Origin of the sequence: Agathobaculum sp. NTUH-O15-33 (assembly GCF_033193315.1) — a bacterium.
Classification (GTDB): Bacteria; Bacillota; Clostridia; order Oscillospirales; family Butyricicoccaceae; genus Agathobaculum; species Agathobaculum faecihominis_A.
The window spans coordinates 2,912,512-3,368,638 of sequence record NZ_CP136187.1; the positions used below are offsets into that span (position 1 = coordinate 2,912,512).

Below are 456,127 nucleotides of genomic sequence, written 5' to 3' on the forward strand. Positions count from 1 at the left end.
GACGCGCGCGGGCGCTCAAAGGGATTGTAGCGGCCATAATACAGGTCTTCGATAAATTCTTGTTTCATTGTGCATTTTCCTTTCGCAATGTTTTGCACAACGCCTTGCCAGACAAAACCGCACAGTGTATAATATTTATGCGGCTGCCTGTTTAGGTGGTTGTGCGGTGGGAAGCGGTGCATGCTTTGAGAGGTGGCGCCGCTTCCTATTTTACTTTTTCAGGCTGTCATGCACCATGTCAATTCCCTTGCGGACAACATCGGAACGGGATAAGGCAAGTTGCTTTGTGCATTCATCGAGTTTCTGTTGGGTTTCAATACTAACCCGAACAAAGATGCGATCTTTCATTGAACTGTCAGAGGGTGGACGGCCTTTTTTCTTTTGCGCCATTGTGTCACCTCGATTTCTTGTGCGCACCTATATTGTATAACTGTGCGCACAAAAAGTCAATAGATTTTAGCGACAAAGGTATGTGTAGGCGTACGGCAGGGGCAGCACACGGTAACTCCGCAGTTAGGTAGGGCCGGGTGACCCCACCCGGCCGCCCCGCATGGATCGAATGACCCCATGATGCGGCACCCACCGCAAGAGCAAAAGGGAGAGGACAACCTTGCGGTTGTCCTCTCCCTTTTCTAAATTATAACTGCGAATAGGACATGACGCGGAACGTCCGCCGGTACTGGCTCGGCGACATACCGACGCACCGGCTGAACGCCGTACTGAAATTCCATGGGTTGCCGTATCCCAAACGCTCGGATATCTCCGCGACCGGCAGATTGGTATCGATCAAAAGCGTCTGCGCTTCGCCGATCCGGCGCTTCATGACGTATTGCATCGGCGGCATGCCCATTTCGGATTTGAACACATGCGCCAAATAATATTCGCTGATGTGCAAAGCGCTGCCGATCGAATGCAGGGTCAGCGCCTCGTTATAATGGTCGTCCAGATAATGCTGGATGCGGCGCGCCAGCATATTGGCCGACAAGCGCGAACGATCGCCGCCGTTGCGCTCGCGGCTGAGCAGCAGATCGTGGATCAGCAGCAGAACGGCCATGGCTGTGTGGCTGCATACCCGTTCCAGATTGCCCTGCTTGGAATGCAGGACATAGATCATCCGCATCATGTGTCCGATCTGGTCGGAAAGAATCCCGCAGGACAAGACCGGCTTGATACGCTCGTCCATCAGCTGATTGACCGGCAGGCCTTCCACCGAAACATCCCGCAGCGCGATGCTGTAAGACCGCATGCTCCGCTGCGCGGACGGATCCTCGCCATGCAGTACCCGCGCGTTGCAAATGACCATATCACCCTGCCGTACCTGATAGGAGCACCCATCCACCATATACTGACCTTCGCCGCTGTACACAAAAAACAGCTCCAACGCATCCTCATGCATATGCAGCAGCCGGGCGTGCCGGTTGCTGTGCGCCTCGTCGATCGTGTAGGTGCCGACCAGCCGCGGCTGCGTGCCCTCCCGGAACCCTTTCGCAAAGATTTCTTTTTTCTCTTCCATTTTCACCGCTCCGACACGAATAGCAATTTCTCAAAGGTAAAAGTAAGTAATTTACAAATTATATCCATATTTCACCTAGCTTTTCGCAAGAAGCAGCTAACACCTTATGCGTCAGTCTGTTATAATTATACTCGCTAACAAGCAGATACGGAATAAAAACTAGATATATTAAAACTTTATTGCGCAATAATAATTTTTGTGCAGGTGTTTTTGTCATGTCCGCATTTTTCTGCCGCTATTATATCACAAGCCATGCGAGAAAACAACCTGCCATATCTTTTTGTATATCCGTATCGGTTTTCACGTACATAACAGGAAAACGCGAAGGAGAATACAAAGGAGACGCGCGCACATGAGTAAATCCACACAAAACCGCCTAAAAGAGGGCGCCCAGTTGACCTGCGGCCGCGGCGATGCCGCGCAAAACCACTTAAACGTAGGCACCCGTCTGGCTTATGGCTGCGGCGATACTGCCTGCAACATCGTTTTCGGCATGATCTCCACGCTGCTGACGCTTTTTTATACCGATTACGCAGGCGTTTCCGTCGTTACCGTGGGTATGGTCATGTTGATCTCCCGCGTGTTCGACGGCACGAGCGACGTGATCATGGGCTTTATCGTCAGCCGCACCAACAGCAAGTGGGGTAAAGCGCGGCCTTGGATCATTTGGATGGCGGTTCCCTACTGTATTTCCGCCATCGCGCTTTTCGCCGTACCGCAGACCAGCGATTCGTTACAGTTCTGGTACATTTTTATCACCTATAACCTGTGCACCACCGTGCTGTACACGGCAATCAACGTGCCCTACGGCACGCTTTCTACCATGATGACGCGTTCCTCGCACGAACGCGACCTGCTTTCGATCTTCCGCATGTCGATGGCGCCGCTGGGCCGCATCATCGCGGTTACCTTTACTATGCCGGTGGTCAAGCTGTTCGGCGATAACCAAGCCGCGTGGATGAAAGCCATGGCCATGTGGGCCGGGATCGCGCTGGTGATGCTGATCGTCTGCTTTGCCCGCTGCAAAGAGACCGTGCGGTTTGAAGCCGCCCGCGCGCAAAAGGTGCCGCTTAGCAAAAACCTGAAAGCGCTGCTGACCAACCAATATTTCTGGGCGGTGCTCATTCTTTGGACGGTCACCTGTGTGCACGGCGCGATCGTCGGCACCTCGCTGCCGTATTACTGTAAATACATTTTTCATAATGATGCGTGGATGTACAGCGTTTTGTATCTGGCCGAAGCCGGCACGCTCGTCCTCGGCGCAATGCTGTGCCCGCTTTTGCTGCGGCGCTTCGGCAAGCGGAACATATCGCTGGCCGGCGCGATCATCGCCGTCGCGGCGCACGCCGCGCTGCTGCTCGATCCCTTCAGCTTCAGTTGGGCGCTCATCACCAGCATCGTCCGCGCACTCGGGGAAGCGCCGCTTACCGCCGTTGTTTTCGGCATGATGGGCGATGTGATCGAATTCGGTCAATGGAAAACGCACATCCGGCAGGAAGCGCTGATCTTCGGCGGCGGCTCCCTCGGCTTCAAGATTGGCACCGGTATCACCAGCGCGGTCATCACTTCGCTGTTGGATAAAGCCGGTTACATTAGCTCTACCGGCGCTGCCGTGATACAGCCCTTATCCGCGGTGTTCATGATACAAAAAATCTATGTCTGGGGACCTACTCTGATGTGGGCGGTCGCCGTGATCGTACTGCTTTTGTATAAGCTCGATCAGCGCTATCCCAAGATCATGACCGAGCTTGCCGCGCGCGAAGCAAAGGGCGAAATGTAATCCCCTTTCCTCGCGGCAATTAATCGTTTCAAATTTTAGACCGCCGGCTGCACAAGTGCGACCGGCGGTCTATCGTATTCCGTTTTTTTCCAGCATGTAGCTATAAAAAAACCACGCCGCAGTATGGCTGCGATACGTGGAGCCCTCCGAAATTACTTTTCGCTTTGCGTCTGATGCTCGTCGCCGAAGATCATATCGTCGATGTCAGGCGTATCCGGATGCTGGGGTTTGCGAATGATACGCATGGGCTTACCACCTCCTCTTTTCTTTTTCTACTACTCAGTATAACCCATATACCGTGTCGAACGCAAGTTAAAATTCTGTAAATAGATTTTACGGACAAAAAAACCGCCCCTTCCGGACGGCCCCCTGCCCTGACGCTTACGCGCCAGATTGGCTGTATGTCAACGGGCGATCGCAGGCCGCCCGCCTTTGCGCCTGAAAAGCAAAAAATATAATCCCCGCCCTGCCGATGCGACCCAATTAGTAACCTGCACGGAAGGCAGGTGGGTTTTCTGTCCGGTATCGCTGCGCTTCCAACGTCCGCGTGCACACGGGAGGCCTGCACTTGAAACCGGAACTTTTCGAAATCCCGTACTAAAAATGTGGGTTAAAAAGGGGCCGCTGTCGAACAGGGCAGGAAAAATACGCGTCTTACTCTTCTTCGGCTTCCGCGCGCTCGATGATGAGCTGGAACACCGCGTCGGCTACCTCGTCGTCCTCCACGGTTGCGAGAATCTCCTCGCCGTTCTCTTCGACGACCTGAAGAATGACCACCTCGGCCTCTTCTTCTACCGCCAGCTCGGCGGGGATAAACGCCAGATAGGTTTCGCCCTTGTATTCCACGGTGTCGATGTGTTCAAATTCGACCTCGTTGCCGTCCTCATCGGTCAGAGTTACAAAATCGTTGCCAAACTCTTCACTCATTGTTCGGCACCTCCTTCTTTTTTTACAGGGGCCGCCGCACATCGCGCGCCGCCCTTGCTCTACGTTAAGCATAGCAAATCCAAAGGATTTTGTAAAGCTAAAAATCTTTGCCGGGCACTGCCATAGTATGCCGCGGGCCTTTATTATCATACCAATAGACGGGTAATAAAAAAAGCCTTGACATTAAGTTTTACATCTGGTATATTTACTTAGTAACAAAGAAGAAGGCTTCAGCCCTCACCCGCAGCATTGAGCGACCGGGTCAATAATCGCAAAACGCTTTATTTTGGCGTTTTGGTTTATGTGCAGGGCGTTCTCCGGTTTCGTGAGGCCGTCCTTTTTTCTGTATTCATAACCCGTTTTGTTTGGAGGTGCTTATCCATTAGCAGCATGGAACATCAGATCAACGATGAGATTCGCGACAAGGAAGTCCGTCTGATCGGCGACGACGGCGAACAGCTCGGCGTCGTGCCCATCCAGCAGGCGCAGGGCCTCGCTATTGAGAAAGGTCTTGATTTGGTCAAGATCGCCCCGCAGGCCAAGCCGCCCGTCTGCAAGATCATGAACTACGGCAAGTTCCGTTTTGAACAGGCCAAGCGTGACAAAGAAGCGCGCAAGAATCAGCGTGTCGTGGAGATCAAAGAGATTCGCCTGACCCCTAACACCGATATCGGCGACCTGAACACCAAGGTCAAAAACGCCTGCAAGTTCCTAAAGGAAGGCGACAAGGTCAAGGTAGCGGTCCGTTTTCGCGGCCGTCAGGTAACGCATGCGTCGCTCGGTCAGGATCTGCTCCGTCGCTTTGCTGAAATGTGCAGCGAATGCAGCACGGTGGAAAAGCTGCCCAAGCTAGAAGGCCGCCAGATGCTTATGTTCTTGGCGCCCATCAAGGAAAAGTAAACAATAGCGCGTTTCGCGCAAATTCAGAGAGGAGCAATACCTATGCCTAAGATCAAAACGCACAGCGGTGCAAAAAAGAGATTCACTGTTACCAAGTCCGGTAAAATCAAGCGCGGCCAAGTCGGCAAGCGCCACCTGCTCAATGGACACGGCAAAACGTCCAAGCGCCTGCGCCACCTGCGCAAGGAAGCATTCGCAGATGCGACCAACGTCGCACAGGTTAAGCGCCTGATCCCCTACAAATAAGTAAAAAACATCTTTCATATAGGAGGCATTCAAAATGGCAAGAGTTAAGGGCGCTATGATGACGCGCAAAAGAAGAAAGAAGATTTTAAAGCGTGCCAAGGGTTACTGGGGCGCAAAATCCACCCACTACAAGGTAGCCAATCAGGCTGTCATGAAGAGCCTGAAGTACGCTTACATCGGCCGCAAGCAGAAGAAGCGCGACTTCCGCCGCCTGTGGATCACCCGCATTTCCGCGGCGTGCAAGATGAACGACATGAACTACAGCCGCTTCATGAACGGTCTGAAGAAGGCCGGCATCGATCTGAACCGCAAGATGCTCGCCGAGCTGGCTGTGGGCGACAAGGCTGCTTTTGCCGCGCTGGCGGAAAAGGCTAAGGCTGCTCTCTAATTTTATCGTGAAAGCGTCGGAACTTCGTTTCCGGCGCTTTTGTTTTTTATTGTCAACCACCGCGCGATGCGGTATAATAGCTGTAAAGCCTGATTTATCAGCCCAACAGAGAAAGGTGGTTTCCATATGCAGCAGCCCATCCGCGTGGTCTCCCGGGTCAATTCCAAGCTTTATGCAGATGCGATCCCCGGCCATTTCGCGACAAACCATTCCCATATCAACTATTATATCGACATGTCTGCTTTGAAACACAGCCAAAGTTTGGCGACCGAGGCGGCGCGCAGTATCGCTTATCATTTTTCCGCCATCAGCATCGATACCATCCTCTGTTTAGAGGGTACGGAATATATCGGCGCGTTTGTCGCGCGCGAGCTGACGCGCGAGAGCCTTGCCGGCCTTAACTCGGGCGGCGACCTGTTCCTTGTCGAGCCGGACTCCAACGTCAACGGCCAATTTATTTTTGCGGACAACCTGCGTCCGATGATTGAGCATAAGAACGTGCTCGTGCTCGTTACCTCGGCCTCCACCGGCCAAACGCTTTCCCAAACGCGCGAATGCGTGGAATACTACGGCGGCCGCGTGGCGGGCTTCTCCGCCCTGTTCTCCAACATCTCCGAGCTGAACGGCAGGCCGGTCGTCAGCCTGTTCTCCGGCGCGGATTTCCCGCATTACCACAACTGCTCCCACGGCAAAAACTGCCCTGACTGCGCCGCCGGCATCCCGCTCGACGCGATCGTCACCCCGCGCGGCTATACCAAAATTTGACCGACCGCATGACAAACAACGGCCCCGCTCCCATTTTTCCGTGGGAGCGGGGCCGTTTTGCTTATCCGAGCATCAGGCTGGGTACAAACATGGACAGCGGCGACCAAAAGGTGATGAGCAGCAGAACGAGCACCATCATGCCGTAAAACGGCAGACAGGCGCGCGTGGCTTTTTCGATCTTGATACCGCCGATTGAGCAGCCGACGAACAGCGCCGCGCCGACCGGCGGCGTGCACAGGCCAATCGCGAGGTTTAAAATCAGCATGGCGCCGAACTGAACGGGCTCCATGCCCAGCTGAGTCGCGACCGGCATCAAGATGGGGGTCAGGATTAAGATGAGCGGGCCCATATCCATAATGCAGCCAAGCAGCAGGCACATGACGTTGATGAGCAGCAGAATGACGATGCGGTTGTCCGACAGCCCCAGCAGAGCGTTGGTGACCATGGCCGGGATTTGCAGATAGGCAAGCAGCCAGCCGAACATGGAGGCCGTGGCGATTAGGCTCATCACCATGGCAATGGTGCGTAAGCTTTTACGCAAAATACCGCCAAACCGGCGCAGCGGGATCTCCCGATAGATAAAGAAGGTGACAATAAACGCGTACACCACCGCGACCGCCGCCGATTCGGTAGCGGTGAACCAACCACCGATCACGCCGCCGACGATGATCACGCAGGTAAGCAGGCCGAGAACCGCGTCCTTGGTGGCTTTTAAAATTTCACGGCCGCTCATTTTGTCGCCCTTGGGATACCCTCTGCGGCGCGCGGCAATAGCGGTGAGCAGCATCAGGGCCAGACCCAGCAGAATGCCCGGAATCAATCCGCCCATGAAAAGCTGACCGATCGACACGCCGCCGCCCGCCGCAAGCGCAAATAAAATCATGTTATGGGAAGGCGGAATCATCACGCCTTGACAGGCCGAGGTGACGGTAACGGCAACCGAGAAGTCATCGTCATACCCCGTTTTTTTCATCATGGGGATCAGCATGGAGCCAATGGAGGACGTATCCGCCACGGCGGAACCCGAAATGCCGCCGAAGAACATGGAGGCGACTATATTGACCTGTGCAAGGCCGCCGCGCATCCGGCCGACCAGCGCGTTGGCAAAGGCGATCAGGCGGTTCGAGATACCGCCCTGCCCCATTATTTCACCCGCAAGGATAAAAAAAGGAATGGCCATTAAGCTGAACGACTGCACGCCGTTCACCATGCGCTGAAACAGCGTGGCGATGGGCAGATTTAAGTAAAGCGCGGTGACGACGGAAGATATGCCCAGCGTAAACGCGATCGGCATACGCAGTGCGAGCAAAAGGACGAAGGATCCCAGAAGGATCGCAATGGCAAGGGTCATATCAGGCATCGGTTTGTTCCTCCGTTTTTTCCAGCACAGCCTGATCGCGGCGAAAAGCAACGATCAGCCCATTGAGCAAAACCAGCGCGCCGGATAGGGGCAGAATAATATAAAGAACAGCTGAAGGCAGCTTGGTGGCGGGCAGCGTCGCGTTTTTCGTGACCTGCATGATCTTTACGCCAAATACGATCATCAGCACCCCAAACGCCGCGATCAGCAAATAATCCACCGAGTCGATCCATGCCACCACACGGCGCGGCAATTTCGCAGTAAACATCTCAATAGACATATGGATTTTTTCCAATACGCCAATGGCGATGCCGATAAAGGCGAACCAAACCATCATTGTGGTGGACACCTCCTGCGACCAGCTGAACCCCTGCTTAAAAATATAGCGTTTGACGACTTCGAGAAATACGACCGCGACCATAACGACCATGCAGAGTATGGCGAACCATTCCAGCAGTTTGAAAACGGCCCGAAACGCTTTTTTAACAGCTTGCATGCTGTAACAACTCCTTTCTATCAAAAAGGGACGGCGCACGCGCCGTCCCTCTGCGAATTCGTATCAGGCGAGCGCCTGCACGCTTTCCACAATGGCTTTCTGCTCATCGTTTAAGAAGGAATCGTACATGGGAGCGACCGCATCCTGAAACTGCTTCAGCTCGTCCTCGGTCAGCGTGGTCAGCGTGCAGCCCTTTTCCGCCGCGACCTTGGCGTTTTTGGCCTCTGACTCTTCCCAAGCCTCCCGGTGCCACAGCGAAGCCTCTTTCGCGCACGCCTTCACAATTTCCTGATCCTCCGCGGATAGCTTGTCCATCGTCTGTTTGGACGCGAGGATCATATCGGGCATATAGGAGTGCCCGTCATAGGTCCAGTAAGGCGCTACCTCATAGAAGGACATTTCCACATAAGAGGTCATGTTGTTTTCCGCGCCGTCTACAACGCCGGTCTGAATGGAGGAGTACGTGTCGTTAAACGGCAGCGGCGTGCCGATGCCGCCGAGGTGCTCCATCATCGAAAGCATCAAATCCGATTCGGATACGCGGATTTTCATGCCCGCCAGATCGGCCGGTGTGTGGATTTCCTTTTTGGCGTTAAAGAAGTTGCGGGAGCCCGGGTGCAGATAGGTCACGCCGACAAGGTTATTCTCCTCAAAGGTATCGAATACCTGCTGGCCGATTTCGCCGTCCAGCACGCGGAACAGATGGTCCACATCGGTATATTCGTAAGGCATTTGCAGGGCGTTCATGAGCGGGGCGAATTCAGCCGAAGCGCCCGAGGAAACGCGGGTAAAATCCAGCCCGCCGAACTGGCACTGCTCGATGGTGGAGCGCTCGTCTCCCAGCTGTCCGGCAAAGAAGCACTGGATATCAATGCGTCCATCGGTCTTTTCCTTAACCATGTCCGCAAACTTTTGGCAGGCCTGCGAGGTAATGTGCTCCTCATTATGGCTGTTGGCAAGTCGAAGCACCATGCTCTGGTCCGAACCGGCGGCCGGTGTTTTTCCGGCGTTCGGATCCTGCGCGGACGGGCTGCCCCCGCAGCCGGTCAGCAGAGACGCCATGAGCGCGGCGGATGTCAGGCCCGCAAAAATTTTTCTCTTTTGCATTCTCTTCATTCTCCTTTTTCTTGTGTACGGCAGCGTTTCGGCTGCTTATTCCTGTTTCCCAGTATAGTATACGGAGTGTATGAAGAAAATCGGACTTTTTTGTGAACACGTGGTATCCTTTTCGATGATTGTCAAACAATTAACGCTATTTTTGGCGATTTTGACGAAAACTTGTCGGCGTCGTACCGCGGTTGCGTTTAAACACCTTGGTAAAATAGGTTGGATCGGGATAGCCGACCGCCTCCCCGATCTCGCGGGCGCTCATGCCGGTTTCCAGCAGCAAACGTTCCGCGCGGGACAGGCGATAATCCGTCAAGTAATCGATAAAATTGCGTCCAAATTCCTGCTTAAATAAACGGGAAAAATAGTAGGGGCTTTGCCCCAGACCATCCGCCGCTTGCTCCAGCGATATGTTTTCCGGATAGTGCGCGGCAATATAGGTTTCCGCCCACAGGTAGAAGGGGCTACGGGATGGATCCGATTCGCCGGGTGCTTTTGGCTCCAGCTGATCGCAAAGGGCGGACAGCTTCTCGCGCAGCTCGTTGCGCGGCACGGGCTTTACCAGATAATCGGCCGCCGCCACGCGCACCGCGCCGACCGCGTATTCAAATTTGCTAAACGCCGTTAGAAATAGGATATGGCAATCCGGCTGCTGGCGGCGAATGATCGCGGCCGCATCCAACCCGCTCATAACCGGCATTTCAATGTCCAAAATCGCTATTTGCGGCTTTAGCGTCTCCGCCTCCGCAACCGCGCGGCTGCCGTTTTCCGCCGTTCGGATCAAGCCGATCCGCGGTTCTATCTGCTGTATCATCTTTTCCATGGCAAGCAGGGCAAGCGGTTCATCCTCTGCCAAAAGCAATTTGATCATTCGGATATCCTTTCTCCGGTGTCGGTCACGGATAGGTGAAAGCACAGGCGTGTGACCGCCCCCACCTGCTTTTTGCACCAGAAGGTAACGCTGCTGCCGGGATCAAACAGATGAAGGCGGCGGCGGATGTTGTCGAGCCCTATGGAGCGCCGCTCCGCGCGCGCGGGCGCCGCCGTTCCCTCGCCGTTATCGATCACCGAAAGCTCAATGCATCCCTCCCGCGGTTCACGGATCCGAATACGAATCACGCCGCCTTCGGGCTTGCGCGCAAGGCCGTGCACCACGCTGTTTTCCACCAGCGGCTGCAAAATATATTTCGGGATCAAAATGGTTTCAAATTCGGGCGCGCGTTTCAGATCAAGGCGCAGCCGCCCCCCAAACCGTTTTTGCTGGATTTCCATGTAGGTCTCCACAATATCCAGTTCGCGCGATAGGGTTACGATATCCTCGTCGCTTTCGAGCGTATAACGGAAATAGGCGGCCAACTCGCCAATCAGCGAGCGCGTCATGCCGGCGTTTTCCAGTGTGGCAAGGGCCGACGCCGTATTGAGGCTGTTAAACAAAAAGTGCGGGTTCATCTGGCTTTGCAGCTGCGCAAAGCGCGTGCGCTCCAGCAGCTTTTGTATCTGGGCGTTCTTGACCTCCTGCCGCCGCAAGTTTTTTTCCATGCGAGCGTTTTCGCTTAATGTATCGAAGGTGTGGGACAGCTCCCGTTTCATTATGTTGAACGTTTCGGTAAGCATGCTTAACTCGTCCCGCCCGCGTACCGGCACGTCGGGCGTGTCAAAGCGGCCCGCTGTGATTTCCTCCGCCTTGCAGCTGAGCGCCAAGACCGGGCGGAAAACCGTATTTTGTAACAAACGCAGCGTCAAACACAGGATTAGACCGCACAAACCAATCGCGACCAGCAGCAGCGCGTAGACCTTGCGACTGCGGGCGCGCGCGGCCGCGTAGCGCCCCTCTCCCGTTTCGATGCTGGAGGCGAGCAACAGCCCGGCGTATTGGCTGATATACTCCGCGCGCGCATCTAGCTGGTAATATTGATCGATGAACGTTTGATTGCGGATATCGCCGCCCCTTAAAAAGCCAAGCGCTGTGCGCTCTTCCGCGCGATAGCTTTCAACCGCGCCGGTCAGAGCGTGCGTGTACATGCGCAGCGTCTTGTCCTGCATCAGCGTGCCGCGCTGCATTTCGTTTAAAATACGATCCGTGCGCTCACGTGCGGATGCGTGCTCGGATTCCTGAAAGGCAATCGAAGAATAGATCGCAGGGCGGAACAGCGTCCGTTCCTGATGGTAGCTGCTGATAAAGCGGCCGATCAGATGATAATCCTGCATCAGATCGCTGACCGTGGCCAGCTGACTTTCCGACAACGCGACCGTCATGCCGACAAACAGGGTAAACGCGGCGGCAATGGTGAGAAAAACGACGCGCATTTTATGCCGCAGCGGCTTATTGGCCCACCAGCCGGTCAGGAAAGGCTTATTCTTCTCAGCAGAAACATGGTTTGTCATCCTATACGGCCCCCTTTATTTTCACTCGTGGATTAGTATACCATGGCTCGCGCGATGGGCCAAGGGAGATTTCTGGCAATCCGCTGAACGCATTGATCCTAATCAGCCAAACTGCCATATACCTGTTCCGCCTCTGTGCGCAACAAAAAAACTGTCGAAAAACGTTGTTTTTCGACAGTTTTTGGAAGGATCTTTAATCCTCCTCTGCGCCGTTGTCACAGGCTCTGCGCGGGCAGTTCCCGCCGCGCGGACAGTGCGCGCGTCTATCGCACACCTCGACGTCGCCGCCCTCAATGCGGAGCGTTTTGCCGTTTACCACACAGTCTGCCAGCTTCACGCGCGCGGCGTTGTAGATTGCCTGCGCGGTTGTGCGCGCCACGCCCATTTGTCCGGCGGCCTGTTCCTGCTGCAAGCCCATCAGGTCGATCAGGCGGATCGCCTCGTACTCATCCAGTCCCATCAGAACCGTTTCGCCGCCGCAGCCCATACCGCGCGGGCCGAATTCCTTAACGCCCGGAAGGCCGCACACACGCCTGCATTTTTTCGGTCTGGGCATGGATTAGCCGTGACAGTGGCCGCCGCAGCCGTGTCCGTGCGAGCCGCAATCGTGTCCTTCACCGTGCTGCTCGTGGTGGTTGCATGTTACATCCGGGTTATACTGCAAACCGCCCGATAGAAACGCCGCGACCACCTGATCGGCTTCGCCGCTCACGCCGCCGAACAGGCGAATGCCCGCTTCGGCCAGCGCTGCCTGCGCGCCACCGCCAATGCCGCCGCAAATCAGCGTATCCACGCCGCGCGCCGCCAGAAAGCCCGCGAGCGCGCCGTGGCCGCTGCCGTTTGTGTCCACTACCTCGGCGGATAGAATTTTTCCATCCGCCGCTTCATACATTTTAAATTGCGCGGTGTGTCCAAAATGTTGGAACACCTGCCCGTTCTCATACGTTACCGCGATTTTCATAAATGCGCACCTCTTTTTCATTTTCGGCATATGCCGGTTAACTGCTTCTTATTATAGCACGTTTCCGGCATATGTCAAGAATGATTCAGATGCGCAAAAGCGCATAGACACAGCTATCCTGAATCGCGCCGTTTTTAAAAACGCTTTGCCGTTTAACGCCTTCCAGCGTAAAGCCCGCCTTTTCCAGCACCCGGCGCGAGCCTTGATTATAGGCGAAGGGCTCGGCCTCGATGCGGACAATATCAAACGCCGCAAACGCCGCCGCGCAAAGCTGTTTTGCCGCTTCCGTCATGATGCCCTTGCCCCAGTATTCCTCGGCCAGCCAATAGCCGAGCTCGGCGCTTTTGCGGTAGACGTCCGACCCGCAGAACACGCCGACGCTGCCCACCGCGCGCCCGTCCGCCACGATGGCGCGGCACAACTGCCGGCTCTCGTCGTTCTGCGCGCACATGCGCACATACCCCACCGCGTCCTCCCGCGTATAGGGAAAAGGAAACCCGTCGCGCAGATTGGCCGCGATCTTCGCGTTATTGCCGTACCGCGCCACATCGTCGATAAAGCGTTCGTCCCATTTTTTAAGCGTAAACTGCATAACCGCAAAGCTCCTTACTTGTTTAAAAATTCCGGCAGGCGGCGGCGCGCCTCGAGGCGGTAGATGCGCGCGCCCTCGCTGGAAAAGCGCTCCTCATACTCGGTCATAACGTTGCCTTCAAAATCCGAACTGTGCAGATCGAGCGAGATATTTTGCAGCAGCCAGCCGAACTGGCAGATTTCCTGCAGCGTCCATTCAAAAAAGCGCTGGTTATCGGTCTTGAAGCACAGATCGCCCTGCTGCTTCAAAATTTCGCCGTACACCTCCAAAAACGCGCGCCAAGTGAGGCGGCGCTTGCGCTGACGGTTGGGCGGCCATGGGTCGGAAAAGTTCAAATAGATACGGTCCACCTCGCCGGGGGCAAAAACCTCGCGCAGCTCGGCGGCGTCAAAGGGAAAAAAGCGAAGATTGGGCAACGGCGCCAGCGCCGCGCGCTCGGCCGCCATGATGAGCGCGCCCTCCTCCCTCTCGATGGCAAGAAAGTTCACCTCCGGGTGCTGCTCCGCCATGCCGATGGCGAAACGTCCCTTGCCGCAGCCGATCTCGATATGCAGCGGGTGATCGTTTCCAAACAGTGCGCGCCACTTGCCCCGCATTTCGCGCGGCGCAAACTCCATCACCGGCGCACAGGCCGCGAAGCGCACGTCCAAATTTTTCTTTTTTCGCATTCTCATTGCGCGAAGCCCCCGTTTTATCCTTTATTTGTCGCCTTTTCATTATATCGGGCCGGTTCGGAATTGGCAAGCCAAATTGACAAATTTCCGCTTTGCCGTGTATAATGTTAATAACTATGATTTGGGGGACATGTATATGTTTAACCGTTCAAGCGGCGTGCTTGCGCACGTCACTTCGCTGCCCGCGCCGCACGGTATCGGCACAATGGGCCAAACCGCCCACGACTTTGTCGATTTTCTCGCGAAGGCGCGCCAGACCTATTGGCAGGTGCTGCCGCTCGGCCACACCGGCTTCGGCGATTCGCCGTACCAGTGTTACTCCGCCGCCGCGGGCAACCCGCTGCTGATCGACCTCGACCTGCTGCAAAAGGACGGCCTGCTGACCGAGGCCGAGATCCGCGCGGCGGATTTTAACGCTTCGCCCGACGTGGTCGAATTTGAAAAGGTGATCGAAGCGCGCTGGCCGCTTTACCGTAAGGCTTATGCCCGCGTGGACGCGGCGCTTCAAAAGAAGATCGACGAATTTGTATCGGAGAACGCCGAATGGCTGCCCGATTACGCACTTTTCATGTCGCTGCGCGAGGAAAAATACGACAACGCCGCCGTTTGGGATTGGCCCGAGGCCGACGTGCGCGACCGCGAGCCGGCGGCCCTTGCCCGCGTGAAAGCGGAGCTGCGTGGCGAGATCGACTTCCGCATCTTTCTGCAATATGTATTCTACGAGCAGTGGACCGCGCTGCGCGCCTATGCAAATGAAAAGGGTATTCAGATCATCGGCGACATCCCGATCTACGTTTCGCCCGATTCGTCCGATGTGTGGACGCACCCGAAGCTGTTCAAGCTGCAAAAGGATCTCAGCCCCAAGCTGATCGCGGGCGTGCCGCCCGATTACTATTCCGCCACCGGCCAACTCTGGGGCAATCCGGTATACGACTGGACCGCCCATAAAAAAGAGGGATACGCTTGGTGGATATGGCGCATGAAGACCAATATGGCGCTGTTCGACGTGGTGCGGATCGATCACTTCCGTGGATTTGAGAGCTTCTGGGAAGTGCCGACCGGTGAGGATACCGCGGTAAACGGCGTATGGCGCAAGGGTCCGGGCATGGCGTTCTTCCGCGCGATGCAAAAGGCGCTGGGCGAGATCCCGATCATCGCGGAGGACCTTGGCATCATCACGGACGATGTGCGCGCCCTGCTGCGCGAGACCGGCTTCCCCGGCATGCGCGTGCTGATCTTTGGCATGACGCCCGACGAGGACAACGAGCACCTGCCCCATAACTATTTGCCGAACTCCATCGTTTACACCTCGACCCACGACTCGCAGACCGTATGCGAGCAGGTCATGGATATTTGCAATGAACGGGAAAAGCAATTTGCTTATGCCTACCTGCGCACCTCGCACAGCGAGGCCATGGGCTGGAGCGCGATCAAGAGCGTTTGGGCTTCGCCGGCGCACATCTCAATGACCACCCTACAGGATCTGCTTTCGCTTGGCGCGGACGCGCGCATGAACACCCCCGCTACGATTGGGGGCAAAAACTGGCGCTGGCGCGTCCGGCGCGAAGCGCTCAACCCCGAGGTCGCCGCGCTGCTTGGCGATATCACAAGGACATACAAACGAGGCTGACACGCAGCCCACGCAAAAAGGATAGGTACATATGAAAATTACCACTGCCATTTTTGATCTGGACGGTACGCTTCTGAATACGCTCGGCGATCTGGCGGACAGCGTCAATGTAGCGCTGGCCCGCCACGGGCTGCCGTTGGCCAGCGAGGAGCAGGTACGCGAGCGCGTCGGCAACGGCGTTCGCCGCCTGATCTCGCTCAGCCTGCCTGAAAACGCCTCCGACACGCTGGTCGACGCTTGCCTTGACGATTTCCGCACCGCTTACGAGCAGCGCATCACCAACCGTACCCAGCCGTACGACGGCATCGTACCGCTTTTGCGCGCCTTGAAGCGCGAGGACGTTGCGGTGGGCGTTTTATCGAACAAATACGATCTTGCCGCAAAGAATCTCATCCGCTTTTTCTTCGGCGACCTGTGTCAAGTGACCGTGGGCGAACGCCCGGGCGTGCCCCGCAAGCCCGATCCGACCTCCGCGCTTGATTTGCTGCGTCAGCTTGGCGGCGACCCTGCCACGACCCTTTATATCGGCGACAGTCCGGTTGATATGCAGACCGCGCACAACGCGGGATTGACCGCGGTCGGCGTGGGCTGGGGGTTCCGCTCGGTGGAGGAACTGAAAAACGCGGGCGCGGAAGCCATCGTGAACGCTCCCGAGGAATTGCTGCCGCTGTTTCAAAACGGCCTTGTGAATATCGACGCGATCTGCGCCGCCTTTACGCGCCGCGGCTTCGGCTTCACCTACTTCCCGACCGCGGCGGACGCCCTGCCCTACCTGAGCGAGACCTGCGCCGGGCAAACGGTTTCTTTCGGCGGCTCTAAAACGCTGGAAGCGCTCGGCCTTGTGGACGCGCTCGCGGACAAAGCCGAGGTGCACTGGCACTGGCTGGACGCGGACGACCATACGCAGGCGGCGGACATCTATCTTTCCTCTGCCAACGCACTGGCCGAAACCGGCGAGATCGTCAATATCGACGGTGCGTGCAACCGCGTGGCGGGCACGCTGTACGGCTCCGACCGTTGTATTTTCGTATGCGGCGTCAATAAGCTCTGCCCCGATCTGCAAAGCGCGGTCGACCGCGCGCGCAATGTCGCGGCGCCGCTAAACGCCAAACGGCTCGGCCGCCGCACGCCCTGCGCCGTGGACGGCAAATGTCACGACTGCCGCAGCGCAGACCGCATCTGCTCCGCGCTTGTCGTGCACATGGCCCCGCCGCTCTCGATGAAAAAATGCGAAGTCGTCCTGATCGGCGAAGCGCTAGGATATTAAACAAAACGGTGCGGTTTTTATAAACCGCGCCGTTTCAGACTGTCAAAAAACTATTTTTTGACAGTCTGTCGATCGAAACAAAGCCCCATTTCGATCGAGTATTCCGGCTTCTGCGCGCGCCTTTTAGGCACACTTGAAGTCGGTTTGTATAAAATCCGAGATACATGCTCCCGGATTTTATGGATTTTGCTTTTTCGGCAAAATCCTATTATATGCGCGCTGCGGCGCGTGGAGGTTCTTTGACAAGCTGAAACGGCGCGGTTTTTATAAACCGCGCCGTTTTTTGCAGTTGCAACCGCAGGTTGCGTATTTTCCATGCCGAAATGGTGGAATGCTACCGCTGTTTCCGGTAGAATACAGGTATTCGGCAAGGAGGTAACCAAACATGCCACTGAATGAAAATATCCAAAGCCTGCGCCGCGAACGCGGCCTTTCGCAGGAAGAACTGGCCATAACGTTAGGCGTATCCCGGCAAGCCGTGAGCAAATGGGAGCTCGGCGACGCGACGCCGGACACGGACAAGGTGATCGCGCTGGCGAATTACTTTGGGGTGACAACCGACTATCTGCTGCGCGATCTCGCGCCGGAAACCGCCCCGGCACAGCAGCGCGCTCCATCGGCGCAGAAACGCTTTGCGCCCATGCTATTGTGCATCGGCTGGTGCGGCTCGGCGCTTGGGCTGTGCCTGCTGCTGTACGGGCAATATTTCGCCGCAAACGATTGGCCGCGGCTGATCGGGCTTATGCTGCTCGTTTTATTCGCCATACTGCCTCTTGGTTCCAGTTTGATGTTGCGTCAAGAGGACGAACAGGCGGGGCGCGCGTTCCTGCGGCAATTCTGGCGCGTCAATATTTGGCTTGTCACGCCCGTGCCGTTGATCTGGCTTGGCGGCAGCAGCATCTTGGCGCATTTTATCTCAAGCGGGCTGGCCGAACATCTTTGGAGCGTCCTGCCCGAGCCGTTGTGGGCGCTGGGTCGTCTGGCTGTATTCGCGGCGCTTCCCATTGCGCTTTACATCGCGATCTGCCTGCTCGTCACTTTTTTACTGCGAAAAAAATCAAAATAAAAAATATGCCAAAAAAGCTTGACTTCGCCCCACGGCTTTGCTATAATAAATATCGCGCTGGTGAGAACGGCGCGATAGAAAATGCGGCTGTAGCTCATCTGGTAGAGCGCCACCTTGCCAAGGTGGAGGTAGCGAGTTCGAGCCTCGTCAGCCGCTCCATAGCGAAAGCGCACTGTGATATACAGTGCGTTTTTTTCATGCGAAGGCAGCTTCCGAACTTGCTACCTCCACCTTATTTTCATCAGGAGGTGGGGCCCCCGTTAAAACACAGTTTTAACGGGGTATCGTGAGCGAGTTCGAGCCTCGTCAGCCGCTCCATAAAGAGAACGCACTGTGATATGCAGTGCGTTTTTTCTTTTACCTAAATCTCATGCCATTCAAACGTTAAAGGTGCTTATAAATTTGTTTACCCATTTTCCCTACGGCAAAAATCAAAACAGCGGTAGCCAATAGGACGGCAAACAAATAGTTGATCAGTTTATCGTAAAGGTATCCATAGAGCCAAATGCCCGTCGGGAAAGCCGCGTTAACCGCCGCAGTATAAAAGGACATGGTACGCCCCAGCATCTGATCCGGGACATTTTGCTGGATCGCCGACAGGATCAAGATTCCCGCGATGCTTGCAAACATAAAAATGACAACGCCCGCCAGCACCAAGATCATATATGTCACATAGGCGGTGGCTCGCAACAGAAAAGCCATGCCCAAAAGCGCGATCGCCGCCCCCATGATCCAGAACAGCCGATAGGTCTGGCTTAGCGGAAAGCGGCTTGACAGGCTTCCCGCTATGATTCCGCCAATCAAGCCAGCGGCGCCCATGAACGCCTGCGCGCATCCGTTCAGCGCCGCGCTCAATTCCAAGACGACCGATATGATAAAAGGCGCCCCCGTCGTAATGAACGGCTGAATCAGCAGAACAAAGGCGGCGTTTAGCAGGATCGCCCCCAAAACGTGCGTCCTTTCCTTTGTCAAAAACCGAATCCCTTCCCGGTAGTCTTGTCTGAGCAGCCGCATAGATAATGTTTCCCGCCGTATGCTTACGATTGGTATCTCGATCCATAGCTCCACAAAGGCGGCAAGACAAAAGCATATTGCGCAGCCTAAAAAAATGCTTTGAACGCCCATGAGATCGCTCCTTGTGACGATCCCATAACACACACCGGCCAATAAAGGCCCCGCTAATTGGGCGGCCATATTGATCTGGCTTACTATGGCATTCGCTTTTACAAGGTTGTCTTTCGCTTGCAGTAGCGGAATTGTGGATTGAACGATCGGCGTTTCAAAAGAGGATAGGATCGACAGAACGACCATGGCGACCGTTATGCCGGCCAGCGTATGCGGCAAACGCATGGCAAGCGCTAAGCAGACCGCCAGCAGACCATACATACCGTCCAGCCCGACCATAAGATTCTTTTTGTTTTTTCGATCCGCCAAAAAGCCAACCACCGGAGACAGAAACACCGGAGGTAAATAGCCGATCGCCGTAATCATACCGAACAATGCGGCGGACCCAGTCAAATCTAAAATCAGCAGCGAAACGGTAAATCGCAGCAATACCGTCCCAAAGAGAGAGACCGCCTGTCCAATGATCAAGAAAAGAAAATTGCGATTTGATCTTTTGCTCATCATGACACACCCACTTTCTTATTACCTTCTACAGTATACAAACAAAAGCCTGACACAGCGTGTCAGGCTTTTGTTTGTATACTGCCGGTCGGCTCATGGATAGCGTGCCAGCGCGGCTTTATATTTTTCGATTATACGCTGCTTTACCGACTCTGGGCGGATTATGGTCACCCGCTCGCCGAAGGACATCAAAAAATCATATAGCCATTCGGTTTCAGGCAATGTCAGCTTTACCGTATACCCGTTTTCACGCGCTATGATCGCGCTGTCTTCCAGCGTATCGTATAGACGGTATCCGACCTCTAACGGAAATTGCAATTCCAGATCGATCAGAGCGCCCATATCCCGAGGTTGTGGATAAACTTCGGGGGCTGCTTCCGGCAGTTCGTTAAAATACGTTTCCGTTAAGCGGAAATCCTTGATACGCGTCAGCCGAAACAGTCGATCCGCTTGGCGGGTCAGGCAAAAAGCGAACAAATACCACGCGCGGTCCTTATAGACAAGCTTTCGTGGATACGCTTCCCGCTCGCGCTTGGCCCCGGTAGAATCGTAATATACAAAGCGGATCTTCCGTCTTTCCAAAACCGCTTGCCGGATCTGCACAAATAATTGGTTTTCATATTCCGCGATACTGCCCCAGCGGGAAAAATCAACTTCGATCCAATCCGAAAGCCTGATTTGAAAAATTGCGCCTAACTTCTTTAAAACACCATCCACTTCTGGAAATTGTACGGCTGCAAGGCTTTGAATACCGGAAAGTAACGCTTGCTTCTCTTGATCCGAGAAAAGGGATCGATCCAAAACGTAGCCGTCCAGCAGCTGTATGCCGCCGTTTCGCCCCGTTTCGGTATAAACGGGAATGCCCGCGCCGCTGAGCGCATCCACATCCCGATAAATGGTGCGAACGGACACTTCAAATTTCTCAGCCAATTCCGGCGCAGTCGCATGCCCTTGTTCCAATAAATAATACAGCATCCCAAACAATCTGCTTTGCTGCAACCCATCACCTCCGCAAGCGGCAGAACCCCGTTTTTCAACGCGCCTTACTTCACGATCTGTCCCAGCAGCTTTTCAAACTGCACGCCGTGCATGGGATCAGTGCCCTGTTCGGCCGTATAGGCAATGCAGTCCTTTACGAATTCGCCGGCGCGGGTGCAGGCGTTCGGCAGGGATACGCCGTTCAGCAGCGCGCCCAGCATCGTGGCGGCAAACAGGTCGCCGGTGCCGGGATAATACCGGTCGATCCGGCGGTGCAGCGTCAGCCCCCCGCCCGCATGGCCCAAGCAGCCGGTGCCCACCTTGCCTGTTTCAAAGTCCAAACCGGTCAGCACGATCTCGGCCCCGTAGGTCTGCTGCAGCGCGCGCATCCATTCCCAAGCCTCGTCGTCGCTTTGGGGTTTGCCCGCGGGATCGCGGCCCAGCAGAATGGCGGCTTCGGTCGTATTCGGCGTAATGATATCCGCGATCGCGCACAGCTCGCGCATGCGCGTGCACATCTCCGGCGTGTAGGTCTCGTAAACTTCGCCGTTATCGCCCATCACAGGGTCGATCACTGTCAGCCCGCCCTCCGCGCGCAGACGCACGGCGGCCTCGCGCACGCGGTCGATCTGCGCGGCGGAAGCTAAAAAGCCCGCGTAAACGGCTTCAAACCGCAGCCCCAGCGCATCATATTGGTTTATCGTGCCCTCCATCGCGTCCGTCAGGTCGGTCACGGCCCAGTGCGGGATCGCGGTATGAGTGGAGAACACCGCCGTCGGCAGCGGCACGCACTGATGCCCGGCCGCGGACAGCACCGCGATGATCGGCACCAGCGAGGAACGCCCAAAGCCGGACAGATCGTGCAGCGCCAAAACTTTTTTCTGCATTGCGTTTTTCACATCCTTTTTTACTCTGTCCATCATACGATGCTTTTGCTCCGAAGTCAATCATCCTTGCTTTATAGCGGTCGTAATGGTAAAATAATATAGAAATCACGGCCGCTGCCAAAGGAGTATATCTATGCTGAAAAAACGTATCCTACCCATATTGTTGCTACTGTGCCTGCTCGTCCCGGCCGCGTCGGCCGCCCGCATACCGGAGGAAGGGCTGCACGGCGTATGGGTCTCCTCGGTGTATAATATCGATTATCCATCCAAGCAGGGCTTGACGGTGGACGAGCTGAAAAGCGAAGCCGACGCGATACTGGACAATGTCGCCGCGATGGGCCTAAACGCGGTCTTTTTGCAGGTCCGCCCATCGGCGGACGCGCTTTATGAATCCGCGTTGTTCCCTTGGAGCCGCTATGTCAGCGGCACCTGCGGCGAAGCGCCGGCGGACGGCTTCGATCCCCTCGCCTATTGGGTGGCGGGCGCGCACGCGCGCGGCTTGCAGCTGCACGCATGGCTCAATCCTTACCGCATCACCAAGGAAGGCAAGGACGAACTGGACGCTCTGCCTGAATCCAGCCCCGCGAAGCAGCATCCGGAATGGGTGGTGGAGCACGACGGCAATTATTATTTTGATCCCGGCCTGCCCTCCGTGCAGGAGCTCGTCGCGGACGGCGCGATGGAGATCGTGGAGCGGTACGAGGTGGACGGCATCCATCTGGACGACTATTTCTACCCCGACACTGAATTCAACGACGCTTCTACCTTCGCCCGCTATGGCGAACGGTTCGACAACATCGACGATTGGCGGCGCGACAACGTCAACACCCTGATCGCGCTGCTCGATAAATCACTGCACAAGCTCGATCCCGACTGTTCCTTCGGCGTAAGCCCGGCGGGCATTTGGGACAACAAGCGCGACAACGCGCGCGGCAGCGAGACCAACGGCCGCTCCTCCTACCGCGAGATCTACTGCGATTCGCTTGAATGGATCCAAAAGGGCACGGTGGACTATATCTGCCCGCAGATTTACTGGTCCATCGGCTTTGAAGCAGCGGATTTCTCCGTGCTGCTCGATTGGTGGCAGGAGGCCGTGCAGACCTCGGATGTGGCGCTTTACATCGGCATGGGCGCTTACCGCATGGCGGAGGCCGAGCCCGGCGACGTATGGTACGGCACGGACGAGCTGGGCCGCCAGCTCGCGCTGATCGACGACGGCAAGGATATTCAGGGCGAGGTGTTTTTCAGCTATTCCTCGCTGGTGAACACTTCGGGCGCCACTCAGCTGCTGACCGACTTCTATGAACCAAAGCAAACGGATGAAGGCCTGACCCAGCCCGAAAAACAGGCCGATACGCTTGCCGAGATATTTTCCCGTTTTATCTTGGCCCTGTTTCAGTAAGCGCTTAGGAGGTGCATCCCCTTGTCCGATCTTCTTTCCCGCGAATATGAAGTCAATTTCAGCCACATCGATAACCGCGGTATCGCCCGCCCGTCCTTCGTATTCGACGTCATGCAGGACGCCGCGACCGTCCATGCGGAGGAACTGCATCTGGGCCGCACCGAGCTGCGCGTACTCTGGGTGCTTTCCCGCATGCGCGTGACGCTCTCGCGCCCCTTCCTGCCCTATGAGCGCATCCGGTGTGAAACTTGGTGCCCCGGAATCCGCGGCGCGAGCTGGTACCGTTCCTTCGCGTTCTATGCCGATGAGCAGCAGGTCGGCGAAGCGCAATCCATGTGGGTCACACTGGACCCGGATACCCACCGTATCCTGCGCCCCACCGTTTTCCCCGCGGCCGACGGCTACCTGCACACCGCGCGCGGCGAGCTGTTTGAGCCGCTCGGCAAGCTGAGCTGCGAGACCGTGCGCCTGCACCATGTTCACCCGGTATGCTATTCCGACCTTGACATCAACAATCACGTCAACAACGCCAAGGTCGTCGACCTGATCTCCGACGCGCTCGACCTGCAAAAGCAGCCGGGCTTTGTTTCCGCCCTACAGGTCAACTACACCGCCGAAACACAGTTTGGCGAGCAGGTGGAGCTGTACTGCGGCACGGTGGACGGCGCACGCTATGTGCGCGGCGCCGCCCACGGCGAAACGCATTTTGAAGCGCAGGCGACGCTCTCCGCGCTGCCCGCCGGAAGGAGCTGACGCACGTATGGAAGCCGTGGCACAGATCTTATCGGATATTTTGAAAACCTGCCGCCCCAGCAAGGTATTGCTCGTGGGCGAAAAGCGCACGATGTCCACGCAAAAGCTCAAATCGATCAGTCTATGCGTAATCATACCCGAAGGCGATACCCGCGCCCTGCGGTGCAAGCTGCATCTGGCCGCTTCGGCGGACGTGCCGCTCACGCTGCATGTCTACACCGCGGACGAGTGGGCGGCGCTGCTGAAGGAAGAGACGAGCTACGCCGCTTGGATCGCACGGAAAGGGCAGGTGCTGTATGAGCAGACGTAGAGGCGCATCAGACAGCCACTTCTACTATAAGTGGCTCGACAAGGCGCTCTGCGACCTGCAGTGCGCCCGCATTCTGCACACCTTTGGCGGCGACCACTACAACATCGCATTCCACTGCCAGCAGGCGATCGAAAAGGCCCTGAAAGGCTACCTGCTGTTTCGCACCGGCCGTCATTTCGACGGGCACAACCTGACTTATCTGTGCCGTCAGGCGATCCGGCTCGATCCCGATGCCTTTTCCGAGTATCTGGATGAAAGCGCCGCGCTGAACGATCTGTATATTGAAACCCGCTACCCCACCGATCTGCCTTTCGAGATCGACGACCGCGAGATCATCCGCTATCTCGACATGGCGGAGACCATGTTCGCGGCCATCCGCAAGGAACTGTACGCCACAGGCCGGCCGCACACCATCCAAAGTGAACGAATATAAAAATATCCGGCAAAGACCGTTTGGTCTTTGCCGGATGTTTGTTTATTTGGATTAAATGCGTTCCCGTTTCTTTTCCCGTGAAACCGTGACGCCGTGGCGAATCGGCTTCCACTCGACCTTTTGCAACAGCGCAACGACCGAGATCGGAATATAAGTAAGCATAAAAAACGGGAAGGTAAAGGTATAAAGGATTTTCTTTGCAGTCGAGCCTTCGATGTTTTTCCACTCGGCCGCCATCGTGACCGCACCGAACAAAAACAGGCTCATGGAAATGCCCTTGACCGTCATAAGCAGGATGCGCAGCATCATGCGCATGACGCGGTAAACAATAAAGGTGGGCTGTGAGAAGCAGGCGAAGCAGATCAGCAGGCCAACGGCAAGCGCGCCAAGCGTGATCAGGTTGCTGGGCGCCACCGTCATCAGCATATCGTAGCAGGAAAAGCCCTTGCGGCCGCCGCGACCGATGCCGCGCACCAGCGTGCCGGTATACTTCGCATCGATCTGGTAAAAGCCCTTGCTCCAGCGCATGCGCTGGTCCCAGGACTGGCGGAATTCAGTGGGCTGCTCATCATATACGACCGCGGTGCCGCAGTAGCCGATCTTACGGCCCAGCGTGGCACAAACAACGGAAAACTCAATATCCTCGGTCAGCAGGTGATAGGGCCAGCCGCCGTCCTCCCGGATAACCTCCGCGGAAATAAGGAAGCCGGTGCCCGATACCGCGCAGTTGACGCCCATCTGCGCGCGCGGCTTGTTGAGCAAACGCGCTTCGCGCAGGAACCACAGCGCATAGCCTGCCGTGATCCAGTTGTCGCAAAAGTTTTTGGAGTTGCGGTAGCTTGTCAGCGCGGCGTACTCGCCATGGGCAAACATCTTGTTCATTTCTGAAACAAAATTGGGGTCTACGATGTTGTCCGCGTCAAAGACCATGTAAGCGTCGTAGTAATCATCGCCCTTTTGCTCGGCGATCGCTTTCAGCAAATAATCCATGGCGTAGCCCTTGCCCACCTGCACCTTGTTGAAGCGCTCAAACACGGTGGCTCCGGCCTGACGCGCCACACGCGCCGTGTCATCCGTGCAGTTATCCGCAACAACGTAAATGTCGAGCAGTTTTCCCGGGTAATTTTGCCGCTTCAGGCTGTGGATCAGATCAGCAATCACCACTTCCTCGTTTCGGGCGGCGATCATCACCGCATAACGCCCTAGCGAAGCGTCTTGGCAGCCCCGTTTGCCCCGGCCGATCAGGCCGGCGACTAAGTAAAACAGCTGATAGGCATAGGCCACTGAAAAAAAGACAAACAGCACAAATTGCAGTGTCTGTAAAAATCGTAACATATTTGTTTGTGATCCCCTTTACTTTAAGGTTCTGGTTGCTCACTTACTCTTGATGTCCACGTATTATCATAGCACTTTACACAGTATTTGCAACCTTTTTTTAGGCAAATCCACTTGATAAAATCATTTTTCACTCTTGTCACAAAAAAGGATGCACGCAAGGCGGTTTTTTTATCACTCTTTTTCGTCAAACGCCGTAACTTTACCGCAGGTAGGTCCGTCCATATTTTCCATGCTGGCATTGTTAATAGTATCGCACAGAAACCTGAAGAAATCACGCATAAAATTCTTAATTTTTTCTGAATTTTTTACGCACCTGTTTTCTCAGCCCGCCGCCGACATGTCAAAGCACCGGGAGGCTCAATGCCCCCGGTGCTTCAGACTGTCAAAAAACTATTTTTTGACAGCCTGTCGATCGAAACAAAGCCCCATTTCGATCGAGAATTCCGGCTTCTGCGCGCGCCTTACAGGCACACTTGAAGCCGGTTTGTATCAAAACCGAGATACTTGCTCCCGGTTTTGATGGATTTTATGCGCGCTGCGGCGCGAAGGGTGCTTTAACATGTCAAAACACCGGGAGGCTCAATGCCCCCGGTGCTTTTCTTTGCGCTTTTGCTGATGCTTGGCGTATCGCTCGGCTTGCTCGCGCTCGCGTTCCTCGCGGGTGCGGACGCGCCGCGCTTCCTTGCCCTGTTCGCGCTGGGCGGCAAGGGCCTGTTGCGCCTTGGTGCCCACGCCCGTCGCTTGCAGTTCACGCTTAACCGCGCGCTGCATGCGCTTCGGGTTGACGCGCCGCTCGCTTTGGCCATCGGCACGAACCGGCGGACTGAATCGAAGGCGCCGCCAATTCTGCAACAGAAAGGCGTACACCTCATAATCCCGCGGCTCCGCGCCAAACATCCACTTGCAGGCCTCATACCTGCCTTCCGTTTCCCGTTCGTAAACGCCGACCCAAAACGGATCGTCGAAAAAAACGGTCACGCGGCTTTGAACCTTACGCATGGTCCATTCCTCCTTTAGGTATCGCTCTGCAAGGAACGGACAACCAAAGGAGGCAGGTTACTGACGGCGTTTCCGCCGCGCCCGGACTACCGACCGGACTGTGTTTTTATCCTTGCCCCTTCATTATATAGAAGGGCCTACGTCTTGTCAATCGCGCCGGATCACGGCAGGGCCGAAGGGACAGCGCCCCGGGATGGTCCAATACACCAGCCGCCCCACACCGGCGGCGCGCAGCATGGCCTTAGAAGCCGCATCCGTCCATTCGTACTGCGTTTTGCGGTTCGTCCAGTACCGTCAAGCACAAAAAAACCGGCCAAAAGGCCGGTTTTGATCGTTTAATAAAGGTTGCGCTTTTTCATTAGATACCATGCGCCCGCGCAGGCAACCATGGAGATGATCAGGGGAATCCACCAGAACACATCGCCCGGAATCGCGCCGTTTTCAATATTCATACCATAAAAACCGAACACGATATTGGGAATGGTCATGATGATCGTCAGCACGGTCAGCACCTTCATGATGATGTTCAGGTTATTCGATACGACCGACGCGTACGCATCCATCGTACCGGACAGGATGCTTGAATAAATGCCCGCCATTTCAATGGCCTGCCGGATCTCGATCAGCGCGTCTTCAAGTATGTCGCGGTCATCCTCATAGAGCTTGAGCACCCGGCCGCGCAGCACCTTTTCCATCGTTACTTCGTTGCCCTTTAGGGAAGCCGAGAAATAAACCAGCGATTTGGACAGACCAAGCAGCTGGATCAGCTCCTCGTTCTGGAAGCGAATCGTACAGGCGCTTCTCGATCTTGGTAAAGTCGCGCTCGATCATGCGCAGGTTTTTCAAAAAGCGGCCCGCCACGCGCAGCAGGATCTGAAACACGAAGCGCGTACGCATCGAAGTATGTACGCCCTTTACCGCGCCCTCCGCGATCGAGCGAAGGATCACGCTATCTTCAAGACATACCGTGATGACAGCCGCCCCGCCCACGACGATGCCCATTGGCAAGGTCGAAAACATCTGCTGGCCGCCCTCCACCGAATTTTTTTCGACCATCGGCACGTCAATGATCATGAGGAGCTGGTCCTCCTCGACTTCGACACGGGAGCTTTCTTCCGGGTCGAGCGCCGCGCGGACGAACTCTTCTTCCACGCCCGCGGCGCCGGAGATCATATCGATCTCATCCGAGCTGGGGCGCACCATATTGACCCAGCAGCCCTCCTCAAAGGCGGAGAGCTCGGTCACTCTTCCATCGATTGTTTTGTAAAATTCTACCATTTCCTGCCACCTTTCTGCGGCAGGCTACCGGAGCGCCTCGCCGCTTATTCGTTTTCGATCAATACTTCGGGGTTCCGAACTCACGACGTTCACTCCTTTGTTACAAAATATCGAGACGTGAGGCGGCGGAAACAAATTTCCGCCGCCTCACGGGCTCTTCCATAAAACATGCGTTGGGCGCAAGCCCAGCGTTTTTACCGATCCTTATCAAATATGCGCATCAGTACATCGAACGCGGCATCGTCGGAGCCGACCTCATTAGAGGGCGAGGGCTTGTCCTCCGCGGCCGTTGCGGTCGCTTCGGTGAACAGACCGGCGGCCTGCGCGGGTTCGTCCTTCTTGCCTTCTCCGCTCATGCGAGCGGAATTGGGCGCCTTATCAAAGCCGGTCGCAATAACGACGACGCGGATCTCATCGTCCATCTCATCATCGATGAAAGCGCCGAAGATGATGTGCGCGTCCGGGTGCGCGGCCTGCTGCACCATGGTCGCCGCGGTCTCCACTTCGTCCAGACCGATATCGTCCGAACCGATAACGGATACGATGACGCCGCGCGCCATATCGATCGAGGTTTCGAGCAGCGGGCTGGAAATCGCCATGCGCGCCGCTTCCGCGGCTTTATCTTTCCCAGCGGCGCGGCCGGTGCCGATATGCGCGAAGCCCGCGTCCTTCATGACGGAGGTAACGTCGGCAAAGTCAAGGTTGATGAAGCCGGGCACGGTGATCAGTTCGGAAATATTGGCGACCGCCTGACGCAGCACGCCGTCCGCGATTTCAAACGCGTTTTTGAACGTGATCTTCTGCTCGGATACAAACTTTAAGCGTTCGTTCGGGATGATGACAAGCGAGTCGACGTTCTTGCCCAGTTCGTCGATACCGCCGAGCGCCTGCTCCAGACGCTTTTTGCCTTCAAAGCCAAAGGGACGGGTGACAACGCCCACGGTGAGGATGCCCATTTCGCGCGCGATCTGCGCCACGACCGGCGCTGCGCCCGTACCGGTGCCGCCGCCCATGCCGGCGGTGATAAATACCATATTGGTGCCCGCGAGCGCGGCAGTGATCTGATCCTTGCTTTCTTCCGCCGCCTTGCGGCCGATCTCGGGGTTCGCGCCCGCGCCCTGACCCTTAGTCAGCTTTTCACCGATCTGGATCTTGGTATCCGCCTGCGAGTAGTTCAGCGCCTGCATATCGGTGTTCACCGAAATAAACTCAACGCCCTGCACGCCGCTGCTGATCATGCGGTTGACCGCGTTTCCACCGCCGCCACCGATGCCGATAACCTTAATGTTAACTACATTATCGAGGCCCTGTTCAAACTCAAAACCCATTCTTGCCATCCTCCGTTTATGATAAAGAATCTAACTGACTGATTAATTTTCGGTCTATGGGAAGCTGCGCACTTTCCCGCGCGCGGCCATATGTCCCTATTGTTTTAATTTTAACCCTTTTTGACTGGTTTTGCAACAGATATTAGTGAATTCCTCAAAAAAACTTTGAAATTTCTGTGCCATTCGACCAAAAGGCGCTTAAGCCCCGTCGTCTTCCCAATTTTCATCCTCCTGATCGCCTTGGTCGTCTTCGGCGTCCCCGGTATCGTCCGCGCCGTCGGTTTCGCCGCCGCCGTCCTCCATACCGTTCAGCGTTTCATCGGGTCCCGCGCCGTTTTCCGTTTTTTGGCCGTTTTGCAGTGCCGTTTGGTCCACGCCATCCAGCGAAACCGCCGAATGCGCCACGTTCTCGGCCGCGTCCGGCACAAAGTGCAGCCGGTCCCGCGCGTCCCAATACAGCCGTCCGATGTCGGACGGGGATAGCCGGTCGCTGATGACGATGGATGCGAACCGCAAACGATAGCTCAGCTCGTCCACCGTACCGACGCGAATGTCGAACCGCCCCAGATAGCCGATGCGGATATCGGTCAGCGATTGCAGGTTGATAAATTTCAGACCGCCTACCATGTCTCCCTCGCGCAGCGCGTCCAGCACGCACATCAACGCGTCGGCGTAAGCGTCGGTCGTGCGGTCGATCACCTTGCCGGGCTCCATGCCCATCAGCGAAACGCCGGTCGCGACCGGCAGGCCGCCGTCGTCCGCGCGCTGCTCCAGCACCTTGCCCTTGTCGCTTACGAGATAGTAGCCGCCGTCCGACGGCACGGCGAGCGTGGGCTTGCATTCGGTCACGGTCACGGTTAGCTTGTCCGGCAGCTTACGGCGGATCAGCACGGATTCGAGATAGGGGAACTTGGCCAGCAGCGCATCGCTGGTTTTTACCTTGTTCCAAAGATATAGGTTGTCCCCCACTTTCACATCCATACCCGATACGATCTCGGCCTCGGTATAACGCGTCGTGCCCGTCACCTCGATCGCGCTGACCTTGAAAAACACGGTCAGCGCGGTAATGGCGGCGGCAACCAGAATCAGCAGGAACGCCGCGCGCCCCACCGCGTGCAGAACGCGCTGCCGGCGGCTGGCCTGTCTGCGGCGGGCGGCGGGCGATTTCTGCCGCCGCCGTTTATTCCCGGGCGTTTTTTGTTTTCGTCGTTTCATGGTCTTCCGCCCTTTTGCTTATTTTTTACCCGATGCGATCGCCTGCATGATCTGGCGGTAGATCGTTTCGCTGGCGTCCGGAGAAGCAAGCCTCGTCGCCGCTCTGCCCATCGCGCGCAGCCGGGCGTCGTCCGACAGCAGTGCGCGGATCAGGTTGAACATCGTTTGCGGCAAAGCGTCCTTTTCCAGCAATACCCGGCAGCCTCCCGCATTTTCAAGCGCGCGCGCGTTTTTTTCCTGATGGTTCTCCGCGACAAAGGGAGAAGGCACCAAAATGCTGGGCCGCCCCATCAGGCACAGCTCGCCGAGCGTGGCCGCGCCCGCGCGGCACAAGATCAGATCCGCCGCGGCCATGCGATCGTCCATATCATAAATATACTCGACCAGTTGCAGGCCCGGGTGGTTTTCCAGATCAGCCCCCTGCTCCGCGGCAAGCTTCGGCAGCCACTCGCGCGCCGCCGCGCCCGAGGCGTGCACATGGTGATAGCCGACGTTGTTTTTGCATTCCAGCGCCAGCAGACCGGCCATATGCTCGTTCATATATTTGGCACCCATCGAGCCCCAGAAAGAAACGACCAAGCGGTCATTTTCGGCAAGTCCGTACTTTTTTCTCGCTCTTTCGCGGTTGGCTGCGGCTATTTCACCCCGCACAGGTGCGCCTGTGACGATCACCTTGTCGCCGCCGCCAAGCGCTTTTTTTGCCTCTTCAAAGCAGACCAGCACGCGGTCGGCTTTTTGCGCCAGCATCTTGGTCACCTTGCCGGGCAGGGCGTTCACCTCGAGCAGCACCGTCGGGATGCCGAGCTGCTGCGCGGCCTTTACCACCGCGAACGAGGCATAGCCGCCGCAACCGATAACGCAGTCCGGCGCGGCCTTCCGCAGCAGCCGCTTGGCTTTGGCTACCGCAGAAACAGCCAGCTTCGCCGCCTTTAGGTTATGCGCGATGCCCTTCGGGCTCATCGAGCGCGAAAGGCCGATGATCTCGATCGTATCGAGCGGATAGCCTTCGCGCGGGATCAGCTTATTTTCAATACCCCGCGCCGAGCCCGCGAAACGAATCACGGCATCCGGATGCTTCTGCTCAAAATAGCGGGCGATGGCAAGGCCGGGCGTCACATGCCCGCCGGTTCCCCCGCCCGTAATATACAACTTCAAACCAATTCCCCCCGTTTGCACCGCAAGGCCGGCATAAGCCTATCATACCCCCGCGCCGCAGCGCATCAAAAATAGAGAATTCCGGCTCGCCGGAATTCTCATAAAAAGGCCGAGCTCCGCTCAGTCTTTTTTATTCTAATTATTCCGCCTGCTTTGCGTCAACCCGCATATAGCGTGATATATTCAGTAATATGCCCATCTCGCCCATCTGCATCAGCAGCGCCGTGCCGCCATAGCTGAAAAACGGCAGGCTCGCGCCCGTGACCGGGATAATGCCCGTGACGACAAACAGGTTCATCAGCGTTTGAATGGCGAGCTTGGCGGTGATACCGGTGGCCAGCATGCAGCTGAACCGGTCGGGCGCGGCGCGCGCGATTGTAAAGCCGCGGTAGATCAAATAGGCAAAGATCAAAATGACGATCAAAGCGCCGATAAAGCCCATTTCCTCGCTCCACGAGGCAAAGATAAAGTCATTTTGCGGTTCGGGCAGATACAGGTGCTTTTGCCGCCCCTGCCCAAGTCCAAGGCCGAACAGGCCGCCCGAACCGATCGCGATCTGGCTCATCGAGCCTTGAAAGCCCTTATTCGCCATATCGATAAACGGATCGAGCCAGACGTTGATGCGGTCTTGCACATGCTCTAGCTGCGTATAGAACACCACGCCGAGCGCGCCGCCCGCAATGCCGACGGGGATAAAGTACCACAAACGCATGCCGGCCGCGAACAGCATAACGACCGCCATGCCGAGGATGATGATGGTAGCCGAGGTATGCGGTTCCAAAAACAGCAGGCCCGCGAACACGATAAGCAGCAGACCATACGGCCGCGCCATGGTTCTCAGACTGCGCACGCTCGATGGATCGCGCGCGATCCAGTAGGCAAAGCAGACGATAACGGCCAGCTTTGCCAACTCGGACGGCTGAAAGCCAAACAGCCAGCGCCGCGCGCCGTTGGTCACCGTGCCGATGCCGGGGATGGCCACAAGCACCAGCAGCACGACCGCCGCACCCATGATCGGCTTATAAAACCGCGCGTAGACGCGGTAATCGATCTTGGAAATCAACATCATCGCGGCAAAGCCCGCCGCGGCGAACATGCCCTGACGGGCGATAAAAAAGGTCGAACTGCCGTAACGGTAATAACCGGTCGAATAGCTGGCCGAAAACAGCGCGATCAGGCCGATCACAAGCAGCAGCGTGATGGACAGCAGCAGTCCGGCATCCCACGTTTTGGCGCGCGCGCGGGCATGGGTACGGGCATGCGTACGGGGCAGCGTTTGCTGCCGCACCGCGGGCAGCCGTTCTTTGGTCGAAATAGTAGCCACGTAGGACACCTCACAGTCTCAGGGAAAATGGATGAACGTTAACGCATCGGTGTGATGACGCCGTAATAGGCGAGCGCGCACAGCAAAATGGTAACGCCCGCAAAAATGAGTACGATTTTCTTTTCGCCCCAGCCGCACATCTCAAAATGATGATGGATGGGGGCCATTTTAAACAGGCGCTTGCCTCCGGAAGCCTTAAAATACGTCACCTGCAAAATGACGGAAAGCGTTTCGATGATGTACACCAAACCGACCAGCAGCAGGATGAGCGGCATATCGCACGCAAAGGCAAGGCCGGCCACCGCGCCGCCGAGAAACAGCGAACCGGTATCGCCCATGAACACCTTGGCGGGATTGAAGTTATAGATCAAAAAGCCCGCCAGACCGCCGGCCAGCGCCGCGGCAAAAATGGTAACGCCGATATTGCCGCGTATGATGCCCACGGCGGCGAAAAACACCGCGACCGGCAGGGTCACGCCCGCGGCCAGTCCGTCGATGCCGTCCGTCAGGTTGACCGCGTTATCCGCGCCGACGATGACGAACGCCGCGAAGATGATGTACACGGGCCATGGAAGGCCGAACGTGATATCGGTAAACGGCACCCAGATGCGGGGCAGGCCGTCTTCGCTTTGCAGAAACAGGATGACGATAAACGCCGCCGCGACCAAGATTTGCAGGATCAGCTTTTGGCGGGCGGTCAATCCGGCGTTCTCCCGTTTTTTGATCTTGGCGTAGTCGTCCACCAGACCGACCGCACCGTACGCGACCGCCAAACCGAGAATGGCGAGCGAGGATACCTGCAACCCGCCGGTGAGCAGCTGGCCCGCAGCCACGGCGACCGCGATCCCGATGATGAACATGAAGCCGCCCATCGTCGGTATGTTTTGCTTATTCATATGCCACTTGGGGCCGATCTCCAGAATCTTCTGCCCAAACTTCATCTTGCGCAGATAGCGGATGATCGCCGGGCCGATGGCCGCGGTCGCGATAAACGCGATCGCGCAGATCAGCAGTGCTTCTCTCATTCTTCCACGTCCTCCCCCAAAAACAGGCCGAGCGCCCGTTCCATTTTCATGCCGCGGCTGCCCTTGAAGAGCAGCGCGTCGCCGGTGCGCGCGGCTTTCACCAGCTCGCGCACGAGTTCATTCTGGTCGGCAAAGGCAAACGCCGCGGCCATGCCCTGCTCCCGCGCGCCGCGCACCATGGCGTCCGCGTCCGGGCCGTAGGCATAGAGCGCGTCGGCGTTTTCCGCCGCCGCGCGGCCCGCGCGCCGGTGGCCTTCCTCCGCGTAATCGCCCAGTTCCAGCATGGAGCCTAAAACCGCGATGCGGCTGCCGGTATCGCCCATACGCCCCAGAACGGCGAGCGCCGCCTCCATGGCGTCCGGGCTGGCGTTATAGCAATCCGCAAAAATGCGAAAGCCGTTTTGCTCGTAAATGTTTTGCCGCATGCCGCTCGCTTCATACGAAGCAAGGCCGCGCGCGATCCGCTCCGGCGCTTCGCCCAGCACAAGGCCGACGGCGGCGGCGGCCAGCGCGTTGAGCACATTGTGCGCGCCCGGCAGGCTCAGCTTTGCCGCAAAGCTTCCGTTCACCGGCAGGGTCTTGCACGAAAGGCTGTTATTGATGATGGTAAACGAGCCGTCCGCCGCCATGCGGCAGGTCAGATCGCACGCCTTGTTTTCTATGCCGTAAGTGACGGCGCGGCAACCGAGGGAACTTCGTTTTTCCCACAAAAGCGGCTCGTCGCCGCAAAGAACGGCGCAGCCGCCCGGTTTTAGGCCTTCCAAAATTTCGAGCTTTGCCTGCAAAATGCCCTCGCGCGATCCTAAAAACTCAATGTGCGAGGTACCGATATTGGTGATCACCGCGATATCCGGCCGGGCCGCCATGGTCATGCGGCTCAGCTCGCCGAAGTGGTTCATGCCCATTTCGGCCACCATGACCTCGGTCTCCCGCGTCATGCGGAAGAGCGTGAGCGGCAGGCCGATCTCGTTGTTCAGGTTGCCTTCTGTTTTCTGCGCGCGGAAACCCTCCGCAAGCACGGCGTAGGTCAGCTCCTTGGTGGTCGTTTTGCCGACCGAGCCGGTGACGCCGACCACCTTGCCCCCGCACAGCTCCCGGTACCCGCCCGCAAGATCAAGCAAGGCCTGCGAGGTGTTTTCCACATACAGCGCGGGCACCCGGTATTCCTCGCTCCGGCGGTGGGACACAATCGCGCCCGCGCCGTTATCGATCGCTTTGGCGATGAAATCATGGCCATCGTATTTATCGCCGCGGATCGGCACAAACAGCGCGTCCGCGGGAATATGTCGGGAATCGGTCGAGACGGCGTTCAGCACCGCTTCGCCCCGCGCTTCTCCTTTGGTCCAAGCCTCGGCCTGCGCAAGCGTAAAGCGTTCCATTCGTTCGTCCCCCATACAGTTATTTTTTACTTCCTTTTTTCCGCGTAATACGCGGCCACGATCTCGCGCTCATCCATGTGGTGCTTGATGTGGTTGATCTCCTGATACGTTTCGTGGCCCTTGCCCATCAGCACGATGATATCATCCTTCTTCGCGTGGTCGAGCGCCCAGTGGATGGCCGCGGGCCGGTCGGCGATCACCTTGATCGGCGTTTTGCTTTCCTTCATACCGGCTAAAATATCTTCTATGATGGCGTCCGGCTGTTCGGTGCGCGGATTATCCGAAGTGACGATGCAAAAATCAGCCAGCCGCGCCGCGATCGCGCCCATCTTGGGGCGCTTGGTCTTGTCGCGGTCGCCGCCGCAGCCAAACAGCGCGACCACGCGGCCCGCGGCAAAGCCGCGCACGGCCTTCAGCACGTTTTCAACGCCGTCCGGCGAATGCGCGTAATCGATCAGCACCGTGTAATCGGTATCGGTCGGCACGACCTCGACCCGGCCCTTCACCCCGGTCGCAGTGCCGAGCGCTTCCGCCGCCTGCTCGATCGGCAGGCCGAGCTGTAACACGATGCCCAGCGCGGCCAGCGCGTTTTCTACCGAAAAATGTCCGGGGATCGCGAGCTTTACCCGCGCCAATCCGTCCGTGGTGCAGGCGATGAATTCTACGCCGTTCGCGCGCATCAGGATGTTTTTGGCAGTCAGCCCAGCCGCGTCCTTATCGCAGGAAAAGGTAAGGGTTTCACATTTCGCATCTCTCAGCATCGCCTCGGCCGCCGGGTCGTCAAGGTTTACGACGCCCTTATCGCACATGGAGAAAAGCAGCGCCTTTGCTTTGCGGTACTCCTCCATTGTGCCGTGAAAATCAAGGTGGTCCTGTGTCAAATTGGTAAACGCGCCCACCGCGAAACGAATCCCGTGCACGCGGTCCAAAACCAGCGAATGGGAGGAAACCTCCATGACCACATGGGTACAGCCCGCGTCCCGCATGCGCGCAAACAGCGCGTGCAGCTCATAGCTTTCCGGGGTGGTGCGCTCGGTCTCGATGATTTCGCTGCCGATCAGATTTTGGTTGGTGCCGATCAGCCCGACCTTATGGCCCGCCTTTTCCAGCATGTGCTTGACAAGGTAGGTGGTCGTCGTTTTACCGTTCGTACCGGTCACGCCGACCATGACCATGCGGTCCGCCGGATGGCCAAAGCGGTTAGCCGCGATCTCGGCCAGCGCGCGGCGCGCGTTTTTCACGGTGACGACGGGCGCGCCGTCAGGCGCCTCTTCGCACACGATCGCGGCCGCGCCCTGTTCGAGCGCCTTCGCGATATATTGGTGCCCATCCGTCGCGTAGCCGCGGATGGCGACAAACAGATCGCCCGGGCCTACTTGACGCGAATCATACCGCACCTGCCCAATTTCCATATCCAGATCGGCGGCGGCGTTTTCTACCGCCACGCCCGCGAGCAGTTCCCGCAGCTTCATGCATTTCACTCCCAAAACTCATTCTTTTTTAATCGCCGACGTCGGTCGAGTTGGTGAAGTCCACCGTAATAACCGAGCCGATATTCACCTTGGTGCCGGATACCGGGTTTTGTTTGCCCGCCACCGTTTCGCCGGTCGTCTGCGAGGTCGCGACGCCCTTGCGCTTCATGTACAGGCCGAGCTCGCTGAGCGTATCGCGGCATTCCTGCGGAGACAGATTGATCAGGTCGGGCACGATGATCTGCTCGGTCGGCTTAGACCCGCCCATATACAGGATGACCGAGCCGGACGCGGGGATCTTGATACCGCCCGCGGGCACCTGATCGGTGATCGTTCCGCCCTCGTTGCTGACAACGCGGTAAGACAGGCCGACTTCCTTCAGCGCGGCCGCCGCTTGATTTTCATCCATGCCAATCAGACTGGGCACCGATACCTCGCGGCGGTCGGCTTCCTCGTCCGCGTACATCGGGGTGACGCCGATATAGGGCAGCACATCCTCCATCACGCGGCCGACCACGGGCGCGGCGATCGCGCCGCCGCCGTGCGTTGCGGATTCCGGCAGGTCGTTGATGGCGACGAGCACCGCGATCTGCGGATCGTCCATCGGCGCGACGCCGATGAAGGACGCGGTATAACGGTCCTCCGTATCGTCCTTTTCTTTCAGCAGCTCGGAGGTAGCGGTCTTGCCGCCCACGCGGTAACCCGCGACATAGGCGTTTTTACCGGTGCCGTTTTCGACGACCTGCTGCATCGCCTGCCGCATGAAGGCCGAGGTTTCAGCCGAAATGACCTGCCGCACCACGGTGGTTTCGGTGGTGGATTTGACCGAGCCGTCCGGCCCCAGCACTTCCTTGACCACATAGGGCTTTTTGAGCTTGCCGTCGTCCACGATCGCGGCGACCATGTTGATCATCTGGATCGGGGTCACGGTAAAGCGCTGACCGAAGGACGCGACCGCGAGCGATACTTCGTTCCATGCCGACGTATTGGTGATATCGTGGAAAATACCCTTCTGCTCGCCCGGCAGATCGATGCCGGTGATCTCGGTCATGCCGAAGGCCTTGTAAAATTCATAGAAACGGTCCATACCGGTCTTGAACGCAATCTGCATCATGGCGACGTTGCACGAGTTCATCAGCGCTTCGGTCAGATTCTCGGAACCGTGGCCGCCCGCCTTCCAGCAGTTGATGGGCTTGGACCAGTCGCCTACCATCAGCGAACCGCCGCAGTTGTACGTGTCGTTCGCGTGCGCGGTGCCGATCTCGTACGCGGTCGAAACGTTCATCAGCTTGAAGGTGGAGCCGGGCTCGTAGGTGTCCATGATGACCGGGTTGCGCCACATTTTGTTCAACTCGTCAATGCGGACGTTGCCGATCGCCTCGACCAGCTTTTCGTTGGCTTTCACGCTTTCGGGCAGGTTTTCCATGCCGCCCTTCTCGTAGTATGCGTCGGGAATGTCCGCGGAAACCCCATATTCCGTTAAAACCGCGGCTACTTTTGTTTTCATTTCGTCCTGATACCGCTGATTGGTGATAACGCGCGGCTGGTTGGGATCGAAATCGGGCAAAGACGCCATGGCGAGGATTTCGCCGGTCTTCACATTCATGACCACGCCGGAAACGCCGTCGCGCGCGTCCGGGTTATCGGCCATGGCGGTCTCCAAATGCTTTTCCAGATAGCTCTGAATGTCGTTATCGATGGTGAGCACCAGCGAATTGCCGTCTGTCGCAGGAATATATTGCTCGTAATCGTACGGCATATCCTGATTTTTCGCGTTTTGCGCGCGCACGACGCGGCCGGCCGTGCCGGCAAGCTCCTCTTCGTACTTGGCTTCCACGCCGATTACGCCGTTGTTGTCTCCGCTGACATAGCCCAACACAGCGGACAAATACGCGCCGTATTGGTAATATCGCTTGGTATCGGGCTCCGGATAGACGCCCTTGCAGTCCGCGTCCTCAAGCGCTTTGTACAGCTTGTTGGATGTTTCTTTATCAATCTTTTCCGCGATTTCCTGATAAGCGGTGTCGGTGCGCTGCACCTTTTTGAGCACGGTTTCGTAATTGAGCGAAAGCTCCTCCGACAGGATCTTAGCCAGCGTTTCCTGCTGCTGCTCGGCCGAGATACCCGCGTCGATCTTATCCTCGTCTATCACGTTTTTCGGGCTGATCGTCACCTTTTCGGTGGTGGCGGATTCAGCAAGGACTTGCTTGTTGCAATCATAGATCGTGCCGCGGTTGGGCGTGATGATCGAATCGCGCGTTTGCAGCATCGTTGCCTTTTGCACATAAAAATCATGGTGGAACACCTGCATGTAAAGCAGCCGTGCGCCCACCAACCCAAAACCCACGACCACGAATAGCAGCGTCAAAACGACGACACGCGACCGCATTTGATTGTTCGGACCCTTCATAGCCATGTCTTTTCCTGTTCCTCCACCGAAAAAGCGTAAGGAGTCAGAAGTGTTTGCCACCTCTCACTCCCCGTACCGCTATCCTATTCAAGTTTTTACCTAAGATATTCCACTACCGCGGAAAAGCTGCGGACCAAACCGGAAAACAGCGAGCTTAACGAAACGCCGGAATCCTTTACCGTTACCGTGTCCGGGTTGACCAGCTCCACATATTCGATCTGGGCGTTATCCATCTTGACCATGCCCAGATTGGTCACCGCGTATTGCTCGATCTCATCCATGTTCAGGTTATACGTCTTTTTGCTGGAAAGCGAAACGCTTTCCGCCGTCAGTTCGTCGAGCCGTTCGGTCTGTGCCGTGACTTCGGCCGTAAGCTGGGTCAACTGCATCTGACAGATCAGGATGTAGACCACCGTCAGCACGACCGCCGTGAAGCTTGCCGTTACCGCCGGGCGAAGCCTTCGCTTTTTGCCGGTCTTTTTTTTCGGCACCTCGCGCAGCTCCCGCTTGGTTTGCTTCGGAACAGGCATAAAGCGCTCTTCATATTGCTCATACGCTATGCTGTCCCGGCTGGCACTCATCATGGTCAAGGATCCTTTCTCCCGCTTGCTCTATAGCTTTTCGCACACCCGAAGCTTGGCGCTGCGCGCCCGCGGGTTCTCTTCTATCTCCGCTTCGTCCGGCAGGATCGGCTTTCTCGGCGTTAGGCGCACCTTGGGTTTATTGCCGCATACGCAAACCGGAAAACCCTTGGGACAGGTGCAGCCCTGCGCCGCCCGTAGGAAGGCGGTCTTTACGATGCGATCCTCCAAACTGTGAAACGTGATCACCGCCAGACGGCCGCCGGGCGCCAGACAGTCTATCGCTTTTTCCATCGCTTCGTTCACGGCGGAAAGTTCGTCGTTCACCGCGATGCGGATCGCCTGAAAGCTTCGCTTGGCGGGGTGCTGTTTTTCGCGCCGGGCCTTTGCAGGCATCGCGCGGCGGATCAGGTCGGAAAGCTCCAAGGTCGTCTCAATCGGCTTTTCTTCCCGTTCGCGTTCGATCGCGGCCGCGATGAGCGGCGCGTAGCGTTCCTCGCCATACTCGAAAAGAATGCGGCGTATCTCTTCCCGGCTCCAGCCGTTCACCACCTCGTAAGCGGTAAGGCGCTGGCTCCGGTCCATGCGCATATCGAGCGGCGCGTCCTGCATGTAGGAAAAACCGCGCTCTGCGTGATCGAGCTGGGGCGAGGAGACGCCCAGATCGAACAAAATACCATCCGCCCCAGCAAGGCCGAGGTCCGCGAGCACGCGGTCTATCTCTCTAAAATCACTTTTTACCGGCGTGACGCGGTCCCAAACATCCGCAAGACGGGTCTTTGCGTTTTGGAGCGCCTCGTCGTCCCGGTCGATACAGATCAGCCGACCGGTTTCATCCAGCTTTTCAGCGATACGGAGCGAGTGCCCCGCGCCGCCGGTCGTGGCGTCCACATAAACGCCGTTTGGTTTGATTTGCAGCGCCTCGATACAGGGGCCCAGCAGAATGGATACATGGTGAAATTCCATAAGCCCCTCCCCTAATCAGGCAGTGTTAAAATCCTAGGTCTTCCATCGCTTCCATGATACGGTCATCCGTGATGCCGCTGTTATAGGCGGCCCACTTGGCGCTGTCCCAGATCTCCGCATGGTTCGATGCGCCGATGATGGTGGTCTCCTTGCTCAGTCCCGCAAACTCCCGCAGGTTGACCGGAAGCAAGATGCGGCCCTGCGCGTCCATCTCCGCGTCAAACGCCGCAGAGAAAAAAAATCGCTGCAGATCGCGGGATTTGCTCATCGGCAGCGAGCGTATACGTTCTTCAAGGCCTTCCCATTCCTTTTCGGGGTAAATGGCAAGGCAGCCATCGAGTCCTTTGGTCACGGTGAAACGGTCACCCAGCTCCTCTCGAAGCTTGGCAGGCATGGCCAGACGCCCCTTCGCGTCTATGGAATGCTTGTATTCCCCTTTCACCGATTTTACACCACGCTTTCTCTTTGGTGGAACTCATGACACTTCTCCCCACTTCGCACCACCATGAATCCATTATAGCGGCAGGCCCCTCATATTGCAAGATGTTTTTCGGGAAATGTTGCAGAAAATAAGCCTCCAATTTGCGTTTTTTTCGTTTTTTCGCTGTTTACAAACACCTGTTCGATGAAATTACAATTTTGCTGTATTACCCGGTCATTTTCCCAAAGTGGGGCGAAATCCCTACCTTTTTCTGTATTTCACACGACCCGACGATTTTCGCACGCAAAAAAAATAATGCATAAAAAAAGAAACGGCCGAATAACCATTCAGTCGTTTCTTTCCATGTGAACAAATGTTATTTCGCCACGCTTTTAAAGCGCTGGCGGGCCTTTCGGACCTCTTCCAGCGAAAGGGCGACGGCCTCCTCGGTGCGTTTGAGGGTATCCTCGCAGTACTCGTTGGCGACGCGGCGCAGTTCGCGGGCCTGTATTTCAGCGTTTCCGGCAACCTCTTTGGCTTTCCGGCGCGCGGCGACGACGATCTCGGTCTCGGATACCATCTGGCGAGCGTCCTCCTCGGCCTGACGGCGGATCGCCTCGGCCTCGCGCTTGCCGGCGGCCAGCATATCGTTGCGTTTTTCCACGATATCCTGCGCCATTTTCAAATCGTTTGGCAGCGTGGCGCGCAGGTCATCCAGCAAGTCGAGCAGGCGGTCGCGCTCCATGATGCACTTTTCACCTGCCAGTGGAATGCCCTTTGCATCCTGCACCATATCGTACATGCTGTTGATCAGTTCGTCTAAAGTTGCCATCTCGTTTAGCCTTCCTTTCTTGTTCGAAGCATGATATCGTTCACGATTTCGCCCGGGACAAAGCCGGCGATGCTGCCGCCGTGTACCGCAATATCCTTCACCACCGAGCTGGAAAGATACATGTATTCCGCACTTGTCATCAAGAACGCGGTATCCAGCTCCGGATTGAGCTTGCGGTTGGCAAGCGCCATCTGGAACTCGTATTCAAAATCCGATACCGCCCGAAGCCCCTTAATGATCGTGCAGGCGCTGTGCTGCCGCGCAAAGTCGGCCAGCAGGCCGTCAAACGAGGTGATTTCCACATTGTGGGTGTCGCGTGTCGTCCGCTCGAGGAATTCCATGCGTTCCTCCACGGTGAACATCGGCGTTTTATTCTGATTGTGCATCACCGCGACGATCAGCCGGTCAAAGACCACTGACGCGCGGCGAATGATATCCTGATGCCCGAGCGTGGGCGGATCAAAGCTGCCCGGGTAGATCGCAATTCTCATTTGTTTCATCCGTTCGGCCGCCCTTTTGTAGGACGGTAATCAAAGTAGCGCCGTAGCGGTAGGTTTTTACCGTCTCAAAACCGGAGGTAAACACGTCCTCCACAGCACTTTCGCATATTATTATACCATTTGTCGAGAGAATGTCAAACGTTTCTATCGCGGAAAGTGCCGCCGTAAGGATTTTGCCGCCGTAAGGCGGATCCAAAAAAATCAAATCGTAAGCATCTTTTTTCGCATATGCTATAAATTTATCCGCATCTGTGCTGTGCAGCTGTGCACGATCGACAAGGCGGGCGGCCGCAATATTTTTCTTGACCGTCGCAAAAGCGACGCGGTCTCGCTCGACGAAATCACATGTTTTCGCCCCGCGCGACAGCGCCTCGATGCCAAGCTGCCCGGTGCCTGCAAACAGATCGAGCACGCGCGCGTCCCGCACGCGGTTTTGGATGATATTGAAAACCGATTCCTTGACGCGGTCGGTCGTCGGCCGGGTGTTCATGCCCGGCACGGGCTGAAGCTTTAGCCCCCGCGCGGAGCCGGATACGACTCTCACGTTAATACAACCCCTTTCTGAATAATTAGAAATTAGGAATTAGGAGTTAGAAATTGTCAAAGCCGCCGCAGGCGGCTATTTCGCCTGCCTAACCGCCAGCGCTTCATTACTAATTACTAACTACTAATTCCTAATTATTTTTGAATATTTTCATTGCCATGAAAATATTCAAAAACCGCGTGCGCGGTATTTTTCGGCACGGCGCGCGCCAGTTCTTCCTCAGTGGCGTTTTTGATGCTGTCGATGCTGCCGAAATGGCGCAAAAGCTGGCCGCGGCGCTTCGCGCCCACGCCCTCAATCTTATCCAGCGTGGAGCCGCGCACCTTTTTCGCGCCGAGCTGGCGGTTGTAGGTGATCGCAAAGCGGTGCACCTCTTCCTGAATACGTCCGATCAGAGCGAACAACGCGGGCGTGGCAGATATGCCGAACTCCCGCCCATCCGGCGCAACGAGCGCGCGGGTGCGGTGCCGGTCGTCCTTGACCATGCCGAAGCAGGGCGTATCAAGGCCAAAGGAGTCGAGAACTTCTTGGCATACGCGCACGTGGCCGAGACCGCCGTCGATCAAAAACGCATTCGGCAGGGGCGAGAATTTCTCATCTCCATCCACATAGCGCTGCACGCGGCGCGTGAGCATTTCACGCATGGAAGCGTAATCATCCTGTCCATTTGCCGCGCATTCGATCTTAAATTTGCGGTAATCGCTCCGTTTGGGCTGGCCTTCGGCAAAAACCACCATCGAACCAACGGTATCCTGCCCGGCAAAGTTTGAAATGTCGTACGCTTCCAGCCGAAGCGGCAGCGCGATCATACCGGTCACGCGCTGCAACAGCTCGAGCGACTTGTGCCGACGCTCAGATTGCTGCTCGTGCCGCTCGATCTCTTCGCGGGCGTTTTTCTCAGCAAGGCGCGTCAGATCGCGCCGTTCGCCTCGCTGCGGCACCGCGATTTCGACCTTGCGGCCCGCGATGCTCGTCAAATACTCCGCCACCGCGCCGTCGTCCTCAATCTCGTGCGAAAGCAGCAGGGTCTTCGGCGCGGCCGATCGCCGCGCATAGTACTGCTTGACAAAGGCGGAAAGCACCTCGGCCGCGTCGCTTTCGGTCAGGTGGAACAGGGTGTATTCCTTATCCTGCAAAGCGCCCGCCGCATAGTGCAGCACACATACGCAGGCGCGCGTTTGTCCCTGCACAAACGCGACCGCGTCAATTTCCGCGAACGCGCCCGCCACCACATGCTGGCGGGAAGAAAGCTTTTGCACCGCGCGCAAGCGGTCGCGCAGCAGGGCCGCGCGTTCAAACTGCAATTCCTCCGCCGCCGCGTTCATCCGCTCGGTCAGTTCGCGTTCGAGCTTTTTCGCGTCCCCCTCAAAAAGCGAGGTCGCTTCGGCGATCAGCGCGCGGTACTCCTCGGGGGACACCTTACCCGTACACGGCGCGCAGCACCGGCCCATGTGCTGGTTCAGGCACGGGCGCTCCTTGCCGATATCGCGCGGAAATACCCGCGAACAGGTTTTTAGATGCAGCGCTTCGCTGATGGTATCGATCGCGCGGCGCGCCGCGACGCGGCCCGGATAGGGGCCGAAATACCGCGCCCCATCCTCCTCCGGCCGCGAAACAACGGAAAACGCGGGATAGGGCGCGTTTTGGCTCAGCCGGATATAGGGGTAGCCCTTATCATCCTTGAGCAGAATATTGTACTTGGGCTTGTACTTTTTTATCATCGAGTTTTCCAGCACTAGGGCTTCAAACTCGGTTTGAGTCACGATGATGTCAAAATCATCGATATGGGAAACGAGCTGGCGCGTTTTTGCGTTCAGCCGTTCGGGCGCTTGAAAGTAGTTCGACACCCGGTTGCGCAGTGCCTTGGCCTTGCCGACATAGATGACCTTGCCCGTTTTATCCTTATGCAGATAAACGCCGGGCTGCATGGGCAGCTTGCGCACGCGCTCCTTCAGTTGTTCTCTCGTCACATGCTTCGCCGCCTTTCCAAACAAAAAAGAAAGCGCCGAAATTCGGCGCTTTTTTCAGGATGCGATAACTTTCCGGGCAACCTTAGTCGGTAAAATTGGACGTAATCAGCTCGACAAGCGCGGCGACTGCTTCTTCCTCGTCCGGACCATCGGCGATCAGGTTGATGGTCGTACCCTTGGTAATGCCAAGGGAAAGGATACCGAGCAGGCTCTTCGCGTTAACGCGGCGCTCTTCCTTCTCTACCAGAATGGTTGACTTAAACTCGTTGGCCTTCTGAATGAAAAAAGTTGCGGGACGGGCGTATAAACCTACCTGATTGGTAACCTGTACCTCTTTAGAAAACATAATCTGCATCGCTCCTATTTCTTCAAATCCGATATATATAGAATACCGCCTTTTGCCCGTTTCGTCAAGGGCAATTTGGCAACAGCGGGTTCGCGTTTTCCATGAATTTGCGCGCGCAAAACCCAATTTCCTCAGGCATTATGCCCTTGTTCGCTTATTTCCAGCGCAGTTCCCAGCATTTTGATCAACGAAGTTCCGCGATTGTCACGCCCTGCTCGCCTTCGCCGTATACGCCCGAACGGACGCTCTTGACACGCTTATTCTGGCGCAAATGCTGCTGAATGGCAACGCGCAGCGTACCCGTGCCCTTTCCGTGGATGATGGTAACCGTGGGCAAGCCGCCCATGATCGCCTGCGACAAAAAGCTATCCACCTCGTAGATCGCTTCCTCCGCGCTCAGGCCGCGTACATCGACCTCACGTTCGGCTGCGGTCAGGTTAAGCTTTGGCGCGGGGCCGGAGCGCGGGCGCGGCGTTTTGGCAGCCGCCTTCGGCTCCTCGGTCAGGCGCAGCTCGTTCTCCTTTACCGTCATTTTCATCGGCCCGGCCTGCACCTGCACGTTGCCGTCCTTATCCGCCGGGGCGAGCACGGTCGCCAGCACGCCGCCGACATTAATCAGCCGCACGCGGTCGCCTTTTTGCAGCTTGCGCTGCTCGTGCGCGTCCACCGTGCGCTTTTCGCCCGAACGGCGGGTCTCGTTTTCCGTCTGCGTGATGATACCGCGCAGCGCCGCTCGGGCCGCCGCAAGGTTGTGATCGGGCACGCTTTCGCGCGCCTTCTTTTTCATCTCGTCCAGCTCGTCAAATACGGTTTCCGCGGTCATGCGCGCGTCCTTGAGCAGGCGGTCGGCGCGGGATTTGGCGCTTTCCAGCAGTTTATCCGCTTTTTGCTCCATCTCGTCGCGCGTGCGCAGCGCCTTGTCCCGCTCGGACTGCGCGGCGGCGCGCATTTTGGCGGCGTCTTCCTTCATGCGGTCTATCCGGCGGCGCTCGCGTTCCAGCTCGGCCAGCACGTCTTCAAACCGCGCGTTTTCAGTGGATACCTGCTCCTTGGCGCGCTCGATGATGGTGGGCTGGAAGCCCCAAACGGCCCGCGATCGCAAAAGCGTTCGACTTGCCGGGAATGCCGGTCAGCAGTCGGTATGTCGGCTGAAGGGACTGCACGTCAAATTCGCAGGAGGCGTTTTCCACGCCCTCGGTCGTTAGGGCGAAGGTTTTCAGTTCGGCATAATGCGTCGTCGCGGCGACCAGCGCGCCCATCTGACGCGCATAACCGATTACGGCCACGGCGAGCGCCGCGCCCTCGACCGGGTCAGTGCCCGCGCCAAGCTCGTCGAACAGCACCAGATCGCCCTGCCCGCACACATCCATGATGGAAACAATGGTCTTCATGTGCGCGGAAAAGGTGGAAAGCGACTGTTCGATCGACTGCTCGTCGCCGATGTCGGCGTAAACGTGCTCAAACAGGCCGATCTCGGATTGCTCGCTCGCGGGAATATGCAAGCCGGAAGCCGCCATCAAACATAAAAGCCCCAGCGTTTTGAGCGACACCGTTTTGCCGCCCGTGTTCGGGCCGGTGATGACCAGCGTGTCGTATTCGTCGCCAATGGCGATATCGATCGGCACCGCCTTCTCCTTATCGAGCAGCGGGTGGCGGGCGCGCACCAGACGGCAAGCGCCCGGCGTATCGCGCCACAAGGGCGGCGCGGCGTTCATGTCAAAGGATAGCTTGGCGCGCGCAAAGATAAAGTCCAGCGTGGTGAGCGCGTCGTAATCCTGCGCGATCGCGTTTTTGTACAGCGCGACATCAGCCGACAGCGCGGATAAGATGCGCTCGATCTCCTGCTCCTCGCGCCCTTCAAGCACCTTGATCTGGTTGTTGATTTCCACCACGGCGGCGGGCTCGATAAAAACGGTCGCGCCGGTGGACGAGGTATCGTGCACCAGACCGGGCACGTCGCCCCGGTGCTCGGCCTTGACCGGCACCACAAAACGGCCGCCGCGCTGGGTGATGATGGTTTCCTGCAAATACTTGGCGCGCTCGCCGGACAGCATGCGGCCCAGCGCTTCGCGCACCTTGCCCGAAATGCGCCGCATTTCTCGGCGGATGGAAAGCAGCTCGGCGGAGGCGCCGTCCGCGATTTCTTCCTCGGAAACGATCGCGGTCGTGATCTGTTCCTCCAGCACACGGTTGCCCGAAAGCATGCCGAAGATCGGGGTAAGCGTGGTTTTTTCCTCGTGCTCGGCGTCGTAGGCCAGCGCGCGGCGCGAAGTTTGCAGCACGCTCGCAACGGCAAGCAGCTCGCGCGGGTTAAGCACACCGCCCCGATCGGCGCGGGACAGGATAGCGCCTACCTCGCGGATGCCGCCGAACGCGGGACTGCCCTGACGAATCATCAGGTTTTTCGCGTCCGTCGTCTGGTCCATCCAGACGCGGGCCTCCTCCCGGTCGTCCAGCGGCCGCAGCGCAAGGCACCGTTCACGCCCCTTATCGCTGGCCGCCTGCGCGGCGAGCCGTTCCAGTATCGTAAAATATTCTAATGTTCGCAAAGATTTTTCGCCTAGTTTGTTCATGGTACACTCCTGTTTAAGTGAAAGAAAGTATATCGCCCAGCCAGCCATACGCAGATGACAACAGCAGTAAAGATCCGGCGGCGGCCAAACCGAACCATCTCCAAACGTGGTAGATGCGGCGCGCCGTATCGCTCATTTTCAGCATCACTGGCGCCATAAACCACAGTTTTCCCAGCATAATGCCAGTAAAAATCCCCCGCGCCGCCAGTTTTTGATATTCTTCGTTGGGCACATTGCGCTTGAGATCGTTCATCGCGTTGTGTACGCTCCAAAACATTTCGATCAGGATGGCAACCGCCGATACGCCCAGAACGATACCGGCTTCCCAGCCCGCTGCCCAAAAAAGCAGCGCCGCTACGTCCAGCGCGGCGAGCGTGATAAAATTCCAGCGTAACGAGAGCTTCATCTTAATCTCCCCCTAGCTTAACCAAAAACCGGCGGGCAAAGCGATCGATAAAATTTCAGGCTGTCGAATCCGCGGCCCAGATGATAAAGGGTATACTGTTCCGCCAGTTCACAGAACTGCGCGGCGGCGGGGCCTGAAAGCGCAAAGGCATACACCCGGCGCGCTTCGCTTGTCAGCACATGCAGCAAGGCGCGCAGCGCGCCTTCGGACAGGCGCGCGTAGTCGCCGCCGATCCGGCGGGCGCAGACTTTATCCGCCGCCTGCCCGGCGCGGACGGAAAAGAAAACGGGCGGGGTTTCGATCACCCTGCCGCAAACGCCGCAGGCGGACAGATCGGGCGCGTAGCCGCTTTCGGCCATGGCGCGCCATTCAAACGCGGCCTTTACCAAGTTTTTTGCCCGCTTGCCGGCGCAAAGCGCGGTCAGCGCGCTGAGCAGCATGCGGCAAAGCGCGGGGCTTTCCTCGCTCTCGTCGGTCAGCGTGTTTGTCAGCTCGCACAGATAACAGGCCAGCGCGTACGCCTCGATATCCTCCGCGATCGCAAAAAAATCACGCACGATCGAGGCTTCCTGTAGGGTAAAACGCCCTCCGCGCTCGCGCAGTACGAATTCGGCAAAACAAAACTGCCGCGCCGCGATCGTCTTGCCCTGATTGCCGCGCCGCGCGTTTTTGCAAAGGATCTCTATTTTGCGGCCTTCCTCGGTCAGCGCGGTCAGATACCGGTCGTAATCGCCGAAATCCGTTTCGCGCAGGCCGAGCGCGCGCAGCTTGACCTCGGCCATTTAGGAATCCTCGTACCCGAAGTTGCGCATCTGATACTGGTTGTTGCGCCAGTTTTCCTTGACCTTGACCCAAAGCTCCAAGAACACCTTGGTGTCCAGCATGCGCTCCATATCGACGCGCGCAAGCTTGCCGATCTCCTTAAGCATTGCGCCCTGTTTGCCGATGATAATGCCCTTATGGCTGTTCTTTTCACAGTAGATCACGGCGCTGATCTCGATCAGGCCGTCCTCCCGCTCGTTCCAGCGCTCGATCCCCACGGCGATGCCGTGCGGCACCTCGCGATCGAGTAGGCGCAGCATCTTTTCGCGGACGATCTCGGCGACGAGCTGACGCTCCGGCTGGTCGGAAACCATTTCCTCCGGGAACAGCTGCGGGCCGTCGATAGCGTATTTGTCGATCTCCGCCAAAAATTCGTCCAGCCCTTCGCCCGTGCGGGCAGAGACCGGCACGATGGCCTCGAATTCATGCGCCGCAGCATAGACCGCGATCACGGCGAGCAGTTCTTCCTTTTTCACGGTATCGATCTTGTTGATGACCAGCACGGCGGGCATGTGGGTCGCCTTGATCTGATCGATCAGCGTTTGCTCCGCCGGGCCGATGTTCGCGATCGGTTCGACCACGAGCGCCGCCGCATCAACCTCGGACACCGTATCCGTGACCACCTTGCACATAAAATCGCCCAGACGGGAGCGGGGCTTGTGCAGGCCGGGTGTATCCATAAAGACGTACTGAGTATCGTTTTTGTTCAAAAGACCGGTGATGCGCGTGCGCGTCGTCTGCGGTTTATTGGAAACGATGGCGACCTTCTGGCCGACCAGCTTATTCGTCAGCGTTGATTTGCCGACGTTTGGCCGGCCCACGATCGAAACGACCGCTGTTTTGGTAATTTTCATTGTATTCTCCCATATTTAAAAATAAAAAGCAGGGCAAACGGCACGGATACGACCACCGCCCCGGCCGCCCACGGGCGGGCGCCTAAGTACGCAAGCGCTTCACTGAGCAGACCCTCGCCAAGGAACAGCACAAGGCCGATGATCGCGCATGCGGCCGCGCACACAAAAACGGCCGCCGCCGCGATATCCTTCGCGTTGCGCACCATTTGGTCGTAGCCGCTTGTCTGCTTATCGCAAAGGCGTTCAATGGCGGTATTCATCAGCTCCGCCCCCATGGTCAGCCCAAAGCAAATGCAGAGGATCGCCCCCTCGGCCGTGGTGGCGCGCCCGATCAGCGCGAACAGGGTCACATAAAGCGCGGCGACCATGTGCACGCGAAAGTTGCGTTCGCTGTGGATGCAGAGCGCCAGACCGCGAAAAGCATTTAAAAAGCTTTCATGCAGCTTTCGGATTTCCTTTTTCATATCGCTCACCTGCTCAGCCCCAGAAAGGCGAGGCTCAACTCCTCCTTCTCGCGCATCAGCCGGGTGTCTTCCTCATTCCGCTCGTGGTCATAGCCGAGCAGGTGCAGCACGGAATGCGTGGTCAGGTAGCCGCATTCCCGCGCGGGCGAATGGCCGAACGTTTCCGCCTGCTCCACCGCGCGCGTATAACACAGCATCATATCGCCCAGCATGACGCAGCCGGTGCCGGGATCGGTCTCCAGATTTTCCTGCGGCGCGCCGTTCAGAAACTCGTACATCGGAAACGAGAGCACATCGGTCACGGTATCCTTTTTCGCGGTATTCGCGGTTGACCTCGCGGATGGTTTCCGCGTCCACCACGGTCACATCGATCGCGGCCGCAAACGGCACCTGCTCGCTTTCGAGCACGCGCTTGGCGCAGGTTTCGATCAACTCCCGCACATGCTCTTCTTCCTGCACCGCCGTTTCAAAAGCCACGCTGATTTGATATACCATATCTGTAACCCCCAAAGATAGTATGGCTATTATACCACAGCGGCAAGCAATTCCGAAGAGTCAAAACGCACCTAAGCGCCGCTGATGGTATAATGAATTTAATCCGGGTATAGTAGCCGTTTTGCGGCTATTATACCACAGCGGCAAGCAAACGTGAGGTCTCGTGCATCCGATAGGCGCCGCTGATGGTATAATGAATTTAATCCAGATATAATAGCCGCTTTACGGCTATTATACCACAGCGGCAAGGCATTTTAAAGCAATCGGCACTCATTATGGCGCCGCTGGTGGTATAATTATATTTAATAGGCGTATAATAGGTGCTTTGTGCCTATTATACCTCATTTTTTCTGTTTTTTGAATACCTGAGCCGCCGAAAAACAAAAAAGACGGACCGGCTTTAAGCATGCCGGTCCGTGCCGCTATTCTTTTATACGCTGTCGCCCGATCAAATCACCGGCCAATAAAAAACCAGCATACCCCAAAATCACATAGTTTAGCTGCCGCAAAGAAAAGAGATGCAAAAGCCCCAGAAATTGTCCATACACAGGGAAAATCACAAAAACAAAACCCACATCGGCTCCCGTCTGCCGCGAAACGTTCTCTCCTATGATCTGTATCAACGCAAAAAATACAACGATTAACCAATGGATCATCCCGGTTTGCAAAGCCGAAATCAGTTTATTTCGTATGCTATAAAACAGGCAGTAGATATTTATGAGTAAATAAAACACGGTAATTGCTAGATGGAGGCTTTTAAACTCACTATTATACCCAAAAACGACTATGAAGTTCATCACTAAAACAGGAATCCCGTAAATCGCCGCAACTTTGGGAACCCAGTACTCTTTCTTGACCAGTTCATCGGAATTATTTAACATTTCACATCCCCATACAGGCGGTTGGTACCTATTGAAAGCGATATTCCCCTTGCGAATCCCGCTTCAGCAGCTATTTTTCCTTTTCCATAATAAAGGATTGCAAACTTCTTTGGCATCCGTTTTTTTCGTAGAACGATTCTAACCCCGGCTGTGCGCCAAAATATAGCATAGTCGGTGTGTGAGCCTTGGCAAGCCGGAGCAGCTCGCTGCCAACACCTTGCTTCCGATTTGCCGGAAGAACGAGCAGCTCCGTTATGGTTCCGAAATAATAACCGTCTGTAAGGATTCGCAGACATCCCACAAGAACGTTTTCATCATAAGCGCAGATATTCAGTGTTTTCGATAACGCGATTTGTGTTTTCTCCACATCATAATTCCCCGGCCATATTTGATTGACAAAAGGGATAAACGCCGACGCGCTCATTTCGCTGTCATTGACTTTATATTCCATATTTGTTGATACCTCTACGGCTTCGGTCCGGTCAGTTCACCTAATCAGCCGCCCCTCAAGCAAAGCGTTTACGTGATCAGTCTATTGCGACTCGTCCGACACGGAAAATTTGCAGTCGAGTTCCAAACTATTTTAATCTCCGCCCGCGCAAATGTCAAATAACGAGAACCGCTTATTAAGACCAACCGCTCCGTCAATTTACGCATAGCTAGTGAAATTGTAACCAAGCTGCTATTGCTGTTTTTCATAACGGTGATATAATGGCTGTATCATAAATTGCAGTGTATATATAAGCCCCGCCATTCGTCCGTAACAGAAAAGAGGGCTGTTTTCCATGGTTGCTGTGAAAAATAAACGGCGCATTTGTGTGATCTTTGTGCTGCTTCCGTGCGCGCTGCTGTTCTTCCTCATCGTTTCCGCCATGCTCCCCGACGGCGCCACGCCGGAGGATGCGCTGCGCGGCTATACCGCGCGCCACGCGGAAAACCGCGGCCCCGGCGAAATCGTGCGGGAGGAGCTTCACGCCCCGTACGAGGTGCTTTTCTATTACGACGATCAGGGTCTGTTGAGCTGTGCGTTTTTACAGCGTCAGCTATGGGGCTACAATGTGGCCGCGATCGCACCGGGCATCCGTCCGGCCGTGCCGCACGAGCTGAAAGAGGACGAGCAAAGCATCACCCTGAGCGAATGCTATTTGCCGGAGGTACGGCTTCGCGTCACGCTGGGCCGCGTGAACAGCGGCGCGGCGGAAACCGTTACGCATGGCGAACAGGACATGAGCATTTTTTCCTACCGCAACTGCCGCATTCTGTACGATATCGGCGCAGAGACCGAAGCGGAGCCCTACCGCGTGTACGACGCGCAAGGCAGACTGTTGGACGATCTGACGGTATGATCATAAACGCAAAGAGCGTCCGGCGATTTTACGCCGGACGCTCTTTTGTTATTTTCCCTTGGCGTGGCGCGTATATAGCGCCGGATGCGTCGGCTTCTTGGACGGAGCCGTGCTTTTGCGGGCCGCCGCGTGCTGCTCAAACGCCTTGACGATCTGCGCGACCAGCTTATGGCGGATCACATCGCCGCCGGAGAGACGGATCACCGCGATATCGTCCATACCGGAGAGGATCTCCGCGCACTCGCGCAGGCCGGAATCGCGCGGATCGGGCAGGTCGATCTGCGTGATATCGCCGGTGAGCACCATTTTCGAGCCCTCGCCCAGACGCGTCAGGATCATGATATGGGAGGAGAGCATCATATTCTGGCATTCATCCGCGATGACAAAGCTGTTTTTCAGCGTGCGCCCGCGCATATAGGCGAGCGGCGCGATCTCGATCACGCCGGTTTCCAAATAGCGGCCCATCGTATCGCGGCCAAGCAGTTCCTCCAGCGCGTCGTACAGCGGCCGGAGATAGGGATCGACTTTATTTTGCAGATCGCCCGGCAAAAAGCCCAGCTTTTCGCCCGCCTCCACCGCGGGGCGGCAAAGCACGATTTTTGCCACCTTTTTCGCCTTGAGCGCCGCGACGGCCACCGCTACCGCAAGGTAGGTCTTGCCTGTGCCGGCGGGGCCGATGCTGATGGTAACAGTATTGTTCCGCAGCGCTTCCACATATTTTTTCTGGCCGACCGTGCGGCACTTGATCGGCGCGCCGTTATAGGATACCGCGATCGTATCACGCATGGCCTCCACCGCCGCATCCGACGAGCCGGTGCGGACGAAATCCAGCGCGCGGTCGACCGCGAACTCGCCCAGCGTTTCGCCCTGCTCGCCCATGCGGTTCAGCGTGCGAAGCGTTTCCACCGCCGTTTTAACAGCGGCCACGTCCTCGCCCGAAAGCTCCACCATGCCCTCGCGCGTGAGCAGAGAAACGCCAAGCTCGTTTTCCAGCTTTTTTACGTTCTGATCGTTCACGCCGAACAGTTCCTGCATGGTCCCAACGTCTAAATCAATTCTTTCCTTATACAACCGTTATTTTCCTCCTGCGCGCTTCAATTACGGCGCATCCTCGCTGGGTGCGGGCGGTGTTTCGGGGATCACGCTGTCATCGAGCGCTTCCGCGCCGATCTGCTCTATCGCCTGCGCCTGCAAATGCAGGGTGACCGCACCGTCCCGCTCGTCAAACGACTGACGCTCGCCGGTGATCGTTCCCTGCATGCCCGCTTCCAACCGCGCGAGCACGCGCGCCGCCATATCGGCGGCCGCGTCCTCCGCGGCGGCCGCTTCCGGCTGCCGCTCGTAATACACATACGTCTGCCGGACGAGCGACACCGGGAATACCACGCTGTCCGACAGCCACGCCGTTTTTGTTTCTATTATTTTATCACAACTTCCCCCTGCAATTCCACTACCAAAATACAAATTTAGCCGGTGCGAGCCAAAAACCAGCGCATACTGCTTTTTCACCTTGCCGGTATAGGTCTTTTTTTCCGTTTGCAGCGCGCGCCGGGTATCCACATCATAGGTGGTGTGCGCCATGATTTCACCGCGCGCGTGGGTCAAATGATAGTCGCCGGTCTCGGTCGTGGGCGGCACTAGGCCGCTCACCAGCGTGTCCCCCACCGCGACCGCGTCGCCGGGACGAACGAGCGGCGCGCCCTGCCAAACGTTCATTTGCTCCACCACGCCGTCCCGCGTGGCGACAACCTTGACCACCGCGTCCTCATCCAGCATTTCCGGCTTCATGACCGAGCCGGTCGCCTCGATTGTCAGCCGGTTTCCGCTGATATTGAGCGACAAAAACGATAATTCGGGCACTTGCTGCATCACGCGCCACCGGATCTGTTTGACATTCATGCCCTTCGACGCGCCGATGCGCACCCCCTCGCGCTCGAGCGCCTCCATGACCGCGGCGCGCGGCAAGGCGGGGTCGATATGCGGCTCGATCGCCCAAACGCGGGTAATCATCAGCCAGCACAGCGCGGCGAAAAGAATAAAGCCGCCCCACAGCACGGTGCGCGGCCGCAGGCGCGCCGCCAAAAACGGCACGCCCGCCTTTTGAGCGATATGTACGCGGCAGCCCGTGCGCCCCATGAAGCGCCGCAGCGCGCGAAAATCCTCCACCGACATAAAACAAGTCAGCTCGTTCCATGCGGTGCGCCGCATCCGGCGCAGGGTCAGCTCATGCGACGCGCAGACGTTTAAAAAGCGTGTCAGGCTCGCGCCCGTCACCCGAAGGCGTACCTGTCCCCGCGCAAGATGCAGCCACCGCGAAACCATATCTTTTCCCTCCTTTTGTTTTCCGTCCCGCTAGGCGAGGCTGCGATATTCGACCGAAACGATCGTACCCGTCACCGCCAGCTCATCAAGCGAAAGCGCGTTCAGCGTCAGCGAATCGCCGAGGATGCGCACCTCGCAGTCCTTGCATTTGACGCGGAGCAGAGTATCGTCGTATTCTAAAATGCCCCTATGGTTTTCCACCACGACGCGGCAGTTTCCGATGATCTCCACGCGGGGCCGGTCACCGCGCAGATCCTCAAAAAGCTGCGGCGCGCCCGCCCCAAAGCCCTCGTATGCCATGCATTCTCCTCCGTTCGGGCTATTGTATGCGGCGGGGACATGAAACTTGCCAGCCCCGCGTAGGATAGAAGCAAAAACGAGGTGAGCCTTATGCGTAAAACCGGTGCGGCGCTTTTGACGGCGGCGCTCTTTTTTGCTTTTCTCCTGTGCCCCGCCGCCTGCGCCGACGGCGTGCGCGACGGCTTGCGGCTGGCCGCCGGTCAGGCGCTGCCCGCGCTGTTCCCCTTTTTCGTGGCCAGCGGCCTGCTGATCCGCACCGGCGCGGGCGCCGCCGCCGCCCGCCTTTTACGCCGCCCGCTCGGCGCGCTGTACGGGCTGCCCCCCGCGGCGGCCCCGGCAGTCGCTCTCGGCCTAATAGGCGGCTATCCGGTCGGCGCGGCCACGGTCGCCGACCTGCTCGGGCGCGGCGCACTGACAAGGGACGAGGCCGAGCGCGCCGTATCCTTCTGCAACTGCGCCAGCCCCGCCTTTTGCATCGGTCTGGCAGGGCTGGCGCTCACCGGCAGCGCGCAGACCGGGGCGGCGCTGTACCTGATCCATCTGGCCGCCGCCCTTCTGGCCGGATTGGTCGCGGCGCACGGCGGCGCGCGCCGCGAAACCGGCGGCGCCCTTCGCCCCACCGCGCCGGAAGCCTTTGCCCCCGCCTTTTGCGGCGCGGTGCAGAGCGCCGCGCAGACCGCGCTGACCGTCACCGCGTTTTTGGTCGTTTTCTCCATTTTGCTGCGGCTATTGCTGCCGGTGCGCGCGCTTTTATCCGGCGTTCCCGGCGTGGAGGGTATTCTGGAATTGACCTGCGGCCTTGACCGGCTGGCGGGCTGCGGCATACCCGCGGGGGTGCTGCTGCCGCTCACCTCGTTCCTTTTGGGCTTTGGGGGGCTCAGCGTGCACTTTCAGGTGCGCGCGCTGTTGGACCCATTCGACCTGCGCCTGCGCCGCTTTACGCTTGGCAAAACGCTGCACGGCGTGTTTGCAGCGGCCATCACCGCGCTTGTTTGGCGGCTCTTCCCCGCGTCGCTCGCGGTGTTCGCGCCCGTACCGGGCGCGCTCACGCCCTCTGCCGCGTACTGGGCCGCGCCCGCGCTTGCCGTACTTTTTGTCGTTTTGTTTCCGTTTAGGGGTGGTAAAAAAGAGCGCGATACAGTATAATGGGTATATTCACACATTTTAAGGAGTGACCCGCATGTCGCTGAAAAAGCTGATGCGTAAGGATATCGAGCCACGCTGTACATACTGCCAATACGGCACGCCGCTTTCGGGCGGCGACAAGCTCACCTGCCGCCGCCATGGCGTGGTCGCGGCTGATTATCACTGCCGCTCGTTCCGCTATGACCCTTTGCGCCGCACACCGCCGCGCCCCGCGGCCATTCGCGGCCATTTCACCCACGCTGATTTTTCTCTGGGAGACGACTCATGAACCGTAATTTGTTGAAACGCGCGGGCGCTTTTCTGCTGCTCGCCTTGTTGCTTTTCGCCTATTTACCGCCCGCCTTCGCCGCGCCGGACGACGAGAACGAATTCGCCCCCGTATCCGACACCTCTGACAGCGGCGAGGAGGGCGATACAGCTCCCGTTTCCGGCTCGACGGACGACGGAGAAAATGAGCCGGACGCGGTTCTGGAAGACCCCAAGATCGACGCGACCGCGGCCCTTCTGGTCAACCCGAACACCGGCATGGTGCTGTACGAAAAAAACGCGGATGAGAAGCGTTACCCCGCTTCCACCACCAAGATTATGACCGCGCTGCTCGTTTTGGAAAACGCGAAGCTGGACGATATCGTCACGGCGGAAAAAGTCGATTTTGAAAACGTGTCGTGGGACGCCTCCAACGCCGATATCAAAGAGGGCGAGCAAGTAAAGGTGCTCGATCTGCTGTATTGCCTGATGCTGCCCTCCGCGAACGAGGCCGCGAATATGCTGGCCCGCCATGTCGGCGGCTCGATCGAGGGCTTTGCCGACATGATGAACGCCAAAGCGGAGGAGCTCGGCTGCACGGGCACGCACTTTGTCAATCCCAACGGCCTGCACGATCCCAACCACTACACCACCGCGCGCGACCTGTACACCATCGCGCACGCCGCCATGCAGGACGAGACCTTTGCAGAGATCGCCAAGACCGCGGTAAAGACCATCTCCAAAACCAACATGCACGATTCACGCAAGGTCTTTACCACCAACCAGCTGATCTTCAGTTCCTACCAGCCCTGGTTCTATGGCTGGTGCAACGGCATCAAGACCGGCCACACCGCCGAAGCGGGCAACTGTCTGGTCGCTTACGCGGACCAGCGCGACAGCGAGCTTTACTCCGTCGTCCTCGGCTGCGCCGACGCGCCGGACAGTTCCACGGTAGCCAAAAGCTTTACCGAAACCAAGCGGCTGTTCGAGTGGGGCTATGATAACTTTAAAAGCAAAACGCTCGCCAAGCAGGGCAACAGCATCACCTCTACCAAGGTGCGCCTTTCCACCGACACGGACGAGCTGGTGCTCACCGCCAAGCGGGATCTGGTCGCTTCGGTGCCGAAGAACCTAGACGTGGAGGACATGGAGGCTACGCCAACCGTGCCGAAAAGCGTGGACGCGCCGATCAAGGCGGGCGACGTGATCGGCAGCATGACCTACTCCTACGCCGGTACGGTTTACGGCACCGTGGAACTGATCGCTCTGCACGATGTGGAGCTTTCCAAGGTGCTTTACTATGCGGACAAGCTTGAAAATTTCTTCAAAGGCTCGGTCTTTAAAATTTTGCTTGTCGTTTTGCTGGTTTTCGTTATCCTTTATATCCTATTTAACCTTACCTTCGGCCGGATGCGCCGCCGCAAACAGCGACGCATGATGCGTTCGCGCGGCTCGCGTTACAACAGAAGACGATAACGACTTTTTAGGGCGGACAGCTTTGGGCTGTCCGCCCTATTTCTTCTTACAGTTTTGTAAGCTTGCGCACGAATACATGACGGGAGCGCGCGCAACTGATATAATAAAGCAAAACCATGCTGCCGGGGAGGCGCTGAAATGAACCAAATTTTACTGCTCGAAGACGATATCAGTTTGGTGGAGGGCTTACAGTATTTGCTCGAAACCAACGGGTTTGCGGTCGCCGTCGTCCGGACCGTGCAAGCGGCCTTCGCCGCGCTTGCCGAAAACCGGTTCGATCTGCTGCTGCTCGACGTGACGCTGCCGGACGGCACCGGCTTTTCGGTATGCCAAAGGCTGCGCGAACAAGGCGATACGACGCCCATCATCTTTTTAACCGCTTCGGATGAAGAGGTAAACGTGATCCGCGGACTGGACAGCGGCGGGGACGACTATATCACAAAGCCCTTTAAGATCGGCGAGCTGCTCTCCCGTATCCGCTCGCTGTTACGCCGCGCGGGACGACCGGGCCGCGATCCGGCCGTGATCCGCTGCGGCGATACCGCCATCGATCTGCTGCAAAGCCAGATTGTTTTGCGCGGCAAGCCGCTCGAACTGACCATCGGCGAATATAAGCTGCTCTGTCTGTTGGTGCGCAACGCGGGCCGCGTGGTCACCCGCGCGCGCATTTTGGAAGCCCTGTGGGATCAAAACGGCAGCTTTGTCGATGATAACACGCTATCCGTCTATATCCGCCGGCTGCGTGAAAAGGTAGAGGACGATCCCTCCGCCCCGGCGCACCTGACCACGGTGCGCGGCTTTGGCTATCAATGGAACGAGGTGCCGCTATGAATATTTGGCGCGACCGGGACAACCGGCGCTATTTGCTGCTGCTTTTCTTGCTCTGCGTTATGCTGGCGGCCGCCGCTTTGCTTTTCTGCCGGGTACAGACGCAGCGCATGCAGGCGCAGCTGGTTTTTCATGATCAGGCCGTGGCCGGCGCGCTGCTGGAACGGAATGTGCCGCCCGAAACGGTGGCTGCCGCGCTTACCGGCGAAGGGGACGCGGGACAGGGCCGCGCTTTGCTGCGGCAGCTGGGTCTTAGCGAAAAAACGCCGCCTTGGCTGCTTGCGCCGGTACGGGATTTTTCCGCGGGGCTATACCGTACCGCCCTGACCGGCACGCTGCTTGCCGCGGCGGCGCTTTGGTCGCTCGCGCTGCTGTTTTTGCGGCGGCAAGCGCGCTCGCTTCAGGACGCGACCCGCGTCGTGCGGCACTTTTCCCATGGCGATTTTGACACGCACCTGCCCCGCAGCGATGAAGGGGCGCTTTCACGGCTTTACGCCGCGGTCGATCAGTTGGCGACAGCCTTGCAGGCGCAGAACACCCGCGCGCACCAGTCCAAAGAGTTTTTAAAGGATACGATCTCCGATATCTCGCACCAGTTAAAAACACCGCTGGCGGCGCTCTGCATGTACAACGAGATCATTGCGGGCGAACCCGGCAACAGCGCGGCCGTAGAGACCTTTTCCGGCAAGTCCGCGCTGGCGCTTGGCCGCATCGAGCAGCTGATCGACGCGCTTTTGAAGATTACCCGGCTGGACGCAGGCAGCATTGTCTTTGAAAAAGCGCCGCACACGGCGCTTTCGCTATACCGGCTTGCCACGGAGGAGCTGACCACGAGGGCCGCGCTTGAGCAAAAAGAACTCACATGGCAGGGCGATCCTGAGCAGCCGATCTGCTGCGACCTGATCTGGACGGCCGAAGCCCTTGGCAATCTGATCAAAAACGCGTTAGATCACACGGTGGCGGGCGGCCATATTCGCGTTGCGTGGGAGCGCTCGCCCCTGATGCTGCGCCTTTCCGTCGCGGACGACGGCGGCGGCGTCGCCCCCGAGGACCTGCACCATATTTTCAAGCGGTTTTACCGCAGCGCGCACGCGTCGGACCGGCCGGGCGTGGGCCTCGGCCTGCCGCTGGCCAAAACAATTTTTGAGCGGCAGGGCGGCGTTCTTTCCGTTCACAGCACGCCCGGCGAGGGAACGGTCTTTTCCGTTTCGTTTCTTACGGAACCGTAAGCCGCCATTCATCTGTTTGTAAGCTGCACCTGTTATGCTTTTCCCAGAAAAGGAGGCTAACGAGCCTATGAATACCTTACAAGTTGAAAACCTATGCAAAACCTACGGCAAAGGAGAAGCAAGGGTGGATGCCCTGCAAAACGTTACCTTTTCCTTAGAGAAGGGCGAGTTCGCCACGGTAATCGGCGAATCCGGTTCCGGCAAAAGCACGCTGCTCAACTGTATCGGCGGGCTGGACACGCCGACCTCCGGCACGATCCGATTGGACGGCGAAGAGCTGTTCGCCATGAAGGAGCAGGAACGAACGATCTTCCGGCGGCGCAATATCGGCTTTGTCTTTCAGTCCTTCCAGCTGGTCAGCGAGCTGACCGTGGAGCAGAACATCGCCTTTCCGCTGTTGCTGGACTACCAAAAGCCGGATCAGGATCGGATCGACGAGCTTTTGCAGGTTCTGGGGCTGACCGACCGGCGGCGGCATTTGCCAAGCCAGCTTTCCGGCGGCCAACAGCAGCGGGTCGCCATCGGCCGCGCGCTGGTGATGCAGCCCATGCTGATCCTCGCGGACGAGCCAACCGGCAATCTGGACAGCAAAAACAGTCAGGATGTGATCGAGCTGCTCGTGCAGGCTTCGCGCCGCTACCAGCAAACCATTTTGATGATCACGCACAACGTGGGGCTGACCTCGTCCGCCGACCGGGTGCTGCGGGTGACGGACGGCGTGCTGACCGATCTCGGCGGGGTGCGGGCATGAAAAGCTATCTATCCCTGGTGCCCATTGCCGCAAAGGTGCACCGAAAAGCGAACCGCATGTCGCTTCTGTGTATCGCGCTGGCGGTGCTGCTCGTCACGGCCATTTTCGGCATGGCCGACATGTTCCTGCGCAGCCAGCTCATCCAGACCCGCCAAAGCGACGGCAACTGGCATGTGGCGTTTAAAAACCTGAGCGACGAGCAGGCCGCCATCATTGCCGCACGGCCCGACGTCGCGAGCAGCTCGTGGTACGATATTCTGAATTATCAGGCGGAAACAGATTATTCGATCGGCGGCAAGGCGGCCGCCATCTGCGGGCTGGACGAAAGTTTTTTGACCGATCTTTACCCGGACGCGGGCATCATCGAAGGGCGCTTCCCCTCGGACGAAGCGGAGGCGGTGCTGACTCAAAACGCGAAAAAAGCGCTGCGCCTGCAAATTGGGGATACGGTGCGCGTACAAACGCCGAACGGCCCGCTTTCGCTCACCGTCTCCGGCTTCGCGGACGATACCGCCATGATGCTGCGATACGACGCCTACGGCGTGTTTGTTTCCACAGCGCAGTTCCGCGCGATCCGCCCGGCGGCGGACACCGGCGAAGGGCTGTTTTACGTGCAGCTTTCGGGCCGGTGCAATATGCAAAAGGCCATTGCCGATATTCAAGCGCAGCTGAGCATTCCCGATGCGGACGCGCCGCAAAACACCCGGCTGCTCGGCCTGCTCGGCCAAAGCAGCGATCCCTTTATGCTGCAAATTTACCTGACGGCCGCGGCGCTTTTCGTCTTGGTGCTGATCGCGGGCGTGATGATGATCGCGAGCAGCCTGAACAGCAACGTGGCGCAGCGCACCCAGTTTTTCGGCATGCTGCGCTGTGTCGGCGCGACGCCGAAGCAGGTGATCCGTCTGGTGCGCACAGAAGCGCTTGCTTGGTGCCGGCTAGCCATACCCGCCGGCATTGTCATCGGCGTGGTCCTCATTTGGCTTCTGTGCGCGCTTTTGCGCGGGCTCAGTCCCTACTTTTTCGCGGGCATGCCGGTCTTTGCCGTAAGCCTGCCCAGCATCTTGGCGGGCATCGTGGTCGGACTGCTGACGGTTTTGCTGGCCGCCCGCTCACCGGCCAAACGCGCGGCGCGCGTATCCCCGCTGACGGCGGTCTCCGGCAACGCCGACACGGCCGCGCCCGTTCGTAAGGCCGCGGGCACCCGGCGGCTCCGCGTGGATACGGCGCTGGGCGTGCACCATGCCGGGTCCAATCGAAAAAACTTCATCCTCATGGGCGGTTCCTTCGCGCTCAGCATCATTTTGTTCCTGTCGTTTTCAGTTTTGATCGCGTTTATGAACCACGCCGTCACGCCGCTTGCTCCCTCCACGCCCGACCTCTCCATCGTCAGCCGGGATCAGACCCGCGCGGTGAGCGAAACGGTTTTGAAAAAGCTGTCGCAAAATCCCGCGGTGGAGCGCGTGTATGGCCGCATGTTTGCTTTTGACCTGCCCGCGACCGTGGGCGAGACCGATAGCACCATCGACCTGATCTCCTACGAGCAGCACCAGTTCCAATGGGCGGAGGACGCGCTGCTGGAAGGCTCCGTGCGGCAAGCGGTGGAACGGCGGGACGCCGCGCTGACGGTATATACCCCGACCAATCCGCTCCGGGTGGGCGATGTGCTCACAGTGGAGAGCGGCGGCCGGACCCGAACGCTCGAGATCACCGGCGTGCTGTCCACCAGCCCCTTTAACGGCGCCGGCGGCTTTGGCAGCGTGCTCTGTTCCGAACAGACTTTTCAGGAGCTGATCGGCGGGCAAGGCTACACGGTGATCGATATGCAGCTTGCCAAGAACGCGCAAGAGGGCGACGTCGCCGCTATCCGCGCTCTCGCGGGGGATGATCTTATGTTTTCCGACCGGCGTGCGAACAACGCAGAAGTAAAAGGCGCTTATTACGCCTTCGCCCTTTTTGTGTTCGGTTTTCTCGCGCTGATCGCGCTTATCACCGTTTTGCACATCGTCAACAGCGTTTCCATGAGCGTTTCGGCGCGGATGAAGCAGTACGGCGCCATGCGCGCCATCGGTATGGACGCCCGGCAGTTGGTGCGCATGGTTGCCGCCGAAGCCGCGACCTATGCCCTGTTCGGTATTACCGCCGGCTGCATCATCGGGCTACCGGTGCACAAGCTGCTGTTCGAGCGGTTGGTCAGCTTCCGCTGGGGCGACGTCTGGCAGCTGCCGCTCGGCACGCTGGGTATCATCGCAGCGATCGTCCTTTTCACTTCGTTGCTCGCGGTGTGCGGACCGGCTAAGCGTATTCGTCAAATGTCCATCGTCGACACGATCAGCGCGTTATAAAGTCGCTAAAAAAAGGTCCCTTGGTTTCATCCGCATGACAATCAGGCAGCATGAAAACCCAAACCACCTTAACGACTGACACACGCAATAAAAAAACGGGCGTATCGTCTCACGACGATGCGCCCGTTTTGTCACGCGGCAGCGCAGTGTTTGAAAGCTCCTGCAAGCCGCGTCAATAAGGGGGCCTTGCCCCCTATTCCCGTGAACCAAGTGTATCAGTTTTCATTGCCAGACGGCAAACTTTGCATCAGGGCAAAGAAATGCTTTGGCTCGCCGGTACGAAAGTATGCGTACCAAGCCTCCAAAGTTTCTGCTCCAAAAACACCCAAACGCTCAATTATTTGTTTCGCCCACAGCAAAGCTCCGGTGGAACTTGCAGTAATCAGGTTGCCATCCGCTACGGACGGCTCGTCTATATAAAAACTTTGCCCTTGGTAACCGGGAGAAACCATTTCGAGAAAACCCGGCCCATTACTGGTATGCGGGCGATGATCCAGTAGGCCAATGTTCGCAAGTGCAGCGGTAGCCCCGCAGATTGCACACACCGTAGCGCCTAGCGATAGAAATTCGCTCGCTTTTTGAATGATCGCGCCATGCCTTGGGTCGTTCCATGTGTTCGCGCCCGGCAACAGCAACACGCTTGTTTCACGCACAACCATATCGTCGATTAGGCAGTCGGGCACGATTGTCAGGCCGCCCATGGTTTGAATCGGCTCTTTTGAGTCACCGACCGTTTTGAGCGATACACACGGCGCGCCCTCTTTGAAAAACCGACCGGAATTCAGCTCGGCCATAACATACCCGAGCTCCCAGTCGGCTAAGGTATCAAGAACATAAACATAGATTGTAAACATTTAACTTCCTCCATTTTCATTGTTTCATTGATTTGTTTGCATTTTTATAGTACCATGTAATCGTTGACAACAGCATGGCAACAATTAAAAAGAATATTGAAAGGAGGCGGTCGGATGAAAGTGAACAGGCTTGTTAGCATGATTATGATACTACTTGACAAGGAGCGCATCGGCGCGCAGGAATTAGCCGATCTGTTTGAAGTATCGCCCCGCACGATCTACCGCGACATCGACGCTATCAACATGGCGGGAATTCCTATTCGTTCCATATCGGGCGTGGGCGGCGGCTTTGAGATCATGCAGCAATACAAGATTGATCAAAAGGTTTTTACGACTGCCGACCTTTCCGCTATCATGATGGGGCTTTCCAGCCTTGCGGGCATGGTACGAGGTGATGAGCTGGTACACGCCCTTGCGAAAGTAAAGAGTTTTATTCCCGCCGAAAGAGCGAAGGACATTGCACTGAAAGCGAATCAAATTAACATAGATTTAAGCTCATGGATGGGCAATGGGAACATACAGCCTTACTTAGAAATGATCAAAACAGCTTTACAGCAAAGCAAGCTGCTTTCGTTTGAATATATCGCCCACCATGGGAAAAAAACCGCGCGGACCGCCGAGCCGTATCAGCTTGTATTAAAAAGTAATCATTGGTATTTGCAAGGGTATTGCCATAAAAGAAATGACTTCCGCTTATTCAGACTGTCTCGCATGTCCAATCTACAAATACAAGAAGAGACTTTTACACCACGAGATTATCCAAAACCGACTTTAGACAGTGCGGATATTTTTGAAACGATGCAAACTAAAATCAAAATCCGTATTCATCAATCCGTGTTGGATCGGGTGCTTGATTTTTGCTCTTATGAAGATCTTTCGCCAGACGGCGATGCGTATTACATCGTTCGTTTTCCTTTCATAGAGAACGAATACCACTATGATATTCTTCTTGGTTTTGGGGATAAATGCGAGTGCTTGGAGCCGTTACATATCCGCGCGGAAATGAAGCGCAGAATCCATGAAATCGCGGCCCTATACGAAGCCTAAACGCAAAAGGCAGAAGCGCATTGCAAAAAAGACGGGACAGCCCTATTCAGGGGCTGCCCCCAGACTGTCAAAAACCCCCTCGCGCCGCGGCGCGAGGGGGTTTTTGACAAGCTGACAGGCCCCCTTGGTTTTGATCGAGGGTCGAGTCTGCCAACCATTATTTGTTGGTGTTTTCCATGAACCGCGTCAGAATCGTGGCTGCTTGAGCCCGGGTGGCGCTGTCCTTCGGGCGCAGGGTCCCGTCGTTCATACCGCTGATCAAGCCGGTCTGTACCGCCCAGCCCATGGCCTTGACGGCGTAACCGCTGACGCTGGCCGAATCCGAAAAGCCGGACAGAGAATCGGTAGAGGACACGTCATAGCCCTTATACCCGGCGAAGCGATACAGGATCGCCGCCAACTGTTCGCGGGTGATGGGGTCATTGGGACCGAAGCTACCGTCGCCATAGCCCATCACAATCCCCTTGCCAGCGGCCCATGCCACGGCATCGGTATAGTACTGGCCAGCCGCTACGTCGCCAAAAGCAGCGGCGGCGGCAGCCGGGGCGCCCTCCAGCCGGTGGAGAATGGTAGCGATCATGCCTCTGGTCGTAGGAGCAGCCGGTTGAAAAATGGTACCGGTGGTGCCGGACATCACGCCTTCTCGATAGACATATGTCACCGCTTGATAGAACCAATCGCTCCGGTCCACGTCAACGAATGGCAGTTCGCTTTCCGGCGCGTTTTCGGGAACAAAGGACGCTTGGACCCGTACCTTGGACCCCGGCATGGCAAAGGTGAATATTCCGCCGCCCTGATCGGTCATTTTCAGCCCGTTGCCGCTGCTGTCGGTCGCGGTCAAATCCGCAAGCCGATACCCCGCGTCCGGCTTGACGCGTACCGTTACGGTAGCGCCTTTTGCCGCGTTTTCAGGGCTGACCTGTACCGCGCCGTTTTGGGCGCTGCCCGCGCTTACCGTGTAGCGGTGGCCGGAGCCACTGGAGGAGCCGCCGCTCTCCGTTACGCGCACCGTGCAGGTGGCGGTGCCCGCGTTGTGGTTCTCATCACCCGCATAGGCAGCGGTAAAGGTATAGGTCTGGTTGCTGTTAGGCAGGGACGCCGAATAGGTGCCGTCATCGTTTTGGGTGACTACGATAGAATTGTCGCAGGACACCGCGACGGAGCCGCCGCCCGGCACCTGCCCAACCGTAAGGGTCACGGAGCCGCCGCCTTTCAACGATTCGGCGGACGGAACGAAAGACAGCGTAGGCGTCGCCTTATGGATCGTCACCGCCACGGCGGTGCTGACGGTCGAATCTGAACCGGTGTTCACCTGCGCCCAGTAGGTGCCGCTGTCGGCAACATCGTTTAGGGTAAGCGAACTCGTGTTGCCGTCCATTTTTATATCTGTATCAAGGTCAAGCGTACCATTTCCATTCGCATCCTTATACCAGACATACGTCCAGCCGCTGCCGGTGGGGGAAACGGTCAGTGTGACCGGGGTGCCATAGGTCACGTTCGCAGACGGCTGGGCGGTGACCGTGGGAATATCCTGTTTGGTATCCACATACGCCAGCGTATATACGGAAAACTTATCGCTTTCCACCACGTAGGTCCAGCGTTCCCGGTCTACCGTGCCGTCCAGTACCTGTGTGGTATAGGCGCCGCTCCCTTGGTCATGGGTGCGCAGCAGCATAAAGGTACGCTCCGTTTGCGGGGGCGGCGTGCGGAGATTTTCGGGAATGGAAAACTCCAACTGGATTGGTTTTACCAATGTGCTGATGGGTTCCGTCTTTTCGTCCGTTCCATTCTTGCTCATGACCTTCTTCACCGTCACGTCGTGCTTTTCTGCCGCCGTAGCGCCATTCAGTTCCCCTTGAATGGAGCTTTCCGCGGCTGCATCCAGCTTGGCCTCCGCAACGGTCACAACGATTTTGTACGCCGCCGCGTCGGATTTGAGCGCCGCCGCCTCTTCTATCGTCATGTTTTCCAGCAACGCAGGCTTTTGATGCTCCGGAACCGAAAACACGCCTTGCTCACCGCCCGCGATCTGCACTTCGACCTTGACCTCGATGTTCGACATCTGTGACAGCGCTTCATGCAGCTTTTCTTTCTGCGTTTCGGGCATGGCCGCTTTTTCCTCTTCGGATAAGGCCTCGTAATCCATTTTGGTATCTAGAATGGTTTGTTTGGTTTGCTCTGTGATCTCTTCGCCGTCCTTGATCGGTGGCAATTTATCCGTGGTGTCCACCACATCCTGTGCCGTCATTTCGGTGAAACTGATGCTGATCGCGGCGTTGTTTTGCACATTGGATAGCGTAAATGTATTGCCATCTAACTGCTCGGATTTGTCCGCGCCATCCACCAGAATTTTGTCCACCTTATAGCCCGGCTCACGTGCGATGGTAAAGACAGCTTCACCGCCGGACGCTACGCTCTGCGACGCGGGGGATACGGTACCGCCCGCGCCGGAAACGCTTGCCGTCACCTCATGCGTTTCCGCCGAAAAAATCGCCGCCCAGTTTCCAAGGGTAAACCCGTCCGGATATGCCCCTTTCTGTACCACTGCCCCATCAGACAGAATCTGCAGTTCACGTGCTGCATTGTGGCTCCATTTATAGCTTTCACCACTTGCGGTGGAATACGCGTCTGATATGGTATCCACAGGTGGGATCGCGCTACCCGTATACCATACCGTAGCGACGCCATTTCCGGTATACGCATCCGTTATGCCGTCTCCCGCTTTATTTTGTCCCCAAAATGCCGGCCATGTCGTATCCCGATTAAACATCCATACCTGTACGCCGCCGCTGACGGACAGCCGGTTTTCATCGTCGCCCCCGTAATCCGCCCCGACACCGATACCTTGCGCCCTTGTGCCGGCGAACGCGGTAACTTTTGCGGAATCTGAAATTGAAATCGTGCCACAGCCGTTATCATTATAATAGCTGTTCCCCGCTCCAATACCAGCGCCGCCAAAACTGCCATTTCCTGCACCATACGCAGTAACTATGGCGCTGCCGCCGATCGTGATCGATCCCGGCTGGACACTTGCATTATCCTGTATGATATCTACACCGCGGTCTGTCCCGCCGCCGATACCTGCGGCACAGCCGCCGCCCTTTGCCGTAACCTGCGCGTTCCCGGCAATCTTAATTTCTTTTACGCCGCTGTTATCACCGCCGCCGATCCCCGCGCCGCCCCAATAACCATCAGCACTTCCAATCGCTTTGACCTGACCGCCGGTGATCGCGATCCTACCGCCATCCATGCTATTGCTGCCGCCTATGCCAGCCGCGATTGAACCGCCTTTGGCCGCTACAGTTCCGCCTTCAATTGTCACTTTAATATCGCTTCTATGCGGTTGGTTCGTGTTTCCCGCGCCGCCGCTGCCAATGCCCGCACCGCCCCAAGTATCGCCTTTGGAATCAGCACCGCCGCTTGCCGTAATTGTTCCGTTTTCTATGGTAATAGAACCTTCCAGCTCCGCTAAGTCTTCTAGCTTGCCCTGATTCAAGGTAGAGCCGCCGCCGCCAATGCCAGCGCCCGCACCGTAATTGGCACTGTGTGTTGCTCCGCCCGTCGCATCGATCGTTCCGCCTTTGATCGTAATGTCGCCAAAATCGCACCATTTCTGTACTTGAGAATCTTTGATCTGTGCCCCATTGCCGCCGATGCCTGCGCCTGCGCCGGTACCCACACTCTTGCTTTCAACGATTCCGCCCTGCGCGATCAACCTACCGTCTCCATCAATCGTAACGTCAGCGCCCACCTCCACGTGCAGCCCCGCATAGCAGGGGCCACCGGTGAGTTCATTTTCACCATGCAGCGTGATTACAGCCGACGCATCCTTCTCGATCGAAATGGCAGGCGCATCTATTGCCTTGATCTTGACCCCGTCCAAGATCAGTTCGTGCGTTCCGCTCTCAACCGTTATCGTATTCGCTGTCTCACCTTTTGTGGTTAGCCTGTATGATCCCGTATACGTTTGATACGCGTCTCCCTGCCGGTAGCCCGTCGTCTCGATGATAATCGCGCCAGCCGCAAGGTCGAGTGTGACAGCCGTATCGTTCCGGGTGGGGGGATACTGGGCCGCGTTCAAAACCTGATTTTGATTTGCGGTATTTGCCGTTGACCGTTTCATATCAACTTCCGATGCCTGAAATTTTCGTTCTCCCGCTTCTCTACCTTGCGACAGCGGATTCGTCTCTAATTCGGCTTCCACCGCCAACGCGGCGGGGTTGGCCATTGTCAAAACCATGACGCAGATCAGAAAAATCGATGACAGTCGTTTCTTCATTTTCCACTACTCCTCCCAAAACATTTCTGTGTTTTCTGCGTATCGCAGTCGCCGCTTACCCGGCTTGACAAAATCGATAATTTGTCCGGTGGATCTTCTATAATGATCTTTTGTAAATCGCACCAATTGAAATAATTATAGCACAAGCGTAAAACAAGGACAAGCCATATAACAATTTGAGGGAATAAAACTAAATTTCCGCAGAATTAACCAAGCCGCAGAAACAGAGATTTTTGCGGCTTGGTTAATTGCGCTTTTTATTATGTATGCCTGATAGAAATGTGTATTGTTTCTCACAATAAAAAACCAGTCTATTGAATGTTGCTTGAGTTCCACCGGACAAATTATCGATTTTGTCCTATATTACCAATCCCAGCCGTTCCAACTGTCTGGAATGTTCCACTCCGGTCGAAACGAGGTAGATGCGGGTCGTCTCAATAGAACTATGGCCCAGCATGTCGGCCAGTCTGGCAATGTCCTTGCAGGCCCGGTAGAACGTCGTGGCGAACAAGTGCCGCAGGTTGTGCGGGAATACCTTGGATGCCTCCACTCCCGCCCTTTTGCACAGCGCTTTCATCTCTGCCCAAATTTGCTTTCTGGATAAACTGCCGCCGTCTTTGGTGAGAAAAATTTCGCCAAAGGCGATTTTTTTGTGTCTGGCGTATTTCAGCAGCTTACGGCATAGCTTGCCGGGCAGAAGAATGGTGCGGATCTTTCCCTTGAGTGAAACCTCCGCTCGGCCTATCTGGGCTGCCTCCACGGTAATATACCGTACCTCGCTGACCCGGATGCCGGTGGCCCCCATGGTCTCCATCACCAAAGCCAGCCGCTCCCGGCCCAATGTGTGGGCTGTATCCACCAAACGGCGGTATTCCTCCCGCGTCAGCTCCCGGCGGGAATCCCGGAACAGCCGCCGCTGAAGCTTCAGGTACTTCACCCGGCATTCGCTCCGCCCGGCAAAGCGAAGAAAAGCGTGCACGGAGGCCAGCATGGAATTAACGGTCACCGGTGCGTATCGCGCTGCCGTCAGATGCTCCTTCCAATGCGTTACCGCCTCCTTAGTGACGCGCCGCGCACCCAGCCATGCGGCAAAAGCCCGCAGATCCCGGCAATACTTTTCCCGCGTGCCTAAGCGTTGTTCTTCCCTTTGCAGATACCGGCCAAAGATCGTTATTTGCTCTTCTGTCAATTTCAGTTCTTCCAAGTCGAACACCTCCCGCTATAAAGCAATGTCCTCTGGGGCCCCTATCATGAAGATGAGACACAAAATGAATGTTGAAAACGACCACAACATCCGATAATCGGATGCATAGCGCGCGAAAAGGCGGAATTTGATCGGTCCGCCGGGCCAGACGTCCATCGTCGATACGACCAGCGCGCGCCCAGGTCGATAAAAAAACAGGACCCCCTGAGTGAAAACCAAGGGGTCCTGTTTTTTTCAGCAAGCGGCCATTTCCGCGCTCACCGTGTCCTCGCATGCGCGCATGGCGTCCAGCGTGACGGCAAGCAGCTCGTCCAGCGTCATGCCGCACGTTTCCGCGCCGCGCTCGATCACGTCGCGCGAGCAGCCTGCGGCAAATTTCTTATCCTTAAATTTCTTTTTCAGACTTTTCAGCTCCATGTCCTTCGTGCTTTTGGAGGGGCGCATGAGCGCCGCCGCGCCGATCAGGCCGGTCAGCTCGTCCGAAGCAAAAAGCAGCTTTTCCATTTCGTGCGTGGGCTCGACATCGCAGCAAAGCCCCCAGCCGTGGCTGCACACCGCATGGATGAGCGCTTCATCCGCCCCGCCCTCGCGCAGCAGCTCGGGGGCCTTTTTACAGTGCTCATCGGGCCACTGCTCAAAATCAATATCGTGCAAAAGACCTACAACGCCCCAAAAATCCACGTCTTCGCCCTTCTGCCCGGCAAAATAACGCATCACGCCCTCCACCGTCAGCGCGTGCTGCAGGTGAAACGGTTCCTTGTTATACTGCCGCAGCAGTTCCCAAGCTTTGCTTCTTTCCATTTTGAAAAAACCTCCTTGCAAGTCTATACAAAACAAGTGATTTCGGAAAAGCCTTTACTGTAGCCAGCTTGGCTTTTCCCGCATACGCACGCCCGCCGCAATGCCGAGCGCCGCATACATCGTCATGACCGAGGTGCCGCCGTAGGAAAAGAACGGCAGCGTCAGGCCCATGACCGGCAGCAGGCCAAGCACCATGAACAGGTTCATAAACGTTTGGAACATAAACATGCCCGCGATACCCACCGCCATGAGCGAGGAAAAACCTGTGCTGCCGCGAAAGCTGACGTAAAACAAGCGCAGGATCAGCAGAAACAGCAGTGCGACGATCAACATGGAACCGATAAAACCGAGTTCCTCCCCCGCGACCGAGAAGATCAAATCGGTCCGGCTTTCGGGCACCAGACCCATCTGGGTCATAGCGCCGTTGGTCAATCCCTGTCCGGAAAACTGACCGGCGCCGATCGCGGTCATGCCGCGCGTGGTCTGCATGGCGGTATCCGGGTCGATTGATGGATCGAACAGCACGAGGATACGGTTTTTTTGATAATCCTCCATCACAAAATTCCACAGGATGGGGATGCTTGCCACGCCAAGGCCAAGGCCAAGGCCGAGCCACTTAAAGCTCAGGCCCGCCGCGAACATCATGACCAGTGCGATCATAAAATACTGAATCGCCATGCCGGTATCCTTGGAGCTTAACACGATCGCGCCCATCAGGATCAGCGTGTGCAGCGCCAGTATGATAATGCCGCGCCATTCGTTGATGTGTTCGCGTATCTCGGATAAATTCGCCGCAAAGGTGAAAATGAACAACAGCTTGCCGAGCTCCGCCGGTTGTAGGCTCATGGGCCCAAAATTGATCCAGCTGCGCTGGCCGTTTGCTTCGGTGCCAAAGGGGATCAGCGTCAACTGTAAAATAACGTTGAGCACCACGAATATTTTCCACCAGTTGCTCATGGCCTCCAGATCGATCAGCGACATGATCACAAAAGCCGCAAGGCCGATCATGGTCGCGATAAACTGGATGCCCACATAGCGCATCGACCCGGAACCCCGTGTGGCGCTGTAAATCAGCACCATGCCGTACGCCGAACAAATCAGCGCAAGGAACATCAGATACAGGTCGGTATTTTTTAAATAATGCTTGACCGCCTTGAGCGCGTCCATCCATGTACCTCCATATTATCTCTGAAAATATATCTGCCTTTCATCATACCACAGTTGCCGCCCGTTGGCGAGGAGCAATTTCAGCAAATTTTTTGCTTTTCCTTTTGGAAACCTGTGCATTCTGCGCCACTTTCCGGATCAGATCGCACTTTCCAAGCGCGTGCCCCTGTGTTATAATAAAAAACGTGAAAGCGGCGCGCATTTTCCGCATACCTGTTTCGCCGCTTGATAATCCATATAAAGAAGGGTGTTTTCCTATGTTATCCGATATCGAGATCGCGCAGTCCTGCACGATGAAACCGATCACCGAGGTGGCTGAGGCCGCCGGACTCAACGCGGACGATCTGGAGCTGTACGGCAAGTACAAGGCCAAGCTTGGCGCAAACGTGTGGAAAAAGCTTCAGGATAAAAAACCGGGCAAGCTTGTGCTCGTCACCGCAATCAACCCCACGCCCGCTGGCGAAGGTAAGACCACCACGACCGTCGGTCTGGGGCAAGCGCTCGCAAAGCTGGGCAAAAACGCGGTGATCGCGCTGCGCGAGCCTTCGCTCGGCCCGGTGTTCGGCGTAAAGGGCGGCGCGGCGGGCGGCGGCTACGCGCAGGTCGTCCCGATGGAGGACATCAACCTCCACTTTACCGGCGATATGCACGCCATCACCGCGGCCAACAACCTGCTTTGCGCCATGATCGACAACCACATGCAGCAGGGCAATCTCTTAAACATCGATCCCCGCCGCGTGATTTTCACCCGCGTGATGGATATGAACGACCGCAGCCTGCGCAATATCACCATCGGCCTTGGCGGCAAGGCCAACGGTGTGCCGCGCGAGGATCACTTTATGATCACGGTCGCGAGCGAGATCATGGCGATTCTTTGCCTTGCCTCCGACCTTGCCGATCTGAAGGAGCGCTTCGGCAACATTCTGGTGGCCTACAGCTACGCGGGCAAGCCGATCTACGCCAAGGATTTGCGCGCCGAGGGCGCGATGGCCGCGCTGATGCGCGACGCGATCAAGCCCAATCTGGTACAGACGCTCGAAGGCACGCCTTGCCTGATGCACGGCGGCCCCTTTGCCAACATCGCGCACGGCTGCAACAGCGTGCAGGCGACGGGGCTTGCCCTTCGCCTTGCCGATATCGCGGTGACCGAGGCCGGCTTCGGCGCCGACCTTGGCGCGGAAAAATTTATGGATATCAAGTGCCGCAAGGCAGGCCTCGCGCCGGACTGCATTGTGATCGTCGCGACCGTGCGCGCCCTCAAGTACAACGGCGGCGTGCCCAAGGCCGAGCTAAACGCCCCGAATCCTGCGGCGCTCGAACGCGGCATTTGCAACCTTGACGCACACCTTGATAACATGCAGAAATTCGGCGTGCCGGTCGTCGTCGCGGTCAACGCCTTCCCGACCGATACCGAGGAAGAAATGGACTTTATTCGCGATCACTGCGCGGGTCGGGGCGTGCGCGTGGCCCTTTCCGAAGTATTTGCAAAGGGCGGCGAGGGCGGCCGCGAGCTCGCGGAGCAAGTGCTTGCCGTGCTGGACGAGGGCAAGGCCGATTTCCATATGCTTTACGAGGATTCGCTCCCGCTCGAAGACAAGATCCGCAAGATTGCCAAGGAGATTTACGGCGCGCTCGGCGTGACCATCGCGCCCGCCGCGCATAAGGAACTGCAAAACATCACCGAGATGGGCTACGGCGATCTGCCCGTGTGCATCGCCAAGACTCAGTATTCGCTCTCGGACGACCCCGCCTTGCTTGGCCGTCCCAGCGAATTCGTGGTCAATGTTCGCGCGGTTCGCCTTGCCGCGGGCGCGGGCTTCGTCGTCGTCGAGACCGGCGCGATCATGACCATGCCCGGCCTGCCCAAAATTCCCGCCGCAGAAAAGATCGACGTTTGCGCGGACGGCAAGATCACGGGACTGTTTTAAAAAACGATATAAACATAGAAAAATGCGCGTTGCTTTATTCGGCAACGCGCATTTTTCTATGTCTTCACGCGGCGATGACCTCGGCCGCCATTTGGAAAAAATCGTCCTTCGTCAGGTCACCGGGCTGGTAGGTATAGATCGCGTAGCTGTTACCATCCTGCACCCACGACACACGGTAAAAGGTCGATTCTTCACGCGCCGTGTCCTCTGCGTCCCAGCCAATATTGATCTCACCGCTGTCAAATAAGGCCTGCTCCTCTTCCGTCGGCTTCGTGCCGGACGGCAGCGTGATCGATCGCATGGCGCGGTACCCAACAGGAATCCCATCAATTTCGCGCGTTTCTTCAAACGGATTTTCTCCATACTGCATATCCGCCTGTACAGGGTCTACATCAAAAGAGACTTTGACCCCCGCATCATTTTGATAGCCCAAAATTATGCCCGGATAGGATTCCAGCGTCTGATCCGCCTCATCCCGCTTGTCCGTCCAGTTTTCCCAGCCTTTATAAAAGGTAAAGCCTGTTGAAAACGACTCGACGTATTTCATGCCCGGCACATTGCGCTCCGCGTATTGCTCGGTCTTATTAAAATCCGTCCACGAGGCATTCCAGCGCAAGCTGCTGGCCAAATACGCCACCTTGCCGCTCCCAATCACGCCCGCCACCGCGCCGGTGACAGCGATTGCCAGCACCGCGCAAAGCACGATAGCCGTGCGCCGCCATGTCCGCGCGCGGCCGTGACCCGCCGTTCGGGCGCGCACCGTGCTTTTCATCGTTTCATCAAACGTTACGCCTTCCAGCGCGCCGTCGCACTCTTTTTTAAACCGGTTCATCATAATACCACTCCTTCAGCATCAGTCCCAGCTGTTCCCGCGCACGCGCCAACTGGCTCACCACGGTGTTCGTGCGCATATGCAGCAGTTCCGCGATCTCGCGCGCTTTGTAGCCCTCGTAATAGTGCAGCAGGATCACCGCGCGGTACTTGGGCGCAAGGGATAAGACCGCGCGAATCAGCGTGTCGTCCGTTCCGTCCGGCGTATCGGCAAGCAGCGTGTCGAGCGCCGCCGCGTCCACGCGGCGTTTGTGCCACGGCGCGGCCAGATAGCTTTTGCATACGTTGATCGCAATGCGCGTCAGCCACGTCTTTTCCGACGCTTCGCCCCGGAAACCGCCCGCGCGCCATGCGCGGAAGAACGCTTCCTGCACCGCGTCCTCGGCCAGCGCGCGGTCACCGAGATAGAGCGTGCACAGCCGTAAAAGCGCCGTGCCGTGCTCGTCCATCGCCCGGTCCAGATCGAACGCGCCGTCCTGTGCGGCGGCCATTGTTATTTCCTGCATCCGTTCCCCTCCTTTCTGCCTATTAGACCAATGCCAAAGGGTTTTTATTGCATCCTCCGCATCAATATATCAAAAAGCTGTTCCGACCGGCCAATGTCATTCAGGTAAGAATGGCATCGGCCGACCGGAACAGCTTTTTTTGCTTATGCCGTATACGGCAGCGCGGTATCCAGCCCGACCGCGCCGGTCTCCTTGTCATAGGTCACGGCGCAGTCCAGCGCCCCGGCAAGGTCGCGCAGTTTTACGTAGTTCGCGCCCTCGATCTCGTAGGCGGTCAGCGTAAGCGCCGCGCCGTCCAGCGTCAAAAGCTGGCTGCTTGTTTTGGCCTGCATGGCGGCCACGTCGGCGGGGCCGGCGAGCTCGCCGCCGATTGGCGTATACCCCGTACCGCTTGTCAGCGTCACGGTTTCAGCCGCCTTGTCATAGTCTACGGAAAACTGCTTGTCCGTGCCGCTCAGCGCCTGCGCGGCGTCACGCAGCTTCACATAGTTGCTCCCGCCGATCAGATACGCGCGAAAAGCGGCGGGCGTATCGTCCACCGTGAAAGACGCGCTTCCCGGCACGGCGGTGACCGTCGGATTCGGCAGGCCGGGCAGCGCGGAAAGGGCGGCAAATTCATACCCTTCGGCCTTCCATTTACCGATCAGCTCATCCAGCACATCCACGTCGGTTTTGGAAATAACGTGCAGCAGCACGATCGCGCCGTTATGCACGCGCGTGGAAAGGGTCTTCATGGCGTCGCCATAAGCGGGCTGGTTGTTTTCGTCCCAATCGTGATAGGCGACGCTCCACAGGATCGTGTGATAACCGAGCGACTGCGCCCATGAAAGGCTGTTATAATTGTACGAACCCTCCGGCGGGCGGAAAAACGGATCGAGCCGCCGTCCGGTCACGGCTTGATACTGGGTCTCCAGATCGCGCAGTTCCTTCACCATGCGTTCCTGCGATACCTTCGTCATGTTCGGATGGTTGACCGAGTGGTTGCCGACCAGATGGCCCTCGTCCCCCATGCGGCGGGCAAGCGCGGGCTCGGCGTCCAAATAATGGCCCACCACAAAGAAGGTGGCCGGCACATGCCGTCGCTTTAAGGTATCCAAAATGCGGCCGGTATTGCCGTTTTCATAGCCGCAGTCAAAGGTGAGATAGATGGTTTTCCGGTCCGCGTCGCCCATGTAATACGCGCCGTACTGGCGCAGCTTATCGGCGGTGTCCTCGCCATAGGGCGGCCGGTTCGCGCCGTCCCGGTAGGAAAGGCCCCAGTCGGTCGCGCCCGCCGGAGACAGCGTAAGCCCCAGCGCCAGCGCCGCGCCAAGCAGGCGTTTTCCCAAATCACGTGTCATGATCGTTCCCTCCCGTTTCTTTTCTTTCAGTATACTGCATGGAAACAAGCTTGACAACCTTTGACGGGTACGCTATACTGTGCTTATTCAAAATGATTTGAGGTGGAAAGATGAAGTAAGCATTCTTGTGAGGTTGTTTGGCGGGCAAACCGTTTGGTTTGTCATGCCTACCTGCAAGAAAGCTTCTTTCATCCGCCCACTGCTTCAGCGCTTCCATGCGCCGGACAGGGCTTTGCTTTCTTGCACCCGTTTGGTAATTGGAGGTGCATTTTTTATGTCTATGATTCAAATATCCGACCTGACCTTTGGCTATGAAGGCAGCGCGGAAACCATTTTCGACCATATTTCACTCCGTCTCGACACGGACTGGCGACTCGGCCTGATCGGCCGCAACGGCCGCGGCAAAACCACGTTTTTGAACCTTTTGCGCGGCCAATTTGAATATCAGGGACGCATTACCGCGTCTGTTTCGTTTGAGTACTTCCCGTTTCCCATCGCGAGACCCGAACGGCCCGCGCGCGAAGCCGTGCTGCCCCTGTGCCCGGAGGAAGAAAGCTGGCGGCTTGCCCTCGAGATGAACCGGCTGGCGCTGTCCGAAGAACTGCTGGGCCGCCCCTTTTCCACGCTTTCCGGCGGGGAACAGGTGCGGCTGCTGCTTGCCGCCCTGTTCTGCCGGGAAGACCGTTTTCTGCTCATTGACGAACCGACCAACCACCTCGATCAGGCGGGCCGCGCGCTGGTGGCGGAGTATTTACGCGGTAAATCCGGCTTTCTGCTGGTCTCGCACGACCGCACTTTTCTGGACGGCTGCATCGACCATGTGCTGTCCATCAACCGGGCGAACATTGAACTGACGCAGGGCGACTTTTCCACGTGGTGGGAAAACAAGCGGCGGCGGGATGAATGGGAACAAGCGGAAAACGAACGGCTGAAGGGCGATATCCGCCGCCTTGACGCGGCCGCGCGACGCGCTTCGCAGTGGTCGGATAAGACTGAAAAGGAAAAGCATGTGCGGAATTCCGGCCTGCGGCCCGATCGCGGCTATATCGGCCACAAGGCGGCCAAAATGATGCAGCGCTCCAAATCCATAGAAGCGCGCAAGCACGCCGCGGCGGAGGAAAAGGCGGGACTGCTGCACAACATTGAAAGCGCCGACGCCTTGAAGCTTTCTCCCCTTTCCTACCGCGCCGAACGGCTGGCCGAGCTGCGGCAGGTAGCCGTCCGCTTTGGGGAAAAAACCGTTTGCAGCGATATCACGTTTTCGGTTACGCGCGGCGCGCGCATAGCCCTTATGGGGGCCAACGGTTCGGGCAAATCCTGCCTTTTAAAGCTGCTTTGCGGCGAGGATATCCCGCACGCCGGCGTTTGCAGCCGAGGCAGCGGTCTTACGATCTCCTACGTGCCGCAGGACGCTTCCTTCCTCTCCGGCGGCCTGACCGAATACGCCGCGCGCTGCGGCGTCGACCGGACGCTGTTTCTCGCGATCCTGCGCAAGCTGGATTTTTCCCGCGCGCAGTTTGAAACGGATATGGCGCTTTACAGCGAGGGGCAGAAAAAGAAGGTGCTGCTCGCACGCAGCCTGTGCGAGCGCGCCCACCTTTATATCTGGGATGAGCCCTTAAACTATATCGACCTTTTCTCCCGCATTCAGTTGGAAGAGCTGATCGCCGCATACCGGCCCACGCTGCTGTTTGTCGAGCATGACCGCAGCTTCTGCGACCACATCGCGACCGAGACCGTCCGTTTGTGACGCGCTTGTCTTTCCGGCCGCTTCGTGATATGATAAAGGAACGAATAAAGCAATTTAAATCGGAAAGGTTCCCGTTTATGGAGTATCATACGCATTCGCCCGAGCAAACCGAGCAGTTAGGCGCGGATTTTGCAAAAACGCTGTCCCCCGGCGACATCGTCGCCTTTTCCGGCGATCTGGGCGCGGGCAAGACCGCTTTTTCGCGCGGCGTGCTGCGCGGCCTTGGCTACGAAGGACGCGTCACCAGCCCCACCTTCGCCATTGCAAACGAATACCAAACGCCCGGCGGGCCGGTCGTCCATCTGGACCTGTACCGCCTGACCGATCCCGATTCCCTGTACGAGATCGGCTTTGACGAATATCTGGACGGCAGCCGTATCGTGCTGATCGAGTGGAGCGAAAACGCAGGCGATTCACTGCCAGATTTCTACAAAACCGTGTATATTTCGTATGGAAACGACAATAATGAACGCACAGTCACGATTGGAGAGCACACCGCATGAAGCTGCTTAGTTTTGAATCCTCCGCAAAATCCGCTTCGGTTGCCTTGACGGAGGGCGGCCGCCTGATCGCGCAGGTCTTCCAGAATTGCGGGCTGACGCACTCGCGCACGCTGCTGCCGATGGCGGAAAACCTGCTGGCCGGATGCGGCGTGGCCTTAAGCGAAATAGACGGCTTCGCGGTCGCCGCCGGTCCCGGCTCTTTCACCGGCATCCGCATCGGCGTGGCGACGGTGAAGGGACTTGCCTTTGGGTTGGACCGGCCCTGCGTCGGCGTGTCCACGCTGGAAGCGATGGCCCACGGCGCACGCGCGCTTTGCGGCGATCTGTGCTGCGTGATGGACGCGCGCGCCGGGCAAGTGTACAACGCGCTTTTCCGGTGCGAAAACGGCGCGCTCACGCGTCTTTGCGGCGACCGCGCGGTAAAGCTTTCCGCGCTTGCGGAAGAAATCGCTTCCTCCCCGCAAATTCTGGTTGGAGATGGCGCGGAAATGTGTTATAATACTCTCAAAGAACAGTGCGCGGGCTTGGCCCTCGCACCGGAAGAACTGCGCTGGCCGCGCGGTACCGGCGTGGCCGCCGCCGCCCTGCCCTACTTTGAAAGGGGCGAAGTCCTCTCGGCCCAGCAGCTGGACGCTGTCTATCTGCGTCGTCCCCAAGCCGAACGTGAACGTTTGGCAAGGCTCGGCGCGGCACAATCGAAATAAAGGAGAGAACCGATATGGCAACCGTTCATGAAATGGATCATCCGCTCATCATGCATAAGCTCAGCCTGATGCGCGACAAAACCACCGGCGTTAAGGAATTCCGCGAGGCGACCGCTGAAATCGCCATGCTCATGTGCTATGAGGCGACGCGCGACCTCCCCCTCAAGGAAATCACGATCGAGACCCCGCTGAGCGAAGCCCGCGTCAAGGTCATTTCGGGCAAGAAAATCGCGCTGGTGCCCATCCTGCGCGCCGGTCTCGGCATGGTCGAAGGCATGCTTGAACTGATTCCCGCCGCCAAGGTCGGCCACATCGGCCTGTACCGCGACCCGCAGACCCTGCACCCGGTGGAATATTACTGCAAGCTCCCGAACGACATTCAGGATCGCGACGTACTGCTGCTCGATCCCATGCTTGCCACCGGCGGCTCCGCTGTTGCCGCGATTGACGGCCTCAAGCGCCGCGGCGTGCAGCACATCAAGCTTCTCAACCTGATTGCCGCGCCGGAAGGCGTTGCAGCGGTACAGAAGGCCCATCCGGACGTTGAAATCTTTGTCGGCGCAATCGATGAAAAGCTCAACGATCACGGTTATATCCTGCCCGGTCTGGGCGACGCGGGCGACCGCATTTTCGGCACCAAGTAAGTTTCGATTCAACACGCAAACGGTGCGGCCAAAAGCCGCACCGTTTTTATGGAGAAAACCGCTATGGAAGATATACCGCACTGGATCATGCAAACCGAGCGCCTGCGCTTTCGCCGCCTGCGGGCGGACGATTTCGCGCTGATCGCGCCGATCTTGCAGGATGAAAAAATCATGTACGCATGGGAGCACGGCTTTGATTACAACGAGGTATGCGACTGGCTCGCGGACGAGCTGCGCCGCTACCGAGAGGACGGCTGCGGCCACTGCGCCGGCTTCGACCGCCAAACGGGCGAGTTGGTCGCTCTCGCGGGCGCGTTGGTAGAGCAGCTTCCCGAAGGCCCGGCGTACGGCGTCGCCTATATCGTCGACCGCCGCCATTGGGGCAAGGGGTACGGCGTCGAGTGTGCGACAGCCTCGCTCCGCCGCGCCTTTTTGGAGCTTGGCGCCGATCGCGCCGTCGCGGTCATACGGCCGGAAAACCGCTCCTCCCGCCGCGTGGCCGAAGCCTGCGGCATGAAGCCCGCCGGGGAATTCATTCGCCACTATCGCGGCAAGGACATGCCGCATATCATCTACGAACTGCGTAGGCCGGAGTAAGCGGCACACGCCACCCCCCGCGTGGATCACCGAAAAAGTAGGGCCGAGTGACCTCACTCGGCCGACCAAAGACACCCAAAAGGGGCTGTAAAATAAGTTCTCACAAATGAATAGAAAACTGTTGCAAAGCGAAGAATGCTACCAATTTTGTCATTCTGAGAAGCGAAGCGACGAAGAATCTCGCGCGAACGCGCGTTCCCAGCGTAAATTCCGCGCGTTTGCGCGAGATTCTTCACTTCGTTCAGAATGACATTGGGGTACTCTTCTATTTTGCAACAGTTTTTTTACAGCCCCTTTTGCCTTTGCGGTAAAGCCGCATTATTGGGGTTATTCGCTCCGTGCGGGGCGGCCGGGTGTGGTCACCCGGCCCTACCAAGCTACCGTAGGGCGGGGTGACCCCACCCCTCCGCCCGCGGCTACTGCCGCGCATTTAAGTAGCGAGTGCAAGCGAGCCACCAAGTGTCACGACGGAAAATGATAACCCGAATTTGAAATAAATCTATTGACTTTCATGCGCATGTTATATTTAGTATATATATGCGCATGAAAGTGTGGTGATTACGTGGCGCAAAAGAAAATGGGTCGTCCACCATCCGGCGAAAAACCCATGAAAGACCGACTATTTGTTTTGGTCAGCGACGATACAAAAGCCAAGCTGGAACAGTGCAAAACCGCACTGAATACAACAGCTTCCGATATCGTGCGTCGTGGTATCGACAAGATATATGACGACCTATCTGAAAAATGACAGAGGCGGCGCCGCTCCTTGCAAGAAACACGCCGCCTCCACCGCACAACCACCTAAACAGGCAGCCGCATAAATATTATACACTGTGCGGTTTTGTCTGGCAAGGCGTTGTGCAAAACATTGCGAAAGGAAAATGCACAATGAAACAAAAGTTTATCGAAGACCTGTATTTTGGCCGGTACCGCCCCTTTGAGCGCCCGCGCACGCTAAACCCGGCGCGCGACGCGATCGAGCAGCAGATCGACGCGGAAACGCGCTATTTTACCGCCGACATGCGGGATGACGATTGCCGCCGTTTCCTCGACCTGAGCGATCTATACACAGCCTCCGATTCTTTTGACCAAATGGACGCCTTCGCATCCGGCTTGCAGCTTGGCGCGCGGTTCATGCACGCCATATTAGCGGAGGATGAGAGCGAGGTCGTCCCCTGCTCTCGCCTATAAACTTCAAGCCAAGAGGCGGTCCATAAAAGGGCCGCCTCTTTGCTACCTGATTTGTTTTTTCAAGTACCGTTCCTCATAGGCGCGCGCGGCGTAGGCCGTTACCGTTCGGTACACCGAAACATTGCGCACACCGCCGGCTACGCCGACGATCGGCAGGCCCTGCACGAATTTCGCAGTGAGCATTTCGCGCGAAAGGCGGTCGGACGCGGCGCGCAGGCAATCCTCCAGCCGGGTTTTGGGCGGCTGTGCCGTGTCCAGCGCCCGCGCCGCCTGCACGGCTTGCTCCTGAAACTGCTCCCGCTCGTCCTTTTGGCTCAGCGCCGCCGCGATCAACAGCAGCAGATAGCACCGCTCGCCCTCGCTTTCACAGGCAAAACCAAAGCTCAGCGCGATGCGGTACAGGCCGCGCAGCAGCCCGGCCAAAAACACGGGGATATCAGGCAGGCCGATGCCGAGCACACCCAGCGCCGCCCCTTCGGCGAGCGCCGCCCCAGTGCCCCAACGCACCGTGGTACGCGCGCGGCGGCCTACCGCGCGCAGGTGCTTGGCTGTCGCTCCGTCGCGCACCGCGCTGTCCCGGTAGCGGTGCTCGCGCACGGCCGCCCTTTTGTCATAGGTCTTTTCGATCAGCCCTATGCCCTTTTCAAAAATAAGCTGAAAGCTTTTGTAAAACGCGGCGTTCAACTTATCAGCCAAACCATCCGGTATTTTGTCGCTTAACCGGTCCAATGGCCTTGGTCCCATTTGCTCCCGCTTTTGCGCGGCGCGCGCCTGCTGGGTCTGCACCTTGCGCAGTCGTTTATAGATCGCTTTGCTCACTTTGGCCGCTCCTTTCTGAAAAGAAAACAGATGGGGATCATACGATCCCCATCCGAGACTGTCAAAAAACTATTTTTGACAGTCTATCGATCGAAACAAAGCCCCATTTCGATCGAGAATTCCGGCTTCTGCGCGCGCCTTGCAGGCACACTTGAAGTCGGTTTGAATAAAAACCGAGATACATGCTCCCGGTTTTTATGGATTTTGCCGCAAACGGCAAAATCCTATTTTATGCGCGCTGCGGCGCGAAAGGTTCTTTGACAAGCTGAGATGGGGATCATACGATCCCCATCCGCGTTTATTTTATCTGTATCGCTCATCCCAAACCGGCGATCCCGCCGCAAGGGACGCTTGGACATCCAGCACCCGCTGGTTTGCGCTGCCGCGAAAACGCAGCTCAATATTGCGCTCGTCCTCGATGAACGGCCCGTCCACCAACAGATCCAGCGTTCCCAGAAGCTTTTGTGCATATGGATCGTCCAGCGCCAAAAGCTGCTCAAACGTGTAGCCGGTGTATGCCATCAGGTGCTTGTCCGCCTTTTTCAGCTCCTCCGCCAAATGAAAGAGCGGTTCTGCTTGGCAGAAGGGCTCTCCCCCGGAAAAGGTAACGCCACGGACAAATTTATTTTTCAGCATGTCCGCCAGCAAAGCGCCCAGTTCCATTTCGGTGCCGCCCGCAAAATCATGCGTTTGCGGGTTGTGGCAACCCGGACAATGGTGCGGACAGCCCTGCGTAAACACGGTATAGCGGAAGCCGGGCCCGTCGACAATGGATTCGCCGACCGTACCCGCAACGCGCAGCTTGCCTTCCATCTTACGCGGTGTGCTGTTCCGTCATCGAGCAGCAGGAAAGGTCGTGCTTGACGCGGTCGCCTACCTCGGCGCGCTTGGCGTTATTAAAGCGGTCGAGCGTGCCGACCAGATATCCCGTAATGCGGCGGATCCGCTCAAAGCCGACCCCTTCGCCAATCATTTCCGTGGACTTCGTCATGTTTTCCATTTTCAGTACTCCCTTTCCCGTGGTTATTCCTTTACGATTTTCAGTTCATTCGGCCGACGGTCGGCTTCCTCCGCCGCGTCGCCGTGATAGCCGATGGTATCGCTGTTTAAATTCTTGTACAGGCCCAGCTTTTGCAGCTTGGCAAGGGGCACGCCCTCGCCTTCCCTGCGCCCGCAGCGCGGGCAGGTCTCGCCAATGATACCGGTATAGCCGCAAACAGGGTCGCGGTCGACCGGGTGGTTGATCGAGCCGTAGCCAATGCCCACTTCCTTCATGTATCGCACAACGGCTTCAAACGCTTCCAGATTCTGCGTCGGATCGCCGTCAAGCTCGATATAGCTGATATGTCCGCCGTTGGTCAGCTCGTGATAGGGCGCTTCGCGGCTGAGCTTCTCAAACGCGGAGATCGGATAGTACACCGGCACGTGGAACGAGTTGGTGTAATAGTCGCGGTCGGTCACGCCCGGGATCTCGCCGTACTTCTGGCGGTCGATCTTGACAAAGCGGCCCGAAAGCCCCTCCGCCGGGGTGGCGATCACAGAAAAGTTCAGGCCGTACGCCTTCGCCGCCTCATCCATACGCGCGCGCATGTGGCCGATGATCTCAAGGCCAAGGTTCTGCGCTTCGTCGCTTTCGCCGTGGTGCTTGCCGATCAGCGCCTTCAGGCACTCGGCAAGGCCGATAAAGCCGATCGTCAGCGTACCGTGTTTCAAAACCTCGCCCACCGTGTCGTCCGGGCCAAGGCCGTCGGAATCCAGCCAAATGCCCTCACCCATCAGGAAGGGGTAATTACGCACCTTTTTGTTTGCCTGAATGCGGTAGCGCGCCAACAGCTGTTCGGTCACAAGGTCGATCTTGCGGTCAAGGTCCTCAAAGAACCAGTCGACGTCCCCGTGCGCCCGAATGCCGATACGCGGCAGGTTGATGGAGGTAAAGGAAAGGTTGCCGCGGCCCGAAACGATCTGCCGGTCGGTATCGTACACATTGCCGATCACGCGCGTACGGCAGCCCATATAGGCGCATTCGGTTTCCGGGTGGCCCTCCTTGTAATATTGCAGATTATAGGGCGCGTCAAGGAACGAGAAGTTCGGGAACAGGCGCGCCGCCGAAACACGGCAGGCCAGCTTGAACAGATCGTAGTTCGGATCGGTCTCGTTGAAGTTGACGCCCTCTTTCACCTTGAAGATATGGATCGGGAAAATCGAGGTCTCTCCGTTGCCCAGACCGGCCTCGGTCGCCAGCAGCAGCTTTTCGACGACCAGCCTGCCCTCCGGCGAGGTATCGGTGCCGTAATTGAGCGAGGAAAACGGGATCTGCGCGCCCGCGCGCGAATGCATGGTGTTCAGGTTATGTACCAACGCTTCCATCGCCTGATAGGTGGTCTTGCACGTTTCCTTCTTGGCATACTTCCGGGCAAAGCGCACGCACTTGGCGGCGGTCTCCGCACCAAGCTCGGCTTCCATCGCCTGCAGCAGCGCTTCGTCATAGCCGTTGTCCGCGGCGAGCGTGGCCCACTTGCCTGTCTCGCGCTCCACAGCGGCGCTCAGTCGCTTTGCGGTCTCCTCGGCATCCTCCCGGTCGGCGAATACTTCGATCGCCTTGACGAGGTTCTGCACGTACAGCTTGCGGTATGTCTTTTTGACGCCGGGCGCCATCGAGTAATCAAAATTGGGCACGCTCTGTCCGCCGTGCTGGTCGTTCTGGTTTGCTTGGATCGCGATGCAGGCCAGCGCGGAATACGAACGGATGTCGTTCGGCTCGCGCAAAAAGCCGTGGCCGGTGGAAAAACCGCCGCTGAAAAGCTTTAGCAAATCGATCTGACAGCAGGTGGTCGTCAGCGTTAAAAAGTCAAGGTCGTGAATGTGGATATCGCCCTCGCGGTGCGCCTTGGCGTGCGACGGGTCGAGGATGAACATTTCGTAAAACTGCTTGGCACCCTCGGAGCCGTACTTGAGCATCGTGCCCATCGCGGTGTCGCCGTCGATGTTGGCGTTTTCCCGTTTTACATCGTTTTCAAGCGAGGATTGGAAGGTCAGGTCCTCGTACACCTTCATCAGTTTGGTGTTCATATCGCGAACGCGCGTGCGCTCGTTCCGGTAGAGAATGTACTTCTTTGCGGTGCGCGCGTGGCCGTGCTTGATCAGCACCTTCTCCACTGCATCTTGTACCTGCTCTACTGTGGGCGTTTCGCCTTTACAGTCCCGTTCCAGTACCTGTTCGACCTTGCAGGCAAGCTCGTCCGCCATCTCGTGGTCCTGTCCGCCGGAGGCCTGCGCCGCCGCAAAGATCGCGGCAGATATTTTGTCTAGTTCAAACGGGGCCCGGCGCCCATCCCGCTTAACGATATGCTGTATCATAAAACTGTTGCCCTTTCCAAATCCTGCGTAAAACTGCACATAAACTAAATTTCGTAGATATCAAAAATAATTGGCACCATATCTTGTGCCTGTATCATTTATTTTACCGCTCGTGTCGCTCCATGTCAAGGGGCAAAGACCATTTTGGTACATTTGTGGGAAAGGTGGGGCGAATCTTGTCGAAACATCCAAACATTCTCCAAAATCGATCTTTTTCCGCTGTGCATACTCTGTATAAAACCCTGTGGATAACCTTCGTTTGTGCACACGCCTGTGGATGAACTGTGGAAAAGCCGAAAAAAGGCGACCACTATATCTAGTGGTCGCCAAAACGTCTTGCGTATCCCAATTAAATCCAAAAGCCGCTGCGCATCCACGCGCCTGATTCAGTCCGCCAATCCGATCGCACCTGAAACGGGCAGCGACAGCACGATGCCGTGGCTTTTGGTCTTCATACCGACGGCCTGCATGATGGCGGTCATGATCGGCTGCTTTTCCTCGCTTTTGACAACCAAAAAAACGATCTCCTTTTCCGCTTGCAGCTCGATGCCGAAAAAGCGCTGCACCTCGTTTTCGGCTATGCCGCGCGCGGAAATGACTGTGCCGCCGCGCGCGCCGGTTTTGCGCGCCACATCCATAACCAAATTGGTGTAGCCCCGCTCCATGATCACGGCGACTACGTCAAAGCCGTTTGTCTGCTCCACTTCGTTCATGCACAGTCCCTCCTCTTCGTCTCCCTGTGTCAATAGCTTATGCCAGCGCGCTCCAATACCCGTTATCGGAATGGAAAACGCGATGCCCCGGCCGGGATAGCGCATTTTCATCACTTCGCCAAGCGTTTTCAAAAGCCGCTGCGTGTGCGTTTGGTTGGCGAGACAAGCGACGATCGCCTTGGACGTTTCGCCAACGCCCAACAGATCGAGCATTTCCGTGCGCGCCGTGCCGCGCGCCATGCATACGAAATCGACCGGCACCTGACTTTCACGAAATACCTGCAGCACCCGTTCGCCCTTGCTCATATCGACGACCGCGACGACCAACTCATCCGCGCCATAAACCGTCATTTGTGGATGATACTCAGTCATGGGGCAAGCCCTCCTCCAATACGATGATCTCTTCTTCGCAGCCGTCCGCCGCGCCGTCCTCAGGCGCGTTCTCGGCGTGTTTTTGCTTATGCTTATATAGGATACCCAGCGCCTGAATCGTCAGCAGAGGCGTCATCGCCACCATAGCGACAATACCGAACGCATCGGTCAGCACGTTGCCGCCCACCGCTTCGCACGCGCCCATGGCGAACGGCAACAAAAACGTCGTCGTCATCGGGCCCGATGCAACGCCGCCCGAGTCGAACGCAATACCGGTAAAGATTTTCGGTACAAAAAACGTCAGGATCAGCGCAGCCAAATATCCCGGTATCAGCATCCAATAGATTGAAATACCGGTCAGCACGCGCAGCATGGCCAGACCGACCGAGCACGCCACGCCGATGGAAAGGCTAAGCATCATCGCGCGCTGTGAAACGCCGCCGTTCGTAATGGTCTCCACCTGCTTGTTGAGCACATGGACGGCAGGCTCCGCCGTGACTAGAAAGTAACCGATCAGCATACCGAGCGGCAGCAGAATCCACCGGTGCTCGCTCGCGGCGAGCTGCTCTCCCAAAAAGTGCCCCGCCGGCATGAAGCCCACGCCAACGCCGGTTAAAAACAGCGCCAGACCTATAAAGGTATAGATAAAACCCACGCCGATCTTTTTCAGCTCCATCCGGTGAAAACGGCGGAAAATGAACTGGAACACGGCGCAGAATAGAATGATCGGGATTAGCGCGGAGGCGACCTCATGTAAGTAATCGGGCAGCTCATGCATAAAAGCGGTAGCCACCTGTCGCGTATCCTCCACATCAGGCACAGATACGGGCGTATAGCTCGGATCTCCGCCCCGGTAAAAAATGCCGAGCAGCAGTACCGCCAAGATCGGCCCGATGCTGCATAAAGCGACCAAGCCGAAGCTATCGTCCTGCGCATCGCGGTCGCCGCGGATAGACGCCAGACCGATGCCGAGCGACATGATAAACGGTACGGTGATGGGCCCGGTGGTCACACCGCCCGAATCAAACGCGACGGATACAAAGTCGTTCGGCACAAAAATTGAAAGCACGAACACGCCGATATAAAATACGATCAACAAATTCGCCAGCCGGACATGGAACAGTGTGCGCAGCATGGCAATGACAAAAAACAAACCCACACCGACCGCCACCGTCCAGATCAGCACATCATTGGGGATGGACGGTACTTGACCGGCCAGCACCTGTAAATCCGGTTCTGCGATCGTGATCAAGATACCGATCAGCAGGGTGATGCCGATCACGACCAAAAGATTCTTTGTTCTGGGTAACTGTGCGCCAATACCGTCGCCCATCGGTATCATCGACACATCGGTACCCAGCGAAAAAAACGCCATGCCGGCGATAAGCAGCACCGCGCCTGCCAGAAACAGCACAAGCGTACCCACCGGCATTGGCGCGACGGTAACGCTGAGCAACAGCACGATCAATGTGATCGGTAAGACGGAAGATAACGCTTCCTGTAGTTTTTCTCTTAAAATTTTATTCATTCATGACCCCCTTCGGCAGTGACTGATAAAGTACACTTGTATTGTAACACAGTTTTTGCCACTTGTCAGCCATGGCTAACCATATTTCCCGAAAAATAAAAAGCCGATCCAAAAGGATCGGCTTTTATGTGCGCATTGAGTTATCTTCCCGGGCCGTCGCCAGCCAAGTATTGTCACCGTAAACGAGCTTAACTACTGTGTTCGGAATGGGAACAGGTGTACCCTCGTCACCATTAACACGCACTTTCAAGGTTTATACCCTGAAAACTGAACAACAACTACTTACAAGCTATAAGAGATTTGAGGTTACCTCTAATAATGAGGTCAAGCCCTCGGCCTATTAGTATCAGTCCGCTGCATGTGTTACCACACTTCCACTCCTGACCTATCAACCTTGTAGTCTACAAGGGGCCTTACCCCCGAAGGGTGGGAATACTTATCTCAAGGGGAGTTTCACGCTTAGATGCCTTCAGCGTTTATCTCGTCCGTACTTAGCTACCCAGCTATGCCCTTGGCAGAACAACTGGTGCACCAGTGGTACGTCCATCCCGGTCCTCTCGTACTAAGGTCTGCTCCTCTCAATTTTCCTGCGCCCACAACAGATAGAGGACCGAACTGTCTCACGACGTTCTGAACCCAGCTCGCGTGCCGCTTTAATTGGCGAACAGCCAAACCCTTGGGACCTTCTTCAGCCCCAGGATGCGATGAGCCGACATCGAGGTGCCAAACCTCGCCGTCGATATGGACTCTTGGGGGTGATCAGCCTGTTATCCCTAAGGTAGCTTTTATCCGTTGAGCGACGGCATTTCCACTTTCACTACCGCCGGATCACTTGGGCCTGCTTTCGTTTCTGCTCGACTTGTTGGTCTCACAGTTAGGCGGGCTTATGCGCTTACACTCAGTACACGGTTGCCAACCGGGCTGAGCGCACCTTTGCGCTCCTCCGTTACTCTTTGGGAGGCTACCGCCCCAGTAAAACTGACCGGCTGACAGGGTCCTCTGGCCGGATTCAGGGCCTCAGGGTTAGAATCCTCCAGTATTCCAAGGGTGGTGTCTCATTGTTGACTCGCACGCCTGCTGGCGCACGTGCTTCCGAGGCTCCCACCTATTCTGAGCATTAAAACCGAAGAAACAATGACAGCTTACAGTTAAGGTCTATAGGGTCTTTCCGTCCTTTTGCGGGTAGGCGGCATCTTCACCGCCACTACAATTTCACTGAGCGCCTGGTTGAGACAGTGCCCAACTCGTTTCACGATTCGTGCAGGTCGGAACTTACCCGACAAGGAATTTCGCTACCTTAGGACCGTTATAGTTACGGCCGACATTTACTGGGGCTTGGGTTTGGAGCTTCGGCTTGCGGCTAACCCCTTGCCTTAATCTTTCGGCATTGGTCACGTGTCACCCCCTATACTTCGTCTTGCGTCTTTGCAGAGTGCTGTGTTTTTGATAAACAGTCGGTTGGGCCTTTTCTCTGCGGCCTGCATCGCTGCAGGCACCCCTTCTTCCGAAGTTACGGGGCTAATTTGCCGAGTTCCTTAACCAGGTTTCTCTCTTTCGCCTTGGTATATTCTACCCACCCACCTGTGTCGGTTTGCGGTACGGGTCGCTTAGCATACGCTGGGGCTTTTCTCGTCTCTCACGCCATCGACTTCCCTACTTTAATTTCGGTCCGTGGACTCACCTCGGGCAATTCCATCACCTAGGTTCATCTTTTTTCATGCGTCCCCCAAGTTTAAGGGTTGGGAGCTCACGGATTTTTAACCTGATGTCCATCGCCTACGCCTCTCGGCCTCGGCTTAGGTCCCGGCTAACCCAGGGCGGACGAAACACGTTGCCCTGGAAACCTCGGGTTTTCGGCGGCACGGGGATTTCACCCGGCTTAACCGTTACTCATGTCTGCATACTCACTTGCATGTGCTCCAGGGTCAGTCGCCATCGCTCTCTTCGACGCGCATGCAACGCTCTTCTACCCAATACTCTTCCTTGCGGCAAAGTCCAGAGCTTCGGTATAACGCTTGATCGCCAATACATTTTCGGCGCAGGATCACTCGATGAGTAAGCTATTACGCATTTTTTAAATGGTGGCTGCTTCTAAGCCAACATCCTCACTGTCTGTGTAGTTCCACATCACTTTCCACTGAGTATTATTTAGGGACCTTAGCTGCTGATCTGGGTTGTTTCCCTCTCGACAACGTGAAGCTTATCCCTCACTGTCTGACTGCCACGTTCATCAATTAGCACGGTATTCAGAGTTTGATAGGGTTCGGTAAGCGGGTCGTGGCCCCTAGCCTTTTCAGTGCTCTACCCCCGGGCATCTAGCAAATAACGCTGCACCTAAATGCTATTTCGGGGAGAACCAGCTATCTCGGGGTTTGATTGGCCTTTCTCCGCTACCCTCAGGTCATCCGCGGCTTTTTCAACAGTTCACGTGGGTTCGGTCCTCCACTTGCGTTTTACCGCATACTTCAGCCTGCTCATGGATAGGTCACCTCGGTTTCGGGTCTAATACACGCAACTTATTGCGCCCTTTTCGGACTTGCTTTCGCTACGGCTCCGGTACTCCAGTAGCCCTTAATCTCGCTACATACATTAACTCGCCGGACTCGTTATACAAAAAGCACCCGATCACAGGTTAATGTGCTCTGACGGTGCTTGTAGGCACAAGGTTTCAGGTTCTATTTCACTCCGCTCACCGGGGTTCTTTTCACCTTTCCCTCGCGGTACTTGTTCTCTATCGGTCACTGAGTAGTATTTAGCCTTGCGAGGATGGTCCCCCCAGGTTCATCCATCGGGTTTCACGTGTCCGATGTATTACTCTGGATACCACTAGCTCTCCATTCTGGATTTCATCTACAGGGCTTTCACCCTGTTTCGCCAGCTCTTTCCAAGGCTGTTCTATTATCCAATATGATCGCTATATGACGTGGTCCTACAACCCCGAAGAAATATTGCTACTCCCGGTTTGGGCTCCTTCCGCTTTCGCTCGCCACTACTTACGGAATCTCGGTTTCGCTTTCTTTTCCTCGGCTTACTGAGATGTTTCAGTTCAGGCGGGTTTCGCGTTTCGTACCCTATGTATTCAGGTATGAACGATGACAGAGTATTGCCTCGATCAGGTTTCCCCATTCGGATATCCCCGGATCATCGCTTGCTTGCAGCTTCCCGAGGCTTTTCGCAGCTTGCCGCGTCCTTCTTCGCCTGTTGGCACCAAGGCATTCCCCGTACGCCCTTTACTTAGCTTGATCAGCTGTAAGACCTATTGCGGTAAAAGGTGTTATTTGCGGCACTTCCACAATTCCACAAAACACTTTCCTGCCTTCTGAATTATTGAGTAATCTCGGTATCATTTTTAGCTTGTGTTTTGTAGTATGATCTTTCGATCATATTTCCCAATTTAACTTTTGTTCTTTTAAGTCGGAATAACATTTTCTTTTCCTCTATCGATTTTTCAATCGTATGATGTTACATTCCTGCTTCCATCATATTGTTGCTTTTGCTTTCGTTGTTGTTAGTTTCAAGGTACAAATTCAGTTGGTAGGGGTTGGAATAGTTCTATTCTTCTTTCCTTTTGCAGCTAGCTTTAGATTCTTACTTTCTTCTAATTCCTCTTATTTACAACTCGGTTTGGTTGGTGGGCCTGACAGGACTTGAACCTGTGACCCCGCGCTTATCAAGCGCGTGCTCTAACCAACTGAGCTACAGGCCCGTTGTTTCGGCTTCCGGTGGTCGTCTCGTTTTCCGAAACCGTGGTGGAGATGCAGGGGGACTCGAACCCCGGACCTCCAGCTTGCAAAGCTGGCGCTCTACCAACTGAGCTATACCCCCAGTCCCCAGTTGCGGTTCTCGGTGAAAAAAGGTCGTCACGCATTTCGTCGTGCCAGGTTTCCTCCAGGCGTCTGGCTGTTTACACATCTTTGGTTCGTTGCGGGCCCTCGCGGGTTCCGTCTTTCTTCGGTCACCCTGATTGACCGGAGGAGATGCCGACCTGTTGCACTTCCGAGCACGTGCTCCATAGAAAGGAGGTGATCCAGCCGCAGGTTCCCCTACGGCTACCTTGTTACGACTTCATCCCAGTTACCAGTCTCACCTTAGGCCCCTGCCTCCTTGCGGTTGGCTTCAGATACTTCGGGTGCGACCGGCTTCCATGATGTGACGGGCGGTGTGTACAAGACCCGGGAACGTATTCACGGCGCCGTAGCTGATGCGCCATTACTAGCGATTCCGGCTTCGTGTAGGCGGGTTGCAGCCTACAGTCCGAACTGGGCCCAGTTTTTAGGGATTTCCTCCGCCTCGCGGCTTCGGCCCCCTCTGTACTGGGCATTGTAGTACGTGTGCAGCCCTGGGCATAAGGGCCATACTGACCTGACGTCGTCCCCACCTTCCTCCCAGTTGATCTGGGCAGTCTCGCCAGAGTCCCCACCTTCACGTGCTGGTAACTGGCAACGAGGGGTTGCGCTCGTTGCTGGACTTAACCAAACATCTCACGACACGAGCTGACGACGGCCATGCAGCACCTGTTGTAACGCCTCCGAAGGGAAAGTCGCATGCTTTCACATGTTGTTCACTTACATGTCAAGCCCAGGTAAGGTTCTTCGCGTTGCATCGAATTAAGCCACATACTCCACCGCTTGTGCGGGTCCCCGTCAATTTCTTTGAGTTTTAATCTTGCGACCGTACTCCCCAGGCGGCACACTTATCGCGTTAGCTGCGGCACGGAGGGGGTCGATTCCTCCCACACCAAGCGTGCACCGTTTACTGCCTGGACTACCAGGGTATCTAATCCTGTTTGCTCCCCTGGCTTTCGTGCCTCAGCGTCAGTTAATGTCCAGGAAGCCGCCTTCGCCACGAGTGTTCCTCTCGATATCTACGCATTTCACTGCTACACCGAGAATTCCGCCTGCCCCTCCATTACTCTAGTCTCGCAGTATCATGTGCCGTCCGCGGGTTGAGCCCGGGGCTTTCACTCACGACTTACAAAACAGCCTACGCACGCTTTACGCCCAGTGATTCCGAACAACGCTTGCGACCTCTGTATTACCGCGGCTGCTGGCACAGAGTTAGCCGTCTCTTCCTCTTGTGGTACTATCTTTTTAATTTGCTCCCACATGACAGGGGTTTACAATCCGAAGACCTTCATTCCCCCACGCGGCGTCGCAGCATCAGGGTTTCCCCCATTGTGAATGATTCTCGACTGCTGCCACCCGTAGGTGTCTGGACCGTGTCTCAGTTCCAGTGTGGCCGGTCATCCTCTCAGACCGGCTACTCGTCATCGCCTTGGTGAGCCGTTACCCCGCCAACTAACTAATAAGACGCGAGCCCATCCCCAAGCGCATTGCTGCTTTGGTATCATGAGGATGTCCTCTCAATACTTTATGCGGTATTAGCAGTCCCAGTTTCCGAGTGTTATCCCCCTCTTAAAGGCAGATTGCTCACGCGTTACTCACCCGTCCGCCACTAGGTTAAAGATTCCTATCCCCGAAGGAATATTCCAAAATAACCTCGTTCGACTTGCATGTGTTAGGCACGCCGCCAGCGTTCATCCTGAGCCAGGATCAAACTCTCTAAAAATTGTATTAACAGAGCCAAAGCTCAATTAATCGACTTCTTAGAGTCTGACGATATGGTTTGTTTTAAGTGGAGTTCCATATGTCCACCGATTTACTTTATAGAGTGTTTACTCTTAAAAGAATTTTCAGGTTCACATTCCTACACCAGTCTTTCAACCGATGCAGTCAAGCTTTCTCGTTGTTTAATTTACAAGGTGCAATTTCGCTGTTTCGGAGAGTTTTCAGAACTTTTCAGGCTCTTTCGTTTCTCGGTGACAGCTTATTTAGTATATCAGGTTCGGAATCGTTTGTCAAGAACTTTTTTCAACTTTTTTCGTTTTCAAAGTCTTGCTCAGTTCCTCGCCGCCGCTCTCTCAGAAGCAGCTTATTTAGTATATCGCACACCCCTCCTTTTGTCAACACTTTTTATCATAATTTTTCCGCTATTTTTCGCTTCCTCAAATTGGTTTTGATTACATGAACTTTCCATGGTATAATAGCCGCTGAAACGGCTATTATACCGTAGCTTTTCAGAACATTATACCACCAGCGGCAATTCAGAGAAGCGCTTACTCTTTTTGTTTATCTGCCGCTGTGGTATAATAACCATGTTTTCACGAAATATACACCGAAGGGAGAACTTCTTTTGAAACGACTGCTTTTGTCCCTTGCGGCGCTGGTGGTATTCCCCGCATCGGCCCTTGCCGTATCCGCTTCTCCTGCCGCGGCGGGCGGCCAAAGCTTTTCTGTCAGCACATCGCTTAGCGATACAAACGGTGTTCGCGCCGACCCTACTATATATAATATAGAAGGCAACACCTATTTTAAGCTGCGCGACCTTGGCCGCCTGCTCGATTTCGGCGTGACCTATGATTCCGCTGCGAAAGCGGTGCGCATCGAATCGGACAAGGCCTACGTGCCCGTTTCCGGGGAGAGCGGCGCGATCAAGAACACCGCCACGTCAAGTGCGGCGGCCGTATCCTCCAAGCAGACCATCTATGTGGATGGCAAACGGGTCTCGCCCACCGTATACAATATAAAGGGAAACAACTATATGGGCCTGCGCGAGCTTGCCGCGTTGGTCGACTTCGGCGTGGCTTATAATTACGATACGCGCGTGATCACCGCTTACGCCGCCTACCCCTATGCCGAAGAATCAAACTGGACGGCCGCGATGAACGATCTTGCCGTGAATCTCGGCGCGCTGCCCGCTTCCTCGTACCAAGCGACCGCTTCTCGCTATGCGCCGATCGTGACCGGTGAGAATGACGCGGACTGGCGCGTGCTGATCAGCACGCTGCGCGCGGTAAAGGATGCGCCGCCGTTTGCCGCCGGGAGCGCTTTGAGCCGCGCCAACCTCTACTGGGCCAACCAGCTGACCGCCGCGATCACCAACACCGCCTTTGTTTCCCCCTCTTTATATAAAGATGCGCTGCCCGACCTTGCGGACCCCGACCTGTTTGACAACCCGGACAAATCCGCCCTGCGGAAGGACTTCACCGCGCTGTCCGCCGCTTATCTTGGCGCGTCGCCAAAGCAAGCCGCGAGCGCCGGTGTTTCGGGCAGCATTGCTAAGGACGCGAGAGAGCGATTATCCCTCTCCACCTCTTACGCGACCAGCAAGGGCGGTACCGCGGAAGATCTGACAAACACCAAAAAGCATTTTGGGAACGATATGACGGCCCTCTCCTCGCTGACGGACGACAACGCGCGCGTGCAAAAAATCGCGGCCCTAATTAAGGATAACTTCCGCTCGGGCGGCTCCGCCCCATGGACGACCGCATGGCGGACCGGCGACGGCATGGACAGCTTTTCCTTTGCAGCGGCGGCGGATTATATGTTTTATGAAGCCGGCATCCCTGCATTCATCGCACGCAGCTACAGCAGCGCGTGGAATGTGGTGTATGTAAACGGCAAGTGGTCGGTTTTTGAAGCTTCCGCCGGTGCGTCGCTCCGATCGCTGGAGGACAAGCTGCTTCAAGACACGCACCCCGCCTCCACCCTGCTGCTGACGCAGGCCATGCGGCCCGGTTCGTCCTATAACGGGCTAAAAACCTACACGATCGACCATTACTTTACTTATACCCCGATCACCGACACCGCCAAGGCGACCGCCGCGCAGATGCGCGCGTACCTGCTTTCGGTTAATCCGAACGCGCCGCAGTCCGTTCTCGATATGATTCCGCATTACCTGACCGAGGGCGCGGCGGAGGGTATCCGCGGCGACATAGCGTTCGCGCAATCCTGCTTGGAGACCGGCAACTTCACCTTTACGGGCAGCGCGGTCACGCTTGCGCAAAACAATTTCTGCGGACTGGGCGTGGTCACGAACGGCGTGGAGGGCGCGGTGTTTGAAACGCCGCAGCTCGGCATCCGCGCGCAGATCCAGCACCTGAAGGCGTACGCGAACCGCGCGGCGCTGAAAAACGAATGTATTGATCCGCGCTTCACCCTTGTCACGCGAGGCTGCGCGGAGACCGTGCAGCACCTAGGCATTCAGGAAAACCCGAAGGGCTACGGCTGGGCCTCCGGCGCGGATTACGGCACAAAAATTCTGAATATTTTGGATCATATTTTGACCTATCCCGGGGCATAATGGTTTGCGAGGTGAACGATCATGAACCATTACCACAATTTAACGGAAATGCTCGCACTGAACACTGCGGCGCACGCCTATTTCGACGACCTGCCCGATTATGTGCGCGAAATGATCACTTCGCGCGGCAACAACCTGCATTCCTGCGAGGAATTGCAGGGCTACGCGGAAAAGCTGCTGCGCGGCGACGATTGAGCGCATGGCAAGGCCCCCTTCTTTTGCAAAACTGCAAAAGAAGGGGGCCTTGTGTATGTTCAGCACTCGTTTAAATCGCGCTGCAAAGCGTCGGCCAGACGGCCGATATGCAGCCCATCCACAAAGGAATGGTGCGCCTGCACGGAAAACGGCAAAAGCAGCTTGCCGTCCCGCTCGAAAAACTTGCCCCAATCGAAAAGGGGCGTGGCGTTATCCTTTTTTGCCCGCGTTCGTGTGCGAGATATGGGTGTACGATACCCACGGGAAGGGCGAAAACTGGAATACATCGTTGCCCAGCGGGCCGGTGAAGTACGCCTGCTGCTCGCGCGCGGTTTTGAGCGCAAGGGGCACATACGCTTCCATGGAATCCTGCATCGGCACGGTGACGACTTTAAACAGCTCGGTCTCCTCGTTTAAATAGGTAAACGCGGTGTCGATCCGGTCAAACAGCACGACCTTACCATCGACAAAGCGGTAGCGAAATTCTTCGATCTTGTTTGCGCACGCGGCAACCGCATAAATCAGCGCCATACTAAAGGAATAGCCCTTTGCCTTCACCATCCGCCGGAACCTTGTGACGTCCAGTTCAAACGTGACGCAGAACGCCGGTTCCACACTGTTCCGAAATACCGCGCAGTGCATCGCCCGTTTCCAGTTTGCTTCGTCGATCACCTTGTACTTGCCAGCCATTGCCGCCGCCTCCCATCCTTTATTATATATAGTGTAGCACAGCCGGTTTGTCTGCACAACCGAGAAAGCTGATATCCATATTTCGGGCGTCCCGCGGGATGCAGAGCGTGGGCAGCCCGGTAAACCGCTCGATCTGCCGCCGGTTGTCCTGATGCATCGGATCGTGTTCGTCGAACTGGTTCAGCGCGATGGCGCGCACCGTTAATCCGCGCCGCTCCGCATACGAAGCGGCCAGCACGGCGGCATTGATCGCGCCGAGGCCGGAGGGCGCTACAAGCAGCAGTTCAAAACCAAGCATCGCTGCCACATCGGTCAAAAGCAGCGTTTCGCCGTCCGTCCGCAGCGGGCAGAAGATACCGCCGCAGCCTTCGGCCACGATAAAGTCAAACCGGCTTTGCACGGCGCGAAAGCGCCGGTCGATCTCCGCCCGCTCGATCGGCCGGCCCGCGCGCAGCGCCGCAAGATGCGGCGAAACCGCGGGCTCGTAGCAATAGGCCACATAATCCATGGGGTCGCCCGGCAAATCTGCCCGCGCGCAAACATAGGCGGCGTCGCCGGGAACCAGCGCTTCGCCCCGCCGCTCCGCGCCGCTGAGTGCGGGCTTAAAATACCCCGCGTTCACGCCGCCCGCGCGCAGCGAAGCGACCAGCAGGGCCGAAACATAGGTTTTTCCGATATCGGTGCCCGTGCCCGCGATAAAAATGCCGTTTGTCACGCCCGCGCCACCTCGAATCCCAGCGACCGCAGCAGCGCAAGGTCGCGCGCCACGGTAATGCCCGAGGTTGTCAGCATATCGCCGGTAATCGCCGCGTTCGCGCCCGACCGGAAGATGCGCGCGCCCTTGTCCTCGAATTTGCCGCGCCCCGCCGCCATGCGGATCGCCGCCTGCGGCAGCACAAAGCGAAAGACCGCCGCCGTGCGGCAGACCTCGTCCTCGGTCAGCACGGGCAGCTGCTCGAACGGCGTGCCGGGAATCGGCGTAAGCACATTGACCGGCACCGAGCGCACGCCGAGCGCGCGCAGATCGAGCGCAAGATCGATACGGTCCGCCGCCGTTTCGCCCATACCGATGATCAGCCCGCTGCACACCGTCAGCCCGGCGCGCATCGCGTTTTGAATCACCGCGATCTTATCGTCATAGGTATGGGTGGTGCACACCTGCGGAAAAAACCGCCGCGAGGCTTCCAGATTACAATGGTACCGGGCAACGCCCGCCTGCCGCAGCCGGACAAGCTGCTCATAAGACAGCAGCCCGTGCGAGCCGCATACCGAAACGCCGCACGCTTCGCGGATCGCGCGGACCGCCGCGCACACCGCTTCGGTCTCCGCTTCGGACAGCGTGCGCCCCGCGGTGACGATGGAAAACCGCCGCACGCCCTGTTCATGATCCGCTTTGGCGCGGGCCGCAAGCTCGTCCGCCGCAAGCAGCGGATACGCGCCGGTCTCCGCCGGATAGCGGGCCGACTGCGCGCAAAACCGGCAGTCCTCCGAGCAGCGGCCGCATTTGCCATTTACGATCGAGCACAGATCGAACGCGTTGCCGCAGCGGGCGTCGCGTATCTCGTCCGCCGCGCGGCAAAGGGCGGTGAGGTCGTCCGATTCAAACAGCCACAGCGCCTCGTCCCGGCTCACGCCGTCGCCTTTCAGCGCTTTTTGCTTGGCTTCTTCTAAACGGTTCACAGCAATTCCTCCTTTTTCAGCGCCGCGCGCAGCCGCCCGGCCAGCCCCGAACCCACGATGCACAGCAGGATATCGCCGGGCAGGTCGAGTGGAAAAGCCGAAAGGAAGATCACGGCGAGCGGCGTTTTCTGCCCCAAATGAAAGTTCAGGATCATGTACTTATAGGCAAAGCCAATCAGATATGTCACCGCCAGCCCGGCAAAGGCCGCGGGCAGAAAATCGCGGAACCGCGCGGCCTGCATTTTCTCGCACAAAAAGCCCGTCAGCGCGGCGGCGGCAATGAACCCCAGCAAATACCCGAAGCTGGGCCGGAAAATATACTGCGGCCCGCCGCCCGCCGCGAACACCGGAATGCCGCAAAGGCCGACGGCCACATACACCCCGGCCGAGATCGCGGCGCGCTTGCCGCCCATCAGCATACCCGCGAGGATAACGAACAGAAATTGCAGCGTGAAATAATCCATAAACGGCACGGGCACCTGTAAAAAGGCCCCCGCCGCGATCAGCGCGGCAAAGAGCGCGCACAGCACCATATGCCGGGTGGAAACAGCGGTTTTCATTGTTTTCTCATTCCTCCTATACCGGACGCGGCGCGGCATGCCGCCCGCTTTTCCCACATTATAGCATGGTTCCTCTCCATTGTAAACCAATTTATGCATTTAGGTTTACAATCTGGTTTCCCTTGGTATTCCATCTCTTTCAGCCAAGCGTTTCTTGCTTTTACGCGCACCAGCAGTTACAATTATAGTAGCAAAGGCAAGAACAGGGGGAGCCTACATGAAGCCATACCACATCCTATTGGTAGAGGATGACAAAACGATTCTGAACCACAACCGCCGCCGCCTTGAAAAAGAGGGGTACCGTGTCGCGATTGCGATGAACATAGCGGAAGCGCGCCAGCGCCTGCGCGAGCATACGCCCGATCTGATCGTGCTGGATATCCTGCTGCCGGACGGCTCCGGCCTTGACCTATGCCGCGATCTGCACGGGTTGGGTTCTGTTTCCGTGCTGTTTCTCACCTGCTTGGCGGATAGCGATCAGGTCATACAGGGCCTGCGGGCGGGCGGGGACGATTATATTGTAAAGCCTTACCGCATGGAGGAGCTGCTTGCCCGCATCGAAGCGCAGCTTCGCCGCACGGCGCTGCTCCGGCAGTCCGCCGCCGAGGCGGGCGGCCCGCTGCGGCTGGACGAGATAAACCACCGCGCCTACTGGAAGGACCACGACCTGCTGCTCAGCCCCAAGGAATTTCAGCTGCTCGCCCTGCTGATGCGCACCCGCAACCGCTACGCCACCGCGGACGAGCTTTACACCGCGGTATGGGGCCTTGCCGTGTGCGAGGACCCGCGCACCGTGACTTCGCACATCTATTCGCTGCGCAAAAAGCTGGAAAGCACCGCGGGCCAGCACCACGCCACCATTGAAAACATCCGAATGCGCGGTTACCGCCTGATCTTGCGAGGGGAGGAGCCCCATGGTTAAACGCTGTTTGGCGCTTTTTTTCGTTCTATTGTCGCTTCTGCCCGCGCCGGTGCGCGCCGCGGACGAACCGCCCGCCGAAAAACAGTGCGCGACCGCCGAAGCGCTGGCCGAGCTGCTTGCGCGGGACGAGGGCGGCACGATCACCGTCACGGCCGACATCACGCTCGCCGATTCGGCTTCGTTAAAGATCGACCTTCAAAATCCCGTCACGGTGGATTTGGGCGAGCATAGCTTGATTCTTCCCGAAAACGCGGCGCTTTCGCTTTCCGGCCCGGTATCAATTACCGGCTCGGGCGCGCCGCGGCCCCTTATGCAGATCGCGGGCACGCTGACCACGGATGGCGTGACCGTTTATTCCATTGGCGAGGACGCCGTGGCGGTCGCGCTTTCCGGCCCCGCGCTTTCCATACGGAATATGGAAATACGCGCGGAGGGGCGCGGCGCCTGCGCGCTGTCCCTCTCCGGGAGCGATCAGGCGGACCTGACCCTTTGCCGCGTGTCCGCTTCGGGCGAGGGCGCGGCAGCCTTGCGCGCCGACGTTCCGGTGCGCCTGATCTTCAGCGAGATACGCAGCGACGGCCTGATCGCGGACGCGCCCGCGCTGACGCTGGACTGCTCCACGGCCGATCCCCTGCCGCCGGACGCGGCGGTGATTGAGCGCCGCGCCGTGCCGGGCGACCGACTCACGGAAAACGGGCTTTATCTGAATGCCGGCGCATCGCAGGAGGAGCTTAACGCGCTGCTCGCGAACGCCCTGAACAACAGCGCCAGATACGCCCTGTGCGACGTGGAGGACCGCCTTTCCTCCCTCCTGTTCTCCGTCCCCGCCCAATGGGAGGGCGCGCCGGACGAGCTTTCCCGCCCGGGCGTCTACCGCTTGACCGGCAAGCCGCTTGCGCGAACCGTGGGCGGCGTCGAACTGCCGGAGCGTACCGTGCCGCTTTACCTTGTCGATCCGCAAAAGCCCTACATCCGCGATATCGAGGACGCGGGCGAGGGCGTTTACATCCGCTTTTACCGCGAGATTACCGGCGCGGACCAGCTCACGCTCTACTACTCCGCGGACGAGGGACGCAGTTGGGAAAACGCCGCCGGGCTGCCCGGCGCGGCGATCACCCCGACCGGGGCGACGCTGGAAGCCCTGCCCCTGCAAAACCACGACTATCTGTTCTGCCTGAACGTCTCCGGCGGACCGATGGCGGGCCAGTCCAACCGGATACGCTATTTACATTATGATGATTACCGCTGGAACGGCGGCGGCGATTGGGACGGCGGCGACCGCACCGAGCAGGGCGACCTGCCGCCGGCGGATATCATTCCCCCGCCGGTGGAAACGCCATCCTCCGGGGGGAGCGGCCACAGCCAGCATAGCGACCCGAAACCGGATTCCGCGCCGCCCGCCCCCGAAACGGAGATTGCGGAGAACATGCCGCCCGTTACCGGAGCGGCCGCCCCGGCCTCCCCCTGCCGGACACGGCGCAAGAGCCCGCCCCGGCCCCCGCCGCCGGGGCCGCGCCGTTTGCAAAAGCGCCCGCGCCGGTGATCTTTCCGCCCAAAGCGGTGCTGGCCGCCCCCGCGCCCCTGCCCGAGCCCGACCTGCGGGAAGCGCCCGCCCTGCCCCTGCCCGAACCGCAGCCCGGGCAAGACGACCCGGTGCAGCCGCCCGCGCCCGACCTGCCCGAGCAGCCGCCGCAAGACGAAGCGGCGAGCGCCCCGCCCGCCCCGGCGCAGCCTGCGCGCGCGCCCGTTCTGGCGGCGCACGCGCTCGGCCTTTGCGCGCTGCTTGCCGCCGCCGTGTGCGCCCGCCTTGTCCGACGGAAAGGGGGACGGCGCGCATGAAAAAGACCAAAGCGCTGCCGCTTGTGCTGGCGGCGTCCGTCCTTTTCAGTTGCCTTGTTTATTACCTGTGTTACCGGCTGGACAACCGCTACACCCAGCCGCGCCCTTACGCGGCGGACGGCGTGACCGAGCTTGATATGAGCTGGTACGACAGCCACCCCCTTTTCTATCTGGCCGACGGCTGGACCTTTTATCAGGGCGCGCTGCTTACCCCGGACGAGGCCGCCGCCCGCGCGCCGGACGCGTCCCTTTATCTGGGCCAATACGGCGGCTTCGATCTGGGCGACCCGGCGGCCGATCCGCACGGCGCGGCCACCTATCGCGCGGTCATCCGGCTGGACGGAAGGCCCCGGCAATTTGCCTTGGAGCTGACCGAAATCCATTCCCGCTGGCGGCTGTGGGTGAATGGGGAGCTGATGCAGAGCGTGCGCATGGGCGACCAAAACGCCCCCGCGCCGGATAGCCGCATGGTCGCCTTCACCGCGGCGGATCAGATCGAAATCGTGGTACAGGTCGCGGATGAGACCGGCTTTTACTCCGGCATGGTCACGCCGCCCGCGCTCGGCAGCCCGGAAGCAGTGGGCCGTGTTTCCTCGGCCCGGCTGGCGCTGCACAGCCTATTTTGCGGCGCGGCGCTGCTGCAGGCGCTGCTCTGCCTGCTGCTTGGCGCGTCGCGCGGCGCGCGCCCGCCCTATCTGGCGCTTACCCTTTTGTGCGTGTGCTTTGCCGGTTCCTCGGCTTGGCCGCTCGCGCAGGCGCTCGGCCTGCAAGGCGCCGCGGTTTCGCTGTTGCGGCGGCTGTGCTATTACGGCGTGTTCCCCGCGCTGCTCTGGGTGCAGGGCGGTTTGTGCCGTCCCCCCAAAAGGGCGCTTTATCCCGCGCTCGCGGCGGGCGGGCTGCTCTGCTTGGGCGTATTATTGCAGCCGCTGTTTCCGGTGCAAAGCGCCGCGCCGCTGTTTTTGTGGAGCCGCGTGCTCGGCGTGTGGAAATGGCTGGCCGCGATTTGGCTGCTCGCTACCGCCGTTTACGCGCTGCGGCGCGGCGCGCGCGGTTCCGCCGCCCTGCTCGCGGGCGGCTGCGTGTTTGCCTCCGCCCTTGTGATGGACCGGCTGCTGCCCCTGCACGAACCGATCCTGCTCGGCTGGTTCGTCGAGATCGCGGGCGGGCTGCTCATTTTGCTGTACACCGCCTTGATTTGGGGCGATACCATACAGGTATACCGGGAAGAAGCCGCGCTGCGCGCGCAAAAGCAGCTTGCGGAAACGCAGCTTGCCGCCCGCGCCGCGCACGCGCGCTTGCAGCGGGGCTATGTGGAGCGGGCGCGACGCGATCTGCACGAAACCCGCTCCCGCCTGACGCTGGTTCGCCATTATCTGGACGAAGGCGCGCTGGATGAGCTGCGCGCCTATCTGGATTCGCTGACCCCCGCCAGCGGGCCGAGCGCCGGAACCTACACCGGCAACAGTCTGGTGGACGCCATCCTCTCCATCGAACTGGAACAGGCGCGGGCGCACGATACCTACGCCGGGCTGGAGCTTTGCCCCCTGCCCGAGGCCCTGCCCATCAGGGACGACGACCTGACCTCGCTTTTGATCAACCTGCTGGACAACGCGGTGGAAGCCGCCGCCCGCCTGCCCGATCCGAGCGACCGCTGGCTCTCCCTCTCTTGCGGCACGGAGAGCGGCGCGCTCGTTCTGCGCTGCGTCAACGCCGCGCCGCCGCCCGACGCGGGGCGCACCAGCAAAGCCGATTTGACCGCGCACGGCTTCGGCCTTTCCATCCTGCGCGAGACCGCCGAAAAATACGGCGGCACGTTTACTTGGGAGCGCGACGCGGAAGGCTTTCTGGCGGTTCTGTCCCTACCCCTCCCCCGGGGGCTATGTCCCCCCGAAAATGAAATTTTCTTCATTTTCGCGCCGTGGGCCAAAAACTGTGTTATACTGTGTGCGAGCAAGAAAACACCGGCTTCCCGCTGTACGCGGGCGGCCGGTGCTTTCATTTTTCAAGGGGGCTTTTCCCCCTGCCGATTTTTAAAGGAGGGGAACTTATTATGACACACCGATCCCATCTGTTCAAACGCTGGGCGGCGGCGCTGCTTTCCGCCTGCCTGCTGCTGACGCTGCTGCCCACGGCCGCGCTGGCGGAGGAAGGGCCGCGTACGGTGACCCACGGAGAGACCATACAAAACGACACGGGCGAGTCCATGGAGGTGGTCTGCGGTACGAACAGCCTGCCCTACACCATCCCGGCGGACGGCAAATTCGTCTACGTCGAACTGGGCAGCAATCTGGAAACCTATGAGGTCGCGGACGATGTGACCCACGTCCTCGCCACCTCGCTGGGCGAGGAGGTCGAAGGCGGGTTGCGGTTTGGTAACCTCACCTCGTCTAGGAGCGCTGTCAACATTACCGCTTACAACCTCAGGCAGCGCGCAGAGGCGAATAGTAATATTTCCTCGGCCGGTCTCGAACTACCGCACAACAGCAGTTTAACCGTGCGCGGCGATTGCGCGTTCTACGGACCCATTCTCTCTGGACGGAGGGGGTTCTCTCTAGGTCTTGCGGGCGCCGCCCTCACCCTGACTGTTGATCCTGACGCTTCCCTGACCGCCATTGGCGGCGACAGTGAGTACCCCACTGTCACGGACGCCGGCATATATGCAGTGATTTCTCTGACGATTGTCAATCACGGCAAAATCGAGTGCTATGGCGGCAGGGATACCGCTACCGGCGCGTTTTTGACAGACAGCAGCGGTATCTATGATGACTCCCAAACAAGCCTGATCGTTTCCGGCTCTGGCACACTGACGTGTCTGGGCGATCGGGGCATTGATATGGATAACATATCACAAGTTTCCGGTACGGTATCGCTCGAAGGCGGCAGCGTCACCGTGGGCGGCAACTCGCACGGCATCCAAACCCATGGCGGCGCCGTCACGGTCGCCGCAGGCGTGAACGCGCGGGTCATCGGCGGTGTGGAAGGCACGGTAGAGGGCGATACGAGCGGCCTGACCGTGATTGACCAAACGCTGGACGAGATCATTGGCGCGGAGGATGCGCTCGACCTTACCGGCGAAACAGCGGAAAAACTCTTCCTTGTCGAAATGCCGAAATACGACGGATCGCCTTCCTATCCCGGCACGGTCCATTGGACGCCCGCCGCGGACGGCGCGCACGCGCGGCTGGCGCTCACCGCCTTTACGCAGGACGACACGAATAATAGCCTGTATCTCGCGGGCGGCGTCAAACTGCCGGAAAACACGGCTGTCGATATCGAGCTGTCCGCGAATAGCGCCTTGGAAAACAGCGACGGCGACGCGATCCACGCGCCGGGCGGTGCGCTGACCTTCCATACCGATTATCTGGAAACCGACCCCGATAGTTCTCTCCGGCCCTCGATCCGTGGACTGACCGCCGCGTCCGCCACGTTCACCGGCGGCGATTTTTCCACCTACGGCACGCTGGACGCGCCCGTGACCGTCACCGGCGACGCGGGCAATGTGGCAATGCTGGGCGGAGAAACACCGGAAGGGACGGTTTCACCCGTACCGAAGGGTCTCACCATTATCCCCTCCACGAATACGCACGCCGAGCTGTACACGCTGGACCGTGACACGGAAGCGCGCGCCCATTCCTACAAGCACCTTGCAGGCAGCCCGTCGAACAGTACGATCACCTACGCGGGCGGCGAATCCTATTTGTTCGCCGCCATCGTCCCCGGCGCGGCGGAGGAAGAGGAAGAGCACCACAATTCTTCTTCGAGCAGCACGCCCACCTACGCGGTCGTCTACCACGCGAACTATGCCAACGGCCCGGCGGATGTGCGCGACAGCGGCCACCGCTCGGGCGCGTCGGTAACGCTTAAGGCGGCCGATCTGTTTAAAGCGCCGGAAGGCAAGACCTTCGCGGGCTGGGCCGAAAGCGCGAGCGGAAGCGTAAAATACAAGGCAAGCGAGCAGATCAAAATGCCCGCGAACACGCTGAACCTGTACGCGGTGTGGAACGCGAAGGGAACGGCCCCCGGGCTCAACCAAGAGGACCATATCGCCTATCTGAGCGGCTACCCGGACGGCTCGGCCCGGCCCGAAGCGAACATCACCCGTGAAGAAGTAGCGGCCATTTTCTACCGCCTGCTGGACGATGCGACGCGCGACGCATACCATACCACGTCCAGCCCGTTCCCGGACGTGGCAAGCAGCCGGTGGAGCGCCGAAGCGATCGCCACCCTCGCAAACGCGGGCATTTTGAAGGGCGAAAAGGACGGTAAATTCTACCCCGAGCGCCCGATTACCCGCGCCGAGTTCGCCGCCATTGCCGCCCGGTTCGATCCCTCCGATTACGACGGCGCGGACCAATTCCCCGACATTGCGAACCACTGGGCTAGAAATGAGATAAACCACGCATATATGCGTGGTTGGGTCAGGGGTACCCCTGACGGCCGTTTTGAGCCCGACCGGTACATCACCCGCGCCGAAGCGGTCACCCTCGTCAACCGCGTGCTGAACCGCGCGCCCGAAGCGGCAAGCGACCTGCTGCCCGGCATGCAGACCTTTACAGACAACACGGACGCCGCGCGCTGGTACTACCTCGATATTCAGGAAGCCGCGAACGCCCACGATTACGACCGCAAGGCTGACGGCGTTCACGAAAAGTGGACGGCCCTGCGCTAACCCAAACCCGGACCAACGGGGGCTGCGACGAAACGCGTTTCGTCGCAGCCCCCTTCTTGCAGAAAAAAAGCCCCGGCGCGTTGTATCAAAACGCGCCGGGACGATGGTTGGTTTGCAGGGAATCACGCTTCTTTTATCTTTTTCAAGCAGCGCTTGCAAAGGTACTTTCCTTTATAATGCGTCACCTTGTCCGCGTTACCGCAAAAAATGCAGCCCGGCTGGTACTTTTTCAAAATGACCCGGTTGTCGTCCACGAAGATTTCAAGCGCGTCCTTGATCTCGATCCCCATGGATCGGCGCAGCTCGATCGGCAAAACGACGCGGCCCAGCTCGTCCAGCTTTCTTGTCATTCCGGTTGCTTTCATAATTCTGTATCCCTTCTCCCAGCTAACTTTTACACCACTTACACTATATTACAAATCATACCATACACAATCTTCCAAATCAATAGTTTTTTATCATTTCTTCGACAGGAAAATCCAAATCATCGCCGTATCGCAAACAACGGGACGCCGCGTCTTTTGCGGCGTCCCGTTGTTTTTCTTTCATCAGTCGTGTTTTTTACCCTTTGCCGCCTTGCTCCATGCCAAAAACTCGGCATAGTATTTGCGCGAGATCGCTAGGACCGCCCCATCGTCCAGATGCACGCCGTCCAGCGAGACCGAGCCGACATGCGCCATGTTCACAAAGGTGGATTTGCTAATTTGAAAGAACAGGCGCCGGTCGAGCAGCGGGGCCAGCGCGGCCCGCGCCGAAATGCGCATGGTGCGGCTGACGAGCGTTTCCCCCGTCGTCAGCGTGGCGTAGAGGTGGTGATCCGCCGAGCGGAAATAGCGGATCTGCGGCAAGCGGAGCAGGTGCGTTTTCAGGCGCGTGCGGAACGGGAACGCATCGATACGGCCGGCCACATCCCTCGCCGCCGCTCCGCAAATAGCGGCGGAAAGCTCCTGCTCGGTCGTGCAGTGTATCAAGTGGATATCCGCGCCTTCAAACGCGTGTACCGCCTGACCGGCCAGCTCCTGTACCCGTCGTGGATGAATCGGCGCCCCCTCGTACAGTACAACCTCCATGTCTTTATCCCTCTCTTTATACCGCCAAGATTCGCGGTATTTCTCCGTTTGATTTAATTGTACCGTAAAACAGTTCTTTTTTCGCATCATCTTCTGTGAAAGCTCGACATTTTCTGTGATATTGCGTTTCTTTTCGCTATTTTCCGGCGTTTTATCATTTTTTTCGTAAAATTTTCCGACCCGAAAACCAGCGTTTTGCCCACAAAAGGCCTTGTTTACACATATCCAGTTTTACTTTTTTGCCAGTTCAGTGTACACTATATGCGAGAGGATTTGGCGCTTTTTTTACAGGCTGCCATATCATGAAAAGACAGGAGACCAAACCATGCTACATATCGCCATATGTGAAGACACCTTGGCGGATGCCGAACGGACCCGTGGCCTGCTGACGCGCTACGGACAAGCGCGCCCCCATCTTCAGATGCAATTTCAGCATTTTCAGACCGGCCGCATGCTGCTCGACGCGTTGCAGCGCGGCGCGCATTTCGATCTGTACCTGCTGGACATGCTGCTGCCCGATACGGATGGGATCGATCTGGCCCGCGTGCTGGCGCGCACCGGCAAAAACCACACTGTTATTTACCTGACGGTATCGCGCGAATACGCGGTGGAAGCGTTCAGTGTGCGCGCGGCGAACTATCTGATCAAACCTGTCGACCAAAATACGATGTTTGCCGCGCTGGACGAGGTGGTCGCCCACCTTGGCGCGCAGATCGACACCTGCGCCACGGTGCGCGCGCTGATGGGCGACATGCGCGTGGCGCTAAGCGACATCGTTTTTGTCGAAGTGACCGGTCACGTGTTCCACTACCACATGCAAAGCGGGGAGACGATCCAAAGCAAGGTGCTGCGTATCCCCTTCAACGAAGTGCTGGCCGAGCTGATCGCGGACAAGCGGTTTTTGCGGCCGCACCAATCTTATTTGGTCAACGCCGCACATGTGCTGCATTTTTCGCCGCACGAACTGGTTTTGGACGATGACTCGCAGGTCCCGATTTCCCGTTTGCGTATGGGCGAGGTGCGCCGCGCCTACATGAACTTTTTAAATTCAGGGCGGGGTACTGATGGAATCCTTTGATTTCTATGCCTTTCTTGCGCTTGCCACCATGCTGCCGCTGGCGATCCCCTTTGTCGTCATGCTGGTGGATGAATGGATCCTATCCGCGCGGCTGATCCGCTGGGCCGCCGTTATCGTGGCCATCGCGGCGCTCGCGGCGGCCGGTGCGATCTACCACCTGTTCGGCTGCGACCGTTACGGGCGGGATCTGGTCGGCTCGGTGCCGATCCTGATCGCGTGCGGGCTGTTTTATCTGTTTACCAAGTGCCGGGACGGACGCTTTCTTTTTTACCACGGTCACGGTCGCGCTGCTCATCACCGTTTTGAACGCGGTCATCAGCATATTCGTACCGCTCGGCACGCCCGCGTGGCTGGTCGTCAAGATCGTGGTCACCCTTATTTTGCTGCCCATTTTTTATTTTATGTGCCGGGCGCCGTACTTGCGTATGCTGCATTCCGCGGCAGCCGGGTGGGTATGGCTCACGCTGATTCCGCTTTCGCTGCTTTTCGCGATCAACTCATGTTATTTGATGCCGCTTTTTCTGCACCGTGAAGCGGTGGATGTGTGGACCGCCGTCGCCCTGTGCGCGATCACGCCGCTTATTTATGTCACCATCCACCATTTCCTTCAGTCCATGCAGGAGCAGTACCGCGCGCAGCAGAACGAAGCCGTGCTGGTCGCGCAAATCCACGCGTTGGAGCAGCAGACCGAACGCATCCTTTCCGCCGAACGGATGAACCGCATCTTCCGGCATGATCTGCGGCACTTTCTCCAATTACTGAAAAGCAGCGCGCTCGCGGGCGACGCCGCCGAGCTGCTCAAGGTGGTGAGCACGATGGACAAGGACCTGACCCAGCTTGCCGGGATCGGCCAGCTGCACCGCTATACCGGCAGCGTGCTGATCGACACCGTGCTGTCGCTGACCGCCGCGCAGGCGGCTGATCTGGGCGTGGACTTCACCGTGAGCCTGACGGTACCCGAGGATTTGCCCGTCGATATGACCGAGTTCGCCGTGGTGCTTTCCAACGCGCTTGAAAACGCGCTCAACGCCTGTTCCTGCCTGCCGCCGGAAACGCCGCGCTGCATCCGCGTGGTGGACGGCGGCTGTATGGGCCCGTTCTTTCTCGCCATCGAAAACACGATCAGCGCGCCCGTCGCCGTCGACCTTACCACCGGGCTGCCCACGACCGACCGGCCGGACCATGGCTACGGCGCAAAATCCATCGCCGCTTTCGCGGAAAAATACCACGCCGTTTTAGACTACCAGCAGACCAAAAGCACCTTTGCGCTGCGCCTGCTCTTCCCCAAATAAAAAGAGTACCGCGAACGAAACGCACGCGTTTCGTTCGCGGTACTCTTTTTATCAAGTCGCTGCCCTTGTTTTCCCAGCCCTTCATTTGCAGTGGATCATCAGCGGCACTTCGTCCCACGGCACCGGGTAGCCCGCGCCTTTCTTGCAGAATACGGAGTGCGCGGGGTTTTCCGTATCCCGCGCGGGGTCATAGCCCACCGCGGCCACCGCTTGGTCCTGCTCGCGCACGGGCTCGTACCCGTCAAACGCAAGGCGCAGGCGGCCCGTGCCGCCGGTATCGGCGGCCAGCTCGCGCGCATATCCGGCAAGCGGCGCGGCGGGCCCCCGGCCCGAAGCGCCAAACCGGCCCGCGCCAGCGTCCATGGGCGTAAAATCGCAGCCCATGCGCTGCAAAGCAGCCAGCACGCGCCCCGCGCTATCCGCGCCGCAGCGCACCGTAAAGGCGTAATACGGTTCCAACAGCCGGCTTTCCGCCTGCATCAGGCCCTGCCGCACGGCGCGCCGCGTCGCTTCGCGGAAATCGCCGCCTTCGGTATGTTTCTCATGCGCGCGGCCGGTTAAAAGCGTGATATGCACATCGGTCAGGGGCGCGCCGGTCAGCACGCCGCGCAGCGGCTTTTCAAACAAATGCGTGCGCACCGCGTGCTGGAACTGCGCGGGCAGCACGTCGGTCGGGCACGCGCTGTCAAACGTGACGCCGCCGCCCCGTTCGCCCGGCACAAGGCGCAAATGCACCTCGGCATAGTGGCGCAGCGGTTCATAGTGACCGTAGCCGGTCACGGTGTTGAGAATCGTTTCGCGGTAAAGGGGCCGCCCCTCGCTGAACGCCGCCTCTATGCCGAAGCGCGTGCGCAGCACCTCGCCCAAAACTTCTAGCTGGATCTCGCCCATGGCCTGTACCTCGAACCGGCCTGTATCCGCCCGCCAGTTCGCCGCGAGCAGCGGGTCCTCATCGGTCAATGTGTCCAGCGCGCGGCGCACTTCGTCGCGGTCGGCCGTGGTTTCCACCTGCGCGGTCAGCACCGGCTGTACGGCCCCCGCGGTGGGCAGCGGCAGGGTCAGGCCCGTGGCGGCGCAGACCGCGCCGTCCTCCACCTCCGGAACGGTGACGAACTTTTCGCCGGTGTATACCCGCAGCTCGCTTATCTTTTCGCCGTTCCATACCTCCTTGGCGCGCAGGGGGCCGCCCGTGACGCGCACAAACGTCAGCCGCGCCCCAAAGCCCGCCTCGTGCCGGATGCGGAACGGCGTGATCGTGCGCGTGTGCGCCGGCCGCCGCTCCACCAAATACGAAAGCGCGGCAAGCAGCTCGTCCACCCCTTCGCCCCGGAGCGCCGCGCCGCAAAGCACGGGGCAATACCGCGCTTCGCGGAAAAGCCGCGCGGCGGCGGGCCGCACGGCAAAGCCGCCCTGCTCCAAATAGGCTTCGAGCAGCGCGTCGTCTAGCCCCGCGAGAAATTCCGCCGCACGCTCGCTTTCCTCATACAGGCAGGCGGGCGCGCGCAGCTCCGTTTGCAGCGCGCCGGTCACGCGGGCCGCGTCCGCGCCTTCCCGGTCGGTCTTGTTGATGAAAAACAGCGTGGGCACGCCCTTTTCGCGCAGCAGCTCCCACAGGGCCTCGGTCTGCGCCTGCACGCCCTCGACCGCGCTGACCACGACAACGGCCGCGTCCATCGCCGCGATCGCGCGCTCGGTCTCGGCCGAAAAATCCGCGTGTCCCGGCGTATCGAGCAGCGTGAATTCCTGCCCGTCCAGCGTAAAGGGCGCCAGCCCCAGAAAGACCGTGATGCCGCGCCGCCGCTCTATCTCGTCCGCGTCGAGCAGCGCCGTGCCCTCATCGACGCGCCCCAGCGTGCGCCGCACGCCCGCGCGGTATAATATCTGCTCGGACAAGGTGGTCTTGCCCGCGTCCACATGCGCCAAAATACCGATCGTTTTCACAGGCGGCACCTCAAAGCAAAGTATGAAAAAGTCATATCGATCACCTCTACAGAACAGTATAGCACAGGTGGCCGCGCGCCGTCTAACACCGCGTTCCACGACCGGCAAAAAATGCGCGCCGCAAATCACTTTGCGGCGCGCGTTTTGTTAATTATTTCTTTTCACCGTGGCAGGCGCACTGATGAGAGCAGCCGGCGCAGCCGCCGGGGCACTCGCCGTTCTTGACCTGACGGCGCACCTTGCGGAACGCGAAGAACACCGCCGCCAGCAGCAAGGCTGATACAATAATCGTAGGAATCATAACAAGGGGTCGCTTCCTTTCTGTTGCTTAGCCCGCTTCCACGCTCATCCGCTTCAGGCCGCGCGTCGTATCCGAACGGGCCGGGCGGCGGAACAGCAGGTAAAGATAGGCAAGCAGTATGATGATCGCCGCGACCGTGCCCGCGCCAAAGGAGAGTGCGCCGGTCAAAAGGCCGCCAAACTGATAGATCATCAGCGAAATGGTATAGGCGAACACGGTCATGTAGCCGATCGCGAACCACGTCCACTTGGCCGAGTTCATTTCGCGCTTGATCGCGCCCATCGCCGCGAAGCACGGCGCGCAAAGCAGGTTGAACACCATGAACGAATAAGCGGATACGGCGGTGAACCCGGCGGCCAGCGTGCCCCAGATCTCGGCGCCGTCCTCGCTCAGCTCGCCCGCGAAGTCGTAGAGCTGTCCGAAGGTCGCCACGACGTTTTCCTTCGCCACCAAACCGGTGACCGTGGCCACCGTCGCTTTCCAGTCGCCCCAGCCGAGCGGTGCGAACAGCGGCGCGAGCAGGCTGCCGACCGCGGCGAGCACCGAATGGTTCATATCCTCCACCATGCCGAACGAGCCGCCTTCAAAGCCAAAGCTCTGGCCGAACCAGATGACGATCGTCGAAAGTAAAATGACCGTGCCCGCCTTACGGATGAACGAGGAGCCGCGCTCCCACATTGAGCGGAGCACATTGCCCGCCGCGGGCACATGGTAGGCGGGCAGCTCCATAACGAACGGCGCGGGATCGCCCGCGAACATGCGCGTTTTCTTGAGCAGAATGCCCGAAACAATGATTGCAAGTATGCCGATCACGTAAGCCGAGAACGCCACCCAGCCCGCGTTGCCAAAAATCGCGCCCGCGAACAGGGCGATGATCGGCAGCTTGGCCGAGCAGGGCACAAAGCAGGTGGTCATGATCGTCATGCGGCGGTCGCGCTCCTGTTCGATGGTGCGCGAGGCCATGACGGCGGGCACGCCGCAGCCCGAACCGATCAGCATCGGGATAAAGGACTTGCCCGAAAGGCCGAATTTGCGGAAAATACGGTCCATGATAAAGGCCACGCGCGCCATGTAACCGCAATCCTCCAATACCGCGAGGAAGAAGAACAGCACCAGCATCTGCGGCACAAACCCGATTACCGCGCCAAGGCCGGACAGAATGCCATCCACCAGCAGGCCGGTCAGCCAAGGCATCAGCCCCATGCCTTCAAATAAGGACTGCGCGCCCGGAATGATCCAAGTGCCGAACAGGGTGTCGTTCGTCCAATCGGTCAGCAGCGTGCCGACCGTGGTCACAGATACATAATACACCACCAGCATGACAAGTGCAAATATCGGCAGCGCCAAAATGCGGTTCGTGACGATCCGATCGATCTTGTCCGAAGCGGACTGCGCCGCTTTTTTCTTGACCACGCAGGCCCGCACCACCTCCGCGATATACTGGTAGCGCGCGTCCGTGATGATGGATTCCGCGTCGTCGTCAAGCGCGTCCTCGGTAGAGGAAACGATGCGCTCGATTTGATCCATGGTTTCGCCCGCCAGACTAAGACGCTCCCGCACCTTCTCATCCCGTTCAAACAGCTTGACCGCGTACCAGCGCAGCTGGGCCGCGTCCACCGCACCCACGATCAGCGCCTCGATATCGGCCACGGCTTTTTCCACAGCCTCTGGATAAGCAAACGGCGCGGGCGCCTGCCCGCTCTGGGCCGCGCGCCGCGCGGCCTGCACCAGCTCCTGCACGCCCTCGCTCTTGACCGCCGCGGTTTCCACCACCGGCACGCCGAGCGTTTTGGAAAGCTTTTTCGTATCGATCTTATCGCCGCGCTTGCGCACAAGGTCCATCATATTGAGCGCCAGCACGACCGGCACGCCCATTTCGATCAGCTGCGTGGTCAAATACAGGTTGCGTTCGATATTGGAAGCGTCGACCAAATCCATCACCGCGTCCGGCTTTTCCTCGATCAGATAATCGCGGGTGACGACCTCCTCCAGCGTGTAGGGCGACAGCGAATAAACGCCCGGCAGGTCGGTGATCGAAATCTCGCGATCCGCCTTCCAGCGTCCCTCCTTCTTTTCCACCGTTACACCGGGCCAGTTGCCCACATACTGGGTGGCGCCGGTGAGTTCGTTGAACATTGTGGTTTTGCCGCAGTTCGGGTTGCCGGCAAGCGCCAAACGAACCTGCATAGATGATTCCCCTTTCTCGGGTTAGGTGTCGCTAACCCCTATGTAAAATTTTTAGTCTACCAGAATTTTTTCAGCGTCCGCCTTGCGCAGCGAAAGCTCGTAGCCGCGCACCGTGACCTCTACCGGGTCGCCGAGCGGCGCTACCTTACGCACAAATATTTCAGCGCCGCGCGTAATGCCCATATCCATGATGCGGCGGCGCACCGCGCCCTCGCCTTCGACCTTGCGCACGGTCACGGTCGCGCCGCACTTTGTCGTTCTCAAATTACCCATTGTCAAACCTCTCCTTAAACCATAATGCGGGAAGCCATCGAACTCGAAATGGCAACGCGCGAATCCTTGACCGATACGATCAAATTGCCCGCCATCGAGGAAACAATGCTGATCCTGCTCCCCTCAACAAAACCCATGTTCTGTAAAAACTGCCGGGTACGGTCCTTGCCCCGAATCGTTTTGATCGTGGTCTCCACACCTGCGTCGAGCATCGTCAGCGGCATAATGTTCATCCTCTCCTTATAATCAATCGGTAAGTATCGTCCAAAATTTTTGTATAGTTAGTTTCCACTAACTCCTTTTGTATCTGTAGTTTACCATTGCTAACTCGCCTTGTCAAGCGGGTATTTGCAATTTTGTTGCATATTGCTAACTCCACTTTTCCCAGCGCGCCGTTTTTTGGCAGGAGGAAGCCCGCGGCTGCTGTTCCGTACAGCCGCGGGCCCATGCTGCAACCGGCATACGCTGCGGGTATGCCGCCGGGCGTCGATACCCGGGCAAGAAAGGATATTGTATCATAATCGCCGGGCAGCGGCGGTTATGAGCAAAGAAAGTTAGTACGCGGCAAAAGCCTCGCCGAACGCGCGGCACTTCGATAGGCCCGCCTCGTCCGGCGTTTCGTTTACCATCAGGCCTTCGTTTAAGTAAACGTCCGCGCCCGCGTGATCGGCGCGTTCGCACCAATCGCGCATCCACTGGCCGTCGCCCCAGCCGTAGGAGCCGAACAGCGCCACCTTGTGGCCGCCCAGCCTGCCCTCCAACTCGGTGAAGAAGGGGGCGAACTCGGCCTCCTCCAACACCTCGGCGCCCATGGCCGGGCACCCCAACGCCAGCTTGCCATACCCGGCCGCATCGGCGGCGGACAGTTCGGAGACCTGCTTGACATCGCATTCCACGCCCGCCGAGGCAATGCCTTCCGCGATCGCGTTCGCCATCATTTCGGTGTTGCCGGTCTGGCTCCAATAAATCACTGCGATTTTACCCATGATAGAAAAACCTCCTGTTGTCGTAAGAAAAAATATAAACGCTTCTATGCCGCGGCGAACACGTGCAGTAGGCTTTCGCCCTGCTCCACACGCGAAACGACCGCGCGGCATACCCGCGATAAGCGGTCAAATAACCGGTTTGCCTCTTCCGCGTCGCCGTATACCTTCCAGTAGCGCGAAAGTTTGCAGCCCTTCCCGCCGTTGCGGATGAAACCTTCCACATCCTCATAAGGATAGCCCAAAAACAGGCCGATTTCGTGCGGAAAGCTATCGCACCCTGCCATACGGCGTTTCAGGTGATACAGGAGCGCGTCCAAATCCTGCCCCGCGGGGTAACCGAAATGGTCAAGCAAGCGCGCGGCGCGTTCATCCCTCAGCTGTTTTGCAAGACGGTCCCGGTGGTAAACCAGCAGCAGAAACCGTTCCCTGCACGCGCAGACGATCTCAAATTGGAAACCGCGCGGCGCGAACGCACGCTGGTAATCCCGAATGCGAAGCGGCAGATCGGGGTAAAGCGCGCGGTCGCACGCAACCAAGCTGCCCGCCTTGATACCGGCCAGCGTCGGCGAGCAATACGCCGCGAGCAGCCGGTCAAGCATACCTTCCATCATCAAAAAACGCACCTCCTGTTGCCGTTAGCTTGCGCAGGCCGACGGCCTGCCATGCATCATAGAGAGGCTGCGGCGCGGTCCGGTTCCGCGCGGTCCGCGCCGCTTATTCGTTTAGTTAGTCTTTGCTAACTTGTTCATATGTTAGCATATGCTAACTGCAATGTCAAGTCATTTTTGAAAAAATCTCCGCGCTTGTTCCAGCGCTTTTCTTATGCTACACTGGTAACAGAACAGGATGCTAGGAGGACCCCTCATGGAACCGAACGAACGCCACGCTTTGAATGATCAGGCGCTGCGCCGCCGCCTTGCCATCGATTGTGGCAGCTGCTGCGGCCTGTGCTGTACCGCGCTTTACTTTGCCAAAAGCGAAGGCTTCCCTGCCGATAAATCGGCAGGGAAGCCCTGTAAAAACTTATTGCCCGATCACCGCTGCGCCATCCACGGCGCGCTAAAGGCGCGCGGCCTCAAGGGCTGCCTTGCGTACGACTGCTTCGGCGCGGGACAACGGGTGACGGCGCGCACCTTCGGCGGCCGGAGCTGGACCGAGCTGGAAGAGGAGCGCGAAACGATGTTCGCCGCGTTCCTTTCCGTTTACGGGCTGCACCAAATGCTTTGGTACCTGCTCGAAGCCGCCTCGCTGCGCCTGCCCGACGCGCTGCGCGCGCAGATCGGCGGCATGATCGGCGAAATAGACCGGCAAGCCGACGCCCCTGCCGCGGCGCTCGCCGCGCTCGATCCGGGCGTATGGCGCGGCAAGGTCAATCCGCTGCTGCATGCCGCGTCGGAAACGCTGCCGGTCAATCCCGGCAAACCGCTGCCCCGCGACCTGTTCGGCCGCGATCTGCGCCGCTTTGATCTTTCGGGCCGCGACCTTTCCATGGCGCTGCTGATCGCCGCCGACCTGCGCGGCTGCACATTGCGCGGCAGCAATCTGCTGGGCGCCGACCTGCGCGACGCGCGCCTGCACGGCGCCGATCTATCGCAGGCGGTTTTTCTAACGCAGGCCCAACTGAACGCCGCCGCGGGCGACGGCAAAACAAAACTGCCCGCTTCTCTGCGCCGTCCCGCCACATGGACTTGACCGAGCGCGGCGGGCGGACGATCTGTCACCGCGCGACCGGGAACCGCAAAATGAACACGGTGCCCTCGCCGGGCGCGCTCTCCACGCGGATGCCGCCTCCATGCTTTTCCACGATATCCTGCACCAAACTCAGTCCCAGACCGGAACCGCCGACCGCGCGGGAGCGCGAACGGTCCACCCGGTAAAACGGCTCGAAAATATGCGGCAATTCGGCTTCCGGAATGCCGATGCCCGTATCGGTCACGCGCACCTCGACCGCGTCGTCCTCCCGCTTTGCGGAAAGCGTGATCGAGCCGCCCGCGCGGTTGTACTTTACCGCGTTTTCCGCCAGATTAAACAGCGCGCGGTAGAGCATGGTGCGGCTGCCGGTCAACTGCGCCTCCGGCTCCGCTTCAATGGAAACGGAAAGGCGGTTCGCCTGAATCTGCGGCAACAGCTCTGCCTGTATTTCAGTGAACAGCTCGCGCAGCGGTATGGTATCGCACATTTCGCCGGTCTCATCGGAAGACAGGCGCATCAGGTCGTCCAATAGGTGAATCATGCGCTCGGTGTTGGTTTTTGCCACGGCGAGCGTTTTTTCCATGCGTTCGGGCGAGGGCTGCGCGTCCAGCTCCAGCACCTCCAGCCCTACCTGCATGGTGGCAAGCGGCGTTTTCAGCTCATGCGCGGCCGAAGCGGAAAACCGTTTTTGCCGCTCGAACGAGGCGCTCACCTTGTCCATCATGCTGTTAAAGGAGTGCGCGAGCCGCCCGATCTCGTCCTGCCTGCCATGCATCTCCACACGGCGCTTGAAGTTGCTGTCGCCCACTTCCTCAATGGCGGAGGAAAGCTCGCGCACCGGCCCCAACGCGCGGCCAGCCATCAGCCATGTCGCGCCCGTGCCCAACAGCAGCACGAGCAGCAGACCCGCAAGGCCCCATAGGTTGAATTGGCGGCTGGCCTTGGCAAGCGATATCTGTATCACGGCAGCGTCCATGGCTTCGCCTTTTTCGCCTGTTTGCGCGGAGTACGAAACATCGGCTTCCGGCTGCGTCAAGCTGACCTCGCCGCTGCGCATGGATTGGCTTTTCACCGCAGTCGTGGAAAGGGTCGTTTTCATGCCCAGATCCTGCGGCAGGTTCTGCACAAAAATATGGTCGGCGCTGAACATGGACACGGCGGTCAGGATGATGGCCGCGCCGGTCATGACGAGCGCCGACAAAAGCGTCAGCCGCACGCGAAGAGACAGCTTTTTCAGCATGGTTTTTCCTCCTTGTCTATGATATAACCGGCGCCGCGGATGCTCCGAATCATATTCTCGCTTGTAAAGGCCGCCAGCTTGCGCCGGATCATGCTGATATAGACCTTGACCTGATTGGTGAACGGATCGGTCTCGATATCCCACACATGCTCCAGCAGTTCCTCCGCGCTGACCGCGCGGCCCATATGGGCCATCAAATAGTCCAGCACGGCGTACTCGCGCCGCGACAGCTCCAGCGGCGCGCCGTCAAAGCTCGCCGTTTTGTTGTTGGTATCCAGAGAGAGGCCGCCCCGTGAAAGGACGGCCTCCTCTTGGATAAAGGAGCGGCGCAGCAGCACGCGGATGCGCGCCTCCAGCTCCTCAAAATGAAAGGGTTTTGTCAGGTAATCGCTGGCCCCGCCGTCCAGCCCCAGAACTTTATCCGCAAGCTCGGAGCGGGCGGAAAGAATCAGTATTTTTGTAGGCTTATCCAGCGACCGGATGCGGTCGAGCGCCTCCATGCCGTCTAGGCCGGGCAGGTTCAGGTCCAGCACCACCAGATCGTAATCATTGATTTCGCACAGCTCCACGGCGTCCGCGCCGTCGCCTGTGGAATCCACGGCATAGCCGCATTTACGCAGGCCGTAGCACAGGGCCTCCTGCATATCCGTTTCGTCCTCGACGATCAGAAGCCTCACGTTGGTTCACATCCTTTTTGGTTTACAAGATCACTCGGCGTTTTTCATCATGATATAGACGCGCGCGCCGTCTTCCATCTCAATATACTGGTCGCCGTTTTCGTCGGTCTTGACGTCCGGCAATTCTACGTTCTCGTTTGCGTCCTCGCTGTCGGACGTGGAATAGGATATCTGAACCTCCACGCCATCGGGGTTTTCAGCGCCCTTTGCGCCTTCGGCCGGCGTTGCCTGAGAGAAATAGACGCGGCTGCCGTCCTCATTTTCTAAATACTGGTTGCCGTCTTCATCGGTCTTCAGGTCAAGCTTGGGGGCGTTCGGGTCCTGCGCCTCACCGTTGTGAGCTGCAATGCTCACTGTGGCGGCAAGCATTTTATCTGCGTCGGGCTGCTCCGCGGCAAAAGCGGAAGCCGCGGTAAGCGAAGTGACGGCGGTGGCCAGAAGCAGGCCGGTTGCGATTCTCTGTTTCAACATAATTGTTTCCTCCTGAAATGATTTGTTTCAAAGTTTTTTGTGGTTGTTGTTTGTGATCACAAGCTCATTATACAGCAGGAAGGTTAAACGAAGGTTAGAAAACAAAATCGCGTAAAAAAATTGAGGCCGGAGCCACTTTAGTGGCCGCCGGCCTCAATTCAGCTTGTCGAAAAAGTCCTCACGCCGCAGCGTGCATAAAATAAGCTTTTACCACTTGTGGCAAAAGCCATCAAAACCGGGAGCAGAAGGTGAATTGGCCGTAGGCCAAGAGAGGCCGGCCTGAGCCGTGTATCTCGGTTTTGATACAAACCGACTTCAAGTGCGGCCCAGACCGGCTTCTCTTGCCCCGCAGGGGCAATTCACCTTCTGCCTGTAAGGCGCGCGCAGAAGCCGGAATCTCGATCGAAATGGGGCTTTGTTTCGATCGAAGGCTGTCGAAAAACTAGTTTTTCGACAGCCTAAATTCATTTATTGAAAGGAAACGAGGATATCCACATCCTTGCGCTTCGGGATCATCGGCTCCTCCGCCGGGTGCCCAAGCGCCAGAAGCGCCGCGACCTGCTGCCCCTCGGGGATATCCAGCACCTCGGCGACCTTCTTTTCATCATAAATGCCCATGACGACCGTGCCCAATCCGTTCGCATGCGCGGCAAGGCAAAACGTCTGCGTGGCGATGCCCGCGTCGAACGATTGCCAGTGCGTGCCCTGCGAGGTGGTGAACGAGCCGTCCCGCTCGTAGCCCGAACGGCCCGTTATCATCGTCACGGCGACAATGGCGGGCGCGCCGGCGGCGGTTTTCTGGTTGGCCGTAAAGCCGAGCATGCACGCGCCCAGCCGTTCCTTTTTCGCCGGATCGGTCACGATGATGTACCGCGCGATCTGCGTGTTCTTCCAGCTCGGCGCGTAGGCGGCGGTCTCGATGATCTGGTTTACCAGCTCCTTGGTCACCGGCTCCTCGGTAAAGCGGCGCACGCTGCGGCGCGTCTTGATGCATTCGATTGCTTCCATCTTAGATGTCGCTCCTTTGTCCGTTTGGTTTCTGTTCCTTTTCATTTTAACAAAGCCAAACGCATCCTGCAATCAAATACGACAAAAAGTTAGCCAAAATATACTCATCAAATCGCCATATCCTCCAGCACCTTGACCTGAAAGCGGCGGGTGCGCGGGCCGTCGAACTCGCAGAAGTATACGCCCTGCCACGTGCCGAGCAGCGGGCGGCCGTCCTCGATGAGAATGGTCTGGCTCGCGCCGACACAGCTGCTTTTCAGGTGCGCGACGGAGTTTCCCTCCGCGTGGCGGAACTCGCGCCGGTTCGGGAACGCCTCGCGCAGACCGAGCAGCAGATCGTGCCGCACATCGGAATCGGCGTTTTCGTTGATGGTGATGCCCGCCGTCGTATGCGGACAGTAAACAACGCATAAGCCGCTCTGCACACCGCTTTCGCGGATAACGGCGCAAACCTTGTCCGTCACATCGATCATACACGCGCGGTCGGTGCGCAGGGTAAATTCCCGCGTCTTCATGCTTTGTCCTCCCGGTTTTCACATAAGTAGGTGGCCTCCAGATCAGCCAGATGCAGCTTGACCGCGAGCGGGTACTTCTCATAAGCGTGCGCGATGGCGAACGAACCCGCCTTGGCCGCGTCGTCAAAGCCGCCCATATGCCAGCGGATGGCGACGGCCTCTTCGTTTTTCAGGCGCAGAAAGCGCTCGACCAAAAAGACCGACTTTTCGCCGTGGCCGTAGGGAAACTTATCGTCGACCACGTAAAACGGCACCTTTTCCCAAGTGCCCTGCTCGTTTTTGCGGTTGCGCATCTCCACGCTGTAGAACCCCGCCTTGCACAGATCGTGCAGCAGGGAAACGAGCGTAAAGCTTTCCAAATCGTCCGCGGCAGGGTCGTAATGCTTGGAGATCAGCACATGGTACACGTTGAGCGAGTGCTCGAGCAGCCCGCCCTCGTGCGCCGCGTGGAAGCGGGTCGAAGCAGGGGCCGTGAAAAAGTCCGTGCCCTCCATCCACGCGAGCAGCTTATCCGCGCCCGGCCGGGTGATGTTCTTATGATAGATCTCGATAAATTGTTCCTTTTCAGCGGTCATAGCCGTTCCTCCATTCGGTCGCGCGCCCAAAAGAGCAACGCGTTTCGTTCATTCGGCACAAAGCCGTCGATTACCGCGCCCAGCAGCGCGTCCAGCATATCGCCCACCGCCGGGCCCGCAAGGCCCAGCGCGATCATATCGTTTCCCTTAACGGCAAGCTGCCGCAGGGAAAAGCATGCTTCGGCCGCGAGCACGTTTTCCAGCAGCCGCTCGGTCTCCAGCAGGGCGGCGACGTCCTCCGGGTGCGTGCCCTGCCCCACCGCGTCGCCCTTTTTGATCATCAAAAGCTCGCGAAAGCGTTTTTCACCAATCTGCGCCAAACGGCGGCGGATCAGCTTGTCGCTGTCGCCCAGCGGCCGGTCGTGATGCTCCACCAGAAAGAGCACGCTTTCCGCTTCGTCCTTGGAAAAGCGCAAACGGCGCACGATCTGTTCCGCCAACACCCGGCTCACGGCCGGGTGACCGTAAAAGTGGCCCACGCCGTTTTCATCCACGGTTTTACAGGCGGGCTTGCCGCAATCATGCAGCAGCGCGGAAAGCCGCAAAACGGGTTCGGCCGGCACCTGCCCGACCGCCAGCACCGAATGCTCCCACACATTGTATAAATGGTGCGGGTTCTGCTGCGCGCAGCCCGGCATGGGCGCAAGCTCGGGCAGCACTTCGATGAGCACATCGGAAAACGCCATCAGCGCGCGGCACACAAAACGGCCGCACAATAGCCGCGTCAGCTCTTCCCGCACGCGCTCGTGCGCGATCTGGTTTAACCGGTGCCGCTGCCGCCGCATGGCGTGAGCGGTGTCCCGCTGCACCGTGAAGCCGGTCTTCGCGGCAAACCGCACCGCGCGTAAAATGCGCAGCGCATCCTCCGCAAAGCGCGCGTCCGGGTCGCCCACCGCGCGCAGCAGGCCGTTCTTTAAATCAGCTTGCCCGCCAAAGGGATCGCACAGGCCGCGTTCCGGGTGCCACGCCATCGCGTTCACGGTAAAATCCCGCCGTGCAAGGTCGGCGGTCACCTCGCGCACAAAGCGCACCTCGTCCGGCCTGCGGCCGTCCGAATACGCGCCCTCTATGCGAAAGGCGGTGATCTCCACCGGCCCGGAATCGGTCAGCACGGTCAGCGTGCCGTGCTTTGCGCCGGTATCGAGCACCCGCTCGCCCGCGAATACCTCCCGCATTTCCGCCGGGCTGGCCGCGGTGCACAGGTCGTAATCGTGCGGTCGGCGCCCGCGCAGGCTGTCCCGCACGCAGCCGCCGACCGCCCAGGCCTCATAGCCCCGCGCTTCCAGCTTTTGCAGCGCCCGCAATACCCCCGCGGGCAAAGTCATCACGTTTTGTCCTTCTTCTCGCGCAGCCGGTACGCGGTGCCGTCCGGGTTTAAAACGACCGTTGCGTCCAGCTGGTTTTTCAGGCTCTGCCGGAAGCCCGCGATATATTCCTCGCGCAGGGCTTTCTGCTCGGCTTTTTCGGTATCGGTCAGCCCTTCGGCCTTGGCCTTTTTCGCCAAAGCGTTGATGCGCGCGATCTTTTCATTTTCCATAGCTTGCGTCTCTCCGTTTTGCAGATTTTATGTATGCCTATTATACCAAACTCCTCGGCCAAAGTCGACCCCCACTCTAAATTCCTGCCGCCACCTTCCGCCCTTACTTGACCCTTCTCAATCCGCATGATAGAATGTTTTTATTGTCAACCGACACAAAAAAGGAGTGTTTTTCTTCCTATGAAAATCGAAACCAAATGCCTGCACGAAGGCTATGAGCCCGAAAACGGCGGGGCGCGCGCGCTCCCCATTTATCAGTCCACCACGTTCAAGTTTGATTCGACCGCCCACGTCGGCGATCTGTTCGACCTGACCGCTTCCGGCCACTTCTATACGCGCCTGTCCAACCCGACGGTCGCCGCGGTGGAGGATAAGATCTCGGCGCTGGAAGGCGGCGTGGGCGCGCTGTGCACCTCGTCCGGCCAAGCCGCGACCATGCTGGCCATTTTAAACATCGCGGGCGCGGGCGACCATATTGTTTCCACCTCAACAATTTATGGCGGCAGCCTGAACCTGCTGGCCGTCACGTTTAAAAAGCTCGGCATCGACGTGACCTTTGTCGACGGCGAAGCGACGGAGGACGAGCTTGAGCAGGCGTTCCGCCCGAACACCAAGGCGGTTTTCGGCGAAACGATCGCCAACCCCGCGCTGACCGTGCTGGATATTGAAAAGTTCGCCGCGCTGGCCCACCGGCACAATGTGCCGCTCATTGTGGACAACACCTTTGCAACGCCGGTCCTCTGCCGCCCGTTTGAGTGGGGCGCGGATATTGTCGTGCATTCCACCACAAAATACATGGACGGCCACGCCGTGCAGATGGGCGGCGTGATCGTCGATTCCGGCAAGTTCGATTGGACGAAGGGCAACTTCCCCGGCCTGACCGAGCCGGACGACAGCTACCACGGCCTTGTCTATACCGACGCCTGCGGCGCAGCCGCCTATATCACCAAGGCGCGCGTACAGCTGATGCGCGACATGGGCACCTGCCAAACGCCGATGGGCGCGTTCCTGCTCGATTTGGGCCTGCAAACGCTGCCGCTGCGCATTCGCCAGCATTCGGCAAACGCTATGACGGTGGCGAGCTACCTGCGCACGAGCGACAAGGTCGATTTTGTCACCTATCCCGGCCTTGCGGGCGACGCCTTCCACGACCGCGCGGTAAAGTATTTGGAAAACGGCGCGGCTTCGGGTGTTATCTCGTTCAGCCTCAAGGGCGGCCGTGAAGCCGCCGAGCGCGTGATCGACGCGTTCAAGCTGGTATCGCTCGAGGTGCACGTGGCCGATATCCATTCGTGCGCGCTGCATCCGGCCTCCGCGACGCACCGCCAGTTGACGGACGAGCAGCTCGTCGCCGCGGGCATCACGCCCGGCCTGATCCGTCTGTCCTGTGGCCTTGAAAACGCGGAGGACATCATCGCCGATGTCGAGCAGGCGCTTGCGCAGGCCTAACGCCTACGCAAGTATTCACCATACGGGCGGCCCATGCGGCCGCCCGCTGAGGCTGTCGAAAAACTATTTTCGACAGCCTTCGATCGAAACAAAGCCCCATTTCGATCGAGAATTCCGGCTTCTGCGCGCTGCGGCGCGAGGACTTTTTCGACAGACTGAGCGGGCGACCTATGCGGTCACCCGCTTTTCAAATCAATTTATCATGTAAGGAGTTTTCACCATGCTGATCCGCCCGATCCAAGCCGAGGACCGCGATTACTTTCTGCGTTCGGTGCATGAATTTTACCACTCGCCCGCCGTTTGCCACGAGATACCCGAAACAAACGCCGTGCGCACGTTCGAGCTGCTGATCCACGGTTCGCCCTACGCCGCCTGCCTAATCGCCGAGGACGAGGACGGACGGCCCTGCGGCTATTGCCTGCTCGCCCTGACCTGGTCGAACGAAGCGGGCGGGCTGACCGTCTGGCTCGATGAAATATGGATCGACGAGCACATGCGCGGCAAGGGCCTTGGCAGCAAGATCATCGCCGCGGTGCACGAGCGATACAATACCGCCGCCCGCTACCGTTTGGAAGTGACGGACGACAACCCGCGCGCCGCCGCGCTGTACCGTTTGCGCGGCTTTGCCGATCTGCCTTACCGGCAGATGGTGCTGGACACGCCGAACGCGCTTTAAGTCACGCATGAACGAAACGCTATACGAGTTCGACGCGATGTTGCGCAAGGTACCCGATCTGGACGGGGCCTATATCGAGTTCCCGCACGATGTGCGGCGGGAGTTTCACAAGGGCCGCGTCAAGGTGCGCGCCACGTTTGACGGCGTGCCGTACGACGGCAGTCTGGTGCGCATGAAAACGCCGGGCCACATCCTCGGCGTGCGCAAGGATATCCGCGCGCGGATCGGCAAGCAGCCGGGGGATACCGTGCACGTCACCCTGCGCGAGCGCGCCTAAAACCGCCGCTTCCCCTTTCCGTTTTTTTCTGGTATACTGAACAAACAGAAATCTTGTTTGCTTTAGGGCGGCGCGAGCTCACGCCGCCTCTATTGGGAGGGGATCGCTTTGGCGGCAGAAGCAGAAAAGGTAGAAGCCGGACAAAAAGAAAACAAAATGGGCACCATGCCGGAGGGCAAACTCATCATCACCATGTCGTTTCCAATCATGCTGTCCATGCTGATCCAAGCGCTTTATAACATTGTGGACAGCGCGTTCGTCGCGCGTATCAGCGAAAGCGCGCTGACCGCCGTGTCGCTCGCCTTTCCGGTGCAGCTTTTCATGATCGCGGTGGCGACCGGCGCGGGCGTTGGCGTGAACGCGCTGTTGTCCCGCAAGCTCGGCCAGCACAAGCAGGACGAAGCCGACGCGGTCGCGATGAACGGCGTGTTTCTCGCCGTGGTTTGCTGGCTGGTCTTCGCCGTGCTCGGCCTATTATTCGGCAAAAGCTTTATCGCCCTATTTACCACCGACGCCGCCGTGCGCGAAATGGGCACCAGCTACGTTACCGTTTGCACCGTTGCATCGTGCGGGGTGTTCCTGCTGTTCGTGGCCGAACGGCTGATGCAGGCGACCGGCAACACCGTTTACCACATGATCACCCAGCTGATCGGCGCGCTGATCAACTGCGTGCTCGATCCGATCATGATCTTTGGCCTGTTCGGCTTTCCCCGGCTTGGCACGACGGGCGCGGCCCTCGCCACCGTCACCGCACAGATCATCGCCATGTCCATCGGCTTTTTCATCAATGTTCGCTTTAATCACGACGTGCGGCTCAAGCCGCGTTCGTTCCGGCCAAACGGCGCGATTTTGGGCGAGGTGTTAAAGATCGGCCTGCCCGCCGCGGTCACGCAGTCGCTCGCCAGCGTGCTCACCATCGGTTTAAACCGCATTCTCATGCCGTTTTCCATGACCGCCGTTGGCTTTTACGGCGTATATTACAAGCTGCAAAACTTTTTGTTCATGCCGGTCTTTGGCCTGAATAACGCGCTGATCCCCATGATTGGGTATAACTTCGGCGCGAAAAAGTATGACCGTATCCATCGGATCACCAAGTACGCGCTTTTGCTTTCCGTCGGGATCATGGCGGGCGGTACCGTGCTGTTCGAGCTGCTTCCCCGCCCGCTGCTCGCCCTGTTCAAGGCTTCGGAGGAGATGCTCACGATCGGCGTGCCCGCGATCCGCATCATCGCGCTTTCCATCTGCTTTGCGGGCGCTTCGGTCATTCTGTGCGGCTGCATGCAGGGACTGGGACGCGGCAACGAATCGCTTGTGGTGACGCTTTTGCGGCAAATCGTCGTTTTGCTTCCTCTGGCGGTTCTGCTCGCCCGGGTCAGCCTGCACGCGGTCTGGCTGGCGTTCCCGCTGGCCGAAATCGTCGGCTGCATCGCCGCCGTGCTGCTGCACCGGCGCGTTACCGGACACATGCTGCGGTAGCCTTGGCCCGAATTGGACAAACTATCCAATTTGCAAACATAAATTGTTAACAATTTCCCTCTTGTTTTTCGCCGCGGGACGGCATACAATGAAAGCAAGAAAACCAAAGAGGGTGAGTCCAATGGAAAGTGAAATACACCGCATGGCGCGGAATATCGTCGAGCACCCGCGTTACCAGCAGCTGCGCGAATTTCAGCACCACGGTGAGGCCAACTCCGTTTACGACCATTCGCTGGCCGTGGCCGAGTGCGCCTATGGGATCGCCCGTAAGATGCGTCTGTCGGAGGACGAGACCGCTTCCGTTGTGCGCGCGGCTCTTCTGCATGATTTCTTCGGATACGACTGGCACAGCGACCGGTTCCGCCGGTACTTGAAACATTTTTCCGGTTTGCGCCGACTTGGGCGCATGCACGCCTTTGTGCACGGCCATATCGCGGCCGACCGGGCCCGCTTCACCTTTCGCCTAAGCGAGAGCGAATGCGAGGCCATTGCGCGCCATATGTTTCCGCTTGCCGCTATGCCGCGTACCCGCGTGGCTTGGATCGTCACGCTGGCCGACAAAGTCGTCGCTTCCCGTGAAATGAGTATCGCGCTTGGCGGCTATATGTCCGCGTTCTACCGCAAGGTCATTGCGTAACTTCATTAAAAAAATGCCGCCCGGATGCGTCTGTCCGGGCGGCGTATTTTTTTAGTTGATGCGCCACGCTCACGATTTTATGCGCGGCGGTAGCCGCGAAACGGCGGGGTGGGGTCACCCCGCCCTACCCGCATGTAGGGCCGAGTGACCCCACTCGGCCGCCCGCGGCTCCTGTCGCGCATTTTATTGTGAGCGAAACGAACCCTCCAACAGAAATAAAAACCGGCAAGCAGGTGTTACCCCGCTTGCCGGTTTCTCCCGCTTATTTTATTTTTCGTCCGCTTCTCCCTCCGGCGGGCCGTCTCCATCCTCCGGCGTGGGAAGCACGACTGGGATGAGCGACGCGGCAAAGCGGCCCTTTCCGCGTTTTTTAACGTAGAAATAACCGATAAAGGAGAAGATCAGCGCGCCCACACAGTTGACGATCAGGTCCTTCATCGTGTCGATCAGGCCCACATCAAGATAGCCGCCGGGGAACTCCATCCAATCCTCGCCGTTGACGACCAGACTCGTGATCGGCTCGTGCACCACCGTGTTGAGTCCGCTTGGATTGAGCGATACCGAGTTGACCGTTTGCACGATAAAATCCTTTTGCATATCCGTTCCGAGCAGTTGATCGGAGCCAAACTCAAAAAACTCCCACAGCACGCCCACGGTCATGGAGAAACAAAACGCCACGATCGCCAAAAACAGCGGCGACAGGCGAAAGGTGAACCGCTCGCTTCGATTGAATAGGTCGACCAGCGAAAAGCCGACCGCCGCGACCAGAAAGCCGTTTAGCGTGTGCAGCATCGTATCCCAATACGGGATGATGGTGTAAAACGAATTGATTTCGCCCAAGATTTCCGCCGCGAAGATAAAGCAGTAAATAATGCCCTCCATCACGGGCGGGATATCGATGGACAGGCGCTTTTCCAGCGCCATCGGCACGCAGAACAGGATGAGCGCCAAAACGCACACGAACACGTTCTCGTACCGCCCCATAAACGCCGCGCGGATGAGCGTGAGCACGATAAAGAAGGATAAAACGCCGCGTATGGTCATGCGCCGCCGCACCTGTACCGGCGCTTGTTCTTCAGTTTTCTTTTTTACGGCCTAGCATATCAGTTCCTTTCCCAATGGTTCGTTTCTCTTAAGTCTATATTATAGCACCGATCCACCCAAAAGAAAACCATGGCCCCTTTTATTTAACTGCGCGGGGCGGTGTGTTTTTCCTTTTGGCGCGCTTTCATTGCAACATCCCCCAAAAGGCATTATAATGAGACCAGCTTGTTTGGATAGAAGGTGTCTTTTTATGTATATCGCGGATCTGCATATTCATTCCCGTTTTTCCCGCGCCACCAGCCACGAATGCGACGCGCCCCATCTGGATTGGTGGGCCCGTCGCAAGGGGATCTCGCTGCTTGGCACGGGCGATTTCACGCACCCCGCGTGGCGCGAAGAGCTAAAGGCGCAGCTTGAACCCGCAGGGGACGGCGTGTATCAGCTGCGGGAGGCATATCGCCTGCCCTTCGCCACGCCCGGAGAAACGCCCCGCTTTGTCGTGACGGGCGAGATCAGCTCCATCTACAAGCGGGACGGCAAGACCCGCAAGGTGCATAATTTAATTTTACTGCCCAGTCTGGAAGCGGCGGACGAGCTGTCCGCGCGGCTGGAAGCCATCGGCAATATCCATTCGGACGGGCGGCCCATTCTGGGGCTGGACAGCCGCGACCTGCTCGAATTGACGCTCGAGACCTGCCCGGAGGCCGAGTTTATCCCCGCGCACATCTGGACGCCGCACTTTTCCATGTTCGGCGCGTTTTCGGACTTCGACACCGTTTCCGCGTGCTTTGACGATATGACGCCCCACATCCACGCAGTAGAGACCGGACTCTCCTCCGACCCGCCGATGAACTGGCGCGTTTCCGCGCTGGACGGGTTGACGCTGGTATCGAACTCGGACGCGCACTCCCCATCGAAGCTGGGCCGCGAGGCCAATTTGCTGGAGACCGCGCGCACCTATCCCGCGCTGGTTCGCGCTATCCGCACCGGCCAAGGGTTTGCGGGCACGGTGGAGTTTTTCCCGGAGGAAGGCAAATACCATTTGGACGGGCACCGGAATTGCGGCGTTTGCTTAACGCCTGCCGAGACCGCCGCGCGGGGCGGACTATGCCCGGTCTGCGGCAAAAAGCTGACCGTCGGCGTGGAGCACCGGGTCGAAGCGCTGGCCGATCGCCCCGCGGATTTCCGTCCCGCAGCGGCCAAGCCCTTTGAAAGCCTTGCGCCGCTGCCCGAGGCCATTGCGGCTTCCACCGGCGGCTCGGCCACGGGCAAAAAAACGCTGGAACAGTACGAGCGCATGCTCCGCGAATTGGGCCCGGAATTTTATATTTTGCGGCAAGCGCCAATCCCGGATATCGAACAGGTTGCGGGGCCGTGCGTGGCCGAGGGCATTCGCCGCCTTCGCATCGGTCAGGTAGACCGGCGCGCCGGCTTTGACGGCGAATACGGCACCATTTCCCTGTTAACGCCCGCCGAGATCGAGCGGTTCAGCGGCCAGATCTCCCTATTCGGCGCGGAAGCGCCGCGGCAAAAGAAAAAAGCGGCCAATTCGCTTGTCCAAACCGCCCCGAAGCTAGCCGCCGCACCGGTGGAGGAAGCGCCGAACCCGGAGCAGCTGGCGGCGATTGCCGCCGCGGAACAGACGGTGGCGGTCGTGGCCGGGCCGGGCACGGGCAAGACCAAAACGCTGGTCGCCCGCATCGCCCATTTAATCGAAGAACGGGGCGTGAAGCCGGGCGAGATCACCGCCGTTACCTTTACCAACCAAGCGGCCGCCGAAATGCGCGATCGTTTGGAAAAGCGGCTGGGCGGCAAACGCGCGGTGCAGCGCATGACCATCGGCACCTTTCACGCGATTTGTCTGAACCTTTTAAAGGGCGCGCGTCTGATCGGTCAGGGCGAGGCGCTTACCGTCGCGGCGCAGGTGCTCCGCGAGCACGCGGGCAAGGGCGGCGCACGCGCGCTGCTGCAAGCGGTCTCCCGCGTAAAAAACGGCGCGTCTTTGGAGGATACCGGGCTAGACGGCGGCCTATATGAAGCTTACTGCGCGCGCCTGCGGCAAATGGGCGTTTTGGATTTCGACGACCTGCTCACCGAAGCGCTGGGGCTGGATACCGCGGGCCTAAAAAGCTTTTCCCACCTGCTGGTGGACGAATTTCAGGACATCAACGACACCCAATATGCGCTGATCCGCGCGTGGAGCGAACACGGCAAAAGCCTGTTCGTCATCGGCGACCCGGACCAGTCTATTTACGGCTTTCGCGGCGCAAGCGGCCGCTGCTTTGAGCGGCTGTTGGAGGACTGCCCGAAAGCGCGCGAAATCCGCCTACAGCAAAATTACCGCTCCGCGCCGGAAATTCTCGCTGCGGCCGCGCCGGTGATCGAGCAAAACCCCGGCGGTTCCCGCGCGCTTGCCGCGCACCGCGCCCCCGGCGCCGCCGTGCGTCTGGTGCGGGCGGCGGACGGTTTCGCGGAGGGGATCTTCATCGCCAAGGAAATTGGCCGCATGGTCGGCGGCGTCGATATGCTGGAAGCGCAAAAGCTGGAGCACGAACGGGAGATACGCGCCTTTTCCGATATCGCGGTGCTTTGCCGCACGCACCGGCAGTTAGAACTGATTGAAAAATGCCTGACGCACGACGATATCCCCTGCATCATCAGCGGCCGGGAGGATTTTCTGGATGATGATACGGTGCGCGGCGCGCTCGCCTTCTGGCGGTCGCTCCAAGCGCCGGACGACGCGGCGGCGCTTGAGACCGCGCTTCACCTGCTGTGGCACTGTCCGGCCGATCTGATCCAAAAGGCGCAGGCGGCCTGCGCCGCGTTGGACACGTTCGATCCCGATCCTCTGCGCCCGCTCGCGGCGGGCTACGGCCATCTGGAAGCGTGGCTCGGGCGCGCCGAGGAATGGCTGCCCCATATGAAGGAAAAGCCCCGCAAGCTGGCGGAACGCTGGGCGGAGCAGTACGGCGATTCGCCCGCTCTGGCGCGCCTGCGGGACATGGCGGTGTTTTACGCCACCCTGTCCGAGCTGTGGAACGCGCTGACGTTGGGGCAGGAAGCCGACTTGCGCCGCACCGCGGGCAAGGGCTGGCAGTCCGGCGCGGTGCGGCTGATGACGCTGCACGGCTCCAAGGGGCTGGAATTTCCCGCCGTGTTCGTGGCCGGTATCACCGCAGGGTCGCTTCCGCTGGAATCGCAGGCGCGCCCGGCCGACCTCGAAGAGGAACGGCGGCTGTTCTACGTCGGCATGACGCGCGCGCGGGACGAGCTGATCCTTACCGCGGGCGGCGAGCCCTCTGTTTTCCTAAACGACCTGCCTGACCGTGTCAGGCGGGAAAACGCCGCGCGGCGGCGTGACGCTCCGCTGGAGCAGATCAGCCTATTTTAAAGGTGGCGCAATATGCAAAAAATCATGATCATAGAAGACGACCCGGCGATCCGGGACGAGCTGGCGCTGCTGCTTGGCAACGAGGGCTTTGAGCCGCTGACCGTCACGGATTTCACACTGGTGACGGCACAGATCGCCGCGCGCGCGCCGGACCTGATCCTGCTCGATCTGGGCCTTCCCGGCAGAGACGGCTTTTCGCTGTGCGCCGAGATCCATAAGCAATCCGCCGTGCCCATCATTTTCGTGACCAGCCGCGATTCCGCGATGGATGAATTGCGGGCGCTCAGTCTGGGCGGGGACGATTACATCACCAAACCCTATAATATCCCCGTGCTTCTGGCCCGCGTCAAAGCCGTGCTGCGGCGCAGCGGCGGCGCGGCGGACACAGCGGACGTACTGGAAACAAAAGGCCTGACGCTCAGCCTCGCGGGGGGCGTCGCTTCCAAGGGGGCGCAAACCGTGGAACTGACCCGCAACGAAATCAAAATTCTGGCCCATTTAATGAACCGCCCCGACGAGATCGTTTCCCGCGCCGATCTGATCGAAGCCCTGTGGGACAGTCAGATCTATATCGACGATAATACACTGAGCGTAAATATGACCCGGCTGCGCGCCAAGCTGGAAGGGCTGGGCCTGCCCGGCTATATCAAGACCCGGCGCGGATTGGGGTACCAGATATGAAGTTTGGCGAATTTTTATCCGACCGGCTGGGGCGGCTGGCCGTGCAGCTGCTGTTCATGGCGGCCGTGGCCGTATTCCTGTTGTCCACGGGCACACAGTCTGGCGTGCTTACCATTTTTCTAATCTTCTGGTTTCTGCTCATGGCTGGCACGCAAGGGTACGATTATTACAAATGCCGCGCCCATCTGAACGAACTGACCGCCATTATGGATGGGCTCGATCAAAAGCACCTGTTCGCCGCGTGCGCGCCGAAACCCAAGAGCCCTTACGAGCGCCGGCTGTTCGAGCTGATGCGCCGGTCCGGCAAGGCGATGATCGAAGCGGTATCGGACGCGGAGGCCGGCCGGAAGGAATACCGCGCCTACGTGGAAAGCTGGGTGCACGAAATTAAAACGCCCATCACGGCGGCCCAGCTCCTTTGCCGCCATGCCGACGCGGAAACGCGGCGCAAGCTCTCCTACGAGCTTGCGCAGATCGATAATCATGTGGAGCGCGCGCTTTTTTACGCCCGGGCCGAAAGCTCGGAAAAGGACTTTATCATCCGCCAAACCGATCTGGCGGAGATCGCGGCGCAGGCGATTGAACGCCACCGCACGCTATTGATCCAAAACGGCGTGCGCGTGCAAACGGAAGGGCTTGACCAAACCGTTTATACGGATGGCAAATGGGCCGGCTTTATGCTGGGCCAGCTGCTGCAAAACGCGGTGCGCTATCGCGGGAACGCGCCGGTCATCACGCTATCCGCGCGGCGGTTGGGGCGGCAGGTGCAGCTTACGGTGCGGGATAACGGCATCGGCATTCCCCCGCACGAGCTGTCCCGCGTGATGGAGCGTGGCTTTACCGGCAGCAACGGCCGCGCGCGCGGCGGCGCGACCGGCATGGGGCTTTATCTCTGCCGCCGGCTGGCGGGCTTTTTGCAGATCGATCTGCGCCTTGCCTCCGTCCTTGGCCGGGAGACCAGCGTCAGCCTGACCTTTCCCGCCCAAGAAAACCTTTCAAAAATGTAAGATAAGGCACGGTTAGTTCGATACCACAAGCTTTGCTTCTGGTGTATCCTAACATCATAAGCAAGGAGGGCACGAACATGCTGCATGTACAAAACATTGAAAAATATTACGGAAGCAAAAACAACGTGACCAAGGCGCTCGACCGCATCAGCTTTGACGTGACGGACGGTGAATTCATCGCCATCATGGGCGCGTCCGGCAGCGGCAAGACCACGCTGCTCAACTGTATTTCCACCATCGACACGGTAAGCGCGGGCAGTATTTTGCTGGACGGCGAGGATATCGCCGACCTGCCGCAGAGCGAGCTTGCCCGCTTCCGACGGGAGAGGCTGGGCTTTGTCTTTCAGGATTTCAACCTGTTGGACACGCTGACGCTAGAAGAAAATATCGGCCTTGCCCTTACGATCAACCACGTGGACGGCCGCACCGTGCAAAAGCAGGTCATGAACGTGGCGCAAAAGCTGGGCATCGAGGACGTGCTGGGCAAGTTCCCCTATCAGGTATCCGGCGGACAAAAGCAGCGCGCGGCCTGCGCCCGCGCCATGGTGGCCGGGCAATCGCTCATTCTGGCCGACGAACCCACCGGCGCGCTGGATTCCAAGGCTTCCAAAAACCTGTTGGAAATCATGTCGCGCATGAACCGGGATATGGGCGCTACCATCCTTATGGTCACGCACGACACGTACAGCGCCAGCTATGCTTCGCGCGTGCTGTTTCTGAAAGACGGGCGGCTGTTCAACGAGCTGATCCGCGCGGACCGCACCCGGACCGTGCTTTACCACGAAATACTCGACGTGCTGGCTCTGCTGGGGGGTGACGTCAGTGACGTTATCTAAGCTTTCCCTGCGCAACGCCCGGCGGCAGGCGCGCGACTATCTTGTCTACTTTGTCACGATCGTCATGGCCGCCGCGCTGGTCTATGCTTTTAACGGGCTTGTCTTCTCGCAGGAGATCCGCACGCTTTCCAGCATGATGGAAAGCCTTCCGATCGCGATCGCCTTTTCCAGTCTGGTGGTCATTTGTATCATCGGTTGGCTGGTGCAATACACCACCACCTTTATGCTGGCCAAACGCAGCCGCGAGCTCGGCACCTATATCCTGATCGGTCTGGAAAGCCGTCAGGTCGCCCGGCTGTTCTTTCTGGAGAATTTGGCGGTCGGCGGCGTCGCGCTGGCGCTGGGCACGCTGCTCGGCAATCTGTTCTTTCAGGCGCTGCGCGCCATCACGTTGGCGCTGTTCGGCGCGCCCTATACGTTCAGCTTTGCCTTTTCCCTGTCGGCCATTTTGCTCACGCTATTCTATTTCGCGCTGATGTACCTGTTCGCGCTTTTTAAGAGCCGCAAGCGCATCCGCACCATGAAAATTTGCGACTTGATCTATTTTGACCGCAAAAACGAAGGCGAGGTTATCCAAAAAAGCCGCTTGAGGCGCAGGATCTTTGTTGTTTCCATCGTATGCGGCGTCATTGGTACGCTGCTGCTCCTTTTGCGCAATTTACTATTCGGTATCGTCGGCGCGTGCTTCATCATTTTTTTCCTGTTCGGATTCTTTCTCAGCTTTTCCTCCGGCGTACCCGCCTATTTCGACAAGCGGCCGGGGAAAAAGTATAAGGGGCACACACTGCTGATATTCCGTTCCCTTTCGGCCAAGCTGGCCACCATGGGCGTGGTCATGGCGACGATCGCCCTGTTGTTTACCGCCACGCTGATCAGCGAGGGCACCGGCCTGCTGTTCCACACCATGTTTCAAAGCCGCACGGAGCAGACCACCTGCTTTGACCTGTTTATCGGCTCCACCGGGCGGGACGACACCCGCTTTGACGATTACCTGACTTATATTGACGCCAACATCCCCGTGCGCGATTTCCGGGAGTATCATATCTATCAGGGTGAAAATTTGCAGGTCACAAATTATGTCGAGAATCACGCGGACTATTGGAAGCTATTTGACTGCGACACCCTGATGAAAGCCAGCGACTACACCGCGCTGCGCGCCATGCTGGGCTATCCCGCGGTCTCGCTTGGGCCGGACGAGTATGTGGTCCACTGCATGCCCTATCTGGAAAGCGTGATGCGGGGCTATACCGAAGCCCTGACCGTGGGCGGCGAGCCCCTACTGCCGGGCGGCGTTTATACGGAAACCTTTACCCAGTCCCTCTGGGACGGCAACGGCCGCGGCTTTGTGCTCGTCGTGCCCGACGCGGTGGCCGAAGCCCGGCCGGTCAACCACAGCATCTACGCCGCCATGACGGACGCGCCGGTGCCCGCCGCCGACTATCGCGCCCTGTCCGATATCCGCGATGCAAGGGACGAAACGATCGACGGATACGACACGCTTTTCTCCAAGGCCGCCGTCGAGGCGGAGAACGCCTCGTCGTACGCGATCATCGTCTTTCCGCTTTTCTATCTGGCGCTGGTGCTCACCATGGTATCCGCCACCATCCTGACCATTCAGCAGCTCAGCGAGACCAGCCGCTACCACCGGCAATTTGAACTTTTGCACAAGCTGGGGATGGAGCGGCGTGAAATGAAGCAGGCTCTATACCGTCAGTTCGCGATCTATTATACCATGCCCGCCATACCGCCGCTGTTCATCAGTATCCCCTTTATTCTGGCGCTGGGCAGCGCGCTCGATCCCGGCGATCTGGCCGGGCCCGCGCAGCTTTTCCAAATCGCTGGCATTACCCTCGGCATCTTCTTTTTCATCTACTTCGTCTATATCCTGACGGCCTACGTCAGCATGAAGCGAAACGTCCTGCCCGAGTAACGCCGGTTTTCTATTTGCACACAAAAAAAAGCACCGCCAAAAGCGGTGCTTTTTCTATGGAGCGGATGATGGGAGTCGAACCCACCTATGCAGCTTGGGAAGCTGCCGTTCTACCGATGAACTACACCCGCGATTTGCCTTATTATTGTACCGTTTTTCCTGCCGTTTGTCAAGCAGGGGAAATAGGCGAAATTTGTTATTGACATATGTTCATAACCTTGTTATCATCGTCTTATAGAAAGAAGGTGACGCGTATGGCAAGGCCGCAAAAATGCCGGTGCATTTGCTCCAAGCCGCAGACCACCCGTTTTGTTCCTGAAAATGGCGGGGCGGGCCCGGCGGTGACCCTTGGTTACGACGAATACGAGGTGATCCGCCTGCTCGATCATGTCCGGCTCACGCAGGAGCAGTGCGCCCTGAAAATGCGCGTTTCCCGCACCACCGTGACGCGCATGTACGACGCGGCGCGCCGCAAGATCGCCGAAGCGCTCGTATGCGGCAAGGGCATCGAGATCGCCGGGGGCGACGTCATCGTCTGCGCCGGTCCCAAGCCCCAATGTTCGCAAGAACCGCATTGCTGCCACCGCAGCAGCGGAAACAAGGAGGAAACTGCATGAAAATTCTGATCATCGGCGGCGTTGCCGCCGGCACAAAGACCGCCGCGAAGCTCAAACGCCTCGACCGCGGCGCCGAGGTAACGCTCATTACTAAAAGCCGCGATATTTCCTACGCCGGCTGCGGCCTGCCCTACTATGTGGGCGGCCTGATCGAAACGCGTGACGAGCTGATTGTCAACACCCCTGAAAAATACGCCGCGCTGACCGGCGTGACCGTGCGCACCGGGCGCGAGGCCGTCAAACTCGACGCGGAAGCGAAGACCGTGACCGCGAGCAACCTCGATTCCGGCGAACAGGAGGTTTATGAATATGACCGGCTGGTCATCGCGGTAGGCGCTTCGCCCTCCGTTCCGCCGGTTGAGGGACTGCACCTCGGCGGCGTGTTTACCATGCGCACCCCGGACGACGCCGAAACCATGCGCACGTACATCGAAAAGCAAAATGTCAAGAAGGCTGTCGTGGTGGGCGGCGGTTTCATCGGCCTTGAGGTCGCGGAAAACCTGCACGCGCGCGGCGTTTCGGTCACTGTGATCGACTTTGCCTCCCAGATCATGCCGAACGTACTCGACCCCGAGCTGGCCGACTGGGCCAAAAAGAAGCTGGCCGCCGCGGGCGTGCGCGTCATCACCTCCACCGCCGCGCAGGCGATCGAGGGCGAGGAGCGCGTTTCCGCCATCCGCACCAGCGCGGGCACGCTGGCCTGCGATTTGGTCGTGCTTTCCGCCGGTATCCGTCCGAACACCGGCTTCCTCGCCGATACCGGCCTTGCCATGGTCAAGGGCACCATCGTGGTAGATGAGCAGATGCGCACCAACCTGCCCGACGTTTACGCCGCGGGCGATTGCGCCATGGTGAAAAACCGCCTGACCGGCGCGCCCCAGTGGTCGCCGATGGGCTCCACCGCCAACCTTTCCGGCCGTACGCTGGCCGAGGGGCTGATGGGCGCGGATAAGCGCTACCCCGGCGTGCTCGGCACGGGCGTTGCCAAGCTGCCCGGCCTGAGCTGCGGCCGCACCGGCCTGACCGAACGGCAGGCAAAGGACGCGGGCTTTGACCCGGTCTGCGCCGTGGCCGTGACGGATGATAAGGCGCACTACTATCCCGGTGCCGCCTACTTTGTCACCAAGATTGTGGCGGACCGCGCGACGCGCCGTTTGCTGGGCGTGCAGGTGCTCGGCCCCGGCGCGGTCGACAAAATGGTCGATATCGCGGCAATGGGCCTGAATATGGGCGCAACGCTGGAAGACTTTGAAAACGCAGACTTCGCCTACGCGCCCCCCTTTTCCACCGCCATCCATCCGCTCGTGCAGGCGGTATACGTGCTGCTCAATAAGCTCGACGGCGCGCTTACCAGCATTACGCCGGCGGAATACCTTGCGGGCGCGGCGGAAGGCCGCCGCGTGCTCGACGTGGGCCTCGCCCCGTCCATCCGTGGCGCGCTGTACATCGACCTGCCTAAGGTCAACGGCCCGATCGAGGGCATTGCGCAGGATGAAAAGCTGCTGCTCGTCTGCACCAAGGGCAAGCGCGCGTACTTCCTGCAAAACCGCCTCCGGCACTTTGGCTATACCGATACGCTGGTGCTGGAAGGCGGCGTGTTTGTGAGCGATGTCAAGCTCAAGAACGTCGCGGCCGCCGTCACCCCGGCGGAGGAAAAAGCGGTAAAGGCGCTCGGCTTCCTGCGGGATAAGACCACGCCGGACTGCTTCAACGGCCGTGTGATCACCCGCAACGGCAAGATCACGGCCGAGGAAAGCCGCGTGATCGCGGAAGCCGCCGAAAAGTTCGGCAGCGGCGAAGTGACCATGACCTCGCGCCTGACGCTTGAAATCCAAGGCGTGCCGTTTGACCATATCGAGCCCATGCGCGCCTTTTTGGCCGAACGTGGGCTGGAGACCGGCGGCACGGGCTCCAAGGTGCGCCCGGTCGTTTCCTGCAAGGGCACGACCTGCCAGTACGGCCTGATCGATACCTTTGCCCTGTCCGAGGAGATCCACGAACGATTCTTCCACGGCTACAGCGATGTCAAGCTGCCGCATAAGTTCAAGATCGCGGTGGGCGGCTGCCCGAACAACTGCGTCAAGCCCGATCTGAACGATCTGGGCGTGATTGGCCAGCGTGTGCCCACGGTCGATTATGAGAAATGCCGCGGCTGTAAGCTGTGTCAGGTAGAAAACGGCTGCCCGATCAAGGTGACCCGAATGCAGGACGACAAGCTCGTGATCGATGAAGCCGCGTGCAACCATTGCGGCCGCTGCATCGCCATGTGTCCGTTCGGCGCGCTGGACGCGCAGATGGAGGGCTACCGCATCTATATCGGCGGACGCTGGGGCAAGAAGGTCGCGCAGGGCCGCCCGCTCGATAAGGTATTCACCGACAAGGAAGAAGTCATGAGCGTGATTGAAAAGTCCATTCTGCTGTTCCGCGAGCAGGGCGTCACCGGCGAACGCTTTGCCGATACCGTTTCCCGCCTTGGCTTTGAAAATGTACAGGAGCAGCTGCTGGCCAATGAGCTGCTGGCCCACAAGCAAGAAAACCTTTCCGCGCAAAAGCACTTGCAGGGTGGCGCGACCTGCTAATCCAAGTCATGACCACCCCAAAGCGGGGTGGCATGAACAAGCCCTATAAGGGCATAAAAAAAGCCAGCGCCTAAAAGACGCTGGCTTTCACTTCGTTCAAGCCCTGATGGTAAGACTACTTACTACCCTTGAAAGGGTCAACATATTCTTTCTTACTTAAGCTATCTTCGATTTGATCCTGCTTATCTTGCTCCCTGATATATTTTTGAATCGTGGCCGTATTGATTCCTACCGTGCTCACATAATATCCAGTCGCCCAGAAATTACGACTGCCGAATTTATATTTTAAATTCCCATGCCGCTCGAATATCATCATCGCACTTTTCCCTTTTAAATATCCCATAAACTGCGAGATACTGTATTTCGGCGGCACGCTTACGAGTAAATGAATATGGTCAGGCATCATATGCCCTTCGATGATTTCCACACCCTTCCACTTGCACAAATCCTTTATAATTTGCTGTATATCTTTTCGCAGCTGCTTATAGATTATTTTCCTTCGATATTTCGGTGTGAATACGATGTGATACTTGCATACCCATTTAGGTCAGTTAACAAGGAACTACACGCAGACCGTGAAACGGGCTGCTGACAACAAACGGTGGTATGCCCCCGATAAGGGGCATACCGCTTGTTTGTTGTGGGGGAATCCAAAGGGGGCAGCGCCCCTTTTGGCACACGACCTTGCTTGCAAGGTGTAGTGTGTTATACGCTCTGTCGGCGTTGCCGCTTCGAGTGTCGTTGCCGCCGGGGACGGCAAGGACACTTGAAACGGCAGGAACACGGGCGGGGCTGGATAGCTGCAAACTCCGCCCGTGTTCGTCAGCAGACAGAGCGTATATGGAACTCCCGTCTATCGTCCACCGTCCGAACTTCGGGCCAAGTTGGCCCGAAGCCGTGGCCACACTCCCCCAAAATAGCAGGACAGAGGGCAACCGTCAAGGCTGAAATGAACAGGCTTACGCCCGGCCTTGACCGTCGCCGCCTGTCCCGCTGAATGGGTAGACAAGGCGGGCAATCCCAACTGTGCTTGCCCGCCGCCAAAACTATTTTGGGGCTATTCGTTCTCTCAAAATTGGAATGGGCGGGAAAGCCATTTTAGGGCTTTCCCGCCTTGATTACCTAGTAGCAAAGGCTGTCGAGGCTGTCAACGGCGGCGCTGTAAGCGCCGTTCATCTTGACCGTTGACTGGCTCGGCTGGCTATGCTATCTCCCCAGCTATGCAAGTACGCCTTTATCCAAAAAGGCGAACTGAAAACAGTTACCACAATTTTATCAATCGCCTATTTTATAAATTTCTTTTCATCGGAATATATCTAATTCCGTTTGAAGTTTGTTCTTTATCTGTATCTATAAAACCCAGTTTGTGATAAACGGGAACTGCATACGGTGACGAATTTACTGTAATGACATCGGCAGGACACTCTTTCAAAAAGTGCTCAAAGAGTGTTCTCCCAATGCCCCTTTTGTGATAAGCTCCTTTTACAAAAAACAATGCGATGTGCTTCCCATTATTGCAAGTGGCAAGCACCCCCGCCAATTTATCCTCATCAAAAGCCCCATATACTTGCAGTGTACTTATCCACTCTGGCTCATGAATACTTTTGTAAAACTCTTTAGCTCCTTGTTCGCTATAATCGGGAGCCACATATTCCCCAAATATTTCCCATACCAACGCCAATGCCATTTCAATTTCATTATCCACTATTTTGCGAACTTTCATTTTCATGCCTCCTATCCTCAGGCAAAGCACTTATGCCCAATACGCCTTTTCCGCCTAAGGCGTACTTGTTATTTTCTTTTACCCCGTTGCGGCACATAGCTTTTTGCCAGTTCGGATTTTTGGATAATCCGTGTCAGCCATTGTTTTTCTTCCTCTGTCAGCTTGTTGTAGCGTAGCTTTGTCTGCTTACAAAATACCATCAACAGTTGTTCCGCCCGGCTGCCCTTGAAATTCGCCACTTCCTCCAAGTCCCGCTTGAGTTCATCCACAATGGTATTCTCCGGGGCGCTGTCGCTCCTGCCCCTGTGGGCTTGCCGTATGTCCTCCATGATAGCGTCAATATCGTAATGTACCCGGCTGCTGAAATAGTCGCCCTCCCGCACATGGGCGGCTTGCAGCACACCGGCGGTTTTGTCATGCTCTCCCGGCTGGTACTTCTCCATGATTTCAGCCCTCGCCACGTCTACCCAAGCGTTTAGGTTCTGTATCTGTGTGGCGGCGATACCCTCCACATAAATCTGTATATCGGCCAGCAGCTTCACAAAATCCGGGTGTACCGCCAATTCACAAAGCAGGGCGGTGTCGATACACCCGCTTTTCAGCAGGTCTATCATTTCGTCACTCAAACGCAGGTCTGCAAGATCGGCGTTTGAGTGATTTTTCATTTCGGTCAACCCCAACAGATAATCGGCGGTCACGCCGTAAAACTTCGCCAGCTTGATAAGGGCATAGTGGCTGATGTCCTTAAAATCGTCCGCTTCATAACTGCCCAGCGCAGACTTTGAGAGGTGTGTTTGCTCTGCAAGCTGTTCCAGCGTCAGGCCGCGCTCCACACGTAGGTCTTTTAGGCGTTCCTGTATTGTCAAAGCCATGCTATCCCCTCCTAGCTAACTCAATAATGAATAAGAAATTGAAAGTGTGCCTTATCAATAAAAGACCGTATTTTTATTACGTTTCGTTCGTGCTGCCGATTTCAAGCAAGTTGCCTTCTGGATCGGCAACATAAAAGTTGCGGATGCCGAAAGGATAAGTGATGGGTTCTCCTGTGGGAAATCGTAAGCCCAACTTCGATAATCGCTCATATTCCGTATCCACATCGGCAAAGCTGGGCAACCAGAGAGCAATTTCAAACGTCTGATTGATTCCCTTTGGAGGAATGTAGCCTTCCCCGATTGCCTTTACAAACTCTTTTCTGCTGTACATGAACAGGGACAGTGCGCCACTAGCTGTCTCAAATTCTGCAAAATCTCCACCGTTCCACTTCGTATGAAAACCCAAAGTATCTCTGTAGAACCGAACCATATTGTCCATGTCGCCTACTAACAGGCTCGCTCCTACCCGTACATCTCGTCCGTTCAATATCACCATCTCCTCATTTATCGTTCTGTATTTTTATTTTACCATATTTCCGAGAGTGTGGAAATAGTGCGTTTTCCAGCGGGATTTCCAACCTCTTGGATATACGGGACGGGCGGTCAAAAAAGTGTAGACTTGTGTTAGTTCATCGATGGACAAGCACAAGTGAATGACCGTCCGAAAGAGATACCACCGGCAGGGGAAGTACCGCTATGACGCCGCTTCTGGACAAAATGTCCAGAAGTCACTTCGGGCCAAGTTGTCCCGAAACTGCGGCCAGCGTACCAACGCCGGGACACGCCGCCGGGAGGGGGCAGGAACGGCTTTCGGGAAAACGGCAATAAAGCGAAAACGGAGGACTGCATGAGAGAGAAACTACAACCAATCGAACGCGGGCCGGGCGGCTCCCTGCCCCGCATGACGGCGGCGCAGAGGAAGCGGGCTAACGCGCTCATACGGAATACCTGCTGTAACTATGAGAACGGCAACTGCCTGTTGCTGGACGATGGGGACACCTGCACCTGCCCGCAGACAATTTCTTATTCCGTCTGCTGTACCTGGTTCCGGCGGGCTGTGCTGCCACTGGACAAGGCGCTGGAAGCGGAGATTTTTCGTTCCGGCAGCGTGAAGCGGTGCGCAGAGTGCGGGACAGCTTTCGTCCCCGGCTCCAACCGGGCGAAATACTGTGAAGCCTGTGCCGCAAGGGTACATCGACGGCAGAAGAACGCCAGTGACAGAAAACGGCGGGGCAATACGGACAAATAGGGCCTTGGAAAGTCCCATTCCACAAGGCTTTGCGGGTAGTATTCGAGGGCAGGCGGTATTGTTTACCGCCTACCCCCGAAAATCTGCTTCTAACCGTCCGCGGGAGGGAGGATTGATAGATTGCCGCAATACACGATTTTAAGGTTTGAGAAGCACAAGGGCAATCCGGCAAGGCCGCTGGAAGCCCATCACGAAAGACAGAAAGAAAAGTACGCCAGCAACCCCGACATTGACATGGCAAAGAGCAAATACAATTTCCATATCGTCAAGCCGGAGGGCCGCTATTATCACTTTATCCAGAGCCGCATTGAACAGGCCGGGTGCAGGACAAGAAAAGACAGTACCCGGTTTGTCGATACGCTCATCACCGCCAGCCCGGAGTTTTTCAAGGGAAAGACACGGGAGCAGACGGAAGCGTTTTTCCAGCGGGCGGCTGATTTCCTTATCCAGCGGGTAGGCCGGGAGAATATAGTGTCGGCAGTGGTCCACATGGACGAGAAAACGCCCCACCTGCATTTGACTTTCGTTCCGCTGACTGAGGACAACCGCCTGTGCGCCAAAGAGATTTTAGGAAACCGGGCCAGCCTTTCCAAATGGCAGGACGATTTTCACGCCCACATGGTTAAGGCGTTCCCGGACTTGGAGCGCGGGGAGAGCGCCAGCAAGACAGGACGGAAGCATATCCCCACACGGCTATTCAAACAGGCCGTGTCACTCTCGAAACAGGCGGCGGCCATTGAAAAGGCGTTAGACGGTATCGGCCCGCTGAACGCCGGGAAGAAAAAAGAGGAAGCCCTCGCCCTGCTGAAAAAATGGTTCCCTCAGATGGAGGACTTCTCCGGCCAGCTCAAAAAGTACAAGGTCACAATCAATGACCTGCTGGAAGAAAACAGGAAGCTGGAAGCGCGGGCAAAGGCCAGCGAAAAGGGCAAGCTGAAAGACACCATGGAGCGGGCGAAGCTGGAAAGCGACTTGCACAATATCCAGCGGCTTCTTGACCGTGTTCCCCCGGAAGTGCTGGAACAGGTGCGCCGGGAGCAGAGAGGGCCAGCCCATAACAAGGAACTTTGAGTAACTATGCACATTGAAAATTTCATATCAAACAGGAGGGCCTATGGAGCAAAGCTATCATAAAAAAACCGAAGTTGTTACCTTTCAAGGGAAAGAAATCACGGTGGAAAATCTGACGCCGGTTTTCACGCCGGAACAGGAAGCGGCGAAGCGCCGGGAGCTGGAACAACAGCTCTATGACGTGTTCCGCAAATACGCCGACAAACGGCAGGCGGAGGAAGCCGGGAAGTAGATTCCACAACATTGATTTTCGGGGCTGCTGGCGGTATAATAGAACTGTCAGCAGCTCCGTTTCTTTTTTAAGAAAAGGAGCGACTTATGAACAATCGAATAGACGCGGTTTATGCAAGACAATCGGTGGACAAGAAAGACAGCATTTCCATTGAAAGCCAGATTGAATTTTGCAAATACGAATTGAAAGGTGGCAGTTGCAGGGAATACACGGACAAGGGATACAGCGGCAAGAATACAGACCGCCCCCACTTTCAAGAGCTGATACGGGACATACAAAAAGGGCTGATTGCAAAGGTCGTTGTCTACAAGCTCGACCGTATCAGCCGTTCCATTCTGGACTTCTCCAACATGATGGAGCTGTTCCAGCAGTATGATGTGGAATTTGTATCGTCCACGGAGAAATTCGACACGTCCACGCCGATGGGCCGGGCCATGTTGAATATCTGTATCGTGTTCGCCCAACTGGAACGGGAAACGATACAGAAGCGTGTCACGGACGCCTACTACTCCCGCAGTCAGCGGGGCTTCAAGATGGGCGGCAAACCGCCCTACGGCTTTCACACGGAGCCGATTGTGATGGAGGGGATCCACACAAAGAAGCTGGTGGTAAACCCGGAGGAAGCGGCCCATATCCGGCTGATGTTCGAGATGTACGCGGAGCCCAAAACCTCTTACGGGGACATTACCCGGTACTTTGCCGAACAGGGGATTTTATTCTACGGTAAAGAACTGATACGCCCCACGCTGGCGCAGATGTTACGGAATCCGGTCTATGTACAAGCCGACCTTGACGTATACGAGTTTTTCAAAAGTCAAGGGACGGCCATTGTCAATGACGCAGGGGACTTCTCCGGCATGAACGGGTGCTATCTGTATCAAGGCCGGGACGTGAAGCCCGACAAACTCCACAATCTCAAAGACCAAATGTTGGTGCTTGCGCCCCATGAGGGGATTGTCCCCTCTGACGTATGGCTGGCGTGCCGCCGGAAGCTGATGAACAACATGAAAATCCAGTCAGCCCGGAAAGCAACCCATACTTGGTTGGCGGGAAAAATCAAGTGCGGCAACTGCGGCTATGCCCTTATGAGTATCGTCAACCGGGTGGGCAAGCAGTATCTACGCTGCACAAAACGGCTGGATAATAAAAGCTGTGTCGGCTGTGGGAAAATCTATACCGCTGAACTGGAAGCCGTGGTTTATCAGCAGATGGTGAAGAAGCTGGAGGGCTACAAGACGCTGACGGGCCGGAAGAAAGCGGAAAAGGCCAACCCGAAAATCGCCGCCCTGCAAGTGGAGCTTGTCCGCGTGGACAGTGAGATTGAAAAGCTGGTGGACAGTCTGACCGGGGCGAACAATGTCCTGCTCTCCTATGTGAATGTGAAGATAGCCGAGCTGGACAACCGCAAGCAGGAGCTTGTGAAGAAGATAGCCGAACTGACCGTGGACACCATCAGCCCGGAACAGGTCAAGCAGGTTTCCGGCTATCTGGACACATGGGACAGCGTATCCTTTGACGACAAGCGGCGGGTGGTGGATTTGCTGATTACCACGATTGCCGCCACCAGCGACAAGCTGAACATTACATGGAAAATCTGACGGGCGCGACAATGCCCGCCAGACCGTTACCCTGTGTAGTCCCTTGTAAACTGTACTTTTGTATGTGCTAAACTGTTTGCCATAAAGGTCTTCCTTTCTGTTTCTTTGGTGGCTTGAACACTCACCATTTTATCAGTTTGGAAGTCCTTTTTTGTTTAAACTTGAATCCCACCCGCATTGCGGGCGGTTCTTACCGTATTTGCTCTGCAAATACGCCACCGCTAAAGCACTAATCAAAACGGCCCGCTGTTTCCGAAGGGGAACAGCAGGCCGTTTTTTATTCTTTCATTTGCATTTCACGGTGGGCTGTGCTAATATTTAGTTAGATTAATTAAATTTGAGGTGGTGGACCCGCATGGCTGGCTCGGAGCAGATCAATTCCTTTCTGGTGGACGTATTCGGACGCGTCAATAAAATAGAAGAACGCGCAATGGCAGAGGGCTTTGGCAGCTCCATCTCCGTGACCGAGATCCATATCATTGAGAAAATTGGCGACCTTGAGCCTGCCCGTATGAGCGACGTGGCAAAGTCGATCGGCGTGACCCTCGCCACCCTTACCGTCGCCTGCGACAAGCTTTCCGCCAAAGATCTGGTGCAGCGCACGCGCGACAAGACCGACCGCCGCGTCGTAAACGTCACGCTGACCGCCAAGGGCCGCGCCGCGTACGAATACCATAAGGATTTTCACGCCCGTATGATCGACGCCGTCATGGAAACGCTGACGCCGGGCGAGGCTGCCGTGCTCGGCCAGAGCCTTGAAAAGCTGATGGAATTTTTCCTTACGGAGGAACAAAGCCATGGCTGATCTGCTGTTTTGCCTGAACGCGACTGTGCCGATCTTCGCTATCATCCTGCTCGGCCGCCTGCTGCGCGGCCGACATTTTTTTACGCCCATAACGCTTGGCGAGCTGGACCGGCTGGTATTCAAGGTGCTGCTGCCGATCCTGCTGTTCCGCGATATTGCGACCGGCCGCATCACGGAGCAGTTCGACGCGAGATTCTTCTTTTTCTGCGCCGGTACCACCACGCTTTATTTTTTCGCCATATGGCTAATCGCCGCGAAGGGCCTGCGGGATAAAAGCATGGTCGGCGCGTTCACGCAGGGCGCGTTTCGCGGATCACAGGCGGTGCTTGGCGTTGCCTTTGTGCAAAACCTGTACGGGGACGCGGGGCTGGTGCCGCTGATGATCGTCGCGACCGTGCCGCTTTATAATATCTATTCCGTCACGGTGCTCACCGTCACCGCGCCGCGCGGCGAACAGCACCACGGCGTTGTCGCCCGCACGCTCGGCGGCATCGTGACCAACCCAATCATTCTGGGCATTCTGGCCGGCCTGCCCTTTTCTCTATTGCAGGTGGACTTTCCGCCCATGCTGTCCAAACCGCTCGACATGCTGGCGGGCTGCGCGACGCCGCTGGCCTTGCTCAGCATCGGCGCGGGTTTCGAGGGCGCTAAGGCGCTGAAAAAGCTGGGCCCCACCTGCGCCGCCGTGTTCATCAAGCTGATCGCGCTGCCCATCCTGTTTCTGCCCGTCGCGGCGTATATGGGCTTTCGCGAGCAGGCCATGGTCGCGCTCGTCATTCTGTACGGCGCGCCGAGCACGGTCACCGGCTATGTCATGGCCAAAAATATGGGCGGCGATCATGTGCTGTCCTCGTCCATCATCGTGCTGTCCACCGCGCTTTCCGCCGTTACGCTGACCGCTACACTGTTCATCCTGCGCACGCTGGGCTATATTTAGCAGCCGTACGGGCGACCCTGCGGCGCGTTTTATTTCAAAAGGGGGCTTTCCCATGCTCACCTATCATCTCGATCCCAAAAGCCAAACGCCGCTTTATGAGCAGCTTTACCGCGCGGTGCGCGGGGATATCATGTCCGGCACGCTCGCCGCCGGGGACAAGCTGCCCTCCAAGCGGCAATTCGCCGCGCACCTGCGCGTCAGCCAGATCACGGTGGAGACCGCCTACGGCCAGCTTTTGGCCGAGGGCTACCTTGTTTCCGAGCCAAGGCGCGGCTATTTTGTGCAAAAGCTGGCCGCGCTGCCGGTGCGCGAACCGACGGGCGCCGCGCCGCAGGCCGCGCCCGTAACCGCGCCTATGGACGCGGTAAAATTTGATTTCCGCACCAATATCGTCGATACCGGCTGTTTTCCGTTCAGCATCTGGGCTAGACTGAGCCGCAGTGTGTTGAGCGAATACTCGGAACGCCTTTTGCGCGCGGCGGCCCCCGGCGGCGCACGCGAGCTGCGCGAGCAGATCAGCCGGTATTTGCACGATTTTCGCGGGCTGGACGTTTCGGCCGACCGTATTTTAGTCGGCGCGGGCTCGGAATACCTGATCCATCTGATGATCGAACTGCTGGGACGCGACCGTGTATACGCGCTTGAAAACCCTGGCTACCGCAAGCTGTACCAGATTTTCGCGGTGAACGGCGCGGCGGTGCGCCCGCTCCCGCTCGACGAGAGCGGCCTGCGCGTGGACGCGCTGCGGCAAAGCGACGCCTCCGCCGTTTATCTCACGCCCTCACACCACTTTCCTCTTGGGCTGGTCATGCCCGCCGGACGGCGCACCGAGCTGCTGCACTGGGCCGCCGCCGCGCCCGACCGCTATTTGATCGAGGACGATTACGACAGCGAGTTCCGCTATTCCTCCCGCCCGATCCCCGCGCTTGGCGAGCTGGACCACGCGGGGCGCGTGATCTATGTCAACACCTTTGCCAAAAGCCTCGCGCCCTCGCTGCGCATCGGCTATCTGGTGCTGCCGGAAGCGCTGATGGCGCGCTACCGCGAAACCTTTTCGCTCTATTCCTCCACCGTGCCCAGCTTCGAGCAGCACACGCTGGCCGAATTCATGCGTTCCGGTGGGTTCGAGCGGCACATCAGCCGCAGCCGAAAGGTGTACCAGTCCCGTCGCGACGCGCTGCTCGCGGCGCTGACGCGCGAGCTTTCCCCCATTCCCTTCGAGGTATCGGGCGCGGAAGCCGGGCTGCATATTCTGCTGCAAGTGAAAAACGGCATGGATGAGCAAACGCTCATCGCCCGCGCGCTTCAAACCGGGGTTCGCGTATACGGCCTGTCCGGCTATTATACGCCGCCCGTCCGTCCGCCGCGCGCCACGCTCGTCCTCGGCTACGCCGGCCTGACCGAAACCGAGATCGCCGCCGCCGTCAAGCTGCTGGCCAAAGCTTGGCGGTAGCTGCCGTGCACCCGGCCGCGTGAGGTCACGCGGCCCTACGGCTGCCTGTGTTGTGGAGCGGCGTGACTGTATAGCCCACATGGTATACAGAGGGCGTCACGCCCTACAGCATCGGTGAGTGGTTTTCCCGCTTACGGCGGCGGCAGCCGCTTTATTGTAGGGCGCGACGCCCTCGGCGCGCCGGGAGCGAAGCACCGGTATATGTGGGCGCGCCCATCACGCCGGTCCGGCGGAGCGAAGGCACCCGTCCACTGAATCCCTAGGCACCCGGAACGGCACCACGACACATTTTTGTAAAACAAAAAGTCGGCAAGCAACTCCCCCGGACAGAGCGAGGGAAAGGAATGGAGATCAAAGGGGAAGGGAAAACCGCCAAGGTTTTCCCTTCCCCTTTGCCCCCGCGCCGGGCGGCGCATCGTCTTTTCTCGCCGGGCGCCGTATCCCGTCTACTTTTTCTTCTTCACCGCGGAGCCGTACTGCACGGCGTCCGTGCCGAATTTCTCGCGCAGAGCGTCCATGGCGCGGTCTAAGCTGCGCTGTTTGTCCACGTTCTTCAGTCCGTCCGCGCCGTCAAACAGCGACAGCTGCTCGCCAGCCGCCTCGGCGGGCAGCAGATTCATCGCGGTCACGGCAAGCAGGCGCACCGGCTTTTCCGGCTTCCAGCGGGCGCGCCAGATCGACATGGCGGTGTCAATCAGCATGCGGGTGGAATCCGTTGGCCGGTCGAGCGTCACCTGCCGCGAGATGTTGCGGAAATCCGGGTCGCGGATGATGAGCTGCACGGTCTGGCACCGCAGGCCGCGCCTGCGCAGGCGGCGGCCCACGGTGTCGCACAGCGCGGTGATGCCGAAATGGCACTCGGTCTCGCCCAGCAGGTTGTGCGAAAACGTCATGCTGTTGCCGACGGACTTGACCTCGCGTTCCTCGTAAAACGAACGCACGGGCTCATCGTCCTCGCCCCGCGCATAACGCCACAGTGTATCGCCCATTTTGCCGAACACGCTGTGGGCCAGCGCCCGGTCGCACGCGGCCAGATCGCCGATGGTATGCACGCCCATCGCGCTTAAGCGGTCCGCCGCGCGCTTGCCGACATACAGCAGCGTATTTACCGGCAGGCTCCAGACCAGCTTCTGATAGTTTTCGCGGGAAAACACCGTGGTCGCGTCCGGCTTTTTGTAATCGCTGCCCAGCTTGGCATAGGCCCGGTTCCACGATACGCCGACCGAGATCGTCAGCCCGATCTCTTCCCGCATACGCCGCCGCAGCTCGTTTGCGATCTGCTCGCCTGTGCCGAACAGATGCAAGGAGCCGGTGACGTCCAGAAACGATTCGTCAATGCCGAACGGATCAACCAGATCGGTATAGCCCAGATATAATTCGTTGCACTGGCGCGAAATGCGCACGTATTCGTCCCGGTGCGGCGGGATCAGCCTCAGCTCCGGGCACTTTCGCCGGGCCTGCCAGATGGTTTCCGCCGTTGTCACGCCAAAGCGCTTGGCTTTTTCATTCTTGGCAAGGATGATGCCGTGACGGCTTTCCGGATCGCCGCATACTGCCATGGGGCCCGCGTCCAGCGAAGGATCGAGCAACGTTTCGACTGAGGCGTAAAACGCGTTGCAATCGCAATGCAAGATGGCCCGGTCCATGCACCCTCCTCCTTTCAGCGAACATTTGTTTCTATTATTATACTGGATTTTTCTTTTCTTGACAAGCCGCACGCATGGCGTTATACTGAAACTTGCAAGCAGGGGTGCCGTGATGAGCGGCTGAGAGGGCGAGAGCCTAACCCTTTGAACCTGTTGGTTAGAACCATCGTAGGGAAGCTGCCGCATCGAGAAATACTTAGGGATATCGAATGCCCCGGTTTTACCGCATGGTAAAACCGGGGCATTTTTTCTTGCGAAAAGAGGCGTGACCAATGAAAGTAAACGGAAAAACCATACCGCTGAATGCGGAAATGACCGTGCATTCGCTCCTGATGCAGCTGGGACTGGACCCCAAGCGCGTCGCGGTGGAGCGCAACGGCCAAATCGTGCCCCGCGCGCGCTTTGCCGACCAAGCGCTCGGCGAGGACGACGTTTTAGAGCTCGTTGAGTTCGTGGGAGGCGGCTGATGGTCACACGTGAAGAACTGCACGCCGCGCTCGTCCAGCGGCACGGCGAAGTTGTTCAGCAAAGGCTGGATCGGGCCTGCGTCGGCATTGCGGGGCTGGGCGGGCTGGGCTCCCATATCGCGGCGCACATGGCGCGGTTGGGCGTTGGGCGGCTCACGCTGGTCGATTACGACGTGGTCGATATCACCAACCTGAACCGCCAGTACTACACGGTGAAGGATATCGGCATCCCCAAGACCTTGGCTTTACAGGAACAACTAGAAGCAATCAATCCATATTTATATTACGATACGTATACCGAGCGTATCGTGCCCGCCAACGCCGCGCGGTTATTCACCGGCTGCGACGTGGTGTGCGAAGCCTTTGATCGTGCCGACCAAAAGGCCATGCTGATCGAAACCCTGCTCTCCGCCCTGCCGGATACGCCGGTAGTATCGGCCAGCGGTATGGCGGGCTACGGCTCGCCGAACGTCATCCGCACCGAACGCCGCTTCGGTCATTTATATGTGTGCGGCGACGGAACCAGCGATATCGCGGACGGCCTTGGCCTGATGGCCCCGCGCGTGGCGCTGTGCGCCGCCCATCAGGCGACGACGGCGCTTCGCCTGCTGCTGGGCGAGACCGAGCCGTAAAAAAGAAGACGCTGCGAAATGCAGCGCCTTCTATACGGGTTCTTATTCGCTCTCTACCGGCAATTCGGACGCGCAGTGCGCGCATTTGGTCGCGCCGAGCGGGATTTCACTCAGGCAAAACGGACAGATCTTGGTGGTCGGCGCGGCGGGCGCTTCCTCTTTATGGCCCAAGTGGGTCAACTTGTTCACCGCCTTCAGAATACAGAAAAGGATGAACGCCATGATTAGAAAGTTAACTACTGTACCGAGGAAGTTGCTGACAAAACCCGTCACCTGCTCCATGCTGTAACGCGTTCCGCCAATCAGACTGATGATCGGCGTGATGAAATTATCGGTCAGCGAAGTAACGATACCGGAAAACGCGCCGCCGATGATAACGCCTACCGCCATATCCATGACATTGCCGCGCAGCGCAAAGGCTTTAAATTCCTCTATGAACTTTTTCAAAACAATTCCTCCCCATTTCATTTACTACCTATTATTTTACGCCCCACGCCGGGGTTGTCAATGCAATAATCGACAAAAGGAGTGTTTTTTACGTGAAAGATGAGCTTATTCTGCGCGGACACGCGTTCCGCTCCCGTTTTATCCTTGGCTCAGGCAAGTATTCGCTGGAGCTGATCCGCGCTGCGGTCGAATCGGGCGGCGCGGAAATGATCACGCTGGCCCTGCGCCGGGTGAATGAGGGCGGCGCGGCCAATATCCTCGACCATATCCCGGAGGGGGTGACCCTGCTGCCCAATACCTCGGGCGCGCGCAACGCGGACGAGGCCGTGCGCATCGCCCGGTTGGCGCGCGAATGCGGGTGCGGCGACTTTGTCAAGATCGAAATCATGCGCGACAGCAAATACCTGCTGCCCGATAACCAAGAAACCATTCGGGCGACCGATATTTTGGCGGGCGAGGGCTTCATCGTCATGCCGTATATGTACCCCGATCTGAACGTGGCGCGCGATCTGGTGAACGCGGGCGCGGCGTCCATCATGCCGCTGGCCGCGCCGATCGGCACCAACAAGGGACTGGCAACGCGCGAGTTTATCAAAATCTTGATTGACGAGATCGATCTGCCCATCATCGTGGACGCGGGCATCGGCCGCCCGTCGCAGGCGTGCGAGGCCATGGAACTGGGCGCGGCTGCCGTCATGGCGAACACCGCCATCGCGACCGCGGGCGACGTGCCCGCGATGGCGGGCGCGTTCCGTCAGGCGATCGAAGCCGGGCGCGCCGCGTACCTTGCCGGGCTGGGCCGCGTGCGGGATACCGCCGCCGCTTCCTCTCCGCTGACCGGCTTTCTGCGCGACGAGGGGGAGGACTGATCTATGTTAGACCCAGTAACAAACGCCCAATACATCACCGCCGAGACCGACCACATGCAATACCAGCCGGGCATGGACGACATCGGCAGTGAAACGCAGGATGAAGTGATCGCCCGCATGCAGGCCATGGAGTTCGACCGTTTCACCGCGCGGGATGTGACCCGCGCCCTTGCAAAGGACGTGCTCGCGCCGGACGATTTCGCGGCCCTGCTCTCCCCCGCCGCCGCGCCGTTTTTGGAGCAGCTCGCGCGCCGCGCGCAGCAGGAAACGCGAAAGCACTTCGGTACCTCGGTGCAGATGTTCACCCCGCTCTATATCGCCAATTACTGTGAAAACTACTGCATTTACTGCGGCTTCAACTGCCATAACAAGATCCGCCGCGCCAAGCTGGATACGGATGAGATCGAACGCGAATTGCAGGCGATCACCCAAACCGGCTTGCAGGAAATCCTGCTGCTTACCGGCGAAAGCCGCTCCATGTCGCCGGTCGATTACATCGGCGAGGCCTGCCGTCTGGCGCGCAAATACTTCCGCGTGGTCGGCGTTGAGATCTATCCGCTCAATGTGGACGAGTACGCGCATTTACACGCGTGCGGCGTGGACTATGTCACCGTTTTTCAGGAGACCTACGACGCGGACAAGTATTCCACGCTCCATCTGGGCGGACACAAGCGCATTTTCCCCTACCGGCTGAACGCGCAGGAACGCGCGCTCATGGGCGGCATGCGCGGCGTGGGGTTCGCGGCGCTTTTGGGCCTATCGGATTTCCGAAAGGACGCCTTTGCCACCGGCCTGCACGCCTATTTGCTGCAACGCAAGTATCCGCACGCCGAGATCGCCTTTTCCTGCCCGCGCCTGCGGCCCATCATCAACAACGATAAAGTGGGTCCCAAGGATGTGCATGAGCCGCAGCTTTTGCAGGTCATCTGCGCCTACCGCGTCTTCATGCCCTTTGCCTCCATCACGATCTCCACGCGCGAACGCGCCGGGTTCCGCGATCATATCATCGGCATTGCGGCGACCAAGATATCCGCCGGCGTTTCGACCGGCATCGGCGAGCACAGCGAGGACAACGCGGACAAGGGCGACGCGCAGTTCGAGATATCGGACAACCGCACGGTCGACGAGGTTTACGCCGCTATTGAGCGCCACGGCCTGCAGCCCGTCATGGCCGATTACATTTATGTATAAGTAAAACGAGTAAGGAGAAGCGCAAATGAGAAATTACGCCACCCAAATGGACGCCGCCAAGCGCGGCATCGTCACGCCGGAAATGGAAACGGTAGCAAAAAAGGAAAACCGCACGGCAGAGTACATCCGCGCGCGTGTCGCAAAGGGCACGATCGCCATCCCGGCAAACGTGAACCACAAGAGCCTGTCCGCCGAGGCGGTGGGCGACGGCACGCGCGTCAAAATCAACGTAAACCTTGGCATTTCGGGCGACGCAAAGGATTATGAGCTGGAAATGCGCAAGGTAAAGCTTGCGATTGACATGGGCGCGGAATCCATTATGGATCTTTCCAACTACGGCAAGACAAATACTTTCCGTAATAAATTGATCGATTATTCCCCCGCGATGATCGGCACCGTACCGATGTATGACGCGATCGGCTATCTGGAAAAGGACTTGCTCGAGATCACCGCGCAGGATTTTCTAAAGGTCGTCGAGGCGCACGCCAAGGAAGGTGTGGATTTCATGACCATCCACGCCGGGATCAACCGCCGCTCGGTGGAAACCTTTATGCGTGAAGGCCGCGAAATGAACATCGTTTCGCGCGGCGGCTCGCTGCTGTTCGCTTGGATGCAGATGACCGGCAACGAAAACCCGTTTTTTGAGTATTACGACGAGGTGCTGGACATTCTGCGCGCCTATGATGTGACCATTTCGCTGGGCGACGCGCTGCGCCCCGGCTGCCTAAAGGATGCGTCCGATCACGGCCAGATCGCCGAGCTGATCGAGCTGGGCCACCTGACCGAGCGCGCGTGGGCGCGCGACGTGCAGGTCATGGTGGAGGGGCCGGGCCATATGGCCATGAACGAAATCGCCGCCAATATGGTGATGGAAAAGCGCCTTTGCCACGGCGCGCCGTTCTACGTGCTCGGCCCGCTCGTGACCGATATCGCACCGGGATACGATCACATCACCTCGGCCATCGGCGGGGCGATCGCGGCGAGCAGCGGCGCCAACTTCCTGTGCTACGTCACCCCAGCCGAGCACCTGCGCCTGCCCGATTTAGACGATGTGCGCGAGGGTATCGCGGCTTCCAAGATCGCGGCGCACGCGGCCAATATCGCGCTGGGCCTGCCGGGCGCGCGCGACCGCGACGACGCGATGGCGGCGGCCCGCCATAAGCTGGACTGGGAGGAGCAGTTCTCCCTTGCGCTCGACCCGGAAAAAGCGGAACGCTTCTATCATCAGGTGCCGCCGACCGAGCGCCACACCTGCTCGATGTGCGGCAAAATGTGCGCCGTGCGCACGACCAATTTGATCCTTGAGGGCAAGAAGGTAGAGTTTTGCTCCGAGCAAGGCGCTTGCTCCTGAGAAGCACGCCGCAACGCAGCAAGCGTAAAATTTTCCGTTTCCCTTTTTCCGTTTCCTCATTCTTTTTTCGCGCCGTTCTATGGTATAATAGCCGCAAAGCGGCTATTATACTTTGATTAAATTAATTATACCATCAGCGGCTCTTAGGTGTGTTTTGACTCTTCGGAATTGCTTGCCGCTGTGGTATAATAGCCGCAAAGCGCCTATTATACTTTGATTAAATTAATTATACCACCAGCGGCGCACAAGCGTTTTTTGACACTTTGAAAATGCTTGCCGCTGTGGTATACTGAGTGCAATACATATCGAGGGGGATTTGATAAAATGATGAAACGGATATGCTCCGTCCTGCTCGCGGCGGCGCTCGCGCTGTCGCTTACCGCGTGCGGCGGAACCAAGCGGGAATCCGCACAGGCGGTTGTGGAAAGTGCGATCGGCGCTGTGCAAAACGTGGACTTTGCCGCCATGAAGACCTATTGGGGCGAGGATACGCTGGGCCAAATGGAATCCGCCGCCCAGCCGGAAGCGGACGATGAGGACGCGCAGGTTATGAAAGCCGTAACCAAGCACCTTTCCTACACCGTTAAGGAAAGTAAGGAAGACGAAAAAGCCGGCACGGCCACCGTTACGGTGGAGTTCACCAACGCCGACATGACGGCCATTATGTCCGAATTTATCCAGCAGGCGTTTTCGGACGCGCTCAATTACGCCTTCCTGCCCGAGGACCAGCAGCCCTCCGAAGAAGAAATGGACCAGAAGTACTTAGACATTCTGACCGGACTGTTGGCGCGCGAGGATAACAAGATGGTCACCAACACCGTCGATATCAGCCTAAAGCTGACAGACGACCAGTGGACGATCGAGTCCGACGACAAGGTGTTGGACGCCATGCTTGGCGGCATGCTGTCCTCCGCGGACTCCATATCCGATTCGCTCGGCGGCGATTCGTAAATACCAAACAGATACAAGGCCCCGATGTTCCAAAAGGAACATCGGGGCCTTCGTAGTGCTTACCTTTATAAACTGCACAGCGCCGCGCACAGAACGCGGAGCAGCGCGCTGGCCGCGGCAAGGGCAAGGCAGATCATGTAGGGTATGCGGCAGTCGGACAGCAGCGCGGTGCTGCGCCCTGCCGCGCGCTGCTCGGAGGCGCACCATACCATGGCCGCCGCCGCGAGCAGCGCGGGCGCGGAAAGCACCGCGGGCAGCCCGGTGGTCAGCACCGAAAGAAAAATGCCGTTCTTTTGCGCCACGCCTACCGCGACCGTTAGCGCCAGCACGAAGCCGCGCGCCGCGCAAAGCCCCGCGAGGAACAGCGCCGCCGGGCGCAGCATTGTGCACAAAAGAGGCAGGATGACCCATAGGAGCGCGCACAACACGCTTTTCAGCGCCTGCGCGGGCAGGGCCGAGATCAGGCCCGCGAGCTGCACAGCGCCGTCCTCCTCGCCCGCGATCAGGCCGGTCAGGCCGCCCGCCACCGCGCCGCATAAAAACATCGCGCTTAGGAATAAAAACGCCGGTGTGCGTACAATTTCATCAAAAAAGCCGAGAACATGCCGTTTTCTCATACGTCTCCCCCTTGCGGAAGGTTGATAATACAGCATATTCCCGGCTATTCGGTTTTAGAACCCGCCTTAGTCGATCAGCGCGTTGACCAGATCACGGCACGGCTGGTGCAGGAAGATACGCGCGGAACGCGACGCATCGAACTGAACGGACAGCTTGCCGTTTTCATCCCTCGACAGGGTCGCGGAAACGACCTCGGTGCCGAACTGTACGCGCTCCAAGATAAAATCGGCGTTCACGCGAGGATCCTCGCAGACAGGCACGACCGTGCGCGTGCGCGTGCACTGCGAGACCGGCGCCAGAACCGTGCCCATTTCGCGTTTGGAGGCGGGCACCAGCACGATCTCGCTCTTGACCACCGCCGCGGCTTCGTCTTCGCAAAGCACCACGTCGTACCCGGCGGCCGCTTCCTTGGCCGTCTGGTTTTTGGCGGATATAAACATATTATTGGCGGGTATAACCTGTTTTTCCAGTATCGCGCGGATCAGGCGCGTCAGGTTCTCCCCTTCTCCAATCACTGCTACACGAATCTTGTGTGGCATTTGAATCAACTCCTTCAGGGACGCTCATAATATTTCAGCATTATTATACGGCAAAAAACGTGCAACTTGCAATGCCTTTTACATTATTTTTAAATGTTTTGGTGTATTGACTAATCTGCACAAATTTTCTCCGCCGCTTTCAGATAGATTGCACACTCCAAACGCTTGCGCTCCATCTCACAGCCGAGATCGTACGAATCATTCATATCGCCGTTCATGTTGTAATTTGCCGCCGAGCAGCCGCCCGAGCAGTAGAATTTAGCCCAGCACTTCTGGCACTTGGGCCGGGAATAAATGTTCATGCCCGCGAATTTTTGCGCGATATCCATGTCAAACGAGCCGTCCAGCACGCTGCCCTGCCGAAATTCTTCCTTGCCGACGAACTGGTGGCAGGGATAAATATCGCCGTCCGGCGTGACGGCGACGTACTCATAGCCCGCGCCGCAGCCGCGCAGCCGCTTGACCACGCACGGCCCCTGATCCAGATCGACCATGAAGTGGAAGAAGGAAAACGGTTTGCCCGCTTTCCGCCGCTCCAGCATGATCTCGGTCAGGCGGTCGTACTCCGCTTCAATTTTCGGCAGGTCGTCCTCGGTCAGGTCGTAGCCGCAGCCGGGGTCGGCTGTGACCGGTTCGACCGAAAGGCGGTCAAAGCCAGCGTCCGCGATGTGCGTCACATCCTCGGCAAAATCAAGGTTGTGCGAGGTAAAGGTGCCGCGCGCGTAATAATCCTTTTCCGGGTCGCGCTCGTCTACCAGCGCCTTAAATTTAGGCACGATCACATCGTAGCTGCCCGCGCCCGACACGGTCTTGCGGAACTCGTCGTTGACGGCCGGACGGCCGTCGAGCGACAGGACGACATTGTCCATATTCTCGTTGATGTAGCGGCGTTTGTCCTCATCGAGCAGCACGCCGTTGGTCGTGATGGTGAAGCGGAACTTTTTATTGTGCTTTTGCTCGATCGACCGCGCGTAATCGACCGCGCGCACCACCGTGTCCCACGCCATCAGCGGTTCGCCGCCGAAGAAGTCGATCTCGATATTGTGCCGCGCGCCCGAACGGCTTACGACAAAGTCGATCGCGCGCTCGGCCACCTCGGGCGGCATGATCTTGCGGCCCTGACCGAAGTCGCCGGTCGAAGCAAAGCAGTATTTGCATCGCAGGTTGCAGTCATGCGCGACATGCAGGCACAGCGCCTTGACCGGCGCGCCGACCGGCACATAGCGGGAAACGTCGATATAATCGTCCTCCGCGAAAAGCTGGCCGTTCTTTTTCAGCGCGTACAGTTCGCCCCAAGCTTCCCGCACCGCGTCCGCTTCAAACCGGCCGAGCGCGTCCACCACCTGCTGCGGGCAGGTTTCCCCCATGGTTTCATCGGCAAGGCCGGAAACGGCGTAGCTTACGTCATCCAGCACATGCACCGCGCCGGAATTGACGTCCAGCACAAAATTGAGTCCGTTTTTCTGATAGCGATGGATCATTTCTATTTGTTCCTCCGATGTAAGTAAAAAACAAGGCGCGCCGCATCGGCACGCCTTGCGATTGGACTTCAGTAGGAGCTAACTGCTCACTTAGAGTGCTCGCACTTCTGGTTGGCCACCGTGCAAGAAGTCTTGCAGGCGGACTGGCAGGAAGTCTGGCACTCGCCGCAGCCGCCCTTAGCGGCGGTCTGCTTCAGGGTCGCCGAAGTCAGAGTCGTAACATGCTTCATGGTGTTTCCCTCCTATTTTTTCAGGTGCTTATGGCGTTTTTTTCTGCGCATGCTCGCACCGGCAAAACCGCCGAGCGCTGCGCCGACAACCATCGAGGCAAAACTGATGACCGTGCGCGGAATATGTACCGGCTGCCGCAGGACAAGAGCGCCCACGGCAAGCAGGACTAGAAAAATCAGCGCGCCGGCGCCGACCGCCCAAAGGAATTTGCCGCCCGGCGCGCGCTTTGCCGATAGAAAGGCCGCCGCCGCACTGCCGACCGCTAAAAAAGCGAGCGCCAGAGGAGCGATCGCGCCTTCGCCGACCGTGCCGCGCTGCACCAGCAGCGCGCCGGCCAGCATCAGCAATAAAGTAAGCCCCAGGCCCAGTAGCGCCGACGGCAACAAAATGCCGATAGGCGACAGGTCATCATTCGTTTTTTTCATCTGCGCTTTCCTCCCGCCGAAAGTTTGGCGCGTCCGGGTGAAGGACGAACCTTTGCGCTATCTTATTCGGCAAGGCGCCGGGATATTACTTCGCGTCCTTGGGCGCTTCTACCGACTCGGTCGGCTCCGCTTCCTTGCCGCGGATAGCCCAGCGGTAGATCTTCAGCTTGGTGCGGTCGTTCGAGGTCTCGATGATCAGCACATCGTCCTTGATATTGACCACACGGCCGATAAAACCGCCGATGGTGGAAATCTCATCGCCGATATCGATCGAGTTACGCATTTCCTTCTCCGCCTTGTCGCGCTTACGCTGCGGGCGGATCAGCATGAAGTAGAACAGCACAATCAGCAGCACGAGCGGCGCAAACTGCATAATCGCCTGCAAGTATTGTTGTCCACTTGGCATTTTTAACACCTCCTCGTGCAATTTGCCGTTAATACTGTTATTATACTAAACCGTACCGCAAATTACAAGCTTTTCTTTATCAAACGGCGCGTTTTTTCGCGCATGAAAAAAGAGAAGTGCAATGCTTGCCCTTCTCTTTTTTCGGTCCGCTTTTTAATAAACCGGCTGTACCGGCTTGCCGGAATGGAAGGAATTTGTGATCGCGTAGGTGACGATCGTGGCCTTGGTCCCGTCGTACACGGTGATCTCCGGCTTGCGCCCCTGCTGAATGCAGTCGATAAAATCCACCATTTCGAGCAGGTACGCCTCGGCAAAGCGCTGCGGGAAGTTTTCAATGATGGGCTGTACCGCGCCGTTTTCGTCAAAGATCATGGCGCGGTTTTTCCACGGCACGCCCGCTACGCGAATGTGCGCGTCCGTGCCGACGATCTCGGTCTCGGTATGGTAGCCGTGCGGCGCCGTTCGCCCGACGTGCAGGAAGGCCACGGTGCCGTTGTCCAGCTTGAGCATGGCCATGCCGGTCTCGGTGTCGCCGCCCTGCGCAAATTCGGGATGCTTAAAGGTCGTGCCGGCCGCGTATACCTCGGTGATCTCGCCGCCCAAAAACCAGCGCATCAGGTCGATATCGTGACTCGCGGCGTCAATGAAAATACCGCCCGAGGTCTTGCAGAACTTGATGCAGCTTTCGACGCACGCCTCGGGATCGAGCCCCGTGGCCTTGACCAGATAGGGCTTGCCGATCCGGCCCGCGTCGATCTGGGCCTTGGCGTCCGCGTAGGAAGGATCGTACCGGCGCATGAAGCCTAGGAAAAACAGCTTGTCCGGATGGCGCTCAACGGCCGCCTCGGCGCGCTTGCACTCCTCCAGCGAGCAGCCCAGCGGCTTGTCGGTAAACACATGCTTGTCCGCGTCGAGCGCGTATTCGATCATCCAGCAGTGCTCGGGCGAAGACGATACGATCACCACCGCCTCGATATCGGCCTGATCGACCATTTCCTTATAATCAAGATAGGTCTGCGGCACGTTCAGTTCGTCCCTCGCGCGGTCGAGTTCGCTCTGCTCCAACGAGCACGCGGCGGTCAGGCGGCAGCCCGGTATTTTAAAGGCCAGATTTTGTGCATGAACCCAGCCCAGACGGCCCAGACCGACAATGCCAACTTTGATTTGCTTCATTTGGGTTTCCCTCTCTTCTTTCTCTTGGGTGTTTCTTCTCTCGCGCCTCCCATTTTATAGAAGGCCTGCCGCGAAAGCAATACGCGCCGGTAAAATACGCGCATTTGCACAGAACCCACCGTTTCCGCTGCGGCGGTTTGCATAAAAAAACCGGCCCAATAGGCCGGTCTTGCATGTGCGCTGTGCGGGGAACGTGCTTACAGCAGCTCCTGTGAAATGATGAAGCTGTCCGTATAAAGCTTGTCCTTTTTCGGCGGCATACCGCGGCGCAGCAGGTTATATAGCGTGATCACGGCTTTGTACGCCTTTTGGGTAAAGGTTTGCCCGATGATAAAGTCGATCTGCCCGTTTTGCAGATATTTTTTCGCCGCCGGCGTCAGATCGTTGCAAATAATGCGCACCGGATGCCCGGCCTGCGCCTTACGCACCCCATCGACACAGCCGGAAACGCTTTCATTCGCCATATAAATGTACTTCAGGCGCGGCCTTTCCCTCAGCGCGCTGCATACGGTGGCGCTGGTCGCATCAAACCGCTCGTAGCACTCCGCGATGGTGTAGCAATCGGGCGAAAAGCCCTGCGATTGCAGGTAACGCACAAAGCCGTCGACGCGGGCCTTGCCCGTTTCAAAGTCCATGCGCCCCGTAACGATGAGCACCTCGTCGTTCGGCCGCATAAAGCGCGCCATCAGCCCGGCCGCGATCGCGCCCGATCGGTACAGGTCCTGCCCGATATAGCACACGCGCTTGGAATTGGGCACATCCGAATCATAGGTGACGACCGCGATGCCGCGGGCCGCGAGCTCGTCTATTTTCATCTCGATCACCGAGGATTGCGCCGCGCTCAGCACAATGCCGTTCACGCCCTGCCCGGCCAGCCGGTCCAGCAGCGCGATATACTCATCCGGCGAGCGCGAGGTCATCTCGTACGTCAGTACGCGCAGCGCGCTGTCGTTGATGGCGTGCTCGGCGTCGTTGATGCCCGCGTAGGTCTGCCGCGCAAAGTAGCTGTCATGCCACTTGGGCAGCAATACCGCGATCGTCACGATTGAGGACGAAACGGGCTCCCTTCCGGTTCCGCCGACCGAATAGCCGCTTTCCCGCAATACCGACTCTACCTTTGCCCGGGTCTCGGGCAGCACATGCGGCCTGCCGTGTAAAACACGGTCCACCGTGCCGCGGGAAACGCCGCACGTCCGCGCAATATCGCTGATTGTCCGCTTCACAGCTGTTCACCCGTGCGCTGCAGCATTTGCTGCGTGTAGATCGCCAGTCCGGTGTAGCACCGCTGCGCGCGCGGCTCAATGCCAAGGCACAGCATTTGGTACATGCTTTCGACGGCCTGCGCCGCCGTCCGCGCCACGCTCTGCCCGATCACGAAGTCCACATCGCCCGACGCGAGGAACCGGCGCGCGGCAGCCGTCGTATCGTTGCAAATCACGGTGATCTTATAGGGAAGCTGCGCGCGGCGAATGCCCTCTATGCAGCCGGACACGCTTTGCGTGGCCATATAAATGTAGCGGATATGCTCATCCATGCGCAGTTGATGGTGCACGGTGCGCGCCGTTTCCTGAAATATCTCGTTGCAAAATACGATGGTAACGATACCTCTCCCTTCATGAACCGCCTGAGAAGGCGGAATAAGCTCGCCCAGCCGCTCTTCAAAGCTTTCCACGCGCTTGCGGTGCGAATAAAACTGCATATCGCCCGATACGGCCAGCACGCGCTCGCCCGGGCGCAGGTACTTGGCCATCAGGCCCCCCGCCACACGGCCGGCGCGCGCGACGTCCTGCCCGACATAAAAAGCCGCCGGACACTGCGGCAGCTCGTCCATGCAGGTCACGATGCGCACGCCCTTGTCCGCCGCGCGGTTCAGGCGGGAGGTGATCTCGTTTTCCATGGGCGCGTTGAGGATGACGCCCTCCACCCCTTGCGCGAGCAGCCGGTCGATCGCCTCCGCGTGCTCGCCTACCGAACGCCCTGCAAGCTGCTCAATGATGAGGGAAAACTCCCTTTTATCGGTCTTGGCCAGCGCCGTGCGGATGCCCCGCTGCGAATGACGGAAAAAATAGCGGTCCGGCCAGCCGGGAAGAATCACTCCCGCCGTATGGCGAACCGTGCATTTTTCAATCTGTGAAGGGGAGCGATAGCCTGTTCGCGCCAGCGCGGACAGCACATTCCGCCTGATTTGCGGATGCACATAAGGCCGGTTATGCAACACACGGTCCACGGTGCCGCGCGATACGTTGCACATTTTCGCGATTTGCTCGATCGTTACCTTCATTCCATACAGTCTCCTTGGTCTCGCTTATGTCCGGGCGTGTTTTTGAATCATTATACACTGAGCCTATGGGCATTTCAAAAAACGCACAGTGCACACAATCAAACCAAGGAAAAACACTCTTATTGATGCACAATATATGCAAAAGTACAGGAGCTATCATAGTGAAAACGACGATATAAAATATGCACATTGACTTATTATGGTGAACTATCTAGAATTTTATTGTACGCATCGCACAAATGCTGTGCAGTGTGTGCATCTTATAAACCGGTTAGAGGACCGGCTTATCGGAAGACGCACAGAAAATGAGAAGAGAAAGAAGAGGTACAAACTATGAAAAAGAGACTATTTGCCATGTTGCTCGCTAGCGCGATGTTGACCGGCATGCTGTCCGGCTGCGGCGACAAGCCCGCCGAGCCCACGGCAGACGGCGATTCCGCCGGTACGTCCGACGCGTCCACGCCTGCCGGCGACGGCAACTACTCGATCGACGTGATCCTTAAGACCACGGCTTCCGAGTACTGGCAGTACGTACAGGCCGGCGCGCTGGCCTACGCCAAGGAGAACCCGAACGTAAAGGTAGAAGTCAAGGGCGCGCCGAGCGAGACCTCCTATGACGAGCAGCTGAACATGATCCAGACCGACCTTTCGAGCGATTACGACGGCTACGTCATCGCGCCGCTGCAGGCCGACATGGTCGCCAATCTGGTCAAGGGCCAGACCAAGCCGATCGTCGCGGTTGATACCAAGATCGAAGCACCCGAAGTACTTAGCTTCATCGGCACCGGCAACGAGTCCGCCGGCAAGCTGGGCGGCGAAGCCGCTGCCAAGCTCGCGAAGGAGCGCGGCTGGGAAGAGATCAAGTGCATCGAAATCGCCGGCGTACAGGGCGACACCACCAACACCGACCGTATGAACGGCTACAAGGCTGGCGTTGAAGCTGCCGGCGGCGAGTTCCTCGACAGCGAAGTACAGTACGCGGACGCCGTGCCGGACAAGGCCGTTGCCGCGATGGAAGGCATCATCTCCAAGTTCCCGGAAGGCGTTGCGATCATCTGCGCCAACAACGACGACATGGCGATGGCAGCCGCTAAGGTAGCCGCGGATAACGAAAACTACAAGAACACCGTGTTCCTTGGCTTTGACGGCATCCAGTCCGCCTGCACCGCCATCCTCGAAGGCCGCCTGACGATGTCTGTCGCGCAGCAGGGCTACGAGATGGGCTACAAGTCTGTTGAAGCAGTCGTCAACAAGCTCAATGGTCAGGAGATCGAAGCCTTCATCGACTCCGGCGCCGACATCGTAAACGCGGACAACGCACAGGAGCGCAAGGATACGCTGCAGGGCTATCTGGATTCGGTAAAATAACGATCACACAGGTTTGAGTGCAATCATAAACCAATAATTGACGCCTCTGTCAACAGTTTTGCTGAAAAACGAAAACAGAGGCGTCTCTCTTTCCGCAGGGTCAAAACAAAGCCCCCTCTGCGGTAGCCGGTATTAGCCAACAAGCGGCGGCCGTGACGAACACGGCCTCCGCTTTGGTTTGCCGGGCACGTACGCATCTCGGAGAAAAGGGTGATCTAATATTTATGAGTGAATACGTAGTAGAACTAAAAAACGCTACCAAACGATTTCCGGGCGTGGTGGCGCTGAAAAACATGAGTCTCGCGGTCAAGCCCGGAGAAATACTGGGGCTGATCGGAGAAAACGGCGCGGGCAAGTCGACGCTGATCAAGGTACTGACCGGCGTGCATCAGGCGGATGAAGGGCATATCTATGTCAACGGACAGGAAATGCACTTTAAGGATCCGAACGATTCTGCGGCTGCAGGCATCGCGTGTGTATATCAGGAACTGAATATTGAGCCGCTTTTGAGCATCACGGATAATATTTTTATCAACAAGTGGCTGAAAAAGGGCGGTCTGCTCGATTATTCCGCCATGCATAAAAAGGCCAAGGAGGTCATGGAATCCCTTGGTCAGGATGTCGACCCGACCAAGGCCGCGGGTACGTTCGGCATGGGCGTGCAGCAGATGATTGAGATCGCCAAGGCCGTGCTGATCGACGCGAAAATGATCATCATGGACGAGCCGACCTCTTCCCTTGGCGAAAAAGAAGTAGACCAGCTGATGAAAACGTGCCGCGAGCTCCGCGAGCGCGGAATCGGCATCGTATTTGTTTCGCACAAACTCGAAGAGCTGTTCGAGCTGTGCGACCGCGTAACGGTCATGCGCGACGGCGAGCATATCTGGACCAAAAAAGTGACCGATACCGACAACGACGACCTGATCACCGGCATGGTGGGCCGCAGTCTGGAGAACCAGTTCCCGAAGGAATTCGGCGAAAAGGGCGATTGCGCGCTCAAGGTAGAGGGCCTGCAGGAAGGCGGCGTGCTGTACGACGTCGGCTTCGAGGCTTACAGCGGCCAGATCTTGGGCTTTGCGGGTCTGGTAGGCGCCGGACGCACGGAGACGATGCGCGCGATTTTCGGCGCGGACCCGATCGACGGCGGCAAGGTATACATCCATGGCAAGGAAACGCGCATTGGCTCTCCGCGCGACGCGATCCGCAACAAGATCGCCTTCCTGACCGAGGACCGCAAGGGACAGGGCTTGGTGCTGGCGCAGACCATTCGCACCAACCTGATCATGGCAAATATGAAGGGCTTTTGTAATGGGCCGTTCTTGGATGAAAAGCGGATAGAAGATTCCGGCGAGCAGCACATCAGCTCGCTGCGCATCAAGACGCCGTCGATCGACGAGATCGTCGGCCAGCTGTCGGGCGGCAACCAGCAAAAGGTGGTCATCGGCAAGTGGGTCAACACGGACGCGGACATTTTCATTTTCGACGAGCCGACGCGCGGCATCGACGTCGGCGCAAAGGTCGAGGTCTACAACGTCATGAACAGCCTTGTCATGGCGGGTAAATGCGTGATCATGGTATCGTCGGAAATGCCCGAAATCCTCGGCATGAGCGACCGGGTGGTCGTTATGCGCGGAGGCCGGGTCATGGCGACGATCGATCGCGACAGCAAGCATTTCAACCAAGAGGATATCATGAAAGCTGCATGGGGAGGAACATTAGATGACTAAGACCAAAAAGAAGAGCGCCGGTGCGTCGCAGCTTGGCACACTGATCGCGCTGATACTGCTGTGTATCGTGCTTTCGATCGTAACCAAGGGCAAGTTTCTCAATCCAAGTAATTTAATGAACGTATTGAGCCAAACCTCGTTCAACGCCCTGCTGAGTATCGGCATGCTGCTGTGTCTGATCACGGCCGGCATCGACCTGTCGGTAGGCGCGAATGCAACGTTTTGCGCTTGTATGGCGGGCATGCTGGTACAGCGCGGTTCGAGCAACGCCGTACTGATGCTGGTGATCGCCATTGCCTCCGGCACGCTGATCGGCTGGGTCAACGGCATGCTGCTCACGCGCCTGCACCTGCCTCACCCGTTCGTATCCACCTTGGGCATGAAAAACTTCCTGTGGGGCCTCGCGCTGCTGGTAACCAGCTCGCAGATGGTATCCGGCTTCCCGGCCGGCGTTATGTGGCTGGGCGACGCGCGCGTGTTCAAGTCCTTCGGCGGCGGCGTGCCGGTCAGCTTCCTGCTGGTTATCGTTCTTTACATCATCATGCATGTGTTCCTGACGCGCTCGGCGCTGGGCCGCTCGATCTACTGCGTGGGCGGTAACCCGGAAGCCGCGCGGCTGTCCGGTATCCACTCGGCTAACGTACTTACCTTCTGCTATACCCTTTCCGGCCTGTGCGCGGCCCTCGCGGGCATCGTATCGATCGGCCGTTCGTCCATCACCAACGGCGTTAACGCCGTGCAGCCGTTTGATACCGACGCGATCGCGGCCTGCATCATCGGCGGCGCATCGTTCATGGGCGGCAAGGGCACCATGCTCGGCACCATCATCGGCGCGCTGATCATCGGCGTGCTGCGCAACGGCTTTACGCTGCTGGCCGCTTCCTCGGCCATCCAGAACATGGTGCTTGGCCTTGTTATTATCATCGCCGTCTTTATCGACGTCACGCGTGAGCGCATGGAGGCTAAGGCCCGCCGGCTCGCCGCTAAATAAGCCCATATCATTTCATTTTTCTTCTATTATCCCTAGCAAAGACGCCGACCGCCGGTTTTCCGGCGGTCGGCGTCTTTGTTGCCGTTATCCTGCGGTGTGATCCCGCAATCGTCTATTTCGCGCTCAAACGCATAGGACAGCCCGCCCCGCGCATAGGTTACCGTAAAACGACGAAATGAGGTGCACCGCCATGTTTTGGACGGCCCTGCTCGCGCTTTCGGGCGCATTTTTCTTTTTTGTCCTGCGTGTGCAAGGCGCGGACGGTTCGTTTCCCAAACCGCTTTCGCCCGAAGAGGAACAAGACCTGCTCCGCCGCATGAACGAGGAGGGCGACCAAGACGCCCGCACCGCTCTGATCGAGCACAATCTGCGGCTGGTGGCCCATATTGTAAAGAAGTATTACTCCGACAAATCCGAGCAGGACGATCTGATCTCGATCGGCACGATCGGGCTGATCAAGGCGGTGGGCACCTTCCGGCCGGATAAAAACATTAAGCTGGCTACCTATGCCTCCAAATGCATCCAAAACGAACTGCTCATGCATTTTCGCCAAAAGCGCAAAAGCGCGGGCGAGCTTTCGCTCTCCGACGCGCTCGACACCGACGGCGAGGGCAACGCTCTTGCCCTGATGGACGTGATCTGCTGCGAGGACGAAAACCTTTGCGCCGTGGACGATCACGACCGGTACGACGCCATGTATCAAGCCCTTGCCCATGGCCTGACCCCGCGTGAACGCGAGATCATCCGCCTGCGCTACGGCCTCGGCCTTCCCGCCGCCCTCCCCCAGCGCGAGATCGCCAAACAGCTCGGCATCTCGCGGAGCTATGTATCGCGCATCGAGAAAAAAGCGCTGGAAAAAATGAAGGAGCGGCTCGGGCAGCGAAGCGAATAAGCGGCACGCCGACAGCACGCCGGCGCGCCGCTATGACTTGCCGCCTGGGACAGGGTTCGCGCGGACGGCGTTTTACTTTTCTTGGGCCGGGCGAATCGAGCCGCCCTCTATCCAAGTCACCTCTACGATCTGCCGCCGCAGCGGCGCCTTACCGCCGCCGATACGATCCGTCAGTGTGCTGACGATCAGATCGGCTTGCGCGGCGTTGCCGGGGTCGAGGGTGGTCAGCCGCGGCTGGACGTTCAGCGTCAGGTCGATATTGTCGAACCCGACCAAACCGATATCATCCGGGATACGCAGTCCCAGATCCTGCGCCGCTTCCATCACGCAAATGGCGATCTGGTCGCAGCCGCACAAAAACACCTCCGGCAACGCCGGGTGGGCTTGCAAATAGCGCTTCTGATCATGAAACAGCGTTTCGGTATCCGCGGCGCAGTCGGTCAAGACCCATTCCGGACGGCGTTCCAGCCCCAGCGCGTCGAGCGCGGCCTGAAACCCCATGTATCGTTCCCGCTGTCCAACGCCCAGCGAGACATTGCCCAGAAAGCCGATCTTGCGGTAACCGCGCTCGTACAGCCGGTACACCGCGTTGTGGATGGCGGACAGATTATCCTCCATCACGCAATCTGTGAACCTGTCGCAAAAATAAAACCCGCTGGTGACAACCGGAATGTCCAGATCAAACACCAGATGAATCTGTTCATACGCCATGTCCCCCAGTATGATAATGCCCTTGATACTATTGATCTGGCAGAACGTGCCAAGCTGCTCCCGGGTCATACGGGGATTGAACATGCTTTCTACGATCAGTCCATAGCCCAGACTGTTTAGCCGGCTTTCCAAAAAAGTCTTGAGCTCTGTATAAAAATAAAAGGTGGAAAAATAGCTGGAATCGGTGAAGATACAGATATTTTGCTGGGTCTGTACTTTTCCGCCAGCCGGGGCAAAGCCTGTTTGCGCGCCGCTTTCGTTATAAACATAACCCAGTTCGTCCGCCATGCGAAGGATCTCTTCCCGGGTCTCCTTTTTGATCGTTGGTATATTGCGCAGCGCTAGGGAAACCGTGTTCTGTGATATGTCCAGACGCTTTGCAATGTCCTTCATCGTCACTTTTCCCTTTTTTACTCCTGCTGCGTTTTTCACAAGTTATCAGCCCCTACCGGCGGCGTTGGCCGCCGCAACATTAAAATCTATTTTTGCGCATTATGAGATCGCCTTTTGTTCATTCTACCACAAATTAAGCGAAAAGTCTTTACCCGATCACGCCGTACGGCCGCGCTTATAGGCAGCCGTTCACACGAAATGCCGCCTGCAAGCAAAGCATTCTTGCAGGCGGCGTTTTTCTTTTGGAAAAAGCTTAAAAATCAAACGTGGTGGTCAGCTCCATGGTTCTGCCGGTCTCCGCGGCTTCGTACCCTTTTTCGATGATCTCAATGACGTGAGCGGCGCGGTCCGCCGTGTTGAGCGGCTTTTCTCCGGTTTCCATACATGCGCAGATATGCAGCACATCCTGCACGGTGTGCACGGTTTCAGGCTTGCTGGGCGCGGCGATATCCTCCGCGGGCTGATACCAGCCGTATGTACTGCCATTGACCGGCTGGCTGGTATAGTACTCAAGCGGCACCTCCCGCTTGCTCCAACCGCCGATGCGGGCAATGCCCTTGGTGCCGAACATTTCCACCAGCGGCCCGCAGCGGAACTGCGGCGTGCAGAAATTACCGGTGATGGCCGCAAAGCGGCTTTCGCCAAAGTCGATCAGCAGGTAGGTGTTGTCATCCATTTGCACATCCAGCTTTTTGCCGTTCCAGAAGCGGTCGGGCTCGGCAATGCCGGAAAAACCGCACACGCGCTTGGCGGGACCGAGCAGATTGACCAGCGTGGTGATGGAATACACCGCAACGTCGCCCATCGGTCCGCCGCCCTTTTTGTAATACTGGGAGGGATCGATGCCGAAAAGCTCCTGCTTTTCATGCCCGGGATGACCGCCGAAGCCGCGCGCCCAGCACACCTTGCCCAGCACGCCTTGCTCCATCAGCTTTTTAACCTCTTGATTTTCCGCGAGCACCATCTGGCCCGGCGCGGCGCACAGGATCAGGCCCTTTTCTTTTGCCAGCGCGACCAGCTCGGTCGCTTCCGCGGCGGTCTCGGTAAAGGTTTTTTGACAGTACACGTTCTTACCCGCGAGCAGCGCCTTTTTCACCTGCTGATAGTGCAGCGGGATGGGCGATAACACGATCAGCAGATCCATATCGGCTTCGGCCAGCATTGCGTCATAATCCGTGTAGGCCTTTGCCGAAAAACCGAACTTTTCAATGTGCTCCGCCGCGCGACCGGACACCGGATCGCAGATCGCGGTCACTTCCACCAGATCGCGGATATCCTCGCGGACAAACGCCGGATAATAATCGGTATAGGCAATGAAGCCGCTGCCCAAAACCGCCAATTTAGTTGCCTTGCTCATAATAATAACCTCTTTTCATCTATTTTGTTGAAACATCGTATTGCAGGCCAATCCGCTCCCGTATTGTATCCATGCAGCGCATGACCCGACATGTCGTTTCGATCGGGATCACGTCGCTGTCGGTCTTGCCGTCGCGGACGCACTGGTTAAACGCGCGGATCATAAAATCGTGGTGCTCCTTCTGGGTGGACACCGAGCCGCCGAACGACCGGGTCTCCCATTCGCCGCCGTGCATTTTAATATCGTACGAGGTGGAGTACCAGATGTTATCGATAAAGATTTTCCCCTTGGTGCCGACGATCGTCCAATCCTGCCGCTCCTCGGATTCGATGGAGGCGTTCAGATAGACCGTGCAGCCGTTTTCGTATTGGTACAAGATCGAGGTGGTCTGGTCCACGCCGGTCTCGCCGAAATGCGCCTGCGCGTCGATACGCACCGGATCGCCTCCCGCGAAGAAATCCGCGAGCGACGTGACGTACACGCCCACATCCATCAGCGCTCCGCCGCCGAGTTTGCGGTTGAACATGCGACCCTGCGGCTGATAGGGCGTGATAAAGCTGCAATGGCCCTCCATCAGCACGATATCGCCCAGCGCGCCTTCCAACAGCTTTTGTCTGGCGTCCTGAAACTCCGGTTTGAACCGCGTCCACATGGCCTCCATCAGCAGCAGTCCCTTTTGTTTGGCCAGCGCCATGACCTCTTCCAGTTCCGCCGCGCATAAGGTGATGGGCTTGACGCAAAGCACATGCTTGCCGTGCTCCAGCGCCAGCTTGATCCCCTCCTTATGGAAGCAGTGCGGCGTTGCCACATATACCGCGTCGATCTCCGGATCTTGCAGCATTTCCTCGGGCGAGCCGTAGGCGCGCGGCACGGAAAATTCCTTTTGATACGCCTTTGCGATCTCCAGCGATACATCCGCTATGGCAATGATCTCGCTGTTATCGATCGTTTGGTTCGTTTTGGCGAACATATGCGCGATCCAGCCCGAACCGATAACGCCCCACTTGATTGTTTTCATACCAGTCTCCTTTCCGCTTATAACACAAATAGATAGCCGGCCTTTTATTGACGCACATTCTTGTGCATATCCATAGCGACCGCGGTGGCGATGATCACGCCTTTGATCACTTGCTGCCACATGGGATCGAGGCCAATGAAGTTTAAGCCGTACGAAATGATGTTGAAGATCAATACGCCGATGAACACGCCGCTGACCTTGCCACCGCCGCCCGAAATGGAGAAGCCGCCGACCACGCAGGAGGCGATCGCGTCCATTTCGTAGTTGGTGCCGTAAACGTTGGTCGCGCCCGCCGTCCGCGTCGCTTCCATGATACCGGCGCAGCCGTACAGCACGCTGGCCAGCAGAAACAGGCAAAAGATCGTTAGCCGCACGTTGATGCCCGAAACCACGGCGGCCTGCCGGTTGCCGCCGACCGCGTATATGTTTTTGCCAAATTCGGTGTAATTGAGGATGAACCACATGATCGCCATGATGCCCAGCGCGATGGGGATCAAAATCGGTATCTCGCCGAACAGCCTCGTCTGGCCGATCGCCGCGAAATCCTCCCGCAGACCGCCGACGGGCTGCGAGCCGTTCAGGCCATAGTAAAGCGAGTTAGAGCCGTAAATGATGACCTGCGTGGCCAGCGTGGCAATGATGGCGGGCACATCGAACACCGCGACCAGCGCCCCGCAGAGCGCGCCGAACAGCATGCAGACCAACAGCGCGACGCCGATACCGACCACGAGCGGCAGCTTCGGCAGATTTGGGAAAAACAGATTGGCGTAATCGCGGTCCTGCAGCAGCGACGAGCTGACCACCGCCGACAGGCCGACCATGCGCCCCGTGGTCAGATCGCACCCGCCGATCAGGATCGCCAGACCGCCGCCCAGCGCGACCACCAGCCGGGGCGACATCTGCGTGAGGATGTCGCGCATGACGCGAAGCTGCAAAAACTTGGGCTGTACCACCGCGATGAGCACGACCAGCGCGACCAACGCGATGATGAGCGCGTTATCGCCAATCAAGTGCATGACATGGCGGCGGGACAGATCGACCGTGTCCGCATACCGTTTTTTGCGCACCGCCATATCCAACGCGCCGACCGCGACGGCCACGCCGATCACGATGAGGTAAAGCGGCAGATCGTAAATGCTTTTAGGACCGATCCCATGCAGCAGCACGCCCACGGCCGCAACGGCCGCGCCGGCAAGCAACTGGATCGACGCATATCGTTTTCTGGTGATGGTTCCTTGTTTGGTCATTCTTTCATGCCCTCCATCCTCATTTCGTTTTCAAACGCCGTGGCGAGACGCATGACGCTGACCTGCGACGCCTCCGCGCGCTCTAACATACCGGTCATCCGCCCGGCGCACATCACCATGACGCGGTCGCTCATGCCCAAAAGCTCGGGCATTTCGGAGGAGATCATGATAATGCTTTTGCCCTGCTCCGCGAGGCGGTGCATGATCACATAGATTTCGTATTTCGCGCCGACGTCGATGCCGCGCGTCGGTTCGTCCAGAATCAGGATATCCGGGTCGACGAGCAGCCACCGTGCAAGCAGCATCTTCTGCTGGTTGCCGCCCGAGAGATTGCGCGCCAGCGCTTCGATCCCCGGCGTTCGCACGTTCAACTCCTTGCAGTATTCGCCGCCCTCCCGCCGGCGGCGTTTGGTGTCGATCACACGGATCGGCCCTCGCCCGTAGCTGTGCTGATTGGCGACGACGATATTATCCAAAACGGACAGCCCGCCGAAAATGCCGTTTTTGCGGCGTTCCTCCGTCAAAAGGACGATACCGTTGCGTTTGGCGTCCCGCGGCGAGCGCACCGTGATCTTGGCCCCATTTTTATAGAGCGCGCCGCTCTCGATCGGGCGCAGGCCGAATATCGATTCGACCAGCTCGGTGCGCTGCGCGCCCACCAAACCGCCGATGCCCAATATCTCGCCCCGGCGCAGTGTGAAGCTGACGTTTTGAAACGACATGCTGTCGCCCGATGTATAGTTTTCCACCCGCAGCACCTCCTCGTCCCGCGGGGCGTAGTGCTTTTCCGGGAAGCGGCTCGACAGGGTGCGCCCTACCATGGTATTGACGATAAAATCCGTCGTCATGCCCTCGCACGATCAGGTGCCCTGATAGGCGCCGTCGCGCATGATGGTGATTTCGTCGCAGATCGTAAGAATCTCATCGATCTTGTGCGAGATAAAGATCACCGAACGGTTTTCCGCCTTGAGCTGACGGATGATGCGGAACAAGTGCTCGGTCTCGGTATCGGTAAGCGACGAGGTCGGCTCGTCCATGATAATGATTTCCGCGTTATAGCTGACCGCTTTGGCGATCTCGGCCTGCTGCAGCTTGGAAACCGACAGATCGCGCGCCAGCACGGTGGGACTGATGCGGATATCGAGGCTTTCAAACAACGCGGCGGTCATCTCTTCCATTTTTTTATGATCGACCACCGGCCCTTTTTTTGGGAAACCGGCCGAGCCAAATGTTTTCCATGATCGGGCGAAGCGGGATGGGGCTCAGCTCCTGATGGATCATGGCGATGCCGTTTTGCAGCGCGTCGCGCGTGTCGGACAGCGCGACCTCCCTGCCGTTCAGGCGGATCGTTCCGCCGTTTGGTATGTACATGCCGAACAGGCATTTCATCAGCGTGGATTTTCCCGCGCCGTTTTCTCCCATCAATGCGTGTACGGAACCGGGCTTTACTTTCAGCGACACATCATCGAGCGCTTTGACGCCCGGGAAGCTTTTAGAGATATGCTCCATTTCCAGACGATACTCCGGCATTTCCTTTCCTCCATGATTTGTGGGAGAGGACAAGGTCCCTGTCCCCCTGCCCGGCGGGCAGGGACTTTGCCGTTCTCCGGTTTATAAGGTAACAGCTACGCTGTCAATGGGGGGCTGGGTCAGCTTTTATAATCTTTTTGGATCTGTTCCCAGTTGTCCTGCGAGACCTTGACGTGATCGATGCGGACATACTTTTCATCTTCTATGGCAAATCCCAAGTTTTGCTCCGTCAGCTCGGCGCCGTTCGCGGCGGCGATCAGTAGGTCGGTGCAGTAGCGCGCATAGGTTTTCGCATCGTTCAGCACCGTGCCCCACATCTGCCCGGTCGACATCGAATCAAAGCCCGCGTCCGTGCCGTCGATACCGACGACCGGGATATACTTACCGTCGCCCGGCGCGCCGGTATTATAGCCGTTTACCTTGAGCGCCTCGATACAGCCGATGGCCATATCGTCGTTGACCGCGAGCACGCCGTCGATATTTTCCAGACCGATGGAGGAGATAAAGCCGCTCATTTGGTCGTACGCGGTGGCGCGCGACCACTCGCCGACCGAATTGCCCGCCATTTCAGCGCTAACGCCCGCGTCCGCCAGTACCTTTTCAATAAACTGCGAACGCACCTCGGAGGTCGTGTCACCCACCTGCCCTTCAATTAAAATATAGCTGAACTTACCGTCGCCGTTATGATCGGCGTTATCGAACGTGTTCCAGTAATCCAGCATCAGCTCGGCCATGAAGGTGCCGCCCTGCTCATTGTTGGAGCCCACGGTCCAGCATTTGTCATAGGTATCCATATCCTTTTTATCCGGCTCGTGTTCAAAGAATACGACCGGTAGGTCGGCATCCGCCGCGGCCCGTAAAATGATCGTGGTTGCGGTCGTATCGATAATGTTGACCATCAGGCCGTTCACGCCCTTGGTGATATAGCCGTTCAGCGCGTCGGTCTGGTTGGGCTGGCTGCCCTGCGCGTCGCTGAATTCAAAGGAAGCGCCGTATTCCTCGGCAAATTGCTTGACATGGCTGGAAATGTTGTTGATGAAGGTGTCGTTGAACGACCAACAGGAACCGGCAAACACCATTCCCGTGCCGTCCATGGTCGCGCCGCCCGCCGCCGAGGCCCCCTCGCTATCCGCTTCGGGCGGCGCCGCGTCTTGCGAGCTCGATGTACATGCGGTCAGCGCCAGTACGGATACCGCTGCTAATAAGCCTGCCAAAAACCTTTTCATCCTTTTTTCCTCCTGTTTTTTTATTATCAGCACGTGTTCGTGCCAATCACAATTAATTAATATTTATAAATGTTATTAATATTATTTTTGTTATTTGAATTGTATCACTCACAATAACATTATTCCAGATGAAATTTGCACAGTAATATATTAATATTTTTATGAATTCTCACAGCCTTTCCGCAAAAAAAGAAGAGCGCGTTGCAAAATAAAAGAGTTTTCTTATGTCATTCTGAACGAAGTGAAGAATCTCGCGCGAACGCGCGGATTTTACGTGAGTTTCGCGCGTTCGCGCGAGATTCTTCGTCGCTTCGCTCCTCAGAATGACAAGGATATAAAACATTCTTTTATTTTGCAACGCGCTCTTCTGAAATACTTCAGCTTTATGCGCGTAGGGTCTCGCCCAGTGCCGCAAGCAGGCGGTCCATCTGTTCGTCCGTACCGATGGTAATGCGCAGATAATTATCGATGCGCGGTAAATTAAAATAACGGATAAAGAGATTCTTGGCGCGCAGCGCTTCAAAAATCTCCTTCGCCGCGCGCGCGGGGTGCGTGACAAACAGGAAATTCGACTGGCTGGGCAATACGGTAAAGCCCAGTTTGCGCATGGCCTGCGCCGCGCGGTCCCGCGTGGCGATCACCTTGCCGCAGGTCTCCCCGAAGTACGCTTCGTCCTCCACCGCGGCGGCGCCAAGGGCAAGGGCGAGCGCGTCCATGGTATAGGAGTTGTAGGAATTTTTCACCGCTTCCAACGTGGCGATCAGCGTTTCTGAACCGAGCGCATAGCCGACGCGCAGTCCCGCAAGCGAGCGGGATTTGCTCATCGTCTGCACGATCAACAGGTTTTCGTATTGCGACAGCAGCGCGACCGCGCTTTCCGCGCCAAAATCGACATAGGCTTCGTCGATGATGACGACCGAATCCGCATTGTGGGAAACAATGTCCTCGATAAAAGAAAGGGGCTCTCCCCTGCCAGTCGGCGCGTTGGGGTTGGGCAGAATGACGCCGCCGTTCGGTTTATCGTAATCGCGCGGGTTCACGCGAAATTCCGCATCGAGCGGCATATTTTCATACGGGATGCGAAACAGGTCGCACCAAACAGGGTAAAACGAATAGGTGATATCCGGATAAAGGATCGGTTTGTCCGAGCAGAAAAACGACTGGAACGCCAGCGCCAGCACATCGTCCGACCCATTTCCCAAAAAAACCTGCGACGTTTTCAGGCCAAATCGATCCGCCAGCGCGGTTTTCAGCCGCATGCCGTTCGCATCCGGGTAAATCGAAAGCGAAGCCGCGTCGAACTCACGCAGCGCGCGAAGCACGCCCGGCGCGGGCGGATAGGGGTTTTCGTTGGCGTTCAGTTTAATAATATCGGTTGTTTTGGGCTGTTCGCCCGGCACATACGGGTCAATCTTGCGCAGCTTATCCAGAAATGGCTTGTTCATCGGTCTCTCCACCTTACCTTATGACGTTATCGGATGTTTCATAGTTTATCACGATAAATTACGAAAGTCAAGTTGTTTTCCGTGAAATTATATGATATGATTTTACCACATGATAACGAATGGGAAAAGGGGGAAGCGCTCAAGTGTATCAGCCCTTGGCGGACAAGCTCCGCCCTAAAACGCTGGACGATGTGGTGGGCCAGCGGCACCTGCTCGGCCCGGGGTGTTTGCTGCGCCGCGTAATCGAAAGCGGCAATGTTCCAAATATGATTTTTTACGGCCCCTCCGGCGTTGGCAAAACGACGGTGGCCTCCATCATCGCAAAGCAAACCGAACGCAAGCTGTACCACTTAAACGCCACGACCTCCGGCATTGCGGATATCAAGGCCATCATCGACGAGCTTGACACTTTTTTAGCGCCGAACGGCGCGCTGGTATATCTGGACGAAATCCAGTATTTCAACAAGAAGCAGCAGCAGAGCCTTTTGGAATTTATCGAAACCGGCAAGATGACACTGATCGCTTCCACCACGGACAATCCCTATTTTTGCATCTATAACGCGGTGCTCAGCCGGTCGACGGTTTTTGAGTTCAAGCCCGTCGAAGCGGCGGAAACTGAGAAAGCCGTACTGAGGGCGCTCGGCAGCGTGACCGAGGGCAAGGATATACCGGTGGAGGACGGCGTGGCCGCGCATATCGCGCAGGCGGTCGGCGGCGACGTGCGCAAGGCGCTCGGCGCGGTCGAACTGCTCGCGGCGGGCGCGGGCAAGGCGGGCATTACGCTCGCGGACGCGGAGACCGCCGCCCAGCGCTCCTCCATGCGGTACGACCGCGACGGAGACAGCCATTATGATATTTTATCCGCCCTGCAAAAATCCGTGCGCGGCTCCGACCCGGACGCGGCGCTGCATTATCTGGCCCGGCTGCTCGCGGCGGGCGACCTGCCCTCCGCCGCGCGGCGCATCCTTGTAATCGCGGCGGAGGACGTGGGGCTTGCCTATCCGCAGTGCATGCCCATCGTCAAGGCGTGCGTGGACACCGCGTTCCAACTCGGCCTGCCCGAGGCGCGCATCCCGCTGGCCGAGGCCGTGCTTTTGATGGCCACCGCGCCCAAATCCAACAGCGCGAGCGCCGCGATCGAAGCCGCCATGCAGGACGTACAGTCGGGCCGGGCGGGCGACATCCCCGCCCATCTGAAGGACGCGCATTATGCGGGCGCCTCTAAAATGGGGCGCGGGCTGACCTACCGTTTCCCGCACGATTATCCGAACCACTGGGTGCAGCAGCAATACCTGCCGGACGAAATACGCGCCGCGCGCTATTACGAATACGGCCCGAACAAGACAGAGCAAGCGGCCAAGACCTACTGGGACCGGGTCAAAAACGGCAAATAATATAACATAAGGCGAACAGCCGGCCTCTTTGCCGATTGTTCGCCTTAAAGTTTGGCTATTGGTCCATCACATAGTGGCGGTGCTGGCCCTTGGATTTGTTTTTATATTCGATCGCTTCGGTCGGGCAGCCGCCGATACAGGCCATGCAGTGCGTGCAATCGCCCTTCCAAACGGGTCTTCCGCCGATCAATTCGATGTTGTTCAGCGGGCACCGTTCCGCGCATTTGCCGCAGGCAACGCAGGCTTCGGACACGGTAAAGCCTTTATCCTGCACGAACAGCCGGTAAAATAGCGGGTTGACCGGCCCGCTGAGCGCCTTATCGCCCAGCGAAGCGGCAGCCTCCGGGAAGCTTTGTCCCTTTTGGATGCGACCGGCCAGCGCCGCGATCTCCGGCATCGCCCGCTCGATTTTTTCCTTGCATTCGGCCTGACCCGGCGTTGCAAACATCGCCAGATAGTTTTCCGGCATCACGACGGATGCAAGACCTTGAAAACGCATATGCTTTTCCGCACAAAGCTTTTTCGCATACGCGGCGGCGTTACCGCAGCCGCCTCCACAGGTAAGCAGAAAATACGCGCTTTGATCGCCCTCAAAGCGGTTGTCCCGAATCCATTGCTCGACCACCCGCGGCATGCGCCATGCGTAGGTCGGCGCGACGAACACCAACGGCCGATCCGACCGAAACGTATTGGTTTTGCCCGCCTTCATCCACCGGTTGATGGAAACCAGCTCATCGCCCGTGACCGACGCGATTTGCTTTGCCGCCAGTTGACTGTTGCCGGTGCCGCTGAAATAAAAAATCATAGTATCACTCCTATTGACATTGCCGTGCTTTTTCAATATGATATAAATTGTATCACATTGATTTTTTCTGTCAACCATGTGACCTGAGACAAAACAAGGAGAATTGTTTCATGGATAAGAGAAAGCTGGCCAATCAAAGGGTAAAGGACCGGTTATTTACCGCGCTGATTGAATTTGCCGGACAAAAGGACTGGTCCAAGGTGACGGTGACCGAGCTGGTTAATGCGTCCGGCGTGGCCCGCGCCTCGTTTTACCGCAACTTTCATTCCGTGGAGGATATCATCGCCTACGGAATCGAGCAAATGACGCTGCGGTACCACGAGGGCACGGCGGGGCTGTCCAAGGATTTTCACAGCAGAGAGCTGACGCGCTATAAATTCCGGTTTTACGCGGAGCACGCAGCGCTTGTTTTGGCGTTCCACCGCGCCAAGATAACGACCACCCTGCTCGATCTCATCACGGATTGCGAGATCGAAGCCTACGGCGATATGCCGCGCAGCTCCATTGCAAAATATCAGCTCTACTATTACGCGGGTGCGTTTTACAACATGATGCTCCACTGGCTGGAAAGCGGCGCGCAGCAATCGCCGGACGACATGGCCGATGAGTTCTTGCGGCTGGTAAACGGCGCCCCTTAACAAAGGGCAAGTCGTTGAAGTCCTCCGTATATTGTTTCGTCATATGCAAAAGACCCCTCTGATGAAGAGGAGCGTTTTGCAGTCGGACTACAGAACCATACCATGTCCTTGTATTGTTACGAACGTGTACTAAAAAAACTGTTTAATGATGAAATTAAGTCGTTACTCGAAGATGATTCATCCGGTGTAAAAGTAGTAAATGTCTTATCTGAATGTATCAAAATAACAGACGGAATACCTTCAATATTATATTTATCTAAAACATTTTGAAAATCATCATCTTCTCGCCATGTGTCTGTATCGAATTTATAAAAGGGCAAGCTTATGTCAGGAGTAATTGCTTTCTCAATATACGCATTAAATTCAAGACAAAAAGGGCAGGTATCGCGCCCGAAATAAATAAATCCGGTTAATTGATTATCAGTCAATTGGCTTATGCTCTGAATTGGGTCAGAAAAAGTATCATATACTACATTTTCATCCGTATCATAATCTAAAACCGACGAAGTTGTAATTGTTTTTAAATTATCGGGTCTACTGCTGTGCCAAACGACGGTACAGCCTATCACAATAAAAGTTGCAAGAGTTATTGTCAGTAATCGTTTTTTCATGTCGTTTCCTCTTGATCAGTGTAAACTACTTAGTTACTATTTATCTGAAACATTCTTTAGCAGTGCTCCAATACCCGAAAGAATACAGGCAAAAAATAGAATTGCCAGATTCGCCCAACTAAGTAACAGTTCCATGTCTCCACCCAAAACAGCACTAGGTGTAGTACCGTGCTCATCTACATATATACCCATATTCCAAAATTGTTGCATAGTGATAGCAAGACTTGCTAAACTCAGAATGAAAATTGCAATAAACAATAATCTTCTTTTCATAAACAATATCTCCTCATACAAAGTATTCTTTTGTGTAATGGGGACAAAGGTATTTGCTAACGCCCCACCTTTGTCCCCACATTATTGTTAAATATTTTTATTAGTATTTTAAGGATTACACTTGTTTGCAACAACCGCCAAATAACTACCGGCCGTGCGGCTAGGCTCAATATTCCAGCGATCCTTGTCCTTGGCAAAATCGAAATGACAATCATACTGCCACCGGAATGTTTTTACGTTTTTGCTATTTGTCGGCCAATTACGGTTATCTGCTACACCATTGGATGGAGTGGATAGAACGCTCCATGCAGTGTCCTTCACGCTGCTGTCATTTCGCACCTTGGAATTTGGGTCGAGACTCAACGAAATCATACCGTCGTCGCGTGTAATCCACGAAACAGCATTAAAATAATACGGTATATAGGTAGGATCACGCGTAACAGATCCTATATACCTAATTTCATAATCATAATCACCCACAACAGTGCCGTCATCGAACGGAATGTTCTTAAGATACTCTTCGTCGTAGCTGTTGTAAATGACCTCTACCAGAACCTCTGGTTGCTTCTGGTCAGTAGTAGAAGAAGCTTCTACCGCACTTGCGGACATAGCAACTATAGATAGCGCCATACAGCACGCGATAGCAATGCTTATGGCTTTTTTTAATTTGTTCATGTCTAGTCCCTTCTTTTTCGTTAGATGTCTTTTAAACATAGTTATCTTGTGTTATACTATCTATAAATCCACACAAATCCGAGTTGCCGCTCCGCGGCAAGGTACCAGCCTTTCGGTTTTATGTGGATTTTTTAATGCAATCATAAACATCATCCTTTCTTTGGGAATCCAATAATATATATCGTTACAGGTTGGTCCATCTAGGATCAGCCCAGTAACATCGAGTTTTCTTCCATCTATAGATTCTCGTTTTGTGAACGATCACATCGGCGCGTGCAGCAAGCACACTCGCGGCAGTCTGGGATTCAGGGGCCGGCTCTGGCTCGCCATTTGTCGCATATACAATCAGCGCAGCAGTTTCGATCTTACGCAGTTATTTTCGTTCACTTCGCTTTCACTTCAAACACCTTTTTAGTTAACTGTAGTTCGCGTTTATCATACCCCTTCCGGAAACAAATGTCAATTCAATTTTTACATTCTTCGACATTTTTATCTTAACATACTTTTATTCCAAGTTTCGGCGCGGGAAGTACTGTTGGTTGCAAAAGCGGGCACAGCCCAACCGGCCATGCCCGCTTTTGCAGGAATTTAAAAAACTGTTGCGATGTACTTACGGTCGCAGTCCTCCGGCGTATAGACCCATTCGTCCATGTGCCCCTCGGTGACGAAGTAACGCGGCGGCGGGGGCGGCTCGTTCGCGCCGAGCACGTCGATCACGGTCAGCTTGATCTTCATACGCGCGGACAATATGGATTTGATAAATACCGAGACCGTATCCCCCACGGCAAGGTCGCCGCGCGGCTCGGCCAGACCGGACAAATTGGGCGCAAGCTCGATGAACACGCCGTACGGCTCGATTGACCGGACGACGCCGCGCACGGTCTCCCCCGGCGCAAACAGGGCGGCGTTTTGCTCCCACGTGCCGAGCAGCTCGCGGTGGGTGAGCGTGATGCGCCGGCCCGGCTGATCGACCGAGAGCACCGCGCCGTAAATATCCTGTCCAACGCGCAGCCGGTCGCGCGGATGAAAGATGCGGGAAACCGACAGGTTTTCGATCCCGATGAGTGAATTGATGCCGCAGCCAATATCGACAAACGCGCCGAACGGCTCCAAATGCGTCACGCGCGCGGGGATTACATCACCCGGGCGCAGCGTTTCCAGCAGGCGGTCCCGCACCTGCCGCTGCAAAAGCGCGCGCGACAAATGCGCGCGCGGCGGGTCCACCGTGTCGTTTATGCCGGTCACGACAAAGCTGGTCGGCTTGCCGACGCGGGATAGAATCGCGATCTCGCGGGTATCGCCCTCCGCTATGCCAAGGGCGCATTCCTCGCGCGGCATCACGCCGTCCGCGCAGCCGAGATCGAATTTTAGATCATGCTCCGCCGTGCACCGCAGGGCGACGGATTCCAAAATGGCGCCCTCTTCCTGTGCGCGCCGCAGTGCTTCCAGACTCTCGCAGGCCGCGCGCGTTTGGTCAAGGGTCTGGGGGCTGCCCTCGGGCAGATAACATTCGCTTATTTTCATAGATAGCCGTGCCTCCTTTGAGATCACTGCCACTATATGATTTTGGCCCTTAAAATAGCACCTTTGGCGCGCGGCAAAGCGGCGCGCCCTTCCTCAAAAACAAAAAAACGAGGCGGGCCGCCATCCCGGTTTGACTTTACCGCGGCGAGAGATTAGAATGGGGATAAGCAAAACGCGGCATTTGCGTTCCACACAGGAAGGCACCGCCGATGCACACGAAAGCAAATGGAGGACATTATGGATCTGCAATTTCAAAAAGACCGTTTGATCTGGCTGCACGAACCCAAGGAGCATAATGTAGCAGATGGCCGCGTCATCATAAAAACCGAGCCTGAAACCGATATGTGGCAGCGCACCTGCTACGGTTCTCAGGTCAATAACGCGCCCGCTCTTTTGATGAAAACCGATGAAAAGTATTTTTCCTTTATCGTTAAAACAGAATTTGACAGCAGCCACAGCTTCGATCAGTGTGGCGTGCTGATCTATCTCGACAGCGAAAACTGGATCAAAATTTCAACAGAATACGAAAATGAAACGTTCCAGCGCCTCGGCAGCGTCGTCACCAACCACGGGTATTCCGATTGGGCGACCACCGACATCCCCACCGAGCAGAAGCACATGTATTACCGCGTCAGCCGCCGTGAAAGCGACTTTTTGATTGAACACGCGCGGGACGGCGTGCACTTCCAGCAAATGCGGATTGCCCACCTTTTTGAAGGCGCGGGCGAAATTCAGATTGGCCTTTATGCGTGCAGCCCGGACGTGTCCTCCTTCCGCGCGGTGTTCACCGAAATCGCGTTTACGGAATGCCAGTGGCGCCTGCATTGACCCACCGCGCGAGCATTTACAAGGAGAACAAGCCATGAAACAGGAACGATTCAGCGTCGGCGGCGTGCCCGCCATTCTATGGAGCGAGCGCGCGGACGGCGTATATTTCTATGTGCACGGGCAGGGCGGAAGCAAGGAAGAAGCCGCGTCCTTTGCCGAATGCGCCGCTTCCCGCGGCTGGCAGGTGCTGAGCATCGATCTGCCGGCGCATGGCGAGCGCCAAAACCGAGCCGGCGCCCTTGACCCGTGGCACGCGGTGCCGGAACTGGAGCAGCTATTAGCCTATGCCGGGCCGCGCTGGAGCAGACTCGCGCTTTTTGCCAACAGCATCGGCGCTTGGTTTAGTATGCAGGCGCTCCAAGGCGCTGAGCTGGAAAACTGTCTATTCGTATCCCCCATCCTTGATATGGAGCGGCTGATCCGCAACATGATGGGCTGGGCCCATGTGACCGAAGCGCAGCTGCTCGAGCGGCAGACGATAGAGACCGATTTTGGCCAGACGCTTTCATGGGAATACTTTTGTTGGGCCAAGGCGCACCCAATCGTCAAATGGGACGCGCCGACCCGTATTCTGTACGCGGGCCGGGACAATCTGACCGAGCACGGTGTGGCGGAGGAATTCACGCGCCGCTTTGGCTGCCGCCTTACCATCATGGAGGACGGCGAGCATTGGTTCCACACCCCCGAACAGCTCGCGGTTTTGGAACAGTGGATCAAGGACAGTTTGTAGGGATATATGCGTATCAGACGCAAAAAAGCGTGAGCCGCCATCCGGCGATCGATCTTATTTTTGCCGTGCAAAACAGGAAGCCAACCTAAAGCACGCCGCAGGTTTGCGGCGCATGGAGGTATACACAGTGGAAACAAACCAATATTTGATCGACCTGTACGATCATTATGACGAGGACGGCCGGCTTGCCTCAAAGCACGGCTCGGTCGAGTTTCTCACCACGATGCGCTATATCGAACAGTATAGCAAAGCCGGGGACCGTGTGCTTGAGATCGGCGCCGCGACCGGCCGGTATTCCCACGCGCTCGCGCGCCAAAGGGTACGCCGTCGACGCGGTGGAGTTAGTGGTGCATAATATCGATATTTTCAAGCGAAACACAAAGCCGGGGGAAACGATCACCGTTACGCAGGGCAACGCGATGGATCTATCCGCTTTCCCGGATGGGCGGTATGATATCACGCTGCTGCTGGGCCCGCTATACCACCTTTATACGAAAGAGGATAAGCGGCAGGCTCTGCGCGAGGCCATTCGGGTGACCAAGCCGGGCGGCGTTATCTTTGCCGCGCATGTCATATCCGACGGCTGCCTTCTCGACGAGGGATTCAAGCGCAGGAATATCGATGTCGCCGGGTATATCCAAAACGGCCTGATCGATTCCCAAACCTTTGCCGCGAGATCGGAGCCAAAGGATCTGTTCGAGCTGGTCCGCAAGGAGGATATCGACGAGCTGATGTCCCCGTTCGCAGTCACGCGGCTGCATTACGTTGCGTCGGACGGCTGCGCCTTACTGATTCGCGAAGCAATAGACGAGATGGACGAAGACGCTTTTGCTTTATATTTAAAATACCATTTCGCTACCTGCGAACGGGCCGATCTGGCGGGCGTTTCGAGCCACGTGCTCGACATATTCCGAACGTAAGGCAGCCGGTCTAACCGGTGCGAGAACCATTTCAAAACAAGCGAGGTTTTTTATGGATACCAAGGAACGGCTCAAGTACTTTTATGAAACCGTGTCCGCAAGCGGTACGGACGGCGCGTTTGCGGATTATATCTCCCCCGACTGCACCCTTTGCATCGGGGAAGCGCGCATCCCAATCGGCGTGGAGGGCATGGCGGAGCACATGACCGCCGTTTTGCAGACCTATCCCGATTTTCACATGCGCATCACCCGCCAGCTCCGCGACGGCGACTATATCATTTCCGAGTTTATTGCCGAAGGCACGCATCGGGGCGAATGGCTGGGCATGAAGCCCTCCGGCAAAAAGGTGACCTTGACCGGCGTGGACATCGATAAGGTGGTGGACGGCAAGATCGTCGAGCACGGCGGCGCGGTCAATACGTTTGAAGGCTTATGGGAGGCGGGACTGATCGTGCCCGCTCCGTAAACCAATGGTTTTTGTTTGAGAAAGGATGGATATCAAATGGATTTTTCCGCATTGCAAATGACAAGAGAGAGCTGCCGCGCCTATCAGGATAAACCGGTATCCCGTGACACGCTGACCCATCTGGTCGATGTGGCGCACTATTCCCCCAGCGGCTGCAACGCCCAGCCTTGGCGCTTTGTCATTGTGGACGAGGACGAGGCCCGCGCAAAGCTGGTCGCGGCGCTGGACGACGAGGGACTGACCGGCTGCCCGTGGGGCGACCGCGTGCCTGCCTTTATCCTGATCTGCGAGGATGAAGCGCACCTGATGCCCGGCGTGGGCGAGCGTTACGGCTCCCAGCACTTCGCGCAGATGGATATCGGCATGGCCGCGATGGCGCTGTGCTATGAAGCCACCGCCATGGGACTGGGCGCCTGCATGATCGGTACCATGAACCAGAAAAAACTGCACGAGGCCTTTGGCATTCCGGAAGAACGTACCGTGCGACTGATTATCACCGTGGGCTACCCCAAAAAGGAAGGCGCGCCCCGCAAAAAGGACCGCAAGAAGCTGGACGATATTGTAAGCTATAACCAGTGGTGACGAGGTAGGAGTTAGGAGGTAGGAAGTAGGAGTTGATAGATGCCGCCGCGGGCGGCCATTATAGGTATCGCGCTATGCGCGAACCCTTCACTCCTAACTCCTACTTCCTAACTCCTACTTCTTGTTTCCTCTTCTTCGCCGCTGTGGTATAATAGAAGCATGATAGCAGAAAGCGAGGCGAGGCCGAAATGGACGTTCAGGTCGGCGATAGGCTTACCATGAAAAAGGCCCACCCGTGCGGCTCCAAGCAGTGGAAGGTGCTGCGCACGGGCATGGATTTCCGCTTAAAATGCGAGGGCTGCGGGCACGAGATCATGGTGCCGCGCAGCAAGGCGGAAAAAAACATCAGACAAATCGAACGGGAGGGTACGATCGTATGTTGATAGACGGCAAACAAATGCATTTGCAGATCACAAAGGGCCAGATCGGCCGTTATGTCATTCTGCCCGGCGACCCGGGCCGGTGCGAAAAGATCGCCCGGTATTTTGACGATCCCCGCAAGCTCGCGAGCAACCGCGAGTATACGATTTATACCGGCACGCTGGATGGCGAACCCGTCGCCGTGTGCTCGACCGGTATCGGCGGCCCTTCCGCCGCGATCGCGCTGGAGGAACTGGTGGAATGCGGGGCGGATACGTTTATCCGCGTCGGCACCTCGGGCGGCATCGTGGACGAGGTATGCGGCGGCGACGTCGTCATCGCGACCGCCGCGATCCGGCAAGAAGGCACCTCGCGCGAATATCTGCCCATCGAGTTCCCGGCGGCGGCAAACTTCGATATCGTCGCCGCGCTGCGGGAAGCAGCAAGGGCGCTCGGTCTGCGGCAGCACACCGGCGTCATCCAGTCCAAGGATAGCTTCTACGGCGAAATCCGCCCGGCGCAGCAGCCCATCGCGGGCGAGCTGCTCGCCAAGTGGCAGGCATGGAAAGCCGCGGGCGCGCTGACCAGCGAAATGGAGACCGCCGCCCTCTTTATCGTATCGCAGGTGCTGCACGTGCGCTGCGGCGCGGTGCTGAACGTGCTGTGGAACGCCGATAACGATGATGCGCCCAGTATCCCGCCCGACGCCGCCGAACGCGGCGTGCGCACCGCGGTGGAGGCGCTGCGTATTTTGATCCGGGAGGATAAGACACCATAATGGCAAAGATCAAACACCAAAACGATTTGGGGCACGACCCGATCGGGCCGTTGCTCCTCCGGCTTGCGCTGCCGACCGTTTGCGCGCAGGTGGTCAACCTGCTCTATAACATTGTCGACCGCATCTATATCGGCCAAATTCCGGGAGAGGGCAAGCTCGCGCTGACCGGCATGGGCGTCACCTTTCCTGTCATCACCCTGATCGCCGCCTTTGCCGCGCTCATCGGCATGGGCGGCGCGCCGCGTGCGTCGATCGCGCTGGGCGCGGGCGACCACGAGCGCGCCGAACGCACGCTCGGCACGTGTACCGCCGCTTTGTGGGGCCTTGCCGCCGTGCTGACGGTCGTGTTCCTGATCGTGCAGGAGCCGCTGCTGAAAATGTTCGGCGCGTCCGGCGATACCCTGCCCTATGCGATGCAGTATTTAAACATTTACGTGCTGGGCACTATTTTCGTTATGACCGCCTTGGGGCTGAACGGCTTTATCACCGCGCAGGGCAATTCATCGGTCGCCATGAAAACCGTGCTGATCGGCGCGGTGCTGAACGTCGCGCTCGATCCGGTGTTCATCTTCGTATTCGGCATGGGCGTTCGCGGCGCGGCGATTGCAACGGTCATTTCGCAGGCGGTTTCCGCCCTTTGGGTCGTGCGCTTTTTGGGCGGGCAGAAGTCCACGCTGCGGCTGAAACGGCACTATCTGCGGCTGGACGCGGCGCTCCTGCTGCCCGCGGTCGCGCTGGGCGCTTCGCCCTTTGTCATGCAGGCGACGGAGAGCCTGCTCACCGTCACTTTCAACGTATCGCTGCGCAAGTACGGCGGCGACCTCGCTGTCGGCGCGATGACCATCCTCACCTCGGTGATGCAGATCATGCAGCTGCCGCTTTTGGGACTCGCGCAGGGCGCGCAGCCCATATTGGGCTACAACCTCGGCGCAAAGCAGCCAAAACGCATGAAACAGTGCGTGTTTTATATGATCGCCTCAGCCTTTGTCTTTTCGGGCTTTGTTTGGCTGTGCGCCATGCTCATTCCGGAGCAGATCGCGCGCCTGTTCAATCAGGACGCGGAGCTGATCCGCATGACCGGCTGGGCACTGCGCATTTATATGGCGGTGGGCTTTACCGCAGCCTTTCAATGGGGCTTTCAGCAATCCTTTGTCGCGCTGGGCGAAGCGAAAATCTCGCTGTTTCTGGCGCTTTTGCGCAAGATCATTCTGCTGATCCCGCTCATTTTGATCTTGCCGCACCTGCTGCCCGATCCGCTGTTCGCGGTGTTCTGCGCCGAACCGGTGGCGGACTTCCTCGCGGCGGCCACGACCACAGTGCTGTTCCTCATCCGCTTCCGCCAGATCACCCGCTCGATCGAGCGGGAAAACGGCGGAGCACCCATACCGGATACCTCCGGATCATAAAAAAATTGGGCCGTTGCAAAATAAAAAACACTCAACCCTTGTCATTCTGAGGAGTAAAGCGACGAAGAATCTCGCGCGAACGCGCGATTCCTACGCATGTTCCGCGCGTTCGCGCGAGATTCTTCACTTTGTTCAGAATGACAATCGAGTGTTTTTTATTTTGCAACGGCCCTTGCTTTGTCTTGATTTCGCGGCGGCAGGCATGGACGAACTTGACGGGCACGTCCATACGCGCCGCGACCGGTTCCACCGTCATGCCTTGCTCCTCCGCCATATTGCCGGCAAGCCGCGTTATTCCGCGCTTGACAGCATCAGCTTGATACGGTTTTCCTGATTGATGCGCGAAGCGCCGGGATCGTAATCGACCGCGACGATGTTCGCCTCCGGGTAGGTCTCGCGGATCTTGCGGATCATGCCCTTGCCCGCGATATGGTTGGGCAAGCAGCCGAAGGGCTGGGTGCACACGATGTTGCGCACGCCCTCGGTGATCAGCTCGATCATTTCGGCGGGCAGCAGCCAGCCCTCGCCCATTTTAACGCCGGGACCGATGATATCCTGCGCCTTCTTGCGCACCTCGTCAAAGGCCATGGGCGGGCGGAAATGGCCGTCCCTTCGCATGACCTTGATGATATCGGCCTGCTTGCCTAAAACGAACTGGTACACCAGCTTGTAGGCGGCGGCCTTCTTGGGCGCGCGGCCGTACAGGTCGCGGTCGATAACCGAGTTATAGATCGTGTACAGGCAAAAATCCATCAAACCGGGCAGAACGGGCTCGCAGCCTTCGCCCAGCAGGAATTTTTCCAGATTATTGTTGCCAAGGGGCGAAAATTTCACGTAGATCTCGCCGACGATGCCGACAAGCTTTTTCTTTTCGCGCTTATCCAGCCGCACCTTGCCGAATACCTCCAGCACAAAGCGGTACAGGCGCTTGACCTCGCCGTAGTGCACGACGCGGTCGCCGGTAAAGCGGTTCGCGACCGCATCCATGCAGATCTCGATCGCCTTGTCGGTCGAACCGGGCACGACCTCGTAGGGGCGGCACTGGTTCGCGACCATCATGATCAGATCGCCGATCAGGACGGAATACGCGATCTGCATCAGCATTTTAGGCGTGAGCTTGAAGCCGGGGTTATCCTCGAGCCCGGTAAAGTTGAGCGAAACGACCGGGATAAAGCCGTAACCATTCTTTTGCAGCGCCTTGCGCAGCAGGTGGATGTAATTGGACGCGCGGCAGCCGCCGCCGGTCTGTGGCATGATGAGCGCGATTTTGCTTACATCGTATTTGCCGGATTCAATCGCGTCCATCAGCTGGCCAATGACCAGCAGCGCGGGATAGCAGGTATCGTTATGCACATTGCGGAGCCCCTGCTCGACAATGGCGGGCCCTTCGGTATCGAGCAGCTCCATATCATAGCCATAGTTTTTCATCAACCGGCAGATCAGGCCGAGCTGCACGGGCAGCATATTGGGCACCAGAATTTTATAGGTCTTGCGCATTTCCTCGGTAAAGGGCACGCGTGCGGCCTCAAAGGTTTTCGGATCGTTCGTTTGCAAGTTTTCTGCCCTCCTCCACGGCGGCCAGCATACTGCGCACGCGGATTTTCGCCGCGCCGAGGTTGCTGATCTCATCTATTTTAAGCTGTGTATAAATTTTTCCGCCGCCCTCTACAATGGCGCGCACTTCGTCGGTCGTGACCGCGTCGATGCCGCAGCCGAACGACACAAGCTGGATCAGCTGCGCGTTTTCCTTACGGGTGACGTAATTTGCCGCGCCGTACATGCGCGAATGATAGGTCCACTGGTTTAAAACGTGCACTTCGGGCGCTTCGGCAAGCTGCCAAACCGCGTCCTCGGACACAATGACCATTTGATAGGACTGGATCAGCTGGTCGATACCGTGGCTGACCTCCGGATCGATATGATAGGGCCGGCCCGCGATCACCGCGATCTCCAGCCCGTGCGTATCGGCATAGGCGATCGCCTTCTGTCCCTCGTCCCGCACGGAGGCGTAGTAATCCGCAAGGGCCTGATACGCGTCCGCCGCGGCCTCTTGCACGCGGCGCTTTTTAATTGCCGGGTACTTGGCGCAGAAGAATTTCGCGGCCTGCTGGACAAAGCGCTTTTCCTCGGTCAGCTCGAAATACGGCATCATGAAGTCCGCGTCGCGCAGGCGGGCGACGTTGGCGATCAGCAGCTCCGGATAGTAGGCGACGACCGGGCAGTTATAGCAGTTGGTCGCGCGGCCTTCGTCCAAGTTATAGGTCATGCAGGGGTAGAAGATCGCGTCCACGCCCTTGTCGAGCAGGTTTTCGATATGGCCGTGGATGAGCTTGGCCGGGTAGCACACCGTGTCCGACGGGATTGAGTGCTGGCCCTTTTGGTACATATCGCGGGTGGAAACATCGCTTAATACGACCGAGAAGCCCAACTTCCGCAGGAACGTGGCCCAAAACGGCAGCAGCTCGTAGAAATTCAGGCCGAACGGGATGCCGATGCGGCCGAGTTCGCCCGGCGCTTCGGTAACGGGCGCGTAGGTCTTTAGTTTTTCAAACTTCCACTTATATAGGTTGGGCAGCTCCTGCGCGGTTTCCCTGCCGAGCGGACGCTCGCAGCGGTTGCCCGAAATAAAGCGGCGGCCGCCGCCAAAGTCGTTGATGGTCAGGCTGCAATGGTTTTCACAAAGGCCGCAGCGGACGGATTTGACCGCGTGCGAGAAGCCCGCGAGCACCGTTTCGCCGATCAGCCCGGTTTGCTCCGGTCGGTTGTCCTTTGCGTGCAGCGCCGCGCCGTACGCGCCCATCAGGCCCGCAATGGCCGGACGGGTGACGTTGCGGCCGATCTCCTGCTCGAACGAGCGGAGAATCGCGTCATTCAAGAACGTGCCGCCCTGCACAACGATGTTCTGCCCCAGATCGTCCGGCGAATGCGCGCGGATGACCTTATACAGCGCGTTTTTGACAACCGACACCGAAAGGCCGGAAGAGATCGCATCGATCCCCGCGCCGTCCTTCTGGGCCTGCTTGACCGAGGAGTTCATAAACACCGTGCAACGCGAGCCCAGATCGATCGGGTGCTCGGCAAACAAGCCGAGCTTGCAGAACTCTTCGATGGAATAGCCCATCGACCGGGCGAAGGTCTCGATAAACGAGCCGCAGCCGGACGAGCAGGCTTCGTTCAGTGAAATATTGTCGATGCAGTGGTTGCGGATCTTGAAGCACTTGATATCCTGCCCGCCGATATCAATGATAAAATCAACCTCCGGGCAGAAATGGCGCGCCGCGCGGAAGTGCGCGACCGTTTCGACCAAGCCGTGATCGACGCCGAAGGCGTTCTGGATCAGCGCTTCGCCGTAACCCGTGACCGCCGAGGATACGATATGCACCCGGTCGCCGCACAGCTCGTAAAGCTTTGTCAGCTGCTCGCGGATGACATCCGCCGGGTTGCCCTTGTTCGACTGGTAGTGGTGGAATAGGATCTGGTTCTCCTCGCCAATGAGGACGAGCTTGGTCGTGGTCGACCCGCAATCGATGCCGAGGTACGCGTCGCCCTCGTACACGGTGACGTTTTGCGTCAGCACATCGTGCACCGAATGGCGGCGGCGGAACTCGTCGTAATCCGCCTGACTTTCAAAAAGCGGCGGCAGGTACTGGGCGATCACCGGCGCATCCGCCGCTTTTTCCAGCGCGGCGAGCAGGCTTTCGACCGTATAGGTGGGCTTTGTGCCCCCCGCGTACTCGGCGGCGCCCGCCGCGATCGCGTACGGGGCAAGGGCCGGGAAATGCGCGTGCGCGTCGTCCAGCCCAAGCGTTTGCTGAAACTGCTTTTGCAGGCCCTTGAAGAAGAAGAGCGGGCCGCCCAAAAACAGTACGTCGCCCTTTATTTCGCGGCCCTGCGCCAAACCGGTCAGCGTTTGGCCGACGACCGCCTGAAAGATCGACGCGGCGATGTCCTCTCGCCTCGCGCCTTCGTTCATCAGCGGCTGGATGTCCGACTTGGCGAACACGCCGCAGCGCGAGGCGATGGTATAGATGCGCTCCGCGTCGAGGGACAGCGTGTCAAGCTCCGCCGGGGTCACGTCGAGCAGCACGGCCATCTGGTCGATAAACGCGCCGGTGCCGCCCGCGCACGAACCGTTCATGCGCTCTTCGAGCTGGCCGGTGAGGAAAACGATCTTTGCGTCCTCACCGCCCAGCTCGATCACAACATCTGCGTTCGGTACGTGCACGCCGACCGCCTTGCGGGTGGCGAACACCTCTTGCACGAAGTCGATCCCGGCGGCCTTGGCCATGCCGAGACCGGCCGAACCGGTCACCGCGCAGTGGATCACGGCGCTTTCGCCGATCTCGCGCCGCGCGTCGCGCACCAGCTCGACCGCCTTCTCGCGCACCTTGGAAAAATGGCGCTCATAGCGCTTGTGGATGATCTCACCGTTACGGACGGCGACGATCTTGACCGTCGTCGACCCGATATCGATGCCTAAATTTACTTTGCTCGTTTGTATGTCCATACTTATCTTTAATCTCCGCCTAAACTGAATATGTTTAAAGTTTGTTCTCTCTCATACATAGCTTTACATAATAAATATATACGTATTCCGTGCAAAAGTCAAATGACAAGGTATGTCGCTATTTGCCGAAATTGCCTCTTGACAACCCCCTCTATTTTTAGTTAGAATATAGCGGTAGCAGGCTAGAAGCCAACGCTTTGCGCCCGCCCGTACAATTAAATACCTTATCCAGAGCGGTGGAGGGAACGGCCCGATGAAACCCGGCAACCTACGTGTATCTATCAGTGCGCGCAAGGTGCCAAATCCGGCGTTGTAGAATTACGAAAGATGAGGGAGCAAACTTAAATGACCGCTCCCGAAAGGGAGCTTTTTTCATGCCCCCGACGGACAAACAAGAAAGGAACAGGAAACACTTTATGGCACATCGTCTCTTTACCTCCGAATCAGTGACCGAAGGCCACCCGGACAAGATCTGCGATCAGATCTCGGACGCGATCCTCGACAGCATCCTCGCGGAAGACCCCTACGCCCGCGTTGCGTGCGAAACCACCTGCACGACCGGCATGGTCAGCGTAATGGGTGAGATCTCGACCTCCTGCTACGCCGATATCCCGAAGATCGTGCGCGATACCGTGCGCGAGATCGGCTACGACCGCGCCAAGTACGGCTTTGACTGCGACACCTGCGCCGTGCTCACCTCGATCGACGAGCAGTCCGCCGATATCGCGCTCGGCGTCGACAACTCGCTCGAACGCAAGGAAGGCGCGAGCGAGGCCGACCTTGCGATCGGCGCGGGCGATCAGGGCATGATGTTCGGCTTTGCGTGCGACGAAACGCCCGAAAAAATGCCGCTGCCCATCTCCCTTGCCCACAAGATGGCTCTCCGCCTGACCGAGGTGCGCAAGAACGGCATGTTCGATTACCTGCGGCCGGACGGCAAGACGCAGGTGACCGTGGAATACGACGAGGACGGCCAGCCCGTTCGCGTGGACACGGTCGTTCTTTCCACCCAGCATTCGCCCGAGGTCTCTTTACAGCAGATTCGCAAGGATATGGTCGATCAGGTCATTCGCCCGGTCGTGCCCTCCTATTTGCTTGATGAAAAAACCAAGTTTTACATCAACCCGACCGGCCGCTTCGTCGTGGGCGGCCCGCAGGGCGATTCCGGCCTGACCGGCCGCAAGATCATCGTCGATACCTACGGCGGCATGGCGCGCCACGGCGGCGGCGCCTTTTCCGGCAAGGACCCGACCAAGGTGGACCGCTCCGCCGCCTACGCTTCCCGCTGGGTGGCCAAGAACATCGTTGCCGCCGGGCTGGCCCGCCGGTGCGAGATCCAGCTCGCTTACGCCATCGGCGTGGCCGAGCCGGTATCCATCATGGTGGACACCTTCGGCACCGGGACCGTGGACGAGTGGACGCTTTCCGAGGCTGTGCGCAAGGTATTCGACCTGCGCCCCGCCGCGATCATCGAGGCGCTCGACCTGCGCCGCCCGATCTACAAAAAGCTCGCCGCCTATGGCCACATGGGCCGCGAGGATCTCGGCGTACGCTGGGAACAGACCGACAAGGCCGACGCGCTCCGCGCGGCGGTAAACGCATAAATAAAAAGGACGGACTTAGCGAAAAAAGCTAAGTCCGTCCTTTTTGATTGGCCGTTATCAGGCGCTCACGCTGCTTTGCAGAAGCGCATCAGCATCGCCGCGACCTCGGCGCGGGTGGCGCTGCCCTTGGGATCGAGCCGATCCGCGCTCCTGCCGGTCAGGATGCCCTTATCCGCCGCCCAAGCGACCGCGTCCCTTGCCCAGCCGGAAACCATGTCCGCGTCCGCGAAGGAAAGCGTTCCCGCCTCCGCCGCGCCGCCCGCGTAGCGGTACAGCATAACGGCAAGCTGCTCGCGGGTGATCGGGCCGTTTAGACGCGCGCCGTCCGAGATGCCCTTGGCCTTTGCCCAATCGACCGCGGCGGCATACCAAGTTTCGCCCGCCGCGCCGTTCTGTTCGCCGTCGTAGCGGTACAAAACGGTCGCCAGCATGGCGCGCGTCATCGGCGCGTGCGGGCTGAATGTATTTTCAGACACGCCGTTGAACAGCTCGCGCGAGGTGGCGAACGCCACGCTTTCCGCGTACCATTTATCCGCCGGCACATCGGCAAAAGCCTTGCTGTTGTCCACGATTTTGAGCGTACAGCCGCCCGTCACGGGAACGCGCAGCTCGCCGTTTTCCACGTATGAAGCCTTCACGACCGCCTCTGCGCCGTCCGGCTTTACCAGCACGGCCACCGTGCCCGGCGAGGCCGATTCAAGCGGAATGGCGACTATCGCGCTTGTTTTGCCCGCAGGCAGGTTCACCTGCGCGGTCACGCCGCCGTTTTTCGGCGTGAGCACCGTGGTTTTCACGCCGTCCGCGCTTTCGATCGTCTGCGTGACCGCACCGGTCTTTGTATCGGTCACCGTGGTCACTTTAGCGCCGTCCGATGTCGCGCCGGTCGTTGTCGTCACAGACGGTTTGGACGGCCTGCCGCCCGAAGAGCCCGAGGACGAACCGCCGCCGGTCCGCAAGCCGTCAACCGCGGCTTGCAGCGCGTCTTTCGCGCCGTCCACCTCGGCCTGCGTGGCGGCTTCGTTGTCCAGCACGGCTTTCGCCGCTGCCAGCGCTTGTTGGAACACGGTCCAGCTTTGCGCGGTGTAACCGCCCTGTGTCTTATCCCTGTTTGCGGTGTACAGGCTTTGCAGCGCGGTCTTATCCGCGGTTACGGTCGTTTCAGGGAGCAGCTCGCCCGCTGTGTTGATCAGATCGCCGTAAATCTCCTTGCCTGCCGCCGTGCCCAGCATGAATTCCGTTACCTTTACGCCGGAGGCGGGACCGTTCAGGTTCACCCGCGCCAAAACTTCGGGCGATTCCGTGTAAGCAAGGGTGAGATACAGCACGCCTTCCCGCACCTCCTGCCGCAGGATCGTGCCTCTGGTATCGACGGCTTTGACGCTTTGTCCGTTTAGATTCATCACGATATCCGCCGCGCGGATGGCGTTGCCGTTCTGCACGCCCGAAAGCTTCAGCTCCACCGCATCCACATTGGTGCCCGTGGTGGCGGTGACGGCCTCGACCGTCCGTCCCTTTGCCGCCAGCTCCTCCTGATTCAGACCGGCCTGTTCCAAAAGCGCCGCCGAGCCGTCCATGGAGGCCGGGACGTCGGCGCGCAGCGCGGTCAGCGCGATCACGGACGGATCATGGTTGGTGCCGCCCTCGAGCCGCTTGCCGCCGTCGATGGTCTGTCCGCCAAGGGCCAGCTGCACATCATATTCCGCCTGCGTCGTGCCGCCATGGCTCGTGCCGTTTCCGCCGTGATCGGAATTGACAATCACCAGCGTATCCTCCACCGCGTCCTTCTGCGCGAGCGCATCCATGATGGACTGGAAATAAGCGTCGTATTTCTTTAACTGCGCGTAGTAATTATCATTATAGAAGCCGCTGCCGTGCCCCACGCCGTCCATATAATCGGACTGGAAATATAGCAGGGCCGTGTTGTCGAACGCATCGGACAAAATGTAATCCGCGACGTCGGCAAAGCCCGCGGACTGGCCGCTGATATTGCGCACCGCATACGTATCGACGCCCGCGTCCGGCTCGATGATGCCGTTGACGATCTGGTTCCACTCCGCAAAGGCCGCGTTGCCCCGGTTCGGCTGCGCCGCTTGGAGCGCCTTGAATACGGACGGATAAACAGGCTCGGCCTTGCCGAAGTCCGGATAATAGTAGGCGCCGGTTTTGGTGTTGTCGATCTTATACTCGCTTTGCGCGGTGGCATATTCCTTGCCGTGCAGGATGGCGGTATAGTTTTGCGCGGAGATGGTCGGGGTTTCGCTTTTCGCGGTGTAACTGGTGGCAAAGGTTTCGTTAAACAGCCGCATCGCGTAATCGTTTACGCGCTTAGAGAGGATAGCGGCGTCGCTTGTCAGCGACGGGACCGTGCTGCTCCGCGCGGCATAATACATCTGATCCGGGCGGAAGCAAACGCCGCCGCCATCCATGGTAATGGCCAGAACATGCTTGTACGGATAGATCGCCGCGGCCGCCGCAATGGCCTTTGCCTCTTCCGTTGAACCGGCCATCGCCACGTCGCCCGCGCCGATCACACCGTCGCCGTTCTTGTCCAGCGCGTTTTGAGACAGGATGGTGATGGTCTTGTCCTCTCCCGTGACACCCACGGCTTCGGAGACCGCCTGCCCTCCATTTTGCACTGTGATGTTGGCAAAGGTAAGCGCGGTCACGCCCGCTTTAGCGGCGTCCTTCACGCGGAAGCTCAGCTTGACCAGCCGGGTCGCCGCATAATTGCTGAATGGTTCTGTGGAAATGCCGGTGTTCTTCTGGTCAATGGTGAGCGTGCCGCCGCCATCGTCCGTCACCGGATCGGCGGTCTGCCAATGCTGGTCGCGAACGTATTCCAGAACCGCGGGGTCATAGTGCAGTTCAAATCGAACATGATCCGCCGCCGCGTCCGCGTCGCGGCGCGCGTGAACGTTGACGTTGTACGAAGCGCCCGCCGCCATCGTGTCCGCGGTTACCAGACCGAGCGATACCTTGGCGGACGCATCGGCCACGCACGCGCGGACAATCGTCTTGGTCTGCGTCTTGCCCTGCGCGGACAGCGTATAAGTAAAGGTGTAATCCCCCAATCGCGCGGGCGTGATCTCACCGCGCTGCGCGTCATACTCCGCCGCCATGACCGATTCGCCGTTCACCGTGATATCCGTCAGGCGCGCGGTTTGTCCGTTGCTGGCCCCGACCTGCGCGACCGCCGCCGCCTTGCCCTGCTCCATGCGGCCGGTCTCTCCGCTCACGGTCAGCACGGGCGGGTCAAGCCGCTCGTAAAGCGCCTTTACCTGCTGCTCGGTCAAGCCCTTGGAATACAGACGCGCGAGGGACACGCTGCCCTTGGCAAAGAACTCCGCGCCGCCGGAGGAGGAGCTGTCTCCCCCGATCACAAAGCTTTTCGCGTTCGCGCTAGTGGTCCAGTGAATGGTCGGGCCGGTTGCGTCCTCTTCAGCGACCAGCTCGCCGTTTAGATAAAGCTTTACCTTGGCTCCGTCGAACACGCCGACCGCGTGGTACCATATACCGGCCTCGATCGCCGCCGAGGACTGCACATAGCCGTTGCCGCCCGCCGTTCTGTTCAGGTTGCAGTAAAACTGCAACCTGCTGTTTTCCAGCCCAAGCCCCATGCCTCCGCTCTGCTGGTTGGAAAATATGTCGTATTCGCCGGAAGCGGGCACCTCGTCGTAGCAAAAAACGCTTTCGATTGTTGCGGTGTTCATTTTACCGTACTTTTCATCGTCAAAGGCGTACAAATAAGCATCGTATTCGCCGTTGAAAGAAGCCACCTTTTTGCCCATTTCCGCGTCCTCCTGAATGACCGGAGAGCCCGCGGCCCGGACGGTATTCCCGGTCTCCGACCGGTCGCTCGCCGTGCCGTCTGCGAAGTCCACGTGCAGCATATCGGCGGCGGGCGTTTCGCTTTCGGTATCGCCGCCGGCATTCTTGGTCACGGCCTCATAGGTTTTCTGCACATCGGCGGCGTTCATCGCGCCGGTGTACAGACGCGCAAGGGCGATATCGCACGCGATCGGGTTTTGCACCGTGCCGTCCCCTCTGGTATCCGCGCCGACGTAGAAATATTTGGCCCCGTCCGCGGGCACGGCCATCGTGCCCGCGCCCTCCACGGCGGCTTTCAGCGCGCCGTTGATGTACAGCTTGGTCTGCTTGCCGTCAAACGTGGCGACCGCATGAATCCAATCGTTTTTGAGCGCGGCAATATTGCTGGTCGGCTTCTTGTAACTGCCGCCGACACGGTTCCAGAACTCCAGCGTTTTGCCGTCGCTGTTCAGCTCGAACCCGCAGCCCGCGCTTTCCTGATTGGAGAAGGGGTTGCCTTTTATGCCGTCCAGCTTCATATAGCATTCCATGGTGTAGCCGCTTTTGAATTTGTTGTAATCCGCCGCGGTCATGGCGTAGCGCAGGCCGTCGTCCGTTCCGTCAAAGCGGTAAAATGTGCCGATCTTGTCGTCCTGCGCCTTGACCGGCGCGCCCTTCACGGCCAGCGTGTGGCCGTTCGCGTCCGCGGTGCTGTCGGTGCGGAAATCGATGTTCAGGATATCCGGCTTCGGCGTTTCATACGCCGCGGCAGGCGCGGTGGTCACCGTGCCGGTGATCGCATCGCTGCTCATGCCGAAGGAGGTTTTTGCCGTTACGGAAACGTCGTATGTCGTATCCGCGTCCAAACCGGTGATTTTGACGCTCCACTCGCTTTTCGCGGTCTCTTCGTAATAATCCGCGAACACGCTGCGCGTGACCGTGCCGCCGCTCCCCCGCGGGGTCAGCTTGAGCGTATAGGTGTGGATCATATCGTTGTTGGCGCGCGAACCCGCCGTCGCCGCCGGGAACCGCACGATCGCCGTGCCGTCCGTTACCTCGCCCGCCGTCACGGCTGCTTCCTCCGCAAAGGCAGGCGCGGTTTCGCTTTCGCGGGTTCCATCGTAGGGGCGGTCCGTGTGATCCGCGACGTCGAACGCCCACGGCTCGCCGCCAAAAATGTATTCGCCCGTGGTCAGGTTGAGGCGATATATCGCAACGCCGCCATCCTCCAGCACGTCGATGCGCAGCGCCTGCGAGGCGATCTCGCTGTTCGACGGGCGGGTGGCGCCGGCGCCGCTGTCCGGGTCTACCTTGCCTTTTTCGTTTTCAAAATACGCGCCGATCGTGCCGTCCTGAATCGCGGTATAGCCCTGATTCTGATAGATCGACCGCGCATCTTCCAGCGTGGCGTGGGAGTGGCCGGAGATATGGATGGCTTGCGGATACTGCTCCAGCAGCGCGACCATGTCCCGGTCCGTTCCCTTGCCGTAATTGCCATACCACTCATTCGTGACATAGGCCGTGTTCTGAATGCCGTGGTGCCCCATGACAATGACCGGCGCGCTTTCATTTTTCTCTTGGGAGGTCTCCAGCGCGGTTTTCAGCAGGTCGTAGTTGCCGGTGTAATCTCCGCCGTAATTACTGGCGCTCAGCTTAACGACCGTGGCGACCAAATTTTCATCCGCCGTTGGGGAAGCGGTGACCGCGCCGAACGCGCTGCTGTAATAAAGCACTTCGCTAGCGGCCTGCCCGAGCTGGCTTTCAAACCGGGATACCGCCGTAGCGGCGGACGAGTTAAACTCGTGATTGCCCATGGTAAGCAAGACCTTGTTCGCTTGCCCCAGCGCGCTGCCTTTGATGATATTCGTCAGCGAGGTATACTCGCTCGCCGCGCCGTTGTTCGTCACATCGCCGACGAGCAGCACGCCGTCCGTATCGGGATCGATCCGATAGCATACGTCCAGCGCGTTTTTCAGCTTGTTCGACGCGGCGCTGTCGCGGCCGATATGCGTATCGCTGCCCACGAAAAAGCGGGCCGCCACGCCCTCGCGCGACGCGGTGGCCCAGCCTTCCGCTTCCGGCGCGCTCCATGCCGCGAACACGGCGGGCGGCGCCGCCCCCAGCAGCATGGCCCCGGCGAGCAGCGCGGACAATTTGCGTTTCCAGTGCAAATGCATGATTTCATTCTCTCCTTTTTGGTAGCACCATTTTTTCTTCCCGACCGCCGGCCACGCGACGGCCTTTGTGCATAAAAAATCTAACAAATTCCCTTTCCCATTACAACGCGCAAACCATAAAACCTTTGTAAGAACAGCGTAAAACCGGACCTGCCGAATCCGCAGTGCATAAAAACGCAAAAAAAAGCCCACGGGAATCGTTCCCATGGACTTTCAGTTTGGCGAAAAAGTCTTTACGCCGCAGCGCGCGCAAAAATGAAAAAGGGCGGCTATTTTGCGGGATAAAATTCGCGGAACAAACGCAAATAGTCGGGCAGTTTTTCCACCGCCGGCTGTTCAAATTCAAACGTTGTGCCGTTGCACTTTTCGATATTCAAGCCGTCGATCACATAATCCTTGCGGAATTTACAGTGATCCCCTTTGCAGTGCTTGCAATTCCCATAATCCCCGGTGAAAACAGTTTTGATATAGGCGGGCGCCGCGCTGATGAAGGAGGCGTGTTTGGTGACATTGTTGAAAAACATCCGCAAAACGATGGCATCCTCCCTTATGTAAATTCTGGCCACCACATTTTTCGATTTTACATTGGCTTTTCTGAAGATAAGCATATATTTGCCCCAGCAAAAGCCGCTGCCGATCGTATCATCGTATGTATAGCCCAGCTCTTCCATCGCTTGCGTGAATGCGATGATAAAGCCTTTATCCTTTTGGGTGATGCAAGCAAACCGCTCTTCCTTCATTTGTTGCTGTATCAATTTTGTCCTCCTTCATCCGTTGCGTATCATGACATCGTTACAGGTGCAGCGCGCCCCGCGGGCATTCCTCCACGCACCGAAAGCATAAAATGCAGTCCGTTCCATTGGCCCGCTTTCGCGTGGGGTCCGTCATATCCACATCCATAGGACATACCTTTTTGCATTTCCCACAGGATACGCACTTTGCCGTGTCGGTCTTCACACGAACCAGCGCAAAGTAGCTGGCCGGTTTGAGGAACACAGTAATCGGACAAATATACTTGCAAAACGCCCGGTTATCCTTTAGTGCCAGCGCCAGCCCGATCCCCACGGCATAGTAAAGCGCGTTGCCGATGAGAAAGCTCCAAAACAAAATGGTTTCCATGCCGGGCACGCGCAGCAGAAAGAGCGAGCCGACAAAAAGAAGCGAGCCCGCGAACACGAAATACCGGATAAAGCCGATCCTTTTCCGCGGCCGCCGGGGCGTTTGATAGGGCAGCAGATCGAGCACCATGGCCGTCCAGCACGCATAGCCGCACCAGCCGCGGCCAAAGAACAGCGGGCCGAGGATTTTGGCGATCACATAGTGGATGACGGCGGCTTCAAACACGCCGAGGAACAGATAATACCAGAACCCCTCGATCTGCATATTTTCCCTTGAAAGTATGCCGAGATAAACCAGCATGTATAGGCCGACCGCGAATTGGACCGCGGTCCGGGCGTATTTTAACTTTTTGATATACAGCGCGACGCCGACGGCAAGACATGTGCCGATATAGAGAAAATTAAAGAAATAAAAGGGGTTGTCCAGCGTCAGCCACAGCGTGACGGCGATGCATGCAAACAGCAGCCACAGACCGACCGGAAACAGGTATTTCTTCATTGCAGTTTTTCTCCGATCAGCTTTTCCAATTTCTTTTCTGAAAGAATCTCATGCGTGACAAACGCGCCGTTATAAAACAGGCTGAAGGTGGTGAAGGGCGACGGCGCGTTTTGCGCCTGCTCCGTGGTCTGCATATGGATGGACCGCCACGGCGCGCCCATTTGCTCCGCGACGCGCTCCATGAGCGGCACATATTTTGCCGTAAACGGGCACTGACTGGTGTAATACAGGCAAAAGCCGTTTTGCGGCACACGGCGTTCCTCTTCCCGGACGCAGGACTTAAAGCGCGGCGCTGCCGCGTTTTCTTCAAACGGAAGGAACATCAGTTCAAAATACGGCGACGCGGTATCCGCTGTTTGAAAGCCCTTGTACCGCAGGTATTTGGGGTCGGACAGATAGCCGAGCTTCTTTTTGGCGGACAACACCACAAGGCCCGTTTTCCCCTTTTCCTTGGAATCGCGGATGCATTCCTCCAAAAGCAGGTTTGAATAGCCCTGTCCCTTGAACTGGCCGGATACCCACAGGCAATCGATCATCATATATCCCGCGGCTTCGATTGGCGCCCACGCATATTCCGCGGGGATATATTCGATGAAGCATTTCCCGCGCACATTGCCCTTTAAAAAAACAAGGCCTTCGTCCAGCCGATCCCGCAGCCACGCCTTTTTCGACAGTACCTGACAATCTTGATTATTGGAGATGGCGCAGCAGATATGCTCCGTTTCCAAATTATCCTGCGTTACCCTGATCAGTTCCATATACTTTCCTCTTTTCACGCGTTTATTATCCAGTATACCATAGCGGCATGCGGGTTCCAAGCCATAGCGCGCGAACGCACGAATAAAACGCGCTTTTCCGGTTGACTTTGCCCCGCAAACGAGCTATGCTGAACTTATCAAACGTAACAGCAAGGAGGACGAAGCGATGCAGGTATTGGAAAACGAATTATTCCACGTAGAGATCGACGAGTTCGGCGCGGAGCTCTGCTCCATGAAGAGCAAAAAGGACGGCACCGAGTACGTCTGGCAGGCGGACCCCGCGGTTTGGAAGCGGCACGCGCCCGTGCTGTTTCCCATCGTCGGTCGGCTGAAGGACAAGAAATACACCGTTGGCGGCACGGCGTACGAGATCACCCAGCACGGCTTTGCGCGCGACCTGCCGTTTGAACCCGTGCGGGTAAGCGACAGCGTGGTTGATTTTGTCCTGCGGCAAAACGACTACACGAAAAAAATGTATCCGTTCGATTTTACCTTTACCATTCGGTACACGCTTTCCGGCGCGACGCTGAAAAAAGAACACATCACCCTGAACACGGGCGACACCGACCTGTACTACGAGGTGGGCGGCCACGACGCTTACGCCCTGTGCCTTAAGCCGAATGAGACGATAAGCGACTATTATATCGAGTTCGAGGGCGTGGAGGCCCTTCACCCCATCTTGACTGACGAGAACGTTTCGCTCTCGCGCGACCACGGCGAGATCGCACTGCAAAACGGCTGCCTGCCGATCACCCGCGAGACCTTCAAGGACGACGCGATCATTCTAGACGACCTGCCGGTCCGCCGCGTCACGATCGCGTGCACGAAAAACGACAAGCGCGTGACCATGGACTTTTCCGACCTGCCCTATTTCGCGCTGTGGAGCGCGTACAAGGATTTCGACGTGCCCTACGTTTGTCTGGAGCCGTGGAGCACGCTGCCGGACGGCGGCTACCTCGATTACGCGCTCGAAAACAAGGTGGGCGTGCGCCTGCTGAACCCGGGCCAGAGTGAGACGCTTTCGTATACCGTGACCGTAAAAGATTAAAATAGCTTGTCGATCGAGCCCGGCCAAATCGGCCGGGCTCTCAGACTGTCAAAAAACAAGTTTTGACAGTCTGTCGATCGAAACAAAGCCCCATTTCGATCGAGAATTCCGGCTTCTGCGCGCGCCCTTTGGCCGCACTTCGCCGCCGGTTTGTTCAGCCCATAGGCCTCTATCCATTTTCCGCCGCCGTGCGGCGATTGGAATGAGAGCAAACCGAGATACGCGCTCCCGGTTTTTGGTCAAATTGAAGCAAAGCTTCAATTTTCAATTTTATTACACGCTGCGGCGCGAGGGGCTTCTTTGACAAGCTGTGGCCGTGTTGCATGGATCTTGCAACGCGGCCATTTTGCATATTCTGTTTCTTTGATACGAACACTACTTGACAAACCCCATGCTTCGAGCTATACTGATCTCAAAAAGACACCCCCTCCCCCGGAGGGGCTAGGGTTAAGATAGGAGCGATACCATGAAGAAACAGTTCACCGTCGGCGGAATGAGCTGCGCCTCGTGCTCCTCCCATGTGGAGAAGAGCGTTGGCGCGCTGCCCGGCGTGTCGAAGGCGCAGGTCAACCTTTTGGCCGGTACCATGAATGTCGAATACGATGAAAACGCCGTCGGCGTGGAGGGCATCGTTGCCGCCGTGGAGCACGCGGGCTACACCGCCGCCCCGCGCGACGAGCAAAACAGCGCCCCCGTCGCCACCGCCCCGCAGGCGGACGACGAACTGAAGGAAATGAAGACCCGCATTATTGTTTCCTTCATCTTCCTTGCGGTTTTGATGGTGTTTTCCATGGGGCCGATGGTCGGCTTGCCGCTGCCCGCCTTTGTCGCGGGACCGGAAAACGCGTTCGCGCTCGCTCTTGTTCAGCTTTTGCTGACGCTGCCGATCGTATTCGTCAACCGCAAGTACTACACGAACGGTTTTAAAACGCTGTTTCGCGGCGCGCCGACGATGGACGCGCTGATCGCGGTCGGTTCGGGCGCGGCGCTGGTTTACGGCGTTTACGTGCTGTTCCAGATCGGCTACGCCACCGCCGCGGGCGACACGCACGCGCTGCATACCTACGCGCACGATCTGTACTTTGAATCCGCGGGCATGATCCTCGCCCTTGTCACGCTGGGCAAGTTTTTTGAAGCGCGCGCCAAGCGCAAAACCGGCGAGGCCATCGCCGCCTTGATGGACCTGCGCCCGCAGACCGCGCAGGTACTGCGCGGCGGCGAGGAAGTCACCGTGCCGGTGGACGACGTGCGCGTGGGCGATTTGATCGTCGTGCGCGGCGGCCAGTCCGTGCCGGTGGACGGCGAAATCACCGAGGGCCGCGCCGCCGTGGACGAGAGCGCCATCACGGGCGAGAGCATCCCGGTGGATAAAACAGTGGGCGACAGCATCATCGGCGCGACCGTGAGCAAAAGCGGCTACTTTGTGATGAGGGCCGCCCGCGTGGGCGACGATACCACGCTTTCGCAGATCATCCGGCTGGTCGAGGAAGCGGGCGCGAGCAAAGCGCCGATCGCCAAGCTGGCCGACAAGGTCGCGGGCATTTTTGTTCCGGTCGTTTTAGTCATCGCGGCGATTACGGCAGGTGTTTGGCTGATCGCGGGCGAAAGCGGCGCGTTCGCGCTGACCCGCGCCATTGCCGTACTCGTCATTTCGTGCCCCTGCGCGCTCGGGCTGGCAACGCCGGTGGCCGTTATGGTCGGCACGGGCGTGGGCGCGAAGAACGGCGTGCTGTTCCAGTCCGCCGAGGCGCTGGAAAACCTGCACCGGATAGACAGCGTGATTTTGGATAAGACCGGCACCGTGACCGAGGGCCGCCCGGTCGTGACCGACGTAGTGCCCCTTGGCGTGGACCCGGACGATTTGGCCTCCCTCGCCCTTTCGCTGGAAGAAAAATCCGAACATCCGCTGGCGGACGCGATCGTGCGCTATACCCGCAGTCAGGGCGCGCGCGTTCGCGAAGCCACCGATTTTTCAGCCGCCGAGGGCCAAGGCGTTTCCGCCATGGTATCGGGCGTTCGCTGCATGGCGGGCAACCGGCGCATGCTGCTGAAAAACGGTCTGGCGCTTTCGCCCAAGGCCAAACAGGCAGGCGACAGGTTCGCGGCGGAAGGCAAGACCCCGCTGTTTTTCGCCGCCAACCGGCAGGTAGTGGGCATCTTCGCGGTGGCCGACGTGGTCAAGCCCACCTCGCAGGACGCGGTAAAGGCGCTGTCCTCGCTCGGCCTTGAGGTCACGCTGCTGACCGGCGACAATCAGGTCACCGCCGGGGCGATCGCCTCCCAGCTCGGCATCAAAAACGTGGTGGCCGAGGTGCTGCCGCAGGACAAGGAACGCATCGTCCGCGAAAAGCAGGCGGAGGGCAAGCGCGTCGCCATGGTGGGCGACGGCATCAACGACGCTCCCGCCCTCGCCCGCGCGGACGTGGGCGTCGCCATCGGCGCGGGCACCGACGTGGCCATCTCCTCGGCCGACGTGGTGCTGATGAAATCCGATCTGATGGACGCAGTGGATGCGGTGCGTCTGTCCCGCCAAACGATGCGCAACATCCGCCAAAACCTATTTTGGGCGTTTTTCTATAACGTGATCGGCATCCCGCTCGCGGCGGGTGTTTTATGGGTGCCGCTGCGGCTGGGACTGAACCCGATGTTCGCGGCCGCCGCCATGAGCCTGAGCTCGGTTTGCGTGGTATCCAACGCTCTGCGCCTGAAATTTTTCAAAGCCACGCCGCGCGTCGCGCGCAAAGCCGTTGTGGCCGCCGTGGCCGACGCCGGTCCCGTTTCCGGGGAGATCGCTCCCCGCGATTTTGCCGTAGACGCACCCACTGTGAAGGAGGAAACGAAAATGACGAAAACCATCCGCATCGAAGGTATGATGTGCGCCCACTGTTCGGGCCATGTCAAGCAGGAGCTTGAGGCTATCCCCGGCGTATCCGCCGTAGTCAGCCACGAAACGGGCGAAGCCATCGTGCAGGGCGCCGTGCCCGACGAAGCCACCCTGACGGCCGCCGTTGAAAAAGCCGGCTATAAGGTGGTCGGATTTGCATGAAGGCTGACAAAAACAAGGTCGAGCCGCTGCTGCGCACCGCGCGCGGCCAGCTCGACGGCGTGCTGAAAATGATCGACGAGGACCGCTACTGCATGGATATCGCCATGCAGCTTTCGGCGGTCGAATCGCTGGTGCACAAGGCCCAGCGCGAGGTGCTGCGCGCGCACCTCGCGGGCTGCGTGCAGGAAGCGTTTGAATCGGGCGACGGGCAGGCAAGGGATCGGAAGATTGACGAGATCATCCGCCTGCTCGAAAAGCAATGACCGCGCGCCTGCCGGCGCGGCTGGAGCCGGCGCCGGACGCGCCCGCGCTGCTCGCCGCCGCCGAAGCGGAGGAACGCACGGCCGAGGGGCTGTACATCCGCGATATCGACCTTTCCGGCACCCGCCTGTTCGGCCTGCGTTTGCGCGGGGTCTTGTTTGAGAACTGCCGCCTTTCCGGCTGCCGCTGGCAGCGCGCGGACTGCGTGGACGTGGTTTTTCGCCACTGCGACCTTTCCAACAGCGACTGGCGCGACGGCTATTTTGAGCGCACCGCATTTGAAAGCTGCAAGGCCGTGGGCGCGGCCTTTCCGGAAACCGGCTGGCGCGACGCCATTTGGCAGGGTTCCGCGATGGGCTACGCCAGCTTTGACCGCGCATCGCTGCGCGAGACGGCGTTTGCGGACTGCGACCTGTCCTCCGCCATTCTGGCGGATTGCGCGTGGAAGCGGCTTGCGTTTGCAAACTGCCGCATGGAGAACGTCAGCTTTCTGCACACCGCGCTTGGCGGGCTCGATCTGACCAGCTGCAATATCGGCGGCCTTACGGTCTCCGAATCCTCGGTAGAATTGCGCGGCGCCATCGTTTCGCCCGAGCAGGCCGTCGGCCTTGCCAAGCGACTCGGCGTGGTGGTCAAGGAATAAGAAAACAAAAATGCCCGGCGGCTCGCGCTTGCCGGGCATTTTTTTGAAAAAGTCTGTCACACGCCGCCTTTTATTCTGTCTAATCAAGCAGGAGGTGTCAAAACCATGACATTTAAACCAGACCAAACCGCGCGGCTGATCGAACAGGCGCTGAACGGCGACCGGCAAGCGCTCGAAACACTTTTGGAAAGCGTGACCGATCAGGTGTTTCACCTGTCGCTTCGCATGCTGGGCGCGATCCCGGACGCAGAGGACGCGACGCAGGAGATCCTCATCAAGGTGATGACCGGCATTTCGTCCTTTGAACAGCGCTCAGCGTTTTCCACGTGGGTGTTCCGCATCGCGGTCAACCACCTGCGCAGCTACCGCAAGGGCATGTTTTCCCAGCATCCGCTGAGCTTTGAATTTTACGGCGCGGACATCGCAAGCGGCCGCGAAAAGGACGTGCCCGATCTGTCGCGCGGCGTGGACGGCGCGCTGCTGGAGCGCGAGCTGGAAGCTATCCTGCTCCAACGTGATGCTGCAATGCTTTGACGCGGAGACGCGGCTGATTTTTATCCTCGGCACGATGTTCAAAGTGGACAGCCGCGTGGCCGGGGATATCCTCGGCCTTTCGCCCGAGGCGTACCGCCAGCGCCTGTCCCGCGCGCGCAAAACCATGGCCGCGTTCATGGACGAATACTGCGGCCTTGGCGGACGCGGCCTTTGCCGCTGCCAGCGCCGGACGAATTACGCGATCGCGACCCACCGCCTAGACCCGGAAAACCTCGCATACTCCGCTTTGGAGGAAGCGGACGGCGCGCTCCATTCGTTTACCGACGAGATGGAGCAAATTGACGGACTTTCGCTCGTCTTTTCCTCACTGCCCGCCTACCGCGCCACGCCGAACGCGCGCCGGTTTTTCAGCGATCTGCTGGAAAGCGGCAGGTTTTCTTTTCTGTCCCGCGACGAGGGAGGCATATGAGATGACGGAAAACATCATGCTGCCCTTTCTTACCGAACTGCGCGATAACAACACGCTCGACTGGATGCACGCCCACAAGGACCGGTACCAGCAGGCCTTGCAGCAGTTTACCGAGGTGCTGGAGCGGCTGATCGCCCTGCTTGGCGAGGATGAGCCCGCGCTGCTGCTGCTCGACGCCAAGCGCCTGATTTCCCGCTTAAACCGCGATACCCGGTTCAGCCACGACAAATCGCCCTACACCGCCGCGTTCCGCGGGCATATTTCCACCGCCGGCAAGCTGCCCATCCCCGGCGGCTATTACCTGCACCTTGCGCCGGGCGGCAGCTTTCTCGGCGGCGGGGTACCCGCCGCGCCGTTTGCGGACGCGGTATCCATGGTGCGGGACTACATCTGCGCGCACGGCTCTGAGTGGGACGAAATCACCGGCGCGCCCGCGTTTCAGCCCCATTTTACGATGGTGGGCGAAAAGCTCAAAAACGTGCCGCGCGGCTATGACCCGGCCTTTCCCCAAGCCGAAGCGCTCAAGTATAAAAGCTGGATCATCGAATGCCCGATCGCGGATGAAGCGCTTGCTGATCCCGAAGCCTTTTGCCAATCAGCGGCGGATATCTTCCGGCTGATGCGGCCGTTTAACGCATACCTCAACACCGCCCTGCGGGATTTTCAAATGCCCCAAAGACCGAAAAAGTAAAGACAGCAAAGCCCTCCGTCTGAAACGGAGGGCTTTTTTTCAGGCTTCCATCAGCGCTGTAAAGCGGGCGGCGAGCGCGGCGGCGCTCGCCGCCCCGAGCAGGCTGTTTACCGCCCCTTCTGTTTGGAACAGGTCCATCAGCCGCCCCAGAACGTCAATCTGCATACTGGGATCGCTAATGGCCAGCATGACCAACAGGCGCACCGCGCCCTGCCGGTCGGGCTCGCCCATGAGGCAAAACGGGACCGGTTCGCGCAGCCGGCCGATGGCAATGGCCGACTGCTTGACATGCACGGCGTCCGTATGCGGAATGGCCACGAAGCAGTCATACAATTCCAGACCGGTCGAAAAGACCTGCTCCCGCTGGCAGACCGCGTTCGGATAGCTGGGATGGACGTAGCCCGCGTCAAGCAACGGTTTGGCGGTGGCAAGAATCGCCTGCCGCCGGTCCGCCGCGTCGATCCCGACGGTCACCAGCCCCGGCTCAAATATGATTTGATTCATCAGCAGCTTTGCTTCGGTTCCCATATGCTTCCCTCTTTCTTACGGCAAAACCGGGCGGATCTTTTATTTTCTTCACTATAGCACGCAGCCAGAACAAAGTAAAGAAAAACCAAAAATCAAAAGTAATAAAAATAGAAAACAAAAATGAACGTATATACCAAAGCAACTAGCAAGTATTATAAATAACCTCGTTTTTCTTGTCAAATATGCACGAATAATTGCGGTTTTCAACAAATTTTTGCCCGTTTTTTCCACACCAAGCATTGCCTTACCTGCTTGACACCGATTTGCATCGGCCGTATAATAGTCAAAAACCAAAACATAAAACAAATATATCAAAAGGAGGATGACAGCATGGCGACGGAAAGAGAAGGCTATATCCTTCAAAAGATACAAGAAGAAAAGCGTGTGAAGGTCGCGGAGCTTGCGGAAGCGCTCGATGTAACGCCGGAGACCATTCGCAAGGATCTGACCGAGCTGGAGGAACGGCGCCTTTTGCAGCGCGTGCACGGCGGGGCGGTGGCCTTATCCTATTTCAAATCCTCCGAACCGGCCTACGCGGACAGAAGCCAAGTGCAGATCGAAGCAAAACAGCGCATCGCCGCAGAGGTCGCGAAGGAGATTCTGCCCGGCGAAACGCTGCTGATCGACAATGGATCGACCGTTTACGAACTGGCCAAGCTGCTGCGCGATATCCCGCAGTTGACCGTGATCACCCCGTCGATCAAAATCGCCATGGAGTTTTTGAAAAACCCCTCCTCCAAGGTATTGCTGCTGGGCGGCTGGCTGCGCACGACCGAGCCCTCCACCGTGGGCGACGTGACGCTGAATCAGCTCAAGGGGCTGCACGTGAATAAGACGATCCTTTCGGTCGCCGGACTGTCGGCCGAACACGGCTTGACCGAGTATTTGGAGGAGGACGCGGCCATCAAGCGGCAGGCGCTGGCATGCGGTGAAAAAAACATCGTTCTGGCCGATCACACCAAGCTGGACGTTACGGCGCTTTTGACCGTCGCCCCCATCGACGAGATCGACGAGGTGTATGTGGACGGCGAGCCGGACGATCCCAAGCTATTTGCAATACGGGACAAGGGCGTTCATGTAGTCTGCGTACCGGCGGCGGAACAGCAAAAAAAGTGAAACAACCATTTCTCCGCGCGGGAGATCAACGATACGGATGGGAGGGATAACCGACAGGAACGGGTAACGACAAAACTGAAATAAAGGAGGTAGGTGTTATGAAGCCAACGATTCTAGTGTGCTGTGCAAGCTCGATCGCGACATCGACCGTGATCGCCGTCAAGGTACGCGAAATCATGGAGGACAGAGGATTCGACGTAACGGTGGCGCAAAGCTCGTTCGCGGAAATGTCGTCCAAGGTCGAGATGGTGCATCCCTGTCTGATCATGGTCACCGGCGCGGTGACCGCGCCGGTGGGCATTCCGCTGCTGGTGGCAACGCCGTTTTTGACCGGTATTGGCAAGGACAAGGTGATCGAACAGATGTGTGAGATCGTTCAAAGCGCCTTGTCGGGCGGATAGGAGGAATTACGATGGATCAATTCCTAGCATTCGTGAAAGGCATTTCACAAGCGCTGCTAAACCTGAACTCCTTTGTGCTGGTGCCGCTTTTTCTGCTGCTGATGGCGCTGATCATGGGTGCGAGATTCAGCAAGGCCCTGCGCGCGGCGCTTACGGTGGGCGTGGGGTTTGTCGGCGTGGCAACGCTGACCGACCTATTTTTTACCGTGCTGGCCCCGGTGACGCAATCGATGGTGGAAAAATGGCAGCTATCGCTCAACGTGATCGACGTAGGCTGGGGGCCGTTTATGAGCGCGATCTGGGCGCTGCCCATGTCGCTGCTCATGCTGCCGCTGTTCGTCGTGCTCAACGTGGTACTGCTTCTGATCCATTTTACCGATACGCTGGATATCGACCTATGGAACTACGCGCTTTGTTTTTACGCGGGTATGTTCACCTATGTATCGACCGACCATAACATGGTGCTTGCCATATTGGCGTTTGCGGTGTGCGTTTGCATCATTCTCAAGCTGGCCGACCTGATCGCCCCGCGCACCGAGGAATTTTTCGGCCTGCCCGGCATCTCGTTCCCGCAGCTTGTATCCATCGCCTTTATGCCGATCGGCTGGGCGCTGGCCAAGCTGCTGGATAAGATACCCGCGTTTCGCAAGCTGGACGGCGATCCGGAATCGCTGCGCAAACGGTTTGGCATTTTCGGCGAGCCGATCTTCATGGGCTTTGTGATTGGATTGGCGATCTCGCTGCTCGCGGGTCAAGGCGTCGGCGCCTCGCTGGGCGTTGGCATGACGATGGCGGGCGTCATGGTGCTGCTGCCGCGCATGGTCTCCGTGCTGGTCGAGGGCCTGAGTCCGCTCAGCGAAACCATACGCGAACGCTTTGAGAAATGGATGCCCGGCAGAAAGATCCGCATCGGCTTGGATACCGCGGTCATCATCGGCAATCCGTCCACGCTGGCGGCCAGTATCATGCTGGTGCCGGTGGCCCTGCTGCTGGCGGCGGTGCTGCCGTATAACCGGGTCATTCCGTTCGCAGATCTGGCGAGTATCGCGTTCGCGATCTGCCTGATTACGCCGTTTGTCAAGGGCAACGTGATCAAGCTGTTCATTATCGGCGCGCTGATCATCGCGTTCGTCATGCTGCCCATTTCCACCTTGGTCGCGCCCGAGATAACCGCGATCGTGCAGGAGGCGAACATGTTCAGCCTGCCGGAGGGCTTCGGCACCGCGAGCATGGTCACCTCGTTCGTGGACGGCGCCAACCCCATCAGCTTTGTTGTGTACCACATTTTCTCGCTATTTGCTTAAAACAGGAGGTGCAAGATGCAAAATTACCCCAATAGCTTTGATACGGCCACGGAGCAGGCGCTCAAAGAGCATGTGATGTTCGGCGGACCGTGGCGCGGGCCGCTGATCGTGCGCGGCGAAGGCGTTTACTGCTACGACCGGGACGGCAAGGCGTATTTGGATTTTGAATCGCAGGCATGGTCGCTGGCGCTGGGCTTTGGCAACAAGGAAGTGATGAACGCGGCGTTCGAGCAAGCGCAGTTTCTCTACCACATGAAGGGCGGCCTAAACACCTTCCCCCGCCTCAAGCTGGTCGATAAGATATTGAGTCTCGTGCCGGACGGCTTCGATCGCGTTTCGTTTGAGCCCAGCGGCTCGATCGCCAACGAAGCGGCCATGAAGATCGCCATGATCAACCAGCCGGACGCGCGGTATTTTATCAGCCTATACCATGCTTTCCACGGCAACACGCTGGCAACCTCGGCGGCGGGCTGGCACGCGACCAAGGCCAAGGGCACCTACGGCGGCGGTAAAAAGTACATTGGCTTTATGCAGAATTTCGTGCGCGTTCCAAACCCGTACTGCTATCGCTGCCCCTACGGCAAAGAGTGCGGCAGCTGCGATTACTTATGTGCGCGGGAACTGCGCAACACCATACAATACGGCGTATCCGGCCCGGTGGCGGCGGTCATTTTGGAGCCGGTGCAGGGCAGCGGCGGGCAGATTCCCTGTCCCCCCGGTTACCTCGCGCGCGTGCGGGAGATCTGCGACGAGTTTGGCACCCTGCTGATCTTCGACGAAATGCAAACCGGATTTGGCCGCTGCGGTACGATGTTCGCCATGGATCACTTCGGCGTTGTGCCCGATATTTTTACCATCGGCAAGGCGATGGGCAACGGCTTCCCGATCGCCGGCACAGTGATCAACAAAAAACTAAAGGGCTTTCAGGACGGAACGGACGATAATTTCACCTTCTGCAACAACCCGATGGCGCAAGCCGCCGCGCTCAAGACGATCGAGATCATGCTGCGCGACAAAGTGCCGGAGAACGCGAGGGCAATGGGCGAGGTGCTGACGAAGGGCCTGACCGAGCTGCAACAAAAATACCCGGTACTCGGCGATATACGCGGCCCGGGCCTACATATCGGCGTGGAGATCGTCAAGGACCCGGAAACCAAGGAGCCGGACGCGGCGCTGGCGGCGGCCATTTATGAAAATGGTCTGGCAAACGGCGTGATCATGGGCCTTGCGGGTTCCTCCCCCATGTGATCAAGATCAAGCCTCCGCTGATCATTACGGCACAGCAATGCGCATCCTTTTTGGAACGCTTTGAGCGATCGCTTCAGCAGGCGACGCAGAAATCATAAGGAGAGATTTGAAGATGCAGAGGAACGGAAAATCAAAAAACACAGGTTGCTGTGTGCAGATTTCCTCCGTGGTGTGTGGCAATACCCAAAGTTCATCTGTATCAACAATCTGTGTTTGTTTCAGTATAGCATGAAGTCGCAAGGCTTACAACAAAAAAAGATGGTCACGCCGCGACTTCTTCCGCGGCGTGCCCATCTTTTTTGTTGTTATTCCTACGTTAGGCTATGGCTTATTCAGGTGAACAGGAACTTATTTCGGCATGTGTTTATTGGCCACGCACAGCAGCGCCAGCACCACGGCCAAGCCGCCCAGTATCCAGAACAAAAGCGGGGAAAAAAGCTCCGGCATGGTAACGTACACATTACGCGCCCCTGCCACCAGCACCGGCACCAGCGCGGGCAGACAGATCTGCAAGGGCGAAGCGTAGAAACCGCCCCAGCGGCGGCGGGATCTCTTTGCCGATTCTTCAGACATGCGCACCTGCTCGTAATCGATGCCGACCGAAGCGCCTGCAAGGAACTGCGACGCAATACACACCGCGCTGATCACGGCCAGCAAGCCGATATAGAGATGCGCCGCACGATCCAGCCCAAACAGCAGCAGCATAAAGGCCACCAGCGGACACAGCAGGTACCAAATGCGCAGGCCGACCACATACCGCTGCACCTTTTTTGCGGGCTCCGCCGGTTTGGATGTGACGGCAACCTCGGTTTTCATTCGCGCGAGCGTTTCGCGGCAATCCGGGCAGTTTTGTAAATGCTCCTCTACCAGCGCCGCCGTTTCCGGGCTGACAAGGTCTTCCGCGTAGAGCGAAAGCAGATCGCCCGTTACCTTACAATTCAGCTGACTCATATGAAACCCTCCAATCGTTTCAGTAGTTCGTTTTTCTGGCGCATAAAGGTCACGCGGCACCATGTTTCGCTTTTGCCCAGCACCTCGCCGATCTCGGCGAACGATTTTTCGCCGACCAGACGCAGGGCGAGTAAGCTTCGCTTTGGTTCGTCTAAGGATTCTATGAAACGCATCACCTCGCGCGCCGCTTCGCGGTCGCACACCGTTTGCTCGATATAAACGGTGCAGGCCGGGTCTTCGGCTTGCTCCGCCGTATACTGGCGCTTACCGATTAGCCGCAGGCATTCGTTCCGCGTGATGGTATACAGCCAAGTTTTCACCGAGCTGTCGCCCCGAAAGCCGTCCTCGGCGCGCAGCGCCCGCACGAAAGCGTTTTGCACGCCGTCCTCAGCTTCGGCGGAGCTGCCGCACAGCAGCAGCGCGTAGCGGTACAGCGGTTGGTAATACAACCGGTACAGCGCTTCAAAGTCCAATCTTCCCCGCAAGGCGGCCACCTCCTTTTCTCTTTTGCTTATTAGACCCGGCAAAACCCGGGCGCGTTACAAAAAAAAGAGGCCGGATGGCCTCTTTTTATTTATCCCACTTAATTGCTTTATCGTCCACTTTTATCTGCGGATAGCTCTTTCCATCTACACTAGCATTCTGCACAGTTCCTTTTCCTTGACCGGTTTTAGCAATTTCCCATTTTTTATGGGCGTTTTGCTGAAGCTCATATGCAATAATATTCTTCGTTTGATTTTCATCTTTCGAATCAATCTTATTAAACACATAAATGTTCATTGTAGAACTCTTATCTGGCCAAGAAACACGAAAATCAAAATCATCATCCGTCAGACCTAGCGCCTTTTGAATTTCCTTGCGCACATCTGGTCCAAAGTTGGGCCCAGTCGAATCTAATTGCACTCTATTGCTTTTCCTAGTGCCATTTTCATTGTAGAAATAGCCTTTTACCGTGTCTAATTCCATAATTTTTTCAGGTTCCCGATTGATCAAGGAAACACTGTTTGCTCCATGGATGGGGCAGCTTACCACGCCGCTTGTCGGATTATATCCATATATCCCGCCTGACGGACATAGCTTTTCCAGCTCACCCACCGTAGCTGCAATGATAGCCAACCCAGCTTCTTCACTTTCCACTTTGGTGCCCATTAATTTTTCATAGGTGATAGCATGCTGCGCCGAAGTCTGGTTTGCCAGACAGGTGGCCGCTCTCGCCTTTTCCAACGACGAAGTAAATACCGGGATGGCGATCGCGACCAATACGCCAATGATCGCCACAACGATCAACAGCTCGGCCAGTGTGAAGCCTTTGCGTTTGCGCATCGCTATCCCCCCTTACTTATGATACGAATGGTATATATAATTATTATAGCAAAGCCCTGCGGTAACCGCAAGCGCATGCGCGTTTTTTCACCCCCCGCCCCGCCGCGGCATAGCATGGGTTAGCCGTGCACCCTTTTGTGTTCGGCAATCTACAAGCGAGGGCTGAATCCATGATGAATGAATCTTATTACTCGCTGCCCGAACTGCCCGAGGGCGGGCAGGCACGGGTGCGCGCTTTGCATTTAACGGGCGGCATGCGCCGCCGCCTGCAAGACCTTGGTCTGGTGGCGGGCACGCCGGTCACCTGTTTACAGCGCGCGGCCTCCGGCGACCCAACGGCGTATCTGATCCGCGGCGCGGTGATCGCCCTGCGGCAAACAGATGCTGAACAGGTCGAAATGGGGGTGGAGGACGCTTGAACGCCTCTACCAAAACGCCCGTGATCGCGCTGGCCGGTAACCCGAACGTTGGTAAGTCGACCGTTTTTAATTCATTGACCGGAAGTCACCAACACACGGGGAATTGGGCTGGCAAGACGGTGGTAAACGCGCACGGCTCGATGCGGTGCGGCGGCGAACGGCTTACCTTAGTCGATCTGCCCGGTACTTATTCCCTACGCGCCCGCTCGGAAGAGGAACGCGCCGCGCGCGATTTTCTTGTCAGCGGCGAACCGGACTGCACCGTGCTCGTGGCGGACGCCACCTGTCTGGAGCGCAACCTTATCCTTGTTTTGCAAGTGCTGGAAGTGACGCAAAACGTCGTTCTGTGCCTGAACCTAATGGATGAAGCGCGAAAAAAAGGCATCCAAATAGACGTACACGCGCTTCGGAACGAACTTGGCATACCCGTTATCCCCTGCGCGGCGCGGCGTGGGCAGGGCTTGCCGCAGCTACAACGGGCGGTGTGCCGCGCGCTGAGCGAGGGTGCGCCGGAAACCGTCGCCAACATCCGTTATCCGCGCCTGTTGGAGCAGGCCGCCACGGCGACCGGCTTACCGCGCGGCGCGGCGTTTGAGCGCCTGCTGGAAGCTCCGCCGGAGGGCATGACTGCCACCGAGGTAGACGACATGCTGACCGCCTCCGCCGCGCTGCGCGCGGAAGAGATCGCCATGACCTGCGTACGAATTTCGCCCGCCGCCTACGAGCGCGACCGCCGCATCGACCGCGTGCTGCTCAGCCGCCGTTTCGGCGTGCCGCTGATGCTGCTTTTGCTCGCCGTTGTATTTTATATTACGCTGTTTGGCGCAAACATTCCCTCCGCGTGGTTGGGCGACCATTTACTTGCCCTGACCGAGCCGATCGCCGGTGCGCTGGCGGCCATTGGTCTGCCGCCTTTTATCGTTTCGCTGCTGGCGGATGGCGCGTGGCGCGTACTCGCCACCGTGGTATCCGTCATGCTGCCGCCTATGGCGATCTTCTTCCCCCTGTTTACCCTGCTGGAAGATGCGGGTTATCTCCCCCGCGTAGCCTTTCAGCTTGACCACGCCTTTCGCCGCGCGCACGCCTGCGGCAAGCAAAGTCTATCCATGTGCATGGGGCGAATAAGTTTGCAATTATTGGCGCGGCATTCATGCAGTATAGAAAAGGATCGTTGCTTTTGCTTGCAACGATCCTTTTTCTATGTATCCGTATATTGCAGGTCATTTTTTGTTAAATCAAGAGTCCTGCTGGGTAATTTCTTTCATACAGGCCCGACACAAGTTTTTATCATGAAACCGTACGACATTTTTGGCGTTACCACAAAAAATACAGGCAGGTTCGTATTTTTTCAAAATTATTTGACTGCCATCTACATAGATCTCAAGCGCGTCTTTCACTTCAATATCAAGTGTCCTGCGCAGCTCGATCGGCAAAACGATACGCCCAAGCTCGTCCACTTTCCGTACAATACCAGTAGCTTTCATAAGGGGGTACACTTCCTTTTACATATATTAGTTTTTTATGTCCTTTGCTGTCTTCGCATGGCCAAATATCGGCCATATTCTATGGCTATTATAACAGCCATAATAGGATATGTAAAGGGGGCACTACATTATGATTCACTATAGTCCTTTATGGGAAACTATGTCTAAGCAAAAAGCAACAACCTACACATTAAGACAAGTACATAAAATAAGCCATTCCACGGTTCAGCGACTACAAAACAACATGCCCGTTTCTACTTATACACTTGACAGGTTATGTTCTATTTTTCATTGTCAGCTAAAAGAAGTCGCAGAATATATTTCAGAAAACCAAACATAAACTAATATGCTATGGCCAAATAATAGCCATACCGCAATAACCTTTCTTACATCCATAATAATTGCGAAGGAAGGTTGCAAAATTATGATTCGATACAATCCTTTGTGGGATACTATGTCAAAGCAAAAGGCAACAACTTATACTTTAAGAGTGAAACACGGTATGAGCCATGCAACCGTTCAAAGGCTGCAAGCCAATTTGCCGGTTTCTACACATACGCTGAATAAGCTTTGCCAAATACTGAATTGCCGCTTAGAAGATGTTGCTGAATACGTGCCCGATTAAAAACGGCAGCTTAATGACGAAAGAACCAGTCACCCCGTGTTTGCCACCCACAATAAAACGGTTGCAACGGTCTTATATGGATTAGGCCTCTTCTGAAATATTGGGCCGGGTGCCGCGCCATCCTCCATAACATTCCATTACATTTTTAGGAATTCGGTTATGAATGGCCTGTTTATTATTTTCTATCTGATATAATGGAAAATAATTGAGAGGATGGTAATTATGCCGAACACCATTGCAGACCGAAATACTGGACATACTTTTAAAGACTACTTAAAACGCGCAGTCAATCCTATGCTCATTCTGCTTTTTTTATCTCAGCGCCCCATGTATGCTTACGAATTGGAGCATAAATTAGCCGCATATAACTATTCTGGATCTATTCCATATCAGGTTTTAGAGCGTTTAGAAAAGCAAGGATACGTGGTTAGAACTACACGCACTCGTTCCAAAGAAAACCGAGTGCGGCAATACTATTCCATCACCCCCAGCGGCCTTGAGCATCTGCACTACCTTGAGCAAGAATATGACCGTTTGATCGCTGCAATCAACTTGATCTTAGCAAGCAAGTAACAAAGGGCACACTGGAAGACGGCGGTACGGTTAACGTGTCCCCTTGTCTTTCTATTTCTTATCGTATCGCTTTTTTATTTCACGCAAGAGTCGCCTTGTTTTTCCAGTTCCTCTTCTGTTACCTCCATTCTGGAATTTTGGATCCCTTGCGACTCGAGATATCGTTTCAAGTCTGCTTTCATTTTTTCCGAAAATCCTTTTTTCTTTTCGGTCAAGCCTTGTTTTTTGCCTTTCATTTATCTCTCCTTCGTTTATTCGATTATAGTCCGTCCCTATAGCCCTGTCAACGAACGCTGAAATTGCATTCAACCCCAGCGACCCATCTGCCCGTCCCGCTTTGGGGGACGGGCTTTGTTATGCCTTGCTTTGCGCGCTGCGCGCCAGCGCCAGCGCGCCTGCGGCGGGATTGCCCACATATTGCATCTGTGATTTTAAAAGCGCATCCCGTTTCTTTTTTTCTTCATGCTCTCGTCTGCTTGCCATTGCTTCCTCCCTTCTAAAAAAGGGGGCGGAAACGCCCCAATGTTATTAAGATAAGGGAAACGCATAGTAAAAAACAAGGAATTCACCGAGCTAGTAGGGCGCGAGAAAGTGAATTGGCCGAAGGCCAAGAGAAGCTGGTCTGGACCACGCCCTACTTTTTCTGTGTTTGCGTTACCTTTTTGTCTTGCCTGACCTTATCTGAATGACATTGGGAAACGCCCGCCCCTTTTTATCCTTTAGTAATAATTGCCGTTATAGGTACCTTGTCCATAGACGGAGCCGACCGGGATGCCGAGCATCTGCGCGATCTCCGGCGTGGCGCCGCGCGTGCCCATGCCCTGCCACAGATTCATGTAGTAGCTTTTCATCGCCATTTGCTGGTCGTAATCCATGGCCTGCTGGCTTTGATCGAACTGCTTGTCGCGGTAGACGTTATCGCTTTGGTACTGCTGGTAGCCGAGCGTCGGCACGCCGCCCATGCTGCCGGTCAGGCTGCCGTAATTGAGCAGATAATTCTTCTGCGAATCAAGCGCCGCCTGCTGCTGCGCCAGATAGGCCTGCGCCGCCTGCGCCTGCTGCAAGGCGATATTCGCCGCGCTGTCCGCGTATTTAAGATCGGCGGTCAGGCGTACATTTTGCTGCGCATCCTGATTGGCCGCGAGCGCTTTTTGACGCGCCAATTCGGTATTTGACAGCGTGTTCTGATAGGCGTTTTGCTGCTGGGCCATGGTGGATTCCGCCGCGCCCTGCCCGCTCACGCCGACCGCCGACAACTGGCCCGGCAGCTGCTTCTGCGCCTGCATATAATTGATATAGGCTTGCCGCGCGGCTTCATCGTAATTCTGGTTGATACCGGGGATCTGCTGCTGCAAGGACGAGACCCCGCTATTGATCGCGGCGTCCCGCGCGGCCTGCGCGCGGGCCGCGGCCTCGTCGTAGCCGCTGCCGACGGATTCGGCAAAGCTTTTGTCATACGGCTGTTCCACCGTATAGCCGCCCGACCAAGTGCCGGTATGGTCATCATAGCTTTTGCCAAGCTTGGTGTTTGCCTCCACCGCTACCTGATGCCAGTATTCCTTTCTGGCCGGGTCGCTTTCCAGTTTCCAGTTGTTCGCGGCGTTTTGCGCCGTCTGCGCATAGCGGTTGTAATCTGCCTGCGAGATCGTGCCGTCGCCCGCGTTCGTCACATTGCCGTAGCTATGAGAACCGCCGGAGGACGAACCCTTGTTCCCGCCCGTGCTCTGCGAACTGCCGGAGGACGGCTTTTTCTTCTTGATCGTATTAGCGGCGGCCGAAGCCGCCGCGTTCAGCATGGTGCCAAAGGCCGCGCCGAAAGCACTCATTTTGCGTCATCCCCCTCCGCCTTATCCAACAGGCCAAGGCGGTCGAGCACGACCGCGCCCATTTCCCGCGTCATCGGCGCGCGGGGCGCCATGCCGTCCATCACGCTCGTGCGCTTGACCTTATCCCACGCGGAGCGCGCCCACGTGCTCGGCTGGTCGCCGCTGCCCGCGATATAATCCGCCAGTGCCTCTTCGATCATCCGGCGTACTTCTTGCTTTGTCATTTGATCCTCCTCCCAAAACGCTTTTACTTCCGCCCAAGGAAACCGGTCGCCCGGACAATCGGTCTCGCTGACGTCGCGGTGGCGCAACAGCTTTAGCCTGCCGTAGCGCCCTTCTAACTCGCGCAGCAGGGCTTTCAGGCTGTCGAGCTGCGCCCGTGGCATGGTCTCGATCATGTACGCGCCTTCGCAACACACGCCGATCGACCAGTCATTTGCCCCGATGGCGTGCGCGCCCAGCGACCATTCCGGCCTGCCGCGATAAACGCCGCCGTCCTTGCGGATGTAATAATGATAGCCGATGCCGTTCCAGCCCCGGCCCAAATGCCATTCGTTCACCTCGGTTACCGATGCGCGCGAGGCCTCCGCGTGATGCAAAATGATCGCTTCGGTCTTGCTGCGCGCGGTAAACGCGCCCCGGTGCGGCAGATCGCTTTCTATAATCTTCATGCCTCGCCGTCGCCCCCCTTATCGCCTTTCTGTTGCATAGCTTCCAGCGCGCGGCGCAAGGCTTCGGGATAGCGCACCCCCATCAGCCCCAGATTTTCCAGCAGCGAAAGCCCTTCGTTGCCCACAAAAAACAGGACCACCATGGTGCGGAACACGCCCGCGCCCGTCGCGCGGTCGAGCATGACGCCCAGCCAAACCAGCAGCAGCACCATGCACTTTCTGCAAATGCCTTTAAAGCACGCGCGGGAATCCAGCGCGCCGTTTTCCGACTTGCCGGAGCGCTGCCAAACCGCAGCCACCAGCAGGCCCGTGATATAGTCCGCGGCCATCAGGCCGACCAGCACTTGCAGCGCCGTGTCCCACCCGCCAAAGCACTTTGCCATTACGCCGCCAACCACCGCCAACGCGCCCAACACCGCGTGCTTCATGCGAATCATCGTTTCCATTTTTCTCTTCCTTTCTTTTACTCCACCGGACGGAATCCGCCCGCGTGGTCGATTATGTAAACCTCGGTCAGGCCGTCGGTGATCATGCCCTCCATCGGGATGATGCGTTCAAACTCGGGCGCTACCGTCACCGGTTCGGAAAACTGCCAAATGGCGGGCGTGTTTTTGCACACCATGACATGGTAGGAATCATCCTGCCAAAGCTTCCAAGTGAGAAAGCCGTCCTCCAGCGTCACATAATAAAACAGGTGAAAATAGTCCACCAGCGTTCCGCCGATGTCCACCCGGACCAGCTCCGGTTCGTTTGCAAGGCCGAGCGGAAAATTGCCGATTATCATCTATCCTCTCACCTCATTTCAGCAGCGTCACGGCGATGGGCAGATCGACCGGAGGCTTGACTCCGTCCGCCGTGAGCGTGAGCGAGCCCGCCGCCTGATTGGTTAAATAAAGCGCCGCGCGCCGGGCCGCGTTGCGCTGGGCAAAGGTCGCGTTTGGGGATACGCCCGCCAGACCGTTGCCCTGATCGGTCAGCCCCGGCACAGCGACAGACTGTGCAAACGGCCCGTTGCCGATCCAGCCATCGGCCCGCAACGTCACCGTAACCGATTCAATGGTAACGCCCGGCCCCATCGGCCCTTGCGGGCCGGCATCGCCCTTTTCGCCTTTTTCACCCGTCCGGCCGCGCGGGATAGAGAAATCCAGCACGGCCTCCGCCGCGCTGCCACTGTTGAACACGGTGGCGTCCGCGCCCGGCTCGCCCGTCGCCACCGTGCCGACGTGCACGCTGGCCGCGCTGCCCGCCGGTCCCTGAATGCCCTGTATGCCTTGCGGCCCGGCCTCGCCGCGCGGGCCTGTATCTCCCTTGGGGCCTTTTGGCCCGGTTTCGCCCGGGTCGCCCTTGGGGCCGGCGTCGCCCGTATCGCCCTTTGGCCCCGCCGGGCCTTTGGGGCCGGTTTCGCCTTTTGGGCCCTGCGGGCCAGTGGGCCCAGCCGCGCCGGTCGGGCCGGGGTCGCCCTTTTCGCCTTTTTTCGCCCTGCGGCCCGGCGGGGCCGGTCAGCCCTTGCTCGCCCTGCGGCCCTTCCGCGCCCGGCTCGCCCTGCGGGCCGGGTTCGCCCTGTCCGCCTTGCATGCCCTGTACGCCCTGCGGCCCGCGCGGCCCTTCCGGGCCTTGCAGCGCGCCGATCGACTGCCACGCAAGGTTGGCGTCGCTCCAAATATATAATTCGCCGCCCGCCGAGACCTGATAAGCACCGCCCGCGCCGTTTGGAAACGCCGCTTGTAACGCAGCCAGCGTGGGGTACACATCCTTGATTTCAAAGGAGCGTCCATCCAGCCCCCGGTCGCCCTTGGCGCCCTGCATGCCCTGCGGCCCCTGTGGGCCCGCGGGTCCTGTTGCGCCCTGCGTACCGCGCGGCCCTTGCATACCGGCCGGACCTTGCGGCCCGGCTTCTCCTGCGGGACCGGGCACGCCGGGATCGCCCTTTTCCCCCTTGGGACCTTCCGGCCCGATGGGGCCGAGCGGACCCTGAATGCCCTGCGGACCGGCCGGGCCGACCGGGCCTTCCGCACCCGTTAACCCGCGCGGCCCGGCTTCGCCGGGGTCGCCCTTGGCGCCTTTGGCGCCGGTCGGGCCTTGCGGGCCGATCTCACCCGAGGGCCCGGTCTCGCCGCGCGGCCCCTCCACGCCCTGCGGGCCGCGCGGGCCTGACGGGCCTTGATCGCCCGCTACGCCGCGCGGGCCGGGGTCGCCCTTGGGGCCCGCCACGCCCTGCGCGCCTTGCGGTCCCGCAGGGCCCGCCGTGCCCTGTACTCCCTGCGGGCCTTGCGGCCCGCGCACATAGACCGGCGCGGGCACAGCGCCGCTTTCTCCTGTGGAAAAGCTCATCAGCCCCGTGTCCTGATCGACATGCGGGATGATCGCGCTGCCGGTATCGCCTTTTTCGCCCTTTTCGCCGCGCACGCCTTGTATGCCCTCCGGCCCCCGCTTGCCTTGGTCGCCCTTGATGCCATGCACGACCGTTGTGCTCAGTTCGGGCCAATCCTCCAACTCGCAGTCCTTAAACTGCAGCCAAGTCCGCTGGGGCATGCCTTTTAGGTTCGCATCCAAGATCGCATGGCCGGAAGAGCCCGTGGCCTGCCACGTCGCCCCGTCGCTCGACGTTTCCAGCCGGTTGCCTAGGCCGATGCGCAAATAATTGACGCCGACGCCGTGGGCCTTGACGCGTTGATCCAGCGCCTGCTGTACGCTTTTCCCCTCCGCCGTGCCGATCTGCTGCGCGCCCGCGTTGCCCGCCAGATCGTCGATCGCGCCGTTCATCTGCGCCGCGAGCAGCGTCGGCAGGCGGTCGAATTTCTGTTTGTTTGCCTGCGCGGAATCGCGCATCGTGTCCGGGCAGGCCGCCACCGCGTTTTGCCGCAGCTGTTCCTCTGTGATCTTGCGGTCTGTCAAACTCATGCCGCATATGCCTCCTTACTTATTGTAATTTCCCACCGTGTACCGCTTGATGATACCGTAAATACCAAACCCTTCGCTTACGCCGTCGTTTTCAATCAGCAACTGCATGGTCAGATACTTTTTGCGCTTTACGTTAAAAGGGATGACCTGCGGCGCGTCGTTTCCGTTAAAGGTGATGCGCTCAAAGTCGATATCCTCCCAGCTGAACAGATCCATCGTGCCCGAACGGATCACACGGCCCACGTCGCGGTCGGTGCGCGCGTATATCTTCGCGCCCGATCGCGCGTACGGCTTGATCATTACGCCCGAACCGCGCTTAACCATGGTCTTTTTGCGCATGAAATCACCGTCGTCGTCCGATTTGGTCGCCCAGCGCGCCACGATGGCCGCGCCGTCGTCCGCATAGCGCGCGGTATCCTCGCGGTCGGTGTAAAAGCGGCATATCCTGCCGTTTGCCGTGCCGAAATACAGGCTGCCGTTCACCTCCAAAAAGCAAACGGCGGGTACGCCCTCCCAGTAATAGCACTCGTACACAAAATCGCCGTAGGATTGGGGCTTGTAGGTCTTGTTCTGCCGCCCATCCAGCACATAACAGCGCGAATCGACACACAGGATGTAATAGCCGTTCCATACCGCGCACACCGCGTTTTGCAGGTCATGCTCCCGCGTCAGCCGTGCGTCTACATAGTAGGAGCGGTTCTGCACCTGCCGCATGGCCGTGATGTTCGAGGCGGTCAGCGCGTACACGCCGGTGCGCGACAGAAAGAGAGGCTCGTCCACCAGATAGCCAAACGATCCCACCGCTACCGCGCCCACACCGGCCACGCCCGCGCGCACCGGAAACAGCACGCCCGTGTCGGTCATGGTATAGCCGCGCAGATAGATCGTCGCGTCCTGCCGGTTGTCCTCCTTGACGATCGCCAGATCGTCCCCCATCCGGCAGTAGCCCATAATGCGCGTGCCGTCCGCCCCGATGCGGCTGTAGGACAGGTCGGGGAAATAGGTCGGATCGCCGGTCTCGCAGTGCCAGTCCGTCGAAGGATGATCCGGGTTGCCGCTTAAAAACACGCGGTCGCTCCCGCCCCCGCCGTAAACGACCGAAAGCGTGCATTTATTGATGCGGTCGGCGTAGCCGTCCACCGGCTTGCGGAAGGTGATCTCCACATTGGGCACGCCGGTCACGGGCGGGGCGGGCGGGGCCTCGTTAAAATTCACGCGCCCCGCGTTCCCGTCCAGCGAATACCGGTCCGCGCCCCATACGCCGCCGTTCACCTTGATCTCTTCCACGGCCTGCACGCCGGTCGCGTCTAGCTGAAAGGCCTTGGCCGCGCCGTCCCCTAAAAAGGTATTGCGCCGCTTGGGGCTTAGCAGGTTGACCGCGTCGTAGCTCTGCCCGCCGCCCGCGGGCTTTGCCGCTATGGTGGTGGTCGGCACATAGGCGTCCGCGTCCACGCGGCGCACGGCGCTGCCGTCGTAACAAAGGTATTCGCCGCCGGTCAGCACCCACAGCTTGTCGTTCATCACAAAGCTGCTGCCGCGTTTGTTCGCCAGCCCGTCGCAAAGCTGCGTCAGGCCGCTGTCCGTCCACTGGTAAAGCTTGGTGCCGCCGTGACACAGGAATACCTCCCGCCCCTTTAAAACGCCGCGGTACAGGCCGTTCACCGGCGCTTCACAGGTAAGGACGGTGCGCCAGCCCGGCCTTTTTCTCCGGGTTGCCGCCCGCGTCCGATATCAGATTGACCGTACCGTCCGCCCCGCGTTTTTCATCGATTTGCGTCGGATCGGTCGATAGGTCCACGCCCTTGAAGCCCGCATAGACTCTTGTGTACTTTTTCGGGCTGTCCGGCGCCCCAAATGTTGCCGCCATATGTTCCCCTCTCCTTTATATCAGCTCCAGCCGGTCCGCGTCGCAAATCCGCCGCCCGTGCCGCGCGGCATGCCGCGCGCGGCAAGCTCGCTTCGCCGCACATGGTACTGGTTTAAATAGTGCGTTGCCAGCGAAATGTCCTCCTCCCCGTAAATACGGGATGCCATGTAGACCGGCACCAGATCGAGCGCCTCCGGCGCAAGAGAAAAAATCTGTCCTTCGGGCGTGTCCGCGCGCACCTCTTCCGGGTAGGCCTCATACGAAAGCAGATACGCGCCGCTTTCCCGGCCTGGCAGCACGATCACCGCGCCGCCCTCCAGCCGGTACTCATCCACGCTTTCATAGCGGTCCCCGTCTTCAAAGGCGAGCCGGTCGTCGATCAGGCGCATAAAATCAGGCGCCTGATCGCGCAGGTCGTATTTTTTAAGCCCCGCGCCCTGCTGCGCAAGGCGCAGCACCCGCACGATCGGCACGACCGTGGCCAGATCGCGCAGCGCGTAGTTCGCGGCGTCGATCATTTCGTTTGCAAAATCGGCCACATCCTCGCTCGTCAGCGCAACCACCGCCCCGCCGTCCGTTCGCGAAAACATCAGCCCCAGCGCCTCAAGCTTGATGTCCTTCCATGTTTTCACTCTACAAAACCCCTTTTCAATTAGTAATTAGGAATTAGGAGTTAGGAATTATGGAAGCCGCCATAGGCGGCCATTTTAATTTTCTGCACCCCGTTCTTTCAATTACTAATTACTCATTCCTAATTAAACAAGCTCTGTTCCGCCGGTCACGCCGCCCATGGCGATCTGCCGCCAGTCGTTAAAGCCCACGCCGAAGCGCGCCCTGCCGTTCCAAACCGCGTTGTCGTTGTTGTGATCGACCCAAGGGGTGACTTCCAGCGGCGTGCGCTCGTACCACACGTTGCCGGAAACGTCGCGGTTGTATGCGGAATCCATCAGCATCCACGCCTTTTCGCCGATCAAACCGTTGAAATAGGGGTTGATAATCACATTCCAGCGACCGTACTGGTAGTTAAAGCCGTTGTTCGAGGTATCCGGATCCTTGTCCGCGCCGATGGCCTCAAACACCGCCTTTTTCATTGCGGCGCTATTGGCGATGACGATGGTATCCGGCGCCATGGCGAGCGGGTTGCCGTTGTCATCCGTCAGGTTTTGCATAGCGGTCTCGGCCAGACCGAGCGCGTCCGCCGAAAACTCGTTGGCAAACAGGTTGGACTGGTTAAACTTGGCGTTTACCTTGCTCTTATGTTCTTTGCAGAAGAGCGGCATGCCGTCCTGTGCGGTCGTGTCGAACGGCATGCCGCGAAATGTAATGGAAGCGCCCGTGCCGCCCGCCAGCATAGCCGCGCCGAACATTTCGCAGGTGCGATGGTAGCCCGTGATAAACGCCGCGGGCTTTTTGCGAAGGTCCATCAGCTTTGCGTCCTCAATCATTTCGCGCGTGATGGTGAATTTATCCTTCCACGTCACGTGCTCGATGAACTTGGAAAAGCCCTCTTGCAGCTCGTCGTCCGGATACGCGCCTCCTTCGCCGGTGGGCTGGAAGCCCTCCATCGCGGTCATGGATACTGTCTTTTCGCCAAAGCTTTTGCTGCGCTCCTTGGCGAACAGCTTTTTGACCAGACTGGATTCCTCAAACGCCTCCGCCCGTTTCTCGAGCAGCATGCGGATTGGCTCCGCCGATTTGCCGAATACGCTGTCGTTCAGGCCGGACAGCTTGGAAAATACGATTCCTGCCATATTTTTATTCCTCCTTTATTCCTTAAAACCGCACCTTTACCGTGCTGCCCACGGAGGTGCCGTCAATTTGTACGATCTCGGCCACGCCTGCCGCGGTGGCGGCGGTCACGCCGAGGCCGTCCGCCGAAAGCGTTACCTTATCGCCCACCTTAAGCGCTGTGCCGACCGCCGTCAGCGGCGCCTGAAACACCATATCGTGGTGCACGCGGATACACGGAACCGTGCCGCCCGCCGCCGGGCCCTGCGCGATGTACAGGGGCGCGCCCGTGGCCGTAGCGGCTGCGCCGTCCGTCACCGTCAGCGCCTGCCCCGGCGCATACGCAGCGCCCACCGCCGCCGGTACCCGCTCGACCGGCGCCGTGGTAAAGGTATCGCGTTTATAAAGTTTCAACATGTTATCCTTCCTCTCTCTGTTTGGCGTAAAACGCCATGATCTCGCGGTCGCTCGCCTCCGGATTCAGCGCGCGGAACAGCTCTAGCTCGGCGGCGGGGATGGTCACATCGCGTCCGCTGCCGCCGCGCGTCGGGCCCATGTGGCTTTTGCCCGCAAGGCTGTTGATCGCCGCCTGCCGCGCGGCGGCGGCCTTTTGCCCGGTCAGCCGGTCAAAATTCGCCAGCCGGTACGCTTCGGCCAGCCCATAACCCTTCTGTACGTAGCCGTGAAACGCCTCGGCGTTCGGCTGCTCCATCAGGTCGCGCACCGAACGGATGGACGGATCAAGCGATCCGATTTCGGAAACCGCGCGCTGCAGCGCCTGCTCGCCCTCCTGCCGGCTCAGGCGCTCGGTCAGCTCGCGCGCCTGCCGCACCGCCGGATCATTCGCGATCAGCTCGCTTAAAACGTCCGGCTCCAGCCCGGCCTGCCGCAGCTGATCCGCCCGCAGGGCCTGCCGGTACTCGTCCAGATCACGCCGGCTCTGAATCGGCATGCCGGTATAGGGGTTTATCTGTCCCGCGTAGGTATCGCGCACGGCGCGGTCGGCCTCCTCGGCCAGCCTAGCCTGTAAATCCGCCTCCGCGCGGCGGTGTTCCTCCTCCGGTTCGGGTGCTTCGGCCTCGGGCGCGCCGGAAAATTCCTCCGGTTCGTCCGTCTCCTCAAACGCTTCTTCCAGCGCCCTTGTCTCTTCCTCTTCCATTGCTTCTCCTTCCTTCTTCATGATCCGCATCTTACTTGCCCGTTCTCAGGTCGCCGCCCTTTTTGACCGACGGCTTTTTGCCCGCGCCCTGTGCGAGCGGCGCTTTCACTTCTTGCGCGCCCTTGTTCGCAATCTTGCCGATATAGCTGCCCTTCTTCTCCATGCTCTCACCCCCTTTCAATCAGGTAGGAGTTAGGAGGTAGGAAGTAGAAGTTTTACGGCCAAAGGCCGCATTGGAATAACACGCTTTGCGCGTCTCCTTCACTCCTACCTCCTCACTCCTCCAGACTTGTTTCTTTAAGTAATTCGTGGTATACTTGATATTAGGGTAGGACTTATTTCGTAGGTACGTTGTGGATATTCTCCGCAACTGCCTGGTATGTTGCGGATATTCTCCGGGGCTGCCGTAGATTTGTCCTACTCTTTTTATTTATTCAAATTCACCAAGTTTCCATAGAGCTGGCTTGCTTTTTTTAACGGCTCGTGGTATACCCTATATTAGGGTAGGCTCATCTCATAGGTATTCTGTGGATATTCTCCGCAGTTGCCGTGGTATGTTGCGGATATTCTTCGCGATTGCCGTAGATCTGTCCTACTCTTTTTTATCGTCTTTCCTAAAACTACCATTCCCGTATCATTAGCTTGACGATATCCATGATCCTGCGTTATACTCTATCTAAGCAAAGCTGTCGGCGGACGGGTTGATTTGGTCGGTGTCATACGTGGTATGCTGCACCGGCGCCCGGTTACCGGTGGCTTTGCTTTTTTGTGATCATATTCACATCCCCCATTTCAATGACTTTAGTACAAAATTAGTTGCTATTTTTAGCGCTAGCGTATATACTATAAGCAACAAGAGTATCGTCAGCGATCGCTTCAGGCAATTGGAGCCTGATTGAAAGAAGCTGGCTGATGCTCTTGTTTTTTCAAACGGCTCGTGGTATACTTCGTATTAGGGTAGGACTTATTTCGTAGGTATGTTGTGGATATTCTCCGCAACTGTCTGGTATGTTGCGGATATTCTCCGCGATTGCCGTAGATTTGTCCTACTCTATTTTTATTTATCCAAAGCCAGTTCCCATCGATCTGGGTTGCTTTTTCAAACGGTTCATAGTATACTTGATATTAGGGTAGGGCTCATCTCTTAGGTATGTTTCGGATATTCTCCGCAGCTGCCGTAGATCTGTCCTACTCTATTTTTATTTTATCTAATGCGTGGTAATAGTATCGATCTCCCTGCGGAACATTTTTGATGCTCAGTCTAACCGAATAGTGTCTGCCATCGACTGAAAAAGCACTGGTATAATAGGAGAATGGATTTACCCGGCCTTTTACATTTTCGCTTTTTCCTGTAGGCTTCATATTCTCAATGATTTTATTGAGCAGCAACGCGCTTTCCGCATTGTCCTTGTTTTTAACGCCTGCGCCTCGAATCTTTTTTGCAAAATCATTGATGCCTGTTTGTGTAATGATAATTTGTTCATTGGTAGCCTTTACAGCAACAGGTTTTGCTTCCGTAACGGTAATCGTGTCCAGTGCGTACTTGGTATTCAGATTCAGTTCAGCAAAAGCCTTGATAAAGTCCCGGAAATCTTGCGGATCGACGCGCTCCATGACCGGTATACCCATCAACACGCGTCCTTCATCGTTCACTGTATATTCTATTTCCGCCTGTAACGGAACTTCATAAAGTCGCTGCTGATCCTCCGATTGCAAATACATTTTGCCGTCCTCCATGTAGGTTCTTTCCTTCCATGAGGTTTTCACCGCAGCGGGATCAACGTCATACGCCGGCTCCTCCAGACTTGCTTTGATCTTATCTTTCACCGTTGCGGCTTTTTCAATAAAGCCCGGCAGGAGTTCGTTTACCCTGTGCGCACCGTGATGCAGCGCCGTGCCGATCGCCGCGCCGCCAGCGGCGGACAGCATCCCGCCGAACGCAGATAATGCAACATCCTGCCACGACAGCTTCGCTTCCGGGTCGTTCGCCATCACATCCGCCGCATGGTTCAGAACGGTAGAGGCCGCCTCCTCGGTTGCCTCCACGCCCATCTGCGTCAGAATATTCTTGATATAGCCCTTGCCGCCGGTCTTGACGATGTTCCACATCGTTTCGACCGGCATTTTTTCTGTCAGCACCTCGGTACCGCCCGCCAGCATCCCCCGCAGGGCCGCCTCTCCCGGTGCAAAGCCACGCCCGTTCAGCTCGTTTGTCTTTTGCGCCGCGGCCTTTGTGCCCATTGCGGCGAGCGGCAAAGCCGGATTGACCGCCGCCAGCGGCAGCGTTAACGTATTGTCGGCCAGTCCGATCGCCGTGCCGCCGAGAAAACGCTCCGCCCCGGATAGCCCCATCAAAGCGTTTTCCCGCTGCTGGGCCGCAAGGTTCATTTTCCGCGCGCCCCACGCATCTGGTGAAACCGGCGTTGTAACGGCCATTTCGCGGCGCTGTGCCTCGGCCTCCTGCAGGCGTTTGCGTTTTGTGTCGTATTCATGCACTGTTAACGGTATGCCGGTGGGAAGCGTGCCGGTTTGCTGATAGCGCTTCCACTGCTCGCCCGTCATACCGCCGTTTACATAGTAGTCCTCCGGCGAGTTTGCCGCCGCCGCACGAAGATAGTCGTTGAGCGCGGCAATCTCGTTCTCCAACGTGCCATATGCGGGGTTTTTTCGGCTTTGCGCTGTGTTATCCGCCTGCTGCTGCGCCGTTTCGACTAACACCGGCAGCGCGGCGACCGTCTCGTTATAAATGCTCCGCGCCGCGTTTCCAAATCGTCCGGACATGTCCGCCAACTGAGTGTCCAGCGGATTAACCCGCTGCCCAAGCGCTTGCTGATTTTTCACATAAGTACGAAACACCCCGGACGCTCTTTGCTGCTCTGCCCGCTCGTTTTGCGTCCACACCTCGTAGGGACGGCTGTACAGGTCGATCAGAACGGCACGCGCCGCGTCAGCCTCTGCATCCGTCACTCGTCCAAACGCTACCTCCCGAACGTTTCGGGGCGTATGCGCTTCATTATACCGCGACAATGCATTTGCCGCGTTTTGCTGCCGCTCATATTCATCCAATGTCAGCCCCTGTACACCGGCGAACAGCATATGCATTTGCTGCGCCGGTTTTGGGGCTGTCATGAACTCCGAACCAGTTGCATGAAAGCGCTTGTCCAACGGCAATGGGCCTTGCGGCAAAAACGGTAAGCTCACCTGTGCGGTACGCGGTGTCTGCACCCGCGCGGGACGCGTCAAAGCCAGCCCCTGCCCCGCCGCATACGTCGCGGCCGGCGCGGCGGTAGGCCCGCCCGACGCATAACGAGATACTGGCGCGTTTACCGTTCTCCCCCTCCCCGCCATAGGGGCGGGCTTTCCTTTTTGCGCGGGCTGCGCCTTTGGCAGCACAAGCGTCTTTACCATGGTCGCCGCAGGCGATACCCCGTTTTTTATATCCGCGCTGATCTGCGCCTGCACTGCCGCCAGCGCCCTTTTTTTTCTGTTCATCGTCCCGCAGCGCCGCCGTGGAAACGTAGCCGTTTTTGTTTGCCAATCTTACACCCCTTTCATTTAATTACCAATTAGTAGTTAGTAATTAGTAATTTCGGTCTCAGGCCGATTACCTTATTTTAATTACTAATTCCTAATTATTTCTCCACCGTCTTCCCATAAAGCGGACACTGCGGGTTGCGGCAGACCTGCACCGTCTTGCCGTCCCGTGTTTCCGCTCTGGTGTCGATCTCACAATGGGGACAAAGCATGTCCGTTTCCTCCTTCCATGCCGCCCAGCGGCGTGTTCTGCTGGGGCGGGGCGGCCTGCGCCTTGCGCTGCTCCAGCTGCGTCAGCGTTTCCTTTGCGCCCGGGTAGTGCAGCAGGTCCATCTTCTGCCAGAACAGGATCAGCGTGTCCAGCTCCTGTGGGTTACCGAAGCAGCCCTCCTTCAGGTTCATGCGCGTTTCCTGCCACATGCCTTCGCGGTTGCCCGCGAGCGGCGCGGTCTGATCGACTGAGAATAGAAATTCATCGTTCCAGTACGGCTCGCCCGCCTCGTCGACTTCGAGGAAATCCCACCGGTCAAACACCGTGTAATCCGCGCCGCCGTCCGCCGCACGGGTCACCACCGGCCGGGGCTCGTCCGCATAAGCGAGCATAAATTTGAACATTACGTGAAACAACTCGGCATAGGCCGCGTTTTTCATCGTCCGCTTGCTCTCCAGCCGCCCCGCGGCCTGCGCCGCCGCGAACTCCTTGGCCTTGCCGCTCGTCGCCGTCGTGTCGCGGCGGCCCTGAAAAGAATCGGTCACGCCTATCAGGTTGCGCGCCGCCTGATAGGTGCTTTCCTGATAGGCCATATCCTTGGAGATATCGCCCTGCAAGGTCAGCACATCGACCAGCGCCTTTTCCGCCGGGTCCTTGATTTCCAGTACCTTAAACTCCTCGTCCGTGCGGCGGATGTGCTTGCCCTGCGGCAGCGTGACGACCGAGCCGCCCATCATCAGCTTTTCGCTGATCTTGGTGCCGATCTTGTTGATCTCGTTTTGCTGGTCGGCAATCTTGTCCACGTCGGAATCGCCCAGAAACTGCCCAAACACGCTTACATTGCGCCGCATCACGATCGGGTAAACGCCGGGCTTGTAGTACGGCACGACCGTGCGCACCGCTTCGCTCTCGCGAAGCGCGTTGCCCTGATCGTCCAGCGTCACCTGCTCCTGCATACGCAGGGCGGGCAGCACGCCCTCGCCGAGGGGCAAGTCCTGTTCCAGCGTCTGCCCCTCATCCACCGTCTCGTCATATTTGCGGCCGCCGCAATAGGCGCAGGTATCGCCCATCGGCTGGCCGCATTTTACACACCGCTTGACGCGCCGCGCCTGATAATCCTCCATGTATTCGAGCAGCACGTCGTTCACCCAGCTCACCCGGCCGATACCGCCCGACGGCCCCCGGAAATAGGCGATATTCTGCGTTACCACATCGTCCACGGTCTCCGCGTCGAACGCGCGGCTCTCGGGCCGCTCCTCGCCCTCCCCCGCCACATCCGCGCCGTATTTCGCGCGGATATACGCCTTGGTTTGCGCCAGCTGCAAAAAGCAGTAGTCCATATCGCGAATCTCGCTCACGCCCGGCTGCGGAATGAACTGCTTGGGATGGATGAGCGTGACCGACAGCCCGCCCGCCGTTGTGTGCGTATGCGCACCGCTGTCCCACTCGACCAAGAACAGATCGCCGCCCTGAATGGGCGTGGTGCGCTCATCCTGATCGTTTAAAGTCTCAAACGGCAGGCGGTCTATTTCGCCGCGCAGCATGTTTTCGATCAGCGCGGCCCGCGCTTCGTCCCGCCTGTATCGCGGCGCGACCTTGGGGCTGGGGATATCGCTCGATACCTGCGCCTCGATGATCTCGGCCACGATATTGCGCGTCACGCCCGCTTTCTTCACCCGGCCCGCAAACGCGCTGTTCGCGCCACGGTCGATCTCGCGGCTGCCGCGGTACATCGCGTCGCGCCGGTCCATGCGCGCCAGCACGCTTTCATACGCCGTCTTGGCTTTATCCAGCCGCGCCTGCCAAAGCGCCAGCAGCGCCCGATCCCCTAGGCTGCTCCGTCTTTCCTTATCCTTTTTCAAAAAACCGCCTCCGTTTCTTTCTTTTCTCCTGCTCACCAAACCGGCTCGCCCCATTTGCGGATTAAATACGCGCGGCCCGCCTCGCCGGCGTTTTCATAGTCGTCGTACTGGTCGCGCGTCCATGTTACGCCCGCGGCGCGCGGAGCTTCCGCCGGGTGCGTCCAGTACACGCAAAAGCAGCGCAGGCTGTCCACATCGTGCGTCAGGGCGTGCGGTTCCTTGGCATACACATTGGGCCGCGCCTTGTCGCGCTGTATGCGCGATAGGCAGCGGAACAGGTTTTCAGCCGCGCCTTCGCAAAGCGTCAGGCCGCCGTCCCGCAGCCATTCCTTGATCGCCGCGCACCCGGCGGGCAGGTCGTTCGATGTTTTCGTCAGCACCGCCCCGTGCTCGGCAAAAATCGCGGCCCGGCTTTTGCCCGATTCCTGCGAGCGGCTCCATAGGTCGGGCGGCGCGAGCATTTGCTCAATCCTTTCACCCGCGGACAACTCGCGCAGCTTTGCCGCCGCCTCGCCGATGGTCAGGTCCGGCGCGTCAAACTCTCGGTACACCGCCGCCCGGTTTTCGGGCGAGACCGCCACCCAATGCGCCGAAAACATATCCAGCCCGTAATCGATACACACATACCGCCGCCAGCCCTCCATATCAGGCGCGGCGCGCACATGCGTGTGCCGTTTTACCTCCGGGAAGAACGCGCCGCCGGGTATGGTGAGCGCTTCCTCCGGCGTGGCCGGGTACTCCTGCATAATCAGGTCGCCCAAATCCCGCCGCGTCTGCTCGTACCATGCCGCGTCCCGCCGGGGGTCGGCGTACCACGGGATGAACAGCTTGTGAAACCCGTTGTCCTCCGTGTACAGCTCCTCGAACAGCGTGCCGCGTTCGATGGTGGACAGCCCCAGCACCCGGCCGCCCGTGGGCCGGTTGATCGTCGGGTAAGCGGAAAGCCAGATTTCGCGCGCGTTCTCCTGAAAGGCCCATTCGTCCAGCAACAGCAGATTAGCCGTGAACGACCGCCCCGCGCCGCCCGCCGAAGCAAAGGCGCGGAAAGCAGATTTTTGCCCGCTCGGAAACGTGATCGTTACCGATAGCACGGTATGCGAATAGGTCGGCCCGCCCCAGTTCGCCGCGCCGTCCTCCCGCACCAGCTCAGGCATGTTTTTCAGTTCCACCGCCCACAGCCGCCGCACCAGTTCCTTGGCCTCTTCCTCGGTGCGGGACAGCGCGATACAGGTGTGCCCCTCGCAAAACAACAGCTCGTGCAGCGCCGCCGAAAGCGCCAGCCATGTAATGCCGAGCTGCCGCGCCTTTAGGATGATCGTCAGCCGGTTCGATAGTATTTCCGATAGCGCCTCGCGCTGCATGGGCCACAGCCGGAACGGCTGAATGATCTCGGCGGCGTCCTTATCCTCGATGTGACAGTATGTCTCGATAAAGTAATGCGCGTTCGCGCGGCAGTGCGCCCATTCGCCCTCTCTCACGCGGTGCAGGGCGTCGCGTTCAGCCGTGTCCACCGCGCTCTTCCGCGCCGGATACGCCGAGCCGCCGCGCGACCTTGTGCAGCAGCGCACGGTCGGCCTCGGAAAGCGCGCCCTCGGTCGGCTGTGTCTCCCGCGCTGCCTTGGCCCACAATTCGGACGCCCGGATGCGGTCGGCCGTCTTTTCATCCTCACTGCGGACAATGCGCATCCAAAAGTCGCTGACCTCGCGCATATCCGCCGTTTTATCCTGCAAATTCCCCATTTTATCCTCTTCCTTTTTACGTAGTTTCCGTATTTTCTTTGCCGCAAACCAGTTCCTCCAGTACGCGCCGCACGGTATCCGGCAGCGTGCGCTTCTCCATATACGCTGCAAGATCGTCGCATACACGCCCATCCGCCATCACGTTTACGATTACCGGCTCGTCCATTCGCGCCACCTCCCGCACATTCTATGCCGCGGCGGCTCGTCCTCTTGCCAAGTCCGGTTTATCGTACAGGTAATGCGGTATGATAGTGCTGTAACCAAAAACCACCCCAATCTTTTCGGTTTCCCTTGACAAGTACGTTATCGAGTATTACCATAAGAGTGTCATCAGTGTTAATACTCGGCTGAGTACTTTTCTCATTCTCATAATAGTACTGCGCCAAGTATAAGTCAACGTAAATTTACTCTATCAAGAAATTTTAGTATACTTGTACAACAAAGGACGGGGTATTATGAGCACTTTGTATGAAACAATCGAGCATCTTTGCCTGTCTCAAGGCATTAACGCGACCAAGCTGTGCAAAAGCATCGGCATCAGCCGCGGCATCCTCACCGATCTGAAAATGGGCCGCAAAAAGACGCTGGCAGTCGATACGCTTTCCAAGATCGCTTATTATTTCGGCGTGTCCGTAGAATATTTGCTCAGCGGTGGGCAAACAGAAAAACCGGGCGCTGAAAGCGGCCCGGCGATTGGGATGGACGATTTTACCTATGCGATGCATCACGAATCCAAAAAGCTGACCGACGCGGATAAGGAGCTTTTGCTCCGCATGGCGCGCCAGCTCAACGACGCAAGGCAAGCGAGGCGAAAAAACAATGGAGGAACTGACAAAACTGTATAGACGCCTGTACGACGGCGGACATTTCCTGTTTGACGGCGCATTCGCCTTTTCGGACGAGAGCGTCAAATCCTCGGTGGTAGAGGTAGGCGGGGACTATGGCGTGTTTCTGGATTCCGGCCGCGTGGACGGCGCGGCCGAGGAAGCCGAGCTCATCGCGCACGAGTGCGGCCATATTGAAACCGGCACCACGCACGCGGTGTACAGCCCCTTTGAACTGGTCGCCCAGCACGAAAACCGGGCCAACAAATGGGCCGTGCACGAACTTTTACCGCGCGAGGAATTGCAGCGCGCGATCCGCGCGGGCTGCACCGAACCGTGGGAGCTGGCCGAGTTTTTGGGCCGCACCGAGCAGTTCATCCGCTTGGCGGTACAAATCTACGAAAAAGAAAAAACGCCCGAAGCAGTAAACTGAACTGCTTCGGGCGTTTAGCTTATCAAAGAACCCCTCGCGCCGCAGCGCGCATGAAATAGAATTTTGCCGTTTACGGCAAAATTCACAAAAACCGGGAGCAGAAGGTGAATTGGCCGTAGGCCAAGAGAGGCCGGCCTGGGCCGTGTATCTCGGTTTTTTTACAAACCGACTTCAAGTGTGCCAGTAAGGCGCGCGCAGAAGCCGGAATTCTCGATCGAAATGGGGCTTTGTTTCGATCGACAGGCTGTCAAAACTTGTTTTTTGACAGCCTGCGCCCGAAGCAGTAAACTGAACTGCTTCGGGCGTTTTTTCATTGGTTGTGGTGCGGGCCGCCTTCTGTAGCCGCCCATTTTTTGCATTGCTCGATCCGTTTGCCGTCGTCGCCCTGCGCCTTATCGTACGCAAACTGCGTCAGCAGGCCGCAGGGAAAATCGGCGCATACGCCGCAGTGTTCCAGCGCCCTGTCCTCGCAGCACGCCTTGACCGGGCAGAGGTCCCCCCAAAAGGGTTTTTCTATGTATACGCAGCCCTTGCAATGCATCTGTTCCCGGTATTCGCATGCTCCGCACAAAATACCGCATCTCGATTCCGCCATAGGTAGTACCTCCTGTTTCTATTGTTTCCAGCATAACACGCCGAACCGGACGCCGTGCTGTCCTTATTCCTCATAATTTTCAAGCGCCGCGATCAGGCGCGCTTTCAGCAGCGGCCGCATTTCCTTGGGCTCGATCAACCGCGCCCGTTCGCCAAAGCTCAGAACCCATTGCAGCAGGTATTCCGCGCCCGTGAAGGGAAAGGAAAAAAGCAGCGTACCTTCCGCCTCTTCGATAAAGCTGTCCGGCCCGTATTCCTCGATCAGGCGAAACTTTTCGCTGCCCGCAAAACGGATCACGGCGTGCAGCTCGTCGGTAAAGCACCGGTCAAAATCCCGCTTATCCGCCGGTATCTCGGTGGGGATAAAGTGCCGGTCCGTCTGCGTCAGCTCGCTCATACGGTTGAGCTTGAACAGCCGAAACTCCCCGTTTTCCCGTTCCCGGCCAAACGCATACCAGCTCGACCACCGGAACACCACCAGATAAGGCTCCAGTTCGATCAGCCGCTCCCCGTTTTTGTTAAAATACCGAAAGGCAACGCACCCATGCGCCTCTATCCCGGCCTGTAACGCTTCGATCTTAGGCGCAAGGGCGCTTTTATAAAAGGAAGCCAGATCGATCACCATATGGTTATTGCCGACCAGCTTATCCCCCTTCACCATGAACTTGTCCCGGATTCTTTGATACTTCGGCCCGTACGATACGCTTTCCAGTGAAGCAAGCCCTGTCAAGATCGCGTCGCGGTCCGCTTTGGTCAAAAGCGCCTTGTCAATCTTGTAGCTTTCCATAATGGAAATGCCGCCGTTCGCGCCCTGCACGGTCGCGATGGGAATGCCCGCCTTGCTTAGCGTTTCGATATCGCGCCCAATGGTCCTGCGCGATACCTCGAACCGTTCGGCCAGCGCGGGGGCCGTCATCTTTTCATTTTGCAGCAGCAATACGAGAATGCCGATCAACCTATCAATTTTCATACCGCTCTCCCGCTTTTATTTTTTCACGTTATGCGAAGCGCTCCATCCGGCATATCCTTTAAAATACAGCGCGTTTCCATTCTATCACCGCGAACCGGACAGCAGCCCGCCCTGTTCCTCAAAAAAACGGCGCGGCGTTTTACCGCCGCGCCGTGCCTGTGTTTATACCTGTCCGCAGGCGCGCGCCAAAGCCCGCGCGTCGCCCCTTTTGATCAGGGGCAAAAGTTTTTTGATCTGCTCGTGCGGCAGATCCCACCACCGGAGCGCTTGGAGGCGTTCTATGGTATCCTCGTCAAAGCGTTTGCGGATCGGCTTTGCCGGTACGCCGCCCACGATCGTGTAGGGCGCTACGTCCTTTGTCACAACCGCCCTTGTGCCGATGATCGCGCCGTTTCCAATGCGCACGCCGGAAAGAACGACCGCCTCGTAACCGATCCAAACATCGTTGCCGATCTCTATATCGCCCTTGTTGTCCCACGCAGTCGCGACCTCGGCGACCGGCGTGTCCCATTCCTCAAAAAACAGAGGAAACGGATAGGTGGAAAGCGAACGCATCGTGTGGTTGGCGCTGGTAAAAATGAATTTTGCGCCGCACGCGATGGAGCAAAACTTTCCGATTTTCAGGCGATCCCTGTTGATCGGATAGTGATAAAGCACGTTGTTTTTCTCAAATAGGGTGGGATCGTTTACAAAATCGTTGTACATTGTATACGCGCCGATCGAGATATTGGGATTTTGGACCACCGCGTCCAGATAAACGGTCTGCTTATCGTTTGAACGCGGATATATTTTTTCTGCCGGAATAGACATCGTGAAGCCTCCTGAATTATGATTTTATGGTGCTATTCCGGCTACTGCAATGCACCGTTTCACTTTCATTCACCAGCTTTCCTCCCTAGTGTAATCCCCCGCCGAGAGATTGTCAATTTTTAAAAAAAGGAAGGGGCGCTTTCCCATGCCGGACAGTGTGATCCAGACCGTGTGCGGCTATGTGCGCGTTTCCACCGAAAACCAGCTTGAAAACTACAGTATCGACGAGCAAGCGCGCCGCATTGAAAGCTTTTGCCGCGCCAAGGGCTGGCGCTTGCAGCAGATTTTTACGGACGGCGGCTATTCCGGCGGCACGACGGACCGGCCCGCCTTGCACGCTCTGCTGCGGCAGGTGCGGCGCGGCGGTGTGGACGCGGTCGTTGTTTACAAGCTCGATCGCCTGAGCCGCAGTCAAAAGGACACGCTGCTGCTGATCGAGGACGAATTTCTGGCTCATCACACGGATTTTGTCTCCATCAACGAGAATTTTGATACCTCCTCCCCCTTTGGGCGGGCGATGATCGGCATGCTGTCCGTCTTTGCCCAGCTTGAAAAGGATCAGATCACAGAGCGGTTCACCATGGGACGCATCGGCCGCAGCAAGGCCGGATATTTTCACGGCGGCGGCAGCATACCCTTTGGCTACCGGTACGAAAACGGCCTGCTGCTGGCGGACGGAATCCGCGCCATGCTGGTGCGCGATATTTTCGCCCGTTTCCTCGCGGGTCAAAGCCTTGGCGCGATCGCGCGCGATATGGCCGCGTCCGGCGGCGACGCGTGGACGGCGCGCAAGGTGCGCGCCATTCTTTCAAACACCGTGTATATCGGCAAGGTGAAATTTGCGGGCGCCGTGTACGACGGCGTGCACGAGGCGCTAATCTCTTCGGCTGATTTTGCCGCCGCAAACCGCCTGCTTGCCGCTTCTCCGCCGGTAGAACAGGCGAAAGCGCCGATGAAAACGCCGTTTCGCGCGGAAACGCTGCTTTCCGGCCTTGTCCGCTGCGGGCGGTGCGGCGCGCGGTACGCGGGCGCGCACGGCTTTTACAAATGCTATTCGCGCTCTAAAACCGCCAAAAAGCAGGTGCGCGACCCGGCCTGTAAAAACGATAACTGGCCCATCGAGACGCTTGACCGCGTCGTATCCGCCGCGCTCACCGCGCTTTTGAGCGCACCCGGCGTGCTGGAAAACGTTTTATCACACGTTCAGCCCCATGGCGAGGACCCCGCCGCTTTGCGCCGCCTGCTGCAAGAAAACCGCGCCGAGACCGCGCGCCTGCTCGATCTAGCCCAGCACGGCGCGGCCGGACTCGCCCCACTGGCCGAACGCCTGACCGCCCGTGAAAGCGAGCGCGTCGCGCTTGAGGCGCGCCTTGCCAAAGCCGACGCGCCGCCCGCTGTCCCGCCTCAGACCTTTGCCGAAGCCTATGCCCGCGCGCCCCTTGCGGCCCGCCGCCTGCTGCTCAGCACGCTCATCTCCCGTATCACGCTGGACGGCGCCCGCGTGGAGATCCAGTGGCGCATATAAACCGATCACGCACAAAGCGCAAAAGGCGGCGCATAAATGGCGCCGCCTTTCTAACGTTAACACGTTATCATTCTTCCCGATATTTTTTCTCCAGCCGATCAACAATATCTTGCTCGTAATCATTTGCCTTGGACCAGTATTCCTGCGCTTTTTCATCGGATATGCTTTCGATACCCGTGATCTCACCCACTCCATCTCGGATTGCCGCTAGATTCACGGTTCCGGCCGCATCCGTCCATAGCGTTCCAAACCAGCCGTCTTCGAGCTGGTCAACAAACGATTTCACCCGCTGCCCATTGTAGTACAGCGCCTCATCCGCTTCAGAATAGGTGACGCCGAACGGCTGATATTGCTCGTATTTATTCGGGCCAACCGTGACGTTTTCTTGAACTGTTACACGGTCTTGCACATTTGCAAAGCGTTCATCCGCAAAGAAAGCATCTTGATAGGCCTGCGCCTTTTGCGCGGAAATGCTCTGAATCCCCGTGATCTGACCGGCGCCATTCCTAACGGCCGACAAATTTGCATGCCCGGCTTCATTTAAATAGAAAGCCTCGGCATCCGATCCATCGTCTGCAAACAGCCGCACAGGCTGCCCGTCATACAGCAGTTTTGTGCCATCCTCCGAGATCGTGATCCCGAAAGCGGCGTATGCGGCATAAACATCGGGATTTGGCAGAAAGGAAACAGCGGTCGAAGGGGCAAATGCCGTACTTTGATTTTTGCCCGCCGGTGGGATCTGCGTTTTCGCATTTGTAGCAAACGCACCCCCTGTTCCCAGCGTGAGTACCAGCGCGCCGCAGAGGACCGCAAGGCCAGATTTCTTTTTGCTCATATCCATAATGGAAAAGATTCTTTGTTTCATACCCTTCTTGCCTCCATAAAAATGCGTGGATAAAGCGGTTTTTCGCTTCGATCGGTATCGAACCACGCTGATAATCGTTTCGCTGTAATATTGGCGGGTTTCCGCGTCCGTGCCGCGCACAACTTCCTCGTCGCAGGACGCTTCGCATTGAACGCCGATCGCATTTGTCATCAGGTAAACAATGGGATTAAACCAGTGAATCGCGGTCGCGAGCAGAATCAGGCATTTATACCAAAGGTCTTTCCGCTTGTCATGCACTAGCTCGTGCTTTAGGATCAAGCGGAGTTCCTCCTTTGCAAAGTCTGCTTTCGGCAACAGGATCCGGGGTCTGATAAACCCTATCATCATAGGGCCGCCGATGCTGTCACAAATCTGCAAGCGGAGATCGCGGGATACCCCCATTTCCTTTTTTAAATTTTGAAACAGCGCCAGTGTCTGTTCATCTGTTACGTTTACGCTCCAACGCGCCGCCAGCTTGGAAAAGCGCACATGCTTGATCGCATGATAAACAAGAAATACGAGCATACCTGCGAGCCATATCGCCGCCGCGGCCTGCCACCATGCGAGATGCGAAAAAGTAGAAGAAAGCGCGGGTTCCGCGGGTACGGCAACCGGCGCCCTGTTGCCGATTTGTATCGTAGTCGCAGCCGCCTGACCCGGCATATTAACTTTGACAACGGCATTGTGGAAACGCGGCCGAAAAGGGATCACCAGCCCCGCCACCAGAACCAGCCATGCGTAATACCGGCCCGTTGCGGAATAACGCTTTGCAAGCAGCGGCGTGAGCGCCATATAAAACAGCGCAAGCGCCGACATGGTGACGGAGCATACCAAAAGCATAATCATCAAGCTCCGCAAGCTAATCCCCCCTTCGCTCTTTCGCCCACTGTAACAATTCGTCGATATCCCGGTCCGACAGCGCTTCATCGTCGTACAAGGTATTGATCAAATTGAAAAGCGAGCTGTCGTGATACTGCTTCATAAAGTTCCCGGTTTCAAATTTTAGGTATTCCTCCTTGCTCACCAACGGGTAGTAGGAGCGTTCCTTTCCGTGTTTTTCGGAACGCAGAAAACCGCGCTCGACAAGCCGCAGCATTAAGGAAACGACCGTTTGTATTTTCCACTCTTTTTCTTTCCCTAATTGCTCCATGATGATCGACGTGGTCAAAGGCGGTTCATTTGCCCATACCACTTTCATGATGTCAAATTCCGCGTCCGGCAGCTTTTTTATCCGTTCCATTCTATCACCTCAATTTAAGACATCCGCCTTATTTATATAATACATCTGTCTTAAATGAATGTCAAGCAGTAAAATCAGTTGGGCGGCAGCTTTCTGTTTGCACCATATTGCAAACTCGTTCCCCCCATCTGCATGGGCTTCGGCTGCAACGCTTGCGGCGTGGTGGGTTGCAGAATCATCGATTCTCCGCGCGAACGCATGATCGCCATGCTGACCAACGCCTTCGCGCCGTGCAACGGACGCTTTCCTTTGCTGATTTTCCTGTGTTCCGTTTTCTTTGCGGGCAACGCGCTCACCGGCTCGCTGCTGCTTACCGGGGTTTTGGTGTTCAGCGTGGTGCTGACGCTCGCCGCGTCCCGCCTGCTCTCCGCCACGGTTTTAAAGGGCCTTCCCTCTTCCTTCGCGCTTGAGCTGCCGCCCTACCGCGCGCCGCAGCTCGGCAAGGTGATCGTCCGCTCTATTTTCGACCGCACGCTGTTCGTGCTTGCGCGCGCCGTCGCGGTCGCCGCGCCGGCCGGCCTCATCATCTTTCTGCTAGCAAATATCACCGTGGGCGATACCTCGATCCTAAACCATATCGCCGCGGCGCTCGACCCCTTTGGGCAGCTGCTCGGCATGGACGGTGTGATCCTGCTTGCTTTTATCCTCGGCTTTCCCGCAAACGAGCTGGTCATGCCGCTGATCGTGATGGGCTACCTTGCCACCGGCACGATAGCCGACGTGGCCGATCTGGGCGCGTTTCGCGATCTGCTGCTCGCCAACGGCTGGACGATCACGACCGCGCTGTGCACGCTCGTTTTCGCCGTCGCGCACTGGCCGTGTTCCACCACCTGCCTTACCATTTACCGAGAAAGCCGCAGCGTCAAATGGACGCTTGCCTCTATCGCGCTGCCCACCCTGTTCGGTTTTGTGCTATGCTTCGCCATCAACCTTGCCTGTCACGCCCTCGGCGTCGGGTAAGGAAAAAGGCCGGTTTCCGTTTGGAAACCGGCCTTCCAGACTGTAGCCAAAGGTCTCTCGCCGCAGCGCGCAAAGAAAGGAAAATGGAGCGAAGCGACGTAAAATCCGTTTTTTCGGGGGCGTGTACCTCGAAAAAACACCTCGACCCGCGCCACCGGGCGCGTAACCCGGGGTATCGAGACCGGTTTCTCCGGAACCGGTCGAGTATCTAGGGGGCACGGGGTGCCCCCTAGACAGCGTGTCGACTTTGTCGACACGCTGAAGGCCGGTTTCCGTTTGGAAACCGGCCTTCAGGCTATCAAAATAGCCGCTGCGCGGCAACGCCATATCACCTATGAAGCGCCGTTTTGTTCCGCGGCGCCTCGGGTAAAGCCTAAGTACCGCGTACCCTGAAACTTCAGCATGCCCTCATCCTGTTCAACCAACATGCCGTATTCCCGCCCGCTGACGCTAAACTCCATCCGGTCCCCGCTTGTGACCTCGAAGGTGACGTAATAATCGGTCGAGCTGGTCGTGTGATCCATCCCCATATTGTCCGCGTCGTGATGGTGGCGAATGTTCACATCCGTCCGCCGGGAAACCACCTTTGCTCGTACCTCTAAGATGGGCGATTGGTTGTTCTCATGCCATTGCTTGGCCCCGCGCACCGCCGCGACCACGAAAATGCCAATCACCACGACGAATGTCAGGATCACTATGGTCGGCACAATCGAAAACATGCCCCGTTCCATCGAGCTCATGCCGAAGCCGTTTAAGTCAAAATCATTCCCTACATACATTGCTTTACCCCCCTTTTGTCTGCTGACTAATCCATTCTTTGCAGTCTATCGCGTCCCGATTAGCAGGATCGGCCAGAAGGATAAAATTCGCCTTGCCCGCAAGGCTTCGCAAATACGCTTCCACGGAAAGCGCGCTTTCCGTGCGCCTCAAATGCTCCTCCACGCCAAACCGGCGGCAGTAATACAGCTCTTGCCGCAGTGCGCGGCGATATGCGGCGGGCGTGCGCATTTTCTCATTCACGGTAAGGCCGGTCACGGCCTGCCGCTGCCCCGCGTTCATGCGTTTGGTTTTGGCTTCATTTAATAAAAAGCCGCGTTTCCGCAGCGCGGCGGCGGCAAATTCCCGCACCCCCTCAAGCGATCCATCGCCGGAAAAGGTCATGTCATCGCAGTAGCGCGTATAACGGATCGCCCGCTTTGCGCAGTACGCGCCCATTTCCTCGTCAAACTCGCGCAGGATCAGATTTGCGATCCATGGCGAAGTCGGCGCCCCCTGCGGCAGCGCGTCCCGGTAGTAGCAAAGCATGGCAAGCAGCACGCGCAGCGGTTCGGCATAGGTATCCGCCGGAAAGGCCGCGTCCTTCACCTGCCGGTACAGCACACTGTCGAAAAATCGACAAATATCGAGCTTTAGCACCGTCCGCCTGCCCACATGCGGGCGGGCGTTTTTGATGATACCGCCGCCAAACCGGTACGCCGTCGCATAGGGCGATATCGGCATGCGGCACAGCAGCGTCCCCGCGATACGGCGCTGCACGCATTTCAGCGTTTCATCCGGCAGGGCCAGCAGCCGTACGCCGCCATCCCGTTTGGGTATTTGTGCCATGCGGTAGTGCGCGTCCAATCGGTTGCTCACCGCGTACAGCGTTTGCAGCCGCAGCCCTAAATCACGCGAAAGGGTGGAAGCCTCACAGTAAATGATCCGATCCAAAGCAAGGCCCCCCTTTCCCTTTCCCGGCGGAACAAAACAAAGTGCATGGCGAAACGCGGCGCGGTATGGGATTGCACACAGCGTGTGCCGATATACCGTGGCGCGGCTTCGGCTGAGCGAAGCGAATACGGTTGTATTTGCGAACCGGCGGCGACTCGCCGCCGGCGCCGGTAAAGCCGGACGATCGCTTTTGTTCCTCAAAGCCATTGTAACCGATGGCGCGCCGTCCTGCAACTCTTTTAGTCACGAAATTCCAGCAGCTTGTATGCCGGTATGTCGAGCGCTTCCGCGATATCGAAAAGCATGTCCATGGAAATACCGACAGAGGCCGTTTCGATCTTGCCGATACTGTTTCGCGAAACGTTGATCTTCTCCGCTAAATTGTCCTGTGTAAAGCCGTTGTCCTTCCGATAATATGCAATATTTAAGCCCAGTTTCCGATATTTGTCTGAATGACGAAAATCCATTATACCACCTCAAGAATATTTTATCTTTGAAGCAATCATTTAAAAATTTCTTCAAAGGGATTATTTACTCCTTGTCAATGTGCAAATTAACATTTATAATCATTATATGCAGTTTTGCAATAAACAAATCAAAAATATCAAATCGCAAATGAGGTGTAAAAAATGTATCTGCCCCATTACAACGGCTTCTATCATTTCTGGAACGCCAACAAACCGCGCCGACTTCGCCAGTCCTACTTTCAGCTGCTCCAACTGGAAGATGCGGTATGCGCCGATATGCCGGAGGATAAAATGGATGCTTTCATTGTTTACGCCCTTGCGGCGGAGCGTTTATCCAATGAAAGCGCGCACCATTTTTACCGCTGTGGCAGGCAGCGCGGCCGCAGGCGCGCCCGCGTACGTACCCGATTTGCCGCTCGCTCCAAGCGTGGTTAACGCCGCGGCGGTCCGCCCTTGCGCCGCCCGCTCTCCGGTGCTATACTGAGGGAAACCGCCGGAAATGATTTCCGCGCCGCAAGGAGGGCCCGCCATGAAAAAGCACCGCCTGTTTGCCTTTTTGTCAATCGTCTGTTTGCTGTTGGCCGCGCTGCCGGTCTTCGCGCGGGCCGATATGGGCCCCAAGCCGCAGATCACCGTTCGCGTGGTCAATCCGCCGTCGGAGCCCTATTATCTTGACCTGCTCATCCCTGTGGAGGAAGCGGGTGATTGTGATAACCTTACATGGAATGGTTTGAATGAACTTGACGGATCGCTTGTTGACGCGCTGCACTCGCTTGAAAAAGGCACGTTTTCCCTCGCATTGCTCAGTGGCACCGTTGGTCCGCTAACCGGTTCTCTCATTCCAGAGAACAATATCAGTATATTCGGCTATCACAGCGTACCCAAGTCTTTTTCAATCGCCGTAGCGTGTGCGGACGGTACAATTAAGCAAACACCGCTGGTTAAACGCACTGCTTTTCAGCAGGTATTTACATATGACTACTCAGCGAACACCGTGACAGCCCAAAGCGCTGTACGGGCCTACGTTCGGCAATTCGCCTATACCTGTAGTATGACGCTCTTTTTTGAGGGGGGCGTGTTGCTACTGTTCTTCGGTCTTTCAGCGGGCAGGCGCACATGGCTTATCTTTCTGCTAACCAATGTAGGCACACAAATTTTTCTTACCCTTACATGGGGTCCAATGGTCATTTCCGGTGATTTCTCTCAGGTGGATGCCTTTCTGGCGCCTTGGCCGCTTCTTTTGCTTGAAGCGGCGATTTGGATTTTTGAAGCGCTTATCTACAAAAAATTCTTCCGTGTCGGCTCGGTACGGAGACGCGTCACCTACGCCATTATGGCCAACGCGGTCAGCCTTTTTGTCACAATCTTCAGCGTGTCTGATCTGATGCGTTTTGCGAATCGCTAGATGTGAGGGAGCCCAAATGAAACACTTAAAGCGCGTTCTTCTTCTTTTCGCCGTTCTGGTCATTGCAGTGCTGGCCGTTATCATCTGGCACACCGTCGGGGTCTATCGGGCCGTGCACGCCGAGATCCGCACCGTCCATATGGATCAGCTTGAACAGCAGCTTGGCGGTGAAAAATTGACGCGGCAAGAACTACGCAATGGCAAAGTAGTGGTGGACGGCGTTACCCTGCACCGCGCCGTCTATTACCCGCAGGCGGAAACGCTGGTCTGCTTTCTCGAAAACGAAGATCCCCACCGGGATATCTACCTTGAGGGCTTGCCGGATAAAAATGGCGGCGCCTTTCCCGAACGGCACGGCATCTCCTTTGTATATTTTGAAGCGGTCTCTCCCGCAGACCTCGACCGCGCCCTCATCGTCGACATGACCAACTGGGACTTTGATACATCGAACCCGGTTTCCCTCCCGCTTTTCGGCTGACGGGCGGAAATTTTGTATTTTCCCCCTTGCAAAGCGCCGTAAAGTGTGCTTTAATAGAAATGTTATATAGGAAAACTGCGATGAACAGGGAAAGTAGCGTCTTTCCCCTCTTTTCAGAGAAGGCGGCCTTTGGCTGTGAACCGCCGAAAGAGATTTGACGCGAAGTTCCCCTGCGAGCACCGGCGCTGAACCATTTTCAGTAGGCGCAGGCGATTTGACGCCCCGTTATCGGCGTTCAATGAGGGCCCGGCCATGCCGGGAATCAGGGTGGTACCACGGAATGCGTATGCTGCGCCTTTCGTCCCTATTTTTACGGGACGAAAGGCGTTTTTTTCATCCCGGAACAAACTTTCACGAAGGAGAAATCACCATGAAGGAAAAGCTGCAAGGTATTTTGCAGAGCGCCAAGGACGAGCTTGCAAAGGCGGCAGATCCCCGCGCGCTGGACGCCGCCCGCGTTAAGTTTCTGGGCAAAAAAGGCGAACTAACCGCCCTGCTCAAGGGCATGAAGGACGTTGCCGCGGAGGAGCGCCCGGTCGTCGGCCAGCTCATCAACGACGTGCGCGCCGAGATCGAGACCATCATCGAAAAGCAGAAGGACATGATTGAACAGGCCGCGCTGTCCCACAAGCTAAAAAACGAAACGATCGACGTGACCCTGCCCGGCGAGCCGGTCATCATCGGTAAAAAGCACCCGCTGAACATCGTGCTGGATGAATTTAAGGAGATCTTCCTCGGTCTTGGCTTCTCGATCGCAGAAGGGCCGGAGGTCGAGCTGGATCATTATAACTTTGAAGCGCTCAACATCCCGAAGGACCACCCCGCGCGCGACACGCAGGATACCTTCTACATTTCGGACAACGTCGTGCTGCGCACGCAGACCTCGCCCATGCAGGTGCGCACCATGGAAAAGAAAAAGCCGCCGATCCGCATCATCGCGCCCGGCCGCGTTTACCGCTCGGACGCGGTGGACGCCACCCATTCCCCCCTGTTCCACCAGATCGAGGGCCTTGTGGTCGATAAGGGCATCCGCATGTCCGACCTCAAGGGCATTTTAGAGCTGTTCGCCAAAAAGCTTTACGGCGACGATACCGTCGTCCGTTTCCGCCCGCACCACTTCCCCTTCACCGAGCCTTCCGCAGAGATGGATATCCAGTGCTACCGCTGCCACGGCGAGGGCTGCCCCCTCTGCAAGGGCGAGGGCTGGATCGAGATCCTCGGCTGCGGCATGGTGCACCCCAAGGTGCTGGAAATGAGCGGCATCGATCCCGAGGAATACTCCGGCTACGCCTTCGGCATCGGTTTAGAGCGCATGGTCATGGGCCGCTTCAAGATCGACGATATCCGTCTGTTCTATGAGAACGACGTACGGTTCCTGCACCAGTTCTGAGCCGAACGGCTGCCCGGTAGTGCAGCCCTGCAACGAATGAGTAATTAGTAATGAGTAGTTAGTAATTGTGGACACCGCCAAAGGCGGTCATAAGATGACGCGCTCCGTGCGGTGCCGCTACTAACTGTTCTGAAATCATCGCGCTGCGCGCGATTCCTTCCATTACTAATTCCTAATTCCTAATTACAAATTAAAAAGGGGTTCTTCAAATGAAACTGCCGCTTTCTTGGCTTTCTGATTATACTGATATTTCCGGCGTCACCCCCAAGGAGTTCGACGCCAAAATGACCATGTCCGGTTCCAAGGTCGAAGAGGTCGTCTACCTTGGCGAGGAGATTGAAAACGTTGTCACCGGCAAGGTGCTCTCCGTTACCGATCACCCGGATTCCGACCATCTTAAAATTTGTCAGCTTGACGTTGGACAGGGCGAACCCGTCCAGATCGTCACCGGCGCGCCCAACGTAACGGAAGCCTCCGTGGGCGAGATCTGCCCGGTCGCGCTGCACAAATCGGCGCTGCCCGGCGGCGTCAAGATCACGAAGGGCAAGCTGCGCGGCGTGCCCTCGAACGGCATGATGTGCTCGTTCCAAGAGCTGGGGCTGACTCACGGCTGCGTGCCCTACGCCTGCGAAAACGGCATTCTGTTCCTGCCCGATGGCACCCCCGTGGGCGAGGATATCCGTAAAGTGGTCGGTCTGGACGACTATGTGGCCGATTTCGAGATCACCTCCAACCGGCCGGACTGCCTGTCCGTGATCGGTCTGGCGCGCGAGGCCGCCGCTACGTTCGACCGTCCGTTCAGCGTCAAAACGCCAGAGGTGAAGGGCGTGGGCGACGATATCGGCCACTATATGTCCGTCGAAGTGCGCGATCCTGACCTGTGCCCGCGCTACACCGCGCGTCTTGTCAAAAACATCAAGATCGAGCCCAGCCCCGCGTGGATTCGCGAGCGCCTGCACGCCGCCGGCGTGCGCCCGATCAACAACATCGTCGATATTACGAACTACGTTATGCTGGAATACGGCCAGCCCATGCACGCGTTCGACTACGCCTGCCTGTCGGACGGCAAGATCGTCGTGCGCCGCGCGCAGAACGGCGAATCCATCCAAACGCTGGACGGCGTCGATCACGATCTGACCGATAAAATGCTCGCCATCTGCGATCATGATAAGCCGGTCGCCGTCGCGGGCGTTATGGGCGGCGCCAACTCCGAGATCGAGGACGATACAAAGACCGTCGTCTTTGAATCCGCCTGCTTCCACGGCGCGACCGTGCGCGTCACCGCCAAGGCGCTCGGCATGCGCACCGAGGCCTCCGGCCGCTTTGAAAAGGGGCTTGACCCCCGCATGACGCTGTCCGCCGTCGACCGCGCTTGCGAGCTGGTGGAAGAGCTCCACGCCGGCGAGGTCGTAAACGGCGTGATTGATGTGGACAGCTCCGATCCCGCGCCGAAGCGCCTGCCGTTCGAGCCGGACAAGATGAACGCGCTGCTCGGTCTTGCGATCCCTGCGGACGAGCAAAAGCGCCTGCTGGAAAAGCTGGACTTCACGGTCGAGGGCGGCGAGGTTGTCGTCCCCTCCTTCCGCACCGATATTCTCCGCATGTGCGATCTGGCCGAAGAGGTCGCGCGCATGTACGGCTACGACCAGATCCCCACCACGCTCTACGCGGGCGAAATGGTGCAGGGCGAATACACCCCCAAGCAGCAGGCCGAGCGCGAGGTCTCGCTCATCTGCCGCGAAGCCGGGTTTGACGAATCGATGAGCCATTCGTTCATCTCCCCCAAGTTCTATGACATGATCGGCTGGCCGGAAAACGATCCGCGCCGCGTGTCCACTACGATCCTGAACCCGCTCGGCGAGGATTTCAGCATCATGCGCACGACCATCCTGCCCTCCATGCTGGATTCGCTGGCCCATAACCACGCGCACCGCAACCCGTCGGCGTCCCTGTTTGAACTGGGCACCATCTACACGCCCACCGTAAGGGACGGCAAGGCCGATCAGACCATCCTCCCGCGCGAGGAAAAGATCCTCGCCCTCGGCTCGTACGGCAGCCGTTCGTTCTTCCAGTTCAAGGGTGTGATCGAAGCGGTTGCGCACGAACTGAACATCAAGGGCCTGTCCTTTGAGACCGAATCCGGAAACCCGTCGTACCATCCGGGCCGCTGCGCGCGCGTCATGGCGGGCGATCAGCTCCTCGGCGTATTCGGCACCGTGCACCCCACCGTGTGCAAAACCTACGGTCTGTCCGGCGAGGTGCTTGCCGCCGAGCTGCACATGGACGTGCTCTTCGCCGCCATGGACCCGACGCGTCTTTATCACGCGCTGCCCAAGTTCCCGGCTTCCACCCGCGACATTGCCGTCATCGTGGACGACGCGGTACCCGCGGCTTCCCTGCAAAAGGCGATCGAGCAAGCCGCCGGCTCTATTCTGGAGAGCGTCAGCCTGTTCGACGTATACAAGGGCGAAAACATTCCGGAAGGGAAAAAGTCCCTCGCCTACTCGATGAGCCTGCGCGCGCCCGACCGCACCCTGACCGACGAGGAATGCGACAAGGCCATGCGCGACGCCATCGCCGCGCTGGAAAAAGATTTTGGCGCGAAGCTTCGCGGATAAGACTTTACTTTTTCCTCGTTTTGTATTATCCTATAGGTAGACGAAACGAAGGAACGACCCGGAAAGGAGACAGACATGCTTGACGGTACGAGAAAATTCAGCCTTGTAGATGAGAACAATAAAGAAATGAAGCGCACGCTCACCGCGGTATACGATGCGCTCAAGGAGAAGGGCTATAACCCGATCAACCAAATCGTCGGTTACCTCCTCTCCGAGGATCCCACCTACATCACCAACCACAACAACGCCCGCAGCCTGATCTGCAAGATCGACCGCGACGAGTTGATGCAGGAACTGGTGCAGTACTATCTCGATAACTGATGAAACAATAAATAACCGTTTCCTTCAATCGGGAAACGGTTATTTTTTTGCAAAGGTGTAAAATGAACGATTTTCTCCCCATTTCCAAAGAGGATATGACCGCGCGCGGCTGGTATTACTGCGATTTTCTGCTCGTTACCGGCGACGCTTATATCGATCACCCCTCCTTCGGCACCGCGATCATCTCGCGTGTTCTCGAAGCGGAGGGGTATAAGGTCGCGATCCTGTCCCAGCCCGATTTCCGCAGCGAAAAGGACTTTCTCGCGATCGGCCGCCCGCGCTACGCGGTGCTGGTCAACGGCGGCAATATCGATTCCATGGTCGCCCACTACACAGCCGCCAAAAAACGCCGTTCAGACGATGCCTATACGCCCGGCGGCAAAGCGGGCGCCAGACCCGACCGCGCGGCCACCGTATACGCCATGCTGGCCCGCCGCGCCTTCCCCGAAACGCCGGTCTACCTCGGCGGGATCGAAGCCAGCCTGCGCCGTTTCGCCCATTACGACTATTGGGCGGACCGCGTGATGCCCTCGGTCCTTGTTTCCTCCGGCGCGGACGGGCTGATGTACGGCATGAGCGAGCGCTCGGTACGCGAACTGGCCAACAACCTAAAGCACGGCAAGAAGGGCGCGGAAGCGCTTTTCGGCGTGCGCGGCACGGCCTACCTGACCCATACGGCGGAAAACCTGCCGTTTCCCGCCGTCCAATGTCCCTCGTTGGAGGACGTTTGCGAAAGCAAGGCGGATTATGCCCGCTCGGTCAAAATGCAGTATGACGAACAGGATTTTGTCACCGGTAAAGCGCTGCTGCAGCGCCATGGCAAGCACCTTTTGGTGCAGAACCCGCCCGCCAAGCCGCTTACCACCGCCGAAATGGACGAGGTATACGCCCTGCCCTATCAGCGGGCCTATCACCCCTCCTATGACGCGGCGGGCGGCGTGCCCGCCATCCAAGAGGTGCAGTTTTCCATCATCCATAATCGCGGCTGCTTTGGCGCGTGTAACTTCTGCGCGCTCGCGTTTCATCAAGGCCGGTTCATCTCGGCCCGCAGCCACGAAAGCGTGATCGCGGAAGCCGAACAGATCGCCGCCAGCCCCGGCTTTAAGGGTTATATCCACGATGTCGGCGGACCGACCGCCAACTTCCGTTTCCCCGCCTGCCATAAGCAGCAGGCGCATGGGCTTTGCAAGGACAAGCGCTGCCTGTTCCCCTCTGCCTGTAAAAGCCTGCAGGCCGATCATTCGGATTACCTGAATTTGCTGCGCGAACTGCGGCAGGTTGAAGGCGTCAAAAAGGTATTTGTGCGTTCCGGCCTGCGGTATGATTACATGATGGCCGACCATAACGACGCCTTTTTCCGCGAGCTGGTGGAGCACCACATTTCGGGCCAGCTCAAGGTCGCGCCCGAGCACATGAGTGATAACGTTCTGTATTATATGGGCAAACCATCATTTTCCGTATATGAATCCTTTCGAGAACGGTATGCCCGCATCAACCAAAAGCTGGGCCGCAAGCAGTACCTTGTGCCCTATCTGATGAGTTCGCACCCGGGCGCTACCCTGCGGGACGCGGTAGAGCTCGCCTGCTATTTGAACCGCGTCGGCTATATGCCGGAACAGGTGCAGGATTTTTATCCCACACCGGGCACGCTGTCCACCGCGATGTATTACGCGGAGCTTGACCCGCGCACAATGAAGCCGGTCTATGTCGCCAAAACGGCGGAAGAGAAAGCGATGCAGCGCGCGCTTTTGCAGTGGCGCAAGCCGGAAAAGCGTCCCATCGTGCTCGCCGCCCTGAAAAAGGCGGGCCGCGAGGATCTGATCGGTTTTGGCAAGGAATGCCTGATCCGCCCCGCGCCGGGCACAAGACCGCCCGCCCCCAAAAAGACTGCAACGCCCGCTTATGCCGGGAAGAAGCCCGCTCCCGCCCGCCGTAAAGGCTGGGCCAAGTCCAAGGGCAAGAAATAATCGGCTTGATCAAAGGCAACCGGCCCCGTCTTTCGCTCAGTGCGAAAGACGGGGCCGGTTTTTCTCTGCCTGACAGAGTGCTGAAATAGAAGGATCGACAGGGATTAACTTGCCGCGTTCGGTTTGCCGCCGCCCATGCTCAGAAACGGCGGCAAGCCGAACGCCGAACGCAGCCACGGCCGCGTATACGAACATTACATAAGATTTTGAGAGAGAATCTGAAGAGCGATAGAAAAATGAGAAGCAAGTATCCGGTGGATTTCCTATCTTTTAAAAGGTCTTAAAAATATCATCCATCCGCGTGAGCGTTTCGTCGATGTCCTTCTCGGTGTGTGCAATGGTGATGCCATAGTGCGCCGGGGATACCGGGCCCGCCGTATCGTGGAACCACAGGCCGCGCGGCAGGCATTCGGTAACGAACTTTTTATACATGGACCGATCCAGCTCGGCCGCGACCTTGCGGAAATCAAAGTCGTCCTCGGTGTTTTCCACGCCGAAGTAAATGGCAAAGCGCGCGCCCACGCCGCGGCAGTGGCCCTTCTTGCCATGCTTGGCAAACAGATCGTCGATACCGCGGTACAGCTTGTTGCCGATCTTCTCGATCTGATCGTAAAAGCCGGGCTCCATCGCCATCTTGATGCACTCGATCGCCGCGATAACCGGCATGTAGGAGCCTGTGTAGGTGCCGCTCACCGTTGTCTTGCCGATGGGGTTGAGGCAGTTCATAATATCCGCACGGCCGCCGAACGCCGCGATCGGCAGGCCGCCGCCAATGGCCTTGGCCATGGTGGTCATATCCGGCGTAACGCCGTAATATTTTTGCGCGGAACCCGGACGCATGCGCAGACCGCAGACAACCTCGTCAAAAATAAGAATGATCTTCTCGCGGGTGCAAAGCTCGCGCACCTGCTCTAAGTACTGCTTGCGCGCCTCATAGCAGCCGCAGTTGAAGCTGATGGGCTCTAAAATAACGCAGGCGATTTCGCCCTTGTACTTCTGTACCGCGTGCTCCAGCGCGTCGATATTGTTGAACACCACGTTCACGACGCTGTCCTTCGCGTTCTGCGGGAAGCCTTCGGAATCCGCCGCGGTCTCGACCTCGCCGTACTCGTCCGCCTTGCCCACGCCGTTGTGGTTGAACCAAATGTTCTCATGCATGCCGTGGAAATGGCCTTCAAATTTCAGCACCTTGTCGCGGCCGGTAAAGCTGCGCGAAACACGGATTGCCGCCTGCGTCGCCTCTGAGCCCGTGTTGGCCAACCGGACGCGCTCGCAACTCGGGAACACCTCGCGCAGAAGCTTGCCCAATTCCACATGGTACGCGGTATCAAAGTTCATGAAAAAGCCCTTGTCCATCGCGCGGCCGATGGCCTCGCGGATGCGCGGGTGGTTGTGTCCATAAAGGCCCGCGCCGGCGCAGGTGTGGTAATCGATGTACTCCTTGCCGTCCGCGTCCCAAACATGGCTGCCATCCGCGTGATCGATGTATAGCGGCTGCTTCCAGCACTGCGTTATAGCGCTGTCCCGCCGAGGCGCCCGCCACAAAGATCTGCTCGGCCTCGCGGTAAATTTCCTGTATGCGGCTCATACAGTCCACTCCTTTTTATCGTTTGTATTTGAGCATGTGTATCAGCGGTTCCTTAATTATTTCAACCGTTGATATATGTCATGTTTTATTTATAACACCCAATCTCCATTCTGTCAACACTTATTTTAATGGTTAATTTAATTTACCGGGTTTTCTGCTGTTTTCCATCCTATTCAAAACATTGCATTTGTCATTCGACAAGGCTCTCACTTTTTCATTATATTTTTTAATTATTAAAAAAAGTGTTGACACCATATATTTTATATGTTAAATTAAAGCTAATAAAAAGCGGCGGTCAAACGTCGCTCCACCATACAACATCGTCAAAATAGGAGGAACAAAATCATGCGCATGATGGAAATCATCGATGAATCGACCGGCAAGGTAGTGGGCAGCGTCCCGCACTACGACGGCAAGGAGATCGCGGAAATGGTAGACGTCGCTTACGCGGCGCAGCCCCGCTGGGAAAAGGTGCCGCTGTTCGAGCGCGGCCAGATCCTTTACAAGTTCTGCGACCTGATCGACCAGAACCGCGAGGAGATCGCAAACTACATGTCCTGCGAAATGGGCAAGCCCATCCTTCAGTCCCGCGCGGAGACCACCTACGCCGCCGAGATCGGCCGCGCCAACATCGAAGTGGGCAAGCACATGTACGGCGAGGTGCTGTGCGACAGCTCCGAGGGCTACGAGGATCACGTGGTCATGGTCCGTCACGAGGCGCTGGGCGTCGTCGCGGCGGTCATCCCCTTCAACTACCCGGTCGAGCTGACCCTGCAAAAGGTCGTTCCGGCGCTTCTGATGGGCAACACCATGATCGTCAAGGCATCCACCACGGCCCCCTGCTGCGTCAAGAAGCTGATCGATCTGGCGATCGAAGCCGGCGTGCCGCAGGACGTGCTGCAATTCGTCACCGGCAGCCGCGAGGACTGCACCGAAAACCTGCTGACCAACAAAAAGGTCGCCTGCATCGCCATGACCGGCAGCACCGAGGCCGGCGCCGAGATGATGCACGACGCCGCGCCCACCATCAAGAAGGTCATTCTGGAACTGGGCGGCAACGATCCCCTCATCATCACCGAGGAAGCCGCGAACGATCCCGAACTGATCGCCAAGGCGATCGAGTGCCTGTGCTGGGGCCGCATCAACGAAAACAACGGGCAGGTCTGCGCCTCCCCCAAGCGCACTATCGTACATAAGAAGGCGCACGATGTGTTCGTCAAGTGCCTAGTGAACTTTGTTTCCACCCTCAAGCGCGGCCACGCGACCGATCCCGAGGCGCAGCTGACCCGTCTGGTCTCCACCAAGGCGGCCGAGCGCGTCGAGAAGCAAATTCAGCACACCATCGATCAGGGCGCGAAGCTCCTTTACGGCGGCAAGCGCAACGGCCCCGAAATGGACGTGACCATTCTGGACAACGTGACCAAGGACATGGATATCGCGTGCGATATGGAGGTATTCGGCCCCGTCGTTCCGATCATCACCTTTGAGACCGACGAAGAAGCCGTCGCGATCGCCAACCAGAGCCAGTACGGCCTGTCCGCCTGCGTGATCACCAAGGACCTGAAGAAGTCCTTCTACTACACCGAGCACGTGGAATCCTCGGCGGTATGGGTCAACGGTTCCAGCGCGCTGCGCCATAACGACCAGCCGTTCGGCGGCTGCAAGGGCACCGGCATCGGCAACGAGGGCGCGGGCTACTCCTGCGCTGAGTTCACACGCCTAAAGACCTACGGCTTCTGCGACGTTTCCCCCAAGGAGCGCCTGTACGAGCATGCCGACGGCATGGGCGATTTCCTTTCCAACTTCCGCGCGCAGGTCGCGCAGCAGATGAAGGATATGTAAGCACCTGTATGAAAAAGGGCACGCCGCGTTTTTGCGGCGTGCCCTTTTTGCGGCTTCCCCTCCCGCGCTTCACCCAACACAAAAAAGCCGTCGCTTATGCGACAGCTTCTTTGTTGTTCGATGCAGTTATATCATGATTTTGTGCGGCCGCTTCATGCGTTTTTCCAATAACGCCGCAGCGGCACAGCGTTTTCAGCGTTCCTTTCCGCTATCGCAGCACCTCCCTTCCCCGTCAACGCCTCATGGCGCAGATTTGTTTTTGTACTTATTCTAATAGTTTATATTATATATCAATAAATAGCAAGGCTTATTTTTTATAAAATTTACAAACACATTTTGTCACCGCGAAACTGTTCATTTCGCTTTACAAAAAGGTGCTTTTAGGATAAAATATAAATAAAAAATACTTAAAATAAATTACAAAATATATTGCCGTGCCGAGACGCGCGGTTCGGGAGGTTAACCCATGACTATCAACACCGCTATCGACATCCGTGAGCGTAATTTAGAGCGCATCCGCAGCGCGATCCAGCGCCACGAGACCTGCACCAAAACAGAGATCGCGCGCGAGACCGAACTGAGCATGGCGACCACCAGCACCGCCTTGAACGAAATGCTGATCAGCGGCGAGATCGCCAAGATCGACCAGACCGGCGTCAGCATCGGCCGCCCAGCCGATATATTTGCCTATAACCCCGATCACCTGCATACCCTCGCCATCTGCACCACCATGAAAAACGGTACGGACGCCGTGGAATACATCATCGCCGACGCGCTCGGCCGAATCATCCAGCGGGAAAGCCAGCCGATCGCCTCCGTCAGCGCCGAGCTGCTCGAAGCGCTGGTCACCACCTGTATCGTGCAGGACCCGCTCATCCGCACGGTCGGCCTCGGTATCCCCGGCCACGCGCAGTCCGGCTGCATCACCCAATGCGACATCGCCGCTTTGGAGGGCGTGGACTTCGCATCGCGCATCCGCGCCAAGCACAACGTTGCCGTCGTCGTGGAAAACGATATGAATATCATCACCTATTGCCTCTATCAGGAGCTCGATTGCCCACAGGACGATTTTGCAGCCCTGTATTTTCCCACGCAGGAAAACTCCTTTGTCGGCGGCGGCTTCATCATTGGGGGCCGCCTGCACAAGGGCTGGACGATGTTTTCCGGCGAAGTGAGCTATATCGCCCGCGCCTTCGGCTTTTCCTCGGCCGATCAGGCCGCTCTGCCGCGCGAGCGCGGGGCGTTCTGCCGCTTTGCCGCGCAGATCGTAACCACGGTCGTGTGCACGATCAACCCGCCCCGCATCGTTATCATGGGCGAAGCGCTGGCGGAAACCGACCTGCCGGATATTTGCGGCTATTGCCGCCAGTTCATTCCCGCCCACAACGTGCCCGAGCTGCGCATCGATAACAATATCTTTGATAACTACGCTGAAGGGTTGGTCCGCCTCACGCTCGACCATGTGCTCTTCCCCACGCTGATATGAGCGGAGCAATCCACAAAACCGGCAGCGGTTTTATGCATTTATTTTGCTATTTAAAATAATACAAAATTTATAGGAGGTTTCATATGCGTAAGATATTGGGCATCGATACCGGCGGCACCTATACCGACGGCGTTATCGTCGCAGCCGGTACCCGTGAAATACTGTGTAAGACCAAAACGCTCACCACGCACCGCAACCTGCGTTTGTGCATCAATAACTGCATCCACGCCTTCCGCCCGGACCAGCTGGAGGGCGTATCCCTCGTCTGCCTGTCCACCACGCTGGCGACCAACGCCATCGTCGAGGGGCGCGGCTGCAAGGAAGGCCTCATTTTAATCGGCGGCAGGCCGGAGGGCAAAATGCCTTCGTCCCGCTACCGCGTTATCCGGGGCAAACCGGATATTCGGGGCCGCATGCGTGAAAACATCGATCCAAACGAGGTGGACGAGGCGATCGAGAGCTTTCGCGGCGAGGTCGACGCGCTGGCGGTCTCCGGCTACGCCAGTGTGCGCAATCCGGAGCATGAGATCTATGTCAAGCAGCGCATCCAGCAAAGGCTTGGCGTTCCCGTTGTCTGCGCGCACGATCTGACCGGCTCGCTCGGCTTTTACGACCGTACGGTAACCGCCACGCTGAACGCCCGCCTCATCCCCCTGCTTTGCGAGCTGATCGATTCGGTCCGGCAGGTCATGCTTGGCCACCAGATTGAAGCGCCGCTTATGATCGTCCGGGGCGACGGTACGCTCATGACCGCCGAATGCGCGCGGGATAAGCCCATCGAGACCATCCTTTCCGGTCCCGCGGCCAGTATCATCGGCGGCGTGTTCCTATCCGGCGAAACGAACCCCATTGTTCTGGACATGGGCGGCACGACAACCGATCTTGCCAATGTGGAAGAAGGCCGCATGCTTATGAATAACGACGGCGCCAAGGTCGGCGGCTGGTTTACCCAGATTCGCGCAGCCGAGGTCTATACCATCGGCCTTGGCGGCGACAGCCGCGTGTATTTAGACAGTGAACGCCGCGTGTCGGTCGGGCCGCAAAAGGTCATTCCATACTGTGTCGCCGCCACATGGTTCCCCGATCTGCTACGGGAGCTGCAAGACATCTATGGGCAAGAGGACCGGCCCTATCTGAACTTTTGGCGCAATGAGATCGAAGCCTTCATGCTTGCGCGCTACGCGGAAGAGAATGAGCTGAGCGAGTTGGAATGCCAGATCGTGCGCACGCTCGACCGGTCGCCCCACACGCTCTATGTGCTGCAAAAGCAGATCGGGGTGCCGAGCCTTATCTCCGCGCTGGAGCGTCTGCTCGCGGCGGGCTACGTTTCCCGCATCGCCCTTTCGCCCACCGATGTTCTGCACGCCACCGGCGCGTATGTCGAGTGGGACGCCGAAGCCGCGCGGCTCGTCCTGCAAATCATGGCCGATCAGCTTTCCATCCGCTTTGGCGAATGCGCCGAGCGGGTGCGCGCCACCATCCACCGCTTGCTGGGCTGCGCCTGCATCCAGAGCGGCTTATACTTTGACCGGCAGGATTTTGACGCCAGCTCCAGCGAAGCGGCGGATTATTTCGTCAACCGGATTTTCCTGAACGACCAAAGCCCCGTGCTTGGCGGCCACTATTATTTGAAAAAGCCGGTCGTCGCCATCGGCGCGCCCACCGGGGCGTGGGTCGGCACGCTGGCCGAAACGCTGGGCACCCGCGTCATCGTGCCGCCCTACGCGGAGGTCGCGAACGCCGTGGGCGCCGCGGTAGGGCAGGCCACCGAGCAGGTCGAAATATTGATCCGGCCCGACCCTATCACCAAAACCTATACCGTGTTCGGCTCCCAGAAGCGTCTCAGCGAGCCCACGCTGGATCAGGCCACTGATTGCGCGCGCCGGCTGGGCGCGGAGCAAGCCGCCGCTTACCTGCCCGGCGCCTTCTTTGATCTGACCGACCGCGTCGAGGACGTGGAGGTCGCCGACCGCTATACCGGACAAACGCGTTTTGTCGAACGCCGCGTGATCATCACCGCCGTTTCCCACCTGACCGCGCGAAATAACGTTCACTCGTAGACTTCTATTTTAATACTTAAATAAATATTTAATTTAAGTATTGACTTTTAAAAAAGTCATTGTAAAATATAATATATACAACGTTTGAAATAAGTCGTAAATTTACTCGCACCGCCCGCATGCGCGACCGAACCAAACACCGCCATTTTCTAAATGCAGAAAGGAAGAAACGCAATGAAACAGCAATACAACCCCTACGACAATGTACTCAAAGTCGTCGACCATGCCGCTTCGATGCTCGGCTACAAAGAAAAAGAGTACGCCATCCTGAAATATCCGGAGCGCGAGCTTCAGGTATCCATGCCCGTTGTGATGGACGACGGCTCGCTCAAGGTATTTGAGGGCTTCCGCGTACAGCACTCCACCGCGCGCGGACCGGCCAAGGGCGGCGTGCGCTTCCATCCCGGCGTCAACCATGACGAGGTCAAGGCTCTCGCCGCTTGGATGACGTTCAAATGCGCCGTTGTCAACATCCCCTACGGCGGCGGCAAGGGCGGCATCATCTGCGACCCGTCGGGCATGAGCGAACGCGAGCTGCACGCCCTCACCAGCAAATACACGGCGGCCATCGCCCCGCTGATCGGGCCAGAGCAGGATATCCCGGCGCCCGATGTGGGCAGCAACGCGCACGTCATGGCGTGGATGATGGATACTTATTCGATGCTCAAGGGGCACAGCGTGCTGGGCGTGGTCACCGGCAAGCCGATCGGCCTTGGCGGTATTCTGGGCCGAAACGAAGCGACCGGCCGCGGCGTCATGTTCACGATCAACAACCTGCTGAAAAAGGAAAACCGCCCGATTGAAGGCACCAGCGTGGTCGTGCAGGGCATGGGCAACGTGGGCTCCATCACCGCGAAGCTGCTGCACCGTCAGGGCATGAAGATCATTGCCGTTTCCGATGTTTCGGGCGGCGTGTACGATCCGAACGGTCTGGATATCCCCGGTATCCTCGCTTACCTGTCCGGCGGCAAAAACCTTTTAAAGGATTTCGACGCGCCCGGCATCAACCATATCTCCAATGCCGAGCTGCTGGAGCTGGACACCACCGTACTGGTTCCCGCCGCGCTCGAAAACCAGATCAACGGCGAGAACGCCGAGCGCATCAAGGCCAAGTATGTTGTCGAAGCCGCCAACGGCCCGACCACGCTGGAAGCCGATGATATCCTGCAAGCGCGCGGCATCAAGCTGGTCCCCGATATTCTTGCCAACGCCGGCGGCGTGGTCGTTTCCTACTTCGAGTGGGTGCAGAATATTCAGGAGCTGTGCTGGAGCGAAGAACGCGTAAACAGCGAACTGAAAAACATTATGGATACCGCGTTTGAAGCCGTGTGGGAGATCGCCGAGCAGCGCGATACCACGCTGCGCACCGGCGCTTACCTGATCTCGGTCAAGCGCGTCGTGGAGGCTCGTCAGGGCCGCGGCGTTTTCTAAAAAATACTTGTTTTTGCGTTTTCTGCCCGCCGTCCATCGCCATTGCTTGAAATTTCGTTCATTCTTACGAAATTACATACGGAATCCTATTGCTTTTGTCGATTGACGGCGGGCTGCTTTCCCTCTATTATTTTTATATTAAAAATAACACTTTCATAAACCTCACCATCCACATAGATATAAGGAGGAGTGCCAATATGGACGAACAGCTGCGTGAATATATCAAAAGTCTGATCCCGGAAAACTTTCCCGACGGCCGCGAGCTGCTCAAGGAAGGCAGGGAAATGGGCCCCACCATCAACGTCCCCCGCACCCCCTTCCTGCAAAAGCACGGCTGTAAAACTTATCTGGAATACCGCAAGAAGCGTCTGGCGGAGGGCAAGCAGACTTGGCAGCTGCTGATCGGTCTCGCCACGTTGGAAGACGAATTGAACGCGATCCGCGCGATTGACGCTTTCAACCAGCGAAATGCGGATGAGGGCATGGAAATCTCGGGCATTCAGTCCATCCCGTCGCAGATCGTCGGCCTGCCCCATGAATACTGGGACACGTTCCCGAAGCAGACCAGCTACGAAATGTTTGATCCCGCCGACTGGAAAGCGCATACCGACGCCGCGCCCATTCAGGTCGCGTGGCAGGATTTTCATTTGGCTTGTCCCGCGTCCCTGCAAACGACCATCAACGCGCTGGAAGCGGGCACCGACCGTTTGGGCTGTTTTTCCACGCTAATCTGGGAGTACACCGGCTACCACGAGGAAGTGAACCGCTTTTCCGACATGGTCCGCTCGCTCGGCATCCTGTCCACCAAAAAGGATCTGGATATCGACGTTGTCACCTACCCGGAGGACGGCATCCCCGGCTACTTTCTGGACGTTGTCTCTTGGGTCGGCTATATGATGGTCGAGCACTACATCGCCACCGAGCTGTGCGGCACCCTGTTTTCCGTCAGCTACGGCGGTCTGCTGACCGAGGTGCAGCCCCGCATGGCGTTCGCCCTTGCCATGCACAAGCTGTTTTCCACCCCCGATCATCCGGGCGTCGTCTACTACAACGGCGGCACGGTCGATCAGCTCGACCACGACGTCAACGCCAACTTCGGTACCGGCGTGCAAGAGGCGCTCATCCAAACGCTGTTTAACCTAAAATATAACCTGCCGGTCATCATCAGTCCTACCGCCGTCACCGAGCGGCTGCGCCACCCCTCGCTCGACGAACTGCTCGACATCGCCGCGGCCGGTATGCGCGCCGAATATAAGGCAAAGGAATGGCTGCCGCTGATGGATTTCACCCCCATCGAGCAAATGTGCGATAAGATGATCGAAAAGGGCGTCAAATTTTACGAAAATGTGATGAACGCCTTCCGCGAGGCAGGCGTCGACACCGAGGATCCGCTGCAAATGATCATGATGCTCAAGCGCTTTAGCCCGACTAAATTTGAACAGAGCTTCCACCCCAGTATCGAGGAGACCGGTTCGTTCCATCCCTACTTCCCGAGCCAGCTCGGCCAGCAGACCATGGAGATGAAGGACGAGATCGTCGCCGAGCTAAAGGAAAAGGGCATTCGTTTAAACGGCCAAAAGATCGTCTGCGTATCGGCCGACGGCCACAGCTACGGTCTAATGCTCATCACCGAGGTATACCGCGAAATACACGCCGAGCCGGTCAACGGCGGCGTCGATATGGAGCCCGCCGCCGTGCTCGATCTGGCGGATGAGGAAGGCACCGATATCATCTGCGTCAGCTCGCACTGCGGCCAATGCTTGTCCTACGCGCAGTCGATCACCGCGCTTGCAAAGGAGCGCGGCAAAAAGTACCGTATCCTGATGGGCGGCATGCTCAACGCGCTGCTGCCCGGGAACGAGCTGCCGGTCGATGTGCAGGATCTGGTGCGCGACACCGGCGTTTGCGGCACCAACGATTTCTGCGAGCAGGTCAGCTTCATTTTAGAGCATTGATCCCTGTCCTCAGCAGTATCATAGAAAGGGGAAACCACCATGACAGTGTCTCAACCGACACAGGAAGAAGTATGCAAACAGGCATCCCAAATGACGCCCGAACAAGCATATACACAAAAGAAGATCCGGATGGCGACAAGCGGGATGAAGATCGCGATCTTGATGCCCATCACCGCGATCCTGCAAAACATTTTTAACAACTCGGTCACCTCGACCATCATCCCCACCCTGTCCGACAAGGTGATCGTTTCCATACTCTGTTCCATCACGCTGATTGGCCTTTGCGACTTGTTTGCCGGTGTTTTCACCTTTCTCTACAACACGTCCCGCGGAAAAGGTCTTACCGAGTATAAGCGCACCATCTCCCTTAAGGTATCGTGGATGATGCTGGCCTCGGCCGCGTTCGCGGGCCCGCTCGCCACCGGCTGCTGGATGGCCGCCACGCCCTTTTGCGGACTCACCACGGTCGCGGTCGTCACCAGTCTGGGGCCGATTCTCACGGCGATCATCGGCAAGTTCTTTCTTAAGGAAAATATCAGCGCGCGCGTATATCTCGGCATCGGCATCACGGTCGTGGGCGTGATCGTTTCGGGCTGGACAGGCTTTTCCGAAGGCGGCAGCAACTTTATTTTAGGCTTTATCCTCGCCCTGATGGCGCCCATCGGCTTTACGCTTGAAGGGCAGTTCTCCACCTACGCGGGCGATATGATCGATCCGAATGTCGGCTGCGGCTTTTACCGCTGCTTTGGCTCGGGCGTGATCGGCCTGATCGCCATGACCATCCTGTCCGCCGCCACCGGCAATCTGGCCGCCTTTACCGGCATTCTGCGCATGGTGTTCACCACGCCCATTCTGCTTTTATTCGTCGTCATCACTGGGCTGCTCGGCGCGATCAACTACAACTGTGCGTACACCGCGTTTAACAAGGCCGGCCCCTCCCGCACGCTCGCGGTCGATTCCTCGCGTCCGATCTGGAGCATCCCCTTCGGCTACCTGTTTGCGGCCCTTGGCGTCGCGGCTTATTCGGTCAATGCGTTAGGCGTGGCCGGCGCGGTGATCGTTGTGCTCGGCCTGATCCTCATCATCTGCAAGCCGTCCGAGCTGGTCAACCTGCGCGACGTGTCGTAAGGAAGGAGAAAGACTGATGAAATTACCGCTGAAAACGCGTATTCTGCAATACGCCATTCTGCTCGGCAACCCGTTCACAGTGTCCGACGTATACCACGATCTCGCGGATGAATACGGCGGCGAAAAGCTTTTCACCCTTAAAACAGTGAACGATTACGTCGATTCCTTCCTCGGCATTGGCTTTTTAAAGGCCGCCCAGCTTGAATTTGATCCCCAAGGGGAACTGCTGATCCACTATCAGGTCACCGAATACGGCAAAACGCGACTCAAATACATACACTAAAAAAGCGCGGCACAGAAGAAATGCTTTCTGTGCCGCGCTTCAGCTTTTCTATTTTTTGCTTTGCATGCCCGCGTACCGGGTCAAAAAGAGCTCGAGCCGTTCATTCAGCCGGTCTCCCGTCAGGTACACGTCCGGCGTCATACCCGCGCCCTCTTGAAAATAGGCGGGATCCCAGTAAAACAGGCACTCGCCGAACTGGAAAAACAGACCGGAATAGGGCAGCGAAATACCGTAATTCGCGCCGTTTGTCAGCACGCCGCCGGTATTCGCGCCGATCGTCACCACGTTTTGCAGGTTGTGCATCAGGTCGGTAAACGCTTCGGCCGCGGAGGCTGTGTGGCGCGCGGTCAACACAAACAGCACGCGGTCCGGCTGCTCCAAAAACTGCGGCTCGGGCGCGCCGACATAGTAGTCGCCGTCCACGCGCAGGCCGCCCGCCGCATGGTAAGCGTCCGTCTGTGCGCGGATCTCCGCGCACTGCTCCTCGTTTTCCGCGCCGTAGCAGGATCGAAGCCATGTATCGCTCGCGCGGATGCGCAGCGTGCAGTAATTCGGCCGCGCTTGCTCGCCGGTGTACCGGTAGAACCATTCAGGCGGCAGGTCGCCGTTGCCGCCGGGGTTGTGCGATAAATCGAGCACCGCCGCCGGGTATTCCTTAATCGCTTCGGCGGAGGCGAGAAACGCCTGCTTGTCATCCTCATCGTGTTGGTTGGACCAGCCGCTCTGGTCGTCCTCACCGAACACGGTACGGTTCAGCTCCATAAACGGAATGCCGCCCCGCACGCTGTAAACGTAGTTTTCTTCCGGCGCTGTGCGCGAATCGAGCGATACGGCAAGGTGCAGCTTTGCCGTAAACGTTCCCCCCGCGGTCTCCACCTTCATTTCCAGCGCTTCCGCGCGCGGCGCGAGCCGGTATAGGTAATAGGTCAACTCGCCGTTTTGACCAATGGCGCGTTTCAAATACGTCTCCGGCGCTTGTCCGTCTATCGCGCGCACCGCGTCCGTACAGGCCGCGTCGGTATAAAACGCGCCGTTCTTGCGGTAATAGGCGCGGCTCTCATCCGCAAACAGCTGTATGTCCGGCTGGAAGTTGTGTCCGTCAAAGGAAAAGTGTGTGTCGCCGATAAAGGAAAGGTGCCGGATCATCAGCGCCTTATAGTCGACAAGAGCGATCGTTCCGGTCTCCGGCAGCGCGGCCAGTATTTCTTTTTCAGCCTTATCAAACGCCGCGTCCCCACCCGACCATGTGTACAGGCCGTATTGCGAACGCAGCAGACGCATCACCCAGCCCACCTCGTCCCGCGCCTCGTCCGCCGGCAGCGGATCGTGCAGATCCAGATTGTTCTGGTCAAAGGCGCGGATACGCTTGCCGTCCTCCAGTGTGAAAAGCGGCTTATCGCTTTGGAAATCGTATCGGTAACGGTCGAGATCGGCGCGGGGCGCGTCGATTTTGGCGTGCGCCGCGTTGGTCTCCTCCAAAAGCGCCGCGAACGTCGCGGCGTTGCCCGATAGCGGAACAGACGCGCCCGCCCCCAGTGAAAGCGCCGCGAGCAGCGCGGCCAGTTGTTGAACCATACCGATCCCCTCTCTTTCTTTCTATCAGTATAGCAGACCCGCCGTGCGGTTACAACCGCACCGGACACAAAAAAGGCAATGGGCGCACCCATTGCCTTTTTTGTTAAGGAATTTTCATTTATTTGTCATCCTTCGTCACTATATTCCTTAGAACGACAAGTCCAATAACATTTCGAAACGCGCTTTCCTCTTTTTATAGCTTCTCCATGAACTGCGCCGCGCTCTTCGCCATCAGGCGCTTGGTGCCCTTCTGGTCAAACGCGATCTCCAATAAGCAATCGCCGCCCATCGGCTTGGCGGAAACGATCAGGCCGTCGCCAAAGGCGCGGTGCCGTACCCGCCCGCCGACGGCAAAATCCGGCGCGGGCTGGGCCGCGGCGCGCCCCGGCCTTGCGGCGGGAGCGGGCGCGACCGACGCGCTGCGCGCGTGCACGATGCCTTCGCGCGCGGTCTGCGCGGCGGGCTGCACCGGCGGGTCAAAGGCGCGCTGGTTCACGTTGCTGTCCGTCAGCTCCTCGGGAATCTCCTGTAAAAAGCGCGAGGGGTGCGCGTACTGCGTGCGGCCGTACAGCAAGCGGCGCTCGGCGCAGGTCATGTACAGCTCTTCCCGCGCGCGCGTCACCGCCACATAGCACAGGCGGCGCTCCTCCTCCATGTCCTCGTCTTTTTCCATGGCGCGGAAGCCGGGGAACAGCCCGTCCTCCAGACCCGCGAGGAACACCACCGGGAACTCCAGCCCCTTGGCCGAGTGCATGGTCATCATCGTGACCGCGTCCTCTTCGTCGCCGGTCTTGTCCGCGTCGGTGTAAAGGGCCATTTCCTCCAAAAAGCCGGCAAGCGTCGGATCTTCGTTCTTTTCTTCATAAGTAAGCAGATAGCTCTTCAGCTCCTCGATATGCTCCAAACGGCTTTTGGATTCCATATCGTCCTTGTTTTCCAGCGCCTCGGCGTAGCCCGTGCGGTTGAGCACTTCGGCGTACCACTCGGAAAGCCCCAAAAACTCGCGCTGCTGGCGCAGATCCTCTATCATTTTGCCAAAGCGCTCCATCGCGGAAGCGGCGCGCGAAAGCGTAGGGTACGCGGAAGCGTTTTTCACCACTTCAAACAGCGGCAGGCCGTTTTCCTCCGCCGCCTGCTCGGCCAGCTCGACCGAGCGGTCGCCGATTTTGCGGGCGGGCACGTTGATGATGCGCTTCAGGCGCAGCGTGTCCGCCGGGTTCTCCACAACCCACAGATAGGCGAACATATCCCGAATTTCCGCGCGTGAGAAGAAGTCGCGCCCCTTATATACCCGGTAGGGGATGCCATTACGAATGAACGCGGCGGCAATATTATCCGAAAGAACGTTGTTGCGGTACAGGATCGCGTAATCGCTGAACCGCCGCCCGCCTTCCACGCCCGCTAGGATGGTGTCCGCGATATAGCCGGCCTCGCCCTCTTGGCTGTCCGAGCGGTGCACACGCAGCTTGGCGCCGCCGGTCTGGTCGGTCCAAAGCTCCTTGCCCTTGCGCTGGGCGTTGTTGCGGATCAGCTCGTTCGCCGCGGAAAGAATGTTGCCGGTTGAGCGGTAGTTTTGTTCCAGCCGGATGGTGCGCGCGTTCTGGTACTGCTTTTCAAATTCCAGAATATTTGTAATGGTCGCGCCCCGGAATTTGTAGATGGACTGGTCGTCGTCGCCGACGACGCAAATATTCTGGTACCCGCCCGCGAGCAGGCTGGTCAGCACGTACTGCGCGTAGTTGGTATCCTGATATTCGTCCACCAGCACATAGCGGAACTTGCGCTGGTAGTATTCGAGCACGTCCGGATAGTTTTGCAGCATCAGCACGGTTTTCATGATAATATCGTCAAAATCCAGCGCGCAGGCCTTTTTCATTTCTTTTTCGTAAAGCTTGTACACATCGGCCACTTTTTCGCGGTAGTGGTCGCCGTGCGCGTCGGTCATGAACTGCCTCGGCGTCATCAAGCGGTCCTTGGCGCGGGAAATCATGCCCATCACCGCGCGCGGGTCGTATATTTTCTCGTCCATGTTCAGGCGGCGCAGCGCCGCGATAATCACGCGCTTTTTCTCATCCTCGTCGTAGATCGTGAACGGCTGTTCAAAGCCCAGCAGATCGACGTTGCGGCGCAGAATGCGCAGGCAGGCGGTGTGGAACGTATACGCCCAAATGGCGGAAGCGTCCTCCTCGCCCACCGCGCCGGTCAGCCGTTCCTTGAGCTCGCGCGCGGCCTTGTTCGTAAAGGTAATCGCGATGATCTCCCACGGCTTCGCGGGGTCTATCGCGCACAGCGCTTCGGCGCGCGCGCGGTTTTCCGGCTTGGGGTCGGTCAGGTATTCGGTCAAAAACAGCAGGTCTTGCTCGGTCGCGCCGGGCTGCGCCTGCTGGGCGTCGTATCCGCGCCCAAAGCGCAGCATGTTGATGATGCGCTGGATCAGCACGGTGGTTTTACCGCTGCCCGCGCCCGCGAGGATGAGCAGCGGCCCCTCGGTCGCGTATACCGCCTCGCGCTGCTTTTCGTTTAAATGTTCAAAGCGGGCCTCGATCACCGCGCGGCGGATGGAGGCGTACTTCATATCGAATTTCGTCGGTTCCATTTTCTCAGCTTACCTCGTTTAAGTAGAAGATAATATGATTATATCATATCTCAGCCTACAAAACAAACACTTGTTCTCCTTGACAGGCCGCGCAGAAGGGGTATAATTTGTATATCCACATGCAAATATTGATAAAAGTGAAGGTTATTACCCATTATGGATCAACCGAAAACCGCAATCGAATACATCCACTCGCTCGGCCGCTTTTCGGGCGCGCCCGGGCTGCACCGCATCCGCGCGCTTTGCGCCGCGCTGGGCGATCCGCAGAAGCGCCTGAAATGCGTGCATTTGGCGGGCACCAACGGCAAAGGCTCAACCGCCTGCATGATCGCAAACACCCTGCGCTGCGCGGGCTACCGCACCGGGCTGAACACCTCGCCCTATCTTGTCCATTTTCACGAGCGCATCCGCGTGGACGGCGCCATGATTGGGGACAGCGACCTGTCCCGTCTGGCCGAGCGCGTCGCCCTCGCGGCGGAAAGCCTTACCCTGCCCGAAGGCGAGACCATAGGCGAATTTGAGTTTACCACCGCCATTTCCTTTCTCTACTTTCTAGAGCAGGAGTGCGATATCGTCGTGCTGGAAACCGGCCTTGGCGGCCGGTGCGACGCATCGAACGTCATCGACCCGCCGGAGGTCTGCGTCATTACGCCCATTTCGCGCGACCATATGGACGCTTTGGGCGATACCGTGGCCGAGATCGCGGCGGAAAAGGCCGGCATCATCAAACCGTCCAGCGCGGTGGTCTGCGCGGTCGATCAGCCGGCGGAGGCGCTCCCCGTCCTGCGGCGCGCGTGCGACGCGGCGGGCGCGATCTGGTGCTCCTTCCCGACGGATACCACCGTATTGCGGTGCGATATTCACAACACCGCTTTTCTGTACGAAGGGCAGGGCTACACGCTCGCCATGCCGGGCCGCTACCAACTGCAAAACGCGCTCACCGCCCTGCACACCATACAGGCCCTGCGCGAGCGCGGCTGGAAAATCGACGTTTCCGCCGTGGTGCGCGGCCTTGCCTCGGCGCGCATGGCGGGCCGCTTGGAGCGCGTGCGCGAAAACCCGCTTGTTCTGCTGGACGGCGCGCATAACGTGGCGGGCACGGACGCTCTGTGCGATGCGATCGATGAAATGCTGGGCCGCAAGCGCCTGCACGTCGTCATGGGCATGGTGCGCGATAAGGAATACGAAGTCTGCGTGCGGCAGCTCGCCCGCCGGGCCGATATCTTCTACGCCTGCGCCCCGGATAACGACCGCGCGCTCATCACCACCACGCTGGCCGCGCTGGCCGAGCAGGATTGCGACGCCGTGTTCGACTGCGGCACCGCCGAGCGGGCGATCGCCCTCGCGCTCGAAAACGCAGCCCCCAACGATTGCGTGCTGGTCTGCGGTTCGATCTACCTTGTCGGCGAAGCGGAAAAGATCCTCCGCACGCGACAGAAAGCGACCGAATAAAAACATTTTATATGGTAAACTTTGGCTTGTACCGAAAAAAAACGGTACAAGCCGTTTTTTTTAGTTAGGAATTAGTAGTTAGTAATTATTTTAGCGTTTCCGTTTCTGTTTCACGATTTTTGCCTTACATAAGCGCCAACGCCTTATTTCCCGGCTCAAACTGTCGCCGCTCCCAATTACTAATTACTAATTCCTAACTACTAATTAACTGAAAGTGTGGTGTGGCTAATGTTACAAATCACCCCAACCATGAAAGAGGGCACATTAATTGTTTCCCTCGCGGGCGACCTGGATCATCACGAGGCGCGCCTTGCGATTGAGCAATCGGAGGATTTGCTCGCGCTCTACCCCTGTGAAAAGCTGGTTTTGGAGCTGCACGGGCTTACGTTTATGGATAGCTCCGGCCTAGCGGTCGTTATGCACCTGTTTCGCACGTCGGCACGCAGCGGGCGCGATTTTGCCGTGCGCGGCGCGCCGCCGCAGGCCATGCGCGTGTTTGAAGCGGCCGGTCTGCCGCAGGTCATGATTTTTGAAAAGGGGGAATGAACGATGCGCGGCGTAGTCAATAAAATGAGCATTAAATTTGAAAGTCACTCGGTAAACGAGGCGTTCGCCCGGCAGGCCGTGGGCGCTTTTGTTTCCCAGCTCGACCCGACGATGGAGGAGCTGGGCGATATCAAAACCGTCGTGTCGGAGGCGGTGACCAACGCCATTGTCCACGGCTACGCGGATAAAGCGGGCTTTATCACCGTGTCCGTGCGCCTTTTCGAGGGACGCGCGCTGGAGATCAAGATCAAGGACGCGGGACGCGGCATCGCGGACGTGCAAAAGGCGCGCCAGCCGATGTTCACCACCGGCGACGATACGCGTTCGGGCATGGGCTTCACCATCATGGAGACCTTTACGGACAAGCTTCGCGTCCGCTCTACCGAGGGACGCGGCACGCTCGTGACCATGATCAAGACGCTATCGGAGCGATAGGCCATGACCGAACTAACGCGCGACCTGCTGCGCGACGCGGCGGCGGGTGACCGCGAAGCCGAAGCGCGTCTTTTGCAGGAGAACAGCGGCCTGATCTGGTCGATCGCGCGGCGCTATTACGGGCGTGGCGTCGAGCCGGACGATCTATACCAGCTTGCCGCCGTTGGGTTTATCAAGGCGGTGCGCGGGTTCGATCTGGAACTCGGCACGCAGTTTTCTACTTACGCGGTACCCAAAATCGCGGGCGAAATACGGCGGTTTCTCCGGGATGACGGCGCGGTCAAGGTCAGCCGCGCCATGAAGGAACGTTCGGCCAAGCTGCACCGCATCGAAACCGAGCTGACCGCCAAAACCGGCAATTCCCCCACCATCTCTGAAATCGCCGAAGCCGCCGGGCTTACCCCGGAAGAGGTAGCGGCCTGCGAACAGTCCAACGTAACGGTGGATTCCTTTGAGCGCGAGCTTTCGGGCGGCGGCCACCTGTCCGACCTGATCGGCGACGACGGGCTCGAAGAGCGCGCCTGCCTGTATCTCTCGCTGCGCGAAGCCATACGCACCCTGCCCGAGCGCGACCAAGAGGTGCTCGCCCTGCGCTTCTCGCGCGACCTGACCCAGCAGCAGGTCGCCAAGCTCATCGGCGTGTCGCAGGTGCAGGTATCCCGCATTGAAAAGCGCGCCATCGCCCACCTGCGCGGCCAACTGACGGACAGCGGATAGCAAAGGATAAAGCACAAAAAAGCCAATGCTATTAAAATAAGAATAACTGACTCCTAGCGCATCCCTTTGGCCTTTCCTCCACGAGGGCATATGCGTAAACTTAAGCAACGCGCGGGGGGCAAAGACCGCTTTCTGGCCTTCCCCTCGTCGGGGGAAGCCCAAAGAGCGCGCTATGCATACGCTGCTTCAATTTACGCATATGCCCTCGTTAGGGGGAGCCCAAAGGGTGTTTGCTACCCAGTTATTACTTGCTCATTCTTAACTGAATGACATTGACACAAAAAAGCTCCCCCTTTTTCAAGGAGGAGCTTTTTGTTATGAATTTTAAAGATAAATCCATTCGGGGTCGACCCAATATCCCCGCGTTTCATTCCAGCGGCGGTATTGCACCCTTCCACCTAGAACTCTCGTTTTTGTAACAATCACATCCGCACGGGGGGTCACCTCAGCAGCCGAAGTGGTGGTTTCCACAGAAGGCGTTTGGGCGGTTACGTCAGCCGCACACGCGGCAGGGGCAGCGCTTGCGAGCACTACCGCAGCACTGATGGCACATAATAACCTTTTTTTCATTCTTTATTCGCTCCTTATTAATAAATTAAAAATCCTGTGTTTTTATAAAACTCCACCTCTTCTTCTGCCACAGGTAAGTATCGAGTATTTTTAATGTATAACCAATACTCTCCGTTCGCTTCCTGCTGAATATATGAGTTAGATGGATTGAAATCTACTGCATCCTGCTCAGTGCTTTTCGGCGCTTCAAACACAGGTTGCGGCACAACTGAATACGAAAAGTGCAATAAGAAAACAAAAATGCACATAAACAGTGCGTTAGTTACAACATGGTACTTTCCTTTGTCACAATTCATGACCGCAGCGAAACGCTCTTTGGTTTCTGCCGCAGAATTGTAATTAAAAAATGCGGTCGCGGCGCATGGCGGCATCGTTTGAGCGCAATCCCGCTTTAGCGTGTTAATAATCGTCCATAAGTAGGCCGCCCGTTCCTGTGGATTTAAATGCTTGGCCAGCGCTAGGTCACATTTGATTTCCAGCGTTTGCTCTAAATCTTTTTTCAAAAGATAAACAACGGGATTCCACCAGAAAATCATGCAGAAAAACGATATTAACAGTTTAACCGGAATATCCCGGTTGATAAAATGCGTATATTCATGTAGAAGAATATAACGCAATTCGTCTTCCGGGTAGTTGCCGAATGGCAGTAGGATTTTCTTGCGGAAAAGGCCAAACCCAAACGGTACGCTGATATTGCCGGTCATCAGAACGGAAACCTTAATATCTTTTCGGGCTAGGCTCTTTACTTCTCCTAGGATGCGATCCTCATCTTCACCGTAAGGCACAGCGTATTGCTTAATGCTTTTAAGCGCCTTATAATAGTTCCCAATATAGCGAACCATTAATACAATAAACACGCTGACCCAAATTGCAATAAGGATTTGATAAAGAGATATACCCCCTACCACCTCGTTTTCGTTAACAAGTAATTTATATATCTGCGGATATATCGTATCATTTCCAATCACATAAGTATGTGGCAGTTCGATCGGCAAAAACACCCGTGCCGCACAGAACAAATACAGCAAAACGATTGATAGAACGCCAAAGTAATGCTTATAGTGCTTCGATTTCCGCAAAAAGTAAATTGCGATAATTAAAACGCTGCTCCACAGAACTGCCGAGAGAAAAGAAAACAAAGTTATTTGCATGTCACATCTCTATTTTTGTCCTTATTTTTTGTTTCAAACTGCTCTACCATTTTTTCAAGTTCCGCAATTAGCTTCTCGTTCTTGTCGTCCGGTTTTTCACCAGCTTGCTTTTTCACAAGGGCAACTGCAATTTTTGCCAAAGAAGCCGTGCCCACGCCCTGCGATTCTAAAATTTTTGATATATATTGTTCCTTATCAAAACAGGGTGTAAACTGCCGGGAGTAATGTTTGCCTTCTTGCAAAACGCCGCACATCGTTAAAAACTGTTTTTCTTGCAGCAAACTTAGAAGCTTGTGAATATAGTTACTGCTCCAATTCTGCTCAGTAGAAAGCTTGACGAGCTGCGCGCTGGTAAGCGGCACGTTTTCCCGCCAAAAAATATTCATTAATATCTCTTCCGAGTTTGACAATTTAATGCTTCGCATTTATTTCACCTTTACAAATATCAAATCACCCATGCGGTGTTTTTGTGCTTTTATTGTATCTCGAACCGCTCTATCTGTCAACCGTATTTGCCAAAATTTTTAAAATTTTGCTAAACGCTGCCTGCCTTCGTGGAGCGGTTTGGCAGAGTCATGACCACCCCAAAGCGGGGTGGCATGAACAAGCCCTATAAGGGCATAAAAAAAGCCAGCGCCTAAAAGACGCTGGCTTTCACTTCGTTCAAGCCCTGATGGTAAGACTACTTACTACCCTTGAAAGGGTCAACATATTCTTTCTTACTTAAGCTATCTTCGATTTGATCCTGCTTATCTTGCTCCCTGATATATTTTTGAATCGTGGCCGTATTGATTCCTACCGTGCTCACATAATATCCAGTCGCCCAGAAATTACGACTGCCGAATTTATATTTTAAATTCCCATGCCGCTCGAATATCATCATCGCACTTTTCCCTTTTAAATATCCCATAAACTGCGAGATACTGTATTTCGGCGGCACGCTTACGAGTAAATGAATATGGTCAGGCATCATATGCCCTTCGATGATTTCCACACCCTTCCACTTGCACAAATCCTTTATAATTTGCTGTATATCTTTTCGCAGCTGCTTATAGATTATTTTCCTTCGATATTTCGGTGTGAATACGATGTGATACTTGCATACCCATTTTGTATGTGCTAAACTGTTTGCCATAAAGGTCTTCCTTTCTGTTTCTTTGGTGGCTTGAACACTCACCATTTTATCAGTTTGGAAGTCCTTTTTTGTTTAAACTTGAATCCCACCCGCATTGCGGGCGGTTCTTACCGTATTTGCTCTGCAAATACGCCACCGCTAAAGCACTAATACAAAAAGCTCCCCTTTTAAAGGAGGAGCTTTTTGCTATGATAGAAATGATAGGAGTGGTCGTTATTATGCGGGGGGAACCCAACGCGGCGCTTTGCAGAGCGCACCAGAAACGCCGGTTCTATTTTGTTCACCCACCAAGATATCAATTCACCTTCAAGGTGTTCCGTTTTCTGTTTCTATTGTATATATAGTCCGGCCAAATGTCAACATAAACTTTTATTTTTTTGTAGAATTTTGTCTAGTCGCTCCTTTTGCTTGTCGCCTGCTCACTCGTCCTGCGAACGAAATTGTTCAAGAATTTTCGTTTTTGTCCCTTCCTGCATACGCGAATCAACGCTAAAAACATCATAGAACCCCGTATCGGAAGCTATGAAATAATAGTGTGTTGTCTCTTCCCCTTCCGCGTTTTTATAGGTTACTTCGTATATTGCGCCGAAAGACGAACTGGACATGGAAAAGGGATCTGCGTTTTTCAAATCCTCGTCAGCCGTAATCTCCCACAAAAACTGTTTTTTATCCATGGACGTATCAAATTGAACCCGGTCACTGAGCAGGGACTCAATACTCGTTAACCGCTCCCCTGTCACCTCGTAAAACCGGATACCGCCACATACCATATCATCTTTCATAAAGGTGCTTTGTCTATCCTCAAGAGAAGTAACAACGGAAATTTCCGACGGAATGCTAATCTCCCGTTGTTCGATCCGTAATGTATTTGCGCCATCCGTACCGCAACCGACAAGCCCCAGCACAGCAAAACAAACGCAAGCGATGAATATTTTCTTCATGATTTCTTTTCCATCTCCTTTGCCATTCAGAGGCATGCAGTCAGCTCTTTATGCCGTGTGTCATTCTGCTCACCTATAGAGATATCAGTTCACCTTTATCATGTTTCGTTTGATTTTATTGTATATATAGCCCAACCGCTTGTCAATGAAAATCTGAATATTTACATCTCAATCTGTCGGCCCTGTTTTCGGCTCCCTATCAATTCCAGTTCAAAAAAATATCGGCTTATGCAAATCCGGCGTATTTATAGTCCATTCCATCCCCGAAAAGCCCAATTCAAAGACAACGAAAAAAACCAAGGGTGCGTTACAAAACAAAAGAATCTCCGTATGTCATTCTGAACAAAGTGAAGAATCTCGCGCGAACGCGCGGAATTTACATAAAACCGCTCGCTCGCGCGAGATTCGCTCTCATCGAAACGCTCTTCTATTTTGTAACGCGGCCCTTGGCTCGATTTACAGATATTTTCAGCCGCCCTACGCTTCCAAATACCGATTCAGCCGCATGAGGATCGCGGCGGTCTCGCTGCGCTTGGCGTTCCCCTTCGGGTCCAGAAGGCCGCCGCCCTTGCCAGTGATCAGTCCGGCGGCGTTGGCCCAGCGCATCGCGTCCGTGGCATAGGCGCTGATCTGCGCCGCGTCGCTGAACGCGGACAGGTCGGCCCCGACAGAACCATCGTGCCCCCGCAGCCGCGCATAGCGGTACAGAATGGCCGCAAGCTGCTCGCGGGTGAGCGCGTCGTCCGGCCCGAAAAGGCCGCCGCCATAGCCGGTCACAACGCCCTCAGCGCTGGCCCAAGTGATCGCGGCAGTATCATACCGGTTTGTTGCCACATCCGTAAACGCGCTTTCCGCGCCGACGGAGGGGCTTCCCTCCCGCCGGTACAGGATGGCGGCAAGCATGCCGCGCGTGGTATCGACATCGGGCGCGAACGTGGTGTCGCTTGCACCCTTCATCAGCCCGTGCCCCACCACGTAATCCACCGCTTCATGGTACCAGCTCGCCGCCGGTACATCGGTAAAGCGCTTTGCCGCGCAGTGGTCGCTGTACGCGCAGCCATCCGATGCGGAAAAGGAAGCCGCCACCGTCACCTTGCCCGCGGGCATTTGGAACTTATAAACGCCGTTCCCCGCATCCGTCACCGCCACGGTTTTTCCGTTCGGGCCGGTCACGGTCAGCTCACCCAGCGTATAGCCCGCATCCGGTTTCACGGTAATGGTCACGGTTGCGTTTCGGGCCGCATAATACCGGTCCACCGTTACGGCGCCGTGCGCCGCGCCCTCCGCCACAGCGACCCGATAGGTCGCGCTCCCGCTCGAACCGGAGCTTTCCCGCTGCGTATCCTGATAGGCTAGCGTATAAACGGAAAACTCGGCTGCTGCGCACCGTGTAGGTATTCGGGTCGTCGTCCTCATCCGGGAGCGCCTCGGTCACCTGCGCGCCGTCTACCTGATGCGTGCGCAAAATGAGGAATTCGCGGCTGATATTGCCGGGCGTTTGTCGAAGCTCCGCCGGGATCGGGAATACCAACTCGACCGGCCGCTTCAGCTCGCTCAGCTCCACGATCTCTTGCTTCTCCTGCGCGTCGGTGATGATCTTTTTCACCGTCACATCCGCAAAGCTTGCGACCAACGCGCCGCCCAGCGCGTTCGTGATCGATTCTTGCACCGCGTCCTCCGGTTTCGCCTCCGCTACCTCCAGCACGATCTCAAACTGCGCGGCCGCGCCTGTTTTCAGCGCCTCCGCGTCCTCGCTCGTCATGTTTTCCAGTAGGCTGCCCGTGTTTTGCGGCGCGGCGGGCGCGGCGTCGGCCTCCACGCGCACCTTCACGTTCGGCAGCTGCGCCAATTTGTCGTTGAGCGTTTCGGCGGCTTCGTCCGCGCCTTCCAGCTCATCCTTCACGGCTTCATAGTGCATTTTTGCGTCCAGTATCGCGTCGATCGCGCTTTGGTCTCCGCTTGAAGGGGCCTCCGGCAGGTTATCGACGATTTCATCCAGATCGTCTACCACCAGTTGTTCAAATACGGCCTCTATGGCGCAGTCCTTTTCCGGAATCAGCGTAAACGTATTGCCGTTGACCGGCACCGCCGCGCCGTCCACCGTTACGCGGGCCAGCTTGTAGCCATAATCCGGTGTAAAGGTAAGGGTAAGCGCTTCTCCGGCCGCCGCGCTTACCGTTCCGGCGGGCGAGACCGTGCCATGCGCGCCCGCTGTTACCGTTACCGTGTGCTCTTGCCGATAGGTGACCGTGACTGCCACCGGCGCGTCCGGCATGGAAAAGGTATAGGCGCCGTCCTCCTGCCGCTCGGCGGCGACTAATGTGCCATCGCTCGCCGTCTTTACCGTGACCGCGCCGATACCGTTGCCCGCCGCGGGCGAGCCGGGCAAAATGGTCACTGTTTCATCGGGAATAACGAAAAGCGTCGTTTGATCTCCCTGTGTTTCCAGCCGGCTCACCGCGTCGTCCGCGTGCACCCGCGAACCCGCCGCGCCCACGCCCGCGCTGTCGGTTATCGTAATGGAATGGCCTTTTTTACCGGTGATGTTCGCCGCGCCGGTCACGGTCTCATAATTTTCAGTATCCTCCGGTGTGAACACCCAGTTATATTCGCCGCCGCCCTCGCGGACGGTTTCCTCCGCTTCCGACCAAGCGATCACTCCCGCGCCCGCGTCCTTCCCCGCCGCAAGCGGCAGGTCGGCCAGTTTTTTGCCCGCGATCGACACCGCCGGATATTCCGGCGCGACGGTCGGGGTGGCCTTGGTAATGCTTACTTTGAAATAAATATCTTCCCGGTGCAGCAACGTATTGGTGGACTCGTTTCTTTTATAAAAAACCGCTATTACATAATATCCGTGGGCGATATTATTGCTGTCGTACTGCCCATCCATGCTGTCCGCCACATCGGAAAACCCAATGGCGTTGGCGGGCCCGGAATAGATCTTGGTATATTCCACCGGCGCGTTGACGCCCTGCGACCAGCTATACCACTGGTAATGCATAAAATAGTCGCCGGGCTGCGCGGTGGCCGAGGTTTTCAGTTCATACCCTTCGGGCAGGGTGGCGGTGATCGTGAAGTACGTGGTTTCCCCGTCATACACCTTCTTGATATCGCCGCTGGTCGTGATCGTCACCTTGGGCTCGGCTGTTACCGGATACAGCACCGTGCCCGTGGCCTTATCAGTCTCGGCCACGGTGTTAATCACGTCGCCTTCCGTAAAGCTCCACGCGTTCCCCTCGCCCTTGGGGAATTTGTAATCCGTGTTTTCAAAATACGTGTAGCCGTCGCTGTTCAGCTCCCAGTTGATGGGCCGGTCGTGCAGCACGGGCCGGTCGTAGCTACTGTCCAAACCGGAAAACGACAGCGTGGTTTGGTAGGTAAGCCTATTTTGATATACGGAATACGTTTTTCCCTCTAAATAGTCGTACGCTTCCTTATTATTTAAAACGACGTTTAAATCGCTTCTGTAATTGCCCGATCCCATAAACCTAGCTTCTGTGTTCATATCATCCGCTTTTAGAACACGAATGGTAGAATCAAAATCCAGCCCCGCCCATTTTAATTGGTCGCAGTTCGCAATGATCGTCGAAGCAATCGCCGTTACGCTCTTCGGCACATACAGCGAATCAATCTGAGACCCCTGAAAGGCGGAGTTTAAGATCGTGATCGTATCCGGCAAAACCACGTCGCCCGTGATGTTGGTATAACCAAACGCGTTCTTCCCCAGTTCTGTGATAGCGGATGGAAAAACGCCTTCCGCCGTCAGCCCCGCGATCGCCGTCAACGGCGATTCATACGCAAACTGCATGCTTACCTTGGTATACGCCGGATTATCCGGCAGTTTCAAGGTACCGTCCAGCCCGGTCCAAGCAAACGCGCTGTCGCCTATCGTTTCCACACTGTCCGGCAAAAGCAGGTCACCGTGCAAACCCTTAAGATTACCAAAAGCATTACTGCCGATCGTCGTGATCCCATTGGGAATAGTCAGCGTACTGTCCAGTTTCTCGTACACCTCATAGGAACCCGTCATATTGTAAAACGCTCTTTCCCCAATTTTCTGCAATTCGGTTGCGTTCGACAGATCGATCTCTGTAAACCGCACGTTTTCATAAACCGGATCTTTCATTTTATGCTTGCCAAGCGCCGCATTGGCGATCTCCACCACATCTCTGCCGCCAATCTGCGCGGGAATAACGAGCGGAATACGCGTAATCCCATCCTCGTCAGGCGAGAGAGTCTTTACATAATCGGTGTTCAGCCCGATAATGGACACCCCGCCCGTCGCGCCCGCCGTGGTGTACAGCCGCTCATAATCGATGCTCTGCCCCTCGCTGTAGACAGCGGGCGGCGCTTGTTCCTCCGCCGCGAGCGCCGTACCCGGCAGCAAGGAAACCACCATGCACAAAATTAGTATTCCAGCGGTCCATCTTTTCTTCATCAGGTGCCCTCCTGCCCATATCGGCGGCGTTTCTTATCTCAAAATATCGGCTTACCATATTACCCTTAAATCGCAGTTTTTTACACATAAAATTATACCATACTGCGAAGCCTAAGGATAGTGACAGTTTCATCCTATGCACCGCACGGAATGAAGGAAACTGCCCGCCTTGACTTGACAAACCCCGCTTTTCCCGCTATACTAAAAAAGTTATAGCAGAAAAATGCTGCGAAGAAGAGGAGTATTCCCGCTTCCGGGCCTTTTAGAGAGAGGGCGGCTGGTGCAAGCCCTTGGGCGGACGGGGAGAAGGTCGCTTCCGAGCAGAACGGCTGAAGCGTATGTAAGCCGTTCCGGCAGGCCCCCGTTACGGGCTGTTGAGTGTCCGGGTCAGCGCCCGGAAAATCAGGTGGTACCACGGAGCCATGCTTCGTCCTGTCATAGGACGGAGCTTTTTTTATTTTCCGCCACATTTTTAAAGGAGATCATATTTATGAGCGAACTGCCCAAGACCTATGACCCCAAAGCGGTAGAAGACAAGCTGTACCGCTTCTGGAACGACAAGGGCTATTTCCATGCCGAGGTAAACCCGGATAAAAAGCCCTTCACCATCGTTATCCCGCCCCCGAACGTTACCGGCCAGCTTCACATGGGCCACGCGTTCGACGAGACCCTGCAAGATATCCTCATCCGCACCAAGCGCATGCAGGGCTACGAAGCCCTGTGGATGCCCGGCACCGACCACGCGGGCATTGCCACGCAGATCAAGGTAGAGGAAGCCCTTCGCAAGGAAGAGGGCAAGACCCGCTACGACCTTGGCCGCGAAAAGTTCCTAGAGCGCGTTTGGGATTGGAAAAACAAATACGGCGACCGCATCATCGACCAACTGAAAAAGCTCGGCTCGTCCTGCGACTGGGAGCGCGAGCGCTTCACCATGGACGAAGGCTGCTCCAAGGCCGTGCGCGAGGTATTTGTCAATCTGTATCACAAGGGCCTTATTTACAAGGGCCACCGCATCATCAACTGGTGCCCGCACTGCACCACCGCCCTATCCGACGCGGAGGTCGAATACGAAACCCAGCCCGGCAAGCTGTGGCACATCCGCTACCCGCTCGCGGACGGCTCGGGCGATCTGATCGTCGCAACCACCCGCCCGGAAACCTTCATGGGTGATACCGGCGTGGCCGTCAACCCGAACGACGAACGCTATCAGCACCTGATCGGCAAGACCTGCATCCTGCCCATCATGAACCGCGAAATTCCGATCTTCGGCGATGAATACGTCGATATGGAGTTCGGCACCGGCTGCGTCAAGGTGACGCCCTGCCACGACCCGAACGACTTCGAGATGGGCCAGCGCCACGATCTGGAACAGATTCTCGTCTTTAACGAGGATGCTACCGTGAACGAAAACGGCGGCAAGTATAACGGCATGGACCGTTACGAGTGCCGGAAAGCCGTCGTCAAGGATTTGGAAGAGGGCGGCTACCTCGTTAAGATCGAGGAGCACGAGCACAACGTAGGCACCTGCTACCGCTGCGGCACCACGGTGGAACCCATGACCTCCGCCCAGTGGTTCGTGAAAATGGCGCCGCTCGCAAAGCCCGCCATGAAGGTCGTAACCGATGGCGAAACCAAGTTCGTGCCCGACCGTTTCTCCAAGACCTATCTGCGCTGGATGGAAAACGTGCACGATTGGTGCATCTCCCGCCAGCTTTGGTGGGGCCACCGCATCCCCGCGTTCTATTGCGACGATTGCGGCGAAATGATTGTTTCCAAGGAAGATATCCACACCTGCCCCAAGTGCGGCTCGCACAACGTCCGGCAGGAAGAGGATGTGCTCGATACCTGGTTCTCCTCCGCGCTGTGGCCGTTCTCCACGCTCGGCTGGCCGGAAAAGACCAAGGAGCTGGAATATTTCTACCCCACCTCCGTTCTTGTCACGGGCTATGATATCATCTTCTTCTGGGTCGCCCGCATGATCTTCTCCGGCGTGGAGCACATGGGCGAGACCCCGTTTGATACCGTTTATATCCACGGTCTGGTGCGCGACGCGCAGGGCCGCAAAATGTCCAAATCCCTTGGCAACGGCATCGACCCGCTCGAGGTGATCGACCAGTACGGCGCGGACGCGCTGCGCTTTACGCTCGCCACCGGCAACAGCCCCGGAAACGACATGCGCTTCTCCACCGAGCGCGTGGAAGCGTCCCGCAATTTCTGCAACAAGATTTGGAACGCTTCGCGCTTTATCCAGATGAACCTGACCATACAGAAGGCCGACCTGCCCGAGACCCTCACGCTGGAAGACAAGTGGATTGTTTCCAAGTTCAACACCCTTGCGCGCGAGGTCACCCGCAACATCGACCAGTATGAGCTGGGCCTTGCGGCGTCCAAGCTGAACGATTTCATTTGGGACAACTTCTGCGATTGGTATATCGAGATCGCCAAGACCCGCCTGCAAACGGGGGACGAGAACGTGCAGAAGGTGCTGTGCTACGTTCTTTCCGGCGCGATGCAGCTGCTGCACCCGTTCATGCCCTTCATCACAGAGACCATCTGGCAGGCGCTCCCGCACGAGGGCGAAAGCGTCATGATTTCCCAGTGGCCGGAATACAAGGAAGAACTGAACTTCGCCGCCGAGGAAGCGCAGATGGAAACGCTGATGAACGCCGTGCGCGCCATCCGCAACCGCCGCGCGGAAATGAACGTGCCGCCCTCCAAAAAGGCCAAGGTTCTGATCCTGACCGAAAAGACGGCCACCTTCAACGCCGGCAGCGGCTTCTTCCCCAAGCTGGCCTACGCTTCGGAGATCGAGCTGATCACGCAGGCCCCGGCGGACGCGGCCAAAATGGCCTCCGTCGTCACCGAGGACGCGCAGCTTTATATGCCCATGGGCGATTTGATCGACTTTGAAGCCGAGCGCGCGCGCCTGCTCAAGGAAAAGGCCGAGGTAGAGGACGACCTCGCCTTTGTCATGAAGAAGCTGGATAACCCCGGCTTCACCGCCAAGGCCCCGGAAAAGGTCGTAGCAGTCGAACGCGCCAAGGCGGACAGCCTGCGCGAACATCTCACAAAGCTGGCTTCCTCCATCGAAGCCCTGCAATAAACACCAAGTCATGACCACCCCAAAGCGGGGTGGCATGAACAAGCCCTATAAGGGCATAAAAAAGCCAGCGCCTAAAAGACGCTGGCTTTCACTTCGTTCAAGCCCTGATGGTAAGACTACTTACTACCCTTGAAAGGGTCAACATATTCTTTCTTACTTAAGCTATCTTCGATTTGATCCTGCTTATCTTGCTCCCTGATATATTTTTGAATCGTGGCCGTATTGATTCCTACCGTGCTCACATAATATCCAGTCGCCCAGAAATTACGACTGCCGAATTTATATTTTAAATTCCCATGCCGCTCGAATATCATCATCGCACTTTTCCCTTTTAAATATCCCATAAACTGCGAGATACTGTATTTCGGCGGCACGCTTACGAGTAAATGAATATGGTCAGGCATCATATGCCCTTCGATGATTTCCACACCCTTCCACTTGCACAAATCCTTTATAATTTGCTGTATATCTTTTCGCAGCTGCTTATAGATTATTTTCCTTCGATATTTCGGTGTGAATACGATGTGATACTTGCATACCCATTTTGTATGTGCTAAACTGTTTGCCATAAAGGTCTTCCTTTCTGTTTCTTTGGTGGCTTGAACACTCACCATTTTATCAGTTTGGAAGTCCTTTTTTGTTTAAACTTGAATCCCACCCGCATTGCGGGCGGTTCTTACCGTATTTGCTCTGCAAATACGCCACCGCTAAAGCACTAAAAGAAGGACGCGCCGTTATGGCGCGTCCTTTGCTGTTGCTAAGCTTCTTTAGTCTGTTACGATTATGGTAAATACCTTGTCTGCATATCCATTAGCTTGCAAGGTAACGGTATTGGGGCCGGAGACAAATTGTTCCGCCGGAATCGTCAGCACATTAACGCTAGAATAGCCGACGCTTTCTTCCGCAATCTTTGGCTCGCTCAAAGGTGCCGATTCGATCAGTACGCTTGTAAGCGCGTTTTGATAGGACGCATCCCAACTATCACCCACCACAATCTTCACCGCAGTACCTAGGGCAACCTCCATTTCCGTACCGTAATACAGCTCATCGTTTTGGATCAGTTTAACGACGTAGGGCGCTTGCTGCGCGGTTACGTTGACTGTCAGCGTCTTATCGTGATAGCCGGCGGCGTGCAGAATAATTTCATGCTCGCCAATCGACAGGCCCGACAGGGTAAAATAATAGCCCCACGAATCCAAACCTAGTTCGTCAGCCGTTTTTTCCTCTTGGTCTATTGTGGCCCCGGTAAAGGCGTCAAAATAGGTGCGATCCACATAGGACCCAAGATAAACTTTAACGTCTTTACCCACCTCCACGGAATCGCTATCCAGCTTTACCGCTTCCGGCGCGTCCAGCTTGTCGGTACTGCCGCCTTCGTTGCCGTTACCTTCGTTGCCGTTACCTTCGTTGCCGTTACCTTCGCTGCCGCCGCCTTGATTGCCGCCGCCGTTGTCCGACGGAGTGACCGCAAAGGATAAGTCCTGATAGCCGGTCGCTGACACAACCACCGGAACTTCCGTCTTGCCGTCAAAGCAATCGGCGGTAAAGTCAAGGTACGTCGCGCCGCCAAAGTTATCATGGTTCGATACCTTAAAGGACTTGGTATCCTGCCAAAAGCTTACAACCATCGTGCAGCTTTCGCCGCCCACCGCAGCGCCGGTAACCGCGTTTAAGTACGCCTTCAGATCCTCGTCTTCTGCGGTAAAGGATACTCGATAATAATCATCACCGACGATCTGGTCAACCCGTTTCGTACTTGCCACGCTCGGCGGGGTCGTGGTTTCCGAGGCGGGCGGTGTTTCCTTAGCGGCCATGACAAACGCCACGGTCACTTCGTTATAATATGTGTTGGTGAACTGAACAGCGTAGTCACCCGGCGCGGTAAAGATATCCTTCCCCAGCGTCAGCCGGTTGTCGGATATTTCATAGCCAAGCTTCTTGAAGCTGCTTTCCTGCCCCTCCGGCAGGATCTGCTTGGTCTCGCCGTCCGGCAGGATCAGCGTGACGGTATTCAAATGCTTAAAGTAATCGCCGGTCTCCTCCCCGGAGATAACGACAACAGGATCGCCAACTGTATAGCTTTCTTGATCCTTCGTCATCGTTTCCGCGCCCTCAAGCTGCTTCTTCTGGCTGCGGAAGGAGATGCTCGCCGTCTGATAGCCCTTTGCTTCGATTTTCAGCGTGTTGCTGCCCAGCGGCAAGGCGGCGGTAAGGGTCAGGGTATTGTCGGAAATGCTGTATGCGTCCGCACCGAGCGCCTGCCAATTATCATTTAAATAAACGTCGGAGACCGCGCTTAAATAGTCCGCGTTTGCTTTGAAAACAGCGTTATCGCCCTCAGTCACAGCGGAAATGGCCTCGCCGTTCGCATTCACAAGCGTTATATCGGCGGCTGGCTTAGCTGCGGACTGGTTAAACGAAGTGGTTTCTCCCAGCAGGTTGTCTTCCAGCACCTGCTTGACCGCGTAGGGGCGGTTCGGCGTGGTCTGCGCGCTGCCGGAGGCCGTATATGCCGCCAGCGATAAATACGTACCGTTTACCTTAGCCGTGTTGACCGCGTCAAAGTATCCGGTGGTGGTGTATACCTGCTCCGCGCCCTGATAATAGACATACAGCGGCGTCAGCTCCGCCCAGCGGTCGGCAATGGCCGTGGCGTGGGCGCTTTCCACACCCAGATCGTCCAGCAGCCGCGCATTCGCCAGCAGATCGGCGTCGAACACGATATAAGCGTTCATGGTGTTGCCGCCGCCCTCCGAGCCGCTGCCCGAGGACGCGCCGCCGCTCGAGGTCGCGCGCGAGATCGCATCGACCTTCATCGACGCGGCGCGCGGCGTGGCTTCGGCTTTTACCGTACCGACGGCAAACGATTTTGCAAAGGTTTTAAACCCATCCGCGTAAACGGTCAGCGTATAGTTACCCGCCTGCGCGATATTATTATTGATGGTATTGTACAGCGTGAACGTGTCGCCGATCAAATACCAATCGGTAATGCGCTCCAGCTCGCGGGTTTTGCCGTCCGGCCCGGTCATCTGCACGCGGTAGATCGGCATGGTGATGCCGTAGGTCATATCGGCAACGGTAAAATGCGTGTTTTGTCCACTTACAACGGCGCTGTCAGCCAGCATCATGGAAGGCATTTTTTCGTTTACCACGTGGATCGGAAACAGCTCCGCCTTACCGTTGGAAGTAACGCGCAGGCGATAACGTCCGTTGGCGTAGAAATTAGACTGACCCAGCGGCACGGTGACCTGCGCCACCGTATACGCGCCGTGCGGCGCGGCCTTATCGACCTGATACGTCAAATCCGTATTAAGCGCGGTATTGTTTTCGTCATACGCGATGAGATCAACATCTGTAATACCATCCACCCACGCGCGCTCGGCGTCTGTTCCATTGGCATAGTTGAACATCAGCGCGACCTCACCGCTGACATTAAAAACGTTATCGCCGCCCTCGTACAAAACGGCGTCGGGCGAATAGAAAGCGACGCCGCCTTCCGCCTCGCCCACCGCGAATGTGGTCTTGGCCGGGCTTACGCGCACGTTGCCTGCCGCATCGTAATTGGTCAGGTGATAATCCCAAACATAAACCGGGCCGTTGGACATAAAGTAGGCCGGCTCATCCGCGTTGGTCACCGCAACGGGCGCGGTTGGCGCGGGGTTATCACTCAGCGTAACGGTTTGCGTTTTTCCGCCGCTGGCGGCTGTCAGCACGGCGGGATTTGGCGAGGTCAGCTCCCATTTCATGATAGCGCCGTCGTCCGTGACCGGGGTAAGCGCTTCGGTCACATCCGTGCCGTCGATCGTGACGGCGGTGTTGTTTTTGGAATAGCCGCTGCTGAATGCAACGCTTACATATTGGGCGTATCCAAGATCCACCAGCTTGGTCTGGGCGGCAATGACCGGCTCGGCCTGCGTGCTCGGCGTATCGCTGCCGGAGGACGAACCGCCGTTAGACGAACCGTCCGAAGACGACGAACCACCAGAGGACGATGAACCGCCCGAAGACGACGAGCCGCCAGAGGACGATGCTCCGCCGCTTGTCACGCCGGAACCGGACGAATTGGTGGTGGCGCTATTGCCGCCCTCCACCGCCTTTCCGCCGACGGTACTGCCGCTGACGCCGCTTGCCACAGTTACCTTGGTGTTCGGCGTGGCGACCACAACGTTATTGGCATTCGCGGCAACCGCAGAAACCGTGCCTTCACCGCTCACGCTAACGCCGGCCGCGTTGGCCATCACCGTGGCAACCTTTGCGCCCTTGTTCACCGCAATGCTGGACGAAGCCGCTTCCGGTTTAACGGTTAACGTATCCACCGTGCCGCTCTGTACCGTAACGGATGCTTGCCGCGTTACCTCTATGGCTGCAATATCACCGTCCACCACCAGATCGCTCTGCACATCTACCGTGCCTAGCGTGCTGCTATGCGGCACCAGCCGGGTCGCGTTGTTGGGGTTGGCCAGCGTAACGCCGCCGCTGATCTTGGAATTTGTAACATGTATGGAATTCGCGCCGCCGCCACGTATGATCAGCTTGCCCGATACGGTCACACCGTCCAGCGTCGCGTCACCGGCGCCCACGCCGTCGGCCAGAATCAGGTCGCCGCTTACCGCCGTGTCCTTCAGCGTTGCGCCCGCCGCGCGTACCACCACGTTGCCGCCGCTCACCTGCGATACGGTCTCCGCGTCGCTTACATATGTGCCGACAAGGCTGTCCATTACCTGTGCGAACTCGGCGCGGGTAATGCTGTTTTTGGGGCTGAGCTTGCCGCCGGCGCCGTTTATATATCCGCCGCCCACCATCGCGGCCAGACTGCCCTTTGCCCAAGCCGATATCTCCCCGCTATCCGCAAACCGGCTGAGAGACGCTTCGCTGCCATCCTCCAGCGAAAAGGCCCGCGCAAGCACGACGAACGCCTCCTCCCGCGTGATCGCGCTGTCCGGCGACAGTTTGCCGTTCGAGCCTTGGAACGCGCCCATCTGCACGGCCTTGGCCATGTCGCTATAGTACCATGCGCTCTGCGGTACATCCTGATAGCCTGATAGCGACGCGGCCGCGCTTGCGCCAAAGGCGCGGTTAACGATTGCCGCCATCTCCGCGCGCGTCAGCTTGCCGGAAGCGTTAATTTTGCCTTCCGAGCCACTCAGCAACCCGTTTTCCACCGCATGCGTCAGCGCTGCTGCCGACCAGTCGGACGGAAAATCGCTGAAATCCGCTGGTGCCAGCGCCAATGCGTTGGACGGTAACAGCATGGCGGCCGCCAGAGCAATGGCTATGGTATTTTTTCGTTTCACTTTTTTGCCTCCTTCTCAGTTAGCTTACGCTAACTTATATGGAAAAATCTTGTCGCCCCTTGTTGCGCAACTCTGCGCTTCAAATAGGCGACAACAACTTCCTCCATAGTTAGCAATTGCTAATCACAGTGTCCGAATGCAGTATATCATGCTGTTATTTATTTGTCAACCACGTTTTTATGCTTTTAGCAGAAAGGCCCGCGCAAGCAACTCGCGCGGGCCGTCGTTCTTTACTGATCTTGCGGTTGACACGCGGCGCAATAATACACCGAACCGCCAAGATACGCTTCCTTCGTAATCGGGCCGCCGCATTTTGGGCAGCCGCCCGCAAGCGCGTTTTTGCTCATGCGGGTCTGATAGCCGCCCTTTTGTCCAAAAATGTTCTTTTCCGTATCGCGCCCGCCCTTTGCCGCCATTTCCGCCAAAACAGAGCGGATGCTTTCCAGCAGCCGCTCGCGGTCCGGCCCGGTCAGCGTGCCCAGCTTGCGCTTGGGGTGAATGCCCGCCTGAAACAAGATATCCTGCGCCACGCCGTTGCCGATACCGGGGAAGCGCTGCTCGGTCGCAAGCAGCGCCTTGGCGCTTAAATTCGGCTTGCTCTCTTCCAGCAGCCGCCGGTAGTACGCGGCAAAGCCTTCGTCCCCCGGCGCGAGCGCCTTTCTGCTTTTCAGGTAATACGGATCGTCGTACTCGCCCGTGTGCAAGTAGATGCCGCCATACATCGCCACCGTGAACACCAGCGCCGCGCCATCCTCAAATGAAAGGAAAAGCTGCCAGTCCTTTATTTTATCCCCACTGTCCACAAGGCGCACGTTCACCCCGTCGTTGATGCAAAGCCGCTGCCCGTTGTCAAAAACAAGCTCTACAAAAATGCCGAAGCCCTCCGCGCCGGCAACCGTGCTTCCCGCAAGCTTTTTTTCATAATCCGCCGCTTCTCCGCTAAACCAACAAAATTTATGCGGCTTTGTCGGCGGCAGCACCGACTTGATCCGCTTGCCTGCCACATGCGCGCGCAGCTCTTCCGCCCGCGCCGTTACTTCGGGATATTCCAGCATCTTTGTTCACATCCTTATCTTCTAGTTGCTTTTATTATACCTGCGCCGCCCGGTTTGTAAAGGGCGGGCTTTTATTTTTTCAGCAACTTTTCCGCTTCGTCACGCGCGTCGCGCAAAACGACGTGCGTGCGGTCCTCCAACCAAACGGCGGCTGCGCTTAAAAAGAACCACGCAAAGGTGAATTGCGGCGTGATCTGGCCGAGAAAGTTAAACGGCATATCGCTGTAATCCCATACGTTCCAGCCCAAATGCGTGTTCACAATCAGCCCGACCGCAAGCTCCAGCGCCGTGACGATGAACGCCCCTTCTATCATTTGCAGCAATAGCGGCGGGCGCTTGCCGCGCGTTTCGTTTAAAAGCCCGATCAAAACGAAGCACAAGCCGCCCAAAACACCCATTGTCCAGTGTGTTTTGCCACGCCACAGCATCTCCACGCCCATGTACAGCACCCCGCCGATCAACGCGATCGGAATATGGTGAACAAACTTTTTGATACGATCAGCCCCTTTTATCCGTGCCTTTCTATGTTATATGCGGGGCGTAAACGGCACATACTACCGCTAAATAAAATTCAAACGAGGTGTTTTACATGTCCCATATCGCCCCGCGGCTCCAGCCGCAGTTCGAGACCCTTTCCATTGATCTGAAAAACGAGATTCTCTCACGCGACGTGCAGATCAATACGCTGCCGGATCTGATCGCCGTACTGGAACAGATCGTAAACGAAGGAGGACACTAAAATGGATATTTTACGCGAGCTTCCCATGGGCTTCGGCATGGCGCTGATGCAAAACGAGGATGCTTACCGCCGCTTCAGCAGTATGCCTGAAAGCGAGCGCCGCGAAATCGTGAACCGCACGCACGCGGTCACCTCCAAAACCGAGATGCAGCAGCTCGTGGACAGCATCATATCGTGAATCTACTGGTGGTTCGCTGCGCTCACAATTTAATACGCGGCAGTAGCCGCGATAATGGCGGGCTTACCTCAGCAATGTCATTTAGTTAAGGGAAACGCATAGGAAAAAACAAGGGAATTACCGAGCTAGCAGGGCGCGAGAAGGTGAATTGTCCGAAGGCCAAGAGAAGCTGGTCTGGGCCACGCCTCGGCGCGCCGTCTCAAAGGGACGTAACACTTGCTGAGAAACCATGTCCCTTCGCTCGGCCGTACCAGCCTGTTTGATGCTCTCACTTATCCCGGTGCTTCGCTCTCGGCGCGCCGAGGGCGTCGCGCCCTACATGTTCTGTGTTTGCGTTACCTTTTTCTCTTGCCTGACCTTATATGAATGACATTGCTGCCCCAGCCCGCCGAAAGCGAAGCGCCAGCAAATGTGGGCGCGCATACCAGCCCGGTCCGGCCGAGCAAAGCAACCCGTCCACTGAATCCCTAGGCACCCGATCCGGCACCGCCACAAATTGTTTCTATAACAAAAGGGCGGCACACGCCGCCCCTATACAGGAGAAGGGAAAAGAATGGAGGTCAAGGGGGAAGGAAAAACCGTATGGTTGTTCCTTCCCCTTTGCCCCCGCGCCGGGCGGCGCGACCGTCCTTCGCGGCTACCGCCGCGCATTTCATCGCGAGCGCAGCGAGACACCTGAAAAAATGCAACTTTTTTGCGTTTGACATTCGCTAGATGTCCTTTTATCATATACTTTCGTGTATAATAGACTCCATAAGCCAATATTCGTAGTCCACAGGCTTTTAGGCCCCTTCCTCAAGAATCTACCACCGAAAGCACCTTTCATATAAGCTAGTAGTATACATTAAAAAAGAGTTTGTTCACACGACAAGAGGATAATATGGACAGAAAATTCATGGGGTTGCGGCTCAAGGCCGCACGCAAAAATAAAGATTTAACCGGAGAGCGTTTGGCTGAAATGTGTCATATCAATGCGACGTACCTACGCCAAATTGAAGCTGGCCGAAAAATACCCAGCCTTCCGGTATTTATTACCTTATGTAATCTATTAGAGGTTTCACCTACTTACTTGTTGGAAGATACCTTGACGAAAAACGAATTGACCGACTTTGAAGTATTGTCACAGCTCTGGTCAAGCGCTACCCCCGGACAAATCGAACTTGTAACCACAATGATTCGCAGCGCACTTGAATACATGAACTAGCACCGGAGGCCAAATCATGACCAACTACACGCCTTTTCTCCAATCTCTATCGAATAACGGCAACGATATGGATGATTATTGGGAAAATTTCGACTGCACACACCGTTTTCTCATCAAAACCAATCCCGCTTATGTCGCGGCGGATCTGGAATGCATTCACAAAACCGCCGTGCTTTTTGATGAACTGAATACCGCGCAGACCGCCATCGTGGAAGTGCACTTTTATCTCGTTACAGATTTCATTGAACTTGGCAACCGGTTTTACTATGCCTTCGGGCAAACCCTAGCCCTGCTTGAATGGTTTTCTCCACAGGATGTGGACGCGTTCCTGCAAACGCTGGATGAAAAGCGCGAGGCGTTTGATTCCTCCCCCGTCGCTGTCACAACGCGCCGCCAAGCAAAAATCAGCTATCATAGACTCAGCTCCCTATACGTCGGCCTGCACCGCCAAACCCAGCTTGCCGAAACGCTCGCCGCTTACCAGAAGTCCAAGCAAGTTACTGAGCGTTTTCTCCCCTTCGCGGGCTACGCAGCCCAGCGCCTTCGCCAGTTGGGCTGCGTTCCCAACCGTACCACGCCCCTAGCCGAATCCCTGATCGCGTATTACGAAAATAGCCGCTAACGCAAACAGAACCGCAAGTCAAACTGACCTGCGGTTCTGTTTTTATATTCCTATCATTGCGTTTCTTGTCGAATCGTGGTATTTTATAGTTACGGGCACTGTTACCAGACGGGGCAGGCGGCTGACCACTCCTTTTGAAAGGGGTGGTGTATATGGATATACCGAAATTCTTACGAATTTCAATATGTGCAATCATCTTGCTACATATTTTTATCACATATGCAAAGTAGCCGCCCCCTCTCCCAAGAGATAGCGGCTACTTTGTAGCGCATTTCCGGGTCAGCCGTCTGCCGACAGTGCCCCTTTACATGTTTATTTTATACCACTTATCCGTAAATGTCAATCGCTTTGCATAGCCTTCACCTTACCACACAGATTATCACATATGCAAAGCAGCCGCCCCCTCTCCCCAGAGTGAACGGCTGCTTTGTAGCAACAACCTAGGGTCATCCGTCTGCCGACAGCGCCCTTTACAGGTCTATTTTAATGCACAAAAAGCGAATTGTCAACATGGTACTTGGCGCTCCATCGAAAACAGCCGATGGCAGCGCCTGTTCCAAAATGGCTGTTGGGTTTTAAGCGTGTGCTATGTAATCCGCCCGATACTCTGGAATAAAAAATACGCAGGTACACAGCACCGCAACAAGGCTTTTCAGTTCCATCATTTGCGACTGCGCCCTAAAAACATCGCTTTGGCACGGTATCACATCCGCCGGCATTTTGCTTAAGTGCTGTGCTTTCTCTAAATTTTGGCGGATCACGCTGTTCATTTCATCGCGCGTGGCGGCAAATTTGCGGTAATCATGGTTTCTGTTCTCTTGATTGACCCGCTGCTTATATGTACCGCAGCGCAGCTCTTCAAGGGTTGCACAATAGGTGTCAAACGCCGGGTCGGGTATGCTGCGCATGTGATAAAAAGCTTCCACCATGGGATAATTCAAGTACAGCTTGCCCATGTCCGAAGATTCCACAAAGTATTGCGCCATGCGTTCTATTTTTTCCACGGTATAAGCCGGGTCTTGCGGGTCAAGATCAAAAATCAAAAGAATATCCGAATATACTTCATCAAATATCCGTTTCTTTTGCTCGTCCGGCTCGCGTTCCTTGAGTAATTGCAGCAGATCAAAAGCTTCGGGATCATTTTCCGAAAACATTTCCTGATACAGCGTATAGATATTCGTATTGTAAGAGACGATTTTATAGCGACTCGCCAGCTCGTAAACGGCAAGCAGCTTTTCCATCAGCCGCACGTCGGTTTTTGCGCCTTCCACAAGTATTAAAATCTTAGGCTGGGGATCAGGCATTAAATTCACCACTCATATATAGTTTTTCCAGATTGTGCCCTTCGCGCAGTTCCCGCTTGGTAGCATTCGCAAATGAAGTGAGGCCCGCTTGCGATAAAATGAAATAACAATCCGGCCGCATGATCCGGTTCGTGAGCAAATTTGTATTGTGGGAAGTTAAAATCGTTTGACAGCCCGGAACGTTCTCCAAAAGCAGCACTAGGGTTTCTGCCAATTCATAGTGGTAAAACGCATCAAATTCATCAATAAACATGAGGGAAACGCGCTGCGCCGTTTTATACCAGTAAAAAAACGTATACAGCGCTTTTGTGCCGCTGGAGGCGGCTTTAAAAAACGGCAATGGCGTTGCAGTGTCAAAATACAAGCGCATTACGCCGTCCGCATCCTCCTTTGCAACTAAATTCTCAGTTAATCCGGCGCGGTGTAAAAAGTTTTCCAGCTCTTTCAGGTTGCCTTCTTCAAACACAAAATCAAAATAATCGTTGCTGTTTGCCCTGTATCCAATATATCTATTTTCATCTAAGCTTCTGAACCAAAGCATATGGGATACAAACTCGATCAACTGATATAGCGGGTGGTTTTCCTGCAATGCGGAATTCGTGATCACATATTTCAGCATCGAATCCTTGCCTCGAAAACTCAGGTTCAGCGTGGGCACAAGCTCGCTTATTCCTGACAGATCGCCAATCTGCGTTAAATAGTCATACGCAAACAACGCCTTTCCGTCGATTGCAATCGCCTCGTAAGTCAACTCCTGTTTTTCGTTTTTTCGGTACCGATAATCCACCTCAACAGAATGGAAGCAGAAAACATAATGAAATTCCGCCACTTTTTCTTGATTATTAACATTTAAATAGTAGTCATATAAACCCGGCGAAATATTGTTGGACGTTAAATGCGAAACAATATCGAAAAGAGCCAAGCCAAAGTTGGATTTTCCCACTGAATTTTTACCGTAAATAATCACTTTACTAAGCAGATCGCGAGAAATGCAGGCGGGGTTAAACTTATAATCCCTTACATCCGAAAAATCCAGAGTAACGGTACCCGCAAAGTTCTTAAATCCAGTTACCTCAAATCGTTTCAGCATGGTATCACCTCTTCTAAACTGAGTATATCCAGTTTTTTTTAATAAGTCAATGTTATCCGTAAAAAAATTACGGATGACTGTGCAATATCTTAATTTTGCGACATTTTATCCGCACAAATCACCAAAACCTACTTACATACGAACTAACCGATCAATTTGCGTTGCCATTTTCCTTCCGCGCATTTTTCTCCCCAAAACTGGGCACGCTAACACCCAATCCAAATTGCGGAGGAATGCGTATGTTTAAGCAACTGCAAAAACTGGGCAAGGCGTTTATGCTGCCGATCGCGATCCTGCCGGCGGCGGGCCTGCTGCTCGGCATCGGCGGGGCGCTGTCCAACCCAAACACCGTCGGCGCTTACCCCTTCCTAAACCACTTCGCGTTGCAGGCGGTTTTCCAAATCATGTCCGCCGCCGGTAACGCGGTTTTCAGCAACCTGTCGCTCATCATCTGTATCGGCCTTGGCGTTGGCCTTGCGACGAAGGACAAGGGCACGGTTGGCCTTGCCGCCGCGGTCTCCTTCCTCGTCATGAACGCGACGATCGCCATGATGCTGGATATTTTCCACCCCGGCGCGGACGCGATTGACACCGGCGTGGTCGGCTCCATCGTGATCGCGCTGATCGTCACGTTTTTCCACAAGCGCTATAACGGCATTCAGCTGCCCGCCTTTTTAGGCTTCTTCGGCGGCTCGCGGTTTATCCCCATCATTTCGTCCTTTGCCGCTATTTTCGTCGGTATGGCGTTTTTTCCTCATCTGGCCGCCCGTACAGACCGGCCTTGTCGCGCTGGGCGGCGTTATCGCAAAGCTCGGCCCGATCGGCACCTTCCTGTACGGCTTCCTGCTGCGCTTGACCGGCGCAGTCGGCCTGCACCACATGGTATATCCGCTGTTCTGGTATACCGAGTTGGGCGGCGTGGAGATGGTTGCGGGCCAGCAAATCGTCGGCGCGCAGAACATCTTTTTCGCAGAGCTGGCCGATCCCACTCACGTGGGCCTGTTCACGCACGGCACCCGCTTTTTCGCGGGCCGCTTCGCGACGATGATGTTCGGTCTGCCCGCCGCGTGCCTTGCCATGTACCATTGCGTGCCCAAGGAACGCCGCAAGGCCGTATACGGCCTGTTCCTCAGCGCCGCGCTGACCTCGTTCCTCACCGGTATCACCGAACCGATCGAGTTCATGTTCCTTTTTATCGCGCCGTGGCTGTACGTGGTGCACGCGGCGCTGGACGGTCTGTCCTTCCTCGTTGCCGATCTGCTTTCCATCCGCATCGGCAACACATTTTCGGGCGGCCTGATCGACTTTACGCTTTTCGGCGCTTTGCAGGGCAACGAGCGCACCAACTGGCTGCTGGTCATTCCGGTTGGCATTCTGTGGGCGGTAATCTACTACCTTCTGTTCCGTTTCCTGATCCGCCGCTTCAATGTGCCTACGCCGGGCCGTGAGGAAAACGCGGACGACGAGGTAGCCGTGACCACCAAGGATTCGCTTCACGACACCGCGCGCTACGTGATCGAAGCCCTTGGCGGGCGCGATAATCTGGAGGACGTGGACGCCTGCATCACCCGCCTGCGCGTTGCCGTGAAGGACCCCGGCAAGGTGGATAAGGACGCGCTCAAATCCCTTGGCGCGGCGGCTGTCTTAGAGGTAAAGGGCGGCGGTATCCAAGCCGTTTGGGGCGCGAAGGCCGACCTGATCAAGCAAAAAATCCACGAGATCATTGGGGAGGCGGGCTGATATGGGTAAAACGTTACCGCGCGGGCTGATCGTTTCCTGTCAGGCGCTTGAAAACGAACCGCTGCACTCCCCCTTCATTATGGGCCGCATGGCCGTGGCCGCCCAGCAGGGCGGCGCGGCCGGTATCCGCGCCAACGGCGCGGAGGATGTGGCCGAAATCCGCAGCCTTGTGCCCCTGCCGGTGATCGGCATCATCAAGCGGGAGTACCCCGGCATGGCGCCCTATATCACGCCGACCGACGCGGAGATCGAAGCGCTTGTCCGCGTCGGGGCAGAGGTCATCGCGCTGGACGCGACCATCGATCAGGATGAAACCTTCCTTTCCACCCTGCACGAGCGCTGGCCCGGCCAAGCCTTTATGGCGGATATTTCTACCGCGGAAGAGGGCCTGCGCGCCGACAAGCTGGATTTCGATTATATCGGCACCACGCTGATCGGCTATACCACGCAGTCCAAGGGTCTGGACAAGTTCGAGGTGCTGCGTCGGCTGATCGCGGAGTGCCGCCACCCGGTCATTGCGGAAGGTAATTTTAACACACCCGAGCAGGCGGCAGAGGCCATACGCCTTGGCGCGCACGCCGTTGTGGTCGGCAGCGCCATTACGCGCCCGCAGCTGATCACCCGCTCGTTTGGCGACGCGGTAAACGCCGCTTTAAACGGATAGTTTTCCCCACTTTTCTTGTTTTTTTATTCAGCAAAAGAAAGTGGTTATATCCTCCCTATTTTATTCGTTATTTTATCCTCTTGTGGGGATTAATTTTTAACCGAGGTGAAAGAAATGCAAGACATTGAACTGCTTCAATATGTACACGAAACCGCCGAAATGGGCATAGAAGGTCTGCAAAACGTGACCAGCCAAATAGAAAACCCAAAGCTTCGCCAAGCCGTCGAATCGCAAATTGTGGAGTATCAGGATATTGCGCAACAATCCGGCTCCATGCTGCGTTCCAAGGGCGAAACGCCGAAAAACCCCGGCCTTATGGCGCGCGTTTCCAGCGAAGTCATGTCCACTCTAGAAACGCTGACCGATAATTCCTCGTCCAAGATCGCGGAAATGGTCATTCAGGGCAACAACATGGGCATTACCAAGGGCCTAAAGCACCTGCACGACTACGCGGGCGATGATAAGCAGGTGCGCGGCCTTGCCGAAAAGCTGCTCCACACGGAACAGTCGAACGTCGAACAGATGAAGCCGTTTCTATAAATGATACAACCGAACCACCCGCGCAAAGGAGAGGCCGTTGCTTACCAGAAAGCAGCGGCCTCTTTATGCTATTACCGGCAGCAGCAGCATTTGCAGCACTTCAGCCGGCCTTGGGCAATTTCATTTCTGCGGATCGCTTCAAAATCAACGTTTGCAGCATCCGACATAAAGCGCGTGCGGCAGCAGCAACAGCAGCAGCAACACCGGCGGTTTCTTCCAGACAGGCGGCACATACTATTCCCTCCTTTACATTAAGGTAAGTACGCCCCCATCTGTTATCACGATATGCCGCCGGGCTTGCCGCTGTTACCGGTTTCGGCAAGGGGCAGCACCAGCACGTCCTCACCGTTTATATCCTTTTCCCCGTTTGGAGCAAAGCCCAGCTTTTGATACAGCCGCATGGCCGCCGTGTTTTGCGGGTAACAGCTCAAAAACACCTCGCCGCAGCCGTATTCCCGCCGCAGCCGGTCGATCAACAGGCCAATAGCCGCCTTGCCGTAGCCCTTGCCCTGCTGTCCGCCGCCGATGAGCAGCCGATCCAGCCAAACGCGGCCGTGCGCGCCCTCGCGCGGGAAAAAGCCGTACATGGCAAAGCCGATCACCGCTTGCTCCGCTAAAATTGCCACGGGCCGCCATAGCCGCAGCCGCCGCGCCTCCCGCAGGCATGCGGCGGGCGTTTCCACAAAGCCCTCCTGCCCGGGCGCGGCGGTGAGCGCCAGCACACTTTTCCGGTTTTTTGCCGATACCGGCTCAATTTTCAGTTCCACAAATATCGAAATCCTTTCTAAGCGCCAGTATAACGCATGGCGAATGAGGATTCAAGCGGATAAATGTAAACTCTCCCCGCGCACCGCGGGCGGGCGCGCGGCATAAAATACAGCGAGGTGATTTTACCTTGGCTATTAAAATTTTTATCGATCCGGGGCACAACCCCTCCGGCCCGAACACGGGGGCCGAAGGCAACGGCCTGCGCGAACAGGATGTAACCTACACCGTTTCGCACTATCTGGCCGACATGCTCCGCGCCGATCCACGGTTCGAGGTGCGGCTCAGCCGCAACACGCCGGATGAGGTACTCGGCACCAGCAACGCCACGAGCCTTGCCGCGCGCGTCAACATGGCCAACAGCTGGCCGGCCAATTACTTTATCAGCATCCACTGCAACGCCAATACCAACCCGGCCATCAACGGCACAGAGGTCTACGTTTACCAGCAGTACTCCCAATCCTACTGGCTGGCCCAGCATGTGCTGAACGGCATTGTGGAGCGTGTGGGCACGCGGGACAACGGCGTGCGGCTAAACCCCAGTTTATACGTGCTGCGCCGTACCAACATGCCCTCTATCCTAGTCGAATTGGCGTACCTGACCAACGTAAACGACGCCAACAAGCTGCGCGATGATCCCTACGGCTTCGCGCAGGGCATTTATAACGGCTTACTCGCATATTTTGGTTTTTCGTATCCTTGACGGCAGCAGGGGCCGGGCATAAGTCCCGGCCCTTTTGCTTGTGTCATAAAAGCGATTGCGCTTTCTCAGCCGCTGGTGTATAATGGGGCAAACAACAAGGAAGGTGAACCCCATGAGAAGATTGCTCTCGAGCGTCGCGGTCACCGCTATGATCGTCTGTTCGCTCATCGGCACGGCGAGCGCGCACGGCGGCCACCACCGCGCCGCCGCCCGCCAGTGCGATTCGTCCGTCTGCATGGTAAACGGCGTGTGCGACGGTTCTTGCACCGGCACCGGCTCGTGCCGGAATTACGATGGCTGCAATTACACCGGCTCCACTGCTGCCGTATGCCATTCGCACCACGGCCACCACTAAGTCATGACCACCCCAAAGCGGGGTGGCATGAACAAGCCCTATAAGGGCATAAAAAAAGCCAGCGCCTAAAAGACGCTGGCTTTCACTTCGTTCAAGCCCTGATGGTAAGACTACTTACTACCCTTGAAAGGGTCAACATATTCTTTCTTACTTAAGCTATCTTCGATTTGATCCTGCTTATCTTGCTCCCTGATATATTTTTGAATCGTGGCCGTATTGATTCCTACCGTGCTCACATAATATCCAGTCGCCCAGAAATTACGACTGCCGAATTTATATTTTAAATTCCCATGCCGCTCGAATATCATCATCGCACTTTTCCCTTTTAAATATCCCATAAACTGCGAGATACTGTATTTCGGCGGCACGCTTACGAGTAAATGAATATGGTCAGGCATCATATGCCCTTCGATGATTTCCACACCCTTCCACTTGCACAAATCCTTTATAATTTGCTGTATATCTTTTCGCAGCTGCTTATAGATTATTTTCCTTCGATATTTCGGTGTGAATACGATGTGATACTTGCATACCCATTTTGTATGTGCTAAACTGTTTGCCATAAAGGTCTTCCTTTCTGTTTCTTTGGTGGCTTGAACACTCACCATTTTATCAGTTTGGAAGTCCTTTTTTGTTTAAACTTGAATCCCACCCGCATTGCGGGCGGTTCTTACCGTATTTGCTCTGCAAATACGCCACCGCTAAAGCACTAATTCAAGGAAAGAGGGCGTGGAAAACCTTAACGGTTTTCCACGCCCTCTTTCCTTTTATCAATCCTCAGCGCACTTATGCCGCGGGCAGCCGCAGCACCGTACCGGGGTAAATATAGCGCGGGTCGCTGATCTGATCGCGGTTAAGCGCATAGATCGCGGGCCACTTCACGCCGCCGCCCAGCGTTTCGCGGGCAATGCCCCACAACGTATCGGACAGGTAGGTGATCAGCACCTGATTGTCCAATACGTTCTCATCCTTCATAAGCTTCGCGCCCTGAAACGCGGCACGAATGCAGCGCGGGGCAGTTGACGGCGCTGTACGGGGACAACGTATTTGAGAAAGACGGGATAAGGCGGGACAGGACGGGAGACGGCGAGAAAACCCGCTGTTTATGCGGGAAACGGGGCATTTTCAACCGGGACGGGCCCGCGATGGGGCCGCAAATTATCAGACAACTTGAGTGAAGGGCGTCGAGGCGATCGGCGTCCTTTTTTCATGCCCTGGCGAGCCCTGGGAGGCCCAGGAACGGCGGCGGCGCGTCGGGCGCATATCAACCCGCCGAGGGGCGAAAAACCTTGATACAAGGCCATTTTCGGGCGCAAGAAGGGCCGCTCGGCCCGTCCCGGAAGTCACAGCAGCAGACAAAGAGGACGGGCTTCGCGGCCCTTGAGGATAGTATAGCAGACGAGGCCCCGGAAGGCAAGCGGGCGAAGCGTGCAAACAGGGCGTTAAACCGTGCAGGAATTAACAGCAGGGGGCAAAAACAGGGGTTCGGCGGCGCAGATCGGCGGGGCGGGCGCGTTACGAGCCGTTAAACGGGGCGTTACTCACAGGGCGGCGACGGAGCGGAACCAGGGGCAAAACGCCCGCTCGCAATTCTACAATTCCCCCAAACCCGTGTAGAATTGTAGAATTGCCCGGAATACGCGGGTTTTCCGGGGTCGGGACGCTCTCCCGGCCTCCTTTGCAATTCTACAGACTTTTGATTTATTTTTTAATCATAGCAGGGCAAAAAATCAGGCGGTTCCGTCGCGGGTCTTACGGCCTTCGGCGGGGCCGCTTTTACCGTCGTCGCTCCCGTCGTTCTCGTCGAAATATGTCCAGAAGATAGACTCTTTTTTCTGTTCGACAATCCGCTTGTACTTGAAGTGAACCAGGTCGAAGATCTCCTCTCTGGCGTCCGGGGGCAGGAGGCGGAACATGGCAAGAAAATCGGCCTCAAGCTGGGACAAGGGGACGCCGTCACAAGTGGGCGGGCTTGAGGGTAGCGGAGGCAATTCTAAGAGACGCCCGGCATCAATCTCGAAATAACGAGCGAGAGCGACCAGGGCCTCATAGCCTGGCTTGCTCCTCCCCCGTTCCCAGTCTCCGACATTTCCATTAGAAACGCCGATAGCCTTTGCAAGTTCTACTTGCGTTACGCCCTTTTTCGAGCGTAATTCTCGTAAAAGTTCACTAAACATAAAAAGCACCTCTCGAAAATCCGTGAATTTTTCTCGTAAATGTATTGACATTCTCGTAAATACGCAATATAATACTCATAGATTAAAAAATTAAGCAAAACAAGCATACCACACCGACCACAAAAAGGAAAGCGTAAAGGAGGCCGAACATGAGAAACGGCAGAAAGCCGACTATAAAACAGAAGATCAGGCTCGGGCAAGCGGGCCTCGCGCCGGAGAACTGGCTCGTCGTGCGGCAGAAGCCGGACGGGGAACTCATCATCCTCCACAAGCGCACGAACATGATCCGGGTCGTCCCTTCGCTGGGACAATGACCCACACAACAGGAAGGAGCAGCAGCATGAGCGAGAAAAGAGAACGCATTTGCCCGGTCTGCGGGCGCAGTTATACCGACCCTCCCGCGCTTTCACGGCGGGACAACAAGACGGACATCTGCCCGGAGTGCGGGATGCGGGAAGCCCTAGCAGCAATTCCTCGGCGCGAGACCCCCGCCGAACGGACGCGGCGGGCCGTCTACGCTACCGGGAACAAGTGGGCGATCGAGAACTTCGAGGCCACACACTCATAGCCGAAACGCCCCTCGGGGCGTCATCGAGGGGGAGAGCCCGCCCTCGGTCTGATGATGGCAGGGCACGGAACAACAGGAAGGAGCAGCAGTATGAGAAAGATGAAGAAGATCAACGGCTACCTCGTCGTCAAGTTCAACGACCGGGAGCTTCGGGAATGGGAGGGCACGGCCCTCGGCAAGTACGGCGTCATCGACGCGGAGCTCTACACGGGGACGCTCGAGGTCGACCGGGGCGCGATGGAGTACGACAACGCGGACAGCATTGAGGAGGCCGTGGAGCTGGCCCGTGGGCTTGAGTCGGAGCTCGACACCGAGGAGCCCGAGGTCAAGGTCACGCTCATCAAGGAGACGGACGAGGCCACCGAGGAGGAGGAAGTGGACGCGCAGAAGATGATCGCCGGATGGGAGAACACCCTCCGGGGACAGGTCGCGAGCCCCCACTACAAGGACGTGGACGAGCGCACGGCGGCACATGAGCTTTACGGCTACAAGGCCGCGCTCCGCGACCTGGGCCTTCTGGATCGGGAAGACTGCTACGTCCTCCCGGACACCTTCGGGGAGGCCCCGGGGCCGCTCCCCAAGAAGCCGGAGGAGCTCCTCTCCTATGTGTGCGACGAGCTTTGCCGCCACCACCTCCCGGAGATGACGCAAGAGCAGCTCGACGCGGTTTGTGCGCGGTGCTCCCTTGAGCGGCTGGCGGACAAAGCGGACGAGGCGGAGCTCCGCATCCGCACAAAGGCGCACCGGGAGCTCAACGGCCTCATCGCGGATCTCCGGGACGCCCGGCCCGGCGCGGAGGCCGGACGGCTTGAGCACGAGGCCCGGGCCTATCTCCGGGCGCTGGCGGCGACGGGGACGGTCACAGAGGGCGAGAGCGCAGCCCTCACCGCCGCGATCGAGGAGGCCCGCACCGCCCAGGCCCACACGCCGGAGCGGACGACCTTCGAGCACCTCCACCCGGAGCTCAAGCGCCACCGGGAGACGGCGCAGATCTACACCCTGGGGCTGGCGCTGGCGGCGGATTGCCCGGACAACGATTGCCGGGTCTACCTCAACATCTTCAACGGGGCCCGGGAGCTGGATGCCGCCCTGGACAACCTGGACGCGGAAGGCGCTCCGGCGCTCGCCTTGCGGAAGGCGCTCCGAGAACGGGTCGGAGAGCTGGCGGAGATGTTCGACGGGAACTTCGCCGTCAAGCAGTATCGGAAGGAGGCGAGATCATGAACGGGTTAGACCTCTTTAGATCCCCGAAGACGGCGGCGGACGAGATCGCCGACATCGTCTCGGCACAATGTCCGCCCGTTGTCCCTGAGAACTGCGACGCCTTCTCATGCCGGGAGTGCTGGCTTGCGTGGCTGACTACAGGCGAACCGCCAAAAGAAAAGGGGCCGTCCGACAAGCAGACAGCCCCGGGCAGAGACTCCGCTCCATACTACCCGCCCACAGAAGCAATCAGAAAAGCAGCAGAAAGACTTAAGGACGGAAACATGGAGTACACGGCTATAGCTCTTATTCGGGCTCATGATGGCGAAGAACTTCCGCAGCCTTAAACGCATACGCCCGAGCGATGATCGAAGCTGCATAGTATGTTTCACGGCATACCGCTATAATTGCTTCCTTTTGGGCGTCGCTAAGGTTGGCTCCGGCGTGTTCATCGGAGTCGAGGATGGTTTTGCGAAGGCGCTCCCCAAGAATAGACCAGTCGGCGTCACGACAGGCATCTACCTCGTCATGAACTCGCTCCACAGCGTTGAGAACATCGTCACACATTTAGATCACCTCCTTCCCGGGCCGGAAGCCCTACTTCGATTATACCAGCGCCGGGGAGGGGCACACAAGGAGGAAACAGCAGCATGAAAGCAGAACTCAAACGAGCCGCCGACCTCGTCGCCTTCCAGCGGCGGGAGGCCCTGGCACGGAAGCGGCTCTCGGGCGATCCCCGGAACCCCTTCCGGCCCCGCTACGGGGCGGAGCTGACCTTCACGGCGGCGGCGCAGGAGGCGGAGACCTGGGCTATATTCTCAAATTACTTGAGAAGGAAGCGGCCCGGGAGTGTGCGCGGCGGGTCATCCCCACGCTGGACGCGATCCTTGACTTTGTCATCGGGTTCGGGCTTCTGGCCCTGGCGATGCTGGGCGTCGCCGCCGCGTGTGTGGCAGCGGGAGCGCCGGACGGCATCACCCGGACGGCGGCGCTTTTGGGCGTGGGTTTCATCACAGCCCTCTCGCTGCACCGCCTGGGGCGGAAGTAATTCTAAGAACGACTACACAGGAAGGAGGACAGCGATGAAAAGCAACGGCAAACTTTGCCCCCTGGGGAAGCTCGTCGTCAAGGCGCTCGCCGACCAGGAGAAGACAAAGTCGCAGCTCGCCGCCGAGATCGGGACGTCGCCGCAGTATCTAAGCTACATTCTCTACGGCGTCCGCTCGGGCGAGAAGTACCTCCCGGCGCTCATCGCGGCCCTCAAGCTCGACCCCCGGAAGGTCGAGAAGGCAACGGCAGCATGACAGCAGGAAGGGAGGGACAGGAGTGCCGGACGTATTCATCACCATGAAGGAGGCGGCGGAGTTCGAGGGCGTGAAGTATGGGACATTCGCCCAACGCATCGCCCGCAACCCCAAGCAGTACAAGACCAAGACGCAGCCCCGGGAGGGCGGAGGCAAGGAGCAAGTTTTGATTGCGGTCTCCTCGCTCTCCCCAAAAGGCCGGAAGGCGTGGCGGGCGGCGCAGAAAGTGGACGGGAGGGATGTCGTCATAGAGAAGCGAGCAGAGTCCGCGCCCTGGTATGTGGGCGTCGACCTCAACCACTACACCGAGCAGCATAAGAAGGAGTTCTACGAAGCCGTCGAGCTGGCGGCACGGGTTCAAGACTTCATAGAGTACGACGGCCCGGAAAACCGCACGGCCTACGCGGAACGCTACGCGCTGGGGCTGGGCGTGAGCCCGCAAACCCTCTACCGCTACATGAGCAACGTCCTCAAGGCGAACGCCTGGGCGCTCAAGCTGGAGAAGGAGGACGGGCAGAACCGGGACTACTTCCGGGCGCTGGCCTTGTGCCGGAAGCCGAAGGAGAAGGCAACCTTCCCAAGCCTCACGGACGAGCAAAAGGCGCTCATTGAAAACATCTGGTTCGACCACCGCTTCGCCGCCAACCTGGGGACGATTGAGATGCTCTATGAGAAGTTTGAGGAAGTCGCCGAGGGCCGGGGCTGGGAGAGCTACCCCAGCATCAAGACGGTCGCCCGGTACATCAAGCACCTCATGGACAGCCGGGGCGCAGAGTCGGCCCGCTACCTCGCGGCCAACGGCTCCCGGGAGTGGAAGAACAAGAAGATGCTCAAGGGCAAGCGGGACGCGACGAGCCTCAAGGTCATGGAGTACGTGGTCGGCGACGAGCACACCTTCGACTTTTGGGTTCAGTGGGTTGCCCCGAACGGGAAAGTCAAGGCCGTCCGCCCGAAGCTCGTCGCATGGATGGACATGCGGAGCCGGGCGATCGTGGGCGACGTGGCTTGTGTAGACGCCAACAACCAGACCCTCAAGGAGAGCCTTGTGAAGATGCTCTACTCCCACCCGGGCGGCGTCCCCCACATCCTGCACGTGGACAACGGCAAGGACTACACGGCGAAGACCATGACGGGCCAGAGCCGGAAGAAGCGGAACATCGAGTTCGAGTTCGACGCGGAGACGGTGGGTTTCTACCAGAGCATCGGCATCGAGGAGGTGGGGCGGTCGCTCCCCTATCAGCCGTGGGACAAGCCGATCGAGCGTTTCTTCTCGACCGTGTGCTCCAAGTTCTCAAAATGGTTTGAGAGCTACACGGGCACCCTCACGGGTTCCAAGACCTACGCCAAGCGGCAGAAGGACGTCGACGGGATGCTCGAGCGTGGGGAGCTGCTCACGATGGAGGAGTTCTTCGAGGCGTGGACGGAGTGGAAGGAAACGAAGTACCACACCCGGGAGCACCGGGGACTCAAGGACGCGGGCGAGAAGTGGGTCACGCCGATCTCGCTCTTTGAGAACGGCGAACGCTATGAGAAGGCAGCGCCGCCCCGGGAGTATGCGGCGATGCTGCTCATGAAGGCGGACACCGCCCTCGTGCGGAACCAGGGGATCACCAAGTTCGGGACGCTCTACACGGACTACGAGCTTTGTCACTACGTCGGCAAGCACGTCGGCATCAAGTGGGACATCGACGACGTCACGAAGCTCTACGTCTTCGACGAGGAGGGCCGGAAGATATGCGAGGCCGTCTCCGCCGAGCTCCTGGCCTTCGGGCCCCACTGTTCACAGGCGGCGCTTGAGCGCCACCTCCGCGACCAGAAGCGGCAGGAGAAGGAAATGCGCGAGATCCTGGAAGACATGCGGAGGCCCTACGAGCTCCGCGTCCAGGAGGGCGGACGCCCCTCGAGCGCGGTCGGCATGATCGACCTCACCATCAAGGCGGAGCGGAGCCCGAAGGTCATCGCCCTCCCGAACGACAAGGAATACCGGGCGGAAGCGGCGGCAAGCCGGAAGGCCAGGAAGAAGACATCCGGGGACGAGTTCCTCACCAACAAGGCAGACGACGCCCTCGCCCGTTTGAGGGCTATGAACGAATAGGAGGTACAACATGGAAGTCACAGCAGCAGCGGCCCAGGCCGCAACCTATACCAACAGCAAGAGTCTCGCGGAGCAGATCAACGACTACCTCGCGGCGACGAAGACCAGCATCGCGACCCTGGCAAGCGAGATCCCGGGCTATTCCCGCCCGACGATCTCCCGCTACCTCTCGGGCAAGTACGAGGGGGACATCGCAGCCATTGAGAAGCTGCTCGCGGACTGGCTGGCCGGGCGCACCGGGGAGGACGTGGCCCTCCCGGAGCCGGGCCGGAAGACCGGGACGAAGCCCGCCTTCTTTGAGAGCCGGGACGCCCTCAAGGTGCTGGGCGTGTGTCAGAGCTGTCAAGAGTACATCGGGCTCGGCATCGTGGTCGCCCGCAGCGGCTACGGCAAGACCTACTCCCTCCGGCAGTACGCCAAGCTCCCCCGGGTCGCCTATATCGAGTGTGACGACACCATGAGCAGCCGGGATCTTGTGGAGGCGATCGAACGGGCCCTCGGCATCCCCAGCGGCTACGGGACGATCTGGCGCAGGGTCAACGGCATCCGGGACTATTTCAACACGAACAAGGGCTACCTCCTCATCATCGACGAGGCGGACAAGCTCGTCTCGAAGTACACCCAAAAGAAGATGGAGATCCTCCGGGCGATCTTCGACCAGTCGGACGTGGGGCTCGTCATCGCCGGGGAGCCGAAGCTCGAGGCGCAGATCAAGACCTACCTCGTCCGCATGGCGAACCGGGTCGACTTCTACGTCAGCCTCAAGGGGCTTGACCCCTCGGAGGTGGAGGGCTACCTCGCGGGCTTCGAGGTCGCGCCGGACGCGATGGTCGAGCTCAAGGCCCGGGCCTGCAACATGCAGACGGGATGCTTCCGCCTCCTCGACCGCACCCTCTCCAATGTGTCCCGCATCCTTGAGGAGAGGGGCGAGAGGGTCGTCACGGTCAAGATCATTGAGCAAGCCTCGAGCCTCATGATGCTTTGACGCGGAGGAGGCCGGGACAATGAAAATGAGAAAGCAGCGGCTCATGGGGCTCGCTATGCTGGCGATCACCGCCCTCATCCTGGTTATGGCCCGAGGCGGGAGGACGCCGGAGGACAGCGACGCGACCGCCGCCTTCCTCACCGGGCCCCTGGGCTTGTATATGCTCCTCTCGAAGACCTACATCCTATACGACGGCGAGGAGCAGGAGGCGGGCGGGCAGAAGGAAAGCGTCGGGGAGGCAGCTCCCCGGGCACATAACAAAACTACAAGAAAGGAAGTTGTCAACACATGGCAAGAAAGAGAGTGGTCGAGCCCTCGGGCGTCAAGACCTGGGAGGACGCAAACGACGCCCTCCGTCAGATTGCGGAAGCGCAGCTTGCCCTCGCGGACATTGAGGGTGAGATGAACAAGCAGATCCTCGGGGCGAAGAAGGCCGCAGAGGAGCAGAGCAAGCCGTACAAGGACAGGGTCGCCAAGCTCGAGCGCGAGCTCAAGGATTTTGTCACCGAGCACCGGGCAGACATGGGGAAGACGAAGACCCGGGCCCTCACCTTCGGCGAGGTAGGGTTCCGGCTCTCGACCTCCGTGTCGCTCCCCCGGGCGAAGGAGAAGATCGAGGAGATCATCCGCCGCCTCAAGACCCGGCAGATGATGGACTGCATCGTCGTCAAGGAGGACGTCTCGAAGGAGGCCCTCAAGAAGTACGGCGAGGACACCGTCAACGCGGTCGGCGCTACCTGGAAGCAGCAAGACGTCTTTGGCTATGAGCTGAACTTCTCGAAGCTGGAACAGGTCAAGGCCGGGCAATAAGAGGGCCGAGAAACGAGGTGTAAATCATGGCAGCAGCAACAACACGCAGCGGGCGGAAGCTCCCCTCCATCCGCACCCTATGGGCGATCGCCAAGTCGCCGGAGCTGGGGCTCACGGACGAAGACCTCCACGGGGTCGTGTACCGGGAGACGGGCAAGGGGAGCATGAAGCAGCTCACCCAGGGCGAGATCACCGCCGTCGCCCGCGTCCTGCAAAACATGAAGGACAGCGCAGCCCGGGGAAGCCGGAGCAAGCGCACGGATGAGGGAGGCAACCCCACGACCGAACGGCAGCGCCGGAAGATCTACGCGCTGACCGAGGCCCTCGGCTGGAACAGCGACAAGCGCCGGATTGAGGGGTTCGTGAAGCGGATGACGGGCATCGACCGCCTTGAATGGCTGGACGCGGGCCAGTGTGAGAAGGTCATCGAGGGGCTCAAGGCAATCCTCGCCCGGGAGCAGCGGAAGGAGGGCGCGGATGGACGTCGGGACAAGTAAAGGGCTTGAGAGCTTCCTCGCCTTCCTCCGGGAGACCACGGAACGGCACAGGATGGCGGAGGCCGACCGCGCTGAGGCGGAGGCCGCGACGCAAGACCTCCTCCACGCGCTCGAGCTGGGAGACGACAAGGCCCCGGGCCGGGCGCGGCTGGGGCTCAAGATCCGGGAAGTGCGGCGGCAGCGCCGGACGGCGAAGGACATCGCGGAGCAGACCCGGCCCGTGGTGGATTGGGTAGAGCAGAACCGCACCGTCATCAAGGGCCTTGAGCGGCTTTTAGGCGATGTCCGCAAGCAGGAGCGCCGGAGCGAGGGGCGCAGCTATGCGCCCCGTACCCACATATTAGAGGACATACGGCGCGACGGAGAGAAGGAGGGGCAGCATGAACAACTTTGACGAGCCCGTCAAGAAGGCGGAGACCGACGCGGAGATCCTGGACGCGCTGCAAGGGGTCAAGCTGACACAGGACGAGATCCGGCGCGGGGCGTGTGGCGGGATGGGGCTCGCCTTTTTCCGGGCCTACTATGAGAAGCTCCCGGAGGAAGTCGCCCGCCGCCTCACGGAGATCGACACCGAGGCCGTGGAGCACATCACCCGGGCGACGGGTCTCAACCTGTCCGGCTCGCTCCTGGATCGGTTCGGGGAGAAGCTGGCAAGCGACGCCGCCTTCGCCCAGGTCATCCGGGCGGCGAACGTGTACCGGGGGCGGCTGGGCTACGCTCCCCTCGGGCCGGACGGCTGGCCGGAGGTGGAGACATGAGCGAAAGAGCGCGGAAGGCGGGGCAGTTTGCCGGAGCGGTGGAGCGGCTGGCCGTGGAGCTGGCGATGGTCGAGATCATCCAGGCGCGGCGGTTCCTGGGCAAGCCCACCAGCAAGAAAGACCGCGAGGAGCTGCTCAAGCTCACGACCCCCGAGCTTGCCTCGGCAGCCCAGGCACTCGGAGCCGCCGTACACCTTCGGCAACAGATGGAGATAGCGGAGTTCACTCGGGGCCTCATAGAACAGCAGAAAGCCGCGCAGGAGCCCAGGGCGGGCCGCTTCCGTGTTGAGGGGGGAGTTATGCCAACGAAGAAGAAGCGCCTCACACAGCGCGAGAAGGCCGAGAGAGCAGCGATGAAGAAGCAGCTCCAAGCGGAGGGAGTCCTCCCGCCCGACAAGCCCAGGCTCAACCGCAAGAAGTTCGCCCGGGAGACCTGGGCGGAGTGGGAGGAGTTCCTCAAGGGCGACCCGATCCGGGCGGAGGTCTCCCTTCTCCGGGCGGTGGAGTTCATAGCGGGCCCGGAGCTTCCGGCAGTCACGCCGGAACAGGTGGGCGTCTATAAGGCCCTCAAGCTGGCGGTGGAGTACAACAAATTCCTCCGCAAGCTGGAAGCCGAAGGGCGCAGCAAGTACACAATCGGGGAGCTGGCCGACGAGGTCGTCCTCCCCATCTGGAAATTATAAGGAGGCAAACAACACATCATGAAGTACAGCAAAAGCAACCCGCCCATGACGTGCATGATGACACAGAGCACGTGCTACAAGGGCACCAAGAAGATGACGGTCAAGGGCGTCTTGTGGCACAGCACCGGGGCGAACAACCCGACCCTCAAGCGATATGTTCAGCCGGACGACGGCGCACCCGACCGAGCCGAGCTCCTGTCCAAGCTGGGCACCAACGCGAACAAGAACGACTGGAACCACATCGACACACAAGCGGGCCTGAACGCCTGGATCGGGAAGCTCGCGGACGGGAGCGTCGCGGCGGTTCAGACGATGCCCTGGGACTTTAGGCCGTGGGGATGTGGGAGCGGCAGCAAGGGGTCATGCAACAGCGGATGGATTCAGTTTGAAATCTGTGAGGACGCCTTGACGGACGCCGACTACTTCGCCGCCGTGTATCAAGAGGCGTGTGAGCTGACGGCGTACCTCTGCACCCTCTACGGCATCGCCCCCAAAGGAACCGCCGATTGCTCCGGCGTCACCGTCCCGACCATTTTGTGCCACGCGGACAGCCACAAACTAAAGCTCGGCAGCAATCACGCCGACGTGACACACTGGTTCCCCAAGTTCGGGAAGTCGATGGAGACCGCCCGGGACGATGTCGCGGCCCTGATGAGCGGCTCCACCGCGCCGGGCACGGAAGACAAGACGGCGATCATGGGCAAGGCCCAGGCCACCGCGTCACAGATGGCGGCGTTCTGCTTGAGCAAGAACGCCTCGCCGCAGCTCCCGAGCTGCACCGTGGAGGAGCTGGCCCGCATGTTCATCGAGGAGGGCGAGGCCGAGGGCGTCCGGGGCGACGTGGCCTTCGCGCAGAGCCTCCACGAAACGGGCTATTTCAAATACGGCGGCATCGTGACGCCGGAGATGAACAACTTCGCGGGCATCGGGGCCCTCAACGGCAACGCCACGGGACAGGCGGCGAGCTTCCCCGACCCGCGCACGGGCGTCCGGGCGCAGATCCAGCACCTCAAGGCATACGCATCCACCGAGGCCCTCGTGAACGCTTGCGTCGACCCCCGCTTCTCCCTGGTCGCCCGTGGCGTGGCCCCCTATGTGGAATGGCTGGGCGCGGCGGACAACCCGCAGGGGCGCGGCTGGGCGGTTCCCGGCGCGGGCTATGGGGCGAACATCGTGAAGCTGCTCGGCCAGATCCTCGCCTTCCAAGACCCGGGGGACGGCTACCCGGCCAATACCCCGGAATGGCAAAAGGCGGGCTTTGAGGCCCTGGTAGAGCGCGGCATCATCAACTCCCCGGACGTGTGGAAGGCGAAGTTCGACCAACCGATCAAGGTCGGGGAAATCCTGGCGATCATCGGCAGGATGTAACAGGAAGGGAGGGCACAGGACATGGATAAACTCGCCGAGGGTTTGACGCTGGAAATGCTCCCCGAAGGGCTCTACCGCATGATCGCCGAGGCGATCGGGACGGATAACTTCTATAAGCTCGCCGAGGTCGTCGGGGGTACGACGGTTTACATCCCGAAGCCCGAGAGCGTCACCCGGCCCGTCCGCGACGCCCGCATCAAAGAGGAGTTCAACGGCTACAATCACCCGGAGCTCGCCCGGAAGTACGGCGTCACAGAGCGATGGGTTCGCCGGATTTGCGGCCCAGGGCAGACGGAGGGGCAGATCGACATCTTCGACTATTTCAACGACCCGGGGCAGGAGGACGACGAGCTCCTCCCGTGAGCGGCAACTCTTAGAACTGCTTTGTATATAAGTTTCCGGGAACGGGATTTAAGATAAGAGTACAAGCTATAGCTTGTACTCTTATTTTTTGTCCAAAGGAGGCAGACACACATGAACATGGAACTCATCCAAAGCGCAGCGAGCGACGCTCTTGTCAACGTCGTTCTCGCGGTCATCGCCCTGGCCGGGGCCTACGCGGTGTACTACATCCGCCTGGGCGCGGCCAAGCTCAAGGAGCAGACGGCGCAGATCAAGGACGAGGCGGGCCGGAAGGTGCTCGAGGACGCCCTTGATGACGTCGTCAACCTTGCGACGGTCTCGGTGGGGGCGATGGAGCAGACCACGGCGAAGGCGCTCCGGGACGCGGTCAAGAGCGGCAAGGCAAGCCGGGAGGAGCTGCTCGCCCTGGGGAAACAGGTCTTCGACGAGGTAAAGGCGGCGATCAGCCCCCAGGCGCAGAAGGTCATCACCGACAACCTGGGCAGCTTCGACAAGTACCTCACCGCCGTCATCGAGGACGCCGTCCTCAAGGTCAAGCAGGAAGACCCCTATCTCACACTCTCCGGGGAACTGATTAAGGACGCCGCGCCGGAAGACAAGGCCGGAGCCGCCGCGCAGTAAGGAGGGGCCGACATGGACGGAGCGACAATCGCGATGTTCGTCTTTCAGACGGTCATCACGGCGATCATCGGGGTCGCCGCGTGGGGAGTGAAGAACGCGATCGGCGAGATGAAGGCGGCGGTCTCGGAGCTCAAGGCAGCGGACAAGAAGAACGCCGAGGAGATCGCCGCCGTGCGCGGAGAGCTGGGCGACCTCAAGGCCGACCTCCCCCTCATCTACACGACCCGGGAGGACTTCATCCGGGTCTCGAACAACATCGACCAGAAGCTCGACAAGCTCCTATACAGGGGCGCAGCAAAGGAGGGATAAAAGCGTATGGCATACTTTGACGACATGACGGAGCAGGAGATCCGGCAGAACAAGGCGATCCGGGGCTACATCGTCCGGGCCCTGGCGAAAGGCAATCAGAACTCGCTGCTTGTGCGGCAGATCACGAACGCCCTCCTCGCCGACAACCTCATCACCGTCCCGGACATCTCGAAGCAGCTCTCCTATTTGGAGGACGGCGGCTACATCGAGTTCACGGACAAGCGGGCCACGGCCTACAACGCCTACCGCCGCGACGCCGTCATCCAGCTCACGAAGGCGGGCGTCGACCTTGTGGAAGGCACGAGGGACGACCCGGGCGTCGATGTCTAAGAAAGAGCGCCGGAGGACGCGGATCAGCTCGACGATCGACAAGCTCCCGGACGACATCAAGACGGAGCTCGACGTCCGGCTCGCGGACACGGCCAACACCTACGAGGAGCTCTCCGCGTGGCTCAAGGCGGAGGGCTACGAAATCAGCAAGAGCGCGATCGGGCGCTACGCGATCCGCAGCACCCAGGCGGCGCAGCGGGTCGCCGAGACCCTACAGCGCACCCAGGCTGATCGCCCAGGCGGTAGAGGCGCACCCCGACCTCGACTACACGAAAGCGGCGTCGATGGTTCTCATGGACGGCCTCATGCAGCGCGTGAGCACGGCGGAGGGCGACTTCCAGGAGATGCCGCTTGACAAGGCGGGGCGGCTCATCGCAAGCCTCGCCCGGAACGCCACCTATGAGAAGCGCGTCCGGCAGGACATGAAGAAGAAGGCCGAGCTTGCCTTCGACCAGCTTGAGGCGGAGCTCATGGCGGCGATCAAGCAGCACCCGGAACTCGCCGGGGAGCTGCACGACGTCCTCTCAAGGGCGAGGGAGAAGGTGCTCGACGATGGCGAAGATTGACCTCAAGGACTACCTGGAACGGCTCGAGGAGCCGGAAGACCGGGAAGCGGTCGCGAGCCGGGAGTACCAGCGGGAACTATTTGAGCAGTATGTCCAGAAGGGGACGAACTTCCCCGAGCTCCGGGCGCAGCTCCTCGAGGAGTACCGGGCCGGGGCAGAGCTCACGGGCCCCAGGGGCTACGCCGGAAGCTCGGGGCGGTTGACCTGGGCTACTTCGGGCGGGCCTACCTCCCCCACTACTTTGTGAGGCCGTCGCCCCCGTTTCACGAGGAGCTCGACCGCATCTTCCGCGAGGGCGTCATGAAGGGGCTGAACCCCGCCACCGACGCGAAGGAAATCAGCCGGGCGGACGGATGCCGGAGGGCGGTCGAGGCCCCGCGTGGACACGCCAAGAGCACGAACTTCACCTTCAAGGACTCCATCCACTCGGCGGTGTACGCCTACAAGCACTACGAGATCATCCTCTCGGACAGCTCGGAACAGGCCGAGGGCTTCCTCTCCGACATCAAAACGGAGCTTGAGGAGAACGCGGCGCTCCGGGAGGACTTCGGGGAGCTTGTGGGCCGCGTCTGGAAGGCGTCGGTCATCCTCCTCTCGAACGGGGTCAAGATCGAGGCGCTGGGCGCGGGCAAGAAGATCCGCGGACGGCGGCACAAACAATGGAGGCCCGACCTCATCTTGTGCGACGACCTCGAGAACGACGAGAACGTCAACACAGCCGAGCAAAGAAAGAAGCTCCGGGACTGGTTCTATAAGGCCGTGAGCAAGGCGGGCGACACCTACACGGACATCGTCTACATCGGAACGCTGCTCCACTACGACGCCCTCCTCGCCAATGTCGCCAAGAACCCCGAGTATGAGGCCGTCCGCTACAAGGGCGTCATCTCCTTCGCGGCAAACACGGCCTTGTGGGACGCCTGGGAGCGCATCTTCACCGACCTTGAGAACCCCAGGCACAAGGAAGACGCCGAGGACTTCTTCAAGGCGAACGAGGCCGCGATGCTGGAAGGAACCGCCGTCTTGTGGGAGGAGAAGCTCCCCTACTACGCCCTCATGGTTATGAGGGTATCGGAGGGCGAGGCGTCCTTCAGCAGCGAGATCCAGAACGAGCCCATCGACCCGGAGAGCTGCGCGTTTGCCGAGGAGTGGATCGACTACTACGACGACGGGCAGCTTCCCCCGGACTTCTCCGAGGCGCGGTTCCTGTTCGTCGCGGCGAACGACCCCTCCCTCGGCAAGAACCGCAAGAGCGACACCTCGGCGATCATCGCCGTGGCGAAGGACACCTCGACGGGCTACATGTACGTCGTGATTGCCGACATCGCCAAGCGCAAGCCGGACAAAATCATTGAGGACGCGATCGAGGCGTCCCGCCGTTTGAAGCGGGAGTACAAGAAGCCCCTCTACAAGTTCGGCGTCGAGACGGTTCAGTTTCAATACTACTTTGCCGAGATCATGCGGCAGAAGTCCGCCGAAATCGGCGAGTACCTCCCCATCGAGGAGATCAACAGCGTCCAGAACAAGGACGCCCGCATCCAGTCCTTGCAGCCCTTCGTGAAGAACGGCTACCTCAAGTTCTCCAAGCGGCACAAGGCCCTCCTCGACCAGATGCTCAAGTACCCTATGGGGAAGAACGACGACGGGCCGGATGCGCTGCAAATGGCCGTCTCCTGGCCCTCTCGGTCAAGGTGGGGCAGCACACGGATTATAAATCAGTTTTGGGCCGCGCTATCAAGTTTCGGCGCGGGGCCTACTAAGGAGGTGAGGCATTATTAGTACAGTTATTCATGAGAACACAATCATTCACGGAGATAGCCTCACTGTGCTCCGGCAAATGCCGGACGAGAGTGTGAACGCAATTATCACCGATCCGCCCTATGGCATCAACTACGTCTCACAGACCGGGGCAAGGATTAAAAACGACAAAGCCCCATTCATCTGGTTCCTTTATGACGCTTTCCGCGTACTCAAGTCGGGAGGAACGCTCCTATGCTTCACGCGCTGGGATGTAGAGCAGACCTTCATCGACGCGATTGAACTGGCCGGCTTCCGGGTCAAAAGTGAGGTTATTTGGGACAAGGTCTATCACGGTATGGGGGACACGAAAGCAGCCTTTGCCCCGGCACATGAGAACATCGTCTTCGCGATTAAGGGGAAGTACAGCTTCCCCGGGGGCAGGCCGAAAGATCTCGTCACCTTCAGCAAGCTCGGCAGCGCCCAGATGATCCACCCGACAGAGAAGCCAGTGGGCTTGATTGCAAACCTTATTACGGCAGTTACAAAGCCAGACGACCTCATCCTTGACCCGTTTGCCGGAAGCGGCTCTACTCTTGTCGCCGCAAAGAAGTCGGGGCGGCGGTTCATCGGCGTGGAGCTTGACGACGAGTATTATGAAAAAGCACGGCGGCGCATTGAGGAGGTGGTCGAGTGAGCAGCAAGGGAAAGCGGTGGAGCCTTAGAGGTTTGTTCCAGCGCCGCCCCGAGACGCGGGAGGTCGCAGCCGCCCAGGTAACAGACAAGTACAGCGAGTACCCCTCGGACGGGCTCACCCCCGTCCGGCTGGCGGAGATCTTCAAGGAGGCGGACGCCGGGGACGTGCTCCGGCAAGCCGAGCTCTTTGAGGAGATGGAGGAGAAAGACCCGCACCTCTTTTCCCAGCTCCAAACGAGGAAGAACGCGGTCACGGGCCTCGACTATGAGATCATCCCCTTTGACAGCGACGACCCCAGGGACAAGGAGATCGCCGAGTTTGTGGAAGCGCAGCTCGGCGGCATCGAGGGCTTTGAGGACATCATGCTCGACCTCCTGGACGCGATCGGGAAGGGCTTCGCGGTCTCGGAAATCATGTGGAGCTACGACGAGGGGCACGTTGTCGTCGGCGACATCCGTTCCCGTCATCAAAAGCGGTTCTTTTGGGACAGCGTCGACGACTCCTTCAAGGTGAGAACCCAGGAGGCCCCGGAGGGCATCGAGCTCCCGAAGAACAAGTTCATCGTACACAAATACAAGGCCCGCAGCGGCCACCCCTCCCGGGCTGGCGTTTTGCGCGTGGTCGCCTGGATGTACCTCTTTAAGAACTACACCCTCAAGGATTGGGTCGCGTTTTGCGAGGTCTTCGGGATGCCGCTCCGCCTGGGGAAGTATCAGCCAGGCGCAAGCGAGGACGACAAGCGGGCGCTCATGCAAGCCCTCGTCGCAATCGGGGCGGACGCGGCGGGCATCTTCCCGGACGGCACGGCGATCGAGTTCGTGAACACCGAGAAGACCAGCTCGACCGACCTCTATGAACGGCTGGCCCGCTATTGCGACGAACAGGTCTCGAAGGCAATCCTCGGGCAGACCTTGACCTCGGACTCGGGCGGCGGCAGCTACGCACAGAGCAAGACGCACAACGACGTCCGCCACGACCTCACCGTCGCGGACTGCAAGGCAATCGCGGCCACCATCCGGCGCGACCTCATCCGCCCCCTGGTGCTCTACAACTTTGGGGAGGACAAGCGCATCCCGTACCTCCGCTTCGACGCGGAGGAGTCGGAGGATCTCACGCAGACGGCGACCGTCATCGGGACGCTCATCCGGGAGGCGGGGCTCAAGGTTCCGACAAGCTACATCTACAAGAAGTTCTCCATCCCGAAGCCCGAGGGCGACGAGGAGGTCGCCACCCCGCCCGGGCAGACGGCGCAGGGGGCGGGGTTCGGCCCCTTCTCCTTCAAGGCGCAGCCCGGCGAGCCGATCGCGCTCAAGGCCGGGGACGGAGCGGGGCACGGGACGCAAGAGCGCGTCGACCGTCTGGCGGCAGCGGCCACCCGGAAAAGCGCCGGGGCCTTCAAGAAAGCGTTCGGCCCGGTTCTCAAAAAGATTGAGAACGCGGAGAGCCTTGAGGAGCTCCGGGACATGATGGAGGACGAGAAGGCCGTCGCCGAGCTGTTCGGCGAGATGGATGTCTCGGAGGTGGAGGAGCTGCTTCAAAAGGTCATGCTCTACGCCAACCTCGAAGGGAGGGCGGCGGAAGATGGACGACATTGAGGCCGTATTCAACCGAAAGGACATGACCTTCGAGGAGGCCGTCCAGTATTTCAAGGAGCGCGTCCCGGTCACGGCGTCGGTCTTCTACGGTATCGCGGAGAAGTACCGGGGGCTCGCCTTCACAGTGGGCGGCTACACGAAGGCGCAGATCCTCAAGCGGTTCTATGAGGAGATCCTCGCGGCGCTGGAACAGGGGAACCCCCTCTCGGAGTTCCGGCGCAATATGAACGAGTTCCTCGAGGCCGAGGGCTATGAGGGGCTCGACCCGCTGCAAGCCGACCTCATCTTCCGCACCAACATCCAAACGGCCTACAATGTGGGCCACTATGAGCAGATGACAGACCCGGGCGTCATGAAGCTCCGCCCCTACTGGCAGTATGACGCCGTCAACGACGCCCACACCCGCCCGAGTCACCTCGCGATGGACGGGCGGGTCTTCCCAGCAGACAGCGAGGTATGGAATACATGGTTCCCGCCGAACGGGTTCCGATGCCGCTGCACGGTCAAGACGCTCTCAAAGAGACAGGTCGAGGCCCGGGGGCTCAAGGTGGAACAGACAGCGCCGGAGGGCCTCATGCCCGACCCGCACTTCTCGACCAACCCGGCAAAGGTACGCTTCGAGCCCGACCTCAAGGACTACCCCGCGCCGCTTGTGAAGGCGTACCAAAACCGGGAAAAAGAGAACCCGGGCAAATAAGGCCCACAGAGGCCCCAGGAAGGGCCGAGGGGCCGGGGAGTGTAATTCCCGGGGCGCGGCAGGTTCACCCTGTTATAACGCGGAATAACAGCGTTTCCGGGGGCTTCAAGCACCAAGCAAAGGAGACAGGCAGAAAATGAGCGATTTTCTCACCCTAAAGGGGGGCGAAGTGGATGTCGGAGGAGCGCCGGAGGTCATCTCCGTTTTGCCCTTCGGCCATGTCGTGAGCCAGAAGGGAGAGTTCGACGTCGACGAGGAAAGCCTCGCCGCGATGAAGGCGCAGATCGCCGAGCGCGGCGTCGACCTTGTCGTCGACTACGAGCACCAGACCCTAACAGGAGACCGGGCCCCCGCCGCCGGATGGGTCAAGGAGCTGTTCGCCGAGGACGGGCACATCAAGGCCCGGGTCGAGTGGACGCTCCCGGCGAAGCAGTACCTTGAGAACAAGGAATACCGCTACCTCTCCCCGGTCATCACCGTCCGCAAGTCGGACAACAAGGCGACGGGCCTCCACTCCCTCGCCCTCACCAACACCCCAGCGATCGCGGGCATGACCCCGATTGTAAATTCATCCACATTTGAAGGAGGCAAAACCAACATGAACGAACTCATCAAGAAGCTCGCGGCGGCGCTCGGCCTGGGCGAAGACGCGGGCGAGGAGCAGATCCTCGAGGCGCTCTCCGCTTGCATCGAGGAGAACAAAGCCCTCAAGGAAGCCGCCGAGGGCAAGAAGCCCGGGGACGGCAAGCAGCCGCCCGAGGAGGACACCGTCGTCGCGAACAAGGCCGTCTGTGAGCTCCGCAGGGCTCAAGGCCGGGGCTCCCGCCGCCGAGGTCGCCGCCGTCATCATGTCCCTCAAGGGCGGCATCGACGGACGCGTCAAGGCCCTTGAGGAGCAGCTCGCCGACCGGGATGCCGAGGAAGCCGTTGAGCTGGCGCTCAAGAGCGGCAAGATCACCCCGGCACAGAAGGAATGGGCCAAGGGCTACGCCCTCAAGAGCCCGGACGGGTTCAAGTCGTTCCTTGAGAAAGCGCCCCAGGTCGTCCCCATGAGCGAGGTCGCGGGCGGCGAGACCCTGGCACTCAAGGGCAAAAAGCCCGACGAGGCGACGATGCTCATATGCAAGCAGCTCGGCGTGAGCGCCGAGGATCTGGAAAAGTACGGCACGAAGGAGGAGTAACATCATGGCAGCATTGACCAATGTGAGAGACACGTCCGAGCTCGGCGGGAAGTACATCGCCCTCCCTGTCAAGGGCGCGACCACCATCTATCAGGGGGCGATCGTGGCGGTTGACGCCAACGGCTACGCGATCCCCGGCAAGAAGGCCGCAGACCTCAAGGCAGCGGGCCGGGCCGAGGAGACCGTCGAGAACAAGGGCGGGGACGGCGACGCCGTCATCCGCGTCAGCCGGGGAACCTTCGTTTTTGAGAACTCCACCAGCGGCAAGATCACCGCCGCCGACGTGCTGGGCCTCTGCTACATGGAGGACGACCAGACCGTCACCAAGACCGGGACGGGCGCGTCCGTGGCGGGCCTCGTCATCCGCGTGGACGATGAAGGCGTCGCCGTGGAGATGGGCTTCGGCCTCACCGCCCCCGCAGCCGCCGCAAAGTAAAACAGAAGGAGGACAAAGAACATGATTGTAAACCAGCAGACTTTGAGGGGGATTTACGTCGGCTTCAACACCTTGTTCAACAAGGCGCTTGAGGGCGTGACCCCGCTCTACACCGAGATCGCCACCGTCACCCCCTCGACCACGGAGTCCGAGACCTACGCATGGCTCGGCGACATCCCGGGGATGAGGGAATGGATCGGCGACCGCGAGATCCAGAACATCAGCGCGAGCGACTACACCATCAAGAACAAGGACTTCGAGCTGACGATCGGCATTGACCGCAACGCGATCGAGGATGACAAGATCGGCCTCTATAACCCGTCTGTCCAGATGCTCGGCCAGTCCGCAGCAGCCCACCCCGACGATCTCATCTTCAAGCTGCTCGCGGAGGGCTTCTCCGAAAAGTGCTACGACGGGCAGCCCTTTTTCTCCGACGCCCACAAGGTCGGCAAGAAGGCCGTCTCCAACAAGACCACGGCCAAGCTCTCGATGGAGTCCTACATCGCCGCCCGCGCCGCTATGATGAGCCTCACCAACTCGAAGGGCCGGGCGCTGAACCTCATCCCGAATGTGCTCGCCGTCCCGCCCGCCCTGGAAGCGACCGCCCGGGACATCCTGGTCGCCGACTACATCAACGGCACCAAGAACACCATGCAGGGTACCGCGAAGCCCCTCGTCATCCCGCAGCTCGCCGGGCATGACTCCAAGTGGTTCTTGCTTTGCACCTCCCGGCCCATCAAGCCCCTCATCTGGCAGCAGCGCAAGAAGCCGAAGTTCGTCTCCAAGACCCAGGAGACCGACGACAACGTCTTCATGAAGAAGACCTTCCTCTATGGCGTCGACTCCCGAGGGAACGCGGGCTTCGGGTTCTGGCAGATGGCATACGCCGGAGACGGCACCGCCGAAGCCTAAGCCCGGCCAAGCAGACGAAGGGAGGGAACGGCGTGAGCTACAGCACGAAAGAGGAAGTCCGGGAGATGCTCAAGGACGACGCCCTCAACGCGATCATCGGGGACACCTTCATCGAAGACCCCGTCGAGCGTGAGGAGCTCGTCGCGCCGATTATTGAAGGCGCGATCGCCGACGCCGACGCGGAGATCGACGGCTACCTCGCCAAGAGGTACGCCGTCCCGCTCTCCCCGGCCCCGAAGGTTATCAACAAGTTTTCAAAGGACATCGCGGTCTATAACCTGTTTTCCCGGATCGGCATCGACGAGAGCACCGACCAAAAGACCTACCTCAACCGCTACAACGCGGCGATCAAGTTCTTTGAGCTTGTGGCCGACGGGAAGGTCTCCATCGGCACGGAAGCCGACGACCCGGCAAGCGCAGCCGCGACCGGGTTCTCGGCGAAGTCAAACACCCGGCTTTTCACCCGGGGCAGCATGAGGGGGATGTAGGGCGTGTATAGCATCCGACTGCAAGGAGACACCGCCGCCCTCCTCCGAAAAATGCGGCGTTATTCGGAGCTTGACAGGAAGGGCCTCAACATCGCCCTCGCCGAAGGCGTCCGGGAGTCTACCCTCGAACGGTTCAAGCAAGGCCGGGGGCCGGACGGCAAGCGGTGGAAGACCTCCATCCGGGCGGCAGAGACCGGGGGCAAGACCCTCATCGACTCCTCCCAGCTCCGCAACTCCATCAAGACGACGGCGGACGCCTCCGGGTTTGCGGTCGGCACAAATGTCAAGCACGCGGCAACCCACCAATTCGGCGACAAGGGCCGCACCATCCGGGCAAAGCGGGCGAAGAACCTCCGCTTCCAGGTGGGCGGACAATGGATCAGCAAGAAGAAGGTCAAGGTCAACATCCCCGCCCGGCCCTTCCTCGGCCTCTCGGACGAGGACATGCAGGAGATCAAGGCCACGACCGAGGAGTTCATCGGGAGGGATGACTAATGCTCTACAAGGAAAGCAAGGAATACCTCCTCGACAAGCTCAAGGCGGCGGGCCTCAAGTCCAAGCCGTACACGACGCAAAAGGCCCTCGAAAAGAGTCAAGAGAGTCACATCGGCGCGGTGCTTTTTGAGTCGGAGACCCTCCTCCGAAACGGCTCCAAAACACGATATAGAGACCAAGAGGGAGCGCAGAAAAAGAGGAGGAAGGTCTTCGACCGGGCCCTCGCCTTTACCGTGATAATCGGCGACTATACCGACGAGGCGGTCGAGAGCATGTTCGGGGCGTTCCTCTCAAGCCTCGACCGGGGCATCTACGTCAACGGGGACTTTGTTCCGATCGAGGTCGAGGGGGCGGACTGGGTCGACAAGGACGACTCTATTCTAAAGGCACAGGTCGCCGTGCAAATCAAGATAAGGTTTGACGGCGGGGTTTACAGGGACACAGACTTCGCGAAGGTCTCCGACGTCGCGGTTGAGTCCATCACCAAAAACGAGGGAAAGGAGTTTATAGATGGCGAATAAAGCAACATCGGCCCCCGCAGCTACACAGGCAGCGGGGCCGCAGGAACCGAAAGCTCCGGGGCTCTTTGAGATCGGGGAGCTCCGCAAGAAGCACAAGGTCGGGCGGGCCGTCTTCGCGGGCGTATGCAGCGCCCAGGGCTGGAAGCCCGGCAGGGCCGTCACCGAGGAGGAGTTCCTCGCAGCGGTCAAGAATTTTGAGAACGCCCCCATGAACGGGGCACACACCACAAAGGAAAGCGAGGCGAGACGATAATGCTCCGAGATGTCAAGCACACTGTCACGGACGGCCTCCTCGGGTTTGCCACCGCGACGGGGGACGGAAAGAGCCTCAAGATCGGGGTCTCTCCGATCGTTTCGGACACGCCGATCATCATCACCGGGGATATGGACGCGGCGAAAATCAAGGCCCGCCTCGGCCTGTCCCCTCTGGCGGATGCCGTCGTGAGCTCCGTGCAGTTCGGCGCGTCGCGGATCTACTGTCTCCCGGTCTCCGCTACCACGGCGGGCAAGCTGGGAAGCGTTTCTAAGGACGGCGACGGAGGGGGCTCCGTCACCGTGGACGGCTCTCCGACGAACGCCTTCTCGGTGGTCGTCAAGATCACGGCGCAAGGCGGGCTCAACTCCGCCGCCTTTATCTGCTCCATTGACGGCGGGAACAGCTACACCGACGAGATCACCGTCCCCGTCACCGGGGAATATGAAATCGAGGGGACGGGCCTCAAGCTCAAGTTTACGGAGGCGACGGAGTCGGAACAGAAGCCGAGCTCTTTCCTCGTGAACGATGTCTACAGCTTCACGACCACCGCCCCCACCATGACGAACGGCGACGTCCTGGCGGCGTTCACCAAGCTCCAGAAGTTCGCCGAGGAGTATGAGTTCATCCACGTCGTCGGCGAGAGCGACCTCCCTCTCTGGCAGGCCGTGAGCGAGGCGCAAATTGAGCTCCGGGACACCTACCACAAGCCCGTGTTCGTGGTCTTCGAGGCGGCGTTCCCCCAGACGGGGGACGAGGACGAGCTCGACTTGCGCGGCAGCGGGGATCTCACCGATTGGGCCCTCGAGATGGAGGCCAAGCGCAAGAAGGTCAAAAACTACGACATCCAGGTCGTCACCGCCTGCAGGGCGGCTCGTCATGCTGGACGGCACGACGCAGATCGTCAACCTCGCGGGCCTTGTGTGCGGCCTCTACGCAAAGGCAGCGGTGCAGGAGTCCATCGGCAAAACCAGGGCGGAGGCCGGGTTCGGCATCCCGAAGACGAAGCTCCTCGAGCTGCTCCCCGCCGGGATGGACAACTCCATCATCGAACTTTTGGACGTGGCGGGCTACCTCACGTTCCGGGAGTACGACGGGCTCGACGACTTCTTCGTCTACCACACAAAGATGATGAGCCCGGACGGGAGTGACTTCCGCTATGCCGAGGATGTCCGGGTCAAGAACAAAATCATCCGGGAGACCCGGAAGGAAGGGCTCCTTCTGCTCAACGACGACATCGACCTCGAGGACGTCCAGGGCGAGCTTGAGACCCGGGCGAAGTTCATGTTCGTCCCCTTGCAGCGCATGATCGACGCGAAGGAGATCAGCTCCGCTGAGATCACCGTACCCGAGGGGCAGGAGGAGACCATCCTCGAGGACGAGACAATGCGGGTCAAGATCCGCTATGTGTCCCGGGGCTACATCCGGGAGGTCGAGGTAGACCTCGGCAGGGCGCAGCCCAGCGACTAAGGGAAGGAGGTTAAAGAGCTATGTCCCTAAAAGTAAACGGCCAGACCTACGGATGGGGCGACGTGGACGTCAAGATCCCCGGCCTCGTGCTCGTGGTGCAGGAAATCAGCTACGACGACGAGCAGGAGATGGAAGAAAGCTACGGCAAGGGCTACCGCCCCCGGGGGTATGGCAAGGGCAATTATAAGGCGTCCGGCAAGATGTCCATGCTCCGGGACGACTACGACGACGTCCTCGCCTACTGCAAGGCGAAGGGCATCCCGTTCTATGGCATTGAGTGGCCCTCCGTGGTCGTCTCCTACGCCAACGAAGGGGAGCGCACCCGGATCGACGAGCTCAAGAAGGTCATCCCCACCAAGCGCAGCCACAAGGCCGCGCAGGGCGACAAGTCCCTCACGGTGGACATTGACCTCATGATCGTCGGCGGCATCGTGGAGGACGGCGTCGAGCCCACAAAATAAAGGCGTTATCTCAAGATAATCGAGAACAGGAGGACAAAACACTATGGAAGACATGAAGAAGGAAGTCGCGGGCAAGAGCCGCGCCGAGGAAATGAAAGAGAAATACGGCAAGGTCTACCGCGTCGGCGCGACGATCGAGGTGGACGACGAGACCGAGAAGACGGTCGAGTTCTACTTCAAGCGCCCCTCCACGGCGAGCTATGACAGATACGTCAAGACTACCGCCCAGGGCGCGACGAAGGCCCTCAAGACCTTCCTCTTTGACAACGTGGTCGCGGAAAGCGAAGCGGATCTCGAGGCCGACCTTGAGGAGTTCCCGGCCCTGGCGCTCTCCATCGGCGAGAAGCTGCTCGGGATGCTGGGCCTCTCTAAGCAGACAAATTTGAAGATGCTCTAAAAGAGCAGCTCTCGGAGGTGAAGGGAAACTTCGTGGAGGCCGGGCTTCTGGAAATCCACCGTTTCCTCCCTCCGGCTCTTTTAGAGGGCTTCGACATTGAGGAGATCGGCCTCGACGAGTTCCTCCGCTACGTTGCGAAGGCGCGGTACATCCAGGAGCTCGAGGAGGGCATCGTCGCCCGGGCGATCTCCGAGGTTTTCTCGGAGTAGCCGGGCGGCGTCGGTCGCCTTGATTAAGAGCACAAGGTCGCCTCCATACGTTAGGAGGTGAAAGGCAAAGCATGAGTTTAGAGTCCGTGTTCCGATTGTCGCTCATTATGAACCTGATCGACAACCTAACCGGGCCGATGGCTGGCGTCACGTCCAGCGTCGACGGAACCGTCTCCAAGCTGCAAAAGGTCAATTCAACTCTCGGCAGCGTGGCAAAGACGGGGGCCGTCATGCAGGAGGTGGGCTCACAGATCACGGGGGCGGTGCTGTCCCCGGTCGAGGCCACCTTCGAGACAAGACGGGCGATCGGCGAGCTGGCCTCCCTGGGCGTGAAAGACCTCGGGGCGGTCGAAGACGCCGCCCGGGAGTTCTCCGACCAATGGGCCGGAACCACGAAGGCCGACTTCATCGCGGCGGCCTACGACATCAAAAGCGGCATCGCGACGCTCTCGGACGAGGGCGTCGCGGAGTTCACAAGCCTCGCGGCCCTGACCGCGAAGGCGACGAAGTCCACGGCGGGCGAGATGACCTCGCTATTTGCCACGGGCTACGGCATTTATAAGGGCTACTATGACGACATGAGCGATCTCGAGTTCGGCGAGATGTTCTCGGCAGGGATCGCGAAGTCGGTGCAGCAGTTCAAGACGACGGGCTCCGAGATGGCCTCGAGCATTGAGAGCCTGGGTGCGTCGGCCACGAACGCGAACGTCCCCCTTGAGGAGCAGCTCACCATCCTCGGCATGTTGCAGGGGACAATGAGCGGCAGCGAGGCGGGCACGAAATACGCCGCCTTCATCCAGTCCGCAGCGAAGGGCGGCGAGGAGCTGGGCCTCTCGTTCCTGGATGCAAACAACCAGCTCAAGAGCCTCCCCGAGATCCTCGACCAGCTCCGGGGCAAGTACGGCGACACCATCGACGCGATGGAGAAGCAGGAGCTCGCCTCCGCCTTCGGCACGGACGAGGCGGTCGACCTCATTGACCTCCTCTACAACAAGACCGAGGACTTGCAGGGGAACATCCTCACCATGTACGACGCCCTTGGCTCCGGCACAGGGGTCGCCACGGAGATGGCGAACGCAATCAACGAGACCGAGCCGGAGCGGTTTGAGCGGCTCACGCAGCGCATCCAGAACGTCAAGGAGTCCATCGGGAACAGTTTACTCCCCACAATCAACGATCTCATGTCGACGGGCGAGCAGGTGCTCACGAAGGTCGGCTCCTGGGTCGAGGAGAACCAGGAGCTCGTCCGGGTCATCATGCTTGTCGTCCTGGCGATCGGCGGCTTCCTCACCATAGCGGGCACGGTCATCGCCGTCGTCTCCGGCGTGGGCTTGATTATCACGAAGGTAATCTCCGGGTTCAAGCTCCTCAAGGCCGGGTTCCTATTAGCGAAGGGAGCGCTCACGCCGCTCATATCGAGCGTGTGGAGCTTTACAGCGGCACTCCTGGCGAACCCTGTCACCTGGATCGTGATCGGCATCGTGGCCCTCATCGCGGCCCTGGTGCTGCTCTACAACAAGTGCGAGTGGTTCCGAAACGCGGTCAACGCAATCATCGACTTTTTCAAGGAGAAGCTCGGCGCAGCTCTTGAGGTCGCGTCGGCGATCTTCTCCGGCATCGGCAACGTCATCGGCTCCGTCATGAACGCAGCGAAGGCGACGGTCTCCCAGAACCTCGACAACATGCGATCCGCATACGAGGCGCACGGCGGGGGAATCCGTGGTGCAGCAGCGGCAGCGGTCGAGGGCGTCAAGGGCATCTATACGGCGGGCTTTACCTTCCTGGATAATCTCACCGGCGGGCGGCTCTCGGCGATCCGTGACAAGTTTGTCGGCTTCGTGACGAGCATAGCCTCGGGCGTGTCCGAACGGTTCACAGCCGTCAAAACGGCGTTCTCGAATGGAATCACCGCGATCAAGAACACGGTCACGGGAGCCGTGACGTGGTTCTTTGAGTCGGGCAAGCGCGTCGTCACCACATTCGCGAACGGTATCAAATCGGCGTTCACGGGCGCGGTCGACGCGGTAAAGGGCGGCTTGCAGCGCATCCGAAATATGCTCCCCTTCTCCGACGCGAAAGAAGGCCCTCTCTCGACGCTGACCCTCTCGGGACAACGCACGATGACAACCTACGCCCACGGCCTCGAGCTGGCGCAGGATGCACCCGCCCAGGCAATCGAGAAGGGGCTCGACGGCGCGAAGGCTACGCTCGAACGCGAGCCCGTCCAGAAGGTCGACCTCACAAGCGGAGGCGGCAAGAAGGAAGGCTCCGAGAGCGGAGGCTCCGGCGAGGGCAGCTCCGGCAAGCAAGTCATCATTCAAAAGCTGCTCATTCCGGTCGACCTCAAGAAGATCAAAGACCTCGAGCAGCTCCTCGCGATGCTCAAGGAGGTCGAGGACTACGCCGAGGCCAACGGCAGCGAGGAACCCGCAGACGATCAAGACGCCGAACCGGCACCGGCATAACAAGGAGGGAGAGACGACAATGATTTACACCGAAGACCAGATCGTCAAGGTGAACGGGGTCGTCCTCCCTGGCCTTGTTAAGAGTATCGAGGTCAAGGAGTCGGCCCAGATCGACGAGCAAGAGGTCGAGGGCAGCGCCACAAAGCCCAAACAGGCGACGGGCTACGAGGACGCGAAGGTCAATATCGAACTCATTCTCGACGACACACCAACGCAAACGAAGTACCAGCGGCTCGAGACGCTTCGGGCGATCTTCCGAACGCCCGGCCAGTCAGTCCCGAAGCCGCTCTCTATTGTCAGCGAAGACACGGCAGCGCACGGCGTCGACAAGGTTCTATTCAAGGGGCTCACTCACAAAATGGAGAACAAGAAGGAGCAGCTCACCGTCTCCCTTGAGTTCTGGGAGTACGTCCCGCAGACCATACAGACGACGAGCAGCTCGTCGGGATCTTCGTCCGGCGGCGGCTCCTCTGGCGGGAGCTCCGGCGGAACCCAGCAGCAAACGACCTTGTCTTCTGACTATCAAAAATACTTGCAGACGAGCCGAGGGAAGTCCCCAGCCGTCGACGATGCAAGCACGGCGGCAGCTCTCGACAAGGTCTCACAGATGCCATACTAACCCGAGAGGAGGAACAGGATGGAAACGCTCGAATTATTCTACCCTCAAATCGCGGCCCGCGCTGGCCCCTATACCTTCGACAAGGGCATAGAGATCGAGGTTCACTCCTCGAAGTCTTCTTATTTTGATTGGGCGAAGATCCGCTTCACGGAGCAGTTTCAACCGAAGATCTCACTCGCCCGGAAAGACCCGGCAGCGATTGAGCTCGGGTATAACAATGTCTTTGAGGAGGTCTTCACCGGCTACGTCTCCAAGCCGTACAACGGAGGAGGCTTCACCGACGAAGTGACTCTCAAGGACGAGATGCTTCTCCTCGAGGAGACGCAGATCAACAACACATTCCTCGACACAACTCCGCAGGAGATGATCGCCTACTTTCTCGGGAAGGCCGGGCTCTCGAAGATGAAGCTCTCCTCCAAGGGATACCCGGAACGGAAACGGCTTCCCATTCGGCAGATGAACGTCATCGAGGCGATCAATGCCGTACATGCAGCATGGAACATCAAACAGCCGTTTTTCTTCTCTGGGGGCGTGTTCTATTGGGGAGAGAAGCCGGAGCAGAACAAGACCTACATCTTCGAGTATGGCGTCAACATCATCGCCCTCACCAGGAAGCGGCGGCTCGTGGGAGCTCGAGACGGTCTCGGCCCCCTTTGTCCGACACTCCCACAAAATCAGTGTGAAGCACCCTAAAGTGAGCGGAGAGTTCGAGGTCTCGAAGGTCGTCTCGTCTACCAGCGAGAACGGCTTCATCCGCACGAAGATTTATTTCTAAGAAAGGAGGGGGCGGGAAATGCTTGAGCAGATGATGAGGGCGGTCGCGAGGAAGATCATCGCGCAGGATTACCCCCACGCAAAGAGCCCCGCCGTGGTCTACGCCACCGTCAGCAAGGCGACGCAGCTCGGCGAGACGTTCGATCTCGAGGATCTTGTCATTCATAACGACGAGACCGGGAGCAGCTTCAAGGGCCACATAACGGCGCATTGGAACGAATACACCCTCACCGTCGTCGATCGCTGGGGGAACGAGGACGAGAGCTTCCCTCCTCTCCTGGCGTCAGATCCAAAGGACAATATAAGGCCGGGGCCTTCGTGGCCGTTGCGATGGCATACGGGGACAGCCCGGCGATCATTGGGGAGGTGCAGCTATGACAGGGTTACACGACACCGACATCCGACTCAATGATGAATGGGCCCTCACGCAAGCGGCAGACGGAGACGCGCCCCTCTGTTCGGGGCTTGAATGTCTATATCAGAACATCATCCTCGAAGCGCTCACACAGCCCGGGGATCTCTTTTATGACGCTTCGTTCGGCTGGGGGCTATACGACTTCATTCAATCCGAAGACGACGATCTTGTGCGGCTTGAAATCGCGCAGCGGGCGCGGCTGGGCCTTCAAAAGCGGGAGGTCATCGTGCCCGAGAGCATAGAGATCGACGTCGGATTTTCGGACGACACCTTCCGGCTCCGCTGCTCCTTTCAGTTTGCGGACGAGGAGGAGCCCCGGGAGCTCAATGTCGTCATTAGTGCGGTCGGCGTGGAGGTGATAACAACATGATCGACAAAGCAATACTCGACGAAGTTCTCCCGGTTCCCGAGCTTGAAACGCTCAAAGAGGAGAAGATCGCCGAGCTGAAAGAAGAAGGCTTCGCAATCACGAACTTCCATTCGGGCGGCGTCTTCTATACGCTGCTCTTGATAGTCCTCCGCATTAAGATCGAGTTCACGGAGTTACTACGGGCCATTCTGAACAATATGACCCTCACACACTCCACCGGCGCATGGCTCGACATTAAGGCGGCAGACTACGGGAAGAAGCGCAAGAAGGCCCAGAAGGCGCAGGGCCTCGTCACACTGTCCAGGACGAACGACCAGGGCGAGGCCGTGAAGATCGAGAAGGGCCACATCTTCAAGACGCAAAAGGACATCAACGGAGAGGAGCTTCGCTTCTTTGCCATAGAGGCGGCGGTTCTGCAAAAAGGGAGCCGGTCGGTGGATGTCCTGGAGAGAAGCGGAGAAAGAGGGCTCTCGGTACAATGTGCCGGAAGGACAGATCACCCGGAGCCTCACGTTCCTCAATGGGATCGACGGCATCTCAAACGGCGAGGACTGGATCGTCCGGGAAGGAAGCGACACCGAGGACGACGAGGGGCTCCGAACGCGGGCGCTCCGATCCTGGTCGGAGCTCGCGGCCCGGTCTATTGAGGACACATTCATCAATGCAGCGGAGGCCGTCCAGGGCGTCCTATTTGCACAGGCTGACTGTGACCACCCGAGAGGGCAAGGGACGGTCGACGTGATTGTAACAGGGACGGCGGGAGAGGCGACGGAAGGACTTCTCGACGAAGTTCGGGATGCCGTTGACAAGATTGCCGGGCCATACGATAATGTTCTTGTGAAGTCTTCTACAACGGTTTCCCAGGACATCGAGGTCACGGTCTCGACCTCTGACGTGTCGGAGAACGAGGACATCAAGAACGGGATCTCCGCGATCCTTGCCGAGCTGCTCGCCGTCCGAAAGGGCCGGAGGTTCAACGAGCTCCGGCGCTCCGACATCAACTTTGCAATCCGCAGCAACTACAGCGCCGCCACGAACGCGGAGATCATCACCCCCGCCGAGGACGTGGTGCTCGAGAAGGACAAGGTCATCACTCTCGGCTCCGTCTCTGTGACAGTGAGAAGGGAGTGATCGGATGAAACGGTTCGACACCTTCGGCGAGTATATGTTCGACCTTCTCTTTGCCCCGTTGAAACGAGGGAAGCGGGCGGCGAATCAGTTCTTCATCTTCTTCAAGGTCATCGGACGCATTTTCGACGGCATGAAGAAGGACGCCTTCCGGCTTCGGGATGAGCTCAATGTCGCGACCGCGAGCCCGGTCATGCTTCCGGTACACGGACAGGATCGGGACATGCCGAGGCTTGAGGGCGAGAGCATTGAAAACTATCGGACCCGCCTATCCATGAAGGGGATCATCTCTGAATGGGGCGGAACAAAGAGCGGCATCCTCTATGCGTTGACCTCTCTCGGATACGAGCAGAGCACGATCGAGCCGTTCTCCTATCAAGATCCCGAACGCTGGGCCGAGTTCATTGTATTCCTCAAAGGCTCAAAGCAAAGCGGCGTCAACAATCTCGCAGTTATCGACGCCGAAGTTCGGAAGGTCAAGGAGGGCAGCTCGAAGCCCTCTTACGGGGCCGAGTCTGGCGGGGTCATCGAGATCCACTCCGAGACGATTTCCGGGTTCTCGCGGTATCCCCGTTGCGGGGAAATAGTTTGCGGCGTGTGGCCTCATGTTGTCAGCATCGGCCACCTGTTGAGCTCCGAAGTCCAGGCCGTCAGCACCCACGACTCCGGCGAGGTAGAGTTCCCCAAGGTGGGAACGATCGCAGCCTCCGAAAAATTCTATCAGCCGTGCGCGTTCGTCATGTATGAGGCCCTGTCCTCCGAAATTGAGGCGGGCTCCGCATTTGACCACGGCGCGAAGATCTACCCTGTTTGCTCTCCGGGGCTCCGGTGCTCCGGCGTGACACTTATGACGGAAGGAGGGGAAAAACATGCCGAAGACGATCACATCACTCGGGATTGAGAAAATCGGGCGTCGCTTTGCCGACTCGGTCGACCATGCGGCCTATACGCTGAACGGAGCGCCGAAGACGGTCGCGCCGTTCCGAAAAATCGTTGAAGCGGAGTCCGTGAAGATCTACATCTACTTCGACGACACAATCTCCGGCAATGTGGCGAACGTGCAGCTCGTCGACGCAGACGGCGACGTCGTCGCACAGTCTGACCGGGAGTTTGAAAAACCGCCGAGCAAGGGACTCTATGTAGCCTTCAAGTACACAATCATCGAAAAAGAAACGGAGGTACAGATCGAAAGTGAACAGTTATGAAAAAATCGGATGGCTTGACCACGTCGAGGATGTCGCGACGGGCGAGGTCATCCAGGAAGGAACGCCGGTCAGTCAGACGAACATGAACCACATGGACGAGGGCATCTATCAGAACCGAGAAGCTGTCATTCTCCATGAGGCCCAGATCGCCGACGCGCAGAAAGAGATCAAAGTGCTGAAAGACGCCACCCTCAACAACATGACGAACAACGTCTTTCTCATCAATTTTGACTCCGTGAACTCGGTCGCGATCACCTCTGGTATCTATGACCCCGTCGCGCGGAAACTCTATGTATAGGGCGGCTTGCACCCTAAAAGAAACAAGCTGCATACTCGGGAATTTTTTCGGTGAGCTTTGCCCGATATGCGAAAAGTGCCGAGACCTCTCGGAGGACGAGCTCGTTATTATGACCGCGAGCGGCCTCACCCTCGAAGGGGAGTCCGTCCTTGTTATCGAGGGGCACAGCTCCATCACGGGGAAGCCCGCGAAGGTAAAGCTCACCGAATTCGGCTTCGAGTTCTTCGGGGATGACGTCACCGAGGAGGAGGTCGCTCGCGTTAGAAATGCGAGGTGCTGCTACATTGGAACCGTCGATACTTCAAAAGAAAGCTGAAATCTTTCTTGAGAGAGATGTCTACCCCTTGCTCAAGAATTTCCCCCAGGCCGAAAAGTTTAGTTTGTCGCAAGAGATCAAGCAATCGTGCTTCCGGCTGATCCGCGCGGCGGTCATGGCGAACAACCTCACCGTCGTCAAGAAGCGGCTCGAATGGCTGGACGAGGCGGACGCCGAGAAGACGCTCCTCCTTGTGCTGTTTGGAGTCGCCCGGACGCAGAAGTACATCACCGAGAAGAAAGTCCACGAGCTGCAAACCAAACTCAACGAACTGGGGCGCATAATTGGAGGCTTGCAAAAGCACTTCATCAACAACCGATAAAAAAGTAAACCGCACCTACTTAGGGTTATCTCTGTATGGCGTCGAACCGCGCGAACCGTGGGTACAATTCGGCCCGCAACTGGAACAACAACTCGTCCGGCAATCGGAACGTGAACGTCGGTTTCCGCCCCGCCTTGTAGGTTATTACGTCATTCGCGGCTACGGCTTCGAGTGCGTGTCCTTGTTATACTTCAAGGGAGAGGTAATCCTTCGCCTTGTCTCTGACGGCGTAAAAACAGTGACGAGCGCCCGGCCCGCCCTCTCGTATTGGGAGGCTGGGGGTGAGTCTGCAATGTGGGTAAAAACCCGCGTCATAGGTGCCAAGCCGTTTCTGAAAAGGAAAGGATGCCACGATGACGAAATTCCCCTTTTTTGTAAAGACCATTCACAATATAAAGCGCCCGGTCGTCCCTCCTCCACTTCCGGCCTCTCCGTATGAGAAAGTAATCGACTACGAGAACCTCAAGGAAGGCTACAGGAAAGCGACGCGCGGGCAAAGGAAGTACACCCGGGAGGCCGTCAAGTATGACCTCCTACGAGAGAAGAACAATGTCGACCTATGGCGAGAGCTCAAGAACTCGAAGTACACCCCGGGGCCGTATCATTCTACGGTCATAACGGAGCCCAAACGGAGAGAGCTCTCAATCCCTGGACTCCGCGACAAGGTGGTGCAGCTCGTCATCCATAAGGAGCTGCAAAACATCTTCCGGCCCGTGTTCATCGACGGATCGTTCGCTTGTCAGTACGGGAGAGGCCCGATCCGCGCCGCCCTCAAGGTGCAGCACGACATGAGGGTCGCCCGCATGAAGTGGGGCGACGATGTGGCCGTCATTAAAATAGACGCCCGGAAGTTCTTCTACTCCATCGACCGCGACCTGCTCAAGAAAATCCTTGCGAAGCGGTTCAAGAAGCTCAAGAAGAAGCGCCCCGACATGTACGGGGATCTCCTTCGGTTTTACCGGCTTCTTTGCAAAGTGATTGATAGCTCGCCGGAGGGAGAGCGAGGCATCCCACTCGGGAATGTCAGCTCCCAGGACTTCGCGAACATCTACCTCAACGAGCTCGATCAATTTTGTGTCCGCTTCCTCGGGGCGAAGCTCTACACCCGGTACATGGACGACGTCGTCATCGTTGCGCCGAGCAAAGAGATCGCCCGGGAGTGGCTGGCAAAGATCAAGGAGTTCCTCCAAGTGAGGCTACACCTTGACACCAACAAGAAGACAAAGGTTTTCTACATGCGGCAGGGCGTGAACGCCTACGGCTTCAAAATCCGAGCTACCCACATGATGCTCCGCACCGAGTCCAAACGGCGAGAGAAGCGGCGTATCAAAGCGATGGTTCGGAAGATGAGGGAAGGCAAGATCACGCGGGCGGCGGTCGTCCAGGCGGTCAACTCGTGGATCGGGTTCGCCCGGTGGGCCAGTTCCTACAATCTCGCGAAGAAGATATTCGCGCCCTACCGCTTTATCAAAACGGAAGGAGAGATCCCTTATGGCGCAATATCTCGGAACCGTCAAGCTCGGCGGATTCTACAACAACGGCGCAATTCTCAAGCGGCCCACAAAGCCGTGGCGGCCTGACGACTCCGCAGGTGGGAACAGCGGCTACGGAGACATCCCGCAGATGTCCGGCAGCATGGCGAACTACACCTTCGGAGACACTCCCAGCGCGGACGCGAACAAGCTCCAATGGGTCAAGATCAAGGACGGGGACAAAACCCTCCTCATTTGCGACCGCGTCATTCTGGTCAGCGTCTCGTGGGATGACTTGAACGGGCAGGGCTATGTCACCGGCAAGACCATCACCATCGACGGGACAAAGTACAAGTGCCGCCTCCTCACCGGAGGCAGCAACCGGCGGAATAACGACTGGTATGCCGGAGGAACACCTACCAATAACGAGTGGGACAGGTTCATCACCCGCGAGGAAGTCATCACCGGACTCCCTGCCCCGGTTTCCTCTGACCTGGACACCAACCTCAACACGACCGATCACAACAGTACCCATAATCAGCTTTGGCATTGGGTGGGCGTGTATTCCTGGTGTCAAGAGACCTGGGCGGAGAACGCGTCGTACCGCGCGTACCGTGGGTACTTTTCGGCCCGCCTCTGGTACTACATCTCGTCCGGCTATCGGTACGTGACCGTCGGTTTCCGCCCCGTCCTTGAAGTCCTGAACACTGACCCTCTGATCTCTGACAGTGACCGCAACCTCGGAGATAAGAACCAGGACTTCACGATCGAGTACACCGTCAACGACTCCGACTCCGGCGACGTCTTGACGGCGACGGAGTCGATTGATGGGCGAACGACGAAGTCGTTCGCCCCGACGCGAAATTTCAAAAACACGATCACGGTCAACGTCCGCGAACTGTCCCTCGGCCCCCACACGGTCAAGGTCGTCGTCACTGACGGACAGGGCGGAACGGCGACTCGGACGTGGACTTTCAACCGCGTCAACTCCGCCCCGACCATCTCCGGCACGGACACCAACCTCGGGGACAAGAACATCGGCTTCACCTACAACTACACCGTCAACGACGCGGACGGGGACGCCGTGACGGTCGTCGAGATGCTGAACGACGAAACGCTCCGCACCATCAACAACGCCCCGAAGGGAGAGCAGCTCTCGGTCTCTATCACCTCGGAAAAGCTCTACGCCCTGGGCCTCAATACGGTCAACAACCTCGTCATCACCGCCACCGATGGGCAGGGCGGCACAACCTACCGCCGCCTCACCTTTAAGCGGACGAACTCGGCTCCGGCTATCTCTGGGCAGGACGAAGACCTCGGCCAGCAGACGGGCAGCTTCGCCGAGAAGTACACCGTCACCGACGTCGAGGGCGACAACGTGGTCGTCACCGAGTTCGTCGACGACAAGCAGATCCGCAGCTATCAAGCTACGCTCGGCCAGGAGGAGACGATCGAGCTCTCCCGTGAGAATTGGCTCGTCCTCGCAAATGGGGATCACCAGCTCCGCGTCGAGGCCGTTGATGGCAACTTCGCGACGAGTGTGAGGGTCTGGAACTTCTCCAAGAAGGAGACCGTCATCGCCTTCCAGTTCGCGCAGCCGGAGGAGACGGACGCCCGGGCGACGAAGATCCTCATCACGCCTACATGGCATATTGAGGGATCGGTCGCCAAGGTCGAAGCGTGTAACAATGCCTTCGACGACTCCCCGGCCTGGGAGGACATCACGGCGCAGGTCGCGATCAATCGGGTCTACAACTTCCTCAACGAGTCCAAGACCGCCGAAAAGTGGGGCGTGAATGTCCGCTTCACTATCACGAAGAACGAGGGCTATGAGGAGGAGGTTTCGATCTCTGGGTTTGGAGGTGCTTACGAATGAACCAGAGCATGAAGTATCTGACCCCTAAGATGCCGATCACCGAGATCGAGCGTCAGAGGGCGGAAGAAGCGGAGGAGCAGAACATCGACCTCTATGAGGCGATCGCCGGTCTCTTCGAGGAGGTCATGGGGCTCACGGAGAAGGTCTCGAGCCTCGAAAGTAAGATCAAGCAGATTGAAGGAGGACAAGCAAAATGAAAGTGAAAGAGTACATGATTTCCGTCTATGCCGTTCTGGTGAAGAACAGCAAGCGCGATATTGAGTCCCTGCCCGAGGAGTACATCATCCCCGTCGCCGAGTATCTGGCGGCGCAGGAGGAAGGCACTCTCGAGCCGGAGGAGTAACGCCCCAGGGACACCCACCGAAGGGCCGTAGAGGCCCGCAAAACGGCCCGTAAAGGGCCGGTAGTAACCTAACCCACAAGAGGGCAAAAAGCACGGGAGGGGCGGCTATTCGTCGCTCCTCCCGTATGCTTTGAGCCCGCCCTCTTGCGTGTGCCGCTCCCGTGCTTCTGGGGGGCGGTTGACGCAAGCGAGCAGGCTCGGAAATGCTTCTAAGATTGGCCCGTTTTTTCTCAAGTATGCTGTCCCAATTTCTCAAAAAACTTGTCGCGCTACAGGCGCCGGTGCATCCATGGTACGGTATAGGCAGGCAGAAAGGGGGCCGCGCAGTGAAGAAATTTGATACAAAAACATACCGCTCCGTTCTAGGGAGCGTGCTTCTGCTCGCCCTTTTCGCGCTGCTTTTGGCCCTAACCTTCCGCTACGACAACAAGTACACCGCCGGTCCGCCCTATGGGGAGAACGGCGTTTTCTCCTTTTCCGAAGCCGATCTTGATCGCCCGCTGTTCCTCATCGACGGGTGGAAGCTGAACGGTCAGACGGTGTTTATCGGACAATACTCCAATTTTTCTTTCCTGCCCGGCGGCGGTTCTCCATTTGGCGATGGGCGCTACCGCTTGACCCTGCGCTATGACGGCGCGCCGCGCATTCTCCTTTTGGAACTGCCGCCGATTTTTACGGAATACACCCTTCGCATCAACGGCGCGCCCGCCGCCGCAACAGGCGCGGGCGTAGTCAGCGTGCCCGTTTCCGGCGAAACCGTGCTGGAACTGGATACCGTCAACCGTTCACACTATTACAGCGGATTGACCTATCCCCCCGCCCTCGCCGCCCCGGCGGTGATGGACCGGCTGCTGCTCACGCGCACGCTCACCTACGCGGTGCTGTGCGTCGCGGCGCTCACGCTCGCCCTGTTTTCGCTCAGCTTGTGGCTGACCCGCTCGCGCGATCGGTTGTTTTTCCACTTTGGCTTATTGTGCCTTGCGTTTGCCGTGCACTGCGTTCATCCCTTTGTCTGGCGGTTCTGTGGCTATTCGCGGCTGTGGTACGCCGTAGAGGATGCTTCGTGGCTGCTGGTGCTGGCGCAAGCCGCGGCGCTGGCCGCGATCGCTGCGGGTGTCGATCATCGTATCTGGCACCGGCGGTTTTTCCGCCCGCTCTCGTTGTTGCTTTGCCTTCTTTGTTTTGCCGCCGTAATCTGTATCTTACCGCACGCGGCCGGGCTGATCGGCCTATATGGCGCGCTGGTCGATGGGTACAAAATAGCCGTATGGGCCGGTCTCGCGCTGTGCGCGGCGTTCGGCCTAGCGCGCGGCGGCGGGGGCACGGTGTTTTTCGTCCTCTCCGCCTGCGGCGTGCTCGGCGTGAGCTTGCTCGCGGGTATCGGCGACTCCAACACCTTTGAACCGATCTACGGCGCTTGGCAAAATGAATACGCCGGGTTCGCACTGGTTCTGCTGTTCGGCGCACTAATGGTGCGGCGCAACGCCGACCTATTGCGGGAAAGCGCCGACCTGCGCGCCGAAGCGCTGCAAAACCGTTTTGCCGCCGAAAGCGCGGCCCAAATGCGGCGCGGCATCGACGAGGTACGCACGCTGGGGCACGAATTGAGACATCATGTGGACACGCTGTCCGCACTCTATCAAGCGGGGGAAGAGGCGCGGCTCGGCGCTTACCTCGCTTCGCTCCGGCGCGAAAGGGACGCGCTGCCGCCCCTGTACTACGCGGAGAACTTTCTGGTGAACGATATTTTGGCCGCGCGCCTAGGTCCCGCGCGCGATCGCGGAATCCGCGTGCGCTGTCACGCCCATGTGCCGGAGGTTCTCGGCATGGCGGACGCCGACCTATGCACCCTGCTCACAAACGCGGTGGATAACGCTATCGAGGCCTGCGACCGGCTCCCCAAAGACCAAGATCGGTTCATAGAGCTTTCCCTCGCGGTCAAAAAAGGGCTTTTCATCCTTTCGTGCAGCAATTCCGCCCTCTTGCACACCGGAGACAACTTCTCCACCACGAAAACTGATCCAGACAGCCACGGTCTCGGTATCCCCGCCATGCGCCGCGTAGCCGAGCGCTACGACGGCGCGCTCGATGTCCGGCAGGACGGCGCCGTTTTCACCCTGCGCGCCGCGCTCAAATTATCCACACCCTGTGCAAAGGGGCTGTAAAATTAGTTCTTACAAATGAATATAAAACTGTTGCAAAGCGAAGAATGCTACCAATTTTGTCATTCTGAACGAAGTGAAGAATGACATTTGGGTATTCTTCTGTTTGCAACAGGTTTTTTACAGCTCCTTTGCTATTCTGTTTCCACATAAGCGAGCCAGCGTTTTTGCGCCTCCGGATACTCCCGCATCGCTACGGGCACGGTGCCGCCGCTGCGGAGCAAAAAACAGTATTTCCGAATGCCGTTCACATACGCCAGATTGACCACAAAGCTGCGGTGACAGCGGTAAAAACACTCCCCCGGCAGCCGCTCTAGCGCCGCCGACAAACTGCCCGCGCAAGATACGCGGTCCACGCCGCAGTGCACGACCAGCTCACGCCGGAAAACTTCGATAAAGGAAATATTCCGCAGGGGAAAAGCCGCTTTGCCGCCCTCCATCGCGTCCAGCGTCAGCGTGGGCACGCGCCAATGCGCTTCCAGACAGCGCCGGAGCACCGGGCGCAGCGCGTCCCGCGTCAGTGGCTTCATCAAATAGCTCACCGGATAGCTCCGGTAGCCCGCAAGCGCGTATTCCGGGCTTGCGGTGATGAAAACAAGATCGGTCTCGTCCCCCGCCTCGCGCAGCGCATCGGCCAACTCAATACCGTCCTGTTCATCCATCATGATGTCCAGCAGGATCAGGTCCCAGCTCCCGCCTAGCCGCTTTGCGCGCAGCAGCTCCCGCGCCGCGTGAAAGCGGTCGACCGCGCATTCGACCCGCTCCTCCTTCAGGAGCGATACCGCCAGCCCCGTCATCTGCTCCAAATCCCGCTCCACATCATCACAAATCGCCACCCGATACACCCTCGCACCCCCGCCGCTCATAAATCTGTACCCAATATAGCACATTCGGCGTTTTTTGTATAGGGGACAGTCGTACTCCCTATATACACGCATAGCAAAAACACCTGAGCCCTTTACAATCACCCAGATGTCTGTTTTCCTTTGTATCCGTTAAGCTACGGCTACGATCTTCTCGTATTCATATTTCACGGTTCTTGGTGACAGCTCCGCGTAAATCAGCGTTGTTTTGGGATCTGTATGCCCCAGCAGACGCTGGATCACCGCCAGATCCATACCGCCATTGATCGCATTACTCGCAAAGGTATGGCGCATTAAATGCGGATGCACCCTACGCGGTTCTTTTGCCCGCTCTCCGATCTTCTGCATCGCTTTTTGCACCGCCCGCGCTTTCATTGGGCCATATGGCGTTCGTGAACTGGCAAACAGAGCATCTCCACCCTTCCGCTTATTTAAGTACTCCTGCAGCATTAGCTTTGCGCGCACGGAAAAATAAACGATCCGCTCCTTGTTCCCCTTGCCGAGCACCGTAACACTGCGGCCCTGCCAATCGATCTGATCTAACTTGATCCGCACGATTTCTCCCAAACGGCAGCCGCTTGATACCAAAAACTCTAACAACGCTTTTTCTTTATAGGTGCGGCAGCCATCTCGCAGCTTTTCCAGTTCTTCCGGTGTCAGCGGCATACGCGTCTTTTTACGGTCTAATTTGAAGGATTTTATTTTACGCATGGGATTTTTCTTAATAATATCTTCAACATCCAGCCATGAAAAAAAGGATCGCAGCGTGGTCAGATGGGTCTGAATGCTGCTGTTTTTCAGCTTTCGCTCATCAGATAAGTAGCCCACGTAGCTTCTGATATCATCGCTATTGATTTGCGCAACATGCTTATCCACCTGCTTTGCAAAGCACATAAGCATTTCCTTATAATTTTTCAACGTTTTAGGCGATAATCCGTCAATCCTCTTTGCCGATAGAAATGATAAAATTCGTTTTTTCAAGTTGCTCCGTCGGTGATCCGTTTCCCGTTGAATAACAAACCCATCCATTACCGATTCAATTTGTTCCGCATTAGCACAAAAAACAGCACACAATCTTTCTTTCAGCTCCATTTTTGCATCCATATCGAACACCTCCTTACCGCCATTATATCATGGCGGCAAAGAGATGTCGGTTCGCCTTAGGCGAATAAGGTGGACTCCGTTGTCCATAATGTCGCGTCAAAAGCTGAATTACATACGCTTGCTGCAACCACGCACGAAATTGCTTTTTTTACAGATTGGAGCGATGCAACCCCAGAAACATATGGTTCAGGTATCATCGTCGGTGGGCTTGATAGTAGCGACGCGCGCATCTTCTATCGAGGATATACTAAATTTTATACAGGTTATTTCAGGGCGAATATGCCCGAAATCGTATGGACAGAATACGCCACCGCCACCCCTCCCGCCGTGTACGATTTGCCGCTGGCGGCGGGATTTACTGCTTATGTTCCATGCCAATATTGGAAAACGCAAGAAGGCGAAGTGAAAACATGTTGTCGAATTAGGTTTTATAATGGTATAGCGTCACCAATCCGCCTCTTCTCTTTACCCGAAGGCTATCGCCCCCGCAATCCGATGTCTGTGTTAACCAAAGTTGACGTAAACGGAATGCAATATTTTGCGCATGTAGATTTAGGTCAAAATGGCGATGCAACAATGTATATGGCTACAAACGATTCGCTTGGGGGCGAAGGAATTATAACTATGGATCAATTTGTGTTTGTAGCAGCTTAGAGCTCTAAGCTGCCATAAAGTTAATTTGAGTACAGTACAAGACCAATACTGTTTGCGATCCGTTATAATTATCTAACCACAGTTTAATAGCACCATCACCACCAACATCTACATGTCCCACTCCGTGGCTGTAGTCAGAAAAGATAACTGCGCATACAGCATGTCGGCTTTTTGCTGGACGGTATCCCTCCGGGAGTGTTGCAAGTGTCATGCCAGACGTTGGAGCAACGGTCGATCTCAGCGTAAATTCAACAAAAACTTCTTTAAACTGATTTTTCCTGTATTCACTCGCGCTCCATTGGTCAGCTACGCTCCACCCCGCCGCCAGCGGCAGATCGTACACGGCGGGAGGGGTGGCGGTGGCAAGTGGTTTCCAACCTTTCCAAATCCCAGACTCCGTGCTGTTAATCCACATGATTGATGTATATGTATCTATTAGCCGAAGCGTCCAAGCAGATGTAGCTATATTTACTTCTAGCGTACCTGCGTACCACCGTTGTGAAATAGGCGTTCCGGTAGCGTCAGGAGGCACCGAGAACGAACACCCGATGTTTTTGCTGACAGCCCAATCCAAGAGGTTGGAACCATCAACGAGGATTAATCCCGCGCTGTTTTCCACCTTATTCGCCAAAGGCGAATATTTTTAGGCGTAGATATATTTTAACGCTTTTGGGTATTATCTAAAACACATCAATTTTAATTACTGCTATAGCCTCTTTAATTATAGGATTGCTAAAACCATGTATAATTGCTCATTTATGCAATTATATGCAATAATCTTTTAGCGGTTAGTACACCTTAGGCGAATAAGGTGGCCTACATAGCCCCAGAAGAGGCTGATTTACAAAAACCAAATTATCCAACCGCCTATATTGGTGATATTGATGAATCAGCAATGATGCCTAACTCGGATTGGCATCACGTGTTGCATATGCCGCACAGATATCCGGCGGTGGGTTACAGCGCTCTTATGGCGCTATCGTTCGGCTTGCAGCCAAGGCTTTCTATTCGGGGGGCCTATTCTGGCGAATGGGGCGATTGGATACCTATTGCCACCGCCACCAAACCCGCCGTGTACGATCTGCCGCTGGCGGCAGGAATAACCGCCACAGATGCCGGGTGCAAATATTTTAAGACGCAAGATCATGTCTGTACCATAGCTGTTGACTGCGTGATGCCTAACAACGGATTGACAAGCGAGGATGTCATTTTTACATTGCCAGAGGGCTATCGACCAGCACAATATATCATAATTCCAGCGATTGCTGTAACGACAGATGGCGGTACATACTGCGCATCATTACGAATTTGGGAAAATGGGATCGCAAAGATATGGATGCCTGTAGTACACGCTAATCAGTTCATTGCGCACGCCAGTTTTATTGCGTCTTAGAGCTCTAAGCAGAAGGAAGGACAATCCCGCCCAAAAAGTATGCGCTGGTGATTGCTACCCGTATTTCAATAACCCCGTTTTTAAACACTTTAATATAGGGATCGTTTGAACCTCCTCCCCATGCGACATCACGACGCGGTCTAAAACCTTCTGGAAGTGTTGCGATAGTGTAAAATCCCGGATCAATGGTCGTGTTTTCTCCTTTCCAGATGTTCGCTGTTACGTACACAAATCCCTCCTGCGTCTTATAATATTCAGCCGAGTGATCTGGATAAACGCTCCACCCTGCCGCCAGTGGCAGATCATACACGGCGGGTTTGATGGCGGTGGCTTGCAGTACCCACTGCGTATAGCCTGTGGCATAATAACTTGTACGTTTTAGCGTCAGCCCAGCATTTTCGGCGGGATATGTACATGTGATTGTTTGCACGATGCTTGGCGTGTTGTAGTTCGTGTATGTAGGCGCATCTACAGTTAGTGTAAAAAGCGCATTCGTGCCGCATCCAAACGCATTGTCTGTGTCTATCCATGTATATGCTCCCGGAGCTATATCATCGTTAATATTGGCTATAACACCGCCGTCCACAGGCATCTTATTCGCCAAAGCCGCACCAAGCGCGTCGACTTCCTCCATGGAATGCGTATGTTGCAGTCCAGCGAACACTTTACCTAGCGCTGTTTTGACACCGGTCCACGACAGCCGCTTTTTTATACCATTTGCCGTGCTGTCCGTTAGAATCAGGCTATCCGAATCCGCAGGGCTTTCTTTTTCTCCACTCGGTGAAAGTTGTTGTGCGTGTTCCTCTAACGCGGTATCCACCGCATCCCAGTTATCGTTCTGCACACCAATATCGTAAAAATCATCTATACCCGGCTTAATCAAGCCATAATTATCTGTTGTCGTTGCCATATCAGGGTAAAACCTCCTCTCTCAGCTGCGCGTTCGTATAATTCGCGAGCTGACTGTGCGTAAATTTCGTAATTGTTTGATGTTGATTATATTTGAGCATACATACAGTATCCATATTTGCCGGAACGATCTGCTTCAGCAAATCGCCGACTGCCTGAAAATTGTTTTTTGCCGTCAAAGCGACCTTGACAAGAAGATGATACGCCGAGTTATCCAACTCCACATCATATCCGTCCGTGCCGCAAAGCGTTTCCAACTGTCGCTTCCAGCATGCGTACTGTATACGGTAGTTGGGCGTTGATTTTAGATAGCACGCGAAAGCGACGCTCCTCCAACGTTTCTGTATCCTTTGGCACGATCTTGTATATTTTTTCATAGCGTTCTACTGCCTGCTCAGGCGCGGTGTGAATAAACTGTGCATCCAACACCTCGTCCGCACAGGCAAACAGGGCATCTAACTCGGGATCCTCCACACTACAAAGCAGCTGAAAAGCCTGCGTTTGCAATAAAATCGGCGGTAAATAGAGCGAAAGTTCCTTTCTCATACAACCACCTCAATTTTCTTAAGCGACGGAATGTGGTCAGTTGTGATCTGCACATTTTTTGTTTGACCGTTCAGCGCCGTATCCGCAATATCCAGCACGCAGGAAAGCGCTAAAATTCGGGTCTCGATTTGCGCAATTCGGATGACTGTTGCATCCGCATCGGCCCATGCGGCGGCAAGCTCGGCAAAATAATCCCTCACAGCCAACTCGACCTGCTCCCGCGCGTCCTCCCATCTCCAGCCGTCAATAAAGGTAAGGCGTGTTGTGATAGACACGGGTTCGTCTTTGACGCCCGCTACCGTTACGGAGTGCCCGATCGGCGCCAGCCCCAACCCTTCCCCTTGGTTTGCCTGTGGATCAATCTCCTGCTGTACCGCCGCAATTAGCTCCTCGGATGGCACCGTATAATCAGAGGATATAACCGTTAACTTTACCGTTCCGCCGCCGTTCCACACCGGGTAAACCTTGACACCGCCAACACCGTGCAGGGCATTAACCGTTTCCTTGTAGTCGGCCACATTGCCGCCAAATGATTCACCATCGATAGAAGCATAATAGCGCTCGCGCAGCGTCTCTGTCGTATCTCCATTCTCGCCGGGGATAAGCACGCCCTTGATTTCAGCGCTTTGCAGTCCGTTCACGGACTGAATCGGGATCAGTGTGCCCGTATATTGGTTCCCTTCTGTACCCGGCGTTTCTGATTCCAGCCGATACAAGCCGGGCGACATTTTTTCCTTTACTGCGTAATTTACTGCGCCGCAGCGAAAGCGTGTGCCCACCTGTAATTCGAGCATAACCGGTCTGGTCTCCGCTTGGATGATTGCAGCCGTTTCACCTAGAACGGGCACGCCGCGCTCCTTGCAGCGCAGTATCAAATATTGCAGCGACGCTGTATCGACAAAAGTCTCGTCCATCACCACATCCAGTTCCATGTACGTCTTCGCCAACTCGGCGGCAGCCGGCGCCAGCGCGTCGTAAATAACCGATCCCTCACGCTTATCGACAGAATTCGGCACCCGTGCGAGCATTCGTTTTAGGATCACGTCAAACGTCATCCGGTCCGCATATCTTCCGATCACGCCGCTTCACCTCCCCAATTCAGCTCTGATGGGACATCGCCTTGCGTGGTGTGCACGATAAAGCTCGTCCGTAGTTCGTCCCGCCCGGCTCGCACACAGGTAAAACCGGTCACTTGCAAAATTCGATCGTCCTGTAACAGAGCCTCCTCTACTACGTGCTGCAAGCGCGCCTGCAAGTACGGCGTTATGCCTTGACCGAACAGGCTCCGCAGCTCGATGCCATAATTCCATGAATAGATGGCATAGGTGAACCGCTCGGTGTTCAGCGCCAGAAGGATCGCCTGTCGCATCGCCTCCACTCCGTCAATCTTACCGGATGCAGGTGCACCGTCAAAGTCCAGACGATAGGTCTGTGTCGGCTGCTCAGCAATCGTAAAATCACCTTTCAGCCCGTCGTTGAAATCGTTGGGTAGCATTATAATCCTCCCTTTTTGTCATAGATCAAATACTGTTGTCCGCCCTGCATACGAAATAAGATCAGCTTGTCACCCACCTTGAACGACTGCGTGGTCACTCCCTGCCGTACGATAAAAAATTCTTTTTCCAGTACCAGCTTTTGCGATAGCCGTACCGTCAATGGCGCGGTCGACTGCACCGTGCCAAAGCATATCTCAACCGGCCTTCGCGCTTCCACCGCGCTTACGGCAATCGTTTTAATCAGTTCAAACAGATCAGGCATGGAACTCCCCCCTTATGCCGCTTAGCGTTAAATCCATCGTGTGCAGCCCAAAGGAAAAAGTATGCCGTGCTTTTTCGATGCACATGTAGTTCGAGATATTGATGTCCCCCAGCCCCATGCCGACCGCGACTGATGCCCCCGCGCGGGCACGCACGTCGCCGAATACCTTTTTGATCGACAGCTCGCGCTGCTTCACGTTATAGTAATCCAAAAGCACCTTTGCCTTTGTTTGCATATCCGCCGATGAAAGAGCGCTGTCCAGCTTCGCATAATATTGCAGCACGCCCCATCGGCCTTGTGAAGCTGTATCGTTCGTTACATATATCTCGCGCTCGCCTGTTTCTCCGTTGTCATAGGCCAGCTTAACACGATCATAAACCTCGTTGTCAATAGAAGATGCATAGCTGTATTCCTGTGCGGTATTCTGATCAATCCAGATGGGCAACAGCATGCTCTCATAGGGTTTCAACATCAACTTTCCAAAGTCATCGTACAACACGTATATTTTCCCGGTGTTTACCAGCGTTTCATCTGCGGCGTTTCCACAAATATCGAACAGTGTCGTTTCCTCTATGCGCTGTGGTATCTTATACTTAGTATCCACGATTGTCCCGCAGGTCAAGCCGTAATCCTTTGCTAACACTCTAAGCAACTCGCTGTACGTCCAATCCGCATAGGAGATCGAATCTTTGTTTTTGAAATAACGTAGCTGGTCGTAACAGGTCACTTGGATCAAGCGACTGTCGCTGCGTTCCTTTTTAAACACATATCCGTAAAACACCGGCTCGCCGTTAAAGCGGAACGCTACCGGATTTCCTTCATGAAAGCTTAGGATATCATCTTTGACAACCGTAAATTTGAGCGAGGCGGGTGAGCCGGTTCTCGTTGTCTCCCAAACGATATCGCCCTCCACCATCGGATTTTGCAGCTCCATTTTACTGTTTTGCAACAGTAGTTCAGCACCTGCCAACAAATACGGTTCGGCCTTTCGTAAAATCTCCTTGCGCGTGCCCGCCACACCAGTGATCGACTTGACCACAACTCTGGTTATCTCTTTGGAGCTTTGTCCCGCATCGATTTCTTCACCGTCGCCGTCTAAGATCGCCGTGCCATATTTGACACCCCAGCGGTTACATTCCTCGTTCGTGCTCATCAGCAAATCGAAGTGATAGACGCCGTTTTGAATATTGATCGCACCACCCCGGTCATTCACCGTATAGGTCACGCCATCTAGCTCGCTGCCGGTCCCCTGCACCGTGATCTTGGTGCCGAAGGGCACGCTCGCCGGCGCCGCGCAGGTCCGCTTGGACGTATCCAGCGGGTTGCCCAGCGCATCTAGGAAACCGCCTTCCATGGCGTTATTCGCCGGATAATAAGCAGTAAACATGGCCTTGACAACATTTTTTGCGCCGGCACCCGCCTTGCCGGTGTAGTTGGATACCGTGTCGCTGTCTTTGACGAAATTCAAGGGGTCTCGGGCTACCCCGTTAACCCGAATTTCAAAATGCAGATGACACCCCGACGAAGTTCCAGTGGTACCAACGAGTGCGATCGTCTGTCCAGCCGATACTTTTGCACCGGCTGAAACCAGACGTTTGCTCGCATGCGCGTAACGCGTCGTAATACCGCCGCCGTGATCCAGCTCGATCCAGTTTCCGTAACCTTGCTTTTCATAGTCTGAGATACTTACTGTACCATTACCGGCTGCAATGATCGGCACGCCGTCTGCGGCCGCCAGATCAACGCCCTTATGATAACGGGACGCGCCGGGAGTGGAGATATTACGCGGCCCAAATGGGCTTGAAACATAGCTGTAGCTCGGACACGGCCAAACGTATTTACCCATTTGTTATATCCTCCTTATCCCGGCAGCATCAAAACGGTGCCGGGATAAATCCAGTGTCCGTTTGATGAACTTGCTAACCCATGTTTTTTTGCTTCCGCCTCGATCGTGTCTTGATTCAGCCGATATATTTCGCTCATACGCATACCGTCTCCCAGCTTGATACGCGCGATCTCCCAAAGATTGTCCCCGGGCTGAACAGTGTACACGGGCGCGGAAGGCGCCGTGGTCGTTTCACGCTGCTCAGTCACTTCCGCGACCGTCCCATCCTCAGCCTGCTGAAATTCCACCCGTGCGGTCTTACAGGCCCGCCATTGCCGGAGATCGATCTTGGCCAGCACATCGGTCCCGTGCCGGTCTGCGTCCTCCAGCAGCTCGTACGCTTCCAGAGATACCTGCATGGATCTCGCTTCGATCAGCACCGTGCCCCTATCATCCATGCGGATCACTTCAAACATAAACGGCGCACAGCCGGTCTTTAGGTTTTCCAGCAGGGATAGAAAGTACTGGGCGCTTTGGAAGCCGCTTTGATATTGCGCAAACGAATACTTCCGATTTGGCAGCAGCGCTTCAAAAGAGATTTTGCTCAGGCCGGGCCGTTTGAGTACGCTCACCTCCCCCTCGTTAATCAAGGTGATCGTGTCGTTCTGATTTGCAACCTTTAGCGTCATGGACGAAGGCGTAACAGGCAACAGCACGCCGTCCAAAAAGAATTGATACATCAGCTATGCACCCCCTCGGCACATACCGCCATCTTTTCCGCGACCTTAGCCTCGAGAACATTCACAACGCCGTCAATATCCATGTCGGAGGCGATCGAGTTATGGTTCACCATATCTACCTTAATTTCGGCAGTGGTAAACTGGTTGATCGCCTGCCGTTCCGCGATATCACGCAGCAACTGGATATCTTCGCTCGACATGGCCAGCGATTCAGCCATGATACCGGTATTTTCCGCAGTTGTATTAATATCCTGCGCGGGGTCGTAAGAACCGCTCCCGCTGTACATGCCACTATATAGTCCGCTGGGAGCAATGCCTGACACTCCATCTGGCACCTCTCCCGTCGCGCCGCCGGGCAAGCTGTTTCCCAATAACTCGTCATAAGGCAGGCCATTGAGCGGATTTGATGCGCCGCCAAAAATATTATCTGTACTAAAGGCGTTCTCAAAATTCGCACCCGCATCATAGCCATTTTTATTTGCTTGTTCGGTGTCTAGCGCATGTCCCTGCTGTACAAACTCAGTCCAGCCGGTCTCATCCTTCACCTTATTGATCTGATCGGTATAACCGTCATAAAAACGGTCTAATCCCGATGTGATATCAATCGTTACGCCGGGAATCTTGTTGATCAGGGTTTCAATGGACCGCGCCATCTTCAGCATGGTGCCGACTACCTTCTGGTTCAACTGTAAAAACAAAATATAAATAGATGCTACCGGATTCTTAAACACATTCCCAAAAAAGTTTGCAATATCAGCAAAAAGGTTCCAAATAGGCAGGGCAAAGTTGTTGTATATATAAGCAAACAGCCTCATAAAGTTGCCTGCGATCAGACCGGTCGCGCTGACAGAGGTTCCTTTAAATTTGTTGATCGCCGCTACGACCGCATAAAACACCGCGATTAATGCAACAACGGCGATAATGATCCAAGTGATTGGGGACATCGCCATCGCCGCGTTCAGCTGTAGTTGTGCTGCCGTGGCTATTTTTCTTGCGCCCGTCAATATTGCTTCGATGCCGGCTGGAAGCCAAGGTAGCCGTTTTATATATTCCGATTGCCGCCGCAACGCCTAAAATAATCGGTACCAGCCAACTCCAATTATCAGTAACCCATTCGGCCAAGCCTACCAGTGTATTGAACGTCTCGGTCACTAGAGGCGCCACTACCTGCAATGCGCCAATTACACCGGAGATCATATTTTGTACCATATCGCTATTCGCCAGATCGCTCAGCGCCTGCATGATCGGACCGAAGGCGTGCAACGCATAATCCGAAAAGGTTTGCCATACCTGTCCCCACGTCATCGGCATGGCCGCTAGTTTCTCATCCGTTTCTGCCGTAGCCGATAGCAGCGCGTTCTTAAAGACCGCTGCCGAAAGCTGTCCCTGTGTTGCCAGATCGCGCACCGCTTCCACAGGCTTGCCCATATAATCCGCGACGGTTTGTATCGCGTTCGGCGCGGCATCCATCAGTGCATTAAAATCCTCTCCGCGTATGACACCCGTGGCAAGCGCCTGTGTCAATTTGCTCGTTGCCGCAGCTGACTTGTCTTGCGACGTGCCCGCGAGCACAAACTGCTTGTTCAGCTGCTCGGCAAAAGCCACGGTTTCCGCACTGCTGGAAAACGCGTTCCCCGCGTTCTGTCCCAGCTTAGCCACGGTTTCTGCCGTTTGCAGATAAGCGGTGCGCGAACGCTGCGCCGCTGCATACACCATATCTTGTAGTTGGCCGGTCGACTGCAGACCATCGTTCATCTGATTCAATCGCGCCGTTGTCTGAGCCATGCCGTCTGCTAAATCTGTAACGGACTTGATACTCTTGAGTGCCGAGGATATGCTTTTTATGCGACCGCTCAGGCTCTCAGCATGCGGCTTTGTTTCTTTTAGTTTATTTCCCAGTTGCTCCTGCTGCTGGCTTGCCGCCTCAGCCTGTGCTCCCATACTGTGTAGCTGCTCATTAGCTGCTGCCAGCTCCACAACCGGTACTGCTGGCCCAGCCGTTAGTTGTAGTTGGCGAAATCCGCTATTAGTCACCGTCAGCGCCTGATTTATGCTTGCTAACGCGCTCGCCGTGCCATCATACAGCTGTAGGCTTTTCTCCATTACCACCGGCAATCCTCCTTCCTAAAAAAACTCCAAGGTAACCGCGCCGCCCCGCAGCGCGGCGCGGTCCCTTACTTCCGCTTTGCCTCCCGTTCCGCTTTGCGCTCAGCCTCGATCCGCAACTCGATAGCGGCGGTGAGGAAGGCCCGCTCGTTTACGGGCAGGGCAAGGAACTGAGAAGGCAACAGGTGGAGCTTGTGGAGGCAATAGTAAGCAAGGTTCGCATCACTGTCGCCCCCCTCTATTAGTTTTTTGCTTCTTCCACCTTGTCCGCCATCGAAACGTCAAAGCCGCAGTGCTCCTGCACCTCAGCGGCAAGATCGCCCAGCTCGCCGGGGGTCAGCATGGCGCGCAGGAGCGCTTCCGCGTCCTTCACCTTGTAGCTGTCCTGCAACGCGGCGTCATTCAGATTGGGGTAGACCACACAGGCCGCGCACAAAGCGGACATATAGCCCGGACCGTCAAAATCCTGCACATACTGGCCGCGCTTGCCCGCCTTGCCCGGAGCCGGAACGCGTCGCATAAAGGTCTTGCGCAGCGTTTCGTCCTCGTCGTTGGTGATCGCGCGGATCTCCCACGGAATGGCCTTGCCGTCCTTTACAAAGCGCTTTGATACCGTTACCTTGCGGTTTTCCACCGGCAAGGCGTTGCCCAGCATAAATTCCTGAAAATCCATTATCGCATGCCCTCCAGTTCTTCAAAGGTCTCGGGCAGCTCAAACTTGTCGAAGGTGCCCGATAGCTCTTCGTCCAGTAGATTTTCGCCCGCCGCGAACTTGGCGACCACCACGCTGTCCAGCAGGCAGCCCTTTAGGATGGTCGACTGGCGGCCCACCGCCGCCGAGGGGTCTTCGTTTTCGATCTGGATTTCAAGCTCCGGCATATAGCCGGTATCCTGATAGGTCTTCATCACCCGGCGCAGCACGGACTGGTTGTAGTGCGCCTTACCGGAAAATTCGCCTGTGCCCCCCACCGTCTTGTGGCCCTTGTTAACGCGGCCGAGAATGGGCACGTCAACAATGTTTGGCTTATAAGTCGCGCTAAACTCGGTCATTTGTAAAAACTTATAGCGGCTGCCGTCGATGGTGACAAAGCAGCTTGCCAGCGAACCGGAGATCGCGTCTCTTGCGTCAAGTACCGTATCGTTCAATTTCTGTCCCTCCTTAATTTACCGTTACCGTCATATACAGCTTGCTCATCGCGTTGACCGGGGTCACCGATGCGCCGCATACGACCGCCTTTTTGCTTTCCCCCTGCGCCACCGTCACATCGTCTGAAACGAAGTTTTCGATTGCGCGCATGGCCTGTAATTTCTCCAAAAGCGATACAACGTCGCTCCAGAAGCTCACGCGGCCCGCGTTGTCGTTCGGGATCGCGCCCAGATATTTATCGCTGAACAGCACGGCCACATCGTTGCCGATCTGGTCGAGCACGCGCACAGTCTGATTGGCCGCGAAATCTTCTCCCTTGCCCTCCGTAAAGGAAACAAAGGTGTTGATATCGTCCAGCACGCGCGTTTCGTCGCCCACGCGGTGCATCACAAACTGACCCTTTGCCAACGCATCGGCCAGTTGTTCTTGGCTGAGTGCCGCGTCCACGGTAAATTCGCCGTTGTATTTGGCGTTCTGCACGCTCCTGTTAACCGCGCAGCCGGCCTCTGCGCCGGTCACCCAGTAAACAAGGGACGATTCCGGCCAGCCTTCGTCTGTCACCTCGTTCTGCACGCCGATGACGCCCTCGTGATCGACCGCGCCGGGGCGGTACAGCACGGTCTGAAACTTGACGCCCTGCTCGTCGCGCAGGCGCTTGGTGAACTGAACGAACAGCGCTTTTACCGCCTCATCCGTGGTCGCGCAGCCCAATGTGTTAAAGCTGTACGGCTCCACCTTATCCAAAAACGCCTGATAATCGTCGCCGGTTAATGCCGCCGCGTCCGCGCCCTCGGTCAGTGGCGTACCCGCCGTTGCCGCAAGCGTGGCGCTCGTCTTCCAAGTGACAAGATCGTTGTTTTTCAGCTCGCCTGCCGCCGCTACCGTTTGCTGATCGCGCACACGGCCGTCCAGCAGGGTGGAAACGTCAAACTTGTCCGCGTCCGCCGCGTTTTTCGCAATCGCGATTTGGATATCGTTGCCGCGCGTGCCGGTGTATTTCGCGGTAGCGAAATCGTTCGCCGCCTTCACGCCCGTGCCCAAGCGATAAAAATACGCCTTGCGGATGTTGGAAAACAGATCGCGTAGACCCTTCATTTTTTCATGCGTGTAATCGTATCCGAAGCGTGAAAGCGAATCCTTCTGGAAAGCCTCCGCCGTTACCTCGAACACCTCGCCTTCCGGGCCCCAGCCCCAGACAAGGGGCATGGCCGCCACGCCGCGGTCGGACAGTGCCGCCGTCGCGCGGGAAGCCGATACAAAGTTGATGTAGCTGCCGGGCAGAGGCTTATTCTGCGTCTGCCAAGTTCCGCCGCCAAGTGCCATGTTTACTTCACCGTTCCTTTCAAACCATTCCTGTTGTTTTGTTGTTTTTCAATCCGGGTTATGTTTTTCATGCTTTCACGTCCTGCGTCTGGCGAAGCGTGTCCATCGGCTCCGCCTCGCGCGCCGTGCGGACAAAGTGAGAGTAGGCCGCCGTAAAGTAAAGCGCTCCCTCCGTCACCTCCCAGTTCATAGCCGCCGCACGCACACCGGGGAGTACGCCAAGCAGGCCGAAAAGCGTTTGCGCCGCTTGTACGCATTCCGCATACGGGCCCATCTCGCCGGGATAGTACCGCACCGCGAATTGCTCTTCCAGCAACAGCCGCTCCCCGGGATACGGCTGCGCGCCGCCCTTTATCGGCGCAATGACAAAGCAAGGCTTTGCAAAGCCCGTTTCCGGCTCCTCGGTGTACAGGCCGCAGCTTTCCGCCGGATAAACCGTGCGGATCGCGTCCGCGATTTTCTGTGTGATGTTCATTTACCGCCTCCCAAAACTGCCGCGCATGTTTTCTGTCGGGGATCTTTCCGCGTGTCCCGCCGCCGGCCGGCCTAGGCGGGGCGCGTTCCCCACGGGGCCGTGATCGGCCGCTCGTTTTCATGGTCATTTTGTTTTTCTCCTCTCTTTTGTCATGCATGTTTACCCTTTCTTTGGCAAACGCTAGGGATGAGGTGATTTTTATGTCTTTGAAAAACGTTCATTTCCAATGCGTCGGCACGCCGGACGACCCCGCGCTGAAAACCCAGCTCAGCTCAATCCCGGGTGTTGTCGAAATGGATATCGACGCCAAGAGCCACGCGGTCGATGTCCTGTATGACGACACTCGCGTGTCTAACATCCGCATCGAAGCATGCCTGAACAATGAAAACTACCGCATGCAGAGCTAAAACAGGAGGTTATCGCTATGGCTAAAGCAGGTATGCGCCGTCCCGATCCGGAGGCGCCGCACGGCACGGAAGCGCACCAGCGCAACCATTTTGCAAAGAACGCTACCGCGCCCGTTCCGGAATTACAGGGGCATGCAAAGCATGGACACGAAAAGGCTCGCCCCATTATAGAAAACGGCGACCGAACCCCGCTCAAGGTCTTTCATGAGCTCAAGGGCGACGGCTCCGTCGGCGACGCAACCCCTTAAATCACCGCCCCCTCGGGGGCGGTTTTTTATCGCCTCGCTGTTCTGCAAGTCCCGATTAACGGACTTGTTCTGTGGTATCATGGAATTATCCCCCTATACTGTGCTTCTTTTGGTCAAAATCCGTTGACAGGTACGCATAATCGTACTATTATAAGGTTATACCAACCGCATGAACGCTATTGCGTACTTTCTGTATTCATGATAGTACTTATTTCAGTACTTGTCAATGCAAAAGAGCGTTTTTCAGTACTTTCAGCGTTGTGCACAAAAAGGAGCATACGTTTATGACCGATCTGTACACAAATATTAAAGCCGCCTGCGCGGCACAGGGCATATCGCCCAGCGCCATGTGCCTGCGGCTTGGCATGAGCAAAAGCACCATGTCCGATCTAAAGGCGGGCAGAAAGAAATCGCTCACCTCGGAAACGCTCACAAGGATCGCTGAATTTCTGCATGTCACGGCGGACGAACTGCTTTGCGGCACGGCACAAGAGAAGCCCGCCGGTAAACCGGCGGGCCTTCGGCGAGAAGATATCAAGTTCGCGGTCTTCGGTGACCCGGATGTGGACGACGACCTAATGGAAGACGTTATGGCGCTGGCGCGCACCATGATGGAGCAGCGGAAAAAGAAAGGAAAATAGCTCATGACCCAGCGGGAGAAGCTTCGCGCGCTGGCGCGCGCGCAAGAGATCGACATCTATGAAACGCCCATGAAAAAAGCGGAAGCGCTGGCCGCCCAAGTGGGGGATACGTGCGCCATCGCGCTCGATCCCGCCATGCTTCGCTCACAGGCGGATGAAACGGTTAAGCTCGCGCACGAGCTGGGCCACTGCATGCGCGGCGCGTTTTACACGGAGCTATGCCCGTTGGAGACCCGCGGCCGGCACGAACACCGCGCCAACGTATGGGCGGCGCGGCGGCTGATCCCTTGGCCCCAGCTTCGCGCGGCGGTCGCTGCGGGCCTTACCGACCCGTGGGAGCTTGCCGAGCACTTCGGCGTAACCGAGTCCTTTCTCAACTGGACCGTCGCCTACTACACCGGCCAAAAGGGCTACCGCTTCACAAACGAACTATAGTATCCCGCGCAGCGACATCGCCTCGACGCTTTACTCGTCCGGCGTTGGAATAAACTGATTAATCTCTTTGGCCTGTTTGATCGCGTCCTTCAATATTTTCATCTGCTTCTCATCGAGTGGCGGTAACGATTTCAGCGTTTGCTGTGTTACCATATAAGTTTTCCACAATTTATTTTGGATCGCTTCCCGCTCTGCGCGCTCTTCCGGCGTCGCAACCGTGTCCCGCGCATCCTGCGTCTCCCGCTTATCCGCCAAGAAATAGCATTGTTTTACATCAGACAGTTCCTTTTTCAGTTCACGTACCGCGCCCATGATGCTGTTGAGCATTACCTCGTTCATCTCGTTTTTGCTTAAGCCCTCCTCGGGCATTTTTGCGCTCGATAATTTAAGTAGCTTGATCAGTGAGTTGTAGCGCGGCTTGCTCTCGGTCTCTAAGATCGCCCGCCGGATGCAGTCCTGACTTTTCAGCACCTCGCTATATAGCAAACGGGGGTCATAGTCCAAACAGGAAATACCGTTGATATCAAAAATGCGCTCGGTCCCCTTTTCCTGCACAAGCACCACGGGCTTATCAAACGCCTGACGGATGCCCAGCTCGAACAAAACGTTTGGGTTGCGCGTGCTCAGATCACAGACCGCCATCGGTGCTTGGATCAAATTTTCAATGATTTTAGCTTGAATCAGTCCACTGCTGGAATCCTCGTCCACTCGGTGCGGCTCATAGCCCGCTGACTCTATCGCGGGCCGGAAAATGTCGCGATAAATGCTTGCAAAATGTCCCTCGTCATAACCCGACGGGTCGCTGATCGGCATAATGACAAAGCACATGCCCTTCTTTTCCTCCATCTATGCCACCCCATCTTTCTGTTTTTTTCATCATAGCACAGCGCGCTGTATTTTCAAGCGCATAAAAGCGCCCGGATGGCAAAGTCCGGGCGCTTCCTTATTTCTCCTCGCGGGCTTTCAGCATGATATTCGCGATCGCGTATAGCGATTCCGCGGCAAATTCGCGCTGGTCGGCATTGAGCGAAGCGATCGCTTCCGCGGCCAGCATGACCGGATCGAGCCGCTCGGTGCCGGTCAGCAGGTAATCGGTGCTCACTTGCAGCCCCTGCGCCAGACCGAGCGCGGTCTTTGCCGATATCCCCCGCGCACCATTCTCCACATTAGCCAAAAATTGGGGCGATATGTTCGCGGCTTCCGCCAATTCTTCCCTCGTCATATTTCGTTTTTCGCGCAGCGCACGGACGCGTCCACCTACAATTTGATAAAATTCTGCCATTTTATACACCTATTTAACCTATCGAATAAATCATTATTACTATAGTATATTTCCATAAGAACAAGTGAAATAATCAATAGAATGCAATTATAATCTATTGATTCAGTTGTCGAATCATGGTACAATTTGAGAAAAGATGGATGAAAGAGTGATAATGATGAAAAGTACCGGTATTGTTAGGAAAGTAGATGAACTTGGCAGAATCGTGCTCCCTATGGAATTGCGCAGAACGCTGGATATCAGCGTGAGGGATTCTCTGGAAATTTATGTGGACGGCGACCAGATCGTTCTGAAAAAGTATGAGCCCGCCTGTGTCTTTTGCGGAAACGCGAAATACGTCATCCATTATAAGAACAAAAATGTATGTAAGGGCTGCATGTATGATATTGCAAAAATCGCCGAGTAAACCAAATACAGAGTAAGAGCGCGTTGCTTTCCGCTGCAACGCGCTTATTTTTTTGCGAAAACGCCGCTCTGTCAACCATATATACAAAACGCATGGGCTTTATTTAGACAGAATTCATAGTTACAAACGCCAGATTTGCGTAACCTGTTTCATAACTTATATTTTATATTTACGCTGCGTCGGCAACAAGATATACTGAGAGCACCACAAAAGAAAGGGAGAAAGAGTATGAAGAAACTGATACTCAACGCGGATGATTTCGGCTATTCCTACGGCGTCAACTACGGTATTCTGGAAAGTCATCTGCGCGGTATTTTGACATCGACCACACTCATGGCGGGTATGCCGGGGTTTGACCATGCGGTTTCACTCGCGAAAGCCCATCCGACGCTCGGTATCGGCGTACACCTGACGCTCACCTGCGGCCGTCCGGTGCTTGGCGGCCACAAAACGCTCACGGAAGCAAACGGGACCTTCCACAGCCTTTCCTTCTACAAACAGGAGGACACGGTGCTGGACCCAAACGAAGTCTACGACGAATGGAAGGCGCAGATCGAAAAGGTGCTCGTCTCCGGTATTGAACCGACTCACTTCGATTCGCACCACCACGTACACATTTTCAAGGGGCTGGAATCCGTGTTCGTGCGCTTGGCCAAGGAATACGGCCTGCCGGTGCGCAATTCCAAGCCGAGCCGCACGGATGGCGATATCGAAGGCGTGCCGTGCCCGAACTGCCTGATCGATTTTATTGAAAGCTCAAACGTCCATTTTCACACCCCGCTGCCCGAATACGCGGTAGGCATTTGGGACTGCATGCAGCGCATCGTACGCGAAGCGTTTGAAACCATGGACACGGTGGAGGTCATGTGCCACCCTGCCTATCTTGATACGGACGTGATGCTCACCTCGTCTTTCAACCTGCACCGCATGTGCGAGGTCGACCTGCTCGTAAGCCCCGATACCCGGGCCTATGTGGAGCGGTTGGGCGTATCCCTTGCAAGCTATAAAGGATTATGGGAGGAACAGAAATGAAAGCGGCACTGAACAGTTTAAAAAAGAAATTAGCGCAGCTTGGGCGCTCCATGCTTGTCCCGGTCACGGCTATGCCGGTCGCGGGCATTCTTTCCCGCATCGCGTCCGACGACATGCTGAACATTCCGCTGCTCAAGACGGCGGGCGACATCGTATTCGGCAATATGGATATCTTGTTTGCGCTTGGCGCGGTGGTTGCGTTTGCCAAGGCAAAGGACAAAGTCTCACCCATGGTGGCGAGCTTGCTGTCCATCCTCGTACTGAAGGCCACCTTCGCTTCGCTGGATGATACCATCAACATGGGTATTTTCGCCGGCATCGTCGTGGGCTGCTTCACCGCGTGGATCTTTAACCACAGTAAGGAATGGAACACCCCTAAAATCTTTGACTTCTTTACGGGTGAAAAGTTCGTCATTACCTTAGCGCCCATCTTCACCGTCGCGCTCGGTTATGCGCTCAGCTATATCTGGCCACCCATCCAGCTGCTGCTCGACGGCTTCGCCATCGGCATCGCCAGACTCGGCGCAATCGGCGTGTTTATCTTTGGTTTCTTGAACCGTCTGCTCATCCCGGTCGGCCTGCATCACGTGTTCAACTCGTACATTTACTTTAACCTTGGCTCCTATACCCAGCCGGACGGCACCGTCGTCACCGGCGAAATGACCCGCTTCCTCGCGGGCGACCCGACCGCGGGCCTGTTCCTGTCCATGTTCTTCGTCGTCATGATGTTCGGCCTGCCCGGCGCGGCGCTCGCCATGTACAAGTGCGCCAAAAAGCGCAAAAGCGAGGTAAAGGGCCTGATGACCTCGTCCGCGATCACCTCGTTCGTCACCGGTATCACCGAGCCGCTCGAATTTTCCTTCATGTTCGTCGCGCCGCAGCTTTATTTTGTGCACGCGCTGTATACCGGCCTTGCGGGCGCGGTGTGCTATCTGCTCCATATCCGGCTCGGCTTTTCCTCAGGCGGCAATATCATCGATATGACGCTCAACTGGGGCCTTGGCAGCAATGTGATTTTAATGATCCCGGTCGGTATCGTTTTCTTCCTGCTCTACTTCTTTACCTTCCGTTTTCTTATCAACAAGTACGATCTGAAAACGCTTGGACGCGAGGATGATTTCATCGACTCACAGGAGATCACCGAGGAAGAAAAAGACCGCGACCCTTTCCAACAAGAACTACGCCTACATGGCCAAGAAGATCGTCGAGAACCTTGGCGGAGCGGGCAATATCGAAAACATCGGCAAGTGTATGACCCGCCTGCGCGTCGAAACTCGCGACGCTTCTCTGATGAATCTGGACAAGATCAAGCAGATGGGCGTCAAGGGCGTGGTCACGCTATCGGATACAAGCATTCAGATCATCATCGGCTCCGAGGTGCACAACGTCATGTCCGAGATCGAGCAGATCATTTAAATCACCGTTTTCCTTGCTGTTTAGGAGGCATTATAGTATGAAAAAGAATAAATTTGTAGTCGTGGGCGCGGGCTCGTCCTACACCCCCGCGATCGTGGCCGTGCTGCTGTCCCGCAAGGACGACCTGAAGCTTAGCGAGATCGCCCTTTACGATATTGACGAAAAGCGCGTGCAGCGCACCGGCCGTTTCTGCGAGATGTACGCCGCCGAGCGCGCGGACGGCGTGCCCGTTACCTACACCACCGATATGGAAGAGGCGTTTCGCGGCGCGAACTTCCTCTTCGTTCAGATCCGCCCGGGCTGCAACCAGCAGCGCGAGAAGGACGAAAAGATCCCTCTCAGCCATAATATCCTCGGGCAAGAGACCTGCGGCCTCGGCGGCTTCTCGTTCGCATTGCGCTGCATCCCCGCTATTCTCGATATTGTAGGCAAGGCGCAGGAGATCTGCCCGGACGCGTGGATCCTGAACTACTCCAACCCGGAGGCCATGATCTCGGAAGCGATCTACCGCACCTATCCGAACGCCAAGGCCCTATGCATCTGCGATATGCCGATCTCGCAGGAGGAGACCATCGCGGACTTCCTGCAGGTGCCCCATAAGGAATTGACCTTTCAGTACTTCGGCCTGAACCACTTCGGCTGGTTCACCCATATTTACGATAAGGAAGGGCGCGACCTGCTGCCCGCCCTGCGCGAGCGGGTGCTCTCGGGCGAAAAAGTCAGCCTTGTCAACGCGGAGGCTGAGGAAAAGCACGATAACTACTGGGGCGAAATGTACGAGCATGCGATCGACGGTTTCCGCGCCTTCCCGGAGTTTTTCCCGTTGGTCTACATGTCCTATTACTACTTCCACAATGAGATCGTATCTCACATGGACAAGGGCTATACCCGCGCCAATTACGTGCTCGATGTACGTGAAAAGGTTGTGTTTGACGACTGCGAGCGCTGCATCGAAGCCGGCACCACGAAGGGCAGCGCGCTGCACACCGGCGTGCACGGCAACTATATCGTCGATATTGCGAATGCGATCATCAACAACACCCGCGAACGCTTCATCATCAATACGATGAACCGCGGCGCGATCGGCAACTTCAACCACGACGCGGTGGTCGAGATCCCCTGCTATGTCGGCTCGGCCGGCATCGAGCCGGTATCGGTCGGCTACATCCCGCAGTTCCATAAGTCCCTGATGGAAGCGCAGAAGGGCTATGAGAAGCTCGCGGTCGAAGCCGCGCTCACAGGTTCCTACCAAAAGGCGCTCGAAGCGGTCCTGCTCAACCGTACGGTCCCCTCCTATGCGGTCGGCAAGGCTGTTTTGGACGAACTGATAGAGGCCAACAAGGGTTACTGGAACGAATTAAAATAATTTCCCAAAGCCTCTATCGGAATAAAAAAATCAGCTGCAAAGCCCGCAGCTGATTTTTTTATTTCTTTTTTATTATCAAAAGGACAACACAGGCGCAAAGAATGGCCGCGCCGACCGCGATCCAACGAGCGGTGTTCCTGTAAAACGCTTTCCTATGCTTTATCCCCCCATTTGCCCGCGAGCTCCGAAAAAGGGGATCAGGGGCGCGGGAACGTCCGGATGTTCGCCCAATAGCTTCTCCATCCAAACCATATCGTACCATGTGCCGAATTTGTAGCCGCATTTGTGGAACCTTCCCACGATGGCGTATCCCAAATGCGTATGGAACTGCACGCTGTTTTGGGTCAGGTATGTATCCTCGTGTTCCGGATAGCCGATGCACGCGTTCAGATTCAGGATATGCTGTGCTTTTGATAGTTCCTCCAATGCCCCGTACAGCTTTCGTCCAAGTCCGATCCCTCTTCTGCTCTCTTTCAGATAAATGGAAACCTCCGCCGCCCAGTCGTAAGCCGCCCTGCCGACGAACGCGCCGGTGTAGGCATAGCCCAGTATCTCGCCGTTTTTCTCCGCCACGATGTACGGATACCGCTTAAGCGTGTTCTCTATTCTCTCCTGAAATGCGGCGAGACTCGGCGTCTCATATTCAAACGTAATGGCGGTCTTGCTGACATACGGCGCGTAGATCGCCAGTAGCTGCTCCGCGTCGGCCGTCGTTGCCGCGCGGATACGGATATCGTCGCTTTGCATCTTTTTGTTCTCCCGGTCAGGTGCGGTTGTGGTAAATCTCGAACATCTCTTCAAACGCTAAAATGCAGTAACCGAAAAAGTAATTGGACTGCGCGTTTTCAATATCGAACGGATGGTTGTCCTTAATGACGAAAACCGTGTTGCAAAACTTTTTCAGATCGCTCTGCGGGTTGCCCGTGAACACGATCGTCGGGATCTTGGCCTGCTGGCAAAGCTTGGCCGCCTCGAGTGCAAACGGATTGTTTCCGGATTTCGAGATGATGATCATCGTATCCAGCTTGTGATGGAAATTGCGAACGATGGTGTCGGCCTCTAAATAGTCCTGCGAGATCGCGGTGCACGCGCTGCTGATGAGCTTTTTCTCCAAATATTCCGCAATCAGGCGGGAGTAGCCTTGCCCATGTACGCAGATAAAGCCCTTGCGGTCCAGAATGTCAAAGAAATGCGCTACATCCTTTCTGTCGAAAACAAAATGCATTTCCTCTCGCAGCGCGTCCGGCAGTTGGCCGGACGCGGAGGAAAGCGTGTTTTTAAGCGAGTAGGTCATTTCCTTAAAACCGTCGAAGCCCAGCTTTTTGGATAAACGTATCACCGTCGCGGTCGAGGTGTAGCCCTTTTGGGCCACGCCCCGAATGCCGATTTTGATCGCCTCGTCGATGTGGTTGACGAGGTACTCCATCACTTCGTTTTCCGTCTGCGACAGCTTGACCCCTTTATACAGTTTATCGATTATGGCACGATCGATCATAAAGCCCCTCATATTCCCCGAAAGCGTTAGAAACAGCTGTTAAAATCATTGTAATACACCTTTCGCCGCAATTCAATAGCAAAAGGAAAGAAGGGTCTGCCCGAAAAAGCCAAGACCCTTAGTTATGCCCTTATCCCTTTATCCTCTTCAGTTCAAACCAAAAAATGCTTCCCTGCCCCCATTCGCTCTCCGCGCCAAATTCCGCGCCGTGCGCCTTTAAGATCTCTTTCGAGATGGCTAGCCCTAGTCCAGACCCTTGTTCGTTGCGTTTTTGCTGCTTCAGGGTAAAATATCGTTCCCATATATGTGGCAGATCTTCCGGTGAAATGCCCGCCCCAAAGTCGCGCACTTCGGCGCGCACACCCGCGCCCACGGCTTTTACCGTCACCTGAACTGCCTTGTTTTCTCCGGCATGGCTGACCGCGTTGTCGATTAAATTATACAGCACCCGCGCAAGCTGCCGCCGGTCACCATATACCGCTAATCCCGGCTCCACACGCGCGTCTATGTGATAGCCTCCCCGCGCGCATAGCGGTTCAAATTGCGCAAGGACTTCGCGCGCCGCCACGCTGAGATCGATCGCTTCATACGCGTTCTCCCGCGTGCCCGCTTGCAGGGCGGTATAGTCCAGTATTTCGCCCACCAGCCCGGAAAGCCGGTCCGCTTCGCGAATAATGACGGTTAAATCGGTTTCCCGCTGTTTTTCGTCCTCCCACGATATGTCCCGCACCATTTCGGCATAACCACGGATCATGGTAAGCGGGGTGCGCAGGTCGTGGGATATGTTGGCGAGAAATTCCCGCCGAAAGTTTTCGGTCCTCGCAAGCGTGGCGGCGGTCTGCTCCAACGTGTCCGCCAGCTCGTCCAGCTCGGCGCAAAAGCCCTTTTCAAAGCCGCGCGCAAGCTCCCCTTGCGCCATGTGCCCGGCCTGCGCGGAAAGAACGGCAACCGGCCGCGCAAAGCGCCGCGCGATGAAATACGCGATGATGAACGCAAGCAGCAACGAAGCCGCCGTGATCCAGATGAGCTGCGTGCGCAGGATGGCAACGGTAGCGCCCACAGCGCCGAGCGGCGTGCTGATATAAAGCGCCGACTCCCCAAGCGTCATTCCATACACATAAGCGGAGCCGTTATCGACCGGATAGCCGACCGTCCCGTCCCCACTTTCCTCCAGCCTCTGCAAAAAAACGCCGTACTCCTGCGGCAGGCTTAAATTGCGCTTCGCCCCGATCTGCCAGCCCAGCAATTCCTCGGAGCCACCGTGCTGATCGTCCGTTTGACGCGTCTTGTCCACGCCCGCGTAGGCATGGCTGTGCTCATCGGTGCTGTAAAGGATCGCGCCCCGTCGGTCGGTCAGGAAGATCAGCAAGGAGTTTTCAGAAGCGAGGCTGTCCAAATACCCGCCAAGCTCCGTATCGTCCTGTTGCGCGGCGATCTGTTCAGCCACCGCTTCCACGTTCCGAATCACCATGCCGTTATAAAAGCTTTGCAGGAAGACCGTTTGCAGCAGCCAAAGCGCCGCAAAAACGATCGCGGCGAACAAGGCAAAATAGCGCCAAAGCTTTGCGCCAAAGGCATTACGCTTCCACTTCAAATTTATATCCCACCCCACGCATTGTCACAATGCAGCCGCGGCAAGCCCCCAGCTTTGCCCGCAGCAGCTTGATCTGCCAATCCACCGTCCGTTCTTCCCCGCAGTAATCATATCCCCATACGGCATTCAGGATCGCTTCTCTCGTCAGGACGATCCCTTTGTTTTGGACAAAATACAGCAGCAGGTCGTATTCCTTGGCGGTCAGCTCGGTCTTTGCTCCGCCTACATACACATTCCGCCCCAGCGGATCGATCCATAGCGCGCCCAGCGTGATCGGCTGCTCCGCCGCCGGACCGGCGCAGGGCCGGTGCCGGTCTACGATCACATGGGCCCGCGCCATCAGCTCCTTTGGAGAAAAGGGCTTGACCATATAGTCGTCTATCCCGATCTCAAAGCCGAGCAATTTGTCGTATTCCTCGCCGCGTGCCGAAAGCATCAAAACAGGGATATCCTTTATTTTCTTAATTTGTTTGCAGGCCGTAAAGCCGTCCATATCCGGCATCATAACATCCATAACGATCATGTCGTAATCGTTTTCACGACATAGGGCGACGGCTTCCACACCGTCAGCGGCCCGCGTCGTTTCGTGTCCCTCATGCTCCGCGTACCGGCGAATGAGCTGATAAATATCCGGTTCATCGTCCACGATCAGGATCTTGGCCAATCTTAGCGCCTCCCTTTGCATTTGATATGTTCTATTATACACGAAAACATCAAGCCGGCGCAGCATAAAAACTGTGCCGGCTTGATGTTTTGCCGTTTTATTCGCCAAGAAAGGCATCAATCGCGTCCGCTTGTGCCTGCGTGATCACGCCCGCGTTCAAAAGGTCTTCCACCGAATCGCCGTCCGCGCCGTCCTTTGCATAGCTTGCATAGCGCGCGTGACGTTCCTCCGGCGTCATGTCGGACATATCGCCGCTGTACCTGTCGTGGATCAGGTCGTGCCAGTCGGAAGCATACGCCTCGATCTTGCCGGCCGTCACCTGATCGATCACACCGGCCTCGGCCAGCGTCTCGGCATCCAAATGCCGCGAACCGCCGTACTGCCCGCCGCCAATGCCCTGCGCTTCCAAGTAGGCTTCGCGCTCCGCGTTGCTCGTCAGTCCCGCCGCATGTTCAAACTGCGCATGCCGGGCGCTGTTCTGTTCCTGCCCATACAAGTAGCCATACGCCGTGGCATCCTCCGCCGCGAACGCTGTTACCGCACTGCCCGCCAGCAAAGCGACCGCCAGCACGGAACCCAGAATCGACTGTAGTTTCATTTGTCATACCTCCTCTCCTTTGGTATGGCTCTATGATACCGCACAACCTTGGAAACCCGATGGGCGCTTTTAGGAATTCCTGTGGAATTTTTGTTTCTGCGTGGCTCTCTTACCGTTCCAAATATCGCATCAGCATCGCCGCTGTTTCCGCGCGGGTGGCGTTGCCGGTCGGGTCCAGTACGCCGCCGCCCTTGCCGGAGAGCAGCCCCGCGCCCACGGCCCAACGCACCGGCTCCGCGGCCCAGCCGGAAGGCTGGTCGGCAAACACAGACAGGTCGCCCGCCTTCGCGGTATCCTGCCCCTTGACCTGTGCATAGCGGTACAGGATGGCCGCGAGCTGTTCACGCGTGGCCGGGTCGTTCGGGCCAAACCGGTTGTCGCCATACCCCTTGATAATGCCGTTTTCCGCGGCCCAAACCGCGGCTTCCGCATAGTAAGCGCTCGCCGTCACGTCGATAAAGGGCGCGGCGCCGTTACCGGCAGGCTGGCCCGCCAACCGCCAGAGCATAGCGACGAGCATGGCCCGGCTGGTGCTCTGCGCGGGGCTGAAGCGGTCGCTATCCGTGCCGTTCATCAGGCCCTTTTCATAAACGTACCGAACGCTTTCATAGAACCAATCGCCCGCCTTCACATCCGCAAAGGGGTTCCACGCCGCTTTCTCGTCCTCGGCGCGAAAGCTTGCCGCTATCGCGTGCTCCTTCGTGACCTTTTTTTCGGTGTAGCTTGTCACCGCGCCCACGCTCTTGCCGTCCACCGTCACGTCCGCGATTGCAAAGCCCTCGTTCGGGGTGATCGTAAAGGTCTTGTCGTCGTTCCGGGCCACGCGAACCTTGCCGCTGGGCGAGATCGTACCGCCCTCTCCCGCCGTGGCGGTCAGGGTGTAATAGGTCGTGGACGAACCGCCGCTTCTGGATGGCGTTGGCTCCGCAGTATAGGCGACCGCGTAGGTCGAGAATTTACTGGCGTAAATATGGATGTATCCGTTTTGCGTGTCCGCCCAGAAGGTACCGTCCTCCGGGGTATCGGGCGCGGCATACAAGGCTTTCAGCGCGCCGGCGGGGTCGTCTCCGTGTTTGCGGTAAACCGTCACATCCGTTCTGCCGGTAAACGTATAGGGAACGACCACCTCAAGTACATTCTCTCCGGTATCGGTAATAGCGGAAGCTTCGCCGCCCTCCATTTGCTTGGAAAGGCGCAGATCCAAAAACAGCTCAACGGTCTGCCCCACGGCGATGGCCTTAATAGCCTCCTGCTCCGCAGGCGTTTCCTGCTTGCCCACGTCGAAGGTCACGTTCGCCCCTTCCGTCTCGGCCACAGCGTCCACGCCGCCGACCGCCACGGCGGGCAGACCGGGCGCCACTTCGACAATGCTTTCCTTGTTTGCTCCAGACAGCAAGATGTCTTTCACCACCGGTCCGCTGCCGGTCAACGTCACCATAACGGTCTTAGCGCCTTGAAAGCTCGAAACCACGATGTTATAAACACCGACAGCAGCGCCGTCGAAGTTGTAAGCGCCCTGTTCACCCGTTTGGGTCTCCGCCACGCACGTGCCGCCTTGCTTCAGGCTGACCGTAGCGCCCTTTACCGGGAGTTTGCCGTAGTACACCGTGCCGCTGATCGTGCCCGTCACAGGTTGCGTGCCGCCCGCGTCGACGACGCTGATCGATTGTCCGGAGCAATAAACTACGATCCCGTCATTTCCAGTGATTTCCGAATTTGCTGTCTCCAGCGGCGCGCTGAAGGTCTTGCCCTCGGGTAAGGTAGCCAGCAGCGCCGCCTTGGCCGCCTCCGAATCAGTCAGATTGGTCTCGTAAGTGATACCGCCTGAGCCAAACGTTCCTTCCTCTATGGAGAGCACGGGTTCATCCAGTTCGCCAAACGCTTGCGTCAGGAAACCATGCGCATACAGCCCGCTAAACGTGCCGTTTTTAATCGTCAGCTTGCCGCCCATCTGATAGAGCATCCCTCTGAAAATTCCGTTGCCCGTTATGGTCAGACCGCCCTTGCCCAGAGCCAATCCGCTTGTGCTCACGGTCTTACCGTTCAGGTCGAGCGTCAGACTTAGGGAGGCGGCACCTGCTAAAGTTATTTGCATCTCCTCTGCGCAGTCCTTTTTCTACTCGAATCGTACCCCCGTCCGGCGCGGCGGCAAAGGCCGCAGTCAGCGTGACGTATCCACCCAGCAGTTTACCCTCCGCGTCCAAAACGGATACGTTGTTTGCGCTGCTGTTTAAATCTGTCACCGTACCGTAATTGGTGTTCCCGGTTTGAGCGCCGACGCTCTCGTTTTGGGTATCACCGGCAATACCGCCCACATAGCCGCCGTAGATCTGCCAGTTGGTGCTGCCCCAGAGGTCGCCTACAGAAGTGGTGTTATACGTGACCCCACCGGAAACATCGCCGTTATTTGTGCAATTTGTGATCGTGCCATGGTTGGACCCGGCAATGCCGCCCACATATATCTCAGTAGTGCCCTTGCCCTCGATCATTCCATCATTGGTGCAGCCGGTTATGGTGCCGTTATTTAATCCGGCAATGCCGCCGACACACTGATTATCTCCCTTTGTTTGAATAATGCCGCCGTCAAAGGTGCAATTGCTGATCGTGCCCTCATTTATTCCGGCAATGCCGCCGACCCGGCTGCTGCCACGATATGTGTCAACGACCGTGCCGCTCACTGTCAAATCCTTCACCGTGGCTGATTGTGCCAGATTGCCAAAAAGCCCTGCCGTTCCGTTTTGGGTGTCAACGGCCATGCCCTCAATTTTCTTGTGGTTCCCATCGAACGTACCGGCATACACGCTGTAATAATTGCCGATTGGCGTCCATGGGTAATCACCCAAATCGATATCGTTTTCCAGCGTCACGGTCTTGCCGATGCAGTTATTTTGTTTCTCTGTCACTTGATCCGCGAACCACGCCAAACCGCACGCGGTTTTGATCGTAATATTTGTGTCTTGAGCGATCTCATAATCAGTGCCCTTTTCAGCATTACCCGCCACGGTACTCCACGCCTGCCCCTCGGCAGGCGTTTTGCTCTTGGGTTCCCCCGTATCATCCGCGCCCAGCGCGCGCACCGGCAGCACACCCAGCGCCATGCACAGGGTCAGCCCCAGCGCCAAAGCCCGCCGCGCCACGGTTCCGTACTGCGCGCTACCCTTTGCGTCCAATCTTCCAAGCCATTGTTTTAGCATGTTGTTTTCCTCCTTGCGTATCTTTGCGCCCGACTCATCCATAGCCCCAGACATATCGCCATTGAATTACGATAACCTTATCACGCCGTCCCCCGTCCCATCTGCCGAAAGGATAAACGACGTGTTTTTCGGGACGATCAGCAAAAAAGCCGCCACACGAAACCCTATCCCGGAAAACAACAAAATCCCGTCCAAACATTGGTTTGGACGGGATTTATCTTGGTGAACTGCTTTTACACAAATCCGAACCTTGGAAAAGATCGAAGGAGATGGTTTCACTACCGTCTTTATAATTGAAGATCAAAACGAGTTTATCATCATAAAGATAAAGTGCATTGACAAAGCAGTCGATCAGGCGCTTCTGATAGCCTTTGTCGCTGACATCACCTTGCCGAAATTGCATAAGCCAGAAAACAATCTGCTCACGGGTGAGCACGGTCCGCCGAAGCGATTCGTGCGCAATATCGGCCTCTAATTGTGATTTCCGCTGCTCAAGTTCGCCAAGCCGTTCTTTGGTTGCAGGCGTAAACAGCCCTTGCTCAATGGCGCTTAGCAGGTGCTTTAGGCGGGAATCAACATCTTTTAAATCAGCATTCAGCTTTGGCAATGTCGTGTTTTCCTGCGCCAGAGCCGTTATTACTGCATCTGCGATACGGGCGATCACATCATCACACATAACGAGAGACACGGTTTGCTGCACAATGAGCTTCTCTATCCAGTTCTTGTGAACAGTCTTTTTGTAACAGTGCTTACCGCGTTTTCTTCCCATGCATTTATAGTAGTAATGGATTACGCCTGTATGGCTTTTTCCACTTTCACCCGCCATCGCCTTACCGCACAGTCCACAAAATAGTTTACCCGTCAGCAAGTACTCTTCTTTGGCTTTCGTGTGCGCAGGCGCACGTTTGTTTTTTTCAAGCCGTTTTTGCGCACGGTTAAAAAGCACAGGTTCGATAACCGCGGGAACGCCATTCGGTATCATCACATCACCATAATGGTATTCGCCGATATAGTGACGGTTACGTAAAAGACTATGTAAGCTATTTTTGTTAAATTTGCAGCCGCGCGCACTGGTCAAGCCACGTGCGTTGAGAGAATTGGTAATCAGAGCAGCAGATTCGCCATCAGCGTAGCGAGTGAAAATTTCTTGTACAATGGGAGCGGTCACGGGATCGATCTGATAGTGTCCATCCGTATCGATTTGATAACCGAGCGCAAGTGCACCACCATTCCAACGACATTTTTTTGCATTATCGTGCTGCCCACGTCGAATTTTCTGCGCAAGTTCCGCTGAATAGTATTCAGCCATACCCTCAAGCAAGGATTCAAGCAGAATTCCGTCAGGACCGTCCGAAATGGCTTCGGTTGCAGAAATAAGCTTTACGCCGTTTTTTTGCAGGATATGCCTATAATGAGCCGAATCAAATCGGTTTCGCGCAAAACGATCCAGCTTCCAAACTAAAACGGTATCGAAATGTCCCTGCGCGCTGTCCGCTATCAACTGCTGAAAAGAAGGCCGCGCATCTGTCTTGGCGGAAAAGGCGCGATCTGTGTACTCTTTGATGACGCACATATCGTGCTGCTTCGCATAAGCATAGCATTCACGCAACTGTCCCTCAATCGATTCTTCGCGTTGCTTGTCCGAGGAATAACGCGCGTATATCACGACTTTTTCGCCCATATTTTCACGTCCTTTGTGTTGTTTCATCCAACCAATGACGAAAGCTTTCTACTGTAATTTCACCATTGTAGCATTTTCTCCGCATGGCCCTTGCTTCTTTTCCCCAGTTCTTTACTTTGGGAGCAAGGTGCTTTAACTGCCGCTTGCGAGAATCCATGCGGCGATAAGCTTTCAAATAAAGCTGCTGGATTTCGTCGTCCTTATGCAACGCTTCAAAACGTAGTGTTGCACCAATTTCAGAGCACCGCTTGCCGCTTTCAGTAAAGCGGTCGCAGTATTCCGTGTCCGAACGACCGCGTGGAGAAAACCAACGTCCGCAATGCAGGCAGCGTTTAACGACAGAATTTGACATGGCCAACATAAAAATATCGAATGCAATGAGATCGGTCACGCGCGTCAACGCATAGGCCGGAAGCAGGTGCGTCTGTCCGGCAGACAGCGCTTCGGCTTGCTCATCTTTGTCTCTGCCCGCAAGCAACTTGTCCGGCTGAACGGTAAAGGCGAAGCCGCCGGGGGGCGCGCAGTGATGCAACTCGGAAGTCCCCAGTAAATAGTACCGCTGCAGACAAGTGTTATTGGGGTATTGCTCGCGCGAGGCTTCAAAGAGCTTATCTAGATCTTCACGCAACCGCCGCTGAGCCGTTAGCATTGCGTCCAACACGATTCGACCGATCCATAGCTTCCAATCGGACGGGATTGTAAGCTCTGCGTGAAATACTTTGGCATCGGGCAGCACATTACGTAAATAATTTAGAGCCGCATAAAAGTCCTCGTATTGTTGAGCTGCACGCACAGTTTGCGCAAACAGAAAAAGATAAACATTTAGTTTGGCATGTATATGCGCAGATGCGTCAATCCACGCCTGAAGCTCATCCGAATGTGAAAATGTGCATTCTTCCATCGTCATACTGTCAAATATAGCGCGCAATCCTTCTGCGTCCATATATGCATACTCCAATAGCGATGCGCCGGGTGCGAAGACAACTTGTATGGGTTCACGCAGCAACTGAAAATCCGGCAATAGGTTTAGCAACAATTCTTTGCTTGCAAGCACATGAACGTAACCGATTTGCATGATATGACTCTCCTCGTTTTATTTGTTTAACGATTATTGCTTGATTATATATCAATACTCGTGACATGTCAATCCCTTTCTGCTATGATTAGAACAGAAAAACGGAGAGGAGGTGCGTGCCGTGGAGATGGATACCAAAGAGCATATCCCAGATGATGTGATCGCATCGCTGGCACGCGCCGCCGCGCCCGCAATCCTTGCCTATTTCAGCACCGATGCCGGATGTGCAGATTATACCGCATGGCGGCAAATGCGCAGCGTTACAAACCCTACCGAAACGGCATAACGCCCGCCGCCCGCTCCTGTTCCGATCTGCAACCACATTGCGTTGCGGATCGGGACAGGAGCAGGTATATAGCGAGGAACGCAAGTGGCTAGCCACTTGCCCCTCGTTGGGGACACCCCAAACCCCGGCAGAGGTCGCGCGCGTCCCCTGCACCCCTCGGAAAGGAGGTACGGTGAAATGACCGATCCACTCAAAACACAGCCAAAGCGCGTTCGCAGCGAGCAACTCGCCTTTCGCCTGACCCCAGAGGAAAAGGCCCGGTGGGATGCCGTCTGCGCGCGCAGCGGTATTTCAAATGCGGCGCTGCTCATGCGGCTGATTGACGGCAATCGAATTATTGTTTTGGACTTACAAGCAGTCTTAGGTGAACTGCGCCGCCAAGGAAATAATCTCAATCAGGCCGTGCGTCACATGCACCAGTGCTCCTCAGGGACGGAGCGTGAGTTGCTCGCTGCACTCCAAGAGAACCGAGAATGCAGTCGACAGCTCATGCAGCTGCTTTCAAAAGGAACGCCGTCCAGAAAGAAGGAACTGTAATGCCGCTTTTCAAATGCACCGCCTGTAAATCCACGCCGTATAAGGTAGTCAAATATGTACTTGATAAACAAAAAGTTGGCGCGATCAGCTCTCAATACTTAGACGATAACCGCAGTTACGCCCACCAGTTTACGGAAACAGTGCGCGCATGGGGCAAACTGCCCACCTATGAAAGCCGGAAGTACTACCATGCAAAATTATCCTTTGACTCTGGAGATAACCCAGAAAACGGTGGAAAGCTGACGATAGCTCTTGCGGATAAAATCGCCCGGCGTTTGGCGAGGCGCTTCTGGCCGGGACACGAAGTGGTCATTGTAACGCACATTGATAGGACACACATCCATGTGCATTTTATTGTCAATGCCGTCAGTATCAAAACCGGGAAGATGCTGCACATCAGCGATAAAGATTATCGCTTTCAAAAGGACTACGTCAACCAATTTGCGGAAAAATGCGGTCTGTCCGCGTTGGATTGGCGCGAAGCTACTCGCAAGAAGCGAGAGAAAGAACGCACCGACTCAACAAAGGACGCACAAACCATCGCAGAAGAGCGCATCCGCGCACGCGGCGGGGAATGCTGGAAGGATGGGCTGCGTGCAATCATTGATGAAGCCAAGCAAGGTGCTACAGACCGCAAGGCGTTTGAACAAACGCTTGCGCAAAACGAGGTCGTTCTGTCCCGCAACACGGCACAGACGATATCCTATATCTACAAAAATCACAAGGCGGTGCGCGGCAATAAGCTGGGCGATGCCTATACGCCGCAAGCGGTGGATATCGCGCTCCATGAGAATTCACGGTGCGTGCAGGCCGAGCAGGTGCCGGTGCGCAAGCCGGGACTTGGGGATTTGATCGGCGCGGCAGAAAGCAAGAAAACGGCGCGCGAAGCAAGCCGCTTAACCCGCCGCCAGAAGATCGAACAGGAGCGTTAGCGCAGCTGACTGCGCAGCGATTCAGCGTTGGGCAGTTGCCCTTCGTTGACGAGGAAGAGCAAGACGGCGCGGGCCATGTGTTCCGCGGGCGGGGAATCGCCTGCTAGCGGGCGGTAGCGCTGCCGGAAGCGTCGCGGCGTGTAGCGGGCGGCTTGGAGCACACAGCGAAAGCTATCCGGCGGCAGCGCGGCGAGACGCAGCAGATTGCCGAAGGTTTGATCATCCGGGTTACATTCGTACTGTAAAAACGTCAGGGATGCGAGCGAGCGCACCTTGCACACGCGCAGCTCACCCGGGCCAGCCTCCGGGTTCACCCCCGCGTAGCAGAACATCAGTCGTGCGGCGAGCGAGCAGATATGATCCGTCTGTTCGGCGCGTGTGCTCTCGCCGAGCGGCAGCACGCAGGGGGTATCCCCGCACAGCGCACGGCAGCGCAGCTTGTCCAGTAAACGATCCACCAGTTCTATACGGTTCTCAACCACGCTTACGTCCACGCGATCCGCCCCCTTCCAATTGCTCGACGGTGATGCGAATGCTCTTGCTCTCCGACATATCGAACAGCTGGCTTGCGATCAGCTGTTCCAGCCATCCGCGCAGACCACGCGCGCCCGTACTGGTTTCGTGGGCGAGTTCAGCTAATTTCGCGGCGGCGGCGGGCTCTAAGGTGAGATCTATGCCGAGCTGACTGAAAAACGCGCCGTACTGAGCCGCTACTGAGCCGTCTGCTTCCGTCAGGATGCGTACGAGGTCGGGAGCGCCCAGCGGAAGAATCGGTGCAAGCACTGAGATTCTGCCAATCAGCTCTGGTTCAACGCCGTAGGTCATGAAATCAGCGGAAACGGCCTGCGTAATCAAGTTTTTCGTGTTTTCCTGCGCCTTGCCGAGCGGCTGACTGCCGAAACCGATCGCGCGCTCACCGCTGTGCAGCCGCGTGGAGATCACCTCGTCCAGCCCGGGAAACGCACCCGCGAAGATGAAAAGCAGGCCGGACACGTCAAGCTCTGCAGTTTCCTGCTTGTTTTCCACCGTCACCACGCCGCCCTCCAGCATCGTCAAAAAGGCGTGCTGCGTACCGCGCTGGTACGCCTGCCGGTCGCCGCCGCCGTGCGCGGACAGCTTGTCAAACTCGTCCACGAACACGACCGCGTGTTCTGCTTGGCTGCGGGTTTTGGCGGCGTGCAGTACATTGAAAACAATCTCCTGCACATCACGCCCCTTATAGCCGGTTTCAGAGAACGTTGTCGCGTCCACGCGGACGAAGGGCACGTCCAGCAGCTTTGCTGCGCATTGCGCGAGATAGGTCTTGCCGCAACCGGTCGGGCCGTATAGCAGCACATGCGCGGGTGGTACAGCGGTGTTGCCGCGCAGCCGCTGCGCGTGCTTCCAAAGCGCGACGGACAGCGCCTTCTTCGCTTCTCTCTGACCGATGACCGACTTGTCCAACTCCTCCGCGAATTCACGCGGGGTTTGGGGAGCGGACATGGCTGGCTGCACTGCAGCTGGAACGGGCTTAGCGGAAAAACAGCGCAGCGCGGTTTCTGCGCAGGACTTGCACAGATAGATGTCTTTTCCACACTCCACTAGATTACCCATACCCGGCAATGCTGCCACCTTGCAGACCGCGCACTGCTTGGGACGGCGCGCGCGGCTCATATCGCCGCCTGCTTTCCTCGATGCGTCTTTTCGTAGGCGGATTCGAGGTATTTCTCCGGAATACCGTCCAGCAAGCACAGGCGCAGAGTTTCGGACACCTCGGTGTCGTGATCAAAGGCGTAGGCCTTCAAAGCGGCGATGAGCACGTTGTTTAAGTAGTAGGTGCGCCGGATCATATCCGCTTCAGCGTATTTATGCACGCGGTCTATAGGCAAATCGAGACCAGCGACAGCCTGTAGGATCATCTCGCGGCTAATGCTGCTGAGCTGGGACAGGCTGCCGTTGAACAGGCCGCGCGTACCAAGCAGATTCATGAGCGCCTGCTCGTTGGCGAGCGCGATCTCTTTGCTCGGCGAATGGTACAGAAAAGCCACATCAAATGAAACACGCGCAGCGTGCGTGCTCATGCGGTGCGCCACATCAGCAGTGTAGCCGACATAGAAGGGCAGCAGTCCCATGTCATCGTCCAGCGCACAGAGCACATAGTTGTAAAATGGCGCATCCTGCGTGTCCAGAAACGACAATAACGAGCTGTTGTCCTTAACACTGTCGCGCTCAATACTGCAAATGTAGCGGGCACCGTCCAGCTTTTCGGGTAGATGCATGAATTCCTTAATAGTCATTATTTGTTCCTCCTCACACATTTTGAAACAATATAGTGTATGATGTTTCGCTATGGTGTTATCATACACCATAGCGAAACACATGTCAACACTATAATAAATAATTTTATTTGGATTTGAATATATTGTTTCAGTATGGTATTCTATAATAAAAGAGGTGGCGTAAATGACAAGCGAGAATATTCGTAATGAAGTAAAAGCCTATATCGCCCAAAGCGGCTGGACATTAACCGATATTGTAAAAGAGTGGAACGCACGGCACAGCGAGCAAACCACAACACAGAATATATCCAATAAGCTTTCTCGCGGAACGATTAAATACAGCGAGATCAAAGAAATCGCAGATATTATCGGATATCAGATACAGTGGACACAAAAGTAAAAAATGGAACAAATGTAATCGTCAAAGGCACGGATGATGGCGGTTGCATCGAGGTATATTCCTCCTTAAAGCATTTATTTATTGTGGTGGAATGTCACTTAACCATCAAAAATACCATAGAGCATGCCAAAGCGCATAACGCAAAATAGTAAGAAGTCTCGACGAAAACTCGTCGAGACTTCTTACTATTCCGGCAATTCATCTGTGATAGTAAACAACTCGTTCGGCGTACATTTCAGTAATCGGCAGATCGTTTCGATATTTTCATACCGAATGGATGCCGTTTGGTTATTTACCATGCGGCTAAAATTCTGATAGCTCATTCCGAGTTGCTTATACAGCCAATACTTTGTATGCCCGGCCTGCTCTAAAAGTGGTAACACATTCAAACGAATCATATCCAACCTCCACAATGCCTAATGTAATAATTAGATATTATGCGAGGTTTATACTTGACATATAGACTTTTACATCAGATAATGTAATCATTGGATACAGCATTAACAGAACGTGCTCTCACAAATGAAAGGGGATAATACAAATGAAAAGAAATTACTTAATTAAACGGATCGTGTGCATGACTGCGGTAACATTGCTCATTAGTACGCTCACCTTTTCGGCGACAGCGGCTTCGCTATTTGTACGTACAATCAATGCACAGTTTGGCGTGAGCATCAAATTAAACGGCAAAAACTTTATCCCGACAGACGTGAACGGCAAAACGGCCGAACCCATGATCGTTAATGGCACGACCTATCTACCGGTGCGTGCCGTCGCCGAGGCGGCCGGCTTCCACGTTGACTGGAATGGGGAAACGTATACGGTCAGCTTAAGCAACCGCGAGGATGGCGAGTGGATAGCTGTGGATAGCGAGTGGATTCGAGATATGAACAAAGCGGATTTTCTTGGCGTAACCACTTATCTTTGTGACTTTACCACAGATGTCTCATTACTCAAAAAATTGAGCGGACAAGATTATGTTTCAGGATTTGCTTTCAGTGACACATATGCTAGAAATCAGGGCTGCTCTATCGCCTTGCCAATCAAAAAGAATTACCACAATATTCGCTTTGAAATTGCGGAGGTATATGTCGCAACAGCTGTTGATGGAGAAATCACGAAGCTGTCCATCACAGATAGCGACACTAATGTCGTATACAAGCAGTGTGAGCTTTTGGCAGGAAACAATATTATTGAAGCAGATATCAGCGGCGCAGAGCGTATCACTATCAGCATAGATCCTTCGGATACCGAGCGAAAGAATTGGACAGCTGACTCCGCCAGCACATTTGCCCTTGGCAATATGCAGCTACGATAAAGCAGTCTTACGGGAGAAATAAAGTGAATTGCTATCATCATGAAGATCGCGTTGCTGTTGGGACTTGTCAAGTATGCGGCAAAGCATTATGTAAGGAATGCGCAGGCAAGCATACTCCTTGTTTGTGCGATGAGTGTTTTGATGCTTGTCAGACAACGCTCGCAGCAGCAAAAGCACAAGCCAAAAAAGATGCAATTATTGATACGCATGCGGAGTTTGTAGGTGCACTTTTAAAGGGCCTGCTCGGCGCCGTTGGACTCACCGCGCTGTTCGGACTGTTGGGTGGCGGCAATATTATGCAAATAGCCCCTATGGGGATCGGTTTTTTCTTTGTTCCATTTGGTTGGGCAGTGCTCACTTATATTGAACAATGGCTCCCCGCATTTTTGATGGATGGCATCGTATTCTTGTTTTACCTTGTAGTCAAATTGATGCTTTCGATGTTTCTTGGTATACCTTGTTTCTTGTATCAAATCATTAAATACATCTATAAATTAGTCAAGAGAGCAAAGGACTAAACAAGTATACAACTATTAAGTTTCGTAATGCTGCGTATAGGTATCTCGATCGCATTCCCTTTTGTGCCTTGCCGCGCAGTTAGAAAGGAATATCATAACTATGAAAAGGTCTATTTTTAAGTTGTCGGTGAGCATGTGCATGATAAGCATGTTTCTAGTGATGATAAGCTCTGCCGCCTACAATGATGTGCCCGCGTCGCATTGGGCCTATGCCTCTATTGAGGCAATGACGCAAAAGGGAGTTATGAAGGGCGCAGGCGATAACCTATTCAAGCCAGAAAATGCACTGACTCGCGCGGAATTTATTACCGTGGTGACCCGCGCGATACTTTCTGATCAGATTGATGCCGTCGTGAAAGAGACTTGGTATGCTGCGAATTACAAGGTCGCTTTAGATGCCGAACTGATTCGAGAGGACGAAACGCCGGACACCGTTAGATTTATGTCCGGTAACATCACCCGTTATGAAATGGCACGGCTTTTGGTGCGTGCTGATAAAATGTCAACAAAAACCCCGCGCTCACGGCGGATCAATCGACTATTACTGATTATATGGAGATCCCTATTCCGTATCGCTATTTTGTGGAACAAGCCTACGCCAAAGGGCTTTTGACAGGAGATGGATTTGGCAGATTCTGTGGCAGCGAAAATATGACCCGCGCGCAGGCGGCGGTGGTTGTAGAGCGACTACTGAAGTCGGCGGAAACTAAACCGCCCTATGATCGAGATGAATTTTTAACGGATTATCAGCGCGTGGCAAATCTCGCATGGGTATATCCGACTCGTATGCCCGAGCTCGGAGAGCATACAGAGCAGGATCTGGCCTTTATGGATGCGTGGTTTCCAAGGCTAGAGTTTGTAAACCATACCATGCACTATCGACTTCTTGATGCCGAAACACAAAAGCCGCTTTCCTATGCCACCCTTTATATTTGGGCATATGATAATGCTGATATTGATAATGTATATTTTGTCATGCCAATTAGATCAGATAAGAACGGTGAAATCACCTTCACTCTAAAACGCAAACCCACCGAGTCTATTTCGTATCTGCTATGCGGTGCTGACCGTTGGGAGAAAAGCAACTGGAGCACAAATGTAACCGTAGGTGGAGTGAAATATGAGGGTGGTTTACAGGGCGTTGGTTTAGCAACCAAAGGCAACGAGGTTATAGAGTTGCTGTTCAGTCCAGAATTGACCTAAGCGTAGTATAAATTCTTTGAACCAAAGCGCAGATGGCTTTTGTCTGCTGTAGAGTTAAAAGTGTTGGAAAACTGCAGAGACTAGATGCATAACAAGGAAATCGAATCTCTGCATTTGTTCTATTATTAATAATTTGAAACCACTATAAAATTATTAGAGTGCAAGAGTCAACTGATACTTGTGCTGAACACCAAATAATGATACCCCAAAACATCCCCTGATCGACTGGCAATCGCTCAATCAGAGAAACTGGACTACAAGGTAACGCCAGCGGAGCCGTACCGCCCCACGACAGGTGGTTGCATTTATCCCATGCGGTGCGCTTCACTTTCCGCAGCATTGCCAGCGATAGGACGTCTCTGGGGCTTTCAAACACGGCCAGCAGGCCGCTTGACGGGTCGGAGGACAGGAGGCAGAAGTTAAACCGCTTATCGCTTCCCTGCACGTCGGCCTTGAAGTTGCCCATCGTCCCGCGCATACAGGCAAACCGGTCCTTTCCGGTCTTGTCTTTCCCTACAAACACGCAGTTGTGGTAATTCCTGCTTTCGTAGAAGATACCGGCTTTCATGCCCCGGCTGATGATCTCTGAATCAATCCCCCGGCGCTGTAAGTGCGACACGGCGGCGGTGGCGCAGCGATTGGCTTCCGACAGTACAAAGGCCCTCGACTGTTCCGGGGGCCTTGTTACCGGCTGGAAAAAAACAGGGGCGCTTTCTCCGCACGGCGTCCACAAACTCCATGCCCCGCACCTTGATAAGACAGTCACGCGCCATCTTACCACCAAAGCCCTGCGTCGTCCAGTTCCATCTTCCGATACTGATAACAAGGTTGTCATGGGTCTTTGTCCGGTATGCCTTGTCCGTGGGTCGCTTCTTTGTCAGCTCCCCCAGCTCGTAGGCTTGCAGATACGAAAGCAAATCCCACTGGTTCTCCCGGTCTATCGGTTCCCTTGTCACTCCGGGCATAGGCAAAACCTACTTTTACCGGCTGGAAGAAAGAAGCGGGGCGCTCCTGTCCAGCCGTTGATAGGCACAAAAAAGGACGGCCTTTTTATCAGTCGTCCCATAAGTACAGCATATTTAATTAACCTTTTTCCAGCAGGTAAGCTCTTTACCAGCTGGTAGAAAGAGGGGGTGCAGGGGGAGAAAACACTGGCTTTCCCCGTCTGCTTGTAAATGGGCGCACTTTCCCCCTTATAATGAAACTATCGGTTTTATGCGCCGTCCTGCTCGGCCTTGTAGTCCTCTATGGCGTCGTCATGGTCCAGCAGGAATGAAAAAAGGAAGTACCCCCGCGCTTCCGGGTGACCGGATAGCTGTTCCACATCTTCCGGGAACGGCAGGCCCAGCACACCGTACAGCGTCCGCAGCGCTTCCAGCATTTCGGTTTCCCGTCCGTCTGCGTAAAGACCGGACAAGAGCGTATATATTTGGTCGGTCGTGTCCGTGTCACCATTCGTGACCGTCCAGAGCATTTCCACAAACGGCGGGGTATGCGCCCCGGAAATCAGGTTGATCTTGTCCTTGACAATCTCCCCGGGCGGTCACAATACCCCCTTATCAATCAATTCTTGCATGTCTGTTTGCCTCCTTTTTCGTGTTGCCCGTGGTGCCCAACCTTACAAAAACACGTTATTAGGAGCCTTGACACGATATTGTGGGATTTTGAGAAAAAGCCCATTTCATGAGGGTTTGCGGGGCTTATTTATGAGAAGTCCCGCCGCCTTTTGCCGGGTTATTCCGGTATCAGACAATAAAAAATCTATCCCTATAATAATACAGAGACCATATATCCCTGTTTCGGGGACATCTGGCCTCTGTATATAAACTTAGTAGGCGCTACTTTAGATCCATTGCTTTTAAATACTCACTTAAGCGATACAACATAGTTGCCACTTCGGCGCGCGAAGCGTTAGCCTGCGGATTCAACTTATTATCTGAACCTTGCATAATTTTATTTTGTACCGCCCACTTCATGGCGTCATTTGACCACGACGATATCGTAGCTGCATCTTCAAATGCGCTTACAGATGAGCCACTGATATCCGGCACCTGTATAACACAAATAAATCTATATAGTATGGTCGCAAGCTGCTCACGTGTAATAGATGCATTGGGCACAAACAGATTATTTCCCATGCCATCAACAATTTGATTGACAGAAGCCCACTCAACAGCTTGACTATACCAAGTACCTGACGGGACGTCATCAAAACCTGTGTGATTAAACAGTGGTGTTCCTGACAAGCGGTGAAGGACTGTGACCAACATTGCACGCGTCATCGGTTGCTCAGCGCCAAACGTGGTTTCTGTCATTCCGTTAAATAACTTAGATGCTACCGCAAAAGCTACAGCATCATGATACCATGCGCTTGATGATACATCTTCAAATGATTTTTTGCTGTTTACATCCACGGTCTTTGGCAGTGAAATATTCGCAATAATTTGTTCGGAAGCGTTTTTACAAAGAATCATCCTATTCCCATTTGATTCATCTGTAATGCTCACCGTGAAATGGTTGTCTAACTGTTTTAAATATGTCACAGCACCGGTCTTGGGGTCAGTACTTACGGATATGGAACCTGCAGGCTTTTCTTCGGCCGGTCTCGATATGCCTGCGCCCCCGCCGCCTCCGCCGCCACTATTTCCGGAAGAGGATTGTCCCAATACCGTAATAGCCATTTGGCTTGCTGTCGCACTATCGGCCATTCTGGCAGTAATAATCACATACCCTGCCGAAACCGCTGTGACCACTCCACTCGCACTTACTGTGGCAACATTAGGGTTACTAGACTCATAAAGAATCGTGCTAGCTTGCGCATAAGCAGGCGTGGCCGTAGCTTTTAAAGCGAACGTTTCACCAACTGACACTCCATTATTGGGAGTATCCATCGTAATTGCGAAAGCTTTCAGTGCGGGGATCGCTGCACCCGTAAAACATTTCAAACGACTTCCATCTGTCTTATCGACCAATATATCAATTTGTCGATCTCCCAAGAATTCATTTCCGAAATAGATAACGGAAGAAAATTCACCTGTGGATATATTGGGCGAAACCTTGTATGTCGCGGTATTTTCGCGCCCACGCAATCCAATATACACATTTGAAAGTTCTGTGGGGTCTGTTGCCTTGCCATTAATCAACAACCGATTGCCTTCATTAATCACACTCGTTAACTGATAATCTGATGAGCTAACTTCGCTATACTCTCCGGTACTGATAGCTACTGTTGAGGTTGGATGAAATTCTCCTAACCACTGCTGTTCTGCTATGCAGTCATAATCACTAGGCATTTCCGTCACATCAAGTCTTTCCGCACGATAAATTGAAGCGTTATAGCTGATATCAGCGTTGCCATCCACCGAAAGCGTCCATATAGGTTTTCCATTAGCGTACTCAAATACGCGACAACGGGTAGTTGTACCCGTCCCCATCGTATCTGTTGCAACACCGTTGGAATCACGAATAATGCCGCCAAAATTCAGAAGGTAATGCTCCGAACCCAAATAGTCGACATCCCCGATATAGGTGGTATACGTGTCACTTCCGTTCTCCTTACCATACTGCCAAACTTGAGAGACTGTCTTGTGGTTTTCATCAACATGGTAAATTACCGCGCGAGAATAGTTTTGACTGGCCTGTACGCTGCCGGCAACTGTTTTTGAGCGATAGTCGCCATTATCGTACAACATGATATTGCCATCTGGCAAAAACATTGGCGCGTGCTGGCCATATTGCCATTCAAACTCTTCACCAACAGGCGTTAACAAATACTGCTGTAAATGCTCAGGCACGGTATTATGATCCCCAAGTATCCAGCGAATCTGTTTCGTTTCCGCATCTAGCTTGATAACCATATTTTGATGGCGGCTGGAAATTAAAAGTGCGTCCTCGCTTTCCAGATAGTCCACACAGTTATTGTGGAACCAGTTGGAATAGTTGTCTGTTCCATACGTCTCATTGGCAGCCAGCCCTTGCCCCAGAATATCCTGCATATCCCAGTTTCTCACGACACCACCGGTTTTCGGATCTATTTCTTCAATGTAGTCGTTGATCGTTGACTTACCAGCTTTACTCATGGAAAAGATATAGTTACCGTTGGCGATCTCTTTCGCTTCGTGGTGCATAACACCATCTGTATTATACTGACGGTAAACACGTCCAAGCAAATCAATTTCGTCAATGCCAATGGTACTGAAGATCACATTATTTCGAGTCAGGCTCTCTACAAGAAAATGGCCGTTAGATAATTGATGCAGGCCGTAATCCCCGACTTTCTTTGTCAGATACCAGCGCACATCTCCGTTTAAGTCCACCGCAAAAGGATGGCAATCTCCATTGGGCATACAAAATGTCAGTCCGGATGCCGCCTGTGAAAGATCGGATTCCGTAGTGTCAACGCTAAGAGTCGGTAGTTTTCCGTCCACAGCAGCGTGCGTGGCCAAAGATATCGTACCGGTTTTCGTCTTCCCATTATCGTCGGTTGCTTGCAGTATCACATTTGTCAAGTCGTTGTAATAAAGGCCAACGATAGGAATGAAGTGCAGCCGCCTCTTGCCATCAATATCATATGTTAAAGTCGTTCTGTCATCTTTTCCCTGCACCGTGACAGTAACATGGGCTGGAGCATCTGTCTCAAAAGCTGCTAGTGCCGTAAGGGGTGATATCCCGTAGGGATCCATTTTTATGTAGGGATTATCTATCGTTTTCCCTTCACTCATTGTATCTAGTTGACGCATCAGCGCCGTAGTGTACGCCGCATCAGGCATCGATGTACTGTAAGTTCCAGAGTTGTCTTGGCCTTTTACAAAATAGTATGGTAATTCTGTGTATGCAGTTTGTCGACCAGCCTCAACTTGCAGGCCAAGAGTATAACGACCATCTGGTAAATCAGTCGTATCAATCGTTTTGTCGTTAAAGCCATACCGATATCCATCTGGCACTTGTTCTTCATCAGGTATCATACCAGAACGTGTTTGCAGCTTTATCTTATAGGAGGCTGTTAGCCCATTTGCTACCAAAAAAGTTTCCCGATTCTGATTTTTTACCTCTGGCATATATGCCCATCCGGAAGCAGTAACTTTCCCATCTTTTTGCATAGAAATATCATTTAACTTATAGCGTATTTCACGATTATCTGTCGGAGATGTCCACGTTTTCCATGTCTCTTTTCCCTCAAAAATCGCCATCCCTGCGGTTCCTAATGCAGGTTCAGCAATAGACGAAAAATCTTTGTTTGATATGAAATGTGCCCGATAAGTGTATTCACTCGGGAATGACCATGTACACGCGACTTGCCCTGTGGGTGACACCTCTACAATTTTTGATCCGCCGCCAAAATCAAGCATACCAAAGCATCCAAGATACATATCTGTATCTTGGCCAATAATATATTGCGCACCTCCATAATAGTAGGAAGAAAGCGATGGCTGTGCGTCTTTACCCCAATCAAATATTTGCTCTATTGTGCGCTTTTCATTATCCACTCTGTAGTGCACAATACGGCTATAAAAGTCTTCCTTATTGGTAAGTCCATCATACCAGCCATAAACGCCCCGCTCTTGGCCATTATCAAAGAGCGTAAAGTCATCTGTATTCGGATTATTGTCCAGATCCGGAAGCGGGGCAATTTCATGTTGTGAGTAAAACCACTCAAAATTATCATCATTTTCTTTTGGAAGTACAATTTTTTCAGTAATATCCTTTTGAATCGCATATATACCTTGCTCGTTTTTACCACTTGCAGGCGTTGCTACCCATTCGATTTCCTTTGTTTGATAATCCATTTTCATCAACATGTGTTGGTTGCGGAAAGATAAATATAGTTTCCCTTGGTCAAATGATATGGTGTTCGGATGGAGCCAATCTCCCAAAGAACGACGCATTTCAAGTGTGTCTACAGTAGAATCCAAAACGTCTTCAGGATTAAAATACAGAGAACTTTCTCCTGTACTTAAATCGATTTGTCGAATTGTTCCGCCGCCCCAGTAGAGCATTTCCCCATTATCTGTTAACGCAGCATCATGATGTGCCGGCTCAATCCACGAAAAAGTGTGTAGAACTTTACCAACCCATGACAAATGAAATATCTGCGCATGAGTTGAATATTGGTCCGTGGAAAACCAAATACCATCACTTGCTGACACCTGATCAATGCCTGAAGGATCATGATGCGTAGTCATGGACGAATACCAGCGAACCTGCCCCTGTTTATCAACAAGCATACGATAGAAACCCGCAATATATGTAAAACCATTATCCAGTGCAGACTCTTCTGCAGAAGTTTCAAAATCAGCCATATCAGCTGGCAATGCCGATGTTTGAATCGTGAATGTTTTTTCCTGATTTTCCGCTGCTATAACAACCCGATTGGCATATTCTGGATACATGCCAATAATCGGCACTTCGTGATGTGTTTCAGGCTCAGATATTTGGTATGTAAAATCCGAAGCGTTATTCTTGCCTTTAATAGTTACCGTTATGTCGCTTTCATCTTCTGTTTCAAATATTGCCAAAGCGCTCAGTGGCGCTGTACCATATGGATCAATAATAATCAACGAATTTTCCAGCGTTGCCTGTCCACTGGTCTCATACGATGACAAAATATACTGTTCCATTTCCGACTGCTGCTCTACAATATTCGGTGCAATCGGCAACTTGGATATCCCCGATCCATATGGTTCAGAAACGATCATTTCACTTGAAACAACCCATCCTTGTGTAGAATCCTTTAAATACTGTTCCGAAATTTCAAAACATACTGTACCCCTTTGCGAGATCAGCAGCTCATTATCAGAAGGAAAGGCTGTATATCCATGGTTAATTAGGAAAACATCATTTGCCATGCGCTCGTAGTTTTCACCTTTTATCTGAAGTGTCAGCATCGAGATATTCAGTGCATCCGCTAAAATGTTCTTTTTACTAGCGCTCAGTGTGACGACGGCAAAAATTTTCCCCGAGGATGGAGTATTATGGTGCTCAATGACATCCTTAGTTCCGTCATAATTAGTTACCTCCTCTTTAGTCGCCAAATCACTACATAATATAATTTGCTCAATATCAATTTCCCAAGATGTTGCGTTTTTTTCTGAAGCAACTGCAGTTGGCAGAACCCCAATGAACATACATAAAATAACAACAGCCGCTTCAAGTCTTTTCCTCATGATACTCCCCCACTTTTTAATGCTTGATCCACATTGATTTTCCAAGCATTTTTCTACTTCACATTACATGTTTCCAATCCACAGCTTATCCGCTGTGAAGTTGCAATCACATTATCTATAAATATAAAAAATGCTTCTGACGAGGTTAAATCCTCCCATCGGTCGCAAAATGAGTTATAGTCAATGCATTTGCTACCTAGCAAATAAGTTTAATTGTATATAAATAAATTATTTGCTTTCTGCCGTAAGCATTTGCTGGATGGATACACACGGAAACTCCTTCAAGACTCTTGTAAGCTTTTTCTCGCAATTCCTAATTCCAAAGTAATGAATAAAAGAATCACGCATACTTAATTTTAATCTCGGCTGTTCTGGATCTATCTCTCTTGGATGCAAATAAAAAATAACTGGTTCTCCTTCTCTGTTCACTTTGTGTGCGCAGATTTTGATCATCAGAAAAGGTAGTGCCCGAAAATAGAAGCCTCCTGAGAAAGGCATATTTAGGCCCGGTATTCGCACTGTAGAAGGTGGGATTTCCACTAAATCAGACGTTTTGCAATACAGCTTTGAGGGGAAGGGAAATCTGGGTGCTCCATCGATACCGTACAAGAAGTTTTTAAAGGGGAAAATACTACTATCGTATCGAAAGCCTTCCTGTGTCAGAATTTCTAATGCCCATAGGGAATTTTCTGTAATCGACCACGATGGTGCCCTGTATCCCCAAACAGGCTTACCGATGACATTCTCTAATAATGATTTGCTTTTTCTAATATCCTGACGAAACTCCTCAGGGGTTTGTTTATAAACTAACTGATGCCCATACCCATGGCTTGCAATTTCATGTCCTGCTTCAGCAATACGTCTTACTAGCGCAGGATGCTGTTCTGCTACAAATCCCAGTACAAAGAACGTAGCCGTGGTGCCACATTCCGCAAAGTATTTTAAATACACATCTGTATTTGCTTCCACAGTAGACTGAATTGATGCCTCATTTTGAAATAAATTATTCGTATAATTTGCATGAAACCAGTCTTCTGTATCTACTGTAAAAATATTTCTCATAATCGTTTTCCTATATAACATCATAGTCGCCCATTGTAAAAAACCAATTTTGAATATCTAGGACGCCTTTCTCTTTTAATGATTCATCAAACAGGCGAACTATCAATGGAAATGGCTGTGGCTCCAACTTTTTAGGGCAACGTAAGAATCCGCATTTACGCAGTATTGCCGCTTCTTGTGTATGCGCGAGCATAAGACTGCCTGCAACGCTTGCACCTTTCGTCTGCAGCAATCTAAGCATAAAAGATAACAATATCTTCGCCTGTGCTTCACACCCCCCAGCAAACATGAAATCCGCCAGCATACCGCATTGCATTCCTGCAACATTCATGATGCGTCCGACTGCAAATGCTACGGGAACGCCTCCTCGAAGCACTAAGTAAGGATAATAGATTCGATGCGGCATATTTAAGTAGCGAAATTTAACGTACAGGCTATCCCGTATATTCATAACGGGATATTTTCCGCAAATTTTATTCCACAGAGAGTCTACAAGCGCCAAATTCTTTTCTGTCACACATACAATCTTTATATTACCTTTTTCTTTTATTTTGTTGACCTTCCAAAAAATATTTAACGGTTTTGCCAAGGAACTCAACCACTTATGACCTAGGAACTCTTTTAACATGGTTGCTGGATTCAGGGGCCGAAGATAGAGTGGTGTTTGGCCGATCTCGCTAAACACCAGTTTATTAATAAACCCTGAATATGAATTGGGATTAGGCGTTCCATAACAAAAACCATGCCCCAACGTTATTTCTCTCGCATAGGTTCGTTCTGCCAAACCTGTAAAGATACCTTGACCACGGTAGTCTGTCCTAGTCAGCGTATTCAGTGAATGCGCACATAATTGCAACTTGTTTTGTACCCAAAAACGCATTGGCCAAACAACATATTGACCAGCAAGCCGTTGTTTATGGTCATCCCACGCTAAATCAATCACTGCATCTCCTGCAGGATTTTCAAAATACTGATGTTCAATGAAGTCCCTTTTGGCAATATCATTATCAGCACCATAGTTCTCTCGCGTCATTTTGAGCATTTCCAACAAATGCTCATTGCTATATGTGATCGGTTTCCACATATTTTTTCACCCCCGTGTCGCAATAAAAACTCCGAATACAATAACCGCTATCCCCAGCCATTTGACACCAGAAATATGCTCATGAAAAAATAGCATCGATGCAAACAAGACAATAGGAAATGCCAAAGCTTGTATGGGATATGCATGACTCATCGGTGTCCGGCTTAAAATAAACAGCCATAGACCCGTGGTTGCCGCATAAAGGCAAAGCGCAATAAATACAATAGGCGTAAAAAACAGCTTAACAATTTCAAACAAACTATTTACAGCTTTGCCCGCAGATCCTATTTTAAATAGCATCTGTCCGGTTGCCATCAAACATGTGTTAAGTAAACACAGCAATGTCATCTTCATTTTTCTTCATCCCCACTCAAACTTTCCAACTCTCGCACTCTTTTTTCTAGAAGCGCAATCGTCTGAATTATCCGTTTAATTTTCTCATTCATTTTTGAAACAATTGAGGTCAGCGACATAAGGATGATGATAATGCAGAAAAAGATGATGGCAAACAAGGCGTTTGTTGGCTCATAGATTCCGACAAGACCGGCAAACCAGTTTATAAATTGTGGAAAAATACCCAAAAGTAACATTAAAATACCTGAAAGTATCCAAAGCAAAGTATATTTTAGATTTAAGCTTTTCTTTTTTAGAAGGTGGAGAAGCAATGCAAAGTAAATCATGATTGCAATTAACATTGCCACACGTAGCGTATTCGTAATCATGTTATCCCCGTTCTTTCTTTATGGTTAAACGCTCAAGTATTAGTGCAATGGATACTTTTAACATATAATACGCTGATTTAAAGGAATGAATAGAACTTTGTCCGCCCTGCCGTTCATGCATAATCACGGGTACTTCCGCGATTCGAGCACCTTTTAGACCTGAAGCCAGTATTGCTTCAGGCTCAGGATAATCCTGAGCATAATTTTCTGCAAATTCTTTTATCATTTTACGGTTCACAGCTCGCATTCCGCTTGTAACATCCTGTACTTTAATACCACAAAGCAACTGAATTAATCCACTTAAAAAGTAAATACCCAGCCGTCTTAATGCTGAAGACTGAAATCCCTCTTTCTTTATAAAGCGTGAGCCGATTACAATATCAGCTTGTCCGCTTATAATAGGAGAAATTAGCTCCTTTATGTATCGCGCGTCATGCTGTCCATCACCATCAAATTGAATAGCAATATCATAATCATGCTCCAAGGCGTATTGATAGCCGGTTTGGACGCCACCACCAATACCAAGATTTACGGGCAAATCCAAAAAAGAAATCCAATTCTCAAACAGGATTTTTCGAGTATCATCGGTTGAACTGTCGTTAATTACAATAAGATGCGTTTGGGGAGCATGTTTCTGCAGATTAAATACTGTGCGCAAAATGTTCTCCGACTCGTTATAAGCGGGAATAATTACGAGGATTTTCATTGTGCATTCACCTCCAGATTAATGACATTTGCACACCATTTATTACCACTCGGATCGCTAATTGAAATTGAAATATCTCCCTTCAGACCATCAAGAGAAAATATTTCATCAAGCATGAAGTACTCCATATTAGGAATTGCTTTTTTATAGAAAACGGTGGCACCTGCATTATGCGTAATCTTGATTTGGAAACCAGCATCAGGTATCTCCCAACGTACGTAACTCGGAATACATATAATCCCCTTCACTTGAACATTTTTTGTATTTTCCGGTAGCTGAATAATTTGTGATTCTCGAAGTTCGGTGCAAGTATTTACTTTTCCTGTCATACTATATCCAATGAGAAGCGGTGTATCACGGCCAATAAAATAGCCACTTACCTCTTCCAACGATACAATTTCAGCGCCCACCATATTAGCATTGTCGCAGAGATTATCAAAGTTATTTACTGTTGTCATATCATAAATCCCAGCGCCGTTAGCTTCATTCTTCGCGATTTTACCAAGATAATAATCCGCATAATCAATCCCCTTTTCCTGTTTAACGCTTGCTAAACTTGCCGTTACATACGAACCATTAATAATTGGCGCATCCGGATCCATCGCTTTCATCATACTATGTTGGAAATTTGTGGATAAAAAGAAATCGACGCGATTCCGTTGTTCTTCTGTGCCGATCAATCCACGATCCTTTAACAAATATTTAGCATTATCGGCATATGTAGATTTTAATGATTCCCAAGAAACTACATCTCTCCATCCCCAGTCATAGAGGTTTAAGGCACCTGCTAGCGTGTTAAACGCACATTGAATGGTCAACGTAGCAAGAAGAGTAATAGCGATAATGCGTTTCGCGTTTCCTCCATCTACAATCCATGGAAAGACTGCGCCTATCAGCACAATGGCAGCCAGCATTTCACAAAGAATTGCATACCGCGGATATCCAGTGCTTTTTTGCCATAATATTGTAAAACCAACAAAGCAAGCCGTTACCGCTAGCAAGTTGGTAGCGCGCTTCTTTAGCAAACAACGAACGGCCACCACACCAGTTGCGATCCAACCTAACAACAGATAGATTTGTGAATATTTAGAGATTTCTGAAACGCGTTCAGTTGGATGCATGATAAGATGTACTGGCCAAAGAAGGAACTCCTTCCAACTGCTTGGTCCCCAACGCGTATCTTTAAAATTTTTATCCGGATAAAAAGGAGATTTAAAAACTGCATTAAATGTCCAATAGACCGGATTTCCTGTACTCGTATAGGCATATAGCAGATATGGGGTCGCAGGTATTATGCCTACCAGAAAGCATAGCAAAAATGTTCTAAATTTAATAGATTGACGACTTTGATAAATAAATACTAGCAGCAACGGTGCAATAAAGATAATATTAGTAATTTTCATTGCAAACAAGATACCGCAAACCATTGCAACAAATAGCAATTGGGCAAAAGAACGTTTTCCCTTTCGCTGAATTAAAGTAATATTTAACAGCCATAAAAGCAGTGGAATTCCAAATAAGTCAACCATATAGGTTCCCAAATCTGCAATGCTATAGAATAGCATAACCGATAGAAAAGCCAAAGTATCTTCGCTCAGCACAAACATAATAAAATCATAAAGCGGCCGCTTAATAGATTTTTTACGGAGCTTCTCTCGTAGCTTTTGCTGCGACTCCTTAAGCAGGTGACCAGTCAGACCTACTACTTGATAATAAATCAGTAAAAGTAAAAATGCGTTTCCCAAAGTACCCAGTCGATATCCTAAGAGAATACGAGGATAATAAAATATACGATCACTCAACGGGAAGAAAAATGTGAAACCTGCCGGAAATACGTTACAATTAACATTATCTACAAAGTAAGGTGTCTGCCAAAACACTCTTCCTTGTGACACATCATGACTTAAATCTGGAATAATGCTTCGTATTAGAGCAATGACTAAGATTATCGCAACATACAAATAAAATGAGCGATTAGTCTTCATACGTGAAAATGCAAACTGTGTTCGATACCACCATGCCATCACTACAGTTAAGGCTAGTGCAATGCCGATGGCAGCAGGTAAAAAATTATTTGCATTCAGGTAGTAAAGGGGTAATGCAAACACATCCGTTATAGAAAGAAAAGCAATATAAAAAATGTAACCGTACAGTATAGCAGGTATTTTTAGCAAATTTCCCCCTTGCACCTCACAATCGATCACTTTATTCATGTTTTCTCCTCTCGCGTCTCCCTAGATTATGAAATAATATACCCTTGAATTTTGCACTGCTTTCCTGCCTCAATATCCCAAGATTTATCACCAAATATAAGACATTGTGCCGGATCAAGGTCAAAATCCCGGATGGCGTCCTCGATCATGCCGGGCTCGGGCTTGCGACAATGGCAAGGGCCGGTGATATCCGGGTGGTGCGGGCAGAAATAAAATGCATCAATATGCGCTCCATATTCTGCGAGACGTTCATTCATATACCGATGAAGGGCACGCATATCGTTCTCGGTGTAGTAGCCGCGGGCGATACCGGCCTGATTGGTGACGACGATCACCTTGTAGCCCCAATCGTTCCACTTCCTGATGAATTGTGGCATCCCTTCAATAAATTGCAGATCCTCAGGGCGGTGCAGATAATGAATATCCACATTAATCGTGCCATCCCGGTCAAAAAAGGCTGCGCGGTTCACAGGTGCCCGTTCTTTCATACTCTGCTGTGCCGCGGCATAATCTTCAGGCACACCGATATCGATAAAATAGCCGGGCTGCTCGACCGCATATACCTTTCCAGCCTGAGCCGCAGGTTCTAAAACTGCGGTTTCAAAGGAGAACGCATCCTCTTGAACATGATCCAGCGCTGTTTTTTCCAACAAATATATGCCGCCATTGATGAGTCCCTCCCGGCAGGAGGTTTTTTCCTGAAAGGCGGCGACACGATCGCCTTCCAGTTCGAGCACACCGTAGCGGTCGAAGTCAAACATCCGCTTCGCCGCCAGAATGATCGCACCGGGTTGTGTTGCCAAGGCACGTTCCATAGCGGACAAATCGACGTCGAAATAGGTATCCCCGTTTGCCACCAACACCTGCTGCTCCCGGCACAGCCTTAACGCCTGCTTGATCGCCCCTCCGGTGAACAGCGGCGTTTCCTCTGACGAATAAATAACTTGCATACCCCTATAAGCCTCGCCGAAAAAATTGCGTATGACCTCCTGCTTATAGCCCACCGCAAGAACTACACGTTCTATCCCCTTAGCCTGCAGATCGTCCAGTATGAAGCGGAGGAACGGGCGACCACAGACCGGTGCCATAGGCTTTGGCACATCAGATACGATATGGGCGAGGCGCGTGCCAAACCCGCCTGCTAAAACGATTGCTTCCCTCATCACGTATCCACTCCAAACAGCTCGTTTTCTACGCAGGCGCACAGGCAATGGTAAATCGGCAGGTGATACTCCTGTATCTGATAGGTGATGTCCGAGGGCGCGCAGATACAGATATCACTGAGCGATTTGACTTTACCTCCGCTCTGACCTGTCAGGGCAATGGTCGTTACGCCTTGGATCCGGGCGATTCGCGCAGCATTAAGAATGTTGGCGGAGTTGCCAGAGGTAGAGATCCCCAGCAGGATATCGCCTTCCCTGCCATAACTCAAGACCTGCTGTGCAAATGCCATTTCCGCGGAATTATCGTTTGTATAGGCGGTCATCAACGCAGTCTCACTGACAAGGGAAATGGCCGGCACCGCTCGCTGCAGGTGCGCGATCATGGCTTCCGCATGCTCAGGATAGGCACTTCTCAGCTTTTTCTGCATATCCGCATCCAACGGTCGATCCAACATGAAGGTCTTCATAAGTTCGCCAACGATATGCTCACTATCCGACGCGCTGCCGCCGTTGCCGCACACCAGCAGCTTGCCGCCAGAGGAAAAGCAGGCCAGTAAGGATTCAATAGCTGCTTCGATCTCCGCTTTACACGCGCACAAGACCGGGTATCTTTCCAGTAAATTGCAGTATATTATTCTTGTCGTATTTCGCATCAGCGTTTTCCCCTCTCAGTACAGCGTCCACGCCTGCGTTCCCAGCTCCGTAAAGCTAGTGACCATCACCCGTCCGTCTGTTTTCTTCAGCTCGTCCACCAGCTCATAACGACGAATGGGATCACAGATGATCATCATAAATCCGCCGCCGCCCGCGCCGCTGATCTTGGCGGCCTTGCCGCCGTGCGCCATCACAAAAGAATATGCCTCTTCGATCTTCGGATTGCTGATAATGGCGGAGGTCTTTTTCTTGGCCTCCCATCCACGATGCAGGCATTCCGCAAAGCCATCAAAATCGCCTTTCAAAACACATTCCTTCATCCGCGCAGCTTGCGCTTTCAGTTCGTGCATCCCTTCCAGAGATTTTTCGTTTTTCTGACAACTCACCTGTTCCTCAATGATCTTTGCGCTGTCCCGCGAGGTGCCCGTATAATACAGAACCAGAGAGTTTTCCAGCTCGTTTTTGATCCAGCGCTTGATGCGCAACGGATTGACGATCACCCGATTATCTGCAAAAAATTCCATATAGTTTAGTCCGCCGAAGGTTGCGGCATACTGATCCTGCTTGCCGCCGGACAGCCCCAGATCCTTTCGCTCGATCTGGTAGGCCAGCGCCGCTATATCGTACTCACCCAGCGGTAAGTTCAGCCACTCCATGTAGCCTTTCAAAATGGCCACGACCATAGTCGAGGACGATCCCAAACCGCTACCCGCTGGTGCATCAGAATAAGTAGTCATACGAAAAGATAAAGGATTACCACTACAAAAATCTCGCACTACACGGTTGTACGCCCCCCGATGCAACGAAAGCTGTCCTTCAATATCCAGCGCTTCCACGGCAGGCAGCCGAACCCGTTCGCCGCGGTCAGCGGCATAAAACTCCACAAAGCCGTCATCTGTTGGTTCGATCGTGCAATAGGCATACATATCTATTGTGACGTTCAGCACCACGCCACCATATTGTTCGCAGTACGGGGAAACGTCGGTGCCGCCCCCGGCAAGGCCCAGCCGCAAAGGGGCTTTGGAACGAATAATCACGTTTTGTCTCCTTACTCCATATCAAAATCAGGCCCTACGATTTGCCTTGCGTTTTCTGGAGAAAATTTTTCCCGAATATAACGGTAGGACGCCGCACTTCGGGCAGTCAATTCTTCCCCGTTCTGATACAGTGAGGCGGCCTTCTGTGCAAATTCCTCCGCACTGTCCGCAACGGTGAGGATCGAGTCCGCGCCCGAAATACCTTCCGCACCCACCGATGTCGTTACGACCGGCATACCGTAGCGCATCGCTTCCACCACCTTACCCTTGATTCCCGCGCCGTAACGCAGCGGCACCAGATCCAAACGGCATGCGCTGTAATACCGCTCCAACTCCTCATCTGTGACAAATCCCATAATGCGCAAATGCTCACTTTCCAGAGTTTTTACTTCGTCGGGCGGGTTGGAACCCAGAATATAAACGGTCAGCTCTGGCAGCCGCTTGAGCAGATGGGGCATAACCTCTGTTGCCAGCCACTTCACCGCGTCCACGTTGGGACGATGCCCAAAACCACCGATAAACATTGCATCCCGCCGCATTTCTGCGTGATAAGGCTGCGCTTCCACACCGGAAAACAGATAGGCTGGAATCGCCTTTACATTGACATCCGGTGCAAGCTGCTGTATTTCTTCTTTCTCAATATAAGAGGGATAATAGGCGACATCCGCCTTGCGCATCAGCGCAAGCTCCTTCTGCTTCCACTTCTCAGAGGACGCAAGAAGTCCTGCGTCTCCGGTCAGCTCATACTCTCGCCGCTCCCGCAGAAAGTGCAGATCATGGCCGTAGTAAATGATTCTGGCGTTTGTATGCTTTCGAATCTCCTCAATATAATTTGCGGCAATATGCGGCCGGTTCAAAAAGGCATAGCCAATGTTCGCACCGTTCTCCTTCAGCCAATCCTTCCAGTGCTTTGCATAATAGGGGCCAATTAAAACCTCGACGCCAAGCTGCTGCAAGGTCTGTGTATAAGGCTGATGCGGGTAAAAATTATCCCCAATGAATTTCACATTGTAGCCCATATTCACAAATAGCTTGATATATTGAAACACCGTGCGGCTGCCCGCGTCTTTATCATACATAGGCACATAATGATCGACCATTAGCAGCGTCTTTTTATTTCTGCTCCGATCCCGGGCGAGAAAGACATTTTGTCCGTTAGGGAAATTCTCCTCTTCCAGAACATTCTTCCACTTCTCGTAAAACCTTTTCTGGTTTGTCACCTGATAGGCTTTTTGCCCGTTGGCGGTATCCGTGCCGTTCGACACTCCCTCAAAGTGAACTACCACGGAAAGAGGCTGATAGAGCACCTGATAGCCGCGGCGACGCACTTCAAAGGCTAGATCGCTGTCCTCGCAGTAGGCAGGCGCGAAACGGTCGTCAAAACCGCCAATTTTTTTCCCACAGCGCACGCCGAATCATGATGGAGGCGCCCGAAATATAATCCGCCTCTTTCACATAGTTATATTCCGGAAGCGCTGGGTCCGAACGATTGCCGTAGTTCCACGCACTGCCGTCACGCCATAGAATCCCGCCGGCCTCCTGCAACCGCCCGTCCGGATACACCAGTTTAGAGCCTATCAGGCCAATTGAGTCATCTGCATTCATCAAATCTAATAATGGCTGAAGCCAGTTTTCCTGTACTTGCGTGTCATTGTTGAGGAACAAAATATACTGGCCTTTCGCCTGCTTCGCCGCATGGTTGCAGTTTAAAAGGAAGCGTAAATTTTTCTGACTCCGAATGACGCGCAGCCCGCTGATAATTTCCTTTATTTTTACTGTCAAATCCATCGAGCAATCATCCGCAATGATAATTTCATAGGACGCCTCGCCGCTGTTTCCCAGAATCGACTTGATACAGGCATAGGTGAAATCAAACTGGTTGTATACCGGAATCACAATGGATACCGCTGGGTTTTCCCACTGCGGAACTGTCAGCCGTTCATAATCCTTTACACTTTTTACTGCCTGCACATTGACCGGCTCCAGCGCGATCTGCGTCTCTGGCAAGGAAGCGGGAGTCAAGCAGTCATTCAGCCTACGTGATGTGCCATCGACGCCCTCCCGCTGCACGGTGCTGAAAAACTTTCGTATCCGCTTGGGCGTACATTTAGAAAGAAAACGAAGCGGATGCTTGACAAACTTCACCAGCACTTTCCCCGCCAAACGACGTCGGCTCCCTTGCGGAATCAAAAAGTCGCGCAGCCTCCAGAAGTACTCCATAAACCGCCATGAACGCGAACTTTTTATCCGATTCAGCTCCCTGTCCGATTTTAGAAGCAGCTGAATGTGTCCTTCCTTATTCAGCACCTCTTGTTTCAGCTCCCGCTCGCTCTGCATCAGCTGTTCAACCCACCCGGTTTTATTCCTTAGTTCATCCTCCAGCTTTGCAATTATAATGTCCTGTCGTTTCGTTTCCGCTTTCAAGTCCCGCTCAGACTGTAAAAGCAGCTCAATATGTCCTTCCCGTCGTTTCAGCTCACCCTGTAAGCGTTCCTTCTCCCGCGTCAAGCGTTCGTTATTTTGTTTTAAAAAAATGTTTTTTGCGTCAGCCGTCAGTCTCTCCTGATACATCAGTCCGTCAAACCACTGACAGTTAACCGGATCCATCAAATTTTTCAAAAACAGCTGTTCTCGCTGCTCGAAAACATCCATGTCCTCTGGTTGAATTTTGCACGAGCGATAAAAGGGCATGGTCATTTCCTGTTTTATCGCGCGACATGCATAATGAATAGATCGATAAAGCAAATATTTAAGCGGAACTTTGTTTTCTTTCCACTCTTGATCAAAAAACAGAAGCTCTTTTCCATTCCAGAAGCTGTTGCGGAAGGTCATATCTAAAAAGCCTTTTTCTAAAATGGTATCGCCGTCTTTGACTTCCGCTTGACCGCTTTTAAGTAGTGCTTCTCTAAGTCGTTCTAACATCTCATAAGCCAGTGCGGTGTTATCGGTTTCAACCGCTTTTGCAAACACTGCATCCGCACGCGGCAGCATTATACGGGGAGCAATGCTTACTCCCTGTTCGTTGCATTGCTGTTCAACACATGTAACACCTCGTTCTATCAATATCCTAGTGTTTTTTTCCAACTCACGCAGGTGCGAAACCGACTCTTTGCTTGTGGCCAAACGCTGAACTGTATCATTTTTAATTACTGTGGCTATACGGTATTGTGCAGCATAATCTCGCTTAATCAGGCTTGTCAATATGGAGCAGGGTATACCCCCATCCGTCATTGCTTCCACAAAAAATGAATTGGCAAAAAAACCAAGACAATTATTTTCAATTACCGTGGCGATCAGCTCAGACTCATTGGCCACTAATGCAGCCTCTTCAGAGTAGCTGTATTTCACATCCTGCGCTAAAGCAGCGGCATCCTCGCTATTGTCGCTCAGAACAAGCATAGGAAATTTGTAATCTGGCAACGGGTAGTAATATTTCTGCTTGGCGAATCCAGAAGTGGAAAGAAGCTTCTGCAGCGTTTCTCTGTCAAACGTACGCACTCCGTTTTGCCCTTGATATCGCTCCGTTGCGCCAGCACTTTTCTCATAATTATTTAGCGAATCAAATGGAATGCCCGTATGATCTTCTGCTGCGCCACACCAGTATTTGAGACCACATCGATTTTCAATGGCTAGCAGGAGCTTACCTGTAGGTTTTAGATGCGCGCGGGCTTCCGTTAGCAGTTGAAGCCACGGATCTTGTCCTTCTCCGCTGATTCCAGAGTATTCAAGCACCCCAATCAGCAATATTTTATCAAACAATCTTTCCGGCACTATGTCATGAATCGTACCGTTAACAATTTGCACGTTATCCATTTCGTTGCAGCGCAGTGAAATGATTTCCGCACGGCGCTGTGACGGCTCCACCGCTGTCACATGTCTACAGACAGAGCACAAATAAGGTGTCAGTGCCCCCATTCCTGCACCAATTTCCAATACCTCATCCTGTGAATCAAACGGATACCACCGCAACAAGTTTTCACGTGCAGCAGAAAAATTATGAAAAACAGCGCCTTCCGGAATGTCCTTAATAATTCGGTCAGCATATTGGCGATGTTCCTTTAAATAACCAATTATGCGATCCTCCAAGGAACCATCGGAGTACATGTTTGTATTTTGAGATAATACCATATTGTTGTTCCTCACTGTTTTTCGCAACTTTTGTACAAATAATTCACATTTCTATACTCAATCTTTATTGGGACGACAATCTTTTTTTGGGGGGAATCAACGCTTCTACTCCCCCTTCACCCCATCCAACAGCAAACTCACATCCCGAATATCCGGTGGTGTCCTGTGTGAAAAGCTTGCTTCCAGCTGAACCTTCACCACTGCGTTCGCCGCGGCGGGCAGAACCAAATCCATATGCTCCTGCACTCCCATTTTGACCGGGGGCCGGTCATCCACCCGTGCCGAGATGTGTTCACTGCCGTCCAGTGTAAAGGGGCAATACAGCTTCATTCGTACAAGTCCGCTTCCGCCTGTATGAATCCGAAATTCCGCTTTCTCCCCGCACCAGTTGTCCGGATAGACGGAGCCCCTGTCCATTGTTTTTATGTCGGTACCCACCGCGTTTTCGCCGTCGTCATCCTGATCGCGCCCTTCGTAACGGTTGCAGATTTCCCGTATCGGCCCCAAATCCACCAGCTCTCCGTGCTCGATCCATACCACGCGGTTGCACATCTCTCGAATCTGTGAAAGCGTGTGCGATACAAACAGAACCGTGGTACCACCTTTCATCATTTCCAGCATTCTTTCTTTGCTCTTTTTCTGAAAGTCAGCATCACCCACGGCCAGAATCTCGTCTACAATTAAAATTTCAGGATCCACGACTGCCGCAATCGAAAACGCCAGCCGCATCAACATTCCGGAAGAGTAGTTTCTAATCGGCTGTTCTATAAATTTTCCTAACTCGGAGAATTCTAGAATTTCTTCGTATTTTGATTTTAAAAAAGCTTCAGAGTAGCCTAAAATAGCGCCGTTCAAGAAAATATTCTCATGTCCTGTCAGATCTTGATCGAAGCCGCTACCCAGTTCCAGCATGGGAACGATATTGCCCAGACAGGTTACACTTCCGGATGCTGGGCGCAAGATACCGGAGATAATTTTTAAAAGTGTACTTTTCCCCGCCCCATTGTGTCCAATAATTCCAACGACTTCGCCACGCTTCACGGAAAAGCTTATATTCTTCAGCGCCCAAAACTCTTCATAAGATAGCTTACCACGCAAAGACTGCACCAAATATTCCTTCAGACTGCTTACTCGATCATGCTGCATACGAAAGCAAATCGAAACGTCTTTTACTTCGATAATCGGTTCCATGCCGTGCTCCTTACAGGTTTAATGCAAATTTATTCTGCTGCTTTCGGAAAATAAACAGGCCGATCAAGAACGGTATGAGCGCCATGATCATGCACAGCAGATAGGCCTTTGGCTCCGGAGACACTCCATCAATGAGCGTAATACGTGTAAACCGGATAATATGGTACAGTGGATTCATTTTATACAGCATCATAAAACGCTGCGGAATAATGGTTTCCGGATAGAAAATCGGTGTTGCATACATCCAAATCATTGTAAGGACGCTCCACAAAAACTGCATATCCCGAAAAAACACCATCAGCGTAGACAGAAGCAAGGAAACACCGATGCAGAAGGTCAGCAGACACACAATGATAAACGGCAACAGCAGTACTGCTTTTGTCAGTTGTTCACCGGTGCAAAGCAGTACGACGAACAGTGGCAGAAGCGATAAAAGAAAATTTACCATCGATGATAGCACACGCGTCAGTGGATAGACAATTTTAGGCACATACACCTTGGTGATCAAAGAAGCGTTTCCCGTTATAGCAGTCAACCCCAATGATGTCGACTCGTTAAAGAAATTAAACATGACGATACCGGTAAGCAGATAAGCCGGGAAATTCGGGATATCACTTTTAAACAGCGTTGAAAAAACGACATACTGCACCAACATCGTAAGCAGCGGATTCAAAAAGCTCCAGAAAACACCTAGAACGGACCGCTTATATTTGGTCTTAAAATCTCGAGCAACGAGCTGCTTAATAAGGAAACGATACTTGGCCAGCGCAGTAATGGCATTCGTCACAAAGCTTGGTTTTTCAAGCGCAGCCTTGCGGTATAGTGTTAGGAAATACAGCAAAAGAAGGATTCCCATAATGCCGACCGCAGGCCAATAGTAGTCCATGTACCGTAAATAGCTTGTCGTCCCAATTTCCATACACAGCATACCGTTCACCGGCACACCATTTACCAGCAGCCGTTCGTCCGGCGCTATCGTCTGTGCTACGCTTGCACGGCCAGTTTGAATTGAATTACCATAATAAACGCTAACAAAGTTGTCCGGCATGCCATCTACGGAGGACAGCGTCAGTGTATAGTTGCTGTTTCCCTGTACAGGCCGATCTAACTTTACAGTAAAGAATTGCGAGTCCTGTACTTTTGAAATATCAATCGTGTCCTCTGACACTGTTTGTCCCAACTCATCTTGAAGCGACAGCACAAGAGAGCCTGTATTTTGGCGTCCATAGTCAGCAAAACGCAGCGCAATACTGTCGATCTGATCGTTTGTCACACGAAATTGCTGAGACAACGTAAAACCTGCCGTCATATCTCCTACGACCGCCGCCGGTGATAACGAAGCGGAAACCTCATTGCGATAGCGAAATTGGTCTCCCGCGATCCAACTAAGCAATATCATGCACAGACAGTATGCTGCAAGCACCACCGCTGCAAATTTACCAACCCGTTTCTTCATGCCTTTTCTTCCAGTTCCTTTAAATATCTATTCAGAGCGTCCTGCCAAATCGGCAGTCTCTCTGAAGCTCTGCGTTATCCAGACTTTTTTTGCTCATTCTAGAGTTTAATGGGCGCCGAGCTTTCGCACCATATTCTGCTGTTGTCACCGGCCGAACCTTCACAGTTTTTCCAGCCTGTCGGAATATCTCGACTGCAAAATCCGCCCAAGAGCAAATTCCCTCATTAGTAGCGTGATAAATGCCGTATTTGTCCGTTTCGATCATGTCGCACAGCAATGGAGCCAAATCGCAGGTGTATGTCGGGCTACCCATCTGGTCACAAACAACGTTTATTTCGCTGTGCGTCTCTGCCAGTCTCAACATGGTCTTCACAAAGTTATTTCCATTTTTCCCAAAGACCCACGAAATGCGAACAATAAAATATTGGTCCATTAGCTCTCGAACCGCCGCTTCACCATCTAGTTTCGTTTGTCCATAAACGCCAAGTGGTCCTTTCACATCATCTGTTTCATAAAAGCTGTGTCCCATTCCGGGAAAAACATAATCCGTTGAAATATAAAGAAGCTTTGCGTTAATCTGTTTACAGGCAGTTGCCACATTGCGTGTGCCGTCTGTATTGACAGCACGTGCTAGTTCCGGCTCCGCTTCCGCTTTATCCACTGCAGTATAGGCCGCGCAGTGAATTACTCCGTCAGGATGATTAGCAACAAGGAACTGCAGCACATCATTTGCATCAGTAATATCCAGCATTCCATGAGTAACACCACAGCATTCCACACCGCGTTTCTCCAGCGTCTTGCATATATCATAGCCGAGCTGCCCACCAGCCCCTGTAACCAAAACTTTCATACACCCTGTTTCGCTTTCTTTATTATCTGCCGAAGTATTGACGCAGGCAAAAATTTCATGACAATTTCAAACCAAGCGTCCTTGCGACACAGCTCCCGATTTTTCCATATGCCCCATACATGTCCCGCTGCGCGCGCCTGTGCGAAAGCCACAACATCCTGCGGCGCACCATAACGGCGGTCGAACTCCAGCACACGCGCCTGCATCGGCCTTATGCGGTTATTCATATATTCTTCTTTTGTGCTGATACCTGCCAAGACTCCGGTTTGATTACTACCGTGAATCCTATATTTCACCAAAGGACTTTCAATGAAAGAAACCGCTCCAGTCGCAGATGACGTCAGACACAGCCATTGGTCGCAAACAGTACCTTCAGGAAACGGAACAGCCATGCGCGCTAAATCCGAGCGCATCAGCATTGAGCATCCTGCTGTACAATTTGTAAATGCATAATAGCGAGCCAACCCGATCCCTTCGCGGTATCTTAATCGAGGACGATCATGTTTAAGGCTTTCCGCTACAATGTTTCCGCTACTGTCAATCACACGCATATCGCTGTAAACGAACGATGTTCCTGCCTTCATGTGTTGTTCCAGAAGCAACACTTTGTTTTCCTCCCACACATCATCCTGATCGCAATACGCGATGTACGCGCCTTTTGCCTCCAGCGTCAGCCGCTCAAATGTCCCGTTGGACCCCAAATTCCTCTCATTTTGCTGAATTTGAAACGGAAATGCGGTAATGCACCCCTCCACACACCCGCAAATTTCCTCAAACGGCACCGTTAGAGAACAGTCATCCCGCACCAACAGTTCTAAATTCGGATACGTCTGCGCATTCAGCGATTCCAGCTGTTCCCGCAGCCAGTCCATATTCGGTTCATATACCGCCATTACAATGGAAACTAGCGGTTTATCGGTCGCCATACATCCGCTCATAATAATCCTGATACTCCCCTGAAAGGATGTTTTCCCACCAGTCCCGGTTGTCCAGATACCACTGGATGGTCTTTTTGATGCCGTCCTCGAATTTGGTTGCCGGCAGCCAACCGAGCTCGTTATGAATTTTGGTCGGGTCGATCGCGTACCGCTGGTCGTGCCCCTTGCGGTCGGTCACAAACTGAATTTCGCCTTTGCCCAGCGCATCGATAATGATCTGAACAACCTCTAAATTAGTCTTTTCATTGTGGCCGCCGATGTTGTATACTTCGCCAACGCGGCCCTTGTGCAGGATTAAATCGATTGCCGCACAGTGATCCTCGACATACAACCAGTCGCGTATGTTCTTGCCGTCGCCATACACCGGCAGCGGCTTCCCGTTGAGCACGTTTGCGATCATCAGCGGGATCAGCTTCTCTGGGAAATGGTACGGCCCATAATTGTTCGAGCATCGCGAAATCGTCGCCGGCAATCCAAAGGTACGGTGATACGCCTGCACCAAAAGGTCAGCCCCGGCCTTAGACGCCGAATACGGGCTGGACGTATGGATCGGTGTTTCTTCCGTGAAAAATAAATCCGGTCGGTCAAGCGGTAAGTCGCCGTACACCTCGTCGGTCGAAACCTGATGATAGCGCGAAACGCCGTATTTTCTGCTCGCATCGAGCAGCACCTGCGTACCCATGACGTTGGTCTGCAAAAAGATGGACGGGTTCTCGATGGAACGGTCCACATGGCTCTCCGCCGCAAAATTGACGACAATATCCGGCTTTTCCTTCTCAAAAATGCCGTACACCGCGTCCCGGTCCGCAATATCCGCTTTCACAAACGTGAAATTCAGCTTGTCCATCACCGGCGCCAGCGTCTCCATATTGCCCGCGTAGGTCAGCTTATCGAGGCAGATGATCTGGTAGTCCGGGTATTTGTTCAGCATATAGTGAACAAAATTACCGCCGATAAATCCAGCGCCGCCCGTTACAAGTATCTTCATTCTTTTACCACTCCTCAAAGCCGGTCACGGCATCCTTCAAAAACGGCGATTGTGCGTCTTTGTCAGACAAAACCGGTTGCTCCACGCCCCAGTCGATGTTCAACTCCGGGTCGTTCCACCGAATGCCGCCATCCGCTTCGGGCGCGTAGTAGTTATCCGCCTTGTACAGAAACTCCACATCGTCGGTCAGCGTCACAAATCCGTGGCCGAAGCCGCGTGGAATCAAAAATTGCTTTTTATTCTCCGCTGAAAGCTCTACCCCAACCCACTGTTTATACGTTGTGCTGGAGGGCCGCAGGTCGACCGCCACATCGTATACCGCCCCGCGCGTGCAGCGCACCAGTTTAGCCTGCGCCTTGTCACCACGCTGGAAATGGATGCCGCGCAGCGTCCCCTTCACGGTGGAAGAAGAATGGTTGTCCTGCACAAAATCATACGAAAGGCCCATTTCGTCCAGTTTCCGCTTGGACCAGCTCTCCATAAAAAAGCCGCGATGGTCGCCGAACACATCCGGTTCCAGTATCACAACACCGTCAAGCTTTGTTTCCGTCAGTTTCATATGTGTAAAGCTCCTTAATACTGTATCTTTCCTTCGGCTACCTTGCGCAGATAAGCGCCGTATGGCGCCTTACCGTATGTATCGGCTGCCGCATTCAGTTCGTCACAGGTGATCCAGCCGTTACGATACGCGATCTCCTCGAGCGACGCGATCTGAATACCCGTACGGCCTTCCACCACGCGGACAAAGTCGGTCGCCTCATTCATAGAATCCACAGTGCCTGTATCCAACCAGGCATAGCCACGGCCAAGGGTCACGACGTTTAAAGCATCTGCCTCTAAGTAAATGCGGTTCAGATCGGTGATCTCCAGTTCACCGCGCGGCGAAGGTTTAAGTGCCTTCGCGTAGTCACAAACCTTTTCATCATAAAAATAAAGGCCCGTGACTGCGTAATTCGATTTGGGCTTTGACGGTTTTTCTTCAAGCGATAGCGCTCTTCCATCCCCGTCCAGCTCTACTACGCCGAACCGCTCTGGATCGTCCACGTAGTAACCAAACACCGTCGCGCCGGACTCCCGCTCAGCGGCTTTCCGCAGATGCGCGCCCAGCCCCGCGCCGTAGAAAATATTGTCGCCCAGAATCATCGCGCAGCGGTCCCCTGCGATAAACTCCTCACCAAGAATAAACGCCTGCGCCAAACCATCCGGCGAGGGCTGCACCTTATAAGAGAGGTGGATCCCATAGCGGCTGCCATCACCAAGAAGGCGCTCGAAGTTGGGCAAATCATGCGGCGTCGAGATGATGAGAATATTCCGTATCCCCGCCAGCATCAGCGTGGATAACGGATAATACACCATCGGCTTGTCATAGATCGGCAGCAGCTGCTTGCTTGTCACCATTGTCAGCGGATACAGGCGCGTTCCGCTTCCACCTGCTAGTACGATACCTTTCATCTCATTGCACCCCTATTATTTATTTCAGGCCCCTTTGACCCACTTCCAAAATGTCTGGTGCGACACTCCAAGAATCCTTGCAGCCTCGCGGGTGGATATCTCCTTGGAAAGCCAACGTTTCTTCAACTTATAGAACTCTTCTTCCTTTTCAAGCGGCGGGCGGCCGAAACGAACACCTTTTGCTTTGGCGGCATCAATGCCCTCACGCTGACGCTGGCGATGTTCATCATACTCATGCACCACAGTGGAGTCAAACGCTTCGATCAGAATGTTGTTCATCAGTTCTACAGCCCACTGCTGGTCTTCAGATAACTCGATCATCGTCGTTGGCATATCGACCACTTTCAGGCGTATGCCGCTCTCTTTCAGCCATTGCAGTTCCTGTTTGATATCCGCTTTGCAGCGGCTTAATCGGTCGAGGGACTGGATAATCAGCGTATCCCCTTCGCGCAGTGCGGCGTTTTTGAGCAACTGATAGCTGTTCTGATCGGTATTTCGCTCCGATTCCAGATCAATGAATATTTCATGCTCCTGCGCACCGAGTTGGTGGAAAGATTCCAGCTGAGCATCCAAATTTCTCTCATCGTCTGATACGCGGGCATAATAAAAGGTTTTGTGTTGCATACTCCCACCTCTTCTTCCTGCATTTCTTCGATGATTTCTATCTTTTTTATTGTAAAGACAATCAAAAGGTGTGCCTTTTGACAGCTTTTTTGCCTAATCAAGTATATCGCAAAAGTGCTTAAAAAGCAATAGTTAACTAGCACATCGCTTCCAGTTACCGATAGTGATGTATGATGACTGGAAATTTTCAGCGGAAATCAAATAGTACACCTTTTGACAGCTTTTTGATTGTTTCATCAGCTTTCATATATGTTTTTAAGTAATACACTATAAAAAGCCGGGGCTTTATCTGCTGATAAAGCCCCGGCTTGGCAGGGATTGCATAGTTCAAGTAATGACTCTGATGAAGTATCCAGCAGAAAGGTACCAAGCGGTGCCAGCATTGAGCCGATGACGCGCAGCTCCCTATGTTGTTCGCAACAAACGTTTGTTTTCTAATTGTTCACTTAACATGGCATAGTTTCAACTCTTATACACTGTTTAGCACACCACGCTATATCCTTTCATGCCAAAAAAAAACAACAAATCCGAACCCATCTCCAATCGGAGTCGGGTTCGGATTTGTGTGTGTTGGTGATCCATCGGGGATTCGAACCCCGGACACCCTGCTTAAAAGGCAGGTGCTCTGCCGACTGAGCTAATGGATCATATTGAGTTGTTCGCATTTCATCTTAGTAATACTTTGCGGATAAAGAATGGCAGGGACGGCTGGATTCGCTTTTCTGCGGAAAAGCCACGGCGGTTGCAACATGCCGCCGGCATGTTGCTAAAAGCCGCCTTTCGCATCCAGCAAACTTACCGGACTTAATTACTTGGCAGGGACGGCTGGATTCGAACCAGCGAATGTCGGCGTCAAAGGCCGATGCCTTACCGCTTGGCGACGCCCCTGTATTCGCGGGCCGAACCGGTGACCTAGAGACAACGCGCTGCGATTTGCAGCGCGTCGTTTTAGATAATGGGGTGGGTAAAGGGGTTCGAACCCTCGACCTCCGGAACCACAATCCGGCGCTCTAACCAGCTGAGCTATACCCACCATATTCTGTTTCAGCGGAAATGGCACGCCAGAAGGGATTCGCTTTTCTGCGGAAAAGCCACGGCGGTTATAATATGCCACTGGCATATTATTAAGAGCCGCCTTTCGAATCCCCAGCATGTGCACAAAGAAGAACTTGGCACGCCAGGAGGGATTCGAACCCCCGGCCTACTGCTTAGAAGGCAGTTGCTCTATCCGACTGAGCTACTGGCGCATAGTGTTCCGCGCCCGCTGCCTTTCCATACATAAAAATGGATGGAGCGGGTGATGGGAATCGAACCCACGTGTTCAGCTTGGAAGGCTGACATTCTACCATTGAACTACACCCGCGGGTTTTCTGACGCTTAAATAGTATACCAACATTCGGACGTTTTGTCAACGCTTTTCCCGCCATTTTTTCAGAAATCCGCACAAATTTTCCGCACCCCTATTGCCCGCGTTTGCCCCGCATGCGTTCACGGTACTGCGTGCGGTAGCGGATAGGCGGTAACCCGACGGTTTTTGAGAAAATCTCGCTGAAATGCGTCACATTGCCGTAGCCGACGATAGCCGCGATCTGCGCGGCGCTGTAATCGGTCGAAATCAGCAGGTTCTGCGCCTCGCCCACACGGCAGCGTATCATATATTGAATCGGCGAAAATCCCGTAATGCGTTTAAAGATATGCGCCGCGTAATAGGGCGATACATGAAGCGTCTCGCCGAGCGAATGGAGCGTCAGCGGCTGGTCAAAGTGGGTGGCGATATATTGACGCATGCGGTTTGCCAGCACGATCTCCGCGTTTTGCCGTCCGCCGCGATCATCCGCTGGAAAGCCGACGGCGAGCAGCACCAGCGCGGGGAACAGTTGGTCGACGATCTCGCGCGAAGGTACGGTATTCAGCTCCATCCGGTCGAACAGCAGCTTACACAGCGCGTTTATTTCATGATACTCGCCGTGTACCGGACGGACAAAGCCGCTTTCCGGCGCGGTCATGTGGCCGGGCGGCAAGCCGTTTAAGGCAAGCCCCGCCACGCCAAAACAAAACGTGCCGATCTCGTGCGCGGTGGTGGATACGACCTCGTGCAGCGCACCCTGATTATAAAGCAGCAAGTCGCCCGGCCGGATGGGATAGCTGTACCCATCCACGGTATAAACGCCCTCGCCCCGGTAGACGAACAGCAGCTCGGTGATATCATCGTGCCGATGGATGGGGCGGTGAATTTTAGGATCGGCCACGGCCTGCCGGGTGGCATACAGCAACATGGGCCGCAGCCCATGTGCAAAGGTCGCTTTTCCCTTATCCGGCATATGGTCCGGCCCCCTTTCGTTTGCTTGTTTTATCATACCGCATTTTCTAACGCAGCGCAAGAAACCGGAAGAAACAATTTTATAAAGCATTTTTTGTGCAACTTTTCCGCGTTTTTTAATGTGGAAAGCGCAGGATACCGGAAACAACCTTGGCACATTTTCGATATAATACGTTTATCAAAAACAAGCGGCGATGGGCGCCGCCGAAAATGGAGGGAAAACCAAATGAGCATGAATATTTGCGGCGCGCCGTGCTGCTGGGGCGTGGACGATCCGAAAAAATCCGTATCTGCCGCCTTGGCAGCGTGTGTTGGACGAAGCCGCGCAGGCGGGCTACCGTGCGATCGAGCTTGGGCCCTACGGCTATCTGCCGGTCGACGCGGACGTCGTATCCGCGGAGCTGAACAAAAATCATCTTTCCATCGTCGCGGGCACAATTTTCCACGATCTGCTCGACCCGGCAAACCAAAAAAGCGTTTTGGACGCGGTCGACGATATCTGCCGCCTGATTACCGACCCGCGTCTTCCGAAACTGCCTGTGCACGAAGGGCAGAAGCATCCCACGCCGTACATGACCGTCATGGACTGGGGCCACGACGAGCGGGACTACAACGCGGGCCACTCGGACCGCTCGCCCCGCCTGTCGCCCGAGGAGTGGACACGCTTCATGGGCAACGTGCGCGCCGTGTGCGAGCGGGCGAACAGCTACGGCGTACGTCCGGTCATTCACCCGCACGCGGGCGGCTACATTGAATTTGCGGACGAAATCGAAGCCCTTGTGCGCGATATCCCGTACGAAGTCGCGGGCCTGTGTCTGGATACCGGTCACCTGTATTATTCGGGCATGGATCCGGTGGAGTATCTCAAAAAATACGCCGACAAACTGGATTACGTACACTTTAAGGATGTGGACGAAACCGTCTACCGCGCGGTACTGGGCAAGCATATCCGCTTTTTTGAAGGCTGCGGCGAAGGCTCGATGTGTCCGATCGGCACGGGCGCGCTCGACTACCCGGCTATCAAGCAGGCGCTCACGGATATCGGCTATTCGGGCTACATCACCATCGAGCAGGAACGCGACCCGCGCAATGCCGACACCAGCCTGCGCGACGTTAAGGCAAGCGTGGACTACTTAAAGTCGGTCGGCTACGAGATATAAGCACGTCCCTCCGTCAGTTCGGCGTATGGTCCATCAATATAATCGCCTTGTTGCGGAATGGCGCGGTGACGCCACCCCTCCGCTCGCAAGGATCGGTACGCTCCCCCCAACCTTATTAATCAAGAATGGAGAATGACAATGTATTACGGTGAAAAAAGAGTAGAAACCCCCATCCGCTGGGCAATGGTAGGCGGTGGCAAGGGCAGTCAGATCGGTTATATCCACCGCTCCTCCGCGCTGCGGGATTTTAACTTCCAGCTCGTCGCGGGTGCGTTCGACATCGACGCCGCGCGCGGCAAGGCCTTTGGCGAAAGCCTGCACGTCGCGGCGGACCGCTGCTACCCGGATTATCAAACCCTGTTTGCCGAGGAAGCAAAGCGTCCGGACGGCATTCAGGCCGTTTCCATCGCCACCCCCAATTTCACCCATTTCGAGATCGCCAAGGCGGCGCTGAACGCCGGCCTGCATGTTTATTGTGAAAAGCCCATGTGCTTCAACACCGAGGAAGCCGCCGAGCTGGAAGCGCTGGTTGAAAAGACCGGCAAGGTCATGTTCGTTTCCTACGGCTACGCGGGCCACCAAATGATCGAGCAGGTCCGCAAGATGATCGCGGACGGCGTTTTAGGCAAGATCCGTATCGTCAAGATGCAGTTCGCGCACGGCTACCATAACGTGGCGGTGGAAAAGAACGCGGCTTCCACCGCGTGGCGTGTCGACCCGAAAAAGTCCGGCCCATCCTATGTGCTGGGCGATGTGGGCACGCACCCGCTGTATCTGGCTGAAGCCATGCTGCCCGAGGAAATGAAGGTAAAGCGCCTGCTGTGCTCGCGCCAGTCCTTTGTCGAGAGCCGCAAGCCGCTGGAGGATAACGCCATGACGCTGATGGAATACGAGGGCGGCGCTGTCGGCTACGTCTGGTCGAGCTGTGTCAACGCGGGCGCGATGTTCGGCCACACCATCCGCATCGTGGGCGAGAAGGCCTCTATCGAGTGGAACGCCGAATTCCCGAACCAGCTTGCCTACGAGGTGCAGGGCGAGCCGCAGCACATCATGCACCGCGCCATGGATTACCTGTATCCCGAAGCGACGGCGGACGACCGCATCGGCGGCGGCCATCCGGAGGGCCTGTTTGAATCGTGGGCCAACATTTACAGCCGCTTTGCCCGCGCCATTGAACTAACCGAAAAGGGCGAGCCGGTCGATTTCTGGTACCCCGGCGTACGCGCGGGCGCGGAAGGCGTCAAGTGGGTCGAAAAGTGCGTGGAATCCGCCGATCAGGGCGGCGTTTGGGTCGATTATTAAGCAAAAAGAGAAATACGCGGGCGCGGCCGGATAAGGGACCGACCGCGCCCCCGTTTGGCAAAAAAAGAAAAAGAAAAAGAGAAAAGAAAATAAGGGGTACATCTATGTTCACTATTGTCACCTTCGTCGGTTTTACGGCGCTGGTCGCGCTCATCTCTTGGATGAAAACGCGCGGCGACGATCTTTCCACCAAGGACGGCTACTTCCTCGCGGGCCGCGGCCTGCCCGGCATCGTCATTGCGGGCTCGTTGATGATGACCAACCTTTCCGCCGAGCAGCTTGTCGGCACCAACGGCCAGAGCTTCGCGGGCAACATGAGCCCGATGGCGTTCGAGGTCACCTCGTCGTTTGCGCTCATCATGCTCGCGTTCCTGTTCCTGCCCAAGTTTCTCAAGGGCGGTATCACAACCATTCCGGAGTTCTTCGAGATGCGCTTTGATACCACGACCAAGCGCCTGTTCTCGCTGATGTTTCTGATCGCTTATATTTTCACCATGCTGCCGGTCGTGCTGTATTCGGGCGCGGTCGTGTTGGAAAAGATCTTTGATATTTCCGGCATGTTCGGCCTTTCATATTTCTGGGCGATCGCGCTGGTCTGTGCGGCGACCGGCATCATTGGCGCAATCTACGCCATTTTTGGCGGCTTGAAAGCGGTTGCGGTATCGGATACGATCAACGGCGTCGGCCTTTTGCTCGGCGGCTTCATGGTGCCCGTGCTCGGCATTCTCGCGCTCGGCGCGCTGGACGGCGGCGGCTTTCTGGAGGGCATCAAGCACTTCATTTCGGCAACGCCTGAAAAGCTGAACGCTTGGTCGCCCGCGACCGCGCTCCCGCCCGAGGTACCGTGGCCCGTTCTGTTCACCGGCATGATCGTGAACAACCTGTTCTATTGGGCCACCAATCAGTCCATCATCCAGCGCTCGCTGGCGGGCAAAAACCTTGCCGAAAGCCAGAAAGGCGCGATCTGGGCGGGTTTCTTCAAGATTTTGGACGCGGCCATTCTCGTCATTCCCGGCATTATCGCCTATCAGCTTCTCGCGGGCCGCATGTCCACCGAGGTCGGCATGGCGGCGGACTCCGCTTACCCGATGCTGATCTTAGAGGTCGTGCCGAAGCCGCTGCTGGGCTTCCTCGCCGCCGTTATGTTCGGCGCGATCCTGTCCTCCTTCAATTCGGTGCTCAATTCCTCGGTCACAATTTTCACGCTCGACCTGTACCAGCCCATCTTCGCACCGCAGGCCAATGCCAAAAAGCTGGTCAAGGTCGGCAAGATCTTCGGCACGGTCATTGCGGTCGCGTCGATCATCGTCGCGCCGTTCGTCATGTTCTTCGGTACCGGCATCATGAACTTTATCAACGAGTGCTGGGGCTTCTTCTCCATGCCGCTGCTGACCGCCGTACTTTTCGGTCTGTTCAGCAAGCGCGCGCCGTCCATCGCGCCCAAGATCATTATTCCGATCCACATCGTGCTGTACGGCATGTCGAAATTAAGCCCGTTCTGCCAGCAGTTCCACTATCTGTATGTTGTATTCGCGCTGTTCGTGTTGGAATGCATCATTTACGGCCTGTGCATCAAGTTCGCGCCGCGTCAAGACGCGTTTGAGATCACAGACGCCAAGGTGATCGATCTAACGCCGTGGAAAAACGGCAAAATCTTCGCGATTATCGCGGTGCTGGTCACCGTGGGCGCCTACATTTTGTTCTCTCCCATCGGTCTTGCACATTAAACTTATAAAATACACCTAAAAACCACCGTCTTCCATGCGCAAAATAACCAAACTTTCATTTTTTCCTTCTACTCCTTTTGCAAAAACCCTCAATTTGTGTTAAAATAGATACATGGAAGGCAAGAAAGCCACGAAATTTCTTAAGTTTCGTGGCTTTCTCATCGTTTTTTGCACAAAAGTGGAGGCGCAGAATGTTTCAAGTGGGAGATTTCATTGTTTATGGCAACAACGGAGCATGTCAGGTAAAGGCGATCAGTACGCCCGGCCTTGACCCGGAGACCCCGGACCGGCGGTATTACACCATCCAGCCTGTCTGCGGCACGGAAACCATCTATATACCGGTGGATTCCAAGGTGTTCATGCGTCCGGTGATGAGCAAGGGCGAAGCGGAAGATCTGATTTCCCGCATCCCGGATATCAGCGAAACGCCGCTCGAAACCAAGGATCTTCATATCTTGACAGACAGCTACCGTCAGGTTTTCCTGTCGCATGATTGCGGGCAGTTGGTCCAGCTGATTAAAACCACCTACCGCAAAAACCGCACCGCCGTACAGAACGGTAAAAAACCGAGCGAGATCGACGCGCGTTTCCGCAAAAAGGCGGAGGAGCTGCTCCATGGCGAGCTGTCCGTCGCCCTCGGCATACCGGTCGAAAACGTTCCGCAGTATATCGAAAGCAAAATATCGTAAAACGCCCCCCTGTTCCCGGTCAAGCGCCGGGAACAGGGGGGTGTTTGTTCAGCGCTCGTTTCGCTTACGCGATTAAAACGCGGCATCGGCCGTTAGCGGTATGTGCGTAGCTTTCCGACAAAAAACGCGCGTTTTTCCGTTACTTTTTCAAAACGCCCAATCGGAGCGGGTTTTCGTAGGTATTTTTCTCCTATCCGCGCGGCGGTTTTCATTGCGCGAAAGTGGGTTTGGTGGTAGAATAGAGACTGATATATTGTGGAATAACGGGAAAAGGAAAACTATGTGGATTGCTGAGAACTGGAAAGATTACACCGTTTTAGACTGCGGCGGCGGTGAAAAGGTAGAGCGCTGGGGGGATCAGACCCTGATCCGGCCCGACCCGCAGGCCATTTGGCCGCGAACGAACGGCTGCCGCGCGTGGGAAAAACCCAACGCAATTTATCACCGCTCCAACGCGGGCGGCGGTAAGTGGGAGATTCGCAAGCTGCCCGAGCAATGGGCCGTTCGCTACGGCGAATTGACGTTCCAGCTCAAGCCCATGAGCTTCAAACATACCGGTCTGTTCCCGGAGCAGGCCGCAAACTGGGATTTTATCGACCGTATGGTGCGGAAGGCGCACCGTCCGGTATCGGTTTTGAACCTTTTCGCCTACACCGGCGGGGCTACGCTGGCCGCCGCGGCAGCGGGCGCGAGCGTGTGCCACGTGGACGCTTCCAAGGGCATGGTGCAGTGGGCGCGTGAAAACGCCGCGTCCTCCGGACTGGAAGCGCACCCCATTCGTTGGATCGTGGACGACTGCAAGAAATTCGTCCAACGCGAAATTCGACGCGGCCGCAAGTACGATGCGATCATCATGGACCCGCCGAGTTATGGCCGCGGCCCCTCGGGCGAAACCTGGAAGATCGAGGACGACATCGCCGATTTCATTGATCTGACCATGCAGCTTCTATCGGACAAGCCGCTCTTCGTACTCGTTTCGAGCTACTCGACCGGCCTTGCCCCCTCGGTCATGGCCTATCTGCTCGGCACCACGGCGGGCAAACGCGCGCTCGGTAAGATCGAAGCGCAAGAGCTTGGCCTGCCCGTTCAGTCGACCGGACTGTTTTTACCCTGCGGCTCCTCCGCGCGGTTCATCGCGGAGGAATAATCGTTTTGTTTCAATCACACTTGTGATCGCGTGTTCTTCGGACTGCTGCCCGCGATATGACAGTCCATCAGGAAATAATAGAGGACGAATAAAACATGGCTGAAATTATCAAAACAGAAAATCTTGAATACGCCTACCCGACGGAGGACGGAACACTTTCCATTCCCGTTTTGAAGGGGGTGGACCTTTCCATCCGGCGGGGCGAGTTTGTCGCGGTACTGGGCCATAACGGTTCGGGCAAGAGTACGCTTGCGGGCCACTTCAATGCCATTCGCCTGCCCACGGGCGGCGTTTGCTACGTGGACATGATGGACACGCGGGATGAAAATAACACTTATGAAGTGCGCAAGACCGTCGCCATGGTGTTCCAGAACCCGGATAACCAGCTGGTCGCCACCGTGGTGGAGGAGGACGTCGCCTTTGCGCTGGAAAACATGGGCGTGCCGCCGGAGGAAATCCGCGTGCGCGTGGACGACGCGCTGCGTGCCGTCGGCATGTATGAATACCGCAAGCAGGCGCCGCACCGCCTTTCGGGCGGCCAGAAGCAGCGTATCGCCATCGCGGGCGTGATCGCCATGATGCCCCGCTGCGTCGTTCTGGACGAGCCTACCGCCATGCTCGACCCGCAGGGCCGCCGCGAGGTCATGTCGACCGTGCGCGAGCTCAACGAAAAGTTCGGTATCACGGTCGTTTTGATCACCCACCACATGGACGAAGCCGTACAGGCGGGCCGCGTGGTCGTAATGCATCAGGGCGAGGTTTTGATGGACGGCGCGCCGCGCGAGATCTTCACCCGCGTGGACGAGCTGCGAAACGCCAGTCTTACCGTGCCGCAAACCATTGAGATTCTTTACGATCTCAATGCCGCGGAAGGCACGAGCCTGCCGATCGACGCGCTCTCCGTTGAGGAATGCGCGGATACGCTGCAAAAATACCTTATGAATAATTAGCAATTAGTAGTTAGTAATTAGTAATCGGGCGGTTACGCTTCCGTTTTCTTTTTAACCCTTTAGAAGCGCTGTTCCCCCTAAACTCTTGGCGCAAGCAATACACGCAGCTCCATAATTACTAATTTCTAATTACTAACTACTCATTAGAAAAAAGGGGTTTTTTCCTTGTCAACCATTCTGGAAACGCGGGGCCTGACCCATGTATATGGCGCGGGCACCCCTTTCGAGCGCGTTGCGCTCGACCACGTGGATCTCAAAATTGAAAAAGGCGAAATTCTCGGCGTGATCGGCCACACCGGTTCGGGCAAATCGACGCTCATCCAGCATTTCAACGGCCTGCTCGCGCCCACCTCCGGCGAAGTCCTGCTGGATGGCAAGCCTATCTGGAACGAAAAGGGCAAGTGCGCCCGTGAAACGCGCTTTCGCGTCGGTCTGGTGTTTCAGTATCCGGAATACCAGCTCTTTGAGGAAACCATTGCCAAGGATATCGCCTACGGGCCGACCAACATGGGCCTTGCGCCGGACGAAATCGCGTCGCGCGTATCGGAATCCATGCGGGCGGTCGGGCTGGACGAGGCGCTTTCCTCTCAGTCCCCGTTCGCGCTTTCCGGCGGGCAGAAGCGCCGCGTCGCCATTGCGGGCGTGATCGCCATGCGACCCGACGTGCTGGTGCTGGACGAACCCACCGCCGGTTTAGACCCCGCCGGGCGGGACGAAATTTTAGACCTCATCCGCGGCTACCACCGCGAGAGCGGCGCGACCGTGCTGATCGTCTCCCACTCGATGGAGGATATCGCGAAGCTTGCCGACCGTCTGCTTGTCATGAATGAAGCAAAGATTCTGTTTTGCGATAGCCCGCGCGAGGTTTTCTCGCACGCGGGCGAGATCATCGCCGCCGGGCTCGATATCCCGATGGTCACCAAGGTCATGCTGGAGCTGAACAAGCGCGGCATCCCGGTCGATCCCTCGGTGTTCACCGTCGAAGGGGCGCTCGCGGCCATCCGGGCCTATCGGAAAGGGGGCGGGCAGCCATGCTGAAGGATATCACCATCGGCCAGTTCTTCCCCGGTGAAAGCGCGGTGCACCGGCTCGACCCCCGCGTCAAGATCGTTTTGACGGTCGCCATGATCATCACCCTGTTCCTTGCGGGCGGGCCGATCTCGTATGCGCTCATCATCGCTTTTCTGGCCGTCGTGATCGGTATTTCGCGCATTTCGCCAAAGCTTGTGGTGCGCGGCCTCAAACCGATCCTGTTCATCATCTGCTTTACGGCGGTGCTCAACCTGTTTTACACCCCCTCGCCCACCGGAGAATACCTGTGGCAGTGGGGCTGGCTGCATATCTCATGGGAGGGCGTTAAGGTCGCGTTTTTCATGGTGCTGCGCCTGATGCTGCTCATCATCGCCACCTCGATGTTGACCTACACCACCTCGCCCATCCAGCTGACGGACGGCTTGGAGCGCCTGCTTTCGCCACTGAAAAAGCTCCACGCGCCCGTGCACGAGCTGGCTATGATGATGTCGATCGCGCTGCGCTTCATCCCGACCCTGATCGAGGAGACCGAAAAAATTATTTCGGCGCAAAAAGCGCGCGGCGCGGATTTTGAATCCGGCAACCTTATCCAGCGCGCCAAGGCTATGATCCCGATCTTGGTGCCGCTGTTCATCTCGGCCTTCCGCCGGGCGGACGAGCTTGCCACCGCCATGGAATGCCGTCTGTACCGGGGCGACGTGGGCCGCACGCGCATGAAGCAGCTGAAAATAGAAACGGTGGATATCGGTGCGATTGTTATTTGTGTTCTTGTGTTCGGCGGCGTGATCGCGCTGGGCCGCTTTGGGTTATAAATATGAATACAGCGCTTGTTTTATCCTATGTGGGCACGCATTTCCACGGCTGGCAGGTGCAGAAAAACGGCCCCTCCATTCAGGAAACGCTGGAAACCGTGCTGCACCGCCTGACCGGGCAAAAGATGCATGTTTCCGGCGTTGGCCGGACCGACGCGGGCGTACACGCCCGCCGCTATGTCGCAAACTTCAAGGGGAACTGCACCATTCCACTGGACCGGTTGCCGTTCGCCATGAACAGCCTGTTGCCGGAGGATATCGCGGTATCGGCCGCCGTACCCGTGCCGGAGGAATTTGACGCCCGTTTTGACTGCACCCGCAAGGAATACGCCTACGAGCTATTCCCCTCCGCGCTGCGCGATCCGTTTTTGGCCGCGCGCGCCTATCGCACCACCTATACGCTGGACGCCGCGCTGATGCAGGCGGGCGCGCAGCATTTTGTCGGCAAGCAGGATTTCGCCGCCGTGCGCAGTCAGGGCACGCCGGTCAAAAGTACGGTGCGCACCGTCTTTTGGTGCGAGGTGGAAACGGACGGTCCGCTCATCCGTATCCGCGTGTGCGGGGACGGTTTTTTGTACAACATGGTGCGCGCGATCTCGGGCACGCTATTATACGTCGGCTGCGGCAAGATCGCGCCGGACGAGGTCGCATCCATTCTTCGCTCCTGCGACCGCGAGCAGGCAGGCCCCACCCTGCCCGCCTGCGGCCTTTATATGAACCGTTTGTGGTATGACCATACGCCGGAGCTGGCAGTTATGAAATTAAACTAGTTAGGAAGTAGGAGTGAGGAGGTAGGAACGGCGGTGCGCCGCTTCGCGGCGTTTTCAATTATCGCGCTCCGCGCGTTCCCGTAACTCCTAATTCCTAATTCCTAACTTCTAATTAATTAACATTCGCTTCATATATCGCCATGCAATTCGCGTTACAATGAGGAGGTGAGGCAAATGGCCGAACATATCACTCGAAATTCTAAAAATGTGGTGCAGTTCCCGCGCAGCCGCAAGGAGCGCAAGCGCATCCTGCGTGAAAGCAGGGACGGCCGCGTGCGCGTCTGCTCCAAGCTGCGCGCCATGTGCGGCTGGGTGCTGGTCGCCAGCGCGGTCCTGTTTTTGCTTTTGAACTTCCGGCTGTTTTCGCCCTCTTCCATCCGCAGCCTGACAAGTTACGCGATTGCCGGACTGCGCCAGAACAGCGGCGACGCCTCCGCCATCCCCTACGAAAACGGCTCGTTCCACGACGCGGCGCTGTACGCGGGTGGTCTGGCCTATACGGATGGCGATACCCTGTATCTTGCCCGGCCGGGCGGCGCGGTCACGCAGCGCCTGCCAATGAGCTATTCGCAGCCCACCGTGGAAGCCGCCGGCGGCTATGTGCTCGCCTTTGACCGGGGCGGTCACGGCGTTACGCTGACCAATTCCTATCAGCCCGTGGCCGAGCTAGACCTCGCTTCGCCCATCATTACCGCGGGCATTGGCAGGGACGGCCGCTTTTTCGTCGTCACGGACGAGCAGGGCTACCGCACCGCCGTCGCGGTTTACGATAACCGCGGAAACGAAGTGTTTAAATGGAGAACCTCGGAATACTATATCGTGTCGGCCGCGCTGTCGCCGGATGGCAAAATGCTTTCCGTCCTTTCGTTTAAGCAAAACGGCGTGTCGCTTGATTCGCAGGTGTTCTTCTTCCGGCTCGACCGGGATACGGCGCAGGCCGAAGCCACCATTCCGGGCGTTTTGGGGCTAGAGCTTGCCTACCTATCGGACGGCACCGCCGCCGCCCTGTGCGACAACGGCCTTTACTTGATCGATAAAAAGGGCGAAGTCACAAATCCCATAGCCTATTCCTCCGGCGATCTGCTGGCGTTCTCCTTTGGCGATAACGCGCTTGCGCTTGCTACCCGTTCGTTTTCCGGTTCAGCGCGGAGCGATATCTATTTGATCCGCTCAGGCGGCAAACTGGAGGGCCCTATCGCCTCGACGGAGGAACCGTCGGCGCTCGCCATTTCCCGAACCGGCCTTGCCGCGCTGACCGTTTCGGGCGTTACCGTGTACACGAGCGACCTGACGCCCTCGTGGCACAACAGCGAAGCCGTGGGCGCGCGCCGCCTACTCTTGAAGGATGACGGCACGCTCTTTGCCCTGTACGCGAAAAACGCCCGCCTGTTTACCGCACATTCCGAACGTTCCGAGGAGATCCCGCATGACAACTGACGCGCTGACTGATTTTTTTAAAGGACTTTTAAACCTGCCCGATCTGATCATTTTGCTGCTCGTGCTGGCCGGCCTTGTTCTCGGCTTGCGCCGCGGCCTGCTGTACACGCTGTGCGGCGTCATCGGCCGCTTGGCCGCCTTGGGCGCCGCCGTGTTCGCGGCCAAAGCGCTCGCGCCCGGCGCGGCTAAAATGATCGTTTCCCCCATCGTGGGCGAGGTCTTTTCCCGCCAAGCGGAGCTTGGGCAGGCCGCCGGCCTGCTGGACGGTATCAAGCAAACCGTTACCGAAGCCGCCACTCATATGGCGGAAAGCATTGCGTTTCTGGCGCTGTTGCTGTTGCTGGGCGTGCTGTTTGGCTGGCTGATCTCGTTCGCCATCAAGAGCCTGCACTTTGTCGCACACCTGACGCCGCTCGGCTTTCTGGATGCTTTAGGCGGCGGCGTGCTGGGCGCGCTCGGCGGCGTGGCGATCGCCGCGCTCATCCTGCTCGGCATTCAATGGTTCGCGCCCATCACCTATACCTCGCTCGGCTGCCTTTCGCCCGAGCGCGTGCAGGCCACGGTGCTGCTCTCGCGTTTGATCGATATCCTGCCGGTCGCCATATAAAAACGGCAACACCCCAAGAAGGAGATTTTTTTACTATGAACATGCCAATGTGCTCGCGCTGCCACAAAAACATCGCGGTGGTCTTCATCACCAAGATCGAAGGGCCGGACAAATCGACGCAGGAGGGCCTGTGCCTTAAATGCGCGCGCGAGCTCGGCGTCAAGCCGCTCGATAACATCATGGAGCAGATGGGCATCACCGAGGACGATCTGGAAGCCCTCGCGGGCGAAATAGGCTCGCTTGAGGACCTGACCGACCTTGTGCCCGCCGGTACGGACGGCGCGGAGGACGACGCGCCGCACGAGACCGACCCTGCCTCCGGCGACGCGGAGGAGCCCGCGGAGCGCCGCCCGTTTAACCTGCCCTCTATTTTCGGCCCGAACATGCCGCGCCGCTCTGGGGATAATGTACGCACCCGCGCCCAGCAGCCTCAGCGCGATGATAAAAAGCGCAAGTACCTGAATAATTACTGCGAGGATCTGACGCGCAAGGCGCGCGAAGGCCTGCTCGACCGTATCGTCGGGCGCGACCGCGAGACCGACCGCGTCATCCAGATCTTGAACCGCCGCCAGAAGAACAATCCTTGCCTGATCGGCGAGCCCGGCGTGGGCAAGACCGCCGTGGCCGAGGGGCTGGCCTGCCGCATCGCGGAGGGGCGCATTCCCTTCAAGCTGCGGAATAAAGAGGTGCATTTGCTCGATCTGACCGCGCTTGTCGCGGGCACGCAGTTTCGCGGCCAGTTTGAAAGCCGCATGAAGGGCCTGATCGACGAAGTCAAAAAGCTGGGTAACATCATCCTCGTTATCGACGAGGTGCACAACATCGTCGGCGCGGGCGATTCAGAAGGCTCGATGAACGCCGCGAATATCTTGAAACCCGCCCTGTCGCGCGGCGAGATTCAAGTGATCGGCGCGACCACCTTCTCCGAATACCGCAAGCATATCGAAAAGGACGCAGCTCTGGAGCGCCGCTTCCAGCCCGTCCATATCGGCGAGCCCTCGGTCGCGGAGACCGCAGAGATCCTGCGCGGCATCCGCTCCTATTATGAAACCTTCCACGGCGTGACGGTTTCGGATGAGATCTGCGACGAAGCCGCCCGCATGAGCGAGCGCTACATCACCGACCGTTTCCTGCCCGACAAGGCGATTGACCTGATCGACGAAGCGTGCTCGCGCCTAAACCTTGATTCGCCGCAGCTTTCCGAGATGCCGGCCCTGCAAACCGAGCTGGAAAGCCTTCAAACGCAGCTAGACCTGCTCTCCCAGCAGGCGCAAAACGACGAGCAGGAAGAGACCTACGCCCGCATCGCTTCATGCCGCCAGCGTATGCTGCAAGTGGAGAACCGTCTGCACGAATTGCAGACCCAGCCCGCCCCCAGCCTCAGTGAAACGCAGCTCGCCTCGGTGATCGAGCTTTGGACGGGCATCCCCGCCTCCAAGGTCTGCGCGCAGGAATCCGCCCGCCTTGCGGGTATGGAAGATCGCCTGCACGGCCGCATTATCGGGCAGGACGAAGCCGTTTCCGCCGTGTGCGCGGCCATTCGCCGCTCGCGCGCGGGCATCAGCCCCAAGAAAAAGCCGGTATCCTTCCTGTTTGTCGGTCCGACCGGCGTGGGCAAGACCGAGCTTGTCAAGCAGCTTGCCACCGATCTGTTTGATTCGCCGGATTCGCTGGTGCGGCTCGATATGTCCGAATATATGGAAAAGCACACGGTCTCCCGTCTGATCGGCTCGCCTCCGGGCTATGTCGGCTATGATGAAGCCGGGCAGCTCACCGAGAAGATTCGCCGCCGCCCCTACTCCGTCGTGTTGTTCGACGAGATCGAAAAGGCGCATCCGGACGTGCTCAACGCACTTCTGCAAATTCTGGACGACGGCCGCCTGTCCGACGCGCAGGGCCGCGTGGTCAGCTTTGAAAACACTGTAATCGTCATGACCTCGAACGCGGGCTCACAGGCGGGCAGCGGCGGTTCGCTCGGCTTTGGCAAGAGCGTGACCGAGCAGAGCCGCGACCGCGCCATGAAGGCTCTGGAAGAACTGATGCGGCCCGAATTTTTGAACCGTATCGACGAGATCATCGCCTTTAACCAGCTTTCCGAAGCGGACTTCCGCCATATCGCCTCGATCATGCTGGGCGAGCTGCGAGACAGCCTCGCGGAAAAGAAGCTGCGCCTGACGTGGGACGACAGCGTGCTCGATTACCTGACGGGTAAATCGTTCTCCGTCAAGTTCGGCGCGCGTAACCTGCGCCGCCTGATCGAAAAGGAGATCGAAAACCCGCTCGCCACCGCGATTGTCCTGAGCGACCGCCCCCTCTCCGGCGCGCACATCTTAGCGCCCGCAGACGCGATCGAGATCCAAACCATCTAAAACCAATTCCCGCCTGCATATTGCAGGCGGGAATTGACGATCATATTCGACAAAACACAAGCGTACATGACACTCGGGCGGCCGCAGGTCGCCTCTACGCGGGGGCTCGCCGGCTCCTTCGCCGTAGGGGCTTCTTGCGGCCGCCCGCTTTTCAACTTTTTTTAATCGCGCGGGAGCATTTCCTTTGCTCCGCGCATCTTTATAGTGTCCGGACAGTAAATGAGGTGATACCATGGAAATGATACTGACGCCAGCGGCGAGCGACCTACACGCCCGCTTCTGCGCCGCTGTGACCGAACACAAACTCGCCATGTACCGCGCGGCGCGCGCGCTTTCCGACTGCGACGCGGACGCGGAGGACGCGGTAAGCGAAGCGATCCTGCGGGCTTGGCAGGCCTTCCCCCGGTTGCGCGACCATGCCGCCATAAAGGGCTGGCTGATCCGCATCACGGTGAACTGCGCGCACGAGCACCGCCGCAAGGACGCGCGCGTGACGTATATGGACGACTTGACAGCAGTCGCGGGCGGCAAGAGCGATACCTACGACAGCGGCCTATGGGACACGGTATGCCGCCTGCCCATGGACTTTCGCGCCGTGACCGTGCTGTACTATTTTGAGGATATGACCACCGCCGAGATCGCAAAGGCGCTCGGCGTGCGTGAAGGCACGGTACGCTCGCGGCTTGCCCGCGCGAGAGACCGCCTGCGCACGCTTTTGGAGGAGGAATAACCATGACATTTGATGAAAAGCTAAAGGCCCGCGCGGAACGCGAGGGCAGCCCCACGCCCGAGGGCTTTGATGACCGTATCGCAAATCGTCTGCAATCGCTGCCCGCGCCGGAGCGGCCCACGCGCCGCCTTCCCCTGCGGCGTGCGGTAGTGGTCGGTATCGCGGCGGCGCTCTGCCTAGCCGGCGCGGCCGCCGCCCCCACCGTCATTTCAATGGCGCGCGGCGCGATCAATTACTTTGACAGCGAACGCCATACCGCCTATGGTTCGCAGCAAGACAAGTTTGAAGCATACAACGCCGCCGTTGGTCTGAGCCAAAAAAACGGGGAACGGACCTTGACGATCGACAACATCGCGGTGGACGACAGCTATCTCAACGTGTTCTACACCCTGACCAGCGAAACGCCGCTTGCCTTGCCGAGCACCGACGCCACGCCCGCTGAAATACGAGTCAGTCTTTCCGCACCACATTTCTGGGCCGTGATAGACGGCAAAAAGCTCGAACCCACTGGCACGATTGAATCCGAGGCCTATGCAGTAGGTGATCGCACCCTTAAGGGAATGGAGCGAATCGCGCTGACCCGCGCCCTGCCCGATGAATTTGAGCTTCTGCTCTATACCGGCGGCACAGATGCGATCAAGGATGCGGAATTTCAGTTTTCGCTCGCGGTCGACAAAAGCGCGGTTGCGGTCGAAAGCCTGTCGGTCGAACCGAAAATCGATTTTACGGTGTACTATTCCACTGTCAACAGGCGCCACGACGTACGGGTCGAGCGCGTGTCCATCTCCCCGTTCGGCTCAACGATAACGCTGAGCGAGGTCGCAAGCGATCCCTTCACCGCCTTCGTCCTGCGCGACGATCAGGGAAAGTACCTGACGCGCCTACCCGCGGGCAGTATCGGCAGCGGAATACTCCGCGACCGAGTGAGCAACGTGTTTGAGTTCCTTGGCGCGGATACGGATACCAAATCCATAACGCTCATCCCCATTGCATCAGACGGGCAAGCCCATCGCGTCACCGGCGCGCTGAACGCTCTGCCGCTGTCCGATGGCACCAAAGGCGGCGTAACGCTCAAATCACTTGATATAAGAGAAGATAAAGCGGTAGCCATCTTCTCGTCCGCAGGTGCTGCCCAGCTCACCACCATGCAGTTTTATCTAACGGATCAAACAGGCAAGGACTTAAAACTGACCGGCGACACCTATCTCGATAGCACCATCGACCGCGAGACCGGCCTTATCACTTCGACCCTTTATTACCCGCAGGCCACCGCCGAAGACCTCGCCAAGGCGCACGGCGTAACCTTCTGGCAGGATGATCCCCTGACGCTTCTCGAAGACCAAGCCGTTACCATTGACCTGCAATAACACAAAAAACGCCGCTGATAGCGGCGTTTTTTGTGTTTTCATAGGGTCTGCCCGCTAGCTCCCAAACAGCCTAAGCAGCCCCAGCGATATCCCCGGCACATAGGTGATGAGCAGCAGGCACGCCAGCAAGGTCAGCAGCAGCGGCCAGCCCTCCCGAATGTATTCGGATACCTTGACCTTGATGATCGAAACACAGGTAAATAGTAGAATGCCAAACGGAGGCGACGCGCCGCCGATGGTGTCGTTCAGGCACATGATAATGCCGAAATGAATCGGATCGATGCCAAGCTTTGTTGCGATCGGCACCAGCAGCGGCGGCAGAATGATCAGCGCGGCCGCGCTGTCCATGAACATACCCAGCAGGATCAGAAAGATGTTCACGATCAAAAGAAACACCACCGGACTGTCCGTAAAGTTCATGATCGCCGTGGCCAGCGTTTGCGGGATGTTTTCCAGCGTCAAATAGCGTGCGAACATATTCGCACCCGCCAAGATGAACATGATGCACGCCGTCGTCACGGCGGATTCCACCAAGATTTTGGGCACCATGCTCCACTTGAGCTTTTTATAGATCAGCGCGCCCACCACGGCGGATAACATGATGCAAAACGCGCCGCACTCGGTCGGTGTGAACACGCCGAGGCGCAGCCCCATGATGATGCCGAGCGGCAGCAGCAGCGCCCAGATTGAGCGCCCGAGCTGCGCCAGCACCTCTCGCCCGGTGGCGCGCTTGTCCCGGCTTGGTTTCAGGCCCCTGCGTTTTGAAATAAAATCGGTCACCACCATCAGCGCGGCGGCGATCAGTAAGCCGGGCAGATAGCCCGCCATGAACATATCGCCGATCGATTGGTTGGCGGCGGTCGCGTAAATGATCAGGCAAATGCCGGGCGGTATGATCGGCGTGATGCAGGAAGAGCAGGTGGTGACGGCCGCCGAAAAGCCCTTGGTGTATCCGCGCTTTTCCATTTCAGGCACAATGATCTTTGCATTGAACGCGGTATCCGCGTTGCCCGAACCCGAGCAACCGCCCATAAACGTGCTGGTTAAAATGTTGACCTGCGCCAGCCCGCCGACGCGGTGCCCGATCAGCACCTCGGCGAAATCCATGATCGCGCCCGCGATTCCGCCGTAGGACATGACCACGCCCGCCGTGACGAACAGCGGAATCGCCAGCATGGTGAACGACTGGCTCTGCGCGACCAGCGATTGCAGGATCATATCCATCGGCATGCCCGGGCTTAAAAATACGAAATAGCTCAGCCCCGCCGCAAGCAGACAGTACCCGACCGGAATATTGAAGGCGAACAGCAGGAATAAGATAAGGATGGGCAGAAACTGCGTCATTTCTTCTCCTCCCCGCCGTTCGGCTCCGCGCGGTCCTCTACATGCAGCTGTAAGGTCTCATCCTCCGCCACGCCGCCCATCACCGTGTCGTAATCCAGAATACCGCTGTAAAGCGGTTTGGAGCGGTAGTAATCCTGATGCAAAAACAGGTTCTTGATAAAGCCCAAGCTGTGCGCGCACATCATGCCAAAGCCAACGACCGCGGACAGATCGACCCAGAAATAACTGATATATAGAATCGGCGTCACCTTGCTGCCCGCGCTTACCGCAAAGCGGAAGCTGAAAAACGTCATCACGACACAGATGAGCAATATTAAAAAGGTAGAGAGAAGCGATACCACCTTGCGCGCCGTTTCAGGAAACAGACGCACCAGCAGGTCGATGCCGCCGTGCAGGCTCCGCTTGTAGGCCGCGCTCGCTCCCACGAAGATGATCCACGCGAAGCAGAAGTACGAGACCTCCTCCAGCCATGGGATGGACTGCCGCGTTGCCACGCGCAGCACAACGTTGAAGGAGATCATGCACACCATCAGCAGCAGGAAAAAGGAAACAATGATCTCCTCGAAATTTGCCAATACTTTTTTCATAGCGTATCCCCCGTTAACTTTTCGCGTCTTCGGGCCTGTATCAGGCTCTGATGATGGCCGTTACGCGGTCATACAGCCCTTCCGACCATTCCGGGAACTTTTGATAGACGGATTCCGTGGCCGCGCGGTAAGCGTCGGTATCGCACGCGATAAATTCCACACCCTCGCCGGTCATCTTTTCGCGCACTTCCTTTTCCTCTTCCTGTACCTTTTCCGTCACTGTTTCGGCAAAGACGATCGCTTCCTCCTCCAATATCTTTTGCTGCTCCGGCGTCAGGCTTTGGAAAACCGCTTCGGACATTTCGATCCCATTGGGCTGAATGATGTGGTTGGTTTCGGATACGTACTTACATACCTCGTGGAACCGCGCGGCGTAGATCGCGGGCAGCGGATTTTCCATGCCGTCCGCCACGCCTTGCGAAAGCGCGGTATACACTTCGCTGAATGAAATGGTCGTCGTGTTGGCCCCCATCGCGGTCAGCATTTCGATCCACAGCGGTACAGAGGGCACACGTACCTTCATGCCCTTCATCTCGTCCGGCGTGGGTACCGGCTTGTTGCCGATAAAAACGCGCGTGCCATAATAGCTCGACATATGGTCCAGCACGCGGATACCGGCTTCCGCCGCCTTTTCTACCATTTCATCGCCATAGTCGGAAAAGGCCAGTTTTTTGATCTGCGCGATATCGTCGAACAGATAGGGCCCCAGCATGACCGCATAATCCGGCACATAATAGCACATGGCGGCGGGGTCCACATAGGTCAAGTAATTCGCGCCGCGCGCGCAGGCTTCCAGCGCGTCGTTGTCGTCCCCCAGCACGCCGTTGTGGTGCACCTCGATCACCACCTTGCCGCCCGTTTTTTCCTTGACGCGTTCGGCAAACGCTTCGATCTCTTTCGAGCAGGTCTCCTCCGGAGTCTGACTGTTGGCGAATTTCAGCGTCACCACCCCGTCCCCGTCCGCTTGTCCCGCCTCCCCGCTTGACTGTCCGCATCCCGCGGCAGCGGCCAGCAATAGGCAGCCGATCAACAAAACGCTGATCCATCGTTTGTTTCTCATGTTTGCACTCCTTTCAAGTTTGTCCAATATGTTCCTCTTGCGTACATTAATATATTAATATAATATATAGCCTCTGTCAAGGATAATTGTCGCTTATTTAGCCTATTTCTTCTACCATTTTCCATCTATATAAACAGACCTTCTCAGTCCTTGCCCCCTTGCATAGAAAAAACGCCGCAAAAGCGGCGTTTTATACATCTTTTATACATCTAAAGTGATTTTGCTTTCTTCACGCTGGGCACGGCTCCCCCACCAGCACCTGTACCGAGCGCGGCGCAAGCGTAACGTGCGAGCCGTCGAACGTCCCCTCCGGCGCAAGCGGGTCGCGCGCCGCGGTATCCGCCGCGCGCCGCCAGCAAAAACCGACCGGCAGGCTTGGAAGCTGCTGCCCATGCTCCTCCCAATGTACATTAAGGGCAAGGAACACAAAGTCGTCCCGCTCGCCCTGCGTGTCGCGGCCTGTGAACAGCACGCCGATCTGGCGCGTCTCGCCGTCCACCGCGTCATTCCACGCGGTGCCGTTATGCAGGCTGGTATCCGGGTACTGCGCCGCGGCGGGCGCGGTCGTGCCGCGCAGCACCGGGTGCGCCCTCCGCAGCGCGATCATACCCTTGGTAAACGCAAACAAGCCTTCAAACTGTTCCAGCCGCGTCCAATCCAGCCATGATATCTCGTTATCCTGACAGTAGGGATTGTTGTTTCCAAATTGGGTGTTGCCAAACTCATCTCCGGCCAAAAACATGGCCGCGCCCCGGCTGCACAGCAGCACGGCCATAGCGTTCTTGCGCAGGCGGTCGCGCAGGCCGTTTACGGCGGGGTCGTCTGTCTCGCCCTCCGCGCCGCAGTTCCAACTCGCGTTGTCGTTCGAGCCGTCCGTATTATTCCAGCCGTTTTGCTCGTTATGCTTTTCGTTATATGCGTAAAGATCGTACAACGGAAAACCATCGTGACAGGTGAGGAAATTGACCGAAGCGTTTTGCCGGCTGTCCGGCGGGTACAGATCGGGCGAACCGAGAATGCGCTGCACCGCCGCCGCGGCCACACCGCCGTCGCCCTTGAGAAAGCGGCGGAGATCGTCGCGGTACTTGCCGTTCCATTCGGCCCAGCGGTTCCACGAGGGGAACGAGCCGACTTGATACAGGCCGCCCGCGTCCCATGCCTCGGCGATCAGCTTGACCTTGCCGAGAATGGGGTCGAACGCCAAGCTTTCCAGCAGCGGCGGCGAGGCGAGCGGGCCGCCGTCCGGCGCGCGGCCCAGAATCGTGGCCAGATCAAAACGAAACCCATCCACCCGGTATTCCACCACCCAATGGCGCAAGCAGTCCAATATAAAATCGCGCACCATGGGGTGGTTGCAGTTGAGCGTATTGCCGCAGCCGGAAAAATTATAATACTTGCCGTCCGGCGTGAGCATGTAATAGATATTGTTGTCCAATCCCTTAAAGGAGAAAAAGGGGCCGTGCTCGTCGCCCTCCGCCGTGTGGTTGAACACCACGTCCATAATGACCTCGATTCCATGCGCGTTGAGCGCGCGGATCAGCTTTTTCAGCTCGTCGCCTTCGCGGTTGTATTCGATCGCGGCGGTGTAGCTGGTGTTGGGCGCGAAAAAGCAAACGGTGTTGTAGCCCCAATAGTTGTATAGCGGCTTTCCGTCGACCACACGGTCGTCCTCCATCTCGTCAAACTCGAAAACAGGCATCAGCTCGACCGCGTTCACGCCCAGTTCGAGCAGATAGGGCAGCTTTTCCATCAGCCCGTCAAAGGTGCCGGGGTGCCGCACGCCCGACGAGGGATGCTTCGTAAAGCCGCGCACGTGGGTTTCGTAGATCACCATATCCTGAAACGGGATATGCGGCTCGCGGAAATCGCCCCAATCGAAATTCGAGTGCACCACGCGGCTGTGGTAAGCCACGCCGGGCGCGGAGCGCACGCCCCACTGACTCTGCCCGGTCACCGCGCGGGCGTAGGGGTCGAGCAGGAATTTTTCTCGGTCGAACAGCAGGCCGCGCGCGGGGTCGTGCGGGCCGTCCAGCCGGTAGGCGTATTCAAACTCGCAGATATTCAGGCCGAATACGATGATCGAATACGTATTGCCGATGCGAAAGGTCTCCGGAATGGGCAGCACGGCATAGGGCTGCTGCTCGCCCCGGTGAAAAAGACACAGCTCGCAATAGGTCGCGTAGAACGAATGCAGGGTAAAGTTCACGCCATCCGGCACCACGCTCGCGCCATCCGATAAGTAAAACCCGGGCCTTACCGGAAAACCCGCGATCTTGCCCGTTGGCTTTAGCGGTTCAATCTCGGCCATGGGGCACGCTTTTCTTTCCTTTTCCGTCATGGATACGCCTCCGCTTCCCAATAAAAAAGGGCGCGCCGGCGGCGCACCCCTTTATTTTATTCTCCGATTACCTGAAACACGATATCGCGCGTGCGGTCGTTGGTATCGCACTCGACCAAGGTCAGGTTCTGCCACGGTCCGCAAACGAGCTGACCATCCACAAACGGCACCGTGACCGAGGGCGACAGCAGCGCCGCCTTGATGTGAGACGAACCGTTATCGTCGTTCCACGTATCGTGGTGCTTGTAGTGAATGACCTTGCCGGTCTCATCCTGATAGGGGGAGAAAACGTCCATCGCGGCTTTCAGGTCGTGTCCGACAAGGCCGGGCTCGAACTCCAGCGATGTCAAACCGGCCACGCCGCCGGTTGTCCAGCCGGTAATAATGCCCGAATGCACGCCGTATTTTTTGCCTGCGTTTATGACCGCGGCGCGAAAATCATCGGTCACGTCGATCATGCCCATGTGGGCCTTGGTGCGGTAGGTTTTGGTTTCTGTGTAAACTGCCATAGGGTCTCCCTCTCTCTCCGTTTTGTTGACTGCCTTTGTTTATAAGCACTGTAAGTACTGGCCGTACAGCGTCTTATCGAGCTCCTGTCCAAGCTGGTGAAGCTGGTCGCGGCTGATATAGCCGCGCTCCAACGCAATCTCTTCCAAACAAGCGATGTAACGCCCGGTCTCATCCTGCACGCGCTTGACCTCCAAACCGGAGGAAAGCAGGTTGTCCGCCGTGCCCGCGTCGAGCCAGACGAAATCGCGGTCCAGCTTGACCACGTGCAGGCTGCCGCGCCGCAAGTACTCTAGGTTCACATCCGTAATCTCCAGCTCCCCCCGCGCGGAGGGCGTCAGGTTGTGCGCGATTTCCATGACCTGCTCATCGTAAAAATACAGGCCGGGGATGATGTAATTGGACTTTGGAAAACGGGGCTTTTCTTCAATGGAAACCGCGTTTCCCGCCTTATCGAACTCCACCACGCCGAACGCGCGCGGGTCGGACACGTAGTAGCCGAACACACAGGCCCCCGCGTCGCATTCGACCGCCTGATTCAGGTAGCGGGCAAAATCGAGCGAATGAAAGATGTTGTCGCCCAGAACAAGACATACCTTGTCCCCGCCGACGAACTGCTCGCCGATCAGCAGCGCGTCCGCGATACCGCGCGCGACCTCCTGCACCTCGTACGTGATATTGACGCCAAAGCGCGAGCCCGAGCCGAGCAGCCGGTAAAACGGCCCTTCCTCTCCGGGCGGGATGATGATCATAATATCGCGAATGCCCGCCTGCATCAAAACGGCGAGCGGATAATAGATCATCGGCTTGTCGTAAACAGGCAGCAGCGGCTTGCATACCGGCCGCGTCATCGGGTACAAACGCGAGCCCTTGCCCGCAGCAAGAATGATTCCCTTCATAGTAAGCCCTCTGTCTTTTTAAATTTCAAATTGCTTTACAGGTATTATACCACAGCGGCAAGCATAAAAAAAGCCATTTGCATCCCGTATGTTCCGCTGGTGGCAGATTAATTTAGGCAAGCTTGTCTGCGGGAAAAAGCGCATAGGTAAACGGGCTTGTAGGGCGCGACGCCCTCGGCGCGCCGTCTCAGAGGGACGTAGCACTTGCTGAAAAGCAAGGGCTCCCCGTCCGGCCGGACCGGCCTGTATGGTGCTTCCCCGTATTCTGGCGCTTCGCTCTCGGCGCGCCGGGGGCGTCGCGCCCTACTATTCCGGTGGTATCCATGTCTTTTTCTATGCGTTTTCCTAAACCAAACGGCATTGGCGGTTTATCTTGCACGAACGTTATTCGTCAAACCCCAGCATTTCGTTTGGCGTGGTGCCGAGGATGCGGCAAAGCTTCGCAAACGTCTCCACATCCATTTTTCGCTGTCTGGTCTCATACATCCCATAAGCTGCGGATTTCAGTCCCAGTTGTTCGCTTAGCTGTACCTGAGATAATTTCATTTCAAGCCGCATCTTTTTGAAAGCTTCAATATAATCCATAATACCTCTTGACTTCACACATTTTGTGTGATAATATTATTTCACACAAACTGTGTGAATGGAGTTTTGCCTTATGAATACCTTTCTAAACGACCTCTACTACACCTACGGCCGGCACGAGCTGCCCGAACCGGCGCAATGGCGCAGCCACAAGGCCTATGACGAGCTGTACGCCCGCCTGTCGCCGGAGGGACGCGCACAGCTGGGCAAAATCATCGCGGCGGCCCAGATCGAATCCGCTATCGCCGGAGAACGCGCCTTTACCGCGGGCCTTGATTTCGCCGTTTCCCTTTTCACCGGTATATTCGCGGAGTACTAACCTCGCCATCTTATCTGTAAGTATACCAGAGCCTGCCAATTCGCGCAAGCGCCAACGGCGGTCCACGACCGCAAAAAAGGCCGCCCCATCGGGGCGGCCCTTTCGCTGTTCTTTTATTACGCCTTGCCAAGCTCCTTGACGCGCGCCTGAGCCGCCGCGAGGCGGGCGATCGGTACGCGGAAGGGCGAGCAGGATACGTAGTTCAGGCCCACATTGTGGCAGAACTCGACGGAGGAAAGGTCGCCGCCGTGCTCGCCGCAGATGCCGAGCTTGATGTCCGGGCGCACCTTGCGGCCAGCGTCCACGGCCATCTTGACCAGCTTGCCGACGCCGTTCTGATCCAAACGGGCAAACGGATCGGATTCGAGGATCTTCTTATCGAAGTAGCACTCGAGGATACGGCCCACATCGTCGCGCGAGAAGCCGTAGGTCATCTGCGTCAGATCGTTCGTGCCGAAGGAGAAGAACTCGGCCTCGGTCGCGATCTCGTCCGCTGTAACGGCCGCGCGCGGGGTCTCGATCATCGTGCCGACCATATACTTCATCTTCAGGCCGGAGGCTTCAATCAGCGCGTCCGCCTTATCCTTGATGACCTTCTTGACGTAGCGCAGCTCGTTGATCTCGGATACCAGCGGCACCATGATCTCGGGCGTGATGTTCAGTCCGTCCGACTTGCACACGTTGATGGCGGCGGAGATGATGGCTTCGGTCTGCATCTCGGCGATCTCAGGATAGAGAACGTCCAGACGGCAGCCACGGGTGCCGAGCATCGGGTTGAACTCGTGCAGGTCGGCGATCTTGCTTTCCAGCTTTTCAGCGGGAATGTTCATTTCAGCCGCCAGATCGAGGATATCCTGCTCTTCCTTGGGCAGGAACTCGTGCAGCGGAGGATCAAGCAGGCGGATGGTAACAGGCAGGCCGCCCATCGCGCGGTAGATGGCTTCAAAGTCGCCGCGCTGCATCGGCAGAATCTTGGCGAGCGCCGCGCGGCGCTGGTCGACCGTGTCGGAAACGATCATTTCACGCACAGCCTTGATGCGCTCGGGCTCGAAGAACATATGCTCGGTGCGGCACAAGCCGATGCCCTCGGCGCCGAACTTGCGGGCCTGCTGGGCGTCGCGCGGGGTGTCGCCGTTAGTGCGTACGTGCAGGGTGCGGATTTCATCAGCCCAACCCATGAAGCGGCCGAAATCGCCGGTGAGCTCGGCTTCCTGCGTGGCGATCTTGCCGAGGTATACGTTGCCGGTGGAACCGTCGAGCGAAATCTCCTCGCCCTCGTGGATGACCGTGCCGTCGCCGAAGGTGATGGTCTTGGCGGCTTCGGATACCTTGATGTCGTTAACGCCGGCGACGCAGCAGGTGCCCATGCCGCGGGCCACGACGGCCGCGTGGCTGGTCATGCCGCCGCGCGCGGTCATGATGCCTTCGGAAACGGCCATGCCGTCGATATCCTCCGGCGAGGTCTCCTGCCGGACCAGTACGACCTTCTCGCCCGTCTTGTGCGCCTTGGCGGCTTCCTCGGCGGTGAAGTATACCGCGCCGCAGGCAGCGCCGGGAGAAGCCGGCAGGCCCGAGGTGATCGGCTTGGCCGCGCTAAGCGCCGCGGGGTCGAACGTCGGGTGCAGCAGCGCGTCGAGCTGCTTGGGCTCTACCTTCATGATCGCCTGCTCCTTGGTGCAGACGCCTTCGTCCACCAGATCAACCGCTACCTTCAGCGCGGCCTGCGCGGTGCGCTTGCCGTTACGGGTCTGCAGCATATAGAGCTTGGCGTTTTCGATCGTAAACTCCATGTCCTGCATATCGCCGTAGTGCTGCTCCAGACGGCTGGAGATGTCGACGAACTGCTGGTACACGTCGGGCATGGTGTCCTTAAGCGCGGAGATCGGCTGCGGGGTACGGATACCGGCCACAACGTCCTCGCCCTGCGCGTTCATCAGGAACTCGCCGTAAAGCTTCTTTTTCGCCGGTGGCCGGGTTGCGGGTAAAGGCAACGCCGGTGCCCGAGGTATCGCCCATGTTGCCGAACACCATCGACTGGACGTTGACCGCGGTGCCCCAGGAGTGCGGGATATCGTTCATGCGGCGGTAGGTGTTGGCGCGCGGGTTATCCCACGAACGGAACACGGCGCGAACGGATTCCATCAGCTGGGCCTTGGGGTCCTGCGGGAAATCCTCGCCGAGGGAGTTTTTGTAGTGCGCCTTAAACAGGCTGATCAGTTCGAGCATGTCGTTTTCGTCCAGCTCGTTGTCGTGCTTGACGCCCTTCTTCTCCTTCACCTGATCGATGAACTGCTCGAACGAGGACTTGGGCAGTTCCATAACGACGTCGGAGAACATCTGAATGAAGCGGCGGTAGGAATCGCGCGCAAAGCGCGGGTTGCCCGTCAGCGCGGCCACGGCTTCACAGATCTGGTCGTTCATGCCGAGGTTCAGGATGGTATCCATCATGCCGGGCATGGACGCGCGCGCGCCCGAACGTACGGAGACCAAAAGCGGACGGTCGGGGTCGCCCAGCGTTTTACCGGTGACCTTCTCTAGCTTATCCAGATATTCCATGATCTGCTCTTGGATATCGGGGTAAATGGTGCGGCCATCCTCATAGTACCGGGTGCAAGCCTCGGTGGTGATGGTGAAGCCCTGCGGCACGGGCATGCCAAGGCCGGTCATCTCAGCCAGATTGGCGCCCTTGCCGCCGAGCAGCTCACGCATCGAGCCATTGCCTTCCGGGAACATGTAAACGTACTTCTTCATGTGGTTCGTTTCCTCCATTTCATCTTTGGAACTATTCTTCACTTTTCACAACACAAGAATATTATACCACGCAGTCGGTGCGCGGTTCCACTGTAGGATTATACCGATTTAAAGGAATCGCATTGTATAAAACGACGAAAAGCGCCAATTAGTTGAGTTTCCGTCTTGTGCGGCACAACGGTTTTTAACTTAAATCATAATTTTATGTCGCTAAAAATTAAAGATATGTCGCTTTTTTTGTTTTTTTTACTGCTTTTGTGAAATGGTACCCAGATGCACGCCCGATTGCACCCAGTATTTCCTCTTGCAGGATTTCCTTCAAATACCATCCCGCGGCAGCGTTTTCTTTCCGCGCGGCAACCGGCCTTATTTTTTGTGCAGGATAATTGGGTGTCCCAGCAGAATTATTTGATTTTTTGATTCCGCGTCTGTAAAAACGCCCTTTCGCCGAAAAAATCCAGCAGGATTATTAACCACATCAAACGGATTATAGCTTGAACATTTAACGCAAACAACCTATAATTTAGCTCATAAACCAAGCATAACCCACAGCACCGGCAAATTGGCCGCCTTTTTCCGCCGCCGGGCCGGACCGGCTATAAAAGAGTCGTAAATCAAAACAGAATCGTTTGACGGAGGGACAATATGAAAATCAGTGTTATCACCAACGGTATCAGTCAGGATTACGAGACCTGCTGCAAGATCTTGAAAGAAACCGGCGTGCGGTACGCCGAACTGCAAGAGGTATATGGCAAGCGCGTCGAGTTGCTCAGCGAAGAGGAAGCGCAAAAAATCAAGTCTCTGAACGAGCAATACGGGATCACGCCCGTGAGCGTCACCACGCACGCCTTTGCCGGCGTCGATGTGATGAGCCTGAACGTAGGCGACGAGACCTATGAAAAACACATGGCGCTTTTGAAAAACGGCATCCGCGTGGCCAAAACGGTCGGCGCGCCGCAGGTGCGGGCCATGCCCTTTACCAAGGCGATCGTGCTGCACGGCGCGCACGGCTCGGATCAATGGAACGCGGGCGGCAACAAGGCTTGGCCCAAATTCATCGAGCTGTACCGCCCCATTGCGAAGCTGGCCGAGGCGGAGGACATCGTTATCACGGTGGAGAACGGCTTTAACGCCATGATCGTGTCCGGCTACCAGTGCCGCCAGTTTATCGAGGAGCTGGGCTGCGACCGGATCAAGATTCTGTGGGACCCGGCCAACGCCTTGTATTACGGCGATATCCCGTATCCCAACGCATACCACGAAATCCGGGACTGCTTGGGCCACGTACATATCAAGGATCTGAATTGCTCGATCATTGAGGGCTGGGTCGATATTAAAAACATCGGCCACGGCATGATGGCGCCCTATCTGGACGACATGCGGGCGGCGCTGGAGCGCGACGGGTACGAAGGCTACATCTCCCTTGAAAACATCCTCCGCCCGGACGGCGGCGATTTTATCGACGGGTACTACCTCGATATCCCCGAGCTGCAAAAACGGTTCGGCTGAAAAAGCTCCCTTCATTTTTGGCTGCGGGGCGTCAACCCCGCCCCGCAGCCAATCCTCCTGAATCCCCCACATCGACGGCGAACGATTCCAGTTCGCTGTCTCTTTCAAAATCTCAATTCTTGGTCTATTATAAAAGGAGAAGTGAATCATGAAAACAGTCGGCATGATCGGTCTTGGCAACATGGGCATGGGCATGGCCAAAAACCTGATAAAAAAGGGGTTTCCCGTCAAGGGCTTTGATGTATTCGCCCCCAAGCTGGACGAATTCCGCGAGGCAGGAGGCCAGCCTTGCGCCAACCCGGCGGAGGTGGGCCACGACGCGGATGTTGTATTCGTCATGGTGCTCAACGGCCAGCAGGCGCTTGACGTCGCGTTTGGCGAAAACGGACTTGTGCAAACAATGCGCCCCGGCTCGGTCTACTTCCTAACCTCCACCATCGGTCTGGGGTATGCAAAAAAACTGCACGAGGGCCTTGCGGCAAAAGGCATTGAAATGATCGACTGCGCGGTCTCCGGCGGCCTGCCGGGCGCGCAGAACGGCACGCTCACGCTGATGGCGGCCGGAAAAAAACCGGTTTACGAAAGCTGTGCCGATGTCATGGACGCGATCGCGACCAATCCCAACCACGTGGGAGAAGAGCCCGGTCAGGGGCAGGTCGTCAAGGCATGCCTGCAAGCGCTGGTCGGCGCGCAGTACACCGCGATCTTTGAATTGATGGTCATGGGCTGCAAGGCAGGCGTGGACCCGCAGGTGCTGCAAAACGTGATCAGTACCTCGGTTGCGGGCAGCAAGCTGTTCGATATCTGCGTGCCGCTCATCATGGATCGCAAATTCAAGAACACCGGCTCGTCGCTTGCCGTGATGAGCAAGGATCTGAATATCACGATGGATCTGGCGCGCGAGGTGGGCTGCGCCATGCCGACTGTTGCGATCGCCCGCGAAATGGTGCAGGCCGGCTTCATCCGCTACCCGGACGAGGATAACTGGGCCGTTACAAAAATTCTGGAGGACATCGCGGGAGCCGAGGTAAAACGCCGCTAAACGGCTACGCAAAGCAAGGGAAACAGACAGGAGGGAAAGGAATGAAAGCGATCAAGTGGCTTAACCGACATGCTGAAGAGGTTCTTCTGGTGGCAATGCTCGTGGTCATGCTTGTTGTGGAAATCGCGCAGATATTCATGCGCCGCGTCATGGGTTCGTCCCTTTCGTGGGCGGAAGAGGTCGTGCGGTATCTGTTCGTATGGTCGGGCTTTCTCAGCATCAGCTTTACCATTCAGAATCAATCAGCCATGCGCCTTACCATGCTGGTCGCCGCGATGCCGCGCATGGTGCGGCACATATGCATCGCGGTGGTGTATATCGCGCTCACAGCATTTTTCGGGTATATGGCGGCGGTGGCGGTGGTGCAGCTCGGCTCCATGCACCAGACGAGCGCCGCGCTCGGCATGCCGATGGTGTACGTCTATCTAGCCCCCGTGGTGGGCTTTATCCTGACCACGGTGCGCAGTATTCAGGCGCTCATCGTCGTGTTCAAGGGCCTTGGCAAAAACCATACGCACGATATTGTCATCAACACGAAACCTGAGGAAGGGGGCACGGTCTGATGGTAGGCGCAATTTTTGCCGGCATGCTGGTGCTGCTGGTGCTCGCGGTCCCGATCTGTGTCGTGATCGCCATGATCTCTCTGATCCCCTACGGGCTTGACCCCACCTTTGCGGCCAGCCCCATGTTCATTCTCCGGCAAATGGTTTCCGGCTTGGATTCCATCACCCTGATCGCCATTCCGATGTTCGTGCTGTCGGGTATCATCATGGCGCGCGGCGGCATATCCAAAAAGCTGTTTAACGTATTCTCCTATTTTATTGGCGATAAGACCGGCGGCCTGCCGTGCGCGGCGGTCATCACCTGCCTGTTTTACGGGGCCATTTCGGGCTCCGCGCCCGCGACCACCGCGGCGGTCGGTGCGATGACCATCCCGATTCTGGTCAGCCTCGGCTATGACCTGACCTTCTGCGCGGCGCTCGTCGCTATCGCGGGCGGATTGGGCGTCATTATTCCCCCGTCCATTCCGTTCATCCTGTATTCCATGAACTCAGGCGCTTCGGTAGGCGCGCTGTTCATGGCCGGCATTTTGCCCGGCATCCTGATCGGCGTTTGCCTGATGGTTTATTCCGTCTTCTACTGTAAAAAGCACGGCGAGGATAAGGAGAAGCTGCGCGAAAACATCGCGGAGCTTCGCCAAAAGGGCTTTATTAAGGTGTTTATGGAAAGCTTCTGGGCTCTGCTCAGCCCGGTCATCATTCTCGGCTCAATCTACGGCGGCATCTGCACGCCGACCGAAGCGGCGGTCATCTCGGTCGTGTACGCGCTCGTGATCTGCCTGTTTGTCTACAAAACGCTAAAGCCCCGTGAGTTGTACGCCGTTTTACGCGAGGGCGTGGAAACCTATGCGCCCATCTTGTTCATCCTCGGCGCGGCGCAGGCGTTCAGCCGCGTGCTCACGCTGACGCAAGCGCCCCAGCAGCTGGCCGAGGCCATGGGCTCGGCGATCAGCTCCAAGGTTGCGCTCATTCTACTGATCAACGTATTCTTGTTGTTCGTCGGCATGGTGATGGACACCGGTCCCGCTATTCTGATTTTGACCCCCATCCTCGTGCCCATCGTCACGGCGGCGGGCATTGATCCGGTACATTTCGGCGTTATTATGATCGTAAACCTCGCCATCGGCTTTGTCACGCCGCCGATCGGCAACAACCTGTACGTCGCCTCCACCCTGACCAAGCTGCCCGTAACAGCGATTGCGAAAAAGGCGGTGCCGTTTATGGCGGCCTTCTTCATCGCGCTACTAATCATCACCTTTGTGCCGCAGGTCTCCCTGCTGCTCGTCCAGTAAAGGAGGGCCGGAAATGATAAAACGATTGCGAAAGCTTACCGCGCTGCTGCTTACCGGCGGCGTAACGCTCTCCTGCGCCGCCTGCGAACCGCTGAACGCGGTCGCGAGCCCGGATAAGGAAGGCAAGCTGGTCGTCAGCGTCGCCTATGATTCTCAGCCGGATTCCGTCACCGGCATCATCGCCACCAGCCTTGCGGAAATGCTGGAAGAGAAAAGCGGCGGCAAGATCACCGCGCATGTATACCCGTCCGGCCAGCTCGGTTCGGACAAAGAGCTGATTCAAAGCTGTATTTCGGGCGATGTGGAGTTTGTCGTGCAGAATCACTCGGCTCAGGTAAACGATATCACGGGCGCAAAGGTGCTCGATATGCCGTACTTATTCCCCAATATTGAAATCGCGCGCCAAACGCTGGACGACCCCGAATTTCGCAAGGTGTACGACGCGCTGTATCCCGAAATCGGCTTGAAGCTGCTGATGATCTCGGACATGGGCTACCGGCAGACCTCGTCGAACCGCAAATTACAAACGCTGAACGATTTTAAAGGGCTGGACATCCGCACGATGGAAAACCCCATCCATCTGGCGCTTTGGAAGGCGCTCGGCGCGAACCCGACCCCGATGAACCGCGGCGAGGTGTTCCTTGCCCTGCAACAGGGCCTGCTCATGGCGCAGGAGGACCCTTACGTGAACTTTCTCCTGAACAACTATCAGGAGGTTCAGCAGTACGCGGTCGCGACCAACCACCTGTTCCACGACATCACCGTGATCACGAACGACCGGTTTTATCAGGAGCTGCCGGAGGAGTACCGGAGCTGGATCGACGCCTGCTGCACCGAATTGCTTCCCATCTCCCGCGAGCGCTCGGACAGCATCAACAACGAACAGGATCTGATCGACGCGGGCATGGAGGTCGTCCATCTGTCGGACGAGGTATTCAACCAGATCTCCGCGATTGAGGAAGAACAGGTCTGGCCCATGATTCGTGAGCAGGTCGGCGACGAACTGACCGACGCATTGCTGGACGCGGTCGACCGAGCCAAGATCAAATGCGGTTACGAGGAATAAAAAGCCCCCGCGAGAGCGGGAGCTTCTACAAAAGCGTCATAAGAACAACGAGGATTCATCGGGCGTTACCGTGGTAAACCGTTCGCGAAACGCCTGCGGATGCAGGCCGATGTGCCGCATAAACAGCTTGGTGAAGTGGTAAGGGTTTTCATAGCCCACCTGCCGCGCGATCGCGCTGACCGAATGCGTCGTGCGGATCAGCTGCCACTGCGCGTCGCTCATGCGGCGGCTGATCTGATAGTTGATCGGCGAAATGCCGAACTCTGTTGTGAAAAGGTGCGTCAGATAGCTGGCGCTTACGTGAAAGTGCGCGGAAAGCTGTTCCACCTTGATCACGGTGCGGTAGTTCTTATCGATGTAATGCAGGATGTCGAGCGCAATCTGCCTGCGTGCGGTTTCCTTTCGGGTAGGCTTAGCGTGGGAATCGTTGTGCTCCACCATACGGTGCGCGATCAGCAGCAGCGACAGGCTCAGCATGTGCGTCAAATCGTGTGTGTAGTGGCTGGCCGCGTCCTGCGTATAGGCGGCAAGGATTCGTTCCAGCAGCAGCCGGATCGTCTCCCCCGCCTCGCCCGCCGCGTAGTACGGATAGGTCTTGGGCGAAACGATGTAGCCGGGCGGCACATTATCCAGCTTGACCCCCGTCATCGTGAGCGTCCATGCATCCAGCGCATCGTTCGGGTCGGAAACAACCGAATGCACCGTGTCGGGATTGATAATCAGTAAATCGCCCCGGCTCGCGTGGAACACCGAATCGTTCACCGTGTATATCCCCTGTCCACCGGCGATATAAATGATCTCCGCCAGCGCCTCGTGGGAATGGAAATGAAACACCCAGTTTGGGTTGCCAAATACGTGGGTAATCTCGGTCACTTGAAAATTCGCGTTATCCGCAAGGAACGTGGAAGGCTGTTTTTCAAAATGCAGCTTGATCACGGCGCTTCCCCCCTCTCCGGCTCCGGCCGTTACTTGTTCATTTTATTGTATTGCATCTTGTGCGGGCCGTCAAGCCCGGACTCATGTTAAAAAGGAGCAGAATACTCATGAAAAAATCGATCTGTATAGAAAAAATATTTTTAGAGCACGACTTTTACGACCGCTTTGCCAAGGTGGCCGAAGCAGGTTTTCAGTATGTTGAATTTGGCTATTGGCCGGGCCGCGACATCGACCGCATCAAGGCCGAATGCGACAAACACGGGCTGACGGTCACCACCTTTTCGGCAGATTTCAAGGCTTCGCTGATCGTGCCAAAGGATCGCGCGGCATTCCTCGACTATCTGGCGCAGTCCATCGAGGTCGCCAAGACCCTTGGCTGCCAAAATCTCGTCATTCATTCGCAGGCCATGGACGATACCGGCGCGTTTACCAGCGACGGCAGCGATCTGGACGAACCGGTCAAGCTTTACAGCGCTGCGCTGACCGCGCAGGACGCGGCGCGCATGGCCGAGCAGGCTGGTGTAACCCTCGTACTAGAAGCGGTCAACAACATTTCAAAGCCCGGCTACTACATGACCAGCTGCCGCTATACCGGGAACCTGTGCAAGGTGGTCGGATCGCCAAACCTAAAAATACTGTATGATATCTGGCACATGCAGCAGATGGAAGGCAACATGGTCGCCAATCTGCGCAAATACGCGGACGTACTCGGCTATATTCACGTGGGCGACTGTCCGGAGCGCCACGAGCCGGGCACCGGCGAGATCAACTTTGATAAGATCAAGCATGTCGTCTGTGACGAGCTCGGCCTTGATATCGTTTGGGGCTTTGAGCTCGATCCCGAAATTTCTTCAGCCGACTGCGTGCAAAAGCTCGCGGCGTTTTAAAAAAAGGAGGATATTATCATGATCGTTACCATCGCCCGTCAGGTCATCAAGCCCGCCTGCTTCGACGCTTATCATGCGCTGGCGGCAGAGCTTGCCGAAAGCTCCCGCGCCGAGCCCGGCTGCGCCGGCTATCGCTCGGTGCAAGCCGAGGAGGACAAGCGCGTGCATCTGTTCATCGAATGCTGGAAGGATCAGGCCGCGATCGATACCCACGTCGCGACAGAGCACTTCACCCGCATCGTGCCGCAGTTCGCCGCCATGTTTGATGATGCCGAATTGGTCACCCGCTATCAGGTGCTTGCCTGATATGTCCGTCTCGACACGCACCGGATTGATCGCGCTGCTGGGCCGCCCGCTGGGCTTTACACTCGCACCCGCCATGCAGAACAGCGCGTTTCGCGCGCTGGGCATGGACGCACTCTACCTTCCTGTGGAGTGTGAAGCGGACGATCTGCCCGTGCTGCTCGCAGCATTCCGCCGCATGCCGTTTATCGGGCTGGCCGTCACCAAGCCGCTCAAGATCAGCATCCTCCCCTATCTGGACGAATCGGACCCGCTGGTCGCGCAAATCGGCTCGTGCAATACGGTTTGTTTCAAAAACGGGCGGTGGACCGCCCACAATACGGACGGCGAGGGCTTTGCCGACGCCCTCACCGGAGCATACGGCGATATCCGAGGCGCCACACTGCTGGTTCTGGGCGCAGGCGGTGCTTCGCGCGCGCTGTGCTTTGCCTGCGCGGCAAGGGGCGCGGGGCGCATCCTACTTGTGAACCGCACGCTGGAAACCGCACGCGCGCTTGCGCAGGCGGTGAGCCTCCGCTTCCCTATTCCATGTGAAGCATTGCCTTGGGGCGAGCTTTCATCCGCCCTGCCTATGGCCGATATCCTGATTAACGCGACCGGCCTTGGCATGGAGCCGCACGTGGGGCAAACCCCGTTGCCCGCCGCGCTGCTTTCACCGCGCCTGTTCGTGTGCGACCTCGCCTACCGCCCGGCGCGGACCCGGTTGCTTGCCGATGCCGAGGCGGCGGGCTGCCGCACTATGAACGGGCTTGCCATGGCCGTTTATCAAGGGGCGCGCCAGATTAAGCTATGGACGGGGTATGACGCCCCTATCGGCTTCATGTCCGATACCCTGCGCCGCCTCTCCGGATGCGAAGGAGATCGCCTGTGAAGCAATATGGCCGACTTTATTTTGCGTTCCTGCGGCTGGGCGCCTTTACCTTCGGCGGCGGGTTGGCCATGCTGCCGCTGCTACAACACGAGGCCGTGGAGCGCTATGGCTGGGCGACGGAAGAAGAACTGATCGACATGTACGCCGTCGCGCAGTGCGCGCCGGGTATTATCGCCGTTAATACCGCCGTCTATGTCGGCAGCCATGTAGCGGGAGTGCCCGGCAGTCTTGCCGCGGTGCTAGGGCAAATCACATCGCCCATCTGTCTGATCACCTGCATCGCCTTCGCCTTTCAGCATCTGACCGAGCAGCCGCTTTTTCAGCACGCGCTTGCCGGCATACGCGCCATGGTGTGCGTCTTGTTATGTAACACCGCTTGGCGCATGGGCCAAAAAAGCTTGGTGGACATTCCGACCGTGATGCTCTGCGCCGCCGGGGTCGTCCTGTCCCTACTGCTGCATGTGCCGCTGATCGCGGTCATGCTCGGGGCAGGGCTGCTTGGGCTGCTGCTCAAAGGGGGAAAGCCTTCGTGACCTGCTTCACCTTGTTCTGGACGTTTGCCCGGATCGGCCTATGTACGCTGGGCGGCGGGGCGGCCACGATCCCCTATTTGCTGGAATTGCCGGCGCGATTCGGCTGGACCTCACCCGAAGAAATGGCGGTCATCATCGCAGTAGGTGAAAGCGCACCCGGACCGGGCGGCGTGAACATGGCCGGCTATATTGGCTTTGAAGCGGCCGGTCTGCCCGGCGTCTTGTGTGCGGTTGCGGGACTGTGCGTGCCAAGCTTGATTCTGGTGAACCTGATCGCCGCCTTTTTGCGCGACTTTAGCAAGCACCCCGCCGTCACACGCTTTTTCTACGGCTTGCGCCCCGCCGTTGTGGCCGTGATCATCAGCGCGGTATGGGGACTGATGCAGATCAGTTTATTTGTTGACGGTACCGCTCATCTGCCCGCGTTCGTGATCTTTGCGGCCGGTTTGGTCATAACCCACCTGCCCCGCACCAAAAGCGTACACCCGTTGGTATTGGTCTTTTCCGCCGCCCTGTTCGGCATGATTTTCAGGATATAATAAAAGGCCTTTTGCAAAATAAAAAAACACTCTAAAACTTGTCATTCTGAGGCGTAAAGCGACGAAGAATCTCGCGCGAGCGCGCGATTCCCACACATCTTCCGCGTGTTCGTGTGAGATTCTTCACTTCGTTCAGAATGACAATCGAGTGTTTTTTTGTTTTGCAAAAGACCCTTTTGTTAACTCTTTTGCAGCATGATATGGATGAACGCGCGCTGGCCGACCTCTTCAAGGCCGAAACCGAGCGCGATGCTGTAGCCGTTCTGGTAATAATACAGCATGGTCTGGCCGTCGCCCTCGCTCGCGTTCACAACGCGGAAGCCGTTATCCTCAAGGCAGCCGATATACCCGTCCACAGCCACCTCCACGCCGGTGGAAATGCTTCGCAGGTCGTAATAATAATGCTGAATGCCGTCGGTCAGGTTCTTGCTGTAAACCGGCGCGCCGGTATAAGCGCCGTAATCGGGCGCGGGATAATAGCCGTCGTAGCACGCGACCTTGGAGTTGACCTGCGAGGCCTGCCCCGTCAGATCGGCAAAGCTTTTAAGCGAGCCTGTGCCCAGCTCATCCAGATAGTACGCCGGAATGGCGAGATTCAGATTCTGTCCGCCGTCGATATAGGCGGAGGTGATACCGATCAGCTCGCCCGAGGCGTTAAGCAGCGCGCCGCCCGAGGAACCGTGCGAGATCGCGGCGGTGGTTTGGATATAATCCATGCCGCTGATCGTGCGCTTGGCGTTGGAAATGATGCCGTCCGACAGGGTGTTGGAAAGGCCCTGCGGGCTGCCGATGGCGTATACCTTGGCGCCGGTGGCAAGGGACGTGCTGTCGCCGATCGAGACCGGCGTAAAGCCCGAGCCGTTCACCTTGATACGCGCCAGATCGAGCTCCTCGTCATAGGCGTAGACGCCTGAAACGTCGTACACCTTGCCGTCCGCGGTCTGGATTTTGGCGGAAGCCGCCCCCTCGATCACGTGATAATTGGTCACGGCTTCGCCCGACGCGGTGAGGAACACGCCGCTGCCGGCGGCGGTGGCGTTGCCCGCCTTGTCATAAATCTCGATATAGAACACACTGGGCGAGCACTTTGCGAAAAGGTCCTCGCTTGAAAGCGACGTATCTTCCTTTTTCAGCAGCGTGATGCTTTTGCGCAGCGATTTGTCCGCCATGCGCGTGACGATCGCGGCGACCTCGCCGCGCGTGATGTTGCTGGAGGGCTGGAACCGGCCGGAGGAATCCGACCCGGTCAGCACGCCCGCGCGGTACAGCTTATAGACCGAAGCTGCGTACATGCTGGCGGAGGATACATCCGGGATCGCGCCGTCCTCCACATCGTTGATGGCGGGCAGCGCATCATCCGGCAGGGCGGCGGCAAACAGCACGGCAAACTGCGCGCGGGTGGCGTTCGCATCGTAGTTTGCGTAGTCGGCCGCGATAATGCCCTCCCGCAGGGCGTAATCCGCATAGGTACGGTACCACGGTTTGGAGGAAGAAAAATCCGCTGCGCCGGTCTCGTAAATACTTCTCAGGCAAGCCGCCAGCTTGACGGCCTCGGCCAATGTCAGGTCGTCGTCCGGCGCAAAGGTGGTGGCCGTTGTGCCATTGATCAGGCCGTATTCGTACGCCGTTGCGACGTTGCCCGCATACCACGCGCCCACGGGCACATCGGTAAACTGGCCTTGTACATAGCTTTTCGCAGCCGTAAAATTCTCATACCCCGCGAAAGCGAACGGTATGGAGGCGACTGCCAGCAATGCCGACAGCAACAGGCTAAGCAGCTTCTTTTTCATGGATTTGCTCCCTCCTTATATCCCCATTCTGACCGACGCCTGTGGTTTTTCTGTGAACGGGATATGGGTTTTCTGCGTTTTTATCCTTGGTACGCCGCGACGATCTCCCCGATATACATCGTGTGGAAATCATGGTCGCCGTACCACTTATCGATCGTTTCCTGCTGCAGGATATCTTCGGGCGCGATCTCGCTCTTGCAGCGCTTGCGGCAAACAAGCACAAGCTTCGCCTCTTCAAACGTGGGCTGGCCCTCGACAAACACCGGCGTTAGGCCGCTTTCGTGCATCTTGTCGATCTCGCGGCCCGATTTGGAACCCAGCGTATTGAGCGCGTCGCGGTGTCCGTCCTGTAAAAAAGTGATGGTAAAATACTCGCTGTTATCAACAAATTCCTTGGTATAGCGGCTGTGGCGGATATACGCGGTCACCGAGGGCTTGCCCCAGATCACGCCGACGCCGCCCCAGCTCGCGGTCATGGTGTTCCACTTTTCCTCCGTGCCCGCGGAAATCAGCATCCAATCCTTAGCGAGCAGGTCGAATACGTGCATGGCTTGCTTTGTAATATCGATTTTGGTAAGTGACATAAAAATACCTCCCACTACTGTTAGTTAGGAATTAGGAATTAGTAGTTAGGAATTGCGGTATCGGCCGTCGGCCGATCATTTTAATCGCGCGCAAAGCGCGCCCACGCAATTCTTACCACTAACGCCAAATTACTAATTACTAACTACTCATTACTAATTCTTACGGAGTGTCGTGCCTTCTCATCTTCATCTCCTGCCAATCCTCGCGGGAAATGAGAATCTGCCGGGGCTTGGAGCCTTCAAACGAACCGATGATGCCGCGTTCCTCGATCTGATCGATGATGCGCGCGGCGCGGGAATAGCCGAGCTTCAACCGCCGCTGCAGCATCGAGGTCGAGGCTTGGCGGCAATCCATGATCACGTCGATCGCCTCCTCGATCATCTCGTCCTCTTCCTCGCCCGGGTCGCCGGAAGAAGAGCCGCCCTTGGAATCGGCCTGCTCCGCTTGACGCTCGATGTGCTCGAGTATCTCTTCATCATATTCAGCGGTGCTTGTCTCCTTGATATGCGCGATCACGGCTTCTATCTCATCGGACGAAATAAAGCAGCCCTGCACGCGCGTGGGCTTGCCCTCGCCAAGGGGGGCGTACAGCATATCACCCTTGCCGATCAGCTTTTCCGCGCCCGTGGTATCCAAAATGATGCGCGATTCGATCTGGCTGGCGACCGCGAAGGCGATGCGCGAGGGAATGTTCGCCTTCATGATGCCGGTAATCACGTCCGCCGAGGGACGCTGCGTGGCGACGACCAAGTGCATGCCCGCCGCGCGCGCCTTCTGCGCGATGCGGCAGATCGAGGTTTCCACCTCCTTGGCGGCGACCATCATCAGGTCGGCCAGCTCGTCGATAACGATGACGATCTGCGGCAGCACCTGATACTGATCCGGCGTGCCGCCCTCTTCCTTTTCGGCCTTTTGGCGCTCGGCGCGCATCAGATCGTTATAGCCGACAAGGTTGCGCACCTGATGGTCGGCAAAGAGCTTATAGCGCCGTTCCATTTCGCCCACCGCCCAGTTGAGCGCGCCCGCCGCCTTGCGTGGGTCGGTCACGACCGGGATGAGCAGGTGCGGCACGCCGTTGTAGTTGCCCAGCTCGACCATTTTGGGGTCGACCATGATGAGCCGCACCTCTTCGGGCGTGGACTTATACAAAAGCGAAATGAGCATGGAGTTGATGCACACCGATTTACCGGAACCGGTCGTACCGGCAATCAGCATATGCGGCATTTTGGCGATGTCGCCAATGACGGGCTTGCCCGTGATATCCTTGCCAACCGCGAAGGACACGCGGCTTTTGGCGCCCGTGAACGCGGGCGAAGAGATGCACTCGCGGATAAACACGGTGTTCACCGCCTTGTTCGGCACCTCGATGCCGACGGCGACCTTGTCCGGTATGGGCGCGATACGCACGGACACCGCGCCGAGCGACAGCGCGATATCATCGGACAGCGAGGAAATGCGCGAGATCTTGATGCCGCGCGGAATGGTCAGCTCAAACCGGGTGACCGACGGTCCG

General features: G+C 56.7%; 456 protein-coding genes, 9 tRNA genes, 3 rRNA genes, 2 other RNA genes, 11 pseudogenes, 2 riboswitches and 2 other annotated features (2 of these 485 running past the window's edge). Of the genes and pseudogenes, 228 read left to right on the plus strand and 253 right to left on the minus strand.

Annotation, left to right across the window (positions count from 1 at the left end; genetic code table 11):
• The 3 genes from RWV98_RS14040 to RWV98_RS14050 form a co-directional block, all read right to left on the minus strand.
• Positions 1-68 carry the 5' portion of a DUF6809 family protein gene (locus RWV98_RS14040; RefSeq protein ID WP_317861525.1) on the minus strand. The gene continues 241 nt to the left of window position 1, outside the view, so the window shows 68 of its 309 coding nt (coding positions 1-68); its start codon is at positions 66-68; its stop codon lies beyond the left edge, outside the window.
• A 142-nt stretch (positions 69-210) separates the two neighbouring features.
• Entirely contained in the window at positions 211-390 is a 180-nt protein-coding gene (locus RWV98_RS14045; protein WP_317861526.1) for a CopG family transcriptional regulator, read from the minus strand.
• A 247-nt stretch (positions 391-637) separates the two neighbouring features.
• On the minus strand, positions 638-1,513 hold the full coding sequence (locus RWV98_RS14050) for an AraC family transcriptional regulator (RefSeq protein WP_317861528.1): 876 nt from the start codon (positions 1,511-1,513) through the stop codon (positions 638-640).
• 352 nt (positions 1,514-1,865) lie between these two features.
• Here RWV98_RS14050 and RWV98_RS14055 point away from each other — a divergent pair, with 352 nt between their 5' ends.
• The gene (locus tag RWV98_RS14055) at positions 1,866-3,293 is read left to right on the plus strand and encodes an MFS transporter (RefSeq protein ID WP_317861530.1); all 1,428 of its coding nucleotides are present in this window, start codon (positions 1,866-1,868) and stop codon (positions 3,291-3,293) included.
• A gap of 454 nt (positions 3,294-3,747) precedes the next feature.
• Here the strand turns inward: RWV98_RS14055 and ssrS are convergent.
• Together ssrS and RWV98_RS14065 are read right to left on the minus strand one after the other, a co-directional pair.
• Positions 3,748-3,939, minus strand: a non-coding RNA gene (gene ssrS / locus RWV98_RS14060) — 6S RNA.
• A gap of 8 nt (positions 3,940-3,947) precedes the next feature.
• Positions 3,948-4,220 (minus strand): DUF1292 domain-containing protein, encoded by a 273-nt coding sequence (locus RWV98_RS14065; protein ID WP_317861532.1) that lies wholly within the window; start codon positions 4,218-4,220, stop codon positions 3,948-3,950.
• A gap of 390 nt (positions 4,221-4,610) precedes the next feature.
• Here RWV98_RS14065 and infC point away from each other — a divergent pair, with 390 nt between their 5' ends.
• The 4 genes from infC (at position 4,611) to RWV98_RS14085 (ending at position 6,519) form a co-directional block, all read left to right on the plus strand.
• Positions 4,611-5,120 (plus strand): translation initiation factor IF-3, encoded by a 510-nt coding sequence (gene infC / locus RWV98_RS14070; RefSeq protein WP_280963545.1) that lies wholly within the window; start codon positions 4,611-4,613, stop codon positions 5,118-5,120.
• A 42-nt stretch (positions 5,121-5,162) separates the two neighbouring features.
• The gene (gene rpmI / locus RWV98_RS14075) at positions 5,163-5,366 is read left to right on the plus strand and encodes a 50S ribosomal protein L35 (RefSeq protein ID WP_280963546.1); all 204 of its coding nucleotides are present in this window, start codon (positions 5,163-5,165) and stop codon (positions 5,364-5,366) included.
• Positions 5,367-5,400: 34 nt separating this feature from the next.
• Positions 5,401-5,754, plus strand: coding sequence for a 50S ribosomal protein L20 (gene rplT, locus RWV98_RS14080; RefSeq protein ID WP_280963547.1), 354 nt, complete (start codon positions 5,401-5,403; stop codon positions 5,752-5,754).
• Positions 5,755-5,880: 126 nt separating this feature from the next.
• Positions 5,881-6,519, plus strand: coding sequence for an orotate phosphoribosyltransferase (locus RWV98_RS14085; protein WP_280963548.1), 639 nt, complete (start codon positions 5,881-5,883; stop codon positions 6,517-6,519).
• Positions 6,520-6,580: 61 nt separating this feature from the next.
• On the opposite strand, the gene RWV98_RS14090 is transcribed toward RWV98_RS14085, so the two are convergent.
• The 9 genes from RWV98_RS14090 to trmB form a co-directional block, all read right to left on the minus strand.
• Positions 6,581-7,879, minus strand: coding sequence for a TRAP transporter large permease (locus RWV98_RS14090; protein WP_280963549.1), 1,299 nt, complete (start codon positions 7,877-7,879; stop codon positions 6,581-6,583).
• The gene (locus tag RWV98_RS14095) at positions 7,872-8,375 is read right to left on the minus strand and encodes a TRAP transporter small permease (protein WP_317861537.1); all 504 of its coding nucleotides are present in this window, start codon (positions 8,373-8,375) and stop codon (positions 7,872-7,874) included. Before RWV98_RS14095 ends, RWV98_RS14090 begins: the two co-directional genes overlap by 8 nt.
• A gap of 63 nt (positions 8,376-8,438) precedes the next feature.
• Positions 8,439-9,482, minus strand: a complete 1,044-nt coding sequence (locus tag RWV98_RS14100) for a TRAP transporter substrate-binding protein (protein WP_317861539.1) — start codon at positions 9,480-9,482, stop codon at positions 8,439-8,441.
• Between the two features lie 145 nt (positions 9,483-9,627).
• Positions 9,628-10,353, minus strand: coding sequence for a response regulator transcription factor (locus RWV98_RS14105; RefSeq protein WP_280963552.1), 726 nt, complete (start codon positions 10,351-10,353; stop codon positions 9,628-9,630).
• A complete protein-coding gene (locus RWV98_RS14110; protein WP_317861542.1) occupies positions 10,350-11,867 on the minus strand; it encodes a sensor histidine kinase in 1,518 nt (505 codons plus the stop codon). Before RWV98_RS14110 ends, RWV98_RS14105 begins: the two co-directional genes overlap by 4 nt.
• 193 nt (positions 11,868-12,060) lie before the next feature.
• Positions 12,061-12,423 (minus strand): DUF134 domain-containing protein, encoded by a 363-nt coding sequence (locus RWV98_RS14115; RefSeq protein ID WP_317861544.1) that lies wholly within the window; start codon positions 12,421-12,423, stop codon positions 12,061-12,063.
• A 3-nt stretch (positions 12,424-12,426) separates the two neighbouring features.
• Positions 12,427-12,828, minus strand: coding sequence for a NifB/NifX family molybdenum-iron cluster-binding protein (locus RWV98_RS14120; RefSeq protein WP_280963555.1), 402 nt, complete (start codon positions 12,826-12,828; stop codon positions 12,427-12,429).
• Positions 12,829-12,913: 85 nt separating this feature from the next.
• On the minus strand, positions 12,914-13,420 hold the full coding sequence (locus RWV98_RS14125; RefSeq protein WP_317861546.1) for a GNAT family N-acetyltransferase: 507 nt from the start codon (positions 13,418-13,420) through the stop codon (positions 12,914-12,916).
• A gap of 14 nt (positions 13,421-13,434) precedes the next feature.
• Positions 13,435-14,094, minus strand: a complete 660-nt coding sequence (trmB, locus tag RWV98_RS14130) for a tRNA (guanosine(46)-N7)-methyltransferase TrmB (RefSeq protein WP_317861548.1) — start codon at positions 14,092-14,094, stop codon at positions 13,435-13,437.
• A 136-nt stretch (positions 14,095-14,230) separates the two neighbouring features.
• Between trmB and malQ the strand changes: the two genes are divergently transcribed.
• The 4 genes from malQ to RWV98_RS14150 all read left to right on the plus strand — a co-directional run bounded on the left by malQ (position 14,231) and on the right by RWV98_RS14150 (position 18,216).
• The gene (gene malQ / locus RWV98_RS14135) at positions 14,231-15,724 is read left to right on the plus strand and encodes a 4-alpha-glucanotransferase (protein ID WP_317861550.1); all 1,494 of its coding nucleotides are present in this window, start codon (positions 14,231-14,233) and stop codon (positions 15,722-15,724) included.
• A gap of 31 nt (positions 15,725-15,755) precedes the next feature.
• Positions 15,756-16,991, plus strand: a complete 1,236-nt coding sequence (locus tag RWV98_RS14140) for an HAD-IA family hydrolase (protein ID WP_317861552.1) — start codon at positions 15,756-15,758, stop codon at positions 16,989-16,991.
• Positions 16,992-17,376: 385 nt separating this feature from the next.
• Positions 17,377-18,057, plus strand: coding sequence for a helix-turn-helix domain-containing protein (locus RWV98_RS14145; protein WP_317861554.1), 681 nt, complete (start codon positions 17,377-17,379; stop codon positions 18,055-18,057).
• A gap of 83 nt (positions 18,058-18,140) precedes the next feature.
• Positions 18,141-18,216: transfer RNA gene (locus tag RWV98_RS14150), tRNA-Gly, on the plus strand.
• 225 nt (positions 18,217-18,441) lie between these two features.
• Here the strand turns inward: RWV98_RS14150 and RWV98_RS14155 are convergent.
• The 3 genes from RWV98_RS14155 to RWV98_RS14165 all read right to left on the minus strand — a co-directional run bounded on the left by RWV98_RS14155 (position 18,442) and on the right by RWV98_RS14165 (position 21,548).
• A complete protein-coding gene (locus RWV98_RS14155; protein WP_317861556.1) occupies positions 18,442-19,683 on the minus strand; it encodes an MFS transporter in 1,242 nt (413 codons plus the stop codon).
• Positions 19,684-19,776: 93 nt separating this feature from the next.
• Positions 19,777-20,682: a helix-turn-helix transcriptional regulator gene (locus RWV98_RS14160; protein WP_317861558.1), complete on the minus strand. Its 906-nt coding sequence runs from the start codon at positions 20,680-20,682 to the stop codon at positions 19,777-19,779.
• Between the two features lie 44 nt (positions 20,683-20,726).
• The gene (locus tag RWV98_RS14165; RefSeq protein WP_317861560.1) at positions 20,727-21,548 is read right to left on the minus strand and encodes a pyridoxamine kinase; all 822 of its coding nucleotides are present in this window, start codon (positions 21,546-21,548) and stop codon (positions 20,727-20,729) included.
• A gap of 133 nt (positions 21,549-21,681) precedes the next feature.
• Between RWV98_RS14165 and RWV98_RS14170 the strand changes: the two genes are divergently transcribed.
• Genes RWV98_RS14170 through RWV98_RS14185 form a run of 4 tightly spaced genes read left to right on the plus strand, consistent with a single transcriptional unit; the run spans position 21,682 to position 24,446 of the window.
• On the plus strand, positions 21,682-22,950 hold the full coding sequence (locus RWV98_RS14170; RefSeq protein WP_317861562.1) for a glycoside hydrolase family 10 protein: 1,269 nt from the start codon (positions 21,682-21,684) through the stop codon (positions 22,948-22,950).
• A gap of 21 nt (positions 22,951-22,971) precedes the next feature.
• Complete coding sequence (locus RWV98_RS14175; RefSeq protein WP_317861564.1) at positions 22,972-23,703, plus strand: acyl-[acyl-carrier-protein] thioesterase; 732 nt, start codon at positions 22,972-22,974, stop codon at positions 23,701-23,703.
• 7 nt (positions 23,704-23,710) lie between these two features.
• The gene (locus tag RWV98_RS14180; RefSeq protein ID WP_280963565.1) at positions 23,711-24,013 is read left to right on the plus strand and encodes a hypothetical protein; all 303 of its coding nucleotides are present in this window, start codon (positions 23,711-23,713) and stop codon (positions 24,011-24,013) included.
• A complete protein-coding gene (locus tag RWV98_RS14185) occupies positions 24,000-24,446 on the plus strand; it encodes a HEPN domain-containing protein (RefSeq protein ID WP_317861566.1) in 447 nt (148 codons plus the stop codon). The genes RWV98_RS14180 and RWV98_RS14185 overlap by 14 nt, the downstream gene beginning before the upstream one ends.
• A gap of 51 nt (positions 24,447-24,497) precedes the next feature.
• Here RWV98_RS14185 and RWV98_RS14190 read toward each other — a convergent pair whose 3' ends face one another.
• From RWV98_RS14190 to RWV98_RS14335, 30 genes and pseudogenes are all read right to left on the minus strand, one after another.
• The gene (locus RWV98_RS14190; protein ID WP_317861567.1) at positions 24,498-25,781 is read right to left on the minus strand and encodes a glycosyltransferase family 2 protein; all 1,284 of its coding nucleotides are present in this window, start codon (positions 25,779-25,781) and stop codon (positions 24,498-24,500) included.
• A 582-nt stretch (positions 25,782-26,363) separates the two neighbouring features.
• On the minus strand, positions 26,364-26,783 hold the full coding sequence (locus RWV98_RS14195) for a YjdF family protein (protein ID WP_280962107.1): 420 nt from the start codon (positions 26,781-26,783) through the stop codon (positions 26,364-26,366).
• A 335-nt stretch (positions 26,784-27,118) separates the two neighbouring features.
• Complete coding sequence (locus RWV98_RS14200; protein ID WP_317865771.1) at positions 27,119-27,550, minus strand: magnesium transporter CorA family protein; 432 nt, start codon at positions 27,548-27,550, stop codon at positions 27,119-27,121.
• Positions 27,438-28,061, minus strand: coding sequence for a CorA family divalent cation transporter (locus RWV98_RS14205; RefSeq protein WP_317861570.1), 624 nt, complete (start codon positions 28,059-28,061; stop codon positions 27,438-27,440). Before RWV98_RS14205 ends, RWV98_RS14200 begins: the two co-directional genes overlap by 113 nt.
• 194 nt (positions 28,062-28,255) lie before the next feature.
• Entirely contained in the window at positions 28,256-29,389 is a 1,134-nt protein-coding gene (gene ftsZ / locus RWV98_RS14210) for a cell division protein FtsZ (protein WP_280962105.1), read from the minus strand.
• Between the two features lie 198 nt (positions 29,390-29,587).
• On the minus strand, positions 29,588-30,604 hold the full coding sequence (locus RWV98_RS14215) for a cell division protein FtsQ/DivIB (protein ID WP_317861572.1): 1,017 nt from the start codon (positions 30,602-30,604) through the stop codon (positions 29,588-29,590).
• Positions 30,605-30,622: 18 nt separating this feature from the next.
• The gene (gene murG / locus RWV98_RS14220; protein WP_317861573.1) at positions 30,623-31,759 is read right to left on the minus strand and encodes an undecaprenyldiphospho-muramoylpentapeptide beta-N-acetylglucosaminyltransferase; all 1,137 of its coding nucleotides are present in this window, start codon (positions 31,757-31,759) and stop codon (positions 30,623-30,625) included.
• 139 nt (positions 31,760-31,898) lie between these two features.
• The gene (gene ftsW, locus RWV98_RS14225) at positions 31,899-33,083 is read right to left on the minus strand and encodes a putative lipid II flippase FtsW (protein ID WP_317861575.1); all 1,185 of its coding nucleotides are present in this window, start codon (positions 33,081-33,083) and stop codon (positions 31,899-31,901) included.
• A gap of 38 nt (positions 33,084-33,121) precedes the next feature.
• A complete protein-coding gene (gene mraY, locus RWV98_RS14230) occupies positions 33,122-34,108 on the minus strand; it encodes a phospho-N-acetylmuramoyl-pentapeptide-transferase (protein ID WP_317861576.1) in 987 nt (328 codons plus the stop codon).
• The gene (locus RWV98_RS14235) at positions 34,105-35,487 is read right to left on the minus strand and encodes a UDP-N-acetylmuramoyl-tripeptide--D-alanyl-D-alanine ligase (RefSeq protein WP_317861578.1); all 1,383 of its coding nucleotides are present in this window, start codon (positions 35,485-35,487) and stop codon (positions 34,105-34,107) included. The genes mraY and RWV98_RS14235 overlap by 4 nt, the downstream gene beginning before the upstream one ends.
• Before the next feature lie 26 nt (positions 35,488-35,513).
• On the minus strand, positions 35,514-36,959 hold the full coding sequence (locus RWV98_RS14240; RefSeq protein ID WP_317861580.1) for a UDP-N-acetylmuramoyl-L-alanyl-D-glutamate--2,6-diaminopimelate ligase: 1,446 nt from the start codon (positions 36,957-36,959) through the stop codon (positions 35,514-35,516).
• A 28-nt stretch (positions 36,960-36,987) separates the two neighbouring features.
• Positions 36,988-39,375, minus strand: a complete 2,388-nt coding sequence (locus RWV98_RS14245) for a penicillin-binding transpeptidase domain-containing protein (RefSeq protein WP_280962098.1) — start codon at positions 39,373-39,375, stop codon at positions 36,988-36,990.
• Between the two features lie 89 nt (positions 39,376-39,464).
• Positions 39,465-39,959, minus strand: a complete 495-nt coding sequence (locus RWV98_RS14250; protein ID WP_317861581.1) for a hypothetical protein — start codon at positions 39,957-39,959, stop codon at positions 39,465-39,467.
• Positions 39,960-39,980: 21 nt separating this feature from the next.
• Positions 39,981-40,916 (minus strand): 16S rRNA (cytosine(1402)-N(4))-methyltransferase RsmH, encoded by a 936-nt coding sequence (rsmH, locus tag RWV98_RS14255; protein ID WP_317861583.1) that lies wholly within the window; start codon positions 40,914-40,916, stop codon positions 39,981-39,983.
• Positions 40,917-40,941: 25 nt separating this feature from the next.
• Positions 40,942-41,358 carry a division/cell wall cluster transcriptional repressor MraZ gene (mraZ, locus tag RWV98_RS14260; RefSeq protein ID WP_280962095.1) on the minus strand — a complete coding sequence of 139 codons (417 nt, stop codon included), beginning with the start codon at positions 41,356-41,358 and terminating at the stop codon, positions 40,942-40,944.
• Positions 41,359-41,713: 355 nt separating this feature from the next.
• On the minus strand, positions 41,714-42,169 hold the full coding sequence (locus RWV98_RS14265; protein ID WP_280962094.1) for a hypothetical protein: 456 nt from the start codon (positions 42,167-42,169) through the stop codon (positions 41,714-41,716).
• Positions 42,170-42,174: 5 nt separating this feature from the next.
• A complete protein-coding gene (gene coaD, locus RWV98_RS14270) occupies positions 42,175-42,660 on the minus strand; it encodes a pantetheine-phosphate adenylyltransferase (RefSeq protein ID WP_280962108.1) in 486 nt (161 codons plus the stop codon).
• Positions 42,629-43,213: a 16S rRNA (guanine(966)-N(2))-methyltransferase RsmD gene (gene rsmD / locus RWV98_RS14275; RefSeq protein ID WP_317861586.1), complete on the minus strand. Its 585-nt coding sequence runs from the start codon at positions 43,211-43,213 to the stop codon at positions 42,629-42,631. Before rsmD ends, coaD begins: the two co-directional genes overlap by 32 nt.
• Before the next feature lie 134 nt (positions 43,214-43,347).
• Positions 43,348-45,183 (minus strand): excinuclease ABC subunit UvrC, encoded by a 1,836-nt coding sequence (gene uvrC / locus RWV98_RS14280; RefSeq protein ID WP_317861588.1) that lies wholly within the window; start codon positions 45,181-45,183, stop codon positions 43,348-43,350.
• Positions 45,184-45,265: 82 nt separating this feature from the next.
• Positions 45,266-45,529, minus strand: a complete 264-nt coding sequence (locus tag RWV98_RS14285) for an HPr family phosphocarrier protein (protein ID WP_280962091.1) — start codon at positions 45,527-45,529, stop codon at positions 45,266-45,268.
• Between the two features lie 184 nt (positions 45,530-45,713).
• A complete protein-coding gene (locus tag RWV98_RS14290) occupies positions 45,714-46,631 on the minus strand; it encodes a Smr/MutS family protein (protein WP_317861590.1) in 918 nt (305 codons plus the stop codon).
• A complete protein-coding gene (locus tag RWV98_RS14295) occupies positions 46,561-48,078 on the minus strand; it encodes an endonuclease MutS2 (protein ID WP_317861592.1) in 1,518 nt (505 codons plus the stop codon). The genes RWV98_RS14290 and RWV98_RS14295 overlap by 71 nt, the downstream gene beginning before the upstream one ends.
• 37 nt (positions 48,079-48,115) lie before the next feature.
• Positions 48,116-48,508: a hypothetical protein gene (locus tag RWV98_RS14300; protein WP_317861594.1), complete on the minus strand. Its 393-nt coding sequence runs from the start codon at positions 48,506-48,508 to the stop codon at positions 48,116-48,118.
• Between the two features lie 17 nt (positions 48,509-48,525).
• The gene (gene recO, locus RWV98_RS14305) at positions 48,526-49,290 is read right to left on the minus strand and encodes a DNA repair protein RecO (RefSeq protein WP_317861596.1); all 765 of its coding nucleotides are present in this window, start codon (positions 49,288-49,290) and stop codon (positions 48,526-48,528) included.
• Positions 49,291-50,184, minus strand: coding sequence for a GTPase Era (gene era / locus RWV98_RS14310; protein WP_280962087.1), 894 nt, complete (start codon positions 50,182-50,184; stop codon positions 49,291-49,293).
• Positions 50,181-50,648, minus strand: a complete 468-nt coding sequence (locus tag RWV98_RS14315; RefSeq protein WP_280962086.1) for a diacylglycerol kinase family protein — start codon at positions 50,646-50,648, stop codon at positions 50,181-50,183. The genes era and RWV98_RS14315 overlap by 4 nt, the downstream gene beginning before the upstream one ends.
• 5 nt (positions 50,649-50,653) lie before the next feature.
• Positions 50,654-50,950: an rRNA maturation RNase YbeY gene (ybeY, locus tag RWV98_RS14320; protein WP_317861598.1), complete on the minus strand. Its 297-nt coding sequence runs from the start codon at positions 50,948-50,950 to the stop codon at positions 50,654-50,656.
• A 64-nt stretch (positions 50,951-51,014) separates the two neighbouring features.
• Positions 51,015-51,143, minus strand: a pseudogene (locus tag RWV98_RS19470) (hypothetical protein); the annotation flags it as partial.
• 422 nt (positions 51,144-51,565) lie between these two features.
• Positions 51,566-52,024 carry a hypothetical protein gene (locus tag RWV98_RS14330; RefSeq protein ID WP_317861602.1) on the minus strand — a complete coding sequence of 153 codons (459 nt, stop codon included), beginning with the start codon at positions 52,022-52,024 and terminating at the stop codon, positions 51,566-51,568.
• Positions 52,025-52,094: 70 nt separating this feature from the next.
• The gene (locus RWV98_RS14335) at positions 52,095-52,475 is read right to left on the minus strand and encodes a GNAT family N-acetyltransferase (RefSeq protein WP_317861604.1); all 381 of its coding nucleotides are present in this window, start codon (positions 52,473-52,475) and stop codon (positions 52,095-52,097) included.
• Between the two features lie 334 nt (positions 52,476-52,809).
• Between RWV98_RS14335 and RWV98_RS14340 the strand changes: the two genes are divergently transcribed.
• Positions 52,810-53,370 carry a hypothetical protein gene (locus RWV98_RS14340; RefSeq protein ID WP_317861606.1) on the plus strand — a complete coding sequence of 187 codons (561 nt, stop codon included), beginning with the start codon at positions 52,810-52,812 and terminating at the stop codon, positions 53,368-53,370.
• A gap of 48 nt (positions 53,371-53,418) precedes the next feature.
• Here RWV98_RS14340 and RWV98_RS14345 read toward each other — a convergent pair whose 3' ends face one another.
• The 3 genes from RWV98_RS14345 to RWV98_RS14355 are packed head-to-tail and all read right to left on the minus strand — an operon-like array spanning position 53,419 to position 55,992.
• On the minus strand, positions 53,419-54,441 hold the full coding sequence (locus tag RWV98_RS14345; RefSeq protein ID WP_280962082.1) for a PhoH family protein: 1,023 nt from the start codon (positions 54,439-54,441) through the stop codon (positions 53,419-53,421).
• 27 nt (positions 54,442-54,468) lie between these two features.
• A complete protein-coding gene (locus tag RWV98_RS14350; protein ID WP_317861608.1) occupies positions 54,469-55,692 on the minus strand; it encodes a sporulation protein YqfD in 1,224 nt (407 codons plus the stop codon).
• 30 nt (positions 55,693-55,722) lie between these two features.
• Positions 55,723-55,992, minus strand: coding sequence for a YabP/YqfC family sporulation protein (locus RWV98_RS14355; RefSeq protein WP_280962080.1), 270 nt, complete (start codon positions 55,990-55,992; stop codon positions 55,723-55,725).
• 90 nt (positions 55,993-56,082) lie between these two features.
• Between RWV98_RS14355 and RWV98_RS14360 the strand changes: the two genes are divergently transcribed.
• From RWV98_RS14360 to RWV98_RS14390, 7 genes are all read left to right on the plus strand, one after another.
• A complete protein-coding gene (locus RWV98_RS14360) occupies positions 56,083-57,138 on the plus strand; it encodes a hypothetical protein (protein WP_317861610.1) in 1,056 nt (351 codons plus the stop codon).
• 34 nt (positions 57,139-57,172) lie between these two features.
• Positions 57,173-57,406: a hypothetical protein gene (locus RWV98_RS14365; RefSeq protein ID WP_317861612.1), complete on the plus strand. Its 234-nt coding sequence runs from the start codon at positions 57,173-57,175 to the stop codon at positions 57,404-57,406.
• Positions 57,403-58,860: a D-alanyl-D-alanine carboxypeptidase family protein gene (locus tag RWV98_RS14370; protein WP_317861614.1), complete on the plus strand. Its 1,458-nt coding sequence runs from the start codon at positions 57,403-57,405 to the stop codon at positions 58,858-58,860. Before RWV98_RS14365 ends, RWV98_RS14370 begins: the two co-directional genes overlap by 4 nt.
• 138 nt (positions 58,861-58,998) lie before the next feature.
• Positions 58,999-59,691 carry a response regulator transcription factor gene (locus RWV98_RS14375; protein ID WP_317861616.1) on the plus strand — a complete coding sequence of 231 codons (693 nt, stop codon included), beginning with the start codon at positions 58,999-59,001 and terminating at the stop codon, positions 59,689-59,691.
• On the plus strand, positions 59,688-60,917 hold the full coding sequence (locus RWV98_RS14380) for a sensor histidine kinase (protein ID WP_317861618.1): 1,230 nt from the start codon (positions 59,688-59,690) through the stop codon (positions 60,915-60,917). The genes RWV98_RS14375 and RWV98_RS14380 overlap by 4 nt, the downstream gene beginning before the upstream one ends.
• Positions 60,918-60,984: 67 nt before the next feature.
• Positions 60,985-61,668 carry an ABC transporter ATP-binding protein gene (locus RWV98_RS14385; RefSeq protein ID WP_280962074.1) on the plus strand — a complete coding sequence of 228 codons (684 nt, stop codon included), beginning with the start codon at positions 60,985-60,987 and terminating at the stop codon, positions 61,666-61,668.
• The gene (locus tag RWV98_RS14390) at positions 61,665-64,010 is read left to right on the plus strand and encodes an ABC transporter permease (RefSeq protein WP_317861620.1); all 2,346 of its coding nucleotides are present in this window, start codon (positions 61,665-61,667) and stop codon (positions 64,008-64,010) included. The genes RWV98_RS14385 and RWV98_RS14390 overlap by 4 nt, the downstream gene beginning before the upstream one ends.
• Positions 64,011-64,225: 215 nt before the next feature.
• Here the strand turns inward: RWV98_RS14390 and RWV98_RS14395 are convergent, their stop codons facing one another.
• Entirely contained in the window at positions 64,226-64,864 is a 639-nt protein-coding gene (locus RWV98_RS14395) for a type 1 glutamine amidotransferase family protein (protein ID WP_317861621.1), read from the minus strand.
• Between the two features lie 114 nt (positions 64,865-64,978).
• On the opposite strand from RWV98_RS14395, the gene RWV98_RS14400 reads away from it, so the two are divergent.
• Positions 64,979-65,911 (plus strand): helix-turn-helix transcriptional regulator, encoded by a 933-nt coding sequence (locus RWV98_RS14400; RefSeq protein ID WP_317861622.1) that lies wholly within the window; start codon positions 64,979-64,981, stop codon positions 65,909-65,911.
• Positions 65,912-66,068: 157 nt separating this feature from the next.
• Here RWV98_RS14400 and RWV98_RS14405 read toward each other — a convergent pair whose 3' ends face one another.
• From RWV98_RS14405 to RWV98_RS14420, 4 genes are all read right to left on the minus strand, one after another.
• A complete protein-coding gene (locus tag RWV98_RS14405; protein WP_317861624.1) occupies positions 66,069-70,190 on the minus strand; it encodes an S-layer homology domain-containing protein in 4,122 nt (1,373 codons plus the stop codon).
• Between the two features lie 358 nt (positions 70,191-70,548).
• Positions 70,549-71,403, minus strand: coding sequence for a tyrosine-type recombinase/integrase (locus RWV98_RS14410; RefSeq protein WP_442872066.1), 855 nt, complete (start codon positions 71,401-71,403; stop codon positions 70,549-70,551).
• A gap of 225 nt (positions 71,404-71,628) precedes the next feature.
• On the minus strand, positions 71,629-72,195 hold the full coding sequence (locus RWV98_RS14415; protein ID WP_280962070.1) for a hydrolase: 567 nt from the start codon (positions 72,193-72,195) through the stop codon (positions 71,629-71,631).
• 54 nt (positions 72,196-72,249) lie between these two features.
• Positions 72,250-73,362: an FtsW/RodA/SpoVE family cell cycle protein gene (locus RWV98_RS14420; protein WP_280962069.1), complete on the minus strand. Its 1,113-nt coding sequence runs from the start codon at positions 73,360-73,362 to the stop codon at positions 72,250-72,252.
• Positions 73,363-73,619: 257 nt separating this feature from the next.
• Here RWV98_RS14420 and RWV98_RS14425 point away from each other — a divergent pair, with 257 nt between their 5' ends.
• A complete protein-coding gene (locus RWV98_RS14425; RefSeq protein ID WP_317861627.1) occupies positions 73,620-75,290 on the plus strand; it encodes a formate--tetrahydrofolate ligase in 1,671 nt (556 codons plus the stop codon).
• A gap of 64 nt (positions 75,291-75,354) precedes the next feature.
• Here the strand turns inward: RWV98_RS14425 and RWV98_RS14430 are convergent, their stop codons facing one another.
• From RWV98_RS14430 to RWV98_RS14440, 3 genes are all read right to left on the minus strand, one after another.
• Positions 75,355-76,125, minus strand: coding sequence for a hypothetical protein (locus tag RWV98_RS14430; protein WP_317861629.1), 771 nt, complete (start codon positions 76,123-76,125; stop codon positions 75,355-75,357).
• The gene (locus tag RWV98_RS14435) at positions 76,109-76,627 is read right to left on the minus strand and encodes a sigma-70 family RNA polymerase sigma factor (protein WP_317861630.1); all 519 of its coding nucleotides are present in this window, start codon (positions 76,625-76,627) and stop codon (positions 76,109-76,111) included. Before RWV98_RS14435 ends, RWV98_RS14430 begins: the two co-directional genes overlap by 17 nt.
• Before the next feature lie 143 nt (positions 76,628-76,770).
• On the minus strand, positions 76,771-77,967 hold the full coding sequence (locus tag RWV98_RS14440; RefSeq protein WP_317861632.1) for a polysaccharide deacetylase family protein: 1,197 nt from the start codon (positions 77,965-77,967) through the stop codon (positions 76,771-76,773).
• A 274-nt stretch (positions 77,968-78,241) separates the two neighbouring features.
• Here RWV98_RS14440 and abc-f point away from each other — a divergent pair, with 274 nt between their 5' ends.
• The 7 genes from abc-f (at position 78,242) to RWV98_RS14475 (ending at position 83,356) form a co-directional block, all read left to right on the plus strand.
• Positions 78,242-79,717, plus strand: a complete 1,476-nt coding sequence (gene abc-f / locus RWV98_RS14445) for a ribosomal protection-like ABC-F family protein (protein ID WP_317861634.1) — start codon at positions 78,242-78,244, stop codon at positions 79,715-79,717.
• 77 nt (positions 79,718-79,794) lie between these two features.
• A complete protein-coding gene (gene tsaE / locus RWV98_RS14450; protein ID WP_317861636.1) occupies positions 79,795-80,220 on the plus strand; it encodes a tRNA (adenosine(37)-N6)-threonylcarbamoyltransferase complex ATPase subunit type 1 TsaE in 426 nt (141 codons plus the stop codon).
• Positions 80,217-80,924, plus strand: coding sequence for a tRNA (adenosine(37)-N6)-threonylcarbamoyltransferase complex dimerization subunit type 1 TsaB (tsaB, locus tag RWV98_RS14455; RefSeq protein ID WP_317861638.1), 708 nt, complete (start codon positions 80,217-80,219; stop codon positions 80,922-80,924). The genes tsaE and tsaB overlap by 4 nt, the downstream gene beginning before the upstream one ends.
• 14 nt (positions 80,925-80,938) lie before the next feature.
• Positions 80,939-81,568 (plus strand): uracil phosphoribosyltransferase, encoded by a 630-nt coding sequence (gene upp / locus RWV98_RS14460; protein ID WP_280962060.1) that lies wholly within the window; start codon positions 80,939-80,941, stop codon positions 81,566-81,568.
• Between the two features lie 63 nt (positions 81,569-81,631).
• The gene (locus tag RWV98_RS14465; RefSeq protein ID WP_317861641.1) at positions 81,632-82,165 is read left to right on the plus strand and encodes a GNAT family N-acetyltransferase; all 534 of its coding nucleotides are present in this window, start codon (positions 81,632-81,634) and stop codon (positions 82,163-82,165) included.
• Positions 82,166-82,772: 607 nt separating this feature from the next.
• The gene (locus RWV98_RS14470) at positions 82,773-82,913 is read left to right on the plus strand and encodes a CopG family transcriptional regulator (protein WP_317861643.1); all 141 of its coding nucleotides are present in this window, start codon (positions 82,773-82,775) and stop codon (positions 82,911-82,913) included.
• 140 nt (positions 82,914-83,053) lie between these two features.
• Positions 83,054-83,356 (plus strand): DUF6809 family protein, encoded by a 303-nt coding sequence (locus tag RWV98_RS14475; RefSeq protein ID WP_317861644.1) that lies wholly within the window; start codon positions 83,054-83,056, stop codon positions 83,354-83,356.
• A 42-nt stretch (positions 83,357-83,398) separates the two neighbouring features.
• On the opposite strand, the gene RWV98_RS14480 is transcribed toward RWV98_RS14475, so the two are convergent.
• The 11 genes and pseudogenes from RWV98_RS14480 to RWV98_RS14530 all read right to left on the minus strand — a co-directional run bounded on the left by RWV98_RS14480 (position 83,399) and on the right by RWV98_RS14530 (position 95,713).
• A complete protein-coding gene (locus tag RWV98_RS14480) occupies positions 83,399-84,175 on the minus strand; it encodes an EcsC family protein (protein WP_317861646.1) in 777 nt (258 codons plus the stop codon).
• Between the two features lie 303 nt (positions 84,176-84,478).
• Positions 84,479-84,988, minus strand: a complete 510-nt coding sequence (nrdG, locus tag RWV98_RS14485) for an anaerobic ribonucleoside-triphosphate reductase activating protein (protein WP_317861648.1) — start codon at positions 84,986-84,988, stop codon at positions 84,479-84,481.
• A gap of 1 nt (position 84,989) precedes the next feature.
• Positions 84,990-85,127: pseudogene (gene nrdD / locus RWV98_RS14490) on the minus strand (anaerobic ribonucleoside-triphosphate reductase); the annotation flags it as partial.
• A 71-nt stretch (positions 85,128-85,198) separates the two neighbouring features.
• Positions 85,199-87,532, minus strand: coding sequence for an anaerobic ribonucleoside triphosphate reductase (locus tag RWV98_RS14495; RefSeq protein WP_317861651.1), 2,334 nt, complete (start codon positions 87,530-87,532; stop codon positions 85,199-85,201).
• Positions 87,533-87,918: 386 nt separating this feature from the next.
• On the minus strand, positions 87,919-88,617 hold the full coding sequence (locus RWV98_RS14500; protein WP_317861653.1) for a hypothetical protein: 699 nt from the start codon (positions 88,615-88,617) through the stop codon (positions 87,919-87,921).
• Positions 88,610-90,145, minus strand: coding sequence for a DUF1538 domain-containing protein (locus RWV98_RS14505; protein WP_317861654.1), 1,536 nt, complete (start codon positions 90,143-90,145; stop codon positions 88,610-88,612). The genes RWV98_RS14500 and RWV98_RS14505 overlap by 8 nt, the downstream gene beginning before the upstream one ends.
• Before the next feature lie 127 nt (positions 90,146-90,272).
• Positions 90,273-90,389: ribosomal RNA gene (gene rrf, locus RWV98_RS14510) — 5S ribosomal RNA — on the minus strand.
• A 76-nt stretch (positions 90,390-90,465) separates the two neighbouring features.
• A 23S ribosomal RNA gene (locus RWV98_RS14515) occupies positions 90,466-93,390 on the minus strand.
• A 384-nt stretch (positions 93,391-93,774) separates the two neighbouring features.
• Positions 93,775-93,851: transfer RNA gene (locus RWV98_RS14520), tRNA-Ile, on the minus strand.
• Positions 93,852-93,892: 41 nt separating this feature from the next.
• Positions 93,893-93,970 (minus strand) — tRNA-Ala (locus tag RWV98_RS14525).
• Positions 93,971-94,160: 190 nt separating this feature from the next.
• Positions 94,161-95,713: ribosomal RNA gene (locus tag RWV98_RS14530) — 16S ribosomal RNA — on the minus strand.
• Together the 16S, 23S and 5S rRNA genes with 2 tRNA genes alongside form the textbook arrangement of a ribosomal RNA operon.
• A gap of 624 nt (positions 95,714-96,337) precedes the next feature.
• On the opposite strand from RWV98_RS14530, the gene RWV98_RS19475 reads away from it, so the two are divergent.
• Together RWV98_RS19475 and RWV98_RS14540 are read left to right on the plus strand one after the other, a co-directional pair.
• Positions 96,338-98,287: a glucosaminidase domain-containing protein gene (locus RWV98_RS19475; RefSeq protein ID WP_442872067.1), complete on the plus strand. Its 1,950-nt coding sequence runs from the start codon at positions 96,338-96,340 to the stop codon at positions 98,285-98,287.
• 21 nt (positions 98,288-98,308) lie between these two features.
• Complete coding sequence (locus RWV98_RS14540) at positions 98,309-98,482, plus strand: hypothetical protein (protein WP_280962640.1); 174 nt, start codon at positions 98,309-98,311, stop codon at positions 98,480-98,482.
• Between the two features lie 59 nt (positions 98,483-98,541).
• Here RWV98_RS14540 and RWV98_RS19480 read toward each other — a convergent pair whose 3' ends face one another.
• From RWV98_RS19480 to RWV98_RS14560, 5 genes are read right to left on the minus strand one after another with little or no spacing between them, the layout of a single operon-like run.
• Positions 98,542-98,769: a CatA-like O-acetyltransferase gene (locus RWV98_RS19480; RefSeq protein ID WP_442872068.1), complete on the minus strand. Its 228-nt coding sequence runs from the start codon at positions 98,767-98,769 to the stop codon at positions 98,542-98,544.
• Entirely contained in the window at positions 98,693-99,172 is a 480-nt protein-coding gene (locus RWV98_RS14545) for a CatA-like O-acetyltransferase (protein WP_442872069.1), read from the minus strand. The genes RWV98_RS19480 and RWV98_RS14545 overlap by 77 nt, the downstream gene beginning before the upstream one ends.
• Positions 99,173-99,194: 22 nt before the next feature.
• The gene (gene bioD / locus RWV98_RS14550) at positions 99,195-99,887 is read right to left on the minus strand and encodes a dethiobiotin synthase (RefSeq protein WP_317861655.1); all 693 of its coding nucleotides are present in this window, start codon (positions 99,885-99,887) and stop codon (positions 99,195-99,197) included.
• Complete coding sequence (gene bioB / locus RWV98_RS14555; protein WP_317861656.1) at positions 99,884-100,852, minus strand: biotin synthase BioB; 969 nt, start codon at positions 100,850-100,852, stop codon at positions 99,884-99,886. Before bioB ends, bioD begins: the two co-directional genes overlap by 4 nt.
• Positions 100,849-101,412: a biotin transporter BioY gene (locus tag RWV98_RS14560; protein ID WP_317861657.1), complete on the minus strand. Its 564-nt coding sequence runs from the start codon at positions 101,410-101,412 to the stop codon at positions 100,849-100,851. The genes bioB and RWV98_RS14560 overlap by 4 nt, the downstream gene beginning before the upstream one ends.
• Positions 101,413-101,629: 217 nt before the next feature.
• On the opposite strand from RWV98_RS14560, the gene RWV98_RS14565 reads away from it, so the two are divergent.
• Genes RWV98_RS14565 through RWV98_RS14585 form a run of 5 tightly spaced genes read left to right on the plus strand, consistent with a single transcriptional unit; the run spans position 101,630 to position 108,842 of the window.
• Positions 101,630-102,334, plus strand: coding sequence for a response regulator transcription factor (locus tag RWV98_RS14565; protein ID WP_280962645.1), 705 nt, complete (start codon positions 101,630-101,632; stop codon positions 102,332-102,334).
• Positions 102,327-103,877, plus strand: coding sequence for a hypothetical protein (locus RWV98_RS14570; RefSeq protein WP_317861658.1), 1,551 nt, complete (start codon positions 102,327-102,329; stop codon positions 103,875-103,877). The genes RWV98_RS14565 and RWV98_RS14570 overlap by 8 nt, the downstream gene beginning before the upstream one ends.
• Positions 103,874-104,173, plus strand: a complete 300-nt coding sequence (locus RWV98_RS14575; RefSeq protein ID WP_317861660.1) for a hypothetical protein — start codon at positions 103,874-103,876, stop codon at positions 104,171-104,173. Before RWV98_RS14570 ends, RWV98_RS14575 begins: the two co-directional genes overlap by 4 nt.
• Positions 104,170-106,227, plus strand: coding sequence for a sensor histidine kinase (locus RWV98_RS14580; protein WP_317861661.1), 2,058 nt, complete (start codon positions 104,170-104,172; stop codon positions 106,225-106,227). The genes RWV98_RS14575 and RWV98_RS14580 overlap by 4 nt, the downstream gene beginning before the upstream one ends.
• On the plus strand, positions 106,224-108,842 hold the full coding sequence (locus RWV98_RS14585) for an S-layer homology domain-containing protein (protein WP_317861663.1): 2,619 nt from the start codon (positions 106,224-106,226) through the stop codon (positions 108,840-108,842). Before RWV98_RS14580 ends, RWV98_RS14585 begins: the two co-directional genes overlap by 4 nt.
• A gap of 122 nt (positions 108,843-108,964) precedes the next feature.
• On the opposite strand, the gene RWV98_RS14590 is transcribed toward RWV98_RS14585, so the two are convergent.
• Both RWV98_RS14590 and RWV98_RS14595 read right to left on the minus strand, forming a co-directional pair.
• Entirely contained in the window at positions 108,965-109,207 is a 243-nt protein-coding gene (locus RWV98_RS14590; RefSeq protein ID WP_317861665.1) for an AbrB/MazE/SpoVT family DNA-binding domain-containing protein, read from the minus strand.
• Between the two features lie 183 nt (positions 109,208-109,390).
• The gene (locus RWV98_RS14595; protein ID WP_317861667.1) at positions 109,391-109,912 is read right to left on the minus strand and encodes a LytR/AlgR family response regulator transcription factor; all 522 of its coding nucleotides are present in this window, start codon (positions 109,910-109,912) and stop codon (positions 109,391-109,393) included.
• A 325-nt stretch (positions 109,913-110,237) separates the two neighbouring features.
• Here RWV98_RS14595 and RWV98_RS14600 point away from each other — a divergent pair, with 325 nt between their 5' ends.
• Genes RWV98_RS14600 through RWV98_RS14610 form a run of 3 tightly spaced genes read left to right on the plus strand, consistent with a single transcriptional unit; the run spans position 110,238 to position 112,282 of the window.
• Entirely contained in the window at positions 110,238-110,990 is a 753-nt protein-coding gene (locus tag RWV98_RS14600) for a LytR/AlgR family response regulator transcription factor (protein ID WP_317861669.1), read from the plus strand.
• Positions 110,977-111,522 carry a hypothetical protein gene (locus tag RWV98_RS14605; protein WP_317861671.1) on the plus strand — a complete coding sequence of 182 codons (546 nt, stop codon included), beginning with the start codon at positions 110,977-110,979 and terminating at the stop codon, positions 111,520-111,522. Before RWV98_RS14600 ends, RWV98_RS14605 begins: the two co-directional genes overlap by 14 nt.
• Positions 111,416-112,282 carry a GHKL domain-containing protein gene (locus RWV98_RS14610; protein ID WP_317861673.1) on the plus strand — a complete coding sequence of 289 codons (867 nt, stop codon included), beginning with the start codon at positions 111,416-111,418 and terminating at the stop codon, positions 112,280-112,282. The genes RWV98_RS14605 and RWV98_RS14610 overlap by 107 nt, the downstream gene beginning before the upstream one ends.
• Before the next feature lie 81 nt (positions 112,283-112,363).
• On the opposite strand, the gene RWV98_RS14615 is transcribed toward RWV98_RS14610, so the two are convergent.
• From RWV98_RS14615 to RWV98_RS14645, 7 genes are all read right to left on the minus strand, one after another.
• The gene (locus RWV98_RS14615) at positions 112,364-114,223 is read right to left on the minus strand and encodes a translation factor GTPase family protein (RefSeq protein ID WP_317861674.1); all 1,860 of its coding nucleotides are present in this window, start codon (positions 114,221-114,223) and stop codon (positions 112,364-112,366) included.
• Positions 114,224-114,374: 151 nt separating this feature from the next.
• Positions 114,375-114,524, minus strand: a complete 150-nt coding sequence (locus RWV98_RS14620; protein ID WP_280962654.1) for a FeoB-associated Cys-rich membrane protein — start codon at positions 114,522-114,524, stop codon at positions 114,375-114,377.
• A 27-nt stretch (positions 114,525-114,551) separates the two neighbouring features.
• Entirely contained in the window at positions 114,552-116,711 is a 2,160-nt protein-coding gene (gene feoB, locus RWV98_RS14625; protein ID WP_280962655.1) for a ferrous iron transport protein B, read from the minus strand.
• Between the two features lie 51 nt (positions 116,712-116,762).
• Positions 116,763-116,984 carry a FeoA family protein gene (locus RWV98_RS14630; RefSeq protein ID WP_280962656.1) on the minus strand — a complete coding sequence of 74 codons (222 nt, stop codon included), beginning with the start codon at positions 116,982-116,984 and terminating at the stop codon, positions 116,763-116,765.
• Positions 116,985-116,998: 14 nt separating this feature from the next.
• Positions 116,999-117,208: a FeoA family protein gene (locus tag RWV98_RS14635; RefSeq protein WP_280962657.1), complete on the minus strand. Its 210-nt coding sequence runs from the start codon at positions 117,206-117,208 to the stop codon at positions 116,999-117,001.
• Between the two features lie 330 nt (positions 117,209-117,538).
• Positions 117,539-117,970: a flavodoxin gene (locus RWV98_RS14640; RefSeq protein ID WP_317861677.1), complete on the minus strand. Its 432-nt coding sequence runs from the start codon at positions 117,968-117,970 to the stop codon at positions 117,539-117,541.
• 44 nt (positions 117,971-118,014) lie between these two features.
• Positions 118,015-118,581: a DUF3793 family protein gene (locus RWV98_RS14645; protein ID WP_317865775.1), complete on the minus strand. Its 567-nt coding sequence runs from the start codon at positions 118,579-118,581 to the stop codon at positions 118,015-118,017.
• A gap of 253 nt (positions 118,582-118,834) precedes the next feature.
• Between RWV98_RS14645 and RWV98_RS14650 the strand changes: the two genes are divergently transcribed.
• Positions 118,835-119,662 carry a pentapeptide repeat-containing protein gene (locus tag RWV98_RS14650; protein WP_317861679.1) on the plus strand — a complete coding sequence of 276 codons (828 nt, stop codon included), beginning with the start codon at positions 118,835-118,837 and terminating at the stop codon, positions 119,660-119,662.
• 25 nt (positions 119,663-119,687) lie between these two features.
• On the opposite strand, the gene RWV98_RS14655 is transcribed toward RWV98_RS14650, so the two are convergent.
• The 8 genes from RWV98_RS14655 to RWV98_RS14690 all read right to left on the minus strand — a co-directional run bounded on the left by RWV98_RS14655 (position 119,688) and on the right by RWV98_RS14690 (position 125,685).
• Positions 119,688-120,902 (minus strand): sensor histidine kinase, encoded by a 1,215-nt coding sequence (locus RWV98_RS14655; RefSeq protein ID WP_317861681.1) that lies wholly within the window; start codon positions 120,900-120,902, stop codon positions 119,688-119,690.
• Positions 120,896-121,579 carry a response regulator transcription factor gene (locus RWV98_RS14660; protein WP_317861683.1) on the minus strand — a complete coding sequence of 228 codons (684 nt, stop codon included), beginning with the start codon at positions 121,577-121,579 and terminating at the stop codon, positions 120,896-120,898. The genes RWV98_RS14655 and RWV98_RS14660 overlap by 7 nt, the downstream gene beginning before the upstream one ends.
• A 30-nt stretch (positions 121,580-121,609) precedes the next feature.
• Entirely contained in the window at positions 121,610-122,050 is a 441-nt protein-coding gene (locus RWV98_RS14665; RefSeq protein WP_317861684.1) for a hypothetical protein, read from the minus strand.
• A gap of 468 nt (positions 122,051-122,518) precedes the next feature.
• Positions 122,519-123,058 (minus strand): nitroreductase family protein, encoded by a 540-nt coding sequence (locus RWV98_RS14670; protein WP_280962663.1) that lies wholly within the window; start codon positions 123,056-123,058, stop codon positions 122,519-122,521.
• A 107-nt stretch (positions 123,059-123,165) separates the two neighbouring features.
• Positions 123,166-123,573 (minus strand): secondary thiamine-phosphate synthase enzyme YjbQ, encoded by a 408-nt coding sequence (locus RWV98_RS14675; RefSeq protein WP_317861685.1) that lies wholly within the window; start codon positions 123,571-123,573, stop codon positions 123,166-123,168.
• Positions 123,570-124,148 carry a hydrolase gene (locus RWV98_RS14680; RefSeq protein WP_280962665.1) on the minus strand — a complete coding sequence of 193 codons (579 nt, stop codon included), beginning with the start codon at positions 124,146-124,148 and terminating at the stop codon, positions 123,570-123,572. Before RWV98_RS14680 ends, RWV98_RS14675 begins: the two co-directional genes overlap by 4 nt.
• On the minus strand, positions 124,145-125,473 hold the full coding sequence (locus tag RWV98_RS14685; protein ID WP_317865777.1) for a CCA tRNA nucleotidyltransferase: 1,329 nt from the start codon (positions 125,471-125,473) through the stop codon (positions 124,145-124,147). Before RWV98_RS14685 ends, RWV98_RS14680 begins: the two co-directional genes overlap by 4 nt.
• The gene (locus RWV98_RS14690) at positions 125,473-125,685 is read right to left on the minus strand and encodes a DUF896 domain-containing protein (RefSeq protein WP_280962666.1); all 213 of its coding nucleotides are present in this window, start codon (positions 125,683-125,685) and stop codon (positions 125,473-125,475) included. Before RWV98_RS14690 ends, RWV98_RS14685 begins: the two co-directional genes overlap by 1 nt.
• Positions 125,686-125,865: 180 nt before the next feature.
• Here RWV98_RS14690 and RWV98_RS14695 point away from each other — a divergent pair, with 180 nt between their 5' ends.
• From RWV98_RS14695 to RWV98_RS14715, 5 genes are all read left to right on the plus strand, one after another.
• Positions 125,866-127,134: an O-acetylhomoserine aminocarboxypropyltransferase/cysteine synthase family protein gene (locus tag RWV98_RS14695; protein ID WP_280962667.1), complete on the plus strand. Its 1,269-nt coding sequence runs from the start codon at positions 125,866-125,868 to the stop codon at positions 127,132-127,134.
• A gap of 220 nt (positions 127,135-127,354) precedes the next feature.
• Positions 127,355-127,810 (plus strand): GNAT family N-acetyltransferase, encoded by a 456-nt coding sequence (locus RWV98_RS14700; RefSeq protein WP_317861689.1) that lies wholly within the window; start codon positions 127,355-127,357, stop codon positions 127,808-127,810.
• Between the two features lie 7 nt (positions 127,811-127,817).
• Complete coding sequence (locus RWV98_RS14705) at positions 127,818-128,087, plus strand: DUF1905 domain-containing protein (protein WP_317861691.1); 270 nt, start codon at positions 127,818-127,820, stop codon at positions 128,085-128,087.
• 108 nt (positions 128,088-128,195) lie between these two features.
• The gene (locus RWV98_RS14710; protein WP_317861693.1) at positions 128,196-129,563 is read left to right on the plus strand and encodes an MATE family efflux transporter; all 1,368 of its coding nucleotides are present in this window, start codon (positions 128,196-128,198) and stop codon (positions 129,561-129,563) included.
• A gap of 121 nt (positions 129,564-129,684) precedes the next feature.
• Positions 129,685-130,200, plus strand: coding sequence for an HD domain-containing protein (locus tag RWV98_RS14715; RefSeq protein WP_280962671.1), 516 nt, complete (start codon positions 129,685-129,687; stop codon positions 130,198-130,200).
• Positions 130,201-130,467: 267 nt separating this feature from the next.
• Here RWV98_RS14715 and RWV98_RS14720 read toward each other — a convergent pair whose 3' ends face one another.
• Complete coding sequence (locus RWV98_RS14720; protein ID WP_317861696.1) at positions 130,468-131,244, minus strand: hypothetical protein; 777 nt, start codon at positions 131,242-131,244, stop codon at positions 130,468-130,470.
• Positions 131,245-131,494: 250 nt separating this feature from the next.
• Here RWV98_RS14720 and RWV98_RS14725 point away from each other — a divergent pair, with 250 nt between their 5' ends.
• The 5 genes from RWV98_RS14725 (at position 131,495) to RWV98_RS14745 (ending at position 139,089) form a co-directional block, all read left to right on the plus strand.
• Positions 131,495-134,635 (plus strand): UvrD-helicase domain-containing protein, encoded by a 3,141-nt coding sequence (locus tag RWV98_RS14725; protein WP_317861698.1) that lies wholly within the window; start codon positions 131,495-131,497, stop codon positions 134,633-134,635.
• Positions 134,636-134,647: 12 nt separating this feature from the next.
• Positions 134,648-135,316, plus strand: a complete 669-nt coding sequence (locus RWV98_RS14730; RefSeq protein WP_317861700.1) for a response regulator transcription factor — start codon at positions 134,648-134,650, stop codon at positions 135,314-135,316.
• The gene (locus RWV98_RS14735; RefSeq protein ID WP_280962675.1) at positions 135,313-136,323 is read left to right on the plus strand and encodes a sensor histidine kinase; all 1,011 of its coding nucleotides are present in this window, start codon (positions 135,313-135,315) and stop codon (positions 136,321-136,323) included. The genes RWV98_RS14730 and RWV98_RS14735 overlap by 4 nt, the downstream gene beginning before the upstream one ends.
• Positions 136,324-136,400: 77 nt before the next feature.
• Positions 136,401-137,159, plus strand: coding sequence for an ABC transporter ATP-binding protein (locus tag RWV98_RS14740; RefSeq protein ID WP_317861702.1), 759 nt, complete (start codon positions 136,401-136,403; stop codon positions 137,157-137,159).
• Entirely contained in the window at positions 137,146-139,089 is a 1,944-nt protein-coding gene (locus RWV98_RS14745) for an ABC transporter permease (protein ID WP_317861703.1), read from the plus strand. Before RWV98_RS14740 ends, RWV98_RS14745 begins: the two co-directional genes overlap by 14 nt.
• Positions 139,090-139,146: 57 nt before the next feature.
• Here the strand turns inward: RWV98_RS14745 and RWV98_RS14750 are convergent.
• A tRNA-Gly gene (locus tag RWV98_RS14750) sits at positions 139,147-139,220 on the minus strand.
• A gap of 123 nt (positions 139,221-139,343) precedes the next feature.
• On the opposite strand from RWV98_RS14750, the gene RWV98_RS14755 reads away from it, so the two are divergent.
• A complete protein-coding gene (locus RWV98_RS14755) occupies positions 139,344-139,706 on the plus strand; it encodes a DUF134 domain-containing protein (protein ID WP_317861705.1) in 363 nt (120 codons plus the stop codon).
• Positions 139,703-142,285: an FAD-dependent oxidoreductase gene (locus RWV98_RS14760; RefSeq protein WP_317861706.1), complete on the plus strand. Its 2,583-nt coding sequence runs from the start codon at positions 139,703-139,705 to the stop codon at positions 142,283-142,285. The genes RWV98_RS14755 and RWV98_RS14760 overlap by 4 nt, the downstream gene beginning before the upstream one ends.
• A gap of 115 nt (positions 142,286-142,400) precedes the next feature.
• Here the strand turns inward: RWV98_RS14760 and tnpA (RWV98_RS14765) are convergent.
• The 4 genes and pseudogenes from tnpA (RWV98_RS14765) to RWV98_RS14780 all read right to left on the minus strand — a co-directional run.
• Positions 142,401-142,829, minus strand: a pseudogene (tnpA, locus tag RWV98_RS14765) (IS200/IS605 family transposase); the annotation flags it as partial.
• A 744-nt stretch (positions 142,830-143,573) separates the two neighbouring features.
• Positions 143,574-144,008, minus strand: coding sequence for a GNAT family N-acetyltransferase (locus RWV98_RS14770; RefSeq protein ID WP_317861707.1), 435 nt, complete (start codon positions 144,006-144,008; stop codon positions 143,574-143,576).
• A gap of 68 nt (positions 144,009-144,076) precedes the next feature.
• Positions 144,077-144,880, minus strand: coding sequence for a helix-turn-helix domain-containing protein (locus RWV98_RS14775; protein WP_317861709.1), 804 nt, complete (start codon positions 144,878-144,880; stop codon positions 144,077-144,079).
• Positions 144,881-144,956: 76 nt separating this feature from the next.
• Positions 144,957-145,367 (minus strand): VOC family protein, encoded by a 411-nt coding sequence (locus tag RWV98_RS14780; protein ID WP_317861711.1) that lies wholly within the window; start codon positions 145,365-145,367, stop codon positions 144,957-144,959.
• Positions 145,368-145,727: 360 nt separating this feature from the next.
• On the opposite strand from RWV98_RS14780, the gene RWV98_RS14785 reads away from it, so the two are divergent.
• From RWV98_RS14785 to pdxR, 7 genes are all read left to right on the plus strand, one after another.
• Positions 145,728-146,129: a cysteine-rich VLP domain-containing protein gene (locus RWV98_RS14785; RefSeq protein WP_317861713.1), complete on the plus strand. Its 402-nt coding sequence runs from the start codon at positions 145,728-145,730 to the stop codon at positions 146,127-146,129.
• A gap of 120 nt (positions 146,130-146,249) precedes the next feature.
• On the plus strand, positions 146,250-147,200 hold the full coding sequence (mobV, locus tag RWV98_RS14790) for a MobV family relaxase (protein ID WP_317861714.1): 951 nt from the start codon (positions 146,250-146,252) through the stop codon (positions 147,198-147,200).
• A gap of 43 nt (positions 147,201-147,243) precedes the next feature.
• Positions 147,244-147,432: a hypothetical protein gene (locus RWV98_RS14795; protein WP_317861716.1), complete on the plus strand. Its 189-nt coding sequence runs from the start codon at positions 147,244-147,246 to the stop codon at positions 147,430-147,432.
• An 86-nt stretch (positions 147,433-147,518) separates the two neighbouring features.
• The gene (locus RWV98_RS14800) at positions 147,519-149,030 is read left to right on the plus strand and encodes a recombinase family protein (protein ID WP_317861718.1); all 1,512 of its coding nucleotides are present in this window, start codon (positions 147,519-147,521) and stop codon (positions 149,028-149,030) included.
• 355 nt (positions 149,031-149,385) lie between these two features.
• The gene (locus RWV98_RS14805) at positions 149,386-149,835 is read left to right on the plus strand and encodes a MarR family winged helix-turn-helix transcriptional regulator (protein WP_280962609.1); all 450 of its coding nucleotides are present in this window, start codon (positions 149,386-149,388) and stop codon (positions 149,833-149,835) included.
• On the plus strand, positions 149,828-150,772 hold the full coding sequence (locus RWV98_RS14810) for an AEC family transporter (protein WP_280962610.1): 945 nt from the start codon (positions 149,828-149,830) through the stop codon (positions 150,770-150,772). The genes RWV98_RS14805 and RWV98_RS14810 overlap by 8 nt, the downstream gene beginning before the upstream one ends.
• A gap of 52 nt (positions 150,773-150,824) precedes the next feature.
• Positions 150,825-152,225 (plus strand): MocR-like pyridoxine biosynthesis transcription factor PdxR, encoded by a 1,401-nt coding sequence (gene pdxR / locus RWV98_RS14815; RefSeq protein ID WP_317861722.1) that lies wholly within the window; start codon positions 150,825-150,827, stop codon positions 152,223-152,225.
• A 446-nt stretch (positions 152,226-152,671) separates the two neighbouring features.
• Here the strand turns inward: pdxR and dinB are convergent, their stop codons facing one another.
• Positions 152,672-153,871 (minus strand): DNA polymerase IV, encoded by a 1,200-nt coding sequence (gene dinB / locus RWV98_RS14820; protein WP_317861724.1) that lies wholly within the window; start codon positions 153,869-153,871, stop codon positions 152,672-152,674.
• Between the two features lie 90 nt (positions 153,872-153,961).
• Positions 153,962-154,064, plus strand: a riboswitch (TPP riboswitch).
• A 79-nt stretch (positions 154,065-154,143) separates the two neighbouring features.
• Here dinB and thiS point away from each other — a divergent pair.
• Complete coding sequence (thiS, locus tag RWV98_RS14825; protein WP_317861726.1) at positions 154,144-154,338, plus strand: sulfur carrier protein ThiS; 195 nt, start codon at positions 154,144-154,146, stop codon at positions 154,336-154,338.
• A complete protein-coding gene (gene thiF, locus RWV98_RS14830) occupies positions 154,338-154,970 on the plus strand; it encodes a sulfur carrier protein ThiS adenylyltransferase ThiF (RefSeq protein ID WP_317861728.1) in 633 nt (210 codons plus the stop codon). Before thiS ends, thiF begins: the two co-directional genes overlap by 1 nt.
• 42 nt (positions 154,971-155,012) lie before the next feature.
• Here thiF and mscL read toward each other — a convergent pair whose 3' ends face one another.
• Positions 155,013-155,417, minus strand: coding sequence for a large conductance mechanosensitive channel protein MscL (gene mscL / locus RWV98_RS14835; protein WP_280962615.1), 405 nt, complete (start codon positions 155,415-155,417; stop codon positions 155,013-155,015).
• A gap of 92 nt (positions 155,418-155,509) precedes the next feature.
• Between mscL and RWV98_RS14840 the strand changes: the two genes are divergently transcribed.
• The 4 genes from RWV98_RS14840 to RWV98_RS14855 all read left to right on the plus strand — a co-directional run bounded on the left by RWV98_RS14840 (position 155,510) and on the right by RWV98_RS14855 (position 159,779).
• Complete coding sequence (locus RWV98_RS14840; protein ID WP_317861731.1) at positions 155,510-156,286, plus strand: thiazole synthase; 777 nt, start codon at positions 155,510-155,512, stop codon at positions 156,284-156,286.
• A 3-nt stretch (positions 156,287-156,289) separates the two neighbouring features.
• Positions 156,290-157,477, plus strand: a complete 1,188-nt coding sequence (gene thiH / locus RWV98_RS14845) for a 2-iminoacetate synthase ThiH (RefSeq protein ID WP_317861733.1) — start codon at positions 156,290-156,292, stop codon at positions 157,475-157,477.
• A 25-nt stretch (positions 157,478-157,502) separates the two neighbouring features.
• Positions 157,503-158,828 (plus strand): phosphomethylpyrimidine synthase ThiC, encoded by a 1,326-nt coding sequence (gene thiC / locus RWV98_RS14850; RefSeq protein WP_317861735.1) that lies wholly within the window; start codon positions 157,503-157,505, stop codon positions 158,826-158,828.
• A gap of 324 nt (positions 158,829-159,152) precedes the next feature.
• On the plus strand, positions 159,153-159,779 hold the full coding sequence (locus tag RWV98_RS14855; protein WP_317861737.1) for a DUF5105 domain-containing protein: 627 nt from the start codon (positions 159,153-159,155) through the stop codon (positions 159,777-159,779).
• A 65-nt stretch (positions 159,780-159,844) separates the two neighbouring features.
• Here RWV98_RS14855 and RWV98_RS14860 read toward each other — a convergent pair whose 3' ends face one another.
• The 9 genes from RWV98_RS14860 to RWV98_RS14900 all read right to left on the minus strand — a co-directional run bounded on the left by RWV98_RS14860 (position 159,845) and on the right by RWV98_RS14900 (position 166,933).
• Entirely contained in the window at positions 159,845-160,396 is a 552-nt protein-coding gene (locus RWV98_RS14860) for a hypothetical protein (RefSeq protein ID WP_317861739.1), read from the minus strand.
• 66 nt (positions 160,397-160,462) lie between these two features.
• Positions 160,463-160,936, minus strand: a complete 474-nt coding sequence (locus tag RWV98_RS14865) for a hypothetical protein (RefSeq protein WP_280962621.1) — start codon at positions 160,934-160,936, stop codon at positions 160,463-160,465.
• A 110-nt stretch (positions 160,937-161,046) separates the two neighbouring features.
• A complete protein-coding gene (gene scfB, locus RWV98_RS14870) occupies positions 161,047-162,417 on the minus strand; it encodes a thioether cross-link-forming SCIFF peptide maturase (RefSeq protein WP_317861742.1) in 1,371 nt (456 codons plus the stop codon).
• A gap of 86 nt (positions 162,418-162,503) precedes the next feature.
• Entirely contained in the window at positions 162,504-162,647 is a 144-nt protein-coding gene (gene scfA, locus RWV98_RS14875; protein WP_280962623.1) for a six-cysteine ranthipeptide SCIFF, read from the minus strand.
• A gap of 12 nt (positions 162,648-162,659) precedes the next feature.
• Positions 162,660-163,073, minus strand: a complete 414-nt coding sequence (locus tag RWV98_RS14880; RefSeq protein WP_280962624.1) for a TIGR04086 family membrane protein — start codon at positions 163,071-163,073, stop codon at positions 162,660-162,662.
• 85 nt (positions 163,074-163,158) lie between these two features.
• Complete coding sequence (gene yajC / locus RWV98_RS14885; RefSeq protein ID WP_280962625.1) at positions 163,159-163,479, minus strand: preprotein translocase subunit YajC; 321 nt, start codon at positions 163,477-163,479, stop codon at positions 163,159-163,161.
• Positions 163,480-163,632: 153 nt separating this feature from the next.
• A complete protein-coding gene (locus RWV98_RS14890; protein ID WP_280962626.1) occupies positions 163,633-164,652 on the minus strand; it encodes a Gfo/Idh/MocA family protein in 1,020 nt (339 codons plus the stop codon).
• A gap of 197 nt (positions 164,653-164,849) precedes the next feature.
• Positions 164,850-165,875, minus strand: coding sequence for a LacI family DNA-binding transcriptional regulator (locus RWV98_RS14895; RefSeq protein ID WP_317861745.1), 1,026 nt, complete (start codon positions 165,873-165,875; stop codon positions 164,850-164,852).
• Positions 165,872-166,933 (minus strand): LacI family DNA-binding transcriptional regulator, encoded by a 1,062-nt coding sequence (locus tag RWV98_RS14900; RefSeq protein WP_317861747.1) that lies wholly within the window; start codon positions 166,931-166,933, stop codon positions 165,872-165,874. The genes RWV98_RS14895 and RWV98_RS14900 overlap by 4 nt, the downstream gene beginning before the upstream one ends.
• Before the next feature lie 333 nt (positions 166,934-167,266).
• On the opposite strand from RWV98_RS14900, the gene RWV98_RS14905 reads away from it, so the two are divergent.
• The 4 genes from RWV98_RS14905 (at position 167,267) to sigK (ending at position 171,911) form a co-directional block, all read left to right on the plus strand.
• Entirely contained in the window at positions 167,267-168,301 is a 1,035-nt protein-coding gene (locus tag RWV98_RS14905; RefSeq protein WP_280962629.1) for a sugar ABC transporter substrate-binding protein, read from the plus strand.
• Between the two features lie 224 nt (positions 168,302-168,525).
• Positions 168,526-170,028, plus strand: coding sequence for a sugar ABC transporter ATP-binding protein (locus tag RWV98_RS14910; protein ID WP_280962630.1), 1,503 nt, complete (start codon positions 168,526-168,528; stop codon positions 170,026-170,028).
• On the plus strand, positions 170,021-171,019 hold the full coding sequence (locus RWV98_RS14915; RefSeq protein WP_280962631.1) for an ABC transporter permease: 999 nt from the start codon (positions 170,021-170,023) through the stop codon (positions 171,017-171,019). Before RWV98_RS14910 ends, RWV98_RS14915 begins: the two co-directional genes overlap by 8 nt.
• Before the next feature lie 190 nt (positions 171,020-171,209).
• Positions 171,210-171,911 (plus strand): RNA polymerase sporulation sigma factor SigK, encoded by a 702-nt coding sequence (gene sigK, locus RWV98_RS14920; RefSeq protein WP_280962632.1) that lies wholly within the window; start codon positions 171,210-171,212, stop codon positions 171,909-171,911.
• Positions 171,912-171,983: 72 nt separating this feature from the next.
• Here the strand turns inward: sigK and RWV98_RS14925 are convergent, their stop codons facing one another.
• The 7 genes and pseudogenes from RWV98_RS14925 to hisC all read right to left on the minus strand — a co-directional run bounded on the left by RWV98_RS14925 (position 171,984) and on the right by hisC (position 180,838).
• The gene (locus RWV98_RS14925; protein WP_317861749.1) at positions 171,984-173,054 is read right to left on the minus strand and encodes a LacI family DNA-binding transcriptional regulator; all 1,071 of its coding nucleotides are present in this window, start codon (positions 173,052-173,054) and stop codon (positions 171,984-171,986) included.
• 214 nt (positions 173,055-173,268) lie between these two features.
• Positions 173,269-174,372, minus strand: coding sequence for a Gfo/Idh/MocA family protein (locus RWV98_RS14930; protein ID WP_317861750.1), 1,104 nt, complete (start codon positions 174,370-174,372; stop codon positions 173,269-173,271).
• Positions 174,373-174,391: 19 nt separating this feature from the next.
• Positions 174,392-175,390, minus strand: a complete 999-nt coding sequence (locus RWV98_RS14935) for a Gfo/Idh/MocA family protein (protein WP_317861751.1) — start codon at positions 175,388-175,390, stop codon at positions 174,392-174,394.
• 44 nt (positions 175,391-175,434) lie between these two features.
• Positions 175,435-176,637, minus strand: coding sequence for an ABC transporter permease subunit (locus RWV98_RS14940; RefSeq protein WP_317861753.1), 1,203 nt, complete (start codon positions 176,635-176,637; stop codon positions 175,435-175,437).
• Positions 176,634-178,167, minus strand: a pseudogene (locus tag RWV98_RS14945) (sugar ABC transporter ATP-binding protein). Before RWV98_RS14945 ends, RWV98_RS14940 begins: the two are co-directional and overlap by 4 nt.
• A gap of 119 nt (positions 178,168-178,286) precedes the next feature.
• Positions 178,287-179,393, minus strand: a complete 1,107-nt coding sequence (locus tag RWV98_RS14950; RefSeq protein ID WP_280962638.1) for a galactose ABC transporter substrate-binding protein — start codon at positions 179,391-179,393, stop codon at positions 178,287-178,289.
• Positions 179,394-179,776: 383 nt separating this feature from the next.
• Entirely contained in the window at positions 179,777-180,838 is a 1,062-nt protein-coding gene (gene hisC / locus RWV98_RS14955) for a histidinol-phosphate transaminase (RefSeq protein ID WP_280961787.1), read from the minus strand.
• Positions 180,839-180,981: 143 nt separating this feature from the next.
• Here hisC and RWV98_RS14960 point away from each other — a divergent pair, with 143 nt between their 5' ends.
• Positions 180,982-182,232 carry a replication-associated recombination protein A gene (locus RWV98_RS14960; RefSeq protein ID WP_280961788.1) on the plus strand — a complete coding sequence of 417 codons (1,251 nt, stop codon included), beginning with the start codon at positions 180,982-180,984 and terminating at the stop codon, positions 182,230-182,232.
• A 55-nt stretch (positions 182,233-182,287) separates the two neighbouring features.
• On the opposite strand, the gene RWV98_RS14965 is transcribed toward RWV98_RS14960, so the two are convergent.
• The gene (locus RWV98_RS14965) at positions 182,288-183,037 is read right to left on the minus strand and encodes an EFR1 family ferrodoxin (RefSeq protein ID WP_317861755.1); all 750 of its coding nucleotides are present in this window, start codon (positions 183,035-183,037) and stop codon (positions 182,288-182,290) included.
• A 110-nt stretch (positions 183,038-183,147) separates the two neighbouring features.
• On the opposite strand from RWV98_RS14965, the gene RWV98_RS14970 reads away from it, so the two are divergent.
• Positions 183,148-183,675 (plus strand): TetR/AcrR family transcriptional regulator, encoded by a 528-nt coding sequence (locus RWV98_RS14970; RefSeq protein WP_317861756.1) that lies wholly within the window; start codon positions 183,148-183,150, stop codon positions 183,673-183,675.
• 116 nt (positions 183,676-183,791) lie between these two features.
• Here the strand turns inward: RWV98_RS14970 and RWV98_RS14975 are convergent, their stop codons facing one another.
• The 4 genes from RWV98_RS14975 to RWV98_RS14990 all read right to left on the minus strand — a co-directional run bounded on the left by RWV98_RS14975 (position 183,792) and on the right by RWV98_RS14990 (position 186,758).
• Entirely contained in the window at positions 183,792-184,286 is a 495-nt protein-coding gene (locus RWV98_RS14975) for a thioredoxin family protein (protein ID WP_317861758.1), read from the minus strand.
• Positions 184,287-184,322: 36 nt separating this feature from the next.
• The gene (locus RWV98_RS14980) at positions 184,323-184,559 is read right to left on the minus strand and encodes a hypothetical protein (RefSeq protein WP_317861760.1); all 237 of its coding nucleotides are present in this window, start codon (positions 184,557-184,559) and stop codon (positions 184,323-184,325) included.
• 108 nt (positions 184,560-184,667) lie between these two features.
• On the minus strand, positions 184,668-185,234 hold the full coding sequence (locus RWV98_RS14985; RefSeq protein WP_317861762.1) for a DUF2599 domain-containing protein: 567 nt from the start codon (positions 185,232-185,234) through the stop codon (positions 184,668-184,670).
• Positions 185,235-185,822: 588 nt separating this feature from the next.
• A complete protein-coding gene (locus tag RWV98_RS14990) occupies positions 185,823-186,758 on the minus strand; it encodes a S1 RNA-binding domain-containing protein (protein WP_280961791.1) in 936 nt (311 codons plus the stop codon).
• A gap of 237 nt (positions 186,759-186,995) precedes the next feature.
• Between RWV98_RS14990 and RWV98_RS14995 the strand changes: the two genes are divergently transcribed.
• The 9 genes from RWV98_RS14995 to RWV98_RS15030 all read left to right on the plus strand — a co-directional run bounded on the left by RWV98_RS14995 (position 186,996) and on the right by RWV98_RS15030 (position 192,828).
• The gene (locus RWV98_RS14995; protein ID WP_280961792.1) at positions 186,996-187,586 is read left to right on the plus strand and encodes a DUF1349 domain-containing protein; all 591 of its coding nucleotides are present in this window, start codon (positions 186,996-186,998) and stop codon (positions 187,584-187,586) included.
• Positions 187,587-187,620: 34 nt separating this feature from the next.
• Entirely contained in the window at positions 187,621-188,316 is a 696-nt protein-coding gene (locus tag RWV98_RS15000) for an alpha/beta hydrolase (RefSeq protein WP_317861764.1), read from the plus strand.
• 127 nt (positions 188,317-188,443) lie between these two features.
• Positions 188,444-188,671 carry a hypothetical protein gene (locus RWV98_RS19485; protein ID WP_442872070.1) on the plus strand — a complete coding sequence of 76 codons (228 nt, stop codon included), beginning with the start codon at positions 188,444-188,446 and terminating at the stop codon, positions 188,669-188,671.
• Positions 188,664-189,236, plus strand: a complete 573-nt coding sequence (locus tag RWV98_RS15005) for a class I SAM-dependent methyltransferase (RefSeq protein WP_442872071.1) — start codon at positions 188,664-188,666, stop codon at positions 189,234-189,236. The genes RWV98_RS19485 and RWV98_RS15005 overlap by 8 nt, the downstream gene beginning before the upstream one ends.
• Before the next feature lie 52 nt (positions 189,237-189,288).
• Complete coding sequence (locus tag RWV98_RS15010) at positions 189,289-189,702, plus strand: ester cyclase (RefSeq protein WP_280961795.1); 414 nt, start codon at positions 189,289-189,291, stop codon at positions 189,700-189,702.
• 36 nt (positions 189,703-189,738) lie between these two features.
• Positions 189,739-190,284 (plus strand): nitroreductase family protein, encoded by a 546-nt coding sequence (locus RWV98_RS15015; RefSeq protein ID WP_317861766.1) that lies wholly within the window; start codon positions 189,739-189,741, stop codon positions 190,282-190,284.
• 188 nt (positions 190,285-190,472) lie between these two features.
• Entirely contained in the window at positions 190,473-190,667 is a 195-nt protein-coding gene (locus RWV98_RS15020; protein ID WP_317861767.1) for a DUF951 domain-containing protein, read from the plus strand.
• Complete coding sequence (udp, locus tag RWV98_RS15025) at positions 190,661-191,422, plus strand: uridine phosphorylase (RefSeq protein ID WP_280961798.1); 762 nt, start codon at positions 190,661-190,663, stop codon at positions 191,420-191,422. Before RWV98_RS15020 ends, udp begins: the two co-directional genes overlap by 7 nt.
• Positions 191,422-192,828, plus strand: coding sequence for an MATE family efflux transporter (locus RWV98_RS15030; protein WP_317861768.1), 1,407 nt, complete (start codon positions 191,422-191,424; stop codon positions 192,826-192,828). The genes udp and RWV98_RS15030 overlap by 1 nt, the downstream gene beginning before the upstream one ends.
• 31 nt (positions 192,829-192,859) lie before the next feature.
• On the opposite strand, the gene RWV98_RS15035 is transcribed toward RWV98_RS15030, so the two are convergent.
• Genes RWV98_RS15035 through RWV98_RS15045 form a run of 3 tightly spaced genes read right to left on the minus strand, consistent with a single transcriptional unit; the run spans position 192,860 to position 197,335 of the window.
• Entirely contained in the window at positions 192,860-193,084 is a 225-nt protein-coding gene (locus RWV98_RS15035; protein ID WP_317861769.1) for a hypothetical protein, read from the minus strand.
• Between the two features lie 35 nt (positions 193,085-193,119).
• The gene (locus RWV98_RS15040; RefSeq protein ID WP_280961801.1) at positions 193,120-194,382 is read right to left on the minus strand and encodes a 2-hydroxyacyl-CoA dehydratase; all 1,263 of its coding nucleotides are present in this window, start codon (positions 194,380-194,382) and stop codon (positions 193,120-193,122) included.
• Positions 194,354-197,335 carry an acyl-CoA dehydratase activase gene (locus RWV98_RS15045; RefSeq protein WP_317861772.1) on the minus strand — a complete coding sequence of 994 codons (2,982 nt, stop codon included), beginning with the start codon at positions 197,333-197,335 and terminating at the stop codon, positions 194,354-194,356. The genes RWV98_RS15040 and RWV98_RS15045 overlap by 29 nt, the downstream gene beginning before the upstream one ends.
• Positions 197,336-197,556: 221 nt before the next feature.
• Positions 197,557-197,669: riboswitch (SAM riboswitch) on the plus strand.
• A gap of 82 nt (positions 197,670-197,751) precedes the next feature.
• Here RWV98_RS15045 and metK point away from each other — a divergent pair.
• The gene (gene metK / locus RWV98_RS15050; protein WP_280961803.1) at positions 197,752-198,939 is read left to right on the plus strand and encodes a methionine adenosyltransferase; all 1,188 of its coding nucleotides are present in this window, start codon (positions 197,752-197,754) and stop codon (positions 198,937-198,939) included.
• 65 nt (positions 198,940-199,004) lie between these two features.
• On the opposite strand, the gene RWV98_RS15055 is transcribed toward metK, so the two are convergent.
• The 4 genes from RWV98_RS15055 to RWV98_RS15070 form a co-directional block, all read right to left on the minus strand.
• Positions 199,005-204,923: a LamG-like jellyroll fold domain-containing protein gene (locus RWV98_RS15055; protein WP_317861774.1), complete on the minus strand. Its 5,919-nt coding sequence runs from the start codon at positions 204,921-204,923 to the stop codon at positions 199,005-199,007.
• 269 nt (positions 204,924-205,192) lie between these two features.
• The gene (locus RWV98_RS15060; RefSeq protein WP_317861776.1) at positions 205,193-205,678 is read right to left on the minus strand and encodes a hypothetical protein; all 486 of its coding nucleotides are present in this window, start codon (positions 205,676-205,678) and stop codon (positions 205,193-205,195) included.
• Between the two features lie 37 nt (positions 205,679-205,715).
• On the minus strand, positions 205,716-206,540 hold the full coding sequence (locus tag RWV98_RS15065; protein WP_317861778.1) for a 4Fe-4S binding protein: 825 nt from the start codon (positions 206,538-206,540) through the stop codon (positions 205,716-205,718).
• Complete coding sequence (locus tag RWV98_RS15070) at positions 206,537-207,298, minus strand: YoaP domain-containing protein (RefSeq protein WP_317861779.1); 762 nt, start codon at positions 207,296-207,298, stop codon at positions 206,537-206,539. The genes RWV98_RS15065 and RWV98_RS15070 overlap by 4 nt, the downstream gene beginning before the upstream one ends.
• Before the next feature lie 166 nt (positions 207,299-207,464).
• On the opposite strand from RWV98_RS15070, the gene RWV98_RS15075 reads away from it, so the two are divergent.
• From RWV98_RS15075 to RWV98_RS15100, 7 genes are all read left to right on the plus strand, one after another.
• Positions 207,465-208,346, plus strand: a complete 882-nt coding sequence (locus RWV98_RS15075; protein ID WP_280961808.1) for an aldose 1-epimerase family protein — start codon at positions 207,465-207,467, stop codon at positions 208,344-208,346.
• A 466-nt stretch (positions 208,347-208,812) separates the two neighbouring features.
• Positions 208,813-211,392, plus strand: coding sequence for a heavy metal translocating P-type ATPase (locus RWV98_RS15080; RefSeq protein WP_317861781.1), 2,580 nt, complete (start codon positions 208,813-208,815; stop codon positions 211,390-211,392).
• Positions 211,389-211,655, plus strand: a complete 267-nt coding sequence (locus tag RWV98_RS15085) for a metal-sensing transcriptional repressor (protein WP_280961817.1) — start codon at positions 211,389-211,391, stop codon at positions 211,653-211,655. The genes RWV98_RS15080 and RWV98_RS15085 overlap by 4 nt, the downstream gene beginning before the upstream one ends.
• Positions 211,652-212,296 carry a pentapeptide repeat-containing protein gene (locus RWV98_RS15090; RefSeq protein WP_317861783.1) on the plus strand — a complete coding sequence of 215 codons (645 nt, stop codon included), beginning with the start codon at positions 211,652-211,654 and terminating at the stop codon, positions 212,294-212,296. The genes RWV98_RS15085 and RWV98_RS15090 overlap by 4 nt, the downstream gene beginning before the upstream one ends.
• A 105-nt stretch (positions 212,297-212,401) precedes the next feature.
• Positions 212,402-212,830 carry an RNA polymerase sigma factor gene (locus tag RWV98_RS19490; protein ID WP_442872072.1) on the plus strand — a complete coding sequence of 143 codons (429 nt, stop codon included), beginning with the start codon at positions 212,402-212,404 and terminating at the stop codon, positions 212,828-212,830.
• A complete protein-coding gene (locus tag RWV98_RS19495) occupies positions 212,811-213,260 on the plus strand; it encodes a hypothetical protein (protein WP_442872073.1) in 450 nt (149 codons plus the stop codon). Before RWV98_RS19490 ends, RWV98_RS19495 begins: the two co-directional genes overlap by 20 nt.
• A 1-nt stretch (position 213,261) precedes the next feature.
• Positions 213,262-213,951: a DUF2461 domain-containing protein gene (locus RWV98_RS15100; RefSeq protein WP_317861785.1), complete on the plus strand. Its 690-nt coding sequence runs from the start codon at positions 213,262-213,264 to the stop codon at positions 213,949-213,951.
• A gap of 39 nt (positions 213,952-213,990) precedes the next feature.
• On the opposite strand, the gene RWV98_RS15105 is transcribed toward RWV98_RS15100, so the two are convergent.
• Entirely contained in the window at positions 213,991-214,479 is a 489-nt protein-coding gene (locus RWV98_RS15105; RefSeq protein WP_317861787.1) for a PTS sugar transporter subunit IIA, read from the minus strand.
• Between the two features lie 330 nt (positions 214,480-214,809).
• Between RWV98_RS15105 and RWV98_RS15110 the strand changes: the two genes are divergently transcribed.
• The 4 genes from RWV98_RS15110 to RWV98_RS15125 all read left to right on the plus strand — a co-directional run bounded on the left by RWV98_RS15110 (position 214,810) and on the right by RWV98_RS15125 (position 218,548).
• On the plus strand, positions 214,810-215,595 hold the full coding sequence (locus RWV98_RS15110) for a DeoR/GlpR family DNA-binding transcription regulator (RefSeq protein WP_317861789.1): 786 nt from the start codon (positions 214,810-214,812) through the stop codon (positions 215,593-215,595).
• 98 nt (positions 215,596-215,693) lie between these two features.
• Positions 215,694-215,996, plus strand: a complete 303-nt coding sequence (locus RWV98_RS15115) for a PTS sugar transporter subunit IIB (RefSeq protein ID WP_317861791.1) — start codon at positions 215,694-215,696, stop codon at positions 215,994-215,996.
• Between the two features lie 11 nt (positions 215,997-216,007).
• Positions 216,008-217,300 carry a PTS transporter subunit IIC gene (locus RWV98_RS15120; RefSeq protein WP_317861793.1) on the plus strand — a complete coding sequence of 431 codons (1,293 nt, stop codon included), beginning with the start codon at positions 216,008-216,010 and terminating at the stop codon, positions 217,298-217,300.
• Between the two features lie 15 nt (positions 217,301-217,315).
• Positions 217,316-218,548 carry an aspartate aminotransferase family protein gene (locus RWV98_RS15125; protein WP_317861795.1) on the plus strand — a complete coding sequence of 411 codons (1,233 nt, stop codon included), beginning with the start codon at positions 217,316-217,318 and terminating at the stop codon, positions 218,546-218,548.
• A 348-nt stretch (positions 218,549-218,896) separates the two neighbouring features.
• On the opposite strand, the gene RWV98_RS15130 is transcribed toward RWV98_RS15125, so the two are convergent.
• The 3 genes from RWV98_RS15130 to RWV98_RS15140 all read right to left on the minus strand — a co-directional run bounded on the left by RWV98_RS15130 (position 218,897) and on the right by RWV98_RS15140 (position 220,822).
• The gene (locus RWV98_RS15130) at positions 218,897-219,499 is read right to left on the minus strand and encodes a zf-HC2 domain-containing protein (RefSeq protein ID WP_317861797.1); all 603 of its coding nucleotides are present in this window, start codon (positions 219,497-219,499) and stop codon (positions 218,897-218,899) included.
• A complete protein-coding gene (locus tag RWV98_RS15135) occupies positions 219,496-219,984 on the minus strand; it encodes an RNA polymerase sigma factor (RefSeq protein ID WP_280961831.1) in 489 nt (162 codons plus the stop codon). The genes RWV98_RS15130 and RWV98_RS15135 overlap by 4 nt, the downstream gene beginning before the upstream one ends.
• Before the next feature lie 85 nt (positions 219,985-220,069).
• Positions 220,070-220,822 (minus strand): type IV pilin protein, encoded by a 753-nt coding sequence (locus RWV98_RS15140; protein ID WP_317861799.1) that lies wholly within the window; start codon positions 220,820-220,822, stop codon positions 220,070-220,072.
• Between the two features lie 170 nt (positions 220,823-220,992).
• Between RWV98_RS15140 and RWV98_RS15145 the strand changes: the two genes are divergently transcribed.
• Together RWV98_RS15145 and RWV98_RS15150 are read left to right on the plus strand one after the other, a co-directional pair.
• Positions 220,993-221,241: a FeoA family protein gene (locus tag RWV98_RS15145; RefSeq protein WP_419195998.1), complete on the plus strand. Its 249-nt coding sequence runs from the start codon at positions 220,993-220,995 to the stop codon at positions 221,239-221,241.
• Positions 221,242-221,261: 20 nt separating this feature from the next.
• Positions 221,262-221,663, plus strand: a pseudogene (locus RWV98_RS15150) (FeoB small GTPase domain-containing protein); the annotation flags it as partial.
• An 813-nt stretch (positions 221,664-222,476) separates the two neighbouring features.
• Here the strand turns inward: RWV98_RS15150 and RWV98_RS15155 are convergent.
• Complete coding sequence (locus tag RWV98_RS15155) at positions 222,477-222,725, minus strand: AbrB/MazE/SpoVT family DNA-binding domain-containing protein (RefSeq protein ID WP_317865779.1); 249 nt, start codon at positions 222,723-222,725, stop codon at positions 222,477-222,479.
• Between the two features lie 160 nt (positions 222,726-222,885).
• On the opposite strand from RWV98_RS15155, the gene RWV98_RS15160 reads away from it, so the two are divergent.
• The 3 genes from RWV98_RS15160 (at position 222,886) to RWV98_RS15170 (ending at position 223,923) form a co-directional block, all read left to right on the plus strand.
• A complete protein-coding gene (locus tag RWV98_RS15160; protein ID WP_317865781.1) occupies positions 222,886-223,065 on the plus strand; it encodes a helix-turn-helix domain-containing protein in 180 nt (59 codons plus the stop codon).
• Between the two features lie 114 nt (positions 223,066-223,179).
• Complete coding sequence (locus RWV98_RS15165; RefSeq protein WP_317865783.1) at positions 223,180-223,350, plus strand: helix-turn-helix domain-containing protein; 171 nt, start codon at positions 223,180-223,182, stop codon at positions 223,348-223,350.
• 222 nt (positions 223,351-223,572) lie between these two features.
• Positions 223,573-223,923 (plus strand): PadR family transcriptional regulator, encoded by a 351-nt coding sequence (locus RWV98_RS15170; RefSeq protein ID WP_280961834.1) that lies wholly within the window; start codon positions 223,573-223,575, stop codon positions 223,921-223,923.
• A 74-nt stretch (positions 223,924-223,997) separates the two neighbouring features.
• Here the strand turns inward: RWV98_RS15170 and RWV98_RS15175 are convergent, their stop codons facing one another.
• From RWV98_RS15175 to RWV98_RS15270, 20 genes are all read right to left on the minus strand, one after another.
• Positions 223,998-224,159, minus strand: coding sequence for a hypothetical protein (locus RWV98_RS15175; RefSeq protein ID WP_280961835.1), 162 nt, complete (start codon positions 224,157-224,159; stop codon positions 223,998-224,000).
• A gap of 118 nt (positions 224,160-224,277) precedes the next feature.
• Entirely contained in the window at positions 224,278-224,406 is a 129-nt protein-coding gene (locus RWV98_RS15180) for a hypothetical protein (protein WP_317861802.1), read from the minus strand.
• 236 nt (positions 224,407-224,642) lie between these two features.
• A complete protein-coding gene (locus RWV98_RS15185) occupies positions 224,643-225,749 on the minus strand; it encodes a hypothetical protein (protein ID WP_317861804.1) in 1,107 nt (368 codons plus the stop codon).
• Complete coding sequence (locus RWV98_RS15190; protein WP_317861806.1) at positions 225,746-226,420, minus strand: N-acetylmuramoyl-L-alanine amidase; 675 nt, start codon at positions 226,418-226,420, stop codon at positions 225,746-225,748. The genes RWV98_RS15185 and RWV98_RS15190 overlap by 4 nt, the downstream gene beginning before the upstream one ends.
• Positions 226,417-226,866 carry a phage holin family protein gene (locus tag RWV98_RS15195; RefSeq protein WP_317861807.1) on the minus strand — a complete coding sequence of 150 codons (450 nt, stop codon included), beginning with the start codon at positions 226,864-226,866 and terminating at the stop codon, positions 226,417-226,419. Before RWV98_RS15195 ends, RWV98_RS15190 begins: the two co-directional genes overlap by 4 nt.
• 17 nt (positions 226,867-226,883) lie before the next feature.
• Positions 226,884-227,204, minus strand: coding sequence for a hypothetical protein (locus RWV98_RS15200; RefSeq protein ID WP_280961840.1), 321 nt, complete (start codon positions 227,202-227,204; stop codon positions 226,884-226,886).
• Between the two features lie 13 nt (positions 227,205-227,217).
• Positions 227,218-227,571, minus strand: coding sequence for a hypothetical protein (locus RWV98_RS15205; RefSeq protein WP_317861808.1), 354 nt, complete (start codon positions 227,569-227,571; stop codon positions 227,218-227,220).
• Positions 227,534-229,321, minus strand: a complete 1,788-nt coding sequence (locus tag RWV98_RS15210; RefSeq protein ID WP_317861810.1) for a hypothetical protein — start codon at positions 229,319-229,321, stop codon at positions 227,534-227,536. Before RWV98_RS15210 ends, RWV98_RS15205 begins: the two co-directional genes overlap by 38 nt.
• 15 nt (positions 229,322-229,336) lie before the next feature.
• Positions 229,337-230,983 (minus strand): hypothetical protein, encoded by a 1,647-nt coding sequence (locus RWV98_RS15215; RefSeq protein WP_317861812.1) that lies wholly within the window; start codon positions 230,981-230,983, stop codon positions 229,337-229,339.
• A 7-nt stretch (positions 230,984-230,990) separates the two neighbouring features.
• Complete coding sequence (locus RWV98_RS15220; protein ID WP_317861814.1) at positions 230,991-231,188, minus strand: hypothetical protein; 198 nt, start codon at positions 231,186-231,188, stop codon at positions 230,991-230,993.
• 20 nt (positions 231,189-231,208) lie between these two features.
• Complete coding sequence (locus RWV98_RS15225) at positions 231,209-231,820, minus strand: hypothetical protein (RefSeq protein WP_317861816.1); 612 nt, start codon at positions 231,818-231,820, stop codon at positions 231,209-231,211.
• Between the two features lie 123 nt (positions 231,821-231,943).
• Positions 231,944-232,939 (minus strand): Mu-like prophage major head subunit gpT family protein, encoded by a 996-nt coding sequence (locus RWV98_RS15230; RefSeq protein ID WP_280961844.1) that lies wholly within the window; start codon positions 232,937-232,939, stop codon positions 231,944-231,946.
• 22 nt (positions 232,940-232,961) lie between these two features.
• On the minus strand, positions 232,962-233,333 hold the full coding sequence (locus RWV98_RS15235) for a hypothetical protein (RefSeq protein WP_317861817.1): 372 nt from the start codon (positions 233,331-233,333) through the stop codon (positions 232,962-232,964).
• A gap of 1 nt (position 233,334) precedes the next feature.
• Positions 233,335-234,096, minus strand: coding sequence for a hypothetical protein (locus tag RWV98_RS15240; protein ID WP_317861819.1), 762 nt, complete (start codon positions 234,094-234,096; stop codon positions 233,335-233,337).
• Between the two features lie 10 nt (positions 234,097-234,106).
• Positions 234,107-234,238, minus strand: a complete 132-nt coding sequence (locus RWV98_RS15245) for a hypothetical protein (protein ID WP_280961847.1) — start codon at positions 234,236-234,238, stop codon at positions 234,107-234,109.
• A 1,025-nt stretch (positions 234,239-235,263) separates the two neighbouring features.
• Positions 235,264-237,567 (minus strand): hypothetical protein, encoded by a 2,304-nt coding sequence (locus tag RWV98_RS15250; protein ID WP_317861820.1) that lies wholly within the window; start codon positions 237,565-237,567, stop codon positions 235,264-235,266.
• A 234-nt stretch (positions 237,568-237,801) separates the two neighbouring features.
• Entirely contained in the window at positions 237,802-239,682 is a 1,881-nt protein-coding gene (locus RWV98_RS15255; RefSeq protein ID WP_317861822.1) for a hypothetical protein, read from the minus strand.
• A gap of 32 nt (positions 239,683-239,714) precedes the next feature.
• The gene (locus tag RWV98_RS15260; RefSeq protein ID WP_317861823.1) at positions 239,715-241,193 is read right to left on the minus strand and encodes a hypothetical protein; all 1,479 of its coding nucleotides are present in this window, start codon (positions 241,191-241,193) and stop codon (positions 239,715-239,717) included.
• The gene (locus RWV98_RS15265) at positions 241,180-241,422 is read right to left on the minus strand and encodes a hypothetical protein (protein WP_280961851.1); all 243 of its coding nucleotides are present in this window, start codon (positions 241,420-241,422) and stop codon (positions 241,180-241,182) included. The genes RWV98_RS15260 and RWV98_RS15265 overlap by 14 nt, the downstream gene beginning before the upstream one ends.
• A gap of 16 nt (positions 241,423-241,438) precedes the next feature.
• A complete protein-coding gene (locus RWV98_RS15270; RefSeq protein WP_280961852.1) occupies positions 241,439-241,588 on the minus strand; it encodes a hypothetical protein in 150 nt (49 codons plus the stop codon).
• Positions 241,589-241,877: 289 nt separating this feature from the next.
• Here RWV98_RS15270 and RWV98_RS15275 point away from each other — a divergent pair, with 289 nt between their 5' ends.
• Both RWV98_RS15275 and RWV98_RS15280 read left to right on the plus strand, forming a co-directional pair.
• Positions 241,878-242,267 (plus strand): helix-turn-helix domain-containing protein, encoded by a 390-nt coding sequence (locus RWV98_RS15275; protein WP_280961853.1) that lies wholly within the window; start codon positions 241,878-241,880, stop codon positions 242,265-242,267.
• Complete coding sequence (locus RWV98_RS15280) at positions 242,242-242,679, plus strand: ImmA/IrrE family metallo-endopeptidase (protein WP_280961854.1); 438 nt, start codon at positions 242,242-242,244, stop codon at positions 242,677-242,679. The genes RWV98_RS15275 and RWV98_RS15280 overlap by 26 nt, the downstream gene beginning before the upstream one ends.
• A gap of 310 nt (positions 242,680-242,989) precedes the next feature.
• On the opposite strand, the gene RWV98_RS15285 is transcribed toward RWV98_RS15280, so the two are convergent.
• The 3 genes from RWV98_RS15285 to RWV98_RS15295 all read right to left on the minus strand — a co-directional run bounded on the left by RWV98_RS15285 (position 242,990) and on the right by RWV98_RS15295 (position 245,053).
• Positions 242,990-243,274 carry a DUF3795 domain-containing protein gene (locus RWV98_RS15285; RefSeq protein ID WP_317861825.1) on the minus strand — a complete coding sequence of 95 codons (285 nt, stop codon included), beginning with the start codon at positions 243,272-243,274 and terminating at the stop codon, positions 242,990-242,992.
• A 63-nt stretch (positions 243,275-243,337) separates the two neighbouring features.
• Positions 243,338-244,243, minus strand: coding sequence for a helix-turn-helix transcriptional regulator (locus RWV98_RS15290; protein WP_317861827.1), 906 nt, complete (start codon positions 244,241-244,243; stop codon positions 243,338-243,340).
• A gap of 162 nt (positions 244,244-244,405) precedes the next feature.
• Positions 244,406-245,053, minus strand: coding sequence for a CatB-related O-acetyltransferase (locus RWV98_RS15295; RefSeq protein WP_317861828.1), 648 nt, complete (start codon positions 245,051-245,053; stop codon positions 244,406-244,408).
• A 145-nt stretch (positions 245,054-245,198) separates the two neighbouring features.
• Here RWV98_RS15295 and RWV98_RS15300 point away from each other — a divergent pair, with 145 nt between their 5' ends.
• On the plus strand, positions 245,199-246,578 hold the full coding sequence (locus tag RWV98_RS15300; RefSeq protein WP_317861830.1) for a recombinase family protein: 1,380 nt from the start codon (positions 245,199-245,201) through the stop codon (positions 246,576-246,578).
• 67 nt (positions 246,579-246,645) lie between these two features.
• On the opposite strand, the gene RWV98_RS15305 is transcribed toward RWV98_RS15300, so the two are convergent.
• Complete coding sequence (locus RWV98_RS15305; RefSeq protein ID WP_317861832.1) at positions 246,646-248,301, minus strand: M56 family metallopeptidase; 1,656 nt, start codon at positions 248,299-248,301, stop codon at positions 246,646-246,648.
• Position 248,302: 1 nt separating this feature from the next.
• Positions 248,303-248,683, minus strand: coding sequence for a BlaI/MecI/CopY family transcriptional regulator (locus RWV98_RS15310; RefSeq protein WP_280961865.1), 381 nt, complete (start codon positions 248,681-248,683; stop codon positions 248,303-248,305).
• 126 nt (positions 248,684-248,809) lie between these two features.
• Here RWV98_RS15310 and RWV98_RS15315 point away from each other — a divergent pair.
• Positions 248,810-249,643: pseudogene (locus RWV98_RS15315) on the plus strand (nucleoside recognition domain-containing protein); the annotation flags it as partial.
• A 332-nt stretch (positions 249,644-249,975) separates the two neighbouring features.
• Here RWV98_RS15315 and RWV98_RS15320 read toward each other — a convergent pair.
• The 3 genes from RWV98_RS15320 to RWV98_RS15330 all read right to left on the minus strand — a co-directional run bounded on the left by RWV98_RS15320 (position 249,976) and on the right by RWV98_RS15330 (position 251,820).
• A complete protein-coding gene (locus RWV98_RS15320; protein ID WP_317861837.1) occupies positions 249,976-250,422 on the minus strand; it encodes a DUF2500 domain-containing protein in 447 nt (148 codons plus the stop codon).
• 4 nt (positions 250,423-250,426) lie between these two features.
• Positions 250,427-251,353: a reverse transcriptase family protein gene (locus tag RWV98_RS15325; protein WP_317861839.1), complete on the minus strand. Its 927-nt coding sequence runs from the start codon at positions 251,351-251,353 to the stop codon at positions 250,427-250,429.
• 239 nt (positions 251,354-251,592) lie between these two features.
• Positions 251,593-251,820, minus strand: a complete 228-nt coding sequence (locus RWV98_RS15330; RefSeq protein ID WP_280962863.1) for a helix-turn-helix domain-containing protein — start codon at positions 251,818-251,820, stop codon at positions 251,593-251,595.
• A 162-nt stretch (positions 251,821-251,982) separates the two neighbouring features.
• Here RWV98_RS15330 and RWV98_RS15335 point away from each other — a divergent pair, with 162 nt between their 5' ends.
• From RWV98_RS15335 to RWV98_RS15365, 7 genes are all read left to right on the plus strand, one after another.
• Positions 251,983-252,255 carry a hypothetical protein gene (locus RWV98_RS15335; protein WP_280962862.1) on the plus strand — a complete coding sequence of 91 codons (273 nt, stop codon included), beginning with the start codon at positions 251,983-251,985 and terminating at the stop codon, positions 252,253-252,255.
• Between the two features lie 94 nt (positions 252,256-252,349).
• Positions 252,350-253,225: a hypothetical protein gene (locus tag RWV98_RS15340; protein WP_317861841.1), complete on the plus strand. Its 876-nt coding sequence runs from the start codon at positions 252,350-252,352 to the stop codon at positions 253,223-253,225.
• A 16-nt stretch (positions 253,226-253,241) separates the two neighbouring features.
• Positions 253,242-253,703, plus strand: coding sequence for a hypothetical protein (locus tag RWV98_RS15345; RefSeq protein ID WP_317861843.1), 462 nt, complete (start codon positions 253,242-253,244; stop codon positions 253,701-253,703).
• A 71-nt stretch (positions 253,704-253,774) separates the two neighbouring features.
• Positions 253,775-254,012: a binding site (T-box leader), on the plus strand.
• Between the two features lie 61 nt (positions 254,013-254,073).
• A complete protein-coding gene (gene pheS, locus RWV98_RS15350; RefSeq protein ID WP_280962859.1) occupies positions 254,074-255,093 on the plus strand; it encodes a phenylalanine--tRNA ligase subunit alpha in 1,020 nt (339 codons plus the stop codon).
• Between the two features lie 209 nt (positions 255,094-255,302).
• Positions 255,303-257,711, plus strand: a complete 2,409-nt coding sequence (gene pheT, locus RWV98_RS15355) for a phenylalanine--tRNA ligase subunit beta (RefSeq protein WP_317861845.1) — start codon at positions 255,303-255,305, stop codon at positions 257,709-257,711.
• 75 nt (positions 257,712-257,786) lie between these two features.
• Positions 257,787-258,032 (plus strand): IreB family regulatory phosphoprotein, encoded by a 246-nt coding sequence (locus RWV98_RS15360; RefSeq protein ID WP_280962857.1) that lies wholly within the window; start codon positions 257,787-257,789, stop codon positions 258,030-258,032.
• 62 nt (positions 258,033-258,094) lie between these two features.
• Positions 258,095-259,999: a YgiQ family radical SAM protein gene (locus RWV98_RS15365; protein ID WP_317861847.1), complete on the plus strand. Its 1,905-nt coding sequence runs from the start codon at positions 258,095-258,097 to the stop codon at positions 259,997-259,999.
• Positions 260,000-260,269: 270 nt separating this feature from the next.
• On the opposite strand, the gene RWV98_RS15370 is transcribed toward RWV98_RS15365, so the two are convergent.
• On the minus strand, positions 260,270-261,544 hold the full coding sequence (locus RWV98_RS15370) for an aspartate aminotransferase family protein (RefSeq protein ID WP_317861849.1): 1,275 nt from the start codon (positions 261,542-261,544) through the stop codon (positions 260,270-260,272).
• A gap of 388 nt (positions 261,545-261,932) precedes the next feature.
• On the opposite strand from RWV98_RS15370, the gene RWV98_RS15375 reads away from it, so the two are divergent.
• The 7 genes from RWV98_RS15375 (at position 261,933) to RWV98_RS15405 (ending at position 271,772) form a co-directional block, all read left to right on the plus strand.
• On the plus strand, positions 261,933-263,429 hold the full coding sequence (locus RWV98_RS15375) for an aldehyde dehydrogenase family protein (protein ID WP_280962854.1): 1,497 nt from the start codon (positions 261,933-261,935) through the stop codon (positions 263,427-263,429).
• 466 nt (positions 263,430-263,895) lie between these two features.
• Positions 263,896-264,915 (plus strand): ROK family protein, encoded by a 1,020-nt coding sequence (locus RWV98_RS15380; protein ID WP_317861851.1) that lies wholly within the window; start codon positions 263,896-263,898, stop codon positions 264,913-264,915.
• An 83-nt stretch (positions 264,916-264,998) separates the two neighbouring features.
• Entirely contained in the window at positions 264,999-266,975 is a 1,977-nt protein-coding gene (locus tag RWV98_RS15385) for a hydantoinase/oxoprolinase family protein (RefSeq protein ID WP_317861853.1), read from the plus strand.
• Between the two features lie 174 nt (positions 266,976-267,149).
• Entirely contained in the window at positions 267,150-268,406 is a 1,257-nt protein-coding gene (locus RWV98_RS15390) for a Glu/Leu/Phe/Val family dehydrogenase (RefSeq protein ID WP_317861855.1), read from the plus strand.
• 197 nt (positions 268,407-268,603) lie between these two features.
• Positions 268,604-270,361, plus strand: a complete 1,758-nt coding sequence (locus RWV98_RS15395) for a cobalamin-dependent protein (protein ID WP_317861857.1) — start codon at positions 268,604-268,606, stop codon at positions 270,359-270,361.
• Between the two features lie 129 nt (positions 270,362-270,490).
• Positions 270,491-271,489 carry a DMT family transporter gene (locus RWV98_RS15400; protein WP_317861859.1) on the plus strand — a complete coding sequence of 333 codons (999 nt, stop codon included), beginning with the start codon at positions 270,491-270,493 and terminating at the stop codon, positions 271,487-271,489.
• 16 nt (positions 271,490-271,505) lie between these two features.
• The gene (locus RWV98_RS15405; RefSeq protein ID WP_280962848.1) at positions 271,506-271,772 is read left to right on the plus strand and encodes a hypothetical protein; all 267 of its coding nucleotides are present in this window, start codon (positions 271,506-271,508) and stop codon (positions 271,770-271,772) included.
• Positions 271,773-271,820: 48 nt separating this feature from the next.
• Here RWV98_RS15405 and RWV98_RS15410 read toward each other — a convergent pair whose 3' ends face one another.
• Entirely contained in the window at positions 271,821-273,347 is a 1,527-nt protein-coding gene (locus RWV98_RS15410) for a S41 family peptidase (RefSeq protein WP_317861861.1), read from the minus strand.
• Positions 273,348-273,540: 193 nt separating this feature from the next.
• Entirely contained in the window at positions 273,541-275,943 is a 2,403-nt protein-coding gene (locus RWV98_RS15415) for an ATP-dependent helicase (RefSeq protein WP_317861863.1), read from the minus strand.
• A 156-nt stretch (positions 275,944-276,099) separates the two neighbouring features.
• Here RWV98_RS15415 and RWV98_RS15420 point away from each other — a divergent pair, with 156 nt between their 5' ends.
• The 4 genes from RWV98_RS15420 to RWV98_RS15435 all read left to right on the plus strand — a co-directional run bounded on the left by RWV98_RS15420 (position 276,100) and on the right by RWV98_RS15435 (position 279,093).
• Positions 276,100-277,395: a bifunctional folylpolyglutamate synthase/dihydrofolate synthase gene (locus tag RWV98_RS15420; RefSeq protein ID WP_317861865.1), complete on the plus strand. Its 1,296-nt coding sequence runs from the start codon at positions 276,100-276,102 to the stop codon at positions 277,393-277,395.
• A gap of 228 nt (positions 277,396-277,623) precedes the next feature.
• A complete protein-coding gene (locus RWV98_RS15425; protein WP_280962844.1) occupies positions 277,624-277,941 on the plus strand; it encodes an anti-sigma factor antagonist in 318 nt (105 codons plus the stop codon).
• 3 nt (positions 277,942-277,944) lie between these two features.
• Positions 277,945-278,376: an anti-sigma F factor gene (gene spoIIAB / locus RWV98_RS15430; protein WP_280962843.1), complete on the plus strand. Its 432-nt coding sequence runs from the start codon at positions 277,945-277,947 to the stop codon at positions 278,374-278,376.
• A 3-nt stretch (positions 278,377-278,379) separates the two neighbouring features.
• On the plus strand, positions 278,380-279,093 hold the full coding sequence (locus tag RWV98_RS15435) for a sigma-70 family RNA polymerase sigma factor (protein ID WP_280962842.1): 714 nt from the start codon (positions 278,380-278,382) through the stop codon (positions 279,091-279,093).
• 324 nt (positions 279,094-279,417) lie between these two features.
• On the opposite strand, the gene RWV98_RS15440 is transcribed toward RWV98_RS15435, so the two are convergent.
• The 7 genes from RWV98_RS15440 to RWV98_RS15470 form a co-directional block, all read right to left on the minus strand.
• Positions 279,418-279,663, minus strand: coding sequence for a hypothetical protein (locus RWV98_RS15440; protein ID WP_317861868.1), 246 nt, complete (start codon positions 279,661-279,663; stop codon positions 279,418-279,420).
• 17 nt (positions 279,664-279,680) lie between these two features.
• A complete protein-coding gene (locus RWV98_RS15445; RefSeq protein WP_317861869.1) occupies positions 279,681-280,814 on the minus strand; it encodes a M56 family metallopeptidase in 1,134 nt (377 codons plus the stop codon).
• Positions 280,805-281,239: a BlaI/MecI/CopY family transcriptional regulator gene (locus tag RWV98_RS15450; RefSeq protein WP_317861871.1), complete on the minus strand. Its 435-nt coding sequence runs from the start codon at positions 281,237-281,239 to the stop codon at positions 280,805-280,807. Before RWV98_RS15450 ends, RWV98_RS15445 begins: the two co-directional genes overlap by 10 nt.
• 257 nt (positions 281,240-281,496) lie before the next feature.
• Positions 281,497-281,949 (minus strand): IS200/IS605 family transposase, encoded by a 453-nt coding sequence (gene tnpA / locus RWV98_RS15455; RefSeq protein WP_317861216.1) that lies wholly within the window; start codon positions 281,947-281,949, stop codon positions 281,497-281,499.
• 419 nt (positions 281,950-282,368) lie between these two features.
• A complete protein-coding gene (locus RWV98_RS15460; RefSeq protein ID WP_317861873.1) occupies positions 282,369-282,926 on the minus strand; it encodes a hypothetical protein in 558 nt (185 codons plus the stop codon).
• 441 nt (positions 282,927-283,367) lie between these two features.
• Positions 283,368-284,114, minus strand: coding sequence for an S-layer homology domain-containing protein (locus RWV98_RS15465; RefSeq protein WP_317861875.1), 747 nt, complete (start codon positions 284,112-284,114; stop codon positions 283,368-283,370).
• Positions 284,071-287,328 (minus strand): leucine-rich repeat protein, encoded by a 3,258-nt coding sequence (locus RWV98_RS15470; RefSeq protein ID WP_317861877.1) that lies wholly within the window; start codon positions 287,326-287,328, stop codon positions 284,071-284,073. Before RWV98_RS15470 ends, RWV98_RS15465 begins: the two co-directional genes overlap by 44 nt.
• A 219-nt stretch (positions 287,329-287,547) precedes the next feature.
• Positions 287,548-287,766, plus strand: a binding site (T-box leader).
• 52 nt (positions 287,767-287,818) lie between these two features.
• Between RWV98_RS15470 and RWV98_RS15475 the strand changes: the two genes are divergently transcribed.
• Positions 287,819-290,431: a valine--tRNA ligase gene (locus RWV98_RS15475; protein ID WP_317861879.1), complete on the plus strand. Its 2,613-nt coding sequence runs from the start codon at positions 287,819-287,821 to the stop codon at positions 290,429-290,431.
• A gap of 116 nt (positions 290,432-290,547) precedes the next feature.
• Here RWV98_RS15475 and tnpA (RWV98_RS15480) read toward each other — a convergent pair whose 3' ends face one another.
• From tnpA (RWV98_RS15480) to RWV98_RS15495, 4 genes are all read right to left on the minus strand, one after another.
• Positions 290,548-291,000: an IS200/IS605 family transposase gene (tnpA, locus tag RWV98_RS15480; protein WP_317861216.1), complete on the minus strand. Its 453-nt coding sequence runs from the start codon at positions 290,998-291,000 to the stop codon at positions 290,548-290,550.
• Positions 291,001-291,198: 198 nt separating this feature from the next.
• Entirely contained in the window at positions 291,199-295,725 is a 4,527-nt protein-coding gene (locus RWV98_RS15485) for a hemoblobin-interacting domain-containing protein (RefSeq protein ID WP_317861881.1), read from the minus strand.
• A 230-nt stretch (positions 295,726-295,955) separates the two neighbouring features.
• On the minus strand, positions 295,956-296,780 hold the full coding sequence (locus RWV98_RS15490; protein WP_317861883.1) for a DNA-formamidopyrimidine glycosylase family protein: 825 nt from the start codon (positions 296,778-296,780) through the stop codon (positions 295,956-295,958).
• A gap of 71 nt (positions 296,781-296,851) precedes the next feature.
• The gene (locus RWV98_RS15495; RefSeq protein ID WP_317861885.1) at positions 296,852-297,220 is read right to left on the minus strand and encodes a putative ABC transporter permease; all 369 of its coding nucleotides are present in this window, start codon (positions 297,218-297,220) and stop codon (positions 296,852-296,854) included.
• Between the two features lie 149 nt (positions 297,221-297,369).
• Here RWV98_RS15495 and RWV98_RS15500 point away from each other — a divergent pair, with 149 nt between their 5' ends.
• The 4 genes from RWV98_RS15500 (at position 297,370) to RWV98_RS15515 (ending at position 299,523) form a co-directional block, all read left to right on the plus strand.
• Entirely contained in the window at positions 297,370-297,519 is a 150-nt protein-coding gene (locus RWV98_RS15500) for a hypothetical protein (protein ID WP_317861887.1), read from the plus strand.
• A 1-nt stretch (position 297,520) separates the two neighbouring features.
• Positions 297,521-297,697: a hypothetical protein gene (locus RWV98_RS15505; RefSeq protein WP_280962829.1), complete on the plus strand. Its 177-nt coding sequence runs from the start codon at positions 297,521-297,523 to the stop codon at positions 297,695-297,697.
• An 880-nt stretch (positions 297,698-298,577) separates the two neighbouring features.
• Positions 298,578-298,901: a helix-turn-helix domain-containing protein gene (locus RWV98_RS15510; RefSeq protein WP_280962828.1), complete on the plus strand. Its 324-nt coding sequence runs from the start codon at positions 298,578-298,580 to the stop codon at positions 298,899-298,901.
• A 16-nt stretch (positions 298,902-298,917) separates the two neighbouring features.
• A complete protein-coding gene (locus tag RWV98_RS15515) occupies positions 298,918-299,523 on the plus strand; it encodes a hypothetical protein (RefSeq protein WP_317861889.1) in 606 nt (201 codons plus the stop codon).
• A gap of 575 nt (positions 299,524-300,098) precedes the next feature.
• Here the strand turns inward: RWV98_RS15515 and RWV98_RS15520 are convergent.
• Both RWV98_RS15520 and RWV98_RS15525 read right to left on the minus strand, forming a co-directional pair.
• Positions 300,099-300,794, minus strand: a complete 696-nt coding sequence (locus RWV98_RS15520; RefSeq protein ID WP_317861891.1) for a hypothetical protein — start codon at positions 300,792-300,794, stop codon at positions 300,099-300,101.
• A gap of 25 nt (positions 300,795-300,819) precedes the next feature.
• Complete coding sequence (locus RWV98_RS15525; protein WP_317861893.1) at positions 300,820-301,917, minus strand: AAA family ATPase; 1,098 nt, start codon at positions 301,915-301,917, stop codon at positions 300,820-300,822.
• A gap of 275 nt (positions 301,918-302,192) precedes the next feature.
• Between RWV98_RS15525 and RWV98_RS15530 the strand changes: the two are divergent.
• From RWV98_RS15530 to RWV98_RS15545, 4 genes and pseudogenes are all read left to right on the plus strand, one after another.
• Positions 302,193-302,594: pseudogene (locus RWV98_RS15530) on the plus strand (PTS transporter subunit EIIC); the annotation flags it as partial.
• 43 nt (positions 302,595-302,637) lie between these two features.
• The gene (locus RWV98_RS15535; RefSeq protein WP_317861894.1) at positions 302,638-303,657 is read left to right on the plus strand and encodes a PTS transporter subunit EIIC; all 1,020 of its coding nucleotides are present in this window, start codon (positions 302,638-302,640) and stop codon (positions 303,655-303,657) included.
• A 1-nt stretch (position 303,658) separates the two neighbouring features.
• Positions 303,659-304,321, plus strand: coding sequence for an N-acetylmannosamine-6-phosphate 2-epimerase (locus RWV98_RS15540; RefSeq protein WP_317861896.1), 663 nt, complete (start codon positions 303,659-303,661; stop codon positions 304,319-304,321).
• Between the two features lie 114 nt (positions 304,322-304,435).
• A complete protein-coding gene (locus tag RWV98_RS15545) occupies positions 304,436-304,861 on the plus strand; it encodes a PA2169 family four-helix-bundle protein (RefSeq protein ID WP_280962822.1) in 426 nt (141 codons plus the stop codon).
• A 278-nt stretch (positions 304,862-305,139) separates the two neighbouring features.
• Here RWV98_RS15545 and RWV98_RS15550 read toward each other — a convergent pair whose 3' ends face one another.
• Positions 305,140-305,628, minus strand: coding sequence for a GNAT family N-acetyltransferase (locus RWV98_RS15550; RefSeq protein ID WP_317861898.1), 489 nt, complete (start codon positions 305,626-305,628; stop codon positions 305,140-305,142).
• 128 nt (positions 305,629-305,756) lie between these two features.
• Here RWV98_RS15550 and RWV98_RS15555 point away from each other — a divergent pair, with 128 nt between their 5' ends.
• Positions 305,757-306,329 carry an N-acetylmuramoyl-L-alanine amidase family protein gene (locus tag RWV98_RS15555; protein ID WP_317861900.1) on the plus strand — a complete coding sequence of 191 codons (573 nt, stop codon included), beginning with the start codon at positions 305,757-305,759 and terminating at the stop codon, positions 306,327-306,329.
• 112 nt (positions 306,330-306,441) lie between these two features.
• Positions 306,442-306,684: a hypothetical protein gene (locus RWV98_RS15560; protein WP_280962818.1), complete on the plus strand. Its 243-nt coding sequence runs from the start codon at positions 306,442-306,444 to the stop codon at positions 306,682-306,684.
• A gap of 110 nt (positions 306,685-306,794) precedes the next feature.
• Here RWV98_RS15560 and tnpA (RWV98_RS15565) read toward each other — a convergent pair whose 3' ends face one another.
• The 3 genes from tnpA (RWV98_RS15565) to RWV98_RS15575 all read right to left on the minus strand — a co-directional run bounded on the left by tnpA (RWV98_RS15565) (position 306,795) and on the right by RWV98_RS15575 (position 308,861).
• Positions 306,795-307,247, minus strand: coding sequence for an IS200/IS605 family transposase (gene tnpA, locus RWV98_RS15565; protein WP_317861216.1), 453 nt, complete (start codon positions 307,245-307,247; stop codon positions 306,795-306,797).
• A gap of 223 nt (positions 307,248-307,470) precedes the next feature.
• Positions 307,471-307,659, minus strand: a complete 189-nt coding sequence (locus tag RWV98_RS15570) for a LysM peptidoglycan-binding domain-containing protein (RefSeq protein ID WP_317861902.1) — start codon at positions 307,657-307,659, stop codon at positions 307,471-307,473.
• A 755-nt stretch (positions 307,660-308,414) separates the two neighbouring features.
• Positions 308,415-308,861 carry a helix-turn-helix domain-containing protein gene (locus RWV98_RS15575; RefSeq protein ID WP_317861904.1) on the minus strand — a complete coding sequence of 149 codons (447 nt, stop codon included), beginning with the start codon at positions 308,859-308,861 and terminating at the stop codon, positions 308,415-308,417.
• A 149-nt stretch (positions 308,862-309,010) separates the two neighbouring features.
• Here RWV98_RS15575 and RWV98_RS15580 point away from each other — a divergent pair, with 149 nt between their 5' ends.
• The 4 genes from RWV98_RS15580 to RWV98_RS15600 all read left to right on the plus strand — a co-directional run bounded on the left by RWV98_RS15580 (position 309,011) and on the right by RWV98_RS15600 (position 310,979).
• Positions 309,011-309,175 carry a DUF6906 family protein gene (locus RWV98_RS15580; protein WP_317861906.1) on the plus strand — a complete coding sequence of 55 codons (165 nt, stop codon included), beginning with the start codon at positions 309,011-309,013 and terminating at the stop codon, positions 309,173-309,175.
• 252 nt (positions 309,176-309,427) lie between these two features.
• An RNA gene (locus RWV98_RS15590) (hammerhead ribozyme type II) lies at positions 309,428-309,496 on the plus strand.
• Between the two features lie 23 nt (positions 309,497-309,519).
• Positions 309,520-310,653, plus strand: coding sequence for a hypothetical protein (locus RWV98_RS15595; protein ID WP_317861911.1), 1,134 nt, complete (start codon positions 309,520-309,522; stop codon positions 310,651-310,653).
• Positions 310,650-310,979, plus strand: a complete 330-nt coding sequence (locus RWV98_RS15600; RefSeq protein WP_100932358.1) for a hypothetical protein — start codon at positions 310,650-310,652, stop codon at positions 310,977-310,979. Before RWV98_RS15595 ends, RWV98_RS15600 begins: the two co-directional genes overlap by 4 nt.
• Here RWV98_RS15600 and RWV98_RS15605 read toward each other — a convergent pair.
• Positions 310,939-311,199, minus strand: a complete 261-nt coding sequence (locus RWV98_RS15605) for a hypothetical protein (RefSeq protein WP_148336542.1) — start codon at positions 311,197-311,199, stop codon at positions 310,939-310,941. The two genes, RWV98_RS15600 and RWV98_RS15605, sit on opposite strands and share 41 nt — an antisense overlap.
• A 515-nt stretch (positions 311,200-311,714) precedes the next feature.
• Here RWV98_RS15605 and RWV98_RS15610 point away from each other — a divergent pair.
• The 50 genes and pseudogenes from RWV98_RS15610 (at position 311,715) to RWV98_RS15845 (ending at position 346,635) form a co-directional block, all read left to right on the plus strand.
• A complete protein-coding gene (locus tag RWV98_RS15610) occupies positions 311,715-311,936 on the plus strand; it encodes a Cro/Cl family transcriptional regulator (protein WP_008982039.1) in 222 nt (73 codons plus the stop codon).
• A gap of 22 nt (positions 311,937-311,958) precedes the next feature.
• Positions 311,959-314,031, plus strand: a complete 2,073-nt coding sequence (locus tag RWV98_RS15615; protein ID WP_317861916.1) for a transposase — start codon at positions 311,959-311,961, stop codon at positions 314,029-314,031.
• Between the two features lie 10 nt (positions 314,032-314,041).
• Positions 314,042-315,016 (plus strand): AAA family ATPase, encoded by a 975-nt coding sequence (locus RWV98_RS15620; RefSeq protein ID WP_148336546.1) that lies wholly within the window; start codon positions 314,042-314,044, stop codon positions 315,014-315,016.
• A 288-nt stretch (positions 315,017-315,304) separates the two neighbouring features.
• On the plus strand, positions 315,305-315,826 hold the full coding sequence (locus tag RWV98_RS15625; RefSeq protein WP_148336548.1) for a host-nuclease inhibitor Gam family protein: 522 nt from the start codon (positions 315,305-315,307) through the stop codon (positions 315,824-315,826).
• A 26-nt stretch (positions 315,827-315,852) separates the two neighbouring features.
• Positions 315,853-316,323 carry a regulatory protein GemA gene (locus RWV98_RS15630; protein WP_033118640.1) on the plus strand — a complete coding sequence of 157 codons (471 nt, stop codon included), beginning with the start codon at positions 315,853-315,855 and terminating at the stop codon, positions 316,321-316,323.
• A complete protein-coding gene (locus RWV98_RS15635) occupies positions 316,304-316,717 on the plus strand; it encodes a hypothetical protein (RefSeq protein ID WP_148336550.1) in 414 nt (137 codons plus the stop codon). Before RWV98_RS15630 ends, RWV98_RS15635 begins: the two co-directional genes overlap by 20 nt.
• Positions 316,704-317,081, plus strand: coding sequence for a translation initiation factor IF-2 (locus tag RWV98_RS15640; RefSeq protein ID WP_148336552.1), 378 nt, complete (start codon positions 316,704-316,706; stop codon positions 317,079-317,081). The genes RWV98_RS15635 and RWV98_RS15640 overlap by 14 nt, the downstream gene beginning before the upstream one ends.
• Positions 317,078-317,764, plus strand: a complete 687-nt coding sequence (locus RWV98_RS15645) for a hypothetical protein (RefSeq protein WP_317861921.1) — start codon at positions 317,078-317,080, stop codon at positions 317,762-317,764. The genes RWV98_RS15640 and RWV98_RS15645 overlap by 4 nt, the downstream gene beginning before the upstream one ends.
• 18 nt (positions 317,765-317,782) lie before the next feature.
• A complete protein-coding gene (locus RWV98_RS15650; RefSeq protein WP_317861923.1) occupies positions 317,783-319,132 on the plus strand; it encodes an N-acetylmuramoyl-L-alanine amidase in 1,350 nt (449 codons plus the stop codon).
• 21 nt (positions 319,133-319,153) lie between these two features.
• Positions 319,154-319,495, plus strand: coding sequence for a Mor transcription activator family protein (locus RWV98_RS15655; protein WP_148336560.1), 342 nt, complete (start codon positions 319,154-319,156; stop codon positions 319,493-319,495).
• A 111-nt stretch (positions 319,496-319,606) separates the two neighbouring features.
• Positions 319,607-320,116 (plus strand): hypothetical protein, encoded by a 510-nt coding sequence (locus tag RWV98_RS15660; RefSeq protein WP_227108719.1) that lies wholly within the window; start codon positions 319,607-319,609, stop codon positions 320,114-320,116.
• A gap of 12 nt (positions 320,117-320,128) precedes the next feature.
• Complete coding sequence (locus RWV98_RS15665) at positions 320,129-320,425, plus strand: hypothetical protein (protein ID WP_008982026.1); 297 nt, start codon at positions 320,129-320,131, stop codon at positions 320,423-320,425.
• A 6-nt stretch (positions 320,426-320,431) separates the two neighbouring features.
• The gene (locus RWV98_RS15670) at positions 320,432-320,755 is read left to right on the plus strand and encodes a hypothetical protein (protein WP_008982025.1); all 324 of its coding nucleotides are present in this window, start codon (positions 320,432-320,434) and stop codon (positions 320,753-320,755) included.
• Complete coding sequence (locus RWV98_RS19500) at positions 320,748-321,110, plus strand: phage protein Gp27 family protein (protein WP_442872075.1); 363 nt, start codon at positions 320,748-320,750, stop codon at positions 321,108-321,110. Before RWV98_RS15670 ends, RWV98_RS19500 begins: the two co-directional genes overlap by 8 nt.
• Positions 321,040-321,321: a phage protein Gp27 family protein gene (locus tag RWV98_RS19505; protein ID WP_442872076.1), complete on the plus strand. Its 282-nt coding sequence runs from the start codon at positions 321,040-321,042 to the stop codon at positions 321,319-321,321. The genes RWV98_RS19500 and RWV98_RS19505 overlap by 71 nt, the downstream gene beginning before the upstream one ends.
• Positions 321,308-321,568 (plus strand): hypothetical protein, encoded by a 261-nt coding sequence (locus tag RWV98_RS19510; protein ID WP_442872077.1) that lies wholly within the window; start codon positions 321,308-321,310, stop codon positions 321,566-321,568. The genes RWV98_RS19505 and RWV98_RS19510 overlap by 14 nt, the downstream gene beginning before the upstream one ends.
• Before the next feature lie 53 nt (positions 321,569-321,621).
• Positions 321,622-323,097 carry a phage terminase large subunit gene (gene terL, locus RWV98_RS15680; RefSeq protein ID WP_442872078.1) on the plus strand — a complete coding sequence of 492 codons (1,476 nt, stop codon included), beginning with the start codon at positions 321,622-321,624 and terminating at the stop codon, positions 323,095-323,097.
• A gap of 73 nt (positions 323,098-323,170) precedes the next feature.
• Entirely contained in the window at positions 323,171-323,752 is a 582-nt protein-coding gene (locus tag RWV98_RS15685; protein ID WP_227108717.1) for a DNA-methyltransferase, read from the plus strand.
• Entirely contained in the window at positions 323,749-325,347 is a 1,599-nt protein-coding gene (locus tag RWV98_RS15690; protein WP_317861931.1) for a DUF935 domain-containing protein, read from the plus strand. The genes RWV98_RS15685 and RWV98_RS15690 overlap by 4 nt, the downstream gene beginning before the upstream one ends.
• The gene (locus RWV98_RS15695) at positions 325,334-326,044 is read left to right on the plus strand and encodes a phage head morphogenesis protein (RefSeq protein ID WP_148336567.1); all 711 of its coding nucleotides are present in this window, start codon (positions 325,334-325,336) and stop codon (positions 326,042-326,044) included. The genes RWV98_RS15690 and RWV98_RS15695 overlap by 14 nt, the downstream gene beginning before the upstream one ends.
• A 136-nt stretch (positions 326,045-326,180) precedes the next feature.
• Positions 326,181-326,936, plus strand: a complete 756-nt coding sequence (locus tag RWV98_RS15700) for a phage protease (RefSeq protein WP_317861934.1) — start codon at positions 326,181-326,183, stop codon at positions 326,934-326,936.
• A complete protein-coding gene (locus RWV98_RS15705; RefSeq protein WP_317861936.1) occupies positions 326,893-327,225 on the plus strand; it encodes a phage protease in 333 nt (110 codons plus the stop codon). Before RWV98_RS15700 ends, RWV98_RS15705 begins: the two co-directional genes overlap by 44 nt.
• Before the next feature lie 4 nt (positions 327,226-327,229).
• Complete coding sequence (locus RWV98_RS15710; RefSeq protein ID WP_148336570.1) at positions 327,230-327,661, plus strand: hypothetical protein; 432 nt, start codon at positions 327,230-327,232, stop codon at positions 327,659-327,661.
• 21 nt (positions 327,662-327,682) lie between these two features.
• Positions 327,683-328,573 carry a Mu-like prophage major head subunit gpT family protein gene (locus RWV98_RS15715; protein ID WP_148336572.1) on the plus strand — a complete coding sequence of 297 codons (891 nt, stop codon included), beginning with the start codon at positions 327,683-327,685 and terminating at the stop codon, positions 328,571-328,573.
• 32 nt (positions 328,574-328,605) lie between these two features.
• Positions 328,606-329,061, plus strand: a complete 456-nt coding sequence (locus RWV98_RS15720) for a gp436 family protein (protein ID WP_008982017.1) — start codon at positions 328,606-328,608, stop codon at positions 329,059-329,061.
• 3 nt (positions 329,062-329,064) lie between these two features.
• Positions 329,065-329,556, plus strand: a complete 492-nt coding sequence (locus tag RWV98_RS15725; RefSeq protein ID WP_148336573.1) for a phage virion morphogenesis protein — start codon at positions 329,065-329,067, stop codon at positions 329,554-329,556.
• Positions 329,556-330,077 (plus strand): hypothetical protein, encoded by a 522-nt coding sequence (locus RWV98_RS15730; protein WP_008982015.1) that lies wholly within the window; start codon positions 329,556-329,558, stop codon positions 330,075-330,077. The genes RWV98_RS15725 and RWV98_RS15730 overlap by 1 nt, the downstream gene beginning before the upstream one ends.
• A complete protein-coding gene (locus RWV98_RS15735) occupies positions 330,067-330,330 on the plus strand; it encodes a hypothetical protein (protein ID WP_008982014.1) in 264 nt (87 codons plus the stop codon). The genes RWV98_RS15730 and RWV98_RS15735 overlap by 11 nt, the downstream gene beginning before the upstream one ends.
• Positions 330,330-331,139 (plus strand): annotated as a pseudogene (locus tag RWV98_RS15740) (DUF2586 family protein); the annotation flags it as partial. The gene RWV98_RS15735 and the pseudogene RWV98_RS15740, both read left to right, overlap by 1 nt.
• Positions 331,140-331,209: 70 nt before the next feature.
• Entirely contained in the window at positions 331,210-331,800 is a 591-nt protein-coding gene (locus RWV98_RS15745) for a DUF2586 family protein (protein ID WP_317861941.1), read from the plus strand.
• A gap of 20 nt (positions 331,801-331,820) precedes the next feature.
• Entirely contained in the window at positions 331,821-332,261 is a 441-nt protein-coding gene (locus RWV98_RS15750; RefSeq protein WP_008982012.1) for a hypothetical protein, read from the plus strand.
• A 43-nt stretch (positions 332,262-332,304) separates the two neighbouring features.
• Positions 332,305-332,658 carry a DUF6848 family protein gene (locus RWV98_RS15755; protein ID WP_020989382.1) on the plus strand — a complete coding sequence of 118 codons (354 nt, stop codon included), beginning with the start codon at positions 332,305-332,307 and terminating at the stop codon, positions 332,656-332,658.
• A gap of 17 nt (positions 332,659-332,675) precedes the next feature.
• Entirely contained in the window at positions 332,676-332,867 is a 192-nt protein-coding gene (locus tag RWV98_RS15760; protein WP_008982010.1) for a hypothetical protein, read from the plus strand.
• A gap of 71 nt (positions 332,868-332,938) precedes the next feature.
• Positions 332,939-335,332, plus strand: a complete 2,394-nt coding sequence (locus RWV98_RS15765) for a phage tail tape measure protein (RefSeq protein ID WP_317861944.1) — start codon at positions 332,939-332,941, stop codon at positions 335,330-335,332.
• 19 nt (positions 335,333-335,351) lie between these two features.
• Positions 335,352-335,951 (plus strand): transcriptional regulator, encoded by a 600-nt coding sequence (locus RWV98_RS15770; protein ID WP_101692999.1) that lies wholly within the window; start codon positions 335,352-335,354, stop codon positions 335,949-335,951.
• Positions 335,952-335,969: 18 nt separating this feature from the next.
• On the plus strand, positions 335,970-336,644 hold the full coding sequence (locus tag RWV98_RS15775; RefSeq protein ID WP_317861947.1) for a serine/arginine repetitive matrix protein 2: 675 nt from the start codon (positions 335,970-335,972) through the stop codon (positions 336,642-336,644).
• A gap of 100 nt (positions 336,645-336,744) precedes the next feature.
• Entirely contained in the window at positions 336,745-337,137 is a 393-nt protein-coding gene (locus tag RWV98_RS15780; RefSeq protein ID WP_317861949.1) for a carbamoyl-phosphate synthase subunit L, read from the plus strand.
• On the plus strand, positions 337,100-337,510 hold the full coding sequence (locus tag RWV98_RS15785; protein WP_101693001.1) for a DUF2634 domain-containing protein: 411 nt from the start codon (positions 337,100-337,102) through the stop codon (positions 337,508-337,510). Before RWV98_RS15780 ends, RWV98_RS15785 begins: the two co-directional genes overlap by 38 nt.
• 197 nt (positions 337,511-337,707) lie before the next feature.
• Positions 337,708-337,893: pseudogene (locus tag RWV98_RS15790) on the plus strand (baseplate J/gp47 family protein); the annotation flags it as partial.
• A 55-nt stretch (positions 337,894-337,948) separates the two neighbouring features.
• Positions 337,949-338,641 (plus strand): baseplate J/gp47 family protein, encoded by a 693-nt coding sequence (locus tag RWV98_RS15795; protein WP_317861952.1) that lies wholly within the window; start codon positions 337,949-337,951, stop codon positions 338,639-338,641.
• A 4-nt stretch (positions 338,642-338,645) separates the two neighbouring features.
• A complete protein-coding gene (locus RWV98_RS15800) occupies positions 338,646-339,539 on the plus strand; it encodes a serine/arginine repetitive matrix protein 2 (protein ID WP_317861954.1) in 894 nt (297 codons plus the stop codon).
• Positions 339,508-339,843, plus strand: coding sequence for a hypothetical protein (locus tag RWV98_RS15805; RefSeq protein ID WP_148336587.1), 336 nt, complete (start codon positions 339,508-339,510; stop codon positions 339,841-339,843). Before RWV98_RS15800 ends, RWV98_RS15805 begins: the two co-directional genes overlap by 32 nt.
• Entirely contained in the window at positions 339,830-340,141 is a 312-nt protein-coding gene (locus RWV98_RS15810) for an inorganic polyphosphate kinase (protein WP_148336589.1), read from the plus strand. Before RWV98_RS15805 ends, RWV98_RS15810 begins: the two co-directional genes overlap by 14 nt.
• A gap of 109 nt (positions 340,142-340,250) precedes the next feature.
• Positions 340,251-340,457, plus strand: coding sequence for a fold protein (locus RWV98_RS15815; RefSeq protein ID WP_262669402.1), 207 nt, complete (start codon positions 340,251-340,253; stop codon positions 340,455-340,457).
• Positions 340,426-340,779, plus strand: a complete 354-nt coding sequence (locus RWV98_RS15820; protein ID WP_148336593.1) for a four helix bundle protein — start codon at positions 340,426-340,428, stop codon at positions 340,777-340,779. Before RWV98_RS15815 ends, RWV98_RS15820 begins: the two co-directional genes overlap by 32 nt.
• Positions 340,780-341,132: 353 nt before the next feature.
• A complete protein-coding gene (locus RWV98_RS15825; RefSeq protein ID WP_317861959.1) occupies positions 341,133-342,359 on the plus strand; it encodes a reverse transcriptase/maturase family protein in 1,227 nt (408 codons plus the stop codon).
• Positions 342,271-344,127: a hypothetical protein gene (locus RWV98_RS15830; protein ID WP_317861961.1), complete on the plus strand. Its 1,857-nt coding sequence runs from the start codon at positions 342,271-342,273 to the stop codon at positions 344,125-344,127. The genes RWV98_RS15825 and RWV98_RS15830 overlap by 89 nt, the downstream gene beginning before the upstream one ends.
• The gene (locus RWV98_RS15835; protein WP_021920635.1) at positions 344,124-344,324 is read left to right on the plus strand and encodes a hypothetical protein; all 201 of its coding nucleotides are present in this window, start codon (positions 344,124-344,126) and stop codon (positions 344,322-344,324) included. The genes RWV98_RS15830 and RWV98_RS15835 overlap by 4 nt, the downstream gene beginning before the upstream one ends.
• The gene (locus tag RWV98_RS15840; protein WP_021920634.1) at positions 344,321-344,470 is read left to right on the plus strand and encodes a CD1375 family protein; all 150 of its coding nucleotides are present in this window, start codon (positions 344,321-344,323) and stop codon (positions 344,468-344,470) included. The genes RWV98_RS15835 and RWV98_RS15840 overlap by 4 nt, the downstream gene beginning before the upstream one ends.
• Before the next feature lie 326 nt (positions 344,471-344,796).
• Positions 344,797-346,635, plus strand: coding sequence for an ATP-binding protein (locus RWV98_RS15845; protein ID WP_317861965.1), 1,839 nt, complete (start codon positions 344,797-344,799; stop codon positions 346,633-346,635).
• A 131-nt stretch (positions 346,636-346,766) separates the two neighbouring features.
• On the opposite strand, the gene RWV98_RS15850 is transcribed toward RWV98_RS15845, so the two are convergent.
• Together RWV98_RS15850 and xerA are read right to left on the minus strand one after the other, a co-directional pair.
• The gene (locus RWV98_RS15850) at positions 346,767-347,468 is read right to left on the minus strand and encodes a LytR/AlgR family response regulator transcription factor (protein ID WP_317861967.1); all 702 of its coding nucleotides are present in this window, start codon (positions 347,466-347,468) and stop codon (positions 346,767-346,769) included.
• 159 nt (positions 347,469-347,627) lie between these two features.
• Positions 347,628-348,599, minus strand: coding sequence for a site-specific tyrosine recombinase/integron integrase (gene xerA / locus RWV98_RS15855; protein WP_280962921.1), 972 nt, complete (start codon positions 348,597-348,599; stop codon positions 347,628-347,630).
• 69 nt (positions 348,600-348,668) lie between these two features.
• On the opposite strand from xerA, the gene RWV98_RS15860 reads away from it, so the two are divergent.
• Positions 348,669-349,253, plus strand: coding sequence for a hypothetical protein (locus RWV98_RS15860; protein ID WP_317861970.1), 585 nt, complete (start codon positions 348,669-348,671; stop codon positions 349,251-349,253).
• Between the two features lie 4 nt (positions 349,254-349,257).
• Here the strand turns inward: RWV98_RS15860 and RWV98_RS15865 are convergent, their stop codons facing one another.
• Positions 349,258-349,884: a hypothetical protein gene (locus RWV98_RS15865; protein WP_317861971.1), complete on the minus strand. Its 627-nt coding sequence runs from the start codon at positions 349,882-349,884 to the stop codon at positions 349,258-349,260.
• 180 nt (positions 349,885-350,064) lie between these two features.
• On the opposite strand from RWV98_RS15865, the gene RWV98_RS15870 reads away from it, so the two are divergent.
• On the plus strand, positions 350,065-350,646 hold the full coding sequence (locus RWV98_RS15870) for a hypothetical protein (RefSeq protein ID WP_317861972.1): 582 nt from the start codon (positions 350,065-350,067) through the stop codon (positions 350,644-350,646).
• A gap of 4 nt (positions 350,647-350,650) precedes the next feature.
• Here the strand turns inward: RWV98_RS15870 and RWV98_RS15875 are convergent, their stop codons facing one another.
• From RWV98_RS15875 to RWV98_RS15935, 13 genes are all read right to left on the minus strand, one after another.
• Positions 350,651-351,556: a hypothetical protein gene (locus RWV98_RS15875; RefSeq protein WP_317861974.1), complete on the minus strand. Its 906-nt coding sequence runs from the start codon at positions 351,554-351,556 to the stop codon at positions 350,651-350,653.
• Positions 351,557-351,780: 224 nt separating this feature from the next.
• Positions 351,781-352,101 (minus strand): putative phage tail protein, encoded by a 321-nt coding sequence (locus RWV98_RS15880; RefSeq protein ID WP_317861976.1) that lies wholly within the window; start codon positions 352,099-352,101, stop codon positions 351,781-351,783.
• Entirely contained in the window at positions 352,098-353,180 is a 1,083-nt protein-coding gene (locus RWV98_RS15885; protein ID WP_317861978.1) for a baseplate J/gp47 family protein, read from the minus strand. The genes RWV98_RS15880 and RWV98_RS15885 overlap by 4 nt, the downstream gene beginning before the upstream one ends.
• Positions 353,177-353,596 carry a DUF2634 domain-containing protein gene (locus RWV98_RS15890; RefSeq protein ID WP_317861980.1) on the minus strand — a complete coding sequence of 140 codons (420 nt, stop codon included), beginning with the start codon at positions 353,594-353,596 and terminating at the stop codon, positions 353,177-353,179. The genes RWV98_RS15885 and RWV98_RS15890 overlap by 4 nt, the downstream gene beginning before the upstream one ends.
• Positions 353,596-353,859, minus strand: coding sequence for a DUF2577 domain-containing protein (locus RWV98_RS15895; protein ID WP_317861982.1), 264 nt, complete (start codon positions 353,857-353,859; stop codon positions 353,596-353,598). Before RWV98_RS15895 ends, RWV98_RS15890 begins: the two co-directional genes overlap by 1 nt.
• Entirely contained in the window at positions 353,852-355,705 is a 1,854-nt protein-coding gene (locus RWV98_RS15900; RefSeq protein ID WP_317861984.1) for an XkdQ/YqbQ family protein, read from the minus strand. Before RWV98_RS15900 ends, RWV98_RS15895 begins: the two co-directional genes overlap by 8 nt.
• Before the next feature lie 14 nt (positions 355,706-355,719).
• Entirely contained in the window at positions 355,720-356,424 is a 705-nt protein-coding gene (locus tag RWV98_RS15905) for a LysM peptidoglycan-binding domain-containing protein (protein WP_317861985.1), read from the minus strand.
• Positions 356,424-357,368, minus strand: a complete 945-nt coding sequence (locus tag RWV98_RS15910; protein ID WP_317861986.1) for a hypothetical protein — start codon at positions 357,366-357,368, stop codon at positions 356,424-356,426. Before RWV98_RS15910 ends, RWV98_RS15905 begins: the two co-directional genes overlap by 1 nt.
• The gene (locus RWV98_RS15915; protein WP_317865785.1) at positions 357,283-358,527 is read right to left on the minus strand and encodes a tape measure protein; all 1,245 of its coding nucleotides are present in this window, start codon (positions 358,525-358,527) and stop codon (positions 357,283-357,285) included. The genes RWV98_RS15910 and RWV98_RS15915 overlap by 86 nt, the downstream gene beginning before the upstream one ends.
• Before the next feature lie 244 nt (positions 358,528-358,771).
• Positions 358,772-359,203, minus strand: coding sequence for a phage tail assembly chaperone (locus RWV98_RS15920; protein ID WP_317861988.1), 432 nt, complete (start codon positions 359,201-359,203; stop codon positions 358,772-358,774).
• Positions 359,203-359,676, minus strand: a complete 474-nt coding sequence (locus RWV98_RS15925; RefSeq protein WP_317861990.1) for a phage tail tube protein — start codon at positions 359,674-359,676, stop codon at positions 359,203-359,205. Before RWV98_RS15925 ends, RWV98_RS15920 begins: the two co-directional genes overlap by 1 nt.
• Before the next feature lie 13 nt (positions 359,677-359,689).
• Complete coding sequence (locus tag RWV98_RS15930) at positions 359,690-361,000, minus strand: phage tail sheath family protein (RefSeq protein WP_317861992.1); 1,311 nt, start codon at positions 360,998-361,000, stop codon at positions 359,690-359,692.
• A gap of 67 nt (positions 361,001-361,067) precedes the next feature.
• On the minus strand, positions 361,068-361,475 hold the full coding sequence (locus tag RWV98_RS15935; protein WP_317861994.1) for a phage tail terminator family protein: 408 nt from the start codon (positions 361,473-361,475) through the stop codon (positions 361,068-361,070).
• Between the two features lie 200 nt (positions 361,476-361,675).
• Here RWV98_RS15935 and RWV98_RS15940 point away from each other — a divergent pair, with 200 nt between their 5' ends.
• From RWV98_RS15940 to RWV98_RS15955, 4 genes are all read left to right on the plus strand, one after another.
• Positions 361,676-361,882, plus strand: a complete 207-nt coding sequence (locus RWV98_RS15940; RefSeq protein WP_280962905.1) for a hypothetical protein — start codon at positions 361,676-361,678, stop codon at positions 361,880-361,882.
• Positions 361,883-361,899: 17 nt separating this feature from the next.
• Entirely contained in the window at positions 361,900-362,130 is a 231-nt protein-coding gene (locus RWV98_RS15945) for a hypothetical protein (RefSeq protein ID WP_280962925.1), read from the plus strand.
• 284 nt (positions 362,131-362,414) lie between these two features.
• The gene (locus RWV98_RS15950; RefSeq protein WP_280962904.1) at positions 362,415-362,771 is read left to right on the plus strand and encodes a helix-turn-helix domain-containing protein; all 357 of its coding nucleotides are present in this window, start codon (positions 362,415-362,417) and stop codon (positions 362,769-362,771) included.
• A 3-nt stretch (positions 362,772-362,774) separates the two neighbouring features.
• Positions 362,775-363,206 (plus strand): ImmA/IrrE family metallo-endopeptidase, encoded by a 432-nt coding sequence (locus RWV98_RS15955; RefSeq protein ID WP_280962903.1) that lies wholly within the window; start codon positions 362,775-362,777, stop codon positions 363,204-363,206.
• Positions 363,207-363,236: 30 nt separating this feature from the next.
• Here RWV98_RS15955 and RWV98_RS15960 read toward each other — a convergent pair whose 3' ends face one another.
• Positions 363,237-364,052 (minus strand): hypothetical protein, encoded by an 816-nt coding sequence (locus tag RWV98_RS15960; RefSeq protein ID WP_317861996.1) that lies wholly within the window; start codon positions 364,050-364,052, stop codon positions 363,237-363,239.
• Between the two features lie 97 nt (positions 364,053-364,149).
• Positions 364,150-364,488: a helix-turn-helix domain-containing protein gene (locus tag RWV98_RS15965; protein ID WP_280962901.1), complete on the minus strand. Its 339-nt coding sequence runs from the start codon at positions 364,486-364,488 to the stop codon at positions 364,150-364,152.
• Between the two features lie 157 nt (positions 364,489-364,645).
• Between RWV98_RS15965 and RWV98_RS15970 the strand changes: the two genes are divergently transcribed.
• The 4 genes from RWV98_RS15970 to RWV98_RS15990 all read left to right on the plus strand — a co-directional run bounded on the left by RWV98_RS15970 (position 364,646) and on the right by RWV98_RS15990 (position 368,708).
• The gene (locus tag RWV98_RS15970; protein ID WP_317861998.1) at positions 364,646-364,894 is read left to right on the plus strand and encodes an AbrB/MazE/SpoVT family DNA-binding domain-containing protein; all 249 of its coding nucleotides are present in this window, start codon (positions 364,646-364,648) and stop codon (positions 364,892-364,894) included.
• A 228-nt stretch (positions 364,895-365,122) separates the two neighbouring features.
• Entirely contained in the window at positions 365,123-365,926 is an 804-nt protein-coding gene (locus RWV98_RS15975; RefSeq protein WP_317862000.1) for a carbohydrate deacetylase, read from the plus strand.
• The gene (locus RWV98_RS19515) at positions 365,923-367,383 is read left to right on the plus strand and encodes a PTS transporter subunit EIIC (RefSeq protein WP_442872079.1); all 1,461 of its coding nucleotides are present in this window, start codon (positions 365,923-365,925) and stop codon (positions 367,381-367,383) included. Before RWV98_RS15975 ends, RWV98_RS19515 begins: the two co-directional genes overlap by 4 nt.
• On the plus strand, positions 367,380-368,708 hold the full coding sequence (locus RWV98_RS15990; RefSeq protein WP_317862002.1) for a family 4 glycosyl hydrolase: 1,329 nt from the start codon (positions 367,380-367,382) through the stop codon (positions 368,706-368,708). The genes RWV98_RS19515 and RWV98_RS15990 overlap by 4 nt, the downstream gene beginning before the upstream one ends.
• Positions 368,709-368,867: 159 nt before the next feature.
• On the opposite strand, the gene RWV98_RS15995 is transcribed toward RWV98_RS15990, so the two are convergent.
• The 9 genes from RWV98_RS15995 to RWV98_RS16035 all read right to left on the minus strand — a co-directional run bounded on the left by RWV98_RS15995 (position 368,868) and on the right by RWV98_RS16035 (position 379,009).
• Entirely contained in the window at positions 368,868-369,455 is a 588-nt protein-coding gene (locus RWV98_RS15995) for a GNAT family N-acetyltransferase (RefSeq protein WP_317862004.1), read from the minus strand.
• 16 nt (positions 369,456-369,471) lie between these two features.
• Positions 369,472-370,203, minus strand: coding sequence for a MurR/RpiR family transcriptional regulator (locus tag RWV98_RS16000; protein WP_280962896.1), 732 nt, complete (start codon positions 370,201-370,203; stop codon positions 369,472-369,474).
• Positions 370,204-370,333: 130 nt separating this feature from the next.
• A complete protein-coding gene (locus RWV98_RS16005) occupies positions 370,334-371,797 on the minus strand; it encodes a sensor histidine kinase (RefSeq protein WP_317862005.1) in 1,464 nt (487 codons plus the stop codon).
• Positions 371,781-372,461, minus strand: coding sequence for a response regulator transcription factor (locus RWV98_RS16010; protein ID WP_317862007.1), 681 nt, complete (start codon positions 372,459-372,461; stop codon positions 371,781-371,783). The genes RWV98_RS16005 and RWV98_RS16010 overlap by 17 nt, the downstream gene beginning before the upstream one ends.
• Positions 372,462-372,558: 97 nt before the next feature.
• Positions 372,559-373,059 (minus strand): hypothetical protein, encoded by a 501-nt coding sequence (locus tag RWV98_RS16015; RefSeq protein ID WP_317862009.1) that lies wholly within the window; start codon positions 373,057-373,059, stop codon positions 372,559-372,561.
• Positions 373,060-373,168: 109 nt separating this feature from the next.
• Positions 373,169-375,154 carry an S-layer homology domain-containing protein gene (locus RWV98_RS16020; protein WP_317862011.1) on the minus strand — a complete coding sequence of 662 codons (1,986 nt, stop codon included), beginning with the start codon at positions 375,152-375,154 and terminating at the stop codon, positions 373,169-373,171.
• Positions 375,096-376,253, minus strand: coding sequence for a GLUG motif-containing protein (locus tag RWV98_RS16025; RefSeq protein WP_317862013.1), 1,158 nt, complete (start codon positions 376,251-376,253; stop codon positions 375,096-375,098). The genes RWV98_RS16020 and RWV98_RS16025 overlap by 59 nt, the downstream gene beginning before the upstream one ends.
• A 214-nt stretch (positions 376,254-376,467) precedes the next feature.
• Entirely contained in the window at positions 376,468-377,934 is a 1,467-nt protein-coding gene (locus tag RWV98_RS16030) for a recombinase family protein (protein ID WP_317862014.1), read from the minus strand.
• A 4-nt stretch (positions 377,935-377,938) separates the two neighbouring features.
• Positions 377,939-379,009 (minus strand): DUF6076 domain-containing protein, encoded by a 1,071-nt coding sequence (locus RWV98_RS16035; RefSeq protein WP_317862016.1) that lies wholly within the window; start codon positions 379,007-379,009, stop codon positions 377,939-377,941.
• Between the two features lie 121 nt (positions 379,010-379,130).
• Between RWV98_RS16035 and RWV98_RS16040 the strand changes: the two genes are divergently transcribed.
• The 3 genes from RWV98_RS16040 (at position 379,131) to RWV98_RS16050 (ending at position 380,764) form a co-directional block, all read left to right on the plus strand.
• The gene (locus RWV98_RS16040; RefSeq protein WP_317862017.1) at positions 379,131-379,295 is read left to right on the plus strand and encodes a hypothetical protein; all 165 of its coding nucleotides are present in this window, start codon (positions 379,131-379,133) and stop codon (positions 379,293-379,295) included.
• Between the two features lie 177 nt (positions 379,296-379,472).
• The gene (locus tag RWV98_RS16045; protein WP_317862019.1) at positions 379,473-379,832 is read left to right on the plus strand and encodes a plasmid mobilization protein; all 360 of its coding nucleotides are present in this window, start codon (positions 379,473-379,475) and stop codon (positions 379,830-379,832) included.
• Positions 379,769-380,764 carry a relaxase/mobilization nuclease domain-containing protein gene (locus tag RWV98_RS16050; RefSeq protein WP_317862021.1) on the plus strand — a complete coding sequence of 332 codons (996 nt, stop codon included), beginning with the start codon at positions 379,769-379,771 and terminating at the stop codon, positions 380,762-380,764. Before RWV98_RS16045 ends, RWV98_RS16050 begins: the two co-directional genes overlap by 64 nt.
• On the opposite strand, the gene RWV98_RS16055 is transcribed toward RWV98_RS16050, so the two are convergent.
• From RWV98_RS16055 to RWV98_RS16065, 3 genes are read right to left on the minus strand one after another with little or no spacing between them, the layout of a single operon-like run.
• Positions 380,761-381,258 carry a hypothetical protein gene (locus tag RWV98_RS16055; RefSeq protein ID WP_317862022.1) on the minus strand — a complete coding sequence of 166 codons (498 nt, stop codon included), beginning with the start codon at positions 381,256-381,258 and terminating at the stop codon, positions 380,761-380,763. The genes RWV98_RS16050 and RWV98_RS16055 overlap by 4 nt on opposite strands.
• A complete protein-coding gene (locus RWV98_RS16060) occupies positions 381,239-382,357 on the minus strand; it encodes an AAA family ATPase (protein WP_317862024.1) in 1,119 nt (372 codons plus the stop codon). Before RWV98_RS16060 ends, RWV98_RS16055 begins: the two co-directional genes overlap by 20 nt.
• A gap of 56 nt (positions 382,358-382,413) precedes the next feature.
• Complete coding sequence (locus RWV98_RS16065; protein WP_317862026.1) at positions 382,414-383,040, minus strand: hypothetical protein; 627 nt, start codon at positions 383,038-383,040, stop codon at positions 382,414-382,416.
• Between the two features lie 166 nt (positions 383,041-383,206).
• Between RWV98_RS16065 and RWV98_RS16070 the strand changes: the two genes are divergently transcribed.
• Positions 383,207-383,422, plus strand: a complete 216-nt coding sequence (locus RWV98_RS16070) for an LLM class flavin-dependent oxidoreductase (RefSeq protein WP_280962883.1) — start codon at positions 383,207-383,209, stop codon at positions 383,420-383,422.
• 185 nt (positions 383,423-383,607) lie between these two features.
• Here the strand turns inward: RWV98_RS16070 and RWV98_RS16075 are convergent, their stop codons facing one another.
• Positions 383,608-383,820: a helix-turn-helix domain-containing protein gene (locus RWV98_RS16075; protein ID WP_280962882.1), complete on the minus strand. Its 213-nt coding sequence runs from the start codon at positions 383,818-383,820 to the stop codon at positions 383,608-383,610.
• A 143-nt stretch (positions 383,821-383,963) separates the two neighbouring features.
• Here RWV98_RS16075 and RWV98_RS16080 point away from each other — a divergent pair, with 143 nt between their 5' ends.
• The 4 genes from RWV98_RS16080 (at position 383,964) to RWV98_RS16095 (ending at position 386,461) form a co-directional block, all read left to right on the plus strand.
• A complete protein-coding gene (locus RWV98_RS16080; RefSeq protein ID WP_317862029.1) occupies positions 383,964-384,740 on the plus strand; it encodes a stalk domain-containing protein in 777 nt (258 codons plus the stop codon).
• A 23-nt stretch (positions 384,741-384,763) separates the two neighbouring features.
• Entirely contained in the window at positions 384,764-385,258 is a 495-nt protein-coding gene (locus RWV98_RS16085; protein WP_317862031.1) for a hypothetical protein, read from the plus strand.
• A 100-nt stretch (positions 385,259-385,358) separates the two neighbouring features.
• Positions 385,359-385,871 (plus strand): S-layer homology domain-containing protein, encoded by a 513-nt coding sequence (locus tag RWV98_RS16090; protein ID WP_317862033.1) that lies wholly within the window; start codon positions 385,359-385,361, stop codon positions 385,869-385,871.
• 38 nt (positions 385,872-385,909) lie between these two features.
• On the plus strand, positions 385,910-386,461 hold the full coding sequence (locus RWV98_RS16095; RefSeq protein ID WP_317862035.1) for a hypothetical protein: 552 nt from the start codon (positions 385,910-385,912) through the stop codon (positions 386,459-386,461).
• Between the two features lie 142 nt (positions 386,462-386,603).
• Here the strand turns inward: RWV98_RS16095 and RWV98_RS16100 are convergent, their stop codons facing one another.
• The 29 genes and pseudogenes from RWV98_RS16100 to RWV98_RS16240 all read right to left on the minus strand — a co-directional run bounded on the left by RWV98_RS16100 (position 386,604) and on the right by RWV98_RS16240 (position 416,213).
• Entirely contained in the window at positions 386,604-387,029 is a 426-nt protein-coding gene (locus tag RWV98_RS16100) for a DUF3991 domain-containing protein (RefSeq protein ID WP_317862036.1), read from the minus strand.
• A gap of 22 nt (positions 387,030-387,051) precedes the next feature.
• Positions 387,052-387,426, minus strand: coding sequence for a hypothetical protein (locus tag RWV98_RS16105; RefSeq protein ID WP_317862038.1), 375 nt, complete (start codon positions 387,424-387,426; stop codon positions 387,052-387,054).
• A 248-nt stretch (positions 387,427-387,674) separates the two neighbouring features.
• Positions 387,675-387,941 (minus strand): hypothetical protein, encoded by a 267-nt coding sequence (locus RWV98_RS16110; RefSeq protein ID WP_317862040.1) that lies wholly within the window; start codon positions 387,939-387,941, stop codon positions 387,675-387,677.
• 358 nt (positions 387,942-388,299) lie between these two features.
• Entirely contained in the window at positions 388,300-393,624 is a 5,325-nt protein-coding gene (locus tag RWV98_RS16115) for an aryl-sulfate sulfotransferase (RefSeq protein WP_317862042.1), read from the minus strand.
• 228 nt (positions 393,625-393,852) lie between these two features.
• Positions 393,853-394,686, minus strand: a complete 834-nt coding sequence (locus RWV98_RS16120) for an XrtA system polysaccharide deacetylase (RefSeq protein WP_317862044.1) — start codon at positions 394,684-394,686, stop codon at positions 393,853-393,855.
• Positions 394,687-394,696: 10 nt separating this feature from the next.
• The gene (locus tag RWV98_RS16125) at positions 394,697-395,770 is read right to left on the minus strand and encodes a GNAT family N-acetyltransferase (RefSeq protein WP_317862046.1); all 1,074 of its coding nucleotides are present in this window, start codon (positions 395,768-395,770) and stop codon (positions 394,697-394,699) included.
• Between the two features lie 6 nt (positions 395,771-395,776).
• Positions 395,777-396,124: an EamA family transporter gene (locus RWV98_RS16130; protein ID WP_317862048.1), complete on the minus strand. Its 348-nt coding sequence runs from the start codon at positions 396,122-396,124 to the stop codon at positions 395,777-395,779.
• Complete coding sequence (locus tag RWV98_RS16135) at positions 396,121-396,492, minus strand: DUF2304 domain-containing protein (protein ID WP_317862050.1); 372 nt, start codon at positions 396,490-396,492, stop codon at positions 396,121-396,123. Before RWV98_RS16135 ends, RWV98_RS16130 begins: the two co-directional genes overlap by 4 nt.
• A 1-nt stretch (position 396,493) precedes the next feature.
• Complete coding sequence (locus RWV98_RS16140; RefSeq protein ID WP_317862052.1) at positions 396,494-397,198, minus strand: glycosyltransferase family 2 protein; 705 nt, start codon at positions 397,196-397,198, stop codon at positions 396,494-396,496.
• Entirely contained in the window at positions 397,195-399,411 is a 2,217-nt protein-coding gene (locus RWV98_RS16145; protein ID WP_317862054.1) for a hypothetical protein, read from the minus strand. The genes RWV98_RS16140 and RWV98_RS16145 overlap by 4 nt, the downstream gene beginning before the upstream one ends.
• Before the next feature lie 26 nt (positions 399,412-399,437).
• Positions 399,438-400,574 (minus strand): HAD-IIIA family hydrolase, encoded by a 1,137-nt coding sequence (locus tag RWV98_RS16150; RefSeq protein WP_317862056.1) that lies wholly within the window; start codon positions 400,572-400,574, stop codon positions 399,438-399,440.
• Complete coding sequence (locus RWV98_RS16155) at positions 400,574-401,227, minus strand: D-sedoheptulose-7-phosphate isomerase (protein ID WP_317862058.1); 654 nt, start codon at positions 401,225-401,227, stop codon at positions 400,574-400,576. The genes RWV98_RS16150 and RWV98_RS16155 overlap by 1 nt, the downstream gene beginning before the upstream one ends.
• 15 nt (positions 401,228-401,242) lie before the next feature.
• On the minus strand, positions 401,243-402,265 hold the full coding sequence (locus tag RWV98_RS16160; RefSeq protein WP_317862060.1) for a GHMP family kinase ATP-binding protein: 1,023 nt from the start codon (positions 402,263-402,265) through the stop codon (positions 401,243-401,245).
• Between the two features lie 11 nt (positions 402,266-402,276).
• A complete protein-coding gene (locus RWV98_RS16165) occupies positions 402,277-403,674 on the minus strand; it encodes a glycosyltransferase (protein WP_317862062.1) in 1,398 nt (465 codons plus the stop codon).
• Complete coding sequence (locus RWV98_RS16170) at positions 403,643-406,393, minus strand: glycosyltransferase (RefSeq protein ID WP_317862063.1); 2,751 nt, start codon at positions 406,391-406,393, stop codon at positions 403,643-403,645. The genes RWV98_RS16165 and RWV98_RS16170 overlap by 32 nt, the downstream gene beginning before the upstream one ends.
• A gap of 105 nt (positions 406,394-406,498) precedes the next feature.
• A complete protein-coding gene (locus tag RWV98_RS16175) occupies positions 406,499-407,584 on the minus strand; it encodes an ABC transporter ATP-binding protein (protein WP_317862065.1) in 1,086 nt (361 codons plus the stop codon).
• A gap of 10 nt (positions 407,585-407,594) precedes the next feature.
• On the minus strand, positions 407,595-409,040 hold the full coding sequence (locus RWV98_RS16180; protein WP_317862067.1) for an ABC transporter permease: 1,446 nt from the start codon (positions 409,038-409,040) through the stop codon (positions 407,595-407,597).
• Positions 409,037-409,890, minus strand: a pseudogene (rfbD, locus tag RWV98_RS16185) (dTDP-4-dehydrorhamnose reductase). Before rfbD ends, RWV98_RS16180 begins: the two are co-directional and overlap by 4 nt.
• A complete protein-coding gene (locus tag RWV98_RS16190) occupies positions 409,887-410,816 on the minus strand; it encodes a glycosyltransferase (RefSeq protein WP_317862069.1) in 930 nt (309 codons plus the stop codon). Before RWV98_RS16190 ends, rfbD begins: the two are co-directional and overlap by 4 nt.
• Entirely contained in the window at positions 410,803-411,816 is a 1,014-nt protein-coding gene (gene rfbB / locus RWV98_RS16195; protein WP_317862071.1) for a dTDP-glucose 4,6-dehydratase, read from the minus strand. The genes RWV98_RS16190 and rfbB overlap by 14 nt, the downstream gene beginning before the upstream one ends.
• 4 nt (positions 411,817-411,820) lie before the next feature.
• Entirely contained in the window at positions 411,821-412,375 is a 555-nt protein-coding gene (gene rfbC / locus RWV98_RS16200; RefSeq protein WP_317862073.1) for a dTDP-4-dehydrorhamnose 3,5-epimerase, read from the minus strand.
• Positions 412,376-412,389: 14 nt separating this feature from the next.
• On the minus strand, positions 412,390-413,268 hold the full coding sequence (rfbA, locus tag RWV98_RS16205) for a glucose-1-phosphate thymidylyltransferase RfbA (RefSeq protein WP_317862075.1): 879 nt from the start codon (positions 413,266-413,268) through the stop codon (positions 412,390-412,392).
• Positions 413,269-413,292: 24 nt separating this feature from the next.
• Entirely contained in the window at positions 413,293-413,892 is a 600-nt protein-coding gene (locus RWV98_RS16210; protein ID WP_317862077.1) for a recombinase family protein, read from the minus strand.
• Between the two features lie 571 nt (positions 413,893-414,463).
• Positions 414,464-414,539, minus strand: a tRNA-Lys gene (locus RWV98_RS16215).
• A 166-nt stretch (positions 414,540-414,705) separates the two neighbouring features.
• A tRNA-Gln gene (locus tag RWV98_RS16220) sits at positions 414,706-414,780 on the minus strand.
• A gap of 68 nt (positions 414,781-414,848) precedes the next feature.
• Positions 414,849-414,925: transfer RNA gene (locus RWV98_RS16225), tRNA-His, on the minus strand.
• A gap of 137 nt (positions 414,926-415,062) precedes the next feature.
• A tRNA-Arg gene (locus RWV98_RS16230) sits at positions 415,063-415,139 on the minus strand.
• A gap of 42 nt (positions 415,140-415,181) precedes the next feature.
• Positions 415,182-415,255 (minus strand) — tRNA-Gly (locus RWV98_RS16235).
• A 97-nt stretch (positions 415,256-415,352) separates the two neighbouring features.
• On the minus strand, positions 415,353-416,213 hold the full coding sequence (locus RWV98_RS16240) for a helix-turn-helix domain-containing protein (RefSeq protein WP_317862079.1): 861 nt from the start codon (positions 416,211-416,213) through the stop codon (positions 415,353-415,355).
• 310 nt (positions 416,214-416,523) lie between these two features.
• Here RWV98_RS16240 and RWV98_RS16245 point away from each other — a divergent pair, with 310 nt between their 5' ends.
• The 14 genes from RWV98_RS16245 to RWV98_RS16310 all read left to right on the plus strand — a co-directional run bounded on the left by RWV98_RS16245 (position 416,524) and on the right by RWV98_RS16310 (position 432,311).
• On the plus strand, positions 416,524-417,372 hold the full coding sequence (locus RWV98_RS16245) for a sugar phosphate isomerase/epimerase family protein (protein ID WP_317862081.1): 849 nt from the start codon (positions 416,524-416,526) through the stop codon (positions 417,370-417,372).
• Between the two features lie 138 nt (positions 417,373-417,510).
• Positions 417,511-418,674 carry a Gfo/Idh/MocA family protein gene (locus tag RWV98_RS16250; protein ID WP_317862083.1) on the plus strand — a complete coding sequence of 388 codons (1,164 nt, stop codon included), beginning with the start codon at positions 417,511-417,513 and terminating at the stop codon, positions 418,672-418,674.
• Positions 418,675-418,778: 104 nt separating this feature from the next.
• Positions 418,779-420,401 (plus strand): solute:sodium symporter family transporter, encoded by a 1,623-nt coding sequence (locus RWV98_RS16255; protein WP_280963382.1) that lies wholly within the window; start codon positions 418,779-418,781, stop codon positions 420,399-420,401.
• Positions 420,402-420,592: 191 nt separating this feature from the next.
• The gene (locus RWV98_RS16260) at positions 420,593-421,090 is read left to right on the plus strand and encodes a CarD family transcriptional regulator (RefSeq protein WP_280963381.1); all 498 of its coding nucleotides are present in this window, start codon (positions 420,593-420,595) and stop codon (positions 421,088-421,090) included.
• 280 nt (positions 421,091-421,370) lie between these two features.
• Positions 421,371-422,237 carry a class I SAM-dependent methyltransferase gene (locus RWV98_RS16265; RefSeq protein WP_280963380.1) on the plus strand — a complete coding sequence of 289 codons (867 nt, stop codon included), beginning with the start codon at positions 421,371-421,373 and terminating at the stop codon, positions 422,235-422,237.
• 95 nt (positions 422,238-422,332) lie between these two features.
• The gene (locus RWV98_RS16270) at positions 422,333-423,187 is read left to right on the plus strand and encodes an energy-coupling factor transporter ATPase (RefSeq protein ID WP_317862086.1); all 855 of its coding nucleotides are present in this window, start codon (positions 422,333-422,335) and stop codon (positions 423,185-423,187) included.
• 165 nt (positions 423,188-423,352) lie between these two features.
• Entirely contained in the window at positions 423,353-424,225 is an 873-nt protein-coding gene (locus RWV98_RS16275; RefSeq protein ID WP_317862088.1) for an energy-coupling factor transporter ATPase, read from the plus strand.
• Entirely contained in the window at positions 424,219-425,031 is an 813-nt protein-coding gene (locus RWV98_RS16280) for an energy-coupling factor transporter transmembrane component T family protein (protein WP_280963376.1), read from the plus strand. The genes RWV98_RS16275 and RWV98_RS16280 overlap by 7 nt, the downstream gene beginning before the upstream one ends.
• Before the next feature lie 2 nt (positions 425,032-425,033).
• Positions 425,034-425,801 carry a tRNA pseudouridine(38-40) synthase TruA gene (gene truA / locus RWV98_RS16285; protein ID WP_317862091.1) on the plus strand — a complete coding sequence of 256 codons (768 nt, stop codon included), beginning with the start codon at positions 425,034-425,036 and terminating at the stop codon, positions 425,799-425,801.
• Between the two features lie 174 nt (positions 425,802-425,975).
• Positions 425,976-427,238 carry a DUF5711 family protein gene (locus tag RWV98_RS16290; RefSeq protein WP_317862093.1) on the plus strand — a complete coding sequence of 421 codons (1,263 nt, stop codon included), beginning with the start codon at positions 425,976-425,978 and terminating at the stop codon, positions 427,236-427,238.
• Complete coding sequence (locus RWV98_RS16295; RefSeq protein ID WP_317862095.1) at positions 427,228-427,845, plus strand: CvpA family protein; 618 nt, start codon at positions 427,228-427,230, stop codon at positions 427,843-427,845. Before RWV98_RS16290 ends, RWV98_RS16295 begins: the two co-directional genes overlap by 11 nt.
• Before the next feature lie 35 nt (positions 427,846-427,880).
• Entirely contained in the window at positions 427,881-430,214 is a 2,334-nt protein-coding gene (locus RWV98_RS16300) for an ATP-dependent Clp protease ATP-binding subunit (RefSeq protein WP_280963372.1), read from the plus strand.
• A 232-nt stretch (positions 430,215-430,446) separates the two neighbouring features.
• Positions 430,447-430,944 (plus strand): RNA polymerase sigma factor, encoded by a 498-nt coding sequence (locus tag RWV98_RS16305; RefSeq protein ID WP_317862098.1) that lies wholly within the window; start codon positions 430,447-430,449, stop codon positions 430,942-430,944.
• A gap of 2 nt (positions 430,945-430,946) precedes the next feature.
• Positions 430,947-432,311 carry a DUF4179 domain-containing protein gene (locus tag RWV98_RS16310; RefSeq protein WP_317862099.1) on the plus strand — a complete coding sequence of 455 codons (1,365 nt, stop codon included), beginning with the start codon at positions 430,947-430,949 and terminating at the stop codon, positions 432,309-432,311.
• Between the two features lie 54 nt (positions 432,312-432,365).
• On the opposite strand, the gene RWV98_RS16315 is transcribed toward RWV98_RS16310, so the two are convergent.
• The 7 genes from RWV98_RS16315 to RWV98_RS16345 all read right to left on the minus strand — a co-directional run bounded on the left by RWV98_RS16315 (position 432,366) and on the right by RWV98_RS16345 (position 439,631).
• Entirely contained in the window at positions 432,366-433,655 is a 1,290-nt protein-coding gene (locus RWV98_RS16315; RefSeq protein WP_317862101.1) for a TRAP transporter large permease, read from the minus strand.
• Entirely contained in the window at positions 433,652-434,242 is a 591-nt protein-coding gene (locus RWV98_RS16320; protein WP_317862103.1) for a TRAP transporter small permease, read from the minus strand. Before RWV98_RS16320 ends, RWV98_RS16315 begins: the two co-directional genes overlap by 4 nt.
• A 40-nt stretch (positions 434,243-434,282) precedes the next feature.
• The gene (locus RWV98_RS16325; protein ID WP_317862105.1) at positions 434,283-435,302 is read right to left on the minus strand and encodes a C4-dicarboxylate TRAP transporter substrate-binding protein; all 1,020 of its coding nucleotides are present in this window, start codon (positions 435,300-435,302) and stop codon (positions 434,283-434,285) included.
• A 229-nt stretch (positions 435,303-435,531) separates the two neighbouring features.
• Positions 435,532-437,640 (minus strand): glycogen debranching protein, encoded by a 2,109-nt coding sequence (locus tag RWV98_RS16330; protein WP_442872080.1) that lies wholly within the window; start codon positions 437,638-437,640, stop codon positions 435,532-435,534.
• 56 nt (positions 437,641-437,696) lie between these two features.
• Entirely contained in the window at positions 437,697-438,149 is a 453-nt protein-coding gene (locus RWV98_RS16335; RefSeq protein ID WP_280963366.1) for a YjbQ family protein, read from the minus strand.
• A 39-nt stretch (positions 438,150-438,188) separates the two neighbouring features.
• On the minus strand, positions 438,189-439,046 hold the full coding sequence (gene rfbA, locus RWV98_RS16340) for a glucose-1-phosphate thymidylyltransferase RfbA (RefSeq protein WP_280963365.1): 858 nt from the start codon (positions 439,044-439,046) through the stop codon (positions 438,189-438,191).
• 384 nt (positions 439,047-439,430) lie between these two features.
• Positions 439,431-439,631, minus strand: coding sequence for a helix-turn-helix domain-containing protein (locus RWV98_RS16345; RefSeq protein ID WP_317862107.1), 201 nt, complete (start codon positions 439,629-439,631; stop codon positions 439,431-439,433).
• 73 nt (positions 439,632-439,704) lie between these two features.
• Here RWV98_RS16345 and RWV98_RS16350 point away from each other — a divergent pair, with 73 nt between their 5' ends.
• A complete protein-coding gene (locus RWV98_RS16350; protein WP_317862109.1) occupies positions 439,705-439,950 on the plus strand; it encodes a hypothetical protein in 246 nt (81 codons plus the stop codon).
• A 116-nt stretch (positions 439,951-440,066) separates the two neighbouring features.
• Here RWV98_RS16350 and ppdK read toward each other — a convergent pair.
• A pseudogene (gene ppdK, locus RWV98_RS16355) lies at positions 440,067-442,701 on the minus strand (pyruvate, phosphate dikinase).
• Between the two features lie 645 nt (positions 442,702-443,346).
• On the opposite strand from ppdK, the gene RWV98_RS16360 reads away from it, so the two are divergent.
• From RWV98_RS16360 to RWV98_RS16380, 5 genes are all read left to right on the plus strand, one after another.
• Positions 443,347-444,210, plus strand: a complete 864-nt coding sequence (locus tag RWV98_RS16360) for a sugar phosphate isomerase/epimerase family protein (protein WP_317862111.1) — start codon at positions 443,347-443,349, stop codon at positions 444,208-444,210.
• 148 nt (positions 444,211-444,358) lie between these two features.
• The gene (locus RWV98_RS16365; RefSeq protein WP_280963360.1) at positions 444,359-445,252 is read left to right on the plus strand and encodes an NAD(P)-dependent oxidoreductase; all 894 of its coding nucleotides are present in this window, start codon (positions 444,359-444,361) and stop codon (positions 445,250-445,252) included.
• Between the two features lie 41 nt (positions 445,253-445,293).
• Positions 445,294-445,815 (plus strand): TRAP transporter small permease, encoded by a 522-nt coding sequence (locus tag RWV98_RS16370; protein WP_280963359.1) that lies wholly within the window; start codon positions 445,294-445,296, stop codon positions 445,813-445,815.
• Positions 445,815-447,104: a TRAP transporter large permease gene (locus RWV98_RS16375; protein ID WP_280963358.1), complete on the plus strand. Its 1,290-nt coding sequence runs from the start codon at positions 445,815-445,817 to the stop codon at positions 447,102-447,104. Before RWV98_RS16370 ends, RWV98_RS16375 begins: the two co-directional genes overlap by 1 nt.
• Before the next feature lie 13 nt (positions 447,105-447,117).
• On the plus strand, positions 447,118-448,170 hold the full coding sequence (locus RWV98_RS16380) for a TRAP transporter substrate-binding protein (RefSeq protein WP_280963357.1): 1,053 nt from the start codon (positions 447,118-447,120) through the stop codon (positions 448,168-448,170).
• A 36-nt stretch (positions 448,171-448,206) separates the two neighbouring features.
• Here the strand turns inward: RWV98_RS16380 and RWV98_RS16385 are convergent, their stop codons facing one another.
• The gene (locus tag RWV98_RS16385; RefSeq protein ID WP_317862113.1) at positions 448,207-449,106 is read right to left on the minus strand and encodes an AraC family transcriptional regulator; all 900 of its coding nucleotides are present in this window, start codon (positions 449,104-449,106) and stop codon (positions 448,207-448,209) included.
• Between the two features lie 107 nt (positions 449,107-449,213).
• On the opposite strand from RWV98_RS16385, the gene RWV98_RS16390 reads away from it, so the two are divergent.
• Genes RWV98_RS16390 through RWV98_RS16410 form a run of 5 tightly spaced genes read left to right on the plus strand, consistent with a single transcriptional unit; the run spans position 449,214 to position 452,239 of the window.
• Positions 449,214-449,993 (plus strand): TIM barrel protein, encoded by a 780-nt coding sequence (locus RWV98_RS16390; RefSeq protein ID WP_317862114.1) that lies wholly within the window; start codon positions 449,214-449,216, stop codon positions 449,991-449,993.
• Between the two features lie 18 nt (positions 449,994-450,011).
• Positions 450,012-450,299 carry a putative quinol monooxygenase gene (locus RWV98_RS16395; RefSeq protein WP_280963354.1) on the plus strand — a complete coding sequence of 96 codons (288 nt, stop codon included), beginning with the start codon at positions 450,012-450,014 and terminating at the stop codon, positions 450,297-450,299.
• 1 nt (position 450,300) lies between these two features.
• Entirely contained in the window at positions 450,301-451,167 is an 867-nt protein-coding gene (gene aroE / locus RWV98_RS16400; protein WP_317862116.1) for a shikimate dehydrogenase, read from the plus strand.
• Complete coding sequence (locus RWV98_RS16405; protein WP_317862118.1) at positions 451,164-451,700, plus strand: chromate transporter; 537 nt, start codon at positions 451,164-451,166, stop codon at positions 451,698-451,700. The genes aroE and RWV98_RS16405 overlap by 4 nt, the downstream gene beginning before the upstream one ends.
• Positions 451,697-452,239 (plus strand): chromate transporter, encoded by a 543-nt coding sequence (locus RWV98_RS16410; RefSeq protein WP_317862120.1) that lies wholly within the window; start codon positions 451,697-451,699, stop codon positions 452,237-452,239. The genes RWV98_RS16405 and RWV98_RS16410 overlap by 4 nt, the downstream gene beginning before the upstream one ends.
• Before the next feature lie 179 nt (positions 452,240-452,418).
• Here RWV98_RS16410 and RWV98_RS16415 read toward each other — a convergent pair whose 3' ends face one another.
• The 3 genes from RWV98_RS16415 to RWV98_RS16425 all read right to left on the minus strand — a co-directional run.
• Positions 452,419-454,029 carry a trypsin-like peptidase domain-containing protein gene (locus RWV98_RS16415; RefSeq protein WP_317862122.1) on the minus strand — a complete coding sequence of 537 codons (1,611 nt, stop codon included), beginning with the start codon at positions 454,027-454,029 and terminating at the stop codon, positions 452,419-452,421.
• A gap of 80 nt (positions 454,030-454,109) precedes the next feature.
• Positions 454,110-454,613, minus strand: coding sequence for a flavin reductase family protein (locus RWV98_RS16420; RefSeq protein ID WP_317862124.1), 504 nt, complete (start codon positions 454,611-454,613; stop codon positions 454,110-454,112).
• A 160-nt stretch (positions 454,614-454,773) separates the two neighbouring features.
• Positions 454,774-456,127 carry the 3' portion of a DNA translocase FtsK gene (locus tag RWV98_RS16425; RefSeq protein ID WP_317862126.1) on the minus strand. It continues 1,154 nt past the right edge of the window, so 1,354 of the gene's 2,508 nt are visible here — the last part of the coding sequence; its start codon lies off the right edge, out of view; it ends in the stop codon at positions 454,774-454,776.

Excerpts from the sequence above, each read along its gene's own strand:
- RWV98_RS15030 (WP_317861768.1), top strand. The coding sequence starts at position 191,422 with ATGGCAAAGATCAAACACCAAAACGATTTGGGGCACGACCCGATCGGG.
- RWV98_RS16065 (WP_317862026.1), bottom strand. The coding sequence starts at position 383,040 with ATGACTATTAAGGAATTCATGCATCTACCCGAAAAGCTGGACGGTGCC.
- RWV98_RS15340 (WP_317861841.1), top strand. The coding sequence starts at position 252,350 with ATGAAAAAGCACCGCCTGTTTGCCTTTTTGTCAATCGTCTGTTTGCTG.
- RWV98_RS15475 (WP_317861879.1), top strand. The coding sequence starts at position 287,819 with ATGAGCGAACTGCCCAAGACCTATGACCCCAAAGCGGTAGAAGACAAG.
- RWV98_RS15410 (WP_317861861.1), bottom strand. The coding sequence starts at position 273,347 with ATGGTTCAACAACTGGCCGCGCTGCTCGCGGCGCTTTCACTGGGGGCG.
- RWV98_RS15435 (WP_280962842.1), top strand. The coding sequence starts at position 278,380 with ATGACCGAACTAACGCGCGACCTGCTGCGCGACGCGGCGGCGGGTGAC.
- RWV98_RS15930 (WP_317861992.1), bottom strand. The coding sequence starts at position 361,000 with ATGGCACTTGGCGGCGGAACTTGGCAGACGCAGAATAAGCCTCTGCCC.
- RWV98_RS19515 (WP_442872079.1), top strand. The coding sequence starts at position 365,923 with ATGAAAGCGGCACTGAACAGTTTAAAAAAGAAATTAGCGCAGCTTGGG.
- RWV98_RS16295 (WP_317862095.1), top strand. The coding sequence starts at position 427,228 with ATGACAACTGACGCGCTGACTGATTTTTTTAAAGGACTTTTAAACCTG.
- RWV98_RS15170 (WP_280961834.1), top strand. The coding sequence starts at position 223,573 with ATGCCGAACACCATTGCAGACCGAAATACTGGACATACTTTTAAAGAC.
- RWV98_RS15110 (WP_317861789.1), top strand. The coding sequence starts at position 214,810 with ATGGCGACGGAAAGAGAAGGCTATATCCTTCAAAAGATACAAGAAGAA.
- RWV98_RS14585 (WP_317861663.1), top strand. The coding sequence starts at position 106,224 with ATGACACACCGATCCCATCTGTTCAAACGCTGGGCGGCGGCGCTGCTT.
- RWV98_RS16375 (WP_280963358.1), top strand. The coding sequence starts at position 445,815 with ATGGTAGGCGCAATTTTTGCCGGCATGCTGGTGCTGCTGGTGCTCGCG.
- RWV98_RS16420 (WP_317862124.1), bottom strand. The coding sequence starts at position 454,613 with ATGTCACTTACCAAAATCGATATTACAAAGCAAGCCATGCACGTATTC.
- RWV98_RS16240 (WP_317862079.1), bottom strand. The coding sequence starts at position 416,213 with ATGCCGGATAAGGGAAAAGCGACCTTTGCACATGGGCTGCGGCCCATG.
- RWV98_RS15825 (WP_317861959.1), top strand. The coding sequence starts at position 341,133 with ATGACGAAATTCCCCTTTTTTGTAAAGACCATTCACAATATAAAGCGC.
- RWV98_RS14590 (WP_317861665.1), bottom strand. The coding sequence starts at position 109,207 with ATGAAAGCAACCGGAATGACAAGAAAGCTGGACGAGCTGGGCCGCGTC.
- RWV98_RS16120 (WP_317862044.1), bottom strand. The coding sequence starts at position 394,686 with ATGAGAAATATTTTTACAGTAGATACAGAAGACTGGTTTCATGCAAAT.
- RWV98_RS15415 (WP_317861863.1), bottom strand. The coding sequence starts at position 275,943 with ATGGAACCGACGAAATTCGATATGAAGTACGCCTCCATCCGCCGCGCG.
- RWV98_RS15105 (WP_317861787.1), bottom strand. The coding sequence starts at position 214,479 with ATGGGAACCGAAGCAAAGCTGCTGATGAATCAAATCATATTTGAGCCG.
- RWV98_RS14045 (WP_317861526.1), bottom strand. The coding sequence starts at position 390 with ATGGCGCAAAAGAAAAAAGGCCGTCCACCCTCTGACAGTTCAATGAAA.
- RWV98_RS14505 (WP_317861654.1), bottom strand. The coding sequence starts at position 90,145 with ATGAATAAAATTTTAAGAGAAAAACTACAGGAAGCGTTATCTTCCGTC.
- RWV98_RS14940 (WP_317861753.1), bottom strand. The coding sequence starts at position 176,637 with ATGACCAAACAAGGAACCATCACCAGAAAACGATATGCGTCGATCCAG.
- RWV98_RS14495 (WP_317861651.1), bottom strand. The coding sequence starts at position 87,532 with ATGATACAGCATATCGTTAAGCGGGATGGGCGCCGGGCCCCGTTTGAA.
- RWV98_RS14145 (WP_317861554.1), top strand. The coding sequence starts at position 17,377 with ATGCCACTGAATGAAAATATCCAAAGCCTGCGCCGCGAACGCGGCCTT.
- RWV98_RS14085 (WP_280963548.1), top strand. The coding sequence starts at position 5,881 with ATGCAGCAGCCCATCCGCGTGGTCTCCCGGGTCAATTCCAAGCTTTAT.
- RWV98_RS16060 (WP_317862024.1), bottom strand. The coding sequence starts at position 382,357 with ATGGGTAATCTAGTGGAGTGTGGAAAAGACATCTATCTGTGCAAGTCC.
- RWV98_RS16325 (WP_317862105.1), bottom strand. The coding sequence starts at position 435,302 with ATGAGAAACAAACGATGGATCAGCGTTTTGTTGATCGGCTGCCTATTG.
- RWV98_RS15830 (WP_317861961.1), top strand. The coding sequence starts at position 342,271 with ATGGCGCAATATCTCGGAACCGTCAAGCTCGGCGGATTCTACAACAAC.
- RWV98_RS14390 (WP_317861620.1), top strand. The coding sequence starts at position 61,665 with ATGAAAAGCTATCTATCCCTGGTGCCCATTGCCGCAAAGGTGCACCGA.
- RWV98_RS15770 (WP_101692999.1), top strand. The coding sequence starts at position 335,352 with ATGATTTACACCGAAGACCAGATCGTCAAGGTGAACGGGGTCGTCCTC.
- RWV98_RS14580 (WP_317861661.1), top strand. The coding sequence starts at position 104,170 with ATGAAAAAGACCAAAGCGCTGCCGCTTGTGCTGGCGGCGTCCGTCCTT.
- rfbA (WP_280963365.1), bottom strand. The coding sequence starts at position 439,046 with ATGAAGGGAATCATTCTTGCTGCGGGCAAGGGCTCGCGTTTGTACCCG.
- RWV98_RS15755 (WP_020989382.1), top strand. The coding sequence starts at position 332,305 with ATGGAAGACATGAAGAAGGAAGTCGCGGGCAAGAGCCGCGCCGAGGAA.
- RWV98_RS15265 (WP_280961851.1), bottom strand. The coding sequence starts at position 241,422 with ATGGGGAATTTGCAGGATAAAACGGCGGATATGCGCGAGGTCAGCGAC.
- RWV98_RS14595 (WP_317861667.1), bottom strand. The coding sequence starts at position 109,912 with ATGGAGGTTGTACTGTACGAGGGGGCGCCGATTCATCCACGACGGGTA.
- RWV98_RS15320 (WP_317861837.1), bottom strand. The coding sequence starts at position 250,422 with ATGTATGTAGGGAATGATTTTGACTTAAACGGCTTCGGCATGAGCTCG.
- feoB (WP_280962655.1), bottom strand. The coding sequence starts at position 116,711 with ATGCAGGTTCGTTTGGCGCTTGCCGGCAACCCGAACTGCGGCAAAACC.
- RWV98_RS14605 (WP_317861671.1), top strand. The coding sequence starts at position 110,977 with ATGGAATCCTTTGATTTCTATGCCTTTCTTGCGCTTGCCACCATGCTG.
- RWV98_RS14385 (WP_280962074.1), top strand. The coding sequence starts at position 60,985 with ATGAATACCTTACAAGTTGAAAACCTATGCAAAACCTACGGCAAAGGA.
- RWV98_RS15800 (WP_317861954.1), top strand. The coding sequence starts at position 338,646 with ATGAAACGGTTCGACACCTTCGGCGAGTATATGTTCGACCTTCTCTTT.
- RWV98_RS16180 (WP_317862067.1), bottom strand. The coding sequence starts at position 409,040 with ATGAAGAAACGGGTTGGTAAATTTGCAGCGGTGGTGCTTGCAGCATAC.
- RWV98_RS15990 (WP_317862002.1), top strand. The coding sequence starts at position 367,380 with ATGAAAAAGAATAAATTTGTAGTCGTGGGCGCGGGCTCGTCCTACACC.
- RWV98_RS15175 (WP_280961835.1), bottom strand. The coding sequence starts at position 224,159 with ATGAAAGGCAAAAAACAAGGCTTGACCGAAAAGAAAAAAGGATTTTCG.
- RWV98_RS14265 (WP_280962094.1), bottom strand. The coding sequence starts at position 42,169 with ATGGCAACTTTAGACGAACTGATCAACAGCATGTACGATATGGTGCAG.
- RWV98_RS15185 (WP_317861804.1), bottom strand. The coding sequence starts at position 225,749 with ATGAGTGCTTTCGGCGCGGCCTTTGGCACCATGCTGAACGCGGCGGCT.
- RWV98_RS16360 (WP_317862111.1), top strand. The coding sequence starts at position 443,347 with ATGAAAATCAGTGTTATCACCAACGGTATCAGTCAGGATTACGAGACC.
- RWV98_RS16015 (WP_317862009.1), bottom strand. The coding sequence starts at position 373,059 with ATGAAACTACAGTCGATTCTGGGTTCCGTGCTGGCGGTCGCTTTGCTG.
- RWV98_RS15710 (WP_148336570.1), top strand. The coding sequence starts at position 327,230 with ATGGCAGCATTGACCAATGTGAGAGACACGTCCGAGCTCGGCGGGAAG.
- RWV98_RS14740 (WP_317861702.1), top strand. The coding sequence starts at position 136,401 with ATGCTGCATGTACAAAACATTGAAAAATATTACGGAAGCAAAAACAAC.
- RWV98_RS19480 (WP_442872068.1), bottom strand. The coding sequence starts at position 98,769 with ATGTATTCCAGTTTTCGCCCTTCCCGTGGGTATCGTACACCCATATCT.
- RWV98_RS15910 (WP_317861986.1), bottom strand. The coding sequence starts at position 357,368 with ATGTCCCCAATCACTTGGATCATTATCGCCGTTGTTGCATTAATCGCG.
- RWV98_RS14795 (WP_317861716.1), top strand. The coding sequence starts at position 147,244 with ATGGAGCAAAGCTATCATAAAAAAACCGAAGTTGTTACCTTTCAAGGG.
- RWV98_RS14680 (WP_280962665.1), bottom strand. The coding sequence starts at position 124,148 with ATGACCGCTGAAAAGGAACAATTTATCGAGATCTATCATAAGAACATC.
- RWV98_RS15880 (WP_317861976.1), bottom strand. The coding sequence starts at position 352,101 with ATGAGAAAGGAACTTTCGCTCTATTTACCGCCGATTTTATTGCAAACG.
- RWV98_RS15815 (WP_262669402.1), top strand. The coding sequence starts at position 340,251 with ATGACCGCGAGCGGCCTCACCCTCGAAGGGGAGTCCGTCCTTGTTATC.
- RWV98_RS15950 (WP_280962904.1), top strand. The coding sequence starts at position 362,415 with ATGACCGATCTGTACACAAATATTAAAGCCGCCTGCGCGGCACAGGGC.
- RWV98_RS14395 (WP_317861621.1), bottom strand. The coding sequence starts at position 64,864 with ATGTTTACAATCTATGTTTATGTTCTTGATACCTTAGCCGACTGGGAG.
- RWV98_RS14995 (WP_280961792.1), top strand. The coding sequence starts at position 186,996 with ATGGATCTGCAATTTCAAAAAGACCGTTTGATCTGGCTGCACGAACCC.
- RWV98_RS14900 (WP_317861747.1), bottom strand. The coding sequence starts at position 166,933 with ATGAAGGTAACGATCGAGCAAATCGCGAAAATGTGCAACGTATCGCGC.
- RWV98_RS15360 (WP_280962857.1), top strand. The coding sequence starts at position 257,787 with ATGCTTGACGGTACGAGAAAATTCAGCCTTGTAGATGAGAACAATAAA.
- RWV98_RS14245 (WP_280962098.1), bottom strand. The coding sequence starts at position 39,375 with ATGGCTATGAAGGGTCCGAACAATCAAATGCGGTCGCGTGTCGTCGTT.
- RWV98_RS15705 (WP_317861936.1), top strand. The coding sequence starts at position 326,893 with ATGTCCCTCAAGGGCGGCATCGACGGACGCGTCAAGGCCCTTGAGGAG.
- RWV98_RS15630 (WP_033118640.1), top strand. The coding sequence starts at position 315,853 with ATGGCAGCAGCAACAACACGCAGCGGGCGGAAGCTCCCCTCCATCCGC.
- RWV98_RS15915 (WP_317865785.1), bottom strand. The coding sequence starts at position 358,527 with ATGGAGAAAAGCCTACAGCTGTATGATGGCACGGCGAGCGCGTTAGCA.
- RWV98_RS15890 (WP_317861980.1), bottom strand. The coding sequence starts at position 353,596 with ATGCTACCCAACGATTTCAACGACGGGCTGAAAGGTGATTTTACGATT.
- RWV98_RS15280 (WP_280961854.1), top strand. The coding sequence starts at position 242,242 with ATGGAGGAACTGACAAAACTGTATAGACGCCTGTACGACGGCGGACAT.
- RWV98_RS16170 (WP_317862063.1), bottom strand. The coding sequence starts at position 406,393 with ATGGTATTATCTCAAAATACAAACATGTACTCCGATGGTTCCTTGGAG.
- RWV98_RS14655 (WP_317861681.1), bottom strand. The coding sequence starts at position 120,902 with ATGCTGAAAAAGCTGTCTCTTCGCGTGCGGCTGACGCTTTTGTCGGCG.
- RWV98_RS15995 (WP_317862004.1), bottom strand. The coding sequence starts at position 369,455 with ATGCAAAGCGACGATATCCGTATCCGCGCGGCAACGACGGCCGACGCG.
- scfA (WP_280962623.1), bottom strand. The coding sequence starts at position 162,647 with ATGAAGCATGTTACGACTCTGACTTCGGCGACCCTGAAGCAGACCGCC.
- RWV98_RS15395 (WP_317861857.1), top strand. The coding sequence starts at position 268,604 with ATGGACGAACAGCTGCGTGAATATATCAAAAGTCTGATCCCGGAAAAC.
- RWV98_RS15365 (WP_317861847.1), top strand. The coding sequence starts at position 258,095 with ATGAACGATTTTCTCCCCATTTCCAAAGAGGATATGACCGCGCGCGGC.
- RWV98_RS15375 (WP_280962854.1), top strand. The coding sequence starts at position 261,933 with ATGCGCATGATGGAAATCATCGATGAATCGACCGGCAAGGTAGTGGGC.
- RWV98_RS15510 (WP_280962828.1), top strand. The coding sequence starts at position 298,578 with ATGGACAGAAAATTCATGGGGTTGCGGCTCAAGGCCGCACGCAAAAAT.
- RWV98_RS15635 (WP_148336550.1), top strand. The coding sequence starts at position 316,304 with ATGGACGTCGGGACAAGTAAAGGGCTTGAGAGCTTCCTCGCCTTCCTC.
- RWV98_RS14635 (WP_280962657.1), bottom strand. The coding sequence starts at position 117,208 with ATGCCGCTGACGATGCTCGACGCAGGTGTGGAGACCACGATCAAAACG.
- RWV98_RS15750 (WP_008982012.1), top strand. The coding sequence starts at position 331,821 with ATGTCCCTAAAAGTAAACGGCCAGACCTACGGATGGGGCGACGTGGAC.
- RWV98_RS14975 (WP_317861758.1), bottom strand. The coding sequence starts at position 184,286 with ATGAAAAAACGATTACTGACAATAACTCTTGCAACTTTTATTGTGATA.
- RWV98_RS15335 (WP_280962862.1), top strand. The coding sequence starts at position 251,983 with ATGTATCTGCCCCATTACAACGGCTTCTATCATTTCTGGAACGCCAAC.
- RWV98_RS15920 (WP_317861988.1), bottom strand. The coding sequence starts at position 359,203 with ATGGATTTTCAGGAATTTATGCTGGGCAACGCCTTGCCGGTGGAAAAC.
- RWV98_RS14880 (WP_280962624.1), bottom strand. The coding sequence starts at position 163,073 with ATGAAAAAAACGAATGATGACCTGTCGCCTATCGGCATTTTGTTGCCG.
- RWV98_RS14540 (WP_280962640.1), top strand. The coding sequence starts at position 98,309 with ATGAACCATTACCACAATTTAACGGAAATGCTCGCACTGAACACTGCG.
- RWV98_RS14715 (WP_280962671.1), top strand. The coding sequence starts at position 129,685 with ATGGAAAGTGAAATACACCGCATGGCGCGGAATATCGTCGAGCACCCG.
- RWV98_RS15085 (WP_280961817.1), top strand. The coding sequence starts at position 211,389 with ATGAAGGCTGACAAAAACAAGGTCGAGCCGCTGCTGCGCACCGCGCGC.
- RWV98_RS14910 (WP_280962630.1), top strand. The coding sequence starts at position 168,526 with ATGAGTGAATACGTAGTAGAACTAAAAAACGCTACCAAACGATTTCCG.
- pdxR (WP_317861722.1), top strand. The coding sequence starts at position 150,825 with ATGCTCACCTATCATCTCGATCCCAAAAGCCAAACGCCGCTTTATGAG.
- RWV98_RS14915 (WP_280962631.1), top strand. The coding sequence starts at position 170,021 with ATGACTAAGACCAAAAAGAAGAGCGCCGGTGCGTCGCAGCTTGGCACA.
- RWV98_RS16075 (WP_280962882.1), bottom strand. The coding sequence starts at position 383,820 with ATGATTCGTTTGAATGTGTTACCACTTTTAGAGCAGGCCGGGCATACA.
- RWV98_RS14500 (WP_317861653.1), bottom strand. The coding sequence starts at position 88,617 with ATGACTGAGTATCATCCACAAATGACGGTTTATGGCGCGGATGAGTTG.
- RWV98_RS15420 (WP_317861865.1), top strand. The coding sequence starts at position 276,100 with ATGGATCAACCGAAAACCGCAATCGAATACATCCACTCGCTCGGCCGC.
- RWV98_RS14140 (WP_317861552.1), top strand. The coding sequence starts at position 15,756 with ATGAAAATTACCACTGCCATTTTTGATCTGGACGGTACGCTTCTGAAT.
- RWV98_RS15835 (WP_021920635.1), top strand. The coding sequence starts at position 344,124 with ATGAACCAGAGCATGAAGTATCTGACCCCTAAGATGCCGATCACCGAG.
- RWV98_RS15670 (WP_008982025.1), top strand. The coding sequence starts at position 320,432 with ATGGCATACTTTGACGACATGACGGAGCAGGAGATCCGGCAGAACAAG.
- RWV98_RS14195 (WP_280962107.1), bottom strand. The coding sequence starts at position 26,783 with ATGCGTAAGGTTCAAAGCCGCGTGACCGTTTTTTTCGACGATCCGTTT.
- RWV98_RS15000 (WP_317861764.1), top strand. The coding sequence starts at position 187,621 with ATGAAACAGGAACGATTCAGCGTCGGCGGCGTGCCCGCCATTCTATGG.
- dinB (WP_317861724.1), bottom strand. The coding sequence starts at position 153,871 with ATGGACCGGGCCATCTTGCATTGCGATTGCAACGCGTTTTACGCCTCA.
- RWV98_RS14405 (WP_317861624.1), bottom strand. The coding sequence starts at position 70,190 with ATGAAGAAACGACTGTCATCGATTTTTCTGATCTGCGTCATGGTTTTG.
- RWV98_RS15570 (WP_317861902.1), bottom strand. The coding sequence starts at position 307,659 with ATGAAGGATGAGAACGTATTGGACAATCAGGTGCTGATCACCTACCTG.
- RWV98_RS16140 (WP_317862052.1), bottom strand. The coding sequence starts at position 397,198 with ATGAAAATCCTCGTAATTATTCCCGCTTATAACGAGTCGGAGAACATT.
- RWV98_RS14640 (WP_317861677.1), bottom strand. The coding sequence starts at position 117,970 with ATGGGTAAAATCGCAGTGATTTATTGGAGCCAGACCGGCAACACCGAA.
- RWV98_RS15195 (WP_317861807.1), bottom strand. The coding sequence starts at position 226,866 with ATGGAAACGATGATTCGCATGAAGCACGCGGTGTTGGGCGCGTTGGCG.
- RWV98_RS15220 (WP_317861814.1), bottom strand. The coding sequence starts at position 231,188 with ATGGCGGCAACATTTGGGGCGCCGGACAGCCCGAAAAAGTACACAAGA.
- rsmH (WP_317861583.1), bottom strand. The coding sequence starts at position 40,916 with ATGGAATTTCACCATGTATCCATTCTGCTGGGCCCCTGTATCGAGGCG.
- RWV98_RS14950 (WP_280962638.1), bottom strand. The coding sequence starts at position 179,393 with ATGAAAAGGTTTTTGGCAGGCTTATTAGCAGCGGTATCCGTACTGGCG.
- RWV98_RS14300 (WP_317861594.1), bottom strand. The coding sequence starts at position 48,508 with ATGAAGCTCTCGTTACGCTGGAATTTTATCACGCTCGCCGCGCTGGAC.
- RWV98_RS15515 (WP_317861889.1), top strand. The coding sequence starts at position 298,918 with ATGACCAACTACACGCCTTTTCTCCAATCTCTATCGAATAACGGCAAC.
- RWV98_RS14465 (WP_317861641.1), top strand. The coding sequence starts at position 81,632 with ATGGAAGATATACCGCACTGGATCATGCAAACCGAGCGCCTGCGCTTT.
- spoIIAB (WP_280962843.1), top strand. The coding sequence starts at position 277,945 with ATGCGCGGCGTAGTCAATAAAATGAGCATTAAATTTGAAAGTCACTCG.
- yajC (WP_280962625.1), bottom strand. The coding sequence starts at position 163,479 with ATGCCAAGTGGACAACAATACTTGCAGGCGATTATGCAGTTTGCGCCG.
- tsaB (WP_317861638.1), top strand. The coding sequence starts at position 80,217 with ATGAAGCTGCTTAGTTTTGAATCCTCCGCAAAATCCGCTTCGGTTGCC.
- RWV98_RS15440 (WP_317861868.1), bottom strand. The coding sequence starts at position 279,663 with ATGAAAAAAAGGTTATTATGTGCCATCAGTGCTGCGGTAGTGCTCGCA.
- RWV98_RS15400 (WP_317861859.1), top strand. The coding sequence starts at position 270,491 with ATGGCGACAAGCGGGATGAAGATCGCGATCTTGATGCCCATCACCGCG.
- RWV98_RS14420 (WP_280962069.1), bottom strand. The coding sequence starts at position 73,362 with ATGGACGCGCTCAAGGCGGTCAAGCATTATTTAAAAAATACCGACCTG.
- RWV98_RS15795 (WP_317861952.1), top strand. The coding sequence starts at position 337,949 with ATGTCCTGGAGAGAAGCGGAGAAAGAGGGCTCTCGGTACAATGTGCCG.
- RWV98_RS14090 (WP_280963549.1), bottom strand. The coding sequence starts at position 7,879 with ATGCCTGATATGACCCTTGCCATTGCGATCCTTCTGGGATCCTTCGTC.
- RWV98_RS15080 (WP_317861781.1), top strand. The coding sequence starts at position 208,813 with ATGAAGAAACAGTTCACCGTCGGCGGAATGAGCTGCGCCTCGTGCTCC.
- RWV98_RS15895 (WP_317861982.1), bottom strand. The coding sequence starts at position 353,859 with ATGCCTGATCTGTTTGAACTGATTAAAACGATTGCCGTAAGCGCGGTG.
- RWV98_RS14970 (WP_317861756.1), top strand. The coding sequence starts at position 183,148 with ATGGATAAGAGAAAGCTGGCCAATCAAAGGGTAAAGGACCGGTTATTT.
- RWV98_RS14610 (WP_317861673.1), top strand. The coding sequence starts at position 111,416 with ATGCTGCATTCCGCGGCAGCCGGGTGGGTATGGCTCACGCTGATTCCG.
- RWV98_RS15145 (WP_419195998.1), top strand. The coding sequence starts at position 220,993 with ATGATGAATGAATCTTATTACTCGCTGCCCGAACTGCCCGAGGGCGGG.
- udp (WP_280961798.1), top strand. The coding sequence starts at position 190,661 with ATGTTGATAGACGGCAAACAAATGCATTTGCAGATCACAAAGGGCCAG.
- recO (WP_317861596.1), bottom strand. The coding sequence starts at position 49,290 with ATGGCCGAGGTCAAGCTGCGCGCGCTCGGCCTGCGCGAAACGGATTTC.
- RWV98_RS15665 (WP_008982026.1), top strand. The coding sequence starts at position 320,129 with ATGGACGGAGCGACAATCGCGATGTTCGTCTTTCAGACGGTCATCACG.
- RWV98_RS15560 (WP_280962818.1), top strand. The coding sequence starts at position 306,442 with ATGAGAAGATTGCTCTCGAGCGTCGCGGTCACCGCTATGATCGTCTGT.
- RWV98_RS16125 (WP_317862046.1), bottom strand. The coding sequence starts at position 395,770 with ATGTGGAAACCGATCACATATAGCAATGAGCATTTGTTGGAAATGCTC.
- RWV98_RS14600 (WP_317861669.1), top strand. The coding sequence starts at position 110,238 with ATGCTACATATCGCCATATGTGAAGACACCTTGGCGGATGCCGAACGG.
- RWV98_RS14725 (WP_317861698.1), top strand. The coding sequence starts at position 131,495 with ATGTATATCGCGGATCTGCATATTCATTCCCGTTTTTCCCGCGCCACC.
- RWV98_RS15235 (WP_317861817.1), bottom strand. The coding sequence starts at position 233,333 with ATGTTGAAACTTTATAAACGCGATACCTTTACCACGGCGCCGGTCGAG.
- RWV98_RS15010 (WP_280961795.1), top strand. The coding sequence starts at position 189,289 with ATGGATACCAAGGAACGGCTCAAGTACTTTTATGAAACCGTGTCCGCA.
- RWV98_RS15090 (WP_317861783.1), top strand. The coding sequence starts at position 211,652 with ATGACCGCGCGCCTGCCGGCGCGGCTGGAGCCGGCGCCGGACGCGCCC.
- RWV98_RS16190 (WP_317862069.1), bottom strand. The coding sequence starts at position 410,816 with ATGGCGACCGATAAACCGCTAGTTTCCATTGTAATGGCGGTATATGAA.
- RWV98_RS15230 (WP_280961844.1), bottom strand. The coding sequence starts at position 232,939 with ATGGCAGGAATCGTATTTTCCAAGCTGTCCGGCCTGAACGACAGCGTA.
- RWV98_RS14240 (WP_317861580.1), bottom strand. The coding sequence starts at position 36,959 with ATGAAGCTGCGGGAACTGCTCGCGGGCGTGGCGGTAGAAAACGCCGCC.
- RWV98_RS19510 (WP_442872077.1), top strand. The coding sequence starts at position 321,308 with ATGGCGAAGATTGACCTCAAGGACTACCTGGAACGGCTCGAGGAGCCG.
- tnpA (WP_317861216.1), bottom strand. The coding sequence starts at position 307,247 with ATGGCAAACAGTTTAGCACATACAAAATGGGTATGCAAGTATCACATC.
- RWV98_RS14890 (WP_280962626.1), bottom strand. The coding sequence starts at position 164,652 with ATGAAGCAAATCAAAGTTGGCATTGTCGGTCTGGGCCGTCTGGGCTGG.
- RWV98_RS14335 (WP_317861604.1), bottom strand. The coding sequence starts at position 52,475 with ATGGAATATAAAGTCAATGACAGCGAAATGAGCGCGTCGGCGTTTATC.
- RWV98_RS14435 (WP_317861630.1), bottom strand. The coding sequence starts at position 76,627 with ATGCAGGAAATAACAATGGCCGCCGCACAGGACGGCGCGTTCGATCTG.
- RWV98_RS15960 (WP_317861996.1), bottom strand. The coding sequence starts at position 364,052 with ATGGAGGAAAAGAAGGGCATGTGCTTTGTCATTATGCCGATCAGCGAC.
- RWV98_RS15405 (WP_280962848.1), top strand. The coding sequence starts at position 271,506 with ATGAAATTACCGCTGAAAACGCGTATTCTGCAATACGCCATTCTGCTC.
- RWV98_RS15645 (WP_317861921.1), top strand. The coding sequence starts at position 317,078 with ATGAGCGAAAGAGCGCGGAAGGCGGGGCAGTTTGCCGGAGCGGTGGAG.
- trmB (WP_317861548.1), bottom strand. The coding sequence starts at position 14,094 with ATGAGAATGCGAAAAAAGAAAAATTTGGACGTGCGCTTCGCGGCCTGT.
- sigK (WP_280962632.1), top strand. The coding sequence starts at position 171,210 with ATGTTTTGGACGGCCCTGCTCGCGCTTTCGGGCGCATTTTTCTTTTTT.
- nrdG (WP_317861648.1), bottom strand. The coding sequence starts at position 84,988 with ATGGAAGGCAAGCTGCGCGTTGCGGGTACGGTCGGCGAATCCATTGTC.
- RWV98_RS15955 (WP_280962903.1), top strand. The coding sequence starts at position 362,775 with ATGACCCAGCGGGAGAAGCTTCGCGCGCTGGCGCGCGCGCAAGAGATC.
- RWV98_RS14170 (WP_317861562.1), top strand. The coding sequence starts at position 21,682 with ATGCTGAAAAAACGTATCCTACCCATATTGTTGCTACTGTGCCTGCTC.
- thiS (WP_317861726.1), top strand. The coding sequence starts at position 154,144 with ATGAAAGTAAACGGAAAAACCATACCGCTGAATGCGGAAATGACCGTG.
- RWV98_RS15730 (WP_008982015.1), top strand. The coding sequence starts at position 329,556 with ATGCTCTACAAGGAAAGCAAGGAATACCTCCTCGACAAGCTCAAGGCG.
- RWV98_RS15330 (WP_280962863.1), bottom strand. The coding sequence starts at position 251,820 with ATGGATTTTCGTCATTCAGACAAATATCGGAAACTGGGCTTAAATATT.
- RWV98_RS15765 (WP_317861944.1), top strand. The coding sequence starts at position 332,939 with ATGAGTTTAGAGTCCGTGTTCCGATTGTCGCTCATTATGAACCTGATC.
- RWV98_RS14980 (WP_317861760.1), bottom strand. The coding sequence starts at position 184,559 with ATGAAAAGAAGATTATTGTTTATTGCAATTTTCATTCTGAGTTTAGCA.
- RWV98_RS15600 (WP_100932358.1), top strand. The coding sequence starts at position 310,650 with ATGAACGGGTTAGACCTCTTTAGATCCCCGAAGACGGCGGCGGACGAG.
- RWV98_RS16305 (WP_317862098.1), top strand. The coding sequence starts at position 430,447 with ATGGAAATGATACTGACGCCAGCGGCGAGCGACCTACACGCCCGCTTC.
- RWV98_RS15500 (WP_317861887.1), top strand. The coding sequence starts at position 297,370 with ATGTCCCATATCGCCCCGCGGCTCCAGCCGCAGTTCGAGACCCTTTCC.
- pheS (WP_280962859.1), top strand. The coding sequence starts at position 254,074 with ATGAAGGAAAAGCTGCAAGGTATTTTGCAGAGCGCCAAGGACGAGCTT.
- RWV98_RS15385 (WP_317861853.1), top strand. The coding sequence starts at position 264,999 with ATGCGTAAGATATTGGGCATCGATACCGGCGGCACCTATACCGACGGC.
- RWV98_RS15200 (WP_280961840.1), bottom strand. The coding sequence starts at position 227,204 with ATGATAATCGGCAATTTTCCGCTCGGCCTTGCAAACGAACCGGAGCTG.
- RWV98_RS15970 (WP_317861998.1), top strand. The coding sequence starts at position 364,646 with ATGAAAAGTACCGGTATTGTTAGGAAAGTAGATGAACTTGGCAGAATC.
- RWV98_RS15120 (WP_317861793.1), top strand. The coding sequence starts at position 216,008 with ATGGATCAATTCCTAGCATTCGTGAAAGGCATTTCACAAGCGCTGCTA.
- RWV98_RS15045 (WP_317861772.1), bottom strand. The coding sequence starts at position 197,335 with ATGGACATACAAACGAGCAAAGTAAATTTAGGCATCGATATCGGGTCG.
- rfbA (WP_317862075.1), bottom strand. The coding sequence starts at position 413,268 with ATGAAAGGTATCGTACTAGCAGGTGGAAGCGGAACGCGCCTGTATCCG.
- RWV98_RS15780 (WP_317861949.1), top strand. The coding sequence starts at position 336,745 with ATGCTTGAGCAGATGATGAGGGCGGTCGCGAGGAAGATCATCGCGCAG.
- RWV98_RS16370 (WP_280963359.1), top strand. The coding sequence starts at position 445,294 with ATGAAAGCGATCAAGTGGCTTAACCGACATGCTGAAGAGGTTCTTCTG.
- RWV98_RS15460 (WP_317861873.1), bottom strand. The coding sequence starts at position 282,926 with ATGCCTCTGAATGGCAAAGGAGATGGAAAAGAAATCATGAAGAAAATA.
- RWV98_RS15425 (WP_280962844.1), top strand. The coding sequence starts at position 277,624 with ATGTTACAAATCACCCCAACCATGAAAGAGGGCACATTAATTGTTTCC.
- RWV98_RS15380 (WP_317861851.1), top strand. The coding sequence starts at position 263,896 with ATGACTATCAACACCGCTATCGACATCCGTGAGCGTAATTTAGAGCGC.
- RWV98_RS15275 (WP_280961853.1), top strand. The coding sequence starts at position 241,878 with ATGAGCACTTTGTATGAAACAATCGAGCATCTTTGCCTGTCTCAAGGC.
- RWV98_RS14350 (WP_317861608.1), bottom strand. The coding sequence starts at position 55,692 with ATGGTTTCGCGGTGGCTGCATCTTGCGCGGGGACAGGTACGCCTTCGG.
- RWV98_RS16050 (WP_317862021.1), top strand. The coding sequence starts at position 379,769 with ATGCAGTCGACAGCTCATGCAGCTGCTTTCAAAAGGAACGCCGTCCAG.
- RWV98_RS14370 (WP_317861614.1), top strand. The coding sequence starts at position 57,403 with ATGAACCGTAATTTGTTGAAACGCGCGGGCGCTTTTCTGCTGCTCGCC.
- RWV98_RS14670 (WP_280962663.1), bottom strand. The coding sequence starts at position 123,058 with ATGGAAGCAATCGAATGCATCAAGACGCGCCGCAGCGTGCGCCGCTTT.
- ftsZ (WP_280962105.1), bottom strand. The coding sequence starts at position 29,389 with ATGGGTTTTGAGTTTGAACAGGGCCTCGATAATGTAGTTAACATTAAG.
- RWV98_RS15640 (WP_148336552.1), top strand. The coding sequence starts at position 316,704 with ATGAACAACTTTGACGAGCCCGTCAAGAAGGCGGAGACCGACGCGGAG.
- RWV98_RS15140 (WP_317861799.1), bottom strand. The coding sequence starts at position 220,822 with ATGCGCAAACGCAAAGGCTTCACACTGGCCGAGCTGTTGATCGTTGTG.
- RWV98_RS15840 (WP_021920634.1), top strand. The coding sequence starts at position 344,321 with ATGAAAGTGAAAGAGTACATGATTTCCGTCTATGCCGTTCTGGTGAAG.
- RWV98_RS15165 (WP_317865783.1), top strand. The coding sequence starts at position 223,180 with ATGTCAAAGCAAAAGGCAACAACTTATACTTTAAGAGTGAAACACGGT.
- RWV98_RS15495 (WP_317861885.1), bottom strand. The coding sequence starts at position 297,220 with ATGGGCGTGGAGATGCTGTGGCGTGGCAAAACACACTGGACAATGGGT.
- RWV98_RS15155 (WP_317865779.1), bottom strand. The coding sequence starts at position 222,725 with ATGAAAGCTACTGGTATTGTACGGAAAGTGGACGAGCTTGGGCGTATC.
- RWV98_RS16035 (WP_317862016.1), bottom strand. The coding sequence starts at position 379,009 with ATGCAAATCGGTTACGTTCATGTGCTTGCAAGCAAAGAATTGTTGCTA.
- RWV98_RS15580 (WP_317861906.1), top strand. The coding sequence starts at position 309,011 with ATGAGAAACGGCAGAAAGCCGACTATAAAACAGAAGATCAGGCTCGGG.
- coaD (WP_280962108.1), bottom strand. The coding sequence starts at position 42,660 with ATGAGAATTGCGATCTACCCGGGCAGCTTTGATCCGCCCACGCTCGGG.
- RWV98_RS15290 (WP_317861827.1), bottom strand. The coding sequence starts at position 244,243 with ATGAAAATTGATAGGTTGATCGGCATTCTCGTATTGCTGCTGCAAAAT.
- RWV98_RS15695 (WP_148336567.1), top strand. The coding sequence starts at position 325,334 with ATGGACGACATTGAGGCCGTATTCAACCGAAAGGACATGACCTTCGAG.
- RWV98_RS16390 (WP_317862114.1), top strand. The coding sequence starts at position 449,214 with ATGAAAAAATCGATCTGTATAGAAAAAATATTTTTAGAGCACGACTTT.
- RWV98_RS14665 (WP_317861684.1), bottom strand. The coding sequence starts at position 122,050 with ATGTTGAAACAGAGAATCGCAACCGGCCTGCTTCTGGCCACCGCCGTC.
- RWV98_RS14285 (WP_280962091.1), bottom strand. The coding sequence starts at position 45,529 with ATGTTTTCTAAAGAGGTACAGGTTACCAATCAGGTAGGTTTATACGCC.
- RWV98_RS15390 (WP_317861855.1), top strand. The coding sequence starts at position 267,150 with ATGAAACAGCAATACAACCCCTACGACAATGTACTCAAAGTCGTCGAC.
- RWV98_RS16330 (WP_442872080.1), bottom strand. The coding sequence starts at position 437,640 with ATGACGGAAAAGGAAAGAAAAGCGTGCCCCATGGCCGAGATTGAACCG.
- RWV98_RS14355 (WP_280962080.1), bottom strand. The coding sequence starts at position 55,992 with ATGGCATACGAGGGCTTTGGGGCGGGCGCGCCGCAGCTTTTTGAGGAT.
- RWV98_RS14620 (WP_280962654.1), bottom strand. The coding sequence starts at position 114,524 with ATGATTCCTACGATTATTGTATCAGCCTTGCTGCTGGCGGCGGTGTTC.
- aroE (WP_317862116.1), top strand. The coding sequence starts at position 450,301 with ATGTCCGTCTCGACACGCACCGGATTGATCGCGCTGCTGGGCCGCCCG.
- RWV98_RS14560 (WP_317861657.1), bottom strand. The coding sequence starts at position 101,412 with ATGAAAACCGCTGTTTCCACCCGGCATATGGTGCTGTGCGCGCTCTTT.
- RWV98_RS16115 (WP_317862042.1), bottom strand. The coding sequence starts at position 393,624 with ATGAGGAAAAGACTTGAAGCGGCTGTTGTTATTTTATGTATGTTCATT.
- RWV98_RS14990 (WP_280961791.1), bottom strand. The coding sequence starts at position 186,758 with ATGAAAATAAGCGAATGTTATCTGCCCGAGGGCAGCCCCCAGACCCTT.
- RWV98_RS14380 (WP_317861618.1), top strand. The coding sequence starts at position 59,688 with ATGAATATTTGGCGCGACCGGGACAACCGGCGCTATTTGCTGCTGCTT.
- RWV98_RS16210 (WP_317862077.1), bottom strand. The coding sequence starts at position 413,892 with ATGCAACACAAAACCTTTTATTATGCCCGCGTATCAGACGATGAGAGA.
- tnpA (WP_317861216.1), bottom strand. The coding sequence starts at position 291,000 with ATGGCAAACAGTTTAGCACATACAAAATGGGTATGCAAGTATCACATC.
- rpmI (WP_280963546.1), top strand. The coding sequence starts at position 5,163 with ATGCCTAAGATCAAAACGCACAGCGGTGCAAAAAAGAGATTCACTGTT.
- RWV98_RS16095 (WP_317862035.1), top strand. The coding sequence starts at position 385,910 with ATGACCCGCGCGCAGGCGGCGGTGGTTGTAGAGCGACTACTGAAGTCG.
- RWV98_RS14985 (WP_317861762.1), bottom strand. The coding sequence starts at position 185,234 with ATGAACAAATTAAAAAAAGCCATAAGCATTGCTATCGCGTGCTGTATG.
- RWV98_RS16255 (WP_280963382.1), top strand. The coding sequence starts at position 418,779 with ATGTTCACTATTGTCACCTTCGTCGGTTTTACGGCGCTGGTCGCGCTC.
- RWV98_RS14760 (WP_317861706.1), top strand. The coding sequence starts at position 139,703 with ATGAAAATTCTGATCATCGGCGGCGTTGCCGCCGGCACAAAGACCGCC.
- RWV98_RS15525 (WP_317861893.1), bottom strand. The coding sequence starts at position 301,917 with ATGCTGAAACGATTTGAGGTAACTGGATTTAAGAACTTTGCGGGTACC.
- RWV98_RS15450 (WP_317861871.1), bottom strand. The coding sequence starts at position 281,239 with ATGCGAAGCATTAAATTGTCAAACTCGGAAGAGATATTAATGAATATT.
- RWV98_RS15805 (WP_148336587.1), top strand. The coding sequence starts at position 339,508 with ATGCCGAAGACGATCACATCACTCGGGATTGAGAAAATCGGGCGTCGC.
- RWV98_RS16345 (WP_317862107.1), bottom strand. The coding sequence starts at position 439,631 with ATGGATTATATTGAAGCTTTCAAAAAGATGCGGCTTGAAATGAAATTA.
- RWV98_RS14775 (WP_317861709.1), bottom strand. The coding sequence starts at position 144,880 with ATGGCTTTGACAATACAGGAACGCCTAAAAGACCTACGTGTGGAGCGC.
- RWV98_RS15490 (WP_317861883.1), bottom strand. The coding sequence starts at position 296,780 with ATGCTGGAATATCCCGAAGTAACGGCGCGGGCGGAAGAGCTGCGCGCG.
- RWV98_RS14755 (WP_317861705.1), top strand. The coding sequence starts at position 139,344 with ATGGCAAGGCCGCAAAAATGCCGGTGCATTTGCTCCAAGCCGCAGACC.
- RWV98_RS16290 (WP_317862093.1), top strand. The coding sequence starts at position 425,976 with ATGGCCGAACATATCACTCGAAATTCTAAAAATGTGGTGCAGTTCCCG.
- RWV98_RS15875 (WP_317861974.1), bottom strand. The coding sequence starts at position 351,556 with ATGGCAACGACAACAGATAATTATGGCTTGATTAAGCCGGGTATAGAT.
- RWV98_RS15250 (WP_317861820.1), bottom strand. The coding sequence starts at position 237,567 with ATGAACAGAAAAAAAAGGGCGCTGGCGGCAGTGCAGGCGCAGATCAGC.
- abc-f (WP_317861634.1), top strand. The coding sequence starts at position 78,242 with ATGTCTATGATTCAAATATCCGACCTGACCTTTGGCTATGAAGGCAGC.
- malQ (WP_317861550.1), top strand. The coding sequence starts at position 14,231 with ATGTTTAACCGTTCAAGCGGCGTGCTTGCGCACGTCACTTCGCTGCCC.
- scfB (WP_317861742.1), bottom strand. The coding sequence starts at position 162,417 with ATGATCCATCGCTATCAGAAAAACGGACTCAATTTTGTGCTGGACGTC.
- RWV98_RS14800 (WP_317861718.1), top strand. The coding sequence starts at position 147,519 with ATGAACAATCGAATAGACGCGGTTTATGCAAGACAATCGGTGGACAAG.
- RWV98_RS15065 (WP_317861778.1), bottom strand. The coding sequence starts at position 206,540 with ATGAAGAAATACCTGTTTCCGGTCGGTCTGTGGCTGCTGTTTGCATGC.
- RWV98_RS15115 (WP_317861791.1), top strand. The coding sequence starts at position 215,694 with ATGAAGCCAACGATTCTAGTGTGCTGTGCAAGCTCGATCGCGACATCG.
- RWV98_RS14190 (WP_317861567.1), bottom strand. The coding sequence starts at position 25,781 with ATGTTACGATTTTTACAGACACTGCAATTTGTGCTGTTTGTCTTTTTT.
- RWV98_RS15540 (WP_317861896.1), top strand. The coding sequence starts at position 303,659 with ATGGGTAAAACGTTACCGCGCGGGCTGATCGTTTCCTGTCAGGCGCTT.
- RWV98_RS16320 (WP_317862103.1), bottom strand. The coding sequence starts at position 434,242 with ATGAAAAAAGTATTGGCAAATTTCGAGGAGATCATTGTTTCCTTTTTC.
- RWV98_RS14965 (WP_317861755.1), bottom strand. The coding sequence starts at position 183,037 with ATGATTTTTTATTTCAGCGGCACCGGCAACAGTCAACTGGCGGCAAAG.
- RWV98_RS15445 (WP_317861869.1), bottom strand. The coding sequence starts at position 280,814 with ATGCAAATAACTTTGTTTTCTTTTCTCTCGGCAGTTCTGTGGAGCAGC.
- RWV98_RS15735 (WP_008982014.1), top strand. The coding sequence starts at position 330,067 with ATGGCGAATAAAGCAACATCGGCCCCCGCAGCTACACAGGCAGCGGGG.
- xerA (WP_280962921.1), bottom strand. The coding sequence starts at position 348,599 with ATGGATGCAAAAATGGAGCTGAAAGAAAGATTGTGTGCTGTTTTTTGT.
- RWV98_RS15975 (WP_317862000.1), top strand. The coding sequence starts at position 365,123 with ATGAAGAAACTGATACTCAACGCGGATGATTTCGGCTATTCCTACGGC.
- RWV98_RS14215 (WP_317861572.1), bottom strand. The coding sequence starts at position 30,604 with ATGAAACGACGAAAACAAAAAACGCCCGGGAATAAACGGCGGCGGCAG.
- tnpA (WP_317861216.1), bottom strand. The coding sequence starts at position 281,949 with ATGGCAAACAGTTTAGCACATACAAAATGGGTATGCAAGTATCACATC.
- RWV98_RS15015 (WP_317861766.1), top strand. The coding sequence starts at position 189,739 with ATGGATTTTTCCGCATTGCAAATGACAAGAGAGAGCTGCCGCGCCTAT.
- RWV98_RS14110 (WP_317861542.1), bottom strand. The coding sequence starts at position 11,867 with ATGACAAACCATGTTTCTGCTGAGAAGAATAAGCCTTTCCTGACCGGC.
- RWV98_RS15470 (WP_317861877.1), bottom strand. The coding sequence starts at position 287,328 with ATGAAGAAAAGATGGACCGCTGGAATACTAATTTTGTGCATGGTGGTT.
- hisC (WP_280961787.1), bottom strand. The coding sequence starts at position 180,838 with ATGAACAAGCCATTTCTGGATAAGCTGCGCAAGATTGACCCGTATGTG.
- infC (WP_280963545.1), top strand. The coding sequence starts at position 4,611 with ATGGAACATCAGATCAACGATGAGATTCGCGACAAGGAAGTCCGTCTG.
- RWV98_RS16130 (WP_317862048.1), bottom strand. The coding sequence starts at position 396,124 with ATGAAGATGACATTGCTGTGTTTACTTAACACATGTTTGATGGCAACC.
- RWV98_RS14165 (WP_317861560.1), bottom strand. The coding sequence starts at position 21,548 with ATGCAGAAAAAAGTTTTGGCGCTGCACGATCTGTCCGGCTTTGGGCGT.
- RWV98_RS14935 (WP_317861751.1), bottom strand. The coding sequence starts at position 175,390 with ATGAAAACAATCAAGTGGGGCGTTATCGGTTCGGGCTGGATCGCGCAT.
- truA (WP_317862091.1), top strand. The coding sequence starts at position 425,034 with ATGAATACAGCGCTTGTTTTATCCTATGTGGGCACGCATTTCCACGGC.
- RWV98_RS15160 (WP_317865781.1), top strand. The coding sequence starts at position 222,886 with ATGTCTAAGCAAAAAGCAACAACCTACACATTAAGACAAGTACATAAA.
- RWV98_RS14105 (WP_280963552.1), bottom strand. The coding sequence starts at position 10,353 with ATGATCAAATTGCTTTTGGCAGAGGATGAACCGCTTGCCCTGCTTGCC.
- RWV98_RS14360 (WP_317861610.1), top strand. The coding sequence starts at position 56,083 with ATGCGTAAAACCGGTGCGGCGCTTTTGACGGCGGCGCTCTTTTTTGCT.
- RWV98_RS14810 (WP_280962610.1), top strand. The coding sequence starts at position 149,828 with ATGGCTGATCTGCTGTTTTGCCTGAACGCGACTGTGCCGATCTTCGCT.
- RWV98_RS14730 (WP_317861700.1), top strand. The coding sequence starts at position 134,648 with ATGCAAAAAATCATGATCATAGAAGACGACCCGGCGATCCGGGACGAG.
- RWV98_RS15130 (WP_317861797.1), bottom strand. The coding sequence starts at position 219,499 with ATGAGTCAGCTGAATTGTAAGGTAACGGGCGATCTGCTTTCGCTCTAC.
- RWV98_RS15210 (WP_317861810.1), bottom strand. The coding sequence starts at position 229,321 with ATGAGTTTGACAGACCGCAAGATCACAGAGGAACAGCTGCGGCAAAAC.
- RWV98_RS16175 (WP_317862065.1), bottom strand. The coding sequence starts at position 407,584 with ATGGAACCGATTATCGAAGTAAAAGACGTTTCGATTTGCTTTCGTATG.
- RWV98_RS14415 (WP_280962070.1), bottom strand. The coding sequence starts at position 72,195 with ATGGAAAGAAGCAAAGCTTGGGAACTGCTGCGGCAGTATAACAAGGAA.
- RWV98_RS15965 (WP_280962901.1), bottom strand. The coding sequence starts at position 364,488 with ATGGCAGAATTTTATCAAATTGTAGGTGGACGCGTCCGTGCGCTGCGC.
- RWV98_RS14645 (WP_317865775.1), bottom strand. The coding sequence starts at position 118,581 with ATGATGGAAGGTATGCTTGACCGGCTGCTCGCGGCGTATTGCTCGCCG.
- RWV98_RS16145 (WP_317862054.1), bottom strand. The coding sequence starts at position 399,411 with ATGAATAAAGTGATCGATTGTGAGGTGCAAGGGGGAAATTTGCTAAAA.
- RWV98_RS15595 (WP_317861911.1), top strand. The coding sequence starts at position 309,520 with ATGAGAAAGATGAAGAAGATCAACGGCTACCTCGTCGTCAAGTTCAAC.
- RWV98_RS14315 (WP_280962086.1), bottom strand. The coding sequence starts at position 50,648 with ATGAAAAAGGAAATCCGAAAGCTGCATGAAAGCTTTTTAAATGCTTTT.
- RWV98_RS15545 (WP_280962822.1), top strand. The coding sequence starts at position 304,436 with ATGCAAGACATTGAACTGCTTCAATATGTACACGAAACCGCCGAAATG.
- RWV98_RS15100 (WP_317861785.1), top strand. The coding sequence starts at position 213,262 with ATGACGGAAAACATCATGCTGCCCTTTCTTACCGAACTGCGCGATAAC.
- RWV98_RS15310 (WP_280961865.1), bottom strand. The coding sequence starts at position 248,683 with ATGGAACGGATAAAAAAGCTGCCGGACGCGGAATTTGACATCATGAAA.
- pheT (WP_317861845.1), top strand. The coding sequence starts at position 255,303 with ATGAAACTGCCGCTTTCTTGGCTTTCTGATTATACTGATATTTCCGGC.
- RWV98_RS14095 (WP_317861537.1), bottom strand. The coding sequence starts at position 8,375 with ATGCAAGCTGTTAAAAAAGCGTTTCGGGCCGTTTTCAAACTGCTGGAA.
- RWV98_RS15660 (WP_227108719.1), top strand. The coding sequence starts at position 319,607 with ATGAACATGGAACTCATCCAAAGCGCAGCGAGCGACGCTCTTGTCAAC.
- RWV98_RS16415 (WP_317862122.1), bottom strand. The coding sequence starts at position 454,029 with ATGAAAAAGAAGCTGCTTAGCCTGTTGCTGTCGGCATTGCTGGCAGTC.
- RWV98_RS15650 (WP_317861923.1), top strand. The coding sequence starts at position 317,783 with ATGAAGTACAGCAAAAGCAACCCGCCCATGACGTGCATGATGACACAG.
- RWV98_RS15245 (WP_280961847.1), bottom strand. The coding sequence starts at position 234,238 with ATGGAGAAGAAGGGCAGCTATATCGGCAAGATTGCGAACAAGGGCGCG.
- RWV98_RS16100 (WP_317862036.1), bottom strand. The coding sequence starts at position 387,029 with ATGAAAGCCGGTATCTTCTACGAAAGCAGGAATTACCACAACTGCGTG.
- RWV98_RS15945 (WP_280962925.1), top strand. The coding sequence starts at position 361,900 with ATGGCTAAAGCAGGTATGCGCCGTCCCGATCCGGAGGCGCCGCACGGC.
- RWV98_RS14735 (WP_280962675.1), top strand. The coding sequence starts at position 135,313 with ATGAAGTTTGGCGAATTTTTATCCGACCGGCTGGGGCGGCTGGCCGTG.
- RWV98_RS15020 (WP_317861767.1), top strand. The coding sequence starts at position 190,473 with ATGGACGTTCAGGTCGGCGATAGGCTTACCATGAAAAAGGCCCACCCG.
- RWV98_RS14570 (WP_317861658.1), top strand. The coding sequence starts at position 102,327 with ATGGTTAAACGCTGTTTGGCGCTTTTTTTCGTTCTATTGTCGCTTCTG.
- RWV98_RS16265 (WP_280963380.1), top strand. The coding sequence starts at position 421,371 with ATGTGGATTGCTGAGAACTGGAAAGATTACACCGTTTTAGACTGCGGC.
- RWV98_RS16350 (WP_317862109.1), top strand. The coding sequence starts at position 439,705 with ATGAATACCTTTCTAAACGACCTCTACTACACCTACGGCCGGCACGAG.
- RWV98_RS14855 (WP_317861737.1), top strand. The coding sequence starts at position 159,153 with ATGATGAAACGGATATGCTCCGTCCTGCTCGCGGCGGCGCTCGCGCTG.
- thiH (WP_317861733.1), top strand. The coding sequence starts at position 156,290 with ATGTTAGACCCAGTAACAAACGCCCAATACATCACCGCCGAGACCGAC.
- RWV98_RS15620 (WP_148336546.1), top strand. The coding sequence starts at position 314,042 with ATGGAAGTCACAGCAGCAGCGGCCCAGGCCGCAACCTATACCAACAGC.
- RWV98_RS15700 (WP_317861934.1), top strand. The coding sequence starts at position 326,181 with ATGAGCGATTTTCTCACCCTAAAGGGGGGCGAAGTGGATGTCGGAGGA.
- RWV98_RS14055 (WP_317861530.1), top strand. The coding sequence starts at position 1,866 with ATGAGTAAATCCACACAAAACCGCCTAAAAGAGGGCGCCCAGTTGACC.
- RWV98_RS14685 (WP_317865777.1), bottom strand. The coding sequence starts at position 125,473 with ATGACTTTGCCCGCGGGGGTATTGCGGGCGCTGCAAAAGCTGGAAGCG.
- RWV98_RS14375 (WP_317861616.1), top strand. The coding sequence starts at position 58,999 with ATGAACCAAATTTTACTGCTCGAAGACGATATCAGTTTGGTGGAGGGC.
- RWV98_RS14120 (WP_280963555.1), bottom strand. The coding sequence starts at position 12,828 with ATGAAAATCGCGGTAACGTATGAGAACGGGCAGGTGTTCCAACATTTT.
- RWV98_RS16150 (WP_317862056.1), bottom strand. The coding sequence starts at position 400,574 with ATGAGGGAAGCAATCGTTTTAGCAGGCGGGTTTGGCACGCGCCTCGCC.
- RWV98_RS14860 (WP_317861739.1), bottom strand. The coding sequence starts at position 160,396 with ATGAGAAAACGGCATGTTCTCGGCTTTTTTGATGAAATTGTACGCACA.
- RWV98_RS15295 (WP_317861828.1), bottom strand. The coding sequence starts at position 245,053 with ATGTCTATTCCGGCAGAAAAAATATATCCGCGTTCAAACGATAAGCAG.
- upp (WP_280962060.1), top strand. The coding sequence starts at position 80,939 with ATGGCAACCGTTCATGAAATGGATCATCCGCTCATCATGCATAAGCTC.
- RWV98_RS14330 (WP_317861602.1), bottom strand. The coding sequence starts at position 52,024 with ATGTTAAATAATTCCGATGAACTGGTCAAGAAAGAGTACTGGGTTCCC.
- RWV98_RS14690 (WP_280962666.1), bottom strand. The coding sequence starts at position 125,685 with ATGGAAAATGAAAAGATCGCGCGCATCAACGCTTTGGCGAAAAAGGCC.
- RWV98_RS15575 (WP_317861904.1), bottom strand. The coding sequence starts at position 308,861 with ATGTTTAGTGAACTTTTACGAGAATTACGCTCGAAAAAGGGCGTAACG.
- RWV98_RS16310 (WP_317862099.1), top strand. The coding sequence starts at position 430,947 with ATGACATTTGATGAAAAGCTAAAGGCCCGCGCGGAACGCGAGGGCAGC.
- RWV98_RS14440 (WP_317861632.1), bottom strand. The coding sequence starts at position 77,967 with ATGACACGTGATTTGGGAAAACGCCTGCTTGGCGCGGCGCTGGCGCTG.
- RWV98_RS16135 (WP_317862050.1), bottom strand. The coding sequence starts at position 396,492 with ATGATTACGAATACGCTACGTGTGGCAATGTTAATTGCAATCATGATT.
- RWV98_RS14100 (WP_317861539.1), bottom strand. The coding sequence starts at position 9,482 with ATGCAAAAGAGAAAAATTTTTGCGGGCCTGACATCCGCCGCGCTCATG.
- RWV98_RS16260 (WP_280963381.1), top strand. The coding sequence starts at position 420,593 with ATGTTTCAAGTGGGAGATTTCATTGTTTATGGCAACAACGGAGCATGT.
- thiC (WP_317861735.1), top strand. The coding sequence starts at position 157,503 with ATGAGAAATTACGCCACCCAAATGGACGCCGCCAAGCGCGGCATCGTC.
- RWV98_RS14340 (WP_317861606.1), top strand. The coding sequence starts at position 52,810 with ATGGTTGCTGTGAAAAATAAACGGCGCATTTGTGTGATCTTTGTGCTG.
- RWV98_RS16070 (WP_280962883.1), top strand. The coding sequence starts at position 383,207 with ATGACAAGCGAGAATATTCGTAATGAAGTAAAAGCCTATATCGCCCAA.
- RWV98_RS15610 (WP_008982039.1), top strand. The coding sequence starts at position 311,715 with ATGAAAAGCAACGGCAAACTTTGCCCCCTGGGGAAGCTCGTCGTCAAG.
- RWV98_RS15775 (WP_317861947.1), top strand. The coding sequence starts at position 335,970 with ATGGAAACGCTCGAATTATTCTACCCTCAAATCGCGGCCCGCGCTGGC.
- RWV98_RS16380 (WP_280963357.1), top strand. The coding sequence starts at position 447,118 with ATGATAAAACGATTGCGAAAGCTTACCGCGCTGCTGCTTACCGGCGGC.
- RWV98_RS15270 (WP_280961852.1), bottom strand. The coding sequence starts at position 241,588 with ATGGACGAGCCGGTAATCGTAAACGTGATGGCGGATGGGCGTGTATGC.
- RWV98_RS14705 (WP_317861691.1), top strand. The coding sequence starts at position 127,818 with ATGAACGAAACGCTATACGAGTTCGACGCGATGTTGCGCAAGGTACCC.
- RWV98_RS14470 (WP_317861643.1), top strand. The coding sequence starts at position 82,773 with ATGAAAGACCGACTATTTGTTTTGGTCAGCGACGATACAAAAGCCAAG.
- RWV98_RS16395 (WP_280963354.1), top strand. The coding sequence starts at position 450,012 with ATGATCGTTACCATCGCCCGTCAGGTCATCAAGCCCGCCTGCTTCGAC.
- RWV98_RS14425 (WP_317861627.1), top strand. The coding sequence starts at position 73,620 with ATGTTATCCGATATCGAGATCGCGCAGTCCTGCACGATGAAACCGATC.
- RWV98_RS14675 (WP_317861685.1), bottom strand. The coding sequence starts at position 123,573 with ATGAAGACGCGGGAATTTACCCTGCGCACCGACCGCGCGTGTATGATC.
- RWV98_RS14115 (WP_317861544.1), bottom strand. The coding sequence starts at position 12,423 with ATGCCCAGACCGAAAAAATGCAGGCGTGTGTGCGGCCTTCCGGGCGTT.
- rfbC (WP_317862073.1), bottom strand. The coding sequence starts at position 412,375 with ATGAAACTGACGGAAACAAAGCTTGACGGTGTTGTGATACTGGAACCG.
- RWV98_RS14430 (WP_317861629.1), bottom strand. The coding sequence starts at position 76,125 with ATGATGAACCGGTTTAAAAAAGAGTGCGACGGCGCGCTGGAAGGCGTA.
- RWV98_RS15055 (WP_317861774.1), bottom strand. The coding sequence starts at position 204,923 with ATGCATTTGCACTGGAAACGCAAATTGTCCGCGCTGCTCGCCGGGGCC.
- RWV98_RS16300 (WP_280963372.1), top strand. The coding sequence starts at position 427,881 with ATGAACATGCCAATGTGCTCGCGCTGCCACAAAAACATCGCGGTGGTC.
- RWV98_RS15125 (WP_317861795.1), top strand. The coding sequence starts at position 217,316 with ATGCAAAATTACCCCAATAGCTTTGATACGGCCACGGAGCAGGCGCTC.
- RWV98_RS15625 (WP_148336548.1), top strand. The coding sequence starts at position 315,305 with ATGGCAAGAAAGAGAGTGGTCGAGCCCTCGGGCGTCAAGACCTGGGAG.
- RWV98_RS14805 (WP_280962609.1), top strand. The coding sequence starts at position 149,386 with ATGGCTGGCTCGGAGCAGATCAATTCCTTTCTGGTGGACGTATTCGGA.
- RWV98_RS19500 (WP_442872075.1), top strand. The coding sequence starts at position 320,748 with ATGTCTAAGAAAGAGCGCCGGAGGACGCGGATCAGCTCGACGATCGAC.
- RWV98_RS16090 (WP_317862033.1), top strand. The coding sequence starts at position 385,359 with ATGAAAAGGTCTATTTTTAAGTTGTCGGTGAGCATGTGCATGATAAGC.
- RWV98_RS19505 (WP_442872076.1), top strand. The coding sequence starts at position 321,040 with ATGGTTCTCATGGACGGCCTCATGCAGCGCGTGAGCACGGCGGAGGGC.
- RWV98_RS15605 (WP_148336542.1), bottom strand. The coding sequence starts at position 311,199 with ATGTGTGACGATGTTCTCAACGCTGTGGAGCGAGTTCATGACGAGGTA.
- RWV98_RS14930 (WP_317861750.1), bottom strand. The coding sequence starts at position 174,372 with ATGAGCAAGGCAACTAAATTGGCGGTTTTGGGCAGCGGCTTCATTGCC.
- rplT (WP_280963547.1), top strand. The coding sequence starts at position 5,401 with ATGGCAAGAGTTAAGGGCGCTATGATGACGCGCAAAAGAAGAAAGAAG.
- RWV98_RS14905 (WP_280962629.1), top strand. The coding sequence starts at position 167,267 with ATGAAAAAGAGACTATTTGCCATGTTGCTCGCTAGCGCGATGTTGACC.
- RWV98_RS14365 (WP_317861612.1), top strand. The coding sequence starts at position 57,173 with ATGTCGCTGAAAAAGCTGATGCGTAAGGATATCGAGCCACGCTGTACA.
- RWV98_RS15940 (WP_280962905.1), top strand. The coding sequence starts at position 361,676 with ATGTCTTTGAAAAACGTTCATTTCCAATGCGTCGGCACGCCGGACGAC.
- RWV98_RS14050 (WP_317861528.1), bottom strand. The coding sequence starts at position 1,513 with ATGGAAGAGAAAAAAGAAATCTTTGCGAAAGGGTTCCGGGAGGGCACG.
- RWV98_RS14155 (WP_317861556.1), bottom strand. The coding sequence starts at position 19,683 with ATGAGCAAAAGATCAAATCGCAATTTTCTTTTCTTGATCATTGGACAG.
- thiF (WP_317861728.1), top strand. The coding sequence starts at position 154,338 with ATGGTCACACGTGAAGAACTGCACGCCGCGCTCGTCCAGCGGCACGGC.
- RWV98_RS15345 (WP_317861843.1), top strand. The coding sequence starts at position 253,242 with ATGAAACACTTAAAGCGCGTTCTTCTTCTTTTCGCCGTTCTGGTCATT.
- RWV98_RS14400 (WP_317861622.1), top strand. The coding sequence starts at position 64,979 with ATGAAAGTGAACAGGCTTGTTAGCATGATTATGATACTACTTGACAAG.
- RWV98_RS15745 (WP_317861941.1), top strand. The coding sequence starts at position 331,210 with ATGCTGGACGGCACGACGCAGATCGTCAACCTCGCGGGCCTTGTGTGC.
- RWV98_RS16155 (WP_317862058.1), bottom strand. The coding sequence starts at position 401,227 with ATGCGAAATACGACAAGAATAATATACTGCAATTTACTGGAAAGATAC.
- tsaE (WP_317861636.1), top strand. The coding sequence starts at position 79,795 with ATGGAGTATCATACGCATTCGCCCGAGCAAACCGAGCAGTTAGGCGCG.
- RWV98_RS14185 (WP_317861566.1), top strand. The coding sequence starts at position 24,000 with ATGAGCAGACGTAGAGGCGCATCAGACAGCCACTTCTACTATAAGTGG.
- RWV98_RS15905 (WP_317861985.1), bottom strand. The coding sequence starts at position 356,424 with ATGTATCAATTCTTTTTGGACGGCGTGCTGTTGCCTGTTACGCCTTCG.
- RWV98_RS16080 (WP_317862029.1), top strand. The coding sequence starts at position 383,964 with ATGAAAAGAAATTACTTAATTAAACGGATCGTGTGCATGACTGCGGTA.
- RWV98_RS19490 (WP_442872072.1), top strand. The coding sequence starts at position 212,402 with ATGACATTTAAACCAGACCAAACCGCGCGGCTGATCGAACAGGCGCTG.
- RWV98_RS14065 (WP_317861532.1), bottom strand. The coding sequence starts at position 4,220 with ATGAGTGAAGAGTTTGGCAACGATTTTGTAACTCTGACCGATGAGGAC.
- RWV98_RS15035 (WP_317861769.1), bottom strand. The coding sequence starts at position 193,084 with ATGACGGTGGAACCGGTCGCGGCGCGTATGGACGTGCCCGTCAAGTTC.
- RWV98_RS15935 (WP_317861994.1), bottom strand. The coding sequence starts at position 361,475 with ATGAACATCACACAGAAAATCGCGGACGCGATCCGCACGGTTTATCCG.
- RWV98_RS15300 (WP_317861830.1), top strand. The coding sequence starts at position 245,199 with ATGCCGGACAGTGTGATCCAGACCGTGTGCGGCTATGTGCGCGTTTCC.
- RWV98_RS16105 (WP_317862038.1), bottom strand. The coding sequence starts at position 387,426 with ATGCCCGGAGTGACAAGGGAACCGATAGACCGGGAGAACCAGTGGGAT.
- RWV98_RS15285 (WP_317861825.1), bottom strand. The coding sequence starts at position 243,274 with ATGGCGGAATCGAGATGCGGTATTTTGTGCGGAGCATGCGAATACCGG.
- RWV98_RS16250 (WP_317862083.1), top strand. The coding sequence starts at position 417,511 with ATGTATTACGGTGAAAAAAGAGTAGAAACCCCCATCCGCTGGGCAATG.
- RWV98_RS15070 (WP_317861779.1), bottom strand. The coding sequence starts at position 207,298 with ATGGAACTGATCAGGGTAACGCAGGATAATTTGGAAACGGAGCATATC.
- RWV98_RS14475 (WP_317861644.1), top strand. The coding sequence starts at position 83,054 with ATGAAACAAAAGTTTATCGAAGACCTGTATTTTGGCCGGTACCGCCCC.
- RWV98_RS14125 (WP_317861546.1), bottom strand. The coding sequence starts at position 13,420 with ATGCAGTTTACGCTTAAAAAATGGGACGAACGCTTTATCGACGATGTG.
- terL (WP_442872078.1), top strand. The coding sequence starts at position 321,622 with ATGAAGGGGCTGAACCCCGCCACCGACGCGAAGGAAATCAGCCGGGCG.
- RWV98_RS15655 (WP_148336560.1), top strand. The coding sequence starts at position 319,154 with ATGGATAAACTCGCCGAGGGTTTGACGCTGGAAATGCTCCCCGAAGGG.
- RWV98_RS16030 (WP_317862014.1), bottom strand. The coding sequence starts at position 377,934 with ATGGGCGAAAAAGTCGTGATATACGCGCGTTATTCCTCGGACAAGCAA.
- RWV98_RS14700 (WP_317861689.1), top strand. The coding sequence starts at position 127,355 with ATGCTGATCCGCCCGATCCAAGCCGAGGACCGCGATTACTTTCTGCGT.
- rfbB (WP_317862071.1), bottom strand. The coding sequence starts at position 411,816 with ATGAAGATACTTGTAACGGGCGGCGCTGGATTTATCGGCGGTAATTTT.
- RWV98_RS15180 (WP_317861802.1), bottom strand. The coding sequence starts at position 224,406 with ATGGCAAGCAGACGAGAGCATGAAGAAAAAAAGAAACGGGATGCGCTT.
- RWV98_RS16045 (WP_317862019.1), top strand. The coding sequence starts at position 379,473 with ATGACCGATCCACTCAAAACACAGCCAAAGCGCGTTCGCAGCGAGCAA.
- metK (WP_280961803.1), top strand. The coding sequence starts at position 197,752 with ATGGCACATCGTCTCTTTACCTCCGAATCAGTGACCGAAGGCCACCCG.
- RWV98_RS14565 (WP_280962645.1), top strand. The coding sequence starts at position 101,630 with ATGAAGCCATACCACATCCTATTGGTAGAGGATGACAAAACGATTCTG.
- RWV98_RS15785 (WP_101693001.1), top strand. The coding sequence starts at position 337,100 with ATGACAGGGTTACACGACACCGACATCCGACTCAATGATGAATGGGCC.
- RWV98_RS14180 (WP_280963565.1), top strand. The coding sequence starts at position 23,711 with ATGGAAGCCGTGGCACAGATCTTATCGGATATTTTGAAAACCTGCCGC.
- RWV98_RS16025 (WP_317862013.1), bottom strand. The coding sequence starts at position 376,253 with ATGCTAAAACAATGGCTTGGAAGATTGGACGCAAAGGGTAGCGCGCAG.
- RWV98_RS16315 (WP_317862101.1), bottom strand. The coding sequence starts at position 433,655 with ATGACGCAGTTTCTGCCCATCCTTATCTTATTCCTGCTGTTCGCCTTC.
- RWV98_RS16335 (WP_280963366.1), bottom strand. The coding sequence starts at position 438,149 with ATGGCAGTTTACACAGAAACCAAAACCTACCGCACCAAGGCCCACATG.
- RWV98_RS14205 (WP_317861570.1), bottom strand. The coding sequence starts at position 28,061 with ATGGTAGAATTTTACAAAACAATCGATGGAAGAGTGACCGAGCTCTCC.
- RWV98_RS15190 (WP_317861806.1), bottom strand. The coding sequence starts at position 226,420 with ATGAAGATTATAGAAAGCGATCTGCCGCACCGGGGCGCGTTTACCGCG.
- RWV98_RS14865 (WP_280962621.1), bottom strand. The coding sequence starts at position 160,936 with ATGCCACACAAGATTCGTGTAGCAGTGATTGGAGAAGGGGAGAACCTG.
- RWV98_RS15240 (WP_317861819.1), bottom strand. The coding sequence starts at position 234,096 with ATGAAGAAGGAAGGAGAAGCAATGGAAGAGGAAGAGACAAGGGCGCTG.
- RWV98_RS15900 (WP_317861984.1), bottom strand. The coding sequence starts at position 355,705 with ATGGGTAAATACGTTTGGCCGTGTCCGAGCTACAGCTATGTTTCAAGC.
- RWV98_RS14630 (WP_280962656.1), bottom strand. The coding sequence starts at position 116,984 with ATGGGTAATTTGAGAACGACAAAGTGCGGCGCGACCGTGACCGTGCGC.
- RWV98_RS14770 (WP_317861707.1), bottom strand. The coding sequence starts at position 144,008 with ATGAAAGTTCGCAAAATAGTGGATAATGAAATTGAAATGGCATTGGCG.
- RWV98_RS16365 (WP_280963360.1), top strand. The coding sequence starts at position 444,359 with ATGAAAACAGTCGGCATGATCGGTCTTGGCAACATGGGCATGGGCATG.
- mraY (WP_317861576.1), bottom strand. The coding sequence starts at position 34,108 with ATGAGAGAAGCACTGCTGATCTGCGCGATCGCGTTTATCGCGACCGCG.
- RWV98_RS15715 (WP_148336572.1), top strand. The coding sequence starts at position 327,683 with ATGATTGTAAACCAGCAGACTTTGAGGGGGATTTACGTCGGCTTCAAC.
- RWV98_RS14785 (WP_317861713.1), top strand. The coding sequence starts at position 145,728 with ATGAGAGAGAAACTACAACCAATCGAACGCGGGCCGGGCGGCTCCCTG.
- RWV98_RS14695 (WP_280962667.1), top strand. The coding sequence starts at position 125,866 with ATGAAAATCGAAACCAAATGCCTGCACGAAGGCTATGAGCCCGAAAAC.
- RWV98_RS16270 (WP_317862086.1), top strand. The coding sequence starts at position 422,333 with ATGGCTGAAATTATCAAAACAGAAAATCTTGAATACGCCTACCCGACG.
- RWV98_RS15075 (WP_280961808.1), top strand. The coding sequence starts at position 207,465 with ATGCAGGTATTGGAAAACGAATTATTCCACGTAGAGATCGACGAGTTC.
- RWV98_RS16000 (WP_280962896.1), bottom strand. The coding sequence starts at position 370,203 with ATGATCGATCGTGCCATAATCGATAAACTGTATAAAGGGGTCAAGCTG.
- RWV98_RS14235 (WP_317861578.1), bottom strand. The coding sequence starts at position 35,487 with ATGGAACGCTTTACGCTTGCGCAGGCCGAGGCTTGGACCAAAGGAGAA.
- RWV98_RS16280 (WP_280963376.1), top strand. The coding sequence starts at position 424,219 with ATGCTGAAGGATATCACCATCGGCCAGTTCTTCCCCGGTGAAAGCGCG.
- RWV98_RS14650 (WP_317861679.1), top strand. The coding sequence starts at position 118,835 with ATGGAACCGAACGAACGCCACGCTTTGAATGATCAGGCGCTGCGCCGC.
- RWV98_RS14720 (WP_317861696.1), bottom strand. The coding sequence starts at position 131,244 with ATGACCATACGCGGCGTTTTATCCTTCTTTATCGTGCTCACGCTCATC.
- RWV98_RS15505 (WP_280962829.1), top strand. The coding sequence starts at position 297,521 with ATGGATATTTTACGCGAGCTTCCCATGGGCTTCGGCATGGCGCTGATG.
- RWV98_RS16020 (WP_317862011.1), bottom strand. The coding sequence starts at position 375,154 with ATGCAAATAACTTTAGCAGGTGCCGCCTCCCTAAGTCTGACGCTCGAC.
- RWV98_RS14545 (WP_442872069.1), bottom strand. The coding sequence starts at position 99,172 with ATGGCTGGCAAGTACAAGGTGATCGACGAAGCAAACTGGAAACGGGCG.
- era (WP_280962087.1), bottom strand. The coding sequence starts at position 50,184 with ATGAAAATTACCAAAACAGCGGTCGTTTCGATCGTGGGCCGGCCAAAC.